The organism is Pseudophaeobacter arcticus DSM 23566 (assembly GCF_000473205.1).
GTDB lineage: Bacteria > Pseudomonadota > Alphaproteobacteria > Rhodobacterales > Rhodobacteraceae > Pseudophaeobacter > Pseudophaeobacter arcticus.
On sequence record NZ_KI421507.1, the window covers coordinates 748,511 to 1,205,215 of the forward strand.

411 protein-coding genes, 7 tRNA genes, 1 pseudogene and 1 riboswitch (2 of these 420 only partly in view) are annotated in these 456,705 nt (G+C 59.8%); of the genes and pseudogenes, 245 read left to right on the forward strand and 174 right to left on the reverse strand.

What is annotated here, in order from left to right; all coding sequences use genetic code 11:
* The 3 genes in view from ARCT_RS0107510 to ARCT_RS0107520 are tightly spaced (at most 3 nt apart) and all read right to left on the reverse strand, a layout consistent with a single transcriptional unit that may run on beyond the window.
* Window positions 1-311, reverse strand: the 5' portion of a protein-coding gene (locus ARCT_RS0107510; RefSeq protein WP_027239510.1) for a TadE/TadG family type IV pilus assembly protein. The gene continues 289 nt to the left of window position 1, outside the view; the window shows 311 of its 600 coding nt (coding positions 1-311); its start codon is at window positions 309-311; its stop codon lies beyond the left edge, outside the window.
* A gap of 3 nt (window positions 312-314) precedes the next feature.
* Complete coding sequence (locus tag ARCT_RS0107515) at window positions 315-860, reverse strand: TadE/TadG family type IV pilus assembly protein (RefSeq protein WP_027239511.1); 546 nt, start codon at window positions 858-860, stop codon at window positions 315-317.
* Window positions 857-2,596, reverse strand: a complete 1,740-nt coding sequence (locus tag ARCT_RS0107520) for a TadE/TadG family type IV pilus assembly protein (protein ID WP_027239512.1) — start codon at window positions 2,594-2,596, stop codon at window positions 857-859. The genes ARCT_RS0107515 and ARCT_RS0107520 overlap by 4 nt, the downstream gene beginning before the upstream one ends.
* Window positions 2,597-2,940: 344 nt before the next feature.
* Between ARCT_RS0107520 and ARCT_RS0107525 the strand changes: the two genes are divergently transcribed.
* The 18 genes from ARCT_RS0107525 (at window position 2,941) to ribD (ending at window position 20,398) form a co-directional block, all read left to right on the forward strand.
* On the forward strand, window positions 2,941-4,371 hold the full coding sequence (locus ARCT_RS0107525; RefSeq protein WP_027239513.1) for a Glu/Leu/Phe/Val family dehydrogenase: 1,431 nt from the start codon (window positions 2,941-2,943) through the stop codon (window positions 4,369-4,371).
* Window positions 4,372-4,756: 385 nt separating this feature from the next.
* The gene (locus ARCT_RS0107530) at window positions 4,757-6,010 is read left to right on the forward strand and encodes a sarcosine oxidase subunit beta family protein (protein WP_027239514.1); all 1,254 of its coding nucleotides are present in this window, start codon (window positions 4,757-4,759) and stop codon (window positions 6,008-6,010) included.
* A gap of 69 nt (window positions 6,011-6,079) precedes the next feature.
* On the forward strand, window positions 6,080-6,349 hold the full coding sequence (locus ARCT_RS0107535; protein WP_027239515.1) for a sarcosine oxidase subunit delta: 270 nt from the start codon (window positions 6,080-6,082) through the stop codon (window positions 6,347-6,349).
* Window positions 6,346-9,291 carry a sarcosine oxidase subunit alpha family protein gene (locus ARCT_RS0107540; protein WP_027239516.1) on the forward strand — a complete coding sequence of 982 codons (2,946 nt, stop codon included), beginning with the start codon at window positions 6,346-6,348 and terminating at the stop codon, window positions 9,289-9,291. Before ARCT_RS0107535 ends, ARCT_RS0107540 begins: the two co-directional genes overlap by 4 nt.
* Complete coding sequence (locus ARCT_RS0107545) at window positions 9,284-9,829, forward strand: sarcosine oxidase subunit gamma (protein ID WP_027239517.1); 546 nt, start codon at window positions 9,284-9,286, stop codon at window positions 9,827-9,829. The genes ARCT_RS0107540 and ARCT_RS0107545 overlap by 8 nt, the downstream gene beginning before the upstream one ends.
* 36 nt (window positions 9,830-9,865) lie before the next feature.
* Entirely contained in the window at window positions 9,866-10,204 is a 339-nt protein-coding gene (locus tag ARCT_RS0107550; protein ID WP_027239518.1) for a hypothetical protein, read from the forward strand.
* A 1-nt stretch (window position 10,205) separates the two neighbouring features.
* Window positions 10,206-12,236, forward strand: a complete 2,031-nt coding sequence (gene dnaG, locus ARCT_RS0107555; RefSeq protein WP_027239519.1) for a DNA primase — start codon at window positions 10,206-10,208, stop codon at window positions 12,234-12,236.
* Window positions 12,237-12,363: 127 nt separating this feature from the next.
* Window positions 12,364-14,358 (forward strand): RNA polymerase sigma factor RpoD, encoded by a 1,995-nt coding sequence (gene rpoD / locus ARCT_RS0107560; RefSeq protein ID WP_027239520.1) that lies wholly within the window; start codon window positions 12,364-12,366, stop codon window positions 14,356-14,358.
* Window positions 14,359-14,408: 50 nt separating this feature from the next.
* Window positions 14,409-14,897: a hypothetical protein gene (locus ARCT_RS25640; RefSeq protein ID WP_036784595.1), complete on the forward strand. Its 489-nt coding sequence runs from the start codon at window positions 14,409-14,411 to the stop codon at window positions 14,895-14,897.
* Window positions 14,898-15,362, forward strand: a complete 465-nt coding sequence (locus tag ARCT_RS25645) for a thiol-disulfide oxidoreductase DCC family protein (RefSeq protein WP_051360602.1) — start codon at window positions 14,898-14,900, stop codon at window positions 15,360-15,362.
* The gene (locus ARCT_RS0107575; RefSeq protein WP_027239521.1) at window positions 15,359-15,895 is read left to right on the forward strand and encodes a DUF4166 domain-containing protein; all 537 of its coding nucleotides are present in this window, start codon (window positions 15,359-15,361) and stop codon (window positions 15,893-15,895) included. The genes ARCT_RS25645 and ARCT_RS0107575 overlap by 4 nt, the downstream gene beginning before the upstream one ends.
* Before the next feature lie 104 nt (window positions 15,896-15,999).
* The gene (locus ARCT_RS0107580; protein WP_027239522.1) at window positions 16,000-16,308 is read left to right on the forward strand and encodes a hypothetical protein; all 309 of its coding nucleotides are present in this window, start codon (window positions 16,000-16,002) and stop codon (window positions 16,306-16,308) included.
* Between the two features lie 193 nt (window positions 16,309-16,501).
* Window positions 16,502-16,909 carry a hypothetical protein gene (locus ARCT_RS0107585; protein WP_027239523.1) on the forward strand — a complete coding sequence of 136 codons (408 nt, stop codon included), beginning with the start codon at window positions 16,502-16,504 and terminating at the stop codon, window positions 16,907-16,909.
* 201 nt (window positions 16,910-17,110) lie between these two features.
* A complete protein-coding gene (locus ARCT_RS25650) occupies window positions 17,111-17,521 on the forward strand; it encodes a hypothetical protein (RefSeq protein ID WP_240476282.1) in 411 nt (136 codons plus the stop codon).
* An 88-nt stretch (window positions 17,522-17,609) separates the two neighbouring features.
* Window positions 17,610-18,053, forward strand: a complete 444-nt coding sequence (locus ARCT_RS0107595) for a hypothetical protein (protein ID WP_027239524.1) — start codon at window positions 17,610-17,612, stop codon at window positions 18,051-18,053.
* Window positions 18,054-18,149: 96 nt separating this feature from the next.
* Window positions 18,150-18,569, forward strand: a complete 420-nt coding sequence (locus ARCT_RS0107600) for a secondary thiamine-phosphate synthase enzyme YjbQ (RefSeq protein ID WP_027239525.1) — start codon at window positions 18,150-18,152, stop codon at window positions 18,567-18,569.
* A gap of 120 nt (window positions 18,570-18,689) precedes the next feature.
* Entirely contained in the window at window positions 18,690-19,157 is a 468-nt protein-coding gene (gene nrdR, locus ARCT_RS0107605; protein WP_027239526.1) for a transcriptional regulator NrdR, read from the forward strand.
* 143 nt (window positions 19,158-19,300) lie between these two features.
* The gene (ribD, locus tag ARCT_RS0107610; protein WP_276202239.1) at window positions 19,301-20,398 is read left to right on the forward strand and encodes a bifunctional diaminohydroxyphosphoribosylaminopyrimidine deaminase/5-amino-6-(5-phosphoribosylamino)uracil reductase RibD; all 1,098 of its coding nucleotides are present in this window, start codon (window positions 19,301-19,303) and stop codon (window positions 20,396-20,398) included.
* Between the two features lie 93 nt (window positions 20,399-20,491).
* Here the strand turns inward: ribD and ARCT_RS0107615 are convergent, their stop codons facing one another.
* The 3 genes from ARCT_RS0107615 to ARCT_RS0107625 form a co-directional block, all read right to left on the reverse strand.
* Entirely contained in the window at window positions 20,492-22,528 is a 2,037-nt protein-coding gene (locus ARCT_RS0107615) for a capsular polysaccharide biosynthesis protein (protein ID WP_027239528.1), read from the reverse strand.
* A 4-nt stretch (window positions 22,529-22,532) separates the two neighbouring features.
* Window positions 22,533-23,666 carry a polysaccharide biosynthesis/export family protein gene (locus tag ARCT_RS0107620; RefSeq protein WP_027239529.1) on the reverse strand — a complete coding sequence of 378 codons (1,134 nt, stop codon included), beginning with the start codon at window positions 23,664-23,666 and terminating at the stop codon, window positions 22,533-22,535.
* 95 nt (window positions 23,667-23,761) lie between these two features.
* Window positions 23,762-25,054 (reverse strand): capsule biosynthesis protein, encoded by a 1,293-nt coding sequence (locus ARCT_RS0107625; RefSeq protein ID WP_027239530.1) that lies wholly within the window; start codon window positions 25,052-25,054, stop codon window positions 23,762-23,764.
* 339 nt (window positions 25,055-25,393) lie between these two features.
* On the opposite strand from ARCT_RS0107625, the gene ARCT_RS0107635 reads away from it, so the two are divergent.
* Window positions 25,394-25,981: a riboflavin synthase gene (locus tag ARCT_RS0107635; protein ID WP_027239531.1), complete on the forward strand. Its 588-nt coding sequence runs from the start codon at window positions 25,394-25,396 to the stop codon at window positions 25,979-25,981.
* Window positions 25,982-26,121: 140 nt separating this feature from the next.
* Here the strand turns inward: ARCT_RS0107635 and ARCT_RS0107640 are convergent, their stop codons facing one another.
* The gene (locus ARCT_RS0107640; RefSeq protein ID WP_027239532.1) at window positions 26,122-27,174 is read right to left on the reverse strand and encodes a proline racemase family protein; all 1,053 of its coding nucleotides are present in this window, start codon (window positions 27,172-27,174) and stop codon (window positions 26,122-26,124) included.
* Window positions 27,175-27,359: 185 nt separating this feature from the next.
* Between ARCT_RS0107640 and ribB the strand changes: the two genes are divergently transcribed.
* The 5 genes from ribB to ARCT_RS25655 all read left to right on the forward strand — a co-directional run bounded on the left by ribB (window position 27,360) and on the right by ARCT_RS25655 (window position 31,125).
* On the forward strand, window positions 27,360-28,481 hold the full coding sequence (gene ribB, locus ARCT_RS0107645) for a 3,4-dihydroxy-2-butanone-4-phosphate synthase (RefSeq protein ID WP_027239533.1): 1,122 nt from the start codon (window positions 27,360-27,362) through the stop codon (window positions 28,479-28,481).
* Between the two features lies 1 nt (window position 28,482).
* The gene (locus ARCT_RS0107650) at window positions 28,483-29,034 is read left to right on the forward strand and encodes a 6,7-dimethyl-8-ribityllumazine synthase (RefSeq protein WP_027239534.1); all 552 of its coding nucleotides are present in this window, start codon (window positions 28,483-28,485) and stop codon (window positions 29,032-29,034) included.
* Window positions 29,031-29,513: a transcription antitermination factor NusB gene (gene nusB, locus ARCT_RS0107655; protein WP_027239535.1), complete on the forward strand. Its 483-nt coding sequence runs from the start codon at window positions 29,031-29,033 to the stop codon at window positions 29,511-29,513. The genes ARCT_RS0107650 and nusB overlap by 4 nt, the downstream gene beginning before the upstream one ends.
* Window positions 29,514-29,715: 202 nt before the next feature.
* Window positions 29,716-30,045 (forward strand): hypothetical protein, encoded by a 330-nt coding sequence (locus tag ARCT_RS0107660; RefSeq protein ID WP_027239536.1) that lies wholly within the window; start codon window positions 29,716-29,718, stop codon window positions 30,043-30,045.
* A gap of 534 nt (window positions 30,046-30,579) precedes the next feature.
* Window positions 30,580-31,125, forward strand: a complete 546-nt coding sequence (locus ARCT_RS25655) for an MmcB family DNA repair protein (RefSeq protein ID WP_084300785.1) — start codon at window positions 30,580-30,582, stop codon at window positions 31,123-31,125.
* A gap of 6 nt (window positions 31,126-31,131) precedes the next feature.
* Here the strand turns inward: ARCT_RS25655 and ARCT_RS0107670 are convergent, their stop codons facing one another.
* Window positions 31,132-31,320 (reverse strand): DUF6324 family protein, encoded by a 189-nt coding sequence (locus ARCT_RS0107670; RefSeq protein WP_027239537.1) that lies wholly within the window; start codon window positions 31,318-31,320, stop codon window positions 31,132-31,134.
* A gap of 88 nt (window positions 31,321-31,408) precedes the next feature.
* Here ARCT_RS0107670 and ARCT_RS0107675 point away from each other — a divergent pair, with 88 nt between their 5' ends.
* The 3 genes from ARCT_RS0107675 (at window position 31,409) to ARCT_RS0107685 (ending at window position 32,490) form a co-directional block, all read left to right on the forward strand.
* Window positions 31,409-31,891, forward strand: coding sequence for a GNAT family N-acetyltransferase (locus tag ARCT_RS0107675; protein ID WP_027239538.1), 483 nt, complete (start codon window positions 31,409-31,411; stop codon window positions 31,889-31,891).
* 43 nt (window positions 31,892-31,934) lie between these two features.
* Window positions 31,935-32,011: transfer RNA gene (locus ARCT_RS0107680), tRNA-His, on the forward strand.
* A 23-nt stretch (window positions 32,012-32,034) separates the two neighbouring features.
* The gene (locus ARCT_RS0107685) at window positions 32,035-32,490 is read left to right on the forward strand and encodes a hypothetical protein (protein ID WP_154665326.1); all 456 of its coding nucleotides are present in this window, start codon (window positions 32,035-32,037) and stop codon (window positions 32,488-32,490) included.
* Between the two features lie 106 nt (window positions 32,491-32,596).
* Here ARCT_RS0107685 and ARCT_RS0107690 read toward each other — a convergent pair whose 3' ends face one another.
* Complete coding sequence (locus ARCT_RS0107690; protein WP_027239540.1) at window positions 32,597-32,899, reverse strand: DUF6476 family protein; 303 nt, start codon at window positions 32,897-32,899, stop codon at window positions 32,597-32,599.
* Between ARCT_RS0107690 and ARCT_RS0107695 the strand changes: the two genes are divergently transcribed.
* Window positions 32,898-33,938: an RluA family pseudouridine synthase gene (locus ARCT_RS0107695; RefSeq protein ID WP_027239541.1), complete on the forward strand. Its 1,041-nt coding sequence runs from the start codon at window positions 32,898-32,900 to the stop codon at window positions 33,936-33,938. The genes ARCT_RS0107690 and ARCT_RS0107695 overlap by 2 nt on opposite strands.
* A 126-nt stretch (window positions 33,939-34,064) precedes the next feature.
* On the opposite strand, the gene ARCT_RS0107700 is transcribed toward ARCT_RS0107695, so the two are convergent.
* Entirely contained in the window at window positions 34,065-34,502 is a 438-nt protein-coding gene (locus ARCT_RS0107700) for a hypothetical protein (protein WP_051360604.1), read from the reverse strand.
* Between the two features lie 102 nt (window positions 34,503-34,604).
* Between ARCT_RS0107700 and ARCT_RS25660 the strand changes: the two genes are divergently transcribed.
* From ARCT_RS25660 to ARCT_RS0107720, 4 genes are all read left to right on the forward strand, one after another.
* Window positions 34,605-35,423 (forward strand): LysR family transcriptional regulator, encoded by an 819-nt coding sequence (locus tag ARCT_RS25660; RefSeq protein WP_084300787.1) that lies wholly within the window; start codon window positions 34,605-34,607, stop codon window positions 35,421-35,423.
* 179 nt (window positions 35,424-35,602) lie between these two features.
* The gene (gene rpoH, locus ARCT_RS0107710; protein WP_027239543.1) at window positions 35,603-36,499 is read left to right on the forward strand and encodes an RNA polymerase sigma factor RpoH; all 897 of its coding nucleotides are present in this window, start codon (window positions 35,603-35,605) and stop codon (window positions 36,497-36,499) included.
* A 756-nt stretch (window positions 36,500-37,255) separates the two neighbouring features.
* Window positions 37,256-37,525: a DksA/TraR family C4-type zinc finger protein gene (locus tag ARCT_RS0107715; protein ID WP_027239544.1), complete on the forward strand. Its 270-nt coding sequence runs from the start codon at window positions 37,256-37,258 to the stop codon at window positions 37,523-37,525.
* Window positions 37,526-37,843: 318 nt separating this feature from the next.
* Window positions 37,844-38,380 carry a DUF4274 domain-containing protein gene (locus ARCT_RS0107720; protein ID WP_027239545.1) on the forward strand — a complete coding sequence of 179 codons (537 nt, stop codon included), beginning with the start codon at window positions 37,844-37,846 and terminating at the stop codon, window positions 38,378-38,380.
* A 121-nt stretch (window positions 38,381-38,501) separates the two neighbouring features.
* Here the strand turns inward: ARCT_RS0107720 and ARCT_RS0107725 are convergent, their stop codons facing one another.
* The 3 genes from ARCT_RS0107725 to ARCT_RS0107735 all read right to left on the reverse strand — a co-directional run bounded on the left by ARCT_RS0107725 (window position 38,502) and on the right by ARCT_RS0107735 (window position 41,770).
* On the reverse strand, window positions 38,502-40,322 hold the full coding sequence (locus ARCT_RS0107725; RefSeq protein WP_027239546.1) for a M3 family oligoendopeptidase: 1,821 nt from the start codon (window positions 40,320-40,322) through the stop codon (window positions 38,502-38,504).
* 192 nt (window positions 40,323-40,514) lie between these two features.
* A complete protein-coding gene (locus tag ARCT_RS0107730; protein ID WP_027239547.1) occupies window positions 40,515-41,480 on the reverse strand; it encodes an alpha/beta fold hydrolase in 966 nt (321 codons plus the stop codon).
* Window positions 41,480-41,770 (reverse strand): SCP2 sterol-binding domain-containing protein, encoded by a 291-nt coding sequence (locus ARCT_RS0107735; protein WP_027239548.1) that lies wholly within the window; start codon window positions 41,768-41,770, stop codon window positions 41,480-41,482. The genes ARCT_RS0107730 and ARCT_RS0107735 overlap by 1 nt, the downstream gene beginning before the upstream one ends.
* 143 nt (window positions 41,771-41,913) lie before the next feature.
* On the opposite strand from ARCT_RS0107735, the gene ARCT_RS0107740 reads away from it, so the two are divergent.
* From ARCT_RS0107740 to ARCT_RS0107760, 5 genes are all read left to right on the forward strand, one after another.
* Window positions 41,914-42,483, forward strand: a complete 570-nt coding sequence (locus ARCT_RS0107740) for a tetratricopeptide repeat protein (RefSeq protein WP_027239549.1) — start codon at window positions 41,914-41,916, stop codon at window positions 42,481-42,483.
* A 64-nt stretch (window positions 42,484-42,547) separates the two neighbouring features.
* Window positions 42,548-45,580, forward strand: a complete 3,033-nt coding sequence (locus ARCT_RS0107745) for a helicase-related protein (protein ID WP_027239550.1) — start codon at window positions 42,548-42,550, stop codon at window positions 45,578-45,580.
* 6 nt (window positions 45,581-45,586) lie between these two features.
* Window positions 45,587-45,961 (forward strand): RNA-binding S4 domain-containing protein, encoded by a 375-nt coding sequence (locus ARCT_RS0107750; protein ID WP_027239551.1) that lies wholly within the window; start codon window positions 45,587-45,589, stop codon window positions 45,959-45,961.
* 64 nt (window positions 45,962-46,025) lie between these two features.
* Complete coding sequence (gene fdxA, locus ARCT_RS0107755; protein ID WP_027239552.1) at window positions 46,026-46,364, forward strand: ferredoxin FdxA; 339 nt, start codon at window positions 46,026-46,028, stop codon at window positions 46,362-46,364.
* Between the two features lie 332 nt (window positions 46,365-46,696).
* Window positions 46,697-47,209 (forward strand): CarD family transcriptional regulator, encoded by a 513-nt coding sequence (locus ARCT_RS0107760; protein ID WP_027239553.1) that lies wholly within the window; start codon window positions 46,697-46,699, stop codon window positions 47,207-47,209.
* A 161-nt stretch (window positions 47,210-47,370) separates the two neighbouring features.
* Here ARCT_RS0107760 and cobS (ARCT_RS0107765) read toward each other — a convergent pair whose 3' ends face one another.
* Window positions 47,371-48,129 carry an adenosylcobinamide-GDP ribazoletransferase gene (gene cobS, locus ARCT_RS0107765; RefSeq protein ID WP_027239554.1) on the reverse strand — a complete coding sequence of 253 codons (759 nt, stop codon included), beginning with the start codon at window positions 48,127-48,129 and terminating at the stop codon, window positions 47,371-47,373.
* A gap of 100 nt (window positions 48,130-48,229) precedes the next feature.
* On the opposite strand from cobS (ARCT_RS0107765), the gene cobT (ARCT_RS0107770) reads away from it, so the two are divergent.
* Window positions 48,230-49,246: a nicotinate-nucleotide--dimethylbenzimidazole phosphoribosyltransferase gene (gene cobT / locus ARCT_RS0107770; protein WP_027239555.1), complete on the forward strand. Its 1,017-nt coding sequence runs from the start codon at window positions 48,230-48,232 to the stop codon at window positions 49,244-49,246.
* 82 nt (window positions 49,247-49,328) lie between these two features.
* On the opposite strand, the gene ARCT_RS0107775 is transcribed toward cobT (ARCT_RS0107770), so the two are convergent.
* The 3 genes from ARCT_RS0107775 to ARCT_RS0107785 all read right to left on the reverse strand — a co-directional run bounded on the left by ARCT_RS0107775 (window position 49,329) and on the right by ARCT_RS0107785 (window position 53,151).
* A complete protein-coding gene (locus ARCT_RS0107775) occupies window positions 49,329-51,212 on the reverse strand; it encodes a monovalent cation:proton antiporter-2 (CPA2) family protein (protein WP_027239556.1) in 1,884 nt (627 codons plus the stop codon).
* Between the two features lie 200 nt (window positions 51,213-51,412).
* The gene (locus ARCT_RS0107780; protein ID WP_027239557.1) at window positions 51,413-52,633 is read right to left on the reverse strand and encodes a PAS domain-containing protein; all 1,221 of its coding nucleotides are present in this window, start codon (window positions 52,631-52,633) and stop codon (window positions 51,413-51,415) included.
* Window positions 52,634-52,695: 62 nt separating this feature from the next.
* Window positions 52,696-53,151, reverse strand: coding sequence for an Lrp/AsnC family transcriptional regulator (locus ARCT_RS0107785; protein WP_027239558.1), 456 nt, complete (start codon window positions 53,149-53,151; stop codon window positions 52,696-52,698).
* A gap of 158 nt (window positions 53,152-53,309) precedes the next feature.
* Between ARCT_RS0107785 and hppD the strand changes: the two genes are divergently transcribed.
* Entirely contained in the window at window positions 53,310-54,410 is a 1,101-nt protein-coding gene (gene hppD, locus ARCT_RS0107790) for a 4-hydroxyphenylpyruvate dioxygenase (protein ID WP_027239559.1), read from the forward strand.
* Window positions 54,411-54,611: 201 nt separating this feature from the next.
* On the opposite strand, the gene ARCT_RS0107800 is transcribed toward hppD, so the two are convergent.
* Entirely contained in the window at window positions 54,612-57,305 is a 2,694-nt protein-coding gene (locus ARCT_RS0107800) for a hypothetical protein (protein WP_027239560.1), read from the reverse strand.
* Window positions 57,306-57,478: 173 nt separating this feature from the next.
* On the opposite strand from ARCT_RS0107800, the gene ARCT_RS0107805 reads away from it, so the two are divergent.
* Complete coding sequence (locus ARCT_RS0107805) at window positions 57,479-58,195, forward strand: SIMPL domain-containing protein (protein WP_027239561.1); 717 nt, start codon at window positions 57,479-57,481, stop codon at window positions 58,193-58,195.
* An 83-nt stretch (window positions 58,196-58,278) separates the two neighbouring features.
* On the opposite strand, the gene ARCT_RS0107810 is transcribed toward ARCT_RS0107805, so the two are convergent.
* Together ARCT_RS0107810 and ARCT_RS0107815 are read right to left on the reverse strand one after the other, a co-directional pair.
* Window positions 58,279-59,571, reverse strand: a complete 1,293-nt coding sequence (locus ARCT_RS0107810) for an O-acetylhomoserine aminocarboxypropyltransferase/cysteine synthase family protein (protein ID WP_027239562.1) — start codon at window positions 59,569-59,571, stop codon at window positions 58,279-58,281.
* A 240-nt stretch (window positions 59,572-59,811) separates the two neighbouring features.
* Window positions 59,812-60,801 carry a hypothetical protein gene (locus tag ARCT_RS0107815; RefSeq protein ID WP_027239563.1) on the reverse strand — a complete coding sequence of 330 codons (990 nt, stop codon included), beginning with the start codon at window positions 60,799-60,801 and terminating at the stop codon, window positions 59,812-59,814.
* 155 nt (window positions 60,802-60,956) lie between these two features.
* On the opposite strand from ARCT_RS0107815, the gene ARCT_RS0107820 reads away from it, so the two are divergent.
* Window positions 60,957-61,382 carry a hypothetical protein gene (locus ARCT_RS0107820; RefSeq protein ID WP_036784603.1) on the forward strand — a complete coding sequence of 142 codons (426 nt, stop codon included), beginning with the start codon at window positions 60,957-60,959 and terminating at the stop codon, window positions 61,380-61,382.
* A gap of 67 nt (window positions 61,383-61,449) precedes the next feature.
* On the opposite strand, the gene ARCT_RS0107825 is transcribed toward ARCT_RS0107820, so the two are convergent.
* On the reverse strand, window positions 61,450-62,325 hold the full coding sequence (locus ARCT_RS0107825) for a hypothetical protein (protein ID WP_027239565.1): 876 nt from the start codon (window positions 62,323-62,325) through the stop codon (window positions 61,450-61,452).
* A 400-nt stretch (window positions 62,326-62,725) separates the two neighbouring features.
* On the opposite strand from ARCT_RS0107825, the gene ARCT_RS0107830 reads away from it, so the two are divergent.
* Complete coding sequence (locus tag ARCT_RS0107830; protein ID WP_027239566.1) at window positions 62,726-64,474, forward strand: sugar phosphorylase; 1,749 nt, start codon at window positions 62,726-62,728, stop codon at window positions 64,472-64,474.
* Window positions 64,475-64,477: 3 nt separating this feature from the next.
* Here ARCT_RS0107830 and ARCT_RS0107835 read toward each other — a convergent pair whose 3' ends face one another.
* The 3 genes from ARCT_RS0107835 to ARCT_RS0107845 form a co-directional block, all read right to left on the reverse strand.
* A complete protein-coding gene (locus tag ARCT_RS0107835) occupies window positions 64,478-65,698 on the reverse strand; it encodes a glycosyltransferase family protein (RefSeq protein ID WP_027239567.1) in 1,221 nt (406 codons plus the stop codon).
* A gap of 11 nt (window positions 65,699-65,709) precedes the next feature.
* On the reverse strand, window positions 65,710-66,495 hold the full coding sequence (locus ARCT_RS0107840; protein WP_027239568.1) for an HAD-IIB family hydrolase: 786 nt from the start codon (window positions 66,493-66,495) through the stop codon (window positions 65,710-65,712).
* 184 nt (window positions 66,496-66,679) lie between these two features.
* Entirely contained in the window at window positions 66,680-67,861 is a 1,182-nt protein-coding gene (locus ARCT_RS0107845; RefSeq protein ID WP_154665327.1) for a helix-turn-helix domain-containing protein, read from the reverse strand.
* On the opposite strand from ARCT_RS0107845, the gene ARCT_RS25665 reads away from it, so the two are divergent.
* Both ARCT_RS25665 and ARCT_RS0107855 read left to right on the forward strand, forming a co-directional pair.
* Window positions 67,861-68,892: an alpha/beta hydrolase family protein gene (locus tag ARCT_RS25665; RefSeq protein WP_051360608.1), complete on the forward strand. Its 1,032-nt coding sequence runs from the start codon at window positions 67,861-67,863 to the stop codon at window positions 68,890-68,892. The genes ARCT_RS0107845 and ARCT_RS25665 overlap by 1 nt on opposite strands.
* A gap of 359 nt (window positions 68,893-69,251) precedes the next feature.
* Window positions 69,252-70,787 (forward strand): alkaline phosphatase D family protein, encoded by a 1,536-nt coding sequence (locus ARCT_RS0107855; RefSeq protein WP_036784607.1) that lies wholly within the window; start codon window positions 69,252-69,254, stop codon window positions 70,785-70,787.
* Window positions 70,788-71,439: 652 nt separating this feature from the next.
* Here the strand turns inward: ARCT_RS0107855 and ARCT_RS0107865 are convergent.
* The 3 genes from ARCT_RS0107865 to uxuA are packed head-to-tail and all read right to left on the reverse strand — an operon-like array spanning window position 71,440 to window position 75,025.
* On the reverse strand, window positions 71,440-72,360 hold the full coding sequence (locus ARCT_RS0107865; RefSeq protein ID WP_240476283.1) for a sugar kinase: 921 nt from the start codon (window positions 72,358-72,360) through the stop codon (window positions 71,440-71,442).
* Window positions 72,357-73,805, reverse strand: coding sequence for a mannitol dehydrogenase family protein (locus ARCT_RS0107870; RefSeq protein ID WP_240476284.1), 1,449 nt, complete (start codon window positions 73,803-73,805; stop codon window positions 72,357-72,359). The genes ARCT_RS0107865 and ARCT_RS0107870 overlap by 4 nt, the downstream gene beginning before the upstream one ends.
* Before the next feature lie 8 nt (window positions 73,806-73,813).
* Window positions 73,814-75,025 (reverse strand): mannonate dehydratase, encoded by a 1,212-nt coding sequence (gene uxuA / locus ARCT_RS0107875; RefSeq protein WP_027239574.1) that lies wholly within the window; start codon window positions 75,023-75,025, stop codon window positions 73,814-73,816.
* Window positions 75,026-75,124: 99 nt separating this feature from the next.
* Here uxuA and ARCT_RS25670 point away from each other — a divergent pair, with 99 nt between their 5' ends.
* The 5 genes from ARCT_RS25670 to ARCT_RS0107900 are packed head-to-tail and all read left to right on the forward strand — an operon-like array spanning window position 75,125 to window position 79,738.
* Complete coding sequence (locus ARCT_RS25670) at window positions 75,125-75,871, forward strand: GntR family transcriptional regulator (protein ID WP_036784611.1); 747 nt, start codon at window positions 75,125-75,127, stop codon at window positions 75,869-75,871.
* On the forward strand, window positions 75,868-76,839 hold the full coding sequence (locus ARCT_RS0107885) for a TRAP transporter substrate-binding protein (protein ID WP_027239575.1): 972 nt from the start codon (window positions 75,868-75,870) through the stop codon (window positions 76,837-76,839). The genes ARCT_RS25670 and ARCT_RS0107885 overlap by 4 nt, the downstream gene beginning before the upstream one ends.
* A gap of 59 nt (window positions 76,840-76,898) precedes the next feature.
* Window positions 76,899-77,405: a TRAP transporter small permease gene (locus tag ARCT_RS0107890; RefSeq protein WP_027239576.1), complete on the forward strand. Its 507-nt coding sequence runs from the start codon at window positions 76,899-76,901 to the stop codon at window positions 77,403-77,405.
* Window positions 77,406-77,408: 3 nt separating this feature from the next.
* Window positions 77,409-78,686 carry a TRAP transporter large permease gene (locus ARCT_RS0107895; RefSeq protein ID WP_027239577.1) on the forward strand — a complete coding sequence of 426 codons (1,278 nt, stop codon included), beginning with the start codon at window positions 77,409-77,411 and terminating at the stop codon, window positions 78,684-78,686.
* A gap of 8 nt (window positions 78,687-78,694) precedes the next feature.
* The gene (locus ARCT_RS0107900; RefSeq protein ID WP_027239578.1) at window positions 78,695-79,738 is read left to right on the forward strand and encodes an L-idonate 5-dehydrogenase; all 1,044 of its coding nucleotides are present in this window, start codon (window positions 78,695-78,697) and stop codon (window positions 79,736-79,738) included.
* Between the two features lie 282 nt (window positions 79,739-80,020).
* Here the strand turns inward: ARCT_RS0107900 and ARCT_RS0107905 are convergent, their stop codons facing one another.
* The 13 genes from ARCT_RS0107905 to ARCT_RS0107965 form a co-directional block, all read right to left on the reverse strand.
* A complete protein-coding gene (locus tag ARCT_RS0107905; protein ID WP_036784615.1) occupies window positions 80,021-80,623 on the reverse strand; it encodes a class I SAM-dependent methyltransferase in 603 nt (200 codons plus the stop codon).
* A 384-nt stretch (window positions 80,624-81,007) separates the two neighbouring features.
* Window positions 81,008-81,610, reverse strand: a complete 603-nt coding sequence (locus tag ARCT_RS0107910) for an acyl-homoserine-lactone synthase (RefSeq protein ID WP_027239580.1) — start codon at window positions 81,608-81,610, stop codon at window positions 81,008-81,010.
* A gap of 154 nt (window positions 81,611-81,764) precedes the next feature.
* A complete protein-coding gene (locus tag ARCT_RS0107915) occupies window positions 81,765-83,525 on the reverse strand; it encodes an ATP-binding protein (RefSeq protein WP_027239581.1) in 1,761 nt (586 codons plus the stop codon).
* Window positions 83,526-84,731: 1,206 nt separating this feature from the next.
* Complete coding sequence (locus ARCT_RS0107920) at window positions 84,732-85,352, reverse strand: glutathione S-transferase family protein (RefSeq protein WP_027239582.1); 621 nt, start codon at window positions 85,350-85,352, stop codon at window positions 84,732-84,734.
* A 119-nt stretch (window positions 85,353-85,471) separates the two neighbouring features.
* Window positions 85,472-86,110 (reverse strand): urease accessory protein UreG, encoded by a 639-nt coding sequence (ureG, locus tag ARCT_RS0107925; RefSeq protein WP_027239583.1) that lies wholly within the window; start codon window positions 86,108-86,110, stop codon window positions 85,472-85,474.
* Window positions 86,107-86,760 (reverse strand): urease accessory protein UreF, encoded by a 654-nt coding sequence (locus tag ARCT_RS0107930; protein ID WP_027239584.1) that lies wholly within the window; start codon window positions 86,758-86,760, stop codon window positions 86,107-86,109. Before ARCT_RS0107930 ends, ureG begins: the two co-directional genes overlap by 4 nt.
* The gene (locus tag ARCT_RS0107935; protein ID WP_027239585.1) at window positions 86,744-87,181 is read right to left on the reverse strand and encodes an urease accessory protein UreE; all 438 of its coding nucleotides are present in this window, start codon (window positions 87,179-87,181) and stop codon (window positions 86,744-86,746) included. The genes ARCT_RS0107930 and ARCT_RS0107935 overlap by 17 nt, the downstream gene beginning before the upstream one ends.
* 10 nt (window positions 87,182-87,191) lie before the next feature.
* Window positions 87,192-88,934, reverse strand: a complete 1,743-nt coding sequence (gene ureC, locus ARCT_RS0107940; protein ID WP_027239586.1) for an urease subunit alpha — start codon at window positions 88,932-88,934, stop codon at window positions 87,192-87,194.
* 72 nt (window positions 88,935-89,006) lie between these two features.
* Window positions 89,007-89,312 (reverse strand): urease subunit beta, encoded by a 306-nt coding sequence (locus ARCT_RS0107945; protein ID WP_027239587.1) that lies wholly within the window; start codon window positions 89,310-89,312, stop codon window positions 89,007-89,009.
* The gene (locus ARCT_RS27930) at window positions 89,309-89,485 is read right to left on the reverse strand and encodes a hypothetical protein (protein WP_154665328.1); all 177 of its coding nucleotides are present in this window, start codon (window positions 89,483-89,485) and stop codon (window positions 89,309-89,311) included. Before ARCT_RS27930 ends, ARCT_RS0107945 begins: the two co-directional genes overlap by 4 nt.
* A gap of 12 nt (window positions 89,486-89,497) precedes the next feature.
* Window positions 89,498-89,800, reverse strand: a complete 303-nt coding sequence (locus tag ARCT_RS0107955) for an urease subunit gamma (RefSeq protein ID WP_027239588.1) — start codon at window positions 89,798-89,800, stop codon at window positions 89,498-89,500.
* Between the two features lies 1 nt (window position 89,801).
* Window positions 89,802-90,599 carry an urease accessory protein UreD gene (locus ARCT_RS0107960; protein ID WP_027239589.1) on the reverse strand — a complete coding sequence of 266 codons (798 nt, stop codon included), beginning with the start codon at window positions 90,597-90,599 and terminating at the stop codon, window positions 89,802-89,804.
* Window positions 90,600-90,704: 105 nt separating this feature from the next.
* Complete coding sequence (locus tag ARCT_RS0107965; RefSeq protein WP_027239590.1) at window positions 90,705-90,947, reverse strand: hypothetical protein; 243 nt, start codon at window positions 90,945-90,947, stop codon at window positions 90,705-90,707.
* Between the two features lie 185 nt (window positions 90,948-91,132).
* Here ARCT_RS0107965 and urtA point away from each other — a divergent pair, with 185 nt between their 5' ends.
* The 11 genes from urtA to ARCT_RS25675 all read left to right on the forward strand — a co-directional run bounded on the left by urtA (window position 91,133) and on the right by ARCT_RS25675 (window position 104,006).
* Window positions 91,133-92,413, forward strand: coding sequence for an urea ABC transporter substrate-binding protein (gene urtA, locus ARCT_RS0107970; RefSeq protein WP_027239591.1), 1,281 nt, complete (start codon window positions 91,133-91,135; stop codon window positions 92,411-92,413).
* Window positions 92,414-92,468: 55 nt separating this feature from the next.
* Window positions 92,469-94,436 carry an urea ABC transporter permease subunit UrtB gene (gene urtB / locus ARCT_RS0107975; RefSeq protein WP_027239592.1) on the forward strand — a complete coding sequence of 656 codons (1,968 nt, stop codon included), beginning with the start codon at window positions 92,469-92,471 and terminating at the stop codon, window positions 94,434-94,436.
* A 4-nt stretch (window positions 94,437-94,440) separates the two neighbouring features.
* Entirely contained in the window at window positions 94,441-95,673 is a 1,233-nt protein-coding gene (gene urtC / locus ARCT_RS0107980) for an urea ABC transporter permease subunit UrtC (protein WP_027239593.1), read from the forward strand.
* A complete protein-coding gene (urtD, locus tag ARCT_RS0107985) occupies window positions 95,670-96,410 on the forward strand; it encodes an urea ABC transporter ATP-binding protein UrtD (RefSeq protein WP_027239594.1) in 741 nt (246 codons plus the stop codon). The genes urtC and urtD overlap by 4 nt, the downstream gene beginning before the upstream one ends.
* A 3-nt stretch (window positions 96,411-96,413) precedes the next feature.
* The gene (gene urtE / locus ARCT_RS0107990; protein WP_027239595.1) at window positions 96,414-97,109 is read left to right on the forward strand and encodes an urea ABC transporter ATP-binding subunit UrtE; all 696 of its coding nucleotides are present in this window, start codon (window positions 96,414-96,416) and stop codon (window positions 97,107-97,109) included.
* A 244-nt stretch (window positions 97,110-97,353) separates the two neighbouring features.
* Complete coding sequence (locus tag ARCT_RS0107995) at window positions 97,354-98,910, forward strand: ABC transporter substrate-binding protein (protein WP_027239596.1); 1,557 nt, start codon at window positions 97,354-97,356, stop codon at window positions 98,908-98,910.
* A gap of 176 nt (window positions 98,911-99,086) precedes the next feature.
* A complete protein-coding gene (locus ARCT_RS0108000) occupies window positions 99,087-100,067 on the forward strand; it encodes an ABC transporter permease (protein ID WP_027239597.1) in 981 nt (326 codons plus the stop codon).
* On the forward strand, window positions 100,064-101,008 hold the full coding sequence (locus ARCT_RS0108005; protein ID WP_027239598.1) for an ABC transporter permease: 945 nt from the start codon (window positions 100,064-100,066) through the stop codon (window positions 101,006-101,008). The genes ARCT_RS0108000 and ARCT_RS0108005 overlap by 4 nt, the downstream gene beginning before the upstream one ends.
* A gap of 5 nt (window positions 101,009-101,013) precedes the next feature.
* Window positions 101,014-102,003 (forward strand): ABC transporter ATP-binding protein, encoded by a 990-nt coding sequence (locus ARCT_RS0108010; protein WP_027239599.1) that lies wholly within the window; start codon window positions 101,014-101,016, stop codon window positions 102,001-102,003.
* A complete protein-coding gene (locus ARCT_RS0108015) occupies window positions 102,003-103,025 on the forward strand; it encodes an ABC transporter ATP-binding protein (RefSeq protein WP_027239600.1) in 1,023 nt (340 codons plus the stop codon). Before ARCT_RS0108010 ends, ARCT_RS0108015 begins: the two co-directional genes overlap by 1 nt.
* 30 nt (window positions 103,026-103,055) lie before the next feature.
* Window positions 103,056-104,006: a LysR family transcriptional regulator gene (locus ARCT_RS25675; RefSeq protein WP_051360611.1), complete on the forward strand. Its 951-nt coding sequence runs from the start codon at window positions 103,056-103,058 to the stop codon at window positions 104,004-104,006.
* 75 nt (window positions 104,007-104,081) lie between these two features.
* Here ARCT_RS25675 and ARCT_RS0108025 read toward each other — a convergent pair whose 3' ends face one another.
* Window positions 104,082-104,990, reverse strand: a complete 909-nt coding sequence (locus ARCT_RS0108025) for a LysR substrate-binding domain-containing protein (RefSeq protein ID WP_027239601.1) — start codon at window positions 104,988-104,990, stop codon at window positions 104,082-104,084.
* 135 nt (window positions 104,991-105,125) lie between these two features.
* Between ARCT_RS0108025 and ugpB the strand changes: the two genes are divergently transcribed.
* From ugpB to ARCT_RS0108050, 5 genes are all read left to right on the forward strand, one after another.
* The gene (gene ugpB / locus ARCT_RS0108030) at window positions 105,126-106,427 is read left to right on the forward strand and encodes a sn-glycerol-3-phosphate ABC transporter substrate-binding protein UgpB (protein WP_027239602.1); all 1,302 of its coding nucleotides are present in this window, start codon (window positions 105,126-105,128) and stop codon (window positions 106,425-106,427) included.
* A 156-nt stretch (window positions 106,428-106,583) separates the two neighbouring features.
* Window positions 106,584-107,465, forward strand: coding sequence for a sn-glycerol-3-phosphate ABC transporter permease UgpA (gene ugpA, locus ARCT_RS0108035; RefSeq protein WP_027239603.1), 882 nt, complete (start codon window positions 106,584-106,586; stop codon window positions 107,463-107,465).
* Window positions 107,465-108,316 (forward strand): sn-glycerol-3-phosphate ABC transporter permease UgpE, encoded by an 852-nt coding sequence (ugpE, locus tag ARCT_RS0108040; protein ID WP_027239604.1) that lies wholly within the window; start codon window positions 107,465-107,467, stop codon window positions 108,314-108,316. Before ugpA ends, ugpE begins: the two co-directional genes overlap by 1 nt.
* An 11-nt stretch (window positions 108,317-108,327) precedes the next feature.
* Window positions 108,328-109,401 (forward strand): sn-glycerol-3-phosphate import ATP-binding protein UgpC, encoded by a 1,074-nt coding sequence (locus ARCT_RS0108045; protein ID WP_027239605.1) that lies wholly within the window; start codon window positions 108,328-108,330, stop codon window positions 109,399-109,401.
* Window positions 109,401-110,357: a glycerophosphodiester phosphodiesterase family protein gene (locus ARCT_RS0108050; protein WP_036784621.1), complete on the forward strand. Its 957-nt coding sequence runs from the start codon at window positions 109,401-109,403 to the stop codon at window positions 110,355-110,357. The genes ARCT_RS0108045 and ARCT_RS0108050 overlap by 1 nt, the downstream gene beginning before the upstream one ends.
* A 36-nt stretch (window positions 110,358-110,393) precedes the next feature.
* On the opposite strand, the gene ARCT_RS0108055 is transcribed toward ARCT_RS0108050, so the two are convergent.
* The gene (locus ARCT_RS0108055) at window positions 110,394-111,098 is read right to left on the reverse strand and encodes a TetR/AcrR family transcriptional regulator (RefSeq protein ID WP_027239607.1); all 705 of its coding nucleotides are present in this window, start codon (window positions 111,096-111,098) and stop codon (window positions 110,394-110,396) included.
* Between the two features lie 79 nt (window positions 111,099-111,177).
* Between ARCT_RS0108055 and ARCT_RS0108060 the strand changes: the two genes are divergently transcribed.
* The 7 genes from ARCT_RS0108060 to ARCT_RS0108090 all read left to right on the forward strand — a co-directional run bounded on the left by ARCT_RS0108060 (window position 111,178) and on the right by ARCT_RS0108090 (window position 123,517).
* Window positions 111,178-112,554, forward strand: a complete 1,377-nt coding sequence (locus tag ARCT_RS0108060; protein ID WP_051360613.1) for a flavin-containing monooxygenase — start codon at window positions 111,178-111,180, stop codon at window positions 112,552-112,554.
* Complete coding sequence (locus ARCT_RS0108065) at window positions 112,551-113,453, forward strand: bile acid:sodium symporter family protein (protein ID WP_027239609.1); 903 nt, start codon at window positions 112,551-112,553, stop codon at window positions 113,451-113,453. Before ARCT_RS0108060 ends, ARCT_RS0108065 begins: the two co-directional genes overlap by 4 nt.
* Entirely contained in the window at window positions 113,450-114,388 is a 939-nt protein-coding gene (locus ARCT_RS0108070; protein WP_027239610.1) for an SDR family oxidoreductase, read from the forward strand. Before ARCT_RS0108065 ends, ARCT_RS0108070 begins: the two co-directional genes overlap by 4 nt.
* A complete protein-coding gene (locus ARCT_RS0108075; protein ID WP_027239611.1) occupies window positions 114,385-115,188 on the forward strand; it encodes an SDR family NAD(P)-dependent oxidoreductase in 804 nt (267 codons plus the stop codon). Before ARCT_RS0108070 ends, ARCT_RS0108075 begins: the two co-directional genes overlap by 4 nt.
* Before the next feature lie 190 nt (window positions 115,189-115,378).
* Window positions 115,379-117,259: a non-ribosomal peptide synthetase gene (locus ARCT_RS25680; RefSeq protein WP_161631306.1), complete on the forward strand. Its 1,881-nt coding sequence runs from the start codon at window positions 115,379-115,381 to the stop codon at window positions 117,257-117,259.
* Window positions 117,260-117,309: 50 nt separating this feature from the next.
* Complete coding sequence (locus ARCT_RS0108085) at window positions 117,310-118,989, forward strand: thiamine pyrophosphate-binding protein (RefSeq protein ID WP_161631307.1); 1,680 nt, start codon at window positions 117,310-117,312, stop codon at window positions 118,987-118,989.
* Window positions 118,979-123,517 carry a non-ribosomal peptide synthetase gene (locus ARCT_RS0108090; RefSeq protein WP_027239613.1) on the forward strand — a complete coding sequence of 1,513 codons (4,539 nt, stop codon included), beginning with the start codon at window positions 118,979-118,981 and terminating at the stop codon, window positions 123,515-123,517. The genes ARCT_RS0108085 and ARCT_RS0108090 overlap by 11 nt, the downstream gene beginning before the upstream one ends.
* 85 nt (window positions 123,518-123,602) lie before the next feature.
* Here the strand turns inward: ARCT_RS0108090 and ARCT_RS0108095 are convergent, their stop codons facing one another.
* From ARCT_RS0108095 to ARCT_RS0108115, 5 genes are all read right to left on the reverse strand, one after another.
* On the reverse strand, window positions 123,603-124,547 hold the full coding sequence (locus ARCT_RS0108095; protein ID WP_027239614.1) for a glucokinase: 945 nt from the start codon (window positions 124,545-124,547) through the stop codon (window positions 123,603-123,605).
* A 1-nt stretch (window position 124,548) separates the two neighbouring features.
* Complete coding sequence (locus ARCT_RS0108100) at window positions 124,549-125,646, reverse strand: ABC transporter ATP-binding protein (protein WP_027239615.1); 1,098 nt, start codon at window positions 125,644-125,646, stop codon at window positions 124,549-124,551.
* Window positions 125,647-125,650: 4 nt separating this feature from the next.
* On the reverse strand, window positions 125,651-126,547 hold the full coding sequence (locus ARCT_RS0108105) for a carbohydrate ABC transporter permease (RefSeq protein WP_027239616.1): 897 nt from the start codon (window positions 126,545-126,547) through the stop codon (window positions 125,651-125,653).
* Complete coding sequence (locus ARCT_RS0108110) at window positions 126,540-127,412, reverse strand: carbohydrate ABC transporter permease (protein WP_027239617.1); 873 nt, start codon at window positions 127,410-127,412, stop codon at window positions 126,540-126,542. Before ARCT_RS0108110 ends, ARCT_RS0108105 begins: the two co-directional genes overlap by 8 nt.
* A gap of 94 nt (window positions 127,413-127,506) precedes the next feature.
* Window positions 127,507-128,760: an ABC transporter substrate-binding protein gene (locus ARCT_RS0108115; RefSeq protein ID WP_027239618.1), complete on the reverse strand. Its 1,254-nt coding sequence runs from the start codon at window positions 128,758-128,760 to the stop codon at window positions 127,507-127,509.
* Window positions 128,761-129,062: 302 nt separating this feature from the next.
* Here ARCT_RS0108115 and ARCT_RS0108120 point away from each other — a divergent pair, with 302 nt between their 5' ends.
* Window positions 129,063-129,809, forward strand: coding sequence for a response regulator transcription factor (locus ARCT_RS0108120; RefSeq protein WP_027239619.1), 747 nt, complete (start codon window positions 129,063-129,065; stop codon window positions 129,807-129,809).
* Window positions 129,806-131,290 carry a sensor histidine kinase gene (locus ARCT_RS0108125; protein ID WP_027239620.1) on the forward strand — a complete coding sequence of 495 codons (1,485 nt, stop codon included), beginning with the start codon at window positions 129,806-129,808 and terminating at the stop codon, window positions 131,288-131,290. The genes ARCT_RS0108120 and ARCT_RS0108125 overlap by 4 nt, the downstream gene beginning before the upstream one ends.
* A gap of 57 nt (window positions 131,291-131,347) precedes the next feature.
* Here ARCT_RS0108125 and ARCT_RS0108130 read toward each other — a convergent pair whose 3' ends face one another.
* Entirely contained in the window at window positions 131,348-132,040 is a 693-nt protein-coding gene (locus ARCT_RS0108130; protein WP_027239621.1) for a cyclic nucleotide-binding domain-containing protein, read from the reverse strand.
* Window positions 132,041-132,376: 336 nt separating this feature from the next.
* Between ARCT_RS0108130 and ARCT_RS0108135 the strand changes: the two genes are divergently transcribed.
* The 9 genes from ARCT_RS0108135 (at window position 132,377) to ARCT_RS25695 (ending at window position 146,600) form a co-directional block, all read left to right on the forward strand.
* On the forward strand, window positions 132,377-133,717 hold the full coding sequence (locus tag ARCT_RS0108135) for an MFS transporter (protein ID WP_240476285.1): 1,341 nt from the start codon (window positions 132,377-132,379) through the stop codon (window positions 133,715-133,717).
* Between the two features lie 57 nt (window positions 133,718-133,774).
* Window positions 133,775-135,382, forward strand: coding sequence for an MFS transporter (locus ARCT_RS0108140; RefSeq protein WP_027239623.1), 1,608 nt, complete (start codon window positions 133,775-133,777; stop codon window positions 135,380-135,382).
* 93 nt (window positions 135,383-135,475) lie between these two features.
* Window positions 135,476-139,204 (forward strand): nitrate reductase subunit alpha, encoded by a 3,729-nt coding sequence (locus ARCT_RS0108145; RefSeq protein WP_027239624.1) that lies wholly within the window; start codon window positions 135,476-135,478, stop codon window positions 139,202-139,204.
* A complete protein-coding gene (gene narH, locus ARCT_RS0108150) occupies window positions 139,201-140,724 on the forward strand; it encodes a nitrate reductase subunit beta (RefSeq protein ID WP_027239625.1) in 1,524 nt (507 codons plus the stop codon). The genes ARCT_RS0108145 and narH overlap by 4 nt, the downstream gene beginning before the upstream one ends.
* A complete protein-coding gene (narJ, locus tag ARCT_RS0108155) occupies window positions 140,724-141,440 on the forward strand; it encodes a nitrate reductase molybdenum cofactor assembly chaperone (protein WP_027239626.1) in 717 nt (238 codons plus the stop codon). Before narH ends, narJ begins: the two co-directional genes overlap by 1 nt.
* Window positions 141,441-141,451: 11 nt before the next feature.
* Window positions 141,452-142,183, forward strand: a complete 732-nt coding sequence (gene narI / locus ARCT_RS25685; protein ID WP_036784628.1) for a respiratory nitrate reductase subunit gamma — start codon at window positions 141,452-141,454, stop codon at window positions 142,181-142,183.
* 15 nt (window positions 142,184-142,198) lie between these two features.
* Complete coding sequence (locus ARCT_RS0108165; RefSeq protein ID WP_036784631.1) at window positions 142,199-142,999, forward strand: peptidylprolyl isomerase; 801 nt, start codon at window positions 142,199-142,201, stop codon at window positions 142,997-142,999.
* A gap of 100 nt (window positions 143,000-143,099) precedes the next feature.
* Window positions 143,100-143,675, forward strand: a complete 576-nt coding sequence (locus ARCT_RS25690) for a DUF2478 domain-containing protein (RefSeq protein WP_084300795.1) — start codon at window positions 143,100-143,102, stop codon at window positions 143,673-143,675.
* A 417-nt stretch (window positions 143,676-144,092) separates the two neighbouring features.
* On the forward strand, window positions 144,093-146,600 hold the full coding sequence (locus ARCT_RS25695; protein WP_051361036.1) for a response regulator: 2,508 nt from the start codon (window positions 144,093-144,095) through the stop codon (window positions 146,598-146,600).
* Between the two features lie 78 nt (window positions 146,601-146,678).
* Here the strand turns inward: ARCT_RS25695 and thiD are convergent, their stop codons facing one another.
* The 7 genes from thiD to thiC are packed head-to-tail and all read right to left on the reverse strand — an operon-like array spanning window position 146,679 to window position 152,859.
* Window positions 146,679-147,416, reverse strand: a complete 738-nt coding sequence (thiD, locus tag ARCT_RS0108180) for a bifunctional hydroxymethylpyrimidine kinase/phosphomethylpyrimidine kinase (RefSeq protein WP_027239628.1) — start codon at window positions 147,414-147,416, stop codon at window positions 146,679-146,681.
* The gene (locus ARCT_RS0108185) at window positions 147,413-148,411 is read right to left on the reverse strand and encodes a HesA/MoeB/ThiF family protein (RefSeq protein WP_027239629.1); all 999 of its coding nucleotides are present in this window, start codon (window positions 148,409-148,411) and stop codon (window positions 147,413-147,415) included. Before ARCT_RS0108185 ends, thiD begins: the two co-directional genes overlap by 4 nt.
* Complete coding sequence (locus ARCT_RS0108190) at window positions 148,411-149,001, reverse strand: thiamine phosphate synthase (RefSeq protein ID WP_027239630.1); 591 nt, start codon at window positions 148,999-149,001, stop codon at window positions 148,411-148,413. The genes ARCT_RS0108185 and ARCT_RS0108190 overlap by 1 nt, the downstream gene beginning before the upstream one ends.
* A 14-nt stretch (window positions 149,002-149,015) precedes the next feature.
* Entirely contained in the window at window positions 149,016-149,783 is a 768-nt protein-coding gene (locus ARCT_RS0108195) for a thiazole synthase (protein ID WP_027239631.1), read from the reverse strand.
* A 3-nt stretch (window positions 149,784-149,786) separates the two neighbouring features.
* Window positions 149,787-149,984 carry a sulfur carrier protein ThiS gene (gene thiS / locus ARCT_RS0108200; RefSeq protein ID WP_027239632.1) on the reverse strand — a complete coding sequence of 66 codons (198 nt, stop codon included), beginning with the start codon at window positions 149,982-149,984 and terminating at the stop codon, window positions 149,787-149,789.
* The gene (locus tag ARCT_RS0108205; RefSeq protein ID WP_027239633.1) at window positions 149,981-150,946 is read right to left on the reverse strand and encodes an FAD-dependent oxidoreductase; all 966 of its coding nucleotides are present in this window, start codon (window positions 150,944-150,946) and stop codon (window positions 149,981-149,983) included. Before ARCT_RS0108205 ends, thiS begins: the two co-directional genes overlap by 4 nt.
* Window positions 150,943-152,859 (reverse strand): phosphomethylpyrimidine synthase ThiC, encoded by a 1,917-nt coding sequence (gene thiC, locus ARCT_RS25700; protein WP_240476286.1) that lies wholly within the window; start codon window positions 152,857-152,859, stop codon window positions 150,943-150,945. The genes ARCT_RS0108205 and thiC overlap by 4 nt, the downstream gene beginning before the upstream one ends.
* 450 nt (window positions 152,860-153,309) lie before the next feature.
* On the opposite strand from thiC, the gene bioB reads away from it, so the two are divergent.
* The 8 genes from bioB to ARCT_RS0108250 all read left to right on the forward strand — a co-directional run bounded on the left by bioB (window position 153,310) and on the right by ARCT_RS0108250 (window position 162,568).
* Window positions 153,310-154,350, forward strand: coding sequence for a biotin synthase BioB (gene bioB, locus ARCT_RS25705; RefSeq protein ID WP_036784634.1), 1,041 nt, complete (start codon window positions 153,310-153,312; stop codon window positions 154,348-154,350).
* The gene (locus ARCT_RS25710) at window positions 154,347-155,516 is read left to right on the forward strand and encodes an 8-amino-7-oxononanoate synthase (RefSeq protein ID WP_036784637.1); all 1,170 of its coding nucleotides are present in this window, start codon (window positions 154,347-154,349) and stop codon (window positions 155,514-155,516) included. The genes bioB and ARCT_RS25710 overlap by 4 nt, the downstream gene beginning before the upstream one ends.
* Window positions 155,513-156,160: a dethiobiotin synthase gene (bioD, locus tag ARCT_RS0108225; RefSeq protein WP_027239634.1), complete on the forward strand. Its 648-nt coding sequence runs from the start codon at window positions 155,513-155,515 to the stop codon at window positions 156,158-156,160. The genes ARCT_RS25710 and bioD overlap by 4 nt, the downstream gene beginning before the upstream one ends.
* Window positions 156,157-157,455 (forward strand): adenosylmethionine--8-amino-7-oxononanoate transaminase, encoded by a 1,299-nt coding sequence (gene bioA, locus ARCT_RS0108230; protein WP_027239635.1) that lies wholly within the window; start codon window positions 156,157-156,159, stop codon window positions 157,453-157,455. Before bioD ends, bioA begins: the two co-directional genes overlap by 4 nt.
* Before the next feature lie 385 nt (window positions 157,456-157,840).
* On the forward strand, window positions 157,841-158,800 hold the full coding sequence (locus ARCT_RS0108235; protein WP_027239636.1) for an ABC transporter substrate-binding protein: 960 nt from the start codon (window positions 157,841-157,843) through the stop codon (window positions 158,798-158,800).
* 35 nt (window positions 158,801-158,835) lie between these two features.
* Complete coding sequence (locus ARCT_RS0108240) at window positions 158,836-159,891, forward strand: quaternary amine ABC transporter ATP-binding protein (protein ID WP_027239637.1); 1,056 nt, start codon at window positions 158,836-158,838, stop codon at window positions 159,889-159,891.
* Window positions 159,888-161,939, forward strand: a complete 2,052-nt coding sequence (locus ARCT_RS0108245) for an ABC transporter permease (RefSeq protein ID WP_027239638.1) — start codon at window positions 159,888-159,890, stop codon at window positions 161,937-161,939. The genes ARCT_RS0108240 and ARCT_RS0108245 overlap by 4 nt, the downstream gene beginning before the upstream one ends.
* 113 nt (window positions 161,940-162,052) lie before the next feature.
* On the forward strand, window positions 162,053-162,568 hold the full coding sequence (locus ARCT_RS0108250; protein WP_027239639.1) for a DUF2478 domain-containing protein: 516 nt from the start codon (window positions 162,053-162,055) through the stop codon (window positions 162,566-162,568).
* 394 nt (window positions 162,569-162,962) lie between these two features.
* Here ARCT_RS0108250 and ARCT_RS27935 read toward each other — a convergent pair.
* A tRNA-Tyr gene (locus ARCT_RS27935) sits at window positions 162,963-163,046 on the reverse strand.
* A gap of 119 nt (window positions 163,047-163,165) precedes the next feature.
* On the opposite strand from ARCT_RS27935, the gene rlmB reads away from it, so the two are divergent.
* From rlmB to ARCT_RS0108270, 4 genes are all read left to right on the forward strand, one after another.
* Window positions 163,166-163,957, forward strand: a complete 792-nt coding sequence (gene rlmB / locus ARCT_RS0108255) for a 23S rRNA (guanosine(2251)-2'-O)-methyltransferase RlmB (protein WP_027239640.1) — start codon at window positions 163,166-163,168, stop codon at window positions 163,955-163,957.
* Window positions 163,958-163,988: 31 nt separating this feature from the next.
* Complete coding sequence (locus ARCT_RS28355; RefSeq protein WP_051360619.1) at window positions 163,989-164,363, forward strand: hypothetical protein; 375 nt, start codon at window positions 163,989-163,991, stop codon at window positions 164,361-164,363.
* Between the two features lie 113 nt (window positions 164,364-164,476).
* Complete coding sequence (locus ARCT_RS0108265; protein WP_036784642.1) at window positions 164,477-164,926, forward strand: YHS domain-containing (seleno)protein; 450 nt, start codon at window positions 164,477-164,479, stop codon at window positions 164,924-164,926.
* A gap of 281 nt (window positions 164,927-165,207) precedes the next feature.
* Window positions 165,208-165,678, forward strand: coding sequence for a CoA-binding protein (locus ARCT_RS0108270; RefSeq protein WP_027239643.1), 471 nt, complete (start codon window positions 165,208-165,210; stop codon window positions 165,676-165,678).
* A 319-nt stretch (window positions 165,679-165,997) separates the two neighbouring features.
* Here ARCT_RS0108270 and ARCT_RS0108275 read toward each other — a convergent pair whose 3' ends face one another.
* From ARCT_RS0108275 to hisA, 4 genes are all read right to left on the reverse strand, one after another.
* Complete coding sequence (locus ARCT_RS0108275) at window positions 165,998-166,315, reverse strand: phosphoribosyl-ATP diphosphatase (protein WP_027239644.1); 318 nt, start codon at window positions 166,313-166,315, stop codon at window positions 165,998-166,000.
* Window positions 166,312-167,073 (reverse strand): imidazole glycerol phosphate synthase subunit HisF, encoded by a 762-nt coding sequence (gene hisF / locus ARCT_RS0108280; RefSeq protein ID WP_027239645.1) that lies wholly within the window; start codon window positions 167,071-167,073, stop codon window positions 166,312-166,314. The genes ARCT_RS0108275 and hisF overlap by 4 nt, the downstream gene beginning before the upstream one ends.
* Window positions 167,074-167,180: 107 nt before the next feature.
* Window positions 167,181-167,630, reverse strand: a complete 450-nt coding sequence (locus ARCT_RS0108285) for a DUF2867 domain-containing protein (protein WP_027239646.1) — start codon at window positions 167,628-167,630, stop codon at window positions 167,181-167,183.
* A 6-nt stretch (window positions 167,631-167,636) separates the two neighbouring features.
* Window positions 167,637-168,359 (reverse strand): 1-(5-phosphoribosyl)-5-[(5-phosphoribosylamino)methylideneamino]imidazole-4-carboxamide isomerase, encoded by a 723-nt coding sequence (gene hisA / locus ARCT_RS0108290; protein ID WP_027239647.1) that lies wholly within the window; start codon window positions 168,357-168,359, stop codon window positions 167,637-167,639.
* Between the two features lie 256 nt (window positions 168,360-168,615).
* Between hisA and ARCT_RS0108295 the strand changes: the two genes are divergently transcribed.
* Window positions 168,616-169,002: a DUF2147 domain-containing protein gene (locus ARCT_RS0108295; protein ID WP_027239648.1), complete on the forward strand. Its 387-nt coding sequence runs from the start codon at window positions 168,616-168,618 to the stop codon at window positions 169,000-169,002.
* A 43-nt stretch (window positions 169,003-169,045) separates the two neighbouring features.
* On the opposite strand, the gene ARCT_RS0108300 is transcribed toward ARCT_RS0108295, so the two are convergent.
* Both ARCT_RS0108300 and ARCT_RS0108305 read right to left on the reverse strand, forming a co-directional pair.
* Window positions 169,046-169,309: a WGR domain-containing protein gene (locus ARCT_RS0108300; protein ID WP_036784646.1), complete on the reverse strand. Its 264-nt coding sequence runs from the start codon at window positions 169,307-169,309 to the stop codon at window positions 169,046-169,048.
* Between the two features lie 221 nt (window positions 169,310-169,530).
* On the reverse strand, window positions 169,531-170,067 hold the full coding sequence (locus ARCT_RS0108305; RefSeq protein WP_027239650.1) for a peroxiredoxin-like family protein: 537 nt from the start codon (window positions 170,065-170,067) through the stop codon (window positions 169,531-169,533).
* Window positions 170,068-170,319: 252 nt separating this feature from the next.
* On the opposite strand from ARCT_RS0108305, the gene ARCT_RS0108310 reads away from it, so the two are divergent.
* Entirely contained in the window at window positions 170,320-171,045 is a 726-nt protein-coding gene (locus ARCT_RS0108310) for a helix-turn-helix transcriptional regulator (protein WP_027239651.1), read from the forward strand.
* A 120-nt stretch (window positions 171,046-171,165) separates the two neighbouring features.
* On the opposite strand, the gene hisH is transcribed toward ARCT_RS0108310, so the two are convergent.
* Both hisH and ARCT_RS0108320 read right to left on the reverse strand, forming a co-directional pair.
* Entirely contained in the window at window positions 171,166-171,804 is a 639-nt protein-coding gene (gene hisH, locus ARCT_RS0108315) for an imidazole glycerol phosphate synthase subunit HisH (RefSeq protein WP_027239652.1), read from the reverse strand.
* Window positions 171,805-171,860: 56 nt separating this feature from the next.
* A complete protein-coding gene (locus ARCT_RS0108320) occupies window positions 171,861-172,469 on the reverse strand; it encodes a TetR/AcrR family transcriptional regulator (protein ID WP_027239653.1) in 609 nt (202 codons plus the stop codon).
* 103 nt (window positions 172,470-172,572) lie between these two features.
* On the opposite strand from ARCT_RS0108320, the gene ARCT_RS0108325 reads away from it, so the two are divergent.
* Window positions 172,573-173,208, forward strand: coding sequence for a DUF2306 domain-containing protein (locus ARCT_RS0108325; protein WP_051360621.1), 636 nt, complete (start codon window positions 172,573-172,575; stop codon window positions 173,206-173,208).
* A gap of 102 nt (window positions 173,209-173,310) precedes the next feature.
* On the opposite strand, the gene hisB is transcribed toward ARCT_RS0108325, so the two are convergent.
* Complete coding sequence (gene hisB, locus ARCT_RS0108330; RefSeq protein WP_027239655.1) at window positions 173,311-173,898, reverse strand: imidazoleglycerol-phosphate dehydratase HisB; 588 nt, start codon at window positions 173,896-173,898, stop codon at window positions 173,311-173,313.
* 201 nt (window positions 173,899-174,099) lie between these two features.
* Between hisB and ARCT_RS0108335 the strand changes: the two genes are divergently transcribed.
* Entirely contained in the window at window positions 174,100-174,339 is a 240-nt protein-coding gene (locus tag ARCT_RS0108335; protein ID WP_027239656.1) for an Lrp/AsnC family transcriptional regulator, read from the forward strand.
* Between the two features lie 149 nt (window positions 174,340-174,488).
* Here the strand turns inward: ARCT_RS0108335 and ARCT_RS0108340 are convergent, their stop codons facing one another.
* From ARCT_RS0108340 to ARCT_RS0108380, 8 genes are all read right to left on the reverse strand, one after another.
* The gene (locus ARCT_RS0108340) at window positions 174,489-175,841 is read right to left on the reverse strand and encodes an aminotransferase (protein ID WP_027239657.1); all 1,353 of its coding nucleotides are present in this window, start codon (window positions 175,839-175,841) and stop codon (window positions 174,489-174,491) included.
* Between the two features lie 309 nt (window positions 175,842-176,150).
* A tRNA-Gly gene (locus ARCT_RS0108345) sits at window positions 176,151-176,225 on the reverse strand.
* Window positions 176,226-176,492: 267 nt separating this feature from the next.
* Window positions 176,493-176,567 (reverse strand) — tRNA-Gly (locus ARCT_RS0108350).
* Between the two features lie 86 nt (window positions 176,568-176,653).
* Window positions 176,654-177,586: a NaeI family type II restriction endonuclease gene (locus ARCT_RS0108355; RefSeq protein ID WP_027239658.1), complete on the reverse strand. Its 933-nt coding sequence runs from the start codon at window positions 177,584-177,586 to the stop codon at window positions 176,654-176,656.
* Window positions 177,587-177,625: 39 nt separating this feature from the next.
* Window positions 177,626-178,585 (reverse strand): DNA cytosine methyltransferase, encoded by a 960-nt coding sequence (locus tag ARCT_RS0108360; RefSeq protein WP_027239659.1) that lies wholly within the window; start codon window positions 178,583-178,585, stop codon window positions 177,626-177,628.
* A gap of 153 nt (window positions 178,586-178,738) precedes the next feature.
* A tRNA-Gly gene (locus ARCT_RS0108365) sits at window positions 178,739-178,813 on the reverse strand.
* Window positions 178,814-179,252: 439 nt separating this feature from the next.
* Window positions 179,253-182,705, reverse strand: coding sequence for a pyruvate carboxylase (locus ARCT_RS0108375; protein WP_027239661.1), 3,453 nt, complete (start codon window positions 182,703-182,705; stop codon window positions 179,253-179,255).
* 308 nt (window positions 182,706-183,013) lie between these two features.
* Window positions 183,014-184,204 (reverse strand): alpha-hydroxy acid oxidase, encoded by a 1,191-nt coding sequence (locus ARCT_RS0108380; protein WP_027239662.1) that lies wholly within the window; start codon window positions 184,202-184,204, stop codon window positions 183,014-183,016.
* 170 nt (window positions 184,205-184,374) lie between these two features.
* Between ARCT_RS0108380 and ARCT_RS0108385 the strand changes: the two genes are divergently transcribed.
* Window positions 184,375-186,873, forward strand: a complete 2,499-nt coding sequence (locus tag ARCT_RS0108385) for an ATP-dependent helicase (RefSeq protein WP_027239663.1) — start codon at window positions 184,375-184,377, stop codon at window positions 186,871-186,873.
* Window positions 186,874-187,524: 651 nt separating this feature from the next.
* Here ARCT_RS0108385 and ARCT_RS0108395 read toward each other — a convergent pair.
* A complete protein-coding gene (locus ARCT_RS0108395) occupies window positions 187,525-187,743 on the reverse strand; it encodes a DUF1127 domain-containing protein (protein ID WP_027239664.1) in 219 nt (72 codons plus the stop codon).
* A gap of 325 nt (window positions 187,744-188,068) precedes the next feature.
* Here ARCT_RS0108395 and ARCT_RS0108400 point away from each other — a divergent pair, with 325 nt between their 5' ends.
* From ARCT_RS0108400 to murD, 9 genes are all read left to right on the forward strand, one after another.
* Window positions 188,069-189,208, forward strand: a complete 1,140-nt coding sequence (locus ARCT_RS0108400) for an Mrp/NBP35 family ATP-binding protein (RefSeq protein WP_027239665.1) — start codon at window positions 188,069-188,071, stop codon at window positions 189,206-189,208.
* A gap of 911 nt (window positions 189,209-190,119) precedes the next feature.
* Window positions 190,120-190,587: a division/cell wall cluster transcriptional repressor MraZ gene (gene mraZ, locus ARCT_RS0108405; RefSeq protein ID WP_036785624.1), complete on the forward strand. Its 468-nt coding sequence runs from the start codon at window positions 190,120-190,122 to the stop codon at window positions 190,585-190,587.
* A gap of 4 nt (window positions 190,588-190,591) precedes the next feature.
* On the forward strand, window positions 190,592-191,584 hold the full coding sequence (gene rsmH, locus ARCT_RS0108410) for a 16S rRNA (cytosine(1402)-N(4))-methyltransferase RsmH (RefSeq protein WP_027239667.1): 993 nt from the start codon (window positions 190,592-190,594) through the stop codon (window positions 191,582-191,584).
* Entirely contained in the window at window positions 191,581-191,943 is a 363-nt protein-coding gene (gene ftsL / locus ARCT_RS0108415) for a cell division protein FtsL (RefSeq protein WP_027239668.1), read from the forward strand. The genes rsmH and ftsL overlap by 4 nt, the downstream gene beginning before the upstream one ends.
* Window positions 191,940-193,724 carry a peptidoglycan D,D-transpeptidase FtsI family protein gene (locus ARCT_RS0108420; protein ID WP_027239669.1) on the forward strand — a complete coding sequence of 595 codons (1,785 nt, stop codon included), beginning with the start codon at window positions 191,940-191,942 and terminating at the stop codon, window positions 193,722-193,724. Before ftsL ends, ARCT_RS0108420 begins: the two co-directional genes overlap by 4 nt.
* Before the next feature lie 44 nt (window positions 193,725-193,768).
* Window positions 193,769-195,268 (forward strand): UDP-N-acetylmuramoyl-L-alanyl-D-glutamate--2,6-diaminopimelate ligase, encoded by a 1,500-nt coding sequence (locus ARCT_RS0108425; RefSeq protein WP_027239670.1) that lies wholly within the window; start codon window positions 193,769-193,771, stop codon window positions 195,266-195,268.
* Entirely contained in the window at window positions 195,265-196,683 is a 1,419-nt protein-coding gene (locus ARCT_RS0108430; protein WP_027239671.1) for a UDP-N-acetylmuramoyl-tripeptide--D-alanyl-D-alanine ligase, read from the forward strand. Before ARCT_RS0108425 ends, ARCT_RS0108430 begins: the two co-directional genes overlap by 4 nt.
* Window positions 196,684-196,720: 37 nt before the next feature.
* Complete coding sequence (gene mraY, locus ARCT_RS0108435; RefSeq protein WP_027239672.1) at window positions 196,721-197,803, forward strand: phospho-N-acetylmuramoyl-pentapeptide-transferase; 1,083 nt, start codon at window positions 196,721-196,723, stop codon at window positions 197,801-197,803.
* A gap of 322 nt (window positions 197,804-198,125) precedes the next feature.
* Complete coding sequence (gene murD, locus ARCT_RS0108440) at window positions 198,126-199,523, forward strand: UDP-N-acetylmuramoyl-L-alanine--D-glutamate ligase (protein WP_027239673.1); 1,398 nt, start codon at window positions 198,126-198,128, stop codon at window positions 199,521-199,523.
* Window positions 199,524-199,848: 325 nt separating this feature from the next.
* Here murD and ARCT_RS0108445 read toward each other — a convergent pair whose 3' ends face one another.
* On the reverse strand, window positions 199,849-201,039 hold the full coding sequence (locus ARCT_RS0108445) for a BaiN/RdsA family NAD(P)/FAD-dependent oxidoreductase (protein ID WP_027239674.1): 1,191 nt from the start codon (window positions 201,037-201,039) through the stop codon (window positions 199,849-199,851).
* A 216-nt stretch (window positions 201,040-201,255) separates the two neighbouring features.
* Between ARCT_RS0108445 and ftsW the strand changes: the two genes are divergently transcribed.
* From ftsW to ARCT_RS0108530, 17 genes are all read left to right on the forward strand, one after another.
* Window positions 201,256-202,425 (forward strand): putative lipid II flippase FtsW, encoded by a 1,170-nt coding sequence (gene ftsW, locus ARCT_RS0108450; RefSeq protein ID WP_027239675.1) that lies wholly within the window; start codon window positions 201,256-201,258, stop codon window positions 202,423-202,425.
* A 71-nt stretch (window positions 202,426-202,496) separates the two neighbouring features.
* Window positions 202,497-203,588, forward strand: coding sequence for a UDP-N-acetylglucosamine--N-acetylmuramyl-(pentapeptide) pyrophosphoryl-undecaprenol N-acetylglucosamine transferase (locus tag ARCT_RS0108455; protein ID WP_027239676.1), 1,092 nt, complete (start codon window positions 202,497-202,499; stop codon window positions 203,586-203,588).
* A 2-nt stretch (window positions 203,589-203,590) separates the two neighbouring features.
* The gene (gene murC, locus ARCT_RS0108460; RefSeq protein WP_027239677.1) at window positions 203,591-205,003 is read left to right on the forward strand and encodes a UDP-N-acetylmuramate--L-alanine ligase; all 1,413 of its coding nucleotides are present in this window, start codon (window positions 203,591-203,593) and stop codon (window positions 205,001-205,003) included.
* Between the two features lie 30 nt (window positions 205,004-205,033).
* Window positions 205,034-206,257: an APC family permease gene (locus ARCT_RS0108465; protein ID WP_027239678.1), complete on the forward strand. Its 1,224-nt coding sequence runs from the start codon at window positions 205,034-205,036 to the stop codon at window positions 206,255-206,257.
* On the forward strand, window positions 206,254-206,499 hold the full coding sequence (locus ARCT_RS0108470; RefSeq protein WP_036784652.1) for a DUF2484 family protein: 246 nt from the start codon (window positions 206,254-206,256) through the stop codon (window positions 206,497-206,499). Before ARCT_RS0108465 ends, ARCT_RS0108470 begins: the two co-directional genes overlap by 4 nt.
* On the forward strand, window positions 206,496-206,765 hold the full coding sequence (locus ARCT_RS0108475; RefSeq protein ID WP_027239679.1) for a DUF2484 family protein: 270 nt from the start codon (window positions 206,496-206,498) through the stop codon (window positions 206,763-206,765). The genes ARCT_RS0108470 and ARCT_RS0108475 overlap by 4 nt, the downstream gene beginning before the upstream one ends.
* Window positions 206,752-206,904, forward strand: a complete 153-nt coding sequence (locus ARCT_RS28220; RefSeq protein ID WP_161631308.1) for a hypothetical protein — start codon at window positions 206,752-206,754, stop codon at window positions 206,902-206,904. Before ARCT_RS0108475 ends, ARCT_RS28220 begins: the two co-directional genes overlap by 14 nt.
* A gap of 2 nt (window positions 206,905-206,906) precedes the next feature.
* On the forward strand, window positions 206,907-207,857 hold the full coding sequence (gene murB, locus ARCT_RS0108485) for a UDP-N-acetylmuramate dehydrogenase (protein ID WP_027239680.1): 951 nt from the start codon (window positions 206,907-206,909) through the stop codon (window positions 207,855-207,857).
* 355 nt (window positions 207,858-208,212) lie between these two features.
* Entirely contained in the window at window positions 208,213-209,133 is a 921-nt protein-coding gene (locus tag ARCT_RS0108490; protein WP_027239681.1) for a D-alanine--D-alanine ligase, read from the forward strand.
* A complete protein-coding gene (locus ARCT_RS0108495) occupies window positions 209,121-210,011 on the forward strand; it encodes a cell division protein FtsQ/DivIB (protein WP_027239682.1) in 891 nt (296 codons plus the stop codon). Before ARCT_RS0108490 ends, ARCT_RS0108495 begins: the two co-directional genes overlap by 13 nt.
* A gap of 1 nt (window position 210,012) precedes the next feature.
* Window positions 210,013-211,347, forward strand: a complete 1,335-nt coding sequence (ftsA, locus tag ARCT_RS0108500) for a cell division protein FtsA (protein WP_027239683.1) — start codon at window positions 210,013-210,015, stop codon at window positions 211,345-211,347.
* A 374-nt stretch (window positions 211,348-211,721) separates the two neighbouring features.
* Window positions 211,722-213,425 (forward strand): cell division protein FtsZ, encoded by a 1,704-nt coding sequence (gene ftsZ, locus ARCT_RS0108505; RefSeq protein WP_027239684.1) that lies wholly within the window; start codon window positions 211,722-211,724, stop codon window positions 213,423-213,425.
* A gap of 210 nt (window positions 213,426-213,635) precedes the next feature.
* Window positions 213,636-214,571: a UDP-3-O-acyl-N-acetylglucosamine deacetylase gene (lpxC, locus tag ARCT_RS0108510; protein WP_027239685.1), complete on the forward strand. Its 936-nt coding sequence runs from the start codon at window positions 213,636-213,638 to the stop codon at window positions 214,569-214,571.
* Window positions 214,572-214,927: 356 nt separating this feature from the next.
* A complete protein-coding gene (locus tag ARCT_RS0108515) occupies window positions 214,928-215,776 on the forward strand; it encodes an outer membrane protein assembly factor BamD (RefSeq protein WP_027239686.1) in 849 nt (282 codons plus the stop codon).
* A gap of 35 nt (window positions 215,777-215,811) precedes the next feature.
* Window positions 215,812-217,461 (forward strand): DNA repair protein RecN, encoded by a 1,650-nt coding sequence (recN, locus tag ARCT_RS0108520; RefSeq protein ID WP_027239687.1) that lies wholly within the window; start codon window positions 215,812-215,814, stop codon window positions 217,459-217,461.
* Window positions 217,462-217,574: 113 nt separating this feature from the next.
* On the forward strand, window positions 217,575-219,257 hold the full coding sequence (locus tag ARCT_RS0108525; protein WP_027239688.1) for a chloride channel protein: 1,683 nt from the start codon (window positions 217,575-217,577) through the stop codon (window positions 219,255-219,257).
* Between the two features lie 254 nt (window positions 219,258-219,511).
* Window positions 219,512-219,700, forward strand: a complete 189-nt coding sequence (locus ARCT_RS0108530; RefSeq protein WP_027239689.1) for a hypothetical protein — start codon at window positions 219,512-219,514, stop codon at window positions 219,698-219,700.
* Window positions 219,701-220,231: 531 nt separating this feature from the next.
* Here the strand turns inward: ARCT_RS0108530 and ARCT_RS0108540 are convergent.
* The 5 genes from ARCT_RS0108540 to ARCT_RS0108560 form a co-directional block, all read right to left on the reverse strand.
* A complete protein-coding gene (locus tag ARCT_RS0108540) occupies window positions 220,232-220,573 on the reverse strand; it encodes a DUF427 domain-containing protein (protein ID WP_027239690.1) in 342 nt (113 codons plus the stop codon).
* Between the two features lie 62 nt (window positions 220,574-220,635).
* Window positions 220,636-222,426 (reverse strand): aminopeptidase P family protein, encoded by a 1,791-nt coding sequence (locus ARCT_RS0108545; RefSeq protein ID WP_027239691.1) that lies wholly within the window; start codon window positions 222,424-222,426, stop codon window positions 220,636-220,638.
* Window positions 222,427-222,943: 517 nt separating this feature from the next.
* Window positions 222,944-224,821, reverse strand: a complete 1,878-nt coding sequence (gene cobT / locus ARCT_RS0108550; RefSeq protein WP_027239692.1) for a cobaltochelatase subunit CobT — start codon at window positions 224,819-224,821, stop codon at window positions 222,944-222,946.
* A gap of 166 nt (window positions 224,822-224,987) precedes the next feature.
* Window positions 224,988-225,974 carry a cobaltochelatase subunit CobS gene (gene cobS / locus ARCT_RS0108555; RefSeq protein WP_027239693.1) on the reverse strand — a complete coding sequence of 329 codons (987 nt, stop codon included), beginning with the start codon at window positions 225,972-225,974 and terminating at the stop codon, window positions 224,988-224,990.
* Between the two features lie 263 nt (window positions 225,975-226,237).
* Complete coding sequence (locus ARCT_RS0108560; RefSeq protein ID WP_027239694.1) at window positions 226,238-226,861, reverse strand: DnaJ domain-containing protein; 624 nt, start codon at window positions 226,859-226,861, stop codon at window positions 226,238-226,240.
* A 106-nt stretch (window positions 226,862-226,967) separates the two neighbouring features.
* On the opposite strand from ARCT_RS0108560, the gene ARCT_RS0108565 reads away from it, so the two are divergent.
* On the forward strand, window positions 226,968-227,225 hold the full coding sequence (locus tag ARCT_RS0108565) for a BolA family protein (protein ID WP_027239695.1): 258 nt from the start codon (window positions 226,968-226,970) through the stop codon (window positions 227,223-227,225).
* 99 nt (window positions 227,226-227,324) lie between these two features.
* On the opposite strand, the gene ARCT_RS0108570 is transcribed toward ARCT_RS0108565, so the two are convergent.
* Together ARCT_RS0108570 and pepT are read right to left on the reverse strand one after the other, a co-directional pair.
* Window positions 227,325-227,846 carry a DUF4177 domain-containing protein gene (locus ARCT_RS0108570; protein WP_027239696.1) on the reverse strand — a complete coding sequence of 174 codons (522 nt, stop codon included), beginning with the start codon at window positions 227,844-227,846 and terminating at the stop codon, window positions 227,325-227,327.
* Between the two features lie 157 nt (window positions 227,847-228,003).
* Window positions 228,004-229,242, reverse strand: a complete 1,239-nt coding sequence (gene pepT / locus ARCT_RS0108575) for a peptidase T (RefSeq protein WP_027239697.1) — start codon at window positions 229,240-229,242, stop codon at window positions 228,004-228,006.
* A gap of 137 nt (window positions 229,243-229,379) precedes the next feature.
* Between pepT and ARCT_RS0108580 the strand changes: the two genes are divergently transcribed.
* A complete protein-coding gene (locus ARCT_RS0108580) occupies window positions 229,380-230,915 on the forward strand; it encodes a hypothetical protein (protein WP_027239698.1) in 1,536 nt (511 codons plus the stop codon).
* Between the two features lie 114 nt (window positions 230,916-231,029).
* Here ARCT_RS0108580 and gatB read toward each other — a convergent pair whose 3' ends face one another.
* Window positions 231,030-232,538 (reverse strand): Asp-tRNA(Asn)/Glu-tRNA(Gln) amidotransferase subunit GatB, encoded by a 1,509-nt coding sequence (gatB, locus tag ARCT_RS0108585; RefSeq protein WP_027239699.1) that lies wholly within the window; start codon window positions 232,536-232,538, stop codon window positions 231,030-231,032.
* Between the two features lie 287 nt (window positions 232,539-232,825).
* On the opposite strand from gatB, the gene ARCT_RS0108590 reads away from it, so the two are divergent.
* Complete coding sequence (locus ARCT_RS0108590) at window positions 232,826-235,222, forward strand: Tex family protein (RefSeq protein WP_027239700.1); 2,397 nt, start codon at window positions 232,826-232,828, stop codon at window positions 235,220-235,222.
* A 105-nt stretch (window positions 235,223-235,327) separates the two neighbouring features.
* Here ARCT_RS0108590 and ARCT_RS0108595 read toward each other — a convergent pair whose 3' ends face one another.
* The 3 genes from ARCT_RS0108595 to pepN form a co-directional block, all read right to left on the reverse strand.
* A complete protein-coding gene (locus ARCT_RS0108595; protein ID WP_240476287.1) occupies window positions 235,328-236,806 on the reverse strand; it encodes a hypothetical protein in 1,479 nt (492 codons plus the stop codon).
* 160 nt (window positions 236,807-236,966) lie between these two features.
* Window positions 236,967-237,452 (reverse strand): hypothetical protein, encoded by a 486-nt coding sequence (locus ARCT_RS25715; protein WP_051360623.1) that lies wholly within the window; start codon window positions 237,450-237,452, stop codon window positions 236,967-236,969.
* Entirely contained in the window at window positions 237,445-240,009 is a 2,565-nt protein-coding gene (gene pepN / locus ARCT_RS0108605) for an aminopeptidase N (RefSeq protein WP_027239702.1), read from the reverse strand. Before pepN ends, ARCT_RS25715 begins: the two co-directional genes overlap by 8 nt.
* A 287-nt stretch (window positions 240,010-240,296) precedes the next feature.
* Between pepN and ARCT_RS0108610 the strand changes: the two genes are divergently transcribed.
* From ARCT_RS0108610 to ARCT_RS0108620, 3 genes are all read left to right on the forward strand, one after another.
* Window positions 240,297-242,429: a malate synthase G gene (locus tag ARCT_RS0108610; RefSeq protein WP_027239703.1), complete on the forward strand. Its 2,133-nt coding sequence runs from the start codon at window positions 240,297-240,299 to the stop codon at window positions 242,427-242,429.
* A gap of 78 nt (window positions 242,430-242,507) precedes the next feature.
* Window positions 242,508-242,933, forward strand: coding sequence for a GlcG/HbpS family heme-binding protein (locus ARCT_RS0108615; RefSeq protein ID WP_027239704.1), 426 nt, complete (start codon window positions 242,508-242,510; stop codon window positions 242,931-242,933).
* A 230-nt stretch (window positions 242,934-243,163) separates the two neighbouring features.
* Window positions 243,164-243,946, forward strand: coding sequence for a gamma-glutamyl-gamma-aminobutyrate hydrolase family protein (locus ARCT_RS0108620; RefSeq protein WP_027239705.1), 783 nt, complete (start codon window positions 243,164-243,166; stop codon window positions 243,944-243,946).
* 283 nt (window positions 243,947-244,229) lie between these two features.
* On the opposite strand, the gene ARCT_RS0108625 is transcribed toward ARCT_RS0108620, so the two are convergent.
* Both ARCT_RS0108625 and ARCT_RS0108630 read right to left on the reverse strand, forming a co-directional pair.
* Window positions 244,230-246,467: a xanthine dehydrogenase family protein molybdopterin-binding subunit gene (locus tag ARCT_RS0108625; protein WP_027239706.1), complete on the reverse strand. Its 2,238-nt coding sequence runs from the start codon at window positions 246,465-246,467 to the stop codon at window positions 244,230-244,232.
* A gap of 4 nt (window positions 246,468-246,471) precedes the next feature.
* On the reverse strand, window positions 246,472-246,936 hold the full coding sequence (locus ARCT_RS0108630) for a (2Fe-2S)-binding protein (RefSeq protein ID WP_027239707.1): 465 nt from the start codon (window positions 246,934-246,936) through the stop codon (window positions 246,472-246,474).
* Window positions 246,937-247,050: 114 nt separating this feature from the next.
* Between ARCT_RS0108630 and ARCT_RS0108635 the strand changes: the two genes are divergently transcribed.
* Window positions 247,051-247,635: a TetR/AcrR family transcriptional regulator gene (locus ARCT_RS0108635; protein WP_027239708.1), complete on the forward strand. Its 585-nt coding sequence runs from the start codon at window positions 247,051-247,053 to the stop codon at window positions 247,633-247,635.
* 278 nt (window positions 247,636-247,913) lie between these two features.
* Here ARCT_RS0108635 and kynA read toward each other — a convergent pair whose 3' ends face one another.
* From kynA to ARCT_RS0108655, 4 genes are all read right to left on the reverse strand, one after another.
* Window positions 247,914-248,771, reverse strand: coding sequence for a tryptophan 2,3-dioxygenase (gene kynA, locus ARCT_RS0108640; protein ID WP_027239709.1), 858 nt, complete (start codon window positions 248,769-248,771; stop codon window positions 247,914-247,916).
* A gap of 148 nt (window positions 248,772-248,919) precedes the next feature.
* Window positions 248,920-250,113 carry a kynureninase gene (gene kynU / locus ARCT_RS0108645; RefSeq protein WP_027239710.1) on the reverse strand — a complete coding sequence of 398 codons (1,194 nt, stop codon included), beginning with the start codon at window positions 250,111-250,113 and terminating at the stop codon, window positions 248,920-248,922.
* Window positions 250,114-250,294: 181 nt separating this feature from the next.
* Window positions 250,295-250,669, reverse strand: a complete 375-nt coding sequence (locus ARCT_RS0108650; protein ID WP_027239711.1) for an MmcQ/YjbR family DNA-binding protein — start codon at window positions 250,667-250,669, stop codon at window positions 250,295-250,297.
* Window positions 250,670-250,682: 13 nt separating this feature from the next.
* On the reverse strand, window positions 250,683-251,435 hold the full coding sequence (locus tag ARCT_RS0108655) for an SDR family NAD(P)-dependent oxidoreductase (RefSeq protein WP_027239712.1): 753 nt from the start codon (window positions 251,433-251,435) through the stop codon (window positions 250,683-250,685).
* Window positions 251,436-251,619: 184 nt separating this feature from the next.
* Here ARCT_RS0108655 and ARCT_RS0108660 point away from each other — a divergent pair, with 184 nt between their 5' ends.
* From ARCT_RS0108660 to ARCT_RS0108680, 5 genes are all read left to right on the forward strand, one after another.
* Window positions 251,620-252,606 carry an MBL fold metallo-hydrolase gene (locus ARCT_RS0108660; RefSeq protein ID WP_051361038.1) on the forward strand — a complete coding sequence of 329 codons (987 nt, stop codon included), beginning with the start codon at window positions 251,620-251,622 and terminating at the stop codon, window positions 252,604-252,606.
* 217 nt (window positions 252,607-252,823) lie between these two features.
* Complete coding sequence (locus ARCT_RS0108665; protein WP_027239714.1) at window positions 252,824-253,273, forward strand: methyltransferase family protein; 450 nt, start codon at window positions 252,824-252,826, stop codon at window positions 253,271-253,273.
* 232 nt (window positions 253,274-253,505) lie between these two features.
* The gene (locus ARCT_RS0108670) at window positions 253,506-255,077 is read left to right on the forward strand and encodes a Re/Si-specific NAD(P)(+) transhydrogenase subunit alpha (RefSeq protein WP_027239715.1); all 1,572 of its coding nucleotides are present in this window, start codon (window positions 253,506-253,508) and stop codon (window positions 255,075-255,077) included.
* 13 nt (window positions 255,078-255,090) lie between these two features.
* Window positions 255,091-256,524: an NAD(P)(+) transhydrogenase (Re/Si-specific) subunit beta gene (locus ARCT_RS0108675; RefSeq protein ID WP_027239716.1), complete on the forward strand. Its 1,434-nt coding sequence runs from the start codon at window positions 255,091-255,093 to the stop codon at window positions 256,522-256,524.
* A gap of 259 nt (window positions 256,525-256,783) precedes the next feature.
* Entirely contained in the window at window positions 256,784-258,064 is a 1,281-nt protein-coding gene (locus tag ARCT_RS0108680; RefSeq protein ID WP_027239717.1) for a DUF3422 family protein, read from the forward strand.
* On the opposite strand, the gene ARCT_RS0108685 is transcribed toward ARCT_RS0108680, so the two are convergent.
* The 4 genes from ARCT_RS0108685 to ARCT_RS0108700 form a co-directional block, all read right to left on the reverse strand.
* Window positions 258,000-259,085, reverse strand: a complete 1,086-nt coding sequence (locus ARCT_RS0108685; RefSeq protein ID WP_027239718.1) for a YeeE/YedE family protein — start codon at window positions 259,083-259,085, stop codon at window positions 258,000-258,002. The two genes, ARCT_RS0108680 and ARCT_RS0108685, sit on opposite strands and share 65 nt — an antisense overlap.
* Window positions 259,086-259,351: 266 nt before the next feature.
* A complete protein-coding gene (locus tag ARCT_RS0108690) occupies window positions 259,352-260,263 on the reverse strand; it encodes an ABC transporter permease (protein WP_027239719.1) in 912 nt (303 codons plus the stop codon).
* Window positions 260,256-261,263, reverse strand: coding sequence for an ABC transporter permease (locus tag ARCT_RS0108695; RefSeq protein WP_027239720.1), 1,008 nt, complete (start codon window positions 261,261-261,263; stop codon window positions 260,256-260,258). Before ARCT_RS0108695 ends, ARCT_RS0108690 begins: the two co-directional genes overlap by 8 nt.
* Window positions 261,264-261,426: 163 nt before the next feature.
* On the reverse strand, window positions 261,427-263,127 hold the full coding sequence (locus ARCT_RS0108700; protein WP_027239721.1) for a peptide ABC transporter substrate-binding protein: 1,701 nt from the start codon (window positions 263,125-263,127) through the stop codon (window positions 261,427-261,429).
* 373 nt (window positions 263,128-263,500) lie between these two features.
* On the opposite strand from ARCT_RS0108700, the gene ARCT_RS0108710 reads away from it, so the two are divergent.
* The 6 genes from ARCT_RS0108710 to ARCT_RS0108735 all read left to right on the forward strand — a co-directional run bounded on the left by ARCT_RS0108710 (window position 263,501) and on the right by ARCT_RS0108735 (window position 270,712).
* Window positions 263,501-265,321, forward strand: coding sequence for an ABC transporter ATP-binding protein (locus tag ARCT_RS0108710; protein WP_027239722.1), 1,821 nt, complete (start codon window positions 263,501-263,503; stop codon window positions 265,319-265,321).
* 4 nt (window positions 265,322-265,325) lie between these two features.
* Window positions 265,326-266,498, forward strand: a complete 1,173-nt coding sequence (gene argE / locus ARCT_RS0108715) for an acetylornithine deacetylase (protein WP_027239723.1) — start codon at window positions 265,326-265,328, stop codon at window positions 266,496-266,498.
* A 79-nt stretch (window positions 266,499-266,577) separates the two neighbouring features.
* Window positions 266,578-267,048, forward strand: coding sequence for a MarR family winged helix-turn-helix transcriptional regulator (locus ARCT_RS0108720; protein ID WP_027239724.1), 471 nt, complete (start codon window positions 266,578-266,580; stop codon window positions 267,046-267,048).
* 53 nt (window positions 267,049-267,101) lie between these two features.
* Window positions 267,102-268,268 carry a M20 aminoacylase family protein gene (locus tag ARCT_RS0108725; RefSeq protein ID WP_027239725.1) on the forward strand — a complete coding sequence of 389 codons (1,167 nt, stop codon included), beginning with the start codon at window positions 267,102-267,104 and terminating at the stop codon, window positions 268,266-268,268.
* Between the two features lie 22 nt (window positions 268,269-268,290).
* Entirely contained in the window at window positions 268,291-269,460 is a 1,170-nt protein-coding gene (locus ARCT_RS0108730; protein WP_027239726.1) for a M20 aminoacylase family protein, read from the forward strand.
* Window positions 269,461-269,548: 88 nt separating this feature from the next.
* A complete protein-coding gene (locus ARCT_RS0108735; protein ID WP_027239727.1) occupies window positions 269,549-270,712 on the forward strand; it encodes a M20 aminoacylase family protein in 1,164 nt (387 codons plus the stop codon).
* Between the two features lie 158 nt (window positions 270,713-270,870).
* Here the strand turns inward: ARCT_RS0108735 and ARCT_RS0108745 are convergent, their stop codons facing one another.
* From ARCT_RS0108745 to moaA, 3 genes are read right to left on the reverse strand one after another with little or no spacing between them, the layout of a single operon-like run.
* Window positions 270,871-271,914, reverse strand: a complete 1,044-nt coding sequence (locus tag ARCT_RS0108745; protein WP_027239728.1) for a glycosyltransferase family 4 protein — start codon at window positions 271,912-271,914, stop codon at window positions 270,871-270,873.
* Window positions 271,911-273,245: a 3-deoxy-D-manno-octulosonic acid transferase gene (locus ARCT_RS0108750; RefSeq protein WP_027239729.1), complete on the reverse strand. Its 1,335-nt coding sequence runs from the start codon at window positions 273,243-273,245 to the stop codon at window positions 271,911-271,913. The genes ARCT_RS0108745 and ARCT_RS0108750 overlap by 4 nt, the downstream gene beginning before the upstream one ends.
* 10 nt (window positions 273,246-273,255) lie before the next feature.
* Entirely contained in the window at window positions 273,256-274,266 is a 1,011-nt protein-coding gene (gene moaA / locus ARCT_RS0108755; RefSeq protein WP_027239730.1) for a GTP 3',8-cyclase MoaA, read from the reverse strand.
* Window positions 274,267-274,358: 92 nt separating this feature from the next.
* On the opposite strand from moaA, the gene ARCT_RS0108760 reads away from it, so the two are divergent.
* Window positions 274,359-274,859: a hypothetical protein gene (locus tag ARCT_RS0108760; RefSeq protein WP_027239731.1), complete on the forward strand. Its 501-nt coding sequence runs from the start codon at window positions 274,359-274,361 to the stop codon at window positions 274,857-274,859.
* A 2-nt stretch (window positions 274,860-274,861) separates the two neighbouring features.
* Here the strand turns inward: ARCT_RS0108760 and ARCT_RS25720 are convergent, their stop codons facing one another.
* From ARCT_RS25720 to glmU, 3 genes are read right to left on the reverse strand one after another with little or no spacing between them, the layout of a single operon-like run.
* Window positions 274,862-275,641, reverse strand: coding sequence for a DNA alkylation repair protein (locus tag ARCT_RS25720; protein WP_084300799.1), 780 nt, complete (start codon window positions 275,639-275,641; stop codon window positions 274,862-274,864).
* A gap of 4 nt (window positions 275,642-275,645) precedes the next feature.
* A complete protein-coding gene (gene glmS / locus ARCT_RS0108770) occupies window positions 275,646-277,469 on the reverse strand; it encodes a glutamine--fructose-6-phosphate transaminase (isomerizing) (protein WP_027239732.1) in 1,824 nt (607 codons plus the stop codon).
* Window positions 277,469-278,824, reverse strand: coding sequence for a bifunctional UDP-N-acetylglucosamine diphosphorylase/glucosamine-1-phosphate N-acetyltransferase GlmU (gene glmU / locus ARCT_RS0108775; protein ID WP_027239733.1), 1,356 nt, complete (start codon window positions 278,822-278,824; stop codon window positions 277,469-277,471). Before glmU ends, glmS begins: the two co-directional genes overlap by 1 nt.
* A gap of 129 nt (window positions 278,825-278,953) precedes the next feature.
* On the opposite strand from glmU, the gene ARCT_RS0108780 reads away from it, so the two are divergent.
* The gene (locus ARCT_RS0108780) at window positions 278,954-279,616 is read left to right on the forward strand and encodes an HAD-IA family hydrolase (RefSeq protein WP_027239734.1); all 663 of its coding nucleotides are present in this window, start codon (window positions 278,954-278,956) and stop codon (window positions 279,614-279,616) included.
* Between the two features lie 80 nt (window positions 279,617-279,696).
* Window positions 279,697-280,905, forward strand: a complete 1,209-nt coding sequence (locus tag ARCT_RS0108785) for a DegT/DnrJ/EryC1/StrS family aminotransferase (protein WP_027239735.1) — start codon at window positions 279,697-279,699, stop codon at window positions 280,903-280,905.
* Between the two features lie 35 nt (window positions 280,906-280,940).
* Here ARCT_RS0108785 and ARCT_RS28225 read toward each other — a convergent pair whose 3' ends face one another.
* Window positions 280,941-281,093, reverse strand: a complete 153-nt coding sequence (locus ARCT_RS28225) for a hypothetical protein (protein ID WP_161631309.1) — start codon at window positions 281,091-281,093, stop codon at window positions 280,941-280,943.
* A 248-nt stretch (window positions 281,094-281,341) separates the two neighbouring features.
* On the opposite strand from ARCT_RS28225, the gene ARCT_RS0108795 reads away from it, so the two are divergent.
* A complete protein-coding gene (locus ARCT_RS0108795) occupies window positions 281,342-282,502 on the forward strand; it encodes an isovaleryl-CoA dehydrogenase (protein WP_027239736.1) in 1,161 nt (386 codons plus the stop codon).
* A 101-nt stretch (window positions 282,503-282,603) separates the two neighbouring features.
* Here the strand turns inward: ARCT_RS0108795 and ARCT_RS0108800 are convergent, their stop codons facing one another.
* Complete coding sequence (locus ARCT_RS0108800) at window positions 282,604-283,206, reverse strand: OmpW/AlkL family protein (RefSeq protein WP_027239737.1); 603 nt, start codon at window positions 283,204-283,206, stop codon at window positions 282,604-282,606.
* 146 nt (window positions 283,207-283,352) lie between these two features.
* Here ARCT_RS0108800 and ARCT_RS0108805 point away from each other — a divergent pair, with 146 nt between their 5' ends.
* From ARCT_RS0108805 to ARCT_RS0108945, 29 genes are all read left to right on the forward strand, one after another.
* Window positions 283,353-284,906, forward strand: a complete 1,554-nt coding sequence (locus tag ARCT_RS0108805; protein WP_051360625.1) for an AMP-binding protein — start codon at window positions 283,353-283,355, stop codon at window positions 284,904-284,906.
* Window positions 284,903-285,352 (forward strand): hypothetical protein, encoded by a 450-nt coding sequence (locus tag ARCT_RS0108810; RefSeq protein WP_027239739.1) that lies wholly within the window; start codon window positions 284,903-284,905, stop codon window positions 285,350-285,352. The genes ARCT_RS0108805 and ARCT_RS0108810 overlap by 4 nt, the downstream gene beginning before the upstream one ends.
* Window positions 285,353-285,365: 13 nt before the next feature.
* Window positions 285,366-286,970, forward strand: coding sequence for a carboxyl transferase domain-containing protein (locus ARCT_RS0108815; RefSeq protein ID WP_027239740.1), 1,605 nt, complete (start codon window positions 285,366-285,368; stop codon window positions 286,968-286,970).
* Window positions 286,971-287,056: 86 nt separating this feature from the next.
* Complete coding sequence (locus tag ARCT_RS0108820) at window positions 287,057-289,000, forward strand: acetyl/propionyl/methylcrotonyl-CoA carboxylase subunit alpha (RefSeq protein WP_027239741.1); 1,944 nt, start codon at window positions 287,057-287,059, stop codon at window positions 288,998-289,000.
* Window positions 289,001-289,081: 81 nt separating this feature from the next.
* Window positions 289,082-289,939 carry a hydroxymethylglutaryl-CoA lyase gene (locus ARCT_RS0108825; protein ID WP_036785637.1) on the forward strand — a complete coding sequence of 286 codons (858 nt, stop codon included), beginning with the start codon at window positions 289,082-289,084 and terminating at the stop codon, window positions 289,937-289,939.
* Window positions 289,940-289,980: 41 nt separating this feature from the next.
* Window positions 289,981-290,763 (forward strand): crotonase/enoyl-CoA hydratase family protein, encoded by a 783-nt coding sequence (locus tag ARCT_RS0108830; protein ID WP_027239743.1) that lies wholly within the window; start codon window positions 289,981-289,983, stop codon window positions 290,761-290,763.
* Window positions 290,764-291,100: 337 nt separating this feature from the next.
* Entirely contained in the window at window positions 291,101-291,466 is a 366-nt protein-coding gene (locus ARCT_RS0108835; protein ID WP_027239744.1) for an NADH-quinone oxidoreductase subunit A, read from the forward strand.
* Window positions 291,457-291,990 (forward strand): NuoB/complex I 20 kDa subunit family protein, encoded by a 534-nt coding sequence (locus ARCT_RS0108840; RefSeq protein WP_027239745.1) that lies wholly within the window; start codon window positions 291,457-291,459, stop codon window positions 291,988-291,990. Before ARCT_RS0108835 ends, ARCT_RS0108840 begins: the two co-directional genes overlap by 10 nt.
* A 23-nt stretch (window positions 291,991-292,013) precedes the next feature.
* Entirely contained in the window at window positions 292,014-292,619 is a 606-nt protein-coding gene (locus ARCT_RS0108845) for an NADH-quinone oxidoreductase subunit C (protein ID WP_027239746.1), read from the forward strand.
* Window positions 292,619-293,830 carry an NADH-quinone oxidoreductase subunit D gene (locus ARCT_RS0108850; protein WP_205855556.1) on the forward strand — a complete coding sequence of 404 codons (1,212 nt, stop codon included), beginning with the start codon at window positions 292,619-292,621 and terminating at the stop codon, window positions 293,828-293,830. Before ARCT_RS0108845 ends, ARCT_RS0108850 begins: the two co-directional genes overlap by 1 nt.
* Window positions 293,830-294,987 carry an NADH-quinone oxidoreductase subunit E gene (locus tag ARCT_RS0108855; protein WP_027239748.1) on the forward strand — a complete coding sequence of 386 codons (1,158 nt, stop codon included), beginning with the start codon at window positions 293,830-293,832 and terminating at the stop codon, window positions 294,985-294,987. Before ARCT_RS0108850 ends, ARCT_RS0108855 begins: the two co-directional genes overlap by 1 nt.
* A 51-nt stretch (window positions 294,988-295,038) precedes the next feature.
* Entirely contained in the window at window positions 295,039-295,278 is a 240-nt protein-coding gene (locus tag ARCT_RS0108860; RefSeq protein WP_027239749.1) for a DUF5337 domain-containing protein, read from the forward strand.
* 6 nt (window positions 295,279-295,284) lie between these two features.
* Complete coding sequence (nuoF, locus tag ARCT_RS0108865) at window positions 295,285-296,583, forward strand: NADH-quinone oxidoreductase subunit NuoF (protein ID WP_027239750.1); 1,299 nt, start codon at window positions 295,285-295,287, stop codon at window positions 296,581-296,583.
* Window positions 296,584-296,603: 20 nt separating this feature from the next.
* A complete protein-coding gene (locus tag ARCT_RS0108870) occupies window positions 296,604-296,948 on the forward strand; it encodes a hypothetical protein (RefSeq protein ID WP_051360627.1) in 345 nt (114 codons plus the stop codon).
* A gap of 167 nt (window positions 296,949-297,115) precedes the next feature.
* Entirely contained in the window at window positions 297,116-297,475 is a 360-nt protein-coding gene (locus ARCT_RS0108875) for a DUF5333 domain-containing protein (RefSeq protein WP_154665445.1), read from the forward strand.
* Between the two features lie 3 nt (window positions 297,476-297,478).
* Window positions 297,479-299,509, forward strand: a complete 2,031-nt coding sequence (gene nuoG, locus ARCT_RS0108880; protein ID WP_027239753.1) for an NADH-quinone oxidoreductase subunit NuoG — start codon at window positions 297,479-297,481, stop codon at window positions 299,507-299,509.
* A complete protein-coding gene (locus tag ARCT_RS0108885) occupies window positions 299,506-299,892 on the forward strand; it encodes a hypothetical protein (protein ID WP_027239754.1) in 387 nt (128 codons plus the stop codon). Before nuoG ends, ARCT_RS0108885 begins: the two co-directional genes overlap by 4 nt.
* A 6-nt stretch (window positions 299,893-299,898) precedes the next feature.
* A complete protein-coding gene (gene nuoH, locus ARCT_RS0108890; RefSeq protein WP_027239755.1) occupies window positions 299,899-300,936 on the forward strand; it encodes an NADH-quinone oxidoreductase subunit NuoH in 1,038 nt (345 codons plus the stop codon).
* Window positions 300,937-300,938: 2 nt separating this feature from the next.
* Window positions 300,939-301,436: an NADH-quinone oxidoreductase subunit NuoI gene (nuoI, locus tag ARCT_RS0108895; RefSeq protein WP_027239756.1), complete on the forward strand. Its 498-nt coding sequence runs from the start codon at window positions 300,939-300,941 to the stop codon at window positions 301,434-301,436.
* A gap of 17 nt (window positions 301,437-301,453) precedes the next feature.
* A complete protein-coding gene (locus tag ARCT_RS0108900; RefSeq protein ID WP_009808920.1) occupies window positions 301,454-301,864 on the forward strand; it encodes a DUF4259 domain-containing protein in 411 nt (136 codons plus the stop codon).
* Entirely contained in the window at window positions 301,861-302,292 is a 432-nt protein-coding gene (locus tag ARCT_RS0108905; RefSeq protein WP_027239757.1) for a carboxymuconolactone decarboxylase family protein, read from the forward strand. The genes ARCT_RS0108900 and ARCT_RS0108905 overlap by 4 nt, the downstream gene beginning before the upstream one ends.
* Entirely contained in the window at window positions 302,289-302,891 is a 603-nt protein-coding gene (locus ARCT_RS0108910) for an NADH-quinone oxidoreductase subunit J (protein ID WP_027239758.1), read from the forward strand. The genes ARCT_RS0108905 and ARCT_RS0108910 overlap by 4 nt, the downstream gene beginning before the upstream one ends.
* Before the next feature lie 2 nt (window positions 302,892-302,893).
* Window positions 302,894-303,199 carry an NADH-quinone oxidoreductase subunit NuoK gene (gene nuoK, locus ARCT_RS0108915; protein WP_009808916.1) on the forward strand — a complete coding sequence of 102 codons (306 nt, stop codon included), beginning with the start codon at window positions 302,894-302,896 and terminating at the stop codon, window positions 303,197-303,199.
* A 6-nt stretch (window positions 303,200-303,205) separates the two neighbouring features.
* On the forward strand, window positions 303,206-305,359 hold the full coding sequence (nuoL, locus tag ARCT_RS0108920; protein WP_027239759.1) for an NADH-quinone oxidoreductase subunit L: 2,154 nt from the start codon (window positions 303,206-303,208) through the stop codon (window positions 305,357-305,359).
* Window positions 305,359-306,906 carry an NADH-quinone oxidoreductase subunit M gene (locus ARCT_RS0108925; RefSeq protein WP_027239760.1) on the forward strand — a complete coding sequence of 516 codons (1,548 nt, stop codon included), beginning with the start codon at window positions 305,359-305,361 and terminating at the stop codon, window positions 306,904-306,906. Before nuoL ends, ARCT_RS0108925 begins: the two co-directional genes overlap by 1 nt.
* Window positions 306,907-306,920: 14 nt before the next feature.
* Window positions 306,921-308,360 carry an NADH-quinone oxidoreductase subunit NuoN gene (nuoN, locus tag ARCT_RS0108930; protein WP_027239761.1) on the forward strand — a complete coding sequence of 480 codons (1,440 nt, stop codon included), beginning with the start codon at window positions 306,921-306,923 and terminating at the stop codon, window positions 308,358-308,360.
* Between the two features lie 71 nt (window positions 308,361-308,431).
* Window positions 308,432-309,181 (forward strand): biotin--[acetyl-CoA-carboxylase] ligase, encoded by a 750-nt coding sequence (locus ARCT_RS0108935; protein ID WP_027239762.1) that lies wholly within the window; start codon window positions 308,432-308,434, stop codon window positions 309,179-309,181.
* 15 nt (window positions 309,182-309,196) lie between these two features.
* Window positions 309,197-309,979 carry a type III pantothenate kinase gene (locus ARCT_RS0108940; protein WP_027239763.1) on the forward strand — a complete coding sequence of 261 codons (783 nt, stop codon included), beginning with the start codon at window positions 309,197-309,199 and terminating at the stop codon, window positions 309,977-309,979.
* The gene (locus ARCT_RS0108945; RefSeq protein ID WP_027239764.1) at window positions 309,976-311,646 is read left to right on the forward strand and encodes a ribonuclease J; all 1,671 of its coding nucleotides are present in this window, start codon (window positions 309,976-309,978) and stop codon (window positions 311,644-311,646) included. Before ARCT_RS0108940 ends, ARCT_RS0108945 begins: the two co-directional genes overlap by 4 nt.
* 112 nt (window positions 311,647-311,758) lie before the next feature.
* Here the strand turns inward: ARCT_RS0108945 and ARCT_RS28360 are convergent, their stop codons facing one another.
* From ARCT_RS28360 to ARCT_RS0108965, 4 genes are all read right to left on the reverse strand, one after another.
* A complete protein-coding gene (locus tag ARCT_RS28360; RefSeq protein WP_169731212.1) occupies window positions 311,759-311,932 on the reverse strand; it encodes an RSP_7527 family protein in 174 nt (57 codons plus the stop codon).
* A 175-nt stretch (window positions 311,933-312,107) separates the two neighbouring features.
* A complete protein-coding gene (locus ARCT_RS0108955) occupies window positions 312,108-313,763 on the reverse strand; it encodes a DEAD/DEAH box helicase (RefSeq protein WP_027239765.1) in 1,656 nt (551 codons plus the stop codon).
* Between the two features lie 258 nt (window positions 313,764-314,021).
* The gene (locus ARCT_RS0108960) at window positions 314,022-315,005 is read right to left on the reverse strand and encodes a glycosyltransferase family 2 protein (protein ID WP_027239766.1); all 984 of its coding nucleotides are present in this window, start codon (window positions 315,003-315,005) and stop codon (window positions 314,022-314,024) included.
* Window positions 315,006-315,208: 203 nt separating this feature from the next.
* Window positions 315,209-316,816 carry a peptide chain release factor 3 gene (locus tag ARCT_RS0108965; RefSeq protein WP_027239767.1) on the reverse strand — a complete coding sequence of 536 codons (1,608 nt, stop codon included), beginning with the start codon at window positions 316,814-316,816 and terminating at the stop codon, window positions 315,209-315,211.
* Window positions 316,817-317,145: 329 nt separating this feature from the next.
* On the opposite strand from ARCT_RS0108965, the gene ARCT_RS28630 reads away from it, so the two are divergent.
* Both ARCT_RS28630 and ARCT_RS28635 read left to right on the forward strand, forming a co-directional pair.
* Window positions 317,146-317,886, forward strand: a complete 741-nt coding sequence (locus ARCT_RS28630) for a histidine kinase dimerization/phospho-acceptor domain-containing protein (RefSeq protein WP_240476288.1) — start codon at window positions 317,146-317,148, stop codon at window positions 317,884-317,886.
* Between the two features lie 62 nt (window positions 317,887-317,948).
* A complete protein-coding gene (locus ARCT_RS28635; RefSeq protein WP_240476289.1) occupies window positions 317,949-318,770 on the forward strand; it encodes an ATP-binding protein in 822 nt (273 codons plus the stop codon).
* 54 nt (window positions 318,771-318,824) lie between these two features.
* Here ARCT_RS28635 and ARCT_RS0108975 read toward each other — a convergent pair whose 3' ends face one another.
* The gene (locus ARCT_RS0108975; protein ID WP_027239768.1) at window positions 318,825-319,835 is read right to left on the reverse strand and encodes a Hint domain-containing protein; all 1,011 of its coding nucleotides are present in this window, start codon (window positions 319,833-319,835) and stop codon (window positions 318,825-318,827) included.
* Window positions 319,836-320,133: 298 nt separating this feature from the next.
* Between ARCT_RS0108975 and ARCT_RS0108980 the strand changes: the two genes are divergently transcribed.
* From ARCT_RS0108980 to ARCT_RS0108995, 4 genes are all read left to right on the forward strand, one after another.
* A complete protein-coding gene (locus tag ARCT_RS0108980; protein WP_027239769.1) occupies window positions 320,134-320,913 on the forward strand; it encodes an SDR family oxidoreductase in 780 nt (259 codons plus the stop codon).
* Window positions 320,914-320,948: 35 nt separating this feature from the next.
* The gene (locus ARCT_RS0108985) at window positions 320,949-322,067 is read left to right on the forward strand and encodes a hypothetical protein (protein ID WP_027239770.1); all 1,119 of its coding nucleotides are present in this window, start codon (window positions 320,949-320,951) and stop codon (window positions 322,065-322,067) included.
* Between the two features lie 137 nt (window positions 322,068-322,204).
* On the forward strand, window positions 322,205-323,254 hold the full coding sequence (locus ARCT_RS0108990) for a methyltransferase domain-containing protein (RefSeq protein ID WP_027239771.1): 1,050 nt from the start codon (window positions 322,205-322,207) through the stop codon (window positions 323,252-323,254).
* Between the two features lie 75 nt (window positions 323,255-323,329).
* Entirely contained in the window at window positions 323,330-324,457 is a 1,128-nt protein-coding gene (locus ARCT_RS0108995) for an ABC transporter ATP-binding protein (protein WP_027239772.1), read from the forward strand.
* 39 nt (window positions 324,458-324,496) lie between these two features.
* Here ARCT_RS0108995 and ARCT_RS0109000 read toward each other — a convergent pair whose 3' ends face one another.
* Both ARCT_RS0109000 and ARCT_RS0109005 read right to left on the reverse strand, forming a co-directional pair.
* Window positions 324,497-325,177 carry a helix-turn-helix transcriptional regulator gene (locus ARCT_RS0109000; RefSeq protein WP_027239773.1) on the reverse strand — a complete coding sequence of 227 codons (681 nt, stop codon included), beginning with the start codon at window positions 325,175-325,177 and terminating at the stop codon, window positions 324,497-324,499.
* A 69-nt stretch (window positions 325,178-325,246) separates the two neighbouring features.
* Window positions 325,247-325,558 (reverse strand): hypothetical protein, encoded by a 312-nt coding sequence (locus ARCT_RS0109005; RefSeq protein WP_027239774.1) that lies wholly within the window; start codon window positions 325,556-325,558, stop codon window positions 325,247-325,249.
* Between the two features lie 220 nt (window positions 325,559-325,778).
* Here ARCT_RS0109005 and ARCT_RS0109010 point away from each other — a divergent pair, with 220 nt between their 5' ends.
* The 4 genes from ARCT_RS0109010 to ARCT_RS0109030 all read left to right on the forward strand — a co-directional run bounded on the left by ARCT_RS0109010 (window position 325,779) and on the right by ARCT_RS0109030 (window position 328,583).
* Entirely contained in the window at window positions 325,779-326,006 is a 228-nt protein-coding gene (locus ARCT_RS0109010; protein WP_027239775.1) for a twin-arginine translocase TatA/TatE family subunit, read from the forward strand.
* Between the two features lie 6 nt (window positions 326,007-326,012).
* Complete coding sequence (gene tatB / locus ARCT_RS0109015) at window positions 326,013-326,525, forward strand: Sec-independent protein translocase protein TatB (protein WP_027239776.1); 513 nt, start codon at window positions 326,013-326,015, stop codon at window positions 326,523-326,525.
* Entirely contained in the window at window positions 326,522-327,466 is a 945-nt protein-coding gene (tatC, locus tag ARCT_RS0109020) for a twin-arginine translocase subunit TatC (protein WP_027239777.1), read from the forward strand. The genes tatB and tatC overlap by 4 nt, the downstream gene beginning before the upstream one ends.
* Window positions 327,467-327,737: 271 nt before the next feature.
* Window positions 327,738-328,583, forward strand: coding sequence for an ATP-binding protein (locus ARCT_RS0109030; protein ID WP_027239778.1), 846 nt, complete (start codon window positions 327,738-327,740; stop codon window positions 328,581-328,583).
* A gap of 158 nt (window positions 328,584-328,741) precedes the next feature.
* On the opposite strand, the gene ARCT_RS0109035 is transcribed toward ARCT_RS0109030, so the two are convergent.
* The 15 genes from ARCT_RS0109035 to alr form a co-directional block, all read right to left on the reverse strand.
* Entirely contained in the window at window positions 328,742-329,968 is a 1,227-nt protein-coding gene (locus ARCT_RS0109035) for a peptidoglycan DD-metalloendopeptidase family protein (RefSeq protein ID WP_205855520.1), read from the reverse strand.
* A 134-nt stretch (window positions 329,969-330,102) separates the two neighbouring features.
* Window positions 330,103-330,750 (reverse strand): protein-L-isoaspartate(D-aspartate) O-methyltransferase, encoded by a 648-nt coding sequence (locus tag ARCT_RS0109040; protein WP_027239780.1) that lies wholly within the window; start codon window positions 330,748-330,750, stop codon window positions 330,103-330,105.
* Window positions 330,747-331,529, reverse strand: a complete 783-nt coding sequence (gene surE, locus ARCT_RS0109045) for a 5'/3'-nucleotidase SurE (RefSeq protein ID WP_027239781.1) — start codon at window positions 331,527-331,529, stop codon at window positions 330,747-330,749. The genes ARCT_RS0109040 and surE overlap by 4 nt, the downstream gene beginning before the upstream one ends.
* Window positions 331,530-332,056: 527 nt before the next feature.
* A complete protein-coding gene (locus ARCT_RS0109055; RefSeq protein ID WP_027239783.1) occupies window positions 332,057-332,701 on the reverse strand; it encodes an SDR family NAD(P)-dependent oxidoreductase in 645 nt (214 codons plus the stop codon).
* Between the two features lie 205 nt (window positions 332,702-332,906).
* Window positions 332,907-333,173, reverse strand: coding sequence for a hypothetical protein (locus tag ARCT_RS0109060; protein WP_027239784.1), 267 nt, complete (start codon window positions 333,171-333,173; stop codon window positions 332,907-332,909).
* A gap of 512 nt (window positions 333,174-333,685) precedes the next feature.
* The gene (locus tag ARCT_RS0109065) at window positions 333,686-334,228 is read right to left on the reverse strand and encodes a DUF2199 domain-containing protein (protein WP_027239785.1); all 543 of its coding nucleotides are present in this window, start codon (window positions 334,226-334,228) and stop codon (window positions 333,686-333,688) included.
* Between the two features lie 226 nt (window positions 334,229-334,454).
* Complete coding sequence (gene purF, locus ARCT_RS0109070) at window positions 334,455-335,975, reverse strand: amidophosphoribosyltransferase (protein WP_027239786.1); 1,521 nt, start codon at window positions 335,973-335,975, stop codon at window positions 334,455-334,457.
* 349 nt (window positions 335,976-336,324) lie between these two features.
* Window positions 336,325-337,026, reverse strand: a complete 702-nt coding sequence (locus tag ARCT_RS0109075; protein WP_027239787.1) for a Hint domain-containing protein — start codon at window positions 337,024-337,026, stop codon at window positions 336,325-336,327.
* A 393-nt stretch (window positions 337,027-337,419) separates the two neighbouring features.
* Window positions 337,420-337,974 (reverse strand): CvpA family protein, encoded by a 555-nt coding sequence (locus tag ARCT_RS25730; RefSeq protein WP_036784673.1) that lies wholly within the window; start codon window positions 337,972-337,974, stop codon window positions 337,420-337,422.
* A gap of 39 nt (window positions 337,975-338,013) precedes the next feature.
* Window positions 338,014-339,381 (reverse strand): DNA repair protein RadA, encoded by a 1,368-nt coding sequence (gene radA, locus ARCT_RS0109090; RefSeq protein WP_027239788.1) that lies wholly within the window; start codon window positions 339,379-339,381, stop codon window positions 338,014-338,016.
* A 162-nt stretch (window positions 339,382-339,543) separates the two neighbouring features.
* On the reverse strand, window positions 339,544-339,987 hold the full coding sequence (locus ARCT_RS0109095) for a paraquat-inducible protein A (protein WP_027239789.1): 444 nt from the start codon (window positions 339,985-339,987) through the stop codon (window positions 339,544-339,546).
* Window positions 339,988-340,112: 125 nt separating this feature from the next.
* Entirely contained in the window at window positions 340,113-340,559 is a 447-nt protein-coding gene (locus ARCT_RS0109100) for a hypothetical protein (protein WP_027239790.1), read from the reverse strand.
* Between the two features lies 1 nt (window position 340,560).
* Window positions 340,561-341,307 carry an ABC transporter ATP-binding protein gene (locus ARCT_RS0109105; protein ID WP_027239791.1) on the reverse strand — a complete coding sequence of 249 codons (747 nt, stop codon included), beginning with the start codon at window positions 341,305-341,307 and terminating at the stop codon, window positions 340,561-340,563.
* Between the two features lie 32 nt (window positions 341,308-341,339).
* Complete coding sequence (locus tag ARCT_RS0109110) at window positions 341,340-342,122, reverse strand: MlaE family ABC transporter permease (RefSeq protein WP_027239792.1); 783 nt, start codon at window positions 342,120-342,122, stop codon at window positions 341,340-341,342.
* The gene (gene alr, locus ARCT_RS0109115) at window positions 342,119-343,156 is read right to left on the reverse strand and encodes an alanine racemase (RefSeq protein WP_027239793.1); all 1,038 of its coding nucleotides are present in this window, start codon (window positions 343,154-343,156) and stop codon (window positions 342,119-342,121) included. The genes ARCT_RS0109110 and alr overlap by 4 nt, the downstream gene beginning before the upstream one ends.
* Window positions 343,157-343,742: 586 nt before the next feature.
* Here alr and ARCT_RS0109125 point away from each other — a divergent pair.
* Window positions 343,743-344,777, forward strand: coding sequence for an IS110 family RNA-guided transposase (locus tag ARCT_RS0109125; RefSeq protein ID WP_027239795.1), 1,035 nt, complete (start codon window positions 343,743-343,745; stop codon window positions 344,775-344,777).
* Window positions 344,778-345,105: 328 nt separating this feature from the next.
* Here the strand turns inward: ARCT_RS0109125 and ARCT_RS0109130 are convergent, their stop codons facing one another.
* From ARCT_RS0109130 to ARCT_RS0109170, 9 genes are all read right to left on the reverse strand, one after another.
* A complete protein-coding gene (locus ARCT_RS0109130) occupies window positions 345,106-346,578 on the reverse strand; it encodes a replicative DNA helicase (protein WP_051361040.1) in 1,473 nt (490 codons plus the stop codon).
* Window positions 346,579-346,993: 415 nt separating this feature from the next.
* On the reverse strand, window positions 346,994-347,674 hold the full coding sequence (locus tag ARCT_RS0109135; protein WP_027239797.1) for an orotate phosphoribosyltransferase: 681 nt from the start codon (window positions 347,672-347,674) through the stop codon (window positions 346,994-346,996).
* Window positions 347,675-347,806: 132 nt separating this feature from the next.
* Window positions 347,807-348,892: a dihydroorotase gene (pyrC, locus tag ARCT_RS25735; protein WP_051360631.1), complete on the reverse strand. Its 1,086-nt coding sequence runs from the start codon at window positions 348,890-348,892 to the stop codon at window positions 347,807-347,809.
* A 180-nt stretch (window positions 348,893-349,072) separates the two neighbouring features.
* Window positions 349,073-350,029 (reverse strand): hypothetical protein, encoded by a 957-nt coding sequence (locus ARCT_RS0109145; protein ID WP_027239798.1) that lies wholly within the window; start codon window positions 350,027-350,029, stop codon window positions 349,073-349,075.
* Between the two features lie 178 nt (window positions 350,030-350,207).
* Window positions 350,208-351,296, reverse strand: a complete 1,089-nt coding sequence (locus ARCT_RS0109150) for a glycosyltransferase family 2 protein (RefSeq protein WP_027239799.1) — start codon at window positions 351,294-351,296, stop codon at window positions 350,208-350,210.
* 3 nt (window positions 351,297-351,299) lie between these two features.
* Complete coding sequence (locus ARCT_RS0109155) at window positions 351,300-351,989, reverse strand: FkbM family methyltransferase (protein ID WP_027239800.1); 690 nt, start codon at window positions 351,987-351,989, stop codon at window positions 351,300-351,302.
* Between the two features lie 3 nt (window positions 351,990-351,992).
* Window positions 351,993-354,356: a glycosyltransferase family 2 protein gene (locus ARCT_RS0109160; RefSeq protein WP_027239801.1), complete on the reverse strand. Its 2,364-nt coding sequence runs from the start codon at window positions 354,354-354,356 to the stop codon at window positions 351,993-351,995.
* A complete protein-coding gene (locus ARCT_RS0109165; protein ID WP_027239802.1) occupies window positions 354,356-354,982 on the reverse strand; it encodes a sulfotransferase in 627 nt (208 codons plus the stop codon). The genes ARCT_RS0109160 and ARCT_RS0109165 overlap by 1 nt, the downstream gene beginning before the upstream one ends.
* Before the next feature lie 10 nt (window positions 354,983-354,992).
* Entirely contained in the window at window positions 354,993-356,051 is a 1,059-nt protein-coding gene (locus ARCT_RS0109170) for a glycosyltransferase family 2 protein (RefSeq protein WP_027239803.1), read from the reverse strand.
* 410 nt (window positions 356,052-356,461) lie between these two features.
* Between ARCT_RS0109170 and ARCT_RS0109180 the strand changes: the two genes are divergently transcribed.
* Both ARCT_RS0109180 and ARCT_RS0109185 read left to right on the forward strand, forming a co-directional pair.
* Complete coding sequence (locus ARCT_RS0109180) at window positions 356,462-357,370, forward strand: AAA family ATPase (RefSeq protein WP_027239804.1); 909 nt, start codon at window positions 356,462-356,464, stop codon at window positions 357,368-357,370.
* Complete coding sequence (locus tag ARCT_RS0109185) at window positions 357,371-358,636, forward strand: vWA domain-containing protein (protein WP_027239805.1); 1,266 nt, start codon at window positions 357,371-357,373, stop codon at window positions 358,634-358,636.
* A gap of 11 nt (window positions 358,637-358,647) precedes the next feature.
* Here the strand turns inward: ARCT_RS0109185 and ARCT_RS0109190 are convergent, their stop codons facing one another.
* Window positions 358,648-359,133 (reverse strand): hypothetical protein, encoded by a 486-nt coding sequence (locus ARCT_RS0109190; protein ID WP_027239806.1) that lies wholly within the window; start codon window positions 359,131-359,133, stop codon window positions 358,648-358,650.
* Window positions 359,134-359,293: 160 nt separating this feature from the next.
* On the opposite strand from ARCT_RS0109190, the gene ARCT_RS0109195 reads away from it, so the two are divergent.
* The 7 genes from ARCT_RS0109195 (at window position 359,294) to ARCT_RS0109225 (ending at window position 366,720) form a co-directional block, all read left to right on the forward strand.
* On the forward strand, window positions 359,294-359,845 hold the full coding sequence (locus tag ARCT_RS0109195; RefSeq protein WP_027239807.1) for a YeeE/YedE thiosulfate transporter family protein: 552 nt from the start codon (window positions 359,294-359,296) through the stop codon (window positions 359,843-359,845).
* 3 nt (window positions 359,846-359,848) lie between these two features.
* Window positions 359,849-360,439, forward strand: coding sequence for a DUF6691 family protein (locus ARCT_RS0109200; RefSeq protein ID WP_027239808.1), 591 nt, complete (start codon window positions 359,849-359,851; stop codon window positions 360,437-360,439).
* Between the two features lie 203 nt (window positions 360,440-360,642).
* A complete protein-coding gene (locus ARCT_RS0109205) occupies window positions 360,643-361,626 on the forward strand; it encodes an XdhC family protein (protein WP_027239809.1) in 984 nt (327 codons plus the stop codon).
* Window positions 361,623-362,642: a molybdopterin-binding protein gene (locus ARCT_RS0109210; protein WP_027239810.1), complete on the forward strand. Its 1,020-nt coding sequence runs from the start codon at window positions 361,623-361,625 to the stop codon at window positions 362,640-362,642. Before ARCT_RS0109205 ends, ARCT_RS0109210 begins: the two co-directional genes overlap by 4 nt.
* A gap of 208 nt (window positions 362,643-362,850) precedes the next feature.
* Window positions 362,851-363,336: a (2Fe-2S)-binding protein gene (locus tag ARCT_RS0109215; protein WP_027239811.1), complete on the forward strand. Its 486-nt coding sequence runs from the start codon at window positions 362,851-362,853 to the stop codon at window positions 363,334-363,336.
* A gap of 119 nt (window positions 363,337-363,455) precedes the next feature.
* Window positions 363,456-365,819, forward strand: a complete 2,364-nt coding sequence (locus ARCT_RS0109220) for a xanthine dehydrogenase family protein molybdopterin-binding subunit (protein WP_027239812.1) — start codon at window positions 363,456-363,458, stop codon at window positions 365,817-365,819.
* A 109-nt stretch (window positions 365,820-365,928) separates the two neighbouring features.
* On the forward strand, window positions 365,929-366,720 hold the full coding sequence (locus ARCT_RS0109225) for an FAD binding domain-containing protein (RefSeq protein ID WP_027239813.1): 792 nt from the start codon (window positions 365,929-365,931) through the stop codon (window positions 366,718-366,720).
* Between the two features lie 122 nt (window positions 366,721-366,842).
* On the opposite strand, the gene ARCT_RS0109230 is transcribed toward ARCT_RS0109225, so the two are convergent.
* Window positions 366,843-367,214 carry a hypothetical protein gene (locus ARCT_RS0109230; protein ID WP_161631310.1) on the reverse strand — a complete coding sequence of 124 codons (372 nt, stop codon included), beginning with the start codon at window positions 367,212-367,214 and terminating at the stop codon, window positions 366,843-366,845.
* A 239-nt stretch (window positions 367,215-367,453) separates the two neighbouring features.
* Window positions 367,454-368,011, reverse strand: a complete 558-nt coding sequence (gene infC / locus ARCT_RS0109235) for a translation initiation factor IF-3 (RefSeq protein WP_322786446.1) — start codon at window positions 368,009-368,011, stop codon at window positions 367,454-367,456.
* Between the two features lie 351 nt (window positions 368,012-368,362).
* Between infC and ARCT_RS0109240 the strand changes: the two genes are divergently transcribed.
* Entirely contained in the window at window positions 368,363-369,037 is a 675-nt protein-coding gene (locus ARCT_RS0109240; RefSeq protein WP_027239816.1) for a hypothetical protein, read from the forward strand.
* Window positions 369,038-369,172: 135 nt separating this feature from the next.
* On the opposite strand, the gene ARCT_RS0109245 is transcribed toward ARCT_RS0109240, so the two are convergent.
* From ARCT_RS0109245 to cobA, 6 genes are all read right to left on the reverse strand, one after another.
* Window positions 369,173-370,033: a ferredoxin--NADP reductase gene (locus tag ARCT_RS0109245; protein WP_027239817.1), complete on the reverse strand. Its 861-nt coding sequence runs from the start codon at window positions 370,031-370,033 to the stop codon at window positions 369,173-369,175.
* Between the two features lie 144 nt (window positions 370,034-370,177).
* Window positions 370,178-370,579, reverse strand: a complete 402-nt coding sequence (locus tag ARCT_RS0109250; RefSeq protein WP_027239818.1) for a DUF934 domain-containing protein — start codon at window positions 370,577-370,579, stop codon at window positions 370,178-370,180.
* Between the two features lie 5 nt (window positions 370,580-370,584).
* On the reverse strand, window positions 370,585-371,358 hold the full coding sequence (locus tag ARCT_RS0109255) for a phosphoadenylyl-sulfate reductase (protein WP_027239819.1): 774 nt from the start codon (window positions 371,356-371,358) through the stop codon (window positions 370,585-370,587).
* 4 nt (window positions 371,359-371,362) lie between these two features.
* Window positions 371,363-373,027, reverse strand: a complete 1,665-nt coding sequence (locus ARCT_RS0109260) for a nitrite/sulfite reductase (RefSeq protein ID WP_027239820.1) — start codon at window positions 373,025-373,027, stop codon at window positions 371,363-371,365.
* Entirely contained in the window at window positions 373,020-373,328 is a 309-nt protein-coding gene (locus ARCT_RS0109265) for a DUF2849 domain-containing protein (protein ID WP_027239821.1), read from the reverse strand. Before ARCT_RS0109265 ends, ARCT_RS0109260 begins: the two co-directional genes overlap by 8 nt.
* The gene (gene cobA / locus ARCT_RS0109270; RefSeq protein ID WP_027239822.1) at window positions 373,328-374,140 is read right to left on the reverse strand and encodes a uroporphyrinogen-III C-methyltransferase; all 813 of its coding nucleotides are present in this window, start codon (window positions 374,138-374,140) and stop codon (window positions 373,328-373,330) included. Before cobA ends, ARCT_RS0109265 begins: the two co-directional genes overlap by 1 nt.
* 146 nt (window positions 374,141-374,286) lie before the next feature.
* On the opposite strand from cobA, the gene ARCT_RS0109275 reads away from it, so the two are divergent.
* A complete protein-coding gene (locus tag ARCT_RS0109275; RefSeq protein ID WP_027239823.1) occupies window positions 374,287-374,754 on the forward strand; it encodes an Lrp/AsnC family transcriptional regulator in 468 nt (155 codons plus the stop codon).
* 274 nt (window positions 374,755-375,028) lie between these two features.
* Here ARCT_RS0109275 and ARCT_RS0109280 read toward each other — a convergent pair whose 3' ends face one another.
* On the reverse strand, window positions 375,029-376,210 hold the full coding sequence (locus ARCT_RS0109280; RefSeq protein WP_027239824.1) for a cytochrome P450: 1,182 nt from the start codon (window positions 376,208-376,210) through the stop codon (window positions 375,029-375,031).
* Between the two features lie 88 nt (window positions 376,211-376,298).
* On the opposite strand from ARCT_RS0109280, the gene ARCT_RS0109285 reads away from it, so the two are divergent.
* The 5 genes from ARCT_RS0109285 to ARCT_RS0109305 all read left to right on the forward strand — a co-directional run bounded on the left by ARCT_RS0109285 (window position 376,299) and on the right by ARCT_RS0109305 (window position 382,844).
* A complete protein-coding gene (locus ARCT_RS0109285; protein WP_027239825.1) occupies window positions 376,299-378,056 on the forward strand; it encodes a sensor histidine kinase in 1,758 nt (585 codons plus the stop codon).
* Complete coding sequence (locus tag ARCT_RS0109290) at window positions 378,053-379,285, forward strand: sigma-54-dependent transcriptional regulator (RefSeq protein WP_027239826.1); 1,233 nt, start codon at window positions 378,053-378,055, stop codon at window positions 379,283-379,285. Before ARCT_RS0109285 ends, ARCT_RS0109290 begins: the two co-directional genes overlap by 4 nt.
* A gap of 314 nt (window positions 379,286-379,599) precedes the next feature.
* A complete protein-coding gene (locus ARCT_RS0109295) occupies window positions 379,600-380,601 on the forward strand; it encodes a DctP family TRAP transporter solute-binding subunit (protein ID WP_027239827.1) in 1,002 nt (333 codons plus the stop codon).
* A 144-nt stretch (window positions 380,602-380,745) separates the two neighbouring features.
* Window positions 380,746-381,426, forward strand: a complete 681-nt coding sequence (locus ARCT_RS0109300) for a TRAP transporter small permease (protein ID WP_027239828.1) — start codon at window positions 380,746-380,748, stop codon at window positions 381,424-381,426.
* Window positions 381,426-382,844, forward strand: coding sequence for a TRAP transporter large permease (locus tag ARCT_RS0109305; protein WP_027239829.1), 1,419 nt, complete (start codon window positions 381,426-381,428; stop codon window positions 382,842-382,844). The genes ARCT_RS0109300 and ARCT_RS0109305 overlap by 1 nt, the downstream gene beginning before the upstream one ends.
* 221 nt (window positions 382,845-383,065) lie before the next feature.
* Here ARCT_RS0109305 and tpiA read toward each other — a convergent pair whose 3' ends face one another.
* The 5 genes from tpiA to ARCT_RS27940 form a co-directional block, all read right to left on the reverse strand.
* Window positions 383,066-383,815, reverse strand: coding sequence for a triose-phosphate isomerase (gene tpiA / locus ARCT_RS0109310; RefSeq protein ID WP_027239830.1), 750 nt, complete (start codon window positions 383,813-383,815; stop codon window positions 383,066-383,068).
* Between the two features lie 197 nt (window positions 383,816-384,012).
* A complete protein-coding gene (locus tag ARCT_RS0109315) occupies window positions 384,013-384,372 on the reverse strand; it encodes a HesB/IscA family protein (protein WP_027239831.1) in 360 nt (119 codons plus the stop codon).
* A 134-nt stretch (window positions 384,373-384,506) separates the two neighbouring features.
* Complete coding sequence (locus ARCT_RS0109320; RefSeq protein ID WP_051360633.1) at window positions 384,507-385,757, reverse strand: glycerophosphodiester phosphodiesterase family protein; 1,251 nt, start codon at window positions 385,755-385,757, stop codon at window positions 384,507-384,509.
* Window positions 385,758-385,873: 116 nt separating this feature from the next.
* The gene (locus ARCT_RS0109325) at window positions 385,874-386,236 is read right to left on the reverse strand and encodes an SUF system Fe-S cluster assembly protein (RefSeq protein WP_027239833.1); all 363 of its coding nucleotides are present in this window, start codon (window positions 386,234-386,236) and stop codon (window positions 385,874-385,876) included.
* Between the two features lie 152 nt (window positions 386,237-386,388).
* Window positions 386,389-386,547: a hypothetical protein gene (locus tag ARCT_RS27940; protein WP_154665331.1), complete on the reverse strand. Its 159-nt coding sequence runs from the start codon at window positions 386,545-386,547 to the stop codon at window positions 386,389-386,391.
* Window positions 386,548-386,554: 7 nt separating this feature from the next.
* On the opposite strand from ARCT_RS27940, the gene ARCT_RS0109335 reads away from it, so the two are divergent.
* The 11 genes from ARCT_RS0109335 to ARCT_RS27030 all read left to right on the forward strand — a co-directional run bounded on the left by ARCT_RS0109335 (window position 386,555) and on the right by ARCT_RS27030 (window position 396,482).
* Window positions 386,555-387,394, forward strand: a complete 840-nt coding sequence (locus tag ARCT_RS0109335; protein WP_161631311.1) for a hypothetical protein — start codon at window positions 386,555-386,557, stop codon at window positions 387,392-387,394.
* Between the two features lie 337 nt (window positions 387,395-387,731).
* Window positions 387,732-387,940, forward strand: a riboswitch (cobalamin riboswitch).
* 160 nt (window positions 387,941-388,100) lie between these two features.
* Window positions 388,101-389,984 (forward strand): TonB-dependent receptor plug domain-containing protein, encoded by a 1,884-nt coding sequence (locus tag ARCT_RS0109345; protein WP_027239836.1) that lies wholly within the window; start codon window positions 388,101-388,103, stop codon window positions 389,982-389,984.
* A gap of 3 nt (window positions 389,985-389,987) precedes the next feature.
* Window positions 389,988-390,842 (forward strand): ABC transporter substrate-binding protein, encoded by an 855-nt coding sequence (locus ARCT_RS0109350; protein ID WP_027239837.1) that lies wholly within the window; start codon window positions 389,988-389,990, stop codon window positions 390,840-390,842.
* Window positions 390,839-391,822 (forward strand): FecCD family ABC transporter permease, encoded by a 984-nt coding sequence (locus tag ARCT_RS0109355; RefSeq protein ID WP_027239838.1) that lies wholly within the window; start codon window positions 390,839-390,841, stop codon window positions 391,820-391,822. Before ARCT_RS0109350 ends, ARCT_RS0109355 begins: the two co-directional genes overlap by 4 nt.
* Window positions 391,819-392,574, forward strand: coding sequence for an ABC transporter ATP-binding protein (locus tag ARCT_RS0109360; protein ID WP_027239839.1), 756 nt, complete (start codon window positions 391,819-391,821; stop codon window positions 392,572-392,574). Before ARCT_RS0109355 ends, ARCT_RS0109360 begins: the two co-directional genes overlap by 4 nt.
* A complete protein-coding gene (locus tag ARCT_RS0109365) occupies window positions 392,574-393,233 on the forward strand; it encodes an adenosylcobinamide amidohydrolase (protein ID WP_027239840.1) in 660 nt (219 codons plus the stop codon). The genes ARCT_RS0109360 and ARCT_RS0109365 overlap by 1 nt, the downstream gene beginning before the upstream one ends.
* Window positions 393,226-394,227, forward strand: coding sequence for a DUF6925 family protein (locus ARCT_RS25740; RefSeq protein WP_051360636.1), 1,002 nt, complete (start codon window positions 393,226-393,228; stop codon window positions 394,225-394,227). The genes ARCT_RS0109365 and ARCT_RS25740 overlap by 8 nt, the downstream gene beginning before the upstream one ends.
* 56 nt (window positions 394,228-394,283) lie before the next feature.
* Window positions 394,284-394,925: a MotA/TolQ/ExbB proton channel family protein gene (locus tag ARCT_RS25745; RefSeq protein ID WP_036784690.1), complete on the forward strand. Its 642-nt coding sequence runs from the start codon at window positions 394,284-394,286 to the stop codon at window positions 394,923-394,925.
* Complete coding sequence (locus ARCT_RS0109380; protein ID WP_027239841.1) at window positions 394,922-395,302, forward strand: ExbD/TolR family protein; 381 nt, start codon at window positions 394,922-394,924, stop codon at window positions 395,300-395,302. Before ARCT_RS25745 ends, ARCT_RS0109380 begins: the two co-directional genes overlap by 4 nt.
* Before the next feature lie 5 nt (window positions 395,303-395,307).
* Entirely contained in the window at window positions 395,308-395,691 is a 384-nt protein-coding gene (locus ARCT_RS0109385; protein ID WP_027239842.1) for a biopolymer transporter ExbD, read from the forward strand.
* Window positions 395,688-396,482, forward strand: a complete 795-nt coding sequence (locus tag ARCT_RS27030) for a TonB family protein (protein WP_051360638.1) — start codon at window positions 395,688-395,690, stop codon at window positions 396,480-396,482. Before ARCT_RS0109385 ends, ARCT_RS27030 begins: the two co-directional genes overlap by 4 nt.
* A 359-nt stretch (window positions 396,483-396,841) precedes the next feature.
* Here the strand turns inward: ARCT_RS27030 and ARCT_RS0109400 are convergent, their stop codons facing one another.
* The 3 genes from ARCT_RS0109400 to ARCT_RS0109410 form a co-directional block, all read right to left on the reverse strand.
* Window positions 396,842-398,896 (reverse strand): putative bifunctional diguanylate cyclase/phosphodiesterase, encoded by a 2,055-nt coding sequence (locus tag ARCT_RS0109400; protein ID WP_027239843.1) that lies wholly within the window; start codon window positions 398,894-398,896, stop codon window positions 396,842-396,844.
* Between the two features lie 264 nt (window positions 398,897-399,160).
* Window positions 399,161-399,931, reverse strand: a complete 771-nt coding sequence (locus ARCT_RS0109405; protein WP_084300950.1) for a CbiX/SirB N-terminal domain-containing protein — start codon at window positions 399,929-399,931, stop codon at window positions 399,161-399,163.
* Between the two features lie 239 nt (window positions 399,932-400,170).
* Window positions 400,171-402,444, reverse strand: coding sequence for an NADP-dependent malic enzyme (locus tag ARCT_RS0109410; protein WP_027239845.1), 2,274 nt, complete (start codon window positions 402,442-402,444; stop codon window positions 400,171-400,173).
* A 194-nt stretch (window positions 402,445-402,638) separates the two neighbouring features.
* Between ARCT_RS0109410 and ARCT_RS0109415 the strand changes: the two genes are divergently transcribed.
* The 6 genes from ARCT_RS0109415 (at window position 402,639) to ARCT_RS0109440 (ending at window position 409,142) form a co-directional block, all read left to right on the forward strand.
* Complete coding sequence (locus ARCT_RS0109415) at window positions 402,639-403,739, forward strand: cupin domain-containing protein (protein ID WP_027239846.1); 1,101 nt, start codon at window positions 402,639-402,641, stop codon at window positions 403,737-403,739.
* A gap of 223 nt (window positions 403,740-403,962) precedes the next feature.
* Complete coding sequence (locus ARCT_RS0109420) at window positions 403,963-404,355, forward strand: cytidine deaminase (RefSeq protein WP_027239847.1); 393 nt, start codon at window positions 403,963-403,965, stop codon at window positions 404,353-404,355.
* Between the two features lie 4 nt (window positions 404,356-404,359).
* Window positions 404,360-405,664: a thymidine phosphorylase gene (locus tag ARCT_RS0109425; RefSeq protein ID WP_027239848.1), complete on the forward strand. Its 1,305-nt coding sequence runs from the start codon at window positions 404,360-404,362 to the stop codon at window positions 405,662-405,664.
* Window positions 405,664-406,875, forward strand: a complete 1,212-nt coding sequence (locus tag ARCT_RS0109430; RefSeq protein ID WP_027239849.1) for a phosphopentomutase — start codon at window positions 405,664-405,666, stop codon at window positions 406,873-406,875. The genes ARCT_RS0109425 and ARCT_RS0109430 overlap by 1 nt, the downstream gene beginning before the upstream one ends.
* 92 nt (window positions 406,876-406,967) lie before the next feature.
* Window positions 406,968-407,600 (forward strand): uracil phosphoribosyltransferase, encoded by a 633-nt coding sequence (gene upp, locus ARCT_RS0109435; protein WP_027239850.1) that lies wholly within the window; start codon window positions 406,968-406,970, stop codon window positions 407,598-407,600.
* A 138-nt stretch (window positions 407,601-407,738) separates the two neighbouring features.
* A complete protein-coding gene (locus tag ARCT_RS0109440; protein ID WP_027239851.1) occupies window positions 407,739-409,142 on the forward strand; it encodes an SPOR domain-containing protein in 1,404 nt (467 codons plus the stop codon).
* Window positions 409,143-409,472: 330 nt separating this feature from the next.
* Here the strand turns inward: ARCT_RS0109440 and ARCT_RS0109445 are convergent, their stop codons facing one another.
* Window positions 409,473-410,483, reverse strand: a complete 1,011-nt coding sequence (locus ARCT_RS0109445; RefSeq protein ID WP_027239852.1) for a hypothetical protein — start codon at window positions 410,481-410,483, stop codon at window positions 409,473-409,475.
* A gap of 224 nt (window positions 410,484-410,707) precedes the next feature.
* Here ARCT_RS0109445 and ARCT_RS0109450 point away from each other — a divergent pair, with 224 nt between their 5' ends.
* The gene (locus tag ARCT_RS0109450) at window positions 410,708-411,163 is read left to right on the forward strand and encodes a GNAT family N-acetyltransferase (protein WP_027239853.1); all 456 of its coding nucleotides are present in this window, start codon (window positions 410,708-410,710) and stop codon (window positions 411,161-411,163) included.
* 184 nt (window positions 411,164-411,347) lie between these two features.
* Here ARCT_RS0109450 and ARCT_RS0109455 read toward each other — a convergent pair whose 3' ends face one another.
* Entirely contained in the window at window positions 411,348-412,976 is a 1,629-nt protein-coding gene (locus ARCT_RS0109455; protein WP_027239854.1) for an AMP-binding protein, read from the reverse strand.
* A gap of 78 nt (window positions 412,977-413,054) precedes the next feature.
* Here ARCT_RS0109455 and ARCT_RS0109460 point away from each other — a divergent pair, with 78 nt between their 5' ends.
* The 5 genes and pseudogenes from ARCT_RS0109460 (at window position 413,055) to ARCT_RS27505 (ending at window position 417,540) form a co-directional block, all read left to right on the forward strand.
* Entirely contained in the window at window positions 413,055-413,987 is a 933-nt protein-coding gene (locus tag ARCT_RS0109460; protein WP_027239855.1) for a DMT family transporter, read from the forward strand.
* A 276-nt stretch (window positions 413,988-414,263) separates the two neighbouring features.
* A complete protein-coding gene (locus tag ARCT_RS27500; protein ID WP_154665332.1) occupies window positions 414,264-414,707 on the forward strand; it encodes a hypothetical protein in 444 nt (147 codons plus the stop codon).
* Window positions 414,708-414,891: 184 nt separating this feature from the next.
* Window positions 414,892-415,593, forward strand: coding sequence for a sulfotransferase family 2 domain-containing protein (locus ARCT_RS0109475; protein WP_027239856.1), 702 nt, complete (start codon window positions 414,892-414,894; stop codon window positions 415,591-415,593).
* A gap of 84 nt (window positions 415,594-415,677) precedes the next feature.
* Window positions 415,678-416,340, forward strand: a complete 663-nt coding sequence (locus ARCT_RS0109480) for a Hint domain-containing protein (protein ID WP_027239857.1) — start codon at window positions 415,678-415,680, stop codon at window positions 416,338-416,340.
* Between the two features lie 413 nt (window positions 416,341-416,753).
* Window positions 416,754-417,540, forward strand: a pseudogene (locus ARCT_RS27505) (IS5 family transposase).
* A 188-nt stretch (window positions 417,541-417,728) separates the two neighbouring features.
* Here the strand turns inward: ARCT_RS27505 and ARCT_RS0109495 are convergent.
* Both ARCT_RS0109495 and ARCT_RS27945 read right to left on the reverse strand, forming a co-directional pair.
* Window positions 417,729-417,803: transfer RNA gene (locus tag ARCT_RS0109495), tRNA-Val, on the reverse strand.
* 46 nt (window positions 417,804-417,849) lie between these two features.
* Window positions 417,850-418,224, reverse strand: a complete 375-nt coding sequence (locus tag ARCT_RS27945; protein ID WP_240476290.1) for an HU family DNA-binding protein — start codon at window positions 418,222-418,224, stop codon at window positions 417,850-417,852.
* Window positions 418,225-418,258: 34 nt separating this feature from the next.
* Between ARCT_RS27945 and ARCT_RS28640 the strand changes: the two genes are divergently transcribed.
* On the forward strand, window positions 418,259-418,402 hold the full coding sequence (locus ARCT_RS28640; protein WP_240476291.1) for a hypothetical protein: 144 nt from the start codon (window positions 418,259-418,261) through the stop codon (window positions 418,400-418,402).
* 171 nt (window positions 418,403-418,573) lie between these two features.
* On the opposite strand, the gene ARCT_RS0109510 is transcribed toward ARCT_RS28640, so the two are convergent.
* A complete protein-coding gene (locus tag ARCT_RS0109510; RefSeq protein WP_027239861.1) occupies window positions 418,574-419,029 on the reverse strand; it encodes an Lrp/AsnC family transcriptional regulator in 456 nt (151 codons plus the stop codon).
* 132 nt (window positions 419,030-419,161) lie between these two features.
* Between ARCT_RS0109510 and ARCT_RS0109515 the strand changes: the two genes are divergently transcribed.
* Window positions 419,162-420,214: a Glu/Leu/Phe/Val family dehydrogenase gene (locus ARCT_RS0109515; protein ID WP_027239862.1), complete on the forward strand. Its 1,053-nt coding sequence runs from the start codon at window positions 419,162-419,164 to the stop codon at window positions 420,212-420,214.
* A gap of 165 nt (window positions 420,215-420,379) precedes the next feature.
* Here the strand turns inward: ARCT_RS0109515 and lon are convergent, their stop codons facing one another.
* The 3 genes from lon to tgt all read right to left on the reverse strand — a co-directional run bounded on the left by lon (window position 420,380) and on the right by tgt (window position 424,535).
* Window positions 420,380-422,794, reverse strand: coding sequence for an endopeptidase La (lon, locus tag ARCT_RS0109520; protein ID WP_027239863.1), 2,415 nt, complete (start codon window positions 422,792-422,794; stop codon window positions 420,380-420,382).
* A gap of 294 nt (window positions 422,795-423,088) precedes the next feature.
* On the reverse strand, window positions 423,089-423,241 hold the full coding sequence (locus ARCT_RS27950; protein WP_154665333.1) for a hypothetical protein: 153 nt from the start codon (window positions 423,239-423,241) through the stop codon (window positions 423,089-423,091).
* Between the two features lie 163 nt (window positions 423,242-423,404).
* Entirely contained in the window at window positions 423,405-424,535 is a 1,131-nt protein-coding gene (tgt, locus tag ARCT_RS0109530; protein ID WP_027239864.1) for a tRNA guanosine(34) transglycosylase Tgt, read from the reverse strand.
* Between the two features lie 183 nt (window positions 424,536-424,718).
* Here tgt and ARCT_RS0109535 point away from each other — a divergent pair, with 183 nt between their 5' ends.
* From ARCT_RS0109535 to ARCT_RS27035, 5 genes are all read left to right on the forward strand, one after another.
* Window positions 424,719-425,609, forward strand: a complete 891-nt coding sequence (locus ARCT_RS0109535; protein ID WP_027239865.1) for an SPFH domain-containing protein — start codon at window positions 424,719-424,721, stop codon at window positions 425,607-425,609.
* Entirely contained in the window at window positions 425,609-425,899 is a 291-nt protein-coding gene (locus tag ARCT_RS0109540; RefSeq protein WP_027239866.1) for an NfeD family protein, read from the forward strand. Before ARCT_RS0109535 ends, ARCT_RS0109540 begins: the two co-directional genes overlap by 1 nt.
* 239 nt (window positions 425,900-426,138) lie before the next feature.
* Complete coding sequence (locus ARCT_RS0109545; protein ID WP_027239867.1) at window positions 426,139-427,449, forward strand: SDR family oxidoreductase; 1,311 nt, start codon at window positions 426,139-426,141, stop codon at window positions 427,447-427,449.
* The gene (locus tag ARCT_RS0109550) at window positions 427,449-427,925 is read left to right on the forward strand and encodes a DUF2269 family protein (RefSeq protein WP_027239868.1); all 477 of its coding nucleotides are present in this window, start codon (window positions 427,449-427,451) and stop codon (window positions 427,923-427,925) included. Before ARCT_RS0109545 ends, ARCT_RS0109550 begins: the two co-directional genes overlap by 1 nt.
* Before the next feature lie 782 nt (window positions 427,926-428,707).
* Entirely contained in the window at window positions 428,708-431,281 is a 2,574-nt protein-coding gene (locus ARCT_RS27035) for a PAS domain-containing protein (protein ID WP_051360639.1), read from the forward strand.
* A 264-nt stretch (window positions 431,282-431,545) separates the two neighbouring features.
* On the opposite strand, the gene ARCT_RS0109560 is transcribed toward ARCT_RS27035, so the two are convergent.
* Together ARCT_RS0109560 and ARCT_RS0109565 are read right to left on the reverse strand one after the other, a co-directional pair.
* Entirely contained in the window at window positions 431,546-434,332 is a 2,787-nt protein-coding gene (locus ARCT_RS0109560) for a bifunctional aconitate hydratase 2/2-methylisocitrate dehydratase (RefSeq protein ID WP_027239869.1), read from the reverse strand.
* Between the two features lie 379 nt (window positions 434,333-434,711).
* Window positions 434,712-435,557 carry an ureidoglycolate lyase gene (locus ARCT_RS0109565; RefSeq protein ID WP_027239870.1) on the reverse strand — a complete coding sequence of 282 codons (846 nt, stop codon included), beginning with the start codon at window positions 435,555-435,557 and terminating at the stop codon, window positions 434,712-434,714.
* A 219-nt stretch (window positions 435,558-435,776) separates the two neighbouring features.
* Between ARCT_RS0109565 and ARCT_RS25760 the strand changes: the two genes are divergently transcribed.
* The 4 genes from ARCT_RS25760 to ARCT_RS0109585 all read left to right on the forward strand — a co-directional run bounded on the left by ARCT_RS25760 (window position 435,777) and on the right by ARCT_RS0109585 (window position 438,481).
* Window positions 435,777-436,232: an ATP-dependent zinc protease family protein gene (locus ARCT_RS25760; RefSeq protein WP_036784696.1), complete on the forward strand. Its 456-nt coding sequence runs from the start codon at window positions 435,777-435,779 to the stop codon at window positions 436,230-436,232.
* Window positions 436,229-437,134 carry a 30S ribosomal protein S6--L-glutamate ligase gene (rimK, locus tag ARCT_RS0109575; RefSeq protein WP_027239871.1) on the forward strand — a complete coding sequence of 302 codons (906 nt, stop codon included), beginning with the start codon at window positions 436,229-436,231 and terminating at the stop codon, window positions 437,132-437,134. Before ARCT_RS25760 ends, rimK begins: the two co-directional genes overlap by 4 nt.
* Window positions 437,134-438,177 (forward strand): succinylglutamate desuccinylase/aspartoacylase family protein, encoded by a 1,044-nt coding sequence (locus ARCT_RS0109580; protein WP_027239872.1) that lies wholly within the window; start codon window positions 437,134-437,136, stop codon window positions 438,175-438,177. Before rimK ends, ARCT_RS0109580 begins: the two co-directional genes overlap by 1 nt.
* A 230-nt stretch (window positions 438,178-438,407) precedes the next feature.
* Window positions 438,408-438,481, forward strand: a tRNA-Cys gene (locus ARCT_RS0109585).
* A gap of 540 nt (window positions 438,482-439,021) precedes the next feature.
* On the opposite strand, the gene ARCT_RS0109595 is transcribed toward ARCT_RS0109585, so the two are convergent.
* Together ARCT_RS0109595 and ARCT_RS27040 are read right to left on the reverse strand one after the other, a co-directional pair.
* On the reverse strand, window positions 439,022-440,671 hold the full coding sequence (locus ARCT_RS0109595) for an amidohydrolase (protein WP_027239873.1): 1,650 nt from the start codon (window positions 440,669-440,671) through the stop codon (window positions 439,022-439,024).
* Window positions 440,668-441,366, reverse strand: coding sequence for a TetR/AcrR family transcriptional regulator (locus tag ARCT_RS27040; protein ID WP_084300800.1), 699 nt, complete (start codon window positions 441,364-441,366; stop codon window positions 440,668-440,670). Before ARCT_RS27040 ends, ARCT_RS0109595 begins: the two co-directional genes overlap by 4 nt.
* An 83-nt stretch (window positions 441,367-441,449) precedes the next feature.
* Between ARCT_RS27040 and ARCT_RS0109605 the strand changes: the two genes are divergently transcribed.
* Genes ARCT_RS0109605 through ARCT_RS0109620 form a run of 4 tightly spaced genes read left to right on the forward strand, consistent with a single transcriptional unit; the run spans window position 441,450 to window position 445,315 of the window.
* A complete protein-coding gene (locus ARCT_RS0109605) occupies window positions 441,450-442,526 on the forward strand; it encodes an ABC transporter ATP-binding protein (protein ID WP_036784699.1) in 1,077 nt (358 codons plus the stop codon).
* The gene (locus tag ARCT_RS0109610) at window positions 442,516-443,439 is read left to right on the forward strand and encodes an ABC transporter permease (protein ID WP_051360641.1); all 924 of its coding nucleotides are present in this window, start codon (window positions 442,516-442,518) and stop codon (window positions 443,437-443,439) included. Before ARCT_RS0109605 ends, ARCT_RS0109610 begins: the two co-directional genes overlap by 11 nt.
* Complete coding sequence (locus ARCT_RS0109615; protein ID WP_027239877.1) at window positions 443,432-444,235, forward strand: ABC transporter permease; 804 nt, start codon at window positions 443,432-443,434, stop codon at window positions 444,233-444,235. The genes ARCT_RS0109610 and ARCT_RS0109615 overlap by 8 nt, the downstream gene beginning before the upstream one ends.
* A gap of 45 nt (window positions 444,236-444,280) precedes the next feature.
* The gene (locus ARCT_RS0109620; protein ID WP_027239878.1) at window positions 444,281-445,315 is read left to right on the forward strand and encodes an extracellular solute-binding protein; all 1,035 of its coding nucleotides are present in this window, start codon (window positions 444,281-444,283) and stop codon (window positions 445,313-445,315) included.
* A gap of 173 nt (window positions 445,316-445,488) precedes the next feature.
* On the opposite strand, the gene ARCT_RS0109625 is transcribed toward ARCT_RS0109620, so the two are convergent.
* The 9 genes from ARCT_RS0109625 to ARCT_RS0109665 all read right to left on the reverse strand — a co-directional run bounded on the left by ARCT_RS0109625 (window position 445,489) and on the right by ARCT_RS0109665 (window position 454,847).
* Window positions 445,489-447,693 carry a 3-hydroxyacyl-CoA dehydrogenase NAD-binding domain-containing protein gene (locus tag ARCT_RS0109625; protein ID WP_027239879.1) on the reverse strand — a complete coding sequence of 735 codons (2,205 nt, stop codon included), beginning with the start codon at window positions 447,691-447,693 and terminating at the stop codon, window positions 445,489-445,491.
* The gene (locus ARCT_RS0109630; RefSeq protein WP_027239880.1) at window positions 447,690-448,175 is read right to left on the reverse strand and encodes a cupin domain-containing protein; all 486 of its coding nucleotides are present in this window, start codon (window positions 448,173-448,175) and stop codon (window positions 447,690-447,692) included. The genes ARCT_RS0109625 and ARCT_RS0109630 overlap by 4 nt, the downstream gene beginning before the upstream one ends.
* The gene (locus ARCT_RS0109635) at window positions 448,175-449,386 is read right to left on the reverse strand and encodes an acetyl-CoA C-acetyltransferase (RefSeq protein WP_027239881.1); all 1,212 of its coding nucleotides are present in this window, start codon (window positions 449,384-449,386) and stop codon (window positions 448,175-448,177) included. Before ARCT_RS0109635 ends, ARCT_RS0109630 begins: the two co-directional genes overlap by 1 nt.
* A gap of 10 nt (window positions 449,387-449,396) precedes the next feature.
* Window positions 449,397-450,029 carry a glutathione S-transferase family protein gene (locus ARCT_RS0109640; RefSeq protein WP_027239882.1) on the reverse strand — a complete coding sequence of 211 codons (633 nt, stop codon included), beginning with the start codon at window positions 450,027-450,029 and terminating at the stop codon, window positions 449,397-449,399.
* A 280-nt stretch (window positions 450,030-450,309) separates the two neighbouring features.
* Window positions 450,310-451,461: an acyl-CoA dehydrogenase family protein gene (locus ARCT_RS0109645; protein WP_027239883.1), complete on the reverse strand. Its 1,152-nt coding sequence runs from the start codon at window positions 451,459-451,461 to the stop codon at window positions 450,310-450,312.
* A gap of 43 nt (window positions 451,462-451,504) precedes the next feature.
* Entirely contained in the window at window positions 451,505-451,717 is a 213-nt protein-coding gene (locus ARCT_RS0109650; protein ID WP_027239884.1) for a hypothetical protein, read from the reverse strand.
* Window positions 451,718-451,808: 91 nt separating this feature from the next.
* Window positions 451,809-453,590, reverse strand: a complete 1,782-nt coding sequence (locus ARCT_RS0109655) for an acyl-CoA dehydrogenase C-terminal domain-containing protein (protein ID WP_027239885.1) — start codon at window positions 453,588-453,590, stop codon at window positions 451,809-451,811.
* A 78-nt stretch (window positions 453,591-453,668) separates the two neighbouring features.
* The gene (locus tag ARCT_RS0109660) at window positions 453,669-454,073 is read right to left on the reverse strand and encodes a MerR family transcriptional regulator (RefSeq protein WP_027239886.1); all 405 of its coding nucleotides are present in this window, start codon (window positions 454,071-454,073) and stop codon (window positions 453,669-453,671) included.
* A 405-nt stretch (window positions 454,074-454,478) separates the two neighbouring features.
* Complete coding sequence (locus tag ARCT_RS0109665) at window positions 454,479-454,847, reverse strand: MerR family transcriptional regulator (protein ID WP_027239887.1); 369 nt, start codon at window positions 454,845-454,847, stop codon at window positions 454,479-454,481.
* A 128-nt stretch (window positions 454,848-454,975) separates the two neighbouring features.
* Between ARCT_RS0109665 and ARCT_RS0109670 the strand changes: the two genes are divergently transcribed.
* The 3 genes from ARCT_RS0109670 to ARCT_RS0109680 all read left to right on the forward strand — a co-directional run.
* Window positions 454,976-455,398, forward strand: a complete 423-nt coding sequence (locus ARCT_RS0109670) for a PaaI family thioesterase (protein WP_027239888.1) — start codon at window positions 454,976-454,978, stop codon at window positions 455,396-455,398.
* Window positions 455,395-455,910 (forward strand): PaaI family thioesterase, encoded by a 516-nt coding sequence (locus ARCT_RS0109675; protein WP_027239889.1) that lies wholly within the window; start codon window positions 455,395-455,397, stop codon window positions 455,908-455,910. Before ARCT_RS0109670 ends, ARCT_RS0109675 begins: the two co-directional genes overlap by 4 nt.
* A 76-nt stretch (window positions 455,911-455,986) precedes the next feature.
* Window positions 455,987-456,705, forward strand: partial view of an MATE family efflux transporter gene (locus tag ARCT_RS0109680; protein ID WP_027239890.1) — the 5' portion only. The gene runs 601 nt beyond the window's last position; the window shows 719 of its 1,320 coding nt (coding positions 1-719); it begins with the start codon at window positions 455,987-455,989; its stop codon lies beyond the right edge, outside the window.

Genomic DNA, 456,705 nt, shown 5'->3' on the forward strand with positions numbered 1-456,705 from the left:
TTGTCTTCATCCCAGCGCACCACCGAAATACGCAGGGTTATTGCCGAGTCCGAGCGGATCAGCAGCTGGCTCATCTTGTACATGCTGTCGATATAGGTTTCGTTCAGCGTTGTGGTCTCGCGAGAGATCAAATCCGAGATGGTATAGGCGGCTTTCAGGTTGACGGTTTCCTGCCGGAAAGCGTCAAAGTAGGTGTAGATGGCTGCAAACAGCCACAAAAGCAGCGGCACATAGAGCGCAAATTCGACTGTAACCGTACCTTCGGTGTTGCGGGAAAAGGCGCGCAGACGTCTGATCAGTGGGGAAAACATGGTTTACCTTGGCTCCTGCACAAATGCGGACACGGCCACCAGGCTGACCAGTCCTTCGGGGTCGGCAGTGGAGAGGCTCTCGCCAAAACCCCAGCCAGAGAACAAGGGCTTAAAGCGCATGCAGGCACGGATCAGCATCAAGTCGTTGGACGCGCCGGTGTTGGAGAACCCGCGAACCGGCAGCATCTCTTCGGGTTTGCTGATGCAGTCGGGCTGTTCGTTGACGCCCGTCCAGGCAAAGGGGTCAAGCTGCACCATTTCCAGCCGCAACGAGGTCGAACAGTTGTCGATGAAGCCGGAGGTTTTGCAAATCTGATCCCGTACAGTATCGTGCTGCGGGGCTGAGCCCGTATGCAGACGAATGTCTCGCACCACGATATCCAGGGCGCGTTCCAACTGTGATTGCCGCAGGACCACCATCCCCAGCTCGACGGTCGAGGTGAGGAACATAAAGAACAGCGGCATCAGAATGGCAAATTCAACGGTTACGGTGGCATCCGTGTCGCTGCGAAAGCGCCGGAGCAGGCGTTGTGCAGAGGAAAAAATCATTGGGTCAACCTCAGCTGGCGGATCGATGTGGCGATTGAGGCAAAGGCGTCTTTGATCTCCAGCCCGTCCACATCAAAATAATGGGCATCGGTGCTGGCACAGTCGCGCAGAACCGCGACCCCGTCGCTGGGGGCCTCAAAGCCGATGGTGTAGACCACAATGCCCTGGGCCTTTGCCGCCGAACAGATGCTGCGGGTGCGACTGTTCTTGGTCCCGTTGCCGTGGCTGGAATAGACGCCATAGTACCAAGTATTGCGCGCTTGATAGTAATCCATCCAGTCAGCAAAGATGTAACGATAGAGGTACTTCAGCGAGGTCCGTGCAAACAGTTCGCTGTAGTTCAGGTTCTGAACAACGGGCGGGTTGTTTTGCGGATCGGCGTTTTCTGACATCCAGCGGCAGCTATTGCCGTAGCGGTCGCAGTCATAAAACTGGCTGTTGCCGGTGCCAATGGGGTGGTCCGCCCATTGTGCGTAATGGGGCAGGTGCCAGTAGTATCGGTTATTGTAGGCATCATAGGTGGAATAGACCTGAAGCGAGGCTGTGCCGGTGCCATAGCGAATGTCATCGCGCCCCACGATTGTGGAGAAATGCACCCCAGATGGCCCATCGCGGCGGTTATTGTTCACATAGTATTGCGAGGTGTTCTGGCCGTCGGTCATCAACACAATGATCTTGATTGTATCTGCGTCAGTATAGGCCGCCGGGCGGTCTGCAAAATCCCCAGGTACAGAGGCGTTAGTGCCAGTGGCCAGGGCCTGGACTGCCGGACGGGCAGAGGGATCCAACAATGCAGTTCCCCATTTCATGCCAACATCAATTGATGTGTTGCCCCCAGCCGAGAGATTTTGAATGAAGGCCTTGAGGGTATTTGCATCTTTCTGCAGGGGCAGGATCTGGCGCGATGCGCGCTCGTCACAGATTGGATCCCTGATCAGTTCCGGTGGGGTACGGGTACGTTTGTCGTTGTAATCCCCCCAAACGGTGAAATGCATTGAGCGTTTCAAGGTTTCGCTGGTGGTCAACGCGGCGCTGTTGAACTGGCTGGACTGAAAGTTGACGCAGTTGGAATACTCATTTTCGCCAACTGTGGAATACTGACCAATCAGGTCATCTGGCAGCGAGACCTGCGTCGCATAGGGCACCACCGATATCGACATTTTTCCCTCGGTGGTATTGGCCACCATGGTGTCGATAAAATCTTTTGCTGCCACCTTGAGGTTGGTCAGGCGGCTGTTGGAGTTCATCGAGCCGGAAACATCCAGAACCAGAGAAATCTCCAATCCGTCGATGCTTTCCTCCGCTTTGGAGGTGGCATAGATCGGCAGATCCGTGCCGCCTGAGAACTTCATCAGATGTGCCTGGAAGGTTGAGTTGATGGTCGCCTGAACCCGTTTGAAACCAATCCCGGATTCCACAATTGGCGGCGTGTAATACTCGCCCAACCCCGCCTTGTTCAGGTAGTCCTGTACCACAACAGCAGGGGTTTGGGTCTGGTCCAGATCCGCAGCAGCCAGAACCGCACGGTCCAGGGTGTATTGCAGAATTGTCCGGTCGCGCTCCATTCGCATCAGATCAACACCAAGGCCGCCAACCGCCAGCATTGCCAGGAAAAAGGCAACTGTGGGATAGGCCATGACGCCGCTTTCATCGCGGCGGAATGCGCGCAGCTGGTTAGCGCCCCGTTGCAGGACGTTAAAGTTGAGAGCCGTGACGGTCTTGTGGCGCAGTGTCATGAGCAACAGCCTCTTCGGCCCCGGATCGCGGGGGCATAGGAGTGGAACGGGTTTTGTCTCGTTCATATTTGGTTGGGGAAGATGGCGGAAATGGGGCAGGCTCAAGTCCATTTGGTTTCAATTTTCTTAATAGGGAGAGCAATCTTGGGCCAGTAGCGCGATTGTTTACGGATTCTCAGCAAAGTGTAACAAGCCGAGCTGTGACAAAAACGAATCGAGTTCAAATCCAGTTGGGTACAATTTCTGAAATGGAATGGCTAAAAAGGTCGCACTCTTTAAACTTCCGTGCATAGAGTTGCCGTAACGATAGGAATCAGTCGTTGAAAGAGTACGGAGAACCACCAATGAGCAGCCCCCAAGAACCCAGCTTCCGCGAGAGTGTTGATCTGATGTTCAACAGAGCAGTCGCTTTGATGGACCTGCCGCCTGGGTTGGAGGAGAAAATCCGCGTCTGCAACGCCACCTATACGGTGCGGTTTGGGGTGCGTCTGCGCGGTGAAATGGTGACCTTCACTGGCTACCGCTCGGTGCATTCCGAGCACATGGAGCCGGTCAAAGGTGGTATTCGCTATGCCATCAATGTGCATCAGGATGAGGTTGAGGCCCTGGCGGCACTCATGACCTATAAATGTGCTCTGGTCGAAGCGCCCTTTGGCGGATCCAAAGGTGGTTTGTGCATTGACCCGCGCAAATATGAAGAACACGAGCTGGAGCTGATCACCCGGCGTTTTGCCTATGAACTGGCAAAGCGCGACCTGATCCACCCCAGCCAGAACGTGCCGGCGCCCGATATGGGAACAGGCGAGCGCGAGATGGCCTGGATCGCCGATCAATACGCGCGCATGAACACGACCGATATCAATGCCCGTGCCTGCGTCACTGGCAAGCCGCTGAATGCCGGTGGCATTGCCGGCCGGGTCGAGGCGACGGGGCGTGGGGTGCAATATGCGCTGCGTGAATTTTTCCGTCATCCTGAAGACGTGGCCATAGCGGGTCTTGACGGGAAGCTGAAAGATAAGCGGATTATCGTGCAGGGGCTTGGCAATGTGGGGTACCACGCTGCCAAATTCCTCAGCCAGGAAGATGGCGCGCTGATCACCGGTATTATCGAGCGCGACGGTGCCCTGTTCCGGAGCGAAGGCCTGGACGTGGAGGCGGTGCACAACTGGATCGTCAAACATGGCGGCATTACCGGTTATCCGGATGCTACTCTGCTGGAAAATGGCGCGGAGCTTTTGGAGAGGGAGTGCGATATCCTGATCCCGGCGGCGCTGGAAGGGGTGATCAACCTCTCCAATGCGAAGCGCATCAAGGCACCTCTGATCATCGAGGCCGCCAATGGCCCGGTGACTGCGGGCGCGGATGAGATCCTGCGTGAAAAGGGGACCGTTATTATCCCGGATATGTATGCCAATGCCGGTGGTGTGACGGTCTCTTACTTTGAGTGGGTGAAGAATCTCAGCCATATTCGCTTTGGCCGGATGCAGCGTCGCCAGGAAGAGGCGCGTCACCAGCTGGTGGTCGATGAGCTGGAAGGCCTGTCAGACAGCATGGGGAAAACCTGGACGCTGACCGATGGCTTCAAAGAAAAGTATCTGCGCGGCGCCGATGAGCTGGAGCTGGTGCGTTCGGGTCTGGATGACACCATGCGGATTGCCTATCAGTCGATGCGCGAAGTCTGGCACAGCCGTGATGACGTCACCGATCTGCGCACCGCCGCCTATCTGGTGTCAATCGAGAAGGTGGCTGCCAGCTACCGTGCCAAGGGGCTCTGAGGCGTTTTAATACAGGTGTCAGTTTTCTGATCTTAATGGCGGGCCTTGTGCCCGCCATTTTTTTGCAGTGCCCCCGCTTGAAGGCCCTGCAGCCCTGCGTGCCCTTGGGCATGAGATCTATGTTTTGGCCAAGCGCACCGGTGGTTCTGTTTCGGATGAGGCCTGCCAGGCAAAACTCACCAAAGGACCAGAAGCGGCAGGGTTGGTCGCGAAATGTTCTAGACATATGTGTCCACTTCCTGTGTAAAGACCAGCAAGAGCACGCCTGTTGCAGAAATTTTGACCTCTGGGGCTAGGCGTCCTGCGGCAAAGCCGCTAGCAATATCACAGGTTTATCACCACCCGTTGGGGGGTGTTCGGCAGGATGCAAGGCGGGAGTGCAGTGATGCGGTTTTCGGGATGGCGGGTGCTCAGGGAAGGGCTGACCGGCAACAAGGGCTGGGGCCCGCATTGGCGTGACCCGGACCCCAAGCGCGAATATGATGTGGTGATTATTGGCGGCGGCGGCCACGGGCTGGCCACGGCCTATTATCTGGCGGCGGAACACGGGATTACCAATATTGCGGTGCTTGAGAAGGGCTATCTCGGCGGTGGCAATGTCGGGCGCAATACCACCATTGTGCGCGCCAATTATTACCTGCCCGGCAACTCTGAATTCTACTCACACTCGCTGAGGCTCTGGGAGGGGCTGGAGCAGGAGTTGAACTACAATGTGATGATGTCGCAGCGCAGTATGCTCAATCTCTATCATAACGACGGTCAGCGGGATGCGGCGGTCCGCCGGGGGAATTCGATCATCAATCAGGGGGATGACGCCGAGCTGCTGGATCGCGAGGCGGTGCGCAAACTGGCACCCTATCTGAATTTTGACAACAACCGCTTTCCGATCATGGGGGCGCTGATGCAGCGCCGGGCCGGCACCGCCCGCCATGATGCGGTGGCCTGGGGTTTTGCCCGCGGGGCTGACAGGCGCGGGGTGGATCTGATCCAAAACTGCGAAGTCACCGGCATCGATGTGCAGGGCGGCAAGGTGGTCGGCGTGCAGACCGCACGCGGCCCGATCCGCGCCAAGAAGGTCGCCCTGGCAGCAGCCGGTCGCAGCGGCCAGGTGGCGGCCATGGCCGGCCTGACCCTGCCGATTGAGAGCCACGTCTTGCAGGCCTTTGTGTCCGAAGGGGTAAAGCCGCTGGTTGATCAGGTCATTACCTTTGCCGAGGGGCATCTGTATATCAGCCAGTCTGACAAGGGCGGGCTGGTCTTTGGCAGCTATCTGGACTTTTACAGCTCTTATGCGGCGCGGGGCAATCTGCCGATGGCGGAACATACCATGGAGACCTGCGTCGCCATGGTGCCGGCCATCAGCAAGGCGCGGCTGCTGCGCAGCTGGGGCGGGATCATGGATATGACGCCGGATGGGTCTCCCATTATTGATCACTCCCCCATTGATGGTCTCTATCTGAATTGCGGCTGGTGTTATGGCGGCTTCAAGGCCACGCCGGGCTCTGGGAATGCCTATGCCCATCTGATCGCCACGGATCGCCCCCACGGGGCCGCGACCCGGTTCAAACTGGATCGGTTTCGCAGTGGCTATGGGCTGATGGATGAGGAGGGAACCGGTGCGCAACATAATCTCCACTAGGCCTTTGGGGCCCGGGTTGGATGCCTCCGGCGGAGGTATTTTGGGTAAGATGAAGCAGGAGTGCCAGGCATGAGGATCCACTGTCCGCTTTGTGGTGAACGCGACCGACGAGAGTTTTATGTCAAGGGCGCGGCGATGGAACGTCCTGCGGGGAATGCGGGGCTGGATGACTGGCACGCATATGTGCACCTGCGGGAAAACCCTGCCGGGGTTCTGGCGGAGCTTTGGTATCACGAGATGGGCTGCGGCAGCTGGCTCAGTGTGACGCGAAACACGGCGACACATGAGGTCCTGAAGGTGGAGCTGGCCTCTGCTCTGGGATTGGGAGGGGCAGCATGAGGATCGCGGGGAAGGGGCTTCATACGGGAGGCAAGACCGTCAACTTTTCCTTCAACGGGCGGCACCTGATGGGGCTGGAGGGGGATACGCTTGCCTCTGCCTTGTTGGCCAATGATATTCATCTGGTGGGACGGTCGTTTAAATACCACCGCCCGCGCGGCATCCTGACGGCGGGCAGCGAAGAACCCAATGCGCTGGTCACCCTGGGGCATGGCGCGGGGCAGGACCCCAATATTCGCGCCACCACGCAGGAGCTTTATGAAGGGCTAGAGGCGCGCAGTCAGAACTGTTGGCCTTCGGTGGAGCACGACCTTCTGGCGGTCAACAATCTGGCGGCGCCGTTCTTTGGCGCGGGGTTTTATTACAAGACCTTCATGTGGCCGGCTGCCTTTTGGGAGAAGCTGTATGAGCCGCTGATCCGCCGGGCGGCGGGGCTGGGGGCGCTGTCGGGAGAGGCGGATACCGATTGTTATGAAAAGGCCTATGCCTTTTGTGAACTTTTGGTGGTGGGCTCTGGTCCTGCGGGGCTGATGGCGGCCCTGACGGCGGGGCGCGCCGGGGTGGATGTTTTGCTGCTGGAAGAGGATAGCCATCTGGGCGGACGTCTTTTGGTCGAGCAGGAAGAGATTGACGGCAAGCCGGCCCGCGTCTGGCTGCAGGACAGCCTGGCAGAGTTGCGCGCGATGGCGAATGTTCGGCTGATGGCGCGCACGGCGGTTACCGGTGCCTATGATCAGGGGACCTATGGGGCGCTGGAACGGGTGGGGCATCATGAGATGCGGCAGCACTCGTTAAAGGGCTGCCATCGTCCGCGTGAATGTTTCTGGCGCATCGCAGCCAAACACTGCGTGCTGGCGGCGGGTGCAATTGAACGGCCGGTGGCGTTTCGCAACAACGACCGGCCCGGAGTGATGATGGCAAGTGCAGTGCGCGCATACCTCAACCGCTGGGGCGTCGCACCAGGGGAGCGGGTGACGCTTTTTGCCAATAACGATGATGCTCATCGCACGGCCCGTGATCTGGTGCGGGCCGGAGTGCATCTTGCGGCGGTGATTGACAGTCGTCACGATGCGCCGGAGAGCGATCTTTACCCGGTGATGAAGGGCGCGCAGATCTGCAACACCAGTGGCGGCAAGCGGCTGGAGAGCGTCACGGTGCGTTCGGTGCGTGGCGAAGAAAAGATCCAGACCGATTGCCTGGCGATGTCAGGGGGCTGGAACCCGTCGGTGCATCTTACCTGTCATCTGAACGCGCGGCCCCTGTGGCGGCGCGATCTTCTGGCCTTTGTACCTGCGGCTGGCGCAGTGCCGGGGATGCGCGCTGTCGGCGCCTGCAACGGCAGTTTCTCCACCCAGGCGGCCCTGACCGAGGGGGCCGCTGCCGCTGATGCTGTGCTGGACGAGCTGGGAATGGGGGGGGCGCGTTCAGATGTGCCGGTTGCCGAGGATGCGCCCTATCAGATCGCGCCGCTCTGGGCGGTGCCGGGGAAAGGGCGCGCCTGGCTTGATTTTCAGAATGACGTCACCGTGAAGGATGTGACCCAGGCGGCCGGCGAGAACTTCCGCTCGGTCGAGCATATGAAACGCTACACCACCCAAGGCATGGCCACCGATCAGGGCAAGAACTCCAACGTGGCGGCGCTGGCCGTGCTGGCAGATGTGACCGGGCGCTCTATTCCCGAAACGGGGACAACCACCTTCAGGCCTCCTTTTGTGCCGGTGTCGATTGGCGCAATGGGGGCAGGGGCCGCGGATCAGGGCTTTAAACCGCGGCGCTTTTTGACCTCGCACGGGGCTTCTGAGGAGCGCGGGGCCAGCCAGCTGGAGGTTGGCCTGTGGTACCGGGCGGCCTATTTCCCCAAACAGGGCGAGAGCAACTGGCGGCAGTCCTGTGACCGTGAGGTCATGTCGGTGCGCCGCGCCGTTGGGGTTTGCGATGTGTCCACACTGGGCAAGATCGACATTCAGGGGCCGGATGCGGCCAAGCTGCTGGATTTTGTCTACACCAATACCTTTAGCACCTTGAAGGTCGGGCGGGTGCGCTATGGGCTGATGCTGCGCGAAGATGGGTTTGTCATGGATGACGGCACATGTGCGCGGCTGGGGGACAGGCATTACGTGATGACCACCACCACGGCGGCGGCAGGCGATGTGATGGCGCATCTGGAATTTGTGGCCCAGGTGCTGCGCCCGCAGTGGGATGTGCGCTTTACCTCCGTCACGGAGCACTGGGCGCAGTTTGCCGTTGCAGGCCCCAAGTCGCGGGAGCTGCTGAACGGGTTGCTGGATGCACCGATCGACAGGGACAGCTGGCCCTTTATGGCCTGCGGCGAGGTCTCTGTGATGGGGGTAAAGGGGCGTCTGTTCCGGATCTCGTTTTCCGGGGAAGAGGCCTATGAGCTGGCGCTGCCAGCGGGGTATGGCGATAGCCTGTTCCGCACCCTGTTGTCGCGTGCCGAAGCGCTGGGCGGTGGTGCCTATGGCATGGAGGCGCTGAATGTGCTGAGGATCGAGAAGGGCTTTATCACCCATGCAGAGATCAATGGCACAGTGACGGCGCATGACCTGGGGCTGGCGGGCATGGTGTCGACGAAAAAGGACTTCATCGGCAAGGCCATGGCCCATCGTCCGGGTTTGATGGATGCGGAGCGTATGCAGATGGTCGGGTTGAAACCCATTGGCGCGGTAAAGCAGCTGAGCGCTGGCGCGCATCTCTTTGCGCCTGAGGATCCGGTGGAGCGGGTGCATGATCAGGGCTATGTCACCTCTGCCGGCTTTTCGCCGGAGCTGGGGCATATGATAGCGCTTGGCTTTTTGAAACGAGGGGCGACCCGGATCGGGGATGAGATCCGTCTGGTGGACCATATGCGCGGTATAGATACGCTCTGCGAAGTGGTTGAGCCGGTGTTTTACGACCCAGAAGGAGAACGGACCCGTGGCTGAACTGCTTGTCAAAACCGCTTGTGATGGCCTTGAACCGCTCAAGATCGGCTTGCTGACCCTGACCGAAAGCAAGCCGCAGAGCCTGACCACGCTGGCGCCCTACCGGGGCGCGGAACAGGCGCTGGACAAGGCCCTGACTGCGGCGCATGGGATTGGCTATCCAGGGGTCAATGGGTCGATCTCTGGCGCGGGGGCACGCGTCCTTTGGTTTGGCCGTGACCTGGCGCTTTTGATGGGGCCGCAACCAGACGCGGGTCTGGCGAAACATGCGGCGCTTACGGATCAAAGTGCGGGCTGGGCGGTGATGGAGCTGTCGGGGGCCGGGGCAGAGGAGGTTCTGGCCCGGCTGTGCCCGGTTGATCTGCGGCAGGCGCATTTTGACATTGGCGCTTCTCTACGGACTGAGCTCAAACATATGATGGCTTCGATCTGTCGCCTCGACAAAGATCGCTTTCAGATCATGGTGTTCCGATCCATGGCGCGGACATTGCATCATGATCTCAAAACAGCGATGGAAGCTCGGGCGGCGCGGGGGTAATCTCGCAGGATCATCAACTGATTCCGGGAGCGATCCATGATCCGCATCACCCTTGCCGCCGTTCTATTGGCAGCACCTGCCTATGCTGCCGACAGAAAAGAAGACAGCTGCAAATATCAGGGCCAGGTCATGGGCGCCGTTCAGGCTGCCCGCCTGGACCGCGTCAGCAAGGCAGATGTCGAACAGGTCATTCTTGACAGCGACCCTGACTGGCCAGAACAGTATTCCAAGGCGATCCCACAGCTGGCCGAGCATATCTATGCCATGAAGCGCCGGGATCTGAAGGCGACGGAATTTGGCCCGCTGCTGGAACAGCAATGCCTGGAAAACTGGGATCAGATTCAGGAAATGAAACGACAGTTGAAATCAAACTGATATGTCTTTGACACCTGGCTTCATGGATGAATTGCGCAGCCGGATCAGCATCTCTGATGTTGTCGGGCGCAAGGTCATGTGGGACCAGCGTAAATCAAATGTCGGCAAGGGCGATCTATGGGCACCTTGCCCGTTTCACCATGAAAAAAGCGCGTCCTTTCATGTGGATGATCGCAAAGGCTATTATTATTGCTTTGGCTGTCAGGCCAAGGGAGATGCGCTGAAATTTGTCCAGGAAACCGAAAATGTCGGCTTCATGGAGGCGGTGGAGATCCTCGCGCGTGAGGCCGGAATGGAGATGCCAGCCCGCGATCCCAGGGCCCAGCAAAAACAGGACCGTCGCACGCTGTTGATCGAGGTGATGGAGCAGGCGGTGCAGTTCTTCCGCCTGCAGCTGAAGACCAATAACGCGGCGGCGGCGCGCAGCTATTTGCAGCGGCGTGGCCTGACGCCACCGGCCCTGGATCGTTGGGAGATCGGCTTTGCACCGGATGGCTGGCAGGCGCTGTGGGATCATCTGCGCGGCAAAAACGTGCCCGAAGAGCTGATCATGGCTGCCGGTCTGGCCAAGCCCTCGACCAAGGGCGGGCGGTCCTATGATACCTTTCGCAATCGGATCATGTTTCCGATCCGCGACGCCCGCGGGCGTGCCATTGCCTTTGGTGGCCGTGCCATGGACCCCAATGACAATGCCAAATATCTGAACTCGCCTGAGACCGAGCTGTTCGACAAAGGCCGCAGCCTGTACAATCATGCGCCCGCGCGGGCGGCTGCCGGTCGCGGTACGCCCCTGATCGTGGCTGAGGGCTATATGGATGTGATTGCCCTGTCCGAGGCGGGCTTCCCGTCTTCGGTTGCGCCTCTGGGCACGGCGGTGACGGAGACCCAGCTGCAACTGATGTGGCGGATGGCGGATGAGCCAATCATTGCGCTGGATGGCGACACCGCCGGTTTGCGGGCCGCCATGCGGGTGATTGATCTGGCCCTGCCATTGTTGCAGGCAGGCAAATCCCTGCGCTTTGCCATCATGCCAGACGGGCAGGACCCGGATGATCTGATCAAGAGCAAGGGGCCAGAGGCAGTGCAGACAGTGCTGGATCAGGCCATGCCGATGGTCAAGCTGCTGTGGCAGCGCGAAACCGAGGGCAAGGTTTTTGACAGCCCCGAGCGCAAGGCCACCCTGGACAAGGCGCTGCGGGAAAAGATCAAACTGATCCGCGATCCGTCGATCCGCAAACACTATGGCGAGGATATCAAGGATCTGCGCTGGGAGCTGTTTCGCGGCAATCGCCCCGAAGGCCGGGATCGGGACTTTGATACCGGCGGTTCTGGCGACGCTTGGCAAAGGGGCAACAGCTGGACGCCTGGTCGCAAAGCTGGCTTTGGCGATGGCGCACGCAGACCCTGGAAAGGGCAAAAGCTCACCCCTGCGCCCCTGGCCAGCACGCGCAGCTCTTTGGTGGTGGCCGCCAATGAGGCTGAGATCGCCCGGGCCCGCGAGGCGGTTGTGCTGGCGGTGGCCATCTCGACACCGGATATGATTGCTGAGTTCGAGGGCAATCTGGAACGAATGCACTGTGCTGACGCTGATCTGAGTCGGCTCAGGGACCATGTGTTGCGGTTTGGCATCGATACGCCGCAGCAACTGAAAGATCGCATTATTGAGAATCTTGGCGGTCAGGCCCTTGAAAATCTGATGGCGCTTGGCCACGTGGCAATTATCCCCTGCCTGCGCAGACCCAGTGATTTTGAAGCGGCTCGTCAAACCCTGGCCGAAGAATTTGCCAAACTGGAGGCCCTGCAGGGGTTGAATGCAGAGTTGGCTGAGGCCGAAGAAGACCTGACAGGGTTGGCGGATGAGGCTTTGACTTGGCGTCTGAAACAGGCGGCCGAAGCGCGAAATCGCGCGGTGCGCAGTGAGAATGAGGACAAGGCCAACTTTGATGTGGGCGAGAATGGCGCGCGGCTCGATCGCGAGGAACTCGACGCTTTTGGCGCCCTTTTGGACAGGATTGGCTTCTCTCAAAAGTGATTCGTGCACCCCGCGTGTCGTTTTGCTAAGGAAGAGCCAAAGAAAATTCGCTAAACCGGGTGACGAATCACACGATCGCGCTAATGATTCGCCCATCCGAATCGCCCAGCCTCTTAGGGAGCATTGAATGGCCGCCAAAGATACCGACGACCGCAAGCCTGACGATCAGGACGCTGAAATCTCGCTGGACATGAGCCAGGCCGCGGTCAAGAAGATGATCGCCGAAGCCCGTGAGAAGGGCTATATCACCTATGATCAGCTCAACCAGGTGCTGCCGCCCGACCAGGTCAGCTCGGAGCAGATCGAAGACGTGATGTCGATGCTCTCGGAAATGGGCATCAATATTATTGAAGATGAGGAAGTCGAAGAGGAAGAGCAGAAGGGCTCAACCGAACTGGTTTCCGCCGATAGTCCGCGTGAAGTTGCGGTTGCGGGTGCGGCCTCCGAGAAGCTGGATCGAACCGATGACCCGGTGCGCATGTACCTGCGCGAGATGGGCACGGTTGAACTGCTCAGCCGCGAAGGCGAGATCGCCATTGCCAAGCGCATCGAGGCTGGCCGCAACACCATGATCGCCGGGCTGTGCGAAAGCCCGCTGACCTTTCAGGCGATCACCATCTGGCACGACGAACTTTTGTCTGAGGACATTCTGCTGCGCGATGTGATTGATCTGGAGGCCACCTTTGGCAACCAGTTGGATGAAGATGGCGACGCCGCAGAGCCTGTTGTTCCCGTGGTTCCGGGGGCGGCCCCGGCTGCGGCCCAGCCCGCCAAGGAAGACACCCAGGAGCTGGACGCCGACGGCAACCCCATCACCTCGGATGATGACGATGACGAGGATGAGCAGGCCAATATGTCGCTTGCAGCAATGGAAGCGTCCCTGAAGGACCGGGTGCTGACCACGCTGGAACGCATTTCCACCGATTTTGCCCAGCTGTCGGAGATGCAGGATAGCCGGATCTCGGCGACCCTGAACGAGGACGGCTCCTTCGGGAAGCAGGACGAGGCCGTCTACCAGTCGCTGCGCTCTGAAATTGTTGTGTTGGTGAACGGGCTTCATCTGCATAACAACCGTATCGACGCGCTGATTGACCAGCTTTATGGCATCAACCGCCGCGTCATGCAGATCGACAGCGCCATGGTAAAGCTGGCTGACCAGGCCCGTATCAACCGCAAGGAATTCGTCGAGGCCTACCGTGGCCGCGAGCTGGATCCGAACTGGTTGTCGGACATGGGCGAAAAGCCGGGTCGGGGCTGGCAGATGTTCATCGAACGCTCGACTTCGAAAGTGGAAGAGCTGCGCGCCGATATGGCTCAGGTAGGCCAATATGTTGGTCTGGATATCTCTGAATTCCGCCGCATCGTGCAGCAGGTCCAGAAGGGTGAAAAAGAAGCCCGTCAGGCCAAGAAGGAAATGGTCGAGGCCAACCTGCGTCTGGTGATCTCGATTGCCAAGAAATACACCAACCGTGGTTTGCAGTTCCTCGATCTTATTCAGGAAGGCAACATCGGCCTGATGAAGGCGGTGGATAAATTCGAATATCGTCGCGGCTATAAGTTCTCGACCTACGCCACCTGGTGGATCCGTCAGGCGATCACCCGCTCGATCGCGGACCAGGCGCGCACCATCCGGATCCCGGTCCATATGATCGAGACCATCAATAAACTGGTCCGTACCGGTCGCCAGATGCTGCATGAAATCGGCCGCGAGCCGACGCCGGAAGAGCTGGCCGAAAAGCTGCAGATGCCGCTGGAAAAGGTCCGCAAGGTGATGAAAATCGCCAAGGAGCCGATCTCCCTTGAAACGCCAATTGGCGACGAGGAAGACAGCCAGCTGGGTGATTTCATCGAGGACAAGAATGCCGTGCTGCCGCTGGACAGCGCCATTCAGGAAAACCTCAAGGAAACCACCACACGGGTTCTGGCCTCGCTCACCCCGCGTGAAGAACGGGTTCTGCGGATGCGCTTTGGCATCGGCATGAACACCGACCACACGCTCGAAGAAGTCGGCCAGCAGTTCAGCGTGACCCGCGAGCGGATCCGCCAGATCGAGGCCAAGGCGCTCAGGAAACTGAAGCACCCCAGCCGCAGCCGCAAGCTGCGCAGCTTCCTGGATCAGTAGTAAGAAAGGGCGCCCTTCCGGGGCGCCTTTTTTCTATATGGAGGCAGGATTTGCGTCTTTTTCTTTGCTCTTTTCTATTTGTTGTTTCCGTCTTGCCTGCGGTGGCCTGTCCTGTCGGATCGGAAACTCTGGTCTCCTGTTCACTCAAAAATGGCAGCAGGATGCTGACGACCTGTCTGCAAGGTGATCAGGTGAGCTATGCCTTTGGGCGCGGCGGGGCTGCTCCGGATTTGACGCTGCAGCGGAATGTACGGGATGTGCACATGGTGCCCTGGCCGGGAATCGGCCGGTCGATCTGGGAAGAGTTCACCTTTGAAAATGAGGGAACCTATTACACCGTTTATTACAGCCTGGAGAAAGATCCGGATGTAGAGCAGCCCTGGAGCGGGGGAGTCATCGTCGAGCAAGGCGGTAGGGAGCTGGCACATCTGCACTGTGACAGCGGCAGTGTGAATAGTTCCGGCTATGCTCTGCCACTGTTTGAGGCAAAGGAACGCGCAGGACAGGTATATTCGCTCGAAACGGGGAGTTGGCAATAGGTGGCGGACAGTTCAGGCGAAGGTAGCCCTGCCCAACAGGCCGGAGATCTCATCGTCTTTGATGGCGAATGTGTGCTGTGTTCGCACTTCTTCCAGTTCATGCTGCGCCACGATACCGCTCAGCGGTTCTCCTTTGCGACGGCGCAATCTGCACTGGGGCAGCAGCTTTACCGGCAGCAGGGGCTGCCGGTGGATGACTTTGAGACCAATCTGGTCTTTGTTGAGGGGCGTTGCCATCAGCGGCTGGATGCTTTTGCCGCCGCTATGCGTGCTCTGCCGGGGGGCTGGCCTGTTCTGGGACTGTGCCGCTTTTTGCCCAGGGTGGTGAAAGATCCGCTTTATCATGCTGTTGCGCGTAATCGCTATCGTATCTTTGGCCGCACCGCGACCTGCATGGTGCCCAGCTCAGAGGTAAGGGCGCGGTTCCTGGATTGGATCCCGGCGCCGCAGGAAGACAGCGCATGAGCGATGCTTTTGGCCGCATTATTGCTGACCAGGGATTGGCCGTGCCAGCGGTGGTTGCGCGGTTTCACGCTGCGGGATCCGGCCGCTATCGGGGGCGCGCTGATATTGAAACGGGCAACGCGCTGGCGCGACTGATTGTGTGGATTGCCGGCTTTCCTGCGCCGGGACGAGGGGTGGATTTTGAAATCGCCACGACCCCGCAGGGAGAAGGTCATATTTGGGCCCGGCGGTTTGGCGCCAGCAAGACACGCTCCTACCTGACTTATGACAGCACGCGGGGCTGTGCGGTGGAGCATTTTGGCCCCATTGCAATCCGGATGGGACTGAGGATGCGCGCAGAGGTGCTGACCGTCGCGGTGCTGGGGGCCAGCTTTCTGGGGCTGCCCTTGCCGCGCCTGTTGACCCCGCAATCGGCAGCTTGCGAGTTTGAAACGCCCGATGGTGGGTTTGGCTTTGATATCTCTGCCAGCCTGCCGCTGGTTGGCTTGCTGATCCGCTATCAGGGCAGTTTTGATGTGCCTGCGCTGCGTTAACCATTTGTTAACACCGCGGCTTGCAGCAGGGCGCCGTCGCCAAATATAGTCGTATGAACTGTCTCGCTACCTATTTGAGATCAAAAACGCCTAAGGGGGGACCGATGTCTGCAAATCAAAACCTGACTGCGGCGCTGGCCATTTTGCATGACCAGTTGGAAGCGCTAAAAACCCTGACCGATGCCAATGAGTTTATGGTCACCGCCCTGAAAGAACAGGGGGATGCCCTGAAAACCATGGAGGCGGAGCCGGCCCGTGAGCTGTTGCGGCTACAGGCGCGTGCTCAGTTCAGCCCTGAGCAGGGAGCCTCCCCCGATGCGGCAGTGCTGAATATCCTTGAGCAAAGCCTGGGCAAGGGCCTTGGGGCTGAAATCATCCCCTTTCCTGGGGCTGCGGTGAAACAGTCTGGTTAGGATCCTGATCCTAGATCACCTTGATGTGTGGCTGGGATGTGTGACTGGCTGCGCAAGAGAAGGGCGCGCGCGATCCCGGTGGCGCTTGGCGAGGTCTTTTGCAACGCTTTTTGGCTTTGAGACCTTCTTGCCCTGTTCCCCTTGGAACACTGGGGCTGGCCTCTTATGTAGGTCAAAACCGGAGAGCGCATTGATGAAAAATACACTTTTGGCCCTTGGCCTGACTGCGGCGCTTGTCGCGCCTTTGACGGCTGAGGCCTTTACCACCCCAGATGGGGTGCGGGTCAATCCAGTGAACGATCTGATTTTTGAGGTGATCCCACAGTCCTCCGGATCATTTTCTGAGTTCTGGTGCGGGGCGTCGGAATATGCCCGCCGGGTGAAAGGCGCCCAGTGGCTGGATACGATCTATGTTGTGCAGGGGCGTGGAACCAGTGTGACGACGGGCCGACGCTCGGCTGTCCAGTTCACGCTATCGCCGGAACAGGTTGGTGTATCGCCTCCGCTACAGGGGTGGCTGGCTCTGGGGATCAAACCTGGGAACAGGATGTCGGTACAGCAGGCGCGCAGCTACTGTGACCGGTCCCCTGTCCGCCTTTGATCAGGCTGTGCAGACCCGCAGCGCCATTGCAGACCGGGGAGGATGTTTATCCTTCCCGTCGGTACACAAATCTGTGTCGCACCTCGACGTGATTGGCGGTCTTTGGGCCGTTGTCCTATCCTGTTCTCAGGCGCGAGCTCTGCGCCGGAGGGGCCTGATTTAGCTGTCTGGGTCCCGGCTATGGAAACGGATAGGTCGGATATGAAAAACCTCTCACTTGCAGTTTTTACACTGGGCTTTCTGGGGGCGGCGGCGTCTGGTGTCAGTGCTTTTACATCCCGCGAGGGAAGCCGGGTGAATCCGGTTTCTGATACGGTGTTTGAGGTGGTTCCGCTGGCTGGCGGTTCGGGGCGTAATTTCTGGTGTGCGGCCGGTGACTATGCACAGCGCGCGCTCAAGACCCCCTGGGAGGCGCATCTTTACATTTCCCGGTCTCATGGGCTGAGCGAAACAACAAACCGGCGTTCTGCGGTGCAGTTCACCCTGCAACCCGCGCTGGCCGGCTCCCCCGACAAAGGCGTCTTTGCCAGCGTCAACAGCTTGAGCCGTGGGAACAATATGCGGGTTCGAGATGCCTTTAGCCTGTGTAATCAATTGCCTGTTGGCTTTTGACAGTCTGCCTTTGTCGATTGTGCCTGCGCCTGATATGATCCTTTTGGGAAATGCCAACGCGGAACCCAGCTAAAAGGTGGCCTTTTAAATGCAGTGGAGCTTCAGAAAAAACGGAATACGATCGGGTCTGATAGCGGGGCTGCTGGGCAGTCTGATCTGTCTGCCTTTGAGCGCTCAGGCCTGGCGGGCCTGGAACCGCCACGAGGTTCTGCCAGTCTCCGAAGGCGTCTGGGAGGTGGTCAGCAGAGTCGGGTCCGGCGCGCAGGACTATTGGTGTGGCATCGGTGATTTTGCCATTCGCCAACTGCGCAGCCAGGCGACCCAGCGGATCTATATCTGGCAGGAGATCGGCCCTTCGGTTAATCGTCCGGGCCGCAAATCGGTGCAGTTTTCACTGACGCCGCGACCGGGGAGCGACACCAGCACCCGCTACTCTCTCAGCGTGAAGATCCGGGGCGACAATCTGAACGCGGCGACAGCACGCAATTATTGTTACGATCGCTTTGATGATCCGCGCTTTCTTTTCAACTGACCGATCTGGAATCCCACTGGAATCCCACAGGGCGAGGCCGACAGCGACCCAAAGAGTCCCTTGCGAACCTCTGGGGTCTGGAGCAGAGCATAACCCATGCAGAAACAGTTTCACATCCCCACCCGAGGTCCAGGGCTGTATGACATCACGCGTGAGCTGCAGGGCTGGCTGGCGGGTGCGGAGTGTAATCAGGGGCTGCTCACCCTGTTTGTGCGCCATACCTCTTGTTCGCTGTTGATACAGGAAAATGCTGACCCAGAGGTGCAAGACGACCTGCAGGCCTTCTTCTCCCGTTTGGTGCCGCCCTCGACCCATCCCGCGATGGCCTATCTGCGCCACACCTATGAGGGCCCGGATGACATGCCGGCGCATATCAAGGCGGCTTTGCTCCCGGTCAGCCTGTCGATCCCTATTTGCGATGGCACCTTGGCGCTGGGAACCTGGCAGGGGATCTATCTGTTTGAACACCGTGAGGCGCCGCACAGACGCCAGATCCTGGCGCATATCAGCGGCTGAGCCGCTTGATTTAGCGGTTGCATTTCCCCACTACCCAATTCCTAGCGGCTGGCCTATAGTTGTGGATAACTGTGCGGGCTTTAGCACAAATGGCTGGTATTAGGAAAAGGGGATCCGCAGATGCGTTGTCCGTTTTGCGGGAATATCGATACTCAGGTGAAGGATTCACGCCCCGCCGAGGATCACGTTTCAATCCGTCGGCGTCGGTTCTGCCCTGCATGTGGTGGCCGGTTCACCACCTATGAGCGGGTGCAGCTGCGCGACCTGGTGGTGGTGAAAACCAATGGCAAACGCGAGGATTTTGATCGCGACAAGCTGGAGCGCTCAATCCGCATTTCGATGCAAAAGCGCCCCATTGATCCCGAACGCATTGATCAGATGATTTCGGGTATTGTGCGACGGCTGGAAAGCATGGGGGAGACGGATATCTCATCCAGCAAGATCGGCGAGATCGTCATGGAGGCGCTGGCCCGGATCGACACCGTGGCCTATGTCCGCTTTGCCAGTGTCTACAAGAACTTCCAGGCGGCAGATGATTTTGAGGATTTTGTGCACGAACTGCGCCCCGACTCACCCAGAGAAGAGTGACGTGTCTCTGGTCCCAATGCTCTGATCAAGAGCTTGCGGTGGTTAGGTAAAGACACGAGACTGTACTTACAGACCTGTTTTGCGCCCGGATTGGCATAGGCCTGATCCGGGCGCGTGCGCGATAACTGATAGGCGGGCGAGACGTGACCCAAACGGATACTCGATTTATGGCTCTGGCGCTGTCGCTTGGGCGGCGTGGCCAGGGCAATTGCTGGCCCAACCCTGCGGTTGGCTGTGTCTTGGTGCGCGAGGGGCGCATTGTTGGTCGGGGCTGGACCCAACCCGGTGGTCGCCCCCATGCCGAGGTCATGGCGCTGAGCCAGGCTGGTGCCTTGGCACGCGGCGCCACCGCCTATGTCACCCTGGAACCCTGCGCCCATCACGGCAATACACCGCCCTGTGCCCAGGCGCTGATTGACGCCGGGATTGCCCGGATGGTGGCCGCTGTTGGCGATAGCGATCCACGGGTCTCGGGGCAGGGGTTCGAGATGCTGCGTCAGGCGGGGATCGAGGTTCAGGTCGGGGTGCTGGCAGAACAGGCCGGGCGCGATCACGCCGGGTTTTTCTACAAGACAGAGCAGGGGCGCCCACTGGTGACCCTAAAGATGGCCAGCAGTTTTGATGGTCGTATTGCCACCGGATCGGGGCAAAGCAAATGGATCACCGGGCCCGAAGCCCGCCGCGCGGTTCACGCGATGCGCGCGCGCCATGATGCGGTCATGGTGGGGGCGGGCACGGCGCGGGCGGATGATCCCTCGCTGACGGTGCGTGACCTCGGGATCGAACATCAGCCGGTGCGAGTGGTGATCTCCCGGCATCTGGATTTACCTTTGATCAGTCAGCTGGCCACCTCTGCCGCTGAAGTGCCGCTCTGGCTGTGCCATGGGCAGGGGGCGGATATTGAACGTAAAAAAGCCTGGGAGGGCCTTGGCGCGCGCCTGTTGCCCTGTGCCAGTCACGGCGTGCAGCTGGATCCGCATGATATCCTGCAACAGCTGGGACATGCCGGGCTGACGCGGGTCTTCTGCGAAGGCGGCAGCGCGCTTGCGGCTTCGCTGCTGGCCTTTGATCTGGTGGATGAGCTGATCGGCTTTACCGCCGGTCTGGGCATTGGCGCCGAGGGGTTGCCCTCGATTGGGGCCCTGGGGCTACATAGTCTGGAGGCTGCCAACAGGTTCAATCTGATTGAAACCAGCCCTGTGGGCGCGGATGTAATGCACCGCTGGCGGCGGGCGGAGTAGGGCGGCGGACCGCCCGGATGAGCCCCCTCCCCATTCTGACCCCATCCAGTCCCCATCTTGGCCCAGTCTTGGCTCCGTCGTACTAACCCTGTCCTAATCCCGTCGCCACAAAGGTGCATAGGTGGCAAAGATCCCTTGCAGCTTTGACAGGGAGCGGTTGCCCAGACTGGGCTGCGGCAGCTCCCCCGAAATCAGCCGCTCCACCACCACTTCGGGCGGGCAGGGGCGATTGGTGATGGGGTCAAAATAGCGCGGGTAATCAATCAATACCGCATGGGCCAGGCCCAGCAGATCAGGCCGAGCTGTGCGCCAGCGCGGCGCGGGAACTTTGTCGGTGGTGAGCCCCCAGCCAGCATAAAAGGGCATACCCAGCGTGGTGACCTTGGCGCCGCGCAACAGTGCCTCAAAACCCAAGAGCGAGGTCATGGTCCAGACCTCCTGCACCATATCCAGCAGCGCCATTGGATCGCTGTTGCTGGCCACCACATCGGCCAGGTTTTCTGGAACCCCGGTCTCTGGCAGGCCGCCAGGGCGTAGCCCAGCTTCGACGTCCGGGTGGGGTTTGTAGATGATCACCGCCTTTGGGTTGGCTTTGCGGGTGGCGCGCAGCAAGTCCAGATTGCTCTTGATCCGCCCGCCCCCGGCCTTGATCGAGGCGTCATCCTCTACCTGTCCTGGCACCAGGATACGGTGGCCTTCGGGCAGTGTTGGGGCCTCTCCGGCCAGGTTGTATTTGGACAGGCTGTGGCGGATCAGCTGCTGGATCAGGGCCTCAATGCGCAGGGCCTCGGCGGGGCCCAGATCGGCGCGCTGGGTGATCAGATCATCCAGATCCGAAGGTTGCCGGGGGTCGTAGTAGATGCCCTGGCGATCCAGCACCAGCGACATCGGTGGTACCAGATTGGCGCCCAATCCGCGTGAGCGCAGAAAGCCGTCTTCGACGCGGGTGGCACCGGCATGGGTCTTGGTCTCTGCTTTGCTGGCCCAGACCATCCAGTTGCGCCCGCTCTTGCGGGCCTCCTCTGGATCTTCAGTGAATTCCAGTTTCCGGGTTTGGCCAAAGAACCCCTGCAGCGGTTTGCGTTTCCACAGCCGCATGCCAGAGGCCACCCAGCCGGCCCGGTCCTGACGCCAGGCGCGGGTGTGGGCCTCCAGGCTGTCGATGACCCGCTCCAGCTCGCACAGGCGGTCATTGTAGGGATCATACCAGGTGGGATAGAGAAACATCGCTGCCGAAAACAACTGTGGGCGGGTGAGTTTACGCTGTCGACGCGCCAGCGGGTCTTCGTCCTGGGTCAGACCCCAGCCAGCATAGAAAGGCTGGCCAAAGACGCGCGGCTTGTGACCGGCCAGAATGGCCTCAAAGCCAAGCTGCGAAGACACGGTATAGACCGCAATTGCCCCTTCCAGCAGCCCCCAGGGAGACACCGCATCGCTGAACATCTCGACCCGGCCCTGTGCGTCTTTGTCGGTGAAATGCCCAGGCCGGTGGCCGGCGCGGGTTTCCGGGTGGGTCTTGATCAGAATGCGGGCGCCGGGGTGTTCTTGCTGGGCAAAGACCAGCATCTCGCAAAACCGGGCGCGGTCGGCTCTGGAGGCGGTGACAGAGGCGTCGCCGCGCAGCTGGTCCACCACCAGCACATAGCCGGGATCCGGCAGCGGCGCACTGGGCAGAAAGGCGTTGTATTTGCTCAGATGTGCGTCCTGCAAGCGGCCAATGGCATTGCGGGCGCGGCGCATCATATGGCTGTCATCCAGGGGATGGCGCGCCAGCAGCTCTTCCAGATCTGACGGCTGGGAGGGGTCAAAATGCGGCCCCCGGCGGTCCAGCAGCAGCCCCAGGGGCGGCTCTCCTCCCGCGCGACCGGGGTGGATTGAGCGCAAAAAGGCGTCTTCGACATGCAGCAGGTCAGCGCCGTATTTGGCGGCGACAGCGCGGCCACGATGGGCCGTGGGAGAGTTGCCCCAGATGCCCACAAGATCGTTTTCCTGCGGCAGCCCAAGACGGATGTTATACCCCGCCAGACCAAGGATCCGGCGCAGCCGTGACTGGGTGACAAAGCCACCATTGTAAACAAAAAGCCGGGAGCCTTGGCCCCCGGCTTTTGATATGGCTGTTGCGCCGATCATATCCTCAGCCGCCAAACAGCGTCTCAACACTGGCGAGAGGTGTCAGCGGGCTGGCCAGCAGCGAAATGGTCTTGGTCCACTGGGCATATGGGGCTTCGGTGACATAAAGCGTGTCTTCGTCACGCACCACAAAGTCACGGGCGATGAACAACCCGTTGGGCTGGGTCAGGTTCAACACATAGACCATCCGCTGTGCCCCAATCAGATCGTCGCGCCCCAGAACCTGATTGGCGATTTCTGCCGGTTCGTTGCGAAAGATAAAGACCCCGGTGGGATCAGAGGTGGTGGAGATTAGGCCGCCAACCTGGGCGATGGCTTCCAGCGCTGACAGATCCTGGCTTTCAAACGGCACCCGCGCCTGCGCACTGGTGGCCCCAAGGGCCGTAAACGAGCGACTGTCGGCCTCAACCAGAATGCGGTCGCCGCCGCGCAGGGCGATGTCCAGCTCGGGGTGATTAAACAGATCCTGGAACCAGATCTTCCCCTGTTCATTGCCGCGGATCACGGTGACCTGGGCAATTTCCGGTTCAATAGCCACACCGCCGGCCCGGGCCAGCATGGTGGACAGTGTCCGGGTCGGACGCTCGATGGCATAGACACCCTGGCCACCCACGGCGCCCGTCAGGCTGACGGTGGAACCATCCCCGGCCACACGGCGCACCTGCACCTGCGGGTCGGGGGTTTGATCTTCGAGCTTTTTGGTGATTTCCGCCCGCAGCTGTTCCGGCGTGTTGCCTGCGGCGCGCAGCCGCCCGGCATAGGGCACAAAAATATAGCCCGCACTGTCGACCTGTACTTCTTCGAGAGCGGTGGCGTTGCTGGCCTCATTGGCCAACAGCCCGTCATCGACGTTTTCCCAGATGGTCAGCCCCAAAACATCGCCGGGACGGATGGTATCCGAGGTCAGGCGCCCGGCATTGACAAAGCTGCTGGAGAAGCCAAGTGCCGGAACCACAGCCGTGGCACGGGTGACGCGGTCGTTGACGGAGACGACAAAGGCGTCGCCTTGCTTCTGCACCGATCCGGCAAAGATCTGGCGTTTGTTGGGGCCAACTTTAGGCAAGCCGCAAGACGCCGCAAGCGTCAATGCAGCGAGAATCGCCACGGGCCGCACCCAGGAGAGGGGGACGTTTTTCACTGCTCGGTCTCCTCGACCTATTATTATTCTGCCTCAGTTTTTTTGCCAAACTAGCGCGGTCTGTAGAGAAAATCCAGTCTTGCGAGAGGTTTCGCTCAGTGGACCAGCGATAACTGTTGCCGCGGAGCCGCTGTGCCATGGCGTAGCGCATCATAGGGATCATGAGGTGACAGCATCATATCAACAACATGGCGCAACAATTGGCGGCGCCCAGAGCGGGAATAAAATCCTCCCGGCACCTGCGAGGTTTCCAGCAGGTAGCGCCGGTAGTCCTTATAGGCGCGGTTGTCCGGGCGGGCTGGTGCGGCAAAGAACTGGGCCAGAGGCTGAGTCGAGGTGAAGGCCTCTTTGTCATACACCGCATCGCCAAAAACCTTGAGCGGGATGCCGCGCCACAGAACCTGCTGGCCGGCGGTGGAGTTGACCGTAACGGCGGTGCGGGCCTCGTTCAGCAGCTCTGCCAATTTGCCGCCACGCACATAGTGCACGCGATCCTGAATACCATGCTCACGGGCCAGGCGTCGCAGGTCTTGGCGGATCGGGCTGCGACCATCTTCCAGCGGATGGGCCTTGATCACCAGATGATGGTGGCGCGGGGCGCCAGCGGCAAAGCCTGAAATCACCTCGGCCAAAAAGCTGCTCATACTGTCAAAGGGGGAATGCATCTGAAACGAGCTGTCATGTTCCAATTGTAACAGCGCCAGATGATAGGGAAAGCCACCGTTGCGAATGCGCCTGGTGGCAAGGCGACGCTCAAGCGCCTGCGTGGGCATCAGCACCAGCCGTTTGAGGTATAGCTGAAACTCGCGGGTGACAGGCAGGGCGCGATGTGGTTGGAAATTGCGGTATTTGCGGTTCCAGAACATGACAAACCAGTGATACAGCGCGCCATAGAATATATGCTGACGCATATCGCCCCAATGGGAGGGCGGCAGCGGCGCTTCCATATCCGAGAGCGCCAAGGCGGCCTGCATCTCGGCCACATCTGTCCGCATCAGCCGCGAATGACCATTAGAGCCATCCCGTTCGTAAGTGACCCAATAGGGGCGCAGGTATCCCTCTTCAAAAACATGCACCCGCAACCCCAGGGCCTGGGCCGTGGCGATCGCCTCAGCATGGATCGGCCGGGTGTCTCCGTAGAGAACGATATCAGTGACGTTTTTGTCCTGGCAGGTCTGTTCAAAAAACCCTTTCCAGTCCGCTAGGTTGCCGCGAAAGGGCAGATACTGGGTCTTGTCGCGCCAAAAGACCTGATCGCCCGCGTTAAAACCGATGCGCCAAACGTCGCAACCCGCAGTGCGTAACATCCGGCCCAGGGCGTTGAAGAACGGCCCATGTGGTCCCTGAAGGAACAGAAAGACGGGTTGGAGGGGGCTGCTGTGTTGCATCAGATATGGGGCTTTGGCGGTAAAGGTTTTGCTAATCTAGCGCCGGATACTAGCACCGGACTGGGGCATAACTATGACTGGGATAGGCAACAAGGGTTTAGCCTCACTTTAGGGCCATTGCAAAGGGCGCGGCAAGGCCAACCTCAGGGCCAACCACGGGGGGCCAACCCCAGGGCATGTCGCAGGGCTGTGTTGGGCCGACCTGCATCCCATCCCAACGGATCTCTTCGCGGGGCAAAGGCGGTGCGCATTGCGGGGAGGGCTTGTAGAGCGGGGGCGGCTTGGGCTACCTCTGCGACAGGAAACCCCCGCCGTAGCCACAGCCTAGGAGGCCTTACGATGTTCACCGGTATCGTCACTGACATTGGAACCATTGCCCAGCTGGATCAGCAGGGGGATCTGCGCGCACGCATTTCCACCCATTATGATACTGCAGGCATTGATCTTGGCGCCTCGATTGCCTCGGACGGGGTCTGTCTCACGGTGATCGAGCTGGGCACTGATTGGTATGATGTGCAAATCTCCGCCGAAACAGTGTCAAAGACAAATATCGCCGCTTGGAGCATCGGCAAGCGGGTCAATCTGGAACGGGCCCTCAAGGTCGGCGATGAACTGGGCGGGCATATCGTTTCGGGCCATGTGGATGGGGTTGCCGAGGTGGTGGAGCTCCACGATGAGGGCGATAGCACCCGCGTTACCCTGCGCGCGCCCAAAGCGCTGGCACGCTTTATCGCGCCCAAGGGATCTGTCGCCTTGAACGGCACTTCGCTGACAGTGAACGATGTGCAGGGCTGTGATTTTGGCATCAATTTCATCCCCCACACCAAAGAGGTCACCACCTGGGGAGAGGTAAAACTGGGCGACCAGGTCAATCTTGAGATCGACACCCTGGCGCGTTATGTGGCGCGGTTGCACGAGGCGGGCTGACAGGCCAAAACCGCGCCCGACTGGCGCTGTCCGACATCACATCTTTCCCTCTTTTCATCTTACCCAAAATACCTCGGGGTGAGGCCGCAGGCCGAGGGGCAGAGCCCCTCAACCCTCACAGCATTCCCGCGGCCTTGCCGCTACCAGATATCACCAACGGTATATCCTTGCGGGAAGGGATCACTGGGGTCCAAAGAGTAAGAGGCTAACCCGTAAATCCACCCCTGGCCGGACAGGCTGGGGCGAATGGCGGGGTAGTTCCCAACCTTTGTTGTTTGCAGAATGCGCCCGGTGAAGGTGGTGCCCAATGGGCCTGCATTGACATAATCCTCTCCCACCCCAAGCAGACCACGGGCATGCAAAACCGCCATTTTGGCACAGGTTCCGGTGCCACAGGGGGAGCGATCCAGAATGCCGCTGGCCCCCTGTGGGCGGGCGGGATCAAAGGCGCCGGTGGAAATGGTAATGGCGCCGCGCCCATGGGTGCCGCTGGCCTGTGGCGGCGCCCAGAGATTGGTGATGCTGGGGCCGGTGATTGCCGGGTTATCCGGGTGTTTGACAGGCAATTGCTCGGCAGTGGCATGGCGGATGGCCTCGCTGATGCGTACAATTTCCTCGCCATTCTCGGCGCGGGGGTCCAGGCCGATTGTCTCCCCATTGATCAGCACAAAGAACATGCCGCCCCAGGCCACATCCACCCGGATGGTGCCCAGTCCCGCAACCTCAACCGGGGCGTCCAGATGCAGGGCAAAGGCAGGGACGTTCTCAAAGCTCACCCGCGTTACCTTGCCGTCACAACAGTCAGCCCGCACCTTGATGAGACCCGCCGGTGCTTCCAGCGTCAATTCTGTCACCGGTTCCACCATGCGCACAATGCCTGTTTCCAAAAGCACAGTGACCACACAGATGGTATTGGACCCCGACATTGGCGGATACTCGGTTTGCTCAAAGATGATAAACCCGGCATCTGCCTCCGGATGGCAGGGCGGCACGATGGCATTGCCGCACAGGCCGGGGTAGCCGCGCGGCTCGCGCAGCATCTGCAGACGGATATCATCATGATTTTGCGCCATATCCTGCATTTTTTCAAAGACAGTGGCGCCGCGTAAAAATGGCATGCCGCCGGTGATGACACGGCCGGGCTCCCCCTCGGCATGGACGTCTACGGCTTGCAGGATGCGGGATGCGCGCATGGGTCTGTTCTCCCGTGGTGTGAATATTGTATCCAATATTACCTTTCTGCCCGACCGCAAACGCCGCGTCCAGTCCTTGCTGTGCCGCTGGTGGGGCTGGCCTTTGCCGCGAGGGTGGGCTATTTCGCCCTATATACCCGCCGGGCGATGGGCCCTTGGGGCATCTGTACCGAAAGGCTATCAGCATGAGCTTTGAAACACCGGGGCCGGTCGAGGCCCGTTTGCGCGCGGCAATCAGCCCGATTGAAGAGATCATCGCCGAGGCCCGTGCGGGCCGGATGTTCATCTTGGTGGACCATGAGGATCGCGAAAACGAAGGCGATCTGGTGATCCCGGCACAGGCCGCTGACGCTGAGGCGATCAACTTTATGGCCACCCATGGGCGTGGGTTGATCTGCCTGACCCTGCCGGCCGAACGGATTGACGAACTGGGCCTGCCAATGATGGCGATGCACAACTCTTCGCGCCACGAGACGGCCTTTACCGTCTCGATCGAGGCCCGCGAAGGGGTGACCACCGGTATTTCCGCCGCCGACCGGGCGCTCACCGTGGCGACGGCAATTGACCTCGAGAAAACCGCAGCAGATATCGCCACCCCGGGTCATGTCTTTCCGCTGCGCGCACGCCGGGGGGGCGTGTTGATGCGGGCAGGCCATACCGAGGCCGGCTGTGATGTGGCGCGTCTTGCCGGGCATTACCCCTCGTCGGTGATCTGCGAAATCATGAACGAAGACGGCACCATGGCGCGTCTGCCGGATCTGGTGGACTATGCAAAAACCCACGGGCTGAAGATCGGCACCATCTCGGACCTGATCACCTATCGGTCACGCAACGACAACCTGGTGGTGGAAACCAGCAGCTCCACCGTGACGTCTGAGTTTGGCGGCGAATGGAACATGCGCATCTTCACCGATCAGACCCATGGCGTCGAACATGTGGTGCTGATTAAGGGAGATCTGAGCACTGGTGGCCCGGTGCTGACCAGGACCCACGCCCTGCACGAGGCTTCTGATATCCTCGGGCTTGGCCCCAAGCCAGTCCGCGAATTGCCCCGCGCGATGGAATTGATCGCCGAAGAAGGGCGTGGCGTTGTCTGCCTGTTCCGCGAACCGCGCCATGCGCTTTATGCCCCCGAAGACGATGGTCCGCGCACCATCAAACAGACTGGCCTGGGCGCCCAGATCCTGTCAGAGCTGGGTCTGAAAGAGCTGGAGTTGTTGACGGATTCACCTGCCACCACCTATCTGGGTCTTGATGCCTATGGGCTTTCCATCGTGGGCACCCGCCCCATTCTAAAGGAGTCCTGATATGGCTGGACAGGAACAGCACTACATCATGCCACGCGCGGTATTTGACAAACCGGTCAAGCTGGCCATCGTGATATCGCCCTACTACAAGGATATCGCTGACAATATGCTGGCTGGTGCCAAGGCCGAGATCGAGGCTGCAGGCGGCACCTATGAGGTGGTCGAAGTGCCTGGCGCGCTGGAAATCCCCACGGCCATCGCCATTGCCGACCGCAGCTCCAACTTTGACGGATTTGTCGCGCTGGGCTGCGTTATTCGCGGGGAAACCACCCACTATGACACGGTCTGCAACGACAGCAGCCGCGCCATCCAGCTGCTGGGTTTGCAGGGGCTGTGCATTGGCAACGGTATCCTGACCGTGGAAAACCGCAAACAGGCCGAAGTCCGTGCGGATCCGGCAGATCAAAACAAGGGTGGCGGCGCGGCCGCTGCGGCCTTGCATCTTATTGCGCTGACGCGTAAATGGGGCGCCCAGACCAAGGGAGTCGGCTTTAAGGCGCCTTCCGAAGCCATTCAGCTGGCTGGCACAGAAAACGGACCCCGCACAGCATGACCCATTCGGACAGCGCCCCTAAGGGCAATGGTAAGACCCAGATGAAATCCGCCGCCCGGCTTTATGCGGTGCAGGCGCTGTTTCAGATGGAACACAGCGATCTGACCTTTGACAAGGTGATTGCTGAATTTGAAAACCATCGCTTTGGCGCTGTTTATGACGATGCAGAAATGGCCGAGGGCGATACCGGCCTGTTCCGCAAGCTGTTGAAAGATGCCGTGAACTTTCAGGCTACAATTGACCAGATGACAGACCGGGCGCTGGTGGCAAAGTGGCCGATTGCGCGCATTGACCCCACATTGCGCGCATTGTTCCGTGCTGCCGGTGCCGAATTCACCCAGTCCAATACCCCGCCCAAAGTGGTGATCAACGAGTTCGTCGATATCGCCCGCGCCTTCTTTCCCGAGGGCAAGGAGGCCAAGTTTGTCAATGCGGTGCTGGACCACATGGCGCGCGAGGCAAAACCGGAAGCCTTTTGATCTCGTGGCCTTATGAGGGCTGATCTGATTCGTGATTATTGAAAAGCGTGCCTCTGCGGTGCGCTTTTTTATTGGCACTCATTTGGGGATCTGCCGAAGGGTGCGACACTATTTCAGCGGGTGAGGCTGCGTTTGGCGCGGGTATCGCTGGACCTTGCGGTGCGGAGTGCTACACTTTGCGGGTAACAGAGATGAGGTCGTCATGCCCAAGCTGGTAAAACTCTACATCAAAAATGTTATCATCGGATTTGGCATCGCTGCCGGGTTTGTTTCCCTGGTGCTTTGGTTCAATGTGATGAACCTCTGGGGATTGGTCAGCCAGTCCAGCGACGGGATGCTGGCAGTGTTTCTGCTGTGGTTTATGAATGGCATCGTTTTTGCCGGGGTGCAGTTTGCCTGGGTCATTATGGCGATAGCCAGGAAAGACGATGGTCCCCGTGGCGGAACGCCTGTTGCGCATTATTTTGAACCAGCCCGGGTCAAGGCCGAAGCGCCCTCTGGACAAAAACACCAGCTCAATACGCGCCGCTAGGCCTGCTCAGCTAGGGCTCGCTGCAGGTCGCGCCGGTCTTTCTCTGCAGGTCCGCTGGTCTTGGTGACGGGCCTGTCGAGGCGGCGCAGGTCGCATAATTCTGTGCCAAATAGAAAACCACGATCCCAGGGTGACCGCATCTCAGCGAGGGCATCCCAGGGTGACCGCCCCCTGTGATCGCGGGGCGCGGCGTTTTTTTTGTGTGCGTCAGGGGCGTAAATGATGGCCTGCGGTCGGCTGGAAAATGTGACGGGACCACCACAGACGTGCGGTTTTGATTCCCGGGGACCTGTATGTACAGGTGGGCACCAGGTAAACGGACCAGGGTCCGAACAGAGCCAGCTCCCGTGGAATTGCTTAAGGCCACTGGAATGCTTCCGGCACTGAAGGGGCAGAACCCGCCACATCTTCTAGGTAGTGCTCTGCTGCGGTCAAAGCAAGAGGCTCTGGTCCCTATCTGGCGCAATCCAATTTCAAAGGCGCATTAGAAGCTGAAGCTTGCCTTTTGTTCTCTTATTGTTCACGCTAAGGCCTATGAGACCGCCTGTCCAACCCAATGAGATCCTCTCCAATGACGCCTCCAATGACGCCTCCACCGAGCCGCTGCAGCCGGGGCAACGGCTGGCCCGTGGCGTGTCGCGCCATTTGCGGGCGCTTGGCTTTGCCACGCTGGAAGAATTTGTTCCGGCGCGGGGGCTGCGGGTGGATGTATTGGGGCTGGGTCCCAAGGGGGAGCTTTGGGTGATCGAGTGCAAATCCAGCCGGGCGGATTTCCGGGCGGATAGCAAGTGGCAGGGCTATCTGGAATGGTGTGACCGCTATTTCTGGGCGGTGGATATGGCGTTCCCGGTTGATGTGCTGCCCGAGGGCACCGGGTTGATCGTTGCGGATGACTACGACGCCGAAGTGATCCGTATGGCGGCCGAGACAAAACTGGCGCCAGCCCGGCGCAAAAAGCTGATCCAGAAATTTGCCATGGATGCCGCCAGAAGGCTGCAATCCCTACGCGATCCTCGCCCTGGTTGGGATGGTCAGTTTTTTGCTGTTCCCACCCATCGGGGGCCGAAGGCGGGCGAATAGGCTGTTTTAGCCTGCAACGATGCGGGCGGCCTGGGCTGCGGCGCGCAACTCGTCTGCGATTTCTTCGGCTTCCTCCGGATCAAAATCCATCGGGATTTCGACACCCTCGGCTTCGATGAACAGACGCACCATACCCTGATCGGTGGGGCCGATTTGCATGTTTGCTTCGACGTCGCGTTCGCTATTGATACCCATTTTGCACTCCTGCCGCAGATCTATTGCCGGTATCCGGTGCTAGCCCGCGATGGCTTGAAAGGCAAGCTGCTATGGGCTTTGATAGGCTATGGCAGAAGCAACATTACGACGATTCGAACCGTCAGATTGTCAATGGTTGGTGGCGCGCCACCAGGATCTCTACGCACGCGATGAGGGGTTCGACAATAGTTTTGGACCTCTGGTTGCCGAGATCTTGCAGAAGTTCTGTGAAGATCATGATCCGCAGTGCGAACGAGGCTGGATTGCCCATCGCGGCGCGGAACGTTTGGGGTCTGTCTTTTGTGTACGTCAGAGTGAAACAACTGCAAAACTGCGGCTGTTTCTTTTAACCCCCGAGGCGCGCGGGCAGGGCCTGGGCAAAGAGTTGTTGAACCAATGCATGTCGTTTGCCCGCAGCGCCGGATATCGCGATATGAAGCTTTGGACTCATGAAAGCCATCATGCCGCCTGTGCGCTTTATGCGGCCTTTGGCTGGCAGCTGATTGACAGCAAGCCGGTTCACTCTTTTGGGCAGGATTTGATCGAACAAAGCTGGGAAGTTGTGTTATAAAGCCCTTGCGCTTCGGTTTTCTCTAGGCTAAATCGCCCGCAGTGCCGCCTTAGCTCAGTAGGTTAGAGCGCCTGATTGTGGATCAGGAGGTCCCCCGTTCGAGCCGGGGAGGTGGTACCACCAATTCAACACCTTACCGGATCTTGCAAAAAGAGCTGGAGAGTTGTTGGAACGCTTTACCAAAAGACGGTTTTCTTTATGTTGGCGCGGCTCCGAACCGAGCGGCTCCGGTCGACTATCATTCGTCGCTGATGGCTGGCTTTCACCATCTTCCGATGGAACTGGCGGCGCGCAAATTTGAAAATTCAAAGCACGAAAGTTGGTTCAACCGGGTGAAGTCTGAAGAGAGCCTGGAGCTGGAGTTCTATCGCAACGGGCAAAGTGCGGGCCGTTTGCGGATCGAAGCCGATGGTGAGGAACTGGTGAGCCAGACAATCGAAGAACTGCGCAAGATCCATGTCAGCACCTGGGATGTGCAAACTTGGATCTCGGTGCCTCTCAAACCGGGGCGGGGTAAAAAGATAAAGATATCGACCAATTGGAATGGAAAGCTGGGGCTTGTGAAACCATTGGTCCGGTGCTCGGCGGCGGCGACATAGCCCCCTTGTTCATTGCCACGCCTTTGTAGCCAGCGTGCCGCCATCAGAAGGTGCGTGAACCGGGTGGGTTGAGCGATCAGCGGCCCAATGCAAAGCTGAGCGGGGGCTATTTGATGTCGAACGTCTGGCGAACCGCGTGGCTTTCCGGATCCAGAATCAGGATTTGATTGTCTGTGGTCACCACCGCAATCCAGCCTGATCCAAAAGTTACGGCCTGGGCAGTGGTGCCAGTGGGCAGGGTGATTTTGCCGGGCAGCTTGGGGCTATCTGCAGACAAGCGGATGACAAGCAGGCTGACAACCAGTACAAGCCCGCCAATCATCACCACAGTCAATGTGGTCACCAGTCGACGCAGAAACTTGAGCTGCGGCGGTTCGTCTTGGATTTCAGGCTTGGAAGGATCAGTCATGGGCAGCCGCCAGATTGAGTTTATCATCGCGGAAGACCCGCCTAAAAGGCTTGATAAAGCGGTTTCGCGCGATGTGCCAGCGGAAGCGACATTGTCGCGCACAAGGCTCGCCAAGTTGATCGAGGCGGGCAGTCTGACGGTGGATGGTGCCGTGGTGCAGGACGCCAAGGCCCGGGTAGCCGAGGGGGCGCTGATCTGCATCACCGTGGAGGAAGCCGAAGACAGCCACATCGGTCCCGAAGACATTGCCCTGGATGTGATCTTTGAGGATGACGATCTGATCGTGATCAATAAACCTGCGGGCATGGTGGTGCATCCGGCACCGGGGACGCCATCGGGCACCCTGGTCAATGCCCTGCTGTATCACTGCGGCGACAACCTCTCTGGTGTGGGCGGGGTCAAGCGGCCCGGCATTGTCCACCGCATCGACAAAGAAACCTCGGGGCTTTTGGTGGTTGCCAAATCGGATGTGGCCCATCAGGGGCTGGCGCTGCAGTTTGAGAAACACACGGTGGAGCGCTATTACCGCGCCATTTGTTATGGGGTGCCAGATGCCAATGACCCACGTCTGCGGGGCGTAAAGGGCACCAGTTTTGAACCGGGCAACATTCTGAAACTGACAACGCAACTGGCGCGGCATAAATTTGACCGCCAACGCCAGGCAGTGCTGTTTCAGGGCGGCCGTCATGCCGTGACCCGCGCCCGCATTGTCGAGCCCTTTGGCCAGCCGCCGGTGGCGGCATTGATTGAATGTTGGCTGGAAACCGGGCGCACCCATCAGATCCGGGTGCATATGACCCATGCTGGCCATAGCCTGGTGGGAGATCCGACCTATGGCGGTAAACGCAAGCTTGCCGCCAAATCCCTGGCCCCGGCGGCAATTGCCGCTGTGCAAAGCTTTCCCCGGCAAGCCCTGCATGCGGCGGTCCTGGGCTTTGTGCACCCGGTCAGCGGCGAGGAAATGCGGTTTGAGGCGCCGCTCCCCCAGGATATGAGCGATCTGATAGAGGCGCTGCGTCTTCCCCCGATTGCGGGCTGATCACGGGTCTGATTATTGGGCTGAACGTCGGGGGCGGCCCCCCGAGTTGGAGTTGCTTTGGTCCTGTGGCGAGACCTGCAATGGGAGCCGCATAGATCGGCCCCCATTGCAGGGGCTGAGTGAGATCTAGATCGCTGGTGTGTCAGGGCAATCCACCACATTCGTCACGGTTTCGCGGAAGAAATCGACCTTGCCGTCAGCCTCATGGGACAGGATCAGCGTCGCGCTGGTGCACATGCGGCCCCGTACACCATAGAAAAACTTCTGCTCAAAAGTGGTGAGCATCCACCCTTCCTGCGGCAGGGGCTGTGTTGAGATCGACAGCGCCTCTGTGCCTTTGGGAAAAACCTCTGTTCCCAAGCGGGTAAGGATTGTGGCGATGTCAGCAAGGCCTTTGCCGACCTGCCAGCTCACATCCGCCTCATCGTGAAAGTGATCTATGCGAAAATCGATATCGGGGGCCATATAGGTCATCAGAGCGGGATCACCAGCGACGAATTTGCGAAGCAGGGATTCAATTGCGCTGACTGGGGTCGCGGTATGGGCGGTGGTGGCGAGGGTCATTCTAACAGTCCTTTGAACAGAGTTGCTGTGGTCAAAAGAGATGGCAGAATTTTCTGATATATGATATTCAGAGGTTAACTATCTTTTGCATAGGCCCTGACTATGTTAGAACTCACCCCTCTTCGATATTTCATGAGCGCATTGGAAATGGGCTCGTTCAGCCATGCGGCCAGGGCCAATGGGGTGAGCCAGCCGACGGTCTCAGCGGCGATCCAAAAGCTTGAGGATCTGATGGGGGGCAACCTGTTCTATCGGCACCGGCGCGGGCTGACCGTGACGCCGCTGGGAGAGCGGCTCTATGCCGAGGCGGCGGGAAGTGTGGCCCAGCTGTCTGGTGTGGTGCAGCGGTTGCAGGCCAGTGATCGGCGGCTGTTGCGCATTCATTGCCCCCCGGATGTGCTGCTCGCACCTTTTACTGCAGGGCTTCGGGCGCTCAGGCTGGCGCACCCAGAGACCTACCTGTCCTTTTCTCCCGTTCTGGAAGAGGCAGATCTGGCCCTGATCAGCGAAAATTGCGTCCCCGCTGGCCATGATTTTTTCCCCTTCCGCACCGAGATCTACGGGGTCGCCTTGCCAAAAGGGCATGTTTTGGCTGCCGGGGGGAGTGTCGATCTGGCGGATTTGAAAGACGAGGCCCGCATTCATCGGCCCTATTGTCCCAATGCCGACAGTATGCCGGTAGAGCAGGGGCTGATCCCCTTGCCACCCGCGCAGGCGCTGCATGATCAGCAGGTTCTGGACCTCGTTGCTGCCGGGATGGGGGTGGCATTTGTGCCGATGTCCCATGACGGGATCCATGCCGGTGTGACTGTCCGGCCTCTGCGCAACGCGCCGAAAATCTTTCGGACCCTGGGGGTTTCCAGCCGAAAAACGGTCTTTGCCCAACAATTCGCACAGTTTTTGGTCGAAGCAAGGCAATAAGACGGGAAAAGAAAGTTTAACTTAGAAAGGTGCTTTTCTTTTGGGTTATGTGTCAAAGGTCACAGATGTTTCGTAACCTGAAATATAAAAGGATACATATAGGCGCCCTTGAAAGGCGTTTAGCGCTAACCCATATGACCAATGTTAAGTCCATAAACATCTTGGGAGGGACCGTTTGAATGGCTAATTACGCAAATCTGCCCGCACCGACCCCCGAAGGCGGGTTGAATCGCTATATGCAGGAAATCCGTAAATTCCCGCTTTTGGAGCCGGAAGAAGAATACATGCTGGCCAAGGCCTGGGTGGAAAAAGAGGATTCTGGTGCGGCGCATCGGATGGTGACCTCGCACCTGCGTCTCGCGGCCAAGATCGCTATGGGCTACCGGGGCTATGGCCTGCCGCAGGCTGAAGTGATCTCAGAGGCCAATGTCGGTTTGATGCAGGCGGTGAAACGCTTTGATCCCGAAAAGGGCTTTCGTCTTGCCACCTATGCCATGTGGTGGATTCGCGCCTCGATCCAGGAATATGTCCTGCGGTCCTGGTCAATGGTCAAGCTTGGCACAACCTCGGCGCAAAAGAAGCTTTTCTTCAACCTGCGCAAAGCAAAGGCCCGTATCGGTGCCCTGGAAGAGGGGGATCTGCGTCCCGAAAACGTTGCCAGGATTGCACATGACCTTGGGGTGACCGAGGACGAGGTTATCTCGATGAACCGCCGGATGTCCGGTGGTGATGCCTCTCTCAATGCCACTGTTGGCAGCGAGGGCGAGGGCACGATGCAGTGGCAGGACTGGCTTGAGGATGAAGATGCCGACCAGGCCGGTGACTATGAAGCCCGTGATGAGCTGGAAGCCCGCCGCGAGCTTCTGGGCCAGGCCTTGGATGTGCTGAACGACCGCGAAAAGGACATTCTCACCCAGCGCCGCTTGGCGGAGAAGGTGCACACCCTGGAAGAGTTGAGCACGCAATATGGTGTGAGCCGCGAAAGGATCCGCCAGATTGAGGTGCGGGCCTTTGAAAAGCTGCAAAAGAAAATGCGTGAACTGGCATCGGCCAAGGGCATGCTGGCAGCACATTAACTGCCGCCGGATTTACCCGGCTCTGGCAAGTGAGTTCATAAGCGGGCGGCCCCATCGGGGCCGCCCGTTTTTGGTGGAGCTGCGGTGCATCTGGCGGGGGGCTGGCGCTCTGCTTGGCTGCATGGAGGCTGGCTGGGCCGGACGCCCGCAAAAGGCAGGGCTGTTCAGCGTAGCTGGGGCAGGGCCTTGGTAGCTGGGGCAGGGGCTTGCGAGCTGGCCAAAAGGCTGGCGGGCGAGGGGCCTGGCGTGGTGGCTTACCTAATAACAATCTGCAGGTAAGGTTGCAGATGAGAGGCGTCAAAATCGCAAGAAATCCGGAAACCGAACACTGCAGAATCTGAACAGCGAGGAACGGCTTGCTAAGATCGATAAGTTGCTGGCTTGGCTGGCTGTCTGGCGTGTCCCGGCAAGACCCGGACTGGCTGGAGTAGCTTGCTGCTTGCTGCCTGACGATCTGGCTAGCTGCAGTTCCTGTCGTATGGATAGGCATTCTATCCTGAGTCGTCAATCGTGATTTCAGAAAAACCGAACAAAAACAAATAGTTGACTGATATTGTCAGGTATACCCCTGCAATGCAGGCCCGGCCTCTCCAACGGGAATAAGTGGAGAAGGGGCGCATTCTCTTAGTGGTTGAAATTTCGCCATAAACGCGACGACGTTTTGCGAACCCGACCTGGGACGCAGGGGGGCTTGCCCACGGGGGGAGCGGAGAATTAAAGTGCGGGTATAGTGGGTGACTGAAAAGGAGGGGCAAGATGGCAGGAGGATGGGCGCAGGATGGCGCGGTGAGTGAGCAGATCGAGGCCACGTTGAAGGATGAGCTGGCCCGGATGCAGGCTCAAAAGCGTCCGCAGGGCGAGAGCCTTAGGTATTGTGCAGAATGCGAGGAGGAAATCCCCGAGAAACGCCGCCTGGCACTTCCCGGTGTCAAGCTCTGCATCGCCTGCCAACAAGAGCGCGATGGCGCGCAACGGGCGCGCGGCGGCATAAATCGGCGCGGCTCCAAGGATAGCCAGTTGAAGTAGTCACTGGCTGCTTTGAGCCGATTGTGTTGAAAAACTCGGGCGGGCTAAAAGAGGCCTGCATTTTCAGAACGCTTGTTTTCGCCAGCCGGGATAGCGCCCCGTTCAAGAGGCAAATCCGACCTCCGGCAGAACAAAATTCTGGCCCATCGCCTGCCGACACGGATCGAAGGAGTTTTTCAACACAATCAGCCCAATTTGACCATTTTCTGCGATGCAGCCAATGTCGACTCTGGCGAATGTACAATGTTGAAACCTGCGGTTTGTCGGCGTCATGTGGGTGGCGAAGCATAACCTTGGATAAATGGACTGATCGACAACATGAAAAAGATGGATGCCCTATTTAAGTACTGGGAAGACCCAAACTACGTGATCGTGAAAGCGGGCCAGCCTGACGCAGTCATCGACTGGTTGAGCAAGCAAACACCCGAAACTTGGCACCGTGTGGTGATGACATGGAACTACGACCATGAAGATAAGGTCCTGTCGTGGATTTTGAACCAAGAGAAATGTGACAAAGGGACAGCTGCGCGCGTTTTTGATGTTGAAGGGCTTGGACATTGGCTTGGTGATGACCAACTCGCAAGCAATCCAAATCACCTGTGTTCGATCATTCTAAATAACTGGCAGCAATATCGATCAGGTGAGTTCAGTCATAGTCCCCAAGATAAAAAGGGAATCCTTGAGCGAGCTCAAAAGTATATGGCCGACGGACTATACGCCGGAACGCCAATTTTAGAAGTAGTGCAATATGAGGGTTCTCGCGACGCTGTTTCAGAGTTTGAGGCCGAGGATGGGAAGATCGTAGTGGCATTTGACCACTGGACCAAAACTAACGGCATCGAAATCACGGATTGAGTTCCCTCAGAAGCGGACACTCAACTGACCCAATAGAACGGCAACAAAGTCCGCAAAGCGGCCCTAAAAAGAATGCGGGTATTCCCCAAAGGGCTGAAAGTCGCCCTTTGGGGAACTGCACTTACTCTTCCATGGCTTCCAGTTCATCAATCATGCCAGAGATCATCGACAGGCCCTTGTCCCAGAACTTGGGGTCCGAGGCATCAAGACCAAAGGGAGCAAGCAGCTCCTTGTGGTGCTTGGAGCCACCGGCTTTGAGCGTGTCAAAGTACTTGTCCTCAAAGCCTTCGCCGCCCTCGGCATAGACCGAATAAAGCGCGTTCACCAAGCCATCGCCAAAGGCATAGGCGTAGACATAGAAGGGCGAGTGCACAAAATGCGGCACATAGGTCCAGAAGGTTTCATAGCCCTCCATGAAGTCAAAGGCCTCACCCAAGGATTCGGCCTGCACCGACATCCACAGCGCGTTGATGTCATCCGGGGTGAGTTCACCACCAGCGCGGGCCGCATGCAGTTTGCATTCAAAGTCATAAAAGGCAATCTGGCGCACCACGGTGTTGATCATGTCCTCGACCTTGCCGGCCAGCAGGATCTTGCGTTGCTCTTTGGTTTCCGCCCCGTCCAGCATTTTGCGGAAGGTGAGCATCTCGCCAAAAACGCTGGCGGTTTCGGCCAGGGTCAGCGGCGTGGATGATAGCATCTCGCCCTGTTCGGCGGCCAGCACCTGATGCACGCCATGGCCCAGCTCATGTGCCAGCGTCATCACGTCCCGCGGTTTGCCCAGATAGTTCAGCATCACGTAAGGGTGCACATCGGTGACGGTAGGATGGGCAAAGGCACCGGGGGCCTTGCCGGGTTTCACGCCCGCATCAATCCAGCCCTTGGAGAAAAACGGCGCGGCGATTTCACCCATGCGCGGATCAAAGGCCTCATAGGCCTCCATCACGGTTTTCTCGGCCTGCGCCCAGTCGACGACGCGGGTATCTTCCATCGGCAGGGGCGCGTTGCGGTCCCAGACCTGCATGCGGTCCAGCCCCAGCCATTTGCGTTTCAGCTCATAGTAGCGATGCGACAGCTTGGGGTAGGCGGCAACCACCGCTTCGCGCAGGGCCTCGACCACCTCGGGTTCCACATCGTTGGACAGATGGCGACCGGTCTGCGGTGTCGGCATGCCACGCCAGCGGTCCAGGATCTCCTTTTCCTTGGCCTGGGTGTTGTGCACCCGGGCAAAGGTTTTGATATTGGCCTGAAACACCCGCGCCAATTCGCGCGAGGCGGCTTCGCGTTTGCTGCGGTCCTGTTCGGTCAGCAGGTTCAGCGTGCCCTCGATGTTCAACTCCTCACCATCGACGGTAAAGCTGAGCCCCGCGATGGTTTCGTCAAACAGCCGCTCCCAGGCATCGCCAACCGCGCCCAGATCATGCAGGAAACGCTCCAGCTCATCCGAGAGCTGATAGGGCTTCATGGCGCGGATGCGATCAAACACGGGCTTATAGCGGGCGAGATCCGCATTGGCGGCAAAATGCGCTTCCAATGTCTTATCTTCGATGCGGTTGATTTCCAGCGTGAAAAACACCAGCGGCGTGGTGAAGACGGTGATTTTTTCCTGCATGTCGGACATGAACTTGGCGCGGTCCGCATCCGTGGTCAGCTGGTAATAGCGCAGACCGGCATAGGACATAATACGTCCGGCAATGGAATTGATCTTTTCATTGCGCAGCACGCAGTTCAGCAGGCCTGCGGCGTCCAGATCCGCAAGTTGACCCTCATAATCTGCGGCAAAGGCGCTGCATTCCTGTTCCAGCCAGTCCAGATCACGGTCCAGCTCTGGCGCGTCATCCGAGGTATAAAGATCGGTGAGATCCCAGACCGGCAGATTGCCCAGCTCATCAGAGCCAGAGCTGGCATTGGCATCACGGACGGGAAAGGGGAGTTGCAACATGGGGCCTCCTTGGCGGGCATGTTTGTTATGGCGTTGCACAACATCTAAGGCGCACGGGGGCGGATCACAAGCAAAGCCCCGCGCCGAAATTCGGGGCGCGGCAGAATTTACGATGCGAATATACTGCAAGCCTTACAGGGCTGTTTGGTCCTGCACCCGCGGGGGCGCGTCGTTGCCAAACCTATCGTCTGGCTAGCGGTATTGGTCAAACAGCTGGGTCATCTTGTCAAAAACCTTGCGGCGGGTATCGCGGCCCTCCATCACGATTTCGTGCTGAGCCGGATCAATCAAGTCCAGTTCTCCGCCGGGCCAGCGCGCCATGCGATCCTTGACCGCATCGCTGTTGACGATCTGCTCTTGTGATCCAAGAAAGGTGAGGCACGGCAAAACGGGCGAGGGGCGCTCTGCCAGTGCTTCGCATTCCTTCAGACCTTCGCTCAGCCAGTTGATTGTGGGCCCGCCCAATATCAGGTCAGGCTGGGCCTTCAGCTGGTCAATCATCATCTGGTACATTGCCGGATCATTGGTCAGGGTATTGCCCTTGAAGGGCGCGGTTTCCACGTAATGGCCCTGCGTCGTTGTTGGAACGCGCTTGTCGCCCATCCCCAGGGAAGGCGCCAGGCCGCCTAAGATACGGGCAATGGGCTTCATCGGTTTGGGAATGAGAATGCCCCACATGGGTGCGGAAAAGGCGCAGGCCTTGACCGGTAGCCCCTCCATCAGGGCGCGCAGCCCAATGGCACCGCCCATGGAATGGCCCAACAGATACCAGGGTTCGGGAAGCTCTAGCTGTCTGGCCAGCTTCACCGCCGCTGAGACGTCTTTTTGAAAATCGCCAAATTCTTCAACATGGCCAAGGCGGCGATCCTCAAGCAGGCGGTCGCCCAGCCCCTGTCCGCGCCAATCCACAGCCAGGGCAGCATAGCCACGCGCGCCCAGATCAATGGCTGCGGGGCCGTATTTTTCGACATATTCGGTGCGGCCGGGGAAAATCAGCACGGTGCCCTTTGCGGGGCGATCCCCATCCGGCAGCCAATGGCCGACGCGAATGCGCAGACCATCGTCGGTGGTCGCCCAATGGGCCTGTCCGGTTTCGGGTCCTTCTGCGATTTCGGCAAAATAGGGCGCGGGGGTCAGGTCCATCAGGCTAATATCCATTAGGCCAGAGCCGATGCCAGTTGCATGGCTGTGCCCATATCGCCGTCAATGGTGAGCTTGCCGGACATGAAGGCGCTGGTTGGGTTCACTTCGCCGGTCAGGATGCCCTGAAAGGTCTCGGCATCGGCGGACATGGTGACATCTGCGTCGTCGTCGCTGACGCGGGCGCCATTGGCGTCCAGCACGATGGAGCCCAGACCTTCGATTGCAAATTTGGCGGAGGCGGAGAAATCGCTGCCGGCCATTTTTTCGTTCATGGCTGCTGCGGCTTGTTCGAGTGTGTCGCTCATTTGGGTCTTCCTTTGATCATGGGTGCAGCGGGGTGCACAGAGGTGACATTGTGCGGCACTGCGCACGGGGAAACTGCAATTTTGCGTGAAGCACCTGCTTCCAGCACTAGAAAAAACGCTGCGCAGGGTTACACTGGCTCATCATGATCGTAAATCACTTGAACCTCAAAGCTATCGTGGCGGCAACGCTGCTTACAGTCACGATTTCCATGCCTTTGGCAATCTCTGCTGGCGAGAGCCCAGCGGAATCTGACCTGCTGGATCAGCTGGTTTCCGCTGATGCCGCAACCGCGCGGGGATTGGATCGGGAATTACAGGCGCTCTGGCGCAAAAGCGGCTCTGCGGCGATGGATCTTTTGCTGTCGCGGGCGGTTGACGCCATGAGCAAAGGTGATTTCCCGGCGGCAATTGAACACCTTACGGCGCTGACGGATCACGCGCCGGATTTTGCCCGCGGCTGGTATGAACGTGCCCGCGCCTATCACGCAATGGGGGCTTATGGGCCTTCGGTTGCGGATCTGGAACGCGCGTTGGCGCTGAACCCAAATGACTACAACGCGATCTATGCTCTGGGGACGGTGTTTGAACAGTTCCGCGATCCCAAGCGCGCCTATGAGGCCTATTTGCGTGCCAAGGCTATACATCCCCACCATGAAGAAGTACTCAGCGCGCTGGAACGTCTGCGGCCCAGGGTTGCAGGCAAGGATCTTTAAGCCGACCTGATTCCATAGTGTCACAATCGACCTATAGGAAAGAGGCAGAACAAGGGCTGATCAGATGGCAGGCGCATCGCGGATCTTGGCGGTTTTGGGGCCGACAAACACCGGCAAAACACATTACGCGATTGAACGGATGCTGGGCTATCGTACCGGCATCATGGGCTTTCCCCTGCGGCTTTTGGCGCGCGAGGTCTATGATAAGATCGTTGCCATTCGCGGCCCCTCGGTGGTGGCGCTGGTCACCGGCGAAGAACGCATCGTGCCGCCCCGGGCGAAATACTGGATCTGTACGGTTGAGGCGATGCCACCGGGCATGGGCTGCGATTTTCTCGCCATCGACGAAATCCAGCTCTGCGCTGACCCCGAACGCGGCCATGTCTTTACCGAGCGGCTGATGAACTCCCGTGGCACCAATGAGACATTGTTTCTGGGCGCCGATACCATGCGCGGGCCGATCAAGGCGCTGGTGCCAGAGGTGGAGTTTCTGCGTCGTGAGCGGATGTCCGAGCTGGTTTATGGCGGCTCCAAGAAAATCAGCCGGATGCCACCGCGCACCGCCATCGTTGGGTTCTCGGTTGATAATGTCTACGCCATTGCCGAGCTTCTGAAGCGGCAAAAAGGCGGGGCTGCCGTGGTCATGGGGGCGCTGTCTCCGCGCACCCGCAATGCCCAGGTGGCGCTGTATCAGAATGGCGAGGTCGATTATCTGGTGGCCACTGACGCCATCGGCATGGGGCTGAACCTGGATATCGATCATGTGGCCTTTTCGGCGACGTCCAAGTTTGACGGGCAGCGCATGCGCCCCCTGGCTCCGAATGAGCTGGCGCAGATCGCGGGTCGCGCCGGACGTGGCATGAGCCATGGCAGCTTTGGCGTCACGGGGGATGCGCGCCCGTTAGAGGATGAGGTGGCCGAGGCCATCATGGAGCATCGCTTCACACCGTTGAAAAAGCTCAACTGGCGGTCCTCGCAGTTGCAGTTCGGCACAGTTGAGGCATTGATCCGATCGCTCGAATCAGTGCCCGAGAACGAGGTGCTGGTACGCGCCCGCGAGGCGGATGATCTGGGCGCGCTGAAGTTCCTCTCGCGCGACAGCAGCGTAATATCGCGCACAACCAATGCGCAATCGGTGCGCCTGTTGTGGGATGTCTGCCGTATTCCCGATTTTCGCGGCATCTCGCATGGCGAACATGCTGCTTTGATTGGCAGTATTTTTGAATATTTGCACGGCGGTGGCGTGGTTCCGGACGACTGGCTGGCCCGTCAGATCAAGCGGATTGACCGCACCGATGGCGATATTGACACACTTTCCAAGCGTCTGGCCTTTATTCGTACCTGGACCTATGTCTCTCAACGTAAAAATTGGCTGCATGACGAAAGCCATTGGCGTGGCGTGACTCGCGCTGTAGAAGACAGGTTGTCAGATGCGCTGCACGAGCGCTTGACTCAGCGATTTGTGGACCGGCGCACATCCGTGCTTCTGCGCCGGCTCAAACAGAAGGAGGCCCTTTTGGCCGAAGTGAATGACAAGGGTGAAGTAACCGTCGAAGGCGAATTTGTCGGACGGTTGGACGGGTTCCGGTTTACCCCGGATAAAAGCGCACAAGGTGCCGAGGCAAAGACGTTAAAGTCTGCCTCGTTACAGGCGCTGGCGCCGCAATTCCATTTGCGCGCAGACCGGTTCTACAATGCGCCCGATACCGAGATCGACTTCACCGAACAGGGTGGCCTGATGTGGGGCGACGCTGCCGTTGGCAAACTGGTGGCCGGCGCTGACCCGCTGAACCCGCAGGTTGAAGTTTTTGTGGATGACGCCGCTGGTGCTGATGTTGCCCAAAAGGTCGAACGTCGCCTGCAGCATTTCATCTCTCGCAAGGTGCAAGCCCTGTTTGAACCGCTGATCAATCTGCAAAAAGACGAAGAGCTGACAGGTCTGGCGCGTGGCTTTGCCTTCCGTCTGGTCGAAGGTCTGGGCCTGCTGCCGCGTCATACCGTGATGCAGGAAGTCAAAGACCTGGATCAGGAAGCCCGTGGCGCGCTGCGCAAACACGGTATTCGTTTTGGCCAGTTCACCGTCTTTATGCCGCTGCTGCTGAAACCCGCCCCGACGCGCCTGCGTCTGGTGCTGTGGTCGCTTGCCAATGGTGTGCAGGAATTCCCCGAAGCGCCGCCGCCCGGTCTGGTCACAGTCCCCGCCGCCAAGGACGCGCCGCAGGGCTATGACACCATGTCTGGCTACCGTGAAGCAGGCGAGCGGATGATCCGAATCGACATGCTGGAGCGCCTGGCCGATATGCTGCGCGCCGAAGACAGCCGTGGTGGGTTTGAAGCCAAGGCGGATATGCTGTCGATCACCGGCATGACGCTGGAGCAATTTGCCGATCTGATGCAGGGGCTGGGCTATCGCGCCGAAAAAGGCGAGCGGGCCAAGGTCAAAGCCGCCCCGGAAGCGCCCAAAGAGGAGGCCCCTGCCGAGGTAGAAGCCAAGTCTGAAGAGGCAGAGGCCAAATCCGAGGCGGCACCTGCTGCTGAGGCAGAGGCCAAATCCGAGGCGGCACCTGCTGCTGAGGTAGAGGCCAAATCCGAGGAGGCGCCTGCCACTGAACCTGCACCTGAGGCCACTGAAGAGGCTTCTGCTGCGCAAGAGACCTCCGCCGCAGATGCGGCAGCTCCGGTTGAAACACCTGCTGAAACGCCTGTTGAAACCCCGGTTGAAACCCCGGCCGAGATGGAGGTCTTTTATACCTTCGCTTGGGGCGGTCGCGCCCGTCAGGGAGGCGGTAACCGAGGCCAGCGTCGTGGTCAGGGGGGCGCTCAGGGTGGTGCTTCGACCCAGAACGCCGATGGTGCCGCTGGACAGGATGGTCAGGATCGTCGCGGTGGCAAACCGCGCGGTCAGGGGCGCGCGGGTGAGCGCAGTGGCGGTAAACCCGGTGGGCGCCCTGCTGGCAAGCCTGGTGGCAAGAAGGGAGGTCGCCCGCAGCAACAGGGCAGCAAGACCTACTCCGCCCGGCCTCCAAAGAAGGAAAAGCAGATCGATCCGGACAACCCCTTTGCGGCAGCTCTGATGGGGCTGAAGCAGGGCGACTGATCCCGGATGGAGCCAAAGGCGGAGAAAATCCGGGTCGACAAATGGCTCTGGCATGCGCGGTTTTACAAAACCCGCAGCCTGGCTGCCAAACAGATCAGCGCCGGACATCTTCGCCTGAACGGCACCAAGATCACAAAAACAGCGCAGAGCGTCACCTCAGGTGATGTTCTGAGCTTTCCACAGGGGCGACAGATTCGCGTGGTCGAAGTCGTCGCCATCGGTGATCGTCGCGGACCCGCCCCCGAGGCGCAGGCGCTTTATCTTGATAAGACGCCAAAACAGGATATCCTGCCTGCGAATCCGCGTTTTGAGGGAAAAGGGCGCCCTGACAAGAAGTCTCGCAGAGCGCTTGACCTTTCCCGGCAACAGGACTTCACGTGACATCTTGAAGATGCGGCGAGTCTGAATTAGCTAGTTGCCAAACAGCAAATGGGACAAAGCCCGCATGACCTACGTCGTTACGGATAACTGCATCGCCTGCAAATACACCGATTGTGTCGAGGTGTGTCCGGTGGATTGTTTTTACGAGGGGGAAAACACCCTGGTGATCCATCCGGATGAATGCATCGACTGTGGTGTCTGCGAGCCGGAATGCCCCGCCGATGCCATTCGCCCCGACACCGAGCCTGACATGGATAAATGGGTTGAGTTCAACCGCAAATATTCTGAGATGTGGCCGGTGATTGTCTCCAAAAAAGACCCGATGCCCGACGCCGAAGAGCGCGACGGCGAAGAGGGCAAGCTTGAGAAATACTTCTCGGAGGCCCCCGGCGAGGGCGGTTGAGCCGCTTCGAATCTGGGGTCAGGCTGAAAAGGGATGACATTTTTTTGCTGAAAATGACCTGAAAACGGTGATTTTCACGGTCGAGTGGCCGGAACAGGGCTCCCCTCGTCTTTCGAAGGGGGGCTTTTTGTGATATGATCATTTCAGATGTATATGAAAATGAAACCCATCGCGCGTTGCATTTCTGATGCAGGGCGCGGCCTGGGGATTGACCCACGGTGACGATTGAGCTTCTGACCTGCGATGCAGTTCAGGAGCGATAGCGTTGCTGTTGTTGTGTCGGAATTGTGCCTTTTGGTACTGTCCGACCTCAAGTGTAAGGAAAGACCTGTATGACAAAATCGAAGAAGCTCGCATTCCGCCCCGAGGAATATGTGGTTTATCCGGCCCATGGTGTTGGACAGATCATCTCGGTTGAGGAGCAGGAAGTGGCCGGCTTTGCGCTGGAGCTTTTCGTGATCACCTTTGAAAAGGACAAGATGACCCTGCGGGTGCCGACCAATAAGGCCATCGAAGTGGGCATGCGGTCGCTCAGCTCGCCCGATGTGATTAATCAGGCAATGAAAACCCTGAAAGGCAAGGCCAAGGTCAAACGCGCCATGTGGTCCCGCCGGGCTCAGGAATATGAGCAAAAGATCAATTCCGGCGATCTGATTGCAATTGCCGAAGTGGTGCGCGATCTGCACCGCACAGATGACCAGCGTGAGCAGAGCTACTCAGAGCGTCAGCTTTATGAGGCCGCTCTTGAGCGCCTGACCCGCGAAGTTGCAGCGGTAGCAGGAGGCGACGAAATCCTGGCAGCCAAACAGGTGGGTGACGTTCTGACCTCTCGCGTTGCGGCCTGAAGCCTCACCAACCTGAACCCTTGCCAACCTGATCCCTTCCGGCCTGATCCCTTCCGGCCTGACCTATTCATGTCTGGTAGCGCGCCAATAGCCGGGGCCTGATGGCCCTCAGCTTTCTACAAAAACCCGTGGCCTCTGGTTGCGGGTTTTTTTACGGCCCCTTAGCTGAGCAGGGTCACCAGTATGAGCAAGCCGGCAATTTCACTGATCTGCTGGCAGGCGCCCAGCACATCGCCGGTTTGCCCGCCGATCTTGGCACGGGCCACCAGCCCCAGGCCAAGGGTCACAAGGGCAAGCATCACAGCAAGGGCCAGGCTGACAAACCCCAGCAAGGGCAGCGCCAGTGCAACGGCGAGGCCAAGGCCCAGGCCAGCCGCCCGCCGGGACGGGCGGCCGACACTTTGCGATAGGCCGGACTGGCGGGCATTGGGGAGCCAGACCATCAGCACCGGCATCATTGCACGGCTGAGCAGGGCAAGCGCCAGCGGGCTCCAGATTTGCCCCAGATCCAACAGCAGCGACAGGGCCTGCCAGCGCAGGCCAATCGCAAAAACCAGTGCCAATACGCCATAGCTGCCGATCTGGCTGTCTTTCATGATCTCCAAGCGGCGCGCTGGCGCAAAGCCGCCCCAAAACCCATCGGCGCAATCCGCCAGCCCGTCTTCGTGCATCGCGCCGGTCAGCAGAACCTGAACCATCAGCAACAGCCCGGCAGCCAGCGCCGCAGACAGGCCCAAGGTGAGAGCCGCATAGGCCGCCAGGCAGGCGGGCAGGGTGGTCGCAAGCCCCGCCAGCGGAAAGGCCCAAACCGCCTGGGCCTGGCGCTGAAACCTGCGGCTTGCCAGCCTTGGCAGGGGCAGCCGGGTCAGCAGCACCAGCGCCAGTGGGATGTCCACCAAGGATATGTCGTTTTTTCGCATGTGTGGGCCTCTTGCGGGACTTGCGAAGCAGCCATGAACCGCTAAACAGATTGCACCCTGATTTACGCGCGTCCGCCACCCAGATGCAACGAGGCTTTACATGCTGCCATCCCTCACTTCTCTTGATGATTTCCGCTCCCTCCTGGCGCAGGCCGACGGCGCGGATCAGACCGCTATCGACGCGGCTGTCGTGCGCAACGGTCAGCTGACCAAACCTCCGGGGGCCTTGGGGCGACTGGAAGATCTGGCCATCTGGTATGGCGGCTGGCGTGGCACCGACCGCCCCGAGATCAAATCCCCGCAGGTGATTGTCTTTGCGGGCAACCACGGTGTCACCGCCCAGGGGGTTTCGGCCTTTCCCTCCGAGGTGACAGCCCAGATGGTGATCAATTTTGAACATGGCGGCGCGGCGATCAATCAGCTGGCCAAACTGGCGGGTGCGCGCATGGATGTTCATGCGCTTGATCTGGACCAGCCGGTACAGGATTTCACCCAACGCCCGGCGATGAATGAGGCAGAGCTTCTGGCCGCGCTGCAGGCCGGATGGAACGCCGTTGATCCTAAGGCGGATCTATTGGTGGTTGGCGAAATGGGGATTGGCAACACCACCCCGGCGGCCGCTCTGGCCTTTGCGCTGTTTGGCGGAGAGGCCGCAGACTGGACCGGGCGCGGTACCGGGGTTGATGACGCAGGACTGGCCAATAAAACCCGCGTCGTCACCGAAGGTGTCGCCTTGCATGGCGCGGCAATCAAAGACGGCCTGGATGCGCTAGGCTGTCTGGGCGGGCGCGAGATTGCGGCCATGGCCGGGGCAATTGCTGCAGCACGGCTGCTGCATATTCCGGTTATCCTCGATGGCTTTATCTGCTGCGCCGCCGCAGCCTGTTTGCAGCGCACCTGTGACAAGGCACTGGACCATGCCATTGCAGGTCATCAAAGCGCTGAAAACGCGCATCCGGCGCTGCTGAAACAACTCGGCAAAGCGCCGCTTTTGGCGCTGGGGCTGCGCCTGGGTGAAGGCTCTGGGGCGGCGCTGGCCATTCAGGTGCTGAAGGGGGCAATTGCCTGCCACAGCGGCATGGCGACCTTTGCAGAGGCGGGTGTCTCGGACGGCTGATTGCTGAACAAAAGAGGCCAGTAAGACAAAGCCGAAGGTGACTTCGGGGCTTTTGTTTTGTCACCTCACCCAGGCGGTCAGATCAGGATCTGCCTTGATCCTTTTTCTCGGCCAACTCCAATAGGGCGGTTTCCAGATCCTTCTCCAGTTCGCGGGCGCGGGCGATATAGGCCTGGTTTTCACTGGCGGGTGTCCCGGGCTTCCACAGAGAGGCGAGTTCGCGAACCGTAAGACGGTCATGGGCATAAAAGGTCTGCTCGGCCTGGGCCGCTTCATATTCGCTGAGGCCAATTTTTTCCAGCACGTAGCGTCCGGCGCGCAACGAGCTGTCGAACATTTCACGCACGATGTCATCGGCGCCGGCCTTATACAGCTCAAAGACATGGTTGCGGTCATAGGCCCGGGCGATGATATGCAGATCCGGGTAGGTGCGGCGAACATAGGCGACCATGGTGACGGTTTTTTCAGGGTCATCCAGGGCCACCACCAGCACATGGGCCTTGGCGATGCCTGCCGCCTTGAGCAACTCAGGCCGTGTTGGGTCGCCCAGAAAGCTTTTGACCCCAAAGCGGCGCATCAGCTGAACGGCGCGGATGTCATTGTCCAGCAGGACGGTCTTGAACCCGCTGGCCCGCACCAGCCGGTTGACGATCTGCCCAAAGCGACCGATCCCGGCGATGATAACGGGTCCCTGTTCGTCGATCTCATCGGGTTCATGTTCAACCCCTGGCTCGCCCATGAAGTGGGACAACAGATCGTAAAGAATGAATAAAAGCGGGGTGATCAGCATCGACAGGGCAATGACAAGCAGCAGCTTTTCAGCCAGTGGCGCGGGGATCACGCCTTGTTGGCGGGAAAAGCCCAGCAGGACAAAGCCAAATTCACCTGCCTGCGCCAGGCTGAGGGTGAATAGCCAGTGATCGCGCCGTCTGAGGCCAAAGGCACGGCCAACAAAGAACAGGATTATGCCTTTGGCGAGGATCACCAAAAGCGCCAGGCCGAGCAGATCTCCGAGGTTCGCCAGCAGCAGCCGGTAGTTGATCCCGGCGCCAACGGTAATAAAGAATAACCCCAGAAAAAGCCCCTTAAAGGGGTTGAGATCGCTTTCCAATTCGTGGCGGAACTCTGAGTTGGCCAGGACCACGCCAGCCAGAAATGCCCCCAGCGCCGGTGAGAGCCCGACCAGGGTCATCAAGAATGAGATACCAACCACAATCAGCAAGGCCAGCGCGGTATACATTTCACGCAGATTGGTTGCGTGGATAAAGCGGAACAGGGGCTGGGTCAGATAGATGCCAGCCAGGACGATAATGCCAATCATGCCAAGCGTGGTCAGGGTCACGGCCCATCCTGGCAGGCCTGCAACCAGGGACAGCCCGTCATGGGCCGAGGCCATATGGCCCGCGGCCTCGGTCCGCTCAATAGAGCCATCGGAGCCTAACTGTGGTCCGTTCTTGATGGCAAGCAGCGGCAGAAGCGCAAGAATTGGAATAACCGCAATATCCTGGGTCAACAGCACCGAAAAGGAGGACCGCCCACCGCCGGTCTGCATCAAGCCTTTTTCTGAAAGGGTCTGCAGCACGATAGCCGTCGAGGACAGCGACAGCGTCAAGCCAACGGCCAGGCTGACTTGCCAGGTTTCGCCCGCAACAAGGGCCGCAACCATAAGTGCCAATGTGCTGAGCAGGACCTGCAAGCCGCCAAGCCCGATCAGTTTGTGCCGCATCGCCCAAAGCGCCCGCGGGTCGAGCTCCAACCCGATCAAGAACAGCATCATAACGACGCCAAATTCAGCAACATGTTGCAGATTTTGGGTTTCGGCCCCAACCAGCCCAAGTACCGGACCTATAATGATGCCGGCAGCCAGATAGCCCAAAACAGACCCAAGCCCGAGACGCGAGGCCAGGGGAACGGCGATGACAGCAGCAGCGAGGTAGATAGTTGCCTGATACAAAAATGCTTCCATACATCCGGTATCGCAAGCGCTTAGCGCCTTGGCAACGGTTTTAGCGGCATTGTGAGGGGGGGGTAAATTGCCGTTGCTCCGGACCGGGCCTGCCGGGGCGGGGGATTAGCGTCGCAATGGGAAACGGCGGCCAGGTTTCCCCATGCCGCCGTGTTTTGATGCAGACACTCAGGCCTTCGCCGGAGCAAGTCAGCCGCTGCCTAGTGATCCATCATCCGAATCTCGTTGCTGAGTTTGGTGATATCGTCCAGGCGGCGCGAGATGCGTTCCTGAAAGACCCCAAGCTGATCGATGATGTCGGACAAAGTCTCACCCGATTCCGGCAGCCGGGCGCTTTCGATCTTACACAGAACCCGCGTGGAGCTTAGCCCCAGGAACTGACGATGCATGACCTGGCAGGCCCGCATGATGCGATCGGCCTCGTGGTTTACTTCCTCGACGCCTTTGTGTGCGCGGTCTGTTTCAGCTGTGACCAGCTCACTCAGGATCTTGCGCTCAGCTTCCATGTCGATGTCGCTAAAACTACGTCTCTCGGTTTGGAGCTGAGTATCACATTCGTTCAGAATACGCGCCATACCTACGACAAACAGGCTATTGGTCACAGCCAGTTTGATGGTGTTGAAATTGCTGTTCTCCCCCATCACATGTGCCGCAAACCAATCCGACATCTCGCGCGACATGGCGCCATAGTTCTGCGACAGAACCGTGACCGGGCCACCTGATGGCTCAATCCGCGATGCAATGACCCGCAGGTTGTGCGGAATTGTGTGCATGGCGTCAAAATCCTTGACCAGGCCCTGGGTCTCTTCGACCAGGGTTTCGGCATTGGACATCATTTTGCGCAGATCCGTGATCTTTTGATCCTTGGGACGTTCCAGGCCGACATCGCGCGCCAGCAACTCTTCGCTCATCGCATGCGTGGCGAACTGGTGGTAGTTTTCGAACCCTTTCGCCCGGATCCAATCCAGCAGTTTTTCAGCGCTTTCTTCCGGGGTGATGCCATCTTTGGTTTCGGCCTGGCGCAACTCATTGTAGATAGTTTTAACCTGGTCAAACAACGTACTGCTGGGGGAAATACGGGCCGAGAGATATCCGCCCTTACAGGGAACCACCACTGCAAAGACCCAGTAGTACAGCCCGTCCTTGGCCTTGTTTTTGACGTAGGCACCGATGCTTTCGCCAGCTTTCAGAGTATCCCAAAACAGTTGGAAAACACCCTTTGGCATATCCGGATGTCGGATGATCTTGTGGGGGGCGCCGATCAGCTCTTCCCATTCGTAGTTTGCTACGCGCTTGAAGACGTAATTGCCGGCCTCAATGACGCCCCGTTCATCAGTGCGTGAAAAGAAAACCTCGTTCAGGCCGAAGGGGGCTTCCCCAGTCGAGGGCCGGGCTTCTATGCGACGTTCTACAAAGGACACTGGTGTGCTCCACTTCAAAGAGATTTAACCAAAACCTCTAAATTGAAATCCTTCCTTTATTGTTAAGTTGGCAGGGGCGCGTCACGTTTTAATTGCGCCATTACGATTTGGCTTTGCACCCGGGCGACTGCCGGATGTGGCAAGAGAATTTCGTGGATGAGTTGATTGAGCGCCTGTAAATCGCTGCAATAGACGCGCAGCAGATAATCAGCCTCCCCCGTCATGGTCCAGGCTGAGGTGATCTCGGGGCGGGTACTGACCAGGCGGCTAAAGCTGGCGGATTGTTCCGGCCCGTGGCTGCCAAGGTTCACATGTACAAACCCCTGCACGGTCAATCCCAGCTTTACCGGGTCAAGCCGGGCACAATAGGCCTGGATATAGCCCTCTGACTCCAGTCGCTGTCGCCGCCGCCCGGCCTGGCTGGGCGACAGGTTGAGCAACTCTCCCAGTTCCTGCGCGGTGAGATGGGCGTTCTGTTGCAAGGCGGCAAGAAGTTTGGTGTCTGTTGAGTCTAACATATGCGGGTATTTTCCTGATTTTTGGCAATATGCGCGCAAATCACGCATATGAAAACCGGAAGCTTACGAAGAACGCGCAAAATATGCATATGATCTGCGCTATTATCGAGGGGAACAGAAATTTAGCCCGCATCACGCGACTATTGGAGGAAACCACCATGGGTCCATTTCCGCATAACGCCCCAAAATCTGTGATCAGCGATGAAAATCCCGCTGGCACCGATGGCTTTGAATTTGTTGAGTTCGCCAGCCCTGACCCGGATGAGCTGCGCAGCCTTTTCACCAAAATGGGCTATGAGCAGGTCGGTCACCACAAGACCAAGCCCGGTATCGAACTGTGGCAGCAGGGTGATATCACCTATATCCTGAACGCCGAAAAAGGCAGCTATGCTGACAAATTTGTTGCCGAGCATGGTCCCTGCGCCCCCTCAATGGGCTGGCGCGTTGTCGATGCGCAAAAGGCCTTTGACCACGCGGTTTCCAAAGGTGCCGAAGCCTATGAAGGCGACGACAAAACCATGGATGTGCCCGCGATCAAGGGCATTGGTGGCTCGCTGATCTATTTCATCGACCAGTATTATGAAACCTCGCCCTACAACGATGAATTCGAGTGGACCAAGCAATCCAAGCCGCGTGGCGTTGGGTTTTACTACCTCGATCACCTCACCCACAACGTCTACAAAGGTAACATGGACAAGTGGTTCAATTTCTACGGTGAGCTGTTCAACTTCAAGGAAATCCGTTTCTTTGACATCGAGGGCAAGTTCACCGGGTTGCTGAGCCGGGCGCTGACCTCGCCCTGTGGCCGCATCCGTATTCCAATCAACGAAGATCGCGGGGAGACTGGCCAGATTGTTGCCTATCTCAAGAAATACAAAGGCGAGGGCATCCAGCATATCGCGGTTGGTACCGAGGACATCTATAGCGCCACGGATGAGATTTCCGAGCGCGGCATCACCTATATGCCTGCCCCCCCTGCGGCCTATTATGAGCTGAGCCATGACCGTGTGCAGGGCCATGAGGAACCGCTGGACCGGATGCAGAAACATGGCATCTTGATTGATGGCGAGGGCGTCGTTGATGGTGGCGAGACCAAAATCCTGCTGCAGATCTTCTCCAAGACCGTGATTGGCCCGATCTTCTTTGAGTTCATCCAGCGCAAGGGCGATGATGGCTTTGGCGAGGGGAACTTCAAGGCGCTGTTTGAATCGATCGAACGGGAACAGATCGCCAATGGAGAGCTGGACGCCGCCGAATAAGGCTAAATGGCCTAGAATGGATATGCAAAAAGTGCCGGGCCTCATGGAGGTCCGGCACTTTTTTATGGGACAGGTTTTGCTGTGGCTTAGCCACCGGCCTGATGTGATCTGGGGCCTGATGTGATCTGAGGCCTGGTGTGATCTGCGCGGGGGAAAGGTAAAGCAGGGGAGGGGAGGCCACGTCCCTGCTTCTGCGGCCAGTTAATTTCCGGGCAGTTTCAGCGTCGTATTGGTGCCGCGTTTTTGATACTGCAATTGGCTGTCGCTGATGGCCACCACGGTTCCGCCATCCAGGCGATCGCCAACCCGAACCTGCCGGGTCCGGCCACTGGGCAAGAGAACCAGCGCCTGGCGGTTTGATGGCTTGCCCGAGACACCAATAAGGTTCACCCGCCGCAAGTTGATGGCATTTGTGACCGTTGCCTGGCGCGCGACCGAGGCTGAGCTGGGAATGCTGGGGGTGACGGATCGCGGCGTCACGGCGGATGCCGCCGCTGTAGAGCTGGTTGCGGTACTGGCCCGTTGGCGGGTGGCGCGATCTACCAGATTGGCAAAGTTTGCAGGCCGTGCCCGTGGTTTGGCTGAGCTGGCGATGGCCAGGGCACTCACGGGCTGGTTCTCTTGCTCTTCCGTCTTCAGGCTCGCGGGGCGGGCGCGGGGGCGGACACGGGACAGTTCGGCGCGGCTAAGCCCTCCCAACAGGGCGCGCTCTGCCTGTTCCAGCAGATCAGAGGGGCGCAGGCGCGGGCGTTTGCGTGACAGGCTGGCGAGACGGGCGTTTTCGTCTTCTGCACTGGTGTCTTCCGGGGCCGCGCGCGCTGGAGTTGGCGGCGGGGTAACGCGGGGACGCCCGAGATAGACCATTATTCCGTCCGGGTTCAGGGTGCCTTCTGGTGTGGCGGTTACCATGCCGCGGTGGTCGAGATCAAAGTCACTGCCCGCCGCCGCCGGAGAGCTGGGCGCATCCGGCGCGGGATCGCTGGACAGCTGGGGAGATCCGGGCAGTGCAACGGCATCCTGGGAAAGATCGCTGTTGTCGATAGAGGCAATATAGATGTCATCCAAAGACACTAGCGCGGGGGCATCTGCGATCTGGGGAACCTGTTGCCAGATGCCAGTGGCCGCATAGAGCGCGGCTTCGCTCAGCGCATCGTCAGGGTCCAGATCGTGGACGTCCCCTTCTAACGCATCAAGCACGGGCTGGCCCGTGCTTGTCTCCAATTGAGTGTCTGTTTCAGAGTGGGCAGGGTCCAGACTGGCAGGGTCCAGACTGGCAGGGTCAAGGCGGGCAGTCTCAAGTGGTTCGGCTTGATTGCTCAATTCCACGACACCCGGGTCAGATTGCCCGGGGATAGCGCTCACCTGTGGCGCGATGCTGTCTGGCTCGGTTTCGATTTCGCTTATTGGAATATCCGCCGGGCGGGTGGCCTCAGTGCCGGGGGCAGCTGGCGGTTCCGCCCCGATGGCGGGGGCCTGATCGGCGGTGCCTGCGGGGGAGGTCGCCAATGGCGGCTCGTTGCTTTGTTCAAGCGGCGGGCGTTCGGCGGAGAAGAATAATCCGCCCTCTGAGAACAATGCAAAAGCCGCAATCGCAGCCATGGCCAACAAAAGCCCCGCCGTCAGGAACAGCCCCAGGAAGCGCGGCTTGCCTTTGGTGGTGTCTGGTTTGTCGTCATGACCGCTGCTGAGGCTACTCGCCGCCTGTGCAGCCGAGCCGCTGACGGTCGGAGCTTTGGGGTGAACAGAGGTCGGAGCGATTGCCGCAGAGGCTGGCGCGGCTGATTTTGAAGATTTGCCAGGCGCAGAACCGAGACTGGCGGAACCGAGGCTGGCAGCAGTATTTGCGCCAACTGGCACACGCGGGCCGGGCACGGCGGGGGAGGTCGCGCCGGTTTCCAGGGGCTTGGCATGACCGGCAGATTTGACACCCGCTGCCGTCGTGTGAGCTGTGGCAGATGGAGATTGGACCGGCTTGGCCAGTGTGGATGCCAGTGGGGATGCCAGTGTCGCTGCCAGTGGGGTGGCCGATGTGACTGTGCTGACGCCTGCGACAGTGGGTGCAGGTTTGCCGGGCGGTGGAGGTGCGGATTTTTCTGATGGTTTTTTTGCAGAGGCAGCTTTTACAGATTCGGGGCGTGTTGCCTCGGGTGATTTCTTGCGACGGCTGCTGAATCCTGCAATTGGACCGCTGTTCTCGGCATCCTCATCCGGAGGGAGTTGAGCGCTGCCTGGTTCCAAAGCTGCCGGAGCCTTGGGCAGGGTTCGTACCGCAGGCGCCTGGCCATCAGCGGGCTGCGGCGCGTCACTTATGGGGGTGGGTTTGTCAGCCGGTTCAGCAGGCGTGGGCTCTGGGTTAGGGGCTGCGGCAGGACCGATGTCCACAACGGCAATCCCATCAGGTGTGACCTCTGCCTCACCCAGCGAGGGGGCCGTGCCAAAGAAAGGTTCTCCCAGAAAACCACTCTCCCCGGGGGTGGCCACAAAGGAGGCCGGGGAAAACCCATTTTCCAGCGCAAAGCTTTCGGCTTCGGCCAATGTCTCATAGGCGACCGCGGCGATATGGGTTTGGTCGCCATCCTCGGACAGGTCAAATGCCAAATCCGACACCGGGTAGGGCGTGGCACCTTCCAATGCGGCGCGGGCTAGGCGGCGTCGGCTTTCCAGGTCGGAAATGCCGGTTTCGATGGTCAGATAGCGGATCTGATCACTGGGGATAATCAGTTTGCACAGTCCCTTGGGCGCCAGAGCGTCGCCCTTGGCTTTGAGGGCGGCAAGATCGGTTGTCAAATCAGCACTGTCGAGCGGCACAGAGCCGACATTGCGCCAGCCCCCGGCTGCGCGATGCAGCAGAACAATACCCTCTGCGGAAAGAGAAAGAGCAAACTCCGGTTTCATAATGCGGTCAAACCATCCAAATCTTTAGTGCCCGGACCGCGAGGAGTCCTATCAGGCCGTCAGAGTGAACCATAAAGCAGGACTCCGCCGAGTGAAAGGAAAAGAGCGCCCTTTCCCCTTGTCAGCGGTGATCTGCCTGCCCCATCTAGGGATAAAGCAAAGGAGCCTTAGTAATGAAAACAAAGACAGTTTTGGTAACCGCCCTGGCGATGGCGCTAACCTTTAGTCCCGCTCTCAGGGCGCAGACGAGCGCAGAGCGTCAGATTCTGGTCAGCGGTGAGGGCCGGGTGGAGGTTGCGCCCGATCTGGCTGTGATCACGCTGGGGGTGAGCAAAGAGGCCAAAGAAGCAGGCGAAGCAATGGCGCTGGTCTCTGAGGATATGGTCGCCGTCGTGCAGGAACTGCGCGCGGTTGGCATCGCAGACAAGGATCTGCAGACCCAGCAGATCTCGCTGCAGCCGGTCTGGTCAAATGATGGTTCTTACGACAGTCCACAACAGCGCCGGATCACCGGGTTCTCGGCCTCCAATACGGTGAATTTGCGGGTGCGCGATCTTGATCAACTGGGTGAGGTGCTTGACCGGGTGCTGCGCGCCGGTGCCAACCAGTTCCAGGGGCTGCGCTTTGATGTGGCGGATCACGCCAGTCTTCAGGACCAGATGCGCGCAAGTGCCGTTGCGGATGCCCGCCACAAGGCCGAACAACTGGCGGCGGCCGCCGGGGTCACCCTGGGGCCGGTTCGCACCATCACCGATCAGGATCATGGCGGTGGCCGTCCGATGATGGCAATGGAGATGTCCCGCAGCGGCGCCATGCCGATCGAAGCGGGCGAGCTGAGCTTTTCGCACAATGTGCAGGTGGTGTTTGACCTGGTGGTGCCAAACGAATAACTGCGGCTATGCCAGATTTTCAATCCAATAAGGCCGGGTAAACACCCGGCCTTATTGTTGTTTTCAAAGTTCGGCCTTTGGGGTCAGCTGCTAGCCTTGGCCAGGGCCTGGTCCAGATCGCGGATCAGATCGGCAGAATCTTCGAGACCGATGGAAATCCGCACCACATTGGCGCCCGCGCCTGCGGCCTCCTGCTGTTCGGGGGACAGCTGACGGTGGGTGGTGGAGGCCGAGTGAATGATCAGCGAGCGGGTGTCGCCAAGGTTGGCCACATGGCTGAAGATCTCCAGCGAATCCACCAGTTTGATGCAGGCGTCATAGCCGCCCTTTACCGCAAAGGTGAACAGGCCACCGGCACCTTTGGGGTAGTTCGCCTGAGCGCGCTCATAATAGGGCGAGCTTTCCAGACCGGCGTAGGTCACATAATCAACCCGGTCGTCCTGTTCCAGCCAGCTGGCAACGGTCATCGCGTTTTCGCAGTGGCGCTGCATCCGCAGGGACAGGGTTTCAACCCCCATCAGGGTGTAATGTGCCGCCTGTGGGTTCATCGTCATGCCCAGATCCCGCAGCCCAATGGCAATGCCATGGAAGGTAAAGGCCAGACCGCCAAAGGTCTCGTGGAATTTGAGCCCATGATAGGCAGGTTCAGGGGCTGAAAGGGAGGGGAATTTGTCGCTGGCGGACCAGTCGAACTTGCCGCTGTCGATCACTGCGCCGCCAGTAACGGTGCCGTTCCCGGTGAGATATTTGGTGGTGGAATGCACAACCAGAGTGGCGCCTTTGGCAATGGGGTTGCACAGATAGGGCGTCGCGGTGGTGTTGTCGACGATGAGCGGCACACCAGCGGCATCTGTCACATCGGCCAGCGCCCGCACATCGGTGACATAGCCACCGGGGTTGGCGATGGATTCGCAGAACACCGCGCGGGTGTTTTCGTCGATGGCTGCCGCGACGGCGTCTATGTCATCGGTATCGACAAATTTGGCCGACCAGCCAAAGCGTTTGATGGTCTGGCTGAACTGGGTGATGGTGCCACCATATAGCCGGGTCGAGGCAACCACATTGCAGCCAGGCGCCATCAGCGGGAACAGCGCCATGATCTGGGCCGCATGACCTGAAGAGCAGCATACTGCGCCAACGCCACCTTCAAGTGTGGCCAGGCGTTCTTGCAGCACGGCGACTGTGGGGTTGGTCAGGCGCGAGTAGATAAAGCCAACTTCCTGCAGGTTAAACAGGGCGGCGGCGTGATCGGCATCGCGAAAGACATAGCCGGTGGTCTGGTAGATCGGTGTTTGCCGCGCGCCGGTTGCCGGGTCTGGTTTGGCGCCTGCGTGGATCTGCAATGTGTCAAAGCCGTAGGCTGGTGCATCACTCATTTTGTCTTCTCCCTGTTGGAAACTCTTGGCAAATGTGTAGGACAGCTTGCCCGCGGGTACAACGTGGGCGTTGCATTTCGGAACAGCATTGCCAGGGACAGGGCCGGGAAGAGGAGATTTTCCCAATGCGGCCTTTGGTATTTGTCCGGAAGCGACAGCGAAACAGGAACAAAAACCCCAATGCGTTAAGGGCGGCGGCTGGCTGGCTGAAGGGCAGGGCAGTTGGCTGCGAGACCGCGTCTAGCGCAGCCACAGACCTTCGGATTTGATCTTGTTGCGCAGGGCCTGTTCGCGTCGGGGCAGGTGGTCCTGGTCAAACAGTGCCCGTACGCGCGCGCCCCGGTTTTGATAAACAAGCCGCTTGATTGGGTCATAGGTTTTCAACACCTTCTTGATCCAGTTTGGCGCGGCAACCTTTTCCAGCAGGTCTATCACCGCGTCGCTTTCGCGGGCATAGAGCAGCGGGAACAGCCGGTAGTGGCAGCTGGTTTCCCCGTCGAGGTAGCCAGCGGGCAGGGCGTCGCGGCCGCCGCCAAAGGAGTGGATCACCAGCGGCAGTGCAACCTGATCCAGCCAGGGGTCCAGCGACTGGCCGACCAGTTCAATTGGCGGATCGTTCAGGATGGACTGGGCATAGACCGCAAATCTTTTGCCAAAGGCGCGCGGGCAGGCGCCATAGAAAAAGCCGGCATTAAAGTAGAGATAGCGTTTCCAGAACTCATCTGGCTGGCTCAGATCCAGGGTTGGATCAATGTCCAGGCCAAACCGGTCGTAAAGGGAGCGCCAGATGTCCGTATAGCCGGGGCCATATAGCGTTGGCTTTGGCCAGGTGCCTTCGCGCCGCAACGAGGCAGAGGGACGGTTGAAATCAAAGGGGACCGCCTCAAGGTCGCCGGTGATCAGCGTGTCGCTGTCAAAAAAGACAAAATTCTCGCCTTCGGGCATGGCCTGCAGCGCCTCGATCTTGTTGCCATAGGGGTAGGTCTGGCCAAAGATCTTGTTTTCAAACGGCAGGATTTCGACCCCAAGGCGGGCAAAGGCCTCCAGAACGCCTGCGTTGTGAATGCTGGGGTCTTTTTGCCAAAGCCTCCCCGGTTGCGGTACCGCGACAAACAGGCGGCCAGAAAAGTTGGGGCAGCTATGGCGCAGGGAGGCGGCAAACAGCAGCGCCTCGTATTGCAGGCGACCTGCCTGGCCGATGATCATGACGTTGAAAGACTGCTGCGCCATTGTTTTTCCTGTCTTCCGCCTCTTGCGAGCGGTTGGGGCTTGGGTGTCTTATGGTCTATATTCGAAACTGGCTTTGGGCAAAAGGCAATCCCCGAACTTTGGGAAGCTTTGGCCAGGGTCGCGACTTGTTTGTATCAGTTTAGTGAGGATTTCTTATGCTGAAATTAGGGTCTGTTTTTGCTTTGGCGCTGGGGGTGGCAGGCATGCCTGACGGGGCCTTATCGGCGCCCTTTACCACTGCCGCAGAGGTAAAGCCGATTTTGTCAGTCACCAAGGCCAATTGGGTTTCAGTGCGGGAATTTGATGGGCAGGATCTGCTGTATGTAACGCATCTGTGGTCCTGGCGCTGTGGGTTGAACGGTATGCGCATCGGCGTCAACGGAGCCGAGCCGGAGACCTGGCCGATGCCGCCCTGCCACGAGGATCAGGCGGCCCCCAATGCCATCCTGCCAGAAGATGGGCTGCCCTATGCGGCCTTTCCCCTGGGGTCGATCCAGCAGATTACCATTGATGTTTTTTATGACGACCTGACGATGGAAACGCTCAAAGTTGACCGGTTGGGACAGCCGATTTCACCCTAGATCAACAAAAGCCTCTCCCTTGTCCGGATCGGGACGCTGGGCAAGGGAGAGGCAGGCTGGGGGTGGTTTAGGGGGAGATCATCGTCACGCCGGGAATACGTTGCACTGTCTCCATGTCTTCTTCGTAAAGCGTGGTGACAGTATCGACGATGGCTTCATTCCAGCCTGGCAGGTCGACCTCTTCTTCCAACTCGTCTTCGCGCACATATTTGTCCAAAAAGGCTGCAAAGACCCGTCGGCGATGCATTTCCGACATATCAGGGTGCTGTGCCAGGTACTGGCGCAGCCGCCGCATGCCTTCGCGGCTCATGATGGCCGACAGTAAATCCATGCCACCGTCCAGACGCTGGTTCATCTCCAGCCCGGACATGTCGCGGATAATCTGCGCCCAGATAAGCGGCATATCTTCAAAACACCAAACATTGAGAGGAACGTCGGGAACAGCCCGCCGCAGGCGCGTCAGCAGATCCGACCAGCGCAGGTTATAAGGGTCAAGGTTGCCCAGCACCTGGGCCTTGCGATCCGGGTGCGCGTTTTCAAGAAGGCCCGGCAAAATGGTTGCCGGGTTTCGCAATCCGATGAACAGCTCCAGGTTATCCTGAGCGAACAGGTGCTGCAGGGACAAAAGCCGGGCCTCTGCTTCCGGATAGAACTGGCTGCCCTCGATTGCCTGACGCTGCGAGCCAAAGAAGTTGGCATTGGACAAAAGCACTCTGTCTGCCTGTTCTTCTTCCAGGATCGCATCCCACAAAACATCCCGGGCTTCCGTTGTGGCTTGCCCGTCCTGAAGGGCTGCCATGCAATCTTTGAGCAGGTAGCGATATTTGCCAGGGCCGGGCACAACGGTCCCGTGCAGGCGAAAGCGGTCTTTGTTGCGCAGCAGGGTCTTGAGCAGACGGTCCTCTTCGGTTCCATGTGCGCCGCAATGAAAAATGACCTGCATCGGGTCGCCTATCTCCTGTGTGCTTGAGTTGCCTCAGGCTTACTCTGCTGGGCTATATAGGTCAAATGGTCAGCTGTGGAGGCCGGGAGAGGGCGGGTGGCGCAGATGGATTGCGCCTATTGCGTGATCTGGTGGCATCACTTTTGCGGTTTTGGCGGATCGAGGTGGACTGGATAGCCCGACCATCATCACTGCGACAGTGTCTTTGGGATTTCCCCCGCGCGCTCCTTGTCTGGCGAAAAAGGCACGGCCTAGGTGCTGAGCACAAAGCGATCAAATTATGAGCGATCAGGGTGAAAAACTATAGAGCAGGCGGCCCTTTGGCAGCCAACTGACCGCGAGAGGTCTCAAAACCGATGGAGAGGCTTGTGTGCCGCCGGTTTTCAGATTTTCTTGCCCTATGCATACAGTCAAGACACGCTCATTCACCACCCGGCTCACGACGCTTCTGAGAAAGATCTATCCCGATCAGGACGCCAATCTCCTTGCGAGCAAAATCGTAGGTGCGTTTTGGCCAGAGGGGCAACAGCCGCGCAAGAGGGGGCGGTTGCCCAGCAACAACCTGTGGACCGAAAAGGACGCGCTGCTGATAACCTATGGCAACTCGATCCTGGACGGCGCTCACAAACCATTGGATCTGATGCATGACTTTCTGCTGCGCCGCATGAAGGGCCTGGTCAATGGTGTGCATATTCTGCCCTTCTTTCCCTTCACCTCTGACGATGGCTTTGCGGTTTCGGATTTCAGGGCGGTAAACCCGCAGCTGGGAGATTGGCCGGACATCAATCGCATCAGCGAAGATTTTCACCTGATGTCGGATCTGGTTTTGAACCATGTGTCCAGTCAGGGCGCCTGGTTCAATGGCTACCGACAGGGGCAATCTCCCTATGATGGCTTCTTTTTTGAGGCCTCGCCCGAGGATGACCTGAGCAGCGTTGTCCGCCCGCGCACAACGCCATTGTTGCAGGAGGTCGAGACCGTGAACGGCCCCCGCCATGTCTGGTGCACTTTTAGTCATGATCAGATTGATCTGGATTTCCGCAACCCCGAGGTCTTGCTAGAGTTCTTGCGCATCATCCGGCTGCATGTGGACAACGGCGTGCGCATCATCCGGCTGGATGCGGTGGCCTTCTTGTGGAAAGAGGTCGGTACCAGTTCGATCCATCTGCCACAAACCCATGCCATCGTGCAACTGATGCGACTGCTGTGTGACTACGCGGTTGAGACCATAATTCTGCTCACGGAAACCAATGTGCCCAAGGCCGAAAACCTGAGCTATTTTGGCAATCGCAACGAAGCCCATGCAATTTACAACTTTCCGCTGCCGCCGCTGATCCTGCATGCTGTGATGTCCGGGTCGGCGCAGTATCTGCGGCGGTGGCAAAGCGGCATGCCACCTGCCCAGCTGGGATGCGCCTATCTGAATTTCACCGCCAGCCACGATGGGATCGGCATGCGCCCGGTTGAGGGCATCCTGCCAGAGCCGGAACAGGCCAAGATGATCAACACGATCAAAGATATCGGTGGGCTTGTCTCGATGCGGGCCCTGCCGGGTGGGGGTGAGACCCCCTATGAGATCAATACCACCTTCTACGAGGCGACAGGGCAGACATTTGCCGGGGCGGATGCCTATCACCTGGAGCGTTTTTTGTGCTCGCAAACTATTGTGATGTCATTGGAAGGCATCCCTGCCTTCTACATTCATTCCATGCTGGCAACGCCGAATGATCACGCCCAGGTGGAACGGCGCGGCATGAACAGGGCGATCAACCGGCACCGCTGGGACTATCCCAGTCTGAACGCCCTGTTGGATGACCCCAGGTCGGTGCAGGCGCGGGTTCTGGAGGCGTTGTCGCACCGCTTGCGGGTCAGAGCCAAACAGCCCGCCTTTCATCCCAATGCCACCCAGTTCACCATGCCGCTGGACAACGCAGTCTTTGGTGTGTGGCGTCAAAGCCTTGACCGGCATCAATCCATCTTTGCCCTGCACAATGTCAGCAACCAGCCGATGGCGGTGTCGCATATGTCGATGAACCTGATTGACGACGAAACCTGGGTGGATCTGCTGACCGGTGAAGAGATTGATATGATGCAAGAGGCCATTTCCCTGGCCCCCTATCAATGTCGCTGGATCACCAATCGGGGCTGAGCTCTACTGATACTCAGCCTCATCCGCTTTTGCCGCTGCGGTCATATCCGACAGAAAAGCCGGATCCGCAGAATGGACGCGGTTCCAGGTGGGGATGAAGGGTGTCTCATGGGGGTTTTCAAGAAAGATCTGCCCCGCCCGCATGATGTTTTCCGCAAACAGCTCGATCGCGCCTTCCTCGGCATGGCGGTCGATCGACAGGCCATTCATTTTGGCATCGTTGTAATAGGCTTCGAGCAGATCAAGCGCGCAGCGGTAATAGGTGGCCTTGAGCGTTCGAAAGACATTGGGCGTAAACACGGTTCCATCGGCTGCAAGTTTGCGAAAGATCGCTTTGCAGATATCCGTGGACATCCGGTTCAACCCGGCATTGGCTTGCTGCGGGCTGAGGGACTGGTGTTTGTGATCATAGGCATCGCTGATATCGACCTGACAGACGGCTTTGGGGGCGAGGTTTCGCCAGGCCTCTGACAAGACACCGATTTCCAAGCCCCAATCAGAGGGGATGCGCAGGTCAGGAAGGATAGAGGTGCGCATGGCAAACTCACCAGACAGCGGGTAGCGAAAGCTGCGCAGGTAATCGATATAGTCCCGGCTGCCGATCACCCGGTTGAGCGCAATCAGCAAAGGGCTGACCAGCAGGCGGGTCACCCGGCCATTGATATTGTTGCCGCCGATCCGCGGATAATAGCCTTTGGCGACTTGATAGGGAAAGTTTGGATTGGCCATTGGATAGACCAGTCGGGCCAGCATTTCTTTGTTGTAGGTCAAGATATCACAATCATGGATCGCCATGACGGCGCTGTCGGCGCAGCCGATCAGATACCCCAATGAGGCCCAGACATTTTTGCCCTTGCCCTGTTCAGTTGGAGCCAGCCCCATCGCCTCCAGACGTGCCCCCAGCGCAAGCATGCGCGGGCTGTCGTTCCAGATCACGATATGATTTTGACCCAGGCCTTTGAAAAATGTCTTTGCATGGCGAAACTGGGCTTCATTTGCCGCATCCAAGCCAATGATGATCCTGTGCAGATAGCTGACCCTGGCCAGTTCCGACAGGATATGCGGCATCGCCTGACCTTCGAGTTCAGAATAAAGGCAGGGCAAAATGAGTGAAATTTTTCGGGACTGGGCAAAGACCGAAAGCTCATGCTCCAATTCATCAGCAGACCGGGTGCGCAGGTTATGCAGCGTTGTGATGTTTCCGTTTTGATGGAAATCGGCCATGAGCTTTGATCCTACTTCATGTGCAACCGGTCGAGCAACTGAAGGACCGCCGTATTCCACCCCACGGGACCTGCCTCTTTGGTGCGTAAAATTTGGCCCCGCGCTTCTCCCTTTAGCAAGGGCAGTGGGGCGCGATGTGGATTGGTCACGACAACTCCAAAATCCACGTTTTCCAGCATTTGAATATCGTTGGGGGCGTCTCCCAGCGCGATTGTATGCTGTGGCTGGTAGCTCTGCACAATTTTTAACAGCTGATCGGCCTTATTGCCTCCAAAAGAGAGGGTTAAAAAACGCCCGCCCTGTTGCGCAGTCACGCCTTGTTCCAAAAGATAGGCAAGGAAGTCTGATCGCTGCTGGGCTGTGCCCAGCCACTGCCCAGGTTCAGAAAACGCACGCTGCTGTGCCAGTTTTGCCTGTGGTAACGCCAGGCCGGTCATCTCGGCCAGCTGATCGGCGGTCACATCGCCAAAGCCGCGAAAACACCTGCGAAGCGGGCCGGGCAGCCCGTCAAGAACAGATCGCACCGCCTGATAGTGCGCAGCCTGTTGCACGCATTTACCGTGGGGAGAGAGAATGCCAGCGCCATTTTCAACAATGGCCGGCCAGTCTTCCAGCTCCAGATCCGACCGCAGGGCGCCAATTTCAGCGGCGGTTTTGCTACTCGCCAGGACAACCGCAGTGGACAGGCGTTGCAGCGCTGTCAGCGCCTGTTGCGCAGCGTCCCACCGATAGGTGACGTGGTCAATCAATGTGCCATCCAGGTCGGTAAAGACCATCAAACGGTGCAGGTTTGTCATATGATATTTATGTCCTGCTGCTGAAATCAGGACAAGGCGGCGCAGGTCGGCAACGGAATTTTGGCGCACTCAATGCGACCAGCGATGATTTTTTAGACCGACAAAGCAGTCTGACCAACACAAGCTTCAGGTTTCGCCTTCCTCTGCATCATGTGTGAAGAGCCGCTAGACCCTACATTTGGTTTCAGTCCGTGGCCGCAGTCTTTGGTGCACCGGATTTTCTGAACTCGACAGGAGTTTGTCCGTAGACCCGTTGAAATTCACGATAGAAATTGGACCGAGACAGGAAACCGGACTGCGCCGCGATAATGGCGACGCTATCTTGCCCCTGCATCAGCATCTTGGCCGCGTGTTCCACCCGAAAATCATTCACGTATTGAGACACATTCTTACCCTTTTCGCGGTTGATCGCAGCGGAAAGAGTCCGCACAGGCAGATGAAGACGCCTTGCAAGTCGCTGAACGGTAATATCCGGATCAAGGTATAGCTGATCTTGCCGCATCAGAGCGCCCAAGCCCGCTTCGATCTCTGTGTCACGTCCACTGGTGGAAGGTGTTGCGGGTTTTGCGGCCTGAGGGCTGTTGAGCATCCTGGGGATCGTGATCAGGGCAGCTAGCGTGAAAACGATAAGCGGAACGGAGCCATAAGAGATCAATTTTGCTGCGTGGGCCCCTCGGTTCAGCATAAAATCCAGAGCAATTGCAGTGTCCAGAAACAGAACAAAGACAAGGATACCAGCGCCTCGCAATATCCCGTTGGAAAGCCCGCGCGACACCTCGACATGCGCATAGCTCAGCGCGTCGGGCCCCTTTCGCCAAAGCAAATATAACGCCACAAGATAGAACAGATAGCTGCCACTGATCAGCCAATCTATCCGGCCCAGACCGTCAGACACCGTCCAGAATATCCCTAAGATCACCACAGGAACAGCAAGATGAAGCAAGGTGAGCCTGCGAAACCTGCTGGCGCCAACGGTTAATGACACAAAGCTCAAATAGATCATCGGGCCAAGAAACAGCGGCAAGGCGCGTTGCACCGGGATCAACTGATCCACGCCATAGCCAAACCTCAGCCCCACCAGAATCGCTTCTAGGGCGCACAGTCCGAGCAGCCCAGCAAACATGACATTTGCCCTGCGGGGGCCAAGTTCCAACCCCCAAACCATGACTGCGACGCCCACGAACAAGGTGGCCGTCATTAACGGCAGTGGGAAATTGACCATAATCGGGTCGACCATCTGTCCTCTTTCTGTCCTGACCTGTCCTGCATCGTGATTGAGGACAGCTATAAAGGGCGCGCTGCGTTGCTTCAACTTGATGGGACACTCACGTTCACCAGCATCAAGTAACAAAACAGGAGCCTCCAATGAAACTCATCCTCTCAACTGTGTTTGCGGTCGTCGTCGGCTACGCCGTCGCAGCGTCGGAACAAACCTATTATCCCGCTCTGACCGATCTGCACATCTCCGATCCAGCGGGGCAGCGCGATCTCGATGGGCTATTGTGGTATCCAACCGAGGCATCCGCACCTTTGACATATGACTTTGAAAGCAAGGTCTGGGTCGGCACGCAGGTTGTAAGGGATGCAAGCCCGGCGCCAGGTCGATTTCCGCTTGTTGTCCTCTCTCATGGGATGTTCGGAAATGCGCTGAACCAGGCGTGGCTGGCCGGGGCCCTGGCTAAACGGGGCTTTGTGGTGGCTGCGATCAGCCATCCGGGAACCTCGACATGGTCCCGCGACCCCGACCAGCGACGACAGCTTTGGGAGCGGCCAAAAGATATCTCGCGCGTCATTGACCACGCAATTCTGTCACCTCAGCTGACCGAGGTCATTGATCACGACAGGATCTTCATGGCTGGTCATTCTTTGGGCGGTTTCACGGCCGCCGCCCTGGCAGGGGGGCGCTATGACGCTGCAAAGCTGAAGCGCTTTTGTGACGAGGTTTCAGGCGAACTGGCATGTGGCATTCTGAACGACTGGAAGGTTGCTCAAACCCCCGAGGACCGTGCCGAGATGGAAGCGGATCTGTCCGATGCCCGGATCAGCGCATTCGCGATATTTGATCTTGGCGGAACACAGAGCTTTTCCCAGGCCAGCCTGCGCAATATTGATCGTCCGGTGTTGGTGTTTGGCGCGCCAATCATGAATTCAGGCCTCACACTGGACATTGAATCCCGGACTTTGGTTGATCTGCTGCCGTCAGAAACCGCCAGATATATTGAACCACAAACCCTGTCTCATTTTGACTTTCTGGGGCAATGCAAACCAGGTGGGTTGGAACTGCTTGCAAAAGAAATACCGGGGGATGAGATCATTTGCGTGAATGGCGGAGCCGAGCGTGCAGCGCAGCATGACATGATTGTCGATGAGGTCGTCAAATTCTTCTCCTTGCAATAAGGCAACAAGGCAATAAGACTGAGAGCCCGACCGAAGCACTCCTGTGGATGCTCCGGTCGGGCTCTTGGTTCACAGCTCACGGCTTCACGAAGACTGCCACCCTGACAAAACTGACATTGGCTTGGTCGCAGAAAGCGCAGGCATTGGGCGCGACGGGGGCTTGTGGCGGTGATCCTTCAAGGGCGAAGGCCCGCTGCGCGCATATGAAGGACACATATTAAGGACCTGGCAGATCGTGTCCGTAGATCGCTGTCACGCAGATATCTGTGAAGTTCATTTAACTTTCATATCACTGTCAATGAGCTGAAACCTGCACCGCGCTAAGCATCGGCATCACATCTGATTAGGATCACATTCCCATGCCTCGCATTACATTTACGCGCCGCCAAGCGCTTTTGGGCACGGCTGCACTTTCTGCAACCGTTGCCATGCCGTCCCTTTCGAGGGCGCAGTCGCGTCCACTGATCACCCATGGCATTATGTCTGGTGATGTCGCCCATGATGGCGCGGTCATTTGGAGCCGCGCTGACCGTGAGGCCAAGATGCTTGTCGAATGGGCCACGACGGAAAGTATGACAGACGCGCGTGCTGTTCCCGCATTGGCCGTTGGCACGCCAACCGATTACACAGGCAAGCTGGCGCTTACCGGCCTGCCAAGCGATCAGGATATTTTTTACCGCGTAACAATGTCCGATCTTACAGACGGTACACTTTCAGAGCCAATGACCGGCACATTCCGGACCGCGCCCATGGGCAACCGGGACATCAGTTTTGTTTGGTCTGGCGACACGGCTGGTCAGGGTTGGGGCATCGACGAAGATCGCGGCGGCATGACCACCTATGCGACGATGAACAGCCACGCGCCGGACTTCTTCCTGCATTCCGGTGACACGGTCTACGCCGATGGTCCGTTGCAAGAAGAAGTTGCACTCGACGACGGCTCGATCTGGAAAAACATCGTCACACCTGCCAAGATGAAAGTGGCTGAGACCCTGGACGAATTCCGCGGCCAGCATTTGTACAACTACATGGATAAAAACGTGCAGGCGTTTAATGCCTCTGTGCCAATGATTTCTCAATGGGACGACCACGAAGTCACAAATAACTGGTATCCTAATGAGATGTTGACTGCGGATGACCGTTATACGGAGAAATCACTGCAGGTTCTTTCGGCCCGTTCCGCACGCGCATTCCACGAAATGATGCCAACCCGACAGGTTCTGTCAGAACCGATGCGGGTGTATCGCAGGGTGTCCTACGGTCCGTTGCTCGATATTTTTGTGATCGACATGCGCACCTATCGCGGCGACAACACGGCAAACACCGAGGCCGAAGGCACCCCGTTCCTGGGCGCGGAGCAGCTTGCCTGGCTGAAACGCGAGATGGTGAATTCCACCGCAACATGGAAGATCATCGCGGCCGACATGCCAATTGGCATGATGGTACGGGATGGCGACAACATGGAAAACAGCGCAAACGGCGATGGCCCCGTCTTGGGCCGTGAAAAGGATGTCGCCGCAATCCTGTCGTTCATTAAAACCGCTGAAATCACCAACACCGTGTGGCTCACGGCAGATGTGCATTACACCGCAGCCCATCACTATTCGCCCGACCGCGCTGTTTTTCAGGAGTTTGAGCCGTTCTGGGAATTTGTCTCCGGTCCATTGCATGCCGGTACATTCGGACCCTCCGAATACGACAACACCTTTGGTCCCGAAGTGCGCTTTGCAAAGCACCCTGAAGACGGGCAAGCCAACCTGCCACCAAGCGACGGGCTGCAGTTCTTTGGCAAAGTCGACATCGCGGCAAATACGGGCGTGATGACTGTCCGCTTGATGGACAGCGCAGATGTGGAGCTTTGGTCAGTTGAGCTAGAGCCCAAGATCTCTGTCTGACCTGTCCAAGAGTGAGGTGGCCTGCCTGGGCCACCTCAAACAATCAAGGGCAGCGCCTGTGTTCAACAAATGTAGCCCAACGGCCTGAGCATGTGTTGAAAATTGCCGAGTACTTTGTAAAAGCCGACTTTTGCTGCGTTGCAATTGGGGCGCACTCCGGGCGCTCAACCGGATTTTGCGGCGTCTGGCCTGAACCGGTCATCGGCAATCTGGATTCTGCTATAGGCCCTCTTTGCATCCCATTTGGGGCTGCGGCGGCAAACTCAGACATGCGCTACGCTGATTGAGCAGCCAATGGGGGCAATTGGTGGATTTGCCGCCCCTTAGAAGTGGGCTTTTTCAAGCCGGGCGGGAACCTGCAAGATCAAATCACCCAGCCTGTTTGCTTCTTCGCGCGACAACCCGCCACCAGGCTCATCGAACGTCACGATCTTGGATGTGCCAACAAGACAACGGGCCAGGTCGGTGACCCGCCATTCGCAAACGTCATGACATAGCGCAGACAGGCCGGATCGCATCTCGCCAAGACAGCGCGGCGGAACGGTTCGGATAGGGGCGGTCAGTAAAGGTGGCGAACGCCACAGGGCTAGCACAAAATCGCCTCGCGTTTGGATAGAGGGTCTCACATTGAAGCGTTCCGATGTGCCTGTCGCTAATTTCGAGCCTGCCTCTTGATCGTCTCCATCGGGATCAACGCCCCCTTCTGGCCAATGACCTGAGCGGCCACCTGGTGCCCCAGCCCAACCGCCTGAGCAAGGGGCGCGCCTGTTGCGATGGCGGCAAGGAAGGCACCATTGAAACTATCGCCTGCGCCGGTCGTATCGACCGGCTCCACCTGTTCGAAGTGATCAAATATCTGGGTTTCACCATTCTGATGTCCGAGCACCTCGGCCCCGCCATTCTTGACCACGACACTTTCTGCGCCAAGCGCTGCATAGCGGTTGATTGTGTCCCTGGGGGAGGCGTCACCAAATGCCCTGCGTTCATCGTCGAACGAGGGCAGGACTACGGTTGAAACGCGTGCCATCTCGGTCAATGTGTCTGCTGCAATCTGCAGATTTTCCCAAAGCTTCGGTCGCAGATTTGGGTCGAAGGAAATCATCGCCCCTTCGCTTTTTCGCTGGCGCAGAACATCTATCAGCGCGGTTCGTCCTGCGGGGGGCAATATTGCCAGCGTGATACCTGACACATGCAGGATCTGGGCCTCTGCGGTCAGCGCAAGAAGCTGGTCGGGATCATCGGCCAGCGTGCGGGCTGCCGATGTTTCGCGCCAATAGGAAAAGCTGCGCTCGCCCTTCGTCAGCGAGATCAGGTACAGACCAACGGACCGGGTCGGATGGGTCAGCACCCGGTCGGTTCCGATACCGTTTTCAGCAAGAAATTTCGGGATGCGTTGCGAGACTTCATCGGTGCCGATGCAGGTTCCGTAGGCGACCGCCCAGTCCGATGGCAGGCAGGCCCGCGCATACCAGGCCGTGTTCAGCGTATCACCCGCGATCCCCAGGCGCCAAAGCTCACCTCCGGCAGAGGCAAGTTCGAGCATACATTCGCCAATTGAGACAAAGCGCATCATGCCACCTCTCTTGAGATAACCTCGGCCATGGGCCGCGTCAGCATCTCCTGAAGAAGGGTCGTGACCAGGTCCCAGAATGCTGCGTCCTGCGCGACGTCGCGCGGTACAAAGGAGGCGGCGCGCACAGCCTGAACAAGGTCTGGCGCGTGCTGACCTTGCGCCATAGCCCGCAGGTCCGCGGCACGCGGGTCGCGCAGCTCATAGGGGGCGCAATCGTGAGTCGACAGCGACAGGTGGCGCAACCAGGCCGCAGTCGCAAAGGCAAATGCGCGGATATCGCCAGCATTGGCCCCTGCGTCAGGAACCGCCGAAAAAATACGCTGGGGCATCTTTTCCGAACCGTCCATCGCGATCTGAAACGTCGCATGCGCAAGGTGCGGGTTGCAAAAACGCTCTGCAAGCTGATTGGCGTAGGCGCCAAAATCGACGCCGGGCAATGGTGCCAGCGTGGCGGCCGCTGCCGACAAGTGACGTGCAACCAGCCGCGACAGGTCTGGGTCGGCCATCACGTCCCGCACATATTGGTGTCCGGCTGCAAACCCGACATAAGCCAGCATCGAGTGGGCGCCGTTCAGCATGCGCAGTTTCATGTTTTCGTAAGGCCGCACGTCGCTGACAAAGACCGCACCACCGGCTTCCCACTTTGGTCGGCCCGTGGAGAAATGGTCTTCGATCACCCATTGATGAAACCCCTCGGTTTCGATCGCAGCTTTGTCCCGGTAACCGGTCATGTGTTCGGCCAGATCCAGCGTCTCCTGGGTGGCGGCGGGCGTGATCCGGTCCACCATTGTGGATGGAAAGGCCACGTCCCGGGCGATATGATCAGCCAGATCGGGCGCTGCGCGACGTGCGAAATCCACCAGCAGCCCGCGCAGAATACGCCCGTTTTCCGGCAGATTATCGCAACACAGGACTGTAAATGGCGCCCGCCCCAAAGCACGTCTTTGCCCAAGCGCCCAGACCAGCAGGCCCACCACCCCCTGCGCTTCTGAGGGCCGTTTGAGGTCCTGCGCGATTGCCGGGTGTGTGGGGTCGACGCCCCCCGTTGCACGGTTCAAACCGTAGCCTTTTTCCGTCACGGTGATTGATACGATCCGTGTCTCGGCGGCCAGGAGCGCGGCCTCGACTGCTTCCCTGTCTGTTTTCAGACAGTAGGCTGCGGCTATGGCCCCGATGACGCGTGCCCGGCTGCCCGAGGCATCCCGTTCGATCAGCGTGTAGAGACCGTTTTGGGGCTGAAGCTCTTCTGATGGCGCTGCGCTGCGCAGGCTGACGCCGATAATTCGCCAATCGCCGCCCGTTTGGGAGAGGGCGCTGTCGGTATAGACGGCCTGATGTGCTTTGTGGAATGCACCCAGACCAATATGTACAATCCCGACACCGTGATTGTCTCTTTGGTAGTCAGGCAGGCGAACTGTGTCGGGCATCCCTTCGGTACTGGTCATTCTGCGGATCATGGCAGCGCACGCGCGTATTGCAGGCCCGCAATTGCGCCGCGCAGCTCGGCAAGCCCCTTCAGCCGACCGATAGCCGGATAACCGGGCTGCGCCTTGCGCTGCAGATCGCCGAGAATGTCCTGGCCGTGGTCGGGGCGGAACGGGATTGACCAATCCTCCCTGCCATCCGCACGGCGTCGCTCCTCTTCGGTCAGGACCGCTGCAATCAAGGCGATCATATCCGTGTCACCAGCAAGGTGCTCGTCCTCGAAAAACGAACCAAAAACGGCATCGCTTTCGCGTTTTACGTTCCGCAAGTGCAGGAAATGGACCCGGTCACCCAAGCGGTGCATCATGCCGGGCAGGTCATTGTCCGACCGCGCACCAAGCGACCCCGAGCACAGTGTAATCCCGTTGGCGCGCCGGTCCACGGCCTGCATAACGGCCGAAAACTGGGCCTCTGTCGACATGATGCGGGGCAAACCAAGAAGCGGCACAGGTGGATCGTCGGGATGGCAGCAAAGACGCATCCCAAGCTCTTCGGCAACCGGAACCACCTCTTGGAGAAAATCGATCAGGTGCTGGCGCAGGCGGTCTTCGTCAATGGCCCTGTATTCGGCAATGTGTTGGCGCACGTCTTCAAGCGAGAAACTTTCAACAGCTCCCGGCAGCCCGAAAACGACGTTTTTCGCGAGTTCTGCGCGGCGTGCCTCGCTCATGGCCTTAAAGCGTAGTGTCGCTTCTTCTCGCAGGGCTTGATCAAAATCCGCCGCCGCACCGTCGCGTGCTAGAATGTGCAAATCGAAGGCGGCGAAATCCACCAGATCGAACCGCATGCAGGTTGCCCCCGACGGCCGCGACCACGCCAGGTCCGTGCGGGTCCAGTCCAATACGGGCATGAAATTGTAGCAGATCACCGCGATCCCAGCCTCGGCGAGGTTGCGCAGGCTTTGCTTGTAAGCCTCAATATGCGCGCGCCAGTCGCCGGTCTGTTTTTTGATGTCCTCCGATACGGGGAGGCTTTCAACAACCGCCCATTCTAGACCTGAGGGGCTGCCATTGCGCATGGTGGCGATCTCTTGCTGCCGCTGTCTGATGTCCGCCGGTGACCAAATGTCTCCGGTGGGGACGTGGTGCAAGGCCGATACAATCCCTTCGACTCCAGCTTGCCGCGTATCGTCAATAGACACGAGGTCCTTGGGGCCAAACCAACGCCATGTCTGCTTCATCTGTTTTCCTCCCGAGTCGTCTGCGATCACTCTACCATCACCATTAGTTGCTGACTAGTATGGAAGTATGGTAATCAGCGGCAGGGAGGACGGCGAATCATGACAGCTCAGGGGCTCATTGCGAGTGATCTCAACCCATCTGCCGCGATATCGCCGCAGGTTTATGCCCAGTTGCGCGAAGCGATTATTCGCAACCGGTTTTCCCCAGGTGACCGTATTTCAGAAAGCGAGATCGCGCGCACCTGGTCGATCAGCCGTCAGCCGGTTCGCGAAGCCTTCATCAAGTTGGCGGGCGAGGGGTTGGTCGCTATCTTGCCGCAGCGTGGGACGGTCATCACAAAAATCGGCTATGGCGCGGTTCTGGACGCGCGGTTCCTGCGCGAGGCGATTGAGGCTGATATCGTGGCGATCCTTGCCACCCAACCCGACCCGGCAGTGATCCGCGAACTCCGCGAACAGCTTGCGGCGCAAGAGGCGGTGATCCGCACTGATCCAATGGATTTCATAGGGCTGGATGATCAGTTTCACCGAACGTTGGCGGATGCCGCCGGCAAGGTCGGCGCCTGGCGTCTGATCGAGGGACTGAAGTCGCAGATGGACCGCGTGCGGTATCTGTCACTGGGTCACTTTCCGGTAATGAAGCTGGTCGAACAACACAAAGCGGTGGTGGACCGCATAGAAATTGGCGACCCGCAAAGTGCCAATGCGGCCATCAGGGGTCATCTGCGCGAGGTCCTAAGTGACCTGCCGCAGATCCTGGAGGCCAATCCCGACTTTTTTGACCTGACGAACGGGGAAATCCCGCAACCGGTCAATGCGCCAATCCAAGGAGGAGAAGACAAATGACGTTTAACTGGAAAAAGACGATCGCTGCGGCAAGCCTTGCTGCATTGACTGCCATGCCGGCCTATGCGCAGGAAATGACCTTGAAGCTGGGCCATCTCGCCAACGAAGATAACCCGTGGCACCTCGCCTCGGTGAAGTTCGGCGAAGAGCTGGCAGCGCTGACCGAGGGCCGCATCGCGGTCGAAGTGTTCCCAAACGAGAGCCTTGGCAAGGAAATCGACCTGATCAACGGTATGCAGCTTGGCACGGTGGACATGACCATCACCGGTGAAAGCCTGCAGAACTGGGCGCCGCTTGCGGCGCTGCTGGCCGTGCCCTATGCCTATCGTTCGATCGAACATATGGACGAGGTTGCCTCTGGTGAGATCGGCGACCAGATCAAGGCGCAGATTGTGGAAAAAGCACAAATCCGCCCCATCGGGTATTTTGCGCGCGGGCCGCGGAACCTCACGTCGAACCGCCCGATTGCCCATCCGGATGATTTGAACGGCCTGAAGATGCGTGTGCCGAACGTGCCTTTGTTTGTCGATACCTGGCAGGCACTTGGCGCGAACCCAGGCCCGATGGCATTCTCCGAAGTCTTCACCTCGCTGCAGAACGGTACGATTGAAGCCCAGGAAAATCCGCTGGCTCTGATCCGGTCGGCCAGCTTCAATGAAGTGCAGAGCCATGTAAACTTGACCGAGCATGTGCGCTCGTGGATTTATCTGACGATTGCTGAATCCACCTGGAGCAAGTTGTCCGCAGACGATCAGGCTGCCGTCATGGAAGCCGCAGCCCGTGCACAGGCCTATGAGCGCGAACTGTTCAATGACTCGATTGCAGCTGATCGCGCCTATCTCGAAGAAAAAGGCATGACCTTTGTCGAGGTCGATGGCGCCGCCTTCCAAGCCGCCGCCAAGGACGCGGTCCTGAAGAACGTCAACGATGAGATCAAGCCGATCGTTGAAGGCCTGTTCTCCAAGTAACTCAGGACATGCGGTGCCTCTTTGGGGCGCCGCATCACACTCCAGCCGAGGACACCCTGATGGGACGCATCGACAAGATAATTCACCTGACAACGCGTCTGGCGCAGTGGGGCGTGGGGCTGTCCTTTGCCGTTCTGATCGCAACCGTCCTGTTGCAGGTCGGCGGTCGCCTGACCGGCCTGTCCTTTGTCTGGACCGAAGAGCTGACCCGCTATGCGTTGCTTTTCATGGTGGCATTTGGCATCGGACTTTCGTTTCGCACCGGTGATCTGGTCAACGTGGATGTGGTCTGTGAAGTCCTGCCGGGCCGTGGGCCCTGGGTCTTGCGCCTGATCTCTGCCTTGGTGACCGGCGGGCTGGCGCTGTACTTGCTCGTGCCCGCGTGGCGGTATGTCTCTATCGGCGCCCTGCAGACCTCACCGGCGCTGGGGCTGCGCATGGATTTTGTGCACCTGACGGTCTGGCTTCTGCTCCTGTTTCTCGCGGTGTTTGCCGCGTTGCGGGTGCTTGGCATGCTGACTGGCGCCGAAAACGGGTTACCCCAAAAAGCAGAGGAGGAGGTCTGAGGGATGGATGTCGCTGTATTGTTCATCGTCTTCATAGGCGGGCTGATCGTCGGAATACCCGTGGCCGTCACGCTGGGCGTATCATCGCTGGCCTATCTGCTGATTGCGGGCATCCCAGTGGTGGTCATGCCGCAGAAAATGTATGCTGGAATGGACGTTTTTGTTCTGCTGTCCATTCCGGGTTTCATCCTCGCGGGCAACTTGATGAACCGGGGCGGGATCACCCAACGCATCATCAGGTTTGCAAATTCGCTGGTGGGCTGGATCACGGGTGGTCTGGGATTGACCAACATTTCTGCCTCGATGCTGTTTGGCGGCATTACCGGCACGGCTGTGGCTGACGCGGCTTCCATCGGCGGTGTCATGATCCCGGGCATGAAAAAGGCTGGGTATCCAGCGGATTTCTCCGCTGCGGTCACTGCCGCATCGTCGACCGTTGGACCGATCATTCCCCCCTCGGTGCCGATGATCATCGTTGGCGCCCTCTCTGGTATCTCGGTTGGACAAATGTTCTTGGCCGGTGCGGTGCCTGGTATCCTCATGGGCGTCGCAATGATGGTCACGGCCTATGTGATCTCTGTCCGCAAGAACTTCCCCCGTCAAGAATGGCAAGGCTTCGGAGAAGTCGCACGCGCGTTCGCGGGGGCATTCTGGGCCTTGGCGATGACCTTCCTGATCATCTACGGGCTGCTTTCTGGCCTCGCCACTCCAACGGAAACCGCCATTGTGGCTTCGGTCTATGCCTTTATTGTCGGGGCCTTCATCTACCGTGAACTGCCCGTCGCCAAGCTGCCAGGCATCCTGGTTGAAAGCGGAACTTCGGCTGCGGGCATTCTTGCGCTGGTAGGTTTTGCCAATGTCTTTGGCTGGATACTGGTGTCGGAACGTATCCCGCAGGCCATCGCCGATGGCGTTCTTGGCATTACCGACAATCGGTTCCTGGTCATCCTGATGATCAACTTGTTGCTGCTTGTTGTGGGCATGTTCATGGAGACCATCGCGGCACTGATCATCTTGTTTGTGCCACTTCTGTCATTGGCCGAAGCGGTTGGGATCGATCCATTGCATTTCGCCACTTTCGCTGTGCTGAACTTGATGATTGGGTTGACCACGCCGCCGGTGGGTGTCTGCCTCTTTGTATGCGCAGGCATTGCGCGTCTTCCCCTGATGCCAGTTATCAAGGCAATCATGCCTTTCCTTTTGACCAATATCGCCGTCCTGCTGGCTGTGTCTTACATCCCGGCATTGGCGACTTGGTTGCCCTCCCTCCTGATCAAATGAGGCTCTGAATGAAAACCCGTGTTTGCCGCCTTTACGGAGAAAACGACCTTCGCATTGAAACGGAAACTGCTCCCAAGCCGGGGGCGGGGCAGGTCCTTTTGTCCATTGCGGCAGGTGGCATCTGTGGATCGGACATGCATTACCTGAGCCAAGGTGGCATTGGCACAATCCGCGTAACTGAACCGATAATTCTGGGTCATGAAGCCTCCGGTCGGGTGTTGGGCACAGGGGCGGGCGTGACAAAGCTCGCCGCGGGTGATGCCGTTGCGATCAATCCAAGCCGCTCCTGTGGCACCTGCCGCTTTTGCACCGAAGGGCTCTATATGCATTGCATGAATATGCGCTTCAACGGCTCTGCTATGCGGCTTCCCCATGAACAGGGGCTGTTTCGCGATTGTCTGGTGGTCGAAGCCGCGCAGTGCATAAAGGTGCCCGTTGATGCCGACCTAGGTGCCGTTGCCTGCGCAGAGCCTCTGGCAGTCTGTTTGCATGCTGCCCGTATCGCAGGTGATATCGCTGGCAAACGCGTTCTCATCACTGGAGCAGGTCCCATCGGAGCGCTTTGTACGGCTGTTGCTGCACATGAAGGAGCGTCCGAGATTGTCGTGACTGATCTGCAGGATGCGGCACTGGAGGTTGCTGCCCGCATGGGCGCAACGCGCTGCATCAACGTGATGCGCGACAGCGCTGCACTGGCCGAATATGAAGCGGACAAAGGGCATTTCGACCTTGTCTTTGAGTGCTCTGCTGTCGAATCTGCAATACGTTCGGCAATTGCGTCGCTGCGCCCACGCGGAACCCTGGTTCAGGTTGGTGTTGCTGGCGACACAGCGATGCCGATGAACGCAATTGTTGCAAAAGAAATAACATTGCAGGGCTCTTTCCGGTTCCATGAGGAATTTGGTCAAGCGGTCGATGCAATCACCTCCGGGCGGATCAACGTGCTACCGATCATCACGCAACGCTTTCCTCTGGATCAGGCAAGCGAAGCCTTTGCGGTGGCGGCAGATCGGTCCCAAGCCGTAAAAGTTCATTTGAACTTTTCGAGGTGAATGGAGGTCAAGGGGCGCAAAGGCGGTTCTTCACACCGTGAGCCCCTTTCAGTTTGAGTTGCCCAAGTGTGGCTGCGTTGTTTGTAAGCCTCGATACGGCAACCGGAAATCAGCCAGTTTCTCCCGCCTCGAACCGGTTTTGCCCGAAGCATGAGGAATGTCTTGCCACCAGTCGGGTGGCTAAAATCGAATGGTGTTGGTCAAATCACGGAAAGGGGCACGTTGCTGCGTGCTATGGGCCGGGAGCGGGGCAGGGCCCTGAATGGAGAGGAGGTTGCTTATCTATCCTACCATGAAGACATCATATCGCGTTGTTTTGCCGCGAATTTGGTGTGTACACGCCTGAACGCCTTCTATTGGATCGGCTTTGGCTGGCCATTTGAGAACCACCCGTTTGCGCGCATGTTGTATCGCCACCCGCACTAGATCCGCAGCGTCATCGTCAGTGCCGACGATGTCCCGAACTTGCCGCAACTCCCGTTTCACCAGGGCTGATTTCTTTCGTGCAGGGTGCATTGGATCTATCAAAATGGCATCTCCGGACAGTTTGGGGATCAGGTCTTTGGCGTCTCCCTTCAAAAGGGTCATGCGACCAATAATCTCGCGAAACTGGCCCCCCTCTTTCTCGGCACGTTCCATCCCTTGCATCAGCAATGCATGCATTTTTTCTGAACGCTCAATCAATGTCACTTGCGCCCCCAAGGAGGCTAAGAGAAATGAGTCCCGCCCCAGCCCGGCTGTTGCATCAATAACCGTGGGCGTTTTGCCCGCGCGCAGCCCTATTGCTTTTGCCAGGTCTTGACCACGACCGCCGCCGAACCGAAGCCGGTGCGCCACTGGTCCTTCGACAAAATCGACCCTCAGTTCTGCCTCAACCTGTTTCAAAATCTACTCATTTTTGATCTCTGAAGAGCACCAATATCCATGGATTTCAGTCTGGATAGCTATTCTATATTGACCACAGCGCCTAAATTCAAAGGCTAAAACGAGGTCGCTTTTGATGCCGCTGCGACCTTCGCGCGAATTTCCTGAACATGCACAAAACAGAACGGTCTTGGGTCTTGCTTATATGTAGGACTATCTCCATCGGCAGGCCGAAAGGCGGATTTTGCAAATGTCGCGCCCTGCGCATTCCAGCCGTTGGCTCGGCAAGAGGCATGGACAATCGTGAAGAGGGCGGGGGATGTGGTCTGAGGGCCACCAAGCCCCTGGGCACCCACCTGCAAAGGCTGGGGGATGCCGGTCCTGGCTTTGCGACCAGGGGGCAGATCAGGCTGCGTGGCTGCGCACGTTTTTGGCGTCAACCTTCAGATGATAGGCCTGGCAGGTCTCGCCGCCAACCTCGAGGCGCGGCCCCGCCGGCGAAATTGTGAGACCGGTGCGGCGCATGAGCAGCCCGGCGGCGACAGAGGTCAGGCAGATATAGGAGTCAAAATTCCACGTCTTTGCCAGTCGGGCAAGCGCCAGCCCGATTTCACTTCTCACCCGCATTCGGTCACGGCTGCTCAGGGTGTCCGTCACAAAAACCCTGCTGACCTCCCATGTTCCGGGATCCTGCGGTGCGGGTTCGTCAAGAAGGTTTGTCGGCATATCCGGTAGCAGGCCAAGCTGCGCATCACGCAGCATGTAACTTGCGTTGAAGTTCTTGGCGGTGGTGGGGGTCACCCGCAGGCCGCCGTAGACCGTCAATCCATCGTGAATTGTGCAATAGATGCTTTCCGGGGTGTCATACTGGTCAAACTCGAGCCCGCGCGTATTGGGGAGTTTCCAACCGCGCGTTTCGATAAAGTGATGATAGCGGGCGCGTAAAAGCGCCGTGAATAATGTCCCGGTTTCACCCAGATTATCAAAGGTGATCTCTGTCGATTGCATTTGGGTGCCTACCCATTTGTTTGGATCTCTCGAGACTCAGTCTTGAGGGATATGCTAAAATTTAAAACAACTTTTACAGGCAATCGTAAATTTTACATTAACTTACACAAGAACATCTTGGGGGGATGTGTCCCTGGGTGGCAGAGGCCGCGGTTTACTGTGAGGTTTTTGCTGCACGGCTGGATGCCGAAACGCTGCGAATCTCAGACAACAGGACCGATTTCTTTACTGGCTTGGCGATATAGCCCAAGGCCCCAAGCGCGAGGAACCGTTGGCGGTCTTCGGTTGCGGCATTTGCCGTGAGCATAACCACCGGCGTTGCGGCAATTCGACCGCCGCGTCTGGCCATTTCCAACAAGGTTTCCTCGCCATCCATGATTGGCATTTTCATGTCTAGCAAAACAAGATCCACAGGCCGCTGCTCCAGGCATTTCAGAGCTTTGGCCCCATCTTCGGCCTCGATTATCTCGACATTGCTCTTTTTCAGAAAGGAGCGCACAACCATGCGGTTGGACTGCGTATCATCGACAAGCAATATGGTTTTGATACCAAGATCATGGTCCAGCTCCTGCGCGCCTTCTGTGGTGCTTTGGTTGTCGGAAAACTCTGCAGTGGCTTTGGGCTCTTCCAGGACCTTGACCTGGCTGGTGAAGGAAAAACAGCTTCCCTTCTTCAGAACGGAGCTGACTGAAATGTCTCCCCCCATCATCCGTGCGAACCGGCGCGCAATGGAAAGCCCAAGACCAGTGCCCGGCACCGTGGGCGCATTTTTATCCACTGCCCGGTAAAACTCGGTAAAGAGATGAGGGAGCTGATTTGCGGCGATACCGCGCCCCGTATCCGAAACCTGGACGGTCAGAATGGCGTGATCCTGGTCCTGCTGCGCCGTCACATGGACCTTGATATGCCCGGATTCGGTAAATTTGACCGCATTGGAAACCAGGTTTCCAATCACCTGCCTTAGTCTCAGGGCGTCAAATTCAGCGTAGCCTGGGAGACCCTCTCCAAAACTCAGACTGAACTGCAGGCCCTTGGCCCGAGCAGGCGCGCGAAACATTTCCACCGCACTGGTGATTTCAACCCGGGGCGAGGCTGCGGTGAGATTGGCCTCGATATGGCCGGATTCCACTTTGGCGTGGTCGAGAACATCGTTCAAAATACCGGTGAGCGCCTGAGCGGATTGCCGCAGCAACAGGCTGCGCTCCTGTTGTGTCTTTGGGTCAGTGTCTTCTTCATCGATGAGTTCGGCCATGCCGCAAATGGCATTCAGCGGGGTGCGGATCTCGTGGCTCATGGCAGCCAGAAAACGGCTCTTGGCGCGGCTTCCGGCCTCAGCGGCGCTCAGGGCGTGGCGCAGCCGGTCGGTCATTTGGTTGAGCGACCGCATACTATGGGCAACATACCCGGCCCCAAGCACCAGAATGACAACGGCGATGCCGATCTCAACCGGGCTGGCAAAGGAGTAAAGAAAGCTGACAATCATAAATCCGACAGCGCAAATGATTGGCAATGCAGTAATCAGGCCAAAGACCATCCACTCAGCGCGGGCTACCACGCAGTGATTGAGCGCGATCACCAACAGCATGGTGCCGGCGAGCTTGGGAAAGGCGTCGGGCTGCAGAAATAGCAGTATGGGGATGGCGTTGAAAAACAAGATGCCAACAAAGGCGGAGAGCGAGAGGATCACAACTCCGGAGAGAGTGACCTCGCGCTTCAACTTGTTGTACACATAAAGCCCGATAAGCTCGATGATGGCGATGCAGAGATAGATAAGGCAGACGGTCTGAAACGGCAGGTAGTAGAGCGACAGGAACGAAACGACGGTGATCGAAGCAAACCGAGAGGGCATGTCTTCGCGGACCAGTTGGTTTTGAGCGGCCACCGCAGCCTTAAGGTCTGGTGATAAATTCAACATTCGCATTATCCTTGCGGTGCCCTTTACATCGTTCCTTGTTTGGCCAACCAAGTGCCGGTAGCAATCGTTCACAATCTTATAGTCTAGAAACCACCTATTGCGCGGAGCATAGGGCGCAAAAAGTGAGCGGTACCTTAATCGGGGTGATCCGGACGAGTGACCTCGCCCCAAAACCGCACCCCTGTTTCTGTCTTTTTGCAAGTGTTGCCCTTTGGGTGCTCGGTGATCAAGCCCGTCAATCGCAGCCATGGTCACCGTTCGGGATCCAAAGGGGGGGAATACACTCCAAGCCATTCTTCAATAGGCAGCGCAGCAAGGCTGCGGGCTGTGCACCAGTTAAATAAAACCAAGGACAAAAAATGTTATGCACCCGATCGTTTTGCGGTGTCAGCGCAGAAAATCCTGCGCGCTGCGGGCCGCTCCGATTCAGAATAAGCTCAGCACATTGCCGCCCTTTGGGGAAATTCGCGGGGCCATAGCCATTGTGCGACAGGCTTGGGCGCGCGGGGATCTGTCGGGGGCAGAGCACGGACTAGGGCGTTGTTTTGGCACTGTTTCGCCCGGTGGTGGTGACGACCCCGCCTGCGCGGCTGTCACGGCAGGGTTTCCATTTTGCCGCCCGGTTCTGTTCCCCGGTTTTGGGCCCAAATGACAGGCTTGGGTGCGGGGGATGGCAGAACCTTGTCACTGCTTTTGTCTCTTTCGGCATCAGTCTGGGGAGGGACGGGCGTAGGATCAAATTGAGCTGAGCTGATCCGCCTGACCTGCCTGATCCGCCTGATCTGACTGGCGGATTCTTGCCGGGCACTGGGGAGTCGGAACAACCCTTCCGGGTGTTTGTGCCAATTGGAAAAGCTCATGTACCGATTGTAGCAGACTGTCCTCCCGCCGAATATTATGCGGCTGTGGCGAACCTGCCTGTGCAGGCTGCGGTTTGCCGGGCAGCCCCACTGATACTGATGTGGCCAGGCGATTTGGTGATGGATTTGGTGATGTCAGAGCTGACCTGGGCTCTCGTTCTGGCAGTGGTCATGCCTAAAAAACGCCCCCGGTCAGAGCACCGAATGCCAAGGCTCACCAGGTCTTTGCCGACCGCGCCAAGAAGGCGCCTTTGCGCGGTGCGAGGCGAGGACCGGGTGAGACAAAAGTGAAGGAGCAGAGCCCTGAGCAGTTTCAGTGTGCTCAGGGCTCTGCCGGGTGGCAGGCCTAGGCAAAGGCGTAGGCACCACCTTTTTCAAGCGCCCGCTGATAGGCCGGTCGCGCCTGCATACTGGCCACAAAGCCCGCCAGTTTTGGCAGGTTTTTCCCCTGACCCTGAGCAATGGCGATTTCGGCGGGGAAGCTCAGCATGATATCTGCGGCTGACAGGTCATCCTGAACAAAATGACCCGAGGGGCGCAGCTGGCTCTCCATATAGGCAAAGTGGCTCTGCAGTTGCTGGGCGATACGCGGCGCCAGCGGCGCGCCAGCTTCGCCCAGTTTCCCCACATAAAGCTGCAACAGGATGGGCGTCATCGCAGAGCCTTCGGCAAAATGCATCAGCTCCAGATGGGTGATATAGGCATCGGTGTTGCGCGCGGGCACCAGTTGCGGCCCAAAGCCGGCGCAGAGATAGTCAACAATTGCGCCACTTTCGGTGATGATCCGCCCGTCTACCTCCAGCATGGGCGATTTGCCCAAGGGGTGTTTGGCGAGCAGCGCTGGGGGCGCCAGATTGGTCACGCTATCGCGCTGATAGTGTTCGATCTCATAGGGCTGCCCCAGCTCCTCCAGCAGCCAGAGAACGCGCTGGGAGCGTGAGTTGTTGAGATGATGTACGGTAAACATTTAGGCCTCCTGACCCAGTGGTTCTGTGTCGTTCCCCGCAGGCTGGCGCCCTTTGCCGCCCAGCACCAGCGTCACGTTGGGTCACGCCCGTATACGCCCGTTCACGCAGGTCTGGGCGCTCAGCGGGCGGGGCGCTTTCCCGCCGAGGGCAGGCCGCCGATGTTGCGGATCTCCTGCCAGACCGCATCGACACCGACGCGGGCCTTTAGATTGGTGAAATAGGTCGGCAGCCCCTGTCGCATACGCGCGGCGTCGCGTTCCATCACCTCCAGGCTGGCGCCCACATGCGGCGCCAGATCGGTCTTGTTGATCACCAGAATATCCGAACGGGTCACCGCCGGGCCGCCCTTGCGGGGGATCTCTTCGCCTGCGGCCACGTCGATCACATAGATGGTCAGATCCGCCAGCTCGGGGCTGAAGGTGGCCGACAGGTTATCACCGCCGCTTTCGATCAACACGATCTCGACCTCCGGGTGGCGGTCTACCATTTCAGCCACCGCCGCCAGATTGATCGAGGCATCTTCGCGGATGGCCGTATGCGGGCAGCCGCCGGTCTCTACCCCGATGATGCGGTCCGACGGCAGCACCTGCATGCGCACCAGCGCTTCGGCGTCTTCCTGGGTGTAGATGTCATTGGTGATGACGCCAATGGAATGTATCCCGCGCAGGGTTTCGGCCAGCGCAGCGGTCAGCGTGGTCTTGCCGGCACCAACCGGTCCACCGATGCCAATACGAAGGGGGCCATTGGGGCTCATCATGTGCGAAATATCCTTGATCGTTGGGTTTCGTGTTTCATCGCGGCGATGTCGGCCAAAAAGGCGGTGGCCGAGAGCTGGCCCAGATCGCCATCGCGGGTCTGCTCTGCAATGGCGGGCAGGCGGCAGCTGAGCCGTTGCAGGATCTGTTGCCCCTCGGTCTGGCCCACCGGCAGCAGGCGCTGGCCGGCGGCAACCAGATTGGACAAAAAGGCCTGCAGGTACATCACCTGGGTCAGCTCCAGCGGCAAGCCTTCAGCCGCCGCAGCCGCCCCCAGCGCCACCGGGTAGGTCAGCCCGGCAAGCGGCGCGCCCCAGATCCCCTGGGTCACGAGGCCAAAGCTGCGGCCTTGCTGACGGGTTTCCAGCAGCCGTTCCCGTGACGCCGCAAAGGCACAGGCGGTGGCGTCGACTGCGGCCAGATCAGCGGTCTCTTTGGCGCGCCAGGCAGCCGCCAGAAACAGCGCATCCGCGCGCCCGGCGCCATGCTCCAGCACCTCTTCCAGCCAAGCCTCCAGATCGGCGCCATCGCGGAGCCAGGCCTGATCCGCAGCCGCTTCCAGGCCATGGCTATAGGCAAAGGCGCCCACCGGATAGGCCGGCGACAGCCATTGGCTGAGCGTGAGGACCTGCGCGCTAGTGGCTGTGGCCATGGGTGCGTCCGTGGCCATAGGCGCCGCCTTCGGGGGTAAAGGGCGCGTCAACCTGGCGCAGATCAGCGCCCAGTTTTTCCAGCATATCGCGCAGCACATGGTCCATCTGGATCAGCAGCCGATCCTCTTCGACCTGACAGGGGGTATGGCGGTTGCCGATATGCCAGGCGAGCCGGGGCAGATCGCCGGTGACTTCCAGCAGGGTTTCAGTGGCGGGGATGACCTCAATCAGCCGCCCGTCAGAGAGCTTGAACGCATCGCCCTGTCCCACAGATGAGGTCTGCGCCAGATCCACCAGGAACTGCGCCCCGGAGGTGGTGGTCAGAACCTTGCGGCGCAAAAACCGTGCATCATAGGTGAGCGTCACCTGGTCGTCGCCATGGTGGCTGTGGATCACTTCGCGGGCGGTTGGCAGGTCCATTGCGGCCTCCTCAGAACATGAAATAACGTTGGGCCATGGGCAGCACTTCGGCGGGCTGACAGGTCAGCAGCTCCCCATCGGCGCGCACCTCATAGGTTTCGGGGTTCACCTCCATCACCGGGGTGGCGGTGTTCAGGCGCAGATCTTTCTTGCCGATGTTGCGGGTGTTTTGCACCGCCACAGTGTGCTTTGCCAGTCCCAGGCTCTGGCCGATCCCGGCGGCCTGTGCGGCCGCAGAGACAAAGGTCACGGCAGAGTTTTCCACGGCGCGGCCAAAGGCGCCAAACATCGGCCGCGAATACACCGGCTGCGGCGTCGGGATCGAGGCATTGGGATCGCCCATCTGCGCCATCACGATAGAGCCTCCCAGCAGCACCATTTCCGGTTTGACGCCAAAAAAGGCCGGATTCCACAGCACCAGATCGGCGCGTTTGCCCTCTTCCAGGCTGCCGATTTCATGGGATATCCCATGGGCAATCGCCGGGTTGATGGTGTATTTGGCAATGTAGCGTCGCACCCGGTAGTTGTCGTTGTCGCCGGTTTCCTCGGCCAGCCGTCCGCGCTGTTTCTTCATCTTGTCAGCGGTTTGCCAGGTGCGGATCAGCACTTCGCCCACCCGGCCCATGGCCTGGCTGTCAGAGGCAATGATGCTGAATGCGCCCATATCGTGCAGGATATCCTCGGCGGCGATGGTCTCGCGGCGGATGCGGCTTTCGGCAAAGGCGACGTCTTCGGGGATGGATTTGTCCAGGTGGTGGCAGACCATCAGCATATCCAGATGCTCTTCCAGCGTGTTCACCGTGAAGGGCCGCGTCGGGTTGGTCGAGGAGGGCAGCACATGCTCTTCGCCGCAGATCTTGATGATATCCGGCGCGTGGCCGCCGCCGGCGCCCTCGGTGTGGAAGGCATGGATGGTGCGGCCCTTGATGGCGCCCAGGGTATGTTCGACAAAGCCGCTTTCATTCAGGGTATCTGTATGGATCATCACCTGCACATCCATGGCGTCTGCCACCGAGAGGCAGCAGTCGATGGCGGCCGGGGTTGAGCCCCAGTCTTCATGCAGTTTCAAAGCGCAGGCGCCGCCCAGAACCTGCTCTTCCAGGGCGGCAGGCAGCGATGCGTTGCCCTTGCCGGCAAAGGCCAGGTTCATTGGAAACGCATCCGCCGCCTGCATCATGCGACCAAGGTGCCAGGCACCGGGGGTGCAGGTGGTGGCCAAAGTCCCATGGGCTGGCCCGGTGCCTCCGCCCAGCATGGTGGTCAGGCCGGAATGCAGCGCGTCTTCGATCTGCTGCGGGCAGATAAAATGGATATGGCTGTCAAATCCCCCTGCGGTCAGGATGCGCCCCTCGCCGGCGATCACCTCGGTGCCGGGGCCAACAATGACATCAACGCCGGGCTGGGTATCAGGGTTGCCTGCCTTGCCGATCTTGGCAATGCGCCCGTCCCGCAGACCCACATCGGCCTTGTAGATGCCAGAGTGATCGACAATCAGCGCATTGGTGATCACCGTGTCTACGGCGCCAGCGGCGCGGGTGGCCTGCGATTGCCCCATACCGTCACGGATCACCTTGCCGCCGCCAAATTTGACCTCTTCGCCATAGAGCGCGGCATTTCTTGAGCCCGCAGCGCGCTCGGCGGTGAGGTCGCGTTCGACCTCGATGATCAGGTCCGTATCGGCAAGGCGCAGCCTGTCGCCAGTGGTCGGGCCAAACATGGCGGCATAATCAGCGCGGGAAATCTGGGTGGGCATACGGTTGAAACCTCGGCAAAACAGTTTGGTATTGGGGCGCAGTTGCATGCGCCCCGAGGGTGACAGCGACGGTCAGAGCGCGCCCATGACCTTTTGGTTAAAGCCAAAGACCCGCCGGGCACCGGAAAAGGGCACCAGTTGCACCTCGCGGCGCTGGCCGGGCTCAAACCGCACGGCAGTCCCGGCGGCGATGTCCAGGCGGCAGCCATGTGCGGCGTCGCGGTCAAATTCCAGCGCCGGGTTGGCCTCGGCGAAATGATAGTGTGACCCCACCTGCACCGGGCGGTCGCCGGTATTGGCGACCATCAGCACCTGCGCCTCACGATCCGCATTCAGCGTCAGATTGCCGGGCGCAGGCAGCAGCTCTCCGGGGATCATGTGCGCGTCTTCCAGGCAATATAGCCACCGACGATGACCAGCGCGACCAGCGCCGCAAGGCCCAGCATGTCTTTGGGATGGGTGTGGATTTCTACCGCACCATGGGCCAGCACTGGCGTGCCTTGTAGCGCAAGAGACAGACCGGAGGCGGCAGCAAGAGACAGAGTTTTCATCGGGGATTTCCTTTAGCGGATGGGGTTATGCACGGTCACCAGCTTGGTGCCGTCGGGAAAGGTGGCTTCGACCTGGACGTCATGGATCATCTCGGGGATGCCCTCCATGCACTGGTCACGGCTGATGACCTCGGCGCCGGCCTCCATCATGTCAGCGACGGAACGGCCATCGCGGGCGCCCTCCACCACGGCATCGGTGATCAGGGCGATGGCCTCGGGATGGTTCAGCTTGACGCCGCGCGCCAGACGGCGGCGGGCCACTTCGGCGGCCATGGCGATCAGCAGTTTGTCTTTTTCTCGGGGGGTCAGGTTCATGTCAGATCATCCAGCATCGGGGAAGGGTGCCCTGTGTCAGGCGGTTCAGGATCGGGATCAGGCTCAGGCGCAGCTCATGGGCATCAGCGGCAAGAATGCGCAGCAGCAACAGGTCTTCCCCAATCACCGAAGCACCGGCCTGGGCGGGCAGCATGGCCCGCAGCGGGGCCAACTGGCCGCCGGCATCCGGTGCCACATAGATCACGGAGACCAGCGCGCGCGCCCCTGCCGCCACATGCGGGCGGTCCAGTTGCGCCTGCATGTCACCGTCAAAGCGCATGGCGTCGCGGTAGAGCTCGGCGCCATTGCGACGCAGCACAATCCGGTCATGAAAGCGCCCCTGTGTCAGTGTTTCTCCCATGGCCAGGCGGCCAAAGACCAGCGGCTCCACCAGCAGGGCGGTGGCATCCGGAGCGAGATCCACATCGAGCCGACGCGACAGGGCGCAGCCTTGGAACAGAATGGTTTCCTGCGGCAGCCAGTTTACATGGCCACCTGCGGCAACAGTCAGTTTGGTCTGCAGCCGCCCGACTTCACCGGGCTGGGCGCGATAGGCGCGCTCAGCCGTCTGGCTGGTCAGGGTCAGGGCGGCATTGGCACCGACCGCGGCGTTGATACGCATATCGTCGCCGCCAGTGATGCCGCCGGCTGTGTTGATCAGCACCGCCTCTAGCGTTGTGGTCTTGGGGCGCGGAAACAGGCATCTAAACGAGCCGGACTGACGCAGCCGCTGCAGTGCTGATCCCCGAGAGGTCTGTTTGACCGAAAGGCCAACAGCCCCCTGCGCACGGGGCTGCACGGGGCGGGCAGGGGGGGCAGACCGGGCAAGGGCGATAGGCCGGGCGGCTTGCTGCGATATGTCAGCGGTCAGAGTAATGCCGGTCTCCTTTGGCAGGTTAGGGTCTTAGGCCCGTTTTGCCGGCCAGGTTTGCAGGTCAGGCTGCAGGCCCGACGACAGCAGCGGGTCGGCTGCAAGTCGGTTGCCCTTTTTTTCGGCAGTTCCGGTGAAAGGCTCCACAAAAACTTGCAAAAAGCCGCTTTTGAAAAACGCATTGCCTGTTTTTTGGTGCGCGACGCGCCTAAATGCCCAATTTTTGATCAATTTACAGTATGGCGGGGGAAAACGCGGCACCGCACGTTGCTTCAAATGCGGCAATGCAGAAGCACTATATGTGCCTGCCGAGAGCAATTGTTTTTGAAGGGTGTGTGACGACCAGACGAATTGCAGCTCTGACCGGCCGCCACACGGGTGCAACAAAGGTTGCGGGGACTGGGTACGGAAAGATGCGCGTTGACGCAAGCACCCCCGACCCCCTCCGCCGGGAGATAAACATGATCAATCTAAAAACCACTTTGGCAGCCACTGCCGCTGTCGCCGCCCTGAGCACACCGGCCCTGGCCGCCGATTGCACGTATAAAGTGGGCGTATTGCATTCGCTGTCGGGAACCATGGCGATTTCCGAGACCACGTTGAAAGACACCATGCTGATGCTGATCGACCAGCAGAACGCCGCTGGTGGTGTTCTGGGCTGTGAGCTGGAAGCGGTGGTTGTCGATCCGGCCTCTGACTGGCCGCTGTTTGCCGAAAAGGCGCGTGAATTGCTGACCGTACATGATGTCGATGTGATCTTTGGCAACTGGACCAGCGTCAGCCGCAAATCGGTTCTGCCGGTAATCGAAGAGCTGAACGGCCTGCTGTTCTACCCGGTGCAATATGAGGGAGAGGAAAGCTCCAAGAACGTGTTCTACACCGGTGCGGCCCCCAACCAGCAGGCAATCCCGGCGACAGATTACTTCCTCGAAGAGCTGGGCGTTGAAAAATTCGCGCTGCTCGGCACCGATTATGTCTATCCCCGCACCACCAATAATATCCTGGAAAGCTACCTGCAGTCCAAGGGCATTGCGAGCGAAGATATCTTTGTGAACTACACCCCCTTTGGTCACTCTGACTGGTCTAAGATCGTGGCAGATGTTGTTGCCCTGGCGGCAGATGGCAAAAAGGTTGGGGTGATTTCCACCATCAATGGCGATGCCAACATCGGTTTTTACAAAGAGCTGGCCGCAGCGGGCATTTCGGCCGATGACATCCCCGTGGTTGCCTTCTCGGTGGGCGAAGAAGAGCTGTCGGGTCTGGATACCTCCAACCTGGTGGGCCACCTGGCGGCCTGGAACTACTTCCAGTCGGCTGAAAGCGAGGCCAACACCGCCTTTATCGAGGCCTGGAAAACCACCATGGGCGATGAGCGCGTCACCAATGACCCAATGGAAGCCCATTACATCGGCTTCAACATGTGGGTAAACGCGGTGGAAGCGGCAAAAACCGCTGATGTGGATGCGGTGCGCAGCGCCATGTATGGCCAGGAGTTCCCCAACCTGACCGGCGGCACCGCCGTGATGCTGCCCAACCACCACCTGGCCAAGCCGGTGCTGATTGGCGAAATTCAGGAAGACGGCCAGTTTGACATCATCAGCCAGACCACCGAAGTCCCCGGCGACGCCTGGACCGACTTCCTGCCCGAAAGTGCGGTCTTGATGTCCGATTGGAAAGACATCGGTTGCGGTATGTATAACACCGAAACCAAAACCTGCGTTCAGCTGAACTCGAACTACTGATCGTAACAGTCCCGCAGGGGTATGCCCTTTGCGGGACATTGAAGGCACCAGCATCATGAGAACTTCCTTTTTGGCGGGCCTTCTGGTCCTTCTGTCCAGCCTTGCTGCCCTTGCTCAACAGGTGCCTGAACCAGCCCCGGTGCAAAGCATCCTGCAAGAGCAAAGCGCGCTGATCCAGAAAAGCTCACGCAAGACAATTGCCCCGGCCATCGCCGCCCTCGCCGAGAGCGGCTTGCCCCAGGCCCAGGCCGTGCTGGAGGCCTGGCAGGTCAAGGCCCTGTGGATGCGCATATCTGACGGGATGTTCTTTCGCGGCGAAAAGCTGGAAGGCCAAAACTATCGCCTGTTTGATTTTGATACCGGGCAGGCGGTTGGTGATGTGGCCAAATCGGACCTGAAACAGATCAAACCCAACAGCGGCATTCGGGCGCTGATCGCCACCGCGCTGGTGCAGTTTCAGCTATCCGACCCGGATCCTGCCCGCCGCGAGGAGGCGCTGCTGGCGATTGAACGCGCCCCCGCTGGTGCGCTGCTGGCGCCACTGCGCGCCTCGATCCCGGGCGAGACAGACCCGGTGCTGAAGGCGCGAAAGATGCGCATCGAGCAGCTTTTGACCATCGCCCACGGCACGGATGAGGCCCGCCGCGTTGCCACTATTCAATCCCTCTCCGGGGATCTGGGGCTGGACGTCCGGGCGACGCTCAATCCGCTGGTTTCGACCCAGCTGCGGGCCTTTGCAGGCGAGATCCCGGCGGGTTTGAACGTCGCGCGCAGGGTGGCGCCGGGGGCGGGCGCGCTGTCGCCGGATGCGGCCTATGATCTCCTGGTTGCGGCCAAACTGGCCCCGGCGCGGCTCTCCAGCGATGAGATCCGCACGACGTTGGCTGCCCATATCGAGGGTGGCCGGGTCGGAGGTGTTCCGCTGGCGCAGCTAAACAAGGAAGACACCCGTACACGCGCTTATGCTGCGTTGGTCGAGGCCGGACAGGCCCGGGCGCTGGTCAGCGCTGAGCAAATTACCCAGAGCCTGAACGCGCATGTGTTTGCCGAAATCTATGATGAACCCTCGGCGGTCATGACCCAAGCTGCGCAGGCGGCGCTCACTTCCATTGCCACCCAGGTGGCCGTTGGTCAGGCGGTAGATCTGACGCTGGATGCGCTGTCGCTGGCCTCGATCTATTTCCTCGCCGCCATTGGCCTTGCCATTACCTTTGGGGTGATGGGGGTGATCAATATGGCCCATGGCGAATTCATCATGATGGGGGCCTATACCGGCTATGTGGTGCAGCAGGTGATCCCCAACCATACGGTGTCGATCCTGGTGGCAGTGCCGCTGGCCTTTGCGGTGACCTTTGCCGCCGGGGTGGCGATGGAGCGGCTGGTCATTCGCTGGCTGTATAATCGTCCGCTAGAGACCCTGCTGGCCACCTTTGGCATCTCGATTGCGCTGCAACAGCTGGCCAAGAACATCTTTGGCACCCAGGCGCGCCCGCTGACCGCGCCGGGCTGGCTGGATGGCGCCTGGATCATCAACGATGTGGTCTCGATCAGCTATATTCGCATCGCGATCTTCATGCTGGCCCTGATTTTTCTGGGCGTGTTCCTGTTCATTATGCGCCGCACCCGGCTGGGGCTGGAAACCCGTGCGGTGACGCAGAACCGGGCCATGGCCGGGTCCATGGGGATCAACCCGGAGCGGGTGAATATGCTCACCTTTGGCCTGGGGTCCGGTATTGCCGGTATCGCAGGCGTTGCCATCGGACTGTTTGCCAAGGTGACCTCAGAGCTTGGCTCGGACTACATCGTCCAGAGCTTCATGACCGTGGTTGTCGGCGGGGTTGGCAATATCTGGGGCACCCTGGCAGGCGCCACCATGATTGGCTTTTTCCAAAAGGGCGTCGAGTGGCTGAACCCGTCGAACACCCTGGCGGCACAGACCTATATGATCGTCTTTATCATCGTCTTCATTCAATTTCGCCCACGAGGGATCATCGCTCTCAAAGGCCGGGCGGCAGGAGACTGAACCCATGTCCGACACATTCCTCAAACGAAACCCGTCGACGCTGGTGTTTCTGGCGGTGCTAGCGCTGTTTGTGCTGGGCGTGACCCTGTTGGCCGATGGCGCCGGGGCCGGGGTGATCTCGACCAGCTTTGTCAAAACTTTGGGCAAGACGCTGTGCCTGGCGCTGGTGGCGCTGGCGATGGATCTGGTCTGGGGCTACACGGGCATCCTGTCGCTGGGCCATTTTGCCTTCTTTGGTCTGGGCGGCTATATGATCGGCATGTGGCTGATGTATGCCCGCACGCAGGCGATTGTTGTCTCGTCGCTGTCTGAGGCACCGATCCCCGCAACCGATAGCGAGATTGTCGATGCCATTGGCAATCAGATCTTTGGCGTGGTGGGATCCAGCGAGTTTCCCCTGATCTGGATGTTTGCGGACAGTCTGCTGCTGCAGCTTGTGCTGGTGGTGGCGGTTCCGGGGCTGTTGGCGCTGGTCTTTGGCTGGCTGGCCTTCCGCTCGCGGGTGACCGGTGTGTACCTGTCGATCCTGACGCAAGCGATGACCCTGGGGCTGGCGCTCTATCTGTTTCAAAACGACAGTGGCTTGCGCGGCAACAACGGGCTGTCGGGGCTGCAGAACCTGCCGGGCATGGATCATGTGCCACAGGCGACCCTGTCGATCTGGTTCTTCTGGGCCTCGGCTGCGGCGCTGGCGCTGGGCTATCTGTTTGCGGCCTGGATTGTGGCAGGCAAGTTTGGCTCGGTGCTGCGCGGCATTCGCGACAACGAGGCCCGCGTGCGCTTTCTGGGCTATTCGGTCGAGGGCTACAAGCTGTTCATCTTTACCGTCACCGCGATCATCGCAGGTATCGCCGGGGCGCTGTATTATCCGCAGGCGGGTATCATCAACCCGGCGGAGATTGCCCCTGTTGCCTCGATCTATCTGGCGGTCTGGGTGGCCATTGGTGGGCGCGGACGGCTGTACGGGGCGGTGATCGGCGCCATCTTTGTCAGCCTGGTGTCCTCTTGGTTTACCGGCGGTCAGGCGCCGGATCTGAACCTTGGCTTTTACACTCTGAAATGGGTGGATTGGTGGCTGATTGTGCTGGGGCTGAGCTTTGTTCTGGTGACGCTTTTTGCGCCGCGTGGCATTGGCGGGCTGGTTGATCTGTGGAGCGACCGCCGCCAGCCCGACCGCCACGGCGCGGATCTGGGACCGGGCGTCGGCGCCCTGCGCGAAAAGGAGGCCGAGCAATGAGCATGCTTCTGGAAGTCTCGGGTGTCTCCGTCAGTTTTGATGGGTTCAAGGCGATCAACAACCTCAGTTTTGCCATTGGTCAGGCGGAAATGCGGGCGATCATAGGCCCCAATGGCGCGGGCAAGACCACCTTTATGGATATCGTCACCGGCAAGACCAAACCGGACGCGGGCCGGGTGACCTGGGGGCCGCGCAATATCTCGCTTTTGGGGATGAGCGAGGCGCGCATCGCCCGCGAGGGCGTTGGGCGCAAGTTCCAGAAACCCACGGTGTTTGAGGATCAGACGGTGCTGGAAAACCTGCTGATGGCGCTGCGCTCAAACCGCAGTCCCTTTGCGGTGATGTTCTATCGTGCCACCGCTGCCGACCTGGCGCGGGTGGATGCGCTGGCCAGTGAAATTGGCCTGGCAGAGGCGCTGGGGCGCAAATCCGGCGAGCTGAGCCACGGGCAAAAACAGTGGCTGGAGATTGGCATGTTGCTGGCGCAAGAGCCGCGTCTGTTGCTGGTGGATGAACCCGCAGCTGGCATGACCCCGGCCGAGCGTGAGCACACCACCGCCATTCTGGTCGAGGCCGCCAAGACCCGCGCGGTTGTGGTGGTGGAACATGACATGGAGTTTGTGCGCAGGCTGGATTGCCGCGTCACGGTCTTGCACGAGGGGGCTGTATTGGCTGAAGGCTCTTTGGATCACGTGACCGCCAACAGCCAGGTCATTGACGTTTATCTGGGGCGCTGACGAATGCTGACACTTGACGATTTCACCCTGCACTATGGTCATTCGCAAATCCTGCATGGGGTCTCGCTTGCGGCCAAGGCAGGGGCGGTGACCTGCGTGATGGGCACCAATGGGGTGGGCAAAACCAGCCTGATCCGGGCGATCTGCGGCCAGCATCTGCGCACAGGCGGGCGCATGGTTCTGGATGGCGAAGAGCTGCCGGTTATGGCCGCGCACAGGCTGGCGCAAAAGGGCGTCGCGGTGGTGCCACAGGGGCGGGAGATCTTTCCGCAACTCACCGTGCGCGAAAACATGGAAACCGGCTTTTCCTGCCTGCCCAAATCCGAACACCATATCCCGGATGAGCTGTTTGATTTGTTCCCGATCCTGAAGGGTTTTATCGACCGGCGCGGCGGTGATCTGTCGGGCGGGCAACAGCAGCAACTGGCCATTGCACGGGCGCTGATCACCCGGCCCAAACTCCTGCTGCTGGATGAGCCAACCGAGGGCATTCAGCCCAATGTGATCCAGCAGATCGGCGAGGTGATCCGGCTGTTGCGCGACCGGGGGGATATGGCCATTGTGCTGGTGGAGCAGTATTTTGATTTTGCCTATGATCTGGCAGATCACATCGTGGTGCTGCGCCGGGGCGAGGTCATCTTTGATGGCGAAAAGGCCAGCACCAGCCGCGAAGAGGTGCTGCCGAAGGTCTCGGTCTAGCGGTGGATCAGCCAGAAAAGGCCAGGGGGCACATCGTCTTGATTTGCGAGTAATCCATTCAGAACAGCGCTTTGCACCGGTTTGGGCCGGGCGCTGTTTGCTGTTTGGCGCCCGCGCGATATGCGCTCTATTCCCGATTTGCATGGGTGATTTGAAATTGGCATTGGCCCCTGTTGGGCGCCATGGCTTAGGTATCTCTCACTGTTTCAGGAGGCCAACCAAGGCGTCCGACATGGAGGGAAGAATGAACCAATTTATCCGCATCGCTGCGGCTGGTGTGATGTCGCTCGCCTTTGGCGCCGTGGCTCAGGCCGAAGTCACAGTCAAAGTTGCCTATGACGCCGACCCGGTGTCACTGGACCCACATGAGCAACTGTCCGGGGGCACGCTGCAGTTCTCGCATATGTCTTTTGACCCGCTGGTCCGCTGGACCCAGGACCTGCAGTTTGAACCCCGTCTGGCGACCAGCTGGGAGCAGATCGACGAAAACACCACGCGGTTTCACCTGCGCGACGGTGTGAAGTTTCATTCCGGCAACATGCTGACCGCAGCGGATGTCGACTGGACCTTTGATCGCCTGAAAGAAAGCCCCGATTTCAAGGGTATTTTCAGCCTGTTCACCGATGTGAAAGTGATCGACGATCTTACCTTTGATCTGATCACCTCGGAGCCCTATCCGCTGGTGCTGCACACGGTGACCTATATCTTCCCGATGGACAGCAAGTTCTACTCCGGCACCACTGAGGACGGCAAGGATCGCGCTGAGCTGGTCAAACACGGCGACAGCTTTGCCTCGCGCAATGTTTCCGGCACCGGCCCCTTTGTGGTCACCTCGCGCGAGCAGGGCGTCAAGATGGTCTTTGACCGTTTTGAGGACTACTGGGATACCGAAACCGCTGGCAATGTGGATCAGATCATCCTGACCCCGATCAAGGAAAGCCCCACCCGTGTGGCCGCCCTGCTGTCTGGCGATGTTGATTTCATCGCGCCGGTTCCCCCCACTGACCTGACCCGCGTTGACGAAAACGAAGGCACCAATCTGATCACCATGCCCGGCACCCGGATCATCACCTTCCAGATGAACCAGAACCGTGTCGAAGCGCTGAAAGATGCCCGCGTCCGCAAGGCCATCGACTATGCCGTCAATAACGCCGGTATCGTGGATCGCATCATGCGTGGCTTTGGCACCGTTGGCGCCCAGGCAAGCCCCGCTGGCTATCTGGGTCACAACGCCGATCTGGCCCCACGTTTTGACGTTGCCAAGGCCAAGGAACTGATGGCCGAAGCAGGCTATGCCGACGGGTTTGAGCTGACCATGATGGCGCCCAACAACCGCTATGTGAACGACGACAAGATCGCCCAGGCGGTTGCCTCGATGCTGGCAAAGATCAACATCAAGGTTGACCTGCAGACCATGCCAAAGGCCCAGTACTGGCCCGCCTTTGACGAGCGCGCAGCAGACATGATGATGATCGGCTGGCACTCGGATACCGAAGACTCGGCCAACTTCCACCAGTTCCTGAGCCATTGCTTCAATGAGGAAACCGGCAATGGTCAGTATAACTCGGGCAACTACTGCAACGAAGAAGCAGACATGCTGATGGCCAAGGCCAATTCGGAAACCGATCCTGAAAAGCGCGCCGAGATGCTGCAGCAGATGGAAACCATCCTCTACAACGAGGCGGCTTTCATCCCACTGCACTGGCAGAACCTTGCCTGGGGTGCGCGCAAAGGTGTTCACGCTGAATCCATCGTGAATGCACTGAACTTCCCTTACTTCGGTGACCTTGTCGTCGATTAAGGAAAGCTCCAACTTTAGGCCGGGGCGGGTCATGTCGACCCGTTCCGGCTTCTTTCCAAGACAGTTTGCTTTATGTCTGCGTCCTGTAGGTTCAGGAGGGTGACATCTGTTGCCGACTGCCACTTGCCCCAGGCCCCACTGCCCCAGGCCCCACTACCCCAGGAAGGTGTCAAAGCATGTTTGCTTACCTTGTGAAACGCGTGTTCCAGGCCATCGCGGTGATGTTTGTCATCTCGCTGATCGGTTTTGCCATTCAGGATAACCTTGGTGATCCGCTACGAGAGCTTGTCGGACAATCCGTAAGCGAAGAGGTTCGCCAGGAGCTGCGCGACGAGTTGGGGCTGAACGACAGTTTCCTCACCCAATATCTGCGCTTTGCCGGCAATGCGCTGCAGGGCGATCTGGGCACCAGCTATTTCTTCAAAGAGCCGGCGCTGGATGTGATCCTCAACAAGCTGCCCGCCACCCTGGAGCTGGTTCTGGGGGCTTCGTTCATCATCATCGGCCTGTCGATCCCGGTGGGCGTCTATACCGCCATCTACCCCAATACGATCCTCAGCCGTCTGATTATGGGGATTTCGATCATTGGTATTTCGATCCCGGTGTTTTTGACGGCGATCCTGATGATCTACGTGTTTTCAGTCGAATATGGTTGGTTCCCCTCATATGGTCGCGGTGATGTTGTGCATGTCTTTGGCTCTTGGGATACCAATTTTGCCACTGTGGATGGCTGGATGCATATCCTGCTGCCCTCAGTCGCGCTGGCCTCGATCATGCTGCCGCTGTTTGTGCGCCTGATCCGGGCGGAAATGATGGAAGTGCTGCAGAGCGAATATGTGAAATACGCCAAAGCCAAGGGTATCCGGCCCTGGCGGATCTATTTTGTGCATGCGCTGAAGAACACTCTGCTGCCAGTGATCACCGTGGGCGGGGTGCAGATCGGCACCATGGTGGCCTATACCATCCTGACCGAAACGGTGTTCCAGTGGCCGGGCATGGGCTTCATGTTCCTGGAGGCGGTGAACCGCGTCGATACCCCGCTGATCGTGGCCTATCTCATCGTTGTTGGCTTTATCTTTGTTGTCACCAATACAATCGTTGACCTGATCTACGGGCTGGTCAATCCCACCGTCAATCTTGCGAGGATGGGCGCATGAGCAGCCTGAATACCACCGCCGAACCATCGCGCTGGGCGCAGATCTGGAATTCCAACATCGGCTACAGCTTCCGGCGCAACCCGGTGGCCATGGTCTCATTGGCCGTCTTCATGGTGATTGCGGTGATGTCGTTCTGCGCGCCGCTGATTGCGCCCTTTGATCCCTATGATCAGGGACAGATCGACATCATGAACAGCGAATACCCCCCCGTTTGGGTCGATGGGGCTGATGCGCAGTTCATGCTGGGCACCGATGATCAGGGCCGCGATCTGTGGTCGACCATCCTATATGGCACCCGCCTGTCGCTGCTGATTGGCATCTGTGCGGTGGGGCTGCAGGCCTTTCTTGGTATCTCGATTGGTCTGATCGCCGGCTATGTCGGTGGGCGCATCGACAGCCTGCTGATGCGACTGGCCGATATCCAGCTGTCGTTTTCCACCCTGATGGTGGCGATCATCTTTCTGGCGGTGACCCAGGCGATGTTTGGGTCAGAAACCTTCAACCAATATGCAATCTATTTCCTGGTTGCGGTGATTGGCGTGGCGGAGTGGCCGCAATATGCCCGCACCGTGCGCGCCACCGTGCTGGCCGAGAAAAAGAAGGAATATGTCGACAGCGCCCGGGTGCTGGGCTTTGGCCCGATGCGCATCATGGTGCGTCACATCCTGCCCAACTCGCTGTCGCCGATCTTTGTGATCTCCACCGTGCAGGTGGCCAATGCGATCATTTCCGAGGCCTCGCTGTCCTTCCTCGGGCTGGGCATGCCGCCCAGCCAGCCGTCGCTGGGGTCGCTGATCTCTTCCGGGTTTGACTATATCTTTTCGGGAAGCTGGTGGATCACCGCCATTCCCGGCATCGTGCTGGTGGTTCTGGTGCTGGTGATCAATCTGTTGGGTGACTGGCTACGCGATGCCCTGAACCCCAAACTGTATAAGGGATAAGCGCAATGTCCTTGCTTTCCGTGCGCGACCTGAGCGTGAAATTCGCCATGCGCGACAATACCGTCACCGCCCTCAATCAGATCAGCTTTGATCTGGCCAAGGGCGAACGCCTGGGCATTGTCGGGGAATCCGGCGCCGGCAAATCCATCACCGGCTTTGCCCTGATGAACCTGCTCAGCCGCCCTGGCTTTGTGGATAGTGGCAAGATCCTGTTTCAGGGCGATGATATCGCCCAGATGTCGGATGCCCAGATGCGCCGCATTCGCGGCAATCAGATGGCGATGATCTTTCAGGATCCCATGGTGACGCTGAACCCGGTGCTGACCATTGGCCAGCAGATGGTGGAAACCCTGATGGCGCATCGCAAGCTCAGCAAGGCGGAGGCGGCACAGATCGCCATCGTCAAGCTGCGCGAGGTCTATATTCCCTCTCCCGAGGAGCGTCTGGACCAATACCCGCACGAGCTGTCGGGCGGCATGCGCCAGCGGATCATCATCGCCATTGCCCTGCTGCTGGACCCGCAGCTGATCATCGCGGATGAGCCGACAACGGCGCTGGATGTGACCATACAGGCCGATATCATGGAGCTATTGCTGGAGCTGTGTGAATCCAACAAGGTCGGCCTGATCCTGATTACCCATGATCTGGGGGTGGTCAGCCAGATGACCGAACGCACTCTGGTGATGTATGCCGGGCGGATCATCGAATCCGGGCGCACCCGTGAGATCATCAACGACCCGCAGCACCCCTATACCCAGGGGCTGATCAACGCGCTGCCGCAGCAGACCAAACCGGGCCAGCGGTTGAAACAGATCCCGGGCAATATGCCCTCGCTGACCTCCATTCCCAAGGGCTGCCCCTTTAGTCCGCGCTGCGAATATGTGCAGGATCACTGCCGGACTGAGGCGCCAAAACCGGTGCAATACACCCATGTCCAGGTGGCCTGCCACGAGGTCAACCGATTGCACAGCGACAAAGCTGAGGAGATGAACTGATGACGACACCTCAGCCCCTGTTGAAGATCGACAATCTGGAAAAGCGCTTTGAGCTGGACCGTGGCTTTCTTGAAACCCTGAAGTTCAAGGGTGGCAAGCTGGTTCAGGAAAAGCGCGAAGTCCATGCCGTCAACGATATCTCGCTGGAGGTCGCCGCCGGAGAGGCGCTTTGTGTGGTGGGCGAAAGCGGCTGTGGTAAATCCACCGTGGCCCGGTTGATTGCAGGCCTGCTGACGCCCAGCAGTGGGGAAATCCACTACGGCGGCGAACGCATTGATAACCGCTCGCGCCGCGCAATGATGCCGCTGCGCAAAAAGATGCAGATGATCTTTCAGAACCCCTATGCATCGCTGAACCCGCGTATGACCATCCAGCAGGCGCTGGAAGAACCGGTACGCTATCACAATCCCGCCCTGTCCAGGGGCGAGGTGCGCGACAAGGTGGCAGAGGTGATGCGGTCGGTGGGCGTGGATCCCAGTTGGGCCGGGCGCTATCCGCATGAGTTCTCTGGGGGCCAGCGTCAGCGGATCGCCATTGCGCGGGCTTTGACGGTGGATCCTGAATTCATTATCGCGGATGAGCCGATTTCGGCGCTGGATGTGTCGATCCAGGCGCAGGTGCTGAACCTTATGCTGGAGGCCAAGGATCAGCGCGGCCTCACCTATCTGTTCATCACCCATGATCTGAGCGTGGTGCAGCACTTTGGCACCAAGGTCGCGGTGCTTTATCTGGGCTCGGTCTGCGAGCTGTCGGATACGGCCACGCTGTTTGAGAACCCCAAGCATCCCTATACCCGTGCTTTGCTTTCTGCGGTTCCGCAGTTAAAAGATGATCATCCCAACCACATCAGATTGCGTGGCGAAATTCCGACACCGATCAACCTGCCACAGGGATGCCCGTTTGAAAGTCGCTGTGCCCATGCCAATAGCCGGTGCCAGAATGAAAAACCCCGTCCCCAGCTGCAGCCAGACGGGGCCCTGGTGGCCTGCCATGCCGTCGAAGAAGACCGGCTGGACGGGTAGGGCCCGGAAGGCGCGGAACGGAATGACACAGTGGACATAGCCTGGCTCAGAGACTTTGAGGCCTTGGTCGCGCAGAAGAATTTCTCGCGCGCGGCCGAAGAGCGTAATGTCAGCCAGCCGGCCTTTTCCCGGCGCATTCGGGCGCTGGAGGAGGAATTTGGCGTCAAATTGATCAATCGCCAGACCCTGCCGCTGTCGCTGACCCCGGCGGGGGAGGTGTTTCTGGCCCAGTCGCGCGTCATGCTGCGTACCTATGACGAGACGCTGGAGCGCTGCCAGATCATTGATGCGGCTGGCGAAAATGTCATTCGTTTTGCCACCTCGCAGTCGCTCTATATGACGCATTACAAAACCCATATCGCCCCCTTGGTGACGGAGGGCGGGCTGGAGATTGATTTGAACTCCACCGGCTGGGCGGCGGATCAGTTTGTGTCAGCCCTGCAGCAGCGCTATTGCGATGTGATCCTGACCTATTGGCATCCTTCAATGGATGCGCTGGCGCCGCTGGCGTTGGGGAACTGTGACCATATCACCTTGACCAAAGATAGCTTTGTGCCGGTGTCCAAATCCGGGCCAGACGGGCCGTTGCATCATTTTGATATCCCTCCCAAAAAGCCGGTGTCGCTGTTGTCCTACGGGACGGTCTCGGCGTTGCGCTCGGTGGTGGAACATGCCCTGCGGCAAAATGCTGATGGCCCCAAGACGCTGGTGGTGAACCAAAGCGCGCTGGCCAATTCTGTCAAGGCCATGGTGCTTGAGGGCTTTGGCCTTGGCTGGTTGCCGCAGGAGCTGTGCAAGGAGGAGCTGGCAGAGGGGCGGATGCAGATCGTTGGTCACCCGCAACACCGGCATCCGCTGGAAATTCGGCTTTACCGTGACAAGGAAAACAGCAAGCCGACGCTGAACCGCCTGTGGCGTGATATGCAGGCGCTTTCCGCCGGTCCGACAGACACCACAGGTACTCCGGGCGCCGCGTCCTAGCCCATAGGCAAGGTGCCTGGGGGATTGGCCTGGGGGAACGGCCTGTGAGATCGGCCTGGGGAATTTGCCTGGCGGCTATCGCGGGGCGGGGTCGGCGGTATAGGGCTGTAGGCTTTCCAAAAAGGTATCGACAAAATCCAGCGAGAGCAGAGACCTGCTGCCAGAGGCGGGCCGCAGTATGGACAGCCAGTGGGAAATCTCAGGGTCAAAGGGGCGGGACTGGACGTTTTTTGACTTGAACTGATCCGCATCCAGAGCGCTGACAACAGAGACCCCCTGACCTTCGGCCACCATAAGGCAAGCGGTCGAGAACTGGCGGACTTCGACCCAGGAATTCAACAGCACACCATGATCTGAAAAGGCCTGCGACAGGCTGGTGAAAAATGGGCTGCCCTTGCGGGTGTGGATGATTTTTTCATCCACCAGATCCATCGGCGAGATACGCTCCAGTTTTTCAAGCCGATGACCGCGTGGGAAAATGCAAACCGTTTTGATGGCAATATCAATATGTTCAACGGCCGGATGGCCAGAGAATCCATCTGTTATGCCACAGTCATATTGCTCCCCTATGATCCACTCCAGGATCCGTTCCGGGCGGTCCGGCTCAAGCGTGAGATTTACGCCGGGGCGCTGCTGCAGGAACTTGGCGAGCAGTTTTGGCAGATGGGAGCTGGCAAAGCCCGGCAGGCAGGCAATACGCAGATGCCCGGCGGTGCGATCCGTCAGGTCACGGTTGAGTTCTTCGAGATGGCGCAGGCTGTCAAAGACCCGGCCAACTTCGGACAACAGGTAGCGCGCTTCGCTGGTGGGAATCAGCATGCCGTCCTTGCGCTGGAACAGCTCGATCGCAACCGAGTTGGAAAAGTCGGACAAGAGGCGACTGGTGGCGGGCTGCGAAATGCCCAAAGTTTTTGCAGCCCGGGTGACCGATCCGGTCTGCGCAACGGCCTGAAAGGCCTCTAACTGCCTCAGCTTGAATTTCAATGGCTTAGCCCCAGATTTGCGGAGAGTTCGAGAAATTTCATAACACTATGTTATGCCTGATGTCAAAAAACTTTCACTTGCATTATGCCTATTTCTGCTCACTCTTTGGGCATCAGATGAACGGGGAGTACTCACATGTCTATCAAATCACTTCTTTGCACGTCGGCCATCCTGGCCTCGACCGCAGGTGTTGCCTTTGCTGAAACCGAGGTTCAGTGGTGGCACGCCATGGGCGGCGCAAATGGCGAACGTGTCAACAAAATCGCCGAAGATTTCAACGCCACGCAGAGCGACTACAAGGTCGTTCCTGTCTACAAGGGCAACTATACCGAAACCATGACCGCCGCGATTGCGGCTTTCCGTGCCAAAGAGCACCCGCAGATCGTGCAGGTTTTTGAAGTTGGCACCGCCACCATGATGGCCGCCAAGGGTGCGATCTATCCAGTTGAACAATTGATGAAAGACGCCGGCGAGCCCTTTGATGGCGACGCCTTCCTGCCTGCGGTTGTGTCCTACTATGAAACCCCCGAAGGTGAGCTGCTGTCGATGCCTTTCAACAGCTCGACCCCGGTCATGTGGTACAACAAAGACGCGCTGGACGCGGCGGGTGCCGCGGTTCCAGAAACCTGGGATGATGTGAAGGTTGCAGCGCAAAAGCTGGTCGACAACGGCATGGAATGCGGTGTCTCCTTTGGCTGGCAGTCCTGGGTCATGATCGAGAACTTCTCGGCCTGGCACAACATGGAAATGGGCACCAAGGAAAACGGCTTTGCCGGGTTCGACACCGAGTTCAACTTTAACAACCCTGCGGTTGCCGCCCGTCTGGACGACATTGCCTCGATGACCGAAGGCAACCTGTTCAAATATGGTGGCCGTCGTGGCGACAGCCTGCCGATGTTCACCAATGGCGAATGCGGCATGTGGATGAACTCCTCTGCCTATTACGGCTCGATGAAAGAGCAGGCCAATTTTGAATTTGGTCAGACCATGCTGCCGCTGGATACCAATGTGGCGGATGCACCGCAGAACTCTGTTATCGGTGGCGCAACCCTGTGGGTTCTGGCCGGTCACGAGGACGAAGAATACAAAGGCACCGCAAAGTTCCTGACCTATCTGTCTTCGCCAGAAGTACAGGCCTGGTGGCACCAGGAAACCGGCTATGTGCCGATCACCACTGCCGCCTATGAGCTGTCCAAGGCGCAGGGGTTCTATGACGCCAACCCCGGCACCGACATCGCCATCAAACAGCTGAGCCTGAACACACCTACGCCAAACAGCCGTGGTCTGCGCTTTGGCAACTTTGTCCAGGTGCGTGACGTGATCAACGAAGAACTGGAAGCGCTCTGGGCGGGTGACAAAACCGCAACCGAGGCACTGGATGCAGCGGCTGAGCGTGGCAACACCCTGCTGCGTAAATTCGAGCGCTCCGTAAAATAAGCAGCTCTTGATACTCACGACCATGCCGCCCTCGGGCGGCATGGTCTCGTTTTATGCGCCAATTCTATGGCGTCCTACGCGCCGCTTAGGCCGGCGCATTCCACCGGGGGCATACTATACCTGGGGACTATAACTGGGCACTACACGGGGCACTCCATGCTGAAACGCGTCCACTTTCCTTCTTCGCCACTGCCCTATTTGCTGGTGGCGCCACAGCTGGCGATTACGCTGGTCTTTTTTGTCTGGCCCGCCAGTCAGGCGATGTATCAATCCTTCCTGATCGAAGATGCCTTTGGGCTGGGCTCCGAATTTGTCTGGTTTGAGAACTTTCAGGCGCTTTGGGAGGACCAGCACTATCTGGATGCCTTCTGGCGAACCGCGATCTTCTCGCTTTTGGTGGCGGCGCTGTCCATGGGGGTGGCGCTGATCCTGGCAGGATTTGCCCAACGGGTGGTGCGCGGCGCCATGGTCTACCGCACCCTGCTGATCTGGCCCTATGCGGTTGCCCCGGTTCTGGCGGGGGCGCTTTGGGTGTTCATGTTCAACCCAACGCTGGGGATCTTTCCCTACTTCCTCGATTTTTTTGGCATCGACTGGAATCACTACCTGAACGGCAATCAGGCCATGGGGTTGGTGATCATAGCCGCTGCCTGGAAACAGGTGGCCTATAACTTCTTGTTCTATCTCGCGGCGATGCAATCCATCCCCAATAGCGTCATCGAGGCCGCCGCCATTGACGGGGCGGGGCCGGGGCGGCGGTTCTTTTCGATCATTCTGCCGCTGATCTCGCCGACCACGTTTTTCCTGTTGGTCATCAACATGGTCTACGCCTTTTTTGAAACCTTCGGCATCATCCATGCGGTGACCCAGGGGGGGCCTGGCTCCTCGACCACGATCCTAGTTTACAAGGTCTTCAACGATGGCTTTGTCGGCCTTGATCTGGGGGGATCTGCGGCGCAGTCGGTGATCCTGATGGTGCTGGTCATTGCCATGACCGTTGTCCAATTCCGCTATGTTGAAAGAAAGGTGGAATACTGATGGTTGAAAATCGTCCTCTGACCGCATTGATCACCCATTTTGTCCTGGTGCTTGGCGTCATTGCCATCGCCCTGCCGATCTGGATCACCTTTGTCGCGGCCACCCATGATCAGTTCCGCATGAACCAGGTGCCCCTGCCGCTTTGGCCGGGAACGCATTTGTGGGACAATCTGAAACAGACGCTGTTTGGCTCTGGCCTCAGCGGCACGGAAGGCGCGCCTGTCTGGCTGATGCTGTTCAACAGTCTGGCCATGGCAATGATGATTGCGCTGGGCAAGATTGCCATCTCGCTGCTCTCGGCCTTTGCCATCGTCTATTTCCGCTTTCCCTTCCGCAAGACCTGCTTCTGGATGATCTTCATCACCCTGATGCTGCCGGTCGAAGTGCGGATCCTGCCGACCTTTGAGGTGGTGGCCAATCTGGGAATGCTGAACAGCTACTGGGGGCTGTCGATCCCGCTGATTGCCTCGGCCACTGCGACATTCATGTTCCGTCAGGTGTTCCTGACGGTACCGGATGAGATGCTGGAAAGTGCCCGCATTGACGGGGCGGGGCCGATGCGGTTCTTCTTTGACATCCTGCTGCCGCTGTCGCGCACCAATATCGCGGCGCTTTTTGTGATCCTCTTCATCTTTGGCTGGAACCAGTACCTTTGGCCGCTGCTGATCACCACCGACACCTCGATGACCACCATTGTCATGTCGATCAAGCAGATGCTGGAGGCGGCCGAGCAGAGCCCGCAATGGAATATCATCATGACGACAGCGCTTTTGGCGATGGTCCCACCGATCTTTGTCGTCATCTCGATGCAAAAGCTCTTTGTGCAGGGCTTGACGGAAACCGATAAATAGGACGCCCCTCAATGGCTGAAATTAAACTGACCGACCTGACCAAATCCTACGGTCCCACCGAAGTGCTGCACCATGTCGAGGGCGAGATAAACGATGGCGAATTTATCGTCATCGTTGGCCCCTCGGGCTGCGGCAAATCCACCCTGCTGCGCATGGTGGCGGGGCTGGAGACCGTCACCTCTGGCGAGATCGCCATTGCGGGGCGCCGGGTGAATGAGCTGGAGCCCTCGGCGCGCGACATCGCCATGGTGTTCCAGAACTACGCGCTTTATCCGCATATGAGTGTGCGGGAAAACATGGCCTACGGGCTGAAGATCCGCAAACTCTCCAAGGCCGAAATCAACAAACGGGTGGAAGAGGCGGCCGATATTCTGGAAATCCGCCAATATCTGGACCGCAAACCCCGGCAATTGTCCGGTGGCCAGCGTCAGCGGGTTGCCATGGGGCGGGCCATCGTGCGCGATCCGCAGGTGTTCCTGTTTGACGAACCGCTGTCAAACCTGGATGCCAAACTGCGGGTGCAGATGCGGCTGGAAATCCGCAAGCTGCAGCAGCGCCTGGGGGTGACCTCGATCTATGTGACCCATGATCAGGTCGAAGCGATGACCCTGGGCGATCGCCTGATGGTGTTGAACGGTGGCTATGTGGAACAATTTGGCACCCCGATCGAGCTCTATGACCGCCCGGCATCGGTCTTTGTTGCCGGTTTCATTGGCAGCCCGGCGATGAATTTTATCCCCGCCACGGCAGAGGCCGCCGATGGCATGGGGCTGCCAAATGGCGCCAAACTGGCCGGGCCGAAGCTGTCAGAGGCGCAGGCGCAGGTGGGATCCGTGCTGTTGGGCATTCGCCCCGAACATCTGGTGCCGGATGAAAACGGCCCCATTGCCATTGATGTCGACATGGTGGAGCAACTGGGCGCCAATACCCTGTTGCACGGTATGCTCAGCGGGACCAATCACGCCATGGTGGCCTCGGTCTCGGGGCATGTCTCCACGCAGAGCGGCGCGCAGCATCGGTTTTCTGCCGCACCAGAGCTGCTGCATCTGTTTGATCCCAAAACCGAAAAACGGCTGGAGGCGTGATGCAGTTCCCCCAGCTGGCGGCCTTTACCGGCGGCGATGGTCTGATCCGGGTGATCGGGCATCGGGGCGCGCGCGGCGTGATGCCGGAAAACACCATGGAGGGTTTTGCCTTTACCCTGAGCTGTGGGGTGCGCCTGTTGGAATTCGACGTGGTGATGAGCCGCGACGGGGTGCCGGTGATCACCCATAATCACAGCCTGACGGGCTCGATTGTGCGGGACCGGGCGGGCAACTGGTTGCAGGGGGCAGAGCCCAAGGTCTCAGACCTGGATTGGGCCAATCTGGCCGAGATGGATGTGGGCGGGCTGGATGGGAGCAGCGACTACGGCCAGCGCTTTCCCGATCAGGCGTTCCTCTTTGGCGCCCGCATTCCGCGTCTGAGCGATCTCTGTGCGCTGATTGCCCAGCCGGGCTATCAGGATGTGCACCTGATGCTGGAGATCAAATCCGACCCTGACAAACTAAAAGACGCATCCGCCCGCGCCGCAGTTGTGGCGGCGGTGGTTGCGGAGGTGCGGGCGCTGGGGCTGACAGCGCGCACCCTGATGCATAGCTTTGACTGGGCGCTGTTGGCGGAATGTGCCCGTCAGGCGCCCGAAATGCCGACCTCTTTCCTTACGCAACTGCCTCAAAACGCAGCGGATATCGGCGAAGATCACGCCGCTCCGGCGATCCCCGGCCTGGCCAAGGCCAACGCCAGCCTGCCCGATCTGGTGGCACAGGCTGGCGGCGCGCTGTGGTGTCCCTATTATCTGGATGTGACCGCAGCGCAGGTCGAAAGGGCGCATGCCCTGGGTCTGCGGGTTGCAGTCTGGACGGTGAATGAGGTGGCAGATATCGACCAGATGATTGGTCTGGGCATAGATGCCATTGTCACGGATTATCCGGGCCGGGTGCAGCGCAGGTTGCTGGCGCTGGGCTGTTCTTGGACGCAGCAATCAGCAATGGCCGTTTAGGCGCAGGCGCGTTTTGCGGAGCCTCGGGTTCTGACTCTAGGATTTAAACCCTGCCTCGCAAAAGGCCAGCAGTTGCTCGGTGAGATCCCCGGCCAGATTTCCGGCCAGATTCGCAGCCGGACCCTTGGCCAAATCCCCTCCCGGATCCTTTGTGGTCTCGGCTTCTGCGAGGCCCGCAATCCGCCAGCGCGAGGTGCAGAGCGACAGCATTGCCGAGACCATAAAGACAAAATGGGTGCTGATCTTTTGCTGCGAGGTCTGGGGCAAGATCGCTGCGATCTCGGCCAGAAAGACCCTGGCGGTCGGGTCAAAACAGCTCTGTGCGATATGCTGCCACCGTTGATCTGACGAGACATGAGCGATCAATCGGCCATAGGCCGACCAGGCGGCGCCGCCGTTGAGGGTCTTCTCGATGAAGGGGGCAATGAAACAGGTGAGGACCCGGCGCAGGGTGAGCGGGCCCTCTGTCTTTGCCTGCGCCAGGGCATCCTGCCGGAGCTGGGCCAGTTCTTGCGCCCGACGGGTGACCACAGTGGCAAACAGCGTCTCTTTGCTGCCACCGTGATGATTGACCAGGGCGCCCTGCACATCGGCGGCCCGGGCAATATCACGAATCGACGCCCCCTCAAATCCGCGCTCTGCAAACAGCTGTTCTGCGGCATCAAAAATGCGATCACGGGTCGCCAAAGAGCGTTTGCTTGGCGCGCGTTGTCTTTGATTTTCTTTTACTTTTTCAGTCATGGCAGAAATATCTTGCCATATTTTTAACAGTCGTTCAATCTAAAACAGCACCTCAAGGTGCACAGGGGGAGGACAATTCATGACGGCACAGGATGCTGCGATACAGGCTGCTGCGACACTGGAAAACGCCGCGCAGCAGAGCGCTGCGGTGGACAGGTTTGCTCTGATTGGCGCGGGCCCCATGGGGCTGGCCATGGCAAAGCTGTTGAAGGAACAGGGCATTCCCTTTCAGGGGTTTGAGCTGCATTCGGACGTGGGCGGGCTGTGGGATATCGATGCGCCTTTATCGACGATGTATGAAACCGCGCATTTGATTTCGTCCAAAAAGATGACTCAATTTGACGACTTTCCAATGGATGAGGAGGTGGCGGAATACCCCTCGCACTGGGAAATGCGCCGCTATTTTTGCGATTTTGCCCGTCATTTTGATCTCTACAACGACTATGCCTTCAATTGTCAGGTGCTTTCTTGTGATCCCCTGGGCGACAGCGGCGCTGGCTGGCGGGTCAGCTGGCGCGATGGCGAGGGGCAAGAGCACAGCGCGGTCTTTGCTGGTGTGTTGATCGCCAATGGCACCCTGGCAGAGCCTAATATTCCCAGCTTCAAAGGTCGCTTTGACGGCGAACTGATCCATTCCTCCCAGTACCGCGACCCGCGACAGTTTGCCGACAAGCGTGTGTTGATTGTCGGGGCCGGGAATTCCGGCTGCGACATCGCCGTGGATGCCATCCACCACGGGGTGAGCTGCGATATCTCGATGCGGCGCGGCTATTATTTTGTGCCCAAATACGTCTTTGGCAAACCTGCGGATACCATGGGGGGCGCCATTCGCCTGCCGATGTGGCTAAAGCGCCGGATTGATGGGCTGATCCTGAAATGGTTTGTCGGCGACCCGCAGAAATACGGCTTCCCCAAGCCAGATTACGCGCTCTATGAGAGCCACCCGGTGGTGAACTCGCTGATCCTGTTTCATGCGGGCCACGGCGATCTGGAGGTCCGTCCGGACATTGACCATATCGACGGAAAAACGGTGCATTTTGCCGATGGCTCCCAGGCGGAATATGACATGATCCTGACCGCCACCGGCTATCTGTTGCACTATCCCTTTATCGACAAGGAGCAGCTGAACTGGCAAGGCGCGGCGCCGCATCTCTACCTCAACTGCATGCATCCCACACGCGACGATCTGTTTGTGCTGGGCATGGTCGAGGCCTCGGGCCTGGGCTGGCAGGGACGCCATGAGCAGGCGGAAATGGTGGCGCGCTATATCAAGGGGCTGCGCGATGGTTCGGCCGGCGCGACGCAGCTGCAACGGGAAAAATCCACCGGATTTGAGCGGGCGACCGGCGGGATGAACTACCTCAAACTGGCGCGCATGGCCTATTACGTGGACAAGGCAACCTACCGCAAGGCCGTCACTGGCTGGATCGCCGCCCTGACAGGGGGGCGGGCATGACGGATCTTGATGCCGTTGTGCTGAACTTCAGCGGGTCCAACCTGCTGGTGATGAACGCCATTCTTGCCATTGTGATGTTTTCCATCGCGCTGGATCTGAAACCCAGCGATTTTGCCCGCCTGGTGCGGGCGCCCAAGCCGGTTTTGACCGGGTTGATTTCGCAGTTTATTGTCCTGCCCGCGCTGAGCTTTCTGCTGGTTCTGCTGGTCCAGCCCCGGGCCTCTGTTGCCCTGGGGCTGATCCTGGTTGCGGCCTGTCCGGGTGGCAATATCTCAAACTTCATTACTCACCGGGCCGGGGGGAACGCGGCGCTGTCGGTGTCGATGACCGCCTTTGCCACTGTTGGGGCGATCCTGATCACCCCGCTCAACATCGCCTTTTGGGGGCAGCTCTATGCGCCGACGCGCGAGATCCTGAACCGGGTCGCGATCGACCCGGTGCAGATCGCCATAACGGTGTCGCTGATGCTGGTGCTGCCGCTGGTCCTGGGGATTTTCCTCAACAGCCGCCGCCCGGTACTGGCCGATGGCATGCGGCGGCCGATGCAGAACCTGTCGATGCTGATCTTTCTGGCCTTTGTGGTGCTGGCGCTGGCGGCCAACTGGGCATTCTTCCTGCAGTTTGCTCCCTATGTGGGGGGGCTGGTGCTGCTGCATAACGCCATCGCGCTGGCCGCGGGCTATGGCACTGCCTTTCTGGCGGGGCTGAGCGAATATGACCGGCGCGCGGTCACCATTGAGACCGGCATTCAGAACTCGGGCCTTGGGCTGGTGCTGATCTTTGGCTTTTTTAACGGGCTGGGCGGCATGGCTGTGGTGGCAGCACTTTGGGGGATTTGGCACGTGGTGTCCGGCCTTTGCCTGGCGCAGCTTATGTCCCGACACGAGGCAAAACGATGACAAAGGTTCTGATCACAGGCGCGGCTGGGGCTGTGGGTTCCAGCCTGCTGCGAGAGTTGGCGCAGGCTGAGGGCAGCCCCTATGAGGTGCTGGCGACAGATATACGCGCCCCGGAAAACCTGCCCGCAGGGATCCGGTTTGAACCGCTGGACGTGCGCGGCGATGACCCGGGACGGCTGATTGGCCAAGAGCGCCCGGATGTGGTGATCCACCTGGCCTCTATTGTTGCGCCGACGACGCGTGATTTTGCCCATGGCGTGGATGTTGTTGGCTCGCGCAACGTGTTGGCGGCCTGTGTGGCCCACGGGGTCAAACGCCTGGTGGTCACCTCTTCCGGGGCGGCCTATGGCTATCATGCGGATAATGCGCAGCCGCTGATCGAAAGCGACCCGCTGCGGGGCAATCGCGCGTTTGCCTATTCCGACCATAAACGCCAGGTTGAAGAAATGCTGGCGACAGCCCGCGCCGAGACACCGGCGCTGGAGCAGGTGGTGCTACGGGTTGGCACCGTACTGGGGGCGGGGCTCGAAAACCAAATCACCGCGCTGTTTCACAAACCGCGTCTGCTGGCCATTGCCGGCTGTGACAGCCCCTTTGTCTTTATCTGGACCCGAGATCTGGCGCGCATTCTGCAACATGCCATTTCAGACAGTCCGCAGGGGATTTTCAACGTGGCCGGCGACGGGGCGATGGGAGTTTCGGATCTGGCGCGGGCGATGAATAAACCAGTGCTGCGACTGCCGGCCTGGGGGCTGAAGCTGGCGCTGGCCATCGCCCATCCTCTGAAACTGTCGCGCTATGGTCCGGCTCAGGTACGGTTCCTGCAATATCGCCCGGTGCTGGATAACAGCGCTTTAAAGACGCGGTTTGGCTATGTGCCGGACCTGACCAGCGCCGAGGTCTTTGCGCTTTGGCAAAAGGCAGCCGGGCTGTGAGGACACAGCGCGCGCCCCAAAAAACCGCCATTATCACTGGCGGGGCAGGTGGTCTGGGCCTGGCCCTGGACGCAGGATTGCGGCAGGCGGGCTGGTCCACAGTCCTGATTGACCTGCCTGGCCCGTCGCTAGAGGCCCTGCCTGCGGTAAAGGGGCGGCGGGTCTTTGGCTGTGATCTGACCGATGCCAGCGCCATGAGCAGGCTCTGCGCCCAGATCCGTGACGATCGGGGCTCAATTGATCTGGTGATTTACAATGCCGGCATTACCTGGATTGGCGCCTGTGCAGATCTGAGCCCGGAGGCGCATCGCCGGGTGTTTGATATCAATTACTTTGCCGCCACGGAAATGGCCCAGACCCTGCTGGAGGATCTGCGCCGGGCCAAAGGCACTCATCTGGCGATCTCGTCGGTTGCCGGGTTTAGTCCGCTGCTGCACCGCACCGCCTATGCCGCCAGCAAACACGCGCTGGAGGGGTTTTTCAAATCGCTTCGCTCGGAAGAAAAGCAATACGGGGTGCGCGTGGCGATTGCCGCGCCCAGTTTTGTGGCCACCAATATTGGCCGCCCCGAGGCCAAAAGCAATGGTATTGCCCGCCCGGGGTCAGCGACGGATGGGGTGGATTACATGACCCCCGCAGAGGCGGCTGCGGACATCCTAAAGGGACTGCAGCGGGGTAAAAACATGATCCCCGTGGGCCGTATCGCGTGGTTGTCCTGGATCCTCAACCGATTGTCCCCGGCTCTTTTTGAAAGGCTGATGGAACGAAACATCAGTGCAGGCCGCGCAAAGCGCCCTTAGCCCCCCCAATAGCCCATATAATAAGGGGCGAGAAATTGATCGTCCTGTGGTAAAAATTAACCAAATTTAACACAAAACACCACTTTTGTGACGGAGTTCTTGCTTTCCAAAGGACCGGAGAATAGGTGAATTTTGGTCACTTTTTTGACTGCGTCTTACAGAATTGCATCGGTATTTTACTGGGGGAACTGTGGTACATTTTGGGGCACAATTGCGCGCTGGCCTTGCACGGCGATCAGCGCAGCCAGCGCTGATCTGTGACGAAATCGGGCCATTGACAGGCGCGTGCTGCCTTGCGGCACTGGACCAGGTCATTTTGGGCATCGGGGCCGCCGGCTGCGCGCCGGGTGCGCCTGTTGCCATTATTGCGCCGCTGCCCCGTCATGCGACGCTGGGCTTTCTGGCCTGCCTGCACGCCCATGTCGCGGCGCCTTTGAACCCCGCCTACACCACCGAAGAGTTTCTGTTCTATCTCGAAGATCTCAAACCGGGGTTGGTGCTGGTGGGAGAGGGCGCCAGCGCTGCGGCCCATGCCGCCATTGCCGCTGCGGGTCTGACCAGTCTGGCGCTGTATGACGGGCTATTTCACCCCTCCGCCCAGTCCCGCGCCCGGTCCCGCGTCCAGTCCTCCGTCCGGTCCCCGGCTCAGGCCCCCGCTCAGGCCAGGGCCCAGGTCCCCGACCTGCCAGCGATGTCTGCGCCCAATGCGCCGGGGCTTATCCTGCACACCTCTGGCACCACGGCGCGCCCCAAGATGGTGCAGCTGAGCCAACAGAACCTGGCGATTTCATGTGGCAATATCGCCCGGTCGCTGGAGCTGAGCGGTCAGGATATCTCGCTCTGCGCCATGCCACTGTTTCATATCCATGGGCTGATGGCCTGCCTGGGGGCTGCGCTGGTTACGGGGGGCGGCGTTGTGCTGGCGGGGAAATTCCAGCCAGAGGCATTTGTTGATCAACTGGAACGCCACAAGCCCACCTGGTTTTCTGCGGTTCCGACCATGCATCTGGTCTTGATACAGCACCTGGAAAGGCGACCGGCGCCGCTATCGCATAGACTGCGCTTTATACGCTCCTCTTCAGCGCCTTTGCCCGCTTCGGTCATTGCCCGGCTGGAGCACTCTCTTGGGGTCCCGGTTATTGAGGCCTATGGCATGACCGAGGCCAGCCATCAGATTGCTTCAAACCCGCTGCCGCCCGGAGCGCGCAAACCCGGTACTGTGGGACAGGCGCGCGGCACCAGTATTGCCATTCTTGATGATGCGGGCCAGCCTGTGGCTGCGGGCACCGTTGGCAATGTGGTGATCCAGGGTGGCGGTGTCACGTCAGGGTACCTGGAAAATCCGCAGGCCAATAGCGAGGCCTTCCAGCAGGGGGGATTCTGGACTGGTGATCTGGGAGAACTGGACGATGAGGGCTATCTGACCCTCACCGGGCGGCGCAAGGAGCTGGTCAATCGCGGCGGGCAAAAGATCTCCCCGCGCGAAATCGACGAGGCTCTGCTAGAGATCGACGGCATCACAGATGCAGTGGCTTTTGCACAACCACATCAAAGCCTTGGTGAGGATCTTGTGGCGGCGGTCTGCCTGCGCAGCGACGCGGATCTTACCCCGGATGCGATCCGCAACCAGTTGTTCAACCGGCTGATCGACTACAAGGTCCCCAGCCAGATCGCGGTGGTCGACAAGATCCCTGTTGGGGCGACGGGCAAACGGCAGCGCCTGCAGATGTGGCAGGCGTTGCAGCCACATTTCACCAGCTCTTTTCGGGCGCCCAAAACGGCGGTGGAGATTATCCTGTGTGAATTCACCGCCGAGGCTCTCAACCTGGAGCGCATGGGGCTGGATGACAATTTCTTCAACTGTGGTGGCAATTCCATCCTCGGGGTGCAGCTCTCTGTCACCCTGGGCGAGCTGCTGGGCTGTTATATTCCACCAACGGTGATCTTCCGCCACCCGACACCAAGTGGCCTGTCGGACTATGTGTTGGGGCTGCTGTCTGAGCAGGAGATTGCGCAGCTGGAACAGGCGCTGAGCGGTCTGGCCGCGCCTGACGCCGCCGCTCCAGTATGAAAGACGGTCTGAAAGGCAGCGCAGGTCGACGGACAGGCGGGGGCGGCCCTGTGAGGCATCAGTCGGCACTCCGGCAGGGGCTCACGCGCCACCTTGCTCCCAATGGCCATCTGGCCATCGCTGCGGCGCTCAAATCCGGGGGGGTCACCCATGTCTATTCCCTGCCGGGCAGCCCTATCTACGCCACGCTTGGCGCTTGCGTTGACACCGGGTTGACGGTGATCGGCTGCCGCAGCCAGTTTGGTGCGCTCAGCGCCGCCCTGGCGCATAATTTCCAAGCCGGAAAGCTCTGCGCGGTGGCGATGTGCTCGCCCAGTCCCGGTGTGACCAATTCCATCACCAGCCTGTCAGATGCCAAGGCCAACCACTGGCCGATGCTGCTGATTGGCGGGGTGGTCGAACCGGCGCAGGCGCAGTCTGACAGAGCAGCAGCGGACGACGATCAGGGGGGGGCCGCGTTCCAGAGCTTTGACGGTGCCAAGGCCGTTGCCCCCTGTTGCAAAGCGGTGATGCGGCTGCGGGAGCGCGACGGGCTTTCTGCCGGGATCACGCGGGCCCTTGCGCAGGCACAGACCGCCCCCTGCGGGCCGATCTTTGTCGAGGTGGGGGCCAGGGTGCTCAATGCCCGTCACCGCGAGGCGAGCGCTGCCGTCCAGCAACAGGCCAAACCGGCACAGCCCATCGTGGCACCATCGCAGCTCGACCGGGCCCAGCGGCCGGTGTTGATCCTGGGGGAAGATCTGCGTTGGCATTCGGCCCTGACACCAGAGCGGCGCGGCGCGCTGCGGAGCCTGCTTGAACAGCTGCATATACCGGTGCTGGCCAGCGACATGGGGCGGGGCATCCTGCCGGACTCGCATCGGCTCAGCCTGTTCCTGGCCAAGCAAGAGGCGCTGCAGAACTGCGACCACCTTTTGCTCTGTGGTGCCCCCCTGGATTGGCGCTTTGGCGCCGGGAGTGCGCTGGGCGATCAGGTTGCTGTTGCGCAACTTGCGCCCCGTATCGAAGATCTGCTGACCCTGCTCCGGGCCGCCAGTCCTGCGCCCGGCCGTGCGGGCTGGGTCGCTGATCTGGCGCAGGCGCATCAGCGCCGGCGTGCCAAGCTGCGCCAGCAGGCTGCAGCTGCAAGCGAGGCCGACCGGATGAACCAGCTCTGCGCCTGCCTGGCAGGCTGGGTTCCGGACCATGCGGTGACCATCCTGGACAGCGGACTTGCGCTTTCCAGTGGTCATAACTTTTGGCCGGTGCAGCAGCCCTTTTCCCGGATGACATTGGGGCAGAACGGCACCATCGGGCTGGGCATTCCCTTTGCACTGGGCAGCGCTATGCATGAGCAGGACCACGCCCACGGCCAGGGGCGTCCGGTTGTCGCGCTGGTGGGCGATGTTGGCTTTGCCCTGGCAGCAAGCGAGCTGGAGACCGCCCAGCGGTGCATGGCCAGGCTGGTCATTGTGGTGGCGGATAATGGCGGCATCAACGGGCGCAGCTTTCAGAACAATTGGCTTGCGGCAGAAAGCCCGGACATCCTGCGCTACGGCGCTGCGGTGGACTATGCAAAAATTGCGCGAGGCTGGGGAGCCCGGGGCATCACCGCCCAGTCACAACAGGACCTGCAAAGCGCCCTGTCAGAGGCGCTGAACACCGAGGGGCCAACGGTGATTTCGGTTCCGATGGGTCAAGTTTTTAACACGCCACAACCGGATGTAAACGGGGGCAGCCATGGGGGGTAAAGTGAGGGATCTGCGGGCCTCATTGCGTCACCGGCTGTTGGGTCGGTTCAAAGACACCGCGCCACGCCAGCACCGTCGCACCCCCGGTGATCTGGTGGTGGCCGCGCCGAAGGTGCAACAGAATTTCTGGTGCCTTGATCAACTGGCGCCAGACCAGGGGATCGTAAACGTCAGTCGCGCCTGGCGCATTGACGGAGCCTTTGCGCCTGACAAATGCCATCAGGCGCTTATTGCCCTGACCCACAAACACGACTGCCTGCGCTGCAGCTTGCAGCCAGTGGAGGGCGGTTTGCAGATGCGGGTTGCGGAAGACAAAGCGGTGGATTTTGCCCAGGTCGATCTGCGCCAGTCGCCTGAAACCTCATCTTCTGTCACAGCGGATCAGCAGGTCGAGGCGATCCTGACCGCCGAGAGCCTGCGGGCCTTTGATGTGGCGGCAGATCCGCTGTTGCGCCTGCGGGCCTATCAGCTTGGCGAACAGGCCTGGGTGCTGCATCTGGTCTATCACCACGCGATCATGGATGGCTGGTCAGTGGCGCAGTTCTGTCACGAGCTGGGGCAGCTCTACGCCCAGGCGGGTGGTGCAACGCTCAGCGCTATAGCGGATCGCCCCCTGTATGATTTTGCCGATTACGCCCGAGATCTGCAACAGCGGGACCGGGCCTCTGCTGCGGCGCAGGGGCAGGCAGCACCGGCAGCGCTCCCTGCGGGGCACACGCCACCGGTGGCGCTGCCAGAGCTGGCGCTGCCCTTTGATTTTGCGCCGCCTCCGCTGCCCTCCTATTGTGGCAACAGCACACCGCTGCAGATCGGCGCGCCGACCTGGTCTGCCCTCGAAGCACTGGCCGGGGCCTTGCATGTCTCGCCCATATCGGTGGTGCTGGCGGCCTTTCGTCTGTCGCTGTTTGAGATCTCGGGCCAGCGGGATTTTTACCTCGGCAATACCGCCATGACCCGCAACAGGCAGGGGGTGCAGCGGATGCTTGGCGCCTTTGTCGAGACCCTGCCAATTCGCAACCCTCTGGCGCAGGGGGCGGGGTTTGAACAGATCTGCAAGGCAGAACAGGCGGCTCTGGCGCTGGCCTTGGAGCAGGCGACCGAGACCGGGGCGGCGCCGACAGAGCAGGTGCAGACCCCGGCGATGCCCTTTCAGGCGGTGCTGAACTATCGTGGGTTTTCATCCCGCAGCCTGGCTCTTTGCGGCTGCGCGGTTCACAGCCTGCCGCTTTTGGGGCACTCGACGCCCTTTACCCTGACTTTGAACCTGGAAAAGACCCCGGAGGGGGTCGAGGGGGAGCTGATCTGCAATGCCGCCCGGTTCAACGCCAGTACTGCCGCGCGCATGGCGGCGCAAATCACAGCGACGCTCGACGCCGGGCTGCAGGATCCCAAGGCCCCAATTGAAACCCTGCTGCAGCAGGTAACAGCGCAGGACGCGCGCCCTCGGGTGCTTTCGTGTGAGGCGGCTCCCTCATGCCCGCCGGTGGGGGAGTTGCTGGCCCGTGCCTTTGATCACCATGCGGATCAGCCCGCCCTGCGCTGTGGCGATCTGCGGTGGACCTATGCGGATCTTGACCGCGCCAGCGCCGCCTGGGCGCGGACAATTGTGCAGGCGCCGGGATCTGCGGGGGATCTGGTGGCGCTGGCCTTGCCGCGGGGGGCGGATTTTGTTGCCGCGCTTATCGGGATCCTGCGGGCCGGGCGGGCTTTTGTGCCGCTGTCGCCGCTGGACCCGCCGGACCGGATAAAACGGATCCTGCAACAGGCTGCGCCCAAACATCTGATTGCAGAGGCGGATCTGGCGCAGACCCTTGAATTCCCTGCGCTCAAGCTGGAGGCCGCGGAAGCTGTTGCGCCGCCCTGTGCGACCTTCACAGATTTGGCCCCCGAAGATTTGGCCTATGTCATGTTCACCTCTGGCTCGACCGGCGCACCAAAAGGCGTGGCGATCCCGCATCGGGCCCTGGCCAATTACCTGGCAGCGGTGCGGCAGGTGTTTGCGCCATGCCCTGGTGATCGGATGCTCTCGGCCAGTGCCACCACCTTTGACAGTATCATCTACGAGGTGCTGCTGCCCCTTGGAACCGGCGGCGAGCTGGTGATGATCGAAGAGGATTTGCGCCGCGATCCCTGGCATATTGTCGAGCGCATGGGCAGCTGCGCGCCGCGACATTTCTTTGCCACGCCCTCGCTGTGGCGGATGCTGTTGGAGGCCGGTTTGCCGGATATGCCACAGCTCAAGGCGCTGGTGGGCGGAGAGGTGCTTGCCCCCGGATTGGCGGCGCAGATCCTGCCCCGGGTGGGGCGGCTTTACAATGTCTATGGCCCGACCGAGGCCACGGTGTTTTCCACCTGGCAGGACGTCCAGCCGCAGACAGAGTGCGACAGGACCAGGCCTGCGGTTGGCTCGCCGATTGGCCGCCCCTTTCCTGGCTATCGCCTTGCGGTGGTTGACCCAATGGGACAGCCTGTCTGGCCGGGACGTCTGGGTGAGATCTGGATAGCAGGGGCCGGGCTGGCAACCGGATATTACCAATCACCTGCGCGCACGGCGCAGAGCTTTGCGCTGACCACCAGCCTCACGACCCAGCCAGAGCGCTGGTATCGCACCGGTGATCAGGGCCGGTTGCTGGCGGATGGTACAATCAGCTGCGCCGGGCGGCTGGATGATCAGTTGAAAATCAGCGGTCAAAGGGTGGAACCGGGCGAGATTGAAAACCTGCTTCTGGCCAGCGGTCTTGCCACCGGGGCCGCAGTTTTTGCCACCAAGATCAAAGATAAATCCATATTGGTTGCCTTCTACGTGCCGCAGGAGGGCGCCAGCGAAACAGCGGTGCGCCGCTATCTGCAGGCCAATCTGCCCTTGGCCTGGGTCCCCGGGCTGGTGGGGCCTTGCGCTGCGCTGCCGCTGACCTCCTCGGGCAAACTGGACCGCAAAGCATTGCGACGGCAGGCGAGTGACCTCTTTGAGGCCCGTCTCAGATCAGAGGGGCAGGCAGCAAGCCCAGAAGCCGGTTTTGTTTCTGGCTTGGAAGCTGGTCCAGAAGCGGGCTGTGCGACAGACCTGGCCCCGGCGATTTTGCAAGGCTGGCAACAGGCTCTGGGGCAGCCGCCGACCAGTGAGGATCAGGACTTTTTTGGTGCCGGAGGCAATTCGCTGCGTTTGATTACGCTGCTTGCCCGTATCCGCGAGCTGACCAGCTGTCACCTGCCGGTGGCTGAGGCCTTTGGCGACCCGACCCCGCGCGGATTACAGGCGCTATTGGCAAAGACGGCGCCGCTGGATCTGCACAGGGCCTTGGTCCGCACCAAAGCAGGCAGTCGGCCTGATCCGGTGGTTTTTCTGCCCGGTCTGGTGCCGACGGGGCCAAATCTGACGGATATGATGGCGCAGGCGCCCCAGGATCTGAGCAGCTACCTGCTGCAAAGACCAACCTCCCCCGCCTTGGCCTCTCAGCGCAGCTTTGCCGACCATGCGCGGTATTATGCCAAGGTTCTGCAATACAGCTTCCCCGGTGCCAAACTGCATTTGACCGGGTTTTCCTACGGCGGCGCCGAGGCCTTTGAAACCGCACGCCAGTTGGCGGCCCTGGACGCCGCTCCCGCCGGTCTCAGCATTATCGACCATGGGCCGGTGTTTCGCAAACTGGGACGCGGAGATCGCCGCTGGGGAGAGCAGGGGCTGCAGGCAGAAATGCGGCGCCGCGCCCATGTGTTTGCGCCCTGGCAGGGCGATTTGAGATTGGTGCGCGGTGATCATCATGGCCTGTTGTCGCTGGCGATGATTGCCTATGGCTGGGAGGATTTTGTCGAGGGCGAGGTTGCCGTTCACATGGTCCCGGCGAAACATGACGAAATGCTGCATGGCCAGGCGGCAGCGACGATGCAGGCCTTGCTGGGGCAGCCCCAGCCTGACTTTATTGTTGGCCCGCAGCCGGGGGCCGCAGAGCGGCGCCGGGTCTCGCATCTGTTGGCAAAACGTGAGCCGGATGCAGCATTGGATCTGATCTGCGGGATCAGTCGCGAGCATCCCGATCATCCCTGGTCGGCCTTGCTTGCCGATCAGCTGGCCATGGAGATGGGGAAAGATTGCTCTGGGCTGCTGGCAGATTGGTTCGAGGCCGCCGCCTTGATGCCGCCCAAGGGGGTTCCTGCCCTGGCCTGGCATGCGGCACGGGCGCAGGCGGTGCTGCGACTGCAGGGGCCGCAGGCGGCGCTGCCCCTGGTCGAGAAGGCGCGCGAGAGCACAGCCCCGGCCGGTCGGCGGATACGTGACCTTGAGGTGATCTATGCGGATCTGCTGCAACAGGCCGACCGCTGTGAAGAGGCAATGGCGGTATTGGAACAGGTCGGGAAATTCGGCGGCACCCGACCGGATGTCTCGGTTCTGCGGGGAATTTGCCTGGCCAAGCAGGGGAGATTCCGCTGGGCCTTGTCTTTGTTGGAGCCCGAAAAAGACACGGAAGATTGTTCCCCCGAGCTGTTGTTCTGGCTGGCGCGGGCAGAGCAGGCAGTAAAGGCGGGGTAGGTTCGTTGGCTGGTTTGCGCAGATCGGGGGCCAGGTCAGGGGGTAGATTGGGGGCCAGACATCAACCTAGGCATCAACCCAGACATCAGCCCTTTGGGAGCGGGACCCCTGCGCAGCCTTTCAAGGCGGCCCCGTCATCAAGGATGCAAAACACCGGGGCCGTGAGCTCGGGGAACTGGGGGTCTGGCTGCCTGTAGGCCTGCACAAAGGCGGATCTTGCGGGGCTTGTCAGCAGGTTGCGGGCCAGGGTGCCGGCAAAATACAGCCCGCCACGGGGTAAAAACCCCTTGATGAGGTTGCGGCTCAGCCGGGCCAGGAGCGTGGCGTAGAAGGCAACAAAGGCCGCAACACTATCGTTTTGAGAGGCAGCTGCCATGATTGCAGCGGCACTGTGCAGGGGCGGGGCCTCCGGCGCCCAGGCCGCATAGAGCGCCGCAAAGCCGCGGCCGGAAAAACAGCCCTCCACAGTGGCAAAATCATCGGCTCTTGCACCGATCTGCACCCGCAATGCCTGATACAGATCCAGCGGCAGGGCGATATGGCCAAATTCGGATTTCAGGCTGACAACCCCATGATCTGTGGTGATCACCGGGCTGACGTTAAACCCGGTGCCAATCCCGATGACCAGCTTTTGCCCCAGGGGATCTGCCCCATTCAGAGGCTGGATCTCGGCAATATCATGCTTCTCCAGATATGTCAGGCTATGCCCCAATGCGCTGAGATCATTTAACAAACAAACGGGAATCTCGTCCAGGCTTTTGGACAGCCCCCGCGATGAGAGATCCCATCCACGGTTGGTCACCTGGGCAAATTGATCCCCTGTTGCGCCCTGGACCGGACCAGCAACAGCAATCACCATCTCAGTGATCGCGCTCAGCGCGGCATCGCTGCGATACTGTCCCAGCAGATCAGCGAAGCTGGCAAAATTGTCGTTTTGGTAGCTCTGCACCGCCTGCAAAGGTTGGCCTGCCGCCGTGCTCAGCGCCAGCCGGCAATTGGTGCCGCCAAGATCCACAACCAGACGCCGCATGTCAGTTCAACCGTTCGCCGGTATCCGGCGCAAAAAAGGAGACCTTACCGAGATCAAAGGCCAGATCCAGCAGGGCGCCGGGCTGGGCCTTGGTTTCGGCATGCAGCCGCGCGGTGACCTGTTTGCCCCCCAGTTCCGAGACCACATAGGTATCGGCGCCGGCCGGTTCCACCAGATCAATGCGGCATTGGGCGGCCTGAACCGCGGCGCCGCTGCGAAACCCGGCCTCGGCAATGTCTTCGGGGCGCAGGCCAAGGATGACATCCTCGGGCAGGTCTTGGGAATGCGGGCTTTGCAGCACGATCGGCGCGCCTTCGGGGCGGGCGATTTCGATCTGGGTGCCGCTGCCTGCCCGTTGGATGCGCGCCGGGATCAGGTTCATGGCAGGCGAGCCCATGAAATCGGCGACAAACAGATTGGCCGGGTGGTTGTAGATCTCGGCCGGGGTGCCGATCTGTTGCACAACGCCGCCCTTCATCACCACAATTTTGGTGGCCAGGGTCATCGCCTCGATCTGGTCATGGGTGACATAGACCATGGTGGCGCCCAGGTTCTGGTGCAGTTTCTTGATCTCGGAGCGCATGCTGACGCGCAGCTTGGCATCCAGGTTTGACAGGGGTTCATCAAACAGGAACAATTTGGGATCACGCACCAGTGCGCGGCCCATGGCGACCCGCTGGCGTTGGCCCCCCGACAGCTGCCCCGGGCGGCGGTCCAGCAGTGGTTCGATCTGCAACTGCTGCGCCACCTCGGCCAGCTTGCGGGCCTGGGTGGCGGCATCAACGCCGCGCACCTTCATGCCAAAGGTGATGTTCTTGGCCACCGTCATGGTGGGGTAAAGCGCATAGGACTGGAACACCATGGCAATATCGCGGTCCTTGGGGCTGACCTGGGTCATGTCGCGCCCGGCAATGCGGATCGACCCGCCTGAGATCGGCTCCAGCCCGGCGATACAGTTCAGCAAGGTGGATTTGCCGCAGCCCGAGGGGCCGACAAGCACCAGGAAATCACCGGGATCTATGGCGACATTGACGTCTTTGAGGATTTCCACCGCGCCGTAGTTTTTGCTGAGGGACTGGATGTCCAGGATCGGGGTCATAGCATTAGCCTTTTACAGAGCCGGCGGTGAGGCCGCGAATAAAGTATTTTCCTGCAACCACATAGACCAACAGGGTGGGCAGGCCGGCGATGATCGCGGCGGCCATGTCGACGTTGTATTCTTTGACGCCAGTGGTGGAGTTGACGATATTGTTCAGCGCCACAGTGACCGGCTGGGTGCCCGCCTGGCTAAAGCTGACGCCAAACAGGAAATCGTTCCAGATCTGGGTGAATTGCCAGATCACCGTGACAACGATGATCGGCAGGCTCAGCGGCAGGAAAATCGACCAGAAGATGCGAAAGAACCCGGCGCCATCGACCTTGGCCGCTTTGACCAGATCAGCCGGGATGGTGACGTAGAAGTTGCGAAAGAACAGCGTGGTAAAGCCGATGCCATAGACCACATGGGCAAAGATCAGCCCGGGGATACTGCCCGCCAGCCCCATCAGCCCCAGCATCCGCGCCATTGGCAGCAGCACCACCTGAAAGGGGATGAAGCAGCCAAACAACATGGCCGAGAAGATCAGATTGGCACCGCGAAAATTCCACTGGGCAATGATATAGCCATTGGCGGCGCCCAGAAAGGTCGAGATCAAGACCGCAGGCACCGCCAGCAGCACCGAGTTCCAGAAATAGGGCCGCAGGCCTTCGCACTGGATGCCGGTGCAGGCCTCGGACCAGGCGGTGCGCCAGGCCTCGAACGTGACCTCGCGGGGCAGCGCCACCAGGCTGCCGCTGCGGATTTCCTCCAGGCTTTTGAGCGAGGTGGTCAGCATGACAAAGAGCGGCATCAGGTAGAACAGCGCAAACAGGCCCAGCAGGGAAAACAGCAGCCAGCGCAGGGCGATTTGACCGGGGCGTACGGGCGATGACACCGCAGGAGCGGCAGAAAAGTCAGACATGTTTCGCCCTCAGTTCGGAATAGAGATAGGGAACAACAATGGCAAAGACGACGCCCATCATCACCATGGCGGAACTTGCCGCCTGACCGATGTCGCCGCGCGAAAAGGCCATGGCATACATATAGGTGGCGGGCAGATCGGTGGCATAGCCAGGGCCGCCCCCTGTAAGGGCCACCACCAGATCAAAGCTCTTGATCGCCAGATGGGCCAGCACGATAAAGGCCGACAGAAAGATCGGCGCCATCGAGGGCAGGATAATGGCGGAATAGATCCGCCAGCCGGGAATACCATCAATCTGCGCTGCCTTGATGATCTCGCCGTCGACGCTGCGCAGCCCGGCCAGAAACAGCGCCATGACAAAGCCAGAGGCCTGCCAGACGCCGGCAATCACCACCGCATAGATCGCCATATCGGGGTCAATCACCCAGTTGAAGCTAAAGCTCTCATAGCCCCAGCCCCGCACCATGGCCTCGATCCCGAGACCGGGGTTCATGATCCATTTCCAGGCCGTGCCGGTGACGATCATCGACAGGGCCATGGGGTACAGATAGATGGTGCGCAGCACGCCTTCGACGCGGATGCGCTGGTCCAGCAGGATCGCCAGCAACAGCCCCAGTGCCATCGAAATGCCGATGAACAGGCTGCCAAACAGGAACAGGTTGTCCATGGCGGTGTCCCAGCGCGGCGCTGCAAACAGCCGCTTATACTGGATGACCCCATACAGATCGTATTTGGGCAGCAGTTTTGAACGGGTCAGGGAGATCCAGGCTGTCCAGCCGATAAAGCCGTAGACAAAGATGAGGATCGCCACAAATGAGGGGGCCAGGACCATCTTGGGGATCTGGCGTTCCAGCCATGCGCGCATTGGATCGTGCCTTTTATGTTTTGTCCCGCCCCAGCAAAATAACCAGGGCGGAACGGCTCATGTGAGTGGAGCGGGGTCGTTTGGAGCTGTGATATTACAGCGAGTTTGCCACTGCGGTGACCAGCATCTCAACTGCCTCAGCCGAGGACATGTCGGAATTGAAATGCGCGGTGACCACATCGGTGATCGCACCAGACTGCGCGCCGCGCATCGCCATGCCATGGGCATAGCTGGGCAGCAGCGAGCCCTCTTTCGAGCTGGTGGTCATTTCCGCTGCTGACAGATGCGCACAGGAATCAAAGTCATCCATCGCCACATCTGTCCGCGCCGGAATGGAGCCCTTGTTGAGGTTAAAGACCTTCTGGAAGTTCTGACCGACGATCAGCTTGGCCAAAAGGGCCTGACCCTGCTGTTTGTCGTCGCCGCTGACATCAAACATGGCAAAGCTGTCAACATTATAGAGAAAGCCATTCCCCGGTGCCGAGGCGCAGAGGAAATCCTCACCCGGCACCTTGCCAGCGGCGAGGAACTCCCCCTTGGCCCAATCGCCCATGATCTGAAAAGCGGCCTCGCCGTTCATCACCATCGAGGTGGCAAGGTTCCAGTCGCGACCGGGGAAATTGCTGTCCACATAGCCGCGCATTTTGCGCATCTGGTCAAAGACCGCGACCATCTTGTCTGATCCCAGCATCGCTGGGTCCAGATCGACAAAGGCCTGGTGAAACCCATCCGGGCCCAGAATGCCAAGCGCCACAACCTCAAACACCGTGGCATCCTGCCAGGCCTGACCGCCATGGGCCAGCGGGATCACTCCGGCTGCCATCAGCTTATCCGCGGCGGTGTTAAACTCGTCCCAGCTGGTTGGCATCGCAATGTCATTGGCAGCCAGGATTTCGGCATTGGCCCACAGCCAGTCCACCCGGTGCACATTCACCGGCGCGGCGCACCAGCTGCCGTCACATTTCATATGGGCTGCAATAGAGGCAGGCAGCACCTTGTCCCAGCCCTCGGCCTCGGCCACGGCCGAGATATCGGCGAGAACGCCTTCTTCGTACCATTCCTGAATGGCGGGGCCTTTCAGCTGCACGGCGGTGGGCGCATTACCCGAAAGCACACGGGCGCGCAGCGCTGTCATCGCCGCATCGCCGCCGCCACCTGCCACCGGCATATCGGTCCAGGTGCCGCCATTGGCCGAAAATTCCTGCTGCAGCACGGCGACGGATTTTGCTTCCCCGCCCGAGGTCCACCAGTGCAGCACCTCTGCTTCGGGGCCGGCCTGGGCCATGGATACTGCGGATGCAGCAACAAGCGCCAGCGTGGACGCCGCCGTAAATACGGATCTCTTCATGTTGTCTTCCTCCCTAAGTCGTAAAGAGCCCAATGAGCCCCTTTGGACTGCGCCGCCTCTTCCTCCAAGACGCAGCGGCGCAGATGTCGCCGTTTGGGCGACGGTATTGGCCTATAGCCTGCGCCGGGAGAGGGGGCTGTCGCAATGGTCGAGCAGCCCGCAGCGGCAGTCAGAGCGAAGAAATCCGCCACTTTCGTTACAACTTGTTACCTAGCTGTACCTTTGGCGGGAAAAATGGGGCAATCTTGCAGGTACAGGCGGGCGCGCCCGGTTTGCAAGCAACAAAGGCAGAGTAAGAGGCGATGACGATACCCCGGCTTATGGTGGTGGATGATGATGCGGAGACCCGCGCCATGCTGACCCAGTTTTTGCAGCAAAACGGTTTTATTGCCCATGCCGCCCAGAACGAGGCAGAGATCCGGGCGCTGATGCAGGCGGGGCGGGTGGATCTGATCCTGCTGGATGTGATGCTGGGGTCTGAGAGCGGCGTTGATATCTGCGCCCGGTTGCGCCGCGAGCAGGATGTTCCGATCATTCTGGTCTCGGCGCTGTCCCAGGATCATCAGCGCATGGCGGGATATGAGGTCGGGGCGGATGACTATGTGGCAAAGCCCTTTAACCCTGATTTGCTGCTCGCGCGGGTGCGGGCGGTTTTGCAGCGGGCCAGCCGCAGTGCCTCGCTGGTTTATCGCCGTCGGCTGGCGCTGTTTCGCTTTGCCGGCTGGACCTATGATGGCAAACGCGACGAGGTGGTCTCGCCGCAGGGGTTTCAGGTGGCGCTGTCGCAGCGGGAGACCAGCCTGCTCAAGGTGTTTTTGGCCAATCCCCATATTCCGCTGAAACGCGAGGAAATTCAAACCGGCTTGCTGGAAGGTCTCGCCAGTGGCAGCAGTGCAGAAGCGGAGCGCACCGGGCGGGCAATCGACATGTTGGTGGGGCGGCTGCGCTCCAAGATCGAGAGCGATCCCAAAGATCCGCAGATGCTGCGCACCGCGCGGGGCATTGGCTATGTCCTGGCAGTGGATGTGACAGAAGAGCGACCCGCGTGAGCGGCGGCTGGGATCTGAAAACCCAGGCGCGCCTGTGGATTTTTGCCGGCTTTGCGGTTGGTCTGGGGGCGGCGCTGGTGTGGCTGCACTCGGCCCGCGCCTGGGATCAGCATCTGGCCCGCAGCCAGATGGCCGGGGTATTGCTGTATCAGGCCCTGCAGGGGGAGGCGCCCGTGCCCGCAGGTCTGCAGCTCCAGGCCCTGTCCTCGCAGTCCGATGCGAAGGCCAGCCTGTTGCGCGGGCAACGCCCCGAGGTTCCGGGCGGCGGCATTGTCACTGAAATCTCGATCCTGGGAGGAACAGGGCAGGAGTTGCGGCTGGAGCCTGGTTTTGGGCCTGGTTTGGGGGCAGGTGTCGGCACGGTGCTGCGGTTGATGATTGTGTCAGACCGGCTGCGCTATGGGGTTGCCGATCTGCACAGCGGGCAGCGGCAAACCGCGGCGCAGCAACTGGGGGCTGTCACCCGCCAGTTGGCGCGCCATTGCAGCGACCCGCTGGTCTTTGCCCAATATGGCGACAGGGGCTGGCGGCAGGTCGAGGGGGCCTCGTACTGGGGCTGTCAGGCAGCGCCACCGGATCTGCGCCTGCTGGCGGTGATCCTGGCTGCGGTGGGGCTGGCGATTGTGCTGAGTCAAAGTGCCGAAACCTCGGCCCGGTTTGGCGCCTTTGCCCGGCTGCTGCGTCAGCCGCGCTTGCTGGGGGGGCCAGAAAGCTATTCCGCCCCCGGTCCGGCAGAGCTGCAAGAGATTGTCTCGGCGGTGAATGATCATCTGGCCGGAGCGCGGTTGCAGATCGAAAAACGCGCCACGGTTCTGTCGGCGGTCAGCCATGATCTGGGCACCCCCGCCACCCGGTTGCGGCTGCGCGCGGCGCTGATCCAGGACCAGACCCTGCGCCACAAGCTGGAGGCGGATATCGACAGTATGACCGGCATGATCGAAAGCGTGCTGACCTATACCCGCTCGGAACTCAGCCTTGAAGTGCCGCGTCAGATCTCGCTCACGGCGCTGGTTGAGGCCCTGGTGGCGGATTATCAGGATCTGGACAGGCCGGTGAGCTATGTGCGGATGGAGCCCGCAGTGGTGCAGGGGGCGCAATCGCTGTTTTCAGCCCGGTCGGGGCAGGGCGCTTTGCCGGATGCGCGCCGGGTCTTGGTGACGGCGCGGCCCATCCTGTTACAGCGCGCCCTGACCAATCTGGTGGACAATGCCCTGAAATACGGCCGCCGCGCCGTGGTACGGCTGGACGCGAACGCGGAGCGGGCGGTGATCACGGTTGAGGACGAGGGATCGGAATTGACCGTGGCAGAGATCCAAGAGGTCCTGGCACCGTTTCAGCGCGGCGCCAACAGCTCTGCCATCGACGGGTTTGGTCTGGGGCTGACCATCGTCGCCACAGTTGCAGAGCAGCATGGGGGGACGCTGCGGTTTGACCAGGGCAGCCTGGGGCTGCGCGCCAGCCTGGACATCCAGCGCCACTAGGGGCCGGGGACAGGTCAGCAGATAGGTTTGTGAGAGGTCAGCGCGGCCTGCAGCAGCCTAGCGTTGGTCGATCAGGGGGTCGGGCTTGGCAAAGCGTTCCAGATCTTTCTGGTTGGTGACAGTAATCTGCCTGCCCTCAACAGTGACCCCATAGGGGCGCAGGCCCTTGAAGGCGCGGCTTAGGTTTTCAGAGGTCATCCCCAGCACCGAGGCAAGGCGGCGTTTTTCAGCATCCAGTTGAAAGACCGCAGCGCCGCCTGCGCGGACCTGCTGACGCAACAGATAGTTGGCCAGCCGTTCCAGCGAAGTGCGCAGTTTCAGATCCTTGGTGCTTTTGACGACACTGCGATAACACTGGGCCAGCTCATCGACGATGGCGCGGGCAAACTGGCCGTCCTTGTCAAACACCTCCCGCACGTTCTGGCTGGGGATCAGCATGATGCGGCTTTTCTCCATGGTGCGCGCCGACATAAGATAGGGCGCCTCTCGCACGGTTGCCGCAAGAATAAAGGTGGAGATCGGCCGCACCGTCGCCATGCTGGTCTCGCGATTGTTCCAGCTGGAGAACAGATCCACCGACCCGCTCAGCAGAATATGCAGAAAATCACTGGAATCGCCTTCCGAGATCAGCTCGATCTGGGGCGGGAAGTTCTGCACATAGGCCGCACGGATAAGGCTTTGAAAGTGCTGATCATCCATGTCCGAGAACAGGTGCAAATCCCGGACTTCCTGGGTGTATGAATCGGGCATGCGTCGCGTCACCAGCTGAATATTTGTTCACATGTTGATCGCGCATATAATTGATAAATGTCAACTCCTCGCTTGCGCTCTGCTTGTGATTGCCTTGACCCCAAACGGCAATGCAAATGACATATTTCGTTAAGTTATTTATTTAAATGTGTTTTTTGTGTTTCTATGATCTGGATCAATCTCCCTTTTTCAGGAAGCGGGCAGAGCTTCCCCCGAGCTCGCCTAAGCGGGTCTTTCGTAAAACTCGGAGGGACACCGATGGAAATTCAAAACAAGGCAACCAGTCTCTGGGGAAATTTTTTCAACGTCCGGATGGTGCAAATCCGTACCTTCCACATGACTTGGTTTGCTTTTTTCTCCTGCTTTTTTGCCTGGTTCGGCATCGCGCCCCTGATGATCATTGTGCGCGACGAATTGCAGTTGACCAAATCCCAGGTGGGCTGGTCGATTATCGCCTCGGTTGCGGTGACGGTCTTTGCCCGCTTCTTTATCGGTTGGCTTTGTGACCGTATCGGTCCCCGGCTGTCCTACACATATCTGCTGATCTTTGGGGCCTTCCCGGTGGCAGGCATTGGTCTGGCGGACAGTTTTGAGACATTCCTGTTCTTCCGGCTGCTGATCGGGATCATCGGCGCGGCCTTTGTGATTACCCAGTACCATACCACGGTGATGTTTGCCCCCAATGTGGTGGGCACCGCCAATGCGACCTCGGCCGGCTGGGGCAACCTTGGTGGCGGCGTCACCCAGTTTGCCATGCCGATGGTGTTTTCGGTCTTTGTGGTTGGCTTTGGCTTTTCCGAAGCGGTTGGCTGGCGCCTTTCAATGATGGTTGTTGGCGGCGTGATCTTTGTGGTTGGTATTGCCTATTACTTCCTCACCCAGGATGCGCCGGACGGCAACTACAAGGAACTGCGTGAGAAAAACATGCTGCCGACAAAAAAGTCGGTCACTGCCGATTATTTCCGGGCGATGGCGGATTACCGGGTCTGGATCCTGTTTCTGATCTACGGGGCCTGCTTTGGCATCGAGTTGACTGTCAACAATGTCGCGGCGCTGTACTTCTATGACTACTTCAACCTGAGCCTGGTGGCGGCAGGTGGTGTTGCGGCCTCCTTTGGCTTGATGAACATCTTTGCCCGGACCCTGGGGGGCATCTTTGGCGACAACTTCGGTGCGCTTTGGGGCCTCAAGGGCCGCAGCTTCTGGCTCTTCATTGTTCTCCTGGGCGAAGGCTGTGCCTTGATGGTGTTCAGCCAGATGCAGGTGCTGTTCCTGGCGCTGCCCATGCTGATCATCTTCTCGCTGTTCACCCAGATGGCCGAAGGCGCCACCTATTCCGTGGTTCCCTTCATCAACAAAAAGGCACTTGGCGCGGTTGCCGGTGTGGTTGGTGCGGGCGGTAACGCCGGTGCGGTGGCTGCGGGCTTCTTGTTCAAGGGCGCAATGGAGTGGCCTGATGTGTTTTTTATCATCGGTGTCACTGTCGCCTGTGCCTCGGTTCTGGCCTTCTTTGTCCGCTTCTCGGAAGCGCAGGAAGAGGAAGAGAAAGCCAACTTTGAGCATGCTTCGCTGGATATCTTGCGTGTCCGTGCGCAACGCGCCAACGCTGCGCTGGCCCTGTCGGTCGCCGTGGTCGAAGAGTGGAACGCCAAGCATCCCGAAACCCCTAAAATCTGAATTCTAATAAGGACGGGCCCCCCGGCCCGTCGCAACCTCATGACGAGGAGGAAAAACGTGGGACAAGACCTAAGAAATTATACCCCGGAGGACGAGAGCTACTGGGCCTCTACGGGTAAGGCAATTGCCACCCGGAACCTGTGGATCTCGATCCCGTCCCTGCTTTGCGGCTTTGCGGTTTGGCTATACTGGGGCATCATCACTGTTCAGATGATCAACCTCGGATTTTCGTTTGAGAAATCGGAACTGTTCACCCTGGCGGCCATCGCCGGTCTGACCGGGGCAACGCTGCGGATCCCGTCGACCTTCTTCATCCGCATCGCGGGTGGGCGAAACACCATCTTCTTTACCACAGCCCTGCTGATGATCCCTGCCGTGGGCGCCGGTATTGCGCTGCAAAATCCCGATACGCCGCTCTGGCAGTTCCAGGTCCTGGCCTTCCTGTCGGGTATCGGTGGCGGTAACTTCTCCAGCTCGATGTCCAATATCTCGTTCTTCTATCCCAAAAAGGTGCAGGGCTATGCGCTGGGCATGAACGCGGGTCTGGGCAACTTTGGGGTGACCACCATGCAGATCGTGATCCCGCTGGTGATGACCTTTGGTCTGTTTGGCGGCGAGCCAATGATCCTGGAGAACACCTCGGGTACGCTGATTGGTAAGATCCCAGCGGGCACCGAAACCTATATCCACAATGCGGGCTATGTCTGGCTGCTGCTGTTGATCCCACTGGCCTTTGCCGGCTGGTTTGGCATGAACAACATCCGCGATGAAGATGTCAGCCCTGACATTCCCAGCCCTGTTGGTGCCTTCTCGACCATTACCTTTATGTTGCTGATCGGCTTTGTCACCGCTGCTATTGGCCTGTGGCTGATGCTGCCTGCCAAGGTGGGTGGTTCTGGCTTCATGGTCTCCAAATGGATCGTTTTGCCCATCGTGATCGCGCTGACCGTGTTTCTGCTGAAACTGATCCCTGGTCAGGTGGGGCAGAACCTCACCCGCCAGTACCGGATCTTTGGCAACAAGCACACCTGGGCGATGACCGTGATCTACACCATGACCTTTGGCAGCTTCATCGGCTATTCGGCGGCGCTGGCGCTGACCATCAAGGTGGTCTTTGGCTTTCAGCATCTGATGGTGGATGGTGTGATGACCCATGACACGGTAAACGCCAATGGCCCCTCGGCCCTGATGTTTGCCTGGATGGGGCCCTTCATTGGCGCGCTGATCCGTCCTGTTGGTGGCATGATCGCTGACAAACTGGGCGGTGCCCGGGTGACCCAGTGGATTTCCTTTGTGATGGTGGGCTCTGCCCTGGGCGTCGCCTACTTCATTCAGGCGGCCTATGCTTCGGCCACTCCGGAACAGTATTTCATCCCCTTCCTGGGCCTCTTCCTGATCCTGTTTGCAGCCACCGGCATCGGCAATGGCTCGACCTTCCGCACCATCGCGGTTGCCTTCAACAAAGAGCAGGCTGGTCCGGTTCTGGGTTGGACCGCCGCAGTTGCCGCCTATGGCGCCTTCATCATCCCCAAAGTGTTCGGGGAACAGATGAAAGCCGGAACCCCAGAATATGCGCTTTATGGCTTCGCCGTCTTCTACGCGGTCTGCATCGCGATCAACTGGTGGTTCTACCTGCGCCCCGGCGCCTACATCAAGAACCCTTGATTTGATCCAAAATCACGAACCCCGGCCCCTGGCTGGCCGGGGCAAGCCCGCCAATTCGCTCGCTAATGCACCGATACCTCAAGGAGAGACCCCATGAGCCATCTGCTCGACAGGCTAAACTTCCTTCAGTCCAAAGAACTTGAAACATTCTCCAACGGTCACGGTCAGGTCACCCGTGAAAACCGCGACTGGGAAGATACCTACCGCAATCGCTGGCGCCACGACAAAGTCGTGCGCTCCACCCATGGGGTGAATTGCACCGGATCCTGTTCCTGGAAAATCTATGTGAAATCCGGGATTGTCACCTGGGAAACCCAGCAGACCGATTATCCCCGCACCCGTCCTGATCTGCCCAACCACGAGCCACGCGGCTGCGCCCGGGGCGCCAGCTACAGCTGGTATCTCTACTCCGCCAACCGGGTGAAAAACCCGCTGGTGCGGGGCCGGTTGATGAAGATCTGGCGCAAGATGCGCGCCACCATGAGCCCGATCGAGGCCTGGACCAAGCTGCAGAACGACCCGATCCTGCGCAGCTCTTATGTAGAGACCCGCGGCAAGGGCGGCTTTGTGCGCGCCACCTGGGACGAGGCCACCGAAATCACTGCGGCCGCCAACCTCTATACCACCAAAACCTACGGCCCCGACCGGATCTTTGGCTTCTCGCCGATCCCGGCGATGTCGATGATTTCTTACGCTGCCGGCTCGCGCTATCTGTCCCTGATGGGCGGCGTCTGCATGTCGTTCTACGACTGGTACTGCGATCTGCCACCTGCCTCGCCGATGGTCTGGGGCGAGCAAACCGATGTGCCGGAATCTGCCGACTGGTATAACTCGGGCTACCTGTTGCTCTGGGGCTCGAACGTGCCACAGACCCGGACGCCGGACGCGCATTTCTACACCGAAGCCCGTTACCGTGGCACCAAATCCGCTGTCATCTGCCCCGACTATTCCGAGGCCGCCAAGTTTGGCGATGTCTGGCTGAACGTCAAACAGGGGACCGATGCGGCGCTGGGCATGGCCTTTGGCCACGTGATCCTGCGCGAATTCCACCTGGACCGTCAGGCCGAGTATTTTGAGGACTATTGCCGCAAGTATTCCGACTTCCCCATGCTGGTGAAACTGGAAGAAAAAGACGGGCGCATGCTGCCGGGCCGCTTCCTGCGGGCCGATGACCTGGATGGCAAACTGGGCGAAGAGAATAACCCGGAATGGAAAACCATCGCCTGGGACGAGACCTCAAATGCTCTGGTCGCGCCCAATGGCTCCATCGGCTATCGCTGGGGCGAAGACGGCGAATGGAACCTGCAGGAAAAGGCCAAGGAGGCCGACACCAGCCTGAAGATGTCGCTGATCCTCGAAGAAGATCACGACGATATTCTGGGCGTCGATTTCCCCTATTTTGGTGGCGAAGCCACCGAAGCCTTTGCCACAGACGCCGATCACCCCGATGTTCTGACCCGCAATATCCCGGTAAAAACCATCAAGACCGCCGAAGGTGAGATCCAGGTTGCCACCGTGTTTGACCTGTATTGTGCCAACTACGGTCTCGACCGGAACCTGGGCGGTGACTGGGTTGCCAGGGACTACGACGACGAGATGCCCGGCACCCCCGCCTGGGCTGAGAAAATCACCGGCGTCAGCCGGGACAAGATCATCCACGTTGCCCGTGAGTTTGCCCAGAACGCGGAAAAGACCAATGGCAAATCCATGGTCATCATCGGCGCGGCGATGAACCACTGGTACCACATGGATATGAACTACCGTGCTGTCATCAACATGCTGGTCATGTGTGGCTGCGTCGGGCAGTCTGGCGGTGGCTGGGCGCATTATGTGGGGCAGGAAAAACTGCGGCCACAGACCGGCTGGCAGCCGCTGGCCTTTGCGCTGGACTGGGGACGTCCGCCCCGTCACATGAACTCCACTTCGGCCTGGTATGCCCATTCTGATCAGTGGCGCTATGAGACCCTTGAAGCCGAAGAGATCCTGTCGCCAACTGCGCCCGCAGGCGATTGGGACATCAATCTCATCGACTACAACATCCGGGCTGAGCGCATGGGCTGGTTGCCCTCTGCGCCGCAGCTGAAGACCAACCCGCTGGAAGTGGCAAAACAGGCCAAGGCTGCAGGCAAGGATATTCCCACCTACGTGGCCGAGCAGCTGAAGAGCGGCGAGCTGGAGATGTCTTGTGAAGATCCTGACGCGCCGGAAAACTGGCCGCGCAACCTCTTTGTGTGGCGCTCCAACCTGTTGGGCTCCTCTGGTAAGGGTCATGAGTATTTCCTCAAACACCTGCTTGGCACCGATCACGGCGTCATGGGGAAAGATCTGGGCGAAGAAGGACGGCAACTGCCCAAAGAAGCCAAATGGCACGAGGAAGGCCCACGCGGTAAGCTCGATCTGCTGGTCACCATCGACTTCCGGATGAGCACCACCGCGGTCTATTCCGATATCGTGCTGCCAACCGCCTCGTGGTATGAAAAGAACGACCTCAATACCTCGGATATGCACCCCTTCATCCACCCGCTGCAGGCGGCGGTGGATCCCGCCTACGAGAGCAAATCCGACTGGGAGATCTTTAAATCCATCGCCAAAAAGGTGCAGGAAGTTGCCCCCGAAATCCTGGGCCAGGAAACCGATATTGTTGCGCTGCCACTGCTGCACGACACCCCGGCGGAACTGGCGCAGGATCAGGTCAAAGACTGGAAGAAGGGCGAATGCGACCTTATTCCCGGCAAGACCGCGCCAAACTACATCCCGGTTGAACGCGACTATACCGCGATTTACGACCGCTTTGTGGCGCTTGGCCCGCTGTTGGACAAACTGGGCAATGGCGGCAAAGGCATCTCCTGGAACACCGAACACGAAGTGCAGCACCTGCGCGAGCTGAACGGCGAATGGACGGAGGGCCCGGCCAAGGGCTGTGCCAAGATCGTCACCGACATCGACGCCACCGAGGTGGTGCTGATGCTGGCGCCGGAAACCAATGGCGAGGTTGCGGTCAAGGCCTGGGATAGTCTGTCGACCTTCACCGGGATTGATCACACCCATCTGGCAAAACCCAAGGAAGACGAAAAGATCCGCTTCCGCGATATCGCCGTCCAACCGCGCAAGATCATTTCCTCTCCGACCTGGTCCGGTCTGGAAAGCGAAAAGGTCTGCTACAATGCCGGCTACACCAACGTGCATGAGCTGATCCCCTGGCGCACCCTGACAGGTCGTCAGCAGCTGTATCAGGATCACCTCTGGATGCGCGCCTTTGGCGAAGGCTTCATGTCCTACCGGCCTCCGGTGGATCTGAAAACCATCACCAAGGACGTGCAGGACGATGGCGATAATCTGGTGCTGAACTTCATCACGCCCCACCAGAAATGGGGGATCCATTCGACCTATTCCGACAACCTGTTGATGCTGACGCTGAACCGGGGTGGCCCGGTGGTCTGGCTGTCTGAAGTCGACGCCAAAAAGGCCAACATCAAGGATAACGACTGGATCGAGCTCTACAACACCAACGGCGCCCTGACGGCGCGGGCGGTGGTGTCGCAGCGGATCAAGGAGGGCACCACCTTCATGTATCACGCCCAGGAGAAAATCGTGAACACGCCCGGCTCTGAAAAGACCGGTCACCGTGGTGGGATCCACAACTCTGTGACCCGGACCGTTCTGAAACCCACCCATATGATCGGCGGGTATGCGCAGCAGTCTTACGGCTTTAACTACTACGGCACCGTGGGGGCCAACCGCGATGAATTTGTTGTCGTGCGCAAGATGAAAAAGGTCGACTGGCTCGACCAGGAAGCGACCCAGAAGGAGGCAGCAGAATGAGAGTACGCGCTCAAATCGGCATGGTGCTGAACCTCGATAAATGTATCGGGTGCCACACATGTTCCGTCACCTGCAAAAACGTATGGACCAGCCGCGACGGTGTCGAATACGCCTGGTTCAACAATGTCGAAACCAAACCCGGCACCGGCTATCCCACCGACTGGGAAAACCAGAACCGCTGGAATGGCGGCTGGGAGCGCACCCGTGCGGGCAAGTTGCAGCCCAAACAGGGCAGCAAATGGCGGATCCTGGCCAATATCTTTGGCAACCCGGACCTGCCCGAAATCGACGACTACTATGAACCGTTTGATTTTGACTATGACCACCTGAAATCGGCCCCCGAACTAAAGGCCTTCCCCACCGCGCGTCCGCGCTCAAAGATCACCGGCGAGCGGATGGAGAAGATCACCAAGGGGCCAAACTGGGAGGAGATCCTGGGCGGTGAATTCTCAAAACGGTCGCAAGACTACAATTTTGAGGGCATCCAAAAGGAGATCTACGGGGAATATGAGAATACATTCATGATGTATCTCCCCCGCCTGTGTGAGCACTGTCTGAACCCGGCCTGTGCGGCGTCCTGCCCATCAGGAGCGATCTACAAACGCGAAGAAGATGGTATCGTCCTGATTGACCAGGAAAAATGCCGCGGCTGGCGGATGTGTGTCTCGGGCTGCCCCTACAAAAAGATCTACTACAACTGGCAGAGCGGCAAATCCGAGAAATGCACCCTGTGCTACCCTAGGATTGAAAGCGGCAACCCAACGGTCTGTTCCGAGACCTGCGTTGGCCGCATCCGTTACCTGGGCGTGATGCTGTATGATGCGGATAAGATCGACGCGGCGGCAAATGCCCCCGCCGAGACCGATCTGTATGACGCGCAGCTGGATGTCTTTCTGGATCCCAACGATCCGGCGGTCATTGCAACCGCCCGCGCCGATGGCATCCCCGAAGACTGGATCAAATCGGCCCAGGCCAGCCCGATCTGGAAGATGGCGATGGAGTGGAAAGTGGCCTTCCCGCTGCACCCGGAATATCGCACCCTTCCCATGGTCTGGTACATCCCGCCGCTGTCGCCCATCCAGAACGCAGCCGAGGCAGGCGCCATCGGCATGGATGGCGCCATGCCCGACGTGCGCAATTTGCGGATCCCGCTGCGCTATCTCGCCAATATGCTGACCGCAGGCGACGAGGAACCTGTCGCCCTGGCGCTGGAACGGATGTTGGCGATGCGGTCTTATATGCGCGCCAAAACCATCGACGGTGTGCGCGACGAGGCCGTGGCCGCCAAGGTCGGCCTGGACTCCGCTACGATCGAAGACATGTATAAAATCATGGCTTTGGCGGACTATGAGGACCGTTTTGTCATCCCCACCACGCACCGGGAACAGGTCGAAGAGGCCTATGATTTGCGCGGCGGCTGCGGCTTTACCGATACCAATGGCTGCTCGCCCGGTATCAGCAAGGGATCGCTGTTTGGCGGCTCCAAGAAACCACTCAAAATGCCAGAGGAGCTGCGCTAATGGACCGGACGCTAAAAGCGATTTCATTGCTCTTGAGCTACCCAACACGGGAACTTCAGGGCGCGATGTCGGAAATCGGCGGCGTTCTGGCCTCCGACACCCGGCTGACGGCGGCGGCGCGGCGTGATCTGCGGCCGCTGGTCGAGGCCCTGCGCAGCGATGACATTTATGATCTCGAAGAGAAATACGTCATGCTCTTTGATCGCTCGCGCACCCTCAGCCTCAACCTGTTTGAACACGTGCACGGCGAAAGCCGTGACCGGGGTGGCGCCATGGTCTCGTTGATCGAGACCTACCGCGATGGTGGTTTTGAGCCAAACACCACCGAGCTGCCGGATCACCTGCCTGTTTTGCTGGAATTCCTGTCGACGCGTCCCTTTGCGGAAGTACAGGACACTTTGGCGGACGCAGCCCATATTTTTAGTGCTTTGAGCGAACGGCTTGCCCGTCGTGACAGCCAATATGGTGCTGTGTTCGCCGCTCTTTTACAGCTGGCAGGGGTTGAAGCCGACAAGGAGGCCGTGGCCGAGCTGCTGCAGCAGCCGGAGGTGGACCCCAATGATCTGGAGGCACTGGACGAGGTCTGGGAAGAGAGCGAAGTGCTCTTTGGTCCCGATCCCAACGCCGGGTGCCCGCAAGTGCGCGATATGCTGTCGCGCATGGATGAACCCCAAAATCCTGCTCCCGGTTCGACCACCGGCGTGGCGGCTGAATAACGGAGGCTCTCATGCATAATTTCCTATTTGGTATCTATCCCTATATCGCCCTCTCGGTGGCGATCCTCGGGTCAATCGCGCGCTACGAGCGGGATCCTTTCACCTGGAAGTCGTCCTCCAGCCAGATGCTGCGGCGTAAGCAGCTGATCATGGGTTCGGTGCTGTTTCATATCGGCGTTTTGATCATCTTTGTCGGCCATCTGGTGGGTCTGTTGACGCCGATTGCGTTGTTTGATGCGCTGGGCATCAGCCATGGCTTCAAACAGGTTGGTGCGGTTGTTGTTGGTGGCATTGCGGGCGTCATGGCGCTGGTGGGCGGCGGCATGCTGTTTCACCGTCGCTGGACCGATCCGCGCATCCGCAAAAACTCCAGCTTTGCCGATATCGCCATCTTGGCGATGCTGCTGGCGCAGCTTGGGCTTGGGCTGTTGACCATCTTTGCTTCGCTGGGGCACCTGGACGGTCATGAGATGACCAAGTTCATGGCCTGGGCGCAGGGGATCTTTACCTTTGATGGCGCTGCGGCCTCCTATATTTCGGATGTGGCGCTGATCTTCAAACTGCACCTGTTTCTGGGTCTGACCATCTTTCTGGTCTTCCCCTTTACCCGCTTGGTGCACATGCTGTCGGTGCCTCTGCGCTATGTGTTCCGCCCTGGCTATCAGGTGGTGCGTTCGCGCCGCTCTGCGCCTCTGCCAACCCGCGCAGGTCCGGTTGTTCCTGGCCGGTCCGCCAATAAGTAAGCTGGAGGAATGAAGATGAAAGCTGGCCTTTTTCCCGATCTCATCGTCAATGGTGAACTGGTTCCGCATGCGGTGATTGCGGCGGAAACACAGAACCACGAAGCCCCAACTGGCAAGCCTGGCATCGCCTGGCGCAAAGCCGCCAATGCGGTTGCGGTGCGTACCTTGTTGTTGCAGGAGGCGCGCCGTCAGGGGCTGACAGCAGAGCCGGCCGAGGTCGAGCCGGGGCGCTTTGAAACAGATGAGGAGGCCCTGATCCGGGGCCTTCTCGAAGCCCGCGTCGAGGTGGAGGCGCCGACTGAAGAAGAGGTCAAAGCCGAATGGGCGCGCGATCCGTCGCGGTTCCGTTCGCCGCCTTTGTGGGAGGTTTCCCATATCCTGTGTGCCTGTGATCCCCGTGACAAAGAAGCCAAAGAAAAGGCGCTGCAAAAGGCCAATGTGCTGAACGCGCGCCTTCAGACCAACCCCAGGGATTTTGTGGCGCTGGCCAAGACGGATAGCGATTGCGGGTCAAAATCCTCGGGTGGGGCTTTGGGTCAGCTTGGGCCTGGCGACACGGTGCCAGAGTTCGAACACATCCTGCATCATCTGAATGAGGGCGAGATCACCCCGGTGCCCATCTTGTCGCGCCATGGCTACCATCTGGTGCGCATGGATGCGGTGGCAAAGGGTCAGGAGCTGCCCTTTGAAGCCGCCAAACGCGCCATCACCATTGCAATGGAGAAAGCCGCCTGGGCGCGTTCGGCACAGGGGTTTGTGCAGCAGCTGGCCGCTGGAGCAGAGATCACCGGGGCAGATTTGCAGCCGGTTCTCTGAGGCACAGGTTCGCGGTACAGGTTATCGGCACAGGGAAGAAGACATAGCACCGGGGCAGGCGGCGATCCTGCCCCGTGGTATCAGGTCAAGGAAGAAGACAATGAAGATTGCCTACACAATGGCACAGGGGCGTGGGGACACCGATCAAATTCTCCATCAATTGAGCCAACGGCTCCGGGCCGAGGGACATTCCCCCTGCGGCGTCGTGCAAGTCAATTCAGAGCGCACAGACAGCTGTCGCTGTGACATGGATGTGCAGGTATTGCCACAGGGGCCGGTGATCCGCATTTCGCAATCCTTAGGCGAAAATGCACGTGGCTGCCGGTTGGATCCTGCCGCCCTGGAAGAGGCGGTGGCGCTGACCGAGCGGGCTTTGCAGGTCGGGGCCGAGATGTTGATTATCAACAAATTTGGTAAGCACGAGGCCGAAGGACGGGGATTTCGCGCCGCCATCGGCGAGGCTTTGGCGCTGGAAATTCCGGTTCTTGTCGGGCTCAATCAGCTCAACCAAGAGGCCTTTTTTGAATTTATCGGTGATCTGGGGGTCGCTCTTGCTCCAAATGTCGATGACTTGGCGGAGTGGGCCAAGGCGCAGCTCGCGCCAAAACCGGGCTCTGGCAAGCCGGGTTTGACACCTGCTGGGGCGTCCCGGCCTGTCGCCATGAGTGCCGCCTGACCTCGTGGATGTGCTGGCCCTGCGAGTGCTGCGACAGAGGCCTCTGTCGCAGGGTCAGAGGCAGGGCAGGGGCAGGGAAGGGGCATTGCATCGCGCGCAGTGCCAACAAATGAGTGCGCTATACGGCACGTATCGCGATTTTGACGCCTCCCAAGGCTTGACCCCAGGGCGGTGCACTGGCAGCCATGGCCCCGGGTTGATCTGCGATGGATTCACCACGGAAACGGCCGGTTCCCTGTGATATGTGAAAGCTGCGGCAGGACCAATTCTGTAAAGATTTTCGCTTAAAGGGGCGTCTTGTTAAGCGGATATGAACTCCTGTGCGGCACATATCATGAAGAACAATGGGAAATGGCGAATAGGTTTGGTCGCGTCTTTGTTTGGCCAAGGCTGGTAAGGTTGGGTGGTGTCTGTTCCGTGAGAGCTCCTTCTGCAAAACCTATTGCTGGGCTATTTAAACGTGCCCATATTCCCGTCTTGGTCGCCTTTGTTCTGGTTCTGGCTGCAGGCTATTATTCAGAACAGCAAAACAACACCATCCATAATCAGGAGCTGCGGACCGATGTGCGCCGCGAAGTGAGCCAGCTGCAAGCCAGTCTTGAAGGGGCGCTAAACGCCGATCTTCAACTGGTACGCGGGCTGGTTGCGGTGCTTTCCACCGAGCCTGACATGTCCCAGGAGCGGTTCACCCAGCTGGGTGAAATGGTGCTGGGAACGCAATCCGGCATCAGCCATGTTGCAGCGGCGCCGGATCTGGTGGTGACGATGATCTACCCGTTGCAGGGCAACGAGGAAGCCCTGGGTCTGGACTATAACAAGAACCTCGCCCAGCGAGAGGCCGCCTATAAAGTCCGCGATAGGGGCAATGTGGTCCTGGCAGGGCCGGTGCAACTGGTGCAGGGCGGTGAGGCCTTTATTGGCCGCTTTCCGGTCTTCACCGGTTCGGGGGAAAACCGCCGGTTCTGGGGGGTCTTGTCCTCTGTCATGCGGGCAGATCTTTTGTACGAGGCGCATGGGTTCAACTCTCCTGACCTGGGCATTGAGGTTGGGATAAGGGGACAGGACGGCATGGGCGCCGAGGGGGCGCAATTCTTTGGCGATCCCTCCGTTTTTATGGATAACCCGGTTAGCCTGGATATCCCGCTGCCCTTTGGGTCCTGGCAGATTGCCGCCCGCCCCAAGGGGGGCTGGTCGGCCCGCAAGGCCAATCCCTGGCCATGGCGCCTGCTGGTCTTTGTTGCTGGTGGTTTTATTGTGGTGCCGATCTATATGGCCAGTCGTCTCTCGGCGGCGCGGCGTGATGCCATTCAGACATTGAAACGGCGCGAACGGCAGTTGGAAACCCTGTCCCGGCGGCTTGAAATCGCAGTGGATATCTCCAAGATCGGCATCTGGGAGCTGAACACAATAACCCGCGAAACCGTATGGGATCCGAACCTGCGTGAAATCTATGGACTCAAAATCAATGATCTGGTGACGGCTGACACCTGGGAGAATTGCCTGCATCCCGATGATCGCGAGCAGACCGTGCTTGAACACCGCAGGTCCTCTCATGTCGGTGGCAGCTACAGCTCGGAATACCGCATTGTCCTGCCCAGCCAGGAGGTGCGCCATATCCGCAGTATGGGCACCGCCTATGCCGATAGCGACGGCCGGTTGCGGATGATTGGGGTCAATCTTGATGTGACCCGCGACGTACATCTGCGCGAAAAGCTGATCGAGGCAAACGCAGCGCTGTTGCAACGCAACAATGACCTGAATGATGCCAAAATTGCTGCCGAAAGCGCCGACCGTGCCAAATCAGAATTTCTGGCAAATATGTCCCATGAGATCCGAACACCGATGAATGGCATTGTCGGGATGACCGAGCTGATGTCGGAATTTGATCTTGGTCCAGAGGAAAGACAGTATCTGGGCACCATTCGGGATTCCTCCAATGCGCTGCTAAAAATCATCAATGATATCCTTGACCTGTCGCGTCTCGAAGCGGGGCGTTTGGCGATCAGTCCGATTGATTTTGATCTGCGAAACTGTGTTGCTGGCGCGGTCAATCTGTTGCGGCCAAAGGCGCGGGAAAAAGGCCTGTGGGTTTCGGTGAGTTTTGCGGAAAACCTGCCGGACAGGGTGCATGGCGATGATGGGAGACTGCGGCAAATTCTGGTGAATCTCATTGGCAATGCGGTGAAATTCACCTCCGAGGGCGGCGTGGATATCAGTGTTGACTGCGATGATGAGGACCCCACCAATTTGGTTATTACGGTGGATGACACCGGGATTGGTATCTCAGACAGCCAGGCCGAGTATATTTTTGATCGCTTCAAGCAGGCGGATGCTGCCACCACGCGGGCCTTTGGCGGCACCGGGCTGGGATTGACGATTTCCAGCATCCTGGCAAAGCGCATGGGCGGGGGCATTGAGCTGTGCCGGATCAAGGAGACGGGCGCGTGCTTCCGGTTGAACATTCAGCTGGACAAGGCGGTCAGTTCTCCCGGTGCCTCGCGGGTCGAGACGATGCTGGATACAGCGGCTTTGGCAGGTTGCCGGGTCTTGTTGGCAGAGGACAACAAAACCAACCGTTTGCTGGTCCGCAAATATTTGGCCGATCTGGGGATCACCCTGAGCGAGGCCCATAATGGCCGCCAGGCGGTCACCATGTGCCCGCAAGTGGCGCCGGATATCATTCTGATGGACATGTCCATGCCCGAGCTGGACGGGCTTGCGGCAACCCGGGAGATCCGCAGTCTTGATATCGAGCAGCCGGTGATTGTTGCGCTGACCGCCAATGCCTTTGAATCCGACCGCGAAGCCTGCCTGGCTGCGGGGATGGACTATTTCCTGCAAAAACCCATCAGTAAATCCGTGTTGCTGCAAACCCTGACCATGTTGCGCATTGGCCGAGATGAAAATCAGGGCCTGTCCGGTTGACCAGGGGGGTTGTCAGGGATTCTGCCAGGGGGGGCAGGGGCTTTGTCAGGGATTTTGCCAGAGACGGGGCCGTCTGACTTACCCCTCGCTGCCCAGCCACAGGGTCATCTGGGTTTTTGCTTTGGCGCAGGCCTCTGCCACAGGAGCCCCTTGAGCCAGCGCACAGGCGAGGGCGGTTGCCAGGCTGCAACCGGTGCCACGCTTGCTGACGGGCAGACGTGGTGCTGAAAACACCTGATGGCTGTCAGCGGTAAACAGATGGTCAATGCTGCGCGCGCCCTGGCCATGGCCACCCTTGATCAGCACCGCAGCAACGCCGGTTGCCAAAATGATCTGCGCGCGCGCTGCCAACTCTGCCAGTTCTGGCGGTTCCTGGGGCCGGTGGCTGGTGCCGGCAAGCAGGGCGCTTTCCTCCAGATTGGGCGTCAACAGTGTCACTCTTGGCAGCAGGGGCGTCAGGGTTTCCAAAGACATCAAGGCACCTCCAGACGAGCTTTTAAGCACGGGATCCAGCACAATCGGCACCCCCAAAGGCAGCGCTTGTGCCAGGCTTTGCGCGGCGTCTGGCGCGCCGATCATGCCAATTTTTATGGCGCGCGGGATTTGCCCGGCCGGATCAAAGGCGGCTGTGACCTGCCCCGCGATAATCTGCGGTGGGATTGGCTGGGTGGCGATCAGGGCCGCATTGGTTTGCACCGTGACCGCAGTCACCACCGGCGAAACCGAACAGCCCAGGCTCTGGGCCATGGCGATATCGCGGCTCAAGCCGGCGCCACCGCTGCTGTCGGTGCCTGCCACCACCAGAATGCGGCTCATGCGGGGTCGCCAACGGCGAGAATTTCAATCTGGGTAAAGCCCTGCGCCTGCAGCGCGCGCCCCGCGCGCCAGGCCCGCACGCCGGATCGGCAACACAGCACCGTTGGCAGCCCGGGCAATAGCGCGGCAGCTGCCGGGGGGGCGGGGGTCATACTTGCAGCGATCAGCTCATCGGGCAGACAACGCCGCGCCCCTGCCACGGCGGGCTGGGGGGCTTCTTCAATTGAGCGCAGATCTATCACCTGGGCCCGCGCCGGGATCAGCTCGGGGCTGGTGAACCGCAGCGGATCCGGAGGCTCGCAGGCGGTGCTGAAATCAAAACTGCTCATGGTCAGATCCGCCATCTCTATCTGCATCACCCGGCCCAGCGGCGAGGGGCTGTGGCGCAACAGGGTCTTGAGCGCCATCTGCGCCTGCAGCGCGCCAATTGCGCCCACCACCGGCCCCATCACCCCGGCACTGGCGCAGCTGGCGGCACTTTCTGGCAGCTCCGGAAACAGCGCGCGCAGCGAAGGGGCCGGGCCACAGAAGCCACCGACATAGCCCCGTTGCGCCAGGACCGAGGCCGAGATCAGCGGCAGTCCCCGCGCAAGGCAGGCATCCGACAGGATATAGGAGGTGGCAAAACTATCCGCCGCATCCACCACCAGATCCACGTTGTTCAGATACCGCGAGACATTTGCCGCGCTCAGCGCCTCGGCGTGGGGATACACCGTCAGCGCCGGGGTGCTGGCGATAAGGCGGGCCTGCGCCGCAGTGACTTTGGTCTGACCGATATCGGCCATGGTGAACAGCACCTGGCGGTGCAGATTGCTCTCTTCCACCCGGTCCGGATCCAGCAGGGTGAGACAGCCGATACCGGCTGCGGCAAGATACTGCAGCACCGGTGCGCCCAGCCCGCCAGCGCCCACCACCAGCACATGAGCGCGCGCCAGCCGTGCCTGGCCCACAGCGCCGACCTCGGGCAGGGTCATCTGTCGGGCGTAGCGTGACATCAGGCGCAGGCCTTGGCCCATTGGCGGCAGCGCGCCTCGGGGTCAGTTGCCTGCTGGATATCCGTCACCACGGCGGCGCTATCGGCGCCAGCGGCAAAAACACCGGGCAGGCGCTCTGGTGTCAGGCCGCCGATGGCCACCAGCGGGGTCTTGCCTGCGAGCTCTTTCCAGCGGGTCACACGCTCCAGCCCCTGGGGGCCCCATTTCATCTGTTTCAACAGGGTTGGATAGACCGGCCCCAGCGCCACATAGGCCGGATCATGGCGCAGCGCGCGCTCCAGTTCAGCCTCGTCATGGGTGGAGAGGCCATAGCGCACCCCGGCGCGGTTGAGTGCGGCAAAATCTGCGGTCTGCATGTCCTCCTGGCCCAGATGCACAAAGCTGCAGTTCAGATCCAGCGCGATTTGCCAGTGATCATTGACCACCAACTGGGCGCCATGCACGGCGCAGAAATCACGGGCGCGGGCGATCTGGCGGCGCAGCTCGGTCTCGGCGGCGTCCTTGATCCTCAGCTGCACCAATCTGGCGCCCTGCGGCACCAAAAGCTCCAGCTGGCCGACATGGCCGACGATGAGATAAAACCGTTCCATTGCCTGATCGTCCTTCATGTCAGCTCTGCCAGTCCCAGAACCGGGGTCGAGGGCACCGCCATGTCGCGGCGCGGCATTGGGTCGGCCTGATATCCGGCCTGACCGGCTGCCACCGCCTGGGCCATGGCGCGGGCCATCCCGACCGGGTCTCCGGCCTTGGCCACAGCCGTGTTCAGCAGCACCGCATCCAGCCCCAGCTCCATCGCCGCCGCCGCATCCGAGGGGCGGCCAATGCCGGCATCCACCACCAAGGGCGTGTTTGGAAAATGCGCCCGCATGGCCCGCAGCCCATCGGGATTGCGCAGCCCCTGGCCAGATCCAATCGGCGCCCCCCAGGGCATCAGGACTTCGCAGCCTGCCTGCAGCAGGTGCTCGCCCACCACCAGATCCTCGGTGGTGTAGGGAAAGACCTTGAAGCCATCGTCGCTGAGGATCCTTGCGGCCTCCACCAGACCAAAGACATCCGGTTGCAAGCTGTCGGCATGGCCGATGACCTCAAGCTTGATCCAATCGGTGTCAAAGATCTCGCGGGCCATCTGGGCGGTGGTCACCGCCTCCTGCACGCTGTGACAGCCGGCGGTATTGGGCAGGATGCGGGCGCCGGTCTGGCGCAGCATCTGCCAAAACCCGGTGCCAGCGCCATCGCTGGTTTCGCGGCGCAGGGACAGGGTGATGACCTCGCAACCGCTGGCGGTGATCGCCTCACAGAGCACCTTGGGGGAGGGGTATTGCGCGGTCCCCAGAAACAGGCGGGAGCTGAGCGCGGTGCCGTAGAACTCCATGGCTCAGCCTCCCTGCATCGGCGCCAGGACTTCGATCCGGTCGCCTTCGGTTAACTGGGTGTCAACACGTTTCGCACGCGAAACAAAGCTGCCGTTCAGGGCCGTGGCCAGCGCCGGGCTGGTCAGTCCCAGCTCGCGCAGGGCGGCGTCCAGCGTGGTGGCCGAGATGTCATGCGGCTTGGCGTTTACGGTGATGTTCATCCAGAGGTCTCCATGGACAAGAGGTCTGCGGGCTGTGGCAGCAACCGTTCGGCGGCGCGGCGCGCCATGGCCGGCGCCAAAAGGAAGCCGTGGCGGTACAGCCCATTGAGATAGAGCACGCCGTCCTGTTCGATCAGGCGGGGCAAATTATCGGCAAAGGCGGGGCGCAGACCGGCGCCGAGCTCAACCACGCTGGCCTCGCCAAAGCTGGGGTGCAGCGCAAAGGCGGCGCTGAGCAATTCACTGACGGATCGCAGGGTGGGCGCGCGGGGTGATGCGCTTTCAACCATGGTGCCGCCGATCATAAAATGCTGATCGCCGCGTGGCACCAGATATAGCGGAATACGCGGGTGCAGCAGCCGCAGGGTGCGGCTGATCTCAACCCCGTCGCAGTGCAGCAGCGCCATTTCGCCGCGCACCGGACGCAGAGCGGGCAGGGCGGCGGCGATGCCGGTGCAGTCCAGATCCACCCGTCGCGGGGCGGGGGTGTCATACAGGATCTGGCCTCCCAGAGTTTCGACTGTCTTTGCGAGATCGACCAGCGCGCGGCGCGGATCGAGATGGGCTTCGTCCTTGAAGAACAGACCACTGGCAAAGCGTCCCGACAGGGCGGGTTCCAGTTCAGCGATATCACTGCTGCCCAGCAGCTGGTGGCCCCGGGTGCGTTGGGCAAAACGGCTGAGCTCGGCCCGGTCGCGGGCAGGCGCGACCACCAGCGTGCCGCGCCGGTGCACCGGTGTGATCTTGGCCCACCACTCGAAGGCGCGGCTGCCGAGGGTGATAACCTCTTCTTCGGCGCTCTCGCGTTCGCAAAAAGGTGCCAACATGCCACCGGCAAAGCGCGCCACACTGGCCATGCCGGGACCTGGCCCGCGTTCAAACAGCGTCACCTCGCCGCCGCGCTGCAACAGCTCGTAAGCGGTGGCGAGGCCGGCCAGCCCCGCCCCCGCGATAGTGATCATGCGCCTGGTTCCAGCACTTTGCCCGCCTGTACTTTGCCCGCCTGTACGTTGCCTGCCTGTACGTTGCCTGCCTGTGCTTTGTCCGCCTGTGCTTTGCCAGTCTGAGCTGTATCTGCCTGGGCGGGCACATAGAGCTCACCACCTTCGCGGAACTTGGCGGCCATGGCCTCCATGCCTTCCTTCTGGGCTTCGGCGCGAATGTCGTGGCTGATCCGCATCGAGCAGAATTTGGGCCCGCACATGGAGCAGAAATGCGCCACCTTATGGGCCTCTTTCGGCAGGGTCTGGTCATGGAATTCGCGGGCAGTATCGGGGTCCAGCGACAGGTTGAACTGATCCTCCCAGCGGAATTCAAACCGGGCGCGCGACAGCGCATCGTCACGGCGCTGGGCACCAGGCATGCCCTTGGCCAGATCGGCGGCATGGGCGGCGATTTTGTAGGTGATCACACCAACCTTGACGTCATCGCGGTCGGGCAGGCCGAGGTGTTCCTTGGGCGTCACATAACACAGCATGGCGCAGCCAAACCAGCCAATCATCGCCGCGCCGATACCCGAGGTGATATGGTCATAGCCCGGCGCGATATCGGTGGTGAGGGGGCCAAGCGTGTAAAACGGCGCCTCGTCACAGCACTCCAGCTGCTTGTCCATGTTTTCCTTGATCTTGTGCATGGCCACATGGCCCGGCCCTTCGATCATCACCTGGCAATCCTTGGCCCAGGCGATCTTGGTCAGCTCGCCCAGGGTTTCCAACTCGGCAAACTGCGCCGCGTCATTGGCATCCGCGATCGAGCCGGGGCGCAGACCATCGCCAAGGCTGAAGGAGACGTCGTATTTGCGGCAGATGTCGCAGATCTCCTCAAAATGCTCATAGAGAAAGCTCTCCTTGTGGTGATGCAGGCACCATTTTGCCATGATCGACCCGCCGCGCGACACGATGCCGGTGACGCGCTCGACCGTCATTGGCACCATATGCAGCCGCACGCCGGCATGGATGGTGAAGTAGTCCACGCCCTGTTCGGCCTGTTCGATCAATGTGTCGCGGAACACCTCCCAGGTCAGGTCCTCGGCAATGCCGTTCACCTTTTCCAGCGCCTGATACATCGGCACCGTGCCGATGGGGACGGGGGAGTTGCGAACGATCCATTCGCGGGTGTTGTGGATGTTGCGGCCCGTGGACAGGTCCATCACCGTATCCGCGCCCCAGCGGATCGACCAGACCAGCTTGTCCACTTCCTCTTCCATCGAGGACGAAACCGCGGAGGTGCCCATATTGGCGTTGATCTTCACCAGAAAGTTGCGGCCAATGATCATCGGCTCGATCTCGGGGTGGTTGATATTGGAGGGGATGATGGCGCGGCCTTCGGCAACCTCCTGGCGGACAAATTCCGGCGTCACATAATCGGGGATATTGGCGCCCCAGTCGTGGCCGTCGCGGTGGCAGGGCGATGTCTCGCGCAGCTGGTTTTCGCGGATGGCGATGAATTCCATCTCTGGCGTGATGATGCCGGCGCGGGCATAGGCCAGCTGGGTCACCGCCTTGCCGTCCTTGGCGCGCAGCGGCGCAGGTTTGACCGGGAATTCCGGCGTCAGCCGATCGCCAGATACAAAACCGTTGTCGGCATCGGTGATTTCGCGGCCCTGATATTCTTCGACGTCACCACGCGCCAGGATCCAATCGCGGCGCAGCTGCGCCAGGCCCTGACGGATATCGGTCTGCTGATCCGGATCGGTATAGGGGCCAGAGCTGTCATAGACCGGCAGCGGCGCTTCACCTGCGGTGGGATGGGTGGAAATCTCGCGCATGGGCACGCGAATCTCGGGGTGGATCTCACCGGGCACATAGATCTTGCGCGATGCGGGCAGCGCGCCTGTGGTCACCTTTGGGGTGATCTTTGTAGGGCTTACGTTCATTTTGGTGCTCCTCGAGCCAATACTCAAAAAAGTCACCAGATGAGGCTTGGCTGGGAGGCGCTGGGAGGATCAAGGGCCCTCCCGGTTCGGTGCACGGCGAAAGGGGGTGGAAACCCTTTTGGCGGCGCGTCCTAGCTTCCTACGCCAGTGTCAACTGGGTCAGGTTCTAAGGGTCGCGTCGCCGGTCAGATTGCTCTGACCTGTCAGCCTCTCAGTCCCCTCGGTGGGACTCCCCTGCGTGGGTTAAGACCTAGGGGAGGCGATGGGGTGCCGTCAATCGGTATTTTGATAGATAAAAATAATCTATTAAAAACAATTGAATAAAGTGGCTCGTGTTCGAAATTGCCGCATTGCAACATATTTTCTTTGCGCCCTCTCTCAAATTATCTATAAAAACCAAGCGCGCCTCAGGGCCGCTCAACCGCAACACTGTGATCCCCAGGAGAGCTCATGCTGGACGCTGCCCCTATTCGAAACGACTGGACCCGCGCCGAGGCGGAAGAGATTTACAACAAGCCCTTCATGGATCTGTTGTTCGAGGCGCAGGTGGTGCATCGCCAGCACTACGATCCCAATCAGGTGCAGAAATCCAAACTGCTGAGCATCAAGACCGGCGGCTGCGCCGAGGACTGCGCCTATTGTTCGCAGTCGGCCCGCAACGGTGCAAAACTCTCTGCCAGCAAGCTGATCGAGGTGGAGCGGGTTCTGGCCGAGGCGCGCAAAGCCAAGGAAGGCGGCGCCACGCGCTATTGCATGGGGGCGGCCTGGCGCTCGCCCAAGGATCGCGACATGGCCACCCTGGAAGCGATGATTCACGGGGTCAAGGATCTGGGGATGGAGACCTGCATGACCCTGGGCATGTTGGACGACAGCCAGGTCTTTCGCCTGCGCGACGCCGGGCTGGATTATTACAACCACAATATCGACACCTCGGAACGCTACTATTCCGAAATCATCACCACCCGCACCTTTGCCGACCGGATCGACACCCTGAACCGGGTGCGCGAGGCGGGGATGAAGGTCTGCGCCGGTGGCATTGTTGGCATGGGTGAGCAGCAGATGGACCGCATCGACATGCTGTTGGCGCTGGCCACCCTGCAGGAGCACCCGGATTCGGTGCCGGTCAACATGCTGATCCCCATGCCGGATACGCCGCTGGCGGATGTGCCCAAGCTGGACCCGATTGAATTTGTCCGCACCATCGCGCTGGCGCGGATCCTGATGCCAAAATCCCATGTGCGCTTGTCTGCCGGGCGCAGCGATATGTCGGATGAGCTGCAGGCCATGTGCTTCTTTGCCGGGGCCAATTCGATCTTTGTCGGTGACACCTTGCTGACCGCTGACAATCCCGAAGAGGACAAGGATCAGATGCTGTTTGATCGTCTGGGCATCACGGCCATGGGCGTGGGTTGCGACGGCAGCCACAGCGAAAATCAGCGCAAAACAGGCGCCGCCAGCGCAAATGAAACCCGCGCGGAGGTCTCGGCATGAGCCAGGTTTTTCCACGCCATGCCGCTGGGCTGCAGGACCTTCGCGATCAGGGGCGGTTTCGCCGCTTGATCCCACGGGCGGGGCATGACTTTTCCTCCAACGACTACCTTGGGTTGGCGCAGAGCCAGCTGCTGCAAACGGCGGCACTGGAGGCGCTGGAGCGTGGCGTTCCCGTTGGCGCCGGTGGCTCGCGGCTGCTGCGCGGCAATGCCGAGGAGCATCTCCTGCTCGAAGCCGAGGCAGCAGCGTTTTTTGGCACCGAGGCAGCGCTGTTCATGGGGGGTGGCTTTAATGCCAATCAGGCGATTTTTTCAACCCTGCCGCAGCGCGGTGATTTGGTGCTGTATGATGCGCTGATCCACGCCAGCACCCATGATGGCATGCGGTTGGGCCGGGCTGAGACGCGCAAATTCAGCCACAATGACCCCAGTGATGCGGCGGTACAGATCGCTGAGTGGCGCGCAACAGGCGGCAGTGGTCAGGTCTGGATCGCCATCGAGTCGGTCTATTCCATGGAGGGCACCCTGGCGCCGCTGGCGGAATTTGCCGCTTTGGCCGGGCGCGAAGGGGCGGTTCTGGTGGTGGATGAAGCCCATGCAACCGGGCTGTTTGGCGATCTGGGGCGGGGGCTGGCGCATGACTATGCCCAGAACCCGACCGTTCTGACGCTGCACACCTGCGGCAAGGGGCTGGGGGTTTCCGGCGCCTTGATTTGCGGTGCTCAGGTGCTGATTGACTTCCTGGTCAATCGCGGGCGTGGCTTTATCTTTGCCACTGCGCCCTCGCCGCTGAATGCGGCTCTGGTGCGGGTGGCGCTGCGCGATCTGGCGCAGAACCCCGAGCGGCGCAACCGGGCCTGGGACCATATCACCCATGCCCACGGCGAGGCGGCGCGGCTCTGCGGCATCACCGGCTTCCAAAGCCAGATCCTGCCGGTGATCATTGGCGATGACAAGCTGACCATGGCGCTGGCTGAGCGTTTGCAGGGGCAGGGCTTTGACATTCGCGGCATTCGCCCACCGACAGTGCCCAGGGGCACATCACGGCTGCGGATCTCGCTGACTGGCACGCTGACCAAACCGCTCATCACCGAGCTGTTTGAACGACTGGCCCCCGAGCTTGCGCATTTGGAGCAACAGCCCGCGGGTCTGGGGCAGGTGGCATGAGGACAGTGGTGGTGACCGGAACCGATACTGGTATCGGCAAAACCATCTTTTCTGCGGGTTTGGTGCAGGCGCTGCAGGCCAGCTACTGGAAGCCGGTGCAGTCGGGCCTGGAAGAGGAAACCGACAGCGCGATCGTGGCGCGGCTCTCGGGCGGGGCAGTCCTGGCTGAGGCCTATCGGCTGCAACATCCTGCCTCGCCACATCTGTCGGCAGAGGCCGAAGGGGTGGAGATCGACCCGGAGAGCCTGGCGCTGCCGCAGCTGGACGGCCCGCTGGTGATTGAGGGCGCGGGCGGGGTGATGGTGCCGCTCAACCGTCGGATGCTGTATCTGGATCTCTTTGCCCGCTGGGGCGCGCCGGTGATCCTCTGTGCCCGCACGCAACTGGGTACCATCAATCACACGCTTTTGTCGCTCAAGGCGCTGCGGGATGCAGGCTGTCGGGTGATTGGGGTGGCCTTTATCGGCACGGCAGAGCCAGAGGTTGAGGAGACGATTGTTCAGTTTGGCAAGGTCGCGCATCTGGGCCGTCTGCCGATGATCCCTGATCTTGGGGCAAAGCCGGCGGTTTTGGCAGAGGCCTTTGTCGAACACATCAAACTGCACCTGATCCGCCAGGCCCTGACCGGAGGAGACACACCATGACCGCATCGGGCCTGAGCCAGCTGGAGTTTGACCAGCAGCACCTTTGGCATCCCTATACCAATGTTGCCAAACCCGGTCCCACCTTTGTGGTGAAGGAGGCCGAGGGGGTGCATATCACCCTGGAGGACGGCACCCGGCTGATTGACGCCATGTCGTCCTGGTGGTGCATGATGCATGGCCACCGCCACCCGGCGATCACGCAGGCCATACACGACCAGCTGGACCGGCTGCCGCATGTGATGTTTGGCGGGCTGACCCATGACCCGGCCATCGACCTGGGGCGCAAGCTGCTGGAGGTCACACCGGACAGCCTGACCCGGATCTTTTATTGCGATTCTGGCTCGGTCTCGGTTGAGGTGGCGATGAAGATGGCGGTGCAGTACCAGCACGCCAAGGGGTTTGCGGGCCGCAGTGAGTTTGCCACTGTGCGCTCGGGCTATCACGGCGATACCTGGAAGGCGATGAGCGTCTGTGACCCGGACACCGGCATGCATCATCTGTTTCAGGGGGCGCTGAGTGTGCAGCATTTTGTCGCCCGCCCGCCCATCACCATGGGGCAGGACTGGGTCGAGGACCCGGCGCAAAATGGCATCGCCGCGCTGCGGGCGTTGCTTGTGGCCAATGTCGACCGCATCGCCGGCTTTATCCTCGAACCCGTGGTGCAGGGCACCGGGGGGATGTATTTCTACCATCCTGAGTACCTCAACCAGGCGCGCCGCCTCTGTGATGAGCTGGGTATCCTGCTGATCTTTGATGAGATCGCCACCGGGTTTGGCCGCACCGGCGAGATGTTTGCCACCAATTTCTGCGCGGTGGAGCCGGATATCATCTGCCTTGGCAAGGGGCTCACGGGGGGGCATATCTCTTTTGCCTGCACCATGACCAATGACCGGGTGGCGCTGGGCATCGGCGGCGGCAAGCCTGGTATCTTTATGCATGGGCCGACCTATATGGCCAACCCGCTGGCCTGCGCTGCGGCAAAGGCGGCGCTGGATGTGTTGACGGCACAGGACTGGCGCGCCCGGGTGGCCGCGATCTCTGACCAGCTGAAACAAGAGCTGGAACCGGCCCGCGCCCTGCCAAATGTGCGTGATGTCCGGGTGTTGGGGGCCATTGGTGTGATCGAGATGGCCCATGTGGTATCGGCGGATGTGGCCCATGGGCTGGCACATGAGATGGGGGTATTCCTGCGCCCCTTTGGCAAGAATATCTATACCATGCCGCCCTTTGTGACCACGCCCGCGCAGCTGAGCCAGATCACGGCCGGAATGCTGCGTTTGGCGCAGGAGCTGTAGGCAGACAAGCGGCGGCAAGGGTCGCCACCGCAGGCGTGTGAGCGTCGCGATTCGGGCTGTGGCACAGCAGCCCGGAGACTCATTTGCCGCCAAAAAATGGGTTCTATATTTATAAACTTGAATGGTGGATCAAAATTTTACCTGAAATGCGCCGCAAAACCTCGACAAAGCGTCGCAAAGCGTTCAAATACTTGTGGCATACCCGGTCACACTCTGACCAAGACTGGTGATTGTAGCCGGCGGCTGTACCTCAGGCCCGCGCCTTTGCCCGTGCCTTCGGGTGCGGCGCAGCAGTAGCTTTTGGGCGGTTTGGGACTGCTCTGGTCTATCATAATCCCCTTGCCGACCAATTGGAATGGCGAGGCATACAACAGGGAAATGAACAATGAAAAAGACAACATTTGCATGCCTTCTTGGCGCCGCTTCGATGGTTGCGGGCGCGGGTAACGCGGCTGAGCTGGGGGCTGTGGATCAGCCCATCAAACTGGCGATCAACGAATGGACCGGCCAGCATGTCACCACCCATATCGCCGGCGAGATGCTGAAAGCAGCCGGTTACAAGGTGGAATATGTCACTGCCGGCATGATGAACCAGTTCCAGGCCATTGCAGATGGTGAAATCCACGCAACGCTGGAAATCTGGTCCTCCAATGTATCGGATGAATATGCCATCAAAATTTCCGAAGGCAGCATCGTCGATCTGGGCGATCTGGAACTTGCCGCCAAAGAGGGCATTGCCTACCCCGCCCATGTGGCCGAGCTGTGCCCCGGTCTGCCCGCCTGGGAAGCGCTGAAGGACTGCGCGCCGCTGTTTGCCTCGGCCGAGACCCTGCCAGCGGGCCGTCTGGTCGACTACCCTGCCGATTGGGGCACCCCTGGGGCCGACCGCATGGCCGGGCTTGAGCTGCCGTTCAAAGCGGTGCCTGCGGGATCCGAGGGCGCCCTGATTGCCGAGCTGCGCGCCTCCAGCGAGCGCAAGACGCCACTGCTGGTCACCTTCTGGCAACCCCATTGGGCGATGTCGGCTTATGATGTGAAATTTGTTGACCTGCCTGCGGGCGAAGAGGCCTGCTTTACTGATCCGGCCTGGGGTCCCAATCCCAATGCGATCAATGACTGCGATTTCACCTCGACCCTGATTTCCAAGGCCGCCTGGGCCGGTATGGCCGAAACCTGGCCCGCAGCCTACGAGATCCTGTCAAACTACACCCTCAGCGTGGCTGACCAGCAGCCGATGATGGGCGCTGTGGATGTCGACGGTGGCAAGGTCGAAGAGGTGGTTGCAGCCTGGATGGCAGCCAATGAAGCCAGCTGGCGCCCTGTTGTCGACGCCGCGACCAAGTGAGCAGCACGGTGATCGAGACAGCACGCGAGACAGCTATGGCTGGCTCTGATACGCCCGCCATTTCCTGCCAGAACGTCTGGCAGGTCTTTGGTGCCAATGCAGACAGCGCCTTGAAACAGGCGCTGTCGCAGCATGACACTGCGGATGAGGTCTCTGCCGCGCTGCGCGCCCAGGGGCTGGTGCCTGCGGTGCAGGATGCCAATTTTGACGTCAAAGAGGGCGAGCTTTTTGTCATCATGGGCCTGTCGGGCTCGGGCAAATCCACCTTGATCCGCTGTATTTCGCAGCTGCTGCCGGCCTCGCACGGGGAGATCCGGATTGAAGGCGAAGATATCGTCTCAGCCAGCAAGTCCCGCCTGATCGAGCTGCGCCGCAAAACCCTGGGCATGGTGTTTCAGCACTTTGGCCTGTTCCCCCATATGACCGTGATCGACAATGTTGCCTATCCGCTGAAAGTACAGGGGGTAAAGCGCAAGCAACGGCGCGCCAAGGCGCAGGCGGTGATCAATCTGGTGGGGCTTGAGGGGCGCGAAGATCGCTTCCCGCGCGAATTGTCCGGGGGCCAACGCCAACGGGTTGGCATTGCCCGCTCTCTGGTGGCGGATTGCTCGGTCTGGTTTCTGGATGAACCCTTTTCGGCGCTGGATCCGCTGATCCGCCGCCAGTTGCAGGATGAATTTCTGGATATCCAGGACAAGCTGAAGACCACCATCGTGTTCATCACCCATGACATCAACGAGGCGCTGAAACTGGCGGATCGCATCGCCATCATGCGCGATGGCAAGATTGTGCAGATCGGCACCCCGGCGGATATCGTGCTGAACCCGGTGGATGACTATGTGCGCGAATTCTCCAAAGATGTGGCCAAGGGGCGTCATGCCAATGTGGCCTCGGTGATGCGGGACCCCGCCACCCACCCATATGGGGCGGATGATCCGGGGCTGCGCCGGGATATGACGCTGGATGCGGCGCTGGCGCGCTGCATGGATCTGTATGATCCGGTGCCGGTGCGGGACAGAGATGGTGCTTTGGTTGGGGTTATCAACCCGGCTGATCTGGCGGCGGCCCTGCAGGTGGAAACCGAACAATGAGCCGCCATAGCACCGGAAGCCATAGCACCGGAAGCCTGGCGGCGCTGATTGTGGTGATTGTTGGCGCGCTCTGTCTGCTGCTTGAAGCCGGGATGCCCTGGCTGACAGCCTTCCCGCAAGACTGGGTTCTTCCCGCCACAGAAAGCGTCGGCACAGGCGTCAAGGGCGTGCTGAGCTTTGTAAAACCCGCGGCGCGGATGTTCTCGGCGCTGATGGCCTATCCAATGGCGGCCACCAACTATGTCCTGGCAACCATCCCCTGGCCCGTGCTGATCGCGGCCACCGTGGCCCTGGGCTGGCGTCTGGGCGGGATCACCATGGCCGCGATGGCTGCCATTGGGCTGGGGCTGGTGGTGGCCTCTGGCTATTGGGTGCAGGGGATGAATACCCTGGCGCTGGTTGCCGTCTCGGTGCCTTTGGCCCTGCTGGTGGGGGCCGGAATTGGCATTGTTGCCAATGAATTCCCCCGCTTTCGCGAGCCGGTGCAGGCTTTGCTGGACGTCATGCAGACGGTGCCGACCTTTGCCTATCTGACGCCGCTTTTGGTGCTGTTTGGCTTTGGCCCTGTTGTGGGTCTCATTGCCTCGGCGATCTATGCGGCGCCGCCGATGGCGCGCAATGTGCTGCTGGGGTTGCAACGGGTTGAATCGGATGTGAAAGAGGCTGCCGTCATGGCCGGTGGCACCCGGATGCAGCAGCTGTTTCAGGTCGAGCTCCCAGCCGCCAAGGTGCAGATCATGGTGGGGGTCAATCAATGTCTGATGGCGGCCCTGTCGATGGTGATCATCGCCGCCGTCATTGGCGGCTTTAATGACATCGGCTGGGAAGTTCTGCTGACCATGCGCAAGGCGCAGTTTGGCCCGGCGATGCTGGCGGGCTCGGTCATTGTGGTCTTTGCCATCCTGATCGACCGGATGAGTGGCACCCTGGCGCAGGAGCGACGTCAGCTTTGGGATGGGCGTGTGTCCCTGGGCATTCTGGCGCTGGGGGCGGGTGTCAGCCTGCTGTTCTGGAGCCGCATTGGCGATCCCAGCAGCTATCAGCTGCTGGACCCGGTGGCCGATGGGCTGGACAGCTGGCTCACTGATTTCACCCGGTCCAATGCAGAGGCGCTGACCAGTTTCAAAAACGGCATCATGTTCTATGTGCTGCTGCCGCTGCGCATCGGATTGGATCAGGCGATCCTGCCCTTTACCTGGGGCTTTCAGTGGACCAGCGCGATGAGCCTGTGGTTCTACGCTGGGGCGGCTCTTGTTGGCGGGCTGCTGGCCCTGCGTGGTCAGCTGACCCTTGGTCTGGTGCTGCTGATTGCCGCCGGGATCCTGGAAACGGGCGTGTCACAGCTGCCCTGGCCCTTTGTGATCATCGGTGTCGGCGCGCTGGCTTGGGTTGCCGGAGGGCATCGCTTGGCGCTGTTGTCGGTGGTTCTGCTCAGCACCATCCTGGTTTCGGGCCTGTGGGACCGCGCCTTGTTGTCGCTTTATCTGTCGGGGGCTGCGGTTTTTGCCTGCGCTGTGCTGGGCGGCGCTATCGGCTTGCTCTGCGCGGTTTCCCCCATGGCCTGGCGCATCGTGCGGCCGATCTGTGACATGTTGCAGACCATCCCGCTGTTTGTGTTCCTGATCCCGGTGCTGATGGTGTTCCAGATTGGCGAATTCTCGGCCTTTCTGGCGATCATCGCCTATGCCGTGGTGCCGATGATCCGCTACACCCGGCAGGGGCTGATTGCGACGCCGGAAGAGATGATCGAGGCAGCCACCGCCTCGGGCGCCACGCGCTGGCAGATGATGCGGGATGTGCGGGCGCCCTATGCGGCTCCATCCATCCTGCTGGGGCTGAACCAGACCATCCTCTACGCCTTTGCCATGCTGGTGATTGCGGCGCTGATCGGCACCACCGGTCTGGGCCAGTCGATCTATCTGGCGCTGGGGCAGGCGGATGTGGGGCTTGGCATTTCAGCCGGGGCGGCCATGGCCATTCTGGCCTTGATTGCCGACCGCATCGTTCAGGGCTTTGCCGAAGAGCGCAAAAGAGCGCTGGGCCTATAAACCCGTTTTCCTGCGCCCCTGACTTTGGGCGCAGGAAAACCGCTCTGGCATCAGGGACAAATTGCGGATAGCAATTGAGGCGAAAGTCCAAACCACTGATGAGAGGGCATTTGATGCATCTGGCCTATGTCATGACCGAAACCCGTGGCGGCACCGACCGGCTGCTGAGCAGCCTCGCAGAGGCGCTGTACGCCAAAGGCATTGCGCTGGCGGGGATTGTGCAAACCAATACCGAATGCAGCGATGATGCCCTGTGCGACATGGATGTACGGGTGTTGCCCGATGGCGAGACCATTCGCATTTCGCAATCCTTGGGCGCTGGTGCTCGTGGGTGCCGTCTGAACCCTGAGGCACTGGAGCAGGCGGTGGGGCAGGTGACCAGCAGCCTGCAGGCAGAGCCCCGCCCACAGGTCCTGATCGTCAATAAATTTGGCAAACACGAAGCCGACGGTCGTGGCATGCGCCCGGTCATAGGGGAGGCCCTGGCCCAGGGGATGGTTGTGGTGTCAGGCGTCAATCGGATGAACGTTGAGCCCTTCAAGGCCTTTTCTGGCGGGATGGCCGTTCAGGGCGCCGATGAGCTTGGCGGCTTGGTTGCCTGGGTCGAGCAGGCGCTGGCAGAGACCTGAGGCTTTGCCCATACCTATCCTGTGACATGCTATCCTGTGACATGGTTTTCCACAGCGACGGCCGTCTTGGCAGCCTCCAGTTTATTTTAAGTATGCAGACAGATGACTACGAGCTGATGACTACAAGCTGTCGGGTATCAACCGTCCGATATCGCTTGGGGACCCATTTGCGAAAACAATATCCGCCCCGGTCCCAATAGACTGGTCCCAATAGCCCGGTCCCAATAGAATGGGGCACGCTTTTGGGCATTTGCCAGAGCTCCGCCATCCTGTGATCGGCTGTGGTGGGACTGAAACCCTACGGAATTCCCAACTTATGTCACCAAGGTGAAAGTTCTGTTTTCCATAAATATTTGGTATTATTTGATTTTCACTTCCCGCTTAGATGAGGAAGTGGTGGGCGACCCTGGAATCGAACCAGGCGTGCGTCTCCGCGAGGGAGTTACAGTCCCCTGCCACACCTTGCGGCCTGTCGCCCACTAGCAAGTCGCTGTTGACCTGCTGTGAGGGCGTGATTACTAGCGCACCTAAGGGGCGTCAACAGAAAAAACACAAGTTTTTTGCCCGAACCTGAAATTCCTTTTGCTGGAGAGAACGATGTCAAAGAAACCCACGAAAAAGCCCCAGTGGGTGATCGAAAAGGAGCAGAACAAAAAGGCCGGTGGCGCTGAGACCGTCTGGCTCTTTGGGCTGCATGCCGTGCGTGATGCGCTGATGAACCCAAAACGGGAAAAACTGCGCCTTATTGTGACATTGAATGCTCAGAACAAGCTGGAAGAGGCCATCGCGGCCTCTGGGATCGAGCCCGAATTGGTGGAGCCGCGCAGGTTCAACGCGCCGCTGGATCCAAACTCGGTGCACCAGGGGGCCGCACTGGAAGTGATGCCGCTGAACTGGGGCTCTTTGTCGGAAAACTGCATTGGTGCCGAAATCCCGCGGGTGGTATTGCTGGATCGGGTGACCGACCCGCATAATGTGGGCGCCATTTTGCGCTCTGCCGAAGTCTTTGGGGCCAGCGCCGTCATCGGCACCCGGCACCATTCGGCGCCGGAAACCGGTGCCCTGGCCAAAACCGCCAGCGGCGCCCTGGAGCGCCAGCCCTATCTGCGGATGCGCAACCTGGCCGATACCATTACCGAGCTGCAGAACATGGGCTATGTGGTGCTGGGGCTGGATGGCGAGGCCGAGCAGACCATCGAGAGCTGCCTTGCGGGGCGCAAGGATCTGCCGGTGGCCCTGGTCCTGGGGGCCGAAGGCCCCGGGCTGCGGCAAAAAACCAAGGAAACAGTTGATCACCTGGTGAAAATTGACGCAGCCGGCGGGTTTGGCTCGCTCAATGTCTCAAATGCTGCGGCGATTGCCCTATATGCCAGTCTAGAGCGGTCCTGAGGCCGCAGGGCAGCATGAGGGCAAGGGGGAAATGGCACAAAGCGGCGCCTATGGCGGCAAGATACTGAGCTGTTGTTATTGTGGCGTGCAGTCGCGCTTTTTGCCCGGGCATTCGGGTGGCGCAGGCGGTGGTCTCTCGGCGCTTGTCTGTGGCACCTGCGGCGCGCCGCTGTCCAGCCAAAAGGCACGTCCCCTTGCCCCCGGCAAGGGCGCCTGCCTGCCGGGGGCGGTGCCGGGCTGGGCTGCTGTGGCGCCGACCAGGCCCGGGGGCAAAAAGACAAAGGGCACAAATGGAAAAAATGCGCCCCGCAAAATCACCAGGGGCAAGAAGATCAAAAAGCGCAAAGGGCTTTTTCAGTCGCTATTGTCGGAAGCTGTCGATCTGGTGGAGGATATTTTTGACTGATCACCCCCACATATACACTCACGGTGAGATCACAAATCCGTAACCCATCTAGGCAAAACGCCCATTCTAGGCCAGATTTGGGCCTGTCCTGTTTGCACCCTTCGGAGGCCCCATTGGTACTGCGCCATACGCTTGCTGCTTTGCTATTGATCATAGGTCTTGCGCCGCTATCTGCGCGGGCAGAGCCGCCGATCTTTTCTGCGCACAATGGATTGGCGCTGGATGGCTATGATGTTGTCGCCTTTTTTGAAGGGCAGGGCGCGGTGCCTGGCCGTCAGGAGTTTGCGCTGATGTGGAAAGGCGTTTTTTGGCGCTTTACCTCTTCTGGCAATCAGGCGCAGTTTGAGGCGAATCCCCGTGCCTATGCACCGGTGTTTGGCGGCTATTGTGCCTATGCGGTGTCGCAGGGCTATCTGGCGCATGGGGACCCCCGGCTGTGGCGGATCGAAGATGGTGAGCTGTTCTTGCTCAACAACGCCTCTGTCGAGGCGATCTGGCAGGCGGCAGAGCCTGAGCTAATGCAGGCGGCGCGTGGCAACTGGCCTGCGGTTTTGCGGGACTGACGGCTGCCCCGAATAAGGTATTTTTTTAAAAAAATACCTTCTGGCATCTTTTTTTTAATTGTTGCCATCCTACATCTATAGGGACTGCGGAGCGGAACCACCGTAGATCTTTATCAATGTCCCTCGTTCCACACCTCGCGCCCGGAGCTTTGGCTTTCGGGCGCTTTTTTATGGCTTTAGCGGGGGGTGCTGAGAGGCCTGTTGAGGCGGGGTGCTGATCCCCTCAAATTTCTGTCGCTTATGGGCTAGGCGATGGCAGGAGGGTCGGTTACCTCTAGGGCATGACAGACTATAGCGACAGCTTTTTGAAATCAATTTTGCAACGCAACCGCACCATTGCGGTTGTTGGGGTGTCACTGAACCCGGTGCGTCCCAGCTACTACGTGGCGCGGTATCTGGGGCTTAAGGGGTATCGGGTGATCCCGGTCAATCCAGCCCATGCAGGCAAGCGGTTGTTTGGCGAACTGGTGCAGCCCAGCCTTTCGGCGATCCAGCAGCCGGTGGATATGGTGGATATCTTTCGCCGCTCTGAAGCGGTGCCGCCCATCGTGGATGAGGCGCTTGAGGTCTTTCCCGAGCTGAAATGTATCTGGATGCAGATCGGGGTTGAACATGCGGCGGCGGCAGCCAAGGCCAAAGCGCGTGGGGTGGAGGTGGTGCAAAACCGCTGCCCCAAGATCGAATATCAGCGCCTCTTTGGTGAGCTGCGCATGGGTGGTTTTGCCACCGGTATTATTTCCTCAAAACTGTAGCCTGCCGCAGCAGGGGGGGCTCCCGCCCGTCAGCCCTGCATCATAGATGCAGGACTTCCCGTTGGGCCCAGCCGGGCCTGCGGCCCGGCAGGCAAGGCAAGAGCTGCTGAGACGCGTTTGAGGGGCGAAACTGCCCCTCAAAGCGCCTTAAGAATTATTGTGAATTCTTGCCTCGAGGGTAAACTGCGCCACAGGCGCGGAGGCTGTCGCACCCCTTGACCCAGGGCTCACCGGGAGGGCACAGGGAGGGCACCAGGAGCACAGGGAGGGCATGGGGGCGTTGGGGCGCAGAGGGGCCGCACAGGGGGAGGCACAGGGATCAGCCTTTGCTGCGGGCGGCCTTTTCGTCCAGGCCGCTCATGCTTTTTCTCTTGGCCAGCTCGGCCAGGACCTCGTCCAGGGTAACATCGCGTGCCGCCAGCATCACCAGGAAATGGTAGAGCGCATCAGCGCCTTCCGAGGCCAGTTTCGCGCGGTCGCCCTTGACCGCTTCGATGATTGCCTCGATGGCTTCTTCGCCAAACTTTTCGGCGCATTTTTCCGGGCCCTTGGCGAGCAGCTTGGCGGTCCAGCTGCTTTTGGGATCCGCCGATTTGCGGTTGTGGATGGTTGCTTCCAGATCGTGAAGAATGCTCATGTCAGCCTCATGGGGATGCCGGCGGCGGCCATATGTTGCTTGGCCTCCTGAATGGAATATTCGCCAAAGTGAAAAATTGACGCCGCGAGCACCGCAGAGGCGCCGCCCTTGGTGACGCCTTCAACCAGATGGTCCAGCGTGCCGACGCCGCCTGAGGCGATTACCGGCACCTGCACCGCATCGGAGATTGCGCGGGTCAGCGGCAGGTTGAAGCCCGCCTTGGTGCCGTCGCGGTCCATCGAGGTGAGCAGGATTTCTCCGGCGCCCTTGGCCACCACGGTGCGGGCAAACTCTACCGCATCAATGCCGGTCGCGCGGCGGCCCCCATGGGTGAAGATCTCCCATTTTCCGGGGCTCACGGTTTTGGCGTCGATGGCGCAGACGATACATTGGCTGCCAAACTGATCGGCGGCCTCGGCGATCACATCCGGGTTGGCCACGGCGGCGGAGTTGAACGAGACCTTGTCGGCGCCCGCCAGCAACAGGGCGCGGACATCTTCCTTGGTGCGTACACCGCCGCCAACGGTGAGCGGCACAAAGCACTGTTCGGCGGTGCGGCGCACCACGTCAAACATGGTGCCGCGGTTTTCATGGGTGGCGTGAATGTCGAGAAAGGTGATCTCATCCGCGCCGGCCGCGTCATAGGCCTTGGCCGATTCTACCGGATCGCCTGCATCGCGCAGGCCAACAAAATTGACGCCCTTGACCACACGGCCATCAGCCACGTCAAGGCAGGGAATGATGCGGGTTTTCAGCACGTCATGGCTTCCTTTTGTGGACATGGCGGATCAATGCCACGGGGCGTGGTAAAAGGCCAGTCGCCGGGTCGGTCAACACGGCGGCAGGAGCGAAATTTGACAGCGGGTCAGACCCGCGACACCGCATTGCGCACGATCAGCACATGAAAGGGCATGATCAACGTCAGGTAAATGCGGCCAAAGCGGTTTTTGGTCCGTACCCAGGTGGCAAAATAGAGCATCCCGTCCTGGCTCAGCACCGAGATGCGAAAGTCCAGATGGCTGTCGTCGATCCCCAGAATCAGCTCATTGTCCGAGCGGGTAACAAGCGGGAAGATGCCAACCCGGTTGGGGCTGGTGACCTCGGTATTGAGGCCAAAGGGCGTCACCAGCAGGTTGCGCAGGCGCATCAGGCCTGCGACCCAGGCGGGGAAGGCAAAGGCACGGGCGGCGGCCTCGTCCAGGGGGCAGGTGCTGGGCTTGGCATAACAATCTACAAAATCGCCTGCGCGCATTCCGGCGGCCTGCTGAAACAGCAGGCTGGATTTGGGGAGATCGGTTGCGATGACTTTGGCCATGGCGGATCAGGCCTTCATCACAGCAAGGGCCTCGGCCAGGTCAATGGCGCCATCATAGAGCGCCCGGCCCGAGATCGCCCCGTTCAAAGGCGCACCGCAGGATTTCAACGCGCGCAGGTCATCCAGCGAAGAGACACCGCCGGAGGCAATCACCGGGATCGAGACCGCATTGCCAAGCGCAGCCGTGGCCGCGACGTTGGGGCCTTTCATGGCGCCATCGCGCATGATGTCGGTATAGATGATGGCCGAAACGCCTGCGTCTTCAAAGGATTTGGCCAGATCCGTGACCATGACGTCGGTCTCTTCCGCCCAGCCCTTGGTGGCGACGCGGCCATTGCGGGCATCAATGCCAACGGCAACCTTGCCGGGGAATTCACGCGCAGCCTGGCGCACCAGATCGGGATTTTCCACCGCAACCGTGCCCAGAATCACACGCGCCAGCCCCTTGTCGATCCAGTTGGCGATGGTCTTCATGTCGCGGATGCCACCGCCCAGCTGGGCAGGCACCTTGCATTGCTTCAGAATTTCCTCAACCGGGGCGGCATTCACCGGCGTGCCTGCAAAGGCGCCGTTGAGATCAACCAGATGCAACCATTCGCAGCCCGCTGCAACAAATTCCAGCGCCTGGGCGGCGGGGTTGTCGTTGAACACGGTGGTTTTGTCCATGTCGCCATGCAGCAGGCGTACCGCCTGGCCATCTTTGAGGTCGATTGCGGGGTAGAGGATCATTTGCGCAGCCTTTGTCATCCGGTCACATCCGGTTTGTGGCCAGGGGAGCTGGCCATACCTGTTAGGCGGTGTTTTGCACAAGGCGGAGCCGAATTGCAACGCGACCCAAAGTCAGCCTTGCCTGAAAAGCGTTGCCTGCGCCACAGTCGTTGCAAAACTGTGCACTGCATTTGTGACAGTTGCACAGTGAGATGCCTATGTGAGATGTCCATGTGAGATGGCTATACTGACGATCAAAACCAAAGGGAGAGACAACATGAAGATGCTATTGGCAACAACGCTGGCAGCGTTGACACTGGCGGGGGCCGCGGTTGCGGATCCAGTTCTGGGCACCTGGAAAACCCAGCCAGATGACGGGTCTTTTGCCCATATCCAAATGGCGCCCTGTGGGGCTGCGATCTGTGGCAAGATTGCCCGCACGTTCAATGGTGAGGGCGAGTACAGCTCTCCCAATATCGGCAAGACCCTGGTGATCGACATGGTGCCCCAGGGGGATGGCTATTACACCGGAGAGGTCTGGCGCCCCTCCAATGATAAGATCTATACCGGCAAGATGGATCTCAACGGCAACTCTCTGGCGCTGCGGGGCTGTGTGGCGGGCGGCTTGATCTGCTCGAAACAGACCTGGACACGGGTAAAGTGAGACAGGCTTGAGACAGGCTTGAGGCGAGACTGCGCTGGGGCTGCTACAGCAGCCCCAGTTGCACTGGAATAGGCACAAAGCCGCGTTTGACCTGGCTTGCGCGCAGGGATTCAAAGTTTTGCAGCGCCTCGCCATGCTGGTGGAAATAGGCGCGGATCTCTTGCCCGCCGGGGGCGCCGATGGGCCCCTTGGCCTGCTCCAGGCACCATTCCCCAAACAGCGTCTGGCTGAGCCTGAGAACGCAGTAGCGGTGGCGCCCGTCAACATGGTCAAATTTTTCGAGTCGGGTCTGCACGGGCGCGGTCATAGCCTTTGATTGGCGGGAGCTTCTCTATGCCCGCAAAGCCAGTCCCTGTCCATTGCCTCAGTCCATTGCCTCAGTCCATTCCCTCAGTCTATCCCCCCCAGTCTATTCCTTCTGTGTTTGCAGGTGCGCCCAAGTGAAAGCCGCCGCTTTCGTGACGGTGAAAGCGGCGGCTTATGCCTGCAAGATCCGTGAGTGGTGGTTGCAGGTATTGGGTCCTGACCCTAGACCGCGCCGGTGTATTCGCCACGGGCCGGGTAGTCATTGGCGATGGCAAAATCCAGCGCCCCGACCAGTTCCGAAAAATGCGGACGCACAAAGGGCATGGTCTGGGTTGAACCATAGTAAAGCGTCTGCTCTGGGGTCACCATGAACAAGCCGGGTTCTGAAAACAGCGCGGGCTCTTCGATGCCGATCGAGGTGGTGCCACGCGAGGTGGAAATATAAAGCCCCCAGGATTTTGCCACATCCAGCGGCAGGTCATAGGCAAAGCGCAGGGCGCTGGCGCCGATCTTGTCGGCCATGGCCTGGGTGCGCTCTTCGCCGTCAGCAGAGATCGCGATGCAGCTCACGCCACGCTCGGCAAATTCAGCAACGCGCTTTTCCAGCTCTTTCAGGTAGTTGGCGCAAATCGGGCAATGCAGGCCCCGGTAAAAGCAGATCACGGTGCCGCGGCTGCTGTCTTCGCTGGCCAGATCAAAGCGACCGCCTCCCAGCAGGGGAAGGGACAGGTCGGGGGTTTTTTGGCGGGGAATTAGCATGATGTGCTCCTGAAGATGAGTGGATTGCTCCTGTGTCAGGCTTATTGCAGGTTTTTGGGCCTGCAAAATCCGAAAAAACAAACGAATAATCCGATTTTGCCTTTGGCGTTGCCAGATGGGCCAGGTAAGATGGGCCAGGTAAGATGGGCCAGGTAAGATAGGCCGGATAAACTGCAGCAGGGCCCGCTGGGTTCACTGTGTTCGGTGTAGGGCATGTGCCCGGTTTGGGGCAGCTGCGAGATCGGAGAGACAATGGACAGGCTGACAACTTTGATGGAGCGGTTCCAGCTCTCGGTTCACCCGGCGCCGCTGTCGCAGGCCAATCTGGTGGTGTTGGGCGCGCCCGACGCGCCCAGCTGTTTGGTGTTTTATCCGCGTGGCGCGCCTGAGATCAGCCCTGAACAGGAGGTGTTGCTGAGCGTCCGAGTGGACTGGGGCGCGCGGCATAATCCGCTGGTCGCGGCGCTGCCGCAGCAGGTTCACTTTGACCTGACCTGCAACAGTGAAACACGGGATTTGGTGCAGGTCATGCTGGCAGAAAGCTCTGCCAGACGCTGTGGGGCGCAATCGGTGGTCAATCGCCTGGGCGAAGTCTTGATGGTGCGGTTGCTGCGCGGGCAGATCGAACAGGGGGCGACGGAACCTGGGCTGCTGGCCGGGCTGGCAGATCCCCGGCTGAGCCGCGCCATTGTGGCGGTGCATGATCATCCGGGGCGTCTGTGGTCCAGCGCTGATCTTGCGGCCGAGTCCGGGCTGTCGCTGTCGCGGTTTTCCGAACTTTTTACCGCAGAGGTCGGCGAGACACCGATGGGCTATCTGCGGCGCTGGCGCCTGACCCTGGCGCATCAGGACCTGACACGCGGTGACCGGGTAGAGGCGGTGGCCCGGCGGTATGCCTATGGCTCGCCCGAGGGGTTCACCCGCGCCTTTCGCAAGGCCTACGGGGTGGCGCCAGTCTCATTGCGCGCTGCGGGCTGAGGGGAGATTTGGGCTGAGGGGGCCTTCGCTTCCCTGTGCCACGACCAGCGCCAAGACGGGTGCCGGGCCGCGCGTCACTACAGCTCGGGGGCAGCGCGGGGGGGGGGGAGCATGGGCGGATCAGGGTGCCCAGTTGAGGAAGTTTCCGATCATCCGCAGCCCGACGTCCTGGCTTTTTTCCGGGTGAAACTGCATGCCAATCATCGTGTCCCGACCAATCACCGCAGTGACATCGCCGCCATAGTCCACATGGGCCAGGCGCTCGGCATCGGCTTGGACGCGGAAGTGGTAGGAATGCACAAAATAGGTGTGATCGCCCGAGGATATGCCCGCAAAAATTGGGTGGGGGTGGTCGATGACAAGATCGTTCCAGCCCATATGCGGCACTTTGAGTGCGGGGTCCGAGGGGGTGATTTTCACCACATCGCCGCCGATCCAGTCCAGCCCGGCGGTCTCGCTGTATTCATGGCCGGTTGTTGCCATCAGCTGCATGCCGACGCAGATCCCGAGGAAGGGGCGGCCCTTTTGCTCGACCGCTTCGATCATGGCGTCATAGATGCCCTTGTGGCCGCGCAGCTCGGCGGCGCAGGCGGGAAAGGCGCCGTCACCGGGTAGCACCAGACGATCGGCCTTGGCCACGACCTCGGCATCCGAGGTGACAACAACCGTGCCGGCATCCAGTTCCTGCGCCATACGCTGGAAGGCTTTTTCGGCGGAATGAAGATTGCCGGATTCATAGTCGATGATGGCGGTCAGCATGGGGCTGGTGTCCTTCCTGTCTTACGCTCTTGAAGTGGCGGGAAACTGCGGCGGGGTCAAGAGCCGGCTTGGCTGCCAACCCGGTCCAGCAGCTGTATCACCTGATCAAAGGGACCCTCCTCCAGCGTCGGCGGCGGGCTGCCACATTCGCCAGCCAGGTACAGCAGGGTAAAGCCGTGGATCAGCGACCAGACCTGGGTCTCCAGGATGACCGGGTCGTCGCCGGGGGGGACAAAGGGCGCGCAGACCTCTCTGAGCAGAAGATAGGCATCGGCCTGTTCCTTGTCCCCATTGGCCGTGAGACTGGCCAGGCCCTGGTCGCCAAAGATCACCGCCAGTATGCCACCATGGTCCAGTCCAAACTGCAGATAGCCACGGCAAAGAGATTTGAGCCGCGCGCGCGGATTTTGCGCGCCGCTGTCGCAGGCCTTTTGCAGGTAAGAGGAAAACAGGCGAAAGCCTTCTTCGGCAATGGCGGTTTTCAACCCGGAAAGCCCGTCAAAGTGATGCGCCGGCGCGGCATGCGAAACACCGGCGCGGGCGGCGCATTTGCGCAGCGTCAGGGCGGCAAGCCCGCCGTCTTCGAGCAGCTGAATGCCAGCCGTGACCAGGGCAGCTTTCAGATCGCCGTGGTGGTGTCGGGTCTTCACGTTTTCTTGTGTCATGGGGCAAATATCCGGGCAAAACTTGACGGTGTCAAATTAATCGCCAATTACTGTCTACTTTACACTGTCAAGTTTTGGAAATGCCTTGGTGAGGAGATAGGATATGTTGAATGAACCCCATGCGATCAGGCGCTTTTCCTGGCCTGTGACCCTGTTATGGCTGTCGGCGGTGCTGATTGCTTTGGGATCTTATCGGTTCTTAATTGCGGATATTGCGCTGGTTATGCCTGCGATGCTGCATCATGCGCTGGACCGGCCGATGCTGCTCTATCTGCACATTGGCCTTGCGCCGATTGCGCTGGCGCTGTTGCCGATGCAGTTTTCAAAGCGGCTGCGGCGCCGCCATCTGGCGCTGCATCGCTGGCTTGGGCGTCTGTATGCGGCGGTGATCTTCCTGTCGGGACTGGGCGCAATAGGGCTGGCCATGACGACGGATCAGGGCGCGGTGGCCGGGCTGGGTCTGGGAGCGCTGGCGCTGGCCTGGCTGGGCACCACCGGGCTGGCGGTCTGGTATGCGATCCAACGGCAAATTGCGCAGCACCGGGCCTGGATGATCCGCTCGGCGGCCCTGACCCTGGCGGCGGTAACGCTGCGGCTATACCTGCCAATTGGGGCGCTGACGGTTGGGTTTGAGGCCAGCTATCCGCTGATCTGCTGGCTGTGCTGGGTGCCAAACGCCCTGGTGGCAGAGTGGCTGCTGCGGCGCGAGGGCAAGGCTGCCACAGGCCAACCCGCTTAACGCCTACCTGTCTGTCAGGGTCGCTCGCCGCATGCTGCCCAGACAGGCGCGAGCCAGGCGCGCCACAGAGCCAGGCGCGCCACAGAGCAGCCAAAGGGGCGCTTAAAGCGCCCCTTTGGTCGAGGGGATGGCGTCCGATTTGCGCGGGTCGGTTTCCACCGCCAGACGCAGGGCGCGGGCCACGGCCTTGAAGGCGGCCTCGACGATGTGATGGCTGTTAAAGCCATGCAGCTGGTCGATATGCAGGGTGATGCCGCCATGGGTGGCAAAGGCGGTAAAAAACTCCCGCACCAGCTCGGTATCAAAGCTGCCGATTTTTTGCGTCGGGATGTCCAGATTCCAGACCAGATAGGGGCGGGCGGACAGATCCAGCGCGCAGCGCACCTGGGCGTCATCCATGGGCAGGTGGCACTCGCCATACCGCCGGATGCCTTTCTTGTCGCCAAGCGCCTGGGCCAGGGCCTGACCCAGCGCAATACCGGTGTCTTCGACCGTGTGGTGATCATCAATGTGATAATCACCCTTGGCGCGGATGGTCATGTCGATCAGCGAATGGCGCGACAGCTGGTCCAGCATGTGGTCGAAAAAGCCAACTCCGGTCTGGTTGTCATATGAGCCCGACCCGTCGAGATTGATCTCGACGCTGATTTCGGTTTCGGCGGTCTGGCGGCTGATCTTGGCGCTACGCATGAGGTTATTCCTTGCTGTCTGCGCGGCACTTATAGGGCGGAGAGGGGGGCTGGCTCAAGGGTTTTGCTGGGCAAACGTCGGGCTTTGCTGGGCAAACGGCGGGCTGTGGCGGCAAGATCTGTTGCAGCCATTGCGCCCGGAGGCTGCGCATGCCAGCTTGGGTGGCAAATCACGTGACCAAAAAGACCAAAAGGGACGCCCATGTCGACCTGCGTATTCATTCAGATCCGGTGCAAACCCGGCACCACCTATTCCGTGGCCGAGGAAATCGGGCGCCGCGAAATCCATTCTGAGCTCTATTCCACCAGCGGCGAATATGACCTGCTGATGAAGCTCTACATCCCCTCGGATGCGGATGTGGGGAAATACATCAACGAGCATCTGCTGGTGATCCCCAATATCGAGCGATCGCTGACCACCATGACCTTCAAGGTGTTCTGAGGCCAATCCCTTGAGGCCAATCCCTTGAGGCCAGTCTTTTCAGGCCAGCCCTCTGAACTCGGGTCTCTGCGCCAGCCCCAAAGGCCCATTACAAATAGAAAACGCCCCGGAGCTTTCCGGGGCGTTTGTTTTTTGAATGAGGCAGGGGCTCAGCTGTCCAGCAGGCCCTCAGTCTTGAGGCTCTCGTAGCTGCTGTCCAGCGCGGATTTGACGCGGGTCAGCATGTCATCAATCTCGACCTTGGTGATGATCAGCGGTGGGCAAAAGGCCAGGGCATTGCCCGCAACCGCGCGCAGGATCACGCCGTTGTCCTGACAGGCCTTCACCGCCACTGCTCCACCTTTGCCACCGGCAATTGTCGTGCCAGTGGTTTTATTCGACACCAGTTCCAGCGCGGCGATCAGCCCCTTGCCGCGCACTTCGCCCACCAGCGGGTGGTCGGTAAAGATGCGGCGCAGTTCGGCCTGCAGGTAATCGCCAACCTCGGCGGCGTGACCAAACAGGTTGTCGCGCTCGTAGATCTCCAGCGTTTTCAGGGCGGCAGCGCAGGCAGCGGGGTGGCCGGAATAGGTATAGCCATGGCCAAAGACGCCAACCTCATTTGAGGGCGCCACCATTTCCTTGTACATCCAGCCGGGGATGACACTGGCCGAGATCGGGAAATAGGCCGAGCTGAGCTGTTTGGCAAAGGTCATCAGGTCGGGCTTGATGCCCATGGTGGTGCAGCCAAAATCGGCGCCGGTGCGGCCAAAGCCGGTGATGACCTCATCGGCCCAGACCAGAATGCCATGTTTGCGCAGCAGCACCTGCAGTTTCTCATAGTAGCCCTCTGGTGGCACAATCACGCCCGACGCACCGGTGATGGGCTCCATGATCATCGCGGCGATGGTGTCGGGGTCTTCGGCCAGGATCTGGTCTTCGAGGTTTTGCAGGATGCGGTCGACAAACTGCGCTTCGGTCTCGTTGCCTTTGCGGCCGGTGTAATAATGGGGTGCATCGGTGCGCAGGATGTGCAGCGCCTCTACGGGGGCGTCAAAATGCGCCAGATTGGCGGGCAGCGAGGTCAGCGATCCAGCCGCCACGGTAACGCCATGATAGCCGCGCTCGCGGGTGATGATCTTGCGCTTTTCCGGTTTGCCGATGGCATTGAAGTAATAGCGCAGCATCTTGTAGTGGCTGTCATTGGCATCCGAGCCGGAGTTGCCAAAAAAGATATAGGCATCTTCCACCGGCACCATGGCGGCGAGTTTCTCGGCCAGATCAATCAGCGGCTGGTGGGTCTTGCCGCCAAAGGTGTGGCTAAAGGGCAGGGTGTTCAGCTGGTCGGTGATGGCGGCGATCACCTCTTTGTTGTCATAGCCAAGCGAGGTGCACCACAGCCCGGCCAGGCCTTCAATGTATTTGTTGCCTTGGTTGTCAAAGACATAGATTCCCTCGCCACGCTCCAGGCACATCTGTTCGGTCGCTGTGAGGTTGGTTGTAGGGTAAACGACTGGAGCCATTACGGAATTCCTCTGGTAGGGCGCATGTATCTGGGACATGGGCGAAGACAAACAAGGGGCGCGGTATGATGTTAAACCGTGCAACTGTGGCTAGCATTGTCTTGTTTTGCGGGGGAGGTCAAAGGAATTTGATCAAATATTTTTCTCAGGGTGTCTGCACGGGGCTCGGCTCGTCTGGATGCGCTGGGTGCTTTGGGCGGTCTGCCGGTTGCCTGGGCTGTCCGCTGGTCTGCATCTGTCCTGCAAAGAGCCTGCGCCAAACAAAAGGCCGCTGATGCGGGATGCATCAAGCGGCCTGTTTGATCCAAATGGAGCGGGCGAGGCGATTCGAACGCCCGACCCTAACCTTGGCAAGGTTATGCTCTACCCCTGAGCTACGCCCGCGCTACATTTGGTGAGGCGGTATTTAGGCAAAGCCGGGCGAGGCCGCAAGGGCAAAATAGCTGCATTGAAGAGTTTTTTGACATGGCTTTTCTGCAGGGGGGTGGCTGGGGGCTGGCGGGGCCAGCGACTGGCGGGGCTGAGGACTGGTGGGGCTGAGGACTGGTGGGGTTGGGGACTGGCGAGACTGGAGACTGGCGAGACTGGGACTGGCGGGGAAAACAAAAGGCCGCCGATGCAAGAAGCATCAAGCGGCCTGTTTGGTCCAAATGGAGCGGGCGAGGCGATTCGAACGCCCGACCCTAACCTTGGCAAGGTTATGCTCTACCCCTGAGCTACGCCCGCGCTGCATTTGGTGAAGCGGTATTTAGGCAATCCCTGACGGGGCCGCAAGAGGGAAAGTGACCAGGGTCCCGAGAATTCTTTATCTCTCACCGCGCTGGGGCGGGCCTTTCTGGCGGTGGCGCGGAAGGGTCGGGCAGCCGAAACCCGGCCTGTTCGGCCAGGCGGCGCTGTTGCACCAGCAGCGGGGTGCAGGAAATGAACTCTGATCCTGTGCAATGGGGCAGCTCAAGGGCTTTGATCAGCTGGCTGTCATATTGGCCGGACAGCAACAGGATGCCTTCTTGCTCCAGCATATCCCGGGTGCCGCGCCCCTTGTCGGCGCGAATGCGGCGCATGAAGTCCTTTTGCTGGGCGACGGCCTCGACCACATCGCGGGCGATGGGGCTGTTCTGGATCAGGCGAAACAGACTGGCCATGCGGGCGTTGCCGGTGCCGTGGGAAAAAATATCCGCCACCAAATCGGGGTCCTGGCAGCGCCAGAAGTTGGCCGGGTAGGGGTGATCACAGAGCAGCCAGAGGATATTGGCGAATCCTGCGGCCGAGACTGCGCCCTTGCCATCCTTGTTCTTGCCCGTTGTCAGATAGGCCGGGCGGGCGATGATCAGCCCCAGATAGCAGCGGGCGCGGGCCTCGTCGGCGGCGACCAGCAGGCAGGGCTGGTCAATGGCTTCGGTGGGAATCATCCAGTTGCTGCCCATGGTGTTCTTGATGTCCACATCGCGGCCCAGGATTTCCGTATCCAGCCGCCCACGCGGCAGCCGCAACAGGGCGCGCAGTTCGATCTCGACGCGGGTGCCAATATAGGTCTTTTCGGTTTTTTCCAGCTCTTCATAGGCGCGCCGCCCGGTTTTGGGCGTCATGATCACGTCATCAATGCAGCGCCGTAGCATCGCCGGAAAGCGTTCTTCCAGCACCAGGGCGCCGCCGGCACGGGCGGTGATCTCATTTGCCAGTTCGGTCAGCAGATCATAATCCGCATGTCCGGGCGCAATCAGGCTGTCGGGCAGTTTTTGCTTCATCTTGGGCCGTTGCCGCACCCGGGGGCAGGGTGCGGGGTATCAGGCGCGCACAGCATGGAGATTGGGCTTGGCGATGGCGGCTTTCAGTTGCAGCGCGACGGCCTCGGCCACCGGCGGCGGGAAGGCATTGCCGACCTGGCGGTAGGCATTGGTCTTGGCGCCGGTGAAATGCCAGGCATCGGGGAAGCCCTGGATGCGGGCGACCATGCGCACCGTCAGCCGGGGCATGTCGTTGTGGAATGGATCCGGTGCCTCAACGGCGATGGTGCGCCCCTCAACCCCCAGGGAGGCCCAGGCGCGCCGCGCCCGTGTCGGGCCCAGGTCCGGGCCGCCGTGTTTTTTTGACCCACCCACAATTGTCGGCGCGATCTCATCTGCCTGAGCGGCCCAGTCATCGGCGCCGCGCCAGCCGCGTGCCTTCATCAGGTCCAGCAGGGTTTCGCCCACGGTGCGGGGATTATGGGGCAGTGGTTCGGGCCAGTTGAACTGGTCGGAATATTCCTTGCGCAGGGCGATGATCGCCACCCGGGGGCGCAGCTGCGGCACGCCATAGTCAGAGGCGTTGAGCAGGCGCCAGTCGGTTTCATAGCCGAGCTTGGCCAATTGTCGCTTCAGCTTTTCGCGGTAGTCGTGGAAGGCGGCATCCAGAAAGCCGCGCACGTTTTCGATCATCACCGCGCGGGGGCGGGTGGCATCAACGATATGGATGGCATCGTCAAACAGGTTGCGCTCATCCTTTTCGCCCAGCTGTTTTCCCGCCACGGAAAAGGGCGGGCAGGGCAGGCCGCCGGCCAGCAGATCAATGCCCCTGTAGGCACTGGCGTCTTCTTTGAACAGCCGCACGTCTTCTTCCAGCACATTCCAGTTGGGGCGGTTGTGGCGCAGGGTGGCGCAGCAATGTTTGTCGATCTCGACCAATGCGGTGTGATCAAACCCTGCGCGTTCCAGCCCCAGAGCCTGGCCGCCAGCCCCCGCGCAAAGTTCCACCGATGTGAGCATGTCGTGCCGCCTGCCTGTTTTTGGTTTCTGTTCCGGGTCTGTTCCTAGGTGCAAAGCTGATTCCACGCAAGGCTCTGTCTGGGTCTTTCGGGCAGGGTCTCTTATTGTAACGCGAAAGGCCACCCCAGAAGGAGTGGCCTTTCGAAGTCCAAATGGAGCGGGCGAGGCGATTCGAACGCCCGACCCTAACCTTGGCAAGGTTATGCTCTACCCCTGAGCTACGCCCGCGCTACATTTGGTGAGGCGGAATTAGGCATTCTGGCGCCGCGCCGCAAGGGGAAAATTGCAGGGTTTTGAGAAAATCCTCATATCCGGCGACGGAAAATCCAATCAGCAGCGTTTGACAGGGAACACGCGCAGTCAAAAGGAGAGCACAGTGCGGAGTTTCGCGTTGCAGAGTTTCAGGGAAAACCTTCGGCTTGTCGCCCTGGTCGTGGGCATTGCCGTGGGAGGCGCCGCGCAATTTGCTTGCCTCACAGAGGTGGGCCAGGAGCGCCTTGCAAAATCAGAGGAGGCTTTGCCACATTGGGCGGTCTCTCCGGTGACGGTTGATCGTCTGGCCCCAGTCCAGGGCTGAACACCTGTCCGCAAGGCAATCCTGCCCCTAAAAAGATAAAGCCGCAGCCCCTTGGGGCCACGGCCTTGATCGTGTCTCTATCGGCCTGGATCAGTCGAGATCTTCCAGTTCGATCAGCAGGTCCTTGGCATCAATCTGGGTGCCAGCCGCGACATGCAGGGCCTTGACGCGGGCGGAGCGCTCGGCGTGCAGACCGGTTTCCATCTTCATGGCTTCAATGGTCAGCAGCATGTCGCCCTCGTGGACCTCCTGGCCAAGCTGTACCGCGACAGAGGCAACAACGCCGGGCATCGGCGCGCCGATGTGGTTGGCATTGCCGGCCTCGGCCTTGGGACGGCTTTCGGTGGTGGCCTTGACCAGACGGTTGGGCACCCGGATGACACGGGGCTGGCCATTGAGTTCAAAGAAGACTTTGACCTCACCCTTTTCATCGGTTTCGCCCAGGGCCTGCATCCGGATTTCCAGCGTTTTGCCGGGGTCAATCTCGGCAGTGATCTCCTCGCCGGGTTCCATGCCGTAAAAGAAGGCGCGCGTTGGCAGGGTGCGCACCGGGCCGTATTGGCGATGGCGACCCATGTAATCGAGAAAGACCTTGGGATACATCAGGTAGCCGTTGAGGTCCTCATCATCCACCGCCTTGCCTTCCAGCAATTTGCTCAGCTCGGCGCGGGTCTCGTCCAGATCCACGGGCGCCAGATGGGCGCCGGGGCGTGTCAGGTTGGGGCTTTCCCCCTTGAGCACCTTGGCGACAATCCCATCGGGGAAGCCACCGGGAGGCTGGCCGAGGTTGCCGCGCATCATGTCAACGACGCTATCAGGGAAGGAGACCTCGGTTTCGGGGTTCTCCACCTCCTCCCGGCTGAGGTTCTGGGAGACCATCATCAGCGCCATGTCGCCCACCACCTTGGAAGAGGGCGTCACTTTGACAATATCGCCAAACATCTGGTTCACATCGGCATAGGTCTGGGCGACCTCATGCCAGCGCTCTTCCAGCCCCAGGGAGCGCGCCTGGGCCTTGAGGTTGGTGAACTGTCCGCCGGGCATCTCGTGCAGATAGACCTCGGAGGCGGGGGCCTGCAGGCCGCTTTCAAAGGCGGCATACTGCGCCCGGACCTGCTCCCAGTAGCCAGAGATTTCGCGGATTTTTGCGATATCCAGGCCAGTGTCGCGATCGGTGTTGCGCAGGCCCTCGACGATGGAGCCAAAGCAGGGCTGCGAGGTGCCGCCAGAAAAGGCATCCATCGCCACATCCACCGCATCCACGCCGGCATCGGCAGCGGCCAGAATGGTGGCCCCGGCAATGCCCGAGGTGTCATGGGTGTGGAAATGGACCGGCAGGCCGACCTCTTCCTTCAGGGCCTTGACCAGCTGGCGGGCGGCTGCGGGTTTCAGCAGGCCTGCCATGTCCTTGAGGCCCAGAATATGGGCGCCAGCGGCCTCCAGCTCTTTGGCCATGCCGACATAGTATTTCAGGTCATATTTGGCGCGGTTGGGGTCAAGGATATCGCCGGTGTAGCAGATGGTGCCTTCGCAGAGCTTGCCGCTGTCGACCACCGCATCCATGGCAACGCGCATGTTTTCCACCCAGTTGAGGCTGTCAAACACCCGGAAGACATCCACCCCGGTGACGGCGGCCTGACGGACAAATTCCTGCACCACATTATCGGGATAGTTGGTGTAGCCCACCCCATTGGAGGCGCGCAGCAGCATCTGGGTCATCACGTTGGGCATGGCTTCGCGCAGGTCGCGCAGCCGCTGCCAGGGGCATTCCTGCAAAAAGCGGTAGGCCACGTCAAAGGTCGCCCCGCCCCAGCATTCAACCGAGAACAGCTGGCTGAGATTCTGGGCATAGGCGGGGGCAACCTTGATCATGTCATGGCTGCGCATCCGGGTTGCCAGCAAGGACTGGTGACCATCGCGCATGGTGGTATCGGTCAGCAGCAGCTGACGCTGGGCTTTCATCCAGTCGGCCACCGCCTGGGCGCCTTTTTGCTCCAGCAGGTTGCGGGTACCAGAGGGCAGGGGGGCCGGATCCACATGGGGCGCGCGCGGCTCTTTCAGATCGGCGGCAGGTGCGGCGCGGCCTTCGGTTTCCGGGTGACCGTTGACGCTGATATCGGCCAGATAGGTCAGCACCTTGGTGCCGCGGTCCTGGCGTTTGGCAAACTGGAACAGCTCGGGCGTGTTGTCGATGAAGGTGGTGGTATAGCTGTTGTCGAGAAAGGTCGGGTGTTTCAGCAGGTTCTCGACAAAGGCGATATTGGTGGAGACGCCGCGCACCCGGAATTCACGCAGGGCGCGGTCCATGCGGGCAATGGCCTTTTCCGGGGTCTGCGCCCAGGCGGTGACCTTGGTCAGCAGGCTGTCATAGTAGCGGGTGATCACCCCGCCGGCATAGGCGGTGCCGCCATCCAGACGAATGCCCATGCCGGTGGCCGAGCGATAGGCGGTAATACGGCCATAGTCGGGGATAAAGTTGTTCAGCGGATCTTCGGTGGTGACGCGGGTCTGCAGCGCATGACCATTCAGGCGGATTTCATCCTGGCTGGCCTTGCCGGTGGCCTCGGCAATGGTCTTGCCCTCGGCGATCAGGATCTGGGCCTGCACGATGTCGATGCCGGTCACCTCTTCGGTGACGGTATGTTCCACCTGCACCCGGGGGTTCACCTCGATGAAGTAGAATTTGCCGTCGTTCATATCCATCAGGAATTCAACGGTGCCGGCGCATTCATAGTTCACATGTTTGCAGATCTTGCGGCCCAATTCGCAGATCTCAGCCCGCTGTTCTTCAGACAGATAGGGTGCAGGGGCGCGTTCAACCACCTTTTGGTTGCGGCGCTGCACCGAACAATCGCGTTCAAACAGGTGATAGATCTCACCGTGCTTGTCGCCCAGGATCTGCACCTCGACGTGGCGGGCGCGGGTGATCATCTTTTCCAGATAGCCTTCGCCATTGCCAAAGGCGGCTTCGGCCTCGCGGCGGCCTTCCAGGACTTTTTCTTCCAGCTCGTCAGGGCCGTGAATGGGGCGCATGCCGCGCCCACCGCCGCCCCAGGACGCCTTGAGCATCAGCGGGTAGCCAACCTCTTCGGCCTCTTTGGCAATGGCCTTCATATCATTGCCCAGCACCTCGGTGGCGGGAATGACCGGCACGCCGGCCTCGACCGCGACGCGACGGGCCGAGGCCTTGTCGCCCAGGGCGCGCATGGTTTCCGCCTTGGGGCCGATGAAGGTGATGCCGTTGCGGGAACAGGCATCAACAAAATCGGGGTTTTCCGACAACAGCCCATAGCCGGGGTGGATCGCATCGGCGCCACATTCCTTGGCGACGCGAATGATCTCATCAATGCTCAGATAGGCGGCAACTGGCCCCATGCCCTCGCCGATGCGATAGGCCTCGTCGGCCTTGAACCGGTGCAGCCCCAGTTTGTCCTCTTCGGCATAGACGGCAACTGTTCGTTTCCCCATTTCATTTGCAGCACGCATGACGCGGATGGCAATTTCGCCGCGGTTCGCTATCAGGATCTTCTTGAAATCGGGCATTGTCGCTCCTCGGAGTAGTCTAGGGTTGGCGAAGTGTTAGTTACATCTTAGCGACTGGTATAGCCGTAGTATTGGGTATCTGCGGCATGATTGCGCTCCCATACGGCCAGAATTCGTCAGTTTTTTGTGCAAGCGCAGCATTTTTGACGGAATCAGCGCGTAAATCGGCCCGAGACCCGTCCAATTGTTAGGCGATTTGGAAATGCCGAATCTTTGGTCGCAACGCCTGATCGCTGTGCAGAGGGACTGTTTCGATGCCTCATTTGGCAGGGGTAGAGGAAAATGGCTCGCAGGCTTTGCTACATGTTTCAGTCGTTTGCGCCGCGTGCATGTGGTTGCAACGTTAGCTTGCGAATTTGCAAAGCCTTTACCTCAGCGAGAGAGCAGAGACCCAATTGGCCCATATTGGCCTCCAGATCTTTGCGCAGAATGTCGCAGAGATGGGCCGGTCCCCTTGTCCCCAATGCTGCGAGCGCAAAGTGAAAGGCCCGCCCCAGCATGACAAAATCCGCCCCCAGCGCCAGGGCGCGCAGAATGTCCAGCCCGCCCTCAACGCCGCTGTCAAAGATCAGCGGCAGCTGGGTGGCGGCGCGCAGCTCTGGCAGCACTTCGATGGCGGCGGGCGCGGCGTCAAACTGGCGGCCCGCATGGTTTGACACCCAAAGCGCGTCAACACCAATCTGCTCCAGTGGCGCGGCATCCCCGGCCCGCATCACCCCTTTGATGACAAAGGCGCCTTCCCAGGCGTCGCGCAGCCATTTTACATAGTCCCAATCCGGGGAGGTGCGCAGCAGGTAGCCAATATGTGCGGTCGAGGAGAGGCCCTTGCTGTTTTCAGTGACGTATTTGTCCAGGGTCCGCATATGCGGCATGCCGCCTTGGCCCCGGTGCTGGCGCGCCATCCCCAGCGCCCAGGCCGGGCGCCCGGCGACCTGCGCCAGCAGGCGGGGGGTCAGCCGGGGCGGCTGGGTCAGGCCCGAGCGGACCTGGCGCTCTCGCCGCGAAGCCACTGGCACATCCACGGTGAGCACCAGGGTTTTGAACCCGGCCTTGCGGGCGCGTGCCAGCATGTCCCGGCGAATGTCTTCGTCTTTTGGGGGGTAGAGCTGGAACCAGGCCTCTGGCCCCAGATGTGGGGCCAGATCCTCGGGGGATTGGCTGGCAACTGTGGACAGGGAATAGGGAATGCCACTGGCGGCGCCAAAGCGGGCCAGGTGGCCCTCGGCGTCCGGCCAGATAAGCCCGGACATGCCCAGAGGTGCGATCCCAAAGGGCAGCGGCAGATCGCGCCCCAGGAAAGAGGTCGTAAGATCCACCTCATGTGGTCCCTGCAGGATTGAGGGCAGAAAACCGATCTGGTCCAGGGCGCTGCGATTGCGGTGCTTCGTGGCTTCGATGCCGGTGGCGCTGTCGAGGTATTCCCAGACAAACTTTGGCAGGCGGCGCCGGGCGCGGGCGCGCAGATCGCTGAGGCCCGGGTAGTGTTGATGTAAATCCATGGCGTATTGATAGGCGGTGCCGCACAATTGGCAAGAGGCACCAGGGGTCGCATCGGACAAAGGACGGGTTGATTGCCGCGATGTGCCGGTCCGGTTGGTGCCAGTATTCTTGCGAACAGAATGCGAACGTCCTCTTTTCTCGCCGGGTGAATCACGCTAGTGTCACGGGCATGAGCACATTTGATGAAATGGACGCCTTTGACGGCGCCTCCCTGTCGTCGCGGGCCATGGCGGCCCGCCCCACCCCCTATCTTGATGGGCTGAACCCAGCCCAGCGAGAGGCCGTGGAGTGTCTACATGGTCCGGTGCTGATGCTGGCCGGGGCCGGGACCGGCAAGACCAAGGCGCTGACGGCGCGGATTGTGCATCTGCTCAACACCGGTTCGGCGCGCACCAATGAAATTCTGGCGGTGACCTTTACCAACAAGGCCGCCCGCGAGATGAAAGAGCGGGTTGGCGGCATGTTGGGTCAACCAGCCGAGGGCATGCCCTGGCTTGGCACCTTTCACTCGGTCTGCGTCAAGCTGCTGCGCCGTCATGCGGAACTGATTTGCGGTGAGGCTGGGGTCGGCTCTGATGCGGTCATTGATGATGCCAGAGACTCGGAGTCCCCGAACCCCTATGAGGATTTGGGTCCATCGGCGGCTCGGAGACGGCATAACACCCTGCATCTAAAGTCAAACTTCACCATTCTGGATACGGATGATCAGATCCGCTTGCTCAAACAGCTGATCCGCGCCGCAGGGATTGATGAAAAGCGCTGGCCGCCACGGATGCTGGCGGGGATCATTGACGACTGGAAAAACCGGGCGCTGACACCGGAAAAGCTGCCCGCCTCAGAAGCTGGTGCTTATAACCATCGCGGGCCAGAGCTGTACGCCCAGTATCAGCGCCGCCTGCTGGAGCTGAACGCGGTGGATTTTGGCGATCTGCTGCTGCATGTGGTGACGATCTTTCAAACCCACAGTGATATTCTGGCGCAGTATCAGCGCTGGTTCCGCTACATCATGGTGGACGAATACCAGGATACCAATATCGCGCAGTATATGTGGCTGCGGCTGCTTGCGGGCGGGCACAAGAATATCTGCTGTGTCGGCGATGACGATCAGTCGATCTATGGCTGGCGCGGCGCCGAGGTGGGCAATATCCTGCGCTTTGAAAAAGACTTCCCCGGCGCCAAGGTGGTCCGGCTGGAGCAGAACTATCGCTCGACCGAGCATATTCTGGCAGCAGCTTCCGGTGTGATCAGTGCCAATGCGGGCCGTTTGGGCAAGGAGCTGTGGACCGCCGCCAAGGGTGGCGAAAAGGTCCGGCTGATTGGCCATTGGGACGGCGAAGAAGAGGCGCGCTGGATTGGCGAAGAGATCGAGGCGACCCAGCGCGGCACCCGGGGGCAGCGCCCTATCGGATTGAATAGTATGGCTATTCTGGTGCGGGCCTCGCATCAGATGCGCGCCTTTGAGGACCGGTTCCTGACCATTGGATTGCCCTACCGCGTCATCGGTGGGCCACGGTTTTACGAACGGCTCGAAATCCGCGATGCCATGGGCTATTTCCGGATGGTGACCTCGGCGGATGATGATCTGGCCTTTGAGCGGATTGTGAATACCCCCAAACGTGGGCTGGGCGACAAGGCGCAGCAAACCATCCAGAGCTTTGCCCGTGAAAACGGGGTGTCCCTGGTGGAAGGCGCGCGCCGCGCGGTTGAGTCGGGGGCGATCAAGGGTAAAGGTGGTGCCGCTCTGCGCCGTCTGGTCGAGGATCTGGCCCGTTGGGGGCGGATGACCGGAGACGCGGATATCTCTCATATGGAACTGGCGGAAATCGTGCTGGACGAGAGCGGCTATACCGGCATGTGGCAGGCGGACAAAAACCCCGACAGCCCGGGACGGCTTGAAAACCTCAAGGAACTGGTCAAGGCGCTGGAGAATTTTGAAAACCTGCAGGGCTTTTTGGAGCATGTCAGCCTGGTCATGGACAATGACAAGCAGGATTCGGACGAGAAAGTCTCGATCATGACGCTGCATGCCGCCAAGGGGTTGGAGTTCCCGGCGGTGTTTCTGCCCGGCTGGGAGGATGGGTTGTTCCCCTCGCAGCGGTCGATGGATGAAAGCGGCCTCAAAGGTTTGGAAGAAGAACGCCGTCTCGCTTATGTGGGCATCACCCGCGCCGAGGAAGTCTGCACCATTTCCTTTGCAGGCAACCGGCGGGTCTTTGGCCAATGGCAATCGCAGCTGCCGTCGCGGTTTGTCGATGAATTGCCCGAGGAACATGTGGAGGTACTGACGCCACCTGGGCTTTATGGCGGTGGCTATGGGGCTGCGGCCAGCAGCGCTGAGCCCGTGCGCTCGACCATTGACGCCAAGGTGGCCCAGGCTGACGGTTACAACTCCCCGGGTTGGAAGCGTATGCAGGCGCGGGCAAGCCAGCGGGGCAGCTCACAGTCAAAAGAGGCGCGCGGCCAGATTATTGACCTGACGGCCAGCTCCAGTTTCACCCTTGGAGAACGGGTGTTTCATCAGAAATTTGGCTATGGAGCGATTGCAGGCATCGAAGGGGATAAGCTGGAAGTGGATTTTGAAAAGGCGGGGACCAAAAAGGTGGTTGCGCGCTTTATTTCTACCAGTGGGGCGGGCGCTGAGCCTGCTCAGGATGATGTTCCGTTTTAGAGCTTTTGCTGATCTGAAAGATCAGGTGTCGGATCGCACAGCGATCCGACGGGGGGGGGGGGCGCCGAGACAGTTTCACTGTCTCGGCGCCCCCGCCCACCCTTGCCAATGATTTGCCCAACACTGCTGGCCTCTGTTGTGGCTGCTGTCCTTTGCTGGCGCGTGATTATCCCTGCCCCCTGAACGCTGACCTCTGGGTCCTGCACCTTGCCGCTTGCCAACAGGGGAGTCCGCCGGGGGAGTCCGCCGAGGTTTCAGCATGGGGCAACTGCCTGCAGGCTCAATGCCACGGGCCTCTGCGACATAAGCGGCGCGCTACAGCGGGATAGGTTGGGTGATTGCAGCCTTGTGGGTGATCATTCGCAGACTGAACAGCGCGCCTGTTGGGGGACCTGGGGGGGGAACTGGGCTGCCCGTTGTCTATCGAGATCCGGGGTCGTCTTGGGGTGTGACGCACAAAAAACGGCGGCGCCCAGGGAGGAGGAGAGGGCACCGCCGTTCATGACAACATCAGGACCAAGGGAGGAGGAGATCCAGATGCATTCTGTTCCGGGGTTAGCCGGTATTAGGTGCGGTGACATCAGGGAGGAGGAGGATGTCACCGCGTAGGACAGGCCCTTTAGGGAGGAGGAGAAAAGAGCCTGATCTCTATTAGTTGTTTTCGTAGGCCGCCTGATAGGCGAGACGTTTGATCATCGAGCGGTGCAGGCCCAGATCTGCCAGGTCGCGACCCGAAAGCTCGGAGAGCTCATTGTAGGTCTGGCGGTACAGGCGGTAACGAGCGAATTTTGTGCTCAGCTCGTCGATCCAGGCTGTTGGTAGAGTCGAGAATACAGACTTGGATGTTGCGATTTGGTTTACAGCGGCCATCAGGTCTATCCTCAGATTTTATCTATTTCGTTGTGCCGTTACCGGCGTTTCTTGAAATCAAAATAGTTAAATGCTGCAGGTGCACAATCCCTAAAGAGGACATTTCTGCTATGCAGCATTTGCATAGGTCTATTGTTACCCTTTTGTAAACAGGCTGTTTTTTGGGCATATTTGTCCAAATCTGCATTCCGTTAGGGCAGCCGTGTGTTTTCCGACGATAGCTTTTCCTTGCGCAATGGCCGCGCTCGGCACAAGGTGCGGCCTGCATCGCAAGAGAGCTCAAACAAGGGGTGATCCCCAAGATGGGGCACAGGAAGGGACGGACATGTCAGTGACGCATAAACGAGTCGAGGAGGCGCTGGAGCGCTTGGCCCTGCCAGACGGTGGCACCTTGATCTCGCGGGATATGATACGTGCGCTGACCCTTCAGGCGGGCGAGGGCGTGAATGGGCTGGCGAAGGTCAGTTTTGTCATTGAGGCCCCGAGCCCGGCAATCGCGCAGCATATGGAGCCTTTGCGCCGCGCAGCCGAAGCGGCGGTACTGGCACTGGATGGCGTGGGGTCCGTGTCTGTGGCGCTGACGGCCCATGGTCCTGCGGCAAGACAGGCGGCAAAACCGGCGGCGACACCGGGCGCGACACCGGGCGCGACACTGTCGGCCCCAAGCCTGAAAATTGGTGGCCATCCAAAACCACAGGCCACTCCGATCAAGCCTAAGGGGGTTTCCCGTATACTGGCTGTGGCCTCTGGCAAGGGCGGCGTGGGCAAATCCACCGTCAGTGCCAATCTTGCAGTGGCCCTGGCCCGTCAGGGGCGGCGCGTTGGCTTGTTGGATGCGGATATATATGGTCCGAGCCAACCTCGCATGATGGGGGTTTCTGGTCGTCCGGCCAGCCCGGATGGCACCGTGATCGAACCGCTCAGGGCCCATGGTGTGACCATCATGTCTATTGGATTTATGGTGCCAGAGGATAAGGCCGTGGTTTGGCGTGGCCCCATGTTGATGGGGGCGCTGCAGCAGATGCTGGGGCAGGTGAACTGGGGGGAGTTGGATGTGCTGATCGTGGACTTGCCCCCGGGGACCGGAGATGTGCAACTGACGCTCTGCACCAAAAGCGAGCTGAGCGGCGCCATTGTTGTCAGTACGCCACAGGATGTCGCCCTGATCGACGCCCGCAAGGCGCTGGATATGTTCAAGACGCTGAAGACGCCGGTCCTGGGTCTGATCGAGAACATGTCCTTCTTTACCTGCCCGGATTGCGGCGGGGTGCATCATATCTTTGGCCATGGCGGTGTCGCCAGTGAGGCAAAGTCCCTGGGCCTGCCGTTGTTGGGAGCCTTGCCTATTGATCTTGAGACCCGCCTGGCAGGGGATGCGGGCACGCCGGTTGCCCTGGGCGAGGGGCCTGTATCTGAGGCCTACGCCCAGATTGCCAGGGGGCTTGTCGCGGGTGGAATGGCCTAGGCGGGTTTTGTTGCCTTTGACTTGAGACCCATGATTTGCGGCCCATGATGTGAAGCCTGCGATTTGAAGCCTGCGATGCCCAGGGGTGGGTGGGCTTTGTCCGGGGGTGCTGGACTGTCACAGGTCTAAGACGCGCGCCCATAACCGCTGGGCTTGCCCTGAAGTTCACAATCCACAGCAGGTCTTGTCGATTTTTCAGCGGCTATGGGAAACCATGGGATGTGTGGGATTTTATGGTCCGCAATGGGGTGGGATGGTGCGGTTGGTGCGGAAGTTTTTGTGGGTCACCGCGAATCGCAGCGCGAATCGTGGTCAAATTCCCATTATCCACAAAGTTACACACAGGAAGCGGGCGGAACATTGTGAGAACTGTTAATTCTCTGTTAATGGAGCGCTGCCGCGCTGGGAATTCATGGGCCAAGATGGCCCGGTTTTGACAACTTTTTTTCACATCTACATATTGTGCTCATGTGTTGAAAAACCGCAATTTGTGCGTGAATTTCCAGAATGTGGTTAATGAAATTTTGCCGATCTGTGGTGTCGAGGTTTCTTTTGTGGTGTCTTTTTTGAATTGAGGGTTGTCAGGCCATGATTTCCCATAGTATCCCTTTCTTATCGGATGCGGCGGAGAGCAAATAGGGGCACCAAAGACCCCAGCTCATAATAATAAGCAGGTTCATACAGGCCTTCACTTCATCCGAACAATGAGAGATCCGGCGCGCGGGCGAGCAGACATCCCCCCAGGTGGCGCGCGCAGTCGGACACCCCGCTAAGCGGGAATTAGGAGGCGGGTTGATCAGTGGCAGCAGATCAACTCGCCTTCCTTAGTTTCTGGGGGAGATAACGCGCCAAAGTGCGCATATGAGGGCAAGATTTTGGGCCGCAGGTTCAGAGGCGAAAGCCACCATAAGGTGGATACAAAGGGGCGGGTATCAATTCCGGCCTCCTTTCGTCGTGTGATCGAGGCGAGCGACCCAAACTGGAAATCCGGCGAAAACCCCGAACTGGTGATTGTCTACGGTGACCACACGCGCAACTATCTTGAATGTTATACGATGGAAGCGATTGAGGAAGTCGATGACAAGATTGATGCGCTGCCGCGTGGCTCGATGCAGCGCAAGATGTTACAGCGCATGTTTCACGGCCAGTCTTTTCCCACTACGATAGATGAGACCGGTCGCCTGGTTCTGCCCGCAAAACTGCGCAACAAGATTGGCCTGGAGAAAGAAGTCTTCTTTATGGCTGCCGGGGACACGTTCCAGCTTTGGAAGCCTGAAACCTACGAAAAAGAAGAACAGGCTCTTGCTGATAAATGGATGGATGAATTGCCAGAAGGCTTTGACCTGCTGGAGTTCCTTGATGGCGCCGGAGGCGCATAGGTAAATGACCACGGACCGCCCCACGCCTACTGGTCCCCATGTTCCGGTTCTGCTGCGCCCGCTGCTCAAGGCGGTGGCGCCGGTGTCGGGCCGTTGGCTGGATGGTACCTTTGGCGCTGGCGGCTATACCCGGGGCCTGCTGGAGACCGGTGCCGATCAGGTGATTGGCGTTGACCGCGATCCATTGGCCTTTGAATTGGCCAGGCCCTGGGCGGCAGACTATGGCGACCGCCTGGTGCTGCAGGAGGGCGTGTTTTCACGGATGGATGAATACGCCCAGGATCTGGACGGGGTGGTGCTGGACCTTGGCGTGTCCTCGATGCAGCTGGATCTGGCCGAACGCGGCTTTTCTTTCATGCGCGACGGGCCGCTGGATATGCGGATGTCGCAGTCTGGACCCTCGGCGGCGGATCTGGTGGCAGAGCTCAGCGAAGTGCAGCTGGCTGATATTCTGTTCCACTATGGCGAGGAACGCGCCAGTCGGCGGATTGCCAAATCCATCGTCAAGGCCCGCGAGTTGGCGCCGATCACCACGACGCTGCAGCTGGCCAAGCTGGTAGAGCAATGCCTGCCGCGTGCCAAACAGGGCAAATCGCATCCCGCCACCCGCAGCTTTCAGGCGCTGCGGATTGCGGTGAACGCCGAATACGAAGAGCTGTTCAATGGGCTCTTGGCGGCAGAACGCGCCTTGAAACCGGGGGGGCTGCTGGCTGTTGTCACCTTCCATTCGGTCGAAGATCGCATGGTCAAACGCTTCTTCCAGCACCGGGCCAATAAAACCGGGCGGGCCAATCGCTACGCGCCGGAAATCGAAGAAATCCCCTCGCAGTTTGAATTGGTCACCCGCAAGGCAGTTGGCCCCGATGACGACGAGCTGGCGGAAAATCCCCGGTCGCGCTCTGCCCGGCTGCGGGTTGGGCGACGCACCGATGCGGAGCCCGTGCCGATCACGGCCAAAGATCTGAGCATGCCGCAATTGAAAGAGGGGCGGAAATGAAGTCTCTGCTCTATGCGATCACAGCGCTGGCCGTTTTTGGTCTCGCCTTTTGGGCCTACCGCGAAAACTACGCCACCCAGCAGGTGCTGAAAGAAACCCGTGGCCTGCAACGTCAAATTGGCGCTGCGCAGGTGCGGCTCAGCGTATTGCGGGCGGAATGGGCCTATCTGAACCGTCCGGACCGGTTGCTTGAACTGGCCGAGCTGAACTTTGAACGCCTGGGGCTGCTGCCGCTGCGCCCCGACCAGTTTGGCCGGGTGGATGAGGTCACCTATCCGGTGCAGCCCGCGTTGCAGATCTCCGAAGGTGTTGAGGTCTCGGGCTTGAATGCCCGCCGGGGTGAGGAGGCAGGCCAATGACCCGCAAGCCGCTGCGCCCGCTGGCACGGATTCTGGATGCGCGCTCCAAGGGGGAGAACCCCGACGCGATTGAACGAGAGAATATTCGTCAGCGCCACGACGACATGCAGGTGAAATCGCGGCAACGCGCCGAGGGCCGACTGCTGGTGCTGGGGGTGTTTTTCCTCTGTGCCTATGCGGCTGTTGCGGCGCGTATGGGGGTTATGGCGACCTCTGAACCGCGTGAACCCGTTGCCAGTGTCGCGGGCAGCGTCATCGCCATGCAGCGCGCCGATATCGTGGACCGCGAGGGGCGCATTCTGGCGACCAATTTTGAAACCCATTCGCTTTATGTGCAGACGCAGCAGCTGATTGATCCGCAAAATGCTGCGGATCGTCTGGTCGAGATCTTCCCGGATCTGGACCATGCGGACCTGTTGGCAAAGTTCACCGGCGCCCGCAAGTTCCTTTGGATCAAAAAGAAAATCAGCCCCGAGCAAAAGCAGGCGGTGCATGATATTGGTGATCCCGGTTTGCTGTTTGGCCCCCGCGAGATGCGTCTTTATCCCAATGGATCTGTTGCCGCCCATGTTCTGGGCGGGGCCAGCTTTGGCAAGGAGGGCGTCAGCGCCGCCGAGGTGATCGGGGTTGCGGGTGTGGAAAAGCAGTTCGACGACTATCTGCGTGACCCTGCCAATGGCAGCAAACCGCTGACCCTGTCGCTGGATCTTACTGTGCAGGCCGCGGCTGAACGGGTGCTGGATGGCGGCATGCGGCTGATGAATGCCAAAGGCGCCACCTCGATCCTGATGGATGTGCAGACCGGCGAGGTGATCTCGGTGGTCTCGCTGCCGGACTTTGACCCAAATGAACGTCCGGCGCCACCAACCTCTGGCTTTGATCCCTCGGTGAGCCCGCTGTTCAACCGCGCTGTGCAGGGCGTTTACGAGCTTGGCTCGACCTTCAAGATTTTCACCGCGGCCCAGGCGATGGATCTGGGGCTGGTGACCCCGGATACTATCATTGACACTCGCGGTCCGCTGCGTTGGGGGAAATTCTCGATCAAGGATTACCGCAACTACGGCAACGAGTTGTCGGTGACCAAGATCATCGTGAAATCCTCCAATATCGGCACTGCCCGGCTGGCACAGCAGATCGGCGCTGAGCGTCAGCAGGATTTCCTGCGGGATCTGGGGATGCTGGAAGCAACCCCGTTTGAGATCGTTGAGGCGCAGGGCGGGCAGCCTTTGCTGCCAACAAACTGGTCAGAGCTGTCGGCGATGACCATCTCCTATGGGCACGGGATCTCTACCACGCCGATGCATCTGGCGGCAGGCTATGCGGCGGTTGCAAACGGGGGCCGCTATGTCAGCCCGACAATTTTGAAACAGGATGGCCCGCAATTGGGCCGCCGTATCATGTCCGAACAGTCAGCCGAGGCTGCCCGCACCATGCTGCGCCATGTGGTGACCGAGGGCACCGCCAGCTTTGCCCGGGTTCCTGGCTATCAGGTGGGCGGCAAGACCGGCACCGCCGACAAGCCCAGACCGCTTGGCGGCTATTACGAGGACAAGGTGATCGCGACCTTTGCCTCGATCTTCCCGGCGCATGATCCCAAATATGTGCTGGTGGTGACGCTGGATGAACCCTCGGTCAGTGCCTATGGCGAAGAGCGCCGCACCGCAGGCTGGACAGCGGTTCCCGTGGCGGCCGAAATGATCGGGCGTCTGGCACCGCTGTTGGGTCTCAGACCACAAGTTGAACCCGCCGAGGTGACTGGTATAACCCTCACCTCAAACTGATCCCGGCGAGTAATCCCGGGCCCAATACCTGGTGAGGGCCGCAGATGCGCAGCAACCCCGACGATACTTCCGATCTCCGCCCCCTGAGCGAGCTGGGGCTGACCGCCCGTGGCGGCGCTGATCCGCTGATTTCCGGGCTCTCCGTTGATAGCCGTCGGGTGGCCAAGGGAACCCTGTTTGCCGCCCTGCCGGGCAGTCAGATCCATGGTGCCAAATTTATCCCGGCGGCGCTGGAACAGGGGGCGGTTGCCATCCTGACCGATGCAGCAGGCGCCAGGATTGCGGCAAAGCCTCTGGAAGAGAGCCATGCGGCGCTGGTGATCGTGGAAGATCCGCGTCAGGCGCTGGCCTATGCTGCCGCGCTTTGGTTTGGTGCACAGCCGCAGACAATGGTGGCGGTGACTGGCACCAATGGCAAAACCTCGGTGGCGACCTTTGTGCGCCAGATCTGGTGCGCGTTGGGTTACCAGGCGGTCAACCTGGGCACCACCGGGATTGAGGGCGCCTGGAGCCTGCCGCTGGCCCATACCACACCTGAGCCCATCACCCTGCACCGCGCCCTGGCCAAGGCCGCAGCCGCAGGTGTCACCCATGCGGCGATGGAGGCCTCCTCGCATGGGCTGGACCAGTGTCGCCTGGATGGGGTGCAGCTGGCGGCGGCGGGCTTTACCAATTTCACCCAGGATCATCTGGATTATCACGAGACATTCGAGGCCTATTTTGCCGCCAAGGCGGGGTTGTTCCGCCGGGTTCTGCCCGAGGATGGTGTGGCGGTGATCAACATGAATGACCCGCGCGGCGCCGAGATGCGCGCGGTGGCGGCTGCGCGTGGCCAGGAGGTGATCAGCATTGGCCGGGGCCTGGGCGATATCAGCCTCACCGGGCAGCGCTTTGATGACACCGGGCAGGATCTGCGGTTCAGCTGGCATGGTCGCCCCTTTCAGGTGCGGTTGAACCTGATCGGCGGCTTTCAGGCGGAAAACGTGCTTTTGGCCTGCGGGCTGGTGATTGCCGCAGGTGAAGACCCGGCGGCGGTGTTTGACACCCTGCCACAATTGACGACGGTGCGCGGCCGCATGCAACATGCCGCAACCCGCGACAATGGCGCCGCTGTGTTTGTCGACTACGCCCATACCCCGGATGCGGTGGCCACTGCGATCAAGGCCCTGCGCCCACATGTGCTGGGACGTCTGATTGCCATCATCGGCGCCGGCGGCGACCGCGACGCCGGTAAGCGTCCCCTGATGGGGCAGGCGGCACAGGACAATGCCGATGTTGTCATCGTGACCGATGATAACCCGCGCAGCGAAGATCCGGCTGTCATTCGCGCGGCGGTCAAAGGTGGTGCACCCGATGCGCTGGAGGTGGGCGACCGGGCCGAGGCGATCCTGCGCGGCGTTGACATGCTGGGCACGGGCGATGTGCTGCTGATCTGCGGCAAGGGCCACGAGAGCGGCCAGGTGGTTGGCAGCGATGTTTTGCCCTTTGACGATGTGGAGCAGGCCAGTATGGCCGTCGCCGTTCTGGAAGGAAAAGCAATATGAGCGCGCTTTGGACGGCGGCAGAGGCCGCAACCGCAACCGGTGGTGAGGCTCAGGGAGACTGGCAGGTCATGGGCCTGTCGATTGACACCCGTACGCTGCAGCCCCAAGATTTGTTTGTGGCGCTGAAGGCGGCGCGCGACGGCCATGATTTTGTGGCCCAGGCGCTGCAAAAAGGCGCTGGGGCTGCGCTGGTCAGCCATCGCCCAGAGGGCCTGGCGGCAGATGCCCCCTTGTTGATTGTCGAGGATGTGCAGGCGGCGCTGGAGGCCCTGGGGCAGGCGGCGCGGGCGCGCACCCGGGCCAGGGTGATTGCCGTCACCGGCTCGGTTGGCAAGACCTCGACCAAGGAAATGCTGGCCTGCATGTTGGCCGATCAGGGCCGCACCCATGCGGCCGTTGCCAGCTACAACAACCATTGGGGGGTGCCGCTGACCCTGGCGCGGATGCCGCGCGACACTGAGTTTGCAGTGATCGAAATTGGCATGAATCACCCCGGCGAGATCGCGCCGCTGGCCCGGCAGGCGCGCCCGCATGTGGCCATGGTGACCACGGTGGCCGCGGTGCATCTGGAGGCTTTTGAGGATGTGGCGGGCATCGCCCGTGAAAAATCCGCCATCATGCAGGGGCTGGAACCCGGCGGTGTGGCGGTGCTGAACGCGGATATCGAAACGGCGCAGGTTCTGGCGGAGGAGGCCCGGCGTCTGGAGGTGTCGCAACTGTGGTTTGGGACCACGGCACCTGAGTATAGATTGCGCTCCACCCAGATGAGGGGCGCGGCCACCCTGGCCGAGGTGCACTGTGGAGCGCAGGCTTTGAGCCTCACCATCCAGTCGCTGGGCGCGCATTTTGCGATGAATGCCCTTGGCGCATTGGCCTGTGTTGCCGCCGTCGGCGCGGATCTGCAACGGGCGGCGCAGGTTCTGGCCCTGTGGTCGCCGGTTCAGGGACGCGGCGCCCGGGTTGAGGTCGAAATGGATGGCGGTAAGCTGCTGATCCTGGACGATAGTTATAATGCCAACCCCACCTCGATGGCGGCGGCCCTGGCGGTGCTGGCGGCGACGCCAAAACTGGCGGTGGGATCCGATGGCGCCGCGACCGTAGGGCGCAAGATTGCCTATCTTGGTGACATGGGCGAGCTGGGTCCGCAGGAGGTCGCATTACATGCGGGTCTTGCCGATCTGGCGGCGCTGCAGGCGCTGGACACCATCCATTGCATTGGCCCGCTGATGGCGCATCTGCACCGGGCTTTACCAGCGGGTAAGCGCGGCGGGCACTACGCAACCGCAGCGGATGTGGTGCCCGATTTACCCGCGCAGCTGCGCTGTGGCGATATTGTGCTGGCCAAGGGATCTTTGAGCGCCGGGCTCTCCAAGATCGTTGACGGCATCCGGGAATTGGGTCATGGCAAGCGCTAATCTTGAAACTTAACCTAAAGGCGAGGATCAATCCGAGATGCTCTATTGGCTGACAGCCCTGTCGGATGGCGGCGATTTTTTCAACCTGTTCCGCTATATCACCTTCCGGGCAGGGGGCGCCTTTATGACCGCGCTCTTGTTTGGCTTTCTGTTTGGCAAACCGCTGATCAATGTGCTGCGCCGCAGGCAGGGCAAGGGGCAGCCGATCCGCGATGACGGGCCAGAGGGACATTTCACCAAGGCGGGGACGCCAACAATGGGCGGGTTGCTCATCGTCGGGGCGCTGTTGACCGCCACTCTGATCTGGGCACGGCTGGACAATCCCTTTGTCTGGCTGGTGCTGTTTGTCACCCTGTCGTTTGCGCTGATTGGTTTTGCCGATGACTACGCCAAAGTGTCCAAGCAGAACACCGCCGGAGTGTCGGGCAAGCTGCGGCTGCTGTTGGGGATCATCATTGCGGTGATTGCGGCGCTCTGCGCCCGGGCCTATCACCCTGAGGCGCTGCAGAACCAGCTGGCGCTGCCGGTGTTCAAGGACACGCTGATCAATCTGGGCTATTTCTATGTGCCCTTTGTGATTTGTGTCATCGTGGGCTCTGCCAATGCGGTGAACCTGACCGATGGTCTGGATGGTTTGGCCATCATGCCGGTGATGATCGCGGCAGGCACCCTGGGGGTTATTGCCTATGCGGTTGGCCGGGTCGATTTCACCGAATATCTGGATGTGCACTATGTGCCTGGCACCGGCGAGATCCTGATCTTTGCCGCCGCGCTGTTTGGCGGGGGGCTGGGCTTTTTGTGGTACAATGCGCCTCCCGCTGCGGTCTTTATGGGCGACACCGGCTCGCTTGCGCTTGGCGGTGCATTGGGGGCCATCGCGGTGGTTACCAAACATGAGCTGGTCTGGGCCATTGTTGGTGGTTTGTTTGTGGTGGAGGCCCTGTCGGTGATCATTCAGGTGCTCTATTTCAAGCGCACCGGTCGGCGGGTGTTCCTGATGGCGCCAATCCATCACCACTATGAGAAAAAGGGCTGGGCCGAACCCACCATTGTGATCCGGTTCTGGATCATCGCCCTGATCCTGGCGATGATTGGTCTGGCCACCCTGAAAGTGCGCTAGGTCATCTGGCAGCGCCAGAATCTGCCGCAAAGTCGATGCAAGAAAGGTGGCCTTGGCCGCCTTTTTTGTTGCCCCTATCTGTTGTCCTTTGTTCGCAAAAAGGGGGGGCTCCCGCCAATTTCGAGAGGCTTTGCCTCTCTGCCAATTGTTGGGGGTGGCAGAGCCCTGCGGGCTCTGCGGCTGCGCTTGTGGATGCGTATGTGGGGATGCCTGAGGAGATGCCTGAAGGGATCCTGTGAGCTCTTGCAAGTGGGGCAGCAGCGGTGCACTGTTCGGCGAAAAGTGATGTGCGGCGAAAATTTGATCAAGTGTGAGGTAGGCGATGATCCCGGTTCAAGGGTTTGAAGGCGCGACGGTTGCTGTTTTGGGGCTGGGACGGTCTGGCCTGGCCACGGCGCGGGCACTGCTGGCGGGCGGCGCCACTCCGGTGTGTTGGGATGATCAGCCACAGGCGCGGGACCGGGCCGAGGCCGAGGGGTTTCAGCTGCGGGATCTGCACCGGCAGGGGGCCTTTGATGATATTGCCACTCTGGTGGCCTCGCCGGGGATCCCGCATCTTTATCCCCAGCCAAACCCGGTGATCCGCGCCGCGCTGCAGGCTGGCGTGCCGGTGGACAATGATATCGGGCTGTTCTTTGCGTCATTGCCGGCCCAGGGCTGGGATATGCTGGACCAGCCGCCCAAGGTGGTTGCCATCACCGGTTCCAACGGCAAATCCACCACGGTGGCGCTGCTGCATCATATCCTGGAAAGCGTTGGCCGGGACAGTCAGATGGCGGGCAATATCGGGCGCGGGGTGCTGGATATCGACCCGCCCGGAGAGGCCGGTGTTGTGGTGCTGGAGCTGTCCAGCTACCAGACCGAACTGGCCCGCGCCCTGACCCCGGATGTGGCCATCCTGACCAATCTGTCGCCGGATCATCTGGACCGTCATGCCGGGCTGGGGGGCTATTTTGCCGCCAAACGCAGGCTGTTTGCCGAGGGCGGCCCGGATCGGGCCATCATTGGCATTGATGAGGATGAGGGGCTGTTTCTGGCGGGGCAGATGTCGCAGGCGGCCAGCGATGACCGGGTGATCCGGGTGGCCTCGGGGCGCAAGCTGACCGGGCCGGGCTGGCAGGTCTTTGCCCGCAAAGGCTTTCTCAGCGAGATGCGCAAGGGGCGGCAGGTGGGCTCGATTGATCTGCGCCAGATGACCGGCTTGCCCGGGGCTCACAACCACCAGAACGCCTGTGCCGCCTATGCGGCGGCGCGGGTCTTGGGATTGGCGCCGCGGGTGATCGAAGCGGCCCTGGCCACATATCCCGGCCTGCCGCATCGCAGCCAGACCGTGGCCGAGGTGGCAGGGGTGCGCTATGTCAATGACAGCAAGGCGACCAATCTGGACAGCGCTGTCAAAGCGCTGAGTGCTTTCAAGAACATCCGCTGGATCTGCGGCGGATTGGAAAAAGAGGGCGGTCTGGGTGCGCTGAGCGGCCAGACCGGGTCTGTCCGCAAGGCCTATGTGATTGGCCGCGAGGCTGCGGGTTTTGCCATGCAACTGGATGTCGAGGCGGAGGTCTGCACCACCATGGCGCGGGCGGTGGCCTGTGCCGTGGCTGAGGCCGAGCCCGGGGATGTGGTGCTGCTGGCGCCTGCTGCGGCGAGTTTTGATCAGTATGACAATTTTGAGCAGCGCGGCGATGACTTTATTGCCGAGGTGACGGCTCAATTGGGCTGAACTCTGCGGTCAAGGCCTGCGGTCAAGGCCAGTGATCACGACCTGTGATCAAGACCTGTGGTCAAGCGCAGAGCAGGGGCTTTGTTAGGGGGCTCAGGGTAAGGGGCTCAGGTTCACCAAAACGGAAAACCCGTTGCGGGACCACCCACGCCCAGGCCCAGGCCCGTGCTGACAGGAGCCACGTCAGGGTCAAGAGAAATAGCCGTCTCCCCGCCAAAAGCGGGGCCCCTCGGCGATTTCTCCTGAGCCTGCCGCTCTTCTCCTGTCTGATCGGGGGCAGGCGAGGGTGGCTCCGAAACGGAATTTCCGCGGCGGTTGAGGGCGATCAGCTGGCGGCGCCTCCGGTGGCGATGGCTTGGCCTGCCGCATGGCCCGAGGCCCAGGCCCATTGAAAGTTATAGCCGCCCAACCAGCCGGTGACATCGACGGCCTCGCCAATGGCAAACAGTCCGGGTTGGGATTTGGCCTGCATGGTTTTGGAAGACAGCGCATTGGTGTCGATGCCGCCCAGGGTGACCTCGGCGGTGCGGTAGCCTTCGGAGCCGCCGGGGGTAAGCTGCCAGCTCTGTAATGCGTCGCAGAGCGCCTGCAGGGCGGCGTCTGACTGATCTGCCAACCGACCGGTGATGGCGAACTCGGTGGCGAGGAAATCCACCAGCCGCCCAGGCAGATGGCGGGCGATTTCAGTGGTGAGGGCGCGCCGTCCCTGGGCCTGGCGCTGATCGCGCAGCAGGGTGAACAGGTCGGTCTGGGGGATCAGGTTGACGGTGATCGCTTCGCCCTGTTGCCAATAGGAGGAGAGTTGCAGCACCGCGGGGCCGGAGAGGCCGCGATGGGTGAACAACAGGGCTTCGTCAAAGCTGGCGCGTCTGTTGCACAGGCGCGCGGGCAGGGCGGTGCCGGCCAGAGCGGTAAACCGCCCCTCGGGAAAGGTGAAGGGGACCAGGCCCGGACAAGTATCAATCAGCGGCAGGCCAAATTGGCGGGCGATGTCATAGGCGAGACCGGTTGCGCCCATTTTGGGGATGCTTTTGCCGCCGGTGGCCAGGACCAGATTGGCGCAGGCTACCTGGTGTGGGCTGCCGTCACGCAGCAGTGTCAGCTGATATTGACCGCCCTCATAGCACACGTGCTCAACCGAGGTTTTGAGCCAGAGTTGCGCCCCCGCCTGTGTCAGCTCATCCACCAGCATGGCGACGATCTGCTTGGCCGAGCCATCGCAAAACAACTGGCCCAGGGTCTTTTCATGCCAGGTGATGCCGTAGCGGTCGACCAGCGAGATAAAATCCCATTGGCTATAGCGGGCCAGGGCGGATTTGCAGAAATGCGGGTTCTGCGAGATGTAGTTTTCCGGGGTGACGTCCAGATTGGTGAAATTGCTGCGCCCGCCGCCGGAAATGCGGATCTTTTCCCCCGGGGACTTGGCGTGGTCCACCACCAGGCAGTCGCCGCCTGCATGGGCGGCACACATCATGCCGGCGGCGCCGGCGCCTAGAATCACGGTGTTAACATACATGCAGTGCATCCATCACGGATGGGCCAGTGGCGCAAGGGGCGAGCCTTAGGGGCCGCAGCAGAGCGCTGTGGGACCGGGGAGCGGGGCGGCGCACCACGGCTGCAAAAACCTGCTGTTGGATCATCAATGGGCTGGCTTGAAGGGCGGTTTGCGGTTACTCTGTTTGCAATGACCCCAAAATGGGGCTGATCTTGAGGCAAAACTGGCGGTAATCCCATGACTGAGATGGTCTATGGAGCGGTTCCTGTACCCACAGGTGAACCGATCCTTCCAAAATGGTGGCGGACGTTGGACAAATGGTCCATGTCCTGCATTCTGACGCTCTTTGTATTGGGGTTGCTTTTGGGCCTGGCGGCCTCGGTCCCCCTGGCCGAGCGCAACGGGTTTGACAATTTTCACTATGTGCAGCGGCAGGCCATTTTTGGCATCACCGCGCTTGGTGCGATGATCCTGACCTCGATGATGTCGCCGCAACTGGTGCGACGCCTAGCTGTTGTTGGCTTTGCCTGCGCCTTTCTGGCGCTGGCGCTGCTGCCCATTCTGGGGACGGATTTTGGCAAGGGGGCTGTGCGCTGGTATTCGCTGGGCTTTGCCTCGTTGCAACCCTCCGAGTTTCTGAAGCCCGGGTTTATCGTGGTTGCGGCCTGGATGATCTCCTCCAGTCAGCAGATCAATGGACCACCCGGCACCCTGATCTCCTTTGGGATCTGTATGGCGGTGGTGATGATGCTGGTGCTGCAGCCCGATTTTGGCCAGGCCTGTCTGATCCTGTTTGGCTGGGGCGTGATGTATTTTGTTGCCGGCGCACCGATGCTGCTGTTGGTCGGGATGGCCTGTGTGGTGGTGATGAGCGGTATCGTTGCCTATTCAAACTCCGAGCATTTTGCCCGCCGCATCGACGGGTTCCTGAACCCGGAAATCGATCCCACCACCCAGATGGGCTATGCCACCAATGCCATCCGCGAAGGCGGGCTGTTTGGGGTTGGTGTTGGTGAGGGGCAGGTGAAATGGTCGCTGCCCGATGCCCATACCGATTTTATCGTGGCCGTCGCCGCCGAGGAATACGGGCTGATCCTGGTTTTGGTACTGATTGGCCTTTACGCCATGGTGGTGGTGCGCTCCCTGTTCCGGCTGATGCGCGAGCGCGACCCCTTCATTCGACTGGCGGGGACGGGCCTGGTCTGCATGTTTGGTGTGCAGGCGATGATCAACATGGGGGTTGCTGTGCGGTTGCTTCCGGCCAAGGGCATGACGCTGCCCTTTGTCAGCTACGGCGGGTCTTCGCTGATTGCCGGCGGGATTGCGGTGGGGATGCTCTTGTCTTTTACCCGCGCAAGACCGCAGGGTGAGATCGCCGATTTCCTGCGTGGCCGCGGGCGCGGCTGATCTCAAAAGCCCCAAAAGCGCTGGCCCAAAGTGATTGCAGGGCCAGGCTCAAGCAAAGAAGCGCGATTGATATGACACAGAAACTGCTCTTGATGGCGGCCGGGGGCACCGGTGGGCATATGTTTCCCGCCCAGGCCCTGGCTGAGGCGATGCTGCGCCGGGGCTGGCGGGTGAAGCTGTCGACCGATGCGCGCGGTGCGCGCTACACGGGCGGCTTTCCCCATACCACCGAAATCACGCAGGTTTCCTCAGCCACCTTTGCCCGTGGCGGGGTGTTGGCCAAGGCCATGGTGGCGCCAAAGATTGCCGGCGGAATTCTGTCGATGGCGCTGCAGATGCGCCGGGATCGCCCGGATGCGGTGATTGGCTTTGGCGGCTATCCGTCAATTCCGGCCCTGGGCGCGGCGACGCTGCTGAAACTTCCCCGGATGATCCACGAACAAAATGGCGTGCTGGGGCGGGTAAACCAGCTGTTTTCAACGCGGGTGGCCGGGGTTGCCTGCGGCACCTGGCCGACGGATCTGCCAGACACTGTGCCGCATGAACATGTGGGCAATCCGGTGCGGGCTGCGGTGATGGAGCGGGCCGGGGCTGGCTATATCGAGCCCGGCGCCTACCCGATGTCGATCCTGGTGATGGGCGGCAGCCAGGGGGCGCGCATCCTGTCGGATGTGGTGCCTGCGGCGATTGCCGCCCTGCCGCAGGAGCTGCGCCAATATCTGCGCGTCTCGCATCAGGCCCGCGGCGAAGATATGGAGCGCGTCAGCGCGTTTTACAGCGAGCATGGGATTTCGGCGGATGTACAGCCGTTCTTTAACGACGTGCCCGCGCGCATGTCCGAAGCGCAGCTGGTGATCTCGCGCGCCGGGGCCTCCTCTGTGGCGGATATCAGCGTGATTGGCCGGCCCAGCATTTTGGTGCCCTATGCGGCGGCGACCGGCGACCATCAAACCGCCAATGCCCGTGGGCTGGTGAAGGCCGGTGGCGCCATTTTGATCCCCGAAAGTGCACTTGACGTCGCGGCGCTGAGCGCGCAAATCGAGGCAGTTTTGAGCAACCCGCAGGCGGCCATGCAAATGTCGCTTGCCGCATTAAGCGCCGGTGTTCCCGATGCCACCAACAGATTGGTGGCTCTGGTCGAGCAACTGGCCGAGGAAGGATAATGATGACCCCAGCAACCAAACTGCCCGGTGACGTTGGCCCCATCCATTTTGTCGGCATCGGCGGCATTGGCATGTCCGGTATTGCTGAGGTTCTGCTCAATCTGGGCTATGTGGTGCAGGGCTCTGATCTGAAGGCCTCCAAGATTACCCAGCGGCTGGAAACGCTGGGGGCCCTGGTTTTTGTGGGGCAAAAGGCGGAAAACCTGGCCGAGGCTGAGGTGGTGGTGATTTCCTCTGCCATCAAACCCGGCAACCCCGAACTGGACGAGGCCCGCCGGCTAGGTCTGCCGGTGGTGCGCCGCGCCGAGATGCTGGCAGAGCTGATGCGGCTGAAATCCAATATCGCCATTGGCGGCACCCATGGCAAAACCACCACCACAACCATGATGGCCGAACTTATGGTTGCTGGCAAATTTGACCCCACGGTTGTCAACGGCGGCATCATCCATGCCTATGGGTCCAACGCCCGCATGGGGCAGGGCGAATGGATGGTGGTGGAAGCGGATGAAAGCGACGGCACCTTCAACCGGCTGCCCGCCACCATCGCCGTGGTCACCAATATCGACCCTGAACACATGGAACATTGGGGCGATTTTGACACCCTGCGCGATGGCTTCCACGAGTTTGTCTCCAATATTCCCTTTTATGGCGTGGCGGTCTGTTGCACCGATCATGCCGAGGTGCAGGCCCTGGTGGGCCGGATCACCGATCGCCGGGTTGTCACCTATGGGTTCAACGCCCAGGCCGATGTGCGGGCCACCAACCTGACCTACAAGGCGGGGGTGGCACATTTTGATGTTCATCTGCAGTCCGAGGACAAGGTGATCAAAGGCTGCAGCCTGCCAATGCCCGGAGATCACAACGTCTCCAATGCCCTGTCCGCTGTGGCTGTGGCCCGACATCTGGGCATGAACACCAGCGAAATCCGCGAGGCCCTGGCCGCCTTTGGCGGCGTCAACCGCCGCTTTACCAAGGTGGGCGAAGTGAATGGCGTCACCATCATCGACGACTATGGTCACCATCCGGTTGAAATTGCCGCTGTGCTCAAGGCGGCGCGTCAGGCCATTGCCGATAGCCCCGGTGCGCGGGTGATTGCGGTGCATCAGCCGCATCGCTATTCGCGCCTGTCTGATCTGTTCGAAGATTTCTGCGCCTGTTTCAACGAGGCGGATGTGGTTGCCATCGCCGAGGTTTTTGCCGCAGGTGAAGATCCAATCCCCGGCGCCAGCCGCGATGACCTGGTTGCCGGCATGATCCGCCATGGCCACCGTCACGCCCGTGCCCTGCTGAACGAGGATGATCTGGAACGGCTGGTGCGCGAGCAGACGCGCCCCGGCGATATGGTGGTCTGCCTGGGGGCCGGGACAATCAGCACCTGGGCCAATGGTCTGCCAGAGCGCTTGAGCCGCAACTGATGCCTGCCTGACCCCAAAAGGATCCGCCAAATGAGCCAGCAGCTGAAGCGCCGTATCGGGTTAGGTCTTTTGACGGCCTATGGTATCGGCGTCATGGTGGGGGCGGGGATCTATGTGCTGGTGGGGGCGGTGGCCGCCGAGGCCGGAGTGCTGGCGCCGCTGGCCTTTTTGCTCGCCGGGCTGATTGCTGCACCAACGGCGCTGTCTTATGCCGAATTCTCCTCCCGTCTGCCCGAAGCCGCAGGCGAGGCCGCCTATGTTGGCCAGGGGTTCAACTCCAAATTCTTTGCGATCTTTGTCGGGCTGGCAGTGGTGGTTGCCGGGACGATCTCTGCCGGGGCGGTATTGCGGGGCGGGGCGGGCTATTTTGCGGCGGCCACGGGAGTGGATGCCGAAATAGCCATCATTGGCATGGGGGCGGCCTTGGTACTGGTCGCCATTGTTGGCGTGCTGGAAAGCTTTGCGCTGGTTGCGGTCTTCACATTGATCGAGGTGCTGGGCCTGGCCCTGGTGGTCTGGGCTGGCTTTTCCACCTCGGCCAGCCCTGACTGGACCGCCGCTTTGCCGCTGGCTGAGATGGTCACGACGCCTGGGCTTGTCACGGGGCTTGCCACGGGGATCGCCTTTGGCGCGGTGCTGGCCTTTTTTGCCTTTATCGGCTTTGAAGACATTGTAAACATGGCAGAAGAGGTGCGGAACCCAACCCGCGTTCTGCCCCTGGCAATAGTCATTTCCCTGGCCGTAACCTCGGTGATCTACGCGCTGGTCTGTTGGGCCGCCGTTCGAACGGTGCCGCTGGCGGCGCTGGCCGAGTCCCAAAGCCCGCTGGCGCTGGTCTGGCAGCAGTCGCAGGGCGGCAGTGCGCGGTTCTTGTCGGCGATTGCGGTCTTTGCAGCGCTGAATGGTGTGCTGGCCCAGATCGTCATGGCCTCGCGGGTGCTTTATGGTCTGGGCGGCCGGACCACCGGGCTGGCGGTCTTTCGCCATGCGCATCCACGCTTTGGCACCCCGGTGCGCGCCACTTTGCTGATTGGTCTGGCGGTTCTGGTCGCCGCCTATTGGCTGCCGGTGGCGCAGCTGGCGGGCGCCACCTCCGCCACGCTTTTGTCTGTCTTTGTGCTGGTGAACCTGGCCCTGATCCTGCAAAAACGCCGCCAGCCAGAGGCGCCTTTTCGGATCTCAATGGCGGTTCCGGTGCTGGGGCTGGTCATGTCGCTGCTGGCGCTGGCAACCGCAGTAAAGGGCTGGATATGAGCCTGCTTGCGGCCATCCTGTGGGTTCTGGCCACCACGGCGGTTGCCCTGCTGCCGGTGGAGCGGCATTTTGTGCCGGGGCGCATTCTGCTGTGCATCGCTCCGTTTCTGTTGATCTGGATGGGGCTTGAAATGGGCTGGATGGCGGTTGCCTTTGGGCTGTTTGCAGTGGCGTCGATGTACCGTCGCCCGATCCGCTACTACTGGACCAAATGGCGCCAGCCGACGGAGGGGCCGCAATGACACTCTCGCTGACGCTTGCGGCGGTCTGGGCTTTGGTGGCCAATATCCTGGCGGTACTGCCGAGCCGCGACAATCACTGGCGCCGGGCCTATGTTCTGATCGCCATTGGCATCCCGCTACTGGGCTATGTGGTCTATGAAAACGGCCCCTGGTGGGGGCTGGCGGTGCTTTGCGCTGCCATGAGCGTGCTGCGCTGGCCGCTGATCTATCTGGGACGCTGGCTGCGCAAGCGGGGTTTTGCCAAACATGTGGATGGCGGGGAGTGACGGTGGCCCCAGAATTGGTTTTGCCCTTGCCCTTGCCCTTGCCGGTGCTTTGCTTATGGCCTCTTGGCTTGCAACTTTGCTCGCCTTCTGCTTTGGCCTGCTGATCAATACTTTTCTACGCTGGATGGACTGGCTCTGAACATGTCTGAACTTGATCTTTCAAATATGCCATCGCTACGTGGTAAGCTGACCCCCAATCGCGCCCTGTCCGATCTGACCTGGCTGCGCGTTGGCGGTGCGGCTGACTATCTGTTCCAGCCGGCAGATGTCGAAGATCTGCAGAGCTTCTTGGCGCAATTGCCCGCTGACATTGCGGTTTTTCCCATGGGCGTTGGTTCCAACCTGATCGTGCGCGATGGGGGCTTGCGGGCGGTGGTGATCCGTCTGGGGCGCGGCTTTAACGGGATCGAGATCGCAGGGGACCAGATCACCGCAGGCGCGGCGGCGCTGGATGCCCATGTGGCACGCAAAGGTGCCGACGCAGGCCTGGACCTGACCTTTCTGCGGACCATTCCGGGATCTATCGGCGGGGCCGTGCGGATGAATGCTGGCTGCTATGGCTCATATGTGGCGGATCACTTTGTGTCGGCACAGATTGTCACCCGCGATGGCAGCCTGCGCGACATCACCGCCGAGGAGCTGCAGTTCCAATACCGCCAGACCGCGTTGCCTGAGGGCGCGGTATTGATTTCGGCAACCCTGCGCGCCAAACCCGGACAGCCGGAGGCGCTGCAGGCCCGCATGGAATCCCAGCTGAAAAAGCGCGATGACACCCAGCCCACCAAGGACCGCTCTGCCGGATCGACCTTTCGCAATCCGGCCGGGTTTTCCTCGACGGGCCAGGCTGATGATCTGCAGGATCTGAAGGCCTGGAAGGTGATTGATGACGCGGGGATGCGCGGCGCCCAGGTGGGCGGCGCCCAAATGAGCAAAAAACACTCCAACTTCATGATCAACACCGGTGGCGCAACTGCCGCAGATCTGGAAACTTTGGGCGAAGATGTCAGAAAAAAGGTTTACGCCAATTCCGGCATAACGCTAGAATGGGAAATCATGAGGGTCGGAGAACCCCTGTTAGAGCAGCAAGAATAACGTCGGGACATTCAAAAACGCGCTACCTTTTCAAATCCTTATAGATTTGTTTGGGGGGATTTTTTTGTCGTTTGGGCGTGACAGCAGACAGGCAGGATCTTAATCATGGTAAAGGTGCTATTAATAACCCGGTAAGACTTGCGGCGTTATGATGGCTCAGGGCCCCTGTTTTGGGGCGCGGATTTTTTTGCCGGGTGGCCTTAGGCAGTCATTTGGTGGGGCAGGATCCTGGATCTTGCAGCTTTTAGGGGCTGAATGCCTCAACTTACGGGCAACGACCCGAAAATAATGCGGGCCTGGTTTTTAGGGCTCCAATAACCAAGGGCGCAAAGCCCGATAATTTTGAGGCGCTATCGTGGGTGAGTCGAGCAGAGCACTCCCGAAAGTGGCGGTACTATTGGGCGGACCCTCAGCAGAACGTGAGGTCTCGTTGTCCAGTGGGCGTGAATGCGCAGCCGCACTACGGGGCGAAGGATATGACGTGGTAGAGCTGGACGCCGGTCCGGATCTATACGCACAGCTTGAGACAGCCAAACCAGATGTGGTTTTTAACGCCCTGCATGGCCGCTGGGGCGAGGATGGCTGCGTGCAAGGCCTGCTGGAGTGGATGGGGCTGCCCTATACCCATTCGGGTGTTCTGGCCTCGGCACTGGCGATGGATAAACAGCGTAGCAAGATGGTGTTCCATGAGGCAGGCCTGCCGATCATGGAGAGCGGTCTGTATGCCAAAAGCGCGGTCATGGCCGGCCATGTCATGGCGCCGCCCTATGTGGTAAAGCCCAACAACGAAGGCTCCAGCGTTGGTATCTATCTGGTGCATGAGGCCGCCAATGGCCCGCCAGCCCTGTCCCCCGATATGCCCGATGAAGTTCTGGTCGAGGCCTTTGCCCCCGGGCGCGAACTCAGCGTTTCCGTGCTTGGGGATCGCGCCCTTGAGGTGACCGATATTCTGACCGATGGCTGGTATGACTATGACGCCAAATATAAACCCGGCGGCTCGCGCCATGTGATCCCGGCGGCTATCCCTGCGGATATTCGCGATCTCTGTCTGGACTATGCGCTGCGCGCCCATCAGGCACTGGGCTGCCGGGGCTTGAGCCGCACCGATATTCGCTGGGACGAGACCAAAGGTGCTGCGGGCTTGATCCTGCTGGAAACCAACAACCAGCCCGGCATGACGCCGACTTCGCTGGCTCCGGAACAGGCGGCCCATTGTGGTCTGGACTTTGGTGCGCTCTGCGCCTGGTTGGTAAAGGACGCCTCATGCGGACGCTAAGAGATCGGATCACCCGCAAGGCCAATCAGGCGGACCCGGCGCCGTCGCGGCTGAAATACCGGTTGCAACGCTGGATGTTGACCCCCGGCATTCGCTTTGGATTGAAATTTGGCGTGCCTCTGTGTTTGCTGCTTGCGGCGACCGGGGCATTCCTGGCGGATCAGGCGCGGCGCGATATGGTGCGCGACAGCCTGTTATCGCTGCGCGCTGCGATCGAAGAGCGCCCCGAATTCATGGTCAATGTCATGGTGGTTGACGGGGCCGGGGTCTCTGTGGCGCAGGATGTGCGCGAAGTCCTGCCGCTGGATTTCCCGGTGAGCTCCTTTGATTTGGATCTGGCGCAGATCCGTGCCCAGATCGAAAGTCTGGCACCGGTGAAATCGGTGAATGTACGCATTCGCCCCGGTGGAATTTTGCAAATCGACATCGAAGAACGCAGCCCGGCGATGATCTGGCGCAACCACGAAGGCCTGGCCCTATTGGATCAGACGGGTACGCATGTGGCCGAGCTGGGGCGGCGGGCGATGCATCCGGAGCTGCCGCTGATCGCGGGGAAATCCGCAGATCTGATGGCGGGCGAGGCCCTGGAATTGTTTGCCACCGCGCGGCCTCTTGGCGGGCGGTTGCGCGGATTGGTGCGGATAGGTGAGCGCCGCTGGGATGTGGTGCTGGATCGCGGCCAGCGGATCCTGCTGCCGCAGGACAATCCGGTGCAGGCGCTGGAGCGGGTGATTGTGGTGAGCGAAGTGCAGGACTTGCTGGAGCGCGATGTCGCTGTGGTGGATATGCGAATTGCGGCGCGGCCGACGGTTCGAATGACGGAGAATGCAGTGGAAAACTGGTGGCGCATCAGAGAAATGAACGAGGGTGGGTTGTAAGATGACGGATCTTTATCAGTCCCAGCGCGCAATGCGGCAGATGCGCCGTCTGGCGATGCAGCGCGGTGTGGTGGCCATTCTGGACATTGGCAGCTCAAAAATTGCCTGTCTGGTGCTGCGCTTTGATGGCTCTGGTCGGCTTAGCGAAGACAATTCCATTGGCTCTTTGGCGGGACAGTCCGGGTTTCGGGTGATTGGTGCTGCCACCACCCGGTCGCGCGGGGTGCAATTTGGCGAAATCACTGCCATGCAAGAGACCGAGCGGGCCATTCGCACCGCGGTACAGGCGGCGCAAAAGATGGCCGGGGTGCGGGTTGATCATGTGATTGCCAGTTTCGCAGGCGCCAATCCGCGGTCTTATGGGTTGGATGCAAGGTTGGAGCTGGATGGCCAGGAGGTTTCGGAATCCGAAATCGCCCAGGTGCTGGCAGCCTGTGAAGTGCCGGAATACGGTCCGGGCCGCGAGGTCCTGCACGCGCAACCGGTGAACTTTGCCCTGGATAATCGCTCGGGTCTTGCCGATCCGCGCGGCCAGCTGGGGCAAACGCTGGCGGTGGATATGCATATGCTGACGGTGGATACCGGCACGGTGCAGAACCTGGTGCGCTGTATTCAGCGCTGCGATCTGGAGCTCGCCGGGATTGCCTCTTCCGCCTATGCCTCGGGCTATGCGGCTTTGGTCGAAGACGAGCAGGAGCTGGGCGCGGCCTGTATCGACATGGGCGGCGGCTCCACTTCGATTTCGGTCTTTATGAAAAAGCACATGATCTATGCCGATGCGGTGCGTATGGGGGGCGATCACATCACCAGCGATATTTCGATGGGGCTGGGGGTGCCGATGGCCAATGCGGAACGGATCAAGACATTCTGTGGTGGCGTCCATGCCACTGGCGTGGATGACCGGGACATGATCGACATTGGCGGTGACACTGGCGACTGGGAACATGACCGCCGCACAGTTAGTCGCGCTGAACTGATTGGCATCATGCGGCCACGGGTTGAGGAAATTCTCGAAGAGGTGCGCACGCGGCTTGATGCCGCCGGATTCGAATACCTTCCAAGCCAGCAAATCGTTCTCACCGGCGGCTCCAGTCAGATCTTGGGGCTCGACGGTTTGGCCACGCGCATTCTGGGCCAACAGGTTCGGCTGGGTCGGCCATTGCGGGTCCACGGCCTGCCGCAGTCCGCCACCGGACCGGGGTTTGCCGCCGCCGTTGGGTTGAGCCTGTTTGCCGCCCACCCGCAGGATGAGTGGTGGGATTTTGAAACGCCCGTAGACCGCTATCCGGCCCGCTCTATCAGCCGGGCGGTGCGCTGGTTCCGGGACAATTGGTAACAGCACTGAAAAAATATCCCCAGCCTGTGGAAAACCTGGACTGAGCCAGGTGACAGGGCTGGGAAAACCGGATAACAAAGATATAACAGTCGCAAAAAGTGACGCAAAACTGCCGAGCAGAAGGCAACCGCTCAAAATTGAATCTGCGACCCCGGTGGTATCTCCGCTGGGGCTGGTCGCATTGTGTCGGGTCAGGTGGTGTTCTACCAAATCTGCCCGCATGAGCGGAGAATTGCGGATTTTTCTCTGAGATGGGCCATATTTTGTGGCAGATTACGTTTTTTGGGATGACGAGACTCCGCCTTCACGGTAGGATTAAGGCGGAAAAACAGGAATAGCCCTTGCGGGAGGGCTGAGAAACAGGCGGAAAGAGCATGACATTGAACCTTTCGATGCCCGGGCAGGAAGAACTGGCCCCTAAGATCACCGTGTTTGGTGTTGGTGGCGCAGGCGGCAATGCGGTCAACAATATGATCGCAAAAGAGCTGGAAGGTGTCGACTTTGTCGTCGCCAATACCGATGCTCAGGCGCTCCAACAAAACGCGGCAAAAAGCCGGATCCAGCTGGGCGTAAAAGTCACCGAAGGGCTCGGCGCTGGTGCGCGGCCTTCTGTGGGCTCTGCCTCGGCAGAAGAAAGTATCGAGCAGATCGTTGATCACCTGGCGGGAGCACATATGTGCTTTATCACCGCAGGCATGGGCGGAGGCACCGGGACAGGTGCCGCGCCGATCATCGCACAGGCGGCCCGTGAACTGGGTGTTCTGACGGTTGGTGTTGTCACCAAGCCGTTCCAGTTTGAAGGCAACAAGCGGATGAAGCAGGCCGAGGAGGGCGTCGAAGCCCTGCAAAAGGTCGTGGATACGCTGATCATCATTCCCAACCAGAACCTGTTCCGGCTGGCCAATGAAAAGACCACCTTCACCGAGGCCTTCTCGATGGCGGATGACGTTCTGTATCAGGGCGTCAAAGGGGTGACCGACCTGATGGTGCGTCCCGGCCTGATCAACCTCGACTTTGCCGATGTGCGCGCCGTGATGGACGAAATGGGCAAGGCGATGATGGGCACCGGCGAGGCCGAGGGCGAAGATCGCGCCGTGCAGGCGGCTGAAAAAGCCATCGCCAACCCGCTGCTGGATGAAATCAGCCTGCGGGGAGCCAAGGGTGTTCTCATCAACATCACCGGCGCCCATGACTTGACCCTGTTTGAACTGGACGAAGCCGCCAATCGCATCCGCGAAGAGGTGGACCCCGAGGCCAATATCATCGTCGGCTCGACCCTGGATACCGCCATGGAAGGCCGGATGCGTGTTTCCGTCGTGGCAACTGGTATCGACGCGACCGAAGTGATGACAGAGGTGCCGGTACCGCGTCGTCCAATGTCGGCACCGCTGAAAAAAACCGTCACCGTCGAACAGGCCCGTTCGGCCCCGCTGGAACTGAACACCCCGGTTGAGCAACCTCAGGTTGCGGTGGCTGAGGCTGCTCCGGCGGCGCAAGAACCCTCTCTGTTCGAAAGCCTTGACGTGCAGCAGGTTGCTGCGCAGGAGCAGGCCGAAGACATTTTTGAAGAGGTTGTAGAAACTGGTCAGGACGGGCTGCCACAGCCAGCCTATCAGCCGCAGGTTCCGGCTTTCCAGCCACAGATCGATGCGGTTGACGAGCAGCCCGGTGCCTCCTTTGTGGCGCCCAAAGCGCCGGCTCCCGGTACGCCTTCGGCGGATGCCATCGTGCGCCTGCAGGCTGCAGCCGCCCGTGCACAGGGGCAGCAGCGGCCCATGGCACAATCGGCTCCGATGCAGGCGGCTCCGACCCAGCAACCGCAGTATCGCCCTGCTGCGGCTTCTCACGACGCTGAACCACAGTCAGAGCAGCGCCGGTTTGGTCTCAACTCGCTGATCCACCGGATGACCGGCAGCGCCGCTGAAACGCAGGCCGCAAAGCCGCAGCCCGTGCGCCAGCAACCCCCGGTTCAGCAGCAGGCTGCAGCTCCACAACCGCAGCCGGTTCAGCAACAAGAGAGCGATGCCGAGCAGGATCGTATCGAAATTCCGGCTTTCCTGCGCCGTCAAGCAAATTAACCTTTCACTAATCTTATTTGAAGGGCCGCCTTTGGGCGGCCCTTTTTCGTTTTAAACCAATGCATTATGCGGTTCTGAGCAGTGTTTTGCCGATCTGTTACAGGGATGTTTCAAACCGTTACAAAGATTGAGTTGTGGCTTTTTTGTGAAATCCTTACCTGTCTTACCAACACGGCGCGTGTCGCCGGACATAGTGATCAGGAGCACAAGGTGCAAAATACGCTTAAAGCATCAGTGACATTTGAAGGTGTTGGTCTGCATTCCGGTCAATCGGCACGTCTGGTAATCAATCCGGCGCCAGCGGGACACGGCATCGTTTTCAAACGCACTGACATCGCTTTGGGTAACACTATTGTTCCGGCTCTTTGGGATTATGTTGAACGCACAGCCCTGTGCACGCGGCTGATCAATTCTGCGGGTGTCACGATTTCCACCGTTGAACATGTGATGGCCGCCTTGGCCGGTTGTGGTGTCCACAACGCGCTGATCGAAATTGACGGCCCCGAAGTTCCAATCCTGGACGGCTCCTCTGCCGAGTTTGTGCGCGGTATCATGGGGCAGGGCATTCATCGTCTTGCCACCCCTGTAACGGCTATTCAGGTTCTTAAACCAATCACCGTCGAGAATGACGGCGCCAGCGCCACGCTGCTGCCCTGTGATCGCCTGATGATTGAATTCCATATCGACTTTGACGAACAGGCCATCGGGCGTCAAAGCCGTGTTCTGGACCTGCGCAATGGTGCCTTTGTGCGTGAGCTTTGTGATAGCCGCACCTTCTGCCGTCGCGTCGATGTGGAAACCATGCAGGCCAATGGTCTGGCCCTGGGGGGTGTGCCTGGCGAAAACGCAATTGTCTTTGACGGCAGCCGCGTTGAAAGCGGCGAAGGGCTGCGTCATTCGGATGAACCCGTGCGCCACAAGATGCTGGATGCACTGGGGGATCTGGCCCTGGCTGGCGGCCCGCTTTTGGGGCGCTACGTGGGGGACCGGGCTGGCCATGCCTTGACCAATACCCTGCTGCGTAAACTTTTTGCCACACCTGGTGCCATGCGCCGGGTGGACTGTGACCTGGCGATGACGGCACGTTTGCCGGGCCAGGGGCTGGTGCGCTCTGAAATTCCCAACCCCAGCCGTCGCGTCGCCTAAAGGCCGAGAGAGGCCCGCACCGTTGCCGAAACATCGGCTGGTGCAGTCCGAACAGGCGCAAATCCTGCATGATCCTGAGAATCTAGACCTGCTGTCGCTCTCGTGGGGTGTCCGGTAGCCGCAGGGCCGTCACCCTGTCGATGGTCCCGTTTGCAGGGACTTTTTTTGCTTTTGGGGAGGCAAAGCTTGCTGCTGAGGCGGCCTTGCCGGGCCGACAGGCTTGACCATTCCAAACATTCTCTGCCAAGTGGGGGCGAAGTGGTTGAAAGGCGTTTTGTACGCCGGATGAATGTGCTAAACGGGGCAGAACCCGGGGCATGACACCCGAAAGTCAAAGACGGTGAGGTTTAGGCAATATGATCGGCATCAAGGCAGGAGCCAAATTTGTCAGCACGGCTCTGTTGATGGCAGTACTCTCTGGATGTGGCGGAGACGGTGGTGCCGCTGACCAGTCGGTGCAGCTAGAGAGCTACACACCGCAACAGATCTTTGAACGTGGAGAATTTGAGCTGGCACGCAGCCGCGCCAAAGATGCCGCTTTCTATTTCTCCGAGATCGAGCGCCTTTACCCCTATTCGGAATATGCCAAACAGGCCCTGATCATGCAGGCCTTTGCCAATCATAAGTCCAAAGACTATGAGGGCAGCCGGGGCGCAGCGCAGCGCTTTATTGATTTCTACCCAACTGATGAAGATGCGGCTTATGCACAGTATCTTCTGGCGCTGAGCTACTATGACCAAATTGACGAGGTCGGACGCGATCAGGGGCTGACCTTTCAGGCATTGCAATCGCTGCGCACGGTGATCGAGGTCTACCCGGACAGCGAATACGCCACCTCTGCGATTTTGAAGTTTGACCTCGCCTTTGACCATCTGGCAGGCAAGGAAATGGAAATTGGCCGCTACTACCTGCGGCGTGGTCACTATACCTCGGCGATCAATCGGTTCCGGGTTGTGGTTGAGGATTTCCAGACCACCAGCCACACAGCAGAAGCCCTGCATCGCCTGGTCGAAGCCTATCTGTCGCTGGGCCTGACCGAAGAGGCGCAGACCGCAGGGGCCATTCTTGGGCATAACTACCAATCAACCGATTGGTATGAGGACAGCTATAAACTGCTGACATCGCAGGGGCTCAAGCTCAAAGATCGTGGCAACAACTGGCTGAGCCAGATTTACCGTCAATCGATCAAAGGGCGCTGGCTCTAGTCGGCCTGACGACGGAACAAGGCGAAAACCCGGCTATGCTGCGTGCACTTGATATTCGTGATCTTCTGATCATTGACCATTTGGAGCTGGCGTTTCAGCCGGGTCTGAACGTGTTGACCGGCGAAACCGGGGCAGGCAAATCCATTTTGTTGGATTCGCTTGGCTTTGTTCTGGGCTGGCGCGGCCGCGCCGAGCTGGTGCGCCAGGGGGCCGCCCAGGGGGAGGTCATTGCTGAATTTGGCCTTGGTGCTGATCACCCGGCACATGCCATTCTGGAAGAGGCGGGCCTGCCGGGCGGTGAGGAACTGGTGTTGCGGCGGGTCAATACCGCGGATGGCCGCAAGACCTCCTGGGTCAATGACCGGCGCTGTTCCGGCGAGGTGCTGCGACGGCTGTCAGAAACTCTGGTAGAGCTGCATGGGCAGCATGATGACCGGGGCTTGCTGAACCCGCGCGGGCACCGGGGGCTGCTAGATGCCTTTGCCTCGGTTTCTGATCTGCTCTCCCAGACCCGGAGCGCCTGGAGCGCGACGACCAAGGCACGCAAAACAGTACAGGCGACCCGGGATGCACTGGAGGCGGTGCGCGCCGAAGAGGAATTCCTGCGCCATGCGGTGGCCGAACTGGATAAGCTTGACCCTCAGGTCGGCGAGGACGAGGCGCTGGATGCACAACGCCGTCAGATGCAGCAGGCCGAGCGCATCCGCGGCGACATCGCCCGCGCCCATGCCCTGTTGAGCGAAGGCGCCGAGCCCTCCCTGGGCGAAGCACAGCGTTGGCTCGAAGGCGTTGAGGGCGGCGAGGAGGACACCGGGCTGACCGCGCCGCTGAGCGCCCTGAGCCGCGCCATGGTGGAGCTGGGCGAGGCACAGGATGGCGTGTCGCGGGTGCTGGAGGGGCTGGAGTTCAATCCAGGGGATCTGGAGGACTGCGAAGCAAGGCTGTTTGAAATCAGAGCTTTGGCCCGAAAGTACGGGGTGCAACCTGATGATCTCGCCGCCCATGCTGACCTGTTGCGTGGTAAATTGGCGGCTCTGGATGCTGGGGATCGTGACCTGTCAGATCAGGAAGCGGCGCTGGCGCAGGCCGAAGCCGATTATCAGGCCCTTGCGGATCAGTTGAGCGCCGCGCGCCGCGACAATGCCGCAGCCCTGGACCAGGCCGTAATGGCTGAGCTTGCCCCGCTCAAGATGGAGCGGGCGGTATTCAAAACTCTGGTTGAGCCGGCCGAGGCCGGACCCGAAGGCTGTGATACCGTGGCCTTTACAGTGGCAACCAATCCCGGCGCGCCCTCCGGCCCGCTGAACAAGATTGCCTCCGGCGGCGAGCTGAGCCGCTTTTTGCTGGCTCTGAAGGTCTGTTTACGGGGCGATGATCAAAGCAAGACCCTGATTTTTGACGAAATTGACCGAGGTGTTGGCGGCGCGACTGCGGATGCGGTGGGGCGTCGGCTCAAATCTCTAGCAACATCGGGCCAGGTGCTGGTGGTGACCCATTCGCCCCAGGTTGCCGCACAGGGTGGCTATCATTGGCGGGTGCAAAAGCGGGTTGCCGAGGGCATTACCCTGTCCGAGGTGGTGCCTTTGGATACCGAAGATCGGGTTGATGAAATTGCCCGGATGGTTTCCGGCGATACAATCACCCCCGAGGCCCGCGCCGCCGCGCGCGCTTTGCTGGCGAGCTAAGGCACCACACCGTGAAACCAGGATCGGGCGGGCTGTAGCCGGATGCCAACCAATTCTTTACGGTCTAATTTTACTTTAGGCTGAACACGCACGCCAGGTATTACAGGATCCCAATGCCCAAGCCACAAGACCATTCTCTGTCCGTTCAGCTTTCCAGGGGGGTATCTAGGATAAGAGATAACTGGCTTGTTCTGCTGCACCGGGGCCCCAGCCAATTTCGGTTTTGGCTGATCGCGCTCTTGATTGGCGTCAGTGCGGGCCTGGCGGCGCTGCTGTTTCGCAAGGGAATCTCCGCCCTGCAGGCCTGGGTCTATGGTGCTGAAGATGCCAATTATCTCCATAGTTATGCCGCAGACCTTGCCTGGTATTGGCTGGTGCTGATTGCCACTTTGGGGGGGCTGATCGTGGGGATCATCCTGGATCGTTTTACGCCGGACGGGCGCGTGCGCTCGGTGGCGGATGTGATCGAGGGGGCTGCTCTGAAAGAGGGGCGGCTGGAGGTCAAGGCGGGCTTGGCCTCGGCGCTGGCATCGTTTTTGACGCTCTCTACGGGGGGATCCTCTGGGCGCGAAGGGCCAGTGGTGCATTTGGCCGGGGTGATTTCGAGCTGGGTAAGCGACAAGATCCGCGCCGATGGCATCACCGGGCGTGATCTGCTGGGATGTGCGGTAGCGGCGGCGGTTTCCGCCAGCTTTAACGCGCCGATTGCCGGGGCGCTTTTTGCGCTAGAGGTGGTCTTGCGCCATTTTGCCGTGCATGCCTTTGCCCCCATCGTGATTGCCTCGGTGGCGGGGACGGTGATCAACCGGCTGGCCTACGGCGATGTGACCGAGTTTTCGATGCCAACCCCCGGCGCCTTGCAGTTTTATGTGGAATTGCCCGCCTTTCTGATGCTGGGGGTGGTCTGTGGGCTGGTTGCCGTTGTTTTGATGCGGGCGATCTTTTTTGCCGATCACATCGGGGATGTTCTGCAGCAGGGGCTGAAGATCCCACGTTGGCTGCGGCCTGCGATTTCCGGTTTTCTGCTGGGAGGGATTGCAATCTGGTATCCGCATATCATCGGCGTTGGCTATGAAACAACAGAGCTGGCGCTGACCGGCGGCCTGGTGCTGTCGCAGGCGCTCATTTTTGTGGTGGTCAAAACCGCAGCTGTGGCAATCACCATGGGCGGCCGCATGGGCGGTGGCGTTTTCTCCCCCTCACTGATGATTGGGGCACTGACCGGCCTGGCCTTTGGGTTGATTGCCACCTCTGTTCTGCCGGATGTCTCGGGCACCCATACGCTTTATGCCTTTGCCGGCATGGGAGCAGTGGCCGCCGCAGTATTGGGGGCGCCAATTTCGACAACCTTGATTGTTTTTGAACTGACCGGAGACTGGCAGATTGGTTTGGCGGTCATGGTGGCGGTTTCCATTTCGACCGCATTGGCGTCGCGTTTGGTGGACCGCTCCTTTTTCCTGACCCAGCTGGAGCGGCGCAATATCCACTGTGCCGCGGGTCCGCAGGCCTATCTTTTGGCGCTGCTCAATTCGGATGCGGTGATGCGCCCCCTTGGCGACCCACGCTGCGCCTCGCGCGCGGAATGCGAGGCGTTGCAAAGCCAGGGGCTGAGCCTGGAGAGTGGCGCATCCCTGGAGGCGGCGCTGCCTGTGTTTGACCGGGCTGATGCGGTGTTTTTGCCGGTGGTGGCGCTACACGAGGGCGAGGAAGAGCTGCTTGGGGCGATCTACCATGTGGACGCCTTAAAGGCCTATAACCGGGCATTGGTTGCGGTTGCGGCGGAAGAACATAGTTAAAATTGTCTATCTCGAACCTTGCCCCTCCAGGCTGGCGGGCAGGTTGGACGAAAAATCTGTCTAAAATTTCATCATTCACCCCATGCAGAGGGCCTGTTTTTGAAAAATAAGGGGGAATTGCGGGGTATCTACATCACATTGCGGGGTATCTACATCACATATTGGTTAATTTTTTCTTTCTATTGATTCGAAACTTGGATTGTCGGATTCTGTTCTTGCGGTAACATTGGTTACTAAAGTGCGGAAGGGAAAAAATGCGTGCTTTAAAAGATGGCCCAGAAGAGGCTGCACAAAGTTTGACTGTAGGCGAGCAAGACAAAGAAAAGGCATCCTTGGAAGCATTGATTGACTATGCAATGCAATGCGCGATGGAGACCAATGTCTTTAGCGCTGATGGTCGGTTGGAAGATGTACGGCGCACCCTGTGCCGGGCTGTACTCTAGAACTGCAACAAGGGTTCAGTCCGCGCTCGGATGAGGTTGGGGTTTGCCCTTTGCGATCTGATGGATCGTCCTTTTGGTCTGGCTGGATCCCAGTACTCTGTCCGCACCGGTGTTTTGGCCACTGGTTTTGACAGGTGTTTGGGACATTGTTTTTAGCCAGGGTTTTTAGGCAATGTTTTTGGCCAGTGTTCCGTCTGCGGGTTTTGTCGGCGGGTTTTGACAAACCACATGCCTGTCCTGCGCCCGCCCCAAACCTTCCCCATACCCCTCAACAGCTTCCAACCAGGCAGTTTCCACCCAGGTAGTTTCCACCCAGGTAGTTTTCACTGGCAGTGCCTTTCATGTACGCGTCGCGCCGGGGACAGCCTGCCGCTGCAGCCATGTGCCTGCGGTCCAGTGCCCGCCCGGTTTATGGCGATCCTTGCCAGCTGGGGAGGTTTGAATTCCTGCACCAAAAAGCCGCGACACATTGGTGCCGCAGCTCTATCCTGAGATGTTTGTGAGGAAAGGGGTGGGAGGAGCGCCTTGGCTTTAGATCTGCTCTACTTTTACAGAGTCGCTCAGATGAAAGGCGAGGTAGCCTTTGATCTGCGCCAGGTCTTCGTTTGGCGCTTCATAGCTCCAGACCATATTTTCCGTTACCGATGACTTGTTGACGATTGAATAATAGGTGGCATCGCCCTTGTAGGGGCAGTGGGTTGTTTTGTCGCTGGGGTCCAGGAAGGCAACGGCGATGTCTTCGCGGGGGAAATAGATCACCGGATTATGGCCGTCCTCGTCCAGTTCCAGCGCGCGTGTGGTTTCACCCAATACTGCGCCGCCCGAGCGAACGACCCAGGTGCCAGCGGCCTTGCGGATGCGGATTTTGTTCATTTCTTCCCCCTGATTTGGTCACATGGCATGTCTCTGTGCCCTATGTATGTAACAATCTGTTATCAGATTGGTTTGGTAACGTCATCCAGCCAGGATTGCGCTGCGGCACTGACGTGGGGGCGCAACTTCGCGGCGGTCTCGTCGTGATAGGCATTCAGCCAGTCTCGTTCTGCAGGCGTCAACATATCCACCAGAATGAGGCGGCGGTCAATCGGGGCGTAGGTCAGCCCGCGCCAGCACAGCATATCGCGCTCGGGATCGCTGGTGGCAAGCGCCGGAGCCGGTTCCACCACCAGCAGGTTTTCGATGCGAATGCCAAAGGCGCCTTCGCGGTAGTAACCCGGCTCGTTTGACAGGATCATTCCGGGTTCCAGTGGCACGGTTGAGACACGGCTCAAACGCTGCGGACCTTCGTGCACACTGAGATAGGCGCCAACACCATGGCCCAACCCATGATTAAAATCCTGCCCGGCCAGCCAGAGCGGCATCCGGCCCACGGCTTCGATATCGCGGCCTGCCAGCCCCTTTGGCCAGCGCAGGCGGGACATTGAGATCATCCCCTGCAGCACCCGTGTAAAGGCAGCGCATTCGTCAGCCCCCGGCGTTCCGATGGCAATCGTACGGGTGATATCGGTGGTGCCGTCCAGATATTGTCCGCCACTGTCGAGCACCAGCAGATGGCCCTCTTGCAGGCGGCTGTTGGTCTCTTCGGTGACCCGGTAGTGCATCACTGCGCCGTTTTCTCCGGTGCCGGATATGGTTTCAAAGCTGATATCGCGCAGCGCGGGATCCCGGCGGCGCAGCTCTTCCAGGTGTTTGGCCACCTCGATTTCGGTCACCGTACCACTGGGTTGGGCATCCAGCCAGGCGAGCAGTTCCACCACGGCGGCCCCATCGCGCAGATGGGCGGCGGCAGAGCCGGCGATCTCGGCGGCGTTCTTGCGGGCCTTGGGCAGAGCGCAGGGATCGCCTGCGTCCACCAGACGATGACCCAGCGCGTCGGCAACAATTTGCGGCAGGCTGGTGGCATCGACACTGACCTTGCCGCCAAGCGCCTGCACCGCGCCAAGGAAATCGCTGGGCGGATGGCAGGCGACGCTGGCGGGCAGGTGATCGGTGATTTGATGCAGCTTTTCAGGTGCCATGAACAGATCAACCCGCGCATCATCATGCAGGATGGCAAAGCCATGCGCCACCGGGTTTCGGGGGATATCGCCGCCGCGAATATTCAACAGCCACATGATGCTGTCGGGCAGGGTGATCACGGCGGCACTGTGACCGGCGGTGCGCAGATCTGCTGCCAGCCGGGCGCATTTGTCAGCCGCAGCTTCACCTGCATAGCTCAGCGCATGGGGCAGGGCAGGCTGCAACGGTGGCGCGGGCTGGTCCTGCCAGATCCGGTCAACAAGGTTGTCACATTGCACCAGCTTGATCCCGGATCCTGCCAGGTCTTGCACCAGGCGAGAGATCTGGTCGCTGGCGTGTAGCCAGGCGTCATAGCCAACCTTGCCGCCCTGTGGCAGCTGCTCCTTCAACCAGCTGGCAAGGGATACCTCGGGCCAGGGCACCGGGGTGAAATCGGCGGCGACCTGTCGCTTGACCTGGGTGCGGTAGCGACCGTCAATGAAGACGCCAGCGCTGCTGTCGAGCACCGCGCAGAAACCGGCTGATCCTGTAAAGCCAGTAAGCCAGCTGAGCCGCTCGTCGCGCGGCGCCACATATTCCCCCTGATGCGCATCGGCACGGGGCACCAAAAAGCCGTTCAGCCCCTCTTGGGTCAGTTCCGCCCGCAGGGCTAGAAGTCGTGGAGGGCCCTGCTCGGGGCGCGCGGTGACTTCGAAACTCTGGAACATATGGGGGTCTCCTAGGGACGGGCAGGGGCAAGAGCAGGGCAGCTACAAGCAACAAAGGCGAAAGAGAAATAGGTCTGGCTTGTGCCAGGACCCTGTGAAGGTCAGCTGGCCTAACCGTTTCAATTGTTTCAAACTATGGCGGGGCTGGCAGGGGGGGGGGGCACAGTGAAGGACACAGGGAGGGACCCCAGGTGCCCCTTGATGAAGCGAGCGCTCCCGCCCGCAGTCAAAAGCATCACAGATGCTGTTCCTGCCGTTGGGCCCGGCGCCGTGCTGTCGCACGGCGCGGCTGTGCCCTTAACCGATCTGATCTTATGAAACGAATGATATGCCACAACCGCAGCGCGCGTCAGCGCGCTGCCGGGCCCAAGGCTGTGAGGCGCATCTGTGATGCGTCCCAAAGGCGCGGGAGCCCCCCCGTTCTGGGCTGGGGCGGGTGGTACTTTGGGGCCTGTTTTGGCACTGCCCAAACAATACCCATAGACAGGGGGCTGCGCCAAGCTGCGTTAGACTGAGCTTAGCTAACCTTGCGGATCCCCATGACCCGGGCACGGGCGCGGGGGTCACTGTCAAACAGGGCAGCAAGCTGTTCGGTCATGGCGCCGGCCAGCTGTTCCACATCGGTAATGGTCACCGCGCGATCATAATAGCGCGTCACATCATGGCCAATCCCAATCGCCAGCAGTTCTACCTGTTTGCGCTTTTCCACCATGGCGATCACATCGCGCAGATGTTTTTCCAGATAGTTGGCCGGGTTCACCGAGAGGGTGCTGTCATCAACGGGCGCGCCATCGGAAATCACCATCAGGATCTTGCGCGCTTCCTGGCGGGCGATCATGCGGCGATGGGCCCATTCCAGCGCCTCACCGTCGATGTTTTCCTTCAGCAAGCCCTCCTTCATCATCAGGCCCAGATTGGGCCGCACCCGGCGCCAGGGGGTGTCGGCGGATTTATAGATGATGTGGCGCAGATCATTCAGCCGCCCCGGCATCTGCGGCCGCCCGTCATTGAGCCAGGCCTCGCGGGCCAGCCCGCCCTTCCAGGCACGGGTGGTGAAGCCGAGGATCTCGACCTTGACGTTGCAGCGTTCCAGGGTGCGGGCCAGAACATCGGCGCAGATCGCGGCGATGGAAATGGGGCGCCCGCGCATCGAGCCGGAGTTGTCCAGCAAGAGCGTGACCACGGTGTCGCGGAATTCGGTGTCTTTTTCGCGCTTGAAGGACAGCGGCGTGGTGGGGTTGGCAATCACCCGCGCCAGACGGCCGGCATCCAGAATACCTTCCTCCAGGTCAAACTCCCAAGAGCGGTTCTGCTGGGCCTGAAGCCGACGCTGCAGCTTGTTGGCCAAGCGGCTGACAGCGCCCTTTAAAGGCTCAAGTTGTTGATCAAGATAGGCGCGCAGGCGTTCCAGTTCAGCCGGTTCCGCCAGCTCTTCGGCGGCGATTTCTTCGTCATTGGCGTCGAGGAAGACCTTGTAGTCCGGGTCGGCCTCGGAGACGGGCGGCGGCGGTGGCGGATCCTGCGGTGCCTCACCGTCGGGCATTTCGGTTTCTTCGGCCAGCTCTTCGTCGGCCATCTCATCCATCGAGACCTGTGCCTGGCTTTCGTCCTGCTGTTGCTCCTGCGCCTGCTCGGCGTCAGCATCGGCCTGTTCGTCGTCGGAGTCATCTTCGCCGGTGCTGTCAGGATCGGGCTGCTCTTCGGCGTTGTCTTCGGCCTCGTCGTCCTGGTTGTCGTCCAGCTCATCCGGGTCATCGCCCAGCTGATCACCATAGCCCAAGTCAGCGATGATCTTGCGGGCAAATTTGGCAAATTCCGACTGATCAGCGATCTTGCTGTCGAGATCTTCCAGCGTCTCCCCGGCCTGGGATTCGATAAACCCGCGCCACAGCTCCATCACATTGTCGGCGCCCTGGGGCAGCGGGCGGCCCGTGGCCAGATGGCGCACCAGATAGCCCGCCGAGGCCGCCAGCGGCGCCTCGGATGAGCTTTTCATCTGGTCATAGCCGCGCCGGATGGCGTCATTGCGGATCTTGACGTCGATATTGCTGGCCGTCCCCGGCATATGCCGCGCCCCCATGGCCTCGCAGCGGGCGGTTTCCATCGCCTCATAGAGATCACGCGCCATTTCCCCCTGGGGGGTGTATTTGGCATGGGTGGCATCGTCATGGAACTTGCGGCGCAGGGCCAGGGCATCCGCGGTGCCACGGGCCAGCAGCACCTCCTCGCGGGTCATGCGGCGGCTAACCTGCGGCAGGCGCATATTGTCGCCGGACACCCCCGAAGGGTCGACGGTATAGGAAACGCTCAGCTCCGGATCATCGGCCATGACCTTGGTGGCCTCGGCCAGGGCCTTTTTGAACGGATCAGCAGGATTGTCGTTTTGTTTTCTCATGGTCGCACCTTGTCCCTGATGAGCATCCTCCCTCTTTTTGGGAAAGTCCAGTCGAGCGGCAGCGAAAAGGGCGGCGCCCGACCCGGCGGGGAGGAAGCGAAGCGCCCGCCCCGTGGGGGACGGGACGGGCGCTGCCCGGCCTTGCGGCCGGGCGGCACGTCACAAATCAGCCCAGTGAAACGCTGGCGGCGCTTTCGGGCAGCTCTTCGTCAAAGCAGCGCTGGTAGAACTCGGCGACGGTCTGGCGCTCCAGCTCGTCACATTTGTTCAGGAACGACAGACGGAAAGCATAGCCCACATCGCGGAAGATCTCGGCGTTTTGCGCCCAGTTGATCACGGTCCGCGGGCTCATCACGGTCGACAGATCGCCGTTCATGAATGCGGTGCGGGTCAGATCCGCCACAGTGACCATCTGGGCGATGCTCTTGCGGCCGGGCTCGGTGTTGTAATGGGGGGCTTTGGACAGCACGATGGCGGTTTCGGCATCATGGCTGAGGTAGTTCAGCGTGGCCACCAGCGACCAGCGGTCCATCTGGGCCTGGTTGATCTGCTGGGTGCCGTGATACAGCCCCGTGGTATCGCCGAGGCCAACGGTGTTGGCGGTGGCAAACAGACGGAAATAGGGGTTTGGGGTGATGATCTCGTTCTGGTCCAGCAGCGTCAGCTTGCCGTCATGTTCCAGAACCCGCTGGATTACAAACATCACATCGGCGCGGCCGGCGTCATATTCATCAAACACGATCGCAACCGGGTTGCGCAGCGCCCAGGGCAGGATGCCTTCGTGGAACTCAGTCACCTGCTTGCCGTCGCGCAGCTTGATGGCGTCCTTACCGATCAGGTCGATCCGGGAAATATGGCTGTCGAGGTTGACCCGGACAGAGGGCCAGTTCAGACGCGCGGCGACCTGTTCGATATGGGTCGATTTGCCCGTACCGTGGTAGCCCTGGATCATCACCCGGCGATTGTGGCTAAAGCCGGCCAGGATGGCCATGGTGGTGTCGGGGTCGAATTTATAGGTGGGATCAATCGCGGGCACACGGTCAGAGCCTTCGGCAAAGCCCTTGATGGTCATGTCGGTATCGATGCCAAAGACATCGCGCACCGAAATGGGGTCGGTGGGTTTTGCATTCATATCCAGCATGCCGTCAGTCATCACAGTCGATCCTTGTTCCTCTCCCGCCGATTGCGGGGTCAATCCGGGGGATTGGTGCCTGATCTTGCGGTGAAGGGCAAGGGGCAGAGTCGGGGGTGGCCAAATAACGTGATGTTGCAGAGGGAACTGGCCTTATGCGTGGCTCGAAATTTGAACCGAAGGACGCCAATAGCGATATCTGGGCACAAAAAAATAGGCAGCTCCCGCTGCCCATTTTCTTTCTGTTCCAAGACTCGGGATCTGGGGTCCTGACCCTAAGCGCATTATTTGAAGCTGCGGCTGTCCTTGATCTGCTCCCAGGCCCAGCGGACCTCTTGCAGCTGCTCTTCCTGGCTGCGGTCACCGCCGTTCATATCCGGGTGCAGCACCTTGATCAGCTTTTTGTAGGACTTGCGGATGTCGGCCTTGGACCAATCGTCCTTGGCCTCCAGCAGCTCAATAGCGCGGCGTTCGGTGGCGGGCAGGCGGCGGCCGGTGGCGGCAGAGCGGCCCGGGTTCTGGGTGGCATTGCCGCCAAGAACCTGATGTGGATCCTCAATGCCAAGCCGGGCCCAGGCGCGCGCTTCGGGGTCGCCCATGGGTTTGGTCTGACGTTCCCAGACCTTGTCCTTGGACTGCTGCGCGTTCAGCTCTGCCTCGGTTGTGCCCTGGAAGAAATTCCAGTGGTTGTTATATTCGCGAACATGTTCCTGGCAGAACCAGAAATAATCATCCAACACATCCGGGGCCTTGGGGGCGCGGAACTTGCCGGCCTCTTCGCACCCCTCCTTGTCGCAGACCCGCACAGAGGTCTCCGAGGCGCCGGACATGCTGCGACGTCCACGCGGATTCTTCTTCTTGGCAGAGCTGACGGACATATCGAAACCGAAAGGATCTGATTTACTCATGGGGTGCACCTTCTCGACGCAACTACTCGACTCGGAGGCAGCAGTTTAGTCTAAGGGGCGCCAGATTGAAGGGGGTGCGAGAAATAAATATGAGGATGAGCGGAATATGAGCATTCGTGTCGAGATGGAGCAGCGGCTGCAGGCAGCCTTTGCGCCCACGGAACTGGAGGTTGTGGATGACAGCAACAGCCATATTGGCCACGCGGGCCATGATGGCAGCGGTGAGAGTCACTTTAACGTGAGGATCCGCGCCGCAGCCTTTGCCGGGCAAAACCGGGTGCAGCAGCACCGGGCAGTGCACAGGGCGCTGGGGGACATCGTGCCGCGCATTCACGCGCTGGCACTGGATATCGGCAGCGATTGATCTGTCAGACCCTGCAGAGGTGCCCCGAGCTCAAGAGGCTTGGACCCTTGCAGGGAGGATGGCCCTTGCAGGGAAGGGGGGCCTTGCCGGGAGGCGCGGTTATTCGTCGTCTGCGGCGTGCAACTTGGCGCGGGCTTTCAGGGCGGCAGTCATGCCAGAGACCGGGCTCAGCTCTTCGACCCCATCGTCGGCCCGCATGCTGGCAGCTCCCTGACCTGGAACAGGAGTTGCTCCTGCTGGCGCTTCGGGATCGCCTGCGGTGGCTGTTAACACGCCAGCCGCAGGGGCGGCGGCAGGGGGGGCGGCAACCGGTGCCTGCACCGCTGGCGCATTGCCTGCGGGGGCGGTGGTTGCGGCAAGGGCGGGTGCGGACACACTCTCGGCTGTTGCCAATGCACGGCGAAACACCAGCACATTGCGCCAATGGGTGGTTGATCCGGTCAGGCCGGAACGCTCATCCGAGGGCAGGAGTTCTGCGCGTTGGTACTCCCAGCCTTCAGCTGCCATTTGGTTGAGAGTGATCTCAATGGAACTGGCAAAACGCCCCTCGGGGGTTTTGACGCCTTTGGTCTTGGTGCCCTTATGGGGAGCGGGAACAACTTTGTACTCAAACGCCTGCATTGCGGTCTCCTGACTTCCGGCGCAGGTTTACCCTATGCAGGCGAGGGGTCAAGTCTGGGTTCGCTGACAGAGGATCCTCCAGCCGAGATTGCCGGGTTTTCCAGCAAGACACCGCTGCCCGGTCCTGGAACCGGACAGCGGGGGGGGGCGACGGGGGCTATTTGGCTGCCGCCAGTTGCGCCAGGGTCAGGCAGACCTGCAGGGACGCGGCCATGTCCTGCACCGACACCCATTCCAGGGGGCCGTGAACACATTGCATCCCGCAGAAGATATTGGGGGTCGGCACCCCCATTTCCGTCAGGCGCGAGCCATCGGTGCCACCGCGGATCGGCACCGAGATTGGTTCGATCCCATTGGCACGGCAGGCCTCCAGCGCCAGATCAACCGGGGTCATGTCCTCTTCCAGCCAGTAGCGCATGTTGCGATACTGCGGATAGATCTCGCAGGTGATTTCGGCGCGCGGCTCTGAGGCCTGCACGGCGGCGCAGACCTGGCGCAGCAGATCCCCCTTGGCCGCCAGACCGTCGCGTTCAAAATCACGCAGGATCAGCTTGATCTCCATCTCTGACGACCCCCCCGCCATATCGGTGACATGCAGGAAGCCCTCGCGCCCGTCGGTGGTTTCCGGCGTCATGGTCGCCTGCGGCAGGGTCTGCACAATCTTGGAGGCCAGATGCGCGGCATTGACCATCTTTTCCTTGGCCCAGCCAGGGTGGATCGAGACGCCCTTGATCGAGACCACGGCGCGATCCGCCGAGAAGCTCTCGTAGATGATCTCACCCAGGTCACTGCCGTCCAGCGTATAGGCAAAATCAACGCCCAGATCTGCAGGCAGCCTGGCGTCAACGCCGCGCCCAATTTCTTCGTCGGGGGTAAAGGCGATGCGGATGGGGCCGTGCGGGATATGTGGGTTCTCGATCAGGTGCTGCGCCAGGGTCATCACGATGGCGACGCCGGCCTTGTCATCGGCGCCCAGCAGGGTCAGGCCGGAGGCGGTGACCAGATCATGGCCCTCTTTGCCCGCCAGATAGGGGTGGTCCTGTGGAGACAGCACCAGATCGGGATTATCCGGGAAACTGATGTCGCCGCCGTTGTAGCCCTTGATGACGCGGGGTTTGACCCCTGCCGCATTGAACTGCGGCGCGGTGTCCACATGGGCGAGAAAGCCAACCGTCGGCCCATCAATAGTGCCGGGAATTGTCGCCAGCACGGTGCCATAGTCGGTCAGCGCCACATCCTGCGCGCCGATCTGGTTCAGCTCGGCCACCAGCAGGTTCAGCATATCGAACTGGATCTCGGTGCTGGGGGAGGAGGGAGAATTCTCATCGCTTTGGCTGTCGATGGTGGCATAGCGGGTGAGGCGATCCTGAAGGGTCTGGTCGAAGGGCGTTTTCATCGTGTTTTCCTGTGGCTGTCACATCTGGCGGCAGGCTGGGGCAGAGCAGGACAAGGGTCAAGGGCAGGCTTGCAACAACCGGGGCTTGCGGGCAGAGTTTCTGTATTGCAGGGCCGAAGTTGTAAGGAACAGCGCATTTGGACGTCAGCGAGATTGTAGATCGAAAGAGTTATGAGGCCTGGCTGGGGGCGCTGCCAAAGGAGCGCCGACGCGAGAGTGCCGTGGCCCTTGCCACCCGTGCGGCGCTGCGGGCGTTTCCCTTTTGGGCCGCTGAAATGCCAGCAGACTGGGCGCGCAAAGGGGATTTGACAGTGCTACCGCTGTCGCGCAGTCTGCTTATACCGGCGGTTGCGGTCAAAATGCCAACAGCAGAACTCAGAAACGCCGCTGACTCCATCACCGCAGCCGCCAGCGGTGAAACCTTTGCCGCCGCGGCTGCCGCCTACGCGGTCTACGCCGCCACCGGCGCTGCCGCTACCGCCTCCTACGCGCCCTATGCTTCCGTCGCCTCCTACGCAGCCTACGCGGCCGCCGACAGCGTCTCCGCTACCGCTGCCTCCGCTGCCGCCTTTTGGGCTGTGCTACGGGCAGACTGCACGGCGATTTTGGCTGGGGGCGATATCCTGCACCGCCCACTTTGGCCGGAGGGGCCAGCGCCAGACGAGCTGCAGCGGGCCTGGACCACAGGCCGGACCTGGATGGAGGCCGCCCCGGGCCACGCCTTCTGGATCCGCTGGTATGACGCCATCCTTGCGGGCCGCCCCCTGACCCATGACTGGGACAGCCACTGGCAGCTGATGTACAACATCGCGCTGATCGACCCCAAAGATTGGGGAGAAGGCAAGGAACCCGACGCCATCCGCGTGGCGGGGATTATTGCGGACCTCTGTAAGCCCTACGCCCTGAAGCTGACACAGAGTAACGAGGCGGTGGAGCAGAACCCGGAAACCGGTTTGCTGCGTCTTGTGCCAGTCGCGCCGCTGGAAGAGGGGTTTCACCTCTATATCCGCCGCAAGCTTACGAAGGCCTTGCGCGTTTTTGGCAATCATCCCGGCAATGAACATACCGCGATCATTCCAGAACTGGCCCTACTGCGCGACGCAATCGCAGATGCGGATAACCTGCCGGTAGAGCTTTTTGATGCCTGCACATCTGTCACGACACGGGTTGCGGCGCGGATCCGAGAAGGCTCTTTGCCGCCCAAGGATAAGGACCCGCTGGTTGCTGATTTTCTAAAGCATCTCCGGGAGGCAGGTGCTGAGATCTTTTCCGAGGATGAGGAAACGCAAAAGGCGCTTGCCCGGCGGCAGAAAGTTGCGCCGAGTGATGCACTGCAGAACGAAAGCGAAGCCGTCCGGAAGGTTGCCGAGGTTATTGCTGAACACGCCGAACCCGGACCACTTTCGCAGATAGGGGAAACGGCAGCAAAGGTTCTGGATCCAGCCGCCTCGGCAGAGGAGCAGCATACACTTCGTTTCAAATTCGTTTCGCGGCTCTTGCGTGGCATGGGCGCGCTGGGGTGGAGTTATCTGGATTCGGCGGCAAAAACAGCTGGAAAGGCGACGGGAACTGCTGGTGTCGGTGCTGTCATTGATGCCGCGACGTTACAGATTACGACCCCATACTTTCAGGCGGCCTACCGCGCAATTCTCCAGTTTTTGGGGATAGGATAGCGACTAACCGCTGAGGGCGCTTCGCACCCACCCGAGGTCGGGCACTCTCCTATCTTTGAAAACGACAGAGGGCGACCCTTTGGCCGCCCACTTTTATTTCATCTGTCCTGTGCCTTAGCCCAGTTTTTTGGCAACCAGCTCGTTCACCGCCTTGGGGTTGGCCTTGCCGCCGGTGGCTTTCATCACCTGACCAACAAACCAGCCTGCCAGTTTGGGGTTCTGTTTGGCTTTTTCCACCTGCGCCGGGTTGTCGGCGATGATCTGATCCAGGGCCGCTTCGATGGCGCCGGTATCTGTGACCTGCTTCATGCCGCGCTCTTCGACGATCTGCGCCGGGTCGCCACCCTCGGTGTAGACGATCTCAAACAGATCCTTGGCGATCTTGCCCGAGATGGTCTCGGCCGAGATCAGCTCGACGATGCCGCCCAGCTGTGCGGGGGTGACCGGGCAGTTGGCGATATCCTTGTCGTCGACTTTCAGGCGGCCAAAGAGCTCGTTGATCACCCAGTTGGCAGCGAGTTTGCCATTGCGCCCCTCTGCCACGGACTCAAAATAGGCGGCGGATTCCACATCCGCCGTCAGCACCGAGGCGTCATAGTCGCTGAGTTTGAAATCTGCGATGAACCGCGCCTTTTTGGTGTCGGGCAGTTCCGGCAGGCCGGCTTTGATCGCCTCCACCCAATCCTGTTCGATCTCCAGCGGCAGCAGGTCAGGGTCGGGGAAGTAGCGGTAATCATGCGCTTCTTCCTTGGACCGCTGGGTGCGGGTCTCGCCCTTGACGGGATCGAAGCCACGGGTTTCCTGGTCCACCTCACCGCCTGCTTCGACGATGGCAATCTGGCGACGGGCCTCAACCTCGATCGCCTGCTGGATGAAGCGGGTCGAGTTCATGTTCTTGATCTCGCAGCGGGTGCCGAGATGGCCGAAATCACCGGTTTCGCGGTAGCGCTCGTAGGCGCCGGGCAGGCAGATCGAGACGTTGACATCGGCGCGCAGGTTGCCGTTTTGCATGTCGCCGTCGCAGGTGCCGAGATAGCGCATGATCTGGCGCAGCTTGAGGATATAGGCGGCGGCCTCTTCGGGGCTGCGGATGTCGGGGCGCGAGACAATCTCCATCAGGCAGACGCCGGCGCGGTTGAGATCGACAAAGGACATGTTGGGATCCATGTCGTGGATGGATTTGCCCGCGTCCTGTTCCATGTGAATGCGTTCAACCCGCACCGTGCGTGCGGTGCCATCGCCCAGCTCCACCAGGACTTCGCCTTCGCCGACGATGGGGTGATAGAGCTGACTGATCTGATAGCCGGCCGGCTGATCGGGGTAGAAATAGTTCTTGCGGTCAAAGGCGGACCAGAGGTTGATTTCGGCCTTGAGGCCCAGCCCGGTGCGCACTGCCTGCTCAACGCAGTAGTCGTTGATCACCGGCAACATGCCCGGCATGGCCGCATCCACAAAGGAGACGTTGGAGTTTGGCTCGGCGCCAAATTTGGTCGAGGCGCCTGAGAACAGCTTGGCATTGGAGCTGACCTGGGCGTGGACTTCCATGCCGATGACCAGTTCCCAGTCATGTTTGGCGCCCGAGATCACCTTGGGCTTGGGGAGTTCATATGTCAGGTCGAGCATCGCGCACCGGCTCCTTTTATCACGTTTGGTCCGGTTCTAGGCCAGCGCGCCATGCGGGGCAAGAGCATAAGGGCCTGGCGCAGGCCTGCCGAGCTTTGTCCATAGTGTCCCCGCCCATTTTGCCAGCAGAAACACTGTCAGGAATACTGTCAGGAATACTGTCAGAAACGGGGCAAGAAACCGGGCCTGACGGACCAGGCTGGAATCTGGGCTCTTGGCGTGACTGGCTTGCAAAGCTATGAAGATCGCCCGCGCAGAATCCCGCGCAGAAAAAAGAGGACACAGTGTTGGACACCGCAGCCCGTATTGCCCAGACCATAGCCCGTGAAATTGGTGCCGCCCCAAACCAGGTGAACAGCGCCGTGACCTTGCTGGACGAGGGGGCTACCGTTCCTTTTGTGGCGCGCTATCGCAAGGAGGCCACGGGCGGGCTGGATGATACCCAGCTGCGCACCCTGGCGGAACGGCTGGCCTACCTGCGTGAGCTGGAAGCGCGGCGGCTGGCGATCCTGGACTCGATCAAGTCGCAGGACAAGCTGACGGAGGGGCTGGCGGCCTCCATCGCCAAGGCCGAGACCAAGGCGCAGCTGGAAGATATCTATCTGCCCTATAAGCCCAAGCGCCGCACCAAGGCGATGATTGCGCGTGAAAATGGCCTGGAGCCGCTGGTGGAGGCCATCTTGGCGGACCACAGCGCAGACCCGGAGGCGCTGGCCGCCGCCTATCTGACCGAGGCGGTGCCGGGCACCAAAGAGGCCCTGAACGGGGCGCGCGATATCCTGACCGAGCGGATGACGGAAAACGCCGGGCTGTTGGGGCGTTTGCGCCAGTTCCTGCAGGCAGAGGCCCGGTTCACCGCGCGGGTTGTCGAGGGCAAGGAGCAACAGGGCGCCAAGTTTTCTGACTATTTTGATCATAGCGAGCGCTGGGCCGATGTGCCCTCGCACCGGGCGCTGGCAATGTTGCGAGGCGCCAATGAGGGGGTGCTGACGCTGGATATCGGTCCCGAACCGGAAGCGGGCGTGGTCCGCGCCGAAGCCATGGTGGCGGCAGAGCTGGGCGCCAGCGGCTCTGGCCCCGGCGATAAATGGCTGCGCAAGGTGGCGGGCTGGACCTGGCGGGTGAAGCTGAGCCTGTCGATGATGCTGGAGCTGATGAGCGAGCTGCGCAGCCGCGCGCAGGAGGATGCCATTCAGGTCTTTGCGCGCAACCTCAAGGATCTGCTCTTTGCCGCCCCGGCCGGTGCGCGACCGACGCTCGGGCTGGACCCGGGCATTCGCACCGGCGTCAAGGCGGCAGTGGTGGATGCAACCGGGAAACTGCTCGCCACAGAGACGGTCTATCCATTTCAGCCAAAGAATGATCTGCGCGGCGCGCAGGTCAGCATTCTGAAACTGATTGCCGAACATGGGGTCGAGCTGATCGCCATTGGCAACGGCACCGCCAGCCGCGAGACAGAGCGCATGGTGGCGGAAGTCATCAAACATCTGCCCGCCAAGGTCAAAGCCCCCACCAAGGTGGTGGTCTCAGAGGCCGGGGCCTCGGTCTATTCCGCCTCGGAGCTGGCGGCGCGGGAATTCCCCGACCTTGACGTGTCGTTGCGCGGTGCGGTGTCGATTGCCCGGCGCCTGCAGGATCCGCTGGCGGAGCTGGTCAAGATCGAACCCAAGAGCATTGGCGTCGGCCAGTACCAGCACGACGTCGACCAGCACCGGCTGTCAAAATCGCTGGAGGCGGTGATCGAGGATGTGGTGAATGGCGTTGGCGTCGATCTCAACATGGCCTCAGCACCGCTGCTGGCGCATGTTTCGGGGCTGGGGCCTGGACTGGCCGAGGCCATCGTTGCGCACCGGGATGTAAACGGTGCTTTTGCCTCGCGTCGCGACCTGTTGAAAGTGGCGCGCCTTGGCCCCAAGGCCTTTGAGCAATGTGCAGGGTTTTTGCGCATTCGTGATGGCAAGGAGCCGCTGGATGCCTCGGCAGTGCACCCGGAAGCCTATAGTCTTGCCCGTCAGGTGGTTGCGGCCTGTGGCCGCGATATTCGCCAGATCATGGGCGATGGCAGCGCCCTGAAAGCTCTGCGCGCAGAGCAGTTTGTCGATGAGACCTTTGGCCTGCCCACCGTGCGCGATATCTTTGCGGAACTGGAGAAGCCGGGCCGGGACCCCAGGCCCTCTTTTGTTACGGCCACCTTCGCGGAAGGGGTTGAGACCATGCAGGACCTGAAACCGGGTATGGTTCTGGAGGGCACCGTGACCAATGTCGCTGCCTTTGGGGCCTTTGTGGATGTGGGGGTGCATCAGGATGGGCTGGTGCATGTCAGCCAGCTGGCCGACAAGTTTGTCAAAGACCCACATGAGGTGGTGAAGGCCGGGCAGGTGGTCAAGGTCACCGTGACCGAGGTGGATGTGGCCCGCAAGCGGATTGCCCTGACCATGCGCAAGGATGGTGGCGCTTCTGCGCGCGAGGATCGCAATGCGCGCTCGGAGGGCGGCGGTGCCAAAGGTGGCGCTTCGCGCGGGGGGCAACACTCCAGAGGTCAAAAACCGGGAGGCCAGAAAGCGGGGGGCCAGAAACCGGGAAGCCAGAACGCTGGGAAAATGTCGTCCTCCCCCCGCAAGGCTGCGTCTTCGGAAACCGGCGCTCTGGGCGCGGCGCTGATGGATGCGTTCAAAAGGACCTGATGTTTGCCGTCAGAGCCGCTGAAATTGGCGGGTTTTGGCAGCCGCAAAAGCAAAGACCGGGAATATCCCGGTCTTTTTTGTGACCTTTGAAAAAGATCCGAGCGCTTAGCCCGGCAGCAGCGCAAACCCCTTTGGTGTGAAGGTGACCCTATGGCCGCTGTTGATCTCGTCGCGGAAAAAATGAGCCAAACATTGCAGGGCCTTGACCTGGCCATGGGCAGCAAAGCGGCGCGGCGAGGTGATGCGGGCATTGTTGTCAAACCCTTGGCAGGCATGGGCCCAGATCAGCGGGTGCAGCTCGTGCAGGTGACTGCGCACCAGCCAGCGGGCCGCTTTTGAGATCTCCATCCGGTTGTGATCCGCCGACGGGTTGATCCCCAGCCCATTGGGCAGGGTGACGGCGCAATAGGCCGCAAACAGGTTGATCATTTCCTGGCTTGGATCGGCGCAGAGAATATCCTGCAACCCATCCAAAAAGAATTTGGCATCAACACGGGCGCAGGCCTGATCGTCGATGGTCATGGCGTCAAAATAGACCCAAGTATAGCCGCCAGCGCCCCACTGATGTTGGGTGCGCGCTGCGGTGCGACGGGCCTCTAGCTCAAGCGCCGCATAAGATCCATTTGCGCGGGGCAGCATCTGGGCGCCAAGAGCACGCATTGGCCGTGGGTTGTCCGGGGCCTGATCAATCAGGGCGCCATAGGCATCTGCAACCTGCAGGGTATCGGCACATTGCCCGGCAAACAGCGCGCATTGAGCGGCCGACAAAAAGGCGCTGTCGCGGCTTTGATCCTTGAGCGGTGCCAGCAGCGTTGTGGCGCGCTCAAAATGCGCATTGGAGCGGCGCATCTGCGCTTCCCGTTTGGCTTTGCCTGCGGATTCGTCAGCGGCTGCGGCACGCCAGGTCCAGGCGATATCGATATGGGCCAGGGCGACAATTGCCGTCAGGTAGATGTCCCTTGGATGGTCGCGCCGCAGGCTTTCCAGCGCCATGACCCCCTCAATGAGGATTGGGTTTTCGCCAGATTTCTTGCCAGCAGATTTTTGTCCACCGATGTCTTTGGCGCCCGTTCTTGTAGTGGTTGCGGCTGACTTGTCATTTCGGTCTTGCAGTGCATGTTCCACTGCATTCACCACATCAGAACGGGCGCCATAGGCCAGAAGGTCCGCTTCGGGCAGACCGCTGCTGGTGCGGCTCTGGGCTTTGTCTGCGTCGCGGATCAGCTGTGACAGGTCGGACCAGCGCTCTTGCCGCGCCAGGAACTGACCTTTGTCCTGCAGGTTTTGACGGCTCTGACTGTCGGGACAATCGCTTAGGGTTGGGATCAGCAGCTTGGCTGCTAAGCCTTCCAGATCCTGTTCCACTGTCGTCTCAGATGTCGCCTCGGATATTGTCTCGGACTGGTGGAGTGTCTTTGCAACGGGGGCAGCGGCTGTTTGATCACCAGCGTCTGCCAGGGGCACCTGCGTGGCGTCAGCGCCTGAGCTGGAGGTTACACCCGAAAGTCCGGCTGCAATCCAGGCGGGAAACTCCTTGTGCAGTCGGGAGAGGTGCATCCACATTTGGTTTTGAGGTCTGAGCATTCAAATTCCTGCAGGTTGGCAGCTTGTCCGGTAGGGCTCAAAATGATTGTGCAATGCGGCGCAATCGTGGCAGCGATAGGGTTATTACCGTTAAGAATTGGGAAATGGCATGGCAAAGTGGCCTTGCGTGCTGGCAGGCTGGCCTGGCCTGCGGGTCAGGCTATAAAACCGTGAAGTGGTGGCGCTGGCTGGGGATGCCGCGCGCCGATAGCGCCTCTTCCAGTTGCTCTACCGGGGGGAGAACATGCTGTGGCATCCGTAGTTTTTGGCCATCTTCCAGGATGAGCGTTGCGCGAAAGGACAGATCCCACCGCCGGTCAAGCCGCAGCAAAGAGACTTTGGCCAGCGGTACAGCCGTGTTGCCGGTTGCCGTGAACCAGCAGATCTGATCCGCCGTCAGCGCGAGCCGCGACATGGGGTTGCGCCAGAGTTCCCAGAGGCCCGGCAGCGTCGGCAGGGCCAGAACGGCAAGGAGCCAGGCCGAAATTTCCAATGCAACCCCGCCAAAAATCAGGGCCGCCAGCCACAGGAAAACGGCGCTGGCCAAGGCCCAGCTGCGCCCGCGACGCTGAAAATGGAGCGGTGTCGGGGGCGCAGCGGTCGGGTGATCTCTGCCTGCCTGATCTGGGGGGATCTGGTCAGGCATCCAGAATTCGGCTGACCATTTCATTGGTGTCGCGGCTCAACCCCTGGGTGTCCTTGATCCGCTGCAGCTGGTTGCGGATCAGGGTCTGACGGGGGGCGTCGTAGCGCTTCCAGGTCTGGAAGGCTGTGCACATCCGGGCGGTGGTCTGCGGATTGAGGCCGTCCAGCGCGATCAGCTTGTCTGCCAAGAGTTGATAGCCTGCGCCGCTGGCATGGTGAAACCCTGCGTGGCTGCCAGCCAGTGCACCCATCACCGCCCGGAAGCGATTGGGGTTCTTCAGGGTGAACAGCGGGTGCTCTGTCAGTTCAGATGCGATCCGCGCGGTTGCCTCTGGTGCGGCGGCAGCGACCTGCAGGGCAAACCATTTGTCCATTACCAGCCGGTCATCCTGCCATTGCTGATAAAAGGCCTGCGATTGTTCGGTGCCTTTCTCGGCGGTCAGCAAGGCGGCAAGGGCCGCATATTGCTGGGTCATATTGTCGGCGGCGTCATACTGGCGGCAGGCCTGGTCGCCGCCATCAAGACGCGTGAGCAGGGAGAGAATACGCCCGTTCAAAGCGCGCTTGCCGGCGCTCACCGCATCGGGCTGATAGGGGCCTTGCACGGTGGTATCGGCATAGAGCCGCGGCAGGCTGTCGGCCAGTTGCTGCGCCAGAGTCTGGGTCAAGGTCTCGGCTGCGTCATAGATTTTTTGCGGATCGGGCAGGTGACCGCGCTCATGCAGGCTCTGGGCGATGTCGGACTGGCTGGGCGGTTGCAGGATCAGTGCCCGGAAGGCCGGATCAATGCTGTCGTCGCGCACCAGCTTTTGCAGCGCATCCAGATAGGATGCATCCGGGGCCGCACCCGTCAGTACCATGGCGATGCGGGCCTCGCGGGCCAGGGCATTGCCGGCCTCCCAGCGGTTGAACAGATCGCTGTCATGGGCCAGCAAAAAGGCGCGCTCTGCGTTGCTGGTGTCGCGCTCCAGAATGACGGGGGCCGAAAACTCGCGCAGGATCGAGGGCACGGGTTTGCTGGCCAGCCCTTCAAAGGTAAAGCTCTGCTTGGCTTGGGTCATTTCCAGCACGGTGGTTGGCTGCACCTCATCGCCATTGCCATTCAAAAGCCCGACGGCAATTGGAATGACGCGGGGATCTTTGTGCGCCTGACCCGGTGTTGGCGCCGTGTTTTGCTCGAAGGTCAGGGTATAGGTGCCATCCGCAAAGCTTTCCGCCACTTTCAGACGCGGCGTGCCTGCCTGGGCATACCAGAGTTTAAATTGCGTCAGATCACGGCCGGTGCTGTCCGCAAAGACCTGGAGCCAGTCCTCAATGGTGCAGGCCTGACCGTCATGGCGATCAAAGTACAGATCCACGGCCTTGCGATAGGCTTCATCCCCCACCAGACGTTTCAGCATACCGATGATTTCGGCGCCTTTCTCGTAGATGGTGGCGGTGTAGAAGTTATTGATTTCCTGGAACTCTTCGGGTCGTACCGGATGGGACAGCGGACCCTGGTCTTCGGGGAATTGGCGGGCGCGCAGGTCAATCACATCAGAGATCCGCTTGACCGAGGCAGAGCGCATGTCGGCGGTGAACTGGGCGTCACGGAACACCGTCAGCCCCTCTTTGAGGCAGAGCTGGAACCAGTCGCGGCAGGTGATGCGGTTGCCGGTCCAGTTATGGAAATACTCATGGGCAATGATCGCCTCGATGCGTTCAAAATTGGCATCCGTCGAGGTCTCGGGGCTGGCCAGCACGCAGGAGGAGTTGAAGACGTTCAGGCCTTTGTTCTCCATCGCGCCCATGTTGAAATCATCCACCGCAACGATGTTGAAGATATCAAGGTCATATTCGCGGCCATAGGCGTCTTCGTCCCAGGCCATGGATTTTTTCAGGGCTTCCATGCCAAAGGCACATTTGTCCTCGTCACCGGGACGGACCCAGATGTTCAGCTCGACCTCTTTGCCGGACCGGGTGGTGAATGTATCGGGGTGGTTGACCAGATCGCCGGCCACCAGCGCAAAAAGATAGGCGGGTTTGGGCCAGGGGTCGTGCCATTCGGCCTGGCCCTGTGATTGCAAGACGGGGTTGCCGTTGGACAGCAGCACCGCCTCATTGCCCTCGATGCGCACCGTAAAGGTGGACATCACGTCTGGGCGGTCGGGGTAATAGGTGATTTTGCGAAAGCCCTCGGCCTCACACTGGGTGCAATACATGCCACCGGACATATAAAGCCCCTCAAGCGCCGTATTTGCCGCCGGATCAATCTCGACCTCGGCCTCCCACAGGAAGGGCTCTGCAGGGGTGTCGCAGGTCAATCCCTCGGCAGTGATCTCTGGGGAGACCTCAACACCGTCGATCTTGGCAGAGATCAGTTTCAGTTTCTCGCCATGCAGGAAAAACCGTGGATCAGCAGCATCCTGTTTGGGGGTAAAGCGGATCTGGCTCAGCACGCGGGTGGCATGGGGGGCCAGCCGGAAGGTCAGCGCGACGCTCTCTACCACAAAGCCAAAGGGGGTATAGTCCTTGAGATAAAAGGTTTCTGCTTTGGCCTGGGCTGATTGGCTGGTCATCTTGCTGTCCTCGTCTCACCGCGACCAGGGGCTGGGCCGGGGATTTGTTGCTTTTGGTTGTTCTAGTGGTAGGCAATGGCGCAGAGCCGGGCAAGCGCATGACGCGAAAAAGGCGAGCAAATCCGCAGCGTATTTACCTGTTCTTTTTGAAGTGTCAGGCGATTTGCTGTGAAAATTTGAAGCAGCCTCGTGTAAATTGGTAAAGTTATATTACCGCCTCTGTTGCTGATAAGAAACTTTTCCTGTATCGGGGAAACAGGATCGACAATCGGTGAAGGAGAAGGTCAATGAGCCAGAGGCGCACGATCGAGGGGATGCAGGTTGCAAACCATTTGGCGGAGTTCATTGAAAGCAAGGCTTTGCCAGGCACCGGAGTGTCGGCGGCGGCCTTCTGGGCCGGGCTGTCCGGGCTGGTCAATGGCATGGGCGACGAGAACCGCGCTCTGCTGGCCAAACGCGCCGATTTGCAGGGGCAGATTGATGCCTGGCATGTGGCCAACCGTGGTGCGCCGCAGGATGCCGCAGGTTATGAAGCCTTCTTGCGTCAGATTGGCTATCTCTTACCCGAAGGCGATGATTTTGAGATCGAGACGGAAAATGTCGACGCCGAGATCGCCTTTACCCCTGGTCCACAGCTGGTGGTGCCGATCACCAATGCCCGCTTTGCGCTGAACGCGGCCAATGCCCGCTGGGGCTCGCTTTATGATGCGCTTTATGGCACCGATGCCATGGGCGATCTGCCACAGGGCGGTGGCTATGATGCGGCGCGCGGGGCCCGGGTGATTGCCTGGGGGCGCAGTTTCCTGGATGAGACCTTCCCGCTGCAAGGCGGCTCCTGGAGCGATATCACCGGCCTGGCCGTTGCTGAGGGGACTTTGGTGCCCGCGCTCAAGGAGGCCACCCAGTTTGCCGGTCACGTAGGTGACGCCACTGCCCCGACGCGGGTTTTGCTGAAAAACAACGGTTTACATGCGGTGATCGAGGTGGACGCGGCAGGCAATATCGGTGCCTCTGATGCCGCCGGGATCAATGACATCACGCTTGAATCCGCACTCTCCACCATCATGGACTGCGAAGATTCGGTGGCCTGTGTCGATGCCGAAGACAAGGTGGTTGCCTATTCAAACTGGCTGGGTCTGATGAAACGCGATCTGGCCGAGGAGGTCAGCAAAGGCGGCAAAACCTTCACCCGTGTCTTGAATGCGGACCTCGACTACACCAGCGCCGCCGGAGAGGCCGCCAGCCTCAAGGGGCGCTCCTTGCTGCTGGTGCGCAATGTTGGCCACCTGATGACCAACCCGGCCGTTCTGGACAGCGAAGGCCGCGAGGCGGGCGAAGGCCTGCTGGATGCGATGATCACCGTGATGATCGCCATGCATGACCTGCAGGCAGAGGGGGGCAACTCGCTCAAAGGTTCGGTTTATGTGGTCAAGCCCAAGATGCACGGCCCCGAAGAGGTTGATTTTGCCTGCCGCATCTTTGATCAGGTTGAGGCCGCGCTGGGCCTGCCGGCCAATACCGTCAAGATCGGCATCATGGATGAAGAGCGCCGCACCTCGGTCAATCTGAAGGAATGTATCCGCGCCGCCAAATCCCGCGTGGCCTTTATCAACACCGGCTTCCTGGACCGCACCGGGGATGAGATCCATACCTCGATGGAAGCAGGGGCGATGCTGCCCAAGGGCGAGATGAAAAACACGCCCTGGATTGCCTCCTACGAGGATCGCAACGTCGATATCGGTCTGGTCTGTGGTCTTAAGGGGCGCGCCCAGATTGGCAAGGGCATGTGGGCGATGCCGGACCTGATGGGGGACATGCTGGCCGCCAAGATCGGCCATCCAAAGGCGGGCGCGACCTGCGCCTGGGTGCCGTCGCCAACCGCCGCAACCCTACATGCCACCCACTATCACCAGTTTGATGTGCTGGCGCATCAGGATGCGCTGCGTGCGGCGGGCCCACGTGGCACGCTGACTGATCTGCTGGATATTCCGGTGATGCAGGGGCAGAATCTGTCGGATGAACAAATCACCCGCGAGATTGAAAACAACGCCCAGGGTATTCTGGGCTATGTGGTGCGCTGGGTTGATCAGGGCGTTGGCTGTTCCAAAGTGCCTGACATCAACAATGTCGGCCTGATGGAAGACCGCGCCACCTGCCGGATCTCCAGCCAGGCCCTGGCCAATTGGCTGCACCACGAGGTGGTGAGCGAACAGCAGGTGATGGCAGCCATGCAAAAGATGGCCGCCGTGGTGGACCAGCAAAACGCCGGGGATGCCAGCTATCGGCCCATGGCGCCCGGCTTTGACGGCATTGCCTTCCAGGCCGCCTGTGATCTGGTCTTCAAGGGGCGTATCCAACCCTCGGGCTATACCGAGCCGGTGCTGCATGCCCGCCGCCTTGAGCTCAAGGCGGTCGGCTAACGCAGCCATAGAGACGGGGGGCAGGGCGCGGTCCTGCCCTTTTCCCTTATTCTTGATCCTGACCAAAAGGACGCGACCATGACAATTTCTCTGCAATCCGCCCGGACCATTATCGACACAGCCCTGGCCAAAGGCCATGAGATGGGGTTGAAACCTCTTTCTGCCGTGGTGCTGGATGGCGGCGGCCATGTGCAGGCCTTTGCCCGCGAAGACGGTGCGGCGCCGGGGCGCTTTGCCATCGCCCATGGTAAGGCCTATGGCGCGGTGATGCTGGGCATGGCGGGCACTGCGCAGATGGCGCGGGCCGAAGCGCAGGCCTATTTCATGGCGGCGGTGAATGGCGTCTATGGTGGTCAGGTGATCCCCGTGCCCGGTGGTGTGTTGCTGCGCGATGACAGCGGCGCGGTCATTGGTGCCGTTGGCGTCACTGGCGATACCTCTGACAATGACGCGATTGCTGCCATGGCGGGGATCGAGGCGGCAGGGCTGATTGGCGAGATCTGATCTGCCGGAAAATCGCTACCTCTCTGGGGGACGTCGCGGCTTGCGGCGTCCTTTTTGGTTTTTGGCTTCTCTATTGTTTCCGATCTGCCCTGTTTTGTCGCGAAACCTGCCAGTGACGCAACGACGTGCAGAATTGAACAGCAGCCTGCGCGCCTGCCGATGGCTTGGGTGGTTGCGGGATCCGGGGGGAGGCCTTAGCCTTGTTTTGTCCTCTCGCATTCGGAGTCCCCATGGCGCGTCCCAAAGTTGGCATTATCGGCAATTCCTATCTGCTCAACGATCAATACCCGGCACATGCTGGCGGCACGATGAATTCCGAGGCCGTGGCCGAGGTTGCCGGCTGTATGCCGCTGCTGATCCCGTCGGACCCGCGGTTCCTATCGGTCGAGGAGCTGTTGGAAAGCTTTGACGGATTTTTGCTCACCGGGGGGCGGCCAAATGTGCACCCCAATGAATATGGTGAGGCAGAGACCGAGGCACATGGGGCCTTTGATCGGGCGCGGGACGCAATTGTGTTGCCGCTGGTGCGGGCCTGCGTTGAACGTGGTCAGCCCTTTCTGGGGATTTGCCGTGGCTTTCAGGAGGTCAATGTGGCCATGGGCGGCACGCTGTACCCTGAGATCCGGGACCTGCCCGGGCGGATGAACCACCGGATGCCCCCCGATGGCACCCTGGAAGAGAAATTTGCGCTGCGGCACCCGGTGAAAATGACCCCCGGTGGTGTCTTTAGCGGCGTGTTTGGCGCCGATGAGGTGATGACCAACAGCCTGCATGGGCAGGGCATCAAAACGCCGGGGGCGCGTATCATGATCGACGGGGAAGCCCCGGATGGCACGCCCGAGGCGATCTATGTCCGCGACGCGCCCGGTTTTACCCTGGCGGTGCAGTGGCACCCGGAGTGGGACGCCAACAATGACCCGGTCTCCAGGCCGCTGTTTCAGGCCTTTGGCGCAGCGGTCCATGCCTGGGCCAATGGCCCCCATGAGGTCGGCGGGCTACAGGAAACAGCCTGATGAGTGATCTGCCACCACAGGCCTGACCAACTCTGTCACCATGGGAACTCTCAGCGGTATGCATCCGCTCGCGCGCGGCTGCCATGGTGCCATGCGGGGACAGAGCTGTGACGCCTGGGCGCCAGTACGGTCAGTAAGGCAAGATCAGTAAAGTCAGGGTGCAGGCACTCTCTGCGCTGCTGCGGTTTGAGCGCGACGTGAGCAGTCTTGATCAAGCTGCCAAAGCCCCCCACCGATGTGTTCTTGGCGGGGGGGGGCTTTGGCGGTGCCTTGGCTGGTGACCTTACACAAAGCTGAACCGTTTGTTCAGGGGCAGCTCCCGCGCGCGTTCCCCTGTCAGGTCAAAGAGCGCATTTGCCAGCGCCGGTGCGGCTGGTGGAGTGCCGGGTTCACCCGCGCCGCCCATGTGTTTCTGGTTTTGCAAAACCGCAACCTCGACGGCTGGCATGCTGGGCATGCGCATGGCGTCGTAATCGGGGAAGTTTTCCTGCTCCACCGCGCCATTGTCAAAGGTGATCTCGCCAAAACAGGCGGCAGACAGCCCATAGGCCAGACCGCTGAACAGCTGTGCTTCGGTGTTTTGCGGATCCACAACAAGGCCTAGATCGGCGGCAATCCAGGCCTTGGTGATGGCAATATCGCCGTCACGATCAGCCACCTCGATGACCTGTGCGACGGGGGTGCCAAAGCTGTAGACCAATGCCACGCCCCGGCCAATTCCTGCGGGCGTTTTGCCGGTCCAGCCGGACATGTCCCGCACGGTTTTCAGTACTTTGGCGGCGGGCTCCCATTCGGCGCGGGCCAGCTCCAGACGGAACTCCAGCGGGTCGCGGCCTGCCTTATGGGCCATCTCATCAATAATACTGTCTGAAAAGAACCCATTGAACGAGGCCGCCACCGAGCGCCAGAACCCAACCGGGATCATCGGCTTGGCGATATAGCCCTCGACGCGGAAATTCGGGATAGCCAGGGGCTGGTTGAACGCGGCGTCCACATGCCCCTTGTCCGGGCCTGACATTGGCAGACCCAGCATCCGCCCGGCACCTTCCTGGGTGGTGGACTGGGCTGCGATCTTGCCATGGACCATGACCGCCTTGCCATCCTTGACGGCGGCGCGGTAGCGGCCAATGGCACCGGGGCGGTAATAGTCGTGGCGCATGTCTTCTTCGCGCGACCAGGTGAGCTGCACCGGCGTGCCTTTGAGCTGTTGCGCGATCTGCACGGCGCGGTTGGTGTAATCCACCTCGATGCGGCGGCCAAAGCCGCCCCCCAGAAAGGTGGTATTGACGGTCACGGCCTCTGTCTCCAACCCGGTGAGCGCGGCGGCGGCTTTCTGCACCACCGTGGGGCCCTGATTGGGCGCCCAGATCTCCAGCGCATCCCCGGTATAAAGTGCGGTTGCGTTCATCGGTTCCATGGTGGCATGGGCCAGATAGGGCAGGCGGTATTCGGCCTCGATCAATTCCGCCCCCTCGGGAAGGCTGTCAACGTCGCCGTCATCGCGCATGGTCGAATTGGCGGAGCCGGCAAAGGCGGCTTCAATCTCGGCAAAGATCGCCTCGGTGCTGCCGGGGTAGGTGGCAGGCTCCCAGTCAACATCGATGGCATCAACCGCCTGCTGCGCCAGCCAGGTATTGCTGCCGACCACGGCCACCGCATCGCCAAGATCCAGGATCTGCTCGACTCCTGCCATGTCCTTGGCGGCCGAGGCATCAAAGCCGCGCATACCGGCGCCAAAATGCGGGTTCTGTTTGATGGCGGCAAATTTCATGCCGTCAATGCGGGTATCCAGGCCAAAGCCTGCGGTGCCAGTGACCTTGGCTGTCATATCAATACGCGGCACCGGTTTGCCGATGTATTTCCACTGGGCTGCGGGGCGCAGCTCGGCCTCCTGCGGTGCAATCTCGGCGGCTTCTGCGGCCAGATCAGCGTAGGAGAGTTTTACATCCCCCGGAGCCAGAACATATCCCGCCTCGGTTTCAAGCAGGGCGCGGGCGATGCCAAGCCGTTGCGCGGCGGCCTCTTTCAGGGTCTCGCGGGCACTGGCACCGGCCAGCCGCATGCGGGTAAAGCCGTCTTTCATCGAGGAGGAGCCACCGGTGACCTGCAGATCGAGGAATTTGGAGAAATTCCCGACGATCTGCCCCAATGAGTGTTGGAAATCGCTGGCGTTATAGCCGCGCCCGGGCAGGGCCTCGGCCATCATGGCGCTGTTGTAATAGGCCTTGGCGGCGGGGCCATGGATGACAGTGACCTGTGCCGGATCCACATCCAGTTCTTCGGCGATCAGGGCGGCCCATGAGCTGCGCACACCCTGGCCCATCTCAGCCCGTGGCGCGATCAGGGTGACGCCGGACTGGTCGACAAAGACAAAGGGGTTCAGCACCGCCTTGCCCTCACCCGGGGTCAGCGGGTTGGGGGCGGGCTGGTGATATTTGAAGGTGCCAAAGGCAACCCCGCCCAGAATGGCGGCAGAGCCGACGAGAAAGCTGCGGCGGGCGATTTTTTTCAAGCTGGCCATGATATCAGGCCTCCTGCATCATTTTGGCGGCGGAGTGGATGGCGGCGCGGATCCGCGGGTAGGTGCCACAGCGGCACAGGTTGCCCTGCATCGCCTCGTCGATATCGGCGTCGCTGGGACTGGGGTTTTCCGCCAGCAGGCTGGCCGCCTGCATGATCTGGCCGGACTGGCAGTAGCCGCATTGCGCCACCTGATGCGCCACCCAGGCCTGCTGGATCTTGGCCAGGTTGTCTGGCGTGCCCAGGCCCTCGATTGTGGTCACCTCCCCCTCGACATCGCCGAGGCTCAGCTGGCAGGATCGCATCGCTTCACCATTCACCTGCACCGTGCAGGCGCCACAGGCGGCCACGCCGCAGCCAAATTTTGTGCCGGTCAGACCAATTTCGTCGCGCAGTACCCAGAGCAGGGGCACATCATCGGGCAGATCCACCTCATGGGTCTTGCCATTGATACGGAGCGTTTTTGACATGGAACTGGCCTCTTTGCTGGGTCCGGGGGCTGGGGGCGGGAGTTCTGACAAAATGCATGAAATGTGTCATGGTGTCAATTGACAAAAATATATGAAAGTGTCAGAAGCGAGACCATGACGTTTTCAGCCCCAGATTCCAAGACACAGACCATCCTTGCCGCCGCCTGGGCGGGTTTCTCCGCCTATGGGTTTCGCAAAACCTCGATGGATGACATAGCGCGGGGGGCCGGCATGTCACGTCCGGCGCTCTATCTTCATTTCAAAAACAAAGAAGCAATCTTTCGCGGCCTTGTGGCGAGCTACTACGCTGAGGCCGCGCATGAGGTGGCGGCAGCTCTGGCGCAGGAGGGGGCTCTGTCGCAGCGTCTGGCGCGTGCCTTTGCCGCCCATGGCGGTGAGACCATGGAGGCGATGATGTCTTCGGCCCACGGAATGGAGCTGTTCGAAGCCAGCATGAATGTCGCTGGTGATATGATCGAAGAGGGGGAAGCACAGTTGCAGGCAGTCTATGGGCGCTGGCTGCGGGCCGAGTCTGCCCGGGGGCAGTTGCAAATGACAGGGGAGGCGGATGCACTGGGGGGGGTGTTCTGCGCCTGCCTCAAAGGGATCAAACATACCTCAAAGAGTTACGAGAGCTATCGGAGCGGGGTGGCGGAGTTTGCGGCGCTTTGCGCCCGAGCCTTGGCGCCTCTGCCCTAGGGTCCTCGCTCGCCCTTCTTGCCTCCCTGCGAACGGGGGCCTGTCGATGGCCTAAAATCACGGCCTAAATCACAGCCTGAACGCGGTTGCTTCGATCCCGTGCGTTCTTCTCCCCTGCGTTCTATTCTGCGGTGACGCGCCGCGCGTCAGCGCGGCGCCGGGCCCAACGGGATGCGACATCTTGGATGTCGCGAGACGGGCGGGAGCCCCCCGTCTCTGTTTTTTAATGTCTCTGTTTTTCCCGTCTCTGTTTGCCCTGGCTCTGTTTATCCTGCGGGTTACAGCGTGGTGCGCAGGTGCCAAAGCTCGGGAAACAGCTCCACCTCCAGCATCCGCTTTAGGTAGTTAACCCCACCAGTGCCGCCGGTGCCGCGTTTAAAGCCAATGACCCGCTCCACCGTGGTCACGTGATTGAACCGCCAGCGGCGGAAGTAATCTTCAAAATCCACCAGTTTCTCGGCCAGTTCATAAAGCTCCCAATGGGCCTCGGGGGCGCGGTAGACCTCAGACCAGGCGGCCTCTACCGCCGCGCTGGCCTGATAGGCTTCGCAGAGGTCACGATGGATCACCGCGTCAGGCAGGGCAAAGCGCGCATGCAGCGCCCGCAGGGCCACATCATACAGCGAGGGCTGGGCCAGCTCTGCCTCCAGCAGCGCCACCAGATCGGGGCGATGGGCATGGGGTTTCAGCATCGCCTTGTTGCGGTTGCCCAGCATGAATTCAATGAGCCGGTACTGATGCGACTGAAAGCCAGAGCTCTGCCCCAAGGCATCGCGAAAGGCGGTGTAATCCGACGGCGTCATGGTGCGCAGCACATCCCAGGCGGAATTAAGCTGCTCAAAAATCCGCGCCACCCGCGCCAGCATCTTGAAGGCCTGTCTGGTCTCGCCCTTGAGCAAACGCGCGCGCGCCGCCTGCAGCTCATGAATGGCCAGCCGCATCCACAGTTCGGATGTTTGGTGCTGGATGATGAAAAGCATTTCATCATGGGTATCGGTCCAGGGTTTCTGGGCGTTCAGCAACATATCCAGCGAGAGATAGTCGCCATAGGACATGCGGCCGTCAAAATCCATCTGGGCGCCGTCATCGGCGGGGTTGAAGGGGCAGCCCTGTGTCGTGGTCTTGGAATCACTCATTGGATTCCTCCTTTTCCAAATTGAAGTATAGCTCAGGAAAGGGAGAAATGCCTTTTGTTCAGGGTGCCGCATTGGGCCAGGCGACGCCACAGCGCCACCCAGCCAAAGGGCCGGCACAGGGGCAAGGCCTTGGTGCCAGGTAGGGCCATCAGGTCACGGCCGCGCGAATTTTATATTCAGGGGTGTCCCACAGGCGGTTGTTCATCACATCGGCAATGATCGCCACTGCGCCATCGACATCTGCCGCATCAATATAAAGCGGGGTAAAGCCAAAGCGCATGATATCCGGCGCCCGGAAATCGCCAATGACGCCACGGGCAATCAGCGCCTGCATGGCCGCATAGCCGTCTTCAAAGGCAAAGGAGACCTGGCTGCCACGGGCCGTGCCGTCGCGCGGTGAGGCCAGGGTCAGCGCCGGGCAGTTGGCCTCAACCCCGGCAATAAAGCGATCACACAGCGCGATAGAGCGCGCCCGCAGCGCCTGCATATCCACCTGATCCCAAATATCCATCGAGGCACCAAGGGCGGCCAGCTGGATCATCGGCGGGGTGCCGACGCGCATGCGCTCAATACCGGTGCCGGGGCGATAGTCGAGATCAAAGGCAAAAGGCGCCTCATGTCCCAGCCAGCCCGACAGGGCCGGGCGGGCGGTGTCGACATGGCGCGGGGCGACATAGATGAAGGCCGGGCCACCCGGACCAGAGTTGAGGTATTTATAGGTGCAGCCGACGGCAAAATCCGCCTTGCACCCGGCCAGATCCACCGGCAATGCGCCGGCGGAATGGGCCAGATCCCAAACCGTCACCACACCCTGTGCATGGGCCAGTTCCGTCAGGGCTTTCATGTCGTGTTTGCGCCCGGTGCGGTAGTCGACCTCGGTGAGCATCAAAACGGCGATCTCATCGGTGACGGCCTCGGCCACGTCTTCGGGGTTCACCACCCGCAGCTCATAGTCTTTGCCAAGCGATTTCAGCAGGCCCTGCACGATATAGAGATCCGAGGGGAAGTTGCCATTGTCCGACAGCACCACGCGGCGGCCGGGGTTCATCTCCAGTGCCGAAGCAACCGCCTGGTAGACTTTGATTGACAGGGTGTCCCCCATCATCACATGGCCCGCCTCTGCACCGATCAGCCGTCCGATACGGTCGCCAATGGCGCCGGGTTGCTGCATCCAGCCGGCCTTGTTCCAGCCGGTGATCAACATCTTGCCCCATTCATCCTCGATCATCGCGGAGACGCGATCCTTGGTGGCCTTGGGCAGCGGGCCCAAAGAGTTGCCATCGAGGTAGATCATCCCCTCGGGCAGGTCGAACATCGCCTTGGTGGCAGCAAAATCAGTCATGGGGGCCTCGCTGGATCGAAAAATACTTCAAGCTTAAAGCTTTTGTATTTCGTATCCGATCCAATCTGGTCTGTCCAGTGTCTCTTGCCGGTATCCCTTTCCCGTGTCCCTTGCCCGTGTCTCTTGCGGGGTCTGAAGCCAAGATTCGGGCGGGGTCACAAGCAGGGGCGCAGCCCGGGCTTCAGGTCTTTGGCGCGGGCTCCGGGATACCCAATGCGGCCCTTTTCTTCTTTGACAGGCCTGCGGTGACCATCTGATAGGACTGGGTGATACAGTCGCGCAGCTCTTCATCGCTGAGGCCATCTTTGGCAAACTGTTGCAGCCATTTCATGCCGCGCGAGGCCAGATAGGGGGCAGGGCGTACACCTGGGCGTTCCTGCAGGACCTCAAAAGCGATCTCTCCGGCCTTGAAGGTAAAAGCGTCTTCGCCATCGGCCCAGCCGCAGACGGCAAAAAGCTTGCCGCCTGCTTTCCAAACGTCGGAATTGCCCCATTGCACCACATGTTCCGCTGCGGGGAAGGTGGCGCAGAACTGGTTGAATTCTGCCCTGTTCATCTTGCCAGCTTCATCAGGTCTGCCCACCTGCGATTTCGATGGTCTGGCCATTGATGGACTGCGACCCGGGACCACAAAGCCACATGGCGGCGGCGGCCACTTCCTCTGGTTCGATCAGGCGCTGGTGGCGGTTGGCATTGACCATGACCTTGAGCGCCTCGTCTTCGCTGATACCGGCGCGGGCCGAGATCGAGGTGACGTTGCGGTCCACAATCGGGGTATCGACATAGCCAGGGCATATCGCGTTGGCGGTGATCTGGCTGCCCATGTAATCCTCGCTCAAAGCGCGGGTGAGGCCAATCATGCCATGTTTGCTGGCGCTATAGCAGGCGCCGCCTTTCAGCCCCCGCAGACCGGCGATCGAGGCCACGGTGATGATCCGGCCCCAGTCGGTCTGATGCATGGATTTCAGGCATTCGCGAATGGTCAGAAAGGCACCATCCAGGTTGGTCGACATCATGTTGCGCCAGAACTCCATCGTGGTCTTGTGCAGGGACTTGCCCTCGGCCACGCCGGCATTGGCGACGCAGATCTGGATCGGGCCACGGGCCTCCACCGCTGCGGCGACCTTGGCAATGATGTCGTCCTCATTGCGCACATCCATCGCCAACGGGTGTAGGCCTTTGGTTGCGACCTCTTCCAGTACCTCCTGGCGGCGCCCGGTGATGGTCACCTGGGCGCCCTGCTCGGCCAGAGCCCGGGCAATGGCAAGACCAATGCCAGTGCCACCGCCGGTGACCAATGCATGTTTACCGTTCAAATCCATCTGTGTTTCCTCCTGTTTGCTGCAGGGTATCTGCGCGACAGGGCTGTGCAAGCGCGCCGTTCCGTCACAGCGGCGATTGCGGGGCGTAAAACCTATTTACAATCATATTCGCAAGTGTGAATTATTGACGTGGACCAGCGTATTGTGGACCAGCGTATTGATGTGGACCAAATGGGAGGATGTCATGACAAATACCGCGTTGACCCGGCTTTTGACGCCGATTTATGCCGCAGGGCTGACCGTCTGTGTTGCAGGGCTGCCAGTGGCAGGTCTCGCCAGCGAGGATATTGCGGATCAATATCCCCAGTCCGAGCTGTATTCCAAGCCTGTCGAGGTCATCCCGCATGTGTTCTCGGCCATCGGGGCCACGGCGCCGCCGACCTATGAAAATGCCGGCCACAATAACAATCTCTCCTTTATCGTGACGGACGAGGGGGTTGTGGTGGTCAATGCCGGCGCCTCAGATGGGCTGGCTGCTGCCCTGCACAGCGAGATCAAGGCGGTGACGGATCAGCCGGTTGTCTTGGTCATCAACGAAAATGGCCAGGGCCACGCGGTGCTGGGCAATGGCTATTGGCGCGACCAGGGCGTTGATATTCTGGGCCATGCCGATGCCATTGCCGAAACCCGGAAAAACGGCGATTTCATCCTGCAGCGTATGCAGAGCTACAACAAGGACCGTGCCGGTGACAGCCGCATGGAACATGCCAATCTCAGCTTTGACGACCGCTATGATCTGAGCCTCGGCGGGGTGGATATTCAAGTGCTGCATCTGGGCCCGGCCCATGATCCGGGGGATGTTCAGGTCTGGATCCCGGAGTGGAAGATTATGATTGCAGGCGATATTGCCTTTCATGAGCGCATGTTGCCGATATTTCCCCATACCTGCACCAGCTGCTGGATTGAAACTTGGGTCGAAAAGCTGGAGCCAATGGCGCCGACCTATCTGATCCCGGGCCATGGCCATCCGACCAACCTGGATCAGGTGCGCCGCTATACGCTGGACTATCTGACCGATCTGCGCGGCAAGATTGGCGCTCATATCGAGGAGGGTGGCGATCTGGCGGGGGCCTATTATGTGGATCAGCAGCAGTGGCGGGGCCTCGATACCTTTGAGGAGCTGGCGACCAAGAACGCCGGCCGGGTTTTTGAAGAGATGGAGTGGGAGTAGGTCAATATGACCTACTCATCTCAATCCTTTTTGCAGCTTTGGGCCAAGCTGGATCCTGGGCAGGGAACGAAGTTGTGATATGGCTTTAAAAACGAGCATACTGTCCTTTTATCCGGACGGTATTTGCTGAAATGCTGGACCTTGCCGCAGGATGTGGGAAATGTGCCGCAAATTGTTATAAGGCCAGGGTCCGCGACTTTGAAGAAAGAGACATGACATGAAATGGATCGACCTTCCGCCGGTCTGGCTGGCAGGCTTTGCTGCTCTGGCCTGGTGTCAGGCGCGCTATCTATCCTTGGGATTGGAGTTTGGTCCGGTCTGGGCGGATCTACTGGGGGGGCTGCTTGTTGGGGGCGGACTGGTTCTGATGGTGTTGGCGGTTACCGAAATGCGGCGTCAGAAAACCACGCTCATGCCACATGAGACGCCGAGCAGGTTGGTGCAATCCGGCATCTTTACGCGCAGCCGCAACCCAATCTATCTGGGCGATGTCATGGTGCTGGCGGGGCTGATCCTTTATTTTGACGCGGTTCTTGCGCTGCCGCTGATCCCGGTACTGACCTGGATCCTGGAGAAGCGATTTATCATTGGTGAAGAAAACCGGATGCGGCGAACCTTTCGCAGCGACTGGGCGCGCTACGAGCAAAAAGTGCGACGCTGGGTCTAGGCGGCGGCTCAATGACGGATCAAAGACTGCCTTTCTATTGTAGCGTCACTTTGGAGGCCAGTTGCAGAATCCACAGCAGTTTAGTTGAGTGGTGCAGAAATGCGGCAACGCGGCAGTGAAATGCGGCGACGCAGCGAAACCATTGCGCAAAAATGTTGCGCAATATAGTCATAATGTTTGCGATCCGTACCCAGGCAATGCTGGGGCGGGCAGGACGAGGGGGACCGACAAGGTGAAAATTGGAACACCCAAAGAGGTGATCAACGGCGAGGCGCGTGTTGCCATGACGCCCGATTCTGCGCGTCAGCTGCAGAAACTGGGCTATGACTGCGCTATTGAGAGCGGTGCGGGCTTACAGGCCGGCTTTAGCGATGCCACCTATGAAGAGGCCGGTGTTGAAATTATCAAGACCGCCGCTGCCTTGTGGAAGGCATCGGATATCATCGCCAAGGTGCGCCAACCCAATGAGGCTGAGCTCAAGCGGCTGAACTCGACAAAGACGCTGATCTCTTTCTTTAATCCCGGCGGGAATGAAGAGGGGCTGGAGCTGGCCAAATCCAAAGGCGCCAGCGTTGTTGCCATGGAAATGGTGCCACGTATCAGCCGCGCCCAGAAAATGGACGCGCTGTCCTCGATGGCCAATATTGCGGGCTACCGCGCCGTTATTGAAGCGGGCAACAATTTTGGACGCTTCTTTACCGGTCAGATCACAGCAGCGGGCAAGGTGCCCCCGGCAAAGGTCCTGGTGGTTGGTGCCGGCGTTGCCGGTCTTGCCGCCATCGGCACCTCGACCAGCCTTGGGGCCATCACCCTGGCCTTTGACGTGCGTCCCGAAGTGGCTGAGCAAGTTGAGTCCATGGGCGCCGAGTTTGTCTATCTCGACTTTGAAGAAGAGCAGGCCGACGGCGCCTCCTCTGGTGGCTATGCTTCGGTCTCCAGCCCCGAATTCCGCGAGGCCCAGCTGGCCAAGTTCCGGGAACTGGCGCCAGAGGTGGACATCGTCATCACCACGGCCCTGATCCCCAACCGCGAAGCGCCAGAGCTGTGGACCGAAGACATGGTCGCAGCGATGAAACCCGGTTCGGTCATTGTTGACCTGGCAGCGGAAAAGGGCGGCAACTGCAAGCTCACCGTGATGGATGAGAAAATTGTCACCGAGAATGGCGTGACCATTATCGGCTATACCGATTTCCCATCCCGCATGGCGGCGCAGGCCTCGACGCTTTACGCCACCAACATCCGCCACATGATGACAGATCTGACGCCCGAAAAGGACGGTCAGGTCAATCACAACATGGAAGATGACGTCATTCGTGGCGCCACCGTCACCCATGCCGGTGAAATCACTTTCCCGCCACCGCCGCCAAAGGTGCAGGCGATTGCCGCCAAGCCCAAAGAGGTGGTGCCAGAGCTGACCCCAGAGGAAAAACGCGCACAAGAAGTGGCCGCCTTCAAGGCTCAGACCAAAAATCAGGTGACCCTGCTGGTCGTGGGCGGTGCCTTGCTGCTTGGTGTTGGTCTGGTAGCGCCAGTCAGCTTCATGCAGCACTTTATCGTTTTTGTGCTGTCGGTCTTTATTGGTTTCCAGGTGATCTGGGGCGTGGCGCACAGCCTGCACACACCGCTGATGGCGGTGACCAATGCGATCTCGTCGATCATTATTCTGGGCGCGCTGATGCAGATCGGTTCGGGCAGCTTTCTGGTGATCCTGCTGGCAGCCCTCTCGGTCTTTATGGCTGGGATCAACATCTTTGGTGGCTTCCTCGTCACCCGGCGCATGCTTGCCATGTTCCAGAAATCTTAAGGAGGCTACAGAGATGGAATATGGATTTACCACTGCCGCCTATGTGGTTGCGGCTGTTCTCTTTATCCTCAGCCTTGGCGGGTTGTCGGGCCAGGAAAGCGCCAAACGCGCGGTCTGGTACGGGATTGCCGGCATGGCGCTGGCGGTTTTTGCCACCCTGGTGGGCCCAGGTTCTGGGCTCTGGCTCTTGTCAATCGCGCTGATCGCAGGTGGCGGTGCCATCGGCTATCAGCTGGCAACACGGGTGCAGATGACCCAGATGCCCGAACTGGTCGCGGCGATGCACTCTCTGGTTGGTCTGGCTGCGGTCTTTGTGGGCCTCATCGCCCATATCGAACTGGGCCGTGTCCTGGCCATGGACGCTGACGCCAAACAGGCGCTGGATGGCTTTGCAAAACTCCTGGCCAAGAAAGACGGCGTCGAAGTGGCCATTCTGCGGGTTGAGCTCTTCCTCGGCATCTTCATCGGTGCGGTGACCTTCACCGGTTCGGTTGTGGCCTATGGCAAACTGGCAGGCAAACTGACCTCTTCGGCGGTAAAGCTGCCCGGCGGTCACATGCTCAACGCTGTCGCTGCTGGCGTGTCGCTGATCGGGTTGATCTGGTACTTCAACACTGGTGGTTTCTTGCCACTGCTCTTGATGACGCTGGCCGCTCTGTTCATCGGCTATCACCTGATCATGGGCATCGGCGGCGCCGATATGCCAGTGGTTGTCTCGATGCTGAACAGCTATTCCGGCTGGGCGGCTGCGGCGATTGGTTTCTCCCTTGGCAATGACCTGCTGATTGTTGTTGGCGCCCTTGTTGGCTCCTCCGGTGCCATCCTCAGCTATATCATGTGCAAGGCGATGAACCGGAGCTTTGTCAGCGTTATCCTGGGCGGCTTTGGTGGCACTACGGGGCCACAGATGGAGGTCGAGGGCGAGCAGATTGCAATCGACGCTGACGGCGTTGCCACCGCGCTGGACGAGGCCGACTCTGTCATCATCATCCCCGGTTACGGCATGGCGGTGGCACAGGCACAGCAGAATGTGGCGGAACTGACCCGTCGCCTGCGGGCCAAGGGCAAGACCGTGCGCTTTGCCATCCACCCCGTCGCAGGCCGTTTGCCTGGCCATATGAACGTGCTCCTGGCCGAGGCCAAGGTTCCCTATGACATCGTCATGGAAATGGATGAGATCAACGAGGACTTCCCTGAGACCGATGTGGCCATCGTCATTGGCTCCAATGACATCGTCAACCCGGCGGCCCAGGAAGACCCGAATTCTCCCATCGCGGGGATGCCGGTTCTGGAATGCTGGAAGGCCAAGCAGGTCTTTGTCTCCAAACGCGGCCAGGGAACTGGCTATTCCGGCATCGAGAACCCGTTGTTCTTCAAAGAGAACACCCGGATGTTTTATGGCGATGCCAAGGCCTCGCTGGATCAGTTGCTGACAATGATCCAGTAACAGACCTCCCAAAACTCAGACCAAAGGCGCGCCAGAGAGATCCGGCGCGCCTTTTCTTTTCGACTTCATTTGGCCCCAAATATCCCGGGGGAGGCCATCGGCCGGGGGCAGAGCCCCTCTTGATTTTTCCTGAGTTTTTGCTGCGTCCCAATGGCTTTGTATACCGTCGTACCCTGGTAACATATTGAAATAAAAGACTTCTGTACAGGCTATCTCCGAATCGCTATGTTGGCTTCACCTTTTTGGAGACCCCTGCGCTATGCCCCCGATCCCAGACCACCCCCTGCGCTACTCTCTGGCCAATGAGCTGCACGCCCGGCCTTTTCCGGCGATGCAAAGCCCCAGCACGGTGATCTATCTGGCGGTGAAGCAGCCGGAAAAGGCAGTCCACCGGGACCGGGCGCTGGATCTGCAGCACCTCACGGCCCTGCTGGAGCGCTATGGCGCGCCACGTCCGCAACCCGGCGCAACCCATCATTCGGCGCAGCTGGGACGTCATACGCTAAAGTGGGAGCAGCACACCGAATTTGTCAGCTACACGCTCTATTGCGATGGCATCAGCGAGCGCGCCTTTGACCCGGCGGATTTTGATGTTTTCCCCTCAGGCTGGCTGTTGGAGGCCCCCGGTCAAAGGGTCACCTCGCTGATGATCCGGGTGCTGCCGCGGCCAGAGGACAAGCGGATCAAGTCCGACCTGAGCGACTGGTTTGTTCCCGAAAGCCTGGCGGTGGCCGAGGTGCTGGATGACAGTGCCGTGGTTGCCGGGGATTTCCGCATTGATCCGGCGGGGCATATGCGGTTTGCGCTTTTTGCCAATGCCGAAACCGGGTCGCAGCGCATTGGTCGACTGGTGCAGCGGCTCTGTGAGATTGAAACCTACCGGGCCATGTCGATGCTTGGGTTTTCCCGGGTGCGGGGGCTCAGCCGCGACATCGGCGAACTGGACACGCATCTCAGCAAGATGATGGCCGAGATGACCTCTGACACGGTGCCAGCGGAACAGACCCTGACGCAGCTTTTGACGGTCTCGGCTGAACTGGAGGCCATGGCAGCCCGCTCGGCCTTTCGCTTTGGGGCCACCGGCGCCTATGAGGCGCTGGTCAATCAGCGTATCGGACTGCTGCGCGAGACGCGCCACGGCGGTTTCCAGACGTTTTCCGAATTCATGCTGCGCCGATATGAACCCGCCATGCGCACGGTGAAATCCACGGAAAAACGCATCGGTACCCTGGCAGACCGGGCCCGGCGCGGTGGCGAGCTGCTCAGGACGCGCGTCGATGTGGAGCGCAGCGCGCAGAACCAGGCGCTTTTGGCCAGTATGGACCGGCGGGCGGATCAGGCGCTGCAGCTGCAACACACCGTAGAAGGGCTCTCGGTGGTGGCAATCGGCTACTACGCCGTCTCCTTGGTGTCGTATCTGTTGTATCCCCTTGCGCAGGTCCTGGGCCAAAGCAAGGGGATGTTGACCGCGATGATCACTCTGCCGGTTGTGGGGCTGGTGTGGCTGGCGATCCAGCGGATAAAGAAGAAGCTGCACTAGGCGCCTCCCGCACCACCCGGTGGGCCAGAACCCCACCCAGGGCGATGGCGGCCAAAGCCAGCGGCGCCGCCAGACCCAGGGTGGAAATCCCGGCAAGGCCTGCGCCAAGGGTACAGCCTCCGGCCAGAACCCCGCCAAAGCCCATCAGGCTGGCGCCAAGCAAATAGCGACCGGTCTGGCGGGGGCTGTCAAAGCTCTGCCACTGGAACTCCCGGCGCAGCAGGGCGGTAAGCAGTGCCCCCGCCAATACGCCGCCGATCAGCCCGGGCCCGAACCCCGCAGTCACGGCGCTGGAGGCGATGACATAAAACAGCCCCTCGGACATGGGCGCGGTAAAGGACAGGCTTTCCATGGCAATGGGGTCAAATTCGTCAAAGAGCACAAATCCGGTGGTGACCCAGGCCAGCGGCACCAGAGCTCCGATCATGGCGCCGCCCAGCAGGGCCAGCACGGTATTTTGCGACCGCAGGGCCAGCCAAAAGGCGGGCAGGGCAATGACAGCGCTCCACAGGGGCGCGCCACCGGGCAGGGCAGCCAGGGTTGCATAATCCCCCAGTTGAACGGTGTAGCCGCTCAGAAGGCTGCGCAGCGGCGCCAGCACGCCTTTGAGCGTGGCATGGGCCACAATGGCAAAGATCCCGACGCAAAGCAGTGCGCGCAGGTTGCCAGTGCCGCTGAGCACGGTGAGGCGCGAAATGCAGCCCCGTGTCAGCACCATGCCGATGCCAAACATCACACCGCCAACAGCAATGGCCAAAAGCGGCAGCTCCGAGGCCAGCAGGCGGTGGCCGTCAAAACTGATCCAGCCCTGGGTCACAGCGGCCTGCGTTCCCAGCACCGAAACGGCCAGCGCCAGGGCCCAGACACCGGCGGCCTGTTGGCGGTCCTCACCGATCAGGGCGCGGCGAAAGCAAAACCGGGTGAGCTGTGCCAGCACACCAAAGCCCAGCCCAAGGGCGAGGGCAAAATACAGCGAGGCCAGTCGTGGGGTGGTCTCTTCAAAACCAAATGTCTCAAACATCGCAGGCTCCCGTTTAGCAGCGAATTGGAATTATTTCCCGAAATGAGGCCAAAGCCGGTGGCGGACAAGGGGAAACCCCTGGGGAGCTGGCAGATCCCTGGTGACAGTGTTCTGTCTTGTCGCGCTGTGGCAGTATTTTCTGCCCAGCCCAATGGGGCGGAGCGAAACAATTTGGCCGCCCCCTGGGGGACGGCCAAAAGCTATGTTCTTATTTGAATATGTCTCAGTGATCTTCAGCGGCGCAGGGGCTGCACCATCCTGAGGCGCTAGCGGCCGCGAATCCGTGGATCCAGCGCGTCGCGCAGCCCGTCCCCAAGGTAGTTCACACTCAGCACGGTCAAAGAGATCGCCATGCCGGGCCAGAATACCCGCTCGGGGTGCTGCTGCAGATAGTCGGTGGCATCAAACAGCAGCCGTCCCCAGGTTGGGAAATCCGGTGGGAAGCCGAGGCCAAGGAAGGAGAGCGAGCTTTCGGTGATGATCGCGGTGGCAATCCCCAGTGTCGCCGAAACCATGATCGGAGACAGCACGTTTGGCAGGATATGCCGGGTGATCAGCTTGCTGTTTGAGGTGCCGATGGAGCGGGCCGCCAGAACAAACTCACGTTCCTTGATCGCCAGGACATCGCCGCGCACGATGCGCGCTGTGGGCATCCAGGAGGTTACCCCAATGGCACAGACGATGAGAATAAAGATCCCTTGCTCTGGTCCAAAGGCCGCATTGAGCGGCTCGCGAAACAGCAGCATCATCACCAGCAAGAGCGGCAGCAGCGGCAGCGCCAGGAACAGATCGGTCAGGCGCATCAAAGGCCCGTCGAGCCGTTTGAAAAAGCCTGCGACCACCCCGACGAAGGAGCCCAGAAATAGCGCCAGCGCCATTGCGGTAAGCCCAACCGACACAGAGGTAGAGCCCCCCGCCATCATCCGGGCCATCATGTCACGGCCCAGTTGATCGGTACCAAAGGGATGTACCCAGCTGGGGCCCTGATTGCGGGCGCGGATGTCGATATGGGTTGCTTCGATGTCCCAGAACAGCGGACCCAGGTAGACCGCAGCGATAATCAGGATAAACAGGATGCCGCCTATCAAAGCACCACGGTGGGTTTTGAACTGATCCCAGACATCCAGCCACTGGCTGCGCGGTGGCTTGCTGGGGATCGGATTGCTAAGCTCAGTCATAGCGGATCCTCGGGTCTAGAATGCCATACAGAACATCGGCGATCAGATTGAACAGCACGATGAGAATGGCAAAGATAAAGGTGAGTGTCTGCACCATGGGCAGATCATTAGCCTGAATGGAGCCAATCAGCAGCTGGCCGATACCGTTCACCTTGAACACCTGCTCGGTGATGATTGCGCCGCCAAAGATCGCGGGGATGCCAAGGGCAATCACCGTGACCACCGGGATCATCGAGTTGCGCAGAACATGTACCATGACCACGACATATTCGCTCAGGCCCTTGGCCCGCGCCGTGCGCACATAGTCCTGATTGAGGTTGTCCAGCATCGAGGCCCGCATAAACCGGCTGAGCTGCGCGGTGATCTGCAGTGCCAGCACCATGACCGGCATGATCATCTGTTTCAGCTGGTAGACAAAGCTGCTCCAACTGTTGACCACATGGGTGGTGTCATAGATCGACGGGAACCAGCCCAGCTGCACCGAGAAGATCACGATGACCAGAACGCCAGAGAAGAACGGCGGCACCGAAAAGCCAACCATCGACACAAAAGTGCCAAGCTGGTCGAACCAGCTGTACTGACGGTAAGCGGAGTAAATGCCGATGGGCAGGGCGATAAAGATGGCAACCACATAGGCGGTGCCCACAACCCACAGGGTCTGTGGCATCCGCTGGATGACGATATCCATCACTGGCGAACGGGTCTGCCAGGAGATGACGCGCAGGTCACCCTGCGAAAAGGTGGTGCCAAAATAGTGGTCGATCAGAACCTGGGGTTCAATCCAGAAGAACTGCACCAGCCATTTCCAGAAGCGGATAGGGGCGGGTTGGCCAAGGCCAAGGGCCTCGCGCATTTTTTCTTTGACTTCAGGGGGAACTGTGAGGGGAACCTGTGCCATCGGATCGCCCGGGGCGAGTTCGAGCAGCAGGAAAATCACCAGACTGATGAACAGCAGTGTCGGAACCGACAGGATCAGCCGCCTGATTGTAAAGGTCAGCATGGAGCGTGCGCCTTTTGCAATGTGTTATTGTTGATCTGGACAGGGCGTCAGCGCCGCGATGGGCTGCCGCCTTTGGCCAATGTGTCCGGCGATAAACCGGAACGCGGCGCGAATGGCAAGAGGCCCCGGTGAAACACCGGGGCCTCGTTTAGGCAAGAACCGCTTATTTGATGCGGTACCAGTCAGCAGCGTTCCAGATTTCGCTGTCCCAGACGTTCAGCACAACACCACCAAGAGAGTTGGCATGCGCGGACAGACGGCCACGGTGAACCAGTGGGATCATGCCGCCGTTTTCAACGATGATGTCGTTGAGACGCTTGGAGATTTCGGCACGGGCTGCGGCACCGGCTGTGGTTGTCAGCTCAGCATGCAGCTTGTCGAACTCTTCGTTGCAGAAGCGCGAGATGTTCTCACCCTGCCACTGCGAGGCAGGCGAAGGTGCTTTGTCGCACAGACCGTTGGCCAGGTAAGACTGCGGGTCGGTGCCGTTGAAGGTATTGGCATACATTTCAACGTCAGCATAGAACTTCTGGAAGGTGTCAGGCGAACCGGGATCGCCACCAAAGAACACGGAACCGCTGAGGTTACGCAGCTCGGATTCGATACCAATTTCGCTCCACCACTGTTTGATCAGAGCCTGGAAATCCTGACGCACGGCATTGGTCGAGGTCTGGTACAGGATCTTCATCGGAACCCCATCGGGGGTTTCACGTACGCCGTCACCATTGGTGTCTTTGTAGCCCGCTTCTTCCAGCATCGCGTTTGCAGCAGCGATGTCCTGCTTGTCGCAGGTGAAGGTGTCAGAGTTTACAGCAGCAGGTGCCGGAACCCAGTTACAGGTGACTTTACCGGCTTTGCCGTAGCCGATTTCGACCAGCAAAGGACGGTCAATCGCCAGCGACATCGCTTTGTACACCGCAGGGTCACCCAAGAAGGGGTGCGGACGGATCACCGAACGCTCATCAGGGCCAAGCGCCGGATCAGGGTTGGTGTTGTTCAGCATGATGCGCTCAACCAGCGGGCCAAAGCCTGCGACAGGCGTGCCTTTGCCAGCGGCTTCCATCTGAGCAATGACCTCGGGGGCCAGCTGCAGGTTCCAGGCGTAGTCAAATTCGCCGGTTTCCATAACGGCACGGCCAGCAGCGGTTGCGTCGCCGCCCCCTTTGAACAGAACCTTGGCAAAGGCAGGCTTGGCCGGGTCACGGTAGTTCGGGTTTGCCGACAGGGTGATCACGTCGTTGGGTTTGAATTCATCCACAACAAAGGGGCCGGTACCGATAGGCGCAAAGTTGGCCTCGGTGCATTCAGGAGCCTTGGCGCCCATACAGTCGGCAAACTGAGCCGCCTGGATGATGGGGCTTTCACCGCCCACAAAGGGACCATAGGGGAAGGGGGTTGGCTTGGCGAAGGTGACCTTGACGGTCAGATCATCGAGGGCCTCAACCGAGGTCACGCCTTCGAATTTGGTAACCTGGGCACAGCCGCCTTCGGGGTCCATGCAGTAGTCAGCCGTGAATTTCACATCCGCAGAGGTGAAGGGGCTGCCATCGGACCACTTGAGGCCGGGGGCGATTTTCCAGGTGATGGTGGTCAGGTCTTCGCTGACGCCACCGTTTTCAACTGTGGGGATTTCGGCGGCCAGGAAAGGTACCATTTCGCCAATCTGATTGTAGCGCACCAGGGGCTCAATCACCAGCGAAGCGGCTTCAACGTCCTTGGTCCCACCAGACAGGAAGGGGTTCATGATCGATGGCGCTTGCCAATAGATGATGTTGACCTGGCCGTCGGAGCCGCGCTCAGCAAAGGCTGCTGGAGCGATGGCAGCCGTGGCGATGGCACCCATCAAAAGGGTCTTGAGTTTCATTAGACTCTCCTTGTCGAACACATTTACGTGTCTTTTTGTGCCGGCCTACGATGGACCGGCTTGTTGCCGCAAAGCTGCGGATACGATGTCGCTCTGCCTAAGGCGACTTGGAAGGTTTTGAAAGATCAAAGTTTTTTTGATCCTTTTGGTCGCAATACGATCCATCACGATCCATCGCCAGGGGCAGATACTGGCTGTATCGAAACAGAGTTTGCAAAAAATGCAAGCCTTACCACAGGATTTTTCCCGACATGGCTGTGCAGACTGAAATTTTGAAGGCTGGATTTGACGCCCCCCCCAAGATTGTCCTACATCTCAGACAAGCCCGGCACGCAAGCAGGGCATTATTTTTCATAAAACAGGGGGCGTCAGGGTGCTCGATCAACCTATTGCACAAATTAAAGGCCTTCGCGTCGAGTTCCAGACCAAAGACGGTCCGGTTGTTGGCGTCGAGAACGTCTCCTTTGATGTGAACCCCGGAGAAACCGTCTGTGTCGTCGGCGAGTCGGGCTCCGGTAAATCTGTTTCCTCGCTGTCGCTGATGCGGTTGGTCGAATTTGGCGGTGGTGAGATCGCCGCAGGTGAGCTGATGTTTGATCGCCGCGAGGGCGGTGTGCTGGATCTGGCCAAGGCGCCGGGCGATATGATGAAGGACATTCGCGGCAACGAGATCGGTATGATCTTTCAGGAGCCGATGACCGCCCTGAACCCGGTCTTTACCGTTGGTCGCCAGCTGACCGAAGGTCTGCGGGTGCACAAGGACATGAACAAGGCCCAGGCCGAGGCGCGGGCGCTGGAACTGCTGCGCGAGGTGCGCATTCCCGAACCCGAACGCCGGTTGACACAATACCCCCACGAGCTGTCCGGTGGCATGCGTCAGCGGGTGGTGATTGCCATGGCGATGGCCTGCGAGCCACGCCTGCTGATCGCGGATGAGCCCACAACCGCGCTGGACGTGACCATTCAGGCTGAAATTCTGGCTCTGATGGACCGCTTGAAGCGCGAAACGGGGACGGCGGTGATGTTCATTACCCATGACATGGCCGTGGTGGCGCAGATGGCGGACCGGGTGGTGGTCATGTTCCGCGGCAACAAGGTCGAGGAGGGCACGGTCGAAGAGATCTTTGAGAATCCCCAGCATGACTACACCAAGGCACTGCTGGCCGCGGTGCCCAAACTGGGCGAAATGCAGGGCAAGGCCTATCCCGAGCCGATGAAACTGATGGGGGTTGAGGGCCAGAAGATTGAGCCGATCAAGGGCACCGACGAGGTGCTGTTGCAGGTCGAAAACCTGACCACGCGCTTCCCGGTCAAAGGCGGATTGCTGCGCCGGACCGTGGCCAATGTGCACGCGGTCGAGGATGTCTCGTTCAAGGTTTTCAAGGGACAAACCCTGTCGCTGGTTGGCGAATCGGGCTGCGGGAAATCCACGGCGGGGCGGTCGCTGTTGCGTCTGGTTGAACCTCTGTCCGGCAAGGTCGAGTTCGAAGGCCGTGATATCCTGGGTTTGAGTCAGAAAGATCTGCACAAGGCCCGCCTGGATATGCAGATGATCTTTCAGGATCCCTTTGCCAGCCTCAACCCGCAGATGCAGCTTTTGGATCAGGTGGCGGAACCGCTGCGCAACTATGGCCTGGCCTCGGGCTCTGAACTGCAGGACCGTGTGGCCAATCTGTTTGACCGGGTGCAGCTGCCGCGCAGCTTTATGCGCCGCTACCCGCACGAGATGTCCGGCGGCCAGCGCCAGCGAATCGCTATCGCGCGTGCCCTGGCGCTGAACCCTAAACTGATCGTCGCAGATGAGGCCGTCTCGGCGCTGGATGTTTCTGTGCAAGCCCAAGTTTTGAACTTGATGATGGAATTGCAGGCAGATCTGGGTCTGTCCTTCCTGTTCATCAGCCACGATATGGCCGTGGTTGAGCGCGTCAGCCATCAGGTCGGGGTGATGTATCTGGGGCGTATTGTTGAGCTTGGCCCGCGTGCCCGCGTCTTTGAGAACCCGCAGCATGCCTATACCCAGGCGCTGATGAAGGCGGTTCCCATTGCCGATCCGCGTCGCCGCAAAAGCGAAAAAGACCTGAACTTCAAACCCATTCCATCGCCTATTCATGGCCTCGGCTACCAGCCGGAACCCTCGCAGTATCTCGAGGTGGAACCAGGTCACTTTGTGCTGACCACCGACAGTGGGTATTAATCCCGTGGCTGTGATTTTGACGCCGCTGGAGATCATGCAAAAATTGGTGGCTTTCCCAACGGTGAGCCGTGACAGCAATCTGCCTCTGGTCGATTGGGTGCAGGAGTATCTGACGGAGCAGGGTATCGCCTCGCACCGCTGGGTGGATCCGGATCAGCCCCATAAGGCCGCCGTTTTTGCCCATGTTGGCCCCGAAGTCGAAGGCGCGGTTGTGCTGTCTGGACACACGGATGTGGTGCCGGTCGATGGCCAGCCCTGGGACAGCGATCCCTTTACCGTGGTGGAACGTGACGGCAAGTATTTTGGCCGCGGCACCTGCGACATGAAGGGGTTTGATGCGCTGGCGATCTGGGCCTTGGTCGAGGCGCATCACCGTGGCGTAAAACGGCCCCTGCAACTGGCGCTCAGCTTTGATGAAGAGATCGGCTGCACCGGGGCGCCGCCGATGATTGAGGCCATGCAGCCGCTGCTGCCCAAGGGATCAGCCGTTATCGTTGGTGAGCCTTCGATGATGCAGGCGGTGACAGGCCACAAGGGCGGCACTGGCTTTCGCACCCATATGGTCGGTTTTGAGGTGCACAGCTCGCTGCTGCACACTGGGGTCAGCGCCATCATGCAGGGGGCCCGGCTGATTGACTGGGCCAACCATCGCAATGCGGAAAACATGGCAAAAGAGCCGGGCGCGATGCAATCCCTGTTCAATCCGCCCTTTACCACCTGTCATGTGGGCATGATATCCGGTGGCACCGCCCATAACATCACCGCCAAAGACTGCACCTTCATGATGGATTTCCGGGTTGTTCCCGGCGAGCAGGCCAGCGATTGGGAAGCGGCCTACCGCGCAGAGGTGCAAAAGGTCGAGGCGGATATGCAGGCGATCCACCCGGAGACGCGCATTGATGTCAGCAAGGGCTTTGACGTTCCCGCCCTGGTGCCCGAAGAGGCCGGCGAAGCCGAGGCGCTGGTACGCAGCCTGACCGGGGACAATGGCACCCATGTGGTGAGCTACGGCACCGAAGCCGGGCAGTTCCAGGCGGCGGGCTATTCGGCTGTGATCTGTGGTCCGGGTGACATTGCCCAGGCCCATCAGCCCAATGAGTTTATCACCGTGGCGCAGTTCAATGCGGGCCATGGCTTTATGAAACAGCTTGTTGCGCGTCTGGAACCGTCTCGCTAGCGATCTTTGCGCGCCACCTGTGTGTCTTGTTCTGTTGCCCCCGTGGTCCTGTATTCTGTTGCTCTTGTGAAAGGTGATTATGCCAAAAGTAGAAAATGACCTGCCCAAAGGGATCTACGAGGACCTTGATTTTACCGTCTTAGTGCAGATTGCAGGCCGGATGATTGCGCAGCATGTCGAGGCCATAGGCAAAGAATCAGCTCTGTCGGCCGGGCATCTCAGCGTGTTGGGGATGATCCACCGCAAGCCGGGGATGGTGCAAAGCGTCTACGGGGCGATTCTTGCCATCAACGACGCCACTTTGGGGCGATATGTGGACAAACTGGAAGACCACGGGCTGGTGCTGCGCGAACGCTGCGATGATGACCGGCGCAGCGTTCGCCTGACGCTGACGGATCCCGGACTGACCTTCATCATCGCCGTCAAAACACGTCTGGCAGAGATACGCAGCGAGGTGACCGGCGGCTTAAGTCCTTCGGATATTTCGGTGCTGCAGGAGAACCTCGTCACCTTTTTGACCGCCCACGGGCCGGATGTGCAAGAAACGTAGACAAGTCTTTTTTATTGCCTTACCAATCATCTCAATTGAGAGGAGTTGCGCCTTTGCCCATCAAAAATCGTTTTGCCGAAATGCAGCATGAGATCACCGCATGGCGGCATCATCTGCATGAAAATCCTGAACTGATGTATGAGGTGCATAAAACTGCGGCCTTTGTTCAAGAGCAGCTGCAGAGCTTTGGGGTGACCGATGTAACACCCGGTATTGGCAAAACCGGCGTTGTCGCGGTGATCGAAGGCAAGACCAATACCTCTGGTCGGGTGATCGGGCTGCGCGCCGATATGGACGCGCTGCCCATTCATGAGGCCTCTGGCGTCGCCTATGCCTCCAAAACGCCGGGAGTGATGCATGCCTGTGGTCATGATGGCCACACGGCGATCCTGCTGGGGGCGGCGAAATATCTGGCCGAAACCCGCAATTTTGACGGCACCGTCGTGTTGATTTTCCAACCCGCCGAAGAGGGCGGCGCGGGGGCCAAGGCCATGTGCGACGATGGTCTGATGGAGCGCTGGGGCATCCAGGAGGTCTATGGGTTGCACAATATGCCAGGCCAGCCTGTTGGTGAATTTGCCATTCGCCCCGGCGCCCTGCTGGCCTCTTCGGACGAATTTGACATTGTTGTGACCGGCAAGGGCGGCCATGCAGCCACGCCGCATGATGCCATCGACACCACCCTGGTGGCCTCGCAGATTGTGGTCTCGCTCCACTCTATCGTGTCGCGCAACGTCAACCCGGTAAAGCGTGTGGTGCTCACGGTGGGGACCTTTGAAACCGATAGCACGGCCTCCAATGTGATTGCCCATACCGCAAAACTGCAAGGCACGGTGCGGACGCTGGACACTGAATATCGCGCCAAGGCCGAGGACTGGGTCCGCCGCGTTGCCACCAGCACCGCCGAGGCCTTTGGTGCCACCGCCGAGGTGACCTGGTCGCCAGGATATCCGGTGACGATCAACACCGATGTCGAGACCGGTTATGCCATTGAGGCCGCCCGCGCGGTCGGCGCTGCGGTGGATGACGATACCCCGCCAATCATGCCATCGGAAGATTTTGCCTACATGCTGGAAGAGCGCCCCGGCGCCTATATCTTCCTTGGCAATGGCGACACCCCCATGTGTCACCACCCCGCCTATGTCTTTGACGACGAAGCGATTCCACTGGGCTGCAGCTGGTTCGCCGAACTCGTAGAACGACGAATGCCCGCAGCATAACCCACCGCACAGGAGACACGCGATGCCAGTCAAGAACCGAATTGCTGATCTGCACGAAGAAGTGGCCGGCTGGCGCCGCGATATCCACGAAAACCCGGAAATCCTTTATGAAACCCACCGCACCTCTGCGTTGGTGGCGGACAGGCTGAAAAGCTTTGGCTGCGATGAGGTGGTGTCCGGCATTGGCCGCACCGGTGTTGTTGCGGTGATCCGGGGGCGCAGCGACACAGTTGGCCGCGCCATCGGGCTGCGCGCCGATATGGACGCGCTGCCGATGCAGGAACAGACCGGGCTGCCGCATGCCTCAAAGATTGACGGGGCCATGCATGCCTGTGGTCACGATGGCCACACGGCGATGCTGCTGGGTGCTGCCAAATATCTGGCCGAGACCCGCAATTTTGATGGCACCGCCGTGGTGATCTTTCAGCCCGCCGAAGAGGGCGGCAATGGCGCCGAGGCCATGTGCAAGGATGGGTTGATGGAACGCTTTGGCATTGACGAGGTCTATGCCATCCACAACGCACCCGGGCTTGAGTTGGGCAAATTCGCCATCCGCCCCGGCCCGATTCTGGCTTCGGTCGATGAGTTCACTCTGATCCTGCAGGGCCGTGGCGGCCATGCGGCCAAGCCGCAGGAAACCGTCGATACCACGGTGATGATGTCGCATATCATCTGTGCGCTGCAAACCGTGATGTCACGCAATGTCGATCCGGTCCTGCAGGGGGTGCTCTCGATCACCTCGGCTGAGACCTCTTCCAAGGCCTTTAACGTGATCCCTGATCGGGCCGAAGTCCGCGGCACTGTGCGCACCCATTCGCCCGAGGTGCGGGCGCTGATCCCCCAGCGGTTGCAGGCCATTGTTGATGGGATAGCCCAGACATTTGGCGGCACGGCAGAGCTGTCTTTCCATCTCGGTGTACCGGTGACCATCAATGATGATGCGGCTGCTGATTTTGCCCGGTTGGCGGCAGAAACGGTTTCCGGTGCGGGCTCCTGCGAGGAGGTGCCTTTGGCCATGGGCGGAGAGGATTTCTCCTTCATGCTGCAGGAACGTCCCGGCGCGATGATCCGCCTGGGCAATGGCCCTTCTGCCGGTCTGCACCACCCCGAATATGACTTCAACGATGAGGCGATCCCTACGGGGATCAGCTGGTTTGCCGAAATGATCGAACAGCGGATGCCAGCCGCCTGATCTGGCCTGATCTGGCTCAAAATCAGCACAACCCCTTTCAAAACACCCCGGTTTAGTCACCGGGACAGTAATACCAAGGAGACTATCCATGCCGGTCAAGAACCGCTTTGCCGAATTGCAAAATGAAATCACCGAATGGCGCCGTGACCTTCACGAAAACCCGGAGATCCTGTTTGAAACCCACCGTACCTCTGCGCTGGTGGCGGACAAGCTCAAGGAATTCGGTTGCGATGAGATTGCCACCGGCATTGGCCGCACCGGTGTTGTTGGCGTGATCAAGGGCAAGACAGATACCGCAGGCAAGGTCATTGGCCTGCGCGCCGACATGGACGCGCTGCCCATCCACGAGGCCACTGGTCTGGACTATGCCTCCAAAACTCCCAATGCGATGCATGCCTGTGGCCATGACGGCCATACCGCCATGCTGCTGGGTGCCGCCAAATACCTGTCCGAGACGCGCAATTTTGACGGCACCGTTGTGCTGATCTTCCAACCCGCCGAAGAAGGCGGTGGCGGTGGCAAGGAAATGTGCGATGACGGCATGATGGATCGCTGGGGTATCCAGGAAGTCTACGGCATGCACAACTGGCCGGGCAAACCCATTGGCGCCTTCTCAATCCGGTCGGGGGCATTTTTTGCCGCCACGGACCAGTTTGCCATCACCTTTGAAGGGCGCGGCGGCCATGCGGCAAAACCGCAGGAAACCATCGATACCACGGTGATGTCGGCGCAGGCGGTTCTGGCGCTGCAGACCATTGCGTCGCGCAACGCTGATCCGGTGGAACAGATTGTGGTCTCGGTGACCTCGTTTGAGACCTCATCCAAGGCCTTTAACGTGATCCCGCAGCGGGTCGAGCTCAAAGGCACGGTCCGCACCATGTCGAATGAGACACGCGATCTGGCGGAAAAGCGGATCAAGGAAATCTGCGCCGGGGTTGCGGCCACCTTTGGCGGCACTGCAGAGGTGAATTATTTCCGGGGCTATCCGGTGATGGCCAACCATGACGAACAGACCGAGTTCGCCGCCAAGGTTGCCACCGATATCTCGGGTGCCTGCGAAGAGGCACCGCTGGTTATGGGCGGCGAAGATTTTGCCTTCATGCTGGAAGAGCGCCCCGGCGCCTATATCCTGGTGGGCAATGGTGACAGCGCCTCGGTGCATCACCCAGAGTATAATTTCAACGATGAGGCCATCCCTGCGGGTTGCAGCTGGTGGGCTGGAATCGTTGAGCAGCGTATGCCTGCTGCCTGATTAGGCAGCAAACCGCACAAATATTGGAAAAGCCCGGCATTTGCCGGGCTTTTTTTTGGTCTGAAAACAGGGCGATGGGCCTGAAATTTTGTTTATGCCGCCGAAATCAGCCACCGGATTCAATCCCCGGCTGACGTTTCTGGCTGGTGCTTCTGGCCCTAACCTTTGGCCCAAAGCGCCTGATAGACCGCTTCAATTCCCTGGGCTTCGCGGGCAGCGCTGAAACTCTCTACCGCGACCTCACGGGCTTTTCGACACATGGCCTGATGCTGATCGGGATCTTTAAGCAGCGCCAGCGCCGCCTCTGCCGCCTCTGCCGGAGCGTTCTGCGGGACAACGCGTCCGGTGCTGCCCTGCGATGAAAAGGCGCGGTAATAGCCGGCCTCAGAACCAACAAAGGGAACCGCGCTGGCCATGCCCTCCAGGGGCACCATGCCGTAGCCCTCGTAGCGGGGCAATTGCATCACCAGCGACAGCGCCCGCATGGTCTGCGGCAGCTCTGTGGCGGGGATCTCACCGGGAAACAAAATGCGATCCGCCAGACCTGCGGTCTTGATCCGCTCCTGTAATCCCTTGAGAAAGCCTTGATGCTCGCGCGCGGCACGTCCCAGCACCAGTGCCCTGGCACCGGGAAGCTGTGGCAGCAGCTGCACCATGGCCTCGACAAAAAGATCGGTGCCTTTTTCCGGGCGGATACGGCCAATGCTGGCAATACCTATATCGCCGCCAAGCCCAAGCGCCTGCCAGGCGGCGTGGCGATCCTGGGCCGGGGTGAAATTCTCGGTATCGACGCCATGGGGCACCACGGCACGCACATGGGGCACAAAGCTGGCGGCCTCTTGCGAGGTGGCCACGACCGCATCCATGCGCGAAATCAACCACCGGGGAAAGGCCGAGTGTCGGCGCAGAGCGGCAGAGGTAAAGACAATGCGGATCGGCAGGCGCAGCACATCCCGCGCCCAGATTGCGGCGCGCATCTCAGTATTGCGGCGCACGTGCCAGATGGCAAAAGGATATGTGCCGGGCGCAGTGGTCGACAGCTGCCGGGCGCGTTTGACAGGGATCGGAGCGGGGCAGCCGGGCAGGGCGCGCCCAACCAGCTGCACATCATGCAGTGCAACCTGTTGGCGCAGCACATTGGCCGCCGTGGCCGAGACGCCGGTGAAGTTCTTGTTGAAATTGGTGACAAAAAGCTCAGTCATGGGGCTCTTTCAGGCATATGCAGGCCAAGGCTGCTGATCAACCGATCGACCACCACATCCAGTTGGCCGGATTGCTCGTCTACGTAGTGGCGCGCGGCGTCGCGGGCGTTTTGCAGCTGGTCCGGCTGGGTCAGCCACAGATCGACCGCCTGTGCCAGTTCGGTGGCATCGCACACTTCCTTCGCCCCGCCGGCCGCAATCAGAGGCGGGTAGGTTTCGATGAAATTACTATATCCCGGCCCCGTGAGCACCGCCGCCCCGGCCTGGGCAACTTCAAAGGGATTGTGCCCCCCGATGGGCAGCAGTGAGCCGCCAAGAAAGACAATGGGGGACAACGCATACCAGGTGCCAAGCTCCCCCAGGGTATCGGCCAGATAGACCTGGGTGTCAGGCGTCAGTGCCGCGCCAGTGCTGCGTTGTGCATAAGTCAGGCCTGCTTGGGTGATCTTGGAGCCAATTTCATCGGCGCGCTCGGGGTGGCGTGGGACCAGCAACAGGCAGAGATCGGGATGATCCTGCAACAGCGCCTTATGGGCGTCCAGCACGGTTTCTTCTTCGCCTTTGTGGGTCGAGCTGGCAATCCACAGCGCTCGCCCGGCAAGCGCTGCGCGCATCTCGGCCAGTAGATCAGCGGAGTGCGGCAGGGCGGCGGCACCGGCCTTGAGATTGCCACTGGGGAACACGCGCGCCGGATCCGCCCCAAGCGAGAGCAGATCTTCGGCCACCTGTTTGTTCTGGGTCAGCAACAGATCGAACAGCCCCATGATGAACCGCGCCGTGGGCAGTTTCTTCCGCCAGCCGGTGACCGATTTGGCGGACAGCCGGGCATTGACCAGCGCCAGCCGGGTGCCGCGCGCCTTGGCTGCCGCCAGGGTCACTGGCCAAAGTTCGCTTTCGACAAAGATCCCGGCATCCGGGCGCCAATGGGCCAGGAACCGGGCCACGGCAGCGGATGAATCCAGCGGGGCAAACTGATGCTGCGCGCAGTCCGGCAGGCGTTTGACGGCCATTGCCGCCGAGGTCGCCGTGCCGGAGGTCAGTAAAAAGCGGTTCCCTGGCAAGCGGGAGTGCAACCGGTTGATCAGGGTGATGGCGGCAAGGCTTTCGCCAACCGAGGCGCCATGAAACCAGATCAGCGAGGCAGAGGCTGCGAGGTCGGGGCGGGGCTGACTGGCATGACCCAGCCTTTCGCGCTGCCGCCTGTCGCTGACCCCATGGGCCGCAAGTTTTGCTGAAACTTTGCGATAGGCAAAAGGTGCCAGCAGCCTGGTCAAGGCGCGATAGCTGTAAAACAGCAGCGTCGGCGATGCTGTTTGGTCAGGCTTGGTCATCTGGTTTCGCTTAACCGCCGGTGTGGCTCATGTGGCGGGTGATTGTACCGCCAACCTGTTGCCGGGAGTAGTCAAAATCATGGCCTTTGGGTTTGTCCCCAATGGCGGCGCGGATGGCCTGTTCCAGCAGTTCGGTGCCGTCCTGGCTGGCGCGCAGCGGCGCGCGCAGATCGGCAGAGCCTTCCTGGCCAAGGCAGGTATAGATCTCGCCGGTGCAGGTGACGCGCACCCGGTTGCAGCTTTCGCAGAAATTATGGCTGAGAGGCGTGATAAAACCAACCTTCTGGCCAGTCTCTTCCAGCCGCACATAGCGCGCCGGACCGCCGGTGCGTTCGGTCAGATCGGTGACGCCATAGTGGTTTTCATACGCGGCCCGCACGTCTTTGAGGGACCAGAACTGGCCGATGCGGTTTTCGTCTCCCATGTCTTCCCCCATGGGCATGACTTCGATCCAGGTGAGGTCAAGATCGCGCTCGGCGCACCAGCGGGTGATGCTGGGCAGTTCAACCTCGTTGAAGCCTTTCAGGGCGACGGCATTGATCTTGACCCGCAGCCCGGCCTTTTGTGCCGCATCAATGCCCCGCAGAACCTGCGGCAGCCGACCCCAGCGGGTAACGCGGGCAAATTTGTCTTCGTCCAGAGTATCGAGTGAAATATTCACCCGGCGCACCCCGGCTGCAAACAGCGCGTCGGCGTATTTTTCCAGCTGCGAGCCATTGGTGGTCAGGGTCAGCTCCTTGAGAGCGCCGCTGTCCAGATGCCGGGTCATGCTTTCAAAGAAGGTCATGATACCCCGGCGCACCAGTGGTTCGCCACCGGTGATGCGCAGCTTCTGCACTCCCATCTTGATAAAGCTGGTGCACAACAGATCCAGTTCTTCCAGGGTGAGCAGCTCTTTCTTGGGCAGAAAGGTCATGTGTTCCGACATGCAGTACACACAGCGGAAATCGCACCTGTCGGTGACCGAAACGCGCAGATAGGTGATGGCGCGGGCGAAAGGATCAATCAATGGAGCATTCATAGGTCCATAGCTAAGGCGCTGTCCCGCCTAGGGCAAGTATAGACTGCGTTTTGGTGCTGGCATTAGGCCCGGCTCAAAGCTAGGATTGGCTCATGAAACAGATGATATTTGTCTTGGCACCCTTGGTGTTTTTGAGTGGTTGCAACACCTTGCAATGGAATTCCGATATTCTCGGAGGGGCGTCTGGTGGGGCGGTGCAGGCATCGCAAAGCGATCCCGGCACGCCTTTGTCGGCCATTCCAAGCGATGCAAGCCTGCAAGAGGGCGCAATTGTGCAAGACCCTGCTGCTGTCAGTGCGACAGACCTGGCCGCAAGTTCTGGCGGTGCGCCTATTTCTGCGCGGTTCCAGGGGCGGGCGCAGACAGTGGCCTCTTTGGGGGATCCTGCGATTCCCGGCCTGTGGATGGAGACATCCCTGGTGACCACCGAACAGATTGCCCGGTTGCGCAGCGCCAATGGCAAGCAGGTCATTGTTACGCTGAAACCTGCAACCGGAGGCGGCTCTGGTGGGAGGCTGTCGATCAGCGCCATGCGCGCACTTGGCGCGCCGCTGACCGAACTGGTTGAGATCGAGGTGCTGCCAGCAGGCTGAGCTCAGGAGCTCGGCGCGCTGGTGTCTGCACCGTCGGAGGTTTCGACCTCTGCCGCATCCATCGGGTCAACCACTGGGGTCACCAGATCTGGATAGTCGATGGGGTCTTTCAGGTATTTGGCCGCTTCTTTGCGGGCAAAGGGCTTCATCGCGGCCCCGTTTGCAATCAGAAATGCCCGGCTGGCGGCCGCGTCATGTTTGCTCAGGTCGCGGACCCACCAGGCAATGGCCTTTTGCAGGAACCAGTTGCGATCCGGCACATAGGAGGCCGCCCAGCCCAAGATTCGGTCGCGTCGGGCCTGATCTTCGGGTTTGAGGTTGTTCAGCTTGGCCCAGGGCAGGCAGGCCACCAGGGCGGCGCGCCGGCTCCACATGTTTTCAGCCGTGGTCCAGGCCTCGACCTCATCCAGCCGCGAGGGATCGGCGGTCAGCCGTTTCTGCATCGCCATGCAGGCGTGATCGGCAATCGCCCAGCTGTCAAAATCAGGCAGCCAGCTTTGCAGCAATTCCCAGACGGCGGTATCGTCTTTGATGCGCGCCTGGGTCAGCAGCTTGGCGGCGGCAAGGCGGGCTTCAAACACATCGGTTTTCCACAGCTCATCCGCCAGGGTGACGCGCTCTTCCAGCGTCAACGACTGGCGCCAGCCCTTGGTGATGTCATTGATCGCCGTATTGGGGATGCCCAGGACGATGCGCTTTTGTTTGTGGTAGCTCACCATCTGTTCGGCGCGCCCAGGTTCAAAGGCGGCGTTTAACTCGTTCAGGGCATCTTCAAGGGTCATCAGGTCACTCCACCGTAACGGATTTGGCTAGATTGCGCGGCTGATCCACATCGGTGCCTTTGGCAACCGCTGTGTGATAGGCCAGCATCTGGGCTGGCAGCGCATAAAGGATGGGCGTCAGGCTATCGTGCACCTGTGGCATCTGGATGGTTTCCCAGGTGCCTTCTCCGCCCTCCTTAAGCCCAGCCGCATCCGAGATCAACAGAACCTTGCCCTTGCGGGCCATGACCTCCTGCATATTGGAGACCGATTTGTCAAAAAGCCCGTCCTTTGGTGCCATGACCACCACTGGCATCTGCTTGTCGATCAGCGCAATCGGGCCGTGCTTCAGCTCACCCGAGGCATAGGCCTCGGCGTGGATGTAGCTGATTTCCTTGAGTTTCAATGCACCTTCCAGCGCCAGCGGGAACATCAGGCCACGGCCCAGGAACAACACGTCGCGGGCTTCGCTCAGCTTTTGTGCCGCCTGGCGGATGGTGTCATTCTGTTCCAGCCCGGCCGCCAGCACATTGGGCAGGCCGCGCAGGGCAGAGATATGTGCCTGCAGATCCTCAGCCGAGATTTCGCCGCGATCCGTTGCCGCCTTGAGTGCCAGCATCAGCAGAACGCTCAGCTGGCAGGTAAAGGCCTTGGTCGAGGCCACGCCGATCTCAACACCTGCATGAATGGGCAGGGCCAGATCGCTTTCGCGCGCGATTGAGCTTTCGGGCACATTGACCACTGACAGGATCTTGTCCGCCTTGCCCTCGCAGTAGCGCAGCGCGGCCAGGGTGTCTGCGGTTTCACCGGATTGCGAGACAAACAGCGCTGCGGTCCTGCTGGAAATGGGGGGCTCACGGTAGCGGAACTCCGAAGCGATATCGACCTCGACCGGTAGACGCGCGATCTGCTCAAACCAGTATTTGGCAGTCAGGCAGGCATAAAAGGCGGTGCCGCAGGCAACCATGGTCAGCCGCTCGATCTGCGAGAAATCAATGCCGTCTCCGGGCAGATGCACGGCGTCTTCACCCACTGGCAGATAGTGGCGGATGGCTTCGGCAATCACGGTGGGCTGTTCGGCGATCTCTTTGGCCATATAGTGCTTGTGACCCGCCTTATCGACCTGCGAGGCGTCGATCTGGATGGTTTTCATGGGGCGATTGGCCAGGGCGCCTTTGGCATCGCGGATCTCGATGCTGTTGCGGGTCAGATAGACCCGGTCGCCCTCGTCCAGATAGGTGACGCGATCGGTGAGCGGCGCCAGGGCAATGGCGTCACTGCCGACAAACATCTCTCCATCGCCATGGCCCACGGCCAGGGGCGAGCCTTTGCGGGCGGCAACCATCAGGTCGTCTTCGCCATCAAACAAAAAGGCCAGCGCAAAGGCGCCTTCCAGCCGGTCCAGGGTCTTGTTGGCGGCCTCAATCGGCGACAGCCCCTCGGAGAGATAGCGCTGGGTCAGCAGGGCCACGGTTTCAGTGTCGGTCTCGGTCTGAAACTCGATGCCACAGCCCGCCAGATCTGTGCGCAGCTCACGGTAGTTTTCAATGATGCCATTGTGCACAACCGCCACCGCCCCGGCCTGGTGCGGGTGGGCATTGCTGACCGAGGGCACCCCGTGGGTGGCCCATCGGGTGTGACCGATGCCTGATTTGCCCGGCAGAGGCTCATGTACCAAGAGGTCGTTCAGGTTGACCAGCTTGCCCAGGGCACGCCGTCGCGCCAGTTTGCCATCGTTCACGGTGGCGATGCCAGCGCTGTCATAGCCGCGATATTCCAGCCGCTTCAGTGCTTCGACCAGGATGGGAGCCGCTTCGTGTTTACCAAGAACGCCAACGATACCGCACATTACTCAGATCCTTTTGTCAGCCGGGCCTTTTTGGCGCGCAGCATGTCCATGATTTTCTCGGCGTAGCCTGTCTTGTTTTCCTGCCGGGTGCGGGAAATGGCCAGATCGCCATGGTCTACATCCTTGGTCACCACGGTGCCGGAGGCGGTCATGGTTTCATGGCCCAGGGTCACAGGCGCCACCAGCAGGGTGTTGGAGCCGATAAAGGCGCGGGCGCCAATCTGGGTGCGGTGTTTCATCACCCCGTCATAGTTGCAGGTGATGGTGCCGGCGCCAATGTTGGTCTCTTTGCCAATAGAAGCATCGCCGATATAGCTCAGATGGTTGACCTTGGCGCCTTCGGCGATCTCGGCGTTTTTGATTTCGACAAAATTGCCAATGTGGGTGTTTTCCGCCAGTTCCGCGCCGGGGCGCAGGCGGGCATAGGGGCCGACCTTGGCGCCGCGGCTGACATGGCAGCCTTCCAGATGCGAAAAGGCGCGGATCAGCGCGCCGCTTTCCACGGTGACACCGGGGCCAAAGACCACATTGGGTTCGATCACCGTGTCGCGGCCAATCACCGTGTCAAAGGCCAGATAAACCGTCTCGGGGGCCATCAGGGTGACACCCAGGTCCAGCAATTCCGCGCGGGCTTTGGCCTGAAAAACCGCATCCGCAGCGGCCAGATCAGCGCGCGAGTTCACCCCCAGGGTTTCGCTTTCATCGCAGGCAATGGCGGTGACAGAGCGCCCCTGGGCGCGGGCAAGTTCCACCAGATCGGTGAGATAATATTCACCCGAGGCGTTTTTGTTGCCAATCCTGGCCAGAAGGTCAAACATCAGATCCGCATCACAGGCCATCAGGCCCGAGTTGCAGAAATCCACAGTGCGTTCTGCCTCAGAAGCGTCCTTGAACTCGACAATGCGTTCCAGACTGTCGCCCTGCATCAGCAAGCGGCCATAACGCGCCGGGTCTGCGGCGTGAAACCCCAGAACCACCAGATCCGCCTGCGCTCGCGCGGCCACCATGCGTTCCAGTGTGTCGGCGCTGACAAAGGGCGTATCGCCATAAAGCACCACAACATCGCCGCTGAAGCCTGTCAGCGCGGCGCGGGCCTGATCCACCGCATGTGCGGTGCCTAGCTGCTCTTCTTGCAAAACCACCTCGGCAGTTTCGTCAATCTCAGCCACGGCGGCGCGAACGGCCTCGGCCTCGTGGCCGGCAACGACAATCACCCGCTCGGGATCCAGCGCGCGACCTGCTGCAAGGGCGTGCTCCAGCATCGAGCCCTGGGCAATAGGGTGCAATACCTTGGGGATGTCTGAATTCATTCGGGTGCCTTTGCCTGCGGCAAGGACGACAAGGGCAGTGCTCATTATCAGTTTTCTCTTTGACTTTTCGGTTCCCGTTCTATCCGCTACCAGCAAAGGTGCAAGCCAATCTGCCATCAAAGATGGTTGCGGCTTGCAATAAATGGCAGCGAAAACACGCCGAGCGGGGGCAATATGCGAACAGTTATCTTTGATCTGGATGGGACACTGGCGGATACATCCGGCGACCTTTTGGCGGCGGCCAATGCCTGTTTTCGCCACATGGGGCTGGGCGATATCCTGACCCAGCCTGGTGATGCGGCCACGGCGCTGCGCGGCGGCAAGATGATGCTGACGGCGGGGATGAAACGTGCGGGTATCTATGACGCCCAAAAGGTCGAGGACTATTACCCGGTGCTGCTCGAGGCCTACCGCGACGCGATTGACCACCACAGCTACCTTTATCCCGGCGCCATGGAGGCGGTTGAGGCCCTGAAACAGGCGGGCTACGGCGTTGGTATCTGCACCAATAAACCCGAAGCCCTGGCCGAACAGCTGATGCGCGCGTTGGGGGTGCGGGATAGCTTTGCCTCGCTGGTGGGGGCGGATACGCTGGCGGTGCGAAAACCCGACCCCGAACCGCTGTTTGAGGCGGCGCGCCGGGCGGGTGGCGATCCGGCCAGGACAATTTTGATTGGCGACAGTGACACTGACCGCAGTACCTCGGCCAATGCGGGGGTGCCGTCGGTGCTGGTTACCTTTGGTCCTGCGGGCGGTGATATGGCGGCGCTGAACCCCGAGGCGCTGCTGGACCGCTACGAGGATCTGCCGGGGATCGTTGCCCGCTTGGTCGGCTGATCCCCTGCCACCGGGTTAGGGGCGCTGCATGTGGGATTGTTCCCCTTGACCCTCGGCGGGTGGCGGCTCACAAACGGGCCATGAGCGAGAAATTCACCGGCAGCTTCACCCAGCAAGAAGCACTTCCCGAGGCGGCCATCGAGGCCGCTTTGAACGTCATGCGCCACGGGCGCCTGCATCGCTATAATGTCACTGACGGAGAGCTGGGAGAAACGGCTCTGCTGGAGCAGGAGTTTGCGGCGCAGGTCGGGGCAAAATACTGCCTGGCCGTGGCCTCAGGGGGCTACGCCATGGCCACGGCCCTGCGCGCCATTGGCGTGAAACAGGGCGATCGGGTGCTGACCAACGCCTTTACCCTGGCGCCGGTACCGGGATCCATTGCTGCCGTGGGCGCCGCGCCCGTCTTTGTTGGGGTGACCGAGGAGCTGACCATTGATCTGGAGGATCTGGCGGCCAAGGCAGATCAGGCGCGCGTCCTGATGCTGAGCCATATGCGCGGTCATCTGTGCGACATGGACCGCCTGATGCAGATCTGCGACGCTGCCGGTATCACCGTGATTGAAGATTGTGCCCATACCATGGGGGCGGCCTGGAACGGTGTCGCCTCGGGGCGGGTGGGGGCCGTGGGCTGCTATTCCTGCCAAACCTATAAACATGTGAATTCCGGTGAAGGTGGCCTGTTGATCACCGACGATGCCGAGATCGCGGCCCGCGCCATCATGCTCTCGGGCTCCTATATGCTTTATGAACGCCATCTGGCCGCGCCCGGTCCTGAGGTCTTTGAGCGGGTAAAATACGAGACGCCCAATATCTCCGGCCGCATGGATAACCTGCGCGCCGCAATCCTGCGACCGCAGCTGGCTGATCTTGACCATCAGGTGGCGCGCTGGAATGCCCGCTACCAGGCGATTGAGGTGGGGCTGCGCGACACGCCGGGCCTGAGGCTGGTGGAACGGCCGCAGGCAGAGCGCTATGTTGGCTCGTCCTTTCAGTTTCTGCTGCTGGACTGGAACGCAGAAAGCATCGCCGAAGTGATCAGGCGCTGTGCGCGGCGCGGCGTTGAACTCAAGTGGTTTGGCGGCGCAGAGCCTGCGGGCTTTACCTCGCGCTATGACAGCTGGCGCTATGCCGAGGCGCAAAGCCTGCCCAAAAGCGATCGCATCTTGGCGGGGATCGTGGATATGCGGGTGCCGCTGACCTTTAGCCTAGATGACTGCGCACAGATTGCGCGGATCATCCGGTCTGAGGTCGGGGCCGTCTATCAAGCGCAAGTTGGTGCTGCCAAGTAAGTGCTGCCGGATAGGTGCTGGGCACGTCCGCACTTCTAACCTGCCATCATTGTTGACCGGGCGGGATCAACCGTCATGGAGCGGGTGTTGCGCAGACGCGCATTGATACCGCTCCCCCGATGTTGGCTCAGCGCGGTGCCCCGGTAGATGATATCCTGCTGTCGTTTCAGAAACGGGCCGCGCTCCATGGCTCTCTTGCAAATGTGTTGACCTTTGGGGGCAGGTCGCCGCCGTTTTTCGCAATACCCATATCCCATATCCCATATCTCTTTTGTCGCAGCTGCATCTGGCGTGCGGCTTTGCGCTTTGGCTGTGGTGTCTTGTCCAGTGAGACAAAGACCGGAGGGCGGGGGATTGACCCGAATCGAGATTTGCGGCTAATAAATGAACAGGTGTTCAGATAATGTGACAGATAGCTTGATAAAGGGAGCGGGCAATGTTCAATGCAAGCATGCAATTCGATCTTGGGGATGAGGTAAATGCACTGCGTGACATGGTGCATCGCTGGGCGCAGGATCGTGTCAAACCGATGGCGCAGGATATCGACCAGAAGAACGAATTCCCAGCAGAGCTTTGGACCGAAATGGGTGAGCTTGGCTTGTTGGGCATCACCGTGCCGGAAGAGTTCGGCGGTGCGGGTATGTCCTACCTGGCCCATACGGTAGCGGTTGAGGAAGTCGCGCGGGCCAGTGCCTCGGTGTCGCTGTCTTATGGCGCCCATTCCAACCTCTGCGTCAATCAGATCAAGCTGAACGCCACGGATGAGCAGAAAAAGAAATACCTGCCGGGTCTGGTCTCTGGTCAGCATGTCGGCGCGCTGGCGATGTCCGAAGCAGGCGCAGGGTCTGATGTTGTCTCGATGTCGTTGCGGGCGGAAAAGCGCAATGATCACTACCGTCTGAACGGCAATAAATACTGGATCACCAATGGCCCGGACGCCGACACGCTGGTGGTCTATGCCAAGACCGACCCGGATGCGGGCTCCAAGGGCATTACCGCCTTTATCATCGAAAAGGATTTCAAAGGCTTCTCCACCTCGCCGCATTTTGACAAGCTGGGGATGCGGGGCTCCAACACCGCCGAGCTGATCTTTGACGACTGCGAAGTGCCCTTTGAAAACGTGCTGGGCGAAGAGGGCCGGGGCGTCAAGGTCTTGATGTCTGGTCTGGACTATGAACGCGTGGTTCTGGCGGGTATCGGCACCGGCATCATGGCCGCCTGTATGGATGAGATGATGCCCTACCTGGCAGAGCGCAAACAGTTTGGTCAGCCCATTGGGAACTTCCAGCTGATGCAGGCCAAGATCGCCGATATGTACACCGCGATGAATTCGGCCCGTGCCTATATCTACGAGGTCGCCAAGGCCTGCGACAAGGGCACCGTGACCCGCCAGGACGCGGCCGCCTGCTGCCTTTATGCTTCCGAGCAGGCCATGGTGCAGGCGCATCAGGCGGTGCAGGCGCTGGGCGGGGCAGGCTATCTCTCTGACAATCCTGTGGGCCGGATCTTCCGCGATGCCAAGCTGATGGAAATTGGTGCAGGCACCTCTGAAATCCGCCGCATGCTGATTGGCCGCGAACTGATGGGCACCATGTAAGCCAAACAAAAACCCCACCTGTCCGAGGGAGGCCAGGTGGGGTTTTGCAAAACGGGTTGGCAGGCCCGCGGGGGCCCGCCGAGAGATATCAGATCAAAGGATCAGAACCTGTGAACGTAGCTGACACCAATGGTGACCGGATCGATTTCGGCCTTGCCGATCGAGGCGCCGTTCAGGAATGCATCGGACTCGATGTCCATGTAGCGCACGTTCAGGCGCAGAGCGCCATTGTCGGAAACCTGCCAATCGGCGCCGGCCTGCAGTGCAAAACCCCAGCTGTCCTTCAGTTCCAGCACACCAAGAGCGGACTGCTCTTCAAAGAAGGTGGTGTAGTTGATACCGGCCCCGACAAAGGGTTTGATCTTACCCTTGGTGGGGAAGTGGTAGTTGACCGACAGGGTGGGCGGCAGCTGTTTGGAGGTGCCGGCAAAGGCGCCACCGATGCTGATGTCGTGCTCAAACGGAGTGGCCGCCAGCAGTTCGATACCGATGTTGTCGCGGATGAAGTACTCTGCAGTCAAAGAGATCTGAGTGTCGTCGGTCAATGTTGCTGGGGCGCCAGCCAAGGTGCCGTTGTCGGACTTGGGGTTGACGTTGATGACACCAACACCAAAGGTCCAATCGCCTTGCGATTGAGCAAAGGCGGGCGCAGCCAGAACAGTACAGGCTGTTGCCAAGGCCAGGATGGAAGCGGAGCGTTTCATGGGGAGAGTCCCTTTTCTTATATTTGCTCCGTCTATCTGCGCTCAGAATCAACAACACGCTCTGATCTGGATCAAGGGGACGGTCGCTTTCCCTTTGAGAATGCAGGGAGAACCAGCATAGCTGCTATGCATTATAGGAATGCCGCATGACGGAAAATGCTTTTGCACAGGCCGTAAATGGACTGGCCGTAGATGGATTGGCCGCGGATGGCTCTTGGCTTTTGCCGGACCAGTTGAACATGGCGGCACAGGCCATGGCGCATGAGCCTGAAACCCTGGCGCTGATTGATCTCACCGGGGCTGAGCGCCGTGACATCAATCACGGGGAACTGGCCGAGATGGTCGATGGGCTGGCGCGCTACCTGCTGACCCGCATCCAGCCCGGTGACCGGGTTGGCGTTTTGTTGAGCCAGTCACCCTGGTGCGCCGCCGCGCATCTGGCCGTCTGGAAACTGGGCGCTATTTCGGTGCCGCTTTTCAAACTGTTCAAGCGCGACGCGCTGGCCTCGCGGGCCGGGGATGCCGGGGTTTCCTTTGTGCTGACAGATCCCGAAGGTGCGGGCCTGCTGGGGGATCTGGCCGAAGCGGTGATGGTGGATCAGGTTTCCCTGCCGGGAGAGGTGGTTCCCTTTGCGCAGACCAGTCCGGACACCCCGGCCATTTTGATTTATACCTCCGGTACCACTGGCAGCCCCAAAGGCGCGCTGCATGGGCATCGGGTGCTGACGGGGCATCTACCCGGTGTGGCGATCAGCCACGATCATTTGGGCCAGGCCAAAGATTGCCTTTGGACCCCGGCGGACTGGGCCTGGATTGGCGGGCTGTTTGACGTCTTGATGCCGGGGCTGGCCCTGGGCGTGCCGGTTGTGGCTGCCCGGCTTGACAAGTTCACCCCAGAGGCCTGCGCCGATCTGGTGCGGCGCGGAGAGGTGCGCAATGTGTTCTTTCCCCCCACAGCTTTGCGTATGTTGAAAGCGGCGGGGCAGGGGCTCGACGGCCTGCGCTCGGTTGCGTCGGGTGGAGAGCCCCTGGGCGCTGAGATGCTCGCTTGGGGCCAGTCGAGCTTTGGCGTGACCATCAATGAGTTCTACGGCCAGACCGAATGTAACATGGTGGCCTCCTCCTGTGGTGTCGACTACCCGCCGCGTCCCGGCTGCATCGGCAAGGCCGTGCCGGGGCATGAACTGGCGGTGATCGATTCTGAGGGCAAACCAACCAGCGCAGAAGGCGATGTCGCTGTGCGGCGCGGCTCTGCCTCGATGATGCTGGAATATTGGAACCGGCCCGATGAGACAGCCGCGAAGTTTCACGGCGACTGGCTGATCACGGGTGATCGCGGTATTTGGGAGGGCGACTTCCTGCGCTTTGTCGGCCGCGAAGATGACGTGATCACGTCTTCAGGCTATCGCATCGGCCCTGCCGAGATCGAAGACTGCCTGATGACCCACCCCAGCGTCGCCACCGTGGGCGTTGTCGGCAAGCCTGACCCGATGCGCACCGAGATCGTCAAGGCCTATGTGGTGCTGAAAGATGGCGCCGAGGCCAGCGAAAAAGAACTGCAGGACTACGTGAAGCACCGCCTGGCCCATTATTCTTACCCTCGCGAGATCACATTTCTGGAGGCCCTGCCGATGACCGTGACCGGTAAGGTGATCCGCAAGGAGCTGAAAGCCCGCGCCGCGCAGGAGCTCACGTCGTGAAGGTCGTTCAGAGCATCACGGCTGCTTTCATCGCCTCCCTGGTGCTGCCTGCCCCAATGCTGCAGGCGCAGCCCGGGCAAGAGGCTATGTTTGACAGCCACGGCTATCTAACCGCTTGCAGCAGCCGGGTCTCAAAGGGGGCGATGTTGATTCCGATGCTTCGGCTCTGCGTGTCGAGCGCAATCAAGCTTTGCAACCTCAGCCTTGGCCCGCAGCGGCTGGGGGGCTGCATGGCCAGTACCGCCCTTTGGCTGGAACACGACAGCAAGCGCATCGCGCAGGAATACCCCAGTGCTCTGAATGAGCAGGAGGAACCACAAATTGAATGTTCCGACCCTCAGGTCGTTGACCTGACTTCCACCCAGATCTGCGCCTTTCAAATGGCGTTGTTGAAATGGTTCAAACTCCGCGTGGTTGAACTCGACCAGAGACCCCGCACCAGGTGATAAGGACGCAGACATGAAACTCAAATCCAAGGCAATGCCTTCCTCCGAAGCCTTCAAGGCCAACCGTGCCGCGCATCTTGAGGCGCTGAGCCAGATCGCCGATGCGGCCGAAGCCGCCCGCCTGGGCGGCGGGGAGAAATCCCGGGCCCGCCATGAAAGCCGCGGCAAGATGCTGCCACGGCGCCGGGTGGCAAACCTGCTGGATCCGGGCTCGCCCTTTCTGGAAATCGGTGCGACAGCGGCCCACAACATGTATGACAATGCAGCCCCTGCCGCAGGCGTGATCGCGGGTATTGGCCGGGTCCACGGCCAAGAGGTCATGGTGGTCTGCAATGACGCCACCGTAAAGGGCGGCACCTATTTCCCGATGACGGTGAAGAAACATCTGCGGGCGCAGGAAATTGCCGAGGAAAACCGCCTTCCTTGTATCTACCTGGTGGACTCGGGCGGCGCCAACCTGCCGCAACAGGATGAGGTCTTCCCGGACCGCGACCACTTTGGCCGCATCTTTTACAATCAGGCACGCATGTCCTCAAAGGGCATTCCGCAAATCGCCGTGGTCATGGGCTCCTGCACCGCCGGTGGCGCCTATGTGCCCGCGATGTCTGACGTGACCATTATCGTCAAGGAGCAGGGGACTATCTTTCTGGCCGGCCCGCCGCTGGTCAAGGCCGCCACCGGCGAGGTGGTCTCGGCTGAGGAACTCGGCGGCGGAGATGTGCATACGCGGCTCTCTGGCGTGGCGGATTACCTGGCCGAAGATGACGCCCACGCCCTGGCCCTGGCGCGCCGCGCCGTGCAGTCGCTCAATATCATCAAACCGCAAACGGTGAACTGGGCCTCCCCCGAAGAGCCCGCCTATGACCCCGAAGAAATCCTTGGCGTGGTTCCTGGCGATCTGCGCACGCCCTACGATATCCGCGAAGTCATCGCGCGTCTGGTGGATGGCTCGCGCTTTGACGAGTTCAAACCGCGCTACGGGGAAACTCTGGTGACCGGTTTTGCCCATGTCAAAGGCTGTCCTGTGGGGATCATCGCCAACAATGGCGTCTTGTTTTCCGAGGCGGCCCAGAAAGGCGCGCATTTTGTCGAGCTCTGCTCGCAGCGCAAAATCCCGCTGGTGTTCTTGCAAAACATCACCGGCTTCATGGTGGGGCGCAAATATGAAAACGAAGGCATCGCCCGCCACGGTGCCAAGATGGTCACGGCCGTGGCCTCTACCAATGTGCCCAAGGTCACCATGCTGGTGGGCGGCTCCTTTGGCGCGGGCAACTATGGCATGGCAGGTCGGGCCTATCAGCCCCGCTTCCTGTGGACCTGGCCCAATTCCCGCATCTCGGTGATGGGGGGCGAACAGGCTGCAGGCGTGTTGGCCACAGTAAAGCGCGACGCCATCGAACGGCAGGGCGGCAGCTGGTCGGCGTCAGACGAAGCCCAGTTCAAACAGCCCACCATTGATATGTTCGAAGAACAAAGCCACCCGCTCTATGCCGCAGCACGGCTCTGGGACGATGGCATCATCGACCCGCGCAAAAGCCGCGATGTGTTGGCCCTGTCGCTGAGTGCCGCGCTCAATGCAGAAATCGATGAAACCCGCTTTGGCGTCTTCCGCATGTAAATACCTGTCATTCATCTTGCCAAAAATACCTCGGGGGTCCGGGGGCAGAGCCCTCGGTCCGACGTTGCAGACAAAGGACCATCCCCATGTTCAATAAAATTCTGATTGCCAATCGCGGTGAAATTGCCTGCCGCGTGATAGAAACCGCCCGTTCCCTTGGGGTCAAAACCGTGGCCGTCTACTCCGATGCGGATCGCGCCGCCAAACACGTGGCCATGGCAGATGAAGCCTGTCACATCGGCCATGGCCCGGCGCCGGCCGACAGCTATCTGTTGGGCGACGAGATCATTGCGCAGGCCCAGGCGATGGGGGCCCAGGCGATCCACCCGGGCTATGGCTTCCTGTCGGAAAACCCAAATTTTGTGGAGGCCGTCGAGGCGGCCGGGCTGACCTTTATTGGCCCCTCGGCAGATGCGATCCGCAAAATGGGTCTCAAAGATGCTGCCAAGGTGTTGATGGAACAGGCTGGCGTGCCGGTGGTCCCCGGCTATCACGGCGCCAATCAGCAGGCTGAATTTCTGCAAGCCGAGGCTGACAAGATCGGCTACCCGGTGCTGATCAAGGCGGTCGCCGGCGGCGGCGGCAAGGGCATGCGCCTGGTGGAGTCCCCGGCTGATTTCGCCGAGGCGCTGGCAAGTGCCCAGGGCGAGGCGACAACCGCCTTTGGCAATCCGGATGTGCTGATCGAAAAATACATCCAGCACCCGCGCCATATTGAAATCCAGGTCTTTGGCGATGGCACCCGGGCGGTACATCTGTTTGAGCGCGACTGCTCGTTGCAGCGTCGCCACCAAAAGGTAATCGAGGAAGCTCCTGCCCCCGGCATGACGGATGAAATGCGCGCGGCCATGGGCGAGGCTGGTGTGCGCGCCGCCGAGGCCATTGGCTACAAGGGGGCTGGCACGGTGGAATTCATCGTTGATGGCTCCGATGGTCTGCGCGCCGATGGCTTCTGGTTCATGGAGATGAACACCCGACTGCAGGTGGAGCATCCGGTATCAGAACTGATCACCGGTGTGGATCTGGTGGAATGGCAGCTGCGCGTGGCAGCAGGCGAGAGCCTGCCCAAGCAGCAGGATGAACTCACCATCACCGGCCATGCCTTTGAAGCGCGGCTTTATGCCGAGGATGTGCCAAAGGGTTTCTTGCCTGCCACCGGCACCCTGACCCATCTCAAGTTCCCCGCCAATTGCCGGGCTGACAGCGGCGTGCGTGCAGGCGATACCATCAGCCCCTGGTACGACCCGATGATTTCCAAGGTGATCGTGCATGGGCCAACCCGTGACATTGCCCTGTCGCGCCTGTCACAGGCGCTGGCCGAAACTGAGGTGGGCGGCACGGTCACCAACCTGGCATTCCTGGGCGCGCTTGCGGCGCATGAAAGCTTTGCCGCAGGGGAGGTCGACACCGGCCTCATTGCGCGGGATCTGGAGCAACTGGTGCAGGTGCCGCAAGTGAAATTTGAACACAAGGCTGCCGCAGGCATGCAGGCTTTGGGCCTGGTGGACATGGATTGGGCGGCGGGCTTTACCCTGTGGTCTGATCTGCGCCGCTCGATACACCTCGGCTATCAGGGGGAAGTCTTTGAAGCCACGGTTGAAGTGGACGGGCCGGACCGCCAGGTCTGGGAGTTCCCGGGACATCCCGAGGATCAGATCTGCGCCAACCGGGTTGGCGGCACTTGGCTATTGGGCGGCGATCCTTTGCCGCCAATGAGCCAGGCGGGCAATTCCATCACTGTCTTTGATGGCTATGGCCAGGTCTTTGAAGTGATCGACCCTCTGGATCGCGATGCCACCGCCGGGGGGGATCTCAATGTCATCGTGGCGCCAATGCCGGGCCTGGTGAAGGCGGTTTTTGCCAAGGCCGGTGATGTGGTGGCAGAGGGCGACCGTCTGGCCATTCTGGAGGCGATGAAGATGGAGCATTCCCTGCTGGCGGCGCGTGATGGCATTGTTGCCGAGGTTCTGGCCGTCGCTGGCGACCAGGTTGAGGCAGGGGCGGCACTGGTGCGTCTGGAAGAGAGCTAGGCCGCATCTGGTGGGGGCTGGGCGCTTTGGGGCGCGGTTTGGATTTTAGGTATTTAGGGTAAGATGAAGGAGGGGCGGGGCGTGCAACGGACTGTCGAGATTTTTGAGATGGGGCCGCGTGACGGGCTGCAGAACGAAACGCGGGCCATTCCGGTGGCCGAGAAAATCGCTTTGGTGGATTGCCTGTCCAGGGCCGGGTTTCGCCGGATCGAGGTTGCCAGTTTTGTGTCCCCCAAATGGGTGCCACAGATGGCAGGCAGCGCCGAGGTTCTGGCCGGGATCAGCCGCGCGCCGGGGGTGTCTTATGCGGCGCTGACCCCAAATATGCGCGGCTACACGGATGCGGTTGCGGCAGGGGCAGATGAGATTGCGGTGTTTGCCTCCGCCTCGGAAGGGTTTTCCCGTGCCAATATCAATGCCTCCATTGCCGAGAGCATCGAGCGGTTCAAACCCATTCTGCAGGCCGCCGCTGCCATCAAACTACCGGTGCGGGGCTATGTCTCCTGCGTAACGGATTGCCCCTATGACGGGGCCACGGATCCGGATCAGGTGGCACAGGTGGCAGAAACGCTGCATCAGCTTGGCTGCTACGAAGTGTCTTTGGGCGATACCATCGGACAGGGCACACCGGAAACGATCGGCAAAATGCTGTCAGCTGTCACCCAACGAGTGCCGGCCACCCAACTGGCTGGCCATTATCACGATACCGCCGGGCGGGCCCTGGAGAACATCGAGGCCTCGTTGGCGCAGGGGGTTCGGGTGTTTGATGCAGCGGTTGGTGGATTGGGTGGTTGTCCCTATGCGCCGGGGGCTGCCGGGAATGTCGCCACCGAGGCGGTGCAGGACCATCTGGTGGCGCTTGGCTATGAGACGGGACTGGATCGCGATGTCCTGGTTGTGGCGGCTGCGATGGCTCAGTCCATGCGCAGCGACAGTTAAATGCAGGTCCAGCCGATGGGCGAGAAGGAGAGGGACTGAGAATGTATAAGACAGTATTGATTGAACGGGACGCGCGTGGTGTCGCCACGATGACGCTGAACCGTCCGGAGAAACACAATGCGATGTCAGGCGAGATGCTGCTGGAGCTGAAAGCGGCGGCGGAGCAACTGGCCTTGGATGACGAGGTGCGGGTTGTGGTGCTGACAGGCGCAGGCAAGAGCTTTTGTGCCGGGGGCGACCTGGGGTGGATGCAGCAGCAGATGCAGGCAGATGCGGCCACCCGTGGTGCCGAAGCGCGGGTCCTGGCAGAAATGTTGCAGGTTCTGAACACGCTGCCAAAGCCACTGATCGGCGCCATCCAGGGCAATGCCTTTGGCGGTGGCGTTGGCATGGCTTCGGTCTGTGACGTGGCCATTGGCGTGGATCATTTGAAGATGGGGCTTACCGAGACCAAACTGGGTTTGATCCCGGCCACCATCGGTCCCTATGTGGTGGCCCGCATGGGAGAATCGCGCGCCCGCCGGGTCTTTATGTCGGCGCGCCTGTTTGGCGCCGCCGAAGCTGTTGAGCTGGGATTGTTGGCCAAGGCGGTCCCGGCGGCGGATCTGGCGGCGGCGGTTGAGGCCGAAGTGCTGCCCTATATGTCCTGTGCCCCCGGAGCGGTGGCGGCTGCAAAGAAGCTGACCCGCGATCTGGGTCCCCGACTGGATGACGAGACCATCGACATGACCATTCGCGCCCTGGTCAGCCGCTGGGAAGGCGATGAGGCCTCGGAGGGGATCGGCGCCTTCTTTGACAAGCGCAAGCCGCGCTGGCAGGGGTGAGACTGGGCTGAGGCAGGCGTGATTGGGGCTGGATACTGGCCTGATACGGGCCAAAGCCAAACCGGATGCAGGGCTGCGTTAACCAGTATTCTGGATGTTGGTTTTTGAGGCGTCGTGAAAAAGCCACGGCGCCTTTCCTTATGCAAATAATAAGAATTTAACTCCTGCTGGCCCAAATAGCGCTAAGTGATGCCGCAGGGTCGCGACTTGTGCAGAAAGCCACTTTCTTCACCATTGGTTTGGTTGACGATAGGGGGGGGTGCGAGTAGACACATGCGCAAGTCAACACGCCAATTGACGGCGCGCGAGAATCCGCGCGCTCGGAAAGGAGCCACTCGTGGAAGAGATGTTGCGGGAATACCTCCCGATCTTGGTGTTTCTGGTCGTCGCGGTCGGCCTAGGAATTGTTCTTATTCTGGCGGCAGTTGTGCTCGCCGTTCGCAATCCTGACCCGGAAAAAGTCAGCGCCTATGAATGTGGTTTCAACGCTTTTGATGACGCCCGAATGAAATTCGATGTGCGATTTTATCTGGTCTCGATTCTTTTCATCATTTTTGATCTGGAAATTGCCTTCCTGTTTCCCTGGGCCGTTGGCTTCAAGGATATGAGCGATACCGGTTTCTGGTCGATGATGGTGTTTCTGGCCGTTCTGACCATTGGTTTTGCCTATGAGTGGAAAAAGGGAGCTCTGGAATGGGAGTGATGACCGGGGCCAATACCGCTGGGATCGACAAGGAAGTTGCCACCCAGGCGCTGAACGCAGAGCTGCAGGACAAAGGCTTTCTGCTGACCTCGACTGAAGACATCATCAACTGGGCCCGCACCGGGTCGCTGCACTGGATGACCTTTGGTCTGGCCTGCTGCGCGGTTGAGATGATGCATACTTCGATGCCGCGCTATGATGCCGAACGTTTTGGCATTGCCCCGCGCGCCTCGCCGCGTCAGTCGGATGTGATGATCGTTGCGGGGACCCTGACCAACAAGATGGCACCCGCGTTGCGCAAGGTTTACGACCAGATGCCCGAGCCACGTTATGTGATCTCGATGGGCTCCTGCGCCAATGGCGGTGGTTACTATCACTACAGCTATTCGGTTGTGCGTGGTTGTGACCGTATTGTGCCTGTCGATATCTACGTGCCGGGCTGCCCGCCCACCGCTGAGGCCCTGCTCTATGGGTTGATGCAGTTGCAGCGCAAAATCCGCCGTACCGGCACCCTGGTGCGCTAAGCGATCTGGCTGGAGAGACATAAATGACTGAAGCACTGCAAGAACTTGGCACTCAGATCGCAGCCAAACGCCCCGACTGTGTATTGTCCTGGGATATTGCCTTTGATGAGCTGACCGTCGATGTGGCCCCGGCCAATATCGTCGGGCTGGTTGAGTTTCTGAAGACCGACAATAATTGCAAGTTTTCCTCGCTGGTGGATATCACTGCGGTGGATTACCCCGAACGTGGTAAACGCTTTGATGTGGTCTATCACTTCCTGTCGATGTACCAAAACCAGCGCATTCGCCTGCGGGTCTCGGTGCGTGAAGACGACATGGTGCCCTCGATTGTCGATGTGCACCCTTCGGCCAATTGGTTCGAGCGCGAAGTTTTCGACATGTTTGGCATTTTGTTCTCCGGCCACCCGGATCTGCGCCGCATCCTGACCGACTATGGCTTTCGCGGCTATCCACTGCGCAAGGATTTCCCCACCACGGGCTATACCGAGGTCCGCTACGACGAGGCCGAAAAGCGCGTTGTCTATGAACCGGTAAGCCTGGTGCAGGAATACCGCCAGTTTGATTTCATGTCTCCCTGGGAGGGTGCAGAATACATCCTGCCCGGTGATGAAAAAGAGGGGGCAAAATGATGGACGGTTCTAAATTCGACGACGCCCAGACTGGCGAACAGAAGATCCGTAACTTTAACATCAACTTCGGACCCCAGCACCCGGCGGCGCACGGCGTGTTGCGTCTGGTGCTTGAGCTGGACGGCGAGATCGTGGAACGCTGCGATCCCCATATCGGCCTGCTGCACCGTGGCACCGAAAAGCTGATGGAAAGCCGCACCTATCTGCAAAACCTGCCGTATTTTGACCGCCTCGACTATGTGGCGCCGATGAACCAGGAACATGCCTGGTGTCTGGCGATTGAGAAACTCACCGGTGTAGAAGTGCCCCGCCGTGGCTCGCTGATCCGGGTGTTGTATTCCGAGATTGGCCGCATTCTGAACCACCTGCTGAACGTGACCACCCAGGCCATGGACGTGGGGGCGCTGACGCCGCCGCTCTGGGGCTTTGAAGAGCGCGAAAAGCTGATGGTGTTTTACGAGCGCGCCTGTGGCGCACGTCTGCACGCAGCCTATTTCCGTCCCGGCGGTGTGCATCAGGACATTCCCGATGATCTGCTGGATGATATCGACCTCTGGGCGCTCGAGTTTCCCAAGGTACTGGCCGATATCGACGGGTTGCTGACCGAAAACCGGATTTTCAAACAGCGGAATTGCGACATTGGCGTGGTCACCGAGCAAGAGATCCTGGACTGGGGCTTTTCCGGCGTCATGGTGCGTGGCTCTGGCATGGCCTGGGATCTGCGCCGCGCACAGCCCTATGAGTGCTATGACGAGTTTGAGTTCCAGATCCCCGTGGGCAAGAACGGCGACTGCTATGATCGCTATCTGGTGCGCATGGAAGAGATGCGCCAATCCCTGTCGATCATCCGTCAGGCCATCGCAAAACTGCGCGAGGCCACTGGCGATGTGATGGCACGGGGCAAGCTGAGCCCGCCCAAACGGGGTGACATGAAGACCTCGATGGAGAGCCTCATTCACCACTTTAAACTCTACACCGAGGGCTTCCATGTGCCCGCCGGTGAGGTCTATGTCGCCGTAGAAGCCCCCAAGGGTGAATTTGGCGTCTATCTGGTGGCAGATGGCACCAACAAACCCTACCGCAGCAAAATTCGCGCGCCGGGTTTCCTGCATCTGCAAGCCATGGACCACGTTGCAAAAGGCCACCAGCTGGCCGACGTCGCTGCCATCATCGGCACCATGGACGTCGTATTTGGAGAGATTGACCGCTAATGCTTCGTCGCCTTCATTCCGAACAGCCCGAAAGCTTTGCTTTCACGCCCGCGAACCAGACCTGGGCCGAGGCGCAGTTGACCAAATTCCCCGAAGGCCGTCAGGCCTCGGCTGTGATCCCGCTGTTGTGGCGGGCGCAGGAACAGGAAGGCTGGGTCTCCAAGCCGGCGATTGAATATATTGCCGATATGCTGGGTATGGCCTATATCCGCGTGCTGGAAGTCGCCTCGTTCTACTTCATGTTCCAGATGCAGCCCACCGGATCGGTGGCGCATGTGCAGATCTGTGGCACCCTGTCCTGCATGATCTGTGGCGCCGAGGATCTGATCGCGGTCTGCAAGGACAAGATCGCGGCCAAACCGCATACCCTGTCGGCGGATGGCAAATTCAGCTGGGAAGAGGTCGAATGTCTGGGCGCCTGCACCAATGCGCCAATGGCGCAGATTGGCAAAGATTACTTTGAGGATCTCACGGCAGAGGGCTTTGCTCAGATGCTGGATGATCTGGCAGCTGGTAAAGTGGTTGTGCCGGGACCGCAGAATGGCCGCTACGCAGCCGAGCCAAAGTCCGGCCTGACCTCGCTCTCCGAATATGACAGCGGTAAAACGCAGTATAACGCTTCGGCGCAGCTGGCGATGGATATTGGCGACAGCGTCAAACGGATCCAGGGCGACGAAGTGCCGTTGCTGACCCCTTGGGTTGGCAAGGATGGTGTGGTTGCCGGCCGTGCAGCCGCCGATCAGCCTCCCAAAGCCCCCGAGGCACCCAAGCCGGTTGCCAAACAGCTGGAAGAGGCGAAAAAGCCCGCACCTGCAGCACAAACCGCACCTGCAAAAACGCCTGTCGCAGCTGAAGAGGTCGCCGAGGTTGAACCCGAGACGCTGAAAGAGGCGCGCGGTGGTTTGCCCGATGATCTGAAACTGCTGAAAGGCGTTGGTCCCAAGCTGGAGCAGACCCTGAATGACCTTGGCTTTTTCCACTTTGATCAGATTGCCGCCTGGAGCGAGGCCGAAGTGGCCTGGGTTGACAGCCGTCTGAAGTTCAAAGGCCGGATCGAACGGGATGGCTGGATTGCACAGGCGGCAAAACTGGCGGTGGGCGACGTGACCGAATTTGCCAAGAAGGCCAAAAAAGACGGTCGTTACGACGACGAATAATCTACTTGGCCGTTCCATTGGGGCGGGCAGGGACCAAACACGAGGACCTGAATGAGCGTTGATCTGGATAGGACGATCGCAGCAAAGGGGCGGCACATCTCATTGGTGATTGCCGGAACCATGCTGGCCTGGTTGGCCCTGACCATGATCATTGGCCCGGCGATTGGAATGCCTGGTCGTTACGCGCTTTTGTTTGATTTTGCCGCGCTTGCGGGGCTGATCTATGCATTGGTCAACATAGTGCAACTCTGGCGCATGCGTCAGGCCAGTAAAAACGAAAACCAAGGGTAGGCAGACATGCTGAAGGACCAGGACCGGATCTTTACCAACCTCTACGGTATGCATGAGCGCACCCTCAAAGGTGCCCAGGCGCGAGGCCATTGGGATGGTACATCGGGGATCATCGACAAAGGCCGCGATTGGATCATCCAGACGATGAAGGATTCAGGTCTGCGGGGCCGTGGTGGTGCGGGTTTCCCCACTGGTCTGAAATGGTCTTTCATGCCGAAAGAGAGCGACGGGCGCCCTTCGTATCTGGTGATCAACGCCGATGAATCCGAACCTGGCACCTGCAAAGACCGCGAAATCATGCGCCATGATCCGCATACGCTGATCGAGGGCGCGCTGATCGCCAGCTTCGCGATGCAGGCGCATACCTGCTACATCTACCTGCGCGGCGAATATATCCGCGAGCGCGAGGCGCTGCAGGCTGCCATTGACGAATGTTATGACAAGGGCCTTCTGGGCAAAAACGCAGCCGGATCGGGCTGGGATTTTGACCTCTTCCTGCATCACGGTGCCGGCGCCTATATCTGCGGTGAAGAAACCGCCCTGATCGAAAGCCTTGAAGGCAAGAAGGGTATGCCCCGGATGAAGCCGCCATTCCCGGCTGGCGCGGGTCTGTATGGCTGCCCCACCACAGTGAACAACGTGGAATCCATTGCCGTTGTGCCCACCATCCTGCGCCGCGGCGCCGATTGGTTTGCAGGCTTTGGTCGCCCCAACAATGCCGGCACCAAGCTGTTTGCGATTTCTGGCCACGTCAACAACCCTTGTGTGGTTGAAGAAGCCATGTCGATTTCCTTTGAAGAGCTGATTGAAAAGCACTGCGGTGGCATTCGCGGCGGCTGGGACAATCTGCTGGCGGTGATCCCCGGTGGCTCCTCTGTGCCTTGTGTGCGCGGTGAAAACATGCGCGATGCGATCATGGATTTTGACTACCTGCGCGGCGAGCTGGGCTCGGGCCTAGGCACCGCTGCGGTCATCGTGATGGATAAACAGACCGATATCATCAAGGCGATCTGGCGTCTGGCGAAATTCTACAAACACGAAAGCTGTGGCCAGTGTACGCCTTGCCGCGAAGGCACCGGCTGGATGATGCGGGTAATGGACCGTCTGGTCAAAGGCGAGGCGGATCTGGAAGAAATCGACATGCTTTGGGATGTGACCAAACAGGTCGAAGGCCACACCATCTGTGCTCTGGGCGATGCGGCGGCCTGGCCCATTCAGGGGTTGATCCGCAATTTCCGCGAGGAAATCGAAGACCGTATCAAGGCGCAAAAAACCGGCCGTAAAAGTGCCATCGCCGCTGAATGAATAAGGGTAGGGGACGGATGATGAGTGTAGATATCAGGTTACTGGCGGTTGCCTTTGTGTCTGTCGGGCTTGTGGCTGGCTGCAGCGATAGGGAGTCCCGCCCGGTCTTTGATGGCGTCGCCTTCCGTACCAAGGCCTCTGTCGTGGATAAGAAGATCTCGCGCGCGTTGTTTGAGGCCGAAGTCTATGATGTTGCGGCCTCGCCTTTGGGCGCACGGGAAGCCATGCGCTATGCCGGCACCACCTATTGTATCAAAAACTACGGCACTTCCAGAATTGACTGGCTGATTGATCTGGACGATCCCGAAGCGCCACTGCCGCGCGATGGCGACAATGCTCTGCTGCGGGGGACATGCAACCCGTGAGCGGATTGTTGGCATATCCTGGCCATATGGCCGGAGCGTTATTGCATATCGCTGCCGGGTCTTGGCGTTTTGGACTCTCCAACTCACAGGAGAGATCAATGACGCATGGCCAACAAAGACCAACTCTGCTTGCTCCGCTGTTTTTTGCAGCGGCTGTTCTGTTTCCGATGACAACGGCGGCGGCAAAGCCCTCGTTGCGGGACATTCCCGAGATCGAAGACCCGCTGTTTGCCGTGGCCCTGGCCAAGGAGGTCGCGGATCACTGCGACAGCCTGGGGGCGCGGCTTTTTAGAGGTATCGGAGAGCTGCGTCGGCTGCGCTCCCATGCCAATTCGCTGGGCTATGCCGATAGCGAAATCCGGGCCTATATCGAATCCGACGTAGAAAAGGCCCGGATGCGGGCAAAGGGCGAACAGCTGCTCAATGCGAGCGGTGTCTCTTATGACGATCCAGAAACATTCTGCGCGTTTGGTCGTGCGGAAATACAGAAAAACAGCGCGATCGGCGCGTTACTGAGGGCGAAATAGACCATGTCTGACCTCCGCAAGATTAACATTGACGGAACCGAGGTAGAGGTGGATGGGGCGATGACCCTGATCCAGGCCTGCGAAGAGGCCGGGGTGGAAATCCCGCGTTTTTGCTACCATGAGCGCCTGTCGATTGCCGGCAATTGCCGCATGTGCCTGGTTGAGGTTGTCGGCGGCCCGCCCAAACCAGCGGCCTCCTGTGCGATGCAGGTGCGCGATCTGCGCCCCGGTCCCGAAGGTCAGGCACCACAGGTCAAGACCAATTCACCCATGGTCAAAAAGGCCCGCGAAGGCGTGATGGAATTCATGCTGATCAACCACCCGCTGGATTGCCCGATCTGCGATCAAGGCGGCGAATGTGATCTGCAGGATCAGGCAATGGCTTACGGCGTTGATTTCTCGCGCTTCCGCGAGCCCAAACGGGCGGTGGATGATCTGAACCTCGGGCCACTTGTATCGACCGCGATGACCCGCTGCATCAGCTGCACCCGCTGTGTGCGCTTCACCTCCGAGGTGGCCGGGATCACCCAGATGGGCCAGACAGGCCGCGGTGAAGATGCTGAAATCACCAGCTACCTGAACGAGACTTTGGACAGCAACCTGCAGGGCAATATCATTGATCTGTGCCCGGTTGGCGCGCTGACCTCAAAGCCCTATGCCTTTAGCGCCCGTCCCTGGGAGCTGACCAAGACCGAAACCATCGACGTGATGGATGCGCTTGGCGCGAACATTCGGGTCGACACCAAGGGCCGCGAAGTGATGCGGATCCTGCCGCGCAACAATGATGCGGTGAACGAAGAGTGGATCTCCGACAAGACCCGTTTTGTCTGGGATGGCCTGCGTCGCCAGCGTCTGGATCGCCCCTATGTGCGCGTTGACGGCAAGCTCAAACCCGCCAGCTGGCCAGAGGCATTGACCGCCGCCGCCACCGCGATGAAGGGCAAAAAGCTGGCTGGCCTGATTGGGGATCTGGTCCCGGTCGAAGCGGCCTTTGCCCTGAAACAACTGGTCGAAGGACTGGGTGGCAAGGTGGAATGCCGCACTGACAATGCCCGCCTGCCTATCGGCAACCGGGCAGGCTATGTTGGCACCGCGACCATCGAAGATATCGACAGCGCCAAGGCGATCATGCTGATCGGAACGGACCCACGCAATGAATCTCCGGTGCTGAATGCGCGGATCCGCCGGGCCTGGATCAACGGGGCGACGGTTGGACTGGTTGGTGAAGCCGTCGATCTGACCTATGACTACACCCACCTAGGGGGGGATCGCGCAGCTCTGGAAGCATTGCATAGCGCTGATCATTCCGGTGCTTTGGCCAAAGAAACCCTGGTTATTGTCGGGCAGGGCGCGTTGCGCGAAGCCGACGGTCTGGCGGTTCTGGCCCATGCGCAGAAATTCGCAGCCGATACCGGCTCCAAGCTGATGGTTCTGCACACCGCAGCCGCGCGGGTGGGGGCCATGGACATTGGTGCGGTGACCGAAGGGGGCATGGCTGCGGCCATTGATGGCGCCGAGGTGATCTATAACCTGGGCGCTGACGAGGTCGAAATCGACAGCTCTGAAAACGGTGGCGCCTTTGTGATCTATCAGGGATCGCACGGTGACCGGGGCGCACACCGCGCTGATGTGATCCTGCCAGGGGCGGCCTACACCGAAGAAAGTGGTCTGTTTGTGAACACCGAAGGGCGTCCTCAGCTGGCACTGCGTGCAGGTTTTGCGCCCGGTGAGGCCAAGGAAAACTGGGCAATCCTGCGGGCGCTGAGCGCCGAACTGGATGCAACTTTGGCCTATGATTCACTGGCGCAGCTACGCCAGGCGCTGGTGGCAGAGGTGCCGCACCTGGCCCAGATTGACCAGGTCATTGAGAACGAAGGCGCGGCACTGGAGCTGGAGCCAATGGGCAAGGCGGCATTCCTGCCTGCGGTCAAGGATTTCTACCTGACCAACCCAATTGCCCGGTCCTCGCAGGTGATGGCTGAGCTTTCGGCAAACGCCAAGGCCCGCCGGGCTGAGAAGATCGCGGCAGAGTGATCCGCGTGGCACTCATATCATCTTTGACGCTGGCGGGCTGTGCCCCGATCCCCGGCGGTTCAGCTGACGGGTTCGATCCTGATTACCACGGGGTGCGGACCAGTTTGCTGGAAGGCGATCTGGTGCAATTTCATGTGACCATGTCTGGCGCCCGGTCGGGCTCGGATGTGGATGACTACGCCGAATGTGCGGCGGCACAATATGCGCTGATCCGGGGTTACGGGTTTGCGCGCCACGTACGCACAACAATGAAACAAGCGGGTGGCAATCAGACGGCCGATGCGGTCTACACGATTTCGCCCTCCCTACCGCGCGGATTGCGCACCATCGACGCAGAAGTCGTGGTGGCAAATTGCGCGGCAAACGGAATACCTACGGTGTGAGGACCTATGGCTGAATTCTTTAACACCCCAGGCGGCATTGCTGTACTGATATTGGCGCAAGTGCTTGCAGTTGTTGCCTTTGTGATGATCTCCCTTCTGTTCCTCGTCTACGGGGACCGGAAAATCTGGGCGGCTGTGCAGATGCGCCGTGGCCCCAATGTTGTGGGCATCTACGGCATCCTGCAATCGGTGGCGGATGCGCTGAAATATGTGGTCAAAGAGGTGGTGATCCCGGCGGGTGCTGATCGCATCGTCTTTATCATGGCGCCGCTGACCTCCTTTGTGCTGGCCATGGTGGCCTGGGCGGTGATCCCCTTCAACGATGGCTGGGTTCTGTCCAACATCAACGTGGCGATCCTCTATGTCTTTGCGGTTTCCAGCCTCGAGGTCTACGGCGTGATCATGGGCGGCTGGGCCTCGAACTCGAAATATCCCTTCCTCGGCGCCCTGCGCTCGGCGGCGCAGATGATTTCTTATGAGGTTTCGATTGGTCTGATCATCGTTGGGGTGATCATTTCCACCGGCAGCATGAACTTTGGCGACATCGTGCGGGCACAGGATGGCAATGCTGGCCTGTTCAACTGGTACTGGCTGCCGCATTTCCCGATGGTGTTTTTGTTCTTCATCTCCTGCCTGGCGGAAACCAACCGCCCACCGTTTGATCTGCCCGAAGCGGAATCAGAGCTGGTGGCGGGCTATCAGGTGGAATATTCGGCGACGCCCTTCCTGTTGTTCATGGCGGGTGAGTATATCTCGATCTTCCTGATGTGCGCCCTGACCTCGCTGCTGTTCTTTGGTGGCTGGCTGTCGCCCATTCCCGGCCTGCCCGATGGGGTGCTGTGGATGGTTGGCAAGATGGCCTTCTTCTTCTTCCTCTTTGCAATGGTGAAAGCCATCACCCCGCGCTACCGCTATGACCAGCTGATGCGCCTTGGCTGGAAGGTCTTTCTGCCCTTCTCGCTGTTCTGGGTGGTCTTTGTGTCCTTTGCTGCCAAATTTGACTGGTTCTGGGGCATCTTTGCCCGCTGGACCGTGGGAGGCTGATCATGACAAACCAGATCGATTACACCCGTGCTGCCAAGTACTTCCTGCTGCAGGATTTCTGGGTCGGTTTCAAACTGGGGATGAAGTATTTCTTTGCCCCCAAGGCCACCATCAACTACCCGCATGAAAAGGGGCCTCTGTCACCGCGGTTCCGTGGCGAACACGCGCTGCGTCGTTATCCCAATGGCGAAGAGCGCTGCATTGCCTGCAAGCTGTGTGAAGCGGTCTGCCCGGCGCAGGCGATCACCATCGACGCGGAACCCCGCGAAGACGGCTCGCGCCGTACCACGCGCTATGACATCGACATGACCAAATGTATCTACTGCGGGTTCTGCCAGGAAGCCTGCCCGGTGGATGCGATTGTCGAAGGCCCCAACTTTGAATTCGCCACCGAGACCCGCGAAGAGCTGTTTTATGACAAGGACAAGCTGCTTGCGAATGGCGAACGTTGGGAAGCCGAGATTGCCCGCAACCTCGAAATCGACGCGCCGTATCGGTGAACTGAAAGGACAGTGATATGGGCGCTTGGGGTGTCGGTATTTTTGAAGACGATCAATCTCTGGACTGGCTAGCGGGGGAGTATTCTTCCGCAGGAGCCAAAGCTGTACGTGCTACCCTCTTTGAAACTGTCAGGACAGGTCCCGAGGACTACCTTGAAGCACCGAAAGGGATCGAGGCTCGTGCTGCAGCTGAAGTCGTTGCAGCGGCGAATGGTGCCGGTGACGCGGCTTTAGAAGAAAGGCATCTCGCGATCCTTCTTGAACATGCTGATTCCGTTCGTTCGGACAAAGAGTTGAAGAAGCTGTCGATAGAAGCCGTTCAGCGTCTTTCAGGTGAAAACTCCGAAATTGAGGAGCTTTGGGATGGAGATGAGGAATGGAAATCCGCTATCGCCGGGCTCTTGGAACGACTTAAGAGGATGCAATGACTGACCCCAAGAACCCATTCGAGGCCATGATGGCCCAGGCCCAGGCGCAGTATCAGGACATGGTGAAAGCCATGAACCCGGATCTGTCCAAAGGTCTGGACCCGATGACCATGAAAGGGTTCGAGGCCCTGTGGCCGACCATGCCCAAAGAGGTCATGGAAATGATGTTTGGCAAGACCATCAACAAGGATGGTCTGGACGCCAAGACCCGGCTGCTGCTGACGCTGGCCGGGTTGACATGCCAAGGCGCGCAAGCGGATACCGCGCTGCGCCAAACCGTACGCCACGCTGTCGAGGCGGGTGCAAAGAAACAAGAGATCGTTGAAACGATCGGACAGATGTCGGTCTTTGCCGGCATTCCGGCCATGAACCGGGCGCTTGAGTTGGCGCAGGAGGTCATGGCCGACAAAAAGGACGATGAGACATGAGCGTTTTTGCCTTCTACCTCTTCGCCATCAGCGCCATCACCGGCGGGCTGTTCACTGTGATCAGCCGCCAGCCGGTGCATTCGGTGCTGTGGCTGATCCTGGCCTTTATCTCTTCGGCCGGGTTGTTTGTGCTGCTGGGGGCGGAATTCGTCGCCATGCTGCTGGTCATCGTCTACGTGGGCGCGGTCGCGGTGCTGTTCCTGTTTGTGGTGATGATGCTGGATGTGGATTTTGCCGCATTGAAGGCCGAGATGGCGCAGTACATGCCGCTGGCCCTGTTGATCGGCCTGGTCATCCTGATGCAATTTGTCATGGCCTATGGCTCTTGGGAGAGCGCCCATGGCGCTTCCGCGCAACTGGCGCAGCCGATCCCGACAGACCGGCACAACACCGAGGCCCTGGGCCTTATCATCTATGATCAATATTTCCTTCTGTTCCAGCTTTCGGGTCTGATCCTGCTGGTCGCCATGATCGGCGCCATCACCCTGACCCTGCGCCATCGCAAAGATGTCAAACGCCAGAACGTCATGCTGCAAATGTCGCGTGACCCGGCCAAGGCCATGGAACTGAAAGACATCAAACCGGGGCAGGGGCTTTAATAATGATTGGTATCGAGCATTACCTTACCGTCGCGGCGACGCTGTTCGTCATTGGCATCTTTGGGCTCTTCCTGAACCGCAAGAATGTGATCATCCTGCTGATGAGCATCGAACTGATGTTGCTGGCGGTGAATATCAACCTTGTGGCCTTCTCCAGTTTCCTTGGGGATCTGGTGGGGCAGGTCTTTACCCTGTTCGTGCTGACCGTGGCCGCCGCCGAGGCCGCCATTGGTCTGGCGATCCTGGTCTGCTTCTTCCGTAACCGCGGCACCATCGCCGTGGAAGACATCAATATGATGAAGGGCTAAAGCATCATGGAAACCATCCTCCTCTTAGCCCCTCTGGTGGGCGCGCTGATTTGTGGCTTTGGCCATAAATATATCGGCGAAAAAGCCGCCATGGTGACGGCGACAGGCCTGTTGTTCCTGTCGGCGCTGCTGTCATGGATTGTCTTTATCAGCTTTGACGGCGTCACCCGCTCGATCGAGATCCTGACCTGGGTCCAGAGCGGCAGCCTGGATACCGCCTGGGGTATTCGTCTTGACCGGCTGACAGCCCTGATGCTGATCGTGGTGACCACGGTCTCCAGCCTGGTGCATCTTTATAGCTTTGGCTACATGGATCACGATCCGCAGTGGAAAGACGGCGAAAGCTACAAGCCGCGCTTCTTTGCCTATCTGTCCTTCTTTACCTTCGCCATGCTGATGCTGGTGACCTCTGACAACCTGTTGCAGATGTTCTTTGGCTGGGAGGGCGTCGGTGTTGCCTCCTACCTGCTGATCGGGTTCTACTACCGCAAGCCAAGCGCAAATGCAGCGGCGATGAAGGCCTTTATCGTCAACCGGGTTGGCGACTTTGGCTTTGCGCTGGGGATCTTTGGTCTGTTCCTGATGACCGACAGCATCAGCTTTACAGAGATCTTTGCGGATATCCCAACCAAGGTTTCAGGTCATTCGATCTCCTTCCTCTGGGCGGACTGGGATGCGGCCAACCTGCTGGCGATGCTTTTGTTCATTGGCGCCATGGGTAAATCGGCGCAGCTGATCCTGCACACCTGGCTGCCCGACGCGATGGAAGGCCCGACACCTGTGTCGGCGCTGATCCACGCGGCGACCATGGTGACCGCAGGTGTTTTCCTGGTCTGTCGCATGTCGCCGCTGATGGAGTTTGCGCCGCAAGCCACCCTGTTCATCACCGTGCTGGGGGCGACGACGGCGTTTTTTGCCGCCACCGTTGGTCTGGTTCAGACCGATATCAAACGGGTCATCGCCTATTCCACCTGCTCGCAGCTGGGCTACATGTTTGTGGCTGCGGGCGTCGGCATGTATTCGGCGGCGATGTTCCACCTGTTCACACACGCCTTCTTTAAGGCGATGTTGTTCCTGGGCGCCGGCTCGGTCATCCACGCCATGCACCACGAGCAGGACATGATGAACTACGGCGGCTTGCGCAAAAAGATCCCCTATACCTATTGGGCGATGATGATCGGCACGCTGGCCATCACCGGGGTTGGCATTCCGTTGACCCAGATCGGTTTTGCCGGCTTCCTGTCCAAGGATGCCATTATTGAAAGCGCCTTTGCCGGTGGCTCCAACTATGGGTTCTGGATGCTGGTGATTGCCGCCTTTATGACCTCTTTCTACAGCTGGCGTCTGATGTTCCTGACCTTCTTTGGCAAGCCACGCGGTGACAAGCACACCCATGATCACGCGCATGAGAGCCCGCTGACCATGCTGATCCCGCTGGGGGTTCTGGCGCTGGGGGCGGTGTTCTCGGGGATGATTTGGTACGGCAGCTTCTTTGGTCATGCTGATCAGGTTGGCAAGTTCTACGGCATCCCAGTGGCCGAAGCCGCGGCTGATGCCCATGGCGCTGCCGCTGATGACCACGGTGAGGCGGATAGTCACGCTGCTACAGATACGGGCCACGGCGAGGCTGACAGTCACGCTGCTGCTGATACCAGCCACGGTGCCGCTGCTGGCGGCGAACATCACGTTGTCTTTGCGGGCCAGCCAGGGGAGGGCGCACTGTATTTTGCACCTGACAACCATGTGCTGGAAGAGGCCCATGCGACGCCAAAATGGGTCAAGGTTTCGCCCTTTATTGCGATGTCCCTGGGACTGGTTCTGGCGGTGTGGTTCTACATCGTGAACCCCAGCCTGCCGGGTCGTTTGGCCAGTAACTTCCAGCCGCTCTACCTGTTCCTCAAGAACAAATGGTACTTTGACGAGCTGTATGACGCGATCTTTGTCAAACCTGCCCTGGCCATTGGCCGCTTCTTCTGGAAGCGTGGCGACGGCAATGCCATTGATGGCTTCCTGAATGGGGTGGCCATGGGGGTTATCCCCTTCTTCACCAAACTTGCCGGTCGCGCGCAGTCCGGTTTCATCTTTACCTATGCCTTCTGGATGGTGCTGGGCATTGCAGCCCTGATCACCTGGATGTCGATCGGCGGAGGAGCCCACTGATGGACAACCTTCTATCAATTGTCACTTTCATCCCTGCTGTAGCGGCTGCTGTCATGGCACTGCTCATGCGTGGCGAGGATGAAGCGGCGCAGCGCAATGCCAAACGTCTGGCATTGATCACCACCAGCCTGACCTTTTTGGTCAGCCTGGGGATCTACACCCAGTTTGACCCGACCAATACCGGCTTTCAGTTCGTGGAAGACCACGACTGGATCTTTGGCCTGAAGTACAAAATGGGCGTCGACGGTATTTCGGTGCTGTTTGTGATGCTCACCACCTTTGTGATGCCGCTGACCATTCTGGCCAGCTGGAAGGTCACGACCCGGGTCAAGGAATACATGATCGCCTTCCTGCTGCTGGAGACCCTGATGCTGGGTGTCTTCATGGCGCTGGATCTGGTGCTGTTTTACATGTTCTTTGAGGCAGGCCTCATTCCGATGTTCCTGATCATTGGCATCTGGGGCGGCAAGGATCGAATCTACGCCTCCTTCAAGTTCTTCCTCTATACCTTCCTTGGCTCCGTCTTGATGCTGTTGGCCATGGTGGCGATGTATGCCGATGCGGGCACCACCGATATCGAAACCCTGCTGACGCATAGTTTTGCAGCCACCAGCTTTGATCTGTTGGGCATTCATGTGGTTGGCGGCATGCAAACCCTGATGTTCCTGGCCTTCTTTGCCTCCTTTGCGGTGAAAATGCCGATGTGGCCGGTGCACACCTGGCTGCCCGATGCCCACGTTCAGGCGCCGACCGCCGGGTCTGTGGTTCTGGCGGCGATCCTGCTCAAGATGGGGGGCTATGGTTTCCTGCGGTTCTCGCTGCCGATGTTCCCGGTGGGGGCGGATGTGATGACTGATGTGATCCTGTGGATGTCGGCAATTGCGGTGGTTTATACCTCGCTGGTGGCGCTGGTGCAGGACGACATGAAAAAGCTGATCGCCTATTCATCTGTCGCGCATATGGGCTTTGTCACCATGGGGATCTTTGCGGCCAACCAGCAGGGCATTGACGGTGCGATCTTCCAGATGCTGAGCCACGGCTTTATCTCGGCGGCGCTGTTCCTTTGCGTGGGCGTGATCTACGACCGCATGCATACCCGCGAAATCAGTGCCTATGGCGGCCTGGTGGTGCGTATGCCCGCCTACGCGCTGGTCTTTATGTTCTTTACCATGGGCAACGTCGGCCTGCCGGGCACCTCTGGCTTTATTGGTGAATTCCTCACCCTGATGGGCACCTTCCAGAAAAACACCTGGGTGGCGGCTGTTGCGGCCTCCGGGGTGATCTTCTCGGCGGCCTATGCGCTGTGGCTTTATCGCCGGGTGGTCTTTGGCGACCTGATCAAGGGCAGCCTGAAGACAATCCAGGACATGGATGCGCGCGAGCGGTTCATCTTTGCGCCGCTGGTGGTGATGACCATCCTGTTGGGCGTCTATCCTTCGCTGGTCACCGATATCATCAGTCCGTCGACTGAAGCGCTGATCGCCAACTTCAACCAGTCTCTGGCTGCTGCGGATACCTCTGCTGCAATCCAGACTGCGTCGCACTAAGGGAGCATGGGCAGATGATCCAAGCTGATCTCTCCGTAATTCTGCCAGAGATTATCCTGGCACTTTACGCAATGGCGGCGCTTTTGGGCGCGGTCTACACCGGTAAGGACAAGCTGGCCTCAATGCTGGTCTGGTCCACTTCTGGTCTGATGGTGGCGCTGGCCATCTGGATTGGCACCAGCGGCAGCGATACCACCACGGCCTTTGGCGGTATGTTTGTTGATGACGGCTTTGCCCGTTATGCCAAGGTTGTCATCCTGCTGGCAGCGGCAGCGGTTCTGGCCATGGGCCAGGAGTATATGTTGCGCCGTGGTATGCTGCGCTTTGAATACCCCATTCTGGTTGCTCTCTGCACGGTTGGCATGATGATGATGGTCTCTGCCGGTGATCTGATGTCGCTGTACATGGGGCTGGAGCTGCAATCGCTGGCGCTATATGTGGTGGCCTCGATGCGCCGTGACAGCGTCAAATCCACTGAGGCCGGGCTCAAGTATTTTGTGCTGGGCGCGCTGTCGTCCGGTCTGCTGCTTTATGGTGCCTCTTTGGTCTATGGCTTTGCCGGCACAACCAAATTCTCTGGTATCATCGAAGTTGCCCAACATGGCGAAGTCTCTGTTGGTCTGCTCTTTGGTCTGGTTCTGCTGATTTCCGGCCTTGGCTTTAAGGTTTCCGCTGTGCCGTTCCATATGTGGACACCGGACGTCTATGAGGGCGCACCCACACCGGTTACTGCCTTCTTTGCCTCCGCCCCCAAGGTTGCCGCCATGGGGCTGTTTGCCCGGGTGATGCATGACGCCTTTGGTCATGCGGTTGCCGACTGGAGCCAGGTTGTCGCCGTGCTGTCTTTGCTGTCGATGTTTGTCGGCGCCGTGGCTGCGATTGGGCAGCGCGATATCAAGCGTCTGATGGCCTATTCGTCGATCGCCCATATGGGCTATGCGCTGATGGGGCTGGCTGCCGGGACCGTTTTGGGTGTTGAGGCCATGCTGGTCTATATGGCCATCTATGTCTCGATGAATATCGGCACCTTTGCCTTTATCCTGATGCTGCAAAAAGACGGCAAGCCGGTCACCGATATCGGGGCGCTGAACCAGTACGCCCGCCGCGAACCAGGCAAGGCGCTGGCAGTTCTGATCCTGATGGTCTCGCTGGCTGGCGTGCCGCCCATGCTGGGCTTCTTTGGGAAGCTCTATGTGCTGCGTGCCGCCTATGAGGCCGATCTCACCTGGCTGGCAGCTGCCGGTCTTGTGGCTTCGGTTATTGGTGCCTTCTACTACCTGCGCATCGTCTACTACATGTATTTTGGCGAAGAGGGCGAAGAGCTGGACCGCAGCAGTTCGCCCGTGCTTTGGGTCTTCCTCATGGGGTCGGCTGCGGTGATGGTTCTGGGGATCATCAATATGTTTGGTGTCGATGGCGTGGCAGCAGCTGCGGCCGCGGCCTTGGTCAACTGACCGGTTTTACATCTCTGACAAGAGGCCTGGTTCGTTGGACCGGGCCTTTTGCCTTTTGAAGGAATGGGACAATGACAGATTGGCCTGAAGGCTACGGCAAACGCATCCTGGAAGAGGTGGACAGCACCCTGGATGAAGCCGCGCGCATCGCGGGCCAGCTTGCCGGTCCTGAATGGATCCTGGCCAAACGCCAGACCAAGGGGCGCGGGCGTCGCGGTCGTGCCTGGAAAGACCCCACCGGCAATTTCGCCGCCACGCTGGTGATGCGCCCAACCGAGCCACCCCAGGTGGTTGCCCTGCGCAGCTTTGTGGCCGCACTGGCGGTCTATGACGCCTGCGAGGCGCTGACGGGGCGTACAGAGGGGCTGGCGTTGAAATGGCCCAATGATGTATTGCTCAACGGTGGTAAGCTGTCTGGCATCCTGCTGGAGAGCGCCGGGGCAGGGCAGGGGTTGAGCCATCTGGCCATCGGCATCGGTGTCAATCTGGTGGAAACCCCGATGAAGGAATGGCTGGACCCTGGTGCGGTCTGGCCGGTGTCGCTGCTGTCTGAAACCGGTGTTCAGGTCACGCCTGAAATATTTTTGACCGCGCTGGCGGCGGCCTATGCCCGCTATGAGAACCAGTTCACCACCTATGGGTTCGAGCCCATCCGCACCGCCTGGCTGGCGCGCGCCGCCAAGCTGGGTGAGGTTATTACCGCACGTACTGCCAAGTCTGAGACGACCGGAACCTTCGAGACGGTAGACGCGGAGGGTAACCTTGTCTTAAACAGCGCCAAAGGCCGGGTTTGTATCCCTGCCGCTGAAATCTTTTTCTGACCGTAAGGGCCTCCCATGCTTCTGGCTGTTGATTGTGGCAATACCAATACCGTCTTCTCGATCTGGGATGGCGAAAAGTTCATTGGAACCTGGCGCACCGCGACAGACTGGCGCCGCACGGCGGATCAGTATTTTGTCTGGCTCAACACGCTGATTCAGGCCCAGGGCATCGAGACGGATATCACCGATGTGATAATCTCGTCGACGGTGCCGCGGGTGGTGTTCAATCTGCGTGTCCTGGCGGATCGTTATTACAACACCCGACCGCTGGTGGTGGGAAAATCTGATTGCCTGTTGCCGGTGGATGTGCGAGTGGACGAGGGCACGGCTGTGGGTCCGGACAGATTGGTCAATACGGTGGCCGGTTTTGACCACTACGGTGGCAATCTGGTGATGGTGGATTTTGGCACGGCCACAACCTTTGATGTGGTGGCCGAAGATGGTGCCTATGTCGGTGGTGTGATCGCGCCCGGGGTGAACCTCAGCCTTGAGGCGCTGCACCAAGCGGCGGCGGCACTGCCACATGTGGACATTTCCAAGCCCGAGCATGTCATTGGCACCAATACGGTGGCCTGTATGCAATCGGGTGTGTTTTGGGGCTACGTCGGCCTGGTGCGCGAGATTTGCGCCCAGATTAAAGCTGAGCGTAAGGTTCCGATGAAGATTATTTCAACAGGCGGGCTGGCGCCTCTTTTCCAGCAAGCTGCTGATCTGTTTGACGCATATGAGGATGATCTCACCATGCATGGGCTCCAGATCATTCATAAATACAATAAGGATAACGGTACTCCTGAATGAGCACTGATGAACGATTGATCTACCTTCCCCTTGGTGGGGCGGGCGAAATTGGCATGAATGCCTATGTCTATGGCTATGGCAAACCCGGCAAAGAGCGACTGATCCTGGTGGATCTGGGCGTTGCCTTCCCGGATATGGACAGCACCCCAGGTGTTGATCTGATCATGCCTGACATCAGCTGGCTGCGCGAGCGCGTCGACCAGCTGGAAGCGATTTTTATCACCCATGGTCACGAGGACCATATCGGGGCGGTATCGCATCTCTACAGCCAGCTGAACGTGCCGGTCTATGCCCGCGCCTTTACCGCCAATCTGGCCCGTCGCAAGATGGAAGAGCATGGCCATGACCCGCTGGTGGTGAAAACCGTTGGCGCCTGGCCCGACGTGACCAAGCTGGGCCCCTTTACCGTGGGCTTTGCCCCTATGGCGCATTCGATTCCCGAAAGCGCTGGCCTGGTGATCGACAGCCCCGGTGGCCGCGTGGTGCACACTGGCGACTTCAAACTGGACCGCACTCCGCTGGTGGGCGAAGCCTTTGACCCTGAGATGTGGGCCGAGATCGCCAAACCGGGCATCAAGGCGTTGATCTGCGATTCGACCAATGTGTTTTCAAAAACACCTGGTCGCTCGGAATCTGATCTGCCCGACGAGATCACGCGCCTGATTGGCGAGGCCAAGGGCATGGTGGCCGCCACCACCTTTGCCTCCAACGTGGCGCGGGTGAAAACCCTGGCGGATGCCGGTACCCGGGCAGGGCGCTCGGTTGTGTTGCTGGGGCGGGCCATGCTGCGCATGGTCGAAGCCGCCAAGGAAACCGGCGTGCTGAAGAATTTTCCAACGGTCTATTCGCCCGAAGAAGCCAAGGATATGCCGCGCAACAACCTGATGCTGATCACCACTGGCAGCCAGGGCGAGCGCCGTGCGGCCTCGGCGCAGATGGCGCGGGGCAAGTATCGCGGCCTGGAGCTGAAAGAGGGAGATCTCTTCCTGTTCTCCTCCAAAACCATTCCCGGCAACGAACGCGGCGTGATCCGCATCATCAACCAGTTCTCGGAACGTGGTGTGGATGTTGTGGACGACAGCTCTGGTCTTTACCACGTCTCTGGCCATGCAAATGGTCCTGACCTGGAAGCGCTGCATGATCTGTTGCAACCGGCGATGCTGGTGCCCATGCATGGCGAACACCGCCACCTGCGTCAGCACGCCCGCCTGGGCGAGGCCAAGGGCATTCCCAGCATCGTTGCCGTCAACGGCATGATGCTGAACCTGTCCGGCAAACGTCCCTCGGTATTGGAATATATCGACACCGGCCGCACCTATCTGGATGGCTCGACCAAGATTGGCGCCATGGACGGTGTTGTTCGCGATCGTATCCGGATGGCTTTGAACGGGCATCTGGTTGTCACGCTGATCCTTGACGAAGAGGATGAGCCCCTGGGTGAGCCTTGGTGCGACATCAAGGGTCTGGCGGAAAACGGCAGCTCCAATGCGGCGCTGACTGAAGTGCTGGAAGAGGACCTGAACCAGTTCCTGATGCGGGCTGGGGCCAAGACGCTGAAAGACGATGACAAGTTGGAAGGTGAGTTGCGCCGGATTGCCCGTCAGTCTTGCCAGAACGAAATCGGCAAAAAGCCCGAAGTCACCGTGGTGATCAGCCGGATGCGCTAAACCCGCACTGTTATGACAAAAAAAAACGCCTCGGCAGGATCTGCCGGGGCGTTTTTCGTGAGTGGTGACAGAAAAAGTCACTTGGGGAATAAGATCCCTGTCGCGCTGCCTGTTAGGCGGTGCGGGGACGGTGCAGGAATGCAGCGAGTTTGTGGACCGCAAGGCTGATTCCGCGGCCCAGAGTACGAAATGCATCAGCCAGGGCTTGAGCACGCATTTCATGGGCGCGCGCCTCGATAGCTTGAATGTCTGCTGCGGTGAGGATTACGGGCTGGGCTTCGGTCATCGGTTTCTCAGTTTATATTTTGTATTCGGATCACGTCTATCTAGTGGGGTTTGCGCCCTATTACATTGATCAAAGAAGCATTTCCGCCATGTCGGTGCTGCAAGCCTCGCTGCAAGAAAAAACGGCCGCCCCAATGGGACGACCGTTCAAGTCATGTCTGTCTGTCAGGCAGGGCCTAGCCAGCGCGTCGCTCATCAAAGGAGAGGGCGATAAAGCTGGGCATGTGATCCCCCATGCCAACCACAGTGCGGTCATCACGACGTCCGCTCTGTTTGCTGCCACCACGTCCCCGGTTGGATTTGGAGCTTGAGGACGTCGACTGGGCAGCTGCCTCATCGGTCTTTTTGCTCGATGTGCGGCCGGAGGAGCGAGAGCGTCCTTCGGATTTGCTGCTGTCAGCCTGGCGGGTATCAGACTGGCGGGTATCAGACTGGCGCGTGTCGGATTTGCGCTTGTCGGACTGCACGGCCTCAGACTGCACTGCCTCAGCCAGTACCGCCTCGGGCTGATCGGCCACGGCTGCGACAACATCCACCTCTGTGGCCTCGACCGCGACGGCGTCTGGTGCAGCGGCTTCGGCAGAAGCCTTGCTCCGCGAGGATTTCCCGCGTGTGCTGGTTTCAGGTTTGGCGGTTTTCTCAGAAGGCTTCTTGGCGGCGCTGCGCTTGGCAGGTTCTGCCTTTTTCACCGGGTTCTCCAACCGGCTGATTTCCTTCTGCAACAGGTTTTCAACAGCGGCGAGCGCCTTTTCATCCCGGCTAGAGCAGATGGTGATCGCCTTGCCTTCACGGCCCGCGCGGCCAGTCCGGCCAATCCGGTGCACATAGTCTTCGGGATGTCCGGGGACGTCAAAGTTGAACACATGGCTGACGCTTGGCACATCAAGCCCACGCGCGGCCACATCGGAGGCTACAAGAATACGCAGTTGGCCATCGCGGAACCCATCAAGGGTCTTGGTGCGCTGGCTCTGGTCCAGATCGCCATGGATCGGCGCGGCATCATAGCCGTATTTCTTGAGCGACTTGGAAACGATATCCACATCCGTTTTCCGGTTGCAGAAAATAATGGCGTTGGTCAGCTTGTCGCCTTCGCCGTCGATCAGCGCGCGCAGAGCTGTACGTTTTTCGCTGGCTTCACGATCTTTGCGTGAGGCTTTGAACAAAACAACGTGCTGCTCAATGGTTTCAGAGGCGCTGGCCTGACGGGCCACTTCGATTCGCTCTGGTGCCGACAGGAACGTATTGGTGATCCGCTCGATCTCAGGCGCCATGGTGGCCGAGAAGAACAGGGTCTGGCGGGTAAAGGGGGTCAGCGAGAAGATCCGCTCGATATCCGGAATAAAGCCCATGTCGAGCATCCGGTCCGCTTCATCCACAACCATGATCTGCACGCCGGTCAGCAACAGCTTGCCGCGTTCGAAATGATCCAGCAGACGGCCAGGGGTGGCAATCAGAACATCCACGCCTTTGTCGATCAGCTGGTCTTGTTCCTTAAAGCTGACACCGCCAATAAGCAGCGCCTTGGTGAGCTTCAAGTGCTTGGTATAAGTATCAAAATTCTCGGCCACCTGGGCGGCCAGCTCACGCGTGGGGCACAGAACCAGGCTGCGCGGCATGCGGGCGCGGGCGCGGCCACGGGCCAGCATGGTGATCATTGGCAGGGTGAAAGAGGCCGTTTTGCCGGTGCCGGTTTGGGCAATACCAAGCACATCACGGCCTTCAAGCGCGGGCGGAATCGCACCCGCCTGGATTGGAGTGGGGGTTTCGTACCCGGCCTCTTCGATAGCTTTGAGGACCTTTGGGTTCAGATTCAGATCGGTAAATTTTGTCATATGCGTCCGTTTATGCGGACACTGATTTGGCCCGCGCGTGTTTTGACAAAGCTGGGTCCGCAAAGACATGCGGTGTGACAGCATCCAGCTTTGAGGGGGACATAGCAAAATCTGGTCGAGTGGTCAATTATTGGCTGGGTTTAAGTGCTTGCTACACTTGGCGAGAAAGCGCCGCCTTTGCGAGACGTCAGAACGCCGGGGTCTGTGATGCGACAGGGGCAAAGCGTGCCCCTTTTTGCCTGGCAGCGCTGCAGCAGGTCAGCCAAAAGCGGGGAAATGTTTGCGGCGAGATGCAGCAAGGTTCAAGTCCCGGATCCGTAGCAGCCCCTCTGCGGTCAGTCGCGCCCGCAGCGCGGGGCTGTCGTTGCAGATCTCATCATAGAAGGCGCGCAATCCGGCCTCACCCTCTTCGGCTTCGATCATGTTCAGCAGATCATGTTTGGACAGGCCGCCGCGATCAAGCGGCCGCGCCGGCGACAGCCCCGCGCGGTATGACCCCTGGGACAGACGAAAACGGTAGTGGCTGAGCCAATGCTGCCAATCCGGTGCATGGAAATGGCACAGGTCGACGTCCGGCAGCTCTTGTGCGCCGGGGTTTTCAATGTCGTCGCCCCCCGCCGGGTCTTTTTGAAAGACGTTGTGGATACGCAGGGAGATATTGGCCAGCCCGGTGCGCACAAAGATCTTTCCCTGAACATGGCTGAGAAACCCGCCCTTCAGATGCTCGCCAAACCTTGGATAGAGACGGCCAACCGTGCCGCCTTGCTCCGGGCCGCTGGGGATGTGGCCTTTGAAGGCGGTGCCGTCACCGGACAGTGCCTCGATGGGGCGGGCGCGGGCGCAGAGCGTGGTTATCGGCAGGGCGTTCAGGATCTCACCGATGGGCCTGTCAGCCCAGAGGAATTCGTCGACGTCGATATGGGCCAGCCAGTCCAGATCCCCGGCCTGACGCCGGTAGGCGCGGGTGGCATTCTGGCTTTGACGCATCTGGTGTTTTTCCGGCCTGCCGGTTTTCTTGCGTCTTTGCCACCAGGAGGCATCATCGCAATCAAACACCCGGATTTTTGGGTGGGCTTTCAGCAGCGGGCGGGCCTCGGGGCAGGGGGTGTCCAGGTAGATAAACAGACGGTGGGCACCAATCTCCAGATGATAGGCGGCAAAGGTCAGGATATCCTCGGCGGGGGCCTTGATGGTGCTGACAATGCCCCATTTTGCCTTTTGTGTTGGTGTCCTGTCGGCCATGGAGTCCTGCCTTTTGCCTGTGCTTGCGGCTTGCCTGTGCTTGCGGCAGACCTGTGCTTGCGGCGATAATGCAATTGGATCAGCAGATTAGTCCAGAGCCGGTTTGCAGCCTGGGCCGGGGCGGCAGTCTGCAAGATATTGCAAAGAAAAGGGCGGCCTCCCAAGAGGCCGCCCAGACTGGATTTCAGTCTCACAAGACTGGCTTAGACCATCATTTCCTTGGTGGCTGTCAGTTTTAGATCTGGGTAGTCGCGCTCGACCCGGTCGATATCCCACTGCAAACGCGTCAGATAGACGATATCGCCGTCATGGTCATAGGCGATATGCTGTTTGTTGGCTTCGACAAACTTATCAAGCGCCTGCTTGGCACCGCTGACCCAGCGGGCCGAGGTGAACTGGGAGTTGTCAAACCGCACTGGCAGGCCGTATTCCAGCTCGATCCGGCTGGCCAGAACCTCAAACTGCAAGGCGCCAACCACGCCGACGATAAAGCCGGAGCCAATCGAGGGCTTAAAGACCTTGGCAGCGCCTTCTTCGGCAAATTGCATCAGCGCCTTTTCCAGATGCTTGGCCTTCATCGGATCGCCCGCGCGCACGCCCTGCAACAGTTCCGGCGCAAAGGAGGGGATGCCCGAGACCCGCAGGGCTTCGCCTTCGGTCAGGGTGTCGCCAATGCGCAGCTGGCCGTGGTTGGGGATACCGATGATATCGCCGGCCCAGGCTTCTTCGGCCAATTCACGGTCCGAGGCGAGAAACAGCACCGGGTTGGAGATCGCCATCGGCTTTTTGGTGCGCACATGGGTCAGTTTCATGCCGCGTTTGAAATGGCCTGAGGCCATGCGCACAAAGGCCACCCGGTCGCGGTGCTTGGGATCCATATTGGCCTGCACCTTAAAGACAAAGCCGGTGACTTTTTTCTCTTCGGGGGCGATTTTGCGCGGTTGCGCGGTCTGCACCTGGGGTTCGGGGCCATAGGCGCCGATCCCGTCCATCAGCTCTTTGACGCCAAAGGAGTTGATCGCCGAGCCAAACCAGATTGGCGTCATATGGCCTTCGAGCACCGCCTGCGGATCCAGCTTGGGCAGCAGTTCGCGGGCCATCTCGACCTCTTCGAGCAGCTTTTCCAGCAGATGCGCGGGCACATGTTCCACCAGCTTGGGATCGTCCAGACCCTCGATGGCGATGCTTTCGGCCACTTTGTTGCGGTCGGCGCGATCCATCAGCTCCAGCCGGTCGCGCAGCATGTCGTAACAGCCGATGAAATCACGCCCCACCCCGATGGGCCAGGTTGCCGGGGTCACGTCGATGGCCAGGTTTTCCTGGATTTCGTCGATGATTTCAAATGTGTCGCGGCTTTCGCGGTCCATCTTGTTACAAAAGGTCAGGATCGGCAGGTCGCGCAGACGGCAGACTTCAAACAGCTTTTGCGTCTGGCTCTCGACGCCCTTGGCACCATCAATCACCATCACGGCCGCATCCACCGCCGTCAGGGTGCGATAGGTGTCTTCCGAGAAATCAGAGTGACCGGGGGTATCCACCAGATTGAAGCGATAGCCATCAAAATCAAAGGACATTGCCGAGGCGGAAACCGAAATCCCGCGATCCTTTTCCATCTGCATGAAATCGGAGCGGGTCCGCCGGGCTTCGCCCTTGGCGCGCACTTGCCCAGCCATCTGAATCGCACCGCCATAAAGCAGGAACTTTTCAGTCAGCGTGGTTTTCCCCGCATCCGGGTGCGAGATGATCGCAAAGGTGCGGCGCCGCGCGATTTCGGGCGGCAGGTCTGGGCGGTTTGCAGCGGTATCCAACATGGCATTGCCTCTAGCCAGAAACGGATTGGGAGGCAAGGAAAACAGCGGCGGACTTTGGTGCAGCCGTCGTAGCGCTCCGGTCGCCGTCCTGTACAGGGGCTGTGCCTCCTTTGGCATTGGTTCTGCCCAGTTTGTTTGTCCAGTCTGTCTGCCCAGTCTGTCTGCCCGGTCTGGCGGGCAGCGCTGGACGGTGTCGCACAGTCGACGAACGGATTGCAAAGGGCCATTGTCAGATTTGGTTAGAGTTAATGTAAAATTTGGTTACTATTAGAGACATATTTGCCATCTGGCAGGTCGGCGAGTGTTTTTGTGTCCAAAGGAAGTAGTGAGTGAAGCGACTTGAACCCAGCAATCTCTATTCCATTCTGGATGCTGTTGGCATGGCCGTTATTGTGTTGGAAGTCGGCGACGATGGGATACCCCGATATGTGGCGATGAACCAGCGCTCGCGGGACGCTACAAAGCTGTCTGAGGAAGATTGGTTTGGCAAAACAGCTTTGGAGATATTTGGAGGAACCACAGGAGAGCATGCGCTTGCCCTGCATTTGGGCGTGGTGCGGTCTGAACAGGAAACCACCTACGAAATCCATTTGCCGTCTGTTCACAACACGCTTCATATTCGTACGACAATGACCCCCGTGTTTGATGCCGCTGGCAAGCTGACTCACCTTGTGGGGTCATCCGCCGATATAACGTCGGAGCGTGAACGCGACGCTGCCTTGGAACTTACCAAGATTGCCAAGGAAAAGGCGGAGGACGCGAGCCAGGCTAAGGAGAGGTTTCTGGCGGAGATGAGCCATGAGATCAGGACGCCGATGAATGGAATTCTGGGTCTTTGTGAATTGTTGAAAGAAACCAAACTGGACGACGAGCAGACCCTCTTTGCAAATACTATTTTAAGCTCGACCACTGCGCTGCTGGAAATGATCAATGAGGTTCTGGATTTTGCCAAGATCAAGGCGAACAAGGTCTCATTACATTACGAACCCTTTGTATTGCGGGATCTTATTGATGAAATCAGGGTGCTTCTTTCTGCTAAGACCTCCTACAAGGGGTTGGGTTTTTTGTAAATTACCCTGAAACAGTGCCCGCTGTATTCATCGGAGACGCCAGTAAGATCCGTCAGGTTTTGTTGAACCTGATTGGAAACGCGATCAAATTCACGGAAGAAGGGCATATATCGCTCACGGTTGACTACGATCTGAGAGCCTCAATGGGTTCGTTGCGGTTTGAGGTCTCAGACACCGGCTGCGGAATTGAAGAAAGCAAGCTCGTCACTATTTTTTCGGCCTTTGAACAGGCAAAGGGTACACCAAAAGCACAGGCCGAAGGTACGGGCCTGGGCCTGGCAATTTCGCAGGCTCTTGTTGAGCGGATGGGCGGAGAGATTGCTGTCAAATCCGCTCCGGGGCAGGGGTCGCGTTTTACTGTGTGGCTGGATCTTGCCCCTCAGCCGGAATTAGGCAGGGCGCTAGAGACAGGGGAACAGGTGGCTGCGGAACAGGTGGCTGCGCAAAATCAGCCCGCGCGTGGCACCTCCGGTGCCGCCACGGTTGCGGAGACAAAAACATTAGAACGACTGCGCGGCATGAGGGTCCTTGTTGCAGAAGACAACAGGACCAATCAGTTGGTCGTGGACAAAATGCTGCAGAAATTTGGTGCGGAGGTTCGTTTTGCCGAAAATGGCGCAGTGACCTACGAGGCCTATGTGGGGGCTGAATTTGACTTGATCCTGATGGATCTTTCCATGCCGGTTATGGGCGGCATTGAAGCGGCCCGAAGGATCAGGCAACACGAGACAGAAACCGGTCGCGTGACATGCAAGATTGTTGCGCTGACTGCCAACGCGCAGAAAAGCGATGCCAAAGCCTGTTACGAGGCGGGAATGAATGGCTTTCTGACCAAGCCGTTTCGAAAGCACGAGCTGCTGGCCTGCCTCAACGCTCTTGACTGAATTCCCATTGGTCAGGGCGGCTCCAGGTCTAGGGGGCGCTGTTTGGACGGCCAGCTACCGCAGTGAGGCGCGTTTCAGCAGGCTGACGGCGTCGGGGCGGTCGAGCAGGGATTTTTGCACCTCAAGACCATGGGCGTCGCGGCGCTGTCCGGTCTCCAATGTGGGGGAGATGCGATCCAGGATTTCATCTGGCAGGGCGGATTGGGTCATCGGGTCCAGAAACAGGCTCTCGGCGGCGATGCCCTCGGCGTAGACAATGTGATGACGGTCAAACAGCAGCTGAAAATAGTCGACAAAGCCGCCGTCCTGCACCACGACGCTGTCGCCATTGACCAGATCCCGCGCCCGCACCAGTAATTCGGGGCTGCCGGTGCCCAGCTCATCATGGCGTTGATAGACCATCAGGCGGTGATCGGGACTGACCAGCAGGTCGGCGGCATTGTTCAACACCCCGGCGCGGATCAGCACCGGGGCCATGCGCCCCACCGCCCGCGAGGTGGTCTGGCCGATCCAGCGCAGCTCTTGCACGCCCTCGTCGCGGGTCAGGATGCGGTCTCCCGGTTTGAGATCCTCGATTGGTTTCTGCGCGCCTGTGGCCATGGTGATACGGGTGCCGCGGGTAAAGGAGACACAGGCCATCTGCGCCAGTTTACGCCGCGCGCTTTCCTGCTCGGCGCGCACCAAAGTATAGCTTTGCTGGATCCCCATTGGCGCCATTGGCACCAGATATATCGCGGCGATCAGCCCCTCCTGGTCTACTTCGACCATGACCAGGGCCTCAATGTTGTCACCGGAGTGCGGCATCAAGGTCACCACACAGTCGAGATGCAGCTGCGCGCCAACCATGCCGAGTTCGGTATCCTGGGCGACATAAAAGCCGCCGTCCGCTCCGTTGGCCAATCCCAGTCGTTTGGCATGGGCCGTTGGGGACAGCTGGTAGATATCATCCAGCATCAGCTCATCCAGAACGCTTAGACCATCCCCCATATTGGCCCCCATCTCCACCTGAAACTGATCAGCTGGATAGGCCGGGATGGATTGAATGGCGCGGTCTGGTGTTGACACTGGAGCTCCGGTGGTTGGGCTGATGCCGTGCGTGGCGCGGACATCGTCAGATGCCCTGATTCAGTAGACAAGGTCTAGCAGTGAATTATGGCATCATACCGACAATTACGCGCAGAATTCCTGACACGGCGTTAATTTCCCCAAGAGCACCACATCCAGCGTTCAGATCAGGGGCTCCAAAGCCTGCCAGCCTGACGGGCGTGAGGCGCCCGCAGGGGCTGCGTTTCAGGGCTGGCCATTGGCGGGGGGGCAGTGCACTCTGAGCCAAATCACAAGAATGACCCATTGGAGGTAAGGAATGGATCTAGGAATCGCGGGAAAACGAGCATTGGTCTGTGCCAGCAGCAAAGGTCTGGGCCTGGGCTGCGCTGAGGCCCTGGCGGAAGCCGGTGTGAACCTGGTGATGAACGCGCGCGGCGAAGAGGCGCTGCTGCAGGCGGCGCAATCGATCCGCGACGCTTACGGTGTTCAGGTGGAAACCGTGGTGGCGGATGTGACCACCAGCGAAGGCCAGGAAAAACTGCTGGCTGCGGCGACGGATATCGACATTTTGGTCACCAATGCTGGTGGGCCGCCCCCCGGACTGTGGTCGGACTGGGACCGCGAGGATTTTATCAAGGCTCTGGACGCCAATATGCTGGCCCCTATTGCGCTGATGAAGGCGCTGCTCCCTGGGATGATGGACCGGGGCTGGGGACGGGTGGTGAATATCACCTCGCAATCCGTCAAGGCCCCCATTGCTGTGCTGGGCCTGTCCAATTCGGCCCGTGCCGGTTTGACGGGCTATGTGGCCGGCACCGCGCGTCAGGTGGCTGGCAGCGGGGTTTGCATCAACAACCTGCTGCCCGGCATTCATGCCACCGATCGTGCGGTCTCATTGGATAGCGGTGTCTGTGCCCAGCAGGGCATCACCATGGAAGAGGCCAAGGCGCAGCGCGCCGCAACCATTCCGGCAGGGCGCTATGGCACGCGGGCGGAATTTGGCGCTACCTGTGCCTTCCTCTGCTCGCAGCATGCTGGTTTTATCGTTGGACAAAACATTCTTCTGGATGGCGGTTCAACCAATGCAACCCTGTAATTATTTACATTATCGAACATTTTTGGAGCATTTCCATGGCTAGTGGATTTTCCCTCAAGGACCAGTTGTTCAATATCGAGAAGACCCGCTATCTGGCGGGTCTTTTTGCCGAGGCAGTGCCGGATTTTCAGGCGGATCGCTTTGAAACGGAGGTCATGGCGGGCCTCTTGCCGCTGGAGCTGAAGGCACGTATCAACTGGATCGCCGAGGTGCTGGGTGAGCATCTGCAAGGGCCGCTTTCTGAGGTGGCGCCACAGATCCTGCGCGCCTTGCCGCCGCCGCTTGACCCCAGCAAGACCGATGATGACTTTGGTGATTTCATTTTTGCGCCTCTGGGGGAGTTCATTGTCGCTCGCGGGCTGGAGAGTGACCCGGAACTGGCGCTGGATCTGCTGGCCGAGGTCACGCAGCGCTTCTCAATGGAATGGGCTATCCGTCCGTTTTTAAACACATATCCCGATCTGACCCTGTCGCGCATGCAAGACTGGGCCTGTCACCCGAGCTACCATGTCCGCCGCCTGGTGAGCGAGGGCACCCGCCCGCGTCTGCCCTGGGGACAGGGGGTGTCCCTGGAGCTGCGCACCCCTCTGCCGCTATTGCACCTTCTGCACAGCGACGCGACCCGCTATGTGACGCGATCCGTGGCCAATCATTTGAACGACATTAGCAAGAAAGACCCGGATCTGGTTCTGGATGTGCTGCAGGAGTGGCGCGCGCTGGGGCAGCAGCAGGACAAGGAACTCAGCTGGTTGACTGCCCATGCCTGTCGGGGGCTGGTGAAATCAGGCCACCCGCGCGCCCTGCGGGTGCTGGGCTATGAGCCGGATGCAGAAGTCACTGTAAGCTTAAGAATTGAAACAAAAACAGTTCAAATTGGTGATTTCCTGACCTTTGGGGTGACGCTCTCTGCACCCCGTGATTTGCCCGTGATTGTTGACTACCGGGTGAGCTTTCCACGGGCGTCGGGGAAAGCCTCGCAAAAGGTGTTCAAGCTCAAACAGACTGACCTGACAGGACCCTCTGTGACGCTGGCAAAACGACACCGGCTAAAGGGCGATGCCACAACGTTTAAGCTGCATCCCGGCAGGCATGAGGTCGAGGTTCTGGTCAATGGGCGCGTCGCGGCGCAGGATAGTTTTGAGCTGACGCCCTAACGCTCACCTTTTGTCACAGATTTGTTAGCAGGGGGCTTGCGCTCTTGTCGGCGCGGGCCGGGCGCGATAGCCCGTTTGTGGCCCCCTTTTGCCTCAGGGCATCCGGCCACAAACGCACCACCACGGAGAATGCCCCCATGTCCCATGAATCAGTGCAGGCCTACTACGGAGAGGTGCTGCAGGGCAGCGAGGATCTGCAAACCAATGCCTGTTGCACCCCGGATGACATTCCCGATCACGTCAAAGAGGTGTTGTCGCAGATCCACGATGAGGTGCTGATGCGCTACTACGGCTGCGGCTTGATCGCGCCCGAGGCACTGGAAGGCGCGCGTATTCTGGATCTCGGCTGTGGGGCAGGGCGCGATGTCTATGCGCTGTCAAAAATGGTGGGACCCGGCGGCCGGGTTGTCGGTGTTGATATGACCCCGGCACAGCTGGATGTGGCCTGCCGCCATCAGGATTTCCATGCCGAGGCCTTTGGCCATGGCAGCTCAAACGTCGAATTCCATCATGGGTTTATCGAGACACTGGAAGAGCTGGACCTGGAGCCGGGCTCCTTTGATATCATCGTCTCCAACTGCGTGATCAACCTGGCCACCGACAAGGCCGCGGTGCTGCGTGGCGCCTATCATCTGCTGAAGCCGGGCGGGGAGATGTATTTCTCCGATGTCTATGCCGACCGCCGGGTGCCTGCGGCTATGGCACGGGATGAGGTGCTTTATGGGGAATGCCTGTCCGGGGCGCTCTATTGGAACGATTTCCTGTCCCTGGCCAAGGGCGCCGGGTTTAACGATCCGCGCATGGTGACGGCGCGGCCCCTGACCATCGAAAACCCCAAGCTGGAGGCCCGCGTGGCGCCGCTCAAATTCCTGTCGGCCACCTATCGGCTGTTCAAGCTCCCGGCGCTGGAACCTGATTGCGAAGACTACGGCCAGGCGGTGATCTACAAAGGCACAATTCCCCATGCCCCCCATGCCCTGCGTCTGGATGACCACCATGTGATGGAGACCGGCAAGGTCTTTGCGGTCTGTGGCAATACCTGGATGATGCTCAAAGACACCCGGCTGGCACCGCATTTTGACTTTATCGGCGATTTCTCCAATCACTACGGCATCTTTGCAGGCTGCGGCGGCAATTCACCCTTCACTGGCTTTGATCCTGCGGACACAGCGGCAGCCTGCTGCTGAGCACTTGCGCGGGGGGCGCCGGGTTGGTATTTGCCGCTCGAGCCGACAATCAACTGGCACAGCTTGCGAGGCCGAATGAGCACAGCATCCCGCCAATCCCCTGGGCCGCAATCCACTGCGGCTGAACCCTGGCCGCATCCGCGGCTGGAGATCCGCAATATCCATCGCTATTTTGATGGCCGCGCAGTGGTGGATGATGTGTCCCTGCAGATTCAGGCGGGGCAGGTGACCTGTCTGTTAGGGCCTTCGGGCTGCGGTAAGTCCACCACCCTGCGGATGATTGCCGGGGTCGAGATGCAGGACAGCGGCGAGATCTACGTTGATGGCAAGCTGATCTGCGACACGGTGTTTCGGGTTCCCCCAGAGCGGCGCGAGATTGGCCTGATGTTTCAGGACTTTGCCCTGTTTCCGCATCTGAACGTCGCCGATAATGTTGCCTTTGGTTTGAAGGGCAGCAAGGATGAGAAACGTATCCGGGTAGAGGAACTGCTGCAAAAGGTATCGCTGACGCGGTTCATTGACGAATATCCCCACCACCTGTCGGGGGGGGAGCAACAGCGTGTCGCCCTGGCGCGGGCCCTGGCGCCGCGCCCGCGCATCATGCTGATGGACGAGCCTTTTTCTGGGCTGGACAACCGGCTGCGCGATGGCATCCGCGACGAGACGCTGACCCTGCTGAAAGAAGAAGACACCGCCGTTTTGCTGGTCACCCATGAGCCGGAAGAGGCCATGCGCATGGCGGATGAGATCGCGCTGATGCGCGGTGGCAAGATTATCCAGCAGGGCGCGCCTTATAATGTCTACACCCGCCCAAGTGACAAGGCTTCGGTGGCGTTTTTTAGTGATATCAATGTGTTGAAGTCTCAAGTTAACGGGGCTTTGGCGGAAACCCCCTTTGGTCAATTCCTGGCGCCGGGCATTGCGGATCGTACCGATGTGGACATTGTTTTTCGCCCACAACATGTTCGGATCGATTTTGACCGCGCCGGCAAGGGGCCGTTGCCGACGGCCACCGACGGTGTGCCAGCCCGCGCCGTGGTGAAACGGGCGCGCTATCTTGGCCACGAAAGCCTGGTGGAATTCCAGATGGATTATGATGGGTCGGTGCTCAAGGTGACGGTGCCACGGGTGTTCCTGCCAGAGGTGGGCCGGGTGATGTGGCTGACCGTGCCGCGCAACCGTTGTTTTATCTTCCCTGCCTAAGCCAAAGTAAGATCAGCTGAGCCAGGGCGAGACCTGGCCTCAGCTCTTGTCGCGGTGGGGGTCGTAATCTGCCAGGGTCTTGCCCGGCTCGTCCAGGAACAGCTCGGGCAGGGCGCGCACCTCTTCGATCAGATCAACGCGAAACACCCGGAAATCGCCGCGTGTCTCGCACCAGGCGGTCAGGGTCCAGACCCGCCCCCAATATTCCATGTGCAGCGGCCGGATGGTGCGTGCGGTCAGGGTGCCATCAAGGCGGCGATACTGCAGCGCCAGCTTTTGCCGGGATTTGATCGCTGCGCGCAGGGTGGGCATATGGGCAAAGCCACGGGCCACATCGGCAAAGGGGTAGACGGCAAATTTCCAGGCATCGGCCTCGGCAATGACCTCGGTGGGCAAGACCGCATCGACCTTGGCTGCCAGTGACTGCGCGGCAGCTTTCAGATCCGCATCCGCCGCCTCTGCCACAATCGCCATGCCAAGGTTCAGGGCTTCCAGCTCTTCCGGGGTGAGGGTCAGGGGCGGCAGGGTGATCTGTTCGCGCACCAGATAGCCCAGGCCGCGCTCGCCCTCGACCGGCACACCAGAGGCCACCAGCGTGTCCATATCACGGTAAATGGTGCGGGTGGAGACTTCGAGCCGCGCGGCAATATCCTGGGCGCGATGGAGTTTGCCATCGCGCAGGATCTGGATGATTTCAAAAAGACGGTCGGTGCGGCGCATGGGACTACCCTTGGCGCAGAGGTGGGGGCCACGTCAAGACAGGCGGCCCCCGCCAGCATCAGTTCACGATCAGTTGGGCGCCAGGGTCCAGAGGATGGTCTCATGGCGTATGGTGACGCTGTCGGGCGCAATGGCTGCCATCAGGGCCGGTGCAAAATCCTGTTTGCCAAAGCTATCCGCCACGTCCAACGCGGTCTGCATGTCTTTCCAGATCACCGTGTCGGTCCAGGACCCGTCGCTGCCACAGCTGAGACGGCGAAAGACAAAGCCGGGATTGGCGCGCACAAAGCCTTCGCTGGCCTTGCTCAGGGTGATGAACTGCTCAGGCGTGACGCCCTCATTCAGGGTAAAGGTGACGGTTTCTGCGACGTTTTGTGTCATATCAAACTCCTTTGGTTGATGAGGGGTCTCTAGCAGGGGGCAACTGACACAAACCTGTCAGTTGTGTTTACCTGCGGCTGAAAAAAACTGTTTTTGCCCCCTGCACAGGCGGCAAAGGCGTTGCGGGCTCTTTGCGCCGACACAGGAGCTGCGTAGACCAGTGGTCAGAGAAATAGTGAGCCGATGCACTGCGCATTGGCAAAGTTAAGGAGAGATTCACATGCTCAATAATATCGGCCTTCCCGGCCTTCTGCTCATCGCTGTTGTGGTTCTGGTACTGTTTGGTCGCGGTAAGATCAGCTCGCTTATGGGTGAAGTCGGCAAAGGCATCACCTCGTTCAAAAAGGGTGTAAGCGAAGGCACAGCAGAACTGGACGCAGACAGTGCTGCCGAGGCCAAAGACGTGACACCAACGGCTGAGACCAGCTCTGAAACAGACAAGGCGTAAGCGCTGATGTTTGATCTTGGGTTGACCGAACTCCTGGTTATTGGCGTTGTGGCGCTGATTGTCGTCGGGCCCAAGGACCTGCCGATGATGTTTCGCAATGTCGGCAGATTTGTGGGCAAGGCCAAAGGCATGGCGCGCGAGTTCAGCTCGGCGATGAATGACGCTGCTGAAGAGAGCGGCATGCGGGATGTGGCCAAGGGGCTGAAGGCGGCGACCAACCCGGTTGGCACGGCCATGGACGGGGTGAAAGAGGCGGCGCAGGAGATGGCAAAATCCATTGATCCGACCTCTTACAAACCGGATTCAGAAACCGCGAAACTGGCTGCGGAACGGGCCCATGACGCCAAGAAAATCCAGGCCGCAACCGCGCGCGCCGCAGCCGAACGCAAGGCGCGTGAAGCAAGTGAGGCCCTGGCCCATGCCGAAGCAGCGGAAGCTGCGGTGGAACAGGCGCCAGAGCAGCCAAGCAGTGCTGATCCTGCGGTCGCACCATCTGAGGGAAGTGAGGCTAAGACATGAGCCATAGCGACGAGGTTGAAGATTCAACCGCCCCGCTGATCGAACATCTGGCCGAGCTGCGCACCCGTTTGATCCGGTCGGTGATGGCCTTTGCGGTGGGGGTCATCCTGGCCTTTGTCGTGGCCGAGCCGATCCTGCAATTTCTGGTCCAGCCAATCGAGGAAACCCTGCGGGCGCTGGGTGATCCCTCGCCGACGTTGCAATATACCTCGCCGCAGGAATATCTGTTCACGCTGTTCCGCATCTCCATGGTCTTTGGCTTTGCGCTGTCCTTTCCGGTGATCGGCTATCAGCTGTGGCGGTTTGTGGCGCCCGGCCTTTACAAGACGGAAAAGGGCGCCTTTCTGCCCTTCCTGATTGCCTCGCCTTTCATGTTCCTGCTGGGCGCGACCTTTGCCCAGCTGGTGGTGACCCCCCTGGCGATGCAGTTCTTTCTGGGCTTTGCCGATGTCAGCTCGATCTTTGCCAACCTGATTTCACAGACGGCTGGGAATGTGGCTGGAAACCTGCCTGACGGTGTGACCGTTGATACTGCCATGGTGCCTGCCACCACGGAGGGGGTTAAGATCACCTTCTTTGGCAAGGTGAACGAGAGCCTGGATATCACCCTGAAATTCATCATGGCCTTTGGTCTGTGCTTTCAGTTGCCGGTTCTGCTGACCTTGATGGGCAAGGCTGGCCTGGTCAGTTCTGATGGTCTGGGGGCGATGCGCAAATATGCGGTTGTTGCCATTCTGGTGCTGGCCGCTTTGGTCACCCCGCCGGATGTGATCACCCAGTTGATCCTCTTTGTGGTGGTCTATGGTCTCTATGAGATCTCGATCTTTCTGGTGCGCCGGGTCGAGGCCAAGCGCGAAGAGCAGCTGCGGGCGGATGGCTATTATGATGACGAGGATGAAGATCCTTTGATGGCTGAATTCGACGAGAATGAAGACAAATAAGGCCGCAATGGTTTGACAAGAAAGGGGCGCGCCGGTTGATACTGGCGCGCCCCTTTGTTGTTCCGGCAGTGCGGACACGGGTTCCCTCGCGCCTTTTGGGCGATCACCACCGGAATGTTTCGGGACAGATGAACGCGCGCGGGTGCTGCAGGATGTGCCGCTGGGTTGTCTGCCACAGTGGGGCGGCTTTGCGGCAAAACAGATGACAGAGCCACTTGCCGCCGGTGGTGGAACATGCTTTCAGAACTGCAACTATTGACGGAGGCAGGACATGGACGAAAAAACACTGACACGCATTGCTGACGCCCTGGAGCGGATGTCTCCGGCGCCCCTGGCCGCTCCGGATTTTGGTGCGGCTTCGGCCTTTGTCTGGCATGTCTCTCCCGACCGGCTGGAACCGGTTGCCCGGGTCAACCGGGTTGATCTTGATCTGTTGGTTGGTATTGAACGCTCCCGCGATACCCTGTTGGAGAACACCCGCCGGTTTGCCCGTGGCGAAGCGGCCAACAACGCGTTGTTGTGGGGCGCGCGGGGCATGGGGAAGTCCAGCCTGGTAAAGGCCATCCACGGGGCCTTGTTGCCGGATCACGGCGATCTGAAGCTGGTGGAGCTGCAACGTGAAGACCTGCCTTCGGTGGCGCGGCTGCTGAACCACCTGCGTCAGGCGCCTTACCGGTTTATCCTGTTTTGTGATGACCTGTCGTTCAGCCATGATGACCAACACTACAAAAGCCTGAAGGCGGTGCTGGATGGTGGCATTGAAGGGCGGCCTGACAATGTGGTGTTCTTTGCCACTTCGAACCGGCGCCACCTGATGCCGCGCGACATGATCGAGAATGAGCGCTCCAGCGCGATCAACCCCTCTGAGGCGGTAGAAGAGAAGGTCTCTCTGTCAGATCGCTTTGGGCTGTGGCTGGGCTTTCATCCCTGTGATCAGGATGAATATCTTGCCATGATTTCAGGCTATTGCAGGGCCTATGGTGTGGCAGTCGACCCCGAGATCATGCGTGCCGAAGCCATTGAGTGGCAGGCGACACGCGGGGCGCGCTCTGGCCGGGTGGCCTGGCAGTTCTTCACCGATCTGGCGGGGCGTCACGGGGTTGCTTTGACAGCATAGAGGCCGGGTCAATACGGGAGAATCCGCAAACCCAAAGCTTTGGATCTGTCTCGGACTGGCTGGCAAAGCTGGTTTTCCGGGGATGCGACATATTGTAGGAGCCGCACCGACTAGCGGGTCTTGGTCGCGTTTTGCAGTCGGGCGGCTCGATATATTGGTTAGTTCAGATAGGGCAGTGGGTCGAGGCTGTCATAGCCGTTGCGGACTTCAAAATGTAGGGTTGCACCTTCGCCGTCTTGCAGATGGGCAATGGTCTGACCGCGTTTTACCTGATCGCCTTTGCTGACCAGAATTTTATCGACATTGGCATAGATGGTCAGCAATTGCGGGTCATGCCGGATGACAATGATCGGGATGTTCTTGGAATCCTTGGTGATTGCCGCAACGGTGCCGGATTCCGCTGCCTTTACTGGCGCGCCGGAGGCGGCGGAAATGTCGATCCCGTCGTTGCGCCCCTGGGCGTAGGTCTGCACGATTTTCCCCTGAACCGGGTAGGCCATCGCGCTTTGGCTGGCGCGGCTGGGGGCGGGCACCTCAACGGTGGGCAGGTTTTGGGAGGCCACATTGGCCGGCGCCAGATCTTCCTCGGGCAGCGGCTTGGTTGCACTTGGCGGCGTAGGCGTGGCGCTGCCTTCGCCGGGGGCGGTGGTGACTGGCACTGCCGGGGTGCGGGAGTGCTGCTGGTCTTTGAGCGGGATCAGCAGATGCTGGCCTTCGCGGATGGCAAAATCGCTGCCCAATCCGTTCCATTCCGCCAAAGATTTGACCGGGACCTGATAGAGCCGGGAGATTGTATAGGCGGTTTCCCCGCGCACGACCTTGTGGCGCACGGGCTCGGGGCCTGCCTGAACGGCGGCAGGGCGCTGCTGCGCTGTGGGTTGCAGGTTGGTGGTGGTGACAGAGCCGGGATTGGGCGAGGTTGTCGGGGAGGCATCAATGGCGCTGCCCGCCAGCGAGGCAATGTCGACACCGCCAGGCGAAGCCGTGCCATCTGCGGCAGGCGGGCTGTCCGGCGCGCGGCGCGGCAGCGCGAGGATCTCGCCCTTGCGCAGGGTGTCACCGGGTTGCATGCCGTTGAACCGCGCGATTTCACCCACGGGCAGACCAATGCGGGCGGCCACATCAGAGACCTTATCGCCGCGCTCGGCTACAGCAACCTGATAGGAGGGATAGGTGATCAATCCACGGGCATCCGCCGCCGGGCGGTGGGTGGTGGCGGTCTGGGCTGCGGCTGTGGTGTTGAAGCCGCCGATCTGCCCGCGCAGATCATAATCCAGCGGTCCATCACAGCCGGCAAGAAGGGCCAGCACAGGAAGCGCCGTTAGCGCCATCCGACGGCCTGCGAAGCAAAGCCTGGTGTTGCTAGAAGTGCTGCCTGTAATCATGCTGTCCTCATTTCTTGTCGTGCTTTTGAAGGCGCCGGGTCTGTGCCGGTCTTAAGGCCTCTTGTGCTGCTGCGCGGCTGCAGGTCAATGGTTTTCTGCAGTTCAGGGTGTGATCGGCGCCAGTTTGCCTGAATTTAGGCCTCTTTGCCTAATCCTTCCAGCAGGGGAACAAACCGGACCGGGCGCAGCTCATCATAATCGAGGCCGTCTTCGGATTTGCGCACCCTGATCAGGGTCTGCACCGTGTCGGACTGGCCGACGGGCACAACCATGATGCCGCCGGGTTTGAGCTGTGCCAACAAGGGGCCGGGGGGGTCTTCGGCAGCAGCGGTGACAATGATCCGATCAAATGGCGCCTGATCGGGCAGGCCAAAACTGCCATCCCCCACCAGCGAGGTCACATTTGGCAGCTGCAGAGCGTCAAAGATCATGCGGGCCTCGCGCACCAGGCGGGCGTGGCGGTCGATAGTATAGACCCGCCGGGCCAGCTTGGCCAGAATTGCCGCCTGATAGCCCGAACCGGTGCCGACCTCCAGCACCGTGTCGCGTGGCGAGACCTGCAGGGCCTGGGTCATCAGGCCAACCACCGAGGGCTGAGAGATGGTCTGGCCACAGGCGATCGGCAGCGGCGTGTCCTCATAGGCGCGCTCGGAAAAGATCCCCCGCACAAAGGGACCTCGGTCAATTTGCTCCATGGCCTCCAGCACCCGGCTGTCGGTCACCCCGCGCGAGCGCAGGGCAAACAGAAACTGCATCTTTGTCTCCGGGTCGGGGCTGGTCATTCGATTCCTGTAAACGCGTCTAACATGTCATGGGCGGTCAGATCGGCGCGCATCGGCGTCACCGAGACATAGCCGTTCAGGTTGACGCTGGCATCGCTATCGGGGGCGGTCTGAACGTGTTGATCGCCGCCGCGGATCCACAGGTAGCGTCTGCCGGTGGGGGAGAGCTGCTCTTCGGCAGAAAAGTGGCTGCCACGGCGGAAGCCCTGACGCACCACCCTGGTGCCCTTGACCGCGTCGGCGGGGACGGGGGGGAAGTTGATATTGTAAAACAGCCGGTAGTCCTGCTGGTTCTTTGGCTCTGCCGCCAGGATGTTGCGCACCACGGCTGCGCCATGTTGGGCTGCGGCTGCAAAGGGATCGTCGAGATCCTTGTTGTGGGGGCCAAAATACTGCGACAACCCCATAGCGGGGATGCCCTGCAACGCCGCCTCCATCGCGCCACCCAGGGTGCCCGAGTAGAGCGCGTTTTCTGCGGAGTTGTTGCCTCTGTTCACGCCGGACAGGACGAGATCAGGGCGGTGGTCTTTCATTGCCACATGAATGCCGGCCAGAACGCAATCCGCAGGGGATCCCTCTGCTGCGTAGCGTCGCGGATCCAGCTGGCTGAGCATGGAAGGGCGGGTATAGCTGATGCAATGGCCAACGCCGGACTGCTCAAATGCCGGTGCGACGGTCCAGACCTCGCCATCGGGCCCGGCGAGATCCTGGGCGATCTGCTCGAGCACCACAAGTCCGGGCGCGCTGATGCCGTCGTCGTTGGTAATGAGAATGCGCATGAAGTCCCCCGAGGTTGTTTAGATCTGAATAGGCATTGGTACAATTGGGGGCAAGTGTTTCGACCCGTCAGGAGACCGGAAGCTGCAGCGGATCTGGTAGCTGTGCCACAGGTTTGGCGGGGGACCGGTCAAATGGCCCCCTCTCGAGGCGGGGCAATAGGCCACCAGTTATCCTTTGGTGCGGTTTGGCAGGCCAGTTTGGTGGGCCAGTTCAGTGGGCCCGTTTAGTGGGCCGGTTTGGCGGGCCAGATCAGCCGACCAGTTCAGTCGACCAGTTTGGCGGGCCAGATGGCAAAGGCCAGGGAAAGAGCAAAAAAAGGGGGGGGCTCCCGCGCAGATCGGGGCTTTTGCAAAGCCCCTCTCCCCTTGGGCCCGGCAGGCTGCGCCTGCGGTCGTGAACCATCGCTGGCCGAAGATGTTGCCGCGCGGCTGCCTGTGAACCAGAGGCGATATGGGGGCCAGCCGCATGGCCCGCGCCCCCAATGCCCAAAGCGGGGAGGCCGCGCTGGGGCGTTTGCTGTACTGGGCTAGCCCAGGATGTCCGGCAGCAGGCGTGCGGCCTCGGCATGGATATCGGCCAGCCGCGCGCGGTCTTCGCCGGGGAAGAAGCGGGCGCGCAGGGCGGTGGGCATCGCCTGGGGGGCCAGGATTTTGACCACTGGCCCGGTATTGACCGTTTCGGCCTGCCAGCTGCGCGCCAGCGCCATCTGCGCGGCCTTGCTGGCGCCGTAGGTGCCAAAGAACTTTTCGCCGGCACGCGGGTCATCAAAAAACACCGCCTGACCGCTGTGCCCCAATAGTGGCGCCACATAGGGGATCAGGATGGAGGGGGCCGTGGCATTGACCGCGATGGATTTGCTCCAGTCCTTTTCCCCCACAGAGGGGGTCGGAGAGAGCGGAGCGGCATGGATCGCTGTGTGCAGCCAAAGATCCAGCTGTCCCCAGCGATCATGGATCCCACGACACAGGGTCGCCATGGCTGCGGGCTGGGTAATGTCCATCGGCGCCAATGTGGCGGAACCGCCAAGCGCCTTGATGCGATCATCAAGTTCCTCAAGCGCACCAGTGGTGCGCGCAACAGCGACGATATGATGCGTCGGCGCCAGGGCTTCGGCCAGGGCAGCCCCCAGGCCGCGTGACGCGCCGGTAATAAGAGCGATTTTCTGTGTCATGGGCCGTCTTTTGATCCGCTTGAGGCAGAGGGTCAAGTCTCCATCTTGGCGCAGTCGATATATGTGACCGGGGCAGAGAGACGGTTGGCGCGACAGAGTGCCAATAGCGGCCAAGTACAAGGGCAGGCATATCTGGCGGAGCCCCGGCTGTTTCTACACAGGCCAAGCCTTATAGGCCGACAGCACAGTGCCGCCGACAGCTGGCTTAGCTGCCGGGCATTTCGATGCGGCTACTGCGGCCAGATTTTTCCAGGACTATGCCGTCCGGATCAATACCCAGCACGCGGCTCTGGCCCAGTCGGCTGCCGGTCTTGATGGTTTTTACCCGACCGCTGGGCAGGCGCACCATGGCCTGCAGGTCGTTTTCGACCCCAAAGAGACCAAGCAGGCTGAGGCCTCTGGATGGCATTATATTGGCCTGGGTGGCTTCTTTGGCAACGCGGGAGGGCGTTTCGGGGGTGCTTTGTGTCATTTCTTACTTTTTTCAGGTCGCAGCGGCGGGGACCGCGACGATAAGAGGAGAGAGACCGCCAAGCCATGGGGCTGGGCGCTGGTGAGGGGTGGAGGACCACAGCGTGAAAAGGATCTGAGCGCAGATATGGGCAACAGCCGCCGGTGGCGAGGGGCAAATGCGGGCGGGACGGTCCTGCACAACGGATCATCGGCAAAGCCATGCTGTGCGGGCCAAAAACGGGCGGGCTTTTGCCGAGAGGCCTGCGGTGGCGGTACTTGGCGCGATCTCTGGCCCTAGCCCCCTTGAAAGATCTTTGCGAGCTCCAGGTCGGGGCAGGTCTGATTTAGGTCAGGAAAAATCTGGGCCGCGAATCCGGTGCCAGGAATCCAGTGCCAGGCATCCAGTACCACGAATCCAGTACCACGAATTCGGTGCCAGGCATCCAGGGCCACAAACCTGTCTGCGAGCCGTGCCTGGCAGCAAACGAGCAGCCAGCCTGTCAGATCATAAGGTGCCTACAGGCGCTGGCGTCAGGAATCATAGACCAGCGAGGCCAGGTCATGCCCGTAGGTGTGGAGCAGCTCAAACAGCTCTTCGAGCTGCGCGCCTGCGTGCTGCAGGGTGGCCAGCGGGTGATTGGGCTCTGACACCTGCAGTTCAGGGTATTGCCCTTCGGGGCGCATGTGCAGCATGCAGGCAACGGGCGTGTTGTTGTCGGGCGGGATGGCATTGGCCAGCCAGGCCGGGCGGCTGCCAAGGCTTTCGGTCTCCTGCATGTCCAGCAGGTCGAGGTAGGCGTCAAAATCCTCAACCCCGAGATTGGCCCAGGTGCCGAGAATGAACTCCTGCCCATCGCTGTCGGCAAGAGGAACCGCCAGAACCGCCCGGACAAACCGCAGATCGCCAAAGCGGCAGAAATCATCGGTCAGCACATCACCGGTCTGGGCCAGAACCGCGGAATTATCCTGCACCACCAGGTCTTCGGGACACAGGTCAGGGCGGTCGCAGCTGAGGCTGAGCAATTGCGCAAAGGTCGCGCCGCAACAGCGGCACTGGCGCGAAGAAGTCAGCATTCTGGCAAGATGTGCGTCCAAGTGGCGGGTCTTTCGTAGGGCTCGAGCAGAGCGGGGTAGCAAAACAAAGGAAAGGCGCCGATCTTTGCGATCAGCGCCTCTCCCTATGACGTTGGGGCTTTCTTATCCTGCTTATTCGGCAAGTTCAAACCCCTCTGTGGGGGCGGCGGGGCGCGGCGTCACAAGAGAGGCACAGCCCAGACCCTGAGATGGCGGATCCGCCGGTTCAGGTCGCCAGTTTCATGCTGTTCCAGGATTCTCCGGGGGCAGGCATGTCTTGGATCTTTTTGCTCACCCTGCCGCTGCTTTCGAGCGATTCAAGGTAGTCTTGGGAGACACTGCCGGTGACATATTTGCCGTCAAAACAGGAACAATCAAACGCTTCGATATCCTTGTTGCCCTCTTTGGCGGCCCAAACCAGATCTTCAAGTCGCTGATAAATAAGCGCATCGGCGCCCAGTTCCTCGCGAATTTCTTCGGTGGTGCGCCCGTCTGCGATCAGCTCATGCTTGGTGGGCATGTCGATGCCATAGACATTGGGGTATTTCACCGGGGGTGAAGCTGAGGCGATATAGACCTTCTTGGCCCCGGCGTCGCGGCACATCTGGACGATCTTTTGGATGGTATTGCCGCGCACGATGGAATCATCAATGAGCATGATATTCAGCCCCTTCATCTCCAGCGGGATGGCGTTCAGCTTGCGACGGACAGATTTCTGCCGCTCCGCCTGACCGGGCATGATGAAGGTCCGACCGATGTAGCGATTCTTTACCAGGCCCTCGCGGTAGCGAATGCCCATGGAGTTGGCCACTTCCAGCGCCACGGGGCGGGCAGAATCTGGCACCGGGATAATGCAGTCGATGTCCAGGTCGGCCTCGATGATCTGGTTTGCCAGCGTCTGCCCCATGCGAAGCTGGGTTTTGTAGACGGAAATGCCATCCAGCATCGAGTCGGGACGCGCCAGGTAGACATATTCAAAGATACAGGGCGTCAGGGTGCCTTCGACCGCCTGAAAACTGTGCATCTTGCCGTCCAGGTCGATGAGAATCGCCTCGCCGGGTTTCACATCGCGCAGCTTTTCAAATCCGTTGATGCCAAAGGCCACGTCTTCCGAGGCAAAGGAAAAGTCGTCTCCGTCACCTTCGGCATCGCGCCGGGCAATGGACAGCGGGCGAATGCCATGGGGGTCACGGAAGGCCAGCATGCCGACTCCGGCGACCATGCAGATCACCGAATAGGCGCCCTGAATGCGTTCCATGGTCATCTTGACCCCGGCAAAAAGATTGCGGATCGGATCTACCGTGCCGTTGACCTTGATGCTGTCAGAGATCTTGTCAGCCAAGACGTTGAGCAGGATTTCCGAATCCGAAGTGGTGCGCAGATGGCGGCTGTATTTGGCCGTAACCTTGTCGCGCTGCTCTGCTGTGTTGGTGATATTTCCGTTATGTACCAGGTAGATACCATAGGGCGCATTGACAAAGAAAGGCTGCGCTTCTGCGGCGCTGAGCGAGCCTGCCGTTGGGTATCTCACATGCCCGATGCCAACCTTGCCGCGCAGGGTCTCGGCGTCAGAGGCGCTAAAGACATCCTTGACCAGACCATTGGCTTTGCGCTCGCGAAAGAACTCGCCGGTATAGGTCACAATGCCCGAGGCATCCTGGCCGCGGTGTTGCAGCATGAGCAACCCGTCATAAAGCTCCGCAAAAACCTCGTTCTGTCGGCTTGCGATCCCCAAAATCCCGCACATTGAATGACTCCAATTTCGCTGTGGCGTTGCTGTCGGTTGCTGTAGGCCAGGACCCTGCCTGGATACTGCTGAGGGCTTCCTAGCTTGGATGGCCCGTAGAATACAGAAGAAAGCAGGGTTTTTCCTGCGTCATTTTTATTGCCCCGGACAGTTTTGTCAGCCTGGCGGGAGTTTTGGTGTTTGCCCACAACTCAAGGGCCCCCTTAGGTGCCGGTAGCGCCAAGGTCGCGGCAAGAATGTGCAGCTCTGTCACATACCAATAGGGGGCTGTCGCGGGCAAGAAAATGGGCGACCTGTTGCTGTCAAGGCCGCCCGAGGGGGGGAGAAAAACTATGGGTTTGAGCTCGGCTCAGGCGGCTTTGGGACCAGATTTTGCTTCGGCCTTTGGGGCGGCCAGCAGATCCTTCAGCAGATCTGGGAAAACGGCTTCTGCTTCTGCGGCTGTGGTCATTACCAGAGCGCGGCCCTCATCACTTGCCAGGATCTGACGGGTTTCCGCCAGGGAGAGTTCTTTGAAGGCGCTATCCGGCCCACTTATTCCGGCCTGGATCAGCATACCGCTTTCGGACCAGATCAGTTCTTCTTCGGCGCATTCAATATGGATACGACCCAGGCGTTCGGGGCTCAGAGCACTGATACCTTTGTGACCGGCCAGGGAAATCAGCTTTACCAGAACCAGGGGCAGGCCAAACAGACGTTCAACCGCGTCAAGTTCCAGCGCAACCATTTGATCCGCTGGCAGTTGAAGGTCACAATCATTGCCCAGGGCGCCGGCAGGAACATGCATCATGGTGGTCAAGCGGGGAACCGCATGGCGAACCGTTTCGACTTCCTGACTGCCGCCATCATAGGTGTAGACCCTATCACCTGGCTTTACGTCACGCGCCTGAATAAAGCCGCGATCGGTTTCCACCAGCGTCTGGGGCAGGAACCCTCCGGTTTTGGAACGCTGGGGCGCCTGAACTTCCGGCACTGGACACACCATTGGGAAATCCAACAAAAGGCCCACCGGCTGATAATCGGCGAAAGAGTTGAAATGATCCAGGAGCATGGTGTCGATCCTTCTGAGCGAAAGTGCCTGTTCGTCTTGTTGATCCTATCTGGCCCTCGAATTGGGACGTAAATGGGGCAGGGGTGCGGCCAATTCCGTTTTCGGGCTCTTTTTTGGCGACAAAAGTGGATTTTTCGCGCCTTTGTTAACCCTTCCAACTGGCTGCTTGAGGATTCTTTAAGAATATCGCGCAAATTCGAAGTTTCAAATTGCGACCAGAAAAAGTGATTCTCAAAGATTAACAAAAGGTTAAAGGTTAACGGGTGGTGTTAACCAACGGCGAGGCATCCTGTGGATAAAGCTGTGAAGCCTTTGCCGCACCATAGAAAAAGGGCGCCAATAAGGCGCCCTCTCAAAATCAATGCGGGTTTACCTTGGTAAACAGATCCAGGCTTAGTTGCCGCAGGAGCCAATCAAGGCTTCGTATTGCTGGGTCACCCAGCCGAGGGCCTGCTCGGGATTGCGGTCTTCGATCTTGCCGATCATCTGTTCAAACACCACGGCCGAGCGGCTCTCGTCAACAATTGTAAAGCTTTGCCCGGTCATCACCACATTATAGAGGAAAAAGGCAATCGCCACGAGCAGGATGCCGCGCAACACGCCAAAGAAGAACCCGGCCCCCTGATCCAAACCGCCAAGCGCAGACCTCTGCACCAGCGATGAGAACAGCGGCGTGAAAAATGATACCACGATCAGCGCCACCGCAAAGACAGCGGCAAAGGCGGCAATGATGGAGAGTTCGCAACTGTCAGAAATGAATTCGCCCACAACCGGGATCTCTGCCATCAGCGGTTCGACCTGAGGGGCAAACATAAAGGCAAGGATGCCGGCTGCTATCCAACCTGCAATGGCCATGGCTTCGCGGACAAAGCCACGCGAATAGGCCAGAAGCGCCGATAATACGATGACCAGGGCCACAACCCCGTCAATAATAGTGAAACCTTCCATAACCCTCGCCCGTTAGCCTGCAACAAAATTTCGGCAACTCTAGCCGGCTCCAAAGAATTCACCAACAAATCCCGCCAGATCGGAGACTTGGCGGAGGCCAAGACCCTTGATCGAAACTGATTTGCCACCACTTGGAGCTATTGCAGAGGTGAAACCAAGTTTTTGCGCCTCTTTCAACCGGTTTTCGGTCTGTGGGGCCGGACGAAGGGCTCCGGATAGCGATATTTCTCCAAAAACAGCCGTATCCGCCGGAAGAGCGACGTCTTCACGGGCACTGAGCAGGGCTGCAGCCACTGCCAGGTCAGCAGCGGGTTCCGTGATTTTCATGCCACCGGCAACGTTGAGGTAGACATCCAATCCGGCAAAGGGAATGCCGCAGCGCGCTTCCAGCACGGCGAGGATCATCGCCAGGCGGGCACTGTCCCAGCCCACCACCGCGCGGCGGGGCTGCGAATGAGGCGAGGGTGCCACCAGCGCCTGCATCTCGACCAGAACCGGGCGGGTGCCCTCAATACCGGCAAAGACAACAGAACCGGGGGAGGGCTCGCCGCGGCCGGACAGGAACAGCGCCGAAGGATTGGTGACCTCGGCGAGGCCGCAACCGGTCATTTCAAAGACGCCAATCTCATCCGCCGGACCAAAGCGGTTTTTCACCGCCCGCAGGATACGGAACTGATGCCCTCGCTCACCTTCAAAATAGAGCACCGTGTCGACCATGTGTTCCACAACCCGAGGCCCGGCGATCTGGCCGTCCTTGGTGACATGGCCAACCATGATGATGGAAATCCCCTGTGCCTTGGCAAATGTCGTCAACTCGTGCGCCGCGGCCCGCACCTGACTGACAGAGCCGGGGGCGCTGTCCACGTGATCTGCCCACATGGTCTGAATGGAATCGATGATCGCCAGCTGCGGTCTTTCTGCTTCCAGTGTGGTCAGGATATCGCGCAGGTTGGTTTCTGCAGCCAGTTTCACCGGCGCCTGCGCCAGCCCCAGCCGCTGCGCCCGCATCCGCACCTGCGCCGAGGCCTCTTCGCCGCTGACATAGATGGTTTTAACCCCAGCCTGGGCAAAGCGCGCAGCCGCCTGCAACAGGAGGGTCGATTTACCAATCCCAGGGTCACCCCCAACCAGGATGGCAGAGGCCGCAACCAGGCCACCTCCAAGCACCCGGTCCAGCTCCGCCACACCACAGGTGGCGCGTGGCGGTGGGGTCTCCTCGGTGGAAAGATCTGACAGCGGGATCGTCTTGCCGCGTCGAATCCCAAGAGATTTTTTTGCAGGGCCAGCTGAAGAAAGGCCCTTGTCTTCGACAATAGTGTTCCATTCGCCGCAGCCTTCGCACCGACCGGACCATTTGGAAAAGCTCGCGCCACAGGCAGAGCATGAAAAGGTATTTGATTTTGCCATAAGGCCTTCTGTCAGATGTTCTTTATTTGTTCAAGTGGCGAGGCTCTGCCTCGCGCTCCGGGATATTTTTGGCCAAATGAAAACTGGGTTACTTCATTTGGCCAAAAATATCCTGGGGGTGAGCGCCAGAGGCGCGAGGGGGCAAAGCCCCATTTGGCCTCACTAATCTGTCCGGCACCGGGACCGTTCTGTCAACAGGCTGAGGATCAGCGAGATGACAATGCAAGCAGTAAACAAATAGAGCCCCCATGCGACCTCTATCGTGGCATAGCCGATGCCCTTTGCCAGTGTAATATAGAGCGCAAGGAGAAAGATATCTGCCATCGCAAGTTTGCCTAAAACATGCAACACTGGCAGCGCGCGCGGATCCAGCAGCTCCCATTGTACCAAGGCCAGTCCAATGGTTTTAAGGTAGGGGGCGAAGATTGCAAACCCAGTGACTGTAAGAGCCAAAAAAACATCGCTGCCCCAGAGGCTTTGCAAGCCAGTGATCACAGAAATCTCGCTCAGGCCAAAGATCGGTAGAAGCCCCGCCCGCATCAAGGGTGCAAACCAGGCAATAGGATACAGGGCAAGTAGTGACAGGGTGAGGAGACGTAGGATCATTGCAACCTAATTCGTTACTTTTATCAGACTGGCGACGCGCTGCCTGTTTGAGAAGGGGTGAAATCTGAAACTTTAGCTCAAGCTTGTGCCTTGCGTAGCCTGTTTAGACGCGCCGACCAAGCTGTTCAGTTTTCCAATGACTCGGCAGGATGCGGGTCGCAGTGGCCATCGTAGCGTGGGTTGGCGATCATTAAGTAAACTGCCGCGACGACAAGAGTTACCACGATGGCGTCTGGAATGAAGGGGCGCATCCGTGTTCGGATTGTACACAGCAGCCAGTCAAACAGGGTTCCAAAGAAAAGCAACGCGACCAAAAGGGTTTGAAACTGGGAGGGAATTATTCTGTTGCTTAACCCAGGGGCAAATCTGTCCAGCATAACCACGGCAGTAAAAAGGACAGCCGACAACACGCCGACATAGGCGCCAGTATTGTCTGCACCGGTACGGAGTTTGGCAAACAACGCGACACCGGCAGCTATAGGGAGTGCAGAAATGGTGTAACCGGCGTAGATTTCATACGCGTTTGGAGGCGTACTTATAAGCTCAATAACCGACTTGCAGTCGTCAGGCATGTTAGCGCACAGCCTCGATCGGCCCCTCGGCGCGGCCGTGGATGAATTGGTCGAGGTAAGGATCACCGGACTGGTCCATATCGGCAACCGGCCCGGTCCACTGGATCACACCGTCGTGCAGCATGGCGACATTATCGGCAATGGCGCGGACTGAGGACATATCATGGGTGATGGTCATCGCGGTGGCGCCCATCTCGACAACAATTTCGCGGATGAGATCGTTGATCACTCCGGACATGATCGGATCCAGCCCCGTTGTGGGCTCATCAAAGAAGATGATCTCAGGCTCGGCGGCAATGGCGCGGGCAAGGCCGACGCGTTTTTGCATGCCACCAGACAGTTCGGCGGGCAGGCGGTCGGCCACATCCGGTTTCAGCCCCACGCGGCGCAGTTTCTCAATAGCGATCTCGCGGGCCTCGGATGCGGGGCGTTTCAGCGCGCCGCGTTGCAGGCGAAAGGCGACATTCTGCCAAACGGGCAGGGAATCAAACAGGGCACCGCCCTGAAACAACATGCCAAAGCGCGCCAGAAAGGCATCGCGATCGCCAGAGCCCGCGGGCTTGCCATCGACATAGATCTCGCCGCTGTCGGGGGTGATCAACCCCAGCACGCTTTTGAGCGCCACGGATTTGCCGGTGCCGGAGCCGCCAATGATCACCATCGAGCTGGCCCTTGGGATCTCCAGAGTCATACCGCGCAGCACGCGATTGTCGCCAAAGGCCTTGTGGACGTTGTCCATCTTGATCATCGGGGTGGGGGCTTGGCCCTGTGTCGTAGCTGTCATAGCGAGAAAAACACCCCTGTCAGGACAAAGTTGGTCGCCAGGATCAGTACCGCTGCCGCCTCGACCGAGGATTTGGTAGCACGGCCCACGCCCTGGGCACCGCGGCCCGATTGCATGCCATAGTAGCAGCCCATGGTGGCGGCGATCACGCCAAAGAAGGCGCCTTTGACCAGAGAGGAGATCACATCCAGTGGTTCAAGGAAATCAACAGTGTTTTTCAGATAGGCGGCGGCGTTGAAGTCGAGATTATACACCGAAACGGTATAGCCTCCGGCGATGCCGATGATGTCGCCGATGCCAACCAGCAGAGGTACGGTCAGTAGCGCCGCCAGCACCCGGGGGGCGACGAGATACTGCATTGGATTGGTCGACAGGGTCACCAGCGCGTCGATTTGTTCGGTCACCTTCATGGTGGCAATTTCCGCCGCAATCGAAGACGTCACCCGAGCGGCAATCATCAGCCCTACCAGAACAGGGCCAAGTTCACGCACCATGCCAATGGCGACAATCTGCGGCACCACGGCCTCGGCATTGAACCGGGCACCGCCAGCGTAGATTTGCAGGGCCAGCGCGCCGCCGGTAAAGACCGCAGTCAAGGCAACCACGGGCAGCGAGAGCCAGCCGATCTGCAGCAGCGACAGGGCCAGCTCGCGCGGGTAATAGGGCGGGCGCAGCATATGGGTGAAGGTGCTGACCGTAAACAGGGCCACCCGACCAATCATCGCCAGCGTCGCCAAAGAGGCGCGGCCCAGCCGGGCCAGAAGGGTCAAAGGGTTCATCCCTGATAGGTCCGTGCGTAGCGATGCCCCATCGAGGTGAGGATCTCATAGCCGATGGTGCCCGCAGCCGTGGCGAGATGGTCAATGGTTTGCACTTCATTGAGCAGCGTCAGGCTGGCAGGCACCTCGGGCAGGGCGGTAACATCAACGGTGATCAGATCCATCGAGATACGGCCCACGACAGGGCAGCGGGCCTCGCCTGCAAACAGATCAATGCCGCCTGTCATCAGGGCACGGTGCAGACCATCGGCATAGCCGGCTGCAACGGTGGCGATGCGGCTGGGCACCTGGGCCACCCAGGAATTGCCATAGCCGACGCTTTCGCCGGGCTCAACATCGCGGGTCTGAATAACCGGCAGGTCCAGTTGCGCGACCGGCAGTGCATCGCCATAAGGCGCGCCGCCATACAGGCCCACGCCCGGACGGCACAGGTCAAAATGATAGTCGCGCCCCAGCATAATGCCGCCGGTGGCTGCCAGCGAGCGCGGCACCTCCAGCCCATCGGTCATCTCGTGGAAAACCTGCAGTTGCTGGGTATTCATCGGATGGCCGGGTTCATCACTGCAGGCCAGATGCGACATCAGCAGTACTGGCTTTTGCCCCAGGGCAATATCGCGCACAGCGGCCCATTCGGCAGGCTCCATGCCAAGGCGGTTCATGCCAGAGTCCAGTTGCACTCCAAAGGTATGGCCGGGAAGGGTCTCAAAATGGCGCAGCATCTGATCGAGCGAGTTCAGCATCGGCGCCAGCTGGAATTCCTTCAGCAGCCGGGTGTCGCCCTCCATATGGCCGGAAAACACCGAGATACCGGGGCCAGGGCCAAGAGCGCGGCGCAGGGCCACGCCTTCTTCGGCGGCGGCAACAAAGAAATTGCGCGCGCCACCTGCGGCCAATGCCTTGGCCACGCGGCCTGCATCCAGCCCATAGCCGTTTGCCTTGACCACAGCTGCGGTTTCGCAGTTGGTCATGGCGTTCAGATTCTGCCAGTTGGTCACCAGCGCATCGAGATTGATTGTCAGTTTAGCCGTGCTCATGCCCCGTTCTTGACATGCGCGCAGCGAGGGTCAAGTGAAATTCGCGGTAAAAACTGCCAGGTATGGTGGCATTGGGCGGCTTGTGGCTGGTTTGGATCACCAAAGCTCTCCAATGTCCACAGCAATAGCCAAACTGCCATTGAACCGTTTCAGAAAATCACCGCGTCCGAACCGAGGGGTGGGAAGCAAAGCGCCCGCCCCGTGGGGGCGGTTCGGGCGCTGCCAAAGCGATGCTTTGGCAATTGGCGAAACACCTGATTGTGGCAATCCTTGAAGGCTCGTGATGCGGACCAAGCTGCCGTTAGAAATGGTGTGCGAAGCCGCGCATCGTCGGGCCGTGGTGCGGCGATCCGACCTCAGTGACTGGCAGTTTATGGCTGCCAAGCACATCCTAACTACCTGTCAGACACTACAGAAGCCAAATCGCCGTGCCGGGGCGGCCCGGCGATGCGCGGCGGCCTTCGGCCTTGAATCCGCGCAGGTGACAAACGGCAAGGGCTCGAAGCATGCGTAATTGGGCTGCCCTCTGTTCTGAGGTCGAGCTCCCATAGGATCACAGGCTAGCTGTGAACAAGGGAGACAGAAGATGGACTATTATGCTGGATTAGATGTGTCGCTGCGGTCGTGCGCCCTTTGTATCGTTGATGCCAAGGGGACGGTGCTTTTGGAACGTGAGTTGCCGTGTGAGGTCAGCGATATCGCTGTGTGCCTTGCCAGTTTTCCTCATCCGATTGAACGGGTCGGCTTTGAAGCGGGCACCATGAGCCAACATCTGTTTCATGGCTTGAAAGCGGAAGGTTTTGATGTCGTGTGTATGGAGGCCCGACAGGTGAATGCTGCGCTGTCGGCGATGCGCAATAAAACCGATAGGACTGACGCGCGGGGCATTGCTCAGGTCTTGCGCACGGGCTGGTTCAGTCCAGTTCATATGAAGAGCCGCGAAGCGCATGGCGTTCGCGCCCTACTGAGCACACGTAAGGCGTTGCTGAAGAAGACGATGGATCTCGCCAATGAAGTCCGTGGGCTGTTGAAGATTTTCGGCATCCGCCTCCCTATGACCGTGAAGCACGGCAGCTTTGATGGCGTTGTCCGGCCGCTCATCGAGATGGATGACGTGCTGGCGCATGCCTTGGTGCCGCTCTTGGATGCCCGCGTAGTTCTCTATCAGCACTTTCTGGAATTGGACCGGCGCGTCAAACGGGCCGCTAGCCATGATGAAATTTGCCTGCGGATGATGACCGTTCCAGGTGTGGGCCCGATTGCGTCACTTACATTTAAAGCTGCTGTGGATGATCCGACGCGCTTCAAGCGGTCGCGCACGGTTGGCGCGCATTTTGGCCTGACCCCACGACGCTATCAGTCTGGGGAACACGATAATCCCGGTCGTATATCGAAAGCGGGAGATCGAGATGTCCGCGCAACATTGTATGCTGCGGCAAATGCGTTGCTGATGCGAACGATGGCTGGCTCACAGATCAAATCATGGGGCATGCGATTAATCCGCACCAAAGGCCGCCGTCGCGCGGTGGTCGCGGTAGCCCGTAAACTCGCCGTCTTGCTCCACCGCATGTGGATTGATGGCACAGAATTCCGTCAGGACCAGGTGGGAGGCACGGCATGATCTAAAACGCCCCCCCCAATCCTAACGGGGTCGTCCCTCACTGGACGAGGTTCGTGGAAGAAGCCGAAAATGTCTGCTGCGCAAAGTGAAGCGCGTCTCAAAGCAAGGTTCTCCACGTCCGATCCGACATATGCGTGCAGCGGTGTCATGACGGCATCAACCAGACTGCGAAGAGAAGCGTGACCCGGATGAGTGACAATGCCCCAAAAGAAACAGGAAAACGAGCTTGACCTAGAAACCCAATTAGAGAAGCGGACTTTTTGTGAGTGTGAGGGCTTGTGCGTGTTGGAAGAGCCCCCGCGTGATCTCGTAGCGGGGGCTGTAGGGCCTAATACTCGTCTTCGCGCGGGCCGTTTTGCCATTCTTTGGCGAGGTTGCCAAAGCGGGTGAATTCGGCGGTGAAGGACAGCTCAACCGTGCCGATGGGGCCGTGACGCTGCTTGCCGACGATGACTTCGGCCTTGGCGTGCAGGCGCTCCATCGCGGTTTTCCATTCTTCCATCTTGTCCAGCTCGTGATCGCCGGGCTTTTCACGCTCCTTGTAGTATTCCTCGCGGAACACGAACATCACCACGTCGGCATCCTGTTCAATCGAGCCGGATTCCCGCAAGTCAGACAGCTGCGGGCGTTTGTCGTCGCGGTTTTCCACCTGACGCGACAGCTGTGACAGGGCGATCACCGGGATTTGCAGCTCCTTGGCGATGGCTTTCATCCCCATGGAGATCTCGGCAATTTCATTCACCCGGTTTTCCGCCATGCCGCGGCAAAGCTGCAGGTAGTCGATCACCAGCACGTCCAGCCCATGGGTCCGCTTCAGGCGCCGCGCACGGGCGGCGAGCTGCGAGATCGGCAGGGCGGGGGTGTCGTCGATGAACAGCGGGCAGCTTTCCAGATCCTTGGCGGCCTGGACAAAGCGGCGGAATTCGCTCTCGGTCATGTCGCCTTGACGGATCTTATGCGAGGAAATCTCGGAGGCTTCGGCCAGAACCCGGCCCGCCAGCTGTTCGGCGGACATCTCAAGCGAGAAAAAGCCCACCACGCCGCCATCAATGGCGCCCTCAGAGCCGTCCGGTTTGACGCCTTTCTTATAGGCCTTGGCGACGTTGAAGGCGATGTTGGTGGCCAGCGAGGTTTTCCCCATCGAGGGACGTCCCGCCAGGATCAGCAAATCCGATGGGTGCAGCCCCCCGAGCTGTTTGTCGAGATCGGCAAGACCGGTGGACACACCCGCCATGCCGCCGCCGCGCTGATAGGCCTCGTTGGTGACATTGACCGCTTCGGTCACCGCCTTGAGGAAGCTTTTGAAACCACTTTCGGTCTGGCCCTGTTCAGCCAGCTGATACAGCGACTGCTCTGCCTCGACGATCTGTTCCTTGGGCTCGGAGGCCACATCAACCCGGCGGGCCTTGTCGGCGATGCTCTGGCCCAGGGCGATCAGCTCGCGCCGGATCGCCAGATCATAGATCATCTGCGCATAGTCGCGCACCGCAAAGGCGGAAATCGACGCGCCGGCCAGCTTTGCCAGATAGGCAGGGCCGCCCAATTCCTTGAGCCCTTCGTCATCTTCCATAAAGGCCTTGAGCGTCACCGGCGAGGCCAGGGCGTTTTTGGAGATCCGCGCGGCGGCAATTTCATAGATTCGGGTATGGACCGGATCGTAAAAATGGGTGGCATTGATGATCGAGGCGATGCGGTCATAGACATCGTTGTTGGTCAGGATCGCGCCCAAAAGCTGCTGTTCTGCCTCAACCGAGTGGGGCAGCTCAACCGCGGCTGCGACCGCCGCCGAGGCGACGGGCATGCCAGCCTGTCCAGCCAGTGCCTGTCCAGCCAGTGACTGTCCGATCCGGGCCTGCCCAAGTGGAGCCTGTCCAATCGGCGCCAGGGCCTGCCCGACAGCGATGGGATCAGCGGCCATGTCATGTGCCATGTCATCCGGCATCTCGCTGGAGATATGGTCAGGCATTTCATCCGGCAGGGGCGCGCTGGGGGGAATATCGTTCATTGCTGCTCTCTTTGGTTTGAGCGTCAGTTGTAAAGCGCTTTACCGGGTTTGGGTATCGGGAAATTCTGTGGATAACACGCGCTCCCCTGTGGGGGATTTAAGCCGTATCTGGGCAAACGCTCGCACCGCCATAGAAAAAACGGGCACCACCATAGAAAAGGTCGCTCCGAGACCGGAGCGACCCTGAAAGCGGTCGGCAATTTTCCGCGCCTCAGCTTTTCTTGTTGGCCTCTTGCCAGGCGCGCGGATCCTTGAGGAAGCTTTCCACCTCGGCAAGGGTTTCGGCGTCAAAGCACTGTTGCGCCTTGGCTTCTTCCAGCACATCCCACCAGGTGCACAGATAATGCAGCTCAACCCCGTGGTCGCCCAGCCGTTTGGTGGTTTCGGGGAAGATATCATAGTAGAAGATCACCGCGGTGTGGCCGCAGGTGGCACCTGTTTCGCGGATGGCGTCGACAAAGGACAGTTTGGAGCCGCCATCGGTGGTCATGTCTTCGACCAGGAGCACCCGCTGGCCTTCGCTCATCACGCCCTCGATGCGGGCATTGCGGCCGTAGCCTTTGGGCTTTTTGCGCACATAGGTCATCGGCAGCGCCATGCGCTCGGCAACCAGGGCGCCAAAGGGGATACCTGCGGTCTCGCCGCCGGCGATATTATCGAAGGCTTCAAAGCCGGCGTTGCGCATCACGGTGACGGTGAGGAAATCCATCAAGGTGGTGCGGATGCGCGGAAAGGAGATCAGCTTGCGGCAATCGACGTAGCTGGGGGAGGGCAGGCCCGAGGCCAGGGTATAGGGCTCGCGGGCGTTAAAGTTCACGGCGCCGATTTCCAGCAGCATCCGGGCCGAGAGGCGGGCAATTTCTTCGCGGGTGGGGTAGGCGGTTGGGATCATGGCGTATCCTTTGGGAACTTGGGGACCCGTGGCGCGGGCAGGAGCCTCCGGCGGAGGTATTTAGGGTAAGATGAAACCGGGCGCCTGATCCCTTTGCGGGCGCTCAGGCGGGCCGGGGCAGGCGGAGGGGAGTCAGGTGGGGGACTGGGCGGTGGTGGACTGGGAGGTGGTGGACTGGGCAGTGGTGGACCAGAAGACCGGAAAGCCGGGGTCAAAGACAGTGACGGGGCCGTCGGTGCTGTTGATTTTGGCAGGGAACTGGCTGGGGCTGTCCGATTTTATCAAGGTTAGTGTGGATTGGTTTTCCGCCACCCCATAAAAGGCAGGGCCGTTTTTGCTGGCAAAGCCTTCCAGCCTGTCCAATGCGCCCTCTTCCTCAAAGACATGCGCCAAAAGCGCCATGGTATTGGTGGCGGTGAAACAGCCGGCACAGCCGCAGCCACTTTCCTTGTTGGGGTCCGTATGGGGCGCGGAATCGGTGCCAAGGAAGAAACGGGCATCACCAGAGGTGGCGGCTGCGCGCAGGGCCTGGCGGTGTTCTTCGCGTTTGGCCACTGGCAGGCAGTAGTAATGGGGTTTGATGCCGCCAACCAGGATATGGTTGCGGTTGATGATCAGATGGTGGGTGGTGATGGTGGCACCGAGATCCTGAGGCGCGGATTTGACATAGTCCACGCCATTGGCAGTGGTGATATGTTCCATCACCACCCTGAGGCCAGGGGTTGCTGTGCGGATCGGATCCAGCACCCGGTCGATAAAGACGGCTTCGCGGTCAAAGATGTCGATATCCGCATCGGTAATTTCGCCATGTACACAGAGCGGCAGGCCGATTTCAGCCATTTTTTCCAGCACGGGGCGGACCTTGTTAAAATTGCTGACGCCACTGCTGGAGTTGGTGGTGGCCCCCGCCGGGTAGAGCTTGACAGCTGTGATCAGACCCGAGGCATGGGCCGCCGCGACATCATCCGGATCGGTGTCTTCGGTCAGGTAGAGCGTCATCAGCGGGGCAAAATCCATCCCCGCAGGTAGGGCGGCCAGGATGCGGTCGCGATAGGCTGCAGCCTGGGCACCGGTCACCACTGGCGGGACCAGATTGGGCATGATGATGGCGCGGCCAAAGTCACGGGCCGTTTCGGGCAGGACGGCCTTGAGCATTGCGCCATCGCGCAGGTGCAGATGCCAGTCATCGGGGCGGGTCAGGGTGAGGGTCTGGGTCATGTCGCCGCGTTAGCACAGCTGCGCCAAAAGGGAAAGAAGCCGGAGCCTGTGCTCCGCCATCCAGAGAGCGATTTTTCCGGGGTGCCTGGCCTTTCCTCGCAGCGCCACAGGGCGGCACCTATGGGGGGGGAGGCCGGGCGCGGAGTGTCGTTGCAGCCCCCGTGATGCAGCTGTCCTGTGTTAAAGGGTTGACGGCAGTTCGAATTCACCCTCGGCTGCCCGTTGTTCCAGGTTTTGCAACCGACGGCGGAACCGCGGCGCGCGCACCCGCGACAGCACGTTGCGACACAAGAGAACCTGCAGGAACGGGCGGTCCAGGTGATCAAGGCGCGCCATCAGAGCCCGCAGGTAAGACGAATCGTCGCGCCGGGCGCGAAACAGCCGGGCGAATTCGGCAGCGTTGAAATCGCCGCTGGCGGCTTTTTTCAGGATTGTGTTGAGAATCCTCATCTCGATCATGCGGGTCTGCACGGCGGCGCCCAGGTTGGGGACCCGCAGGCGCAACACGTTTTTACGACTGAACAGTGCGGCATGCATGGCGTCGAGCTGCTCGTAGGGGTCGTAAAAGATATAGGCCTGTTTGGCGGCATCCAGCATATCGGGCGCATAGCCATAGCGATCCGTGAAAGAGACCCGGCGCATTTCGACAAAGCGCTCGTCCCATTCGGTCATCCGCGGGTCCAGCGTCGCCTGCGGCTGGATGGCCACCACTGTCGCACCAGGGGAGGCAACCGAAAAGGCGGAGGCGGCATAGCCACAGGGGCCGGCACCATAAAAAATCACATTGTCAAACTCATCAAAGAAGCCATCGTCGATCAGCTGATCAAAGAAGCCATAGACGCGTTCATTGCGAAACCAGGTGTCGCCGCTGGAGAGCAGGCCCAGATGCGACCAGCCTTCGCTTTTGACCATGTCAAAGCCAAGCGGCTGCGCCAGTTTGGAGAGGTTGTGAATGCCCTGCACCGTTTCAAAGGTGACCAGCAGCGTATTGCCCTGGTCCAGAAAGGTGGCGCAGTGTTTTGGCCCCAGAGGCTGGAACATGCCCAGCTCTTCGGTGATGGCGGCAAGACGCTCCTCCCATTGGGCAGGTTTCAGCCCGGACAGGTCTTCGTCCAAGATCTCAAGATTCTCTTGCATCGCCAAACATCCCTTACACAGACCGGTACAGCGGTCGATATGGCTAAGATTTAGGCAAGGAATGCGGCTAAAATTGGAAAAACTCTGGTCGCTTTGCTGGCCCTTCGCCCCAAGAGTGGACCAAAAGGCGGGTAAAGTCAGGAGCCTGCGACGGAGGCAACCGCTGGCGCGGCTGCTGTTATAGGTCGGTGTCTGGCTGTTGCGGCGCCTTGGAGGCCGCCTTTTGAGCGGCGCGGCCCAGGTTGGCAAAGGTTGTCAAGGTCTGGGCTGTTACTGCATTGATGGGGCGCGACGGTGGTGTCATCAGCAGCCGGGAAAACAGGGCGCGATAGGGTTCCAGCTGCATCAGTTCGCGAAATTTCTCATGTCGCCAAGCCACTGATTTGCTGCGCAGCTTTGCCAGTTTGTTATCTTCCAATAGGGTGGAGACGGTGTCGCCACGTGCCGGGGCGTAGCGGTCAATCGAAGCATCTTTGGCGGTGTTGAAGTTGCGCTCGACCCAGTAATCGGTGCCCAGCATATGGTCCGAATGCACCGCGCGACCGCGATCCGCCTTTAAAATATAGCTTTCCATCGCGCCCAGCGGATAGTGGTTGAGCTGCGCCAGGTCATAGTTCTTGCGGCCATAGTTGGAAAACAGCCGTCGCGTTTTAAAGGCCTCGCCCAGCTCGTGGCCGGTGCAGTCAAACCAGCGAAAATTCTCTAGCTGCTCTGGGTCTTTGGCATCACGAGGGCGGTGGACACCGGTTTTGCGATAGGTGCCGTTGTTGCGATAGAGCGTCTTGAACATCGAGGCCCGCCAGGGCCAGTGGATCACCTCTGGGGCGCAGCGGCGAAAGAGCTCGGTCACTGGGGCGTCTTCGAAACGCAGGATGTCGGAATTGCCAAACAGCCGCCAGGTCAGGGTGACCGCATCGGCCTTTGGCAGGGCGCTGAGCAGATCCGTCAGGGTGCCGTCACCGGTCTTTATGTTGACAAATTCATCCACGTCCAGGGCCAGGATCCAGTCGGCCTGTTTTACCAGCGGGTGTTTGTCGGCCAGCTTCATCGCGGTGAACTGAATGCCGCCCTTGCCATAGGGGCCGTCGTTGCGAATATGGGTGAGCTGACCCAGGTCCTCAAGCCGGTCCAGAATGGCATCGGTGCCATCCTGACAGTCGTTTGAAAAGACGAGAAAATCGGTGAACCCTACGGCCCGGTGATGGGCCAGCCACTCCAACAGGAAGGCCCCTTCATTACGGACCGTGAGGATTGCCAAAAAGCGCATGGGCTACCAATCAGAGCGAAACACAGCAACCTTACCATGGGACCAGCGGGGGAAAAACACCAGACCTGCTGCATCCAGGCAGCGAAAGACCTTTTGCATACCCTCTTTGCCGATCCACTGCGGGTGGGTCTCGATCACCACGGCGCGCAGACCGGTGAGGTCCATTTTGGGCAACAGATCCGCCTCGGCGCCTTCGATGTCGCAGATCAGCACAGTGGGTTGCAGTTCCTTGATCACCGCGTTGACATCCCGGGTCGGCACCTCGACCTGGGTGCAGTCCTCGGCGTCCTCCATCGGATCCAACGAGGAGGCGAGGAAGTTCTTGCGGATGTAGAAGGGGGCGGTGCCGTCGCTGTCACCCAGAACCGCATTGGTGACATGGGCGTTGGTCACGTTGTTCTCGGCATGGACCTGCGCAATATAGGGCATCAATTGCGGGTTGGCCTCAAAGGAGTGCACCGATTTGGCCGGGGTCTTGGTGGCCACCAGCGTTGACATAAAGCCAATGCCGGCGCCCAGCTCCATCACCACATCATCGGCTTTCACCAGCTTTCTGACGGCGGTGGCTTCTTTGGCCTCATAAGCGCCCTCGCGCAGCAGGGCACGGATGCGGGGGGGCAGAATGGTCCGGTCCAGCGGAAAGCGCATGCCCCGACATTTCAGCATCTTTTGAACTTCGGCAGTCTCAGTCATTGCTCAGCTCTCCACATCAAGCGCCAGCGCATAGGCGACGCGTTCGGTTGCGGTCAGTTTAAGGGTTAAGGCCTGTTGGTAAAGCTCTTCGAATTCGTCCATGCCATGCAACTCGTCTGCCTTGGCCCGGTGCCAGTCCAGCCCCTTTTGGTGCCACGTGCGCAGGGCGTCGTCCTGCATCAGGCGGTCGTATTCGGCCTGCAGGCGCGGCAGGTTGCGCTGGATGGTGACATCGCGGTGGTCGTTCCAGTCCATGCGGATCCAGTAGTTGATCCCAATCGAGCGATCCACATGCAAAGCGCGGCCCCGCTGGCGTTTCACCAGAAAGCTCTCGGCTGAGCGCAGGGCATAGTGGTTCAGCTGGATCAGGTCATAGCCGATAGATTTGCGCGAATTGCGCCAGCCATTGTCGGCGGCCTCGCTGGTCATATCCTTACCCGAGCCATTGACCCATTTCACCCTGTTGCGCAGCTGTTCTTCCAGTTTGTTGGGGCGGTGGCAGCTGATCTTTTGATAGGCGCCAATGTTTTTGAACATGGTCTTGAAGCCCCAGACCGTATGGGGCTTGGGGCAGTGTTTGGGGGCGCAGGCATCAAACTGTGCGGTGACAAATTCATCCTTCAGCGCGACCACCTCGTTGGAGCCAAACAGCCGCCAGGTCATCGCGATATTGCTGGCATCGGGCACCCGGTCAAACAAATCCTGCAGCGTGCCATTGCCACAGCGCACGTTCATGAACTCATCCACGTCGATATGGATGATCCAGTCGGCATTGAGGATCACCGGCTCTTTCAGCGATTGGTTGAGCGCATGTTGCTGCGGCGAGTTGCCATTCCAATCGTCATTGTTGCGATGCTGCAGGATGCCCATTTCCTGCAGCCGGTCCAGCATCTCGCTGGTGCCGTCTTCGCAGCCATTGGTGTAGATCAGGAAGTTATCCACCCCCATGGCCCGGTGATAAGCGACCCATTCCAGAATATAGGGCGCTTCATTTTTCATGCAGCCAACGATGACATTGCCAGTGCTGCCCGTCGGCAACTGGCGGGGCTGGATTTCGCTATAGGACGGCTGCGGCAGGTCTTCGCCCTTTTGGCCCAGATTGTTATGCGGCTTGAAGGGCGAGCCCTGAAGCATTTCAAAGTTTTCCAGGGCCCGCGGGGTCATCACGGTCATTGCGGAGGCCGTGGGGGGTTCGCCAGTGGGGGCTTTGGCTGTGGTGAGGTCCTGCAGATCGCTGCCCTTGGTCTGCATTTCTTCCTTTGTGGCCTTGTTGATCCGGCGCATGAAGGTCAGCAGGTATTGCGAGGCGCGAAAGCCGCGCTCTGGTGTTGCTTCCTGCCAGGCGGGCAGGGCGTCCTGCGCCACATCTGCCCTGCCAAATTTGGCAGCTTCTAGCGCCGGGTGACGCGCGGCCAGGTCCTGATTGGCGGCAGCAAAGAACCGCGACACCGGCGCCAGCGTGGCGGGATCAATGGGCGCGCCATCAATGGCGATTTCATTCAGGAAACTGCGCCACAATTGGCGCGGCAGGATCTTGTTGCGCTGGGCCAGAAGGTGCAGCAACAGGGCATTCAGCTGGCGGCTGCGTGCCAGCCAGGCGGCTGAGGGCTGCTGCGGCAGCTTGCCAATCGGGCTGCGGCCAATCTGGGAGGGGAGGCCAAAGGCGGCGCAGATTTCACTGGGGGCCTCGGGGCCATAGATGGCAGCCTCGTCATAGGGGCGAAAGCTGAAGCAACCGACCCCGAACTCTGCCTCCCAATGGGCCTGAAGCGCCGCATAATCGAGCCAGAAGGGCGCGCCTTGGGTCTCTTCAAACTGGCCGGTCTGCGGGTCGATCCGGGGACAGGTCGCCAAGCAGGACTGCCACCAGTTTTTGCTTTGGGTCAGCGCCAGTTCCTGGGTCAGCGGGCGGTCGCGCCCCTCCAGGATCTGGGCGCCGTAGTGCCGGGCAAGAGCGCGTTCCGGGGCGTCGATATGGGCCACAATCTGGATATCGTCAGACAGCGGCGTCAGCAGCGCTTTTAGCCGCCTGAGCTCGCTGGGGCGATGCAGTTTGCTGCCCAGTTGCGCCGCTGACAGGATCAGGATATCCGGCTGCGCCTGTGCCACCTCGCGCTGCAGTTCTTGGTCCAGTGTCTGATACAGGCGGCTTTGCTTTTCTGCGGTGATAAAGCCCCGGTTGTAGCGCAGGGGATCGACGTGATCGGGATCAGTGACGGCCATAAACAGGCGGGTGTGGTTTTTGCTGCCCGGTGCGCGCGGGAACAATACCCCCTTGCTGCGCAGCTGGTCGCGCTTGTCCGCCATGATCTGTTGCAACCGGTCTGCACCGGTATGTTCAAGGCCAATATGAAGAGAGATCCGCATCAGTCGTTCTGAGCCTTCCGATTGACATTGGCCTTGCCCCACCAGGGCAAATCCCGCCCCAGATGGGCGCTGATTTTCTGCTGTGCGTCTGGGGCCGCCACATTGATCTCCAGATAGCGGGGATCGTCGCGGAACCAGTGTTTCAACGCCTCGTAGTGGCCATCAATCCACAGCATCTGCTGATCCGCCGTCTTGCCATAGCCGATGGGCAATCCGGGAACCGTGCTGGAGGGCAGCCGGGTGGTGCCCAGATTGTTCCAGGCCATGATTGATTTTGAGTGGCTTTCGGCGTCACGCCGGGTGGCGATAAAGCGCAGCTCTGGATAGAGATCCTGCAGGGTCTTGATCAGGGCAAAATCAAACTGCGGCCAGACCGAAAACTTGCCGTGAATAAAACTGATCTCCGAGACCGCATCATAGTCTTTCATATAGGCCATGGGATCGCCGGTCTCATAGAGCCCCTTGTAGAGCAGCGAGCCGACAAAGACGCGGCGCTTGCCGGGGCGATCCTCTTCGCGCTCCTTCAGGCGATGGTCGGCCACGGTATAGCCGGCCTGGCTGAGCGCCTTGTTCAGGGTGGTGGTGCCCGATTTTGGCAGGCCAAGGTTGATGACTTTCAGCTCCATAGGCGGCGGCTCACTCTGTTGCGCCGGGGGCGAGCCCCAGATCTTCAAGACCCAGATCTTTCAGCAAGGCCTCTTCCTGTGGTGGCAGGGTCGATGTCGCCAAAAGCTGTGCGCGCATGTCCTGATAGCTGGGCTGCGCCAACAGCGCGTCGCGCTTGTCCAGATGGCGGGCCACGCAGGTGGCGTGCAGCGCGGCGATCTCGGGGTCGGATTTCAGCGCCTCCAGGGCCGCAGTCAGTTCGGGCAGGTAGCGCTGGATCGACAGATCCTCAAAGGCGGGATCATTGCGTTCCCGCCAATAGCTGTCATCAAAGGCCCGGTTCTCGCGGTTGACATCGCCCCGGTCGTTCTTGACCAGATAGCTGTCCAGCGAGCGCAGGGCGTAGTGGTTCAGCGTGGCCAGATCACGGCTGCCCCTGGCCGGGAATTTGCGGATGCGGCGGGGGGTATCGGCCACCAGGAACTTATGCGGCACATCGCGTCCGGCGCCATCGCTCCAGCGGGGATATCTGCGCGGCGGCAGGTTCTTTTTGAAAAACGGGCGATGGGCGCCGTAATATTTCAACGGGAAGTCCTGGCGCACCAGGGTTTTTACCTCGATTGCGGTCTCGGAACACCAGATGTCGGGATTGTGCGAGCGGGTGAACTGGCCGATGACCGGCGCGTCGACAAAGCCCTCAATACCGTCATTGGCAAAAAACTGAAAGGTGATCGAGATCGCCATGGGATCGTTGCAGGCCTCAATCAGGGCCGGAATGCTATGGTCGCCAACATGGATGTTGAGAAACTCGTCCACATCCGCCACCCAGATCCAGTCGGCCTCTTGTACCAGCGGCTGATGGGCGGCATCTTTCAGCGCCTCCATCTGATAGTTGCGCCCCTGCGCCGGATTGGGCAGATGGGTCAGCAGGCCGCGTGCCGCCAAAGCCTCCAGCAGCTCGGCTGTGCCGTCGGTGCAGTCGTTTGAATAGAATAGGAAATCCGTAACGCCAATCAGGCGGTTAAAGGCGATCCATTCCAGCAGGAAGGGGCCCTCGTTTTTGACGCAGGTAACTGCGGTGATGCGCATATCGCATCCCCTCTCATGTGCTCGAGCTCTGGCGAAATAGGCCAGATGCGCCGGATTGTAGGTCTAAAAAATGTCTGCCTCTGTTGTGCCGCTTTGCCGGGCACTTGCTGTTGCTGGCGGCAGTTTTGCATTGCCGCGCTCTGGGGTCAATCATTGTGCGCGGGCATTGCGCAGCAGGGGCCAGAGTGTTGCCTCTGAGACGTAGTTCAGGGGGGCAGGGTGGCGCGCAAACGTGGCGGCAGGATCAGATCTTTGGGCGTGACAAATGCGAAGAATGGACGGCGCCGACTTGACCCAAACCCTGCCACATGGCCTGTTGCTGTCAAAGAGGGGCCTGTTGCTGCCAAAGCGCGGCCTGTTGCATTCATAGGCGCACCGGATCCGGTGCGCGGCGTTTTGAAAGGTCAGGCATGATACAGGCAAAGTCGATTGATCACGTCCAGCAGATGTTGACAGAACAGGGCTATGTCTGTGGCCGCCCGCTGGCGACAATTGTGTTCTTGTCGCTGAAGCTGGGCCGTCCCCTGTTTCTGGAGGGCGAGGCCGGCGTGGGGAAGACCGAAATCGCCAAGGCGCTGGCCGCGGCCTTTGGGCGGCGGCTGATCCGGCTGCAATGCTACGAAGGGCTGGATGCGTCTTCGGCGGTCTATGAATGGAACTTTGCCGCCCAGATGGTGGCCATCCGCACCGCCGAGGCCGCAGGGGGGGCAGACCGTGCCACCCTGCAGACCGAGCTGTTTTCCGATGAATTCCTGGTGGAGCGGCCGCTGCTAGAGGCCATGCGCCCGGATGAAAACGGCCCACCGGTTCTGTTGATTGATGAGCTGGACCGCACCGATGAACCCTTTGAGGCCTTCCTGCTTGAGGCGCTGTCCGATTTCCAGGTCACCATTCCCGAGCTTGGCACCATCAAGGCGCCAGAGCCGCCTATCGTGGTGCTCACCTCCAATCGGACCCGTGAAGTGCATGATGCGCTCAAGCGGCGGTGCCTGTATCATTGGGTGGACTATCCGGATTTTGACCGCGAGGTGGAGATCCTCAAGGCCCGTGCGCCCGAAGCCTCGGATCAGCTGAGCCGCGAGGTGGTGGCCTTTGTGCAGGCCTTGCGCACCGAGGATCTGTTCAAAAAACCCGGGGTGGCAGAAACCATCGACTGGGCCAACTGCCTGTTGGCGCTGGATGTGATTGATCTCTCGCCCGAGGTGATCGCCGATACCCTGGGGGCGATCCTGAAATATCAGGATGATATCTCGCAACTGCAGGGGTCGGAAGCAAAGCGCATTCTGGATCAGGCCCGCGCCAGCCTGGATGAGGTCTGAATGGTCGAGCTGCCAGAGCTGAGCCTGCCCGAAGATCCCAAACTGGCGCAGAACATCACCCATTTTGCCCGCGCCCTGCGCAAGGCGGGGCTGCCAATCGGGCCGGGCCGGGTGGTTGATGCGGTTGAGGCGGTTGCGGCTGCGGGCTTCACCTCGCGGCAGGATTTCTTTTGGACGCTGCATGCCTGCTTTGTCTCCAAGCCCGAGCACCGCGTGGTTTTTGCCCAGGTCTTTCGGCTTTATTGGCGCGACCCCCGGTTTCTGGAACGGATGATGGCGGCGCTTTTGCCGGCCATCAAGGGCGTGCAGGAAGACCATGCGGCCAAGCCGGGCGAAAAGCGCGCCGCCGAGGCCCTGCTGGAGGGGGCAAACCAGCAGGTAGACCACCCCGAAAGCGCCGAGGATGAGGGCACCGAGATCGAGGTCGATGCCACTTTGACCATTTCGTCGGATGAGCGGTTGCGGTCTTTGGATTTTGAACAGATGAGCACCGACGAGGTGGCCCGCGCCAAAAAGGTTTTGGCGCAGATCAAACTGCCGGTGCAGCCGATGCTGTCGCGCCGCCTGATGGCGGCGAAACAGGGGGATCGGCCGGACTGGCGTCGCACCTTTCGCGAGGCCGCGCGCCGGGGGGGCGATATCCAGTCCATTGCCCGCGCCAAGCGGCGTCATCGCTGGCCCAATCTGGTGGTGATCTGCGATATCTCTGGTTCGATGAGCCACTACAGCCGCATTGTGCTGCATTTCCTGCACGCGGTGGCCAATGCCAAAGGCGCCGGCTGGGCCCGTGTGCATGGCTTCACCTTTGGCACCCGGCTGACCAATATCACCCGCCATATGGCGACGCGCGACGTAGATGCCGCCCTGGCGGCCGCCGGGGCCGAGGCGCAGGACTGGGAGGGCGGCACCCGGATTGGCGCCTGTCTGCATGCGTTCAACCGCGACTGGTCGCGCCGGGTCATGGGGCAGGGGGCGGTTGTCCTGCTGATTACCGATGGGCTGGACCGGGATGATCCTGGTGCGCTGGCGCATGAGATGCAGCGGTTGCATCTGTCGGCGCGCCGCCTGATCTGGCTCAACCCCTTGCTGCGCTGGGATGGCTTTGCCGCCAAGGCGCAGGGCATTCGCGCCATGCTGCCCCATGTGGACAGCTTTCGTGCAGGCCATTCCATTGCCTCGCTTGAGGATCTGGCCGAGGTTATCTCCCGCCCGGAGGATAGCGGCGAAAAGCTCCGTTTGTTGTCACAGATGCGACAACGGGATTAGGGGAGCTGCCCCTAGGGGCGGCAGTTTGCCTGTGGCTGGCGGTGCAGCATAAAAACCTTGTCATCGGGCGCCCGTTCCAGAATGCGCGGCTTTGCATCGCAATCGGAAAAAAACAGATCTGACCCGCCGGTAATGAGAATGGAGGAGGCGCTCTTGATCACCACATCAAAGCGACCCCCATCACATTCGATGCCGCAGGAAAGTTTGGAGCCGCGCGGGGTGCAGCGCACAGGTGTCTGCCAGGTGGAGGCCCCCCGCAGCCGCACCGCCAGCCGCAGAGTTAACTCATTTCCCGGCGTGCCAAAGCTGTCCGAGGGGGAATGCGACAGCTGAATGGCCTCCACCTTTTGCACCGGATGGCTGGCCAGATGGCTGGCAGAATAAAGGCGTTGGTAGCAGCTGCCGCTGGCTTTGGAAAAATGCTGTGAAATGGATTGGGCCGCTGCGGGCAGGGCGGAAAGAAGCAAGGCGCAGAGCAGGCTGGTTGGTCTTAACATGGTAGGCACCTCAAATCTGGGTGCTGTGATGGTAGGGGCTCCGGTGCAAAAGCCAAGCGAATATAAAATTCCGTAAATTGAATGTGATTTGATTTTGATCAAGTCGCCACTGTGGTGATCTCATTATATTAGTGTTTTAGAATGTAATGGAGGGCGAACAATGCCAATGAATTGGAAAGCAGGGGGGCTCTTGCTGGGGCTGGTGTTCTTCCTGGCAGTGCTTCTGGTCAAGCCGATTGGGGTTTCGACCCAGTTTGTGATTTTGGATGGGATCCTGGGCGATGCGGTCAATGCTGAACTGGTCACCCAAACGGATGCGGGCTATACCTCAACCAATGCCTATCTGGCCAAATCCAATGGCAAATACGCCAAATCCGTCGCCAATCCGCTGAACTACAGTTTTGTCTTTGTGCTGGCCATGGCGCTGGGCGGTTTTGTCTCGATGCGGCTGCGCGGAGGGCTGAACGGGTTGGAGGCTTCTGTGCCTGCGCTCTGGCGGGCCAACTTTGGGGAGGGGCCTGCGCTGCGCTATGCGGCGACCTTTCTGGGCGGGTTTATTGTGCTTTATGGCGCGCGTCTGGCGGGGGGCTGTACCTCTGGTCATATGATGTCGGGCATGATGCAGACGGCGCTGTCGGGGTATATCTTTGCCGCTGGCGCCTTTGCGGCTGCAATCCCCGTATCCCTGTTGCTGTTCAAAAAGGAGGCTTGATCCATGACGTCTATTATCCTTGCACTGGTGATTGGCGCCGCCTTTGGTGCGGTGCTTGACCGGGTTGGCGCCTCCAATCCAAACTACATTGGCAAGATGCTGAACCTGACCAATCTGAACCTGGCAAAAACGATCATGCTGGCCATCGGCACCGGATCGGTGCTGATGTTTGGTGGCCAGATGCTGGGCCTTGTGGATGTGGGCCATATGTCGGTCAAAGCGGCCTATATCGGGGTCTTTATCGGCGGGTTGATGCTGGGCGTCGGCTGGGCGCTGGCGGGCTATTGCCCCGGTACCGGCGTTGTTGCGGCGGCTTCGGGACGCAAGGACGCCTTGTTCTTTATCGCGGGTGGCCTGTTTGGCGCTGCCGCCTATATGCTGACCTACCCCAGCTGGAAGGCCAGCGGGATGCTGGACAGTGTGGCTGGCGGCAAAGTCACCCTGGGCGCGGTGCCCGGGGCCAAGTTCGACGGCCTGACTGCCCTGCCGGGGGATGTGTTGGGGCTTTTGCTGGGCGCGGTCTTTATTATCCTGGCCTTTGCTCTGCCTGAGCGGATCATCGGCACGGGTCCCGTTACCCAGCCCGCAGAGTAAGGGCGCGAGACTCTGAGGCGCTACAACATGAGAGGCGCCTCATGTCAGGGAATTGAGACTGGGCCTGCTTTGACGGCATCTGCATTTTGAGTGCGGGTGCCGTCATGTTTTTGGTGCCTTGGGGTTTTGCGGCTTGAAACCCAATTGACGGATGCGCACACTCCGGGGGGAGACAGGCACGACCAGGCCTGAGCGGAGGACATATGACCCAAAAAACCACCAGCCCCGCCAGTGCGGCGCAGATTGCATTGGACTGGCACCAGGCCGGGCGCGGCGCGGCGCTGGCCACAGTGGTGCAGACCTGGGGGTCAGCACCACGCCGGGTTGGGGCGCAGCTGGTGGTCAGCGGCGATGGTCGCCTGGAGGGATCTGTTTCGGGCGGCTGTGTCGAGGGCGCCGTGGTGATGGAGGCGCAAGAGGCGCTGGCCGATGGCAAGCACCGGGTGCTGGAATATGGCGTCAGCGATGGTGATGCCTTTGCCGTTGGGCTGGCCTGTGGTGGCACCATCCGTGTTCTGGTTGAACCTGTGGGTGGTTCCTTGCCCGTCGCCCTGCTGGCGGATCTGGTGGCGGCGCAGAAGGCGCGCGCCCAGGTGGCCTATGAGGTGAACCTGACCACGGGGATTGGCGCGGTGCTGCGCGATGCCTACCTCGAGCGGATGCGACTGGACCGCTCCGGTGTCGAAGACGACGGTGAGACCTTTGTGGCGGTGCACAATCCCCCCCTGCGGCTGGTTGTGGTCGGGGCGGTGCATATTGCCCAGGCACTGGTGCCCATGGCCCAGTTGGCGGGCTATGATCCGGCGGTGATTGATCCCCGCGCGGCCTTTGCCTCGCCAGAACGCTTTCCGGGGGTGACCCTGCTGGAGGATTGGCCGGATGAGGCCGTAGCGGCGCTGGGGCTGGATGCGCGCACCGCGCTGGTGCTGCTGACCCATGATCCAAAGCTGGACGATCCTGCACTGGCGTCGGGTCTGCGCCAGAAGTGTTTCTACATCGGCGCTCTGGGCTCCAAACGCACCCATGCCAAACGGGTTGAGCGGATGTTGGCGGCAGGCTTTGGCGAACCGGATACCGCGCGTATTCATGGCCCGGTGGGGCTGGATATCGGCGCCGCTGGCCCGGCAGAGATCGCCATTGCGATCCTGGCAGAGATGACAGCGGTACTGCGCGGTAAGGTCAGATGAAGTTCGGCACCGTTCAGGTCGCACAGGCCGAGGGTGCAATCCTGGCCCATTCGATGCAGGCCGCTCAGCCGCCCTATGGCACCGGTCTATGCTATCGCATCCCCAAGGGTACATTCCTTACGGCGCAACACCTGGTGGATCTGGCTGAAGAAGGTCATCGAAAGATCACCGTGGCGCGGCTGGAAGCGGGCGATCTGCACGAGGATACAGCGGCTCTGGCCTTGGCACAGGCCCTGGTGCCGGATGCGGCTGGGCAGGGTATTCGCATTTCTGGTGCTGGCGCGGGCCGTGTTAATCTTTATGCGCTGGGCGCCGGTCTGGTCCGGCTGGACCGGGCAGCCCTTGAAGCCCTGAACGGCGTTGATCCGATGATCACCATCGCCACCGTGCCGGATTATCACCGGGTTGATGCGGATGGGATGATCGCCACCATCAAGATTATCTCTTACGGGATTGCGGCTGTGGCGCTTGACCGGGCCGGGGCTGGCGTTGCAGGCGCGTTGCGCATTCTCCCCCCGGTTTATGGCTCAGCCAGCCTGATCGAAACCCGCGTCAGCCAGAAGATGCCGCCGGACAAGGGGCGGCGGGCGATGGCGGGCCGGTTGCAGCGCATGGGAGTGATGTTGAGCGACAGGGTGATCGTGCGCCACGACGAAGCGGAACTGGCGTCGGCGCTGGCCTCGGCTCCGGGGGAGGTGCTGTTGATCCTCACCGGCTCGGCGACCTCGGATCCTATGGATGTGGCACCGCAGGCGCTGCGCCGGGCCGGGGGCAGCGTGACCCGCTTTGGCATGCCGGTGGATCCGGGCAATCTGCTCTTTTTAGGGGAGTATCAGGGGCGGCCGGTGATTGGCCTGCCGGGCTGTGCCCGCTCGCCGGCGCTGAACGGTGCCGATTGGGTGCTGGAGCGGGTGCTGTGCGGCTGTGCCGTCTCTGGCGCGGATATTGCAAACATGGGGGTGGGGGGGCTGCTCAAGGAAATTCCCACCCGTCCGATGCCGCGGCGCTCTGATTAAAAATGCGCCAGATGCTGCTGTATTGGGCGCGGGGCCAGGGGCGGCTGTGGTGACGGCGCGGCGGCGCCTGTGGTGGCATTTCCTGCCGGGGGCGAGATTTTGCCAAGCCGTAAAATTGTTTGTGACGGAGCGTATAAAGGGGTTCGCGCTGGCGTAATCCCGTGCTTAACTTCCCCCAGCCAATAAAAGTAGCAAATGGGAGGAATTCATGACCAAGGTCACAATGACCGTGAACGGTAAACCCGCGCACGGTGAAGCAGAGGGCCGCACGCTGCTGTCGTCGTTCCTGCGCGAAGAGCTGGGGTTTACCGGAACACATGTGGGCTGTGATACCAGCCAATGTGGTGCCTGCGTCGTGCATGTGAACGGTGTTGCGGTGAAATCCTGCACCATGCTGGCTGTCGAAGCCGAGGGCGCAGAGGTTGCCACCATCGAAGGTCAAGCGGCGCCAGATGGCACGCTCAACACCATTCAGCAAGCGTTTCAGGACCACCACGGGTTGCAGTGCGGATTTTGCACGCCGGGCATGGTGATGTCGACGGCGGCCCTGCTGAAAGAAAACCCAAAGCCCAGCGAACAGGAGATCCGCGAGTATCTCGAAGGCAATATTTGCCGCTGCACGGGCTACCACAATATCGTCAAGGCGATCATGGCCGCATCCGGTCAGGATGTCTCGGCTATCGCTGCCGAATAGGGCGGACCTCCTGGGCCCCATTGGGAGGTGTGGCCCCGGTCGATATCAAGACGCAAAGATCAAACTGCATAACCAAGAGGTGCGCCACAGGCTGCACCCTCCAGGGAGGAGATTTGAATATGCCTAAAGATAGTGGCATTGGCGCCAGTCCAAAGCGGCGCGAAGACGTCAGGTTCCTGACAGGAACCGGCAATTACACCGATGATATCAATCTGCGTGGCCAGGCCTATGTGCACTTTCTGCGCTCGGATATGGCACATGGCCGGATCAATTCGGTTGATACGACGGCTGCTTCGGCGATGCCTGGCGTGGTGCGGGTGTTCACCGGCGCCGATTTCGAAGGCGTAGGTGGCATTCCCTGCGGCTGGCAGATCACCGATAAACATGGCGAAGTGATGCAGGAGCCGGCCCACCCGGTTCTGGCCCAGGGCAAGGTGCGCTATGTCGGCGATGCCATTGCGGCTGTGGTTGCCGATACCGCCGAACAGGCGCGCGACGCTGCTGAGGCGATCGTGCTGGACATCGAAGAGCTGCCTGCTGTCATCGACATGAAAGCGGCGGTCAAGGACGGCGCCACCAAGGTGCATGACGATCTGACCTCGAACCTTTGCTACGACTGGGGTTTTGTGGAAGAAAACAAGCCCGCCGTTGAAGAGGCCTTTGCCAATGCCGCCCATGTGACGACGCTGGAGCTGGTCAACAACCGGCTGATTGCCAATCCGATGGAGCCGCGCGTTGCGGTGGGTGATTTTAATCGCGCCACTGGCGACAGCACGCTTTATACCACCTCGCAAAACCCGCATGTGATCCGGCTGTTGATGGGGGCCTTTGTTCTGGGCATCCCAGAGCACAAGCTGCGCGTCATTGCGCCCGATGTGGGGGGCGGCTTTGGCACCAAGATCTTCCACTACGCCGAAGAGGCCTTTTGTACCTTTGCCGCCAAGGCCCTGAACCGGGCGGTGAAATGGACCTCTTCGCGCTCGGAGGCCTTTATTTCGGATGCCCATGGCCGCGACCATGTGACCACCATTCAACTGGCGCTGGACGCGGAGAACAACTTTACCGCGCTGCGCACCGATACCTATGCCAATATGGGCGCTTACCTGTCGACCTTTGCGCCCTCGGTTCCGACCTGGTTGCATGGCACCCTGATGGCGGGCAACTACAAGACGCCGCTGATCTATGTGAACGTCAAGGCGGTCTTTACCAATACCGTGCCGGTGGATGCCTATCGCGGCGCTGGCCGCCCCGAGGCGACCTTTCAGCTGGAGCGCGTCATCGACAAGGCTGCGCGCGAACTGGGTGTTGATCCAATTGCCCTGCGGCGGCAGAACTTTATCACCGAATTCCCCTATGCCACGCCGGTGGCGGTGGAATATGACACCGGTGACTACAATGCCACCATGGACAAGCTGGAAGAGATCGCCGATCTCGCGGGCTTTGCCGCGCGTCGGACTGCCAGCGAGGCCAGGGGCAAGGTGCGCGGCCTGGGTGTGAACTGCTATATTGAGGCCTGCGGCATCGCGCCAAGTAACCTGGTTGGCCAGCTGGGCGCGCGTGCGGGGCTGTATGAAAGCGCCACGGTGCGGGTCAATGCCACCGGTGGACTGGTGGTGATGACGGGCTCTCACAGTCATGGCCAGGGGCATGAGACCTCGTTCCCGCAGGTGATCGCCGAGATGATCGGGATCGACGAGAGCATGGTGGAAATTGTGCATGGCGATACCGCCAATACGCCGATGGGCATGGGCACCTATGGCTCCCGCTCGCTGGCGGTTGGCGGTTCTGCCATGGTGCGCGCCACCGAGAAGATCATCGCCAAGGCCAAGAAGATCGCCGCGCATCTGATGGAGGCCGCTGAGGCTGACATCGAGCTGAAGGACGGTGCATTCAGTGTGGCAGGCACGGATAAATCCGTGGCCTGGGGGGATGTGACCCTGGCGGCCTATGTGCCCCATAACTACCCGCTGGAAGATATCGAACCGGGCCTGGAAGAGACGGCGTTTTATGATCCGGCCAACTTTACCTACCCGTCGGGCGCCTATGCCTGCGAGGTGGAGCTGGATCCGGAGACCGGCAAGGTCAGCATCGAACGTTTTGCTGCGGCCGATGACTTTGGCAATGTGGTGAACCCGATGATCGTGGACGGCCAGGTGCATGGCGGTATTGGCCAGGGGATCGGCCAGGCGCTGCTGGAAGCGGCTGTCTATAACGCGGATGGGCAGCTCTTGTCGGCCTCGTATATGGACTATGCCATGCCACGGGCCGATGATCTGCCGTTTTACCAGGTGGACCATTCCTGCCAGACGCCCTGTACCCATAACCCCTTGGGGGTAAAGGGCTGCGGCGAAGCTGGGGCGATTGGCTCGCCTCCGGCGGTGGTCAATGCGGTGGTCGATGCGCTGCAGTCCATGGGCAAGGATATCACCCATGTGGACATGCCGTTGAGCCCGGCGCGGGTTTGGGCGGCGATGAATGGCTGAGTGCGGGGCAGTGACGTGATGGGCGAGGGGCGCTGCCCCTCGCGCTCCCCGAGGTATTTTTGGAAAGATGAAAGGGCCGGGCGAGCCGGTTCTGGGAAGGAAATGCGAAATGTATAATTTCGAGGTCGAAAAACCCACCAGTATCGCTGATGCGGTTGCTGCGCTGGGCAGCGATGACGAGGCCCAGGCGCTGGGCGGCGGTCAAACTCTGATCCCGACGCTAAAACAGCGGTTGGCCAGCCCCTCTAAGCTGGTCTCGTTGAGTGGTATTGCCGAGATGCAGGGGGTTAGCCTGGAGGCTGGCACTGTCTGCATTGGCGGTGCAACGCCGCATGGGGTGGTGGCGTCTGAGGCGGCTGCAGCCTATCCGGCGCTGGCTGCTTTGGCGGGCAAGATCGGCGATCCTGCAGTGCGCAATCGCGGCACCATTGGCGGCTCGCTTGCCAATAATGATCCTGCGGCCTGTTATCCGGCTGCGGCTCTGGCCAGTGGCGCAACCATTGTGACCAATGCGCGTGAGATCGCGGCGGATGACTATTTTGACGGGCTCTTTACCACGGTGCTGGAGGAGGGTGAGATCGTGACCCAGGTGCGCATGCCGGTGCCGGAGGTGGCAAACTATCAGAAGTTTGTTCAGCCTGCCTCGCGCTTTGCCCTGGTTGGTGTCTTTGTTGCCAAATTTGCGGATGGCGTGCGGGTTGCGGTAACAGGCGCCTCGGAAGAGGGGGTGTTTCGCTGGTCAGAGGCCGAAGCTGCGCTGAGCGCCAATTTTAGCGCTGATGCGCTGGAGGGCCTGTCGGTGGATGCCGATGGCATGATGGCGGATATCCATGGCTCCAAAGCCTACCGGGCGCATCTGATTGCTGTGCTGACCAAGCGGGCCGTTGCCGCCGCCGCATAAAGCGGCGGGTCATTCAAAAGTGATGAGGCCAGGCGGAGGGGATTCCGCCTGGCCTTTTGCCGTTCTAGGTGGAAGTCGCACTCCATGAGGGCGTCGGGGAGGGGGGAGCCGTTGAGAAGGGGCTATCGCACCTGTTTTTTGCGCAGGCGTTTGAAAATGACGTTCCAGATCAGCGCGACTGTGCCAACAAAAAGGGCCTGATTGTATTCGGGTGCGTGCTCTGGCTGGCCCAGTGCAGGCCAAAGCAGCATGCGCCCCGCGAGATGACCGCTGGCCGCCATCACAAACCCCTGCAAAGCAGCCCCCATGAACAGGGCTTGTATCATTTCGCGGGGGATATTGCTGCGACCGGTCAGCAGGCCGCGAAGAATGGAAAGATTGTACCACTGCCGCTTTAGGACCGCGCGGGAGACCAGCACAAGGGCGAGACATGCGCCTGCTGTCGCCGACAGGGTGAGTGGGAAAGGCAGGCTGCCGATGGACACAGCGCTCATCAGCAGGCCGGTGGCAAGACCTGAGAGAATGTGAAGGATTGGGCTTTTTAGAGGATCAATCTGCATATTCTCAGCCTGTAAATGTGACAAGGGCTAAATGTGACAAGGGCGGGGCGAAACCTCGCCCTGCGTCCCATGAGACCCGCAGGGCTGGGGGGAGGGGCAAAGCTGGGGGCTAGAGACAGAATTGCCCCCGAAGCACTGGGCATCCGGGGGCAATAATATCTAGAAGGGCGGGCCTATTTCTGCGGCAGTGGCCCGATCATCATGACCATCTGGCGGCCTTCCATTTTGGGCATGTTTTCAACTTTGCCCAGTTCCTTGACGTCTTCGGCGACGCGTTCCAGCAACTGGCGGCCCAGATTCTGGTGTGCCATTTCGCGGCCCCGGAAGCGCAGGGTGATTTTCACCTTGTCGCCGGTTTCCAGGAATTTGAACACATTGCGCATTTTGACTTCATAGTCATTGGTGTCGGTATTGGGCCGGAATTTGACCTCTTTGACCTCAATGATCTTCTGCTTTTTACGCGCTTCGCTTTCCCGTTTCTGCTGTTCGTATTTGAACTTACCAAAGTCCATGATCTTGCAGACAGGGGGGGTCGCGTTGGGCGAAATTTCAACCAGATCAAGACCGGCCTCATTTGCCATGTCCATAGCCTTGGCAGGGTGCACAACCCCGACATTTTCGCCGTCAGCGCCAATCAGGCGGATTTCAGAGGCGCGAATTTTTTCGTTCGTGCGCGGGCCGGTATCACGTTGCGGCGGCGCATTATGAGGTCTGCGGGCTATGGCTTTGATCCTTTGATTATTGCCGAATTTCGAGCACGAAACTTAAACGGAACGGCGCCATGTTTCAAGGCGCAACCGTGATGTGGAGGCCGAAATTCCCGGGGGTTTGTCGCTTTTTAGCGGCAGGATCCGGGATTTTGGCCAGGGATCACGGGTTTCGTGTCCTATGATCAATGTCAAATGTCGTCAGCTGGGTCAAATGGCAAATTTCGGGGTTCAAAACCGGGCGGGTGAGTCTGCCGGCGGGGTTTGGCTGATGAGACGGAGCGCTGGTTATTCCCCCTTGTGTAAACTGGCCGGAGGGCGCACCTGCCTGTTATCAAGCCTGCAAAAATGCAGTGCGAAAGAAGGAGACAGGTCATGAAGCCAATTTTTGTCATTTTGGGACTGGGTGTTGTTGCGGCAGGGGGGTATTTTTATGTCCAAAGCCAGAAACCCGCAGCGCCACTGGTTGTAGAAGAACAGGCACCCGCCGCAGCCGAACCGGTTGCTGAGGAGGTGACCGAGGGCACCGTAGCAGAACAGGTGGAAGAGGTTGTCGAAGAGGCGGGCTCGGCTGTTGAAGAGGCGGTTGAAACAGCAACCGAGGCCGCAGAATCCGTTGTTGAAGAGGTGACCGAAACTGCCACTGAGGCGGCAAATGCGGCAGGCACTGCGGCCGCTGAAGCGGTCAACGAAGCGGTAGAGGCTGGCGAGTCTGTCTCCGAGGCGGCCGGTGCCGCAGTTGAGGCCGCGTCTGGGGCGGTCACTGAAAGCGCCACCACAGCCGTTGAGGCAGCAACAGAAGCCGTAACTGAAACTGCCACAGAAGCCGCGACCGAGACCGCTGCCGAATCCACTTCTGCCTTGGAAGGTATGAGCAAATATCTCACCCAGGATGGGTTTGACTTTGACAAGGTGATCGAAATGATCAACGGCTCAGAGCTGGACGCGCTGAAGAAAACCGCGCTGAGCACCGCCCTGACCAAGGCCAAGGACAATCCAGAGCTGCTTTCGGGCGTGCTGGATCAGGTGAAGGCGGCGCTGGGGCTGTAAGGGCGACCACCGCGCTGAATGCAGGCTGAATGCAGAACGGGCAGCTTCCCTTTTCAGGAGGCTGCCCGTTTTTTATTTTCCCTTGGTGGCAGCCTGTGGCGGCGGCACCCTTTGGGGGTATCCCCAAAACAGGGATCAGTCCAAAAAGGCCTTTTCCACCACATATTGCGCGGGCTTGGAATTGGCGCCTTCTTCCAGGCCGGCTTCCTCCAGCATGGCTTTCAGTTCGAGATTAAAGGCCATGTTGCCGCAGATCATCGCGCGGTCATTGTCCGGGCAGAGCGGCGTCACACCGAGATCCTTATAGGCCTCGCCAGAGTTGATCAGATCGGTGATCCGGCCCATCTTGGGGCTCTCTTCGCGGGTGGTGGTGGGGTAGTATTTGATCTTCTTCCAGAAGCCTTCACCGATCACCTCATTGAGCAGCTCGTCGTCCTTCAGCCCCTCGATCAGCTCGCGGCCATAGGTCAGCTCACCGGCGGTGCGGCAGGTGTGGGTGATGATGACCTCATCGTAGTCCTCATAGGTCTGGGGTTCGCGCAGCAGCGAGGCAAAGGGCGCAAAGCCGGTGCCGGTGGCAAAGAACCAGAGGCGCTTGCCGGGGATCAGCGCGTCATGCACCAGGGTGCCCACCGGTTTGGGGCGCAGGATGATTTCGTCACCAACCTTGATGTGCTGCAGCCGCGAGGTCAGCGGGCCATCCTCGACCTTGATCGAGTAGAACTCCATTTCCTCATCCCAGGACGGCGACGCGATGGAATAGGCGCGCAGCAGCGGCTTTACCTTGCCGGTTTTGGGATCGGGGTCGTTCATCAGCCCGATCATCACAAACTCACCCGAGCGAAAGCGCAGCGAGGCCGGGCGGGTACAGCGGAAGGAAAACAGTTTGTCCGTCCAGTGCTTCACCTCAGTTACAGTCTGGGCGTCGGGCAGGGCGGGGGTGGCCTTTACAGGCGCATCGGTCGCAGCATCGGTCACAGGCAAAATCTCGTTCATCGGTTGCACTACCGGTCTGTTAAACCGGCACCTCTGATTAATCTTTGATGTAGGTCAGGGGAAGCCCCGGAAACTGTAACTCCGCAGCGTCGCTGACGCAAAGGAGAGGCAGACCGGGGCCATTCTGACGGAGAGAGGGCTGGCTTAGCGCGCGGCAGAGCCACCACGCAGGCGGGCCTGGTAGTTATGGGCGCCCCATTGGGCGCGGGCAAGCCATTGCTCCTGCGGTTGACGGGCAGCCAGCTCAGCGCTGATTTCCACCTCGTCAAAGCCGGTGCGCCGCACCATGGCATATTGATCGGCGAGCACATGGCCCTTGGCGCGCAACCGGCCCGCATAGCCCATCAGGCGCAGTTGCCGCGCCAGGGTGAAGCCCCGGCCATCGGCAAAGCTGGGGAAATCAATGCGGATGATTTCGGCGCCTTCGATACAAGCCGAGAGTGCCGCAGGATCCGCATCAGAGGCCAGGTCCAGGGCATTCGCGACCTCAAAACCTGCGGTCCAGGTTTCTGGGCCAAAGCCCGCATCGGTTACAATTACAGTCATATCACTCATGCTCCTGTGCGGATGAATTGGCCGTTTACAACGTGAATGCCACATTCTTCCTTGCTTTGATCACGCCACCGTCCGGCGCGGGGATCTTCGCCTGCGGCAACCGGCGAGGTGCAGGGGGCACAGCCGATTGACGGGTAGCCCTTGGCCACCAGCGGATGGCGGGGCAGGCGGTTTTCAATCATATAGGCGCGCACGTCTTCCGGTGCCCAATGGGCCAGCGGGTTGATCTTGATGCGCCCGGTTGTGCCTGCGGCGGTCTCTTCGACTTCAAAGAAATCCAGTGCGGCCCGGCTGCCGGCCTGAAAGCGTTTGCGTCCGGTGATCCAGCCGTCGAACCCCTCCAATGCGGCCTGCAGTGGTGCGGTCTTGCGCAGGGCGCAGCAGGCATCGGTGTCAGAGAAGCGCAGCGCACCATAGGGGTCCTTGGCGGCAATATCAGCCGCCTTGACGATCTGCACATTGCGCAGCCCCAGACGTTCGCTCACCTCCTGCTGGTAGACCAGCGTTTCGGTGAACAGCAGTTCGGTATCGACAAACAACACCGGCACCATCGGGTCGATGATGGCGGCCATATGCAGCAGCACCACGGATTCAGCGCCAAAGCTGGAGACCAGCGCGATATGGCCGGCATCCTGCAGCGCCCCCTGCATCACCGCAGTGGCAGAGTGGTGGCGGTAGCGGGCATTGAGCCCGTCTACCTTTGTCGTCAGGGCGGTCTGCGCCGCAGCGCCACCGTCTGGTTCAAACGTATTTGTTTCGAAGTTCACCATGGGGCTAGGCCACCTTTTTCTGGGCCTCGGGATAGAGCGCGGACTTGAAGGGCTCCATGCCAAGACGGCGATAGGTCTCGAGGAAGGTCTCGTCTTCCCCGCTCCGGATCGCAAGATAGGTTTCAACCAGCCGTTCAACGGCGGGAACGATCTCATCATAGGCAAAGCCGGGGCCGGTACGCTTGCCGATCTCAGCCGTTTCCGTGGCATCGCCCCCCAGGGTAATCTGGTAGTTCTCCACCCCGGCGCGATCCAGACCCAGAATGCCGATATGGGCCACGTGGTGGTGGCCACAGGCATTGATGCAGCCCGAGATCTTGATCTGCAGATGACCGATGTCATGCTCCAGCTTCAAATCGTCAAAGCGTTGGGCGATTTCCTGCGCCACCGGGATCGAGCGCGCGGTTGCCAAGGCGCAATAATCCATGCCGGGGCAGGCGATGATATCCGAGATCAGGCCGATATTGGCCGTGGCCAATGCGTGCTGTTTCAGACGCGCATGGAGCGCGGGCAGGTCGGATTTATGCACATGTGGCAGGATCACGTTCTGCTGGTGGCTGATGCGCAGTTCGTCATAGCCAAATTCCTCGGCCAGATCCGCCATCACCCGCATCTGATCGGCGCTGGCATCCCCTGGGGTTTGACCATGGGCCTTGACCGAAATGGTGACGATGGCATGGCCGGGGGCACGATGTGCGGCCAGGTTGGTATCGGCCCAGGCCCGGAACACCGGATCCGAGGCATAGGCCGCCTCATAGGCGCTGGTCTCGCCCGTGCGGAAGGCAGGGGCCTCAAAATGTGTCTTGATCCCGGCCAGCAGCGCCTGGTCGGTGCCGTCAAACTCGGCGCGACGCTCTGCAAAGCGGGCCTCGACCAGCTCGCGAATCTTGTCGATGCCGTTTTCCTGCACCGTGATCTTGATGCGGGCCTTGTATTTGTTATCGCGGCGTCCCAGCACGTTATAGACGCTGAGCACGGATTCCAGATAGGGCAACAGATCCGGCTGGGGCAGGAAGTCACGAATGACTTTGCCAACCATGGGCGTGCGGCCCAGGCCACCGCCGACGATGACCTCAAAACCGATCTCACCGTCGCGCTCGACCATGCGCAGACCCACGTCATGGGCTTTGGTCACGGCACGGTCATTGGGGCTGCCGGTGATCGCGATCTTGAACTTGCGGCCCAGGAACTGGAACTCCGGGTGGTCGGTGGACCACTGGCGGATCAGCTCGGCATAGGGGCGCGGGTCTGTCAGCTCATCTGCTGCGGCGCCGGCAAAGTGGTCGGCGGTGGTGTTGCGGATGGTGTTGCCCGAGGTCTGGATCGCGTGCAGGCCAACCTCCCCCAGGGCATCCAGCATATCAGGGATATCGTTGAGCTTGGGCCAGTTGTACTGGATGTTCTGGCGGGTGGTGAAGTGGCCATAGCCCTTGTCCCACTTCTCGGCCAGCAGCGCCAGGGCGCGCATCTGGGCGGAATTCAGGGTGCCATAGGGGATGGCGACCCGCAGCATATAGGCATGCAGCTGCAGATAGACGCCATTCATCAGCCGCAGCGGTTTGAATTCATCCTCGGTGAGCGAGCCGTCGATGCGGCGGGCAACCTGGGAGCGGAACTGGGCGTTGCGTTCGGCCAGAAAGGCCTCGTCAAAGGCGTTATACTTATACATGGGCTTCGGCCTCCTGCTTGCCGTGGCTGTAGTTGGATGGGCCTTTGCGGCGGAAATCTTCGCGGAAATGCACCGGTTCTGGACCGTTGGGGCCAGCCTTGGCATCGGCCAGATAGGCCCCGACGATGCGGATGTTCTGCTTTTCAGCCTCCAGCAGGCGCAGCTGCGCCTCGGCCTCATCGACGATGAGTTCCGCCTGGGCGAGATCGCGGGTCCAGCTGTTGTCGGCCTGGAAATAGATCACATCGCCTTCCAGAAGATCATTGGCGGTGATGACTTTGGGGGTAAAGGGACGGGCCATTATGCAAGTTCCATATTTAGGTCAGAGAGGGCGGCCAGGCTTTGGCGCGGCGCAAGCCCAAGAAAGGTAAGAGCGGGACCATCAAAACCCGCTGCTGCGAGATCTGTCGGCAGGCGCTCCAGCGTGGTCTCCAAGATCCGCTGATTGGCGCGCGAGGCGTATTCGATCACCGTGACCGGCGTGGCGCGATTGGCGCCATGCATGATCATGCGGCCCTGCACAAAACGGGCGGACTTTTTGCCCATATAGATGGCTGCGACCTCGCCGGGGCGCGCCAGAGCCGCCCAGTCCTGATCGGCAAAGCCACGGGTGTCATGGCCGGTGAGAAAGCGCACCGAGGAATTGCGCCCCCGCTGGGTCAGGCTCTGGCCAATGCTGGCCACCGCGGCTGAGGCCGCAGTGATACCGGGCATGATCTGATAGGCGACACCGGCCTGTTCACAGGCGGTGAGCTCTTCGTCCAGGCGGCCAAAGATGGTGGGGTCACCGGATTTCAGACGCAGAACCTTTTGGCCCGCCAGCGCATGAGCAACCATACGGGCGCAGATCTCTTCCTGGCTCATCGAGGGGCCAAAGCCCTCTTTGCCAACGTCTTCCAGCTGCGCCTGTGCCCCTGCAAGCGCCAGGATCTCGGGGCTGACCAGCCGGTCAAACAAGATCACATCGGCCTCTTGCAGGGCGCGCGCGACCTTGAGGGTCAGCAGATCGGGATCGCCGGGGCCGGAACCGGCAAAGGCAACTTCGCCATGGGCCAGGCAAGACAGGCCACTGCGCGCGGTGGAATTTGCGGTATGTGTCACTGGACCGGTCATATCGGGCCTCATTGCTGTTGTTTGACTTAGGGTTAGATATAGGAAATATTCCCGCCATTGCGCTATATGCTGGGGCAAATAAGGTTGTTTGTTCCATGCTGCGGCAAAGCCGGATAGAATGGTCCTGAAACAGAGGGAATTTGAGAATGACAGTGCGGATCGATGCGACGGACCGGAAAATTCTGGCGGAGCTGCAGCGCGATGCGGGGCAATCGCTGGATGAAATTGCCCGTCAGGTGGGCAGTTCCAAGACACCTGTGTGGAATCGGATCCGCAAATTGCGCGAGGCCGGGGTGATTGGTCAGCAGACCGTGGTGCTGGACGCAGAGGCGCTGGGATTTGAGGCCTGTTTCTTTGTGCTGATCCGCACCTCAGAGCACGAGGCGGATTGGCAGGCCAAGTTTCTGAAGGCGCTACGCGACCGCCCGGAAGTACAAGAGGCGCACCGGCTGGCGGGGGATATCGACTATATCCTCAAGGTGCGGGTGCAAAACGCCCGGGCCTATGATGTGTTCTATCAGGCCCTGATCTCGGAGGTGAAGGTGCATAATGTGACGGCGCTTTTGTCGATGGAGGAGATCAAATCCACCACCATGCTGCCTCTTGAGAGCTAACCCCTGCCAAAAGGAGCGCTACCGCGCGCCTATTTCTGCCTGTGGCGCCGCGACACAGAACGCGGGCCCTGCTGGTTTGGGCCCTGCTGGTTTGGGCTGGGTGGTGTGGGTCTGTCGAGACGCACGTCAGGGGCTGCTGCGCCCCTGAAGCGCCTGATCACTTTTTCTGGGTCCGGGTGCGTCAAGGACAGGCCGCGCATCGCGCGCGGGGAGACCGGGGAGGCCGGGGTGGCCTTGGCTCTCCCTGACCCAAAAGTTGACCCGAGAAGCGGCGTTAGCGCGTCACCCGCAGCGCGCTGAGCCCGTGGAAATGGTAGCTGTTGCTGTAGCGCGGTTCTGCGGCGAGTTTCAGATCGGGGCAGCGCTGAAACAGAATGGGCAGGGCGATCTGCATTTCCAGCCTTGCCAGTGGCGCGCCGACGCAGAAATGCAGCCCGCCGCCAAAGGACATATTTGTGCGGGCCGGGCGGCTGGGATCAAAGATTTCGGCCTGGTCTTCGGCGGCAGGATCCCGGTTGGCCGAGGCCAGCAGCAGCGCCACCTGATCACCGCGTTGGAAGGTATGGCCCATGACCTCTGCCTCTTCATAGGCATAGCGGGTGAACATATGCAAAGGCGGGTCAAAGCGCAGGATCTCTTCGACCAGGTTGTCAATGCCATCTGCGGTCAACCAGGCCGGATCCCAGCCCTGCTGCAACAGGGTTTTGACGCCATTTCCCAGGGCGTGCACCGTGGCTTCGTGGCCTGCGTTGAGCAACAGGATACAGGTGCCGATCAGCTCATCATTGCTGAGCTTGTCGCCTTGTTCCTCGGCTGCAATCAGCCGCGTTATCAGGTCATCTGCGGGCTCAGAGCGGCGTTGCTGCACATAGTCGGCCAGAAACGCGGTGAACTCCTGCGCAGCCCTGGCAGCGGCCTGCTCGGTCTCTTTGGTTCTGGCGGCCTGATACATGGCCACCATATCGTGGGACCAGGCCAGCAGGTGTGGCGCCATGTCGGTGGGCACGCCAAGCAGGCGGCAGATGGTGATCACTGGCACCTGGGTGCAATAGGCGGAGAGAAGGTCAAAGGGCGTGTCGGGGAAGGCATCAATCAGGCTGTGGCAAAGCGCGCTAATCCCGGCTTGCTGTGCCTTGATCTCGCGGGAGGTGAAAGCGCGCATCACCAGTTTGCGCAAGCGGGTATGGCGGGGCGGCTCTGCCTCCAGCATGGAATGGGCTTCGACCGCGAGGAAGGGGGCAAGGTGCGGTGGTGCGGTTGTGGCCAGTTCCGGCGGTATCTCACGGCCAAAACGGCAATCACGCAGGATCATATGGACGGCGGCGCGGCGAAAGGCGGCTATCATGGCGTAGTCCTGCCAATAGGCCAGACCGGCCTCGGCGCGGGCGCTTTGATAAAAGCGGTAGGGGTCTTGCACAAAGGCGGGATCGGTCGGGGATTGGTGGACTGTTTTCATCGCCTGACTTTGCCTTCATGGCTGGTCTTTGCAAGGTCAGTCTTGCTAGACTGGAAAAAAACTCTGGGTCAAAAGAAAGCGACAACTTATGCAAAGATGGCCGTTGCTGCTGGGGGGGGCTCTTGCAGTATCTTGTATAGTCGGCGCGACCTGGATTTACGGCTACCGTCAGGCGCTTGATTCCCTGGCAGAGCGCAGCGTTGCGGACCTTGCCTTGGCCTCGGATCGGGTCAGCACCCAGTTGCAGATCTATCAAGAGCTTGCGGTGCTGGTCGCGGATCATCCGGTTTTGGAACAGCTGGAGAGTGAGGCGGAACGGCAGGCCGCGCAGCGGGTGTTGCGTGGCATTGCAGACAAGACCTCGGCTTTGGATGTGTTTTATGCGGATACTCGCGGGGAGGTTCTGGTCGCTGCTGCTGGGGGCACTGGGGGCGATATCGCCACTGCGGGGTATTTCCGGCGCGCCATGCAGGGGGCGCTGGGGGTTGGCTCGGATGTGTTGGCTGAAAACGGGCGCCGCGCCTATTTTTATGCAGCCCCCAACTTTGCGCCAGACACCGGGGTGTCCGGGGTGCTGGTGGTGGTTGCCGATGTCGAGGACGTGGAGCAGACCTGGCGGGGCTCGCTGCCTGCGGTGTTTTTCACCAATGACCAGGGCGAGGTCTTCATCTCCAACCGGCCTGAACTGTTGTTCTGGCAGCAGGGCGGTGAGGAGGAGGCCAGTTCCGTCCTGACGGGATCAAACCTGGAATATCAGGTTTCCCGCGTTGCCGGGTATGACATCTGGAAGCTGTCGGGGAACACCTATCTGCCGCGCCGGGCCCTGCATTTGTCGGTGGAGCTGCCTGTCATTGGCTTGACCGGACAGATCCTGGTCGATGTGGCCCCGGCCCGCAGGTTGGCCTTGCTGCAGGCGGCGGCGCTGGCGGCGCTGTGTCTGGCCTTTGGAACCTTTCTGTTCCTGACCATGGAGCGCCGCCGCAGCCTGGCAGAGGCCAATGCGGTTTTGGAAAGCCGGGTTGAAACCCGCACCCGAGCGCTGCAATCCACCAACAGCCAGCTGCGCCGTGAAGTCAGCGAACGCGAAGATGCGGAGGCGGCGCTGAAAAAGGCGCAGGAAGAGCTGGTGCAGGCGGGCAAGCTTTCGGCCTTGGGACAGATGTCTGCGGGGATCAGCCATGAGCTGAACCAGCCGCTGATGGCGATCCAGCAATTTGCTGAAAATGGCGATGCCTTCTTGCAGCGCGGTCAGATTGACCGGGTTGGTGAAAACCTGTCGCGCATTGCAGGCATGTCGGCGCGCATGGCGCGGATCATCAAAAACCTGCGGGCCTTTTCGCGCAATGAGAACGAGCCGATGGCGCGGGTGGATCTGGTGCAGGTGATCAATACCGCTGTGGAGCTGACGGCCTCACGTCTGGAGACCGACGCGGTGACGCTCAGCTGGAGCCCGCCTATGGAGGATGAGCCGATCTATGCCTGGGGTGGAGAAGTGCGGCTGACCCAGGTTTTTGTCAATCTTATCAACAATGCGGCTGATGCGATGTTGGGTCAGGACAGCCGTGCGATCACCATAACCCTGGAAGCCGGAGAAACTCTGGAGGCCGGAGACCGGCTTGCGGTGGTGGTGTCTGACATTGGCCCGGGTATCAAAGAGCCGGAAAAGATGTTTGATCCGTTTTACTCGACCAAGGTGGTGAGCAGCTCTGAGGGGATGGGCCTGGGGCTGTCGATCTCATATGGGTTGTTGCAGAGCTTTGGTGGCAATATCCACGGCAGAAACGGCACACGCGGTGCCGTGTTCACTGTAGAGCTGGACCGCTGGAACGAGGATGTCGCGATATGACCCGTAAAGTCCTGGTTGTTGATGACGATGCCGCCCTGCGCGAGGCGCTGGCGCAGACCCTGGAGCTGAATGATCTGGAGCCAATTACTGCGGGTTCTTTTGTGGCGGCAAAGGATCTGATCACGCCCGAGTTCGAAGGGGTGATCCTGTCCGATATCCGGATGCCGGGGCGGGATGGGTTTCATCTGCTGGACTACGTGCGCGGCATTGATGACGACCTGCCGGTGATCCTGTTGACCGGTGAGGGGGATATTCCCATGGCGGTCAAGGCGATGTCGCGCGGTGCCTTTGGGTTTCTGGAAAAACCCTGTGTCACTGCGGATCTGCTGGCAACCCTGCAGCGGGCGCGCAAAACCCGCCATCTGGTGCTGGAAAACCGTGATTTTAAACAGCAGTTGGAAGAAGGCGATCCGGCGGCCCGCATGTTGTTTGGCACCTCCCGGCAATCTGATGAGCTGCGGGCGCGGGTGCGCGCCGTGGCACCCACCACGGCTGAAGTTTTGGTGGCGGGGCCAGCCGGCAGCGGCATTTCCAAGGTGGCGGAGGTGATCCACCTGATGTCGCCGCGCGCCCAGGCTCCCTTTGTCAAATCCCCATCCGCGGGGTTGAGCGCGGCTGATCTGCAGGACCTTTGCCAGCAGGCGGCCGGCGGATCGCTGTTCCTGGATGAGATTTCAGCCCTCTCGGAGGCGCTGCAATACGCGGTGCTGGAATGGATCGAACAGGGGGGCGAGACGCGGCTGATTGCAGGCAGCACCGCTGATCTGGCAGCGCTTGTTGCGGCGGGCAGTTTTGGCGCGGATCTGTATTACCGGCTCGAAGGCATGCGGGTGCGCATCCCGTCGCTGGCCGAGCGCCCCGGCGATATCCCGGTGCTGTTCCGGCTTTATGTGGCCCAGGCGGCGGAACAGGCCGGGATTGAGGCGCCACAGATCAGCCAGGAGCACCTGGCGGCCTTGATGGCGCAGGACTGGCCGGGCAATGCGCGCTCGCTGATGTCAGCGGCCATGCGGTTTGTTCTGGGTATGCCGGATGAAGTCAGCGGTGGAACCGATCTGGGCCTGGCAGAGCAAATGGCCCAGGTGGAACGCTCGTTGTTGATCGCTGCTTTGGGGCGTCAGAACGGCAGGGCGGCGGCAGCGGCTGAGGCGCTGAAACTGCCGCGCAAAACCTTTTATGACAAACTGGCCCGCTATGGCATCCGCCCAGAGGACTATCGGCGCGGCTGATCTCGCCCCGCTCAAACGTGGCCGCACCCGCAAGTTCGCCAGCCCGCAGCGGGCGATTCCTGGACGGTATAGGCGATGGCGCCTTGTGCGGTTTTCCGCACAAGGCTGGTAATCCCTGTGCGAGATTTCGCACAACCCTGTAGGGTTCTCATGGGGGATCTGTTGCGAGTTTCAAGTAACCATCTGTGAAATATGTAAAAGATTTCAATTTAAGATGACTTGAAAACAAATCTTGAGCTGAGCTGCGCAACTGGCAATCCTTGGGCGAGGCTTCTGCCATGGCAGGAGACATGACGAAATCTGGGAGGATTGATATGAAATTTGTAACCGCTGCAGCCACTGCGATGGCCCTGACAGTAACCGCAGGCGCCGCAAGTGCCACCTGCGATGACGGCGAAATCGTTGTCAAATTCAGCCATGTAACCAACACGGACAAGCACCCCAAAGGGATTGCCGCCTCCTTGCTGGAACAGCGCATCAACGATGAAATGAATGGCATCATGTGCCTGGAAGTCTACCCGAACTCGACGCTCTATAACGACAACAAGGTGCTTGAAGCCATGTTGCAGGGCGATGTGCAGCTGGCGGCTCCGTCGCTGTCCAAGTTCGAGAAATTCACCAAGGAATTCCGCCTCTTTGATCTGCCCTTCATGTTCAAGAACATTGATGCGGTTGACGAATTCCAGGCCTCGCCCAATGGGCAGGCTCTGCTGGACAGCATGCAGCGCCGCGGCCTGCAGGGGCTGGCCTATTGGCACAATGGCATGAAGCAGATGTCGGCGAACCGGCCCCTGGTCGCGCCCACGGATGCCAATGGCCTGAAATTCCGCGTTCAGTCCTCTGACGTGCTGGTGGCGCAGATGGAAGCCATTGGTGGCTCGCCCCAGAAGATGGCCTTCTCCGAAGTCTACGGAGCTCTGCAGCAGGGTGTTGTCGATGGTCAGGAAAACACCTGGTCCAACATCTATGGCAAGAAGTTCTTTGAAGTGCAGGACGGTGTCACCGAAACCAACCACGGCATTATCGACTATCTGGTGGTGACCAATGTTGACTGGCTGGAAAGCCTGGAGCCAGCGGTTCGTGAGCAGTTCCTGCAGATCCTTGGGGAAGTGACCCAGACCCGCAACGCCGAATCCACGCAGGTCAACAACGACGCCAAGGCCGCCATTATCGCAGCCGGCGGCGAAGTCCGCACCCTGGATGCAGCACAGCGTCAGGTCTGGGTTGAAACCATGATGCCGGTCTGGGAACAGTTCGCCGGTGATGTGGGTCAGGATAAGATCGACGCGGCGCAGGCGATCAACGCCAATCACTAAGTGATTGGATCAAATAGGCGGCGCCGCCCTGCAGGCGGGCCGCATCTGGGGGATGATCCGTTGTGATCAGGCCCCCGGGTTTTCAGGCGGCGTGGGGATCCGCCGCCTGAGCTTTTCTTTCTCAACATCATCGGGGTAACCACTATGTCGGGGGCAAGAACCGGCCTGTCCGGGTTTATCAACACATTGGAGGAGACGCTGATTGCGTTGCTTCTGGGGCTGATGACGCTGATTACATTTGCCAATGTGATCGCGCGTTTTTTCCTTAACTCCAATATTCTATGGGCGCTGGAACTGACGGTCTTCCTGTTTGCCTGGCTGGTGCTTTTGGGGGCGTCTTATGCAGTAAAGACCCATAGCCACCTGGGCGTGGATGCCATCGTCAATATCCTGTCACCGCCCGCACGCCGAATTGTTGCGCTTGTTGCTGTGGGCTGTTGTCTGCTGTTTTCCCTGCTGCTGCTGAAAGGCGCCTATGACTATTGGGCGGTGTTTGCGGATCTGCCGCCAACCTCGGGGCGTTGGTTTCCAACCGGGTTTGATATGACGGCGCGCAGCCAGAGCTTTTATGAGGTGCAGGATGTGCCGATGGTCGGCCTCTTCCGGTTCCTGGAAGAGCTGGTCAACTACGGCGATTCTTATGAAAAACTGCCCAAGGTGGTGCCCTATGTGGTGTTGCCCCTGTCGATGGGGTTGCTGGTGATCCGTTTTGCCCAGGCCCTGGTGCAGGTGTGGCGCGGAAAGGCGGACCGGCTGGTGGCCAGCCACGAGGTCGAAGATGAGTTGGACGAGGCCCGGGCCCGCGCCACCGAGGGAGAAAACTGATGGATGTGATTTTCCTCTTTGCCATGGTGGTGGGGCTGATGCTGATCGGGGTGCCGATTGCCATCTCGCTGGGTCTCAGCTCGGTATTGTTTTTGCTGATCTATTCCGACAGTTCGCTGGCGAGTGTTGCTGGTACTCTGTTTGAAGCCTTTGAGGGACATTTTACCCTGCTGGCCATTCCGTTTTTCATTCTGGCCTCTACCTTCATGTCCACTGGCGGCGTGGCGCAGCGGATCATTCGCTTTTCCATCGCCTGCGTCGGCCATTTTCAGGGCGGCCTGGCCATTGCCGGTGTTTTTGCCTGCATGATGTTTGCAGCCCTGTCCGGCTCGTCGCCCGCGACAGTTGTGGCGATTGGCTCCATCGTCATCGCGGCGATGCGCCAGGCGGGCTATACCAAGGAGTTTGCTGCCGGGGTGATCTGTAATGCCGGCACTCTGGGCATCCTGATCCCGCCCTCGATTGTCATGGTGGTCTATGCCGCTTCGGTGGATGTCTCGGTGGGGCGGATGTTCCTGGCGGGCATCATTCCGGGCCTTCTGGCCGGTGTCATGCTGATGGTGACGATCTATGTGATCGCGCGGATCAAGAACATGCCCAAGGGCAACTGGGCCGGTTGGGGCGAAGTTGGCGCCTCTTTCCGGGAGGCCTTTTGGGGCTTGTTCTTGATCGTGATCATCATGGTGGGTATCTATGGCTACCCTTGGTATTCGGCGGAGCTGGGGCTTTACAAGGAAGACGCCATCTTTACCCCAACCGAAGCAGCGGCTGTGGCCTCGGTCTATGCGTTTTTTGTTGCCACCTTTGTATACCGCGATATGGGGCCGCTGGCCGCAACCGAGCGGACCTCGCGTCGTTCGGTGTTGCAGGCGCCCCTGGCTTTGCTGACGGTCTGGGGGCATAAGGACACCAAGAAGGCGCTGTTTGATGCCGGTAAGCTGACAGTGACACTGATGTTTGTTATCGCCAATGCGCTGATCCTGAAACATGTTCTGACCGATGAACAGGTGCCGCAGCATATCGCCAATGCGATGCTGTCAGCAGGTTTTGGTCCGGTGATGTTCCTGGTGGTGGTCAATGTGATCCTGCTCATCGGCGGTCAGTTCATGGAGCCTTCCGGGCTACTTGTGATCGTGGCGCCGCTGGTCTTTCCCATTGCCATCGAGCTGGGCATTGACCCGATCCATCTGGGCATCATCATGGTGGTGAACATGGAAATCGGCATGATCACCCCGCCGGTGGGCCTGAACCTCTTTGTCACCTCAGGGGTGGCGGGAATGCCGATGATGTCGGTGGTGCGGGCGGCTTTGCCCTTCCTCGCGGTGCTTTTTGTCTTCCTCATCATGGTGACATATATTCCCTGGCTGAGCACCTTGATCCCCAATGCGCTGATGGGGCCTGAGATTATCACCAACTGAGATTATCACCAACTAGGGGCTCGGCTCCAGGTGAAACAAAAAACGCCCCGGATTTTGTCCGGGGCGTTTTTTTGGGGGGTGAGGGGAGAGCAGCCCCTGCGCCCGCCTGTGCGTTTAGGGGCTCTGCCCCTGCGCCCGCCTGTGCGTTTTGGGGGCTCTGCCCCCGCGCCTCAAGGGGCGCTCCCCCGGGATATTTGGGGCCAAATGAAAAGGGGGTGGGCCTAGCTGGCGTCGAGGGCTGCGATGATGGGGGAGAAATCTGCGGATTTCAGGCTGGCGCCGCCAACGAGGGCGCCATCGACGTTGGAGGTGGCAAAGATTTCAGCGGCATTGCCCGGTTTCACCGAACCACCATAGAGCAGGCGGGTGGCAGCGGCCATTTCGGCGCCGAACCTTGTGGTGAGGGCATGGCGCAGGAAATCATGGACTTCGGCAATTTGGTCCAGGCTTGGCACTTTGCCGGTGCCAATGGCCCAGACCGGTTCATAGGCGATGACGGTGTTCTGGCCGGTGGCGCCGTCAGGCAGGGAGGCGGCGAGCTGGCTGCCGACAACCTTGAGGGTGTCCCCGGTTTCGCGTTCCGCCAGGGTTTCGCCAAGGCAGACAATGGCGGTGAGACCGGCGCTCCAGGCGGATTTTGTTTTTGCGGCAACCGTTTTGCTGGTCTCATTGTGGTCGGCGCGGCGCTCGGAATGGCCAAGGATGACAGCCGTCGCACCTGCGTCTTTGAGCATCTCAGACGACAGGTCGCCGGTATGGGCGCCGGAAGAGGCGGCGTGGCAATCCTGACCACCAATGGCGAGGGAGCTATCGGCGGCAATTTCGGCAGCACGGGACAACAGCGTGGCGGGGGGGCAGATCAACAGCTCCGATTTGGCTGCGTGTTGCGCCTGTATCAGGGTCTCAAGCTCTGCCAGGGCTGCGCCTGTGCCGTTCATCTTCCAATTGCCCGCTGCCATTTTCTGCCGCATCTGTCGCTCCCCTGGTCAAAATCTGGCCAAGTGGTAGCACCGGGGGCAGGGCGGGGCAATCGGCCAAAGGTCTGGTGGTGAGGCCTGTGACGCTTTGCCTAGGAGGTCCGCCCCTGTCGGAAGCGGGCAGGCAGATGAGAGCAGTTTTTCAGGGGCGGTTAGACAGGGCAGTTAGACAGGGCAGTTAGACAGGGCTGTCAGAGGTTTGGGACATCTTTGAAGCTGATGGATTCGCCACAGCCACAGGCCTCTGACACATTGGGATTGTTGAACTTGAAGGCGCTTTCCAACAGCGATGTCTCATAGTCGATTTCGGTGCCAAAGAGGAACATCTGCGCCATCGGGGCGATCAGCACCTTTGCGCCGTCCTGTTCGACCACCTCGTCGTTCTTATCCGGCTCGTCGACATATTCCATCGTATATTCCATCCCCGCACAGCCGCCCTTTTTGACGCCGATGCGCAGCCCTGCGTGGCCACCGCTGGTCATCAGCTTGGTGATCTGGGCCGCAGCCCGGGGGGTGATTGTCACAGCCTGTTTGCCGGGAATGCCGAACATGAGTGTCTCCAATGCGCGCGTTATACCCTATTTAGGCCCGCGAGGGGGCAGGCTCAAGAGGCAGTAGGGGGCAAAACGGGCCGCAGGGGAAATGCGGCCCGTGTAATCCAGTGCACAGAGGGGCTTAAAGCGGCTTAAAGCCCCATGCAGTTGGCGTAGTAGGTGACCGTTGCAGGCCAGTCAGAGAAGATGCCCTCGATCTCGACATCCTGGGCCAGAACATCGAGGATTTCATAATAGCTGGAGGCATTGCTGATGGCGGGTTGCACGCTCTGGAAGTACCAGCCGCCACCTGTGGTCAGCGGGCCGGAGCGCTCCAGGGTCCAGGTGATCAGCTTGAGCCCGGCGGCCTTGGCCTCTTTGGCATAGGGGGATGGCACCATTTTGCCATCCTCAAGGGTCACCAGGAGCCACATGGGAGGGGCGATGTAGTTCACGCCCATATCCGCCAGTTCCTGCATCGAGGGGCTGAAGCTGTTGGGATCCATTGGATCCAGCGGCGTCGCATCGCTGTAGCGCCCATCCAGATAGACGGCCTGCTTGCCAAATGCGGGCTCGTTCTGGATCCAGTATTTCACCACCTCCAGGTCAAAGCTCTGGGCCCAGACATCCGTGGCGGGGATATCGGCGGCCTTGTAGTCGTCGATCATCTTCTGGGCGTAGGCCTCCAGCGTGAAACCGTTGAAAGGCATCTCAACCGAGGGGGATTTGAGCTCTGGGGTGAATTTGGCGCCGAGAGATTTGAACAGGGCGATGGATTCCGCATGGGTCATCGCGGTGGCCCCATCCGCATATTGGGTGCTGCGCCAGGAGGGCGTGCCACCCTGCGAGGCTGCCGCGGTGGTTGCCGTCTTGTCAAAGCTTTCCATCTTGGGCGTCAGGCTGCGAAACTGCGCCAGGGTGATCTCTGAGCTGCGGCATTCAGCCGATGCGGGGGTGGAGCCGCTGGCCGGGGAGAAAGGGGTGATGCAGGTTTCAGCCAGATCGGTGGTCAGGATATTGGTGGTGCTGTGCAGATCGTTTTGCGCATGGCGGCAGATCAGTTCCAGATCCTTGGTAAAGGTCACGTCGCATTCCAGAATGCCGGCCCCCATCTGCGCGGCGGCGACATTGGACTGTACGGTATGTTCGGGGAACATCAGGGGGGCACCCCGGTGGCCGATCGAAAAATCACTGCGGGCGGGCTGCTGCGCCGCACAGGACTGCAGTTTAGATTTCAAGGCCCCTTCGGGCAGCTTTTCGATCAGATAGGCGGGGCGGGGGCCATAGCTGAGAGTGGCCTCAGAAGCATTGGCTGCTGGTGCGAAACCGGCAGATCCAAGGGTGAGAGCGGTGAGCGACAGGGTGAGAGACTGGCTGAGAGACTGGGCAAGGGCGTTGCGCAATGGAATTCTCCAAAGAAGTTGATTTTCAAAAGAGAAATCGCGGCGAAAGGTAAAACCTTTGCCGCGATCCGATGAAGCTTTTGTGACCTCTTTGACGCAGAGACGCCAAAATGGATTTACATGAAGCCAAGCTCTAGGCGGGCCTCGTCTGACATCATCTCCATTCCCCAGGGCGGCTCCCAGGTGATGTCAACATCGACGGATTTAACACCTGGCACCGGCGAGATCGCGTCAACAATCCAGCCTGGCATCTCACCGGCGACGGGGCAGCCGGGCGCGGTGAGGGTCATGATGATCTGCACGTCGTTTTCATCAGAGATGTCGATGGTGTAGATCAGGCCCAGCTCATAGATATTGACCGGAATTTCAGGGTCGTAGACTGAACGACAGGCCTCTACGATCTGATCGAAAAGCGGGTGTTCAACGGAAGACGGCGCAATCAGCGGCGTACCTTCAAGCGGTTCGGAAGCGTTGGTCATGTCGATCCCTGACAGTTAATCCGACTGTTTATATAGGGAAACTGTGGGTGGAGGTCCAGAGGGCGCGAAAGAAAGCCGGTAGTTGGAGCTGGAGACACCAGGAACAGACATTTGAGCTGGCAGCACCAATGGCGGCTTTGCGGACGGAGCGGCTATTCACCGCCAAGGCTGCTTTCGGTCCGGTGTACGAGGGGACCTTTCTCTGGACCGACAAAGGCCATGGCTCCGACGACGCCATCCACTTCTATGCCTTCGAATTGATCGACCAACCGGATGGTGTGGACATAAAGCGGCTTATGAATGACACTCATCTAAAGGTTGAGAGTTACATTACCGCCGGGAAAAGATATTGGGAGGTATCAAGGGACTATGGGGAGAAACAGAAAAACGAAATTCGAAAGCGTTCTGGATTTTTCGCGTGTTTTGGCTCCTGAAAACTTCCCTCACGATAGCCTGAGATTCATAGAATCGAAGCTGAGAAGTATCGAAATGTTAGCCTATGATTTGCCAAAGTTGGCGGACGCTCATTTTGGCCAGGAGTTCACGCGTACAGATGAAAACCCGGAGATTGAGATATACAATACAATCTTTCAGGTTAGGATTGCGAGTTCCTGCGAGTCTTTGTGTAGCTCAGTTTACGGCGCTGGCGAGATAGCAGCAAAGTTTATTGGGCCGAGGTTGCACCCGCAACGACCAAGTGACTTTAGGGGGCTAAAGGAACGCTTGAAGACCGGGGATTTGGAAAGTTATGGACTGCACCCGATACTCTTCGACTTTGAAAGGCATGAGACAATATTAGCCGTTCGTAGCGAAACCTCGCACTACTCATCGGTATTTGTTGCTATGCCAGATTCTGAACGAAAGACATTGTGCTTCAAAACTCTCAGTGAGGATATGAAGGGTATTGAAAGCTCTGAGATATCGCTGGAGGAATTTGTTTCCGGTGCACTCGCATCAGTTGATAACATCAAGCGTCTGATATGTATCGTTTTCGATAACGTCATATTTCCTAAGCTAGACCTAAGCAGAATGATACGGGGCAATGTAGATCGAGACAGTCGTGGCATGCCCATCGTCAAAAACGGTAGAATGACACCACTGCCAGATGTCTCTGTAAGAGACCATATTTTGCGGTCTGGCTTAGGGCATCTGCTTTAATCACTTGCAGCTGTATGTGAAGGCGCAGACAAAAGCCGTGGTTTCTGTTCCGCTCTACGCTCCGCTTCACACCAGCACATTTGCTTAGACAGAACCCCGGGGCCAAACCTCAGAGGTTATGGGGGGTGGTTCACTGTCGGGAGCGCCCGTTCGCCACATCAAGCGATGAACCGCCGCCGAAGCCCAGGATACCCATCACCCCGGCCACGCGTCCGGATTCCACTGCCTGCAGGAGCGTTTCACGAGCCTGCATTCCGGCGCCCCAAAACCTCACCGTGAAGCTCTTTTCCAGCGAGCTGATTCGAACTCCCTTCTTGACAGACCTGCCAAGGCCTGACTAAGTCGCGAGCATTCTGGTCCGGCTGGGAGACCACCCGGATAATAGGGAACACGGTGAGGTGTAGCCAACAGGCGCCGAATCCGTGACTGCCCCCGCAACTGTGAGCGGAGAGCACTGCTGCAACAAGCCACTGCCCCATGGGGTGGGAAGGCGTAGCAAGGCCTCGACCCGCGAGTCAGGAGACCTGCCAGAATGATCACCCTGTCCGGGTGCGGGACGCGCCAAGGACAACGGACTTCCGTAGTGGTGGCAATTTTCACCGTCTGCGGGGGCATTGCCTCACGAAGACTCTCATTTTGACCTTGCTGTCCGCTCTGGGCAGCAGCTTGGCCTATGCTGTGTCATCAGGCCGGGAGGAATAGAACTATGCGCAAGGCACGCCTGTCCTTGGCTGCGGCTTTGGCCGCGACCCCCGCTATTGCATTGGCCCAAGACTCTGAAGTTACCGATCTGGGCGAGATCATCATCTCTGGTGGCTTCACCCCCATTGAGGCCCAAAGATACGGCCGCTCGGCCTCGGTTCTTACCAGCGAAGAAATTCAGGAGCGCGGCATCACCACCGTCCAGGACGCCCTGCGGGCAGTGCCCGGCCTGATGGTCAACGGCTCCGGCGACAGTTTCACTCAAATCCGCATTCGCGGCGGTGAAGCCAACCACACCCTGATCCTGATTGATGGCGTCGAGGCCTCCGGCGGGGATAGCGAATATATCCTGTCCGGTCTGGACACCGCTAACATCGAACGCATTGAGGTGCTGCGGGGGCCACAATCGGTGTTTTATGGCTCCAATGCATCGGCCGGGGTGATCAACATCATTACCAAGACCGGCGGCATCGGCACCGAATATGGTGGCGGCGCCGAGATCGGATCTGACGGCTACCGCGCCTCTGCACGGGTATCCACACGCTCCGCGCGTGGTGGTCTCTCCTTCAGTCTCGCCCACGACCAAGACGATGGCTACGACACCTCCGGCGATGGCGGCGAAAAAGATGGCATGCGCCGCACGACGCTGCAGTTGAAAGGCGACTATCTGGTCACGCAACGATTGCAGCTCGGCTTCAACCTCCGTACCTCGGATGAGCGCTACGACAGCGACAGCACCTCCTTCACAGCGACCGATGCGGCCAGCTATGTTGTGGACGATCCAACCCAATTCAGCGAGCGGGACGAGCGCCTGGCACAGATCTATGCCGAGCTGGACACCCTGGGTGGTCGTTTGAAACATCGCCTGTCTTTTGAGCGCACCGATTTTGACCGCGCCAGCAATGGTGGCACCGCAACCGAGACCAAGACCGAAGCAGCCAAATATCTACTCAGCTTTGGTCTGGATGGGCAGCCTGTCGATCAGGCCAATCACCAGCTAAACGCGATGCTGGAATGGGAAGAGGAATCCAGCAGCAGCAATCCGCTTTATGCACGCAGAACCAACTCATTTGCCTTCGAGTACCGTGGCAGCTTTGCCAATGGCCTGGATCTACAACTTGGTGTGCGGCGCGACAACAACAGCGCTTTTGAGGATGCAACCAGCTGGACGGCGAGCGCCTCATACACCTTTGCAGGCAGCGGCGTGCGTTTGCATGGCTCGGCAGGAACCGGCATCGTAAACCCCTCCTATTTCGAACTTTTTGCCAATTCTACTTTTGGCACCACCACATATCTCGGCAATCCGAACCTGAAACCGGAAGAAAACCGCAGTTTTGACATTGGTGTCGAGGTCCCGTTCCTGCAGGGGCGCGGGTTGGTTGACGTGACCTATTTTGATGAGACCCTGACGGGTGAGATCGAAAGCTATGTGGTGAACCCCACCACCACATCCTACCGTAACCAGGCGGGTGACAGTGACCGAAAGGGCGTCGAACTTTCGGCAAGCCTCGACGCCACCGATACCCTCGATTTGCGTCTGTCCTACACCTATCTGGACGCCACCAATCCCGATGGCTCCGTCGAGATCCGCCGCCCAGAGCACGAGCTGTTGCTGAGCGCGACCCTGCAGGCCTTTAATGGCCGTGGCTCCGTAACGGCTGACCTCCGCCATGTGGCCGGCAATTGGGACAGCCAGTTCTTTGGCTCCTATGCCACCGCCCAACTACCAGACTACACCACCGTGGATCTATCGGCCCAGTATGAGCTAACAAACAACGTGGTATTGACAGGCCGTGTCACCAACCTGTTTGACGAGGATTACGCGGATGTCTGGGGCTATGCCAAGCGCGGCCGTGCCGCCTATATCGGCGTAAAGGCCTCGTTCTGATCCATGCGCAAACTGCCCGGAATAGCACTGGCCCTGTTTTGGGCCGCCACTGGCGCCTTTGCCGGGCCCGCGCGCGTGGTTTCAATGAACCTCTGCACGGATCAGCTGGCCATGCTGCTGGCGGCCCCCGGGCAGCTGGCCTCGGTTTCCTATATCGCCCGCGACAAGCGTGCCTCGGCCATGGCGGACACAGCCATGGCCTATCCGGTCAATCATGGTCAGGCAGAAGAAATCTACCTGATCAAGCCCGATCTGGTCATCGCCGGTGCCTATTCAACACGGGCAACAACCGACATGCTGCAACGTCTTGGACTGCGCGTTGAGGTCTTCCAACCCGCCAACTCCCTACAGGATGTACGCAATCGCATCCGCGAAATGGGCGAGGTCCTGCAGCGGCAGGAGGCCGCCGCAGACTTGCTGTCGGAGTTTGAGGCGCAGCTTACAGACCTTCTGCCAGAGCCCGAGCCCGAGCCAGAGCCTGGGCCGCAGCCGCGTGCCGCGCTTTATGCCGCCAACAGCTATACCTCCGGTCCAAAAACCCTGGCTGGCCAAATCCTCGAGGCGGCGGGGCTTGGCAATATTGCTGCCGAGCTTGGCTATGAGCGTTCTGGAAAACTACCGCTGGAGGTGCTGGCCATGGCGCAGCCAGACCTGCTGGTTGCAACCTCCCCCTATCCGCGTGCCGCGCGCAGTGAGGAAAACCTGGCCCACCCCGTGGTGCGTCAACTGATGTCCCATGCTGCCTCTGGCCAGATGCGTGATGCGGATTGGGTCTGCGGCACGCCGCATGTGCTGCGCGCCATAGAAAAGCTGGCTCAGGAACGCCGCCATTTGCTGGAAAAGGAAAGCCTGGAATGACTCGATTGATGCTCTTGCTTTTTGCCACAGTTGTGGCGCTGTTCCTGATCTCGCTTTCTCTGGGCCCTGCAGATGTGGGAATGGGGGACAGCCTGGCGGCGTTGTTTGATGACAGCTATGGCCCCTTGACCTTGGTGATGCAGGAGATCCGGCTGCCCCGCGCCATTCTGGCCGTTGTCATTGGTGGTGGGCTTGGCCTGGCCGGAGCCGCAATGCAGGGCTATCTGCGCAACCCGCTGGCTGAACCGGGCCTGATCGGGGTGTCCTCCTCGGCAGCCCTGGGGGCGGTGCTGGCCATCAACACCGGGCTGGCGGCTGCGTTGACACTGGCTTTGCCGCTGGCAGCCCTGGCGGGTGCCCTCGCAGGCGTCTTTTTGGTGATGGCCCTGGCCGGGCCACAGGGCGGGTCCTTGTCGCTGATCCTGGCGGGCATTGCGATCTCGGCGATGGCGGCGGCGCTTACCTCGCTGGTCTTGAACCTGTCGCCCAATCCCTTTGCCGCCAATGAGATCGTGTTCTGGATGATGGGATCGCTGGCCGACCGATCAATGGTGCATGTCTGGCTGGTGCTGCCTTTTGTTGCTGTCGGCGCTGCAATCCTGCTGACCCTGGCGCGTGGCCTGGACGCGCTGACGCTGGGCGAAGATGCGGCGCAGACTCTGGGGCTGAACCTGAACCGGCTGCGGCTCTTGCTGGTCATCGGCAGTGCCAGCATTGTCGGCGGTGCCACGGCAGTCGCCGGAGCCATCGGCTTTATTGGGCTGGTCGTGCCGCATATCCTGCGCCCCTTTGTGGGCGGGCAGCCCTCGCGGCTGCTCTGGGCCTCAGGACTGGGTGGTGCCGTTATGCTGCAATTGGCGGATATCGCGGTGCGGGTGATCCTGCCCGCGCGCGACCTGAAACTCGGCGTGGTCACCGCTTTGGTAGGAGCGCCGTTGTTTCTGCATCTGATCTACAAGACACGGAAGGGGCTGGCATGAGCCTGCTATCCGTTCAGAACCTGTCTGTGACACTGCGCAGCCGCCCGGTGATCCGGGATGTGTCTTTTGAGATCAAACCAGGCGAGTTTGTTGGCCTGCTTGGCCCCAATGGCACCGGCAAGACCAGCCTGATGCGCGCCGCCCTTGGGCTGCTGCCCGCAACCGGGCACAGTTCGCTGGCCGAGATGAACACCTCAGCGCGTGCCAGGGCGGTCTCCTGGATGCCGCAATCGCGCGAGATCGCCTGGCCGATCCCGGTGGAGCGGCTGGTCGCTCTTGGTCGCTTGCCGCATCTGCCACAGGGGCTGCGGCTGCCGCCCACAGACCGGGCGCTTGTCGATCAGGCAATCACCCGGATGGGGCTGGATCGCTTCCGCCAGCGCGCCGCCTCCCGTCTGTCCGGCGGCGAACAGGCGCGCGCCCTGATTGCCCGCGCCCTGGCCCAGGACACGCCGCTGTTGATGGCGGATGAACCTGCAGCCGGGCTGGACCCGGCGCATCAGATCTCCACCATGGAGGTCTTTGCCGCGCTTGCCGACGAGGGCCGCTCGGCCCTGGTTTCCCTGCATGATCTGGGGTTGGCGGCCCGCCACTGCACCCGGCTGATCCTGCTGGCGGAGGGGGGGATGCTGGCTGATGGTACACCTGCCCAGGTGCTGACGCCGGGTCTGATGGCGCGCGCTTTTGGCATCTCGGTCTGGCATCAAAACACTGCGCAGGGCCCAGTTTTTCAGCCGCTGGAGGTGCTGTGATGGGCCGCGTCACCCTGCAACGCCCCTGGATCGAGTTTGACCTGGGCAAGAATATGCAAGTGCTGAGCTGGGCGGTGAATCGCCCCGGTTTTGTCACCGCCCGCCGCATTCTCTGGCGTGAGGTCCGCAACAGCGATCTGCCTCCCGAACTGGAAGTTGAGGAGTGGTTTTCAAGCGAGCTATCCGCGCGCGGCAGCCAAGAAGCCGTGGCTTTTCTCACCTCGCGCGACGTCCGTCACTATTGCGAATCCCGGGTCGAGGTGGGGAGCATTTGTGCCCATGCCGTTGCCACCGTCGGCCTTTCCAATGCCGAGCGCGTGGGCAGCCGGGTCGATTACTCTGGCCGCAACTGGGGCACCATAAATGTGGCATTGCATCTGTCCGAAGGCATGACCCAGCCCGGGTTGATCGAGGCCATGAGCATCGCCGTACAGGCCCGCACCGCCGCCGTGATGGAGGCCGCTATTGCCCTACCCAATGGCGTAGCTACGGGCACCGGCACCGATTGTCTCGCCATCGCGGCCCCGGCCGGAGCGACCCCCTACGCCGGGCTGCACACCGCCATTGGAGAAGCGGTCGGAAAGGCCGTTTACCAGGCCGTCCATCGCGGCGCTCTGGACTGGAAATCAACCAACAGCAGGAGGGCAGACCATGCCTGAACTTCAACAGATCTTGAAAACCGCACTGATGCACGAAGACTGCGGCTGGAACATGGGGTCTTTTGGGGCCATAGGCGAATTCCACCATGTCTATGGCGATTCGGCGCCAGCGGATCATGCCGGGCTGATGCAGCTCACCAGTCGCGGCGGCGTCCGTATTGACAGACTGTCAGGGGTGCGCCCGGTGGCCTATGAAACCCTCAGCCCCAAGCCCCATCGCTGGACCCAGGCGGTCTCTTTGTGCTTGCCAAAAGAGGATGCGGCAATGCACCAGCGCGACGTGTTGACGGCACTTGGCCCTGACACCGACGCCCTGCGTGCGGAAGATCGCGGAGCCAAGCTCTTTGATATGGGGCTGGGCCAGTATCAGGCGGATTTTTGCATCCGTACTGCCGATCCCGAGCTTCTGGCGGTATTGAACCAAAACGCGGGGCGGTCGCTCTTTGAACAGGGAAATCCGGCGATGGGGGCCATTCTGAAAGCCCATCCACATCGCGTGGTGCTGACCCAGATCGGTCGCGTCGAAGTCTATCAGATGATCGGAGGCCCTGACACCGGGGGCAAATCCCCTGAAGGGCCACACACACATGTGCTGCCCAAGCTCCTGAAGGCGGACCGCACCCATTCCGCCAACACGCCGATCCCGGAAGGCTGGGTGCCCTGCTGCGGCATACATCCCGAAAACCCGGTCATTGGTCGCCTTGGCGAAGACAAGCCCTTCAACCGCTCCGCCTTTGACGCTTTTCAAGAGCTGCTGGGCGACTGGGGCGCCCAAGATTACTGTCAGGGCAAAACTGCGGTTTGGGAATTGCTGCAGTCAGGAACGCCCGCTGAAGGCGCCGAAGAGCCACAAAGCCGCGAAGGCCGGGCTGGCTGGCGCAATGGGATCCGTCAGTGGCGGGTGCTGCATGGCTCCAACAGCCTGACAGAGGACTATGCCGTTCGGTTTGACCGAGGTGCCGATCAGACCGAACCGGAAAACCCAGGCCACTAAATTCGAGGCCACTAAAACCCAGGCCACTAAAACCCAGGCCACAAACGGAGACTGCCATGTCCTTTGCCCCTCTTTTTGAATTTATGGCGCGCGGTGGACCCGCACTTTGGGTGATCGCGGCCCTCTCGGTCCTCACCCTGTCCCTCTTGCTGTGGCGGGTGGCAGAGCTGATGCAGGCAGGCCTCTGGCGCAGATCACAGGCCGAAGCCTGGTTGGACCTCTGGCGCAGGGGCGAGGCGGCTCCAATCAGTACCGCGCAGACGCCGCGGGATCGGGTGACGCTGGCTGCGATGCAGGCCGTACTGACGCCAGCATTCAGTACAGAGATGGCGGAAAAAGAAGTCACACGCATTGCCAAGGCTGAGTTGACCTTCCTGCGCCGGGGGCTGCGTCCTTTGGAACTGATCGCCACCATTGCACCTCTGGTCGGCCTGCTCGGAACTGTTTTAGGCATGATCGGCGCCTTCCAGGCTCTGCAGGTCAGCGGCAGCGGTGCCGATCCTTCGGTACTGGCTGGCGGGATCTGGGAAGCGCTATTGACCACGGCTGCGGGTATGGCGGTGGCCATTCCCGCCTCGGCACTGGTGTCCTGGGTGGAGGGTGTGACCGAGCGCGAACAGGCCGCCATGGAAGATCTGGCGATCCGGGTCTTCACCAGCACTGCCACCCGCCCGATCCTGCAGCAGGCAGCAGAATGACGCTGACCTTTGGACCACCCAGAGCAAAGAAACGCCTGAGCCTCGCACCAATGATCGACGTCGTTTTCCTGCTCCTGGTGTTTTTCATGCTGGCCTCGCAGTTCGGCCACGACCAAGCAGTGCCGCTGGCAATGGCGGGCGGTAGCGCGGCCTATTCAGGCCCGCCGCGTTTGGTTCTGGTGACGGCTGACGGGCTTCGGCTGAACGGAATTCCGGTGGAAACAGAAGCCTTGGTAGAACAGATGTCCAGGCTCGCCCGTGAGAGATCCGATGTAATCCTCCTGCAACCAGGTGCCGACGCCTCGCTGCAGCAGCTGATGGATGTGGCCGGAGCGCTGACCAAGGCCGGTTTTTCCCAGCTCGTGGTCATGGAGTGAGGGCGATGGATTTCTCGCCCGCCAAAAAACGCCAGACTGGCGAACCGATCCTGCCGATGATCAATGTGGTCTTTCTGCTGCTGATCTTTTTCCTGCTGTCGTCACAGATCGCACCGCGCGCGCCATTTGCGGTGACGCCACCGAGGCTGGAAACAGGTGAGCCCTCTGGTTCAGAGGCCTTGCTTTTTATGGCAGCGGATGGCCGCCTACATTTTTCCGGTGCGCAAACCCAAGACGCCATGGCCGCTGTTCTGGCGCAAGCATCGGAACTGGACAGCTTATCACTCCGCGCCGATGCCAATGTGCCGGCCAGAGAGGTTGCGGCGCTGATCACCCAGTTGCGCGATGGCGGCATTCGATCGGTTACTCTCAGAGGGACGCGCCCATGAGGCGATCGCCCCTGTTCCCCATCTGCCTTGGCCTGGCCTTGGCACTGCATATTTTGCCCTTTCTGGCGCTGAGTAGCGGCGGTTCAAGAGCGGCGGGTGCCGGCAGTGGCGGCCGTGGTCAGGTGACATTGGCTGCTGCCTCTCAGGAACTGGTGCAACTGGCCGCGCATTGGAAGCGCCCTCCAACAGTCCCTTCTGCCCACCCGGCAATTGCCGCTCCTGAGGTGCAAAGCCAACCCCAGCCTGCAGCTCTCCCGACGCGCCCTGAGGTGTCCTTTCCGGTATCGCATCTTGCGAACCATTCGCCCCAGCTTCAGGCTGCGCCCTTCGCAGATGCAAGCCCGGAGCTTGCGGTTTCACCCTCGCCGCCACCAAAGCCCGTTGCGCCGGAAAAACCTGCTGTCACCGCATCAGCCACCCGTCAGCAGGAGCAAGCCGCAGGCAAGCAGCAGCAACAGATCAGGGGAGATGCGGGAGCGGAGGCCACCACAACCGGTGACCCAAGCCGAGAGACCGCCAATCTGAAGAACCGCTGGGGGGCTGCCATCATTGCACGCATTCAGCGACAAAAACGCCTCCCGCGCGGGGGCGGGCAGGGCACAGTCCAATTGCACATCACGGTTTCAACCAAGGGACGTCTGATTGCGGTTGCCGTTGCCCACAGCTCGGGCCACGCAACACTAGACCAGGCCGCATTAGGGTCAGTTCGAAAAGCCCGCTTGCCGCGTGCTCCCAAGGCGATTCTTCCAGGAAATCACAGCTTCACGTTCCGCATGATATTCACCGATTGACTGCAACTGTGCCCGTCCTTCCCGATAGCCGATAGGCATATCGGAAGTCAGCTAGTCGGCTGTCTTCACAGAATTCCATTTCGTTTTCGGCAGAACATCGGGCAGGAAAATTACTTATAGTTGAAACCATTGGTGCGTTACCTGTGCGACGGCTCGTCTGAAAGAGCGCCCGCGCACCAAGTGAGGAACTGGGAAGCCATAGCAGGGTGCTGAGTGATGGCCCCTGAGGACATCGCTGGTTTTTACCTCGAAAACCTAATCGCAAAAAGCAGAGAATTCTCCAGCACGAACGATCTGGATTGGCATAAAATGAGACCGTTCTTGTATCAGAAATTCGAGAGGCACGCCCAGACCAAGGGTCATGCAGCGTTTTCATCCTCCTCCATCCGTTTGCAGGTTATCCGACGCATATCCTCTCGGGCCATGGGCTGACCGAAGTAGAAGCCCTGGCTTGAGGTGCAATTCTCCTCACGCAGGAATCTAAGCTCGTCTTCGCTCTCGACCCCTTCGGCGAGCACCGGAATGTCCAGTGCCGCGCCAAGCAGCAAAGTGGAGCGCACAATAGCGGCACGCTGTGAATTTTTATGCACGTCCCGAATAAAGCTGCGGTCAATCTTGATCTTGTCAAAGGGGAAGGTCTGCAACATCGACAGCGACGAATAGCCGGTGCCAAAATCATCCATGGCAATGCGAATACCCAGCGCCTTCAGCTTGTGCATCACCTTGAGCGTATGCGCCTGGTCGTGGATAATGCTGGCCTCGGTGATTTCCAGCTCCAGGCGCTGCGGCAGCAAGCCGGTTTCGAACAAGTTATCCATCACGTTTTCCAGAAACGAGGGCTGCACCAGCTGCTGCGGTGCCACATTGACGGCAACACTATAGGGATGATCCCATTGGGCGGCCTCGCGGCATGCCTCGCGTAGAACCCAGGCGCCGATGTCACGCACCAGGCCGGTTTCCTCGGCTATCGGGATGAACGCGTCCGGCGACACCCGTCCGCGGGTTGGGTGATTCCAGCGCAGCAGCACTTCGAACCCCTCCGGCGCCAGCGTATCCAGCGTGTTCTGGAGCTGATACACCAGTTCGAATTCGTCGTTTTCCAGCGCCCGGCGCAGGTCATGCACCAGTTGCGTTCTGTCCCGGTTGTGACGGCCCATTTCCTCGTCGAACAGGCAGATTGGCCGGTCTGTTTCTGACTTGGCACGATACATCGCCACATCCGATTTATGCAGCAACTGGTTTGCATCTCGGCCATCCTCCAGCGTCGTTGCAATCCCGATGGAGGCTCCAACACGCAGAGAGACTTCTTCTAGGTCGATCGGTTCCACAATGGCCGCATGCAACCTTTCAGCAAAGCTCAGCACCTCTTCGATGCACCGAAACCCCACTTTTATGGCAACAAATTCATCGCCGCCGGTTCGTGCAACATATTCGCCTTCGCCCAGTTGCATGCTTAACCGCCAGGCAACCCGGCGCAACACCGCATCCCCCATCGCGTGACCGTGCAGATCGTTCACCTCCTTAAAGAGATTGAGATCCATCGTCAGCACCGCCGCGCGCGCGGTTTTATCCTCGGCCAACTGCACTGCCATGGCATCCATTTTGCGGGCCAGCCACATGCGGTTGGGCATGCTGGTCAATGGATCATGCTGGGCCGCGTGTTCGAGTTGCGAGCGTGTTTCACCCTCCAGATTGACCTCGATACTGGCGGAGGCCATGGCAATCAGCAGGATGATCACGGTGACACCAAAAATAAGCATTGCCATGGCGGTGTCCGAAATCGCCATGGGGGGCACCATGACAGAAGAGTCGAGGCGAATCTCCACCGCGCTCATACCGGTGAAATGCATCAGACAGATTGCCATGACCATAGCGGTGGCTGGCCAGATCCGCCCAGCCCTCCCGTCAAGCTGTTTGGCAATCAACCCGTAGCTGGTAGCCCCAAAGCCCGCGCCAAAAAGGACAGATGCCACCAGTTGCGGTAGGCTCCAGACAATCGTCCCTGGCAGCAGATAGGCGCTCATGCCAGTGTAATGCATCGCAGCCACGCATAGGCCAAAAATTGCCCCGGCCATGTAGGCTGCATAGCGCCTGTTGCCATAGGCCAACCCGGCGTTGGCCGCAACCGAGCCCAAGACCCCCACCAAGAGCGACACACCGGTCATGACAGGTTCATACCCATGCGCATAACCTGGGTTATAGGCGAGCATCGCAATAAAATGGGTCGACCAGATTGTGGCTCCGGTAATCAAACCAGCCAGGGGCAGTTGCACGAGGCGGCGCTTGCCATTCCATTGGGTCAAGCGAGAGGACATATGTGTGGAGAGCACCGAGCCGATGACGCAAATAAAAGCTGCCACCGCCACCAGGCCATAAATATGATCCTGGGTGATGCAGTCCAATAGTCGATACATGAACCAAGTCCTCGGGTCGTAAAAAAGTCAGTCGATTGTCGCTTTGAAAGATTAACAAAAACGTCGAAAGTTATCCGGCACCAAGGCGTAATATGTAAATAATTCTAATGTTTTAATGGAACTCTCAGGCCAATCTGCTCTTGCCAACCGGCTCTGGCGTGATGCACCCGTTTTGCCGATCCCCGCCGATCTACCGCCAACCTTCTGTGCGCCCAGAAAAGCCACATGGATCCGTGCAAAATCATGGGGGGCAAAGCCCGGTGTTCAGGCGCGTAGAATGGCCTGGGCAATGAGGTGGGCAACCTCGGGAAACGTGCCGAGGGCTGGCAACACTGTGCCGTCGAATTTGGCGCTTTTGAGCGCGGCGGGAATGTCGTCTTTGACGTGGTCGCCGGACTGGGCAAAGAAGGGCAGGCAGAGGCCATGTTGGGGCAGTTTTGATGCCATATCAGCCAGGTAGGGCTCTTGTTCGATATAGCCGGTCATCACCTTCAGCTCTGGCAGAAGCGGGCGCAGTGCGCTGGCAAAACGCTCGGTGGCTGCGGCGGCCTTGGGGCCGCGGGCAGAGCCATGGGCGGCGAGCAGCAGGCAGTCTGGAGCGGCGGGGACAGAGGCAGGGACAGAGGCCGCGGGCTTGCTCTGCGCGGCACGGGCCTGCTGGACCAGAGTGGCCACCAGCTTGGGGAGGGTGGGGTCCTGACCAAAAGGCGGCAGTTGGCGGTGGTCAATAGCGCCGATCCGTTGCGGCAAGACCTGTGTGGTGAACCAGCCCTCAGCCATGAAGAAAGGATAGACCAAGGCCCCCGGTTGCATCACCTGTTCCAGCCGGTCTGGCTGCGCCAGGGTGGCCGAGCGCACCTGCCAATCCGGGAGAAAGCTGGCAACCCGTTCGGCCAGTTGCGCCAGGCTGCGTTCTGGCGGATTGGGGGCCGAGGGCTGGCCATGCGCCACCAGAACCACGGTTTTGCGGGTCGCACTGGCGCTCTGCGCATCAATCGGCCGGGAGGCTGGAGAGTCTGGGGGAGGTGAGGGCATCAGGGGATTCTGCATGGCTGGGGAGGGCTGGGGGGAGGCGGCGGCCAGGGGAGCAGCCGGGTGAGTGGTTTATATATGTGGTCCTGGATCCGGTGCCAGGGTGCGCGGGGCGCCTATTTTCCTATGGGGCTGGCCTTGATCGCAGCCTCTATCGGATCCTGTAGGGTTTTGACCAACCCGCGCCCTAAACGGCGCGCGGGGCAGGGGGAGGCAAACCGGCCTCCCCAGGGTCGAATGACCTAGCCATATTGCGCCACAGGGGTGCCGGCGATAGCGGCCATGTTCAACAGACCCCGCGCCGTGATCGCTGGGCTGACGATATGGGCGCGGTTGCCCATACCCATCAGGATTGGGCCAACCTCCAAACCATCGGAGCGCATTTTCAGAATGTTGCGCACCCCAGAGGCGGCGTCAGCATGGGCAAAGACCAGCACATTGGCGGCGCCCTGCAGGCGTGAATTGGGGAAGATGCGGTCGCGCAGTTCAGGGTCCAGCGCAGTGTCGATGTTCATCTCGCCTTCATAGGTGAAATCGCAGCGATTGGCATCGAGGATCGCGATGGCGGCGCGCAGCCGGCTGCCTGTATCACAGGCGATATTGCCAAACTGAGACTGCGAGCAGAGCGCGATTTGAGGCTCGATGCCAAAGCGGCGCACATGGCGGGCGGCGCCCATGACGGTCTGGGCAATCTGTTCCGGCGTTGGTTCGATTCTGACCTGAGTGTCAGCAATGAACAGCGGCCCATCTTCAAGGATCATCATCGACAGCGCGCCGTGTGGTTCAAAGCCATTGCCGCCAAGCACTTGATTCACATAGTTCAGATGCCAGCGATATTCGCCAAAGGTGCCGCAGATCAGGCTGTCGGCCTCATTGTGATGCACCATGATGGCGCCAATTGCCGTGGTATTGGTGCGCATGATCGCCTTGGCCAGATCGGGGGTGACCCCCTGGCGCTGCATCAGCTGATGGTAGCTGTTCCAATAGTCATAATAACGCGGATCATTTTCCGGGTTCACGATCTGAAAGTCGCTGCCGGGACGGATGCGCAGGCCCATCTTTTCACAGCGCGCCTCGATCACCTCGGGGCGGCCAATCAGGATCGGGGTTTCGGTGGTTTCCTCAAGAATCTCCTGTGCGGCGCGCAATACCCGTTCGTCTTCGCCCTCGGAAAAAACAATGCGGCGGGAGGCGGCGCGGGCGGCTTCAAACACCGGACGCATCAGCAGGGCTGATTTGAACACCGTTTGATTGAGTCGCTGCCTATAGGCCTCCAGGTCGTCGATCATGCGGGAGGCAACGCCGCTTTTCATCGCCGCCTCGGCCACAGCAGATGAGACCACGGCGACCAGACGCGGATCAAAGGGTTTTGGGATCAGATAATCGGCGCCAAAGGTCAGCTGCTCGCCCTTGTAGGCGGCTGCGGCCTCGGCGCTGGTGGTGGCGCGGGCCAGTTCGGCGATGCCCTCGACGCAGGCGATCTGCATCTCATCGTTGATCTCCGAAGCGCCCACATCCAGCGCCCCGCGAAAGATGAAGGGAAAACACAATACGTTGTTGACCTGATTAGGAAAATCGCTGCGCCCGGTGGCGATAATGGCATCGGGGGCCGCTTCGCGGGCCAGATCCGGCAGAATTTCAGGGTTGGGGTTGGCCAGGGCAAAAACAATCGGCTGGCTGGTCATCTTGGCGACCATTTCGGGCTTCAGCACATTGGGGCCTGACAGGCCGAGGAACATGTCAGCGCCCCCGATCACATCGTCCAGGGTGCGCAGATCGCTGTCCTGGGCAAAGGCGGCCTTTTCCGGGTTCATGTCTTCACTGCGGCCCTCATAGACCAGCCCGTGAATATCGCATAGCCAGATGTTCTGCCGCTTTACCCCCAGTTTCACCAACATATTCAGGCAGGCGATGCCGGCAGCCCCACCGCCGGTAGAGACGATCTTGATCTCTTCAAAGCTCTTGCCAGCGACATGCAGCGCATTCCGGGCGGCGGCCCCGACCACGATGGCGGTGCCGTGCTGATCATCGTGAAAGACCGGAATTCCCATGCGCTCGCGGCAGAGCTTTTCCACGATAAAACAATCCGGTGCCTTGATGTCTTCCAGATTGATGGCGCCAAAGCTGGGCTCCATGGCGCAGACGATATCGGCCAGTTTTTCCGGGTCACTCTCGTTCAGCTCGATGTCAAAGCAATCAATACCGGCAAAGTTTTTGAACAGTACCGCCTTGCCCTCCATCACCGGTTTGGAGGCCAGCGCGCCGATATTGCCCAGCCCCAAGACCGCAGTGCCATTGGTGACAACCGCCACCAGATTGCCGCGTGCGGTATAGCGCGCGGCGTTCTCGGCATTGGCTTTGATCTCCAGGCAGGCCTCTGCCACCCCGGGTGAATAGGCGCGTGCCAGATCGCGGCCATTGGCCATCGGCTTGGTGGCGCGGATCTCCAGTTTTCCTGGACGGGGGAATTCGTGATAGTGCAGCGCCGCGTCGCGCAGGGAAGGGGTGTCGGACATGAGGGGCTCCCAAAAAACGTATAGTTTAACATTAAACCAATTATGACGTCGGGTGAACAGGCTTTTCCTACCCTAACGTGATCTGCACTCTCTTGCGCAATGGAAAACTTCGCCTCACTGTAGTTGAAACTGTGCCAAATGTGGCCTGCGATGACACGCGCAGCAGCGGGCAGCAGGGGAAAAGGAAAAATGAGATGAGCGAGATTGCAGCAGAGATGCGCCTGCCAACGCAGGAGCTGCGTGAGGATATTCCGTTTTACACCAAAGTCTTGGGAATGAAGATGGATATGATTTACCCGGCGGATGACCCTTCGGTTGCGGTGTTTTCCGGCCATGGGCTGCGGCTGCGGATCGACAAGGACGCAACCGAGGCGCCGGGAACGCTGCGCATTTTATGTGACGATCCCGATGGTTTTGCCAATGGGCAGCGGCTGCTGACGGCGCCAAATGGTACGCGGGTCGAGATCGAAGAGCGCCACCCGCCGCTGGTGATGCCAAAGACAGTGCATAGTTTTGTAGTGCGCCGCCTCAAGGATCAGGCGCCCTGGATCATTGGCCGTGCCGGTATGCACTACCGGGATCTGGTGCCGGATCGGCTGGGCGGGTCGATCATCGCCAGCCATATCCGCATCCCTGACGGCGGGCCGGTGCCGGATATGGTGCATTTCCACCGGGTTGGCTTTCAGCTGATCTTTTGCATCCATGGCTGGGTTGACGTGGTCTACGAGGATCAGGGCGAAAAAATGCGCCTGACGGCGGGGGATTGCTTTATTCAGCCGCCCGAGATCCGCCACCGGGTGCTGGAGGCCAGCGACAACGTTCAGGTGATCGAAATTGGCGTGCCGGCCGAACATGTGACCGAGATCGACCACGAGATGACCCTGCCCACGCCGCATCTGCGCCCCGAGCGCGAATGGCAGGGCCAGCGGTTTGTCTACAACCAGGCCGAGGGGGCCGCTTGGCAGCCGTTTCGCCTGCCGGGATTTGAGGCCCGCGACACCACCATTGCGACAAATACCAAAGGTGTTGCCGGGGTTCAGGTGGTGCGTCCGGGTACTGCCGGGGCGGATCCGGTCTGGGCCAGCCACGACAGCGATATCCACTTTACCTTTGTGATGAATGGCGCCGTGACGCTGGAGGGCGAGGGGCGCGATCCCTATCCGCTGGAAGAGGGCGACGCCTTTGTCATCCCGCCGGGGATGAAGACGCGGCTCAGCGGCGCTTCTGCCGATCTGGAGCTGTTGGAGGTCAGCCTGCCGGGGGTGTTCAACACCACGGTTTTGCAGGGCGAATAGCCGCCGGGCCGGGGACAGGGCAGGAGGCAGGGCAGGGCCTAGAACTGGGCAGAGGACTGCGCGTAGGGCCGAACAAAAACTGGGCGTAGGGCCGAGCATAAGACTGCGCGTCGGCCTGCGCGCGGCGATAGGGGCTTTCCCTTTGCCGCTGCTTTCTCCTATCCTGCTACCTTTCGATCCAACCACGCAGCCTGCTGTTGCCCCAATCTAGCGAGATCCATTTATGACCCTGAAAGAAGCAGCCCTCGCCGTGCGTAAGAATGCCCACGCGCCTTATTCCAATTTTCTGGTCGGGGCGGCTCTGCGCACCGCTGCGGGCAATACCTATGTGGGCTGTAATGTTGAAAACGTCGCCTATCCCGAAGGCACCTGCGCCGAGGCCGGTGCCATTGCCGCCATGGTGGCCGCGGGTGAGCGCGAGCTGGCAGAGGTCTATGTGGTGGCCGACAGCCCGGCGCCGGTGCCCCCCTGTGGCGGCTGCCGTCAAAAGCTCAAGGAATTTGGCGCAGGCGCGGTGAAGGTGACCCTGGGCACGCTCGACGGGGTGGAACATGAGACCACAATCGCAGATCTGCTGCCCGGTGCCTTTGATGCCGCCCATATGACGCGGAGCTAACCCCATGGATGCGCGTGCGATCATTGCCACTCTGCGCCGGGGCGGGCAGCCCAGCGAGACAGAGCTGAGCTGGTTTGCCCAGGGGCTTGCCAGCGGCGAGGTCAGCGATGCACAGGCGGGGGCCTTTGCCATGGCGGTCTGCCTGCAGGGGCTGGACCAGTCCGGGCGGCGCGCCCTGACCCTGGCGATGCGCGACAGCGGCGATGTGCTGCAGTGGGACCTGCCCGGACCGGTGATGGACAAGCACTCCACCGGCGGCGTCGGCGATTGTGTGTCGCTGCTGCTGGCGCCGGCGCTGGCGGAATGTGGTGTCTATGTGCCGATGATTTCAGGGCGGGGGCTGGGTCATACCGGCGGCACTCTGGACAAGATGGAGGCCATCCCCGGCGTTGTCACCCAAATCTCGCAACAGCGGCTGCACAGGATTACCGCAGAGGTGGGCTGCGCCATCGTTGGCGCCACCGGGCGGATCGCGCCGGCGGATAAGCGGCTTTATGCCATTCGCGATGTCACCGCGACGGTCGAAAGCCTTGATCTGATCACCGCTTCGATCCTGTCGAAAAAGCTCGCCGCCAGCCCCGAGGCTTTGGTGCTGGATGTGAAAATCGGCTCTGGCGCCTTTATGAAAACCATTGAAGAGGCGCGCGCCCTGGCGCGCTCCTTGGTTGATACCGCCAATGCGGCGGGCTGCCAGACCACGGCGCTGATCACCGATATGAACCAGCCCATCGCCCGCGCCCTGGGCAATGGGCTGGAGGTGGCCGAGGTGATGCTGGCGCTGACCGCGGGCAAGCCCTGCCCGCTGATCGAAATCACCGCGGCCCTGTCTGGTATCTTGCTGGCCCATGCCGGTCTGGCCGGGGATGAGGCCGAAGGGGCGCAGCTGATCACCGAGGCATTGCTGAGCGGGCGGGTGGCGAACCGCTTTGGCCGCATGGTTGCGGCCCAGGGTGGGCCCGATGATTTTGCCAGCCATTGGCACCGCTACTTGCCGGTGGCCCCGGTCATCCGCGAGGTGACAGCGCAGCGTTCGGGCTATATCGCTGCGATGGATGGTGAGGCACTGGGGCTGGCTGTGGTCCACTTGGGCGGCGGGCGTTTGGTCGAAGGCGATCAGGTGGACCCGGCTGTGGGCCTGTCGGATCTGGTGCGTCTGGGCCAATGGGTCGAGGCGGGGGACTGCCTGGCGCGCATCCATGCGGCCCGCGAAAGCGCGGCGCAGGAGGCCGAGGCAAGCCTGCGGAGCGCCCTGACGCTTTCAGCGCAGGCCCCGGTGGTGCCTGACCTGATACAGGAAAGGATCGGCTGATGGCACGTGCCTTTTTGGTGGTGATGGATTCCCTTGGTATTGGCGGCGCGCCGGATGCCAGTGATTTTTACAATGGCGATCTGCCGGATCTTGGCGCCAATACCCTGGCGCATATCGCCCAGGCCTGCGCTGCGGGCCGGGCCGAGCAGGGGCGCTCAGGCCCTTTGCATTTGCCCACTCTCGAAGCATTGGGGCTGGGGGCGGCCCTGCGGCTGGCGTCCAATGTGCCGCTGCCGGGGTTCGAGGCGGCACCAACCGGGCTTTGGGGCTGCGCCGCTGAGGTGAGCCAGGGTAAAGACACCCCTTCGGGCCATTGGGAGCTGGCGGGGCTGCCGGTGCCCTGGCAGTGGTGTTACTTTCCTGACACCAACCCGGCCTTCCCGCCAGAGCTGACAGATTTTGTCGCCGAGGCAGCGGGCGCTACAGGTATCCTGGGTAATTGTCATGCCTCGGGCACCGATATCATCGCCCGCCATGGCGCTGCCCATATGCAGAGCGGCCAGCCGATCTGCTATACCTCTGCCGACAGCGTGTTTCAGATCGCCGCCCATGAAGACAGCTTTGGGCTGGAGCGCCTGTTGGATCTGTGCCGCAAAGTGGCGCCACGGCTGCATGCGATGAAGGTCGGGCGGGTGATCGCGCGGCCCTTTGTCGGCACGCCTGAACAGGGGTTTACCCGCACCGCCAACCGCCGTGACTTTGCCATTGCGCTGCCCGCTCCGGTATTGACCAATTGGGTGCAAGAGGCGGGGCAAAGGGTGCATGCCATTGGCAAGATTGGTGATATTTTCACCATGTCCGGCATTGATAGCCTTAAAAAGGGCCGCGATGTCCAGCTGTTTCAACATCTGACCGCGGCGATTGATCAGGCGGAAGAGGGCAGTCTGACCTTTGCCAATTTTGTCGAATTTGACAGTCTTTATGGCCATCGCCGCGATATTGCGGGCTATGCCCGGGCGCTGGAATGGTTTGATGCAGAACTGGGCAAGCTGCTGCCGCGCCTGCATCCCGGTGACATGCTGCTGTTGACGGCGGATCATGGCAATGACCCCAGCTGGCCCGGCACCGACCACACCCGCGAACAGGTGCCTGTTCTGATGGCGGGGCGGGGCACAGGCTGCATTGGTCAGCGGGCTTTTGTGGATGTTGCCGCCTCGGTTGCGGCGCATCTGAATGTTCCGGCCCAGGGGCCGGGGCGCAGCTTTCTTTGACCACCAGATCAAAAAGCTGCTTGCCCTGACAGGGCGCGCGCGCATAAACCCGCGCTGAAAGATCATGGAATTCATTGTAGGAGAGAGCCCAAATGAGCGAACATCTGACCGTTGTTGATCACCCACTGGTGCAGCACAAGCTCACGCTGATGCGCGACAAGGGCACTTCGACCTCTGAATTCCGTCGCCTGCTGCATGAGATCACCCAGCTGTTGGCCTATGAGATCACCCGCGAGCTGCCGGTGACCCATAAGACCATCGAAACCCCGATGGAAACCATGGACTCGCCCATTCTGGCCGGTAAAAAGCTGGCGCTGGTGTCGATCCTGCGCGCTGGCAACGGTATGCTCGACGGGGTTCTGGAGCTGGTGCCCTCGGCCCGTGTTGGCTTTGTTGGACTGTACCGCGACGAAGAAACCCTGCAGCCAGTGCAATATTATTTCAAAGCCCCCAAGGAGCTGGGCGACCGGATGGTCATTGCGGTGGATCCGATGCTGGCCACGGGCAATTCCTCGGCTGCGGCGATTGATCTGCTGAAAGAGGCGGGCGCCACCAATATCCGGTTCCTCTGCCTGCTGGCGGCGCCAGAAGGTGTGGCACGGATGAAAGAAGCCCATCCGGATGTGCCGATTGTGACCGCCTCCCTGGATCGTGAGCTGAACGACAAGGGCTATATCATGCCGGGTCTTGGCGATGCCGGTGACCGGATGTTCGGCACCAAATAGATCCGTCTTTTTGGCAAGTTACCCTATGGCGGTAATCGGGCAACTATTTGTCTGATTGCCGCCATATTGTTGCCACAGGCGGCTTTACTCATTCGACAAATTGAGGCATCCTGACCCCATATATTGTGGGGCCCAGGTATGAAAATAACTAGAATTGTCGCGCTTGTCATCATTGCGACCTCCGCTGCAGTTACAGCTCAAACCTCGGTGCTGCAGGCGCAGACCCTGCGATCAGTCAGCCCCCCCGCCGAGTTTCCCCCGGCCTCCTTCAAAGGCAAACAGTTCGTCGACAGCCGTGGCTGCGTCTATATCCGGGCCGGTATTGATGGCAATGTAAACTGGGTGCCACGGGTGGCGCGCAATCGCAAACAGCTGTGTGGCTATCAGCCGACCGCTATTGCCGGGGCCACCGCCCGGCCCACACAAAGCGCCGCGCCTGAACAGATCACGCTGAATGGCGGTGCCGCCTCCACTGCTGCTGCATCCACTGCCCGTCCTGCTCTGGCCCGCCCGGCCGCCAGCACGCCCCGCAGAGCCGCCGCAACCGCCCCGGCGCCCACTGTGGTGACCACGACGCGGGTACGGCGTACGCCGCAAACCACCACGGCGCGGGTTGCGCCTGCGCCCAAGACCCCTCGCACCACAGCTGCGGCTCCGGTCAGAATTCAGGCGGTACCTGCAGCCCCGGTAGCCACACCCCGTGCGACGGCCTCCAACCAGCCAACTGGCTCTTCTCAGGGCGGCTGTGCCGGGGCTTCGGCGATCAGTCAGCAGTACAGCAACCAAAGCGGCGTGCGCTGCGGCCCGCAGAAACAATCACCTGTCAGCTATGGTTCAGGCAGCGGCATTGGCCCGCAGTCCTCGCTGCAGTTGACGCCCAATACGCGGGTGCTGCCGGTGCATGTCTATCAGCAGCAGCGCCATAGTCAGGGATTGACCACGCCAGCCGGGTACAAGCCAGCCTGGAAGGATGACCGTCTGAACCTGCGCCGCGCCGAGCGTGATCTGCGCCCGGCCATCCTGACCAGCCAGACAGAGGTGCCTGCGGGCTATGTGCTGGTTGCCCGTGGCGATGACCGGATGAACCCAATGCGGGGCGTCCGCACGGCCCAGGGCGATGCACAGATGGCGGGTATCTGGGATAATGGATCCCCACGTCGGCTTCGGTCACTGCCGTTGGACCGCCAGGTTGTGACCGCCCGGAACACGCGTCAGGACCAATTTGAGGGCGGGGCCCCAAGCCGCGGGCTGGCGCTGCGCCTGTCGAGCCGCTCGGCACCCGGGGCAACCCTGGAGGACCGTCCTGCGGCCTCCCCGTCGCGCTATATTCGCGCCGCGACCTTCGCTGATCCGGCTGAGGCGCAGCAGGCGGCGCGCTCCTTGGCTGCAACCGGTGTACCGGTGCGTCTTGGCTCTGTTTCGCGCAAAGGTGTGCCCCATAAGGTGGTTTTGGCCGGACCTTTTGGCACTTTGGATGCAGCTGAACAGGCGCTCAACAAGGTTCGGGCCGCTGGCTATCGTGGCGCCCGGATCAGTCACTAAGCGGCCACTCATCCTGGTGTTTGGTCCCGTAGCTTGGTCCCGGTGCTTGGTAGTGTTTGGGGCAAGTTCTTTGCGCCTTCGCGACAGGTTTCTTGCGCGCGCCTGATTTGCGCATGCCTGATTTGCTTATGCCCGACTTGCTTATCACTGGGGGCTGGAATGTCGGGCGAGGCCGCAGGTGGGCTTGAATCGCAGGCTGTCGAGTTCTGTATTAAACGACCCACCTACCTAGCCGTATGGCAGAGCCCTCCGGTGGGGCACACTGGGGCGCGGGGTACACTGGCAGAACTCTCTGGCAGAACCCTCCGCCAGAGCCCTCCGGCGGGCTCACTAGCCGCAGATGTTTTGCAGCTGCACCCAGTCGCGATCATTCAGCACCGGCTCCAGCACCCGACCGGCCATCGGATCGGCTTCGATCAGGCCAAGCGTGGTTTCTCCGGTCACATCCAGCGCATAGGCATAGGGGGTCGAGGGGATGGCGGCGCGGGCAAACTCGGCCAGCAACAGATCATCCGGCAAGTCCGGGCGCGGCGCGGCCAGCACGGTCTCGGAATATAGATCCAGGGTTTCGCGGGTCAGCTCTCCGGTGGTGAGCAGCCGGAACGAGGCAAGAACGCCCCCGGCCTCCAGCAGCTCTGCCAGGGGATCGCGCAGATGGGCGCGGGCGCGTTCGGCCAGGATCGCGCCTGCAGCAACTGCCGGATCCTCAAAATCCTCCACCAGGCTGCGGTTCAGCAGGACAATGCCGCCGGGCAGATGCAGGCTGCTGGCGACGCCAGAGCGCATGATCACCAGTTGCCGCACGTCGGTGCGCCCTGCCAGTTTGGCCAGGATCGGGTTGGCCTCGGTGGTGGTGCAGGCCTGCCCAGAGACCCGTTCAATGCGGCCAAGCAAGGCCTGTCCGATCGCCTTGGTCTTGATCTCTGGCACCACTTTGACTGCGTGGTTTTGCATCAATCCTGGCAGCCCGAAGACCACCAACAGTGCCACCAGCGCCAGGCTGCCAAAGATGCTCACCACCCGCAATCGGCCAGGATGGGGGCGGGCGCGCTCAATCGCGGTGCGGACCTTTTCGATGGCCTCCAGCATTGTCGTTTCATCCTGGGGGATTTCAAGCTGTTCACCGGGGTCACCATCCGGGTGAAACAGGGCCGGAAATACACCGGGGTTGGCCCGTTCCACCGCCGCCAGAGACCAATGCGCCAGCACCCGGTCCTGCATATCGGTGATGGTGAGCGTCGCATCGCCAACCGAAATGATCACGTCACGACGCTGCGCGTCTGGGCTCGCTCGCCAAAGGCCCGCAGCCTCAAGTCGTTCGAATTCCCTCAGAACGGTCATTCATCCTGCCTGTGTTGCCTGTTTTCGTTGCCAAAAGCCTAGCATGGCTCTGCCGCAGGCGGCAAATGGCTTTGCATAGCAAAGGCCTTGAATAGCGCGATTTTCCCAGGGTCGCGCGTCGGATCGGCAATGGCAGGCGCGGGGCGGGTGTAGATCACTGTGTATTTTTGATCAAATTACTGTAACGTGAGGGGTGTTGTTGTGATGTGAGAGAAAGCGGAGAGATGACAGGGATTTTTGTACGGGCGGCGCGGGTTGAAGATGCCGCGATCGTTGCTGATTTTGTACATGCGCTGATTGATGAGCTTTCGGGTGGGAAAGCGCCTGCAAAACAGGGGGTTTTTGACATTGCTCAGGCGTTGCTTGCGGGGGCGGATGTGAGTGCAGCCATAGCATATGCCGGGGGCGCGCCAGTTGGTGTCATCACGCTGAACCAATGTGCCGCAATCTATGCTGGTGGCACATTTGGCGAGATATCAGAGCTTTACGTGCGCCCTGACATGAGGTCTCAAGGGGTTGCGCAGTTGCTTTTAGATCATGCGCAGCAGCAAGCGCAGGCGCGGGGATGGACGCGTCTTGAGGTTGGTGCGCCAAAGCAGCCTGATTGGCATCGCACATTGCACTTCTACTTGCGCAATGGGTTTGATGAGGTCGGCCCGCGGCTGCGGCGTTTGGCCTGAAACCGCGCCACTCTCTGTGCACATTGCCAGCTTTGCGGCATAGCGCAGCAAGGAGCGTTTTCCGCCTGACCGACCCTTTGGGCAATGTCGTGACGGAAAACACCAAGTCATGGGATAGGGGGAAACGGTGGCACCAGGCCCACTCGCAACAGCAAAGGGGGCCTGGTTTAAAACGAGGGCTTGGCTACAGGGATTTTGCGATCTCGCGCAGCTCAAACTTCTGGATTTTCCCGGTAGAGGTCTTGGGAAGCTCCTGAAAAATTACCCGCTTTGGCGCTTTGAAGCCGGCAAGGGTCTCGCGGGAAAAGGCGATCAAAGCGGCCTCGTCGACCTCTGCGCCCTCTTTGAGCTCGACAAAGGCGCAAGGCACCTCGCCCCATTTGTCGTCGGGTTTGGCCACCACCGCAGCCAGGTTCACCGCCTCATGGCCCATCAGCACGCCTTCGACCTCGACAGAGGAGATATTCTCGCCGCCTGAGATGATGATATCCTTGGCCCGGTCGGCGATCTGGATATAGCCATCGGGGTGCTGCACAGCGATATCGCCGGAGTGGAAATAGCCGCCCTCAAAGGCCTCGGCGGTGGCGTCGGGGTTTTTCAGATAGCCCTTCATCACCGAGTTGCCCCGCATGACGATCTCGCCCTGATCGGTGCCGTTCTTGGCGATCTGTTTCATATCGTCATCCAGCACAGTGATGTGGTCCATCATCGGGAAGGCAACCCCCTGTCGGGCCTTGATGGTGGCGCGGCCCTGATGGTCCAGCCCATCCCATTTGTCACCTTTCCACAGGCATTCGGTGACATGGCCGTAGGTTTCGGTCAGGCCATAGACCTGGGTGATATGAAAGCCGAGGGTTTCGATCTTTTGCAGGGTGGCAGGCGCGGGCGGGGCGCCGGCGGTAAAGACCTCGACCGTGTGGTCAAAGGCGCGGCGCTCTTCTTCCTTGGCGTTGACCAGCAGGTTGAGCACGATGGGGGCGCCGCCAAAATGGGTGACGCCATGGTCGCCGATGGCATTGTAGATCGCCCCGGGGGTGATGTTGCGGCAGCAGACCAGGGTGCCGCCCAGAACCGGCATCATCCAGGTGTGGTTCCAGCCATTGCAGTGAAACAGCGGCACAATCGCCAGATAGACCGGGTTCAGCACCATGCGCCAGGAGATCACCGTGCCCATGGTCATCAGGTAGGCGCCACGGTGGTGATACACCACGCCTTTGGGGCGGCCAGTGGTGCCCGAGGTATAGTTCAGCGCCAGGCTTTCCCATTCGTCCGTAGGCATGATCCATTCAAAATCATGCTCGGCGGTGTCCAGCACATCCTCGTATGCGGGGTGACGGCCGGTGGCCTGGAACCCGGCCTGCGGGTCGGGGACTTCGATCAACAGCGGAGGCTCGCCCTCCATCCGCGCCACGGCTGCCTCGGCCAGGGGCAGAAATTCGGTATCCACCAGAACCACCTTGGCGCCGCCGTGATCAAAGATATAGGCCACCGTGTCGGTATCCAGCCGGGTGTTGATGGTATTGAGCACGGCGCCACAGGCGGGCACGCCAAAATGCGCCTCGGCCTGGGCGGGCAGGTTGGGAATGAGCGTCGCCACCACATCGCCGGGCTTGACCCCCATACCCGCCAGCGCCGAGGCCAGCCGGGTGCAGCGATCATAATAGGCGGCATAGGTCTTGCGGTGAGTGCCATAGACCACCGCCGGAATCTCGCCAAAAACATGGGCCGCCCGGCGCAGATGCGACAGCGGTGTCAGTGGTGCATAGTTTGCGGCGGTTTTCTCCAGCCCCGTTTCATCAGCCATCCAACCCATCAGCTATCCTCCCGTGATTCTTTTGGTATGTCGGTTTGGGAACAGATAATGGACAAAGTTGCAGGCATTGGAAGAGCCATGAAACAGATTGCATCGCTTCCGACCCATGCGGGAGATCAAACAACCGCAGCACAGGCCATGCTGGTGGCAATGGCCATCATTGGCGTCACCGATAATGCGGTGCCGCTGATGGCAGAGACCATAGGGCTGGGGCAGTTCTATCTGCTGCGCACGCTGGTGGCGCTGCCAATCCTTTGGGGCCTGTCAAAAACGGGCTTTGGCAGCTTGCTGCCGCGTCGCTTTGGCGCAGTTGGCCTGCGGGCCCTGCTGGTGGCCCTGGCGATGGTTTTCTATTTCTCTGCCGTGGCCCTGATGCCAATTGCCCAGGCGCTGGCGGGGCTGTTTACCTCGCCTATTATCATCGTGGTTGTCTCGGTTCTGTTTATGCGGCTGCGCATCGGCATGGTGCGGATTGCAGCGGTGATTGGCGGATTTGTCGGAGTGCTCTTTGTGTTGCAGCCCGATGTTGCAGTTTTTGACTGGCTGATCCTCTTGCCGGTTGCGGGCGGCTTTTTCTACGCGCTGGGGTCCATCGTCACCGGCACCCTGTGCAAAGAGGAAAGCACCGTGGCGATGCTGTTCATCTATCTTTTGGCCCAGGGGCTGATCGGCGCGGGTTTTCTAATCGCAGTCGAGATCTGGCCGCTGCCCGTGGGGCAGGGCGCGGATGGGTTTGTCACCCGTGGCTGGATCTGGCCGGTCTGGGAGATATCACATTTTATCTTGCTGCAGGGCTTTGCCGCCGTGGCTGGCGTGTTTCTGATCACCAAAGCCTATCAGCTGGGTGAGGCATCCTTTGTGGCGGTGTTTGAATATTCGGTGCTGCTGGTCGGCCCGGCCATTGCCTGGGCTGCCTACGGCCAGGTGCTGAATTTCTGGCAGATGCTGGGCATCGGGTTGATTGTTCTGGCGGGTGCTACCCTGGCGCTGCGCTCCTCCAAAGGCGTGTGACAGCCAGAATCTGTATGTCCGTTTGGAGCCCAGAGTCACCGATGCTGCGTCGCAAAATTGCGAGCAAATCTTCCGACCCGTCCCAATGGATCGCATTCCAGCCCTCAAACTGAGCAGCTGTGCAGATTTCGCATTGCTGAAAAAATGTATTCTGCGGATTTTTGGTGAGAACAGCTGGGATTCCAGCAAAGTTGATCTTGCTGATTGCCGGATTAAGCTGCTTGTCGGAGTCACTCAAAAGTTTTGCATCTAAACAATCGCAAGAAAGGCGACATTATGAAAACTTCAGGAATTGCCGTTAGAGGTATCAATTTGAAAGGGGGGGTCTCCTTGCTAGTAGCTCTAACTGTTTCTCCGCAAAGCGCACTGGCTTATTGCAGCGAGCCTTCGTTCTACTCGAGCGAGCCAGAATTTTCCGGCTCAGAACCAAGTGCACCACCTAGCTACCAAAAACCCGATGTGCCGTACTGCTTGTCGTCCTACAGCTATTCAGGCACTCATACCTGTGAAGAATATGAGCTTGACGCATACTTTGACGAGATTAACGAATACATTGATGACCTGAACGATTACTACAAAGAGGCGTTAGAGTTTTCCGAGGAGGCAAGGGCTTTCGCTGAGGAGGCAAATTCCTTCGCAAATGAAGTGGCAAGACATGCCGATGATGTGCTTCGCTATGCAAAATGCGAAGCTGAAGAAGTCAAACAACAACACGAATGACGGCTCATACTGGAAGCTCAAGGGGACGTAGGGAATGACCGCTTCCGGCCCGAGGTGTTTTCGCTGCGTTCGAAATACGCAACTTGCGGCCGAACCGGAGGCGATGGCGAACGACGGCTCTGTCCTGCTGAACCGTCCTTCTACGGGCGTTTTCTTCTGTCTTTGGATGGCGTAGCCTCACACCATGATCTTGTCGCGCGGCCGTAAATATCTGTTTATACATATCCCCAAAACCGGCGGCACGGCCCTGGCCTTGGCGCTGGAGGCACGGGCTATGCGCGATGACATGATGCTGGGCGACACCCCAAAGGCCAAGAACCGCCGCCGCCGTTTGCAGGGGATAAAAACCGCGGGCCGCTTGTGGAAACACTCCACCCTGGCGGATCTCACCGGGCTGATCCCCGAGGAAGAGCTGCGCGGTCTCTTCACCTTTACCCTGGTGCGCAACCCCTGGGACCGGGCGGTGAGCTACTATCACTGGCTGCGCGAGCAGGGCTTTGATCACCCGGCGGTGAGGCTGTCCAAGTTATTGGAGTTTAATAACTTTATCCTGCATCCTCACATCCTGCGCAGCTTTGAAACCCACACCGCACCCAGCTATATGCGCCGGGCGGATGGCCGTGAGCAGTGCCAGCTTTATATCCGGCTGGAACAGTTCAGCACCGATGCCGCGCCGCTGTTTGATCATCTCGGATTTACGCTGGAGCTGCCCCGTGAAAACACCTCTCGGCGGCGCCCGGACTGGCGCGGCTACTATGATGATGAGACCAAAGAGGCCCTTGCCCGGGCCTGCCGAGAAGAAATAACACGATTTGAATATTCTTTTAACGATTTCGACCTAGCCTTGGATCAAACGGGCCGCCAACCACGTGAGATCGCACCATAGATTCTCTCCGGTTGGACTGGCCAGACAAGGATAGCAGCACTTCCGCCCCAGGGTGACTGGTGCCGCCGCAGAGGAGAGATCGAAATGCTGGATTGGTTTCAAAAACGCCTGAGCTTTGGGGCAGAGCTGTCTGTGCCGCCTGTTTCTGTTGGCCAGGGTGGGTTTCTCAGCGGCACCCATGTGGCGTCGAACCTGGGCTGGCGCCCGGTTGAAGCACTCTGTGCCGGCGACAAGGTGCTGACCTTTGATCATGGCATGCAGACCGTTGTCGAGATGGTGCGCGAGAGCGTGCAGCTGGAGGCGGGGGAGATCGACCCCAGCCGCTGCCCCATGCATATTCCCCGCGATGCGCTGAACAACCGGGTGCCCATGTGGCTGATGCCGGATCAGGGCGTGCTGATGGAAAGCGACCTGATCGAGGATCACCAGGGTGACCCCTTTGCCGTGGTGCCTGCCTCGACCCTGGAGGGCTATCGCGGTATCTGCCGGTTGCACCCAGACAATGGGTTGGAACTGATCACGCCCCGTTTTGAACAGGATGAGGTGATCTACCTTGAGGCGGGTCTTCTGGGCTATTGCCCGGCACCGCGCGACCTGCTGACCATCGGGGTGGAGCTGCAAGAGGATATCTACAAGGTGCTGCCCATCGCACAGGCCTGTGAGCTGATCGCGGCAATGACAACTTCCGAGGCCGTGATGATGAGCGGCGCGATCCCAGTGATGCCCGCAGGGGCCTTTCAGATGTAAGCCACAACTTTGTGAGCACCATCGGGCTGCAAGGCCTGATCACAAGCTGCCCAAAGCCTGCTCGCTTTGGGCCGTTTTTGTTTGCAAAGCTCCGTTGCCTGCCGACCCTGTATTTGGCAGCGTTGAAGGGCGTCTCGGTCCCGCCATTGGTGGAACACGCAGAAAAGGCCCGCTCTGAAATCGTACCAGATGCTGCACCTTGCCCCAATTTCAGCAATGCGTAGGATAGCGACATTTGCAAAGTCACGCGGCGGTCCAAAGTGGTTGGGGTAGATGGCTCCTGCGCCATACTGCAGTTGTCTATCACTGCTATGAGAGGAGCCACTCAATGCAGGTTACAACAGTCGCTCTAGGCCGTGTTGACAAAAGGGGTTCACAACGCTCTGTTGGCGTGATTCAAGCTGGTATCTGCTCTGGAGGCCAGCTTGGCACGAGACTTGATGACCGACGAGGAGTGGGCGTTTTTCGAAGATTTCAACCTCGCTACCCGCGCGCCGAACGGGCGCAAACCGGCCAACCATCGCCTTGTTCTGGATGGGATTTTCTGGATCGCCCGGACAGGATCTCCTTGGCGTGACCTGCCGGAGGAGTTCGGAAAGTGGTCAAGTGTTTACCGCCAGTTTCACCGATGGACCTTGACTGGACTTTGGGAGGAGATTCTGGATGCCCTGAACCAGAGCGGGGCCGTCCCAGAGCCCTGCAAATGGTCGATAGCACCGTCATTCGCGCCCATCATCAGGCAGCGGGCGCTAAAGGGGGACTCCTCGACAGGGTTTTGGGCGTTCAAGAGGTGGGTTCACGACCAAGATCCGCCTCCGTGTCAACGCGCATGGCCTGCCAATGAGAACGCAAATCACACCGGGCCAAACGTCGGATTATCTCAGTTTCGACCTGGTCATGGCCGACAACCTGCCGGAGCCCAAAGTGCTGCTGGCAGATAGGGGTTATGATGCTGACCGTATTCGGAAAACCATGGATGAGCGCGATATCCTCACTCAAATTCCAATGCGCAAGACCCGCAAGATGCGCGTGGGTGTAGATCACAGACTTTACCGGCTGCGCAACATGGTTGAGCGATGCTTCAACAAACTAAAGAATGCCCGGCGCGTCGCAACCCGCTATGACAAGACTGCTGAAAGCTTCCTGGGCTTCATCGACATCACATCTATCCGCCTTTGGCTCCGGCATTTGTCAACATGACCTAAGTACGACGATGACGACCGAGGTAATAGGGGATGCGACTGTGGGGCTGCATACATCTCTGAGCAAGCACAGTTAAGCCCCGACACTCAGAATCTGCTGTACTAAAATGGGCGGGCCTGCTGTACCAACTCAGAAATCACAAACTCCAAGTCCTTAAATTTCAAAAACTTATCATTTGGGAGTCTTGGTGGGTGATAAGAGATTTGAACTCCTGACATCTTCGATGTGAACGAAGCGCTCTACCACTGAGCTAATCACCCGCTGCGCCGGGTACTACCCTCAGGTTTCGCTCTGCGCAAGAGGGGCCTAGGAAGAAATATCCGCATCTTCCGCAATTTCCTGGCCGCTCAGCGGTTGTTCCGACGGCTGGCGCAGCCGACAGATATGCACTGTACCATTGCTGCGGACCTCACTGCGTTTCAAAAGCAGCTTGCCAAAAGGTTTGAGGTTCAGATCACGTCCAGAGGCCACGGTCTCACCGAGGATGGCCAAAAGCGCCTCGACAACCGGCTTGGCATCTTTTTTCTTCACCCCAGAGCGCAGAACCGCCTCGTCAATCAGTTCTCTCTTGTTCAGAGACGGCTCATTGAGCACCGGTGCTGAGGCCACAACAACCGGGCTGGGCTCCTGCCCGGCGGCCAATGCCTGCGGAGGGGAAACTGGTTTGTCCAAACTATCCAACGCGGTAGCTCCTTCTTTTGCCTGCTGAGGAGGCGTGACCAGAGCCTTGTGGGCGGCCTCTGCCAGCCGCGCTTTGGGTGCCGATTTTGACGGCAAAGCCTTGCGGGCCATGGGTTTTCGCGTCGCCGGTTTGCGACTGCCTGTCTTACTGCTGGCCATGATGCGCCTCAATTTTTGATTTATGCTTATCCATCATCTCTGGTCAGGCTAGGCTGTCCCTCGCTGGAAGGCCAGCCACATGGTTAACAAAAGGTTAATCTGTGACTTTTCCATAGCCCGCCAGCCGCACCCAGACCCGCACCGGCAGATCTTGGTTGTTCCCGATCCTGGCTCTAGTCCGCCCTCAAAGCTAAAACTGCGGCAGCGCGTTGCGGGCAATCATGGTGCGCAGGGTAAAGCTGGAGCGGGTATTTCGAATGCCGGGGACCCGCATCAAACGCTCTTCCAGGAAGCGGTCAAAATCGGTCAGATCCTGGGCCACCACCCGCAGCAGGATATCGCGGGTGCCCGTCATCAGGTAGCATTCCATCACCTGATCAAACTGGCGCAGGGCGCATTCAAAGGCCTGCAAGGCATCGGTGGATTGATTGTCCAGCTCGACCGCCACAAAGATTGTCACCGGCAGCCCCAGTTTGGCCTGATCCACCCGGGCCGAATAGCCGCTGATCACGCCGGTATCTTCCAGTATGGCAACCCGCCGCGCGCAGGGGGTCGCAGACAGGCCAACGCGCTCTGACAGCTCCGCCATCTTGATCCGTCCCTCTGCCTGCAATATGGCGACAATCTTGCGATCAATACTATCCATGGGGTTTTCACCTAATTTTTCCCACATGGATAGGCGAAACCTCCAAAATATAAAAGCCCCATGCCTGATTTTGGCGAAAACCTCCACCCAGCCTAGGTTAAACTGGTGTCTTATTCAGGAGGAGCCATCAAAATGACAGTCACCCCCGTCGCATCCACGACGCATGAAGAGATCTACCGTGTCGAGGACCCAGCCACCGGGCTGATCGGCTTTATCGCGCTGCATTCAACGCAGCTGGGCCCTGCAGCGGGTGGATTGCGGATGCGTCCCTACGGCAGCGAAGAAGAGGCCCTGGAGGATGTCAAACGGCTGAGCGAGGGCATGACCTATAAGAATGCTGCTGCAGATCTGGCGCTTGGCGGCGGGAAGGCGGTGATCATTGGTGATCCCTGCGTGGACAAATCGCCTGCCTTGCTGCGCGCCTTTGCCCGCGCCATTCACAGCCTTGAGGGGCGGTACTATACCGCCGAAGACATGGGGATGAGCCCCGCCGACATGGCAATTCTGGCCGAAGAAACACCCTATGTAGCGGGTCTTGCCGATGGCGAATTTGCCAGTGGCGACCCTTCGCCGGTTACCGCCCAGGGCATTTTCAACGCAATCCGCATCAGTCAGGCCCATGTCAGCGGCAGCAAGGATCTGTCGGGGCTGACCATTGCAGTGCAGGGGCTGGGCCATGTCGGTTGGTGCCTGTGCGAGTTGTTGACCAAGGCAGGCGCAGAGCTGATCGTGACGGATGTGAACCAGGACCAGCTGGCCAAGGCTGCAAAGGTGTTTGGCGCGACTCCCGTAGAGCCCGATGAAATTTACGCCGTTCAGGCCGATATCTTTGCCCCCTGTGCCATTGGCGGGATTTTGAACGCCAAGACCATCCCCCAGTTGAAAGTTTCGATTGTCTGCGGTGGTGCCAACAACCAGCTGGCCACCCCAGCCGATGGCCAGGCGCTGCATGAGGCCGGTATTCTTTATGCGCCGGACTTTGTCGCCAATGGCGGTGGCATCATCAATGTCGCCTCAGAGATCGCGCAGATCACCAATCGCGCGGACTATGTCGCAGAAAAGCTCTGCGCGCTGGAGCTGACCCTCACAAATATCCTGAACCAGGCAAAGGCAGAAGATCAAAGCCCCGATGCGGTGGCGATCACTACTGTTCTGGCCAAAATGGCGCGGCAAAGCGCCGCCTGAACCTAATAAACTCGATACCATGACCCCTTAGCAAAGGGGCCAGAACGGCAAAGAGGAATAAAAAACAAAACAGGGCGACCCGCAGGGGCCGCCCTTTTAGTTTTGGCTGACAGGTTTTGGCTAACAGTGGCTCCGCGAGGAGCCACCGCGCATCACCTGCAAGGCTTAATGCGCCGGTGCACCGGTGTTCCGGTTTCCCGATTCCAGCGCAGCTTTGGCCGCAGCGGCCTCTTCTTCGGCAGCTTCATCCCATTCAATCGCCTCAGGCTGGCGCACCAGCGCATGCTTCAGAACTTCCGAGACATGGCTTACCGGGATGATCTCCAGGCCTTCTTTCACGTTATCCGGGATCTCGGGCAGGTCTTTGGCGTTTTCCTGTGGGATCAGCACTGTTTTGATGCCGCCACGCAGGGCCGCCAACAGTTTCTCCTTCAGACCACCAATGGCCAGCGCATTGCCGCGCAGAGTAACCTCACCGGTCATGGCGATGTCCTTGCGCACCGGAATTTTTGTCAGCACCGACACGATGGAGGTCACCATTGCCAGACCCGCAGATGGACCATCCTTGGGGGTGGCGCCTTCGGGCACGTGGACGTGGATATCCCACTTGTCGAACTTGGGTGGCTTCACACCAATCTTTGGCGAGATGGAGCGCACATAGGACGAGGCCGCCTCGATGCTTTCCTTCATCACATCGCCCAGCTTACCTGTGGTCTTCATCCGGCCCTTGCCCGGCAGGCGCAACGCCTCGATCGACAGCAGCTCACCGCCAACAGAGGTATAGGCAAGCCCGGTGACAACACCAACCTGATCTTCCTTTTCAGCCAGACCATAGCGGTATTTGGCGACGCCCAGGAACTCATCCAGATTGTCAGAGGTGACAGAAACGCTCTTGGCTTCCTTCTTGACGATCTTGGTCAGCGCCTTACGCGCAACCTTGGCAATTTCACGCTCCAGATTCCGCACGCCCGCCTCGCGGGTGTAGACGCGAATGATATCCTTCAGCGCATCATCGCTCATCTCGAATTCCTTGGCCTTCAGACCATGGTTCTTCACCTGTTTCGACACCAGATGCTGCTTGGCAATCTCGCGCTTTTCGTCCTCGGTGTAGCCAGACAGCGGAATGATCTCCATCCGGTCCAGCAAAGGCCCAGGCATGTTGTAGCTGTTCGAAGTGGTCAGGAACATCACGTTGGAGAGGTCATATTCGACCTCCATATAGTGATCCACAAAGGTGGCGTTCTGTTCCGGATCAAGCACTTCCAGCATGGCGCTCGCCGGATCGCCGCGGAAATCCTGCCCCATCTTGTCGATCTCGTCGAGCAGGATCAGCGGGTTGGTGGTCTTGGCCTTTTTCAGCGCCTGGATGATCTTGCCGGGCATCGAGCCGATATAGGTCCGGCGGTGCCCCCGGATCTCGCTCTCGTCGCGCACGCCGCCGAGCGAGATGCGAATGAACTCGCGCCCCGTTGCCTTGGCCACGGATTTGCCAAGCGAGGTTTTCCCCACACCAGGAGGGCCAACAAGGCAGAGGATAGGGCCTTTGAGCTTGGTCGAGCGTTGCTGTACCGCAAGATATTCGACAATGCGCTCTTTGACCTTTTCCAGACCGTAGTGATCTGCATCCAGAATAGCCTGCGCCTTGCCCAGGTCCTTTTTGACGCGCGATTTCACGCCCCATGGAATACCCAACATCCAGTCAAGGTAGTTGCGCACAACTGTGGCCTCGGCCGACATGGGCGACATGTTCTTGAGCTTTTTCAGCTCGGCGTCCGCCTTTTCACGGGCTTCTTTCGACAGTTTGGTCGCCGCGATCTTTTCTTCCAGTTCGGCAATTTCGCCAGCCCCTTCTTCGCCGTCACCCAGCTCCTTCTGAATGGCCTTCATCTGCTCATTCAGGTAGTATTCGCGCTGGGTCTTCTCCATCTGAGATTTGACCCGTGTCTTGATCTTTTTCTCGACCTGCAGCACCGACATTTCGCCCTGCATCAGCCCATAGACTTTTTCCAGCCGCTCGCTGATCGACAGGGTTTCCAGCAGCTCCTGCTTGCGATCCACCTCAATCCCAAGGTGGCCTGCAACCAGATCCGCCAGTTTGGCGGGCTCAGCGGTTTCCCCAACAGCCGACAGGGCCTCTTCGGGGATGTTCTTGCGAACCTTGGCGTAGCGCTCAAACTCGTCGCCAACCGTGCGCACCAGCGCCTCGATTGTGGTGGCGTCGCCGGGGATTTCGGTCAGATATTCCGCACTGGCTTCAAAATAGTCCTCATTCTCGAGGAATTTGGTGATTTTGACCCGTGCATGGCCTTCGACCAGCACCTTTACGGTGCCATCGGGAAGCTTCAGCAGTTGCAGCACATTGGCCAGCACACCCGTTGGGTAGATGCCATCGGTCTGTGGCTCGTCCTCTGCTGGATCAATCTGGCTGGACAGCAGAATCTGCTTGTCATCGGCCATCACCTCTTCGAGGGCGCGCACAGATTTTTCCCGGCCCACAAACAGCGGCACGATCATATGCGGGAAAACCACAATGTCGCGCAACGGCAGTACGGGATAGGAAGAATTAAGCGGCTCTTTCATACTCGGTCCTTTACTTGGCAAGAGCCCCCGGTCCCGACATTCGGCAACCTCTGGCGCTCCCCTCTTTGGAAGTCTTTATCTGGTACAGCGGTTAACATATTTCAACCGCCGCATCGCAAAGTTGGGGGACACATTGCCTGTAGCACTGCCGAACCACAAGAGCGCTTTTGGTAATTGCGCCGCAAATCCGCGCATGCGCCAAAGCGCCCATTGCAAATGCCCTGCCGCAACCCCGGCCGGACAGTCAACAGGCAGATGCAAGACCACCCCTTTCCCTAGGACCAAATAGCCTGGCTATTCAACAGCGCCACTTTTAAGATGAGAAAGCTCCGCAAATTCAGGAGAATGGGAAGACCCTTCATCCATGAATCCAATCAAGGCCACACCAAGCCCCAGCACGACAAACAGTACGATATGGGCCGAATTCACCGAAACAGATTTCTTCATTACTCACCTCCAGGTGTTACAAACTGCTGAGCATTGCACAGGGATTTTGTGGCCAGACCTTGTCCTTGGGTGGTCCGCAACAGGGAGAGAGGTTCAAATTTTTTAAAAAAGCGATGCAAACAGGGCGGGTCTTTACCCCGCCCCTGCCACGTAAATACGCCCCTTACAGCGGCTCGATATCACCCTGGGCCCGCTGGTCATGGAAATCCTGCTGCCAGGTTTCAAATGTACCCGCCGCGATGGCCTCGCGCATGCCTGCCATGATGTCTTGGAAATAATGCAGATTGTGCCAGGTCAGCAGCATGCCCGAAATCATTTCGTTGCTGCGGAACACATGGTGCAGATAGGCGCGGCTGTATTTCGAACAGGCCGGGCAGCTGCAGTTTTCGTCCAGGGGGCGGGGATCATCCGCATGGCGGGCGTTTTTGATATTGACCACGCCGTGGCGGGTAAAGGCCTGGCCCGTACGGCCTGAGCGCGACGGCAGCACGCAGTCCATCATATCGATGCCCCGCGCCACTGCGCCAACGATATCATCGGGTTTGCCAACCCCCATCAAGTAGCGGGGCTTATCCTCGGGCAGCATATCGGGGGCATAGTCAAGACAGTCAAACATCGCCTCCTGTCCCTCGCCCACGGCCAGGCCACCCACCGCATAGCCATCAAAGCCAATATTTTTCAAGGCCTCGGCGCTTTCTTCCCGCAGGTCCTGCTCCAAACCGCCCTGCATGATGCCAAACAGCGCGTGGCCCGGGCGATCGCCAAAGGCCTGTTTCGAGCGTTCCGCCCAACGCATTGACAGGCGCATGCTTTCGGCGATGCGATCCCGGGTTGCCGGCAGCGCCGGACATTCGTCAAAACACATCACAATGTCAGAGCCAAGCAGCCGTTGGATCTCCATCGAGCGTTCTGGCGTCAGCTCATGTTTGGAGCCGTCAATGTGGCTTTTGAAGGTGACACCCTTCTCAGTGAGCTTGCGCAGACCGGCCAGCGACATCACCTGAAAGCCGCCAGAATCCGTCAGAATGGGCCGGTCCCAGTTCATGAACTTGTGCAGCCCATCCAGGCGATCAATCCGCTCTGCGGTGGGGCGCAGCATCAAATGATAGGTATTGCCCAGCAGAATATCAGCGCCGGTTTCCCGCACGCTTTCCGGCATCATCGCCTTGACCGTGGCGGCGGTGCCCACCGGCATAAAGGCCGGAGTGCGGATATCGCCGCGTGGCGTAGAGATCACCCCGGTGCGGGCCTTGCCATCACGGGCTTTCAGATCAAAGGTGATTTTCGGCGCCATTTTACTCTCCTTTGAGTGCAGAACTCAGCGCATTTGCCTGATTGCGCGGCCTTTGACAAGCCTCAAGCCATCTTGTCAGCCCTCACAGAGCAGACCATACAAGACATAAGCCGCTATCTTGCAGTCATGCCACGGCGACCCCATATGTATGCAATAGTACACAACATTTTTCAGGAGGGCCCGATGAACGAAGACTTTCTCATTGGTCTAATTTCACAAAACGCCATTTATCTGCTGGGGGCGATCTTCCTGATCGTCATCATCTTCAAAGGCGTCCATATCGTACCACAATCGGAAAAATTTGTGGTGGAGCGCTTTGGCCGCCTGCATTCGGTGCTCGGGCCTGGCATCAACTTCATCGTGCCGCTGCTGGACAATGTCGCGCATCGTATTTCGGTACTGGAGCGCCAGTTGCCCAGTGCCAGCCAGGATGCCATCACCAAGGACAACGTGCTGGTGCAGATCGACACCTCGGTGTTCTACCGCATCATCGAACCGGAGAAGACCGTCTACCGGATCCGCGACGTGGATGCCGCCATTGCCACCACAGTGGCGGGTATCGTGCGCGCCGAGATCGGCAAGATGGACCTGGACGAGGTGCAGTCAAACCGCGCCCAACTGATTGGCCAGATCCAGGAAAGCGTCGAGGACGCGGTGGATGACTGGGGCATCCAAGTGACCCGCGCCGAAATTCTGGATGTGAACCTGGATCAGGCCACCCGCGATGCCATGCTGCAGCAGCTCAATGCCGAACGCGCCCGGCGCGCCCAGGTGACCGAGGCCGAAGGCACCAAACGCGCGGTTGAACTCGCCGCCGAGGGCCAGCTTTACGCCGCCGAACAAATCGCCAAGGCCCGCCGCATTCAGGCCGACGCCGAGGCCTATGCCACCGAAGTGGTGGCCAAGGCGATCCGCGAAAACGGCATCGAGGCCGCCCAGTATCAGGTTGCCCTGAAACAGGTTGAAGCCCTCAACGCGCTTGGCAACGGTGAGGGCAAACAGACCATCGTCCTGCCCGCTCATGCGCTCGAGGCCTTTGGAGATGCCTTTAAACTGCTGAAAGGTGGCAAATAATGGAACAGGTCACCGCCACCTATTGGCAGCTCTGGTGGGTCTGGTGCGCCGCCGCGCTGGTGCTCGCCATCCTCGAGGTCCTGGTCCCCGGCTTTGTCTTTCTGGGCTTTGCTCTGGGCGCGCTGGCCTGCGGCATCCTCTTGGCCGTGCTTGGCAGCGGCACCCTGGGTCTGCCTGTCCTGATCTTCCTGTTCGCCGCCCTGTCGCTGGTTTCCTGGCTGCTGATGCGGCGCTATTTTGCCCTACCCACGGGCCAGGTAAAAACCTTCGAGACAGACATCAACGACTAAAGCCCCTTGATAGATATCTGCGATCAGCCCCTTTTTGCACTCTCTTCAATCGGAGCTGATCGGCAGCGCGGGACACGACATTCATGCCTTGAAGTGACACAAACGTCCCGGCAACCGACATAGGGTCACCTGCAGCGAACTTCCGCATTGAGCCCAACTTGCTGGGTTTCCACAGTGCAGCTAATGTCTGCGCTGCCAGAAATTGATTTTGATGACGATGCAATCATGGAACGAGAAACGTGAATTCACAAACAAACGATGTACTCGTGGTCGGTGCCTACGGTCTTATTGGCTACGGCATTTCTAAGAGGCTGATCTCGGAGGGCTATAGCGTCACGGGGCTTGGCCGAAACATGCAAGTGGCGCGGCGGGTGTTGCCTGATATTCCTTGGATTGAACACGATATCAGAACGCTTTGTGAAGAGGCCCAGTGGCGTCAAATTATCCGTGAGTTTTCGACCGTCGTAAACTGTTCCGGTGCATTGCAAGATGGCCCCGAAGATGATCTTGAAGCAATTCACCATGATGCCGTCGCTGCGCTTGCAGCGGCCTGTTGTGCTGAAAATGTTGCTTTGATCCAAATATCGGCGGTGGGCGCCAATCCACAGGCCACGACTTCCTTCCTGGCGTCCAAGGGCCGAGGAGACGCAGCCATTCGAGCCGCCGGAGGAAAGTGGCTCATACTCCGTCCAGGCCTTGTCCTTGCATCGAATGCCTACGGTGGCACGACCATGCTCCGTATGCTGGCGGCTTTTCCCTGGATACAACCAATTTCCACGCCGGATGCAAAAATTCAGACCGTCTCACTCGACGATGTGGCCTCGACTGTCGTGGCCGCAACAGAAGGCCAGATACCAAACGGGCTGGACTTGGATCTCGTGGAGCCAGAGGCCCATTCCCTTCGTGAGATATTGTCGCAGATGCGACAGTGGCTTGGGTTCTCCCCGGCGATATGCGAAATCGCTTTGCCTAACTTTTGCGTCTTTGCTGTTGCGAAACTGGCTGACGCACTTTCGTGGCTTGGTTGGCGTTCTCCGCTGCGCACTACCGCGCTGAAAGTGCTGTCAGAAGGTGTTCTGGCCAAGCCAGCAGACCTCAGAAGATTTGGAATGTCTCAGATCTCAACACTCCCACAAACTCTGAGGAGAATGCCGGTTGGCGCGCAGGATCGCTTGTTTGCACGTATGGCACTGCTTGCGCCCGTCATTATAGCGTGCCTTTGTTTCTTTTGGCTAACTTCGGGCGTTGTCGGAATTGCCCGGGTCAACGAAGCCGCGCTGGTTTTGGAGGGGGTGGGTTGGCCTCACGGCCTAGCCGTCACCAGCGTTCTCTTTTGGGCTGTAGTTGATATTGCCATCGCAGCCGCCTTTGCATTCCGGAAATATGCGTACCATGCCTGTTGGGCGGCGGTCGGCGTAAGCCTGTTCTATCTTTTGGCATCGACGATCACGGTACCATCTCTCTGGGTTGATCCGCTTGGCCCATTGGTCAAGGTGGTGCCGTCAATTATCCTGGCCCTTGTTGCGCGTGCCGCATTGGAGGCACGCTGATGGATTGGGGCGAATTTCTTCGGGTCGCGCATGTTCTGGGCGCTTGTGTCTTGATTGGCACCGGCACTGGGATTGCATTTTTTATGCTGATGGCGCATCGCACATCTGATCCGTCTTTTGTCGCTCAAACGGCGTCGGTTGTTGTCGTTGCTGATATGCTCTTCACTGCCACCGCCGCCATCGCACAACCGATCACCGGCTATCTATTGATGCAACATATTGGATGGAGCGTTTCGGACGGTTGGCTGGCACTTTCTCTGGCCCTTTATGTATTTATTGGGCTGTTCTGGCTGCCAGTTGTCTGGATACAAACAAAGATGCGGGACGAGGCCCGGATATCCGTTCAACAGCACATAGCCCTGACACCGCGATACAGCCGCCTCTACCGCATTTGGTTCGCTTGTGGCGTTCCCGCTTTCTCCGCAATCGTTGTTTTGCTTTGGCTGATGGTGACCCGCCCACACATTGCCTTTTGACGTTAGAGACTTCGCACAACGGAAAGCGATGATGACTGCTCAACGTTCTTTCTCAAAAGCGGCCATTGGCGCAAGTGCAGCGAATGCATACTTCGTCCGCAGTGTGTGAGTTCGCTACCTGCGCAGCGAAGGTCGGCTGACGCAAATTGGCATCGATGATGCTTGGGGCTGGTTTGGGCTGGGTGCAGTCATCTGCGTTCTATGACGAAGTGTCCATAGGTTCCCTGACCTGGGCTGAACAGGTCTGTCTTGCCTGGGTGGCGGAAAACACTTGAATAGCAAGCGGTTCCCTTGCCTGAAATCAATAGCTTGAGCCTGGGGCGTGTTGTTCACACCAAAGATGTCAGGCGTTCAAACCTCTTGCCCCCCAACATGCCCCCCCTTGAAGGTCTCATAATATAGAGAGTTCGGATAGAGAGTTCGGAGGGCGCCCAGGAGTTGTCCTCCAGCGCTGTGAGCCACCGGGATCACCACCGGGATTAAATTGGCCTCGCGTCTCGGATTTTGGGCGCTCCGCAGGCTGTCTGGTCAGAGACTGCAGCTGCATTGGTGCTTTTTTACACTATTTTTGAAAGGCCCTGTGCGTGAGCAGGAATAGTAATTTTGCCTTAACATATTGAAATATATTAATTTTTTATGGAATTTATGTGCAACCTCATGAGGCCCATCTGGCCAGATGCCTCAGTTGACGAGAGGCCATATGCGCAGTCATTGACAGCAGGCATAAGAACCGTGCTCAATCGCGTTAGTACTGGGCAAACGCCCGCAAAAGTGGAGACGTAATGTTCGCCTTTTTCCTGCAAAGCCTGATCTCCCTTTCCCTGGCTGGTGTTTTGGTCTTTGCGACCTTCACCTCTGATTTTCTAAGAGGCAAAGAGCAAACTCAAAAAGTACTGATTGGTGTGTTTCTCGGGGTGATTGTGATCTCGCTGAGCATGACCTCGGTTCCGGTTGGGCCACTGCCAATGGTGATGAGCGCCATCTCCGGGCCGCTGTTGTTTGCCGGCTACCTTGCTGGACCTGCCGGCATCCTGATCGCGGGTCCCTGTGCGGTCCTGTACCGGGTTGCGATTGGCGATCCCATGCCCACCGCTGGCATTTATATGGCATGTGCCACCCCATTCCTTGGTCTGGCGGGGAGCTATCTGCGGGCGGCCAAACCTTGGCCACATATTCCGCGGCGGAGTCTTGTGATGATGCTGGTCGGCTATGTCATGCTGCTCACGGTGCCGTTTTTCTACATGACCCTTTTTTCGCCCCAGCCCCAATCTCTGCCGGTGACGTCGAAGGTGGTCGTGATTTTTGGACTAACCGGGACCGGCTTTATTCTCATCACCTGGAGAATACTGGAATTTGCCATTCGGCTTGCCGAGAAAGTGAATGGTGCCAATGAGTTGTCGGAAAACCTGGATTTGGCAATGCGGGTATCGGGCATGGGGAGATTCCGGCGGAACAGAGGCGACCAGCGCCCCTTTTTTGATGCTGGTATGCTGGCAATGTATGGGCTGGAAAAATCCACCCTTCCCGCGCAGGAGCAGGGGCTGGTGCCAATCTCGGACTGGGAATCCCTGGTCTTTCCGAAAGACTTTCCCAAGGTAAAAGCCGAAGCAGATCGGGTTTGGCGCGGGGAGCAACTGGTGGGGCGGGGGGAGTTCCGCGTGCGCCGCCCCGATGGGGCGCTGCGAAATATTCGCGCGGTTTGGATTTCGGATTCCAAAAATGGCAGCATTCCAACCCGTGTGACCGGTATGCACATGGATCTTACCGATACACGCGAGGCGGAAAAACAGCATCGCTCTTCGCTGGGGCGCTTGGCGATGGTTGCCGAAGAATTGCCAGGCATCGTGATGGAGCTTGACCTGACAGAGGACAAGAACCCGTCACTTTTGTATATCAGCCCCAAATGTAAGGAGATCTGGGGCGTTACGGATCAGGAGTTCTATGAGAACCCCGGACTGATCGCCAAGATGCACGATCCAGATGACATCAAAGAGTTCACGGGTCTTATTGAGCGCTGCCGCAAAACCGGCGCTCCCTGTTCTCACCAGTATAAGATCACCGCGCGGGATGGATCGACCCGCTGGTTAGATTTTCACGGCAGTTTTTCATTTGAAGAGGACGGCCGGACATTGCTGCGCGCGGTGCAACTGGATGCAACAAAACAGGTCGAAGCGCAAAGGCAGATACAGCAGGAGCGCGAGATTGCCCGGCGGGCGCAGAAGTTTGAAAGCATTGGCCAGCTGACCGGGGGCGTGGCCCATGACTTTAACAATCTGCTGGCTGTTATCCTGGGCAATCTGGAGCTTTTGCGGGATGGCGAGGAGCCGGAAAACCAAATCAAGCTGATCGACGCAGCTATTGCCGCCTCCCTGCGTGGCGCGGATCTGACCAGAAATATGCTGGCCTTTGCGCGCAAAGCGCCGCTCACGCCGGTAAAACTGGATATCAATGATGTGTTGCGAGAGGCGAAAAACTGGATAGGCCGCACGCTGCCAGAAAGCGTGAGGGTGGAAACCTCTCTGCTGGCAGGGCTTTGGGCGGTAGATGTGGACCGGGCCTCGCTTGAAAGTGCGCTTCTCAATCTGACGCTCAACGCGCGGGATGCGATGGGGGGCAGGGGGCACCTGACAATCGAAACCGCAAATGTACGGATCGACGAGGATTATATCGACCTGCGGCAAGAAGAGCTTACACCTGGGCGCTACGTGATGGTGGCGGTCAGTGACACCGGGCCGGGGATAGCCAAGGAGATCCTGCCCTCTATTTTTGAGCCCTTCTTTACCACCAAGCCACCGGGGGTTGGCTCTGGGCTGGGTCTGTCGATGACCCTTGGCTTTATGCGCCAGTCAGGCGGCACCGTGCAGGTCTATTCCGAGGTCGGCGAGGGCACAACTTTCAAGCTGTATTTCCCTGCGGCAAAGGATCAGCCAGAGCCCGCGATGCGACCGCAGTCGGCTGAAACAGCTTCTGAAGGGGCAGGGCGCCGGCTGTTGCTGGCCGAAGACGAGGACGACGTGCGCAATACGCTGGTCACGATCCTGGAGCGCGCAGGCTATCAGGTCACAGCAACCGCCTCAGGCGATGAGGCCTATGACACCTTTGTCGCCAATCCCAGCTTTGATCTGCTGCTGACAGATATTGTCATGCCAGGCGAATTGCAGGGGACCAGCCTGGCCAAGAAATTGCGACAGAAATGGCCGGAGCTGCCGATTGTGTTCATGTCTGGCTATGCCAGCGAGGCGACGGTGCATGGCAATGGTCTGCGACCCGAAGACATCCGCCTGATGAAACCGGTTCAGCGTAGCGATCTGTTGGCGGCTATGGTCAAGGCCTCGTCCCAAATCAAAGAGAGTTGACCCGGTACTCCCCCAGAGCCCAAGAGACCTGGCCCAGTCTGCTCGCCGCCAGTCTGCTTGCCCTCCTGTTAATCCGCACCCCTGTTCAGCCCTCCTGCCAGCCGCCCTGATAGATTGTGGGGGGCAGGACGACGCAACAGGATACACATGAGTGGGGGGCAGAAATGGGCTGCAAAGAAAAGAGGCGCAATGTTTCCATTGCGCCTCTTTCTTGCGGTGATCTGCCAGCGTTGAAGTGCCAGCGTTGAAGTGCCTGGTCAGCCCTTAGAAATGGGCCGATTTGGCCGCCGCAGGGACGGCCAGTGGCGGCGAGAACTTGGTGAGGTCAATGCCTTCCACAGCGGCCTTATACTCTTCCAGTGTGGGGGTCCGGCCCAGGATCGCTGAGAGGACAACAACCGGGGTAGAGGCCAGCAGTGACTCGCCCTTCTTCTCGGAGGCATCTTCCACAACACGGCCCTGGAACAGGCGGGTGGAGGTTGCCAGAACCGTATCCCCCTTGGCGGCTTTTTCCTGGTTCCCCATGCAGAGGTTACAACCGGGGCGTTCGAGGTAGAGAATGTTCTCATACTCGGTGCGGGCTTTGCTCTTGGGCATGAAATCATCAAATTCAAAGCCCGAGTAGCGCTCAAGAACTTCCCAGTCGCCTTCTTCTTTCAGCTCATCAATGATGTTGTAGGTTGGCGCGGCAACCACCAGAGGTGCCTTGAATTCCACCTTGCCGTTGGCTTTTTCAACGTTTTTGAGCATCTGAGCGACAATTTTCATATCCCCCTTATGCACCATGCAGGAGCCAACAAAGCCCAGATCGACGTGCTTTTCACCGCCGTAATAGGACACAGGGCGAATGGTGTCATGGGTGTACCGCTTGGAGACATCGGCGTTGTTCACATCCGGATCTGCGATCATCGGCTCGTCGATCTCGTCAAGATCCACAACAACTTCAGCAAAATACTTGGCGTTGTCATCCGGTTTCAGGGCAGGGTTTTCACCCGACTTGATTTCGGCGATCCGTTTGTCTGCCTTGTCGATCAGCCCCTGCAGCGTCTGGCCCGGGTTATCCATGCCCTTGTCGATCATGATCTGGATACGGCCCTTGGCCAGTTCCAGCGACCCGATCAGGGTTTCATCGTTGGAAATACAGATGGAGGCCTTGGCCTTCATCTCGGCGGTCCAGTCGGTGAAGGTAAAGGCCTGATCCGCCAGCAGGGTGCCGATGTGGACTTCGATGATACGGCCCTGGAAGACGTTGTCGCCGAACTGTTTCAACATCTGCGACTGGGTGGCGTGAACCACATCGCGGAAATCCATGTAGCTCTTCATGGCGCCCTTGAAGGTCACCTTGACGGATTCAGGGATCGGCATGGTGGCTTCGCCGGTGGCCAGCGCCAGGGCAACGGTGCCGGAGTCGGCACCAAAGGCAACACCTTTGGACATCCGGGTGTGGCTGTCGCCGCCGATGGTGATGTCCCAGTCATCCACAGTCAGGTCGTTCAGCACCTTGTGGATCACGTCGGTCATCGCGTGGTATTCGCCCTTGGGGTCACGCGCGGTGATCAGGCCGAATTTGTTCATAAAGCTCATCAGCTTGGGAATATTGGCCTGGGCCTTGAGATCCCACACAGAGGCGGTGTGACAGCCGGATTGATAGGCGCCATCAACCGAAGGTGAAATCACCGTGGCGGCCATGGCTTCGAGCTCCTGGCTGGTCATCAGGCCGGTGGTGTCCTGCGAGCCAACGATATTGACCTTGACGCGCACATCCGAACCAGCGTGCAGATCGGCGGTGGTGGCCACGCCACGGGCATTTTTGTTGAAGATCTTTTCAACCGCGGTCAGGCCCTGACCCTCATGGGTGATCTCTTTGGACGGGGCAAAGGCAGATTTCAGCTCCTGGCCAAGCGCCTCGGCGGCGAATGTCTGCAGCTTTTTGCCAAAGACCACAGCATAGGAGCCGCCGGCCTTCATGAACTCGGCTTTTTGCGGCGTGAAGGCAGAGGACACATCCACCAGCTCGGTGTCGCCATCATATAGCTTTTTGGTCTTGGTGTTGATGGTCAGCACCTTGCCGGTCTCAACCGAATAGGCCTGCTCCAGAACCGGATCGCCGTTTTCGTCCAGCACGGTGTTGCCATCTGCATCGGTCTTTTTGACCCAGTTCTTCAGATCCAGACCAATCCCGCCGGTCACACCAACGGTGGTCAGAAAGATCGGCGAAATGCCGTTGGTGCCTGCCACAACAGGGGCAAAGTTCACAAAGGGAACATAGGGGCTGGCCTGTTTGCCGGTCCAAAGCGCGACGTTGTTGACGCCGGACATCCGCGAAGAGCCCACACCCATGGTGCCTTTTTCTGCAATCAGCATGACGCGCGCATCGGGGTGTGCTTGTTGCAGCGCCTGGATTTCCGCCTGCGCTTCGGGGGTGATCATGCACTGGCCATGCAGCTCCCGGTCAGAGCGCGAATGGGCCTGGTTGCCGGGAGACAGAAGATCCGTGGAAATGTCGCCGATGCCTGCGATATAGGTGACAACCTTGATTTCTTCTTCGATCTCGGGAAGCTTGGTGAAGAATTCAGCCTGGGCGTAGCTTTCCAGAATCTCCGTTGCGATCGCCTTGCCCTCGGCGTGGGCGGCGGCCAGACGATCAGTGTCTGCCTCATAGAGGAAGAATTGGGTTTTCAGAACCTCGGCGGCCTGGGCTGCAATTGCGGCATCATCGCCAAGCGCCAGATCCAGCAGCATTTCAATCGAAGGGCCACCCTTCATGTGCGACAGCAGTTCAAAGGCAAAGGTGGGGGTGATTTCCGCAACAACTTCCTGACCAAGAATGATCTCTTTCAGGAACTGAGCCTTTACGCCGGCGGCGCTGGTTGTGCCGGGAAGTGTGTTGTAAATGAAGAAGTTGAGGGAGTCCTCGCGATATGCGTTGCCTGTATCTTTGATCTGCGCGATGAGCTCTGCAACCAGGTCTGCCCCGTCGATGGGCTTGGGGTGCAGGCCCTGCTCTTTGCGCGTTTCAATCTCTGCTAGGTAGTCAGTGTACAAGGTCATGGTTTTCCCGCCGATATAGTGTTGCACGTGAGCTTGAACGACGGGTGTCAGAAAGGGTCTGGCGAGTCGGAACAAGCTGGTTGTATGCGGTGGTATACTTATTGGGGTTGATATGCAATATGCCCCCCGGTGAGTTTGATGTTTTGACTGCTTTCGTCTGGTCTCGTCTGTGAAACGTTCCAGCCTGCGCTGCGACCCAAAGGTGTCGCGGCGCAGGCTAGCCCATCAAGGTTACTGCCGGACTAAACATGGTTTTACCGCGCTGGCAACAAAAGCCGCGCCGAAACAGGCTGCGGCACTTTGTTTGGGGTGGGAAGAGCGGGCAGTCTGGCGCGGGTGGGGCCTCTGCCAGCCCTGTGGCTTGGTTTGGGTCCTGACCCTAGTCGCTTGCCACCACATTTTGTTTTTGCACGCCCAGCCCCTCGACCCCCAGCTCCATGCGGTCGCCAGGCTTTAGGTAGACCTCGGGGCGTTGTCCCATACCAACACCCGGAGGTGTCCCGGTTGAAATCACATCCCCCGGCTGCAGGCTCATGAACTGAGACAGATGCGAGATGACAGTGGCCACGTCAAAATGCATCGTCCGGGTGGAGCCATCCTGATAACGATGGCCGTTCACCTCTAGATACATGGCCAGGTCCTGCGGATCGGGCACCTCGTCGCGGGTCACCAGCCAGGGGCCGATGGGCCCAAATGTATCGCAGGATTTGCCCTTGACCCACTGTCCCGAGCGATGGATCTGAAAATCGCGCTCCGACAGGTCATTGACCACGCAATAGCCCGCAACATGGGACAGGGCCGCGTCAGCAGAGACATATTTTGTGGGCTTGCCGATTACCACGCCCAGTTCGACCTCCCAGTCAGTTTTGACCGAGTTCCGGGGGATTTCGGTGTCATCATTGGGGCCGCAAATGGCTGAGGTGGCTTTGAAAAAGACCACCGGTTCCTCTGGCAGCTGCATGCCTGCTTCGGCGGCGTGATCGGCGTAGTTGAGACCAATACAGATGAATTTGCCCACCTGTCCGACGCAGGCACCAATCCGTGGGGTCTCTTCCACCAGAGGCAGGCTGGCTGGATCAATCGCCCGCAGCGCCTGCAACTGGCTGTCGCCCAGTACCTCGCCAGCGATATCCTCCACCACGCCAGACAGATCGCGGATCCTGCCCTCGGCATCCAACAGACCCGGTTTTTCACTGCCCAACGGACCAAATCGCAAAAGTTTCATGTGGTATCTGTCTCCCTGACATTCAAACTGACATTCAAATCGACCCATCACCGCCAAGCGCGTGGGCCGGATCAGTGGTGAATGTGCTGTCGTCGCAGGCAAGATACAATGCGAAATACACAGCGCATGCTGCGACCTCTTGTGGCCTACCTAATCCGGTTGGTACATCCGAGCAAAGCTGCCATGATAGGCCCCAAATAGAAACTGGAGACGATTCAAATGCTCATTGTCGGCTGGCGAGAGCGTGTTGATCTGCCGCTTCTGGGGCTCAAGAACCTCAAAGCAAAAATCGATACCGGCGCGCGAACCTCTGCATTACATGCGACAAATATTGTAACCTTTGAGCGCGATAACGTGCCTTGGGTTAAGTTTCACACCAGGTTTGATGATGATGCGCTTGATACGGATGTGGAATGCCCGATCCATGACCTGCGGGATATCAAGAACACAAGTGGTATACCGCAGTCCCGCATTATCATTCGAACCAAGTTTCGGATTGGCACCCGTCTGTGGAAGATCGACCTGTCGCTCACCGAGCGTTCAGACATGAAGTTCCGCATGATTGTCGGGCGCACCGCTTTGCGCCGCCACCATATTCTTGTCGATCCGAGCAAAAGCAATTTGACGATGCCAGTTTCGGCCCAACACTCTGATGAAATGAGCTCTCCTTCATGAAAATTGTAATGCTTGCCCGAAATCCAAATCTCTATTCCCATAAGCGTCTTGTCGAAGCCGCCGAGGCCCGCGGCCATGAAATCAGAATTGTCGATACCCTGCGGTGCTACATGAACATCGTGTCGCGGCGTCCCGAAATCTACTACAACGGCGAAAAGCTGACAGGCTATGACGCGGTGATCCCCCGGATTGGCGCATCCATTACCTTTTATGGCATGGCTGTGTTGCGGCAGTTCGAAATGATGGGCGTTTACCCATTGAACGAAAGCGTCGGCATCGGCCGCTCACGTGACAAACTGCGCTCGATGCAGCTGTTGGCGCGCGATGGTATCGGCCTGCCGGCAACCACATTTGCCCATGATCCCAAACAAACGGAAGAAGTCCTGAAAGTGGCAGGCAGTGCCCCCTTGGTCATCAAACTGCTGGAAGGCACCCAGGGCATGGGGGTGGTTCTGGCGGATACTGATCGCTCCGCCAAATCCGTGATCGAGGCCTTTCGCGCAACAAAAACCAATATCCTGGTGCAGGAGTTTATCAAAGAGGCCGGCGGCACGGATATCCGCGCGATTGTTGTTGGCGGCAAGGTGGTCGCGGCCATGAAGCGGAAAGGGGCCGAGGGCGAATTCCGCTCCAACCTGCATCTCGGGGGCACAGCCGAGGTGATCAAGCTGTCGCCTGCCGAACGCGCCACAGCCGTTGGCGCCGCAAAGTCGATGGGATTGAATGCCTGTGGCGTTGATATGTTGCGCTCTGATAATGGGCCGCTGGTGATGGAAGTGAACTCCTCTCCCGGTCTGGAGGGTGTCGAAAAGGCCACCGGCCTTGATATCGCGGGCAAGATGATTGAGTTCATCGAGAAGAGCGCGAAGCCCGGTGCCACCAAGACCAAGGGCAAAGGGTAATGCCCAAACGACCTGCGTTTGAAATCGGCGGTCAAGTGGTTGCCGCTGGTAGCCGCCAGACCATTGATTTGCCTGTCAGTTCCCTGTCTGATCACACACCGGTCATGATGTCGGTTCATGTGATCCATGGCAAATTAGACGGGCCCACGGTGTTTATCAGCGCAGGCATTCACGGCGACGAAGTGATCGGCATCGAGATCGTGCGCCGATTGCTCAAATCGTCGACATTGCGCGGGATGCGCGGCACTTTGATTGTCGTGCCGATTGTGAACTCTTTTGGGTTTATCAACAAATCTCGCTACTTGCCCGACAGGCGGGACCTTAACCGGTCCTTTCCCGGCAGCGAAGGCGGATCGCTTGCCGCGCGGCTCGCCAATCAGTTTTTATCCCAGATTGTATCGCGTGCAGACGTCGGTATTGATTTGCATTCAGCAGCCATCCACCGAACCAACTACCCGCAGGTACGGGTGTCACCCGGTGATCCCGAGATCCGGAAACTGGCGGATGCCTTTGGCGCGCCAATCATCATGGAATCGCCAATCCGCGAAGGGTCTTTGCGGCAGGCAGCCCAAGATCTGGGCACACCTGTTCTGCTCTATGAAGCTGGCGAGGGCTTGCGCTTTGACGAGGTCTCGGTGCGGGCGGGGCAGGTCGGCATTCTGCGGGTGCTGAAATCGCTCAATATGATATCAGGGCGCGGCGTTGCCGTGACCAAAGGTCAACCGCAGTTTTGCGCCTCCAGCAAATGGCTGCGTGCCCCGATGGGGGGATTGTTCCGCAGTCTGAAAGCCGACGGCGAACTTGTCCACCGAGATGACCTGCTTGGCGTGGTGTCGGATCCCTTTGGAGAACTTGAAACAGAGATAGCGGCGCCTTTTGGCGGTATCATCGTTGGTCGCGCCGTGTTGCCAATTGTAAACGAAGGCGATGCGGTGTTTCATCTCGCCCGGGTCCAGTCCGTCAAAAAGGCGGAGGATGCCATGGATGATCACTCAACACAGTTGGCTGACGATCCGATGTTCGATGAAGATGAAATTATCTGATCACAGATGAGTTCAGGATAGACGGCAGGTGCCCGCTGCAGTGACCGGCCAGGGCGCCAAAATCGTGGAGCACTCCACCCAAGAGGTTCGGCACAAAATTCATGCCACGCTGTCTACAGATTTTTGGGATTTATTGTCGCTTTGCCCCTTGCGAACAAAAGGGAACAGAAATAGAAGATGTGCCAGACTGTGTGGCAGGACACCACGTGCCACAGCTAAGTCATTGAAAAGGCGAGTTGGCGGAGTGGTGACGCAGCGGATTGCAAATCCGCGTACAGGAGTTCGATTCTCCTACTCGCCTCCAAACAAATCAGATACTTAGCCGAGTTCAGGCAGTCGCAACCATCGGCGTTCAAATGAACGTCTAAACATTCTGTTTTTGTTCTGTTCCAATTTGCGAGCGTCAAGGACATGCCGACTAGCAAGATGAATAGCCACACTGTGAAATAGATTATGGCGATTGCCGCAACTATTCCAACAAGCTCCCCAATCAGTTCGACAATAGACACCAGATCCTGAATTCAAAATTCGTTCCAGTATCTATCTGGTCATTACGCGCTGCGTTTTCCGGTTGGCTTTTTCTGATCCTGACGCGCTTGCATCTTTTGCCGCATTTTCTTTGTGGAATGCAGCAGCATTGCCGGACTTTGGCCGGTAACCGAGGCCACTAGCTCATCGCTACAGCTCGCCCAGTGCTCGCCCAGTGCTCACCCTGTGCCCATCCGGTGCCCCGACTGGTGGTGAACTCCGTCGCCGGTCCGATCTCGGCCCGGATCGAACAGAGCCGGGGCAGGTGGCGCTGGCCGGGGGCAGAGTGGCCCCCAACGTCGTTGTGGCAGGGCCGTCAGCGCTGATGGGTGATCCTTCCGTCGAACAGGGTCAGATCCACCTCCATTTCGCCAATCCGGTCGGCTGCTGTTTTCTCGATATCGCCCGATAGCAGGGCGAGGTCCGCTTTCATGCCGGTTCTGAGTGTCCCGGTCATCCCTTCAGAGTAGCCGACGTAGGCGCCGTTGCGGGTGTAGGCCGCCAGCACGGTGTGCAGATCCAGCCTTTGATCGGGCAGGCCCTCGACCCAGTTCCGCCGGGTCATCGCTGCCTGGATCCCGGCCAGCGGTGAGATCGGCACGATCGGCCAGTCCGAGGAAAAGGCAAGCGTCGCGCCGGTCTCGGCGATGTCGCGCCAGGCGTAGGCGTATCGTGCCCGGTCCGGGCCGATCCCAACAGTGGTTTCGTCCTCCCGCACCGGCGCGTGGGGCGGCTGCATGGAGGCCACAACCCCCAGTTCGGCAAAGCGCGCCAGGTCGTCCGGATGCAGCATTTCGATATGTTCAACCCGGTGCCGGCGGTCGCGCGGAGCGTTGGCTTTTGCCGCCGCCTCGTAGCCGTCCAGCGCCAGCCGCACCGCCGCATCGCCGATGGCATGGATCGCGATCTGCATCCCACGCCGGTCGATCTCGACCGCCGCCGCGATGAAATCCTCGCGGGTGAACAGCATGTCGCCCCGGTGGCCGGGCCGGTTGGTATAGGGATCTATCATCGCCGCCGTACCGCTGGCGATTACCCCGTCCAGGAAGATTTTCACCACCCCCGAACAGAGGGTGTCGCTGGTGAAATCCCGCGTCATCGCGCTGGCGCGGTCCAGTTCGGACAGGTCCATTTCCGGGGTAAGATGGAATGGCACGCGCAACCGCGAGATCAGCTCTCCCTCTTCTTCGATCTCGCGCAGGATCTCCAGCATGTAGCGGTTGCCGTCCATGTTGTGCATAGAGGTGATACCGTGACGCGCCGCATGGCGCAGGCCGACCTTCAGGGTCTCGCGGTCCTCAAGGCGGTCTTTTTCGGTCGGGGAAACCGGTGGTTCTATCCCGGACATGCCCAGTGATTCTCGGCCGCCGACGTTGCGCAGCTCCAGCACTGGCAGTATCGCCAATTTTTCCTGCAGCTCGCCCGTTGCCTTGCCGTCCGGGCCCATCACAACGGCATTGCCGCGCGGCAGGTCGCGCCCCTGCAAAAGCCCCGCTGCCGTCAGCGCGGCGGTATTGGCCCAGGCGGTGTGAAAGTCGTAGGCCATGATCGCCAGCGGCCGGTCCGGGCAGAGCGCGTCCAGTATATGCCGGTCCAGCGGCTGGTCTGGTGCGATGATTGCGTAATCGGCGCCCTGTCCCAGCAACAGACTGTGGTCGGGGTGGGCGTGCGCATAGTCCGTGACCGCCGCGCGCAGCGCCTCCATGCCGCTGACCCGGTCGGCCCTGATCACGGTTTCATTATAGCCGCCCATGAAGAGATGCACGTGCGATTCCACGAAGCCTGGCAGCAGCGTGCGGCCCTTGGCGTCAATCCTGCGCGTTTCCGGTCCTGCCAGAGCCTCGATCTCGGCGTTGGTGCCGACGGCAGTGACCCGGTCGCCGCTGACCGCAACCGCCGTTGCGCGCGGGGCCTTGGGGTCCATGGTCAGCACACTTGCATTTGTGAAAACGAAGGTGGGGGTCATGCGGTCTCTCCTGTCGGGCGCAGGCGCGTAGCGGCTAGCGTGGTGTCGTCGAAAACGTAGCTCAGAAGTGGCGTGATCCGCTCTGACAGCTGCGCGTTGTGAGCGTCCATGGTGGTCTGCGGGTCGGTGATCAGGGTCAGGTAGCAGGGCATCCACAGGTCGTGCAGCAGCACCGCGAGATAGCGGGGGTCCATCGGCGGGCCGGTGCGCGTGCGCAGCTCATAAATCTCCAGCCGCTCCTCGATGGCGTCTATCAGCAGGCGCGAGTTGTTTCGAAACCGCTCGGACAGGTCTGTTTCGGGCCGCCGGATGACCGAGGCTTCGGCATACCGCCAGACCCGGCGCGACGCGATATCCAGCGTCTCCTCTGAAATTTCCAGAAATAGGTCCAGCACGATGCTGACCAGCGGAACCCCCTCCAGGCGCGGTCGGCGCGATCCGCTCTCGCGCTTGCGCTGGGTGCCCTCCTCGATGATGGCCACCAGAATACCGTCCTTGGATCCGAAGTAGTTGAACACCGTTGGCGCAGAAACGTCGCAGGCTTCAGCGATGTCCGCGACCGTTGTTGCATCGATACCCTTCTTCTCGAACAGCCCGATAGCTGCTGCAAGAATGTCCTCGCGCCGCTGGGCTTTCTTTCGGTCCCGCAAGCCGGGTGCTGCATTTTTAGGCATCTGAATCTCTTTTCTGCGCATGAAAATTTTTGTGCATGTAAAATTTTTTATTGACTAAAAAAATAATGTCAATAACTTTTGGGAAATTAACAAGGTTGGTACACATGCTCGACATACGCTCTCTTTCGAAAAAATTCGGCTTAGGTGCCAGTGCCTTTCATGCGCTGAGGTCGATTGACATCATGATCGAGGAAGGCGAGTTCTTCACCCTGCTTGGCCCCTCGGGGTGTGGCAAGACAACCCTGCTGCGGATGATTGCCGGGTTCGAACAGCCCAGCAGCGGCCAGTTGGTACTGGACGGCAAGGACATCGCGGCGATCCCGCCAAATCATCGCCCGGTGAACACCGTGTTTCAAAGCTACGCGCTGTTTCCGCATATGACCGTGGCCGAGAACGTTGCCTTTGGGCTGGAGGCGCGGGGCGCCAAGCCGGAAGAGGTGGCACCGCGCGTGGATGAGATCCTCGAGATTGTGCAGATGGCGCATCTGCGCGACCGCAAGAGCAGCCAGATGTCTGGTGGTCAGCAACAGCGGGTGGCCCTGGCGCGGGCCCTGGCGCCCCGGCCGCGTATTTTGTTGTTGGATGAACCGCTCTCGGCGCTCGACCTCAAACTGCGCAAACAGATGCAGCTTGAGCTCAAGCGTCTTCAGCGTGAGATGGGCCTGACCTTCATCTTCGTCACCCACGACCAGGAAGAGGCGCTGACCATGTCGGATCGCATCGCGGTGATGGAAGGCGGGCGGCTGCAGCAGGTGGCTGACCCCCGGTCGCTCTACGACCACCCGGCGAACCGCTTTGTGGCCGAGTTTATCGGTGAAGCCAATTTTCTTCCTGGCTCTGTGGCAGAGGGCAAACTGACTCTGGCCGGGCATCCGCCCGTCCCGCTGCCAAACCAAGATGCTGCCAGTGGCCCGGTCACAGTGATGATCCGCCCGGAACAGGTTGTCGCCGGCGCGGCGGTCCGTGACGCCATCACGCTTGATGGTCGGGTCGAGGCCCTGGTGTTTTCCGGCACTGACACCCAGGTTACCCTGCGCCTGACCAACGGCGAAACGGTCAGGCTGCGCACGCCGAATAATTCGCACGCGGAAACAACTTTCCAAGAGGGGCAGGGCCTGCAGGTCTCCCTTCCCATCGACGCGCTGCGCATCCTGCCAGAGGAGATCGCCAATGCCGCCTGAGGCCATCGTCAGCGAAAGCGCCCTTTACCGCGCCGAAACCCGGCGGCGCTGGTCGCTGGCCTTGCCCGCACTGATCGTGATCGTGCTCTGTTCGGTCTTGCCGCTGGCCATCATGGCCACCTATTCCTTCATGGAGGCAGGCCAGTATGGCAATGTAGAGCCCGGGTTCTCGATCGAGGGCTGGAGGTCGGTGTTTCTGGATCGTGACTTCTTTGACGACAGCTACATCCCGGCCACCGCACATCTGACGATCCTGGGCCGCTCCGTCGGCCTGGCGCTGGCGACCACCGCGCTCACCGTGGTGTTTGGTATCCCCACGGCCTGGTTCATCGCGACCCGTCCGGTCTATTCGCGGGCCTACTGGATGTTTCTCATCACGGTGCCGTTCTGGACCAACCTGCTGGTGCGCACCATTGCAATACAGGAGGTGATCCGCGCCGACGGCACACTCAACCGGCTGCTGCTGGCAACGGGGATCATAGACGCGCCGTTGCAGATGATGTTCACCAATGGCGCCGTGCTGGTGGGGATGACCTATGTCTATCTGCCGCTGATGGTGCTGCCGGTCTATGCCGCGATCGAAAAGTTTGACTTCCGTCTGGCCGAAGCCGCCTACGACCTGCATGCCTCAAGGCTCTATTGCCTGCGCCGCGTGGTGCTGCCGCTGATGTGGCCGGGCATCATTGCCGGGTCGATCCTGGTCTTTATCCCCGCCCTTGGTGCCTATGTCACGCCACGCCTGATGGGCGGTGGCCGGGCGATGATGTGGGGCAACCTGATTGACCTGCAATTTGGTCAGGGCCGCAACTGGCCCCTGGGCGCGGCGCTGTCGATTACCCTCACCCTCGTCGTGCTGGGCGCGATGGTCTGGTACGCCCGCCGCGCGGCAAAAGGAGACGAAACCAATGGCTGAAAAACGCTTTGACGTTACCCATGTTCCCGGTGCCGCAACCATTGCGATCTTCACCTTCCTGGCGCTCTATATCCCGGTGCTGATACTGGTGGTGAACGCTTTCAACGGCGGGGAAACCGCAGGCCAGTGGGAGGGGGCCTCGTTGCGATGGTTCGCCGCAGCGCTGGACAATGCCGCCTTTCGCAGCGCCGCGTTCAACTCTGTGATCCTGGCCCTGGTGGCGGCCACGGTCTCCACCGGCCTGGCCACCGCAGCGGCCCTTGCCGTCACCCGTGGCAGACCTGTGAAAGGGCAGGGTGGTATCTTTGTTGTCCTGAACCTGCCGCTATTGGTGCCTGAAATTGTCTTTGCCATCGCCCTTATGGTGGTGCTGGCGCAGGTCAAGAAGGTGACCGGATACCAGGGCATTGGCTACATGCTCGCGGCCCATACCACCTTTTGCATCCCCTTTGCCTTTTTGCCGATCCGCGCCCGCCTGTCGGGTATGGACATGACGCTGGAAACCGCATCGATGGATCTTTATGCCAGCCGGTTCTACACCTTCCGGCGGGTCACGCTGCCGCTGCTGCTGCCAGGTATCCTGGCCGGTTTCATGCTGGCTTTTGTCATTTCGCTCGACAATGTGGTGGTCAGCAGCTTCCTCAAGTCGCCGGGCCAGGAAACCCTGCCCACCTACCTGATGGGCGAGTTGCGCCGGAACCTTTCATCGGAAATCTACGCAATTTCGGCGCTGTTGCTTTTTGCCAGCATTTCCATCGTCACCGCATCGTGGGTGATCACCCGCACCAAGGAATAACCAAGAAGAAACTGCCAACCCCTAGTCCAACATCGGAGCCCTCCCATGAAACGTACCACCACCAGCACTGCACTCGCCGCTGGCCTGGCCCTGCTCGCGCAGTCCGCCGCGGCCGAAGGCAACCTGAACCTCTATAACTTCGGGCTCTACACCCCGCCGGAGCTGCTCGAGAAATTCTCGAAGGAATACGACGTCGAGGTCACCCTGACCGATTTTGTCGCCAACGAAGAGGCCATCGCCCGCGTTCAGGCCGGCGGTCACGGCATGGACGTGATCATCGTCAGCGGCTACTTCATTCCTGCCTTTGTTGAGCAGGGCCTGCTGATGGAAAGCAGCCCCAGTGAGATGGAGAATTTCAACAACATCGCAGAGCAGTGGAAATCCATCCCCACCGATCCCGAGCGCAGCTACACCGTGCCATGGGTCTGGGGCACCACCGGCGTCATGGTGAACACGAAGGTCTATGATGGCGACATCAACACGGCCGCGATCTTCCTCGACCCACCCGAAGAGCTCAAGGGCAGCATCAACGTCGTGCCCTCTATGAACGACATGATCGACATGACCCTCAGCTACATCGGCGCCGAACCCTGCACCACCGACCGCGAAAGCCTGAGCAAGGCGCGCGATCTGCTGCTTTCGGCCAAGGAAAACTGGGCCTCGGTCGATTACCCTTCCTTTGAAAAGTTCATCAACGAGGATCTCAACGCCTCGGTCTTTTGGAGCGGCGCTTCCGCCCGTATCCACGGCATGAACGACGGCTTCGAATATGGTTGGCCCGCAACCGGCTACATGAAGTGGATGGACAACGCCGCCATCCTGTCTGATGCCACCAATGTCGAAAACGCCCGCCTGTTCCTGAACTTCATCATGGCGCCCGAGAATGCCGCGATGATCTCGAATTACACGATGTACAGCAATGGCATTGTAGGGTCCGAGGAATTTATGACCCCCGAACTGGTGAACGCGCGGGAACTCAGCGTGCCTGATGAGCTGAAGGGCGCGGCCATCGAGCAGAAACTTTGCGGCCGCGAAGCCCAAGACCTCTACACCCGGATCTGGACCGAACTGACGCGGTGATCCTCAACAGGGACCGGCGGCCTGCTTGCAGACAGCAATTTGTTCAGATCTCAGACCTTGCCCCATAGATGATCAGATGGTTGCTTTCATGGATCTTCAGGGGGCGGGCATAAAAATACCGCCCCCCAGTGAAATGGGAGGCGGTTTTGGTGTCGTCAGCTCGGGTGTGGGCCTCAGGCCGCCGAGGCGGCGTCCGGGTTGAAGCGGCCGTAGAAGGTCTGGCCTTTGGCAGCCATCTCACGCAGCAGATCCGGGCAGGCAAAACGCTCGCCGTAGGCTGCGGTCAGCTGGTCGCAGCGTTCGGCCGCATAGGGCGTGCCGATGATGTCCAGCCAGCTGAGCGGGCCGCCGGACCAGGGCGCAAAGCCCCAGGCCAGAACCGCGCCCACGTCACCTTCGCGGATGTCTTCCAATACGCCTTCTTCCAGCGCCCGCACAGCCTCAAGAACCTGCGAGAACATCAGGCGTTCCTGCACTTCGATGAGATCAGGCTGGTCTTCCAGCAGCGGGTATTTGTCCTGCATGCCTTTCCAATAGCCGATGCGCTTGCCCTTTTCGTCATAGTCAAAGAAGCCAGCGTTGGCCTTGCGCCCCAGACGGCCCAGATCTTCCATCCAGAAGATCATGTCATCGGCAGGGTTGTCGGGATATTCGTTGCCCATCGCCGCCTTGGTGGCGCGGGCAATCTTGGCGCCCAGATCGATCGAGGTCTCATCCGTCAGCTGAATGGGACCAACCGGGAAGCCAAGCTGACGCGCGGCATTGTCGATCAGCACCGGCGAGACACCTTCGGTGATCATCCGCGCGCCTTCGTTCACGTAGGGAATGATGCAGCGGTTGGCATAGAAGAAGCGCGCGTCATTGACGACGATGGGCGTCTTCTTGATCTGGCGCACATAGTCCAGCGCCTTGGCCACGGCCCGGTCGCCGGTCTCTTTGCCCTTGATGATTTCCACCAGCAGCATCTTCTCGACAGGTGAGAAGAAGTGGATGCCGATGAACTGCTCGGGCCGGACCGAGGCCTTGGCCAGATCGGTGATCGGCAGGGTCGAGGTATTGGAGGCAAAGATGCAATCCTCTGGAATGATCGCCTCGACCTTCTTGGTCATCTCGGCCTTGACCGCTGGATCCTCAAAGACCGCCTCGATGATCAGATCGCAGCCTTTCAGCGCCTCCAGATCAGGGGTAGCGGTGATGCGGGCCAGCATCGCCTCTTTCTTCTCGGCGGTGACCTTGCCGCGCTTCATGCCCTTGTCGAGGTAGCCTTCGGTATAGGCCTTGCCCTTGTCGGCGGCAGCCTGATCGCGGTCTACCAGGACCACCTCGATCCCGGCCTGGGCCGAGACCAGCGCAATGCCGGCGCCCATCATGCCAGCCCCCAGCACGCCCAGTTTCTGCACCCGCTGATCAGGGACATCCTTGGGACGGACCGCGCCTTTTTCCAGCGCTTCCTTGTTGATGAAGAGCGAGCGGATCATTGCCCCGGAAGAGGGGTTCATCAGCACCGAGGTAAACCAGCGGGCTTCGATCTTGAGCGCAGTGTCAAAATCCACCAGCGCGCCCTCGTAGACGGCCGACAGCAGCGCCTTGGCGGCTGGAAATGCGCCCTGGGTTTTGCCGTGCACCATGGCGGAGGCGCCAACAAAGTTCATGAAACCAGCAGGGTGATAGGGCGCGCCACCGGGCATCTTGTAGCCCTTGGCATCCCAGGGTTTCACCAGATCCGCCGCGGATGCATTCAGCACCCAGTCCTTGGCGGCGGCAACGGGATCAGCGGCGATCTCGTCAACATAGCCAGCAGCCTTGGCCTTTTTCACGTCCAGCATCTTGCCTTCCAGCAAGAGCGGCGCGGCGGCGATGGCGCCAACCTTGCGCACCATGCGGGTGGTGCCGCCGGCGCCGGGGAAGATGCCAACCATGATTTCTGGCAGGCCGTATTTGGCCTTTGGGTTCTCAGCGGCAAAGATGCGATGGGTTGCCAGCGGCAGCTCCATCCCGATACCAGCAGCGGTGCCGGGCAGGGCAGCCGCAATTGGCTTGCCACCTTTTTTGGTTTTCAGATCCATGCCGGCCAGCTCGATCTTGCGCAGGAGGGCATGCATTTTCATGGTGCCTTCAAACAGGCCGCGGGCGGGCTCATCGCCGGCCTCGTCCTTCATCACCGCCAGCAGGTTCAGGTCCATGCCGCCGGCAAATGTACCCTCTTTGCCCGAGGTGATCACCACGCCCTTGATGGCATCATCCGCCAGGGCCTCGTCAATGCAGGCCTCCAACTGGGTGAGCCCGTCAAAGGACATCACGTTCATGGTCTTGCCGGGAACATCCCAGGTGATTGTTGCGACGCCGTTTGCGTCCTTGGAAAGCGTAAACTCACTCATGTCTCGTCTCCGATCTGGTCAGCCGTCAGCGGGCTGCCGTCTTTACGGGTAAAGGAGGATCCATCGGCATCCAACTCTACCATCATGTCGATATCGCTGTAGTAAGCGGTTTCAGTCGGGGTCCGCGTGCCCACCACCAGGAAGGTGGCCGGCGCGTCGGTGTTATTTTTCAGGTGATGGCCATTGGCCTCACCGGCTGGAAAGGCGGCGCAATCACCGGGGTGCATCGCGTGTTCGCCCTGATCGTCGATCAGGAGGCAGGCGCCGCTCAGCATCACCAGGAATTCATCCTGCTGCATGTGATAGTGGCGCAACGAGGACAGGGCACCGGGTTCCAGCCGCACGATATTGACGCCAAACTGGCTCAAACCGCTGGCATCCCCGATGCGCTGGCTAGAGCGGCCTGCGACCGCCTCAGCCAGCTTTCCCGGGTAGCCCGAGCCGCCTTGATAGGGGATTTGTGCCAGATCCAACTTGGGCATCAGACGCGCTCGATGATGGTGGCGGCCCCCATGCCAGAGGCAATACAGAGCGTCGCCAGACCCATTTCCTTATCCTGACGCTCCAGCTCATCCAGCAATGTGCCGATGATCATCGCACCTGTGGCCCCCAGCGGGTGGCCCATGGCGATGGAGCCGCCATTGGGGTTGACCACGGCCGGATCCAGATCAAAGGCCTGCTGGAAGCGCAAGACAACAGCAGCAAAGGCTTCATTGACTTCAAACAGATCCAGATCGGAAATCACCATGCCGTTGTCAGCAAGGATCTTTTGCGTCACAGGCACCGGGCCTGTCAGCATGATGGTGGGGTCGGTACCAATCTTGGCAGTGGCCTTGATGCGGGCACGTGGCTTCAGGCCATATTGCTCGCCAAACTCCTTGTTGCCGATCAACACGGCAGCAGAGCCATCAACAATACCAGAGGAGTTGCCCGCGTGGTGGATGTGGTTGATCCGCTCCAGATGCGGGTATTTCAGCATCGCCACCTTGTCAAAACCGGGCATCTGCTCGCCCATCATCTGGAACGAGGCATTTAGCGCGCCAAGCGACTGCATGTCGGTGCCGGGGCGCATGTATTCGTCATGGTCCAGAATGGCGATGCCGTTCTGATCGCGCACGGTGATCACTGATTTGGCAAACCGGTTGTCATCCCAGGCCGCTTTGGCACGGCGCTGGCTTTCCACCGCCAGGGCATCGGCCTGCTCGCGGGTGAAGCCATATTCGGTGGCGATAATATCGGCGGAAATGCCCTGAGGCACAAAATAGGTCTCAAAGGCCAGGGAGGGATCCACCGCGATGGCAGCCCCGTCAGAGCCCATGGCGACGCGGCCCATCATCTCGACTCCACCCGCGATATAGGCCTGGCCGGCGCCGCCCTTGACCTGGTTGGCGGCCAGGTTGACGGCCTCCATGCCGGAGGCGCAGAACCGGTTGATGGCAAGACCGGGAATAGACTGGTCCAGATCCGAGGCCAGCACCGCCGAGCGCGCCAGGCAGCCGCCCTGTTCCATCACCTGGGTGACATTGCCCCAGATCACGTCTTCAACGGCATGGCCTTCAAGATTGTTGCGCTCTTTCAGCGCGTTCAGCGTCAAAGCTGACAGGCGCACCGAGGTGACCTCGTGCAAGGCGCCGTCCTTGCGGCCCTTGCCACGCGGGGTGCGAATGGCGTCGTAAATATAAGCTTCGGTCATGAGTCTCTCCTCAAGCGCGGTCCGACGGATTGCCGGGCATTAGATCATAGGGGTGTTTCCAACCTGGCGTTGCGCTGATGCGCGTCAGCCAGGCGTCGATATTGGGGTGGTCTTTGCGGTCAAAGCCAAAAGGCTCATCATAGAACAGGTAGCCGCAGCAGGTGAGATCGGCATTTGTCATGCCGTCACCCACCAGCCAGTCGCGCCCCCTGAGCTGGTTTTCCAAGGTGGCAAAGGCAGCTTTCAGGCGTCCCTGCATAAAGCCGATCACCTCTTTGGGGCGTTTGTCTTCAGGCAGGAAGTTCATCAGAAACCTGGTCATTCCAACCTGGCTGGAGAGCTTGTGGTTATCCCAGAGAACCCAGCGCAGGACCTCATATTTCTCGTCAGGCGCGCCGCCAAACTTTCCGGTCTTATCGGTGATATACTGCTGGATGACCCCGGACTGTGACAGGCGGATATCACCGTCAATCAGCACCGGAGCCTCTGCCATGACATTTAGGTTGCGATAGTCCTCACCGCGATGCTGCCCGGCAAAAAAGTCAACAAATACTGGCTCCCAGTCCAAACCCGACAGCTCTAGCGTCAGCGCCGCTTTGTAGGAATGCCCCGACTCGCCAAAACAATGCAGTTTAATCGTCACGCTGTTCTCCCTGTCGCCAATGTGGTGCCGGGGGTTTCACACCCCCGGACCCCCGTGAGGTATTTTGAGTAAGATGAAAGAGAATTAACACTCTTTCTATGGTTGTGTGTTATTGTCGTGGCGCGGTACAGGCTGAGGAGCCGATGACCGCGTAAGGTGAAGTCGTCCCTGCCCATTTGGCGAAGGCTTGGGGGCAGGGACGCGCCGTTGATTTCATCTTGCCTTAAATACCTCCGCCGGAGGCATCCATCAGGTCCTGTTGAGCGAAACCGGTGTTGTGTCACAATGACCTGCCAATCAATTCCTTCATGATTTCGTTGGTGCCGCCATAGATCCGTTGCACCCGGGCGTCAGTCCACATTTCCGCGACCGCATATTCCTGCATGAAGCCATAGCCGCCGTGCATCTGCAGACATTCGTCGAGGACTTCGCCCTGCGTGTCGGTGGTCCAATATTTGGCCATCGCGGCTTTTTCGACCGTCAGCGCGCCTTTCAGGTGCTCCACCATGCATTCATCAAGGAAGGCACGGGCGACCTTGGTTTTTGTCAGGCATTCCACCAGTTTGAAACGGGTGTTCTGGAATTGGGTCAGGGGACCGCCAAAAGCTTCGCGTTCCTTGCAATAGGCGATGGTGCGCGCAACTGCCCCCTCCATGGCGCCAACCGCGCCGCATGCGATGATCAGACGTTCCTGCGGCAGTTGCTGCATCATCTGATAAAAGCCCTTGCCCTCTTCCTGGCCCAGGATGTTTTCTGGTGGGATTTCGACATTGTCAAAAAACAGCTCTGATGTATCGGCCGCGTGCAGCCCGATTTTGTCGAGATTGCGGCCGCGGGCAAAGCCTTCGGCGCCATCGGTTTCCAGCGCCACCAGTGAGACCCCTTTGGACCCGAGGCTGGGGTCGGTCTTGGCGGCCACCAGGATGAGGTTGGCATGCTGGCCATTGGTGATGAAGGTCTTTTGACCCGACAGGCGATAGGCATTGCCGTCGCGGATTGCCTTGGTCTTGATCCGTTGCACGTCGGACCCGGTGGAGGGTTCGGTCATCGCCAGGGCTCCGACCAGCTCGCCGCTGATCATCTTGGGCAGCCAACGTTTTTTCTGCTCTTCGGTGCCGTATTTCAGGATGTAATGCGCCACGATACCGGAATGGATGCCATGACCCCAGCTGGCCAGATTGGCGCGGCTGCCTTCGATCAGGATGGCGGCCTCATGGCCAAAATCACCGCCGACGCCGCCGTATTCTTCGGGAATGGAGGGGCAGAGCAGGCCCAACTCACCCGCCTGGGTCCAGGTCTCGCGGTCCATCATGCCCTGTTTGCGCCAGGTCTCGTATTTGGGCATCCATTCATTGGTGATGAACTGCGCTGTCATATCAGCAAGCATCTGGTGCTCGTCAGTCATCCAGGCGGAACGCGTCTCGATCGTCATGTTGCTCCCTTTGGCCCGTCTTGGCGCGCCACGCGCCGGACCCTTATCTTTTGCGGTCTTCCAGCGCGCTGTTGAACAGTCGCAGCCGGTGCCCGAGGTTTTCTTGATCCGTCACGCTGTCGAAATTCTCGAACAGAAATGACAGGGCTTCGCCTTCGTCCAGTCCGGCCTCGGCGGCAAAGCGTTTCAGCCTGCGGTAGCCATCCTCTGTCATGGCGACGGGAAAGCGGCGGGTGAGGCGGAAACGTTTTGGCATCGGAGGCTCCTTGCAGGCAGTTGGTCAAAGCCCCGGACCGGGTCGGGCACCCCCTGAGGCTGTGCAGGGGAGGCCCGGTCTTTCATATGGATCAGAAACTTGCCGCATCCAGGGCCATCACCGTATCGGCGCCGGTCTCGATGCGGGCCAGATGCAGTTTGGTGGCGGGCAGCCTCCGTGCCATATAGTACCGGCCAGTGGCGATTTTTGTCTCATAGAACGCCGCGTCAGAGGCCCCGGCGTCAAGCGCTTCGATGGCGGCTTTGCCCATCTGCGCCCACATCAGCCCCAGGCAGACATGGCCAAACATATGCATGAAATCATACGAGCCCGACAGGGCGTTGTTGGGGTTTTTCATGCCGTTTTGCATAAAATACATCGAGGCGGCCTGCAGGTCTTTGGAGGCTGCTTTCAGCGGAGCGATGTAGCTCTTGGCGTAGTCTTCGTTCAGCTCGGCGTTGTCCTTGCAGAAGGATTTGACCAGTTCAAAGAAACCCATCAGGTGTTTGCCGCCATCAACCGCCAGCTTGCGGCCCACCAGGTCCAGCGCCTGAACACCGTTGGCGCCTTCATAGATCTGCGCAATGCGGGCGTCACGGGTGTACTGGCTCATGCCGTGTTCTTCGATATAGCCGTGGCCGCCAAAGACCTGCTGCGCCTTGACGGTCATGTCGTAGCCCTCATCCGTGAGGAAGCCCTTGATTACCGGGGTCAGCAGGGAGACGAGGCCGTCGGCGTCTTTGTTGCCGTCGCGGTGCGCCTGGTCGATCAGGGTGGCGCCCCAAAGCAGGAAGGCACGACCGCCCTCAATAAAGCTTTTCTGGTCCATCAGCGAGCGGCGGATATCTGGGTGCACGATCAGCGGATCGGCGGGGCCATCGGGGTTTTTGACGCCGGTCACATCGCGGCCCTGCAGGCGGTCCTTGGCGTATGCCACCGCGTTCTGATAGGCGGCTTCGGCCTGGGAGACGCCCTGCATGCCAACGCCGAGACGGGCCTCGTTCATCATGGTGAACATGGCGCGCATGCCCTTGTGGGTATCGCCCAGCAGATAGCCGGTGGCTTCGTCATAGTTCATCACACAGGTGGAATTGCCGTGGATGCCCATCTTTTTCTCGATATTGCCCACGGAAACGCCATTGCGTGCCCCCGGTGTGCCATCTTCATTGACCACAAATTTGGGCACGATAAACAGCGAAACACCCTTGATGCCCTCTGGTCCGCCGGGGATCTTGGCCAGCACCAGATGGATGATATTGTCGGCCAGGTCGTGATCCCCCGCCGAGATAAAGATCTTCTGGCCCGAGACCTTGTAGCTGCCGTCATCCTGTGGCTCTGCCTTGGTGCGCATCAGGCCCAGATCGGTGCCGCAATGGGGTTCGGTCAGGTTCATGGTGCCGGTCCACTCACACGAGACCATCTTGGGCAGATAGGTGTCTTTTTGCTGGTCGGTGCCATGGGCCAGGATCGCCGCTGCCGCGCCATGGGTCAGGCCCTGGTACATCACAAAGGCCTGGTTGGCAGAGGAGAACATCTCGCCGACGGCGGTGCCCAGCACATAGGGCATGTTCTGGCCACCATATTGTTCGGGCATGTCCAGCCCGGTCCAGCCGCCTTCTTTGACTTGTTCAAACGCAGCTTTGAACCCGGTTGGGGTCGAGACCAGGCCGTTTTCCAGTTTGCAGCCCTCTTGGTCGCCAACAGTGTTCAAAGGGTGCAGCACCTCGGAGCTGATCTTGCCGGCCTCTTCCAGAATGGCGGCGGTAAAGTCGCGCTCCAGATCGTCATAGCCGGGGGTGGCGGCCTCAGAGACTTTCAAAACGTCATGCAGGATGAACTGGGTGTCTTTGGTGGGGGCTGTATAGACTGGCATCTGGGTCCTCGTTGGTAGCGACATCTGTTTTAGGGTGGTCCTCGGCCCGTTGCGGCAGAGGATAAAGCGGGCAGGGCGCTATTCGGCGGCCTTTTGTTCTGATTTCATTGAGGCGATGACTTTCTCTCCCCATTTCAGCTGGTCCTGAAGCTCTTCGATAGCCTCGTTCAGCTCATCGCGCTGGCGCACCATGTCGGCCAGGCGGTCACAGGCGATCTCATAGGTGCGCGACAGCTGGGTCACCTGCTGGTCGCCAATATGATAGAGATCCAGAAGCTGACGGATCTCTTCCAGGCTAAAGCCAAAGCGTTTGCCGCGCAGGATCAGCTTGAGCCGGGCACCATCGCGTTTTGTGAACAGTCGTTTCTGACCGTCGCGCTGGGGAAACAGCAGCTCCTTTGCCTCGTAAAAGCGCAGGGTGCGGGGGGTGACGCCAAAGGCATCACACATCTCACGGATCGATTTTGTCTCTTCTTCTGTCATCGTCGTCACTCTTTGTCGGTCCTGGGTCAGCATCCGTCAGGTTGCCCCCCCAAGCTGGGACGGTCTCGGGGGTTTTACAACATCATCTTGACGTTTACGTAAGCTGAACGCCACGTCATTTTTGGAGATGACGTAGCTGTCACTGGTTTTGACGCCAAGTTGTACTGAACAATCCGCATTCACGTTGTTCTCACCGCGCATAGGGGTCTGGCTATTGCGGCAGGCCTGTCACCGGGGGCTTGGGGGTGCGCGGCTTTGCAGGGCCGGTCCTGTTGGCCCCACTGCAGGCCATCGCAGCCTCTGCAGCCCAGACTGTATTGCAGACCTGACAGCATTGCAAAAATGATGTGGCCCACCCCGCGCAGGCAGGATGGGCCACATAAATGTCTTCAGAGTGTTTCTTGTCTATTTCAAAAGGCTCTGTGTCGTTGCGCGCAGGCTGCCCAATTCATCCAGTGCCTCGTCCAGCTGTTCGCGCTGCTGTTGCAGCTCTCCCATCTGACGATCGGCCATCTCGATAAAGGCCTGCATCTGGGCCTGGTTGCCCTCATTTTCATATATCAAAAGCCACTGCCGGATTTCTTCCAGCTGAAACCCAAACCTGCGACCGCGCAGAATCAGCTTCATGCGGGCGCGCTCGCGGGCGCCGTAAAACCGGGACCGGCCTTCGCGATCTGGTTTCAGCAGTTCGATATACTCATAATAACGCAAGGTTCGCGGCGTAACGTCGAACGCTGCGCACATTTCCTTGAATGACAATCGTGCTTCGGTCATCCATCATCTCCCTCGCGCGCAACCTATGCACTTGAATTGGCCAGTGCAACCTCCCTGCGTCTTGTGGGCTTGCTCTTTGTTCCGAGCAGGGCCACAAATAGGCCCAAGCCAAGACAGGAAACAGCCATATGGCAGACAAGACCAAACTCGCCCGTCAGTTCATTCAGGCCATTCCCCATGCCCAGGAACTGGGCCTGGTGCTAGAGGATATTGGCGATGGAATTGCCCGTATTTCCATGCCTTACAACACAAAGCTCATCGGTGATCCGCAAAGCGGTGTGGTGGCGGGAGGGGCGGTATCTGCCATGATGGATACCTGTTGCGGCGCAGCGGTGATGTGTCACCCTGACGCGCCCGGCGGCACCGCGACAATTGATCTGCGGATTGATTACATGCGCGCCGCCACCCCCGGCCAGACCATCACCACCCGCGCCACCTGCCATCATATCACCCGCAATGTGGCCTTTGTGCGGGCGGTGGCGAAGGACGATGATACCGACCGCCCGGTGGCCACGGCCTCTGGCGCCTTTACAGTGGAGTCCGGATTTTGAACCGCCCTCGTCCAGAACATGTCCAGGTGGTGAAACAGCGTCGCGACGCGGCACTGAATGCGCTGCTCGATTCGGTGCCCTATATTCAGTTTCTCAATGTCAGCTTTGACCGCCGCGGCGATGAGCTGACGGCGCAGCTGAACTTTAGCGAGAAACATATCGGCAATCCCTTTCTGCCCGCCATCCACGGGGGGGTGACAGCGGCCTTCCTGGAGATCACCGCGATGATTTCGCTGAACTGGTCGCATCTGTGGGAGCGGATTGAGAGCGGTGCACTGGATCCGGATGAGATGGCCAGGGGCGTTCTGCCACGCCAGCCCAAGACCATTGATTTTACAGTTGATTACCTGCGCTCCGGCCTGCCGCGTGACGCCTATGCCCGCGCCACGATCAGCCGCGCCGGGCGGCGCTATGCTTCGGTCCATGTCGAGGCCTGGCAGGATCACAAGGATAAGCTCTTTGCCCAGGGCACGGGCCATTTCCTGATGCCGCAGGACAAGGACAAGAGCTGACCCAAAGGCCCCCGCGCTGACGCGCTGGCTATTGGGTCCCATTCGCACCCGAGGCTGCAGAGAAAGAGACCCCCCAATGGCCAAGCCGCAGACTGAGATCACCCACGCAAGGGTGCTAAAGATTGCTGTGCCGATTGTGCTGTCAAATGCCACGGTGCCAATTCTGGGAGCGGTGGATACCGGGGTGGTCGGCCAGATGGGCACGGCGGCGCCCATCGGCGCGGTTGGTCTTGGCGCGGTGATCCTGGCGACGCTCTATTTCATCTTTGGCTTTTTGCGCATGGGTACCACCGGGCTGGTGGCGCAGGCGCGCGGCGCTGGGGATGTGGCCGAAAGTGGTGCGTTGTTGATGCGGGGCGTGCTGCTGGCCGCTGCGGCCGGGGTGAGTTTCATCCTGCTGCAAAAGCTGCTGTTTGGGGGCGCTTTTCTTTTGGCACCCAGCAGCGCCGAGGTCGAAGGACTGGCGCGCGACTATCTGCAAATCCGCATCTGGGGCGCCCCCGCCACCATCGCGCTTTATGCGGTGACCGGCTGGTTGATCGCGGTTGAAAACACCCGTGGCGTGTTTGTGCTGCAGATATGGATGAATGGGCTCAATATCATTCTGGATCTGTGGTTTGTGCTGGGGCTGGGCTGGGGCGTGGAAGGCGTAGCCATCGCCACCTTGATTGCCGAATGGACCGGAGTCTTGCTGGGGCTCTGGCTGTGCCGCGCCGCCTTTACGGGCAGGCAGTGGTGCGATTGGCCCCGGGTGTTTGACCCGGTGCGTATCCGCCGCATGGCGCAGGTGAATGG

What these genes read in the sequence shown, in the direction of transcription:
- ARCT_RS0108270 (WP_027239643.1), top strand. Translation starts at nt 165,208, where the DNA reads ATGACAGACTATAGCGACAGCTTTTTGAAATCAATTTTGCAACGCAAC.
- ARCT_RS0109655 (WP_027239885.1), bottom strand. Translation starts at nt 453,590, where the DNA reads ATGCCAGTCTATACAGCCCCCACCAAAGACACCCAGTTCATCCTGCAT.
- ARCT_RS0108595 (WP_240476287.1), bottom strand. Translation starts at nt 236,806, where the DNA reads ATGCTCAGACCTCAAAACCAAATGTGGATGCACCTCTCCCGACTGCAC.
- cobS (WP_027239554.1), bottom strand. Translation starts at nt 48,129, where the DNA reads ATGCGAAAAAACGACATATCCTTGGTGGACATCCCACTGGCGCTGGTG.
- tatB (WP_027239776.1), top strand. Translation starts at nt 326,013, where the DNA reads ATGTTTGATCTTGGGTTGACCGAACTCCTGGTTATTGGCGTTGTGGCG.
- ARCT_RS0109260 (WP_027239820.1), bottom strand. Translation starts at nt 373,027, where the DNA reads ATGTATAAGTATAACGCCTTTGACGAGGCCTTTCTGGCCGAACGCAAC.
- ARCT_RS0108565 (WP_027239695.1), top strand. Translation starts at nt 226,968, where the DNA reads ATGAGCATTCGTGTCGAGATGGAGCAGCGGCTGCAGGCAGCCTTTGCG.
- cobT (WP_027239692.1), bottom strand. Translation starts at nt 224,821, where the DNA reads ATGAGAAAACAAAACGACAATCCTGCTGATCCGTTCAAAAAGGCCCTG.
- ARCT_RS0109620 (WP_027239878.1), top strand. Translation starts at nt 444,281, where the DNA reads ATGAAACGTACCACCACCAGCACTGCACTCGCCGCTGGCCTGGCCCTG.
- murD (WP_027239673.1), top strand. Translation starts at nt 198,126, where the DNA reads ATGATCCCGGTTCAAGGGTTTGAAGGCGCGACGGTTGCTGTTTTGGGG.
- ARCT_RS0108840 (WP_027239745.1), top strand. Translation starts at nt 291,457, where the DNA reads ATGGGAGTGATGACCGGGGCCAATACCGCTGGGATCGACAAGGAAGTT.
- ARCT_RS0108615 (WP_027239704.1), top strand. Translation starts at nt 242,508, where the DNA reads ATGACAATTTCTCTGCAATCCGCCCGGACCATTATCGACACAGCCCTG.
- nuoN (WP_027239761.1), top strand. Translation starts at nt 306,921, where the DNA reads ATGATCCAAGCTGATCTCTCCGTAATTCTGCCAGAGATTATCCTGGCA.
- ARCT_RS0107580 (WP_027239522.1), top strand. Translation starts at nt 16,000, where the DNA reads ATGTCTGCAAATCAAAACCTGACTGCGGCGCTGGCCATTTTGCATGAC.
- ARCT_RS0109660 (WP_027239886.1), bottom strand. Translation starts at nt 454,073, where the DNA reads ATGACAGAAGAAGAGACAAAATCGATCCGTGAGATGTGTGATGCCTTT.
- ARCT_RS0107740 (WP_027239549.1), top strand. Translation starts at nt 41,914, where the DNA reads ATGATCGTAAATCACTTGAACCTCAAAGCTATCGTGGCGGCAACGCTG.
- ARCT_RS0107585 (WP_027239523.1), top strand. Translation starts at nt 16,502, where the DNA reads ATGAAAAATACACTTTTGGCCCTTGGCCTGACTGCGGCGCTTGTCGCG.
- ARCT_RS0109135 (WP_027239797.1), bottom strand. Translation starts at nt 347,674, where the DNA reads ATGATCCCAACCGCCTACCCCACCCGCGAAGAAATTGCCCGCCTCTCG.
- ARCT_RS0108015 (WP_027239600.1), top strand. Translation starts at nt 102,003, where the DNA reads ATGACGACACCTCAGCCCCTGTTGAAGATCGACAATCTGGAAAAGCGC.
- cobA (WP_027239822.1), bottom strand. Translation starts at nt 374,140, where the DNA reads ATGACCGGTCCAGTGACACATACCGCAAATTCCACCGCGCGCAGTGGC.
- ARCT_RS0108100 (WP_027239615.1), bottom strand. Translation starts at nt 125,646, where the DNA reads ATGACCCCGATCCTGGACATCCAGTCCCTCAGCAAAAACTACGGCGCG.
- ARCT_RS0109565 (WP_027239870.1), bottom strand. Translation starts at nt 435,557, where the DNA reads ATGAAACTTTTGCGATTTGGTCCGTTGGGCAGTGAAAAACCGGGTCTG.
- ARCT_RS0109560 (WP_027239869.1), bottom strand. Translation starts at nt 434,332, where the DNA reads ATGACCTTGTACACTGACTACCTAGCAGAGATTGAAACGCGCAAAGAG.
- ARCT_RS25665 (WP_051360608.1), top strand. Translation starts at nt 67,861, where the DNA reads ATGAAACTCATCCTCTCAACTGTGTTTGCGGTCGTCGTCGGCTACGCC.
- ARCT_RS0109315 (WP_027239831.1), bottom strand. Translation starts at nt 384,372, where the DNA reads ATGTTCGGCATTCCCGGCAAACAGGCTGTGACAATCACCCCCCGGGCT.
- surE (WP_027239781.1), bottom strand. Translation starts at nt 331,529, where the DNA reads ATGCGCATTCTCATTACCAACGACGACGGCATCAGCGCGCCCGGACTT.
- ARCT_RS0108285 (WP_027239646.1), bottom strand. Translation starts at nt 167,630, where the DNA reads ATGGCCAAAGTCATCGCAACCGATCTCCCCAAATCCAGCCTGCTGTTT.
- ARCT_RS0109380 (WP_027239841.1), top strand. Translation starts at nt 394,922, where the DNA reads ATGACGCTGACCTTTGGACCACCCAGAGCAAAGAAACGCCTGAGCCTC.
- ARCT_RS0109410 (WP_027239845.1), bottom strand. Translation starts at nt 402,444, where the DNA reads ATGTCCGACACCCCTTCCCTGCGCGACGCGGCGCTGCACTATCACGAA.
- ARCT_RS0107855 (WP_036784607.1), top strand. Translation starts at nt 69,252, where the DNA reads ATGCCTCGCATTACATTTACGCGCCGCCAAGCGCTTTTGGGCACGGCT.
- ARCT_RS0109210 (WP_027239810.1), top strand. Translation starts at nt 361,623, where the DNA reads ATGAAGTTCGGCACCGTTCAGGTCGCACAGGCCGAGGGTGCAATCCTG.
- ARCT_RS0109300 (WP_027239828.1), top strand. Translation starts at nt 380,746, where the DNA reads ATGTCGGGGGCAAGAACCGGCCTGTCCGGGTTTATCAACACATTGGAG.
- ribB (WP_027239533.1), top strand. Translation starts at nt 27,360, where the DNA reads ATGAGCTTTGAAACACCGGGGCCGGTCGAGGCCCGTTTGCGCGCGGCA.
- ARCT_RS0109405 (WP_084300950.1), bottom strand. Translation starts at nt 399,931, where the DNA reads ATGCCCTCACCTCCCCCAGACTCTCCAGCCTCCCGGCCGATTGATGCG.
- ARCT_RS0107895 (WP_027239577.1), top strand. Translation starts at nt 77,409, where the DNA reads ATGGATGTCGCTGTATTGTTCATCGTCTTCATAGGCGGGCTGATCGTC.
- ARCT_RS0109125 (WP_027239795.1), top strand. Translation starts at nt 343,743, where the DNA reads ATGGACTATTATGCTGGATTAGATGTGTCGCTGCGGTCGTGCGCCCTT.
- ftsL (WP_027239668.1), top strand. Translation starts at nt 191,581, where the DNA reads ATGAAGTCTCTGCTCTATGCGATCACAGCGCTGGCCGTTTTTGGTCTC.
- ARCT_RS0107600 (WP_027239525.1), top strand. Translation starts at nt 18,150, where the DNA reads ATGCAGAAACAGTTTCACATCCCCACCCGAGGTCCAGGGCTGTATGAC.
- ARCT_RS0108960 (WP_027239766.1), bottom strand. Translation starts at nt 315,005, where the DNA reads ATGGCCGACAGGACACCAACACAAAAGGCAAAATGGGGCATTGTCAGC.
- ARCT_RS0108430 (WP_027239671.1), top strand. Translation starts at nt 195,265, where the DNA reads ATGAGCGCGCTTTGGACGGCGGCAGAGGCCGCAACCGCAACCGGTGGT.
- ARCT_RS0108380 (WP_027239662.1), bottom strand. Translation starts at nt 184,204, where the DNA reads ATGGATTTACATCAACACTACCCGGGCCTCAGCGATCTGCGCGCCCGC.
- ARCT_RS0109385 (WP_027239842.1), top strand. Translation starts at nt 395,308, where the DNA reads ATGGATTTCTCGCCCGCCAAAAAACGCCAGACTGGCGAACCGATCCTG.
- ARCT_RS0109100 (WP_027239790.1), bottom strand. Translation starts at nt 340,559, where the DNA reads ATGCCTGACGACTGCAAGTCGGTTATTGAGCTTATAAGTACGCCTCCA.
- ARCT_RS0108625 (WP_027239706.1), bottom strand. Translation starts at nt 246,467, where the DNA reads ATGGCCAGCTTGAAAAAAATCGCCCGCCGCAGCTTTCTCGTCGGCTCT.
- ARCT_RS0109595 (WP_027239873.1), bottom strand. Translation starts at nt 440,671, where the DNA reads ATGACCCCCACCTTCGTTTTCACAAATGCAAGTGTGCTGACCATGGAC.
- bioD (WP_027239634.1), top strand. Translation starts at nt 155,513, where the DNA reads ATGAGGACAGTGGTGGTGACCGGAACCGATACTGGTATCGGCAAAACC.
- ARCT_RS25740 (WP_051360636.1), top strand. Translation starts at nt 393,226, where the DNA reads ATGCCTGAACTTCAACAGATCTTGAAAACCGCACTGATGCACGAAGAC.
- ARCT_RS0109450 (WP_027239853.1), top strand. Translation starts at nt 410,708, where the DNA reads ATGACAGGGATTTTTGTACGGGCGGCGCGGGTTGAAGATGCCGCGATC.
- narJ (WP_027239626.1), top strand. Translation starts at nt 140,724, where the DNA reads ATGGACCGGACGCTAAAAGCGATTTCATTGCTCTTGAGCTACCCAACA.
- ARCT_RS0109220 (WP_027239812.1), top strand. Translation starts at nt 363,456, where the DNA reads ATGCCTAAAGATAGTGGCATTGGCGCCAGTCCAAAGCGGCGCGAAGAC.
- ARCT_RS0108875 (WP_154665445.1), top strand. Translation starts at nt 297,116, where the DNA reads ATGACAACGGCGGCGGCAAAGCCCTCGTTGCGGGACATTCCCGAGATC.
- ARCT_RS0108855 (WP_027239748.1), top strand. Translation starts at nt 293,830, where the DNA reads ATGCTTCGTCGCCTTCATTCCGAACAGCCCGAAAGCTTTGCTTTCACG.
- ARCT_RS0109440 (WP_027239851.1), top strand. Translation starts at nt 407,739, where the DNA reads ATGAAAATAACTAGAATTGTCGCGCTTGTCATCATTGCGACCTCCGCT.
- ARCT_RS0107530 (WP_027239514.1), top strand. Translation starts at nt 4,757, where the DNA reads ATGCGGTTTTCGGGATGGCGGGTGCTCAGGGAAGGGCTGACCGGCAAC.
- hisH (WP_027239652.1), bottom strand. Translation starts at nt 171,804, where the DNA reads ATGCTGACCGCCATCATCGACTATGAATCCGGCAATCTTCATTCCGCC.
- rimK (WP_027239871.1), top strand. Translation starts at nt 436,229, where the DNA reads ATGAAAATTGTAATGCTTGCCCGAAATCCAAATCTCTATTCCCATAAG.
- ARCT_RS0107920 (WP_027239582.1), bottom strand. Translation starts at nt 85,352, where the DNA reads ATGTTTACCGTACATCATCTCAACAACTCACGCTCCCAGCGCGTTCTC.
- ARCT_RS0109425 (WP_027239848.1), top strand. Translation starts at nt 404,360, where the DNA reads ATGGATGCGCGTGCGATCATTGCCACTCTGCGCCGGGGCGGGCAGCCC.
- ARCT_RS0108095 (WP_027239614.1), bottom strand. Translation starts at nt 124,547, where the DNA reads ATGCGGCGTCTGGTTGTGGATCTTGGCGGCACCAATTGCCGGCTGGCG.
- ARCT_RS0108105 (WP_027239616.1), bottom strand. Translation starts at nt 126,547, where the DNA reads ATGTCTGACTTTTCTGCCGCTCCTGCGGTGTCATCGCCCGTACGCCCC.
- nuoF (WP_027239750.1), top strand. Translation starts at nt 295,285, where the DNA reads ATGCTGAAGGACCAGGACCGGATCTTTACCAACCTCTACGGTATGCAT.
- ARCT_RS0109580 (WP_027239872.1), top strand. Translation starts at nt 437,134, where the DNA reads ATGCCCAAACGACCTGCGTTTGAAATCGGCGGTCAAGTGGTTGCCGCT.
- ARCT_RS0109250 (WP_027239818.1), bottom strand. Translation starts at nt 370,579, where the DNA reads ATGACTGTAATTGTAACCGATGCGGGCTTTGGCCCAGAAACCTGGACC.
- ARCT_RS0109180 (WP_027239804.1), top strand. Translation starts at nt 356,462, where the DNA reads ATGATACAGGCAAAGTCGATTGATCACGTCCAGCAGATGTTGACAGAA.
- bioA (WP_027239635.1), top strand. Translation starts at nt 156,157, where the DNA reads ATGACCGCATCGGGCCTGAGCCAGCTGGAGTTTGACCAGCAGCACCTT.
- ftsZ (WP_027239684.1), top strand. Translation starts at nt 211,722, where the DNA reads ATGACATTGAACCTTTCGATGCCCGGGCAGGAAGAACTGGCCCCTAAG.
- ARCT_RS0107615 (WP_027239528.1), bottom strand. Translation starts at nt 22,528, where the DNA reads ATGATCGGCGCAACAGCCATATCAAAAGCCGGGGGCCAAGGCTCCCGG.
- thiD (WP_027239628.1), bottom strand. Translation starts at nt 147,416, where the DNA reads ATGAGCCGCATTCTGGTGGTGGCAGGCACCGACAGCAGCGGTGGCGCC.
- ARCT_RS0109455 (WP_027239854.1), bottom strand. Translation starts at nt 412,976, where the DNA reads ATGGGTTGGATGGCTGATGAAACGGGGCTGGAGAAAACCGCCGCAAAC.
- ARCT_RS0108185 (WP_027239629.1), bottom strand. Translation starts at nt 148,411, where the DNA reads ATGTCACGCTACGCCCGACAGATGACCCTGCCCGAGGTCGGCGCTGTG.
- ARCT_RS0109650 (WP_027239884.1), bottom strand. Translation starts at nt 451,717, where the DNA reads ATGCCAAAACGTTTCCGCCTCACCCGCCGCTTTCCCGTCGCCATGACA.
- ARCT_RS0107575 (WP_027239521.1), top strand. Translation starts at nt 15,359, where the DNA reads ATGAGCGATGCTTTTGGCCGCATTATTGCTGACCAGGGATTGGCCGTG.
- ARCT_RS0107760 (WP_027239553.1), top strand. Translation starts at nt 46,697, where the DNA reads ATGACAAAATCGAAGAAGCTCGCATTCCGCCCCGAGGAATATGTGGTT.
- ARCT_RS0108275 (WP_027239644.1), bottom strand. Translation starts at nt 166,315, where the DNA reads ATGAGCATTCTTCACGATCTGGAAGCAACCATCCACAACCGCAAATCG.
- ftsW (WP_027239675.1), top strand. Translation starts at nt 201,256, where the DNA reads ATGACTGAGATGGTCTATGGAGCGGTTCCTGTACCCACAGGTGAACCG.
- ARCT_RS28355 (WP_051360619.1), top strand. Translation starts at nt 163,989, where the DNA reads ATGGCACAAAGCGGCGCCTATGGCGGCAAGATACTGAGCTGTTGTTAT.
- ARCT_RS0109610 (WP_051360641.1), top strand. Translation starts at nt 442,516, where the DNA reads ATGCCGCCTGAGGCCATCGTCAGCGAAAGCGCCCTTTACCGCGCCGAA.
- ARCT_RS0108850 (WP_205855556.1), top strand. Translation starts at nt 292,619, where the DNA reads ATGGACGGTTCTAAATTCGACGACGCCCAGACTGGCGAACAGAAGATC.
- thiS (WP_027239632.1), bottom strand. Translation starts at nt 149,984, where the DNA reads ATGAACATCACCGTAAACGCCAAGCCGCATGACATCTCGGCCACCACG.
- ARCT_RS0109625 (WP_027239879.1), bottom strand. Translation starts at nt 447,693, where the DNA reads ATGAGTGAGTTTACGCTTTCCAAGGACGCAAACGGCGTCGCAACAATC.
- ARCT_RS0108720 (WP_027239724.1), top strand. Translation starts at nt 266,578, where the DNA reads ATGCCAAAAGTAGAAAATGACCTGCCCAAAGGGATCTACGAGGACCTT.
- ARCT_RS0108475 (WP_027239679.1), top strand. Translation starts at nt 206,496, where the DNA reads ATGACACTCTCGCTGACGCTTGCGGCGGTCTGGGCTTTGGTGGCCAAT.
- ARCT_RS0108940 (WP_027239763.1), top strand. Translation starts at nt 309,197, where the DNA reads ATGCTTCTGGCTGTTGATTGTGGCAATACCAATACCGTCTTCTCGATC.
- ARCT_RS0108320 (WP_027239653.1), bottom strand. Translation starts at nt 172,469, where the DNA reads ATGACACAAGAAAACGTGAAGACCCGACACCACCACGGCGATCTGAAA.
- ARCT_RS0108445 (WP_027239674.1), bottom strand. Translation starts at nt 201,039, where the DNA reads ATGTATGTTAACACCGTGATTCTAGGCGCCGGCGCCGCCGGCATGATG.
- ARCT_RS0109645 (WP_027239883.1), bottom strand. Translation starts at nt 451,461, where the DNA reads ATGACGATCGAGACGCGTTCCGCCTGGATGACTGACGAGCACCAGATG.
- ARCT_RS0108065 (WP_027239609.1), top strand. Translation starts at nt 112,551, where the DNA reads ATGACGGATCTTGATGCCGTTGTGCTGAACTTCAGCGGGTCCAACCTG.
- fdxA (WP_027239552.1), top strand. Translation starts at nt 46,026, where the DNA reads ATGACCTACGTCGTTACGGATAACTGCATCGCCTGCAAATACACCGAT.
- ARCT_RS0108620 (WP_027239705.1), top strand. Translation starts at nt 243,164, where the DNA reads ATGGCGCGTCCCAAAGTTGGCATTATCGGCAATTCCTATCTGCTCAAC.
- cobT (WP_027239555.1), top strand. Translation starts at nt 48,230, where the DNA reads ATGCTGCCATCCCTCACTTCTCTTGATGATTTCCGCTCCCTCCTGGCG.
- ARCT_RS0109255 (WP_027239819.1), bottom strand. Translation starts at nt 371,358, where the DNA reads ATGGTGAACTTCGAAACAAATACGTTTGAACCAGACGGTGGCGCTGCG.
- ARCT_RS0107805 (WP_027239561.1), top strand. Translation starts at nt 57,479, where the DNA reads ATGAAAACAAAGACAGTTTTGGTAACCGCCCTGGCGATGGCGCTAACC.
- ARCT_RS0109665 (WP_027239887.1), bottom strand. Translation starts at nt 454,847, where the DNA reads ATGACCGAAGCACGATTGTCATTCAAGGAAATGTGCGCAGCGTTCGAC.
- rpoD (WP_027239520.1), top strand. Translation starts at nt 12,364, where the DNA reads ATGGCCGCCAAAGATACCGACGACCGCAAGCCTGACGATCAGGACGCT.
- ARCT_RS0109095 (WP_027239789.1), bottom strand. Translation starts at nt 339,987, where the DNA reads ATGATCCTACGTCTCCTCACCCTGTCACTACTTGCCCTGTATCCTATT.
- ARCT_RS0108685 (WP_027239718.1), bottom strand. Translation starts at nt 259,085, where the DNA reads ATGTTTGAGACATTTGGTTTTGAAGAGACCACCCCACGACTGGCCTCG.
- ARCT_RS27030 (WP_051360638.1), top strand. Translation starts at nt 395,688, where the DNA reads ATGAGGCGATCGCCCCTGTTCCCCATCTGCCTTGGCCTGGCCTTGGCA.
- ARCT_RS0107725 (WP_027239546.1), bottom strand. Translation starts at nt 40,322, where the DNA reads ATGTTGCAACTCCCCTTTCCCGTCCGTGATGCCAATGCCAGCTCTGGC.
- narH (WP_027239625.1), top strand. Translation starts at nt 139,201, where the DNA reads ATGAGAGTACGCGCTCAAATCGGCATGGTGCTGAACCTCGATAAATGT.
- ARCT_RS0107830 (WP_027239566.1), top strand. Translation starts at nt 62,726, where the DNA reads ATGCATACAGTCAAGACACGCTCATTCACCACCCGGCTCACGACGCTT.
- ARCT_RS0107730 (WP_027239547.1), bottom strand. Translation starts at nt 41,480, where the DNA reads ATGGATATTAGCCTGATGGACCTGACCCCCGCGCCCTATTTTGCCGAA.
- ARCT_RS0108005 (WP_027239598.1), top strand. Translation starts at nt 100,064, where the DNA reads ATGAGCAGCCTGAATACCACCGCCGAACCATCGCGCTGGGCGCAGATC.
- ARCT_RS25660 (WP_084300787.1), top strand. Translation starts at nt 34,605, where the DNA reads ATGTTAGAACTCACCCCTCTTCGATATTTCATGAGCGCATTGGAAATG.
- ARCT_RS0109615 (WP_027239877.1), top strand. Translation starts at nt 443,432, where the DNA reads ATGGCTGAAAAACGCTTTGACGTTACCCATGTTCCCGGTGCCGCAACC.
- ARCT_RS0107750 (WP_027239551.1), top strand. Translation starts at nt 45,587, where the DNA reads ATGGAGCCAAAGGCGGAGAAAATCCGGGTCGACAAATGGCTCTGGCAT.
- urtB (WP_027239592.1), top strand. Translation starts at nt 92,469, where the DNA reads ATGAGAACTTCCTTTTTGGCGGGCCTTCTGGTCCTTCTGTCCAGCCTT.
- ARCT_RS0108795 (WP_027239736.1), top strand. Translation starts at nt 281,342, where the DNA reads ATGTTCAATGCAAGCATGCAATTCGATCTTGGGGATGAGGTAAATGCA.
- ARCT_RS0108135 (WP_240476285.1), top strand. Translation starts at nt 132,377, where the DNA reads ATGACTTGGTTTGCTTTTTTCTCCTGCTTTTTTGCCTGGTTCGGCATC.
- hisA (WP_027239647.1), bottom strand. Translation starts at nt 168,359, where the DNA reads ATGATCCTCTACCCCGCAATCGACCTCAAAGATGGCCAGGCGGTACGC.
- ARCT_RS0107900 (WP_027239578.1), top strand. Translation starts at nt 78,695, where the DNA reads ATGAAAACCCGTGTTTGCCGCCTTTACGGAGAAAACGACCTTCGCATT.
- alr (WP_027239793.1), bottom strand. Translation starts at nt 343,156, where the DNA reads ATGAGCACGGCTAAACTGACAATCAATCTCGATGCGCTGGTGACCAAC.
- ARCT_RS0107695 (WP_027239541.1), top strand. Translation starts at nt 32,898, where the DNA reads ATGGGCAGCCGCCAGATTGAGTTTATCATCGCGGAAGACCCGCCTAAA.
- ARCT_RS0108815 (WP_027239740.1), top strand. Translation starts at nt 285,366, where the DNA reads ATGAAACTCAAATCCAAGGCAATGCCTTCCTCCGAAGCCTTCAAGGCC.
- ARCT_RS0107775 (WP_027239556.1), bottom strand. Translation starts at nt 51,212, where the DNA reads ATGGAAGCATTTTTGTATCAGGCAACTATCTACCTCGCTGCTGCTGTC.
- ARCT_RS0108530 (WP_027239689.1), top strand. Translation starts at nt 219,512, where the DNA reads ATGCGTGCTTTAAAAGATGGCCCAGAAGAGGCTGCACAAAGTTTGACT.
- ARCT_RS0108060 (WP_051360613.1), top strand. Translation starts at nt 111,178, where the DNA reads ATGACGGCACAGGATGCTGCGATACAGGCTGCTGCGACACTGGAAAAC.
- ARCT_RS0107800 (WP_027239560.1), bottom strand. Translation starts at nt 57,305, where the DNA reads ATGAAACCGGAGTTTGCTCTTTCTCTTTCCGCAGAGGGTATTGTTCTG.
- ARCT_RS0108070 (WP_027239610.1), top strand. Translation starts at nt 113,450, where the DNA reads ATGACAAAGGTTCTGATCACAGGCGCGGCTGGGGCTGTGGGTTCCAGC.
- ARCT_RS0108860 (WP_027239749.1), top strand. Translation starts at nt 295,039, where the DNA reads ATGAGCGTTGATCTGGATAGGACGATCGCAGCAAAGGGGCGGCACATC.
- ARCT_RS0109445 (WP_027239852.1), bottom strand. Translation starts at nt 410,483, where the DNA reads ATGACCGTTCTGAGGGAATTCGAACGACTTGAGGCTGCGGGCCTTTGG.
- ARCT_RS0108785 (WP_027239735.1), top strand. Translation starts at nt 279,697, where the DNA reads ATGAGCGAGAAATTCACCGGCAGCTTCACCCAGCAAGAAGCACTTCCC.
- ARCT_RS0107540 (WP_027239516.1), top strand. Translation starts at nt 6,346, where the DNA reads ATGAGGATCGCGGGGAAGGGGCTTCATACGGGAGGCAAGACCGTCAAC.
- ARCT_RS0109145 (WP_027239798.1), bottom strand. Translation starts at nt 350,029, where the DNA reads ATGCAAGAGAATCTTGAGATCTTGGACGAAGACCTGTCCGGGCTGAAA.
- ARCT_RS0108650 (WP_027239711.1), bottom strand. Translation starts at nt 250,669, where the DNA reads ATGAACAGGGCAGAATTCAACCAGTTCTGCGCCACCTTCCCCGCAGCG.
- tpiA (WP_027239830.1), bottom strand. Translation starts at nt 383,815, where the DNA reads ATGCGGCAGAAAATGGCAGCGGGCAATTGGAAGATGAACGGCACAGGC.
- ugpE (WP_027239604.1), top strand. Translation starts at nt 107,465, where the DNA reads ATGGTTGAAAATCGTCCTCTGACCGCATTGATCACCCATTTTGTCCTG.
- ARCT_RS0109365 (WP_027239840.1), top strand. Translation starts at nt 392,574, where the DNA reads ATGGGCCGCGTCACCCTGCAACGCCCCTGGATCGAGTTTGACCTGGGC.
- ARCT_RS0108925 (WP_027239760.1), top strand. Translation starts at nt 305,359, where the DNA reads ATGGACAACCTTCTATCAATTGTCACTTTCATCCCTGCTGTAGCGGCT.
- ARCT_RS0107885 (WP_027239575.1), top strand. Translation starts at nt 75,868, where the DNA reads ATGACGTTTAACTGGAAAAAGACGATCGCTGCGGCAAGCCTTGCTGCA.
- ARCT_RS0109030 (WP_027239778.1), top strand. Translation starts at nt 327,738, where the DNA reads ATGGACGAAAAAACACTGACACGCATTGCTGACGCCCTGGAGCGGATG.
- ARCT_RS0109130 (WP_051361040.1), bottom strand. Translation starts at nt 346,578, where the DNA reads ATGCCCGTCGCCTCGGCGGCGGTCGCAGCCGCGGTTGAGCTGCCCCAC.
- ARCT_RS0108545 (WP_027239691.1), bottom strand. Translation starts at nt 222,426, where the DNA reads ATGTTCCAGAGTTTCGAAGTCACCGCGCGCCCCGAGCAGGGCCCTCCA.
- ARCT_RS0107840 (WP_027239568.1), bottom strand. Translation starts at nt 66,495, where the DNA reads ATGACAAACCTGCACCGTTTGATGGTCTTTACCGACCTGGATGGCACA.
- ARCT_RS0109160 (WP_027239801.1), bottom strand. Translation starts at nt 354,356, where the DNA reads ATGCGGATCTCTCTTCATATTGGCCTTGAACATACCGGTGCAGACCGG.
- ARCT_RS0108045 (WP_027239605.1), top strand. Translation starts at nt 108,328, where the DNA reads ATGGCTGAAATTAAACTGACCGACCTGACCAAATCCTACGGTCCCACC.
- ARCT_RS0109240 (WP_027239816.1), top strand. Translation starts at nt 368,363, where the DNA reads ATGAAGCCAATTTTTGTCATTTTGGGACTGGGTGTTGTTGCGGCAGGG.
- ARCT_RS0109040 (WP_027239780.1), bottom strand. Translation starts at nt 330,750, where the DNA reads ATGACCAGCCCCGACCCGGAGACAAAGATGCAGTTTCTGTTTGCCCTG.
- cobS (WP_027239693.1), bottom strand. Translation starts at nt 225,974, where the DNA reads ATGACTGACGGCATGCTGGATATGAATGCAAAACCCACCGACCCCATT.
- ARCT_RS0108690 (WP_027239719.1), bottom strand. Translation starts at nt 260,263, where the DNA reads ATGACTGAGCTTAGCAATCCGATCCCCAGCAAGCCACCGCGCAGCCAG.
- tgt (WP_027239864.1), bottom strand. Translation starts at nt 424,535, where the DNA reads ATGGCGCCGAAAATCACCTTTGATCTGAAAGCCCGTGATGGCAAGGCC.
- ARCT_RS0109105 (WP_027239791.1), bottom strand. Translation starts at nt 341,307, where the DNA reads ATGATCAAGATGGACAACGTCCACAAGGCCTTTGGCGACAATCGCGTG.
- ARCT_RS0108360 (WP_027239659.1), bottom strand. Translation starts at nt 178,585, where the DNA reads ATGCTCACATCGGTGGAACTTTGCGCGGGGGCTGGCGGCCAGGCTCTG.
- ARCT_RS0109060 (WP_027239784.1), bottom strand. Translation starts at nt 333,173, where the DNA reads ATGACACAAAGCACCCCCGAAACGCCCTCCCGCGTTGCCAAAGAAGCC.
- ARCT_RS0108780 (WP_027239734.1), top strand. Translation starts at nt 278,954, where the DNA reads ATGCGAACAGTTATCTTTGATCTGGATGGGACACTGGCGGATACATCC.
- ARCT_RS27040 (WP_084300800.1), bottom strand. Translation starts at nt 441,366, where the DNA reads ATGCGCAGAAAAGAGATTCAGATGCCTAAAAATGCAGCACCCGGCTTG.
- ARCT_RS0108130 (WP_027239621.1), bottom strand. Translation starts at nt 132,040, where the DNA reads ATGCCCGATTCATACACCCAGGAAGTCCGGGATTTGCACCTGTTCTCG.
- ARCT_RS0107690 (WP_027239540.1), bottom strand. Translation starts at nt 32,899, where the DNA reads ATGACTGATCCTTCCAAGCCTGAAATCCAAGACGAACCGCCGCAGCTC.
- ARCT_RS0108675 (WP_027239716.1), top strand. Translation starts at nt 255,091, where the DNA reads ATGGAATATGGATTTACCACTGCCGCCTATGTGGTTGCGGCTGTTCTC.
- ARCT_RS0109215 (WP_027239811.1), top strand. Translation starts at nt 362,851, where the DNA reads ATGACCAAGGTCACAATGACCGTGAACGGTAAACCCGCGCACGGTGAA.
- ARCT_RS0107935 (WP_027239585.1), bottom strand. Translation starts at nt 87,181, where the DNA reads ATGGACCTGCCAACCGCCCGCGAAGTGATCCACAGCCACCATGGCGAC.
- ARCT_RS0109550 (WP_027239868.1), top strand. Translation starts at nt 427,449, where the DNA reads ATGGATTGGGGCGAATTTCTTCGGGTCGCGCATGTTCTGGGCGCTTGT.
- ARCT_RS0107815 (WP_027239563.1), bottom strand. Translation starts at nt 60,801, where the DNA reads ATGGCGCAGCAGTCTTTCAACGTCATGATCATCGGCCAGGCAGGTCGC.
- ARCT_RS0109360 (WP_027239839.1), top strand. Translation starts at nt 391,819, where the DNA reads ATGAGCCTGCTATCCGTTCAGAACCTGTCTGTGACACTGCGCAGCCGC.
- ARCT_RS0108665 (WP_027239714.1), top strand. Translation starts at nt 252,824, where the DNA reads ATGAAATGGATCGACCTTCCGCCGGTCTGGCTGGCAGGCTTTGCTGCT.
- ARCT_RS0107995 (WP_027239596.1), top strand. Translation starts at nt 97,354, where the DNA reads ATGAACCAATTTATCCGCATCGCTGCGGCTGGTGTGATGTCGCTCGCC.
- ARCT_RS0108145 (WP_027239624.1), top strand. Translation starts at nt 135,476, where the DNA reads ATGAGCCATCTGCTCGACAGGCTAAACTTCCTTCAGTCCAAAGAACTT.
- murB (WP_027239680.1), top strand. Translation starts at nt 206,907, where the DNA reads ATGTCTGAACTTGATCTTTCAAATATGCCATCGCTACGTGGTAAGCTG.
- nusB (WP_027239535.1), top strand. Translation starts at nt 29,031, where the DNA reads ATGACCCATTCGGACAGCGCCCCTAAGGGCAATGGTAAGACCCAGATG.
- ARCT_RS0109055 (WP_027239783.1), bottom strand. Translation starts at nt 332,701, where the DNA reads ATGACACAGAAAATCGCTCTTATTACCGGCGCGTCACGCGGCCTGGGG.
- ARCT_RS0107890 (WP_027239576.1), top strand. Translation starts at nt 76,899, where the DNA reads ATGGGACGCATCGACAAGATAATTCACCTGACAACGCGTCTGGCGCAG.
- thiC (WP_240476286.1), bottom strand. Translation starts at nt 152,859, where the DNA reads ATGAACGTAAGCCCTACAAAGATCACCCCAAAGGTGACCACAGGCGCG.
- bioB (WP_036784634.1), top strand. Translation starts at nt 153,310, where the DNA reads ATGCTGGACGCTGCCCCTATTCGAAACGACTGGACCCGCGCCGAGGCG.
- ARCT_RS0107640 (WP_027239532.1), bottom strand. Translation starts at nt 27,174, where the DNA reads ATGCGCGCATCCCGCATCCTGCAAGCCGTAGACGTCCATGCCGAGGGG.
- pepN (WP_027239702.1), bottom strand. Translation starts at nt 240,009, where the DNA reads ATGACCAGCCAATCAGCCCAGGCCAAAGCAGAAACCTTTTATCTCAAG.
- ARCT_RS0109035 (WP_205855520.1), bottom strand. Translation starts at nt 329,968, where the DNA reads ATGATTACAGGCAGCACTTCTAGCAACACCAGGCTTTGCTTCGCAGGC.
- ARCT_RS0108335 (WP_027239656.1), top strand. Translation starts at nt 174,100, where the DNA reads ATGTCGACCTGCGTATTCATTCAGATCCGGTGCAAACCCGGCACCACC.
- ARCT_RS0107635 (WP_027239531.1), top strand. Translation starts at nt 25,394, where the DNA reads ATGTTCACCGGTATCGTCACTGACATTGGAACCATTGCCCAGCTGGAT.
- upp (WP_027239850.1), top strand. Translation starts at nt 406,968, where the DNA reads ATGAGCGAACATCTGACCGTTGTTGATCACCCACTGGTGCAGCACAAG.
- ARCT_RS0108110 (WP_027239617.1), bottom strand. Translation starts at nt 127,412, where the DNA reads ATGCGCGCATGGCTGGAACGCCAGATCCCCAAGATGGTCCTGGCCCCC.
- ARCT_RS0108735 (WP_027239727.1), top strand. Translation starts at nt 269,549, where the DNA reads ATGCCGGTCAAGAACCGCTTTGCCGAATTGCAAAATGAAATCACCGAA.
- ugpB (WP_027239602.1), top strand. Translation starts at nt 105,126, where the DNA reads ATGTCTATCAAATCACTTCTTTGCACGTCGGCCATCCTGGCCTCGACC.
- ARCT_RS0108375 (WP_027239661.1), bottom strand. Translation starts at nt 182,705, where the DNA reads ATGCCCGATTTCAAGAAGATCCTGATAGCGAACCGCGGCGAAATTGCC.
- ARCT_RS27500 (WP_154665332.1), top strand. Translation starts at nt 414,264, where the DNA reads ATGAAAACTTCAGGAATTGCCGTTAGAGGTATCAATTTGAAAGGGGGG.
- ARCT_RS0107835 (WP_027239567.1), bottom strand. Translation starts at nt 65,698, where the DNA reads ATGGCCGATTTCCATCAAAACGGAAACATCACAACGCTGCATAACCTG.
- ARCT_RS0108905 (WP_027239757.1), top strand. Translation starts at nt 301,861, where the DNA reads ATGACTGACCCCAAGAACCCATTCGAGGCCATGATGGCCCAGGCCCAG.
- ARCT_RS0108050 (WP_036784621.1), top strand. Translation starts at nt 109,401, where the DNA reads ATGCAGTTCCCCCAGCTGGCGGCCTTTACCGGCGGCGATGGTCTGATC.
- ARCT_RS0108340 (WP_027239657.1), bottom strand. Translation starts at nt 175,841, where the DNA reads ATGGCTCCAGTCGTTTACCCTACAACCAACCTCACAGCGACCGAACAG.
- ARCT_RS0109165 (WP_027239802.1), bottom strand. Translation starts at nt 354,982, where the DNA reads ATGGAGCTGAAAGTCATCAACCTTGGCCTGCCAAAATCGGGCACCACC.
- ARCT_RS0107945 (WP_027239587.1), bottom strand. Translation starts at nt 89,312, where the DNA reads ATGATCCCCGGAGAGCTGCTGCCTGCGCCCGGCAATCTGACGCTGAAT.
- ARCT_RS0108195 (WP_027239631.1), bottom strand. Translation starts at nt 149,783, where the DNA reads ATGGAGTTCTACGGCACCGCGCTCAGCTCCCGCCTGTTTCTGGGGACC.
- ARCT_RS0109170 (WP_027239803.1), bottom strand. Translation starts at nt 356,051, where the DNA reads ATGCGCATCACCGCAGTTACCTGCGTCAAAAACGAGGGCCCCTTCCTG.
- ARCT_RS0107625 (WP_027239530.1), bottom strand. Translation starts at nt 25,054, where the DNA reads ATGCAACACAGCAGCCCCCTCCAACCCGTCTTTCTGTTCCTTCAGGGA.
- ARCT_RS0107525 (WP_027239513.1), top strand. Translation starts at nt 2,941, where the DNA reads ATGAGCAGCCCCCAAGAACCCAGCTTCCGCGAGAGTGTTGATCTGATG.
- ARCT_RS0108250 (WP_027239639.1), top strand. Translation starts at nt 162,053, where the DNA reads ATGCATCTGGCCTATGTCATGACCGAAACCCGTGGCGGCACCGACCGG.
- ARCT_RS0108635 (WP_027239708.1), top strand. Translation starts at nt 247,051, where the DNA reads ATGACGTTTTCAGCCCCAGATTCCAAGACACAGACCATCCTTGCCGCC.
- radA (WP_027239788.1), bottom strand. Translation starts at nt 339,381, where the DNA reads ATGGCAAAATCAAATACCTTTTCATGCTCTGCCTGTGGCGCGAGCTTT.
- ARCT_RS28360 (WP_169731212.1), bottom strand. Translation starts at nt 311,932, where the DNA reads ATGACCGAAGCCCAGCCCGTAATCCTCACCGCAGCAGACATTCAAGCT.
- ARCT_RS25690 (WP_084300795.1), top strand. Translation starts at nt 143,100, where the DNA reads ATGAAGATTGCCTACACAATGGCACAGGGGCGTGGGGACACCGATCAA.
- ARCT_RS0108700 (WP_027239721.1), bottom strand. Translation starts at nt 263,127, where the DNA reads ATGAAACTCAAGACCCTTTTGATGGGTGCCATCGCCACGGCTGCCATC.
- glmU (WP_027239733.1), bottom strand. Translation starts at nt 278,824, where the DNA reads ATGAGCACTGCCCTTGTCGTCCTTGCCGCAGGCAAAGGCACCCGAATG.
- ARCT_RS0107915 (WP_027239581.1), bottom strand. Translation starts at nt 83,525, where the DNA reads ATGTTGAATTTATCACCAGACCTTAAGGCTGCGGTGGCCGCTCAAAAC.
- ARCT_RS0109185 (WP_027239805.1), top strand. Translation starts at nt 357,371, where the DNA reads ATGGTCGAGCTGCCAGAGCTGAGCCTGCCCGAAGATCCCAAACTGGCG.
- ARCT_RS0108115 (WP_027239618.1), bottom strand. Translation starts at nt 128,760, where the DNA reads ATGAAGAGATCCGTATTTACGGCGGCGTCCACGCTGGCGCTTGTTGCT.
- kynU (WP_027239710.1), bottom strand. Translation starts at nt 250,113, where the DNA reads ATGACTGATTTTGCTGCCACCAAGGCGATGTTCGACCTGCCCGAGGGG.
- ARCT_RS0109325 (WP_027239833.1), bottom strand. Translation starts at nt 386,236, where the DNA reads ATGACCAACGCTTCCGAACCGCTTGAAGGTACGCCGCTGATTGCGCCG.
- nuoK (WP_009808916.1), top strand. Translation starts at nt 302,894, where the DNA reads ATGATTGGTATCGAGCATTACCTTACCGTCGCGGCGACGCTGTTCGTC.
- ARCT_RS0108240 (WP_027239637.1), top strand. Translation starts at nt 158,836, where the DNA reads ATGGCTGGCTCTGATACGCCCGCCATTTCCTGCCAGAACGTCTGGCAG.
- ARCT_RS0109205 (WP_027239809.1), top strand. Translation starts at nt 360,643, where the DNA reads ATGACCCAAAAAACCACCAGCCCCGCCAGTGCGGCGCAGATTGCATTG.
- ARCT_RS0108090 (WP_027239613.1), top strand. Translation starts at nt 118,979, where the DNA reads ATGGGGGGTAAAGTGAGGGATCTGCGGGCCTCATTGCGTCACCGGCTG.
- ARCT_RS0109200 (WP_027239808.1), top strand. Translation starts at nt 359,849, where the DNA reads ATGACGTCTATTATCCTTGCACTGGTGATTGGCGCCGCCTTTGGTGCG.
- ARCT_RS0108935 (WP_027239762.1), top strand. Translation starts at nt 308,432, where the DNA reads ATGACAGATTGGCCTGAAGGCTACGGCAAACGCATCCTGGAAGAGGTG.
- ARCT_RS0108820 (WP_027239741.1), top strand. Translation starts at nt 287,057, where the DNA reads ATGTTCAATAAAATTCTGATTGCCAATCGCGGTGAAATTGCCTGCCGC.
- ARCT_RS0108750 (WP_027239729.1), bottom strand. Translation starts at nt 273,245, where the DNA reads ATGACCAAGCCTGACCAAACAGCATCGCCGACGCTGCTGTTTTACAGC.
- ARCT_RS0109195 (WP_027239807.1), top strand. Translation starts at nt 359,294, where the DNA reads ATGCCAATGAATTGGAAAGCAGGGGGGCTCTTGCTGGGGCTGGTGTTC.
- kynA (WP_027239709.1), bottom strand. Translation starts at nt 248,771, where the DNA reads ATGAGTGATTCCAAGACCACGACACAGGGCTGCCCCTTCAACCCCGCC.
- ARCT_RS0107910 (WP_027239580.1), bottom strand. Translation starts at nt 81,610, where the DNA reads ATGCAATCGACAGAGATCACCTTTGATAATCTGGGTGAAACCGGGACA.
- ARCT_RS0108965 (WP_027239767.1), bottom strand. Translation starts at nt 316,816, where the DNA reads ATGTTGGATACCGCTGCAAACCGCCCAGACCTGCCGCCCGAAATCGCG.
- ARCT_RS0108400 (WP_027239665.1), top strand. Translation starts at nt 188,069, where the DNA reads ATGTCAGTGACGCATAAACGAGTCGAGGAGGCGCTGGAGCGCTTGGCC.
- ARCT_RS0109005 (WP_027239774.1), bottom strand. Translation starts at nt 325,558, where the DNA reads ATGACACAAAACGTCGCAGAAACCGTCACCTTTACCCTGAATGAGGGC.
- gatB (WP_027239699.1), bottom strand. Translation starts at nt 232,538, where the DNA reads ATGCTCGACCTGACATATGAACTCCCCAAGCCCAAGGTGATCTCGGGC.
- ARCT_RS0109670 (WP_027239888.1), top strand. Translation starts at nt 454,976, where the DNA reads ATGGCAGACAAGACCAAACTCGCCCGTCAGTTCATTCAGGCCATTCCC.
- ARCT_RS0108660 (WP_051361038.1), top strand. Translation starts at nt 251,620, where the DNA reads ATGACAAATACCGCGTTGACCCGGCTTTTGACGCCGATTTATGCCGCA.
- ARCT_RS0107535 (WP_027239515.1), top strand. Translation starts at nt 6,080, where the DNA reads ATGAGGATCCACTGTCCGCTTTGTGGTGAACGCGACCGACGAGAGTTT.
- ARCT_RS0108655 (WP_027239712.1), bottom strand. Translation starts at nt 251,435, where the DNA reads ATGGATTTGAACGGTAAACATGCATTGGTCACCGGCGGTGGCACTGGC.
- ARCT_RS0109285 (WP_027239825.1), top strand. Translation starts at nt 376,299, where the DNA reads ATGCAAAGATGGCCGTTGCTGCTGGGGGGGGCTCTTGCAGTATCTTGT.
- ARCT_RS0109510 (WP_027239861.1), bottom strand. Translation starts at nt 419,029, where the DNA reads ATGGATAGTATTGATCGCAAGATTGTCGCCATATTGCAGGCAGAGGGA.
- ARCT_RS0108010 (WP_027239599.1), top strand. Translation starts at nt 101,014, where the DNA reads ATGTCCTTGCTTTCCGTGCGCGACCTGAGCGTGAAATTCGCCATGCGC.
- ARCT_RS0108310 (WP_027239651.1), top strand. Translation starts at nt 170,320, where the DNA reads ATGGACAGGCTGACAACTTTGATGGAGCGGTTCCAGCTCTCGGTTCAC.
- ARCT_RS0108830 (WP_027239743.1), top strand. Translation starts at nt 289,981, where the DNA reads ATGTATAAGACAGTATTGATTGAACGGGACGCGCGTGGTGTCGCCACG.
- ARCT_RS0108985 (WP_027239770.1), top strand. Translation starts at nt 320,949, where the DNA reads ATGGCTAGTGGATTTTCCCTCAAGGACCAGTTGTTCAATATCGAGAAG.
- nuoI (WP_027239756.1), top strand. Translation starts at nt 300,939, where the DNA reads ATGACAAACCAGATCGATTACACCCGTGCTGCCAAGTACTTCCTGCTG.
- ARCT_RS0108205 (WP_027239633.1), bottom strand. Translation starts at nt 150,946, where the DNA reads ATGATCACTATCGCGGGGGCGGGGCTGGCCGGCCTCGCCACCGCTTAC.
- dnaG (WP_027239519.1), top strand. Translation starts at nt 10,206, where the DNA reads ATGTCTTTGACACCTGGCTTCATGGATGAATTGCGCAGCCGGATCAGC.
- ARCT_RS0108055 (WP_027239607.1), bottom strand. Translation starts at nt 111,098, where the DNA reads ATGACTGAAAAAGTAAAAGAAAATCAAAGACAACGCGCGCCAAGCAAA.
- ARCT_RS0108235 (WP_027239636.1), top strand. Translation starts at nt 157,841, where the DNA reads ATGAAAAAGACAACATTTGCATGCCTTCTTGGCGCCGCTTCGATGGTT.
- ARCT_RS0108120 (WP_027239619.1), top strand. Translation starts at nt 129,063, where the DNA reads ATGACGATACCCCGGCTTATGGTGGTGGATGATGATGCGGAGACCCGC.
- ARCT_RS0108995 (WP_027239772.1), top strand. Translation starts at nt 323,330, where the DNA reads ATGAGCACAGCATCCCGCCAATCCCCTGGGCCGCAATCCACTGCGGCT.
- ARCT_RS0109305 (WP_027239829.1), top strand. Translation starts at nt 381,426, where the DNA reads ATGGATGTGATTTTCCTCTTTGCCATGGTGGTGGGGCTGATGCTGATC.
- ARCT_RS27035 (WP_051360639.1), top strand. Translation starts at nt 428,708, where the DNA reads ATGTTCGCCTTTTTCCTGCAAAGCCTGATCTCCCTTTCCCTGGCTGGT.
- ARCT_RS0108300 (WP_036784646.1), bottom strand. Translation starts at nt 169,309, where the DNA reads ATGACCGCGCCCGTGCAGACCCGACTCGAAAAATTTGACCATGTTGAC.
- ARCT_RS0107785 (WP_027239558.1), bottom strand. Translation starts at nt 53,151, where the DNA reads ATGTTAGACTCAACAGACACCAAACTTCTTGCCGCCTTGCAACAGAAC.
- ARCT_RS0107650 (WP_027239534.1), top strand. Translation starts at nt 28,483, where the DNA reads ATGGCTGGACAGGAACAGCACTACATCATGCCACGCGCGGTATTTGAC.
- ARCT_RS0109225 (WP_027239813.1), top strand. Translation starts at nt 365,929, where the DNA reads ATGTATAATTTCGAGGTCGAAAAACCCACCAGTATCGCTGATGCGGTT.
- ARCT_RS0108990 (WP_027239771.1), top strand. Translation starts at nt 322,205, where the DNA reads ATGTCCCATGAATCAGTGCAGGCCTACTACGGAGAGGTGCTGCAGGGC.
- ARCT_RS0108870 (WP_051360627.1), top strand. Translation starts at nt 296,604, where the DNA reads ATGAGTGTAGATATCAGGTTACTGGCGGTTGCCTTTGTGTCTGTCGGG.
- ARCT_RS0109295 (WP_027239827.1), top strand. Translation starts at nt 379,600, where the DNA reads ATGAAATTTGTAACCGCTGCAGCCACTGCGATGGCCCTGACAGTAACC.
- ARCT_RS28225 (WP_161631309.1), bottom strand. Translation starts at nt 281,093, where the DNA reads ATGGAGCGCGGCCCGTTTCTGAAACGACAGCAGGATATCATCTACCGG.
- ureC (WP_027239586.1), bottom strand. Translation starts at nt 88,934, where the DNA reads ATGCCCACCCAGATTTCCCGCGCTGATTATGCCGCCATGTTTGGCCCG.
- ARCT_RS0109280 (WP_027239824.1), bottom strand. Translation starts at nt 376,210, where the DNA reads ATGAAAACAGTCCACCAATCCCCGACCGATCCCGCCTTTGTGCAAGAC.
- ARCT_RS0107700 (WP_051360604.1), bottom strand. Translation starts at nt 34,502, where the DNA reads ATGACCCTCGCCACCACCGCCCATACCGCGACCCCAGTCAGCGCAATT.
- ARCT_RS0109350 (WP_027239837.1), top strand. Translation starts at nt 389,988, where the DNA reads ATGCGCAAACTGCCCGGAATAGCACTGGCCCTGTTTTGGGCCGCCACT.
- ARCT_RS0108730 (WP_027239726.1), top strand. Translation starts at nt 268,291, where the DNA reads ATGCCAGTCAAGAACCGAATTGCTGATCTGCACGAAGAAGTGGCCGGC.
- ARCT_RS0107870 (WP_240476284.1), bottom strand. Translation starts at nt 73,805, where the DNA reads ATGACCAGTACCGAAGGGATGCCCGACACAGTTCGCCTGCCTGACTAC.
- ARCT_RS0107550 (WP_027239518.1), top strand. Translation starts at nt 9,866, where the DNA reads ATGATCCGCATCACCCTTGCCGCCGTTCTATTGGCAGCACCTGCCTAT.
- ARCT_RS0109415 (WP_027239846.1), top strand. Translation starts at nt 402,639, where the DNA reads ATGAGCGAGATTGCAGCAGAGATGCGCCTGCCAACGCAGGAGCTGCGT.
- ARCT_RS0109110 (WP_027239792.1), bottom strand. Translation starts at nt 342,122, where the DNA reads ATGAACCCTTTGACCCTTCTGGCCCGGCTGGGCCGCGCCTCTTTGGCG.
- ARCT_RS0109605 (WP_036784699.1), top strand. Translation starts at nt 441,450, where the DNA reads ATGCTCGACATACGCTCTCTTTCGAAAAAATTCGGCTTAGGTGCCAGT.
- ARCT_RS0109065 (WP_027239785.1), bottom strand. Translation starts at nt 334,228, where the DNA reads ATGCTGACTTCTTCGCGCCAGTGCCGCTGTTGCGGCGCGACCTTTGCG.
- ARCT_RS0107515 (WP_027239511.1), bottom strand. Translation starts at nt 860, where the DNA reads ATGATTTTTTCCTCTGCACAACGCCTGCTCCGGCGCTTTCGCAGCGAC.
- ARCT_RS0107675 (WP_027239538.1), top strand. Translation starts at nt 31,409, where the DNA reads ATGGCAGAAGCAACATTACGACGATTCGAACCGTCAGATTGTCAATGG.
- purF (WP_027239786.1), bottom strand. Translation starts at nt 335,975, where the DNA reads ATGTGCGGGATTTTGGGGATCGCAAGCCGACAGAACGAGGTTTTTGCG.
- urtA (WP_027239591.1), top strand. Translation starts at nt 91,133, where the DNA reads ATGATCAATCTAAAAACCACTTTGGCAGCCACTGCCGCTGTCGCCGCC.
- pepT (WP_027239697.1), bottom strand. Translation starts at nt 229,242, where the DNA reads ATGAAAACGCCCTTCGACCAGACCCTTCAGGATCGCCTCACCCGCTAT.
- ARCT_RS0108945 (WP_027239764.1), top strand. Translation starts at nt 309,976, where the DNA reads ATGAGCACTGATGAACGATTGATCTACCTTCCCCTTGGTGGGGCGGGC.
- ARCT_RS0108800 (WP_027239737.1), bottom strand. Translation starts at nt 283,206, where the DNA reads ATGAAACGCTCCGCTTCCATCCTGGCCTTGGCAACAGCCTGTACTGTT.
- moaA (WP_027239730.1), bottom strand. Translation starts at nt 274,266, where the DNA reads ATGAATGCTCCATTGATTGATCCTTTCGCCCGCGCCATCACCTATCTG.
- uxuA (WP_027239574.1), bottom strand. Translation starts at nt 75,025, where the DNA reads ATGAAGCAGACATGGCGTTGGTTTGGCCCCAAGGACCTCGTGTCTATT.
- ARCT_RS0108540 (WP_027239690.1), bottom strand. Translation starts at nt 220,573, where the DNA reads ATGAACAAAATCCGCATCCGCAAGGCCGCTGGCACCTGGGTCGTTCGC.
- ureG (WP_027239583.1), bottom strand. Translation starts at nt 86,110, where the DNA reads ATGATGAGCCCCAATGGCCCCCTTCGTATTGGCATCGGTGGACCGGTT.
- ARCT_RS0107670 (WP_027239537.1), bottom strand. Translation starts at nt 31,320, where the DNA reads ATGGGTATCAATAGCGAACGCGACGTCGAAGCAAACATGCAAATCGGC.
- ARCT_RS0107595 (WP_027239524.1), top strand. Translation starts at nt 17,610, where the DNA reads ATGCAGTGGAGCTTCAGAAAAAACGGAATACGATCGGGTCTGATAGCG.
- ARCT_RS0108525 (WP_027239688.1), top strand. Translation starts at nt 217,575, where the DNA reads ATGCCCAAGCCACAAGACCATTCTCTGTCCGTTCAGCTTTCCAGGGGG.
- ARCT_RS0108955 (WP_027239765.1), bottom strand. Translation starts at nt 313,763, where the DNA reads ATGACAAAATTTACCGATCTGAATCTGAACCCAAAGGTCCTCAAAGCT.
- ARCT_RS0109345 (WP_027239836.1), top strand. Translation starts at nt 388,101, where the DNA reads ATGCGCAAGGCACGCCTGTCCTTGGCTGCGGCTTTGGCCGCGACCCCC.
- ARCT_RS0108385 (WP_027239663.1), top strand. Translation starts at nt 184,375, where the DNA reads ATGAGCACATTTGATGAAATGGACGCCTTTGACGGCGCCTCCCTGTCG.
- ARCT_RS0108425 (WP_027239670.1), top strand. Translation starts at nt 193,769, where the DNA reads ATGCGCAGCAACCCCGACGATACTTCCGATCTCCGCCCCCTGAGCGAG.
- ARCT_RS0109265 (WP_027239821.1), bottom strand. Translation starts at nt 373,328, where the DNA reads ATGGCCCGTCCCTTTACCCCCAAAGTCATCACCGCCAATGATCTTCTG.
- ARCT_RS0108560 (WP_027239694.1), bottom strand. Translation starts at nt 226,861, where the DNA reads ATGAGTAAATCAGATCCTTTCGGTTTCGATATGTCCGTCAGCTCTGCC.
- urtC (WP_027239593.1), top strand. Translation starts at nt 94,441, where the DNA reads ATGTCCGACACATTCCTCAAACGAAACCCGTCGACGCTGGTGTTTCTG.
- ARCT_RS25720 (WP_084300799.1), bottom strand. Translation starts at nt 275,641, where the DNA reads ATGACCCTTGAAGATGCCCTGAACGAGTTAAACGCCGCCTTTGAACCT.
- recN (WP_027239687.1), top strand. Translation starts at nt 215,812, where the DNA reads ATGCTGCGTGCACTTGATATTCGTGATCTTCTGATCATTGACCATTTG.
- ARCT_RS0108470 (WP_036784652.1), top strand. Translation starts at nt 206,254, where the DNA reads ATGAGCCTGCTTGCGGCCATCCTGTGGGTTCTGGCCACCACGGCGGTT.
- ARCT_RS0107930 (WP_027239584.1), bottom strand. Translation starts at nt 86,760, where the DNA reads ATGGCCACAGCCACTAGCGCGCAGGTCCTCACGCTCAGCCAATGGCTG.
- ARCT_RS0108980 (WP_027239769.1), top strand. Translation starts at nt 320,134, where the DNA reads ATGGATCTAGGAATCGCGGGAAAACGAGCATTGGTCTGTGCCAGCAGC.
- narI (WP_036784628.1), top strand. Translation starts at nt 141,452, where the DNA reads ATGCATAATTTCCTATTTGGTATCTATCCCTATATCGCCCTCTCGGTG.
- ARCT_RS0109420 (WP_027239847.1), top strand. Translation starts at nt 403,963, where the DNA reads ATGACCCTGAAAGAAGCAGCCCTCGCCGTGCGTAAGAATGCCCACGCG.
- ARCT_RS0108630 (WP_027239707.1), bottom strand. Translation starts at nt 246,936, where the DNA reads ATGTCAAAAACGCTCCGTATCAATGGCAAGACCCATGAGGTGGATCTG.
- ARCT_RS0107955 (WP_027239588.1), bottom strand. Translation starts at nt 89,800, where the DNA reads ATGAACCTGACCCCCCGAGAAAAAGACAAACTGCTGATCGCCATGGCC.
- ARCT_RS0109475 (WP_027239856.1), top strand. Translation starts at nt 414,892, where the DNA reads ATGATCTTGTCGCGCGGCCGTAAATATCTGTTTATACATATCCCCAAA.
- ARCT_RS0107660 (WP_027239536.1), top strand. Translation starts at nt 29,716, where the DNA reads ATGCCCAAGCTGGTAAAACTCTACATCAAAAATGTTATCATCGGATTT.
- ARCT_RS0109190 (WP_027239806.1), bottom strand. Translation starts at nt 359,133, where the DNA reads ATGTTAAGACCAACCAGCCTGCTCTGCGCCTTGCTTCTTTCCGCCCTG.
- tatC (WP_027239777.1), top strand. Translation starts at nt 326,522, where the DNA reads ATGAGCCATAGCGACGAGGTTGAAGATTCAACCGCCCCGCTGATCGAA.
- ARCT_RS0109245 (WP_027239817.1), bottom strand. Translation starts at nt 370,033, where the DNA reads ATGAACGAGATTTTGCCTGTGACCGATGCTGCGACCGATGCGCCTGTA.
- rlmB (WP_027239640.1), top strand. Translation starts at nt 163,166, where the DNA reads ATGTCAAAGAAACCCACGAAAAAGCCCCAGTGGGTGATCGAAAAGGAG.
- ARCT_RS25650 (WP_240476282.1), top strand. Translation starts at nt 17,111, where the DNA reads ATGAAAAACCTCTCACTTGCAGTTTTTACACTGGGCTTTCTGGGGGCG.
- rsmH (WP_027239667.1), top strand. Translation starts at nt 190,592, where the DNA reads ATGACCACGGACCGCCCCACGCCTACTGGTCCCCATGTTCCGGTTCTG.
- ARCT_RS28220 (WP_161631308.1), top strand. Translation starts at nt 206,752, where the DNA reads ATGGCGGGGAGTGACGGTGGCCCCAGAATTGGTTTTGCCCTTGCCCTT.
- ARCT_RS0108760 (WP_027239731.1), top strand. Translation starts at nt 274,359, where the DNA reads ATGAAACAGATGATATTTGTCTTGGCACCCTTGGTGTTTTTGAGTGGT.
- hisB (WP_027239655.1), bottom strand. Translation starts at nt 173,898, where the DNA reads ATGCGTAGCGCCAAGATCAGCCGCCAGACCGCCGAAACCGAAATCAGC.
- ARCT_RS0109290 (WP_027239826.1), top strand. Translation starts at nt 378,053, where the DNA reads ATGACCCGTAAAGTCCTGGTTGTTGATGACGATGCCGCCCTGCGCGAG.
- ARCT_RS25715 (WP_051360623.1), bottom strand. Translation starts at nt 237,452, where the DNA reads ATGCCTGACCAGATCCCCCCAGATCAGGCAGGCAGAGATCACCCGACC.
- ARCT_RS0107820 (WP_036784603.1), top strand. Translation starts at nt 60,957, where the DNA reads ATGCTGAAATTAGGGTCTGTTTTTGCTTTGGCGCTGGGGGTGGCAGGC.
- ARCT_RS0108910 (WP_027239758.1), top strand. Translation starts at nt 302,289, where the DNA reads ATGAGCGTTTTTGCCTTCTACCTCTTCGCCATCAGCGCCATCACCGGC.
- ARCT_RS27940 (WP_154665331.1), bottom strand. Translation starts at nt 386,547, where the DNA reads ATGAGTGTCATTCATAAGCCGCTTTATGTCCACACCATCCGGTTGGTC.
- ARCT_RS0108295 (WP_027239648.1), top strand. Translation starts at nt 168,616, where the DNA reads ATGAAGATGCTATTGGCAACAACGCTGGCAGCGTTGACACTGGCGGGG.
- ARCT_RS0108305 (WP_027239650.1), bottom strand. Translation starts at nt 170,067, where the DNA reads ATGCTAATTCCCCGCCAAAAAACCCCCGACCTGTCCCTTCCCCTGCTG.
- rpoH (WP_027239543.1), top strand. Translation starts at nt 35,603, where the DNA reads ATGGCTAATTACGCAAATCTGCCCGCACCGACCCCCGAAGGCGGGTTG.
- ARCT_RS0109010 (WP_027239775.1), top strand. Translation starts at nt 325,779, where the DNA reads ATGCTCAATAATATCGGCCTTCCCGGCCTTCTGCTCATCGCTGTTGTG.
- ftsA (WP_027239683.1), top strand. Translation starts at nt 210,013, where the DNA reads ATGACGGATCTTTATCAGTCCCAGCGCGCAATGCGGCAGATGCGCCGT.
- ARCT_RS0109000 (WP_027239773.1), bottom strand. Translation starts at nt 325,177, where the DNA reads ATGCGCCGCACCGACCGTCTTTTTGAAATCATCCAGATCCTGCGCGAT.
- ARCT_RS0108900 (WP_009808920.1), top strand. Translation starts at nt 301,454, where the DNA reads ATGGGCGCTTGGGGTGTCGGTATTTTTGAAGACGATCAATCTCTGGAC.
- ARCT_RS0107825 (WP_027239565.1), bottom strand. Translation starts at nt 62,325, where the DNA reads ATGCAGGTCATTTTTCATTGCGGCGCACATGGAACCGAAGAGGACCGT.
- ARCT_RS27950 (WP_154665333.1), bottom strand. Translation starts at nt 423,241, where the DNA reads ATGAAGAAATCTGTTTCGGTGAATTCGGCCCATATCGTACTGTTTGTC.
- ARCT_RS0109155 (WP_027239800.1), bottom strand. Translation starts at nt 351,989, where the DNA reads ATGACTGAGACTGCCGAAGTTCAAAAGATGCTGAAATGTCGGGGCATG.
- ARCT_RS0109630 (WP_027239880.1), bottom strand. Translation starts at nt 448,175, where the DNA reads ATGCCCAAGTTGGATCTGGCACAAATCCCCTATCAAGGCGGCTCGGGC.
- ARCT_RS25710 (WP_036784637.1), top strand. Translation starts at nt 154,347, where the DNA reads ATGAGCCAGGTTTTTCCACGCCATGCCGCTGGGCTGCAGGACCTTCGC.
- nuoL (WP_027239759.1), top strand. Translation starts at nt 303,206, where the DNA reads ATGGAAACCATCCTCCTCTTAGCCCCTCTGGTGGGCGCGCTGATTTGT.
- ARCT_RS0109075 (WP_027239787.1), bottom strand. Translation starts at nt 337,026, where the DNA reads ATGCTCCTGGATCATTTCAACTCTTTCGCCGATTATCAGCCGGTGGGC.
- nrdR (WP_027239526.1), top strand. Translation starts at nt 18,690, where the DNA reads ATGCGTTGTCCGTTTTGCGGGAATATCGATACTCAGGTGAAGGATTCA.
- ARCT_RS0108420 (WP_027239669.1), top strand. Translation starts at nt 191,940, where the DNA reads ATGACCCGCAAGCCGCTGCGCCCGCTGGCACGGATTCTGGATGCGCGC.
- ARCT_RS0107745 (WP_027239550.1), top strand. Translation starts at nt 42,548, where the DNA reads ATGGCAGGCGCATCGCGGATCTTGGCGGTTTTGGGGCCGACAAACACC.
- ARCT_RS0108610 (WP_027239703.1), top strand. Translation starts at nt 240,297, where the DNA reads ATGAGCCAGAGGCGCACGATCGAGGGGATGCAGGTTGCAAACCATTTG.
- urtE (WP_027239595.1), top strand. Translation starts at nt 96,414, where the DNA reads ATGCTGACACTTGACGATTTCACCCTGCACTATGGTCATTCGCAAATC.
- ARCT_RS0108395 (WP_027239664.1), bottom strand. Translation starts at nt 187,743, where the DNA reads ATGGCCGCTGTAAACCAAATCGCAACATCCAAGTCTGTATTCTCGACT.
- ARCT_RS0109480 (WP_027239857.1), top strand. Translation starts at nt 415,678, where the DNA reads ATGCTGGATTGGTTTCAAAAACGCCTGAGCTTTGGGGCAGAGCTGTCT.
- ARCT_RS0109535 (WP_027239865.1), top strand. Translation starts at nt 424,719, where the DNA reads ATGAACGAAGACTTTCTCATTGGTCTAATTTCACAAAACGCCATTTAT.
- glmS (WP_027239732.1), bottom strand. Translation starts at nt 277,469, where the DNA reads ATGTGCGGTATCGTTGGCGTTCTTGGTAAACACGAAGCGGCTCCCATC.
- ARCT_RS0108680 (WP_027239717.1), top strand. Translation starts at nt 256,784, where the DNA reads ATGCCCCCGATCCCAGACCACCCCCTGCGCTACTCTCTGGCCAATGAG.
- murC (WP_027239677.1), top strand. Translation starts at nt 203,591, where the DNA reads ATGACCCCAGCAACCAAACTGCCCGGTGACGTTGGCCCCATCCATTTT.
- nuoG (WP_027239753.1), top strand. Translation starts at nt 297,479, where the DNA reads ATGTCTGACCTCCGCAAGATTAACATTGACGGAACCGAGGTAGAGGTG.
- ARCT_RS0107520 (WP_027239512.1), bottom strand. Translation starts at nt 2,596, where the DNA reads ATGACACTGCGCCACAAGACCGTCACGGCTCTCAACTTTAACGTCCTG.
- ARCT_RS0108570 (WP_027239696.1), bottom strand. Translation starts at nt 227,846, where the DNA reads ATGCAGGCGTTTGAGTACAAAGTTGTTCCCGCTCCCCATAAGGGCACC.
- ARCT_RS25730 (WP_036784673.1), bottom strand. Translation starts at nt 337,974, where the DNA reads ATGGAAGGTTTCACTATTATTGACGGGGTTGTGGCCCTGGTCATCGTA.
- ARCT_RS0109515 (WP_027239862.1), top strand. Translation starts at nt 419,162, where the DNA reads ATGACAGTCACCCCCGTCGCATCCACGACGCATGAAGAGATCTACCGT.
- ARCT_RS0108355 (WP_027239658.1), bottom strand. Translation starts at nt 177,586, where the DNA reads ATGAAGCAAAAACTGCCCGACAGCCTGATTGCGCCCGGACATGCGGAT.
- ARCT_RS0107865 (WP_240476283.1), bottom strand. Translation starts at nt 72,360, where the DNA reads ATGATGCGCTTTGTCTCAATTGGCGAATGTATGCTCGAACTTGCCTCT.
- ARCT_RS0107810 (WP_027239562.1), bottom strand. Translation starts at nt 59,571, where the DNA reads ATGAGTGATGCACCAGCCTACGGCTTTGACACATTGCAGATCCACGCA.
- ARCT_RS0108805 (WP_051360625.1), top strand. Translation starts at nt 283,353, where the DNA reads ATGACGGAAAATGCTTTTGCACAGGCCGTAAATGGACTGGCCGTAGAT.
- ARCT_RS0109460 (WP_027239855.1), top strand. Translation starts at nt 413,055, where the DNA reads ATGAAACAGATTGCATCGCTTCCGACCCATGCGGGAGATCAAACAACC.
- ARCT_RS0109150 (WP_027239799.1), bottom strand. Translation starts at nt 351,296, where the DNA reads ATGCGCTTTTTGGCAATCCTCACGGTCCGTAATGAAGGGGCCTTCCTG.
- ARCT_RS0109430 (WP_027239849.1), top strand. Translation starts at nt 405,664, where the DNA reads ATGGCACGTGCCTTTTTGGTGGTGATGGATTCCCTTGGTATTGGCGGC.
- ARCT_RS25670 (WP_036784611.1), top strand. Translation starts at nt 75,125, where the DNA reads ATGACAGCTCAGGGGCTCATTGCGAGTGATCTCAACCCATCTGCCGCG.
- ARCT_RS0109230 (WP_161631310.1), bottom strand. Translation starts at nt 367,214, where the DNA reads ATGAGCGCTGTGTCCATCGGCAGCCTGCCTTTCCCACTCACCCTGTCG.
- ARCT_RS0107735 (WP_027239548.1), bottom strand. Translation starts at nt 41,770, where the DNA reads ATGAGCGACACACTCGAACAAGCCGCAGCAGCCATGAACGAAAAAATG.
- ARCT_RS0109355 (WP_027239838.1), top strand. Translation starts at nt 390,839, where the DNA reads ATGACTCGATTGATGCTCTTGCTTTTTGCCACAGTTGTGGCGCTGTTC.
- ARCT_RS0108515 (WP_027239686.1), top strand. Translation starts at nt 214,928, where the DNA reads ATGATCGGCATCAAGGCAGGAGCCAAATTTGTCAGCACGGCTCTGTTG.
- nuoH (WP_027239755.1), top strand. Translation starts at nt 299,899, where the DNA reads ATGGCTGAATTCTTTAACACCCCAGGCGGCATTGCTGTACTGATATTG.
- ARCT_RS0107715 (WP_027239544.1), top strand. Translation starts at nt 37,256, where the DNA reads ATGGCAGGAGGATGGGCGCAGGATGGCGCGGTGAGTGAGCAGATCGAG.
- ARCT_RS0109400 (WP_027239843.1), bottom strand. Translation starts at nt 398,896, where the DNA reads ATGTATCGACTATTGGACTGCATCACCCAGGATCATATTTATGGCCTG.
- ARCT_RS0108165 (WP_036784631.1), top strand. Translation starts at nt 142,199, where the DNA reads ATGAAAGCTGGCCTTTTTCCCGATCTCATCGTCAATGGTGAACTGGTT.
- ARCT_RS0108245 (WP_027239638.1), top strand. Translation starts at nt 159,888, where the DNA reads ATGAGCCGCCATAGCACCGGAAGCCATAGCACCGGAAGCCTGGCGGCG.
- ARCT_RS0108845 (WP_027239746.1), top strand. Translation starts at nt 292,014, where the DNA reads ATGACTGAAGCACTGCAAGAACTTGGCACTCAGATCGCAGCCAAACGC.
- ARCT_RS0109540 (WP_027239866.1), top strand. Translation starts at nt 425,609, where the DNA reads ATGGAACAGGTCACCGCCACCTATTGGCAGCTCTGGTGGGTCTGGTGC.
- ARCT_RS0108190 (WP_027239630.1), bottom strand. Translation starts at nt 149,001, where the DNA reads ATGGAACGGTTTTATCTCATCGTCGGCCATGTCGGCCAGCTGGAGCTT.
- ARCT_RS0108745 (WP_027239728.1), bottom strand. Translation starts at nt 271,914, where the DNA reads ATGACTGAGCTTTTTGTCACCAATTTCAACAAGAACTTCACCGGCGTC.
- ARCT_RS0107720 (WP_027239545.1), top strand. Translation starts at nt 37,844, where the DNA reads ATGAAAAAGATGGATGCCCTATTTAAGTACTGGGAAGACCCAAACTAC.
- pyrC (WP_051360631.1), bottom strand. Translation starts at nt 348,892, where the DNA reads ATGACCCAGACCCTCACCCTGACCCGCCCCGATGACTGGCATCTGCAC.
- ARCT_RS0109635 (WP_027239881.1), bottom strand. Translation starts at nt 449,386, where the DNA reads ATGACCGAAGCTTATATTTACGACGCCATTCGCACCCCGCGTGGCAAG.
- ARCT_RS25745 (WP_036784690.1), top strand. Translation starts at nt 394,284, where the DNA reads ATGTCCTTTGCCCCTCTTTTTGAATTTATGGCGCGCGGTGGACCCGCA.
- mraY (WP_027239672.1), top strand. Translation starts at nt 196,721, where the DNA reads ATGCTCTATTGGCTGACAGCCCTGTCGGATGGCGGCGATTTTTTCAAC.
- urtD (WP_027239594.1), top strand. Translation starts at nt 95,670, where the DNA reads ATGAGCATGCTTCTGGAAGTCTCGGGTGTCTCCGTCAGTTTTGATGGG.
- ARCT_RS0108495 (WP_027239682.1), top strand. Translation starts at nt 209,121, where the DNA reads ATGCGGACGCTAAGAGATCGGATCACCCGCAAGGCCAATCAGGCGGAC.
- ARCT_RS0108695 (WP_027239720.1), bottom strand. Translation starts at nt 261,263, where the DNA reads ATGCTGACCTTTACAATCAGGCGGCTGATCCTGTCGGTTCCGACACTG.
- ARCT_RS0108455 (WP_027239676.1), top strand. Translation starts at nt 202,497, where the DNA reads ATGACACAGAAACTGCTCTTGATGGCGGCCGGGGGCACCGGTGGGCAT.
- ARCT_RS0108465 (WP_027239678.1), top strand. Translation starts at nt 205,034, where the DNA reads ATGAGCCAGCAGCTGAAGCGCCGTATCGGGTTAGGTCTTTTGACGGCC.
- ARCT_RS25655 (WP_084300785.1), top strand. Translation starts at nt 30,580, where the DNA reads ATGAGACCGCCTGTCCAACCCAATGAGATCCTCTCCAATGACGCCTCC.
- ARCT_RS27930 (WP_154665328.1), bottom strand. Translation starts at nt 89,485, where the DNA reads ATGAAAACTCTGTCTCTTGCTGCCGCCTCCGGTCTGTCTCTTGCGCTA.
- hppD (WP_027239559.1), top strand. Translation starts at nt 53,310, where the DNA reads ATGGGTCCATTTCCGCATAACGCCCCAAAATCTGTGATCAGCGATGAA.
- ugpA (WP_027239603.1), top strand. Translation starts at nt 106,584, where the DNA reads ATGCTGAAACGCGTCCACTTTCCTTCTTCGCCACTGCCCTATTTGCTG.
- lon (WP_027239863.1), bottom strand. Translation starts at nt 422,794, where the DNA reads ATGAAAGAGCCGCTTAATTCTTCCTATCCCGTACTGCCGTTGCGCGAC.
- ARCT_RS25760 (WP_036784696.1), top strand. Translation starts at nt 435,777, where the DNA reads ATGCTCATTGTCGGCTGGCGAGAGCGTGTTGATCTGCCGCTTCTGGGG.
- ARCT_RS0108000 (WP_027239597.1), top strand. Translation starts at nt 99,087, where the DNA reads ATGTTTGCTTACCTTGTGAAACGCGTGTTCCAGGCCATCGCGGTGATG.
- ARCT_RS0109275 (WP_027239823.1), top strand. Translation starts at nt 374,287, where the DNA reads ATGACAGTGCGGATCGATGCGACGGACCGGAAAATTCTGGCGGAGCTG.
- ARCT_RS0108325 (WP_051360621.1), top strand. Translation starts at nt 172,573, where the DNA reads ATGTTGAATGAACCCCATGCGATCAGGCGCTTTTCCTGGCCTGTGACC.